General features: G+C 33.2%; 396 protein-coding genes, 4 tRNA genes and 1 pseudogene (2 of these 401 only partly in view). 209 read left to right on the forward strand and 192 right to left on the reverse strand.

Annotated features, from left to right (window positions below):
- From CLU81_RS11510 to CLU81_RS11540, 7 genes are all read right to left on the reverse strand, one after another.
- Positions 1–273: the 5' end (the start) of a TraB/GumN family protein gene (locus tag CLU81_RS11510; RefSeq protein ID WP_099709929.1), read on the reverse strand. It extends 591 nt beyond the left edge of the window; only the first 273 of its 864 coding nucleotides appear in the window; its start codon is at positions 271–273; its stop codon lies off the left edge, out of view.
- A 256-nt stretch (positions 274–529) separates the two neighbouring features.
- On the reverse strand, positions 530–937 hold the full coding sequence (locus CLU81_RS11515; RefSeq protein ID WP_099709930.1) for a DUF2007 domain-containing protein: 408 nt from the start codon (positions 935–937) through the stop codon (positions 530–532).
- A 3-nt stretch (positions 938–940) separates the two neighbouring features.
- Positions 941–2077, reverse strand: coding sequence for a pyridoxal phosphate-dependent aminotransferase family protein (locus tag CLU81_RS11520; protein ID WP_099709931.1), 1137 nt, complete (start codon positions 2075–2077; stop codon positions 941–943).
- A gap of 77 nt (positions 2078–2154) precedes the next feature.
- Entirely contained in the window at positions 2155–2793 is a 639-nt protein-coding gene (locus CLU81_RS11525) for an NAD(P)-dependent oxidoreductase (protein ID WP_099709932.1), read from the reverse strand.
- 216 nt (positions 2794–3009) lie between these two features.
- On the reverse strand, positions 3010–3291 hold the full coding sequence (locus tag CLU81_RS11530) for a hypothetical protein (protein ID WP_099709933.1): 282 nt from the start codon (positions 3289–3291) through the stop codon (positions 3010–3012).
- A gap of 35 nt (positions 3292–3326) precedes the next feature.
- Complete coding sequence (locus tag CLU81_RS11535; RefSeq protein ID WP_099709934.1) at positions 3327–3608, reverse strand: hypothetical protein; 282 nt, start codon at positions 3606–3608, stop codon at positions 3327–3329.
- Positions 3609–3644: 36 nt separating this feature from the next.
- Complete coding sequence (locus CLU81_RS11540) at positions 3645–3890, reverse strand: hypothetical protein (protein ID WP_144444499.1); 246 nt, start codon at positions 3888–3890, stop codon at positions 3645–3647.
- A gap of 336 nt (positions 3891–4226) precedes the next feature.
- Between CLU81_RS11540 and CLU81_RS11545 the strand changes: the two genes are divergently transcribed.
- Positions 4227–5033 carry a DUF3667 domain-containing protein gene (locus CLU81_RS11545; protein ID WP_099709936.1) on the forward strand — a complete coding sequence of 269 codons (807 nt, stop codon included), beginning with the start codon at positions 4227–4229 and terminating at the stop codon, positions 5031–5033.
- A gap of 83 nt (positions 5034–5116) precedes the next feature.
- Here CLU81_RS11545 and CLU81_RS11550 read toward each other — a convergent pair whose 3' ends face one another.
- The 10 genes from CLU81_RS11550 to CLU81_RS11595 form a co-directional block, all read right to left on the reverse strand.
- Positions 5117–5398, reverse strand: a complete 282-nt coding sequence (locus tag CLU81_RS11550) for a F0F1 ATP synthase subunit epsilon (RefSeq protein ID WP_099709937.1) — start codon at positions 5396–5398, stop codon at positions 5117–5119.
- Between the two features lie 81 nt (positions 5399–5479).
- Entirely contained in the window at positions 5480–6991 is a 1512-nt protein-coding gene (gene atpD / locus CLU81_RS11555) for a F0F1 ATP synthase subunit beta (RefSeq protein WP_099709938.1), read from the reverse strand.
- Positions 6992–7225: 234 nt separating this feature from the next.
- The gene (locus CLU81_RS11560) at positions 7226–8782 is read right to left on the reverse strand and encodes an SGNH/GDSL hydrolase family protein (protein WP_099709939.1); all 1557 of its coding nucleotides are present in this window, start codon (positions 8780–8782) and stop codon (positions 7226–7228) included.
- Positions 8783–8866: 84 nt separating this feature from the next.
- Entirely contained in the window at positions 8867–11713 is a 2847-nt protein-coding gene (locus CLU81_RS11565) for a TonB-dependent receptor (RefSeq protein ID WP_099709940.1), read from the reverse strand.
- 302 nt (positions 11714–12015) lie between these two features.
- Entirely contained in the window at positions 12016–12441 is a 426-nt protein-coding gene (locus CLU81_RS11570; protein WP_233209695.1) for a hypothetical protein, read from the reverse strand.
- A gap of 107 nt (positions 12442–12548) precedes the next feature.
- Positions 12549–13469, reverse strand: a complete 921-nt coding sequence (locus CLU81_RS11575; protein WP_144444448.1) for an IS3 family transposase — start codon at positions 13467–13469, stop codon at positions 12549–12551.
- Positions 13412–13714 (reverse strand): transposase, encoded by a 303-nt coding sequence (locus tag CLU81_RS11580; RefSeq protein ID WP_099707978.1) that lies wholly within the window; start codon positions 13712–13714, stop codon positions 13412–13414. Before CLU81_RS11580 ends, CLU81_RS11575 begins: the two co-directional genes overlap by 58 nt.
- 366 nt (positions 13715–14080) lie before the next feature.
- Positions 14081–15931 carry a glutamine--fructose-6-phosphate transaminase (isomerizing) gene (glmS, locus tag CLU81_RS11585; RefSeq protein WP_099709942.1) on the reverse strand — a complete coding sequence of 617 codons (1851 nt, stop codon included), beginning with the start codon at positions 15929–15931 and terminating at the stop codon, positions 14081–14083.
- A gap of 9 nt (positions 15932–15940) precedes the next feature.
- On the reverse strand, positions 15941–17641 hold the full coding sequence (locus CLU81_RS11590; protein ID WP_099709943.1) for a DUF4270 domain-containing protein: 1701 nt from the start codon (positions 17639–17641) through the stop codon (positions 15941–15943).
- A 21-nt stretch (positions 17642–17662) separates the two neighbouring features.
- Positions 17663–18469: a glycogen/starch synthase gene (locus CLU81_RS11595; protein ID WP_099709944.1), complete on the reverse strand. Its 807-nt coding sequence runs from the start codon at positions 18467–18469 to the stop codon at positions 17663–17665.
- 78 nt (positions 18470–18547) lie between these two features.
- Here CLU81_RS11595 and panC point away from each other — a divergent pair, with 78 nt between their 5' ends.
- From panC to CLU81_RS11620, 5 genes are all read left to right on the forward strand, one after another.
- Complete coding sequence (gene panC, locus CLU81_RS11600; RefSeq protein WP_099709945.1) at positions 18548–19426, forward strand: pantoate--beta-alanine ligase; 879 nt, start codon at positions 18548–18550, stop codon at positions 19424–19426.
- A 14-nt stretch (positions 19427–19440) separates the two neighbouring features.
- Positions 19441–19791 (forward strand): aspartate 1-decarboxylase, encoded by a 351-nt coding sequence (gene panD / locus CLU81_RS11605; protein WP_017495920.1) that lies wholly within the window; start codon positions 19441–19443, stop codon positions 19789–19791.
- 371 nt (positions 19792–20162) lie between these two features.
- Positions 20163–21317: an alpha/beta hydrolase gene (locus CLU81_RS11610; RefSeq protein WP_099709946.1), complete on the forward strand. Its 1155-nt coding sequence runs from the start codon at positions 20163–20165 to the stop codon at positions 21315–21317.
- Positions 21317–22678, forward strand: a complete 1362-nt coding sequence (radA, locus tag CLU81_RS11615) for a DNA repair protein RadA (RefSeq protein WP_099709947.1) — start codon at positions 21317–21319, stop codon at positions 22676–22678. Before CLU81_RS11610 ends, radA begins: the two co-directional genes overlap by 1 nt.
- 20 nt (positions 22679–22698) lie before the next feature.
- Entirely contained in the window at positions 22699–24678 is a 1980-nt protein-coding gene (locus CLU81_RS11620) for a transglycosylase domain-containing protein (RefSeq protein ID WP_099709948.1), read from the forward strand.
- Between the two features lie 275 nt (positions 24679–24953).
- Here CLU81_RS11620 and CLU81_RS11625 read toward each other — a convergent pair whose 3' ends face one another.
- From CLU81_RS11625 to CLU81_RS11640, 4 genes are all read right to left on the reverse strand, one after another.
- Positions 24954–25991 (reverse strand): aldo/keto reductase, encoded by a 1038-nt coding sequence (locus CLU81_RS11625; protein ID WP_158235327.1) that lies wholly within the window; start codon positions 25989–25991, stop codon positions 24954–24956.
- 159 nt (positions 25992–26150) lie between these two features.
- A complete protein-coding gene (locus CLU81_RS26785; RefSeq protein WP_158235328.1) occupies positions 26151–26324 on the reverse strand; it encodes a hypothetical protein in 174 nt (57 codons plus the stop codon).
- Positions 26325–26726: 402 nt separating this feature from the next.
- Positions 26727–27671: an OmpA family protein gene (locus CLU81_RS11635; RefSeq protein ID WP_099709950.1), complete on the reverse strand. Its 945-nt coding sequence runs from the start codon at positions 27669–27671 to the stop codon at positions 26727–26729.
- Between the two features lie 115 nt (positions 27672–27786).
- On the reverse strand, positions 27787–28548 hold the full coding sequence (locus CLU81_RS11640) for an exodeoxyribonuclease III (protein WP_099709951.1): 762 nt from the start codon (positions 28546–28548) through the stop codon (positions 27787–27789).
- Positions 28549–28666: 118 nt separating this feature from the next.
- Between CLU81_RS11640 and CLU81_RS11645 the strand changes: the two genes are divergently transcribed.
- On the forward strand, positions 28667–30469 hold the full coding sequence (locus CLU81_RS11645; protein ID WP_099709952.1) for a lysophospholipid acyltransferase family protein: 1803 nt from the start codon (positions 28667–28669) through the stop codon (positions 30467–30469).
- Between the two features lie 331 nt (positions 30470–30800).
- Here the strand turns inward: CLU81_RS11645 and CLU81_RS11650 are convergent, their stop codons facing one another.
- From CLU81_RS11650 to CLU81_RS11665, 4 genes are all read right to left on the reverse strand, one after another.
- Positions 30801–31076, reverse strand: a complete 276-nt coding sequence (locus tag CLU81_RS11650) for a TM2 domain-containing protein (protein ID WP_099709953.1) — start codon at positions 31074–31076, stop codon at positions 30801–30803.
- Between the two features lie 53 nt (positions 31077–31129).
- Positions 31130–31594, reverse strand: coding sequence for a DUF2752 domain-containing protein (locus tag CLU81_RS11655; RefSeq protein ID WP_099709954.1), 465 nt, complete (start codon positions 31592–31594; stop codon positions 31130–31132).
- Positions 31569–31952: a DUF4234 domain-containing protein gene (locus CLU81_RS11660; RefSeq protein ID WP_099709955.1), complete on the reverse strand. Its 384-nt coding sequence runs from the start codon at positions 31950–31952 to the stop codon at positions 31569–31571. Before CLU81_RS11660 ends, CLU81_RS11655 begins: the two co-directional genes overlap by 26 nt.
- Positions 31953–32135: 183 nt before the next feature.
- A complete protein-coding gene (locus tag CLU81_RS11665) occupies positions 32136–33083 on the reverse strand; it encodes a 2-hydroxyacid dehydrogenase (protein WP_099709956.1) in 948 nt (315 codons plus the stop codon).
- Positions 33084–33326: 243 nt separating this feature from the next.
- On the opposite strand from CLU81_RS11665, the gene nhaA reads away from it, so the two are divergent.
- The 4 genes from nhaA (at position 33327) to CLU81_RS11685 (ending at position 35797) form a co-directional block, all read left to right on the forward strand.
- Positions 33327–34472: a Na+/H+ antiporter NhaA gene (gene nhaA, locus CLU81_RS11670; RefSeq protein WP_099709957.1), complete on the forward strand. Its 1146-nt coding sequence runs from the start codon at positions 33327–33329 to the stop codon at positions 34470–34472.
- Between the two features lies 1 nt (position 34473).
- On the forward strand, positions 34474–35010 hold the full coding sequence (locus tag CLU81_RS11675) for a hypothetical protein (protein WP_233209696.1): 537 nt from the start codon (positions 34474–34476) through the stop codon (positions 35008–35010).
- Between the two features lie 11 nt (positions 35011–35021).
- Entirely contained in the window at positions 35022–35321 is a 300-nt protein-coding gene (locus tag CLU81_RS11680) for an antibiotic biosynthesis monooxygenase (protein WP_199174563.1), read from the forward strand.
- 74 nt (positions 35322–35395) lie between these two features.
- Positions 35396–35797, forward strand: coding sequence for a cytochrome c (locus tag CLU81_RS11685; protein ID WP_099709959.1), 402 nt, complete (start codon positions 35396–35398; stop codon positions 35795–35797).
- Between the two features lie 233 nt (positions 35798–36030).
- Here CLU81_RS11685 and proC read toward each other — a convergent pair whose 3' ends face one another.
- From proC to CLU81_RS26970, 10 genes are all read right to left on the reverse strand, one after another.
- Positions 36031–36807 carry a pyrroline-5-carboxylate reductase gene (proC, locus tag CLU81_RS11690; RefSeq protein ID WP_099709960.1) on the reverse strand — a complete coding sequence of 259 codons (777 nt, stop codon included), beginning with the start codon at positions 36805–36807 and terminating at the stop codon, positions 36031–36033.
- A 375-nt stretch (positions 36808–37182) separates the two neighbouring features.
- Positions 37183–38589 carry a magnesium transporter gene (gene mgtE, locus CLU81_RS11695; RefSeq protein WP_099709961.1) on the reverse strand — a complete coding sequence of 469 codons (1407 nt, stop codon included), beginning with the start codon at positions 38587–38589 and terminating at the stop codon, positions 37183–37185.
- Entirely contained in the window at positions 38579–39358 is a 780-nt protein-coding gene (rsmA, locus tag CLU81_RS11700; RefSeq protein WP_099709962.1) for a 16S rRNA (adenine(1518)-N(6)/adenine(1519)-N(6))-dimethyltransferase RsmA, read from the reverse strand. The genes mgtE and rsmA overlap by 11 nt, the downstream gene beginning before the upstream one ends.
- A gap of 171 nt (positions 39359–39529) precedes the next feature.
- Positions 39530–39841, reverse strand: a complete 312-nt coding sequence (locus CLU81_RS11705; protein WP_099709963.1) for a DUF4286 family protein — start codon at positions 39839–39841, stop codon at positions 39530–39532.
- Between the two features lie 146 nt (positions 39842–39987).
- Complete coding sequence (locus tag CLU81_RS11710) at positions 39988–41769, reverse strand: tetratricopeptide repeat protein (protein ID WP_099709964.1); 1782 nt, start codon at positions 41767–41769, stop codon at positions 39988–39990.
- A gap of 62 nt (positions 41770–41831) precedes the next feature.
- Complete coding sequence (gene lgt / locus CLU81_RS11715; protein ID WP_099709965.1) at positions 41832–42656, reverse strand: prolipoprotein diacylglyceryl transferase; 825 nt, start codon at positions 42654–42656, stop codon at positions 41832–41834.
- An 85-nt stretch (positions 42657–42741) separates the two neighbouring features.
- Positions 42742–44013, reverse strand: coding sequence for a serine--tRNA ligase (gene serS / locus CLU81_RS11720; RefSeq protein WP_099709966.1), 1272 nt, complete (start codon positions 44011–44013; stop codon positions 42742–42744).
- A gap of 341 nt (positions 44014–44354) precedes the next feature.
- Positions 44355–45899, reverse strand: a complete 1545-nt coding sequence (locus CLU81_RS11725) for a patatin-like phospholipase family protein (protein ID WP_099709967.1) — start codon at positions 45897–45899, stop codon at positions 44355–44357.
- 355 nt (positions 45900–46254) lie between these two features.
- Positions 46255–46797 (reverse strand): DUF4375 domain-containing protein, encoded by a 543-nt coding sequence (locus CLU81_RS11730; RefSeq protein WP_099709968.1) that lies wholly within the window; start codon positions 46795–46797, stop codon positions 46255–46257.
- Positions 46798–46867: 70 nt separating this feature from the next.
- The gene (locus tag CLU81_RS26970) at positions 46868–47038 is read right to left on the reverse strand and encodes a hypothetical protein (RefSeq protein WP_199174564.1); all 171 of its coding nucleotides are present in this window, start codon (positions 47036–47038) and stop codon (positions 46868–46870) included.
- An 896-nt stretch (positions 47039–47934) separates the two neighbouring features.
- Between CLU81_RS26970 and CLU81_RS11740 the strand changes: the two genes are divergently transcribed.
- From CLU81_RS11740 to CLU81_RS11780, 10 genes are all read left to right on the forward strand, one after another.
- Positions 47935–48381, forward strand: coding sequence for a hypothetical protein (locus CLU81_RS11740; RefSeq protein WP_144444500.1), 447 nt, complete (start codon positions 47935–47937; stop codon positions 48379–48381).
- Positions 48382–48598: 217 nt separating this feature from the next.
- The gene (locus CLU81_RS11745; protein ID WP_099709973.1) at positions 48599–49048 is read left to right on the forward strand and encodes a protease complex subunit PrcB family protein; all 450 of its coding nucleotides are present in this window, start codon (positions 48599–48601) and stop codon (positions 49046–49048) included.
- 76 nt (positions 49049–49124) lie between these two features.
- Positions 49125–49457 carry a hypothetical protein gene (locus tag CLU81_RS11750; RefSeq protein WP_099709975.1) on the forward strand — a complete coding sequence of 111 codons (333 nt, stop codon included), beginning with the start codon at positions 49125–49127 and terminating at the stop codon, positions 49455–49457.
- 145 nt (positions 49458–49602) lie between these two features.
- Positions 49603–50133 (forward strand): hypothetical protein, encoded by a 531-nt coding sequence (locus tag CLU81_RS11755; RefSeq protein WP_099709977.1) that lies wholly within the window; start codon positions 49603–49605, stop codon positions 50131–50133.
- A gap of 60 nt (positions 50134–50193) precedes the next feature.
- Positions 50194–50595, forward strand: a complete 402-nt coding sequence (locus CLU81_RS26645) for a hypothetical protein (protein ID WP_144444501.1) — start codon at positions 50194–50196, stop codon at positions 50593–50595.
- Complete coding sequence (locus CLU81_RS11765; RefSeq protein WP_099709981.1) at positions 50588–50869, forward strand: hypothetical protein; 282 nt, start codon at positions 50588–50590, stop codon at positions 50867–50869. The genes CLU81_RS26645 and CLU81_RS11765 overlap by 8 nt, the downstream gene beginning before the upstream one ends.
- Before the next feature lie 239 nt (positions 50870–51108).
- Entirely contained in the window at positions 51109–51666 is a 558-nt protein-coding gene (locus CLU81_RS11770; protein WP_099709983.1) for a YdeI family protein, read from the forward strand.
- A gap of 201 nt (positions 51667–51867) precedes the next feature.
- The gene (locus CLU81_RS27225) at positions 51868–52305 is read left to right on the forward strand and encodes a PhzF family phenazine biosynthesis protein (protein ID WP_255410513.1); all 438 of its coding nucleotides are present in this window, start codon (positions 51868–51870) and stop codon (positions 52303–52305) included.
- Positions 52306–52334: 29 nt separating this feature from the next.
- Positions 52335–52763, forward strand: coding sequence for a PhzF family phenazine biosynthesis protein (locus CLU81_RS27230; protein ID WP_255410514.1), 429 nt, complete (start codon positions 52335–52337; stop codon positions 52761–52763).
- 44 nt (positions 52764–52807) lie between these two features.
- On the forward strand, positions 52808–53551 hold the full coding sequence (locus CLU81_RS11780; RefSeq protein ID WP_099709985.1) for a hypothetical protein: 744 nt from the start codon (positions 52808–52810) through the stop codon (positions 53549–53551).
- A 39-nt stretch (positions 53552–53590) separates the two neighbouring features.
- On the opposite strand, the gene CLU81_RS11785 is transcribed toward CLU81_RS11780, so the two are convergent.
- Both CLU81_RS11785 and CLU81_RS11790 read right to left on the reverse strand, forming a co-directional pair.
- Entirely contained in the window at positions 53591–54721 is a 1131-nt protein-coding gene (locus CLU81_RS11785; protein WP_099709987.1) for a DinB family protein, read from the reverse strand.
- A 156-nt stretch (positions 54722–54877) separates the two neighbouring features.
- Positions 54878–55105: a CDGSH iron-sulfur domain-containing protein gene (locus tag CLU81_RS11790; RefSeq protein ID WP_089353750.1), complete on the reverse strand. Its 228-nt coding sequence runs from the start codon at positions 55103–55105 to the stop codon at positions 54878–54880.
- Positions 55106–55652: 547 nt separating this feature from the next.
- Here CLU81_RS11790 and metG point away from each other — a divergent pair.
- From metG to CLU81_RS11820, 6 genes are all read left to right on the forward strand, one after another.
- Complete coding sequence (gene metG, locus CLU81_RS11795; RefSeq protein WP_099709988.1) at positions 55653–57710, forward strand: methionine--tRNA ligase; 2058 nt, start codon at positions 55653–55655, stop codon at positions 57708–57710.
- 249 nt (positions 57711–57959) lie between these two features.
- Positions 57960–58235, forward strand: coding sequence for a hypothetical protein (locus CLU81_RS11800; RefSeq protein WP_099709990.1), 276 nt, complete (start codon positions 57960–57962; stop codon positions 58233–58235).
- A gap of 277 nt (positions 58236–58512) precedes the next feature.
- Positions 58513–59400 (forward strand): DMT family transporter, encoded by an 888-nt coding sequence (locus CLU81_RS11805; RefSeq protein ID WP_099709992.1) that lies wholly within the window; start codon positions 58513–58515, stop codon positions 59398–59400.
- Between the two features lie 193 nt (positions 59401–59593).
- Positions 59594–60301: an HAD family hydrolase gene (locus tag CLU81_RS11810; protein ID WP_089353756.1), complete on the forward strand. Its 708-nt coding sequence runs from the start codon at positions 59594–59596 to the stop codon at positions 60299–60301.
- Positions 60301–60930, forward strand: a complete 630-nt coding sequence (locus CLU81_RS11815; protein ID WP_099709994.1) for a chloramphenicol acetyltransferase — start codon at positions 60301–60303, stop codon at positions 60928–60930. Before CLU81_RS11810 ends, CLU81_RS11815 begins: the two co-directional genes overlap by 1 nt.
- A 106-nt stretch (positions 60931–61036) precedes the next feature.
- Complete coding sequence (locus CLU81_RS11820; protein ID WP_099709996.1) at positions 61037–62173, forward strand: OmpA family protein; 1137 nt, start codon at positions 61037–61039, stop codon at positions 62171–62173.
- Positions 62174–62663: 490 nt separating this feature from the next.
- Here CLU81_RS11820 and CLU81_RS11825 read toward each other — a convergent pair whose 3' ends face one another.
- Positions 62664–63500, reverse strand: a complete 837-nt coding sequence (locus tag CLU81_RS11825) for a hypothetical protein (protein ID WP_099709998.1) — start codon at positions 63498–63500, stop codon at positions 62664–62666.
- Positions 63501–63749: 249 nt separating this feature from the next.
- On the opposite strand from CLU81_RS11825, the gene CLU81_RS11830 reads away from it, so the two are divergent.
- From CLU81_RS11830 to CLU81_RS11850, 4 genes are all read left to right on the forward strand, one after another.
- Positions 63750–65198: a hypothetical protein gene (locus tag CLU81_RS11830; protein ID WP_144444502.1), complete on the forward strand. Its 1449-nt coding sequence runs from the start codon at positions 63750–63752 to the stop codon at positions 65196–65198.
- Between the two features lie 94 nt (positions 65199–65292).
- A complete protein-coding gene (locus CLU81_RS11835) occupies positions 65293–65811 on the forward strand; it encodes a ferritin (protein ID WP_099710000.1) in 519 nt (172 codons plus the stop codon).
- 512 nt (positions 65812–66323) lie between these two features.
- The gene (locus tag CLU81_RS11845; protein WP_099710001.1) at positions 66324–66869 is read left to right on the forward strand and encodes a hypothetical protein; all 546 of its coding nucleotides are present in this window, start codon (positions 66324–66326) and stop codon (positions 66867–66869) included.
- A 125-nt stretch (positions 66870–66994) separates the two neighbouring features.
- Entirely contained in the window at positions 66995–67687 is a 693-nt protein-coding gene (locus CLU81_RS11850; protein ID WP_099710002.1) for a DUF2461 domain-containing protein, read from the forward strand.
- Positions 67688–67752: 65 nt separating this feature from the next.
- Here the strand turns inward: CLU81_RS11850 and CLU81_RS11855 are convergent, their stop codons facing one another.
- Positions 67753–68085 (reverse strand): single-stranded DNA-binding protein, encoded by a 333-nt coding sequence (locus CLU81_RS11855; protein ID WP_099710003.1) that lies wholly within the window; start codon positions 68083–68085, stop codon positions 67753–67755.
- A gap of 174 nt (positions 68086–68259) precedes the next feature.
- Here CLU81_RS11855 and CLU81_RS11860 point away from each other — a divergent pair, with 174 nt between their 5' ends.
- The 3 genes from CLU81_RS11860 to CLU81_RS11870 are packed head-to-tail and all read left to right on the forward strand — an operon-like array spanning position 68260 to position 72539.
- On the forward strand, positions 68260–69789 hold the full coding sequence (locus CLU81_RS11860) for a bifunctional GNAT family N-acetyltransferase/carbon-nitrogen hydrolase family protein (protein ID WP_099712739.1): 1530 nt from the start codon (positions 68260–68262) through the stop codon (positions 69787–69789).
- Positions 69786–70133 carry a hypothetical protein gene (locus CLU81_RS11865; protein WP_089353764.1) on the forward strand — a complete coding sequence of 116 codons (348 nt, stop codon included), beginning with the start codon at positions 69786–69788 and terminating at the stop codon, positions 70131–70133. Before CLU81_RS11860 ends, CLU81_RS11865 begins: the two co-directional genes overlap by 4 nt.
- Before the next feature lie 12 nt (positions 70134–70145).
- The gene (locus CLU81_RS11870; RefSeq protein WP_099710004.1) at positions 70146–72539 is read left to right on the forward strand and encodes a M28 family peptidase; all 2394 of its coding nucleotides are present in this window, start codon (positions 70146–70148) and stop codon (positions 72537–72539) included.
- A 158-nt stretch (positions 72540–72697) separates the two neighbouring features.
- Here CLU81_RS11870 and CLU81_RS11875 read toward each other — a convergent pair whose 3' ends face one another.
- Positions 72698–73093 carry a rhodanese-like domain-containing protein gene (locus tag CLU81_RS11875; RefSeq protein WP_099710005.1) on the reverse strand — a complete coding sequence of 132 codons (396 nt, stop codon included), beginning with the start codon at positions 73091–73093 and terminating at the stop codon, positions 72698–72700.
- Positions 73094–73239: 146 nt separating this feature from the next.
- Here CLU81_RS11875 and CLU81_RS11880 point away from each other — a divergent pair, with 146 nt between their 5' ends.
- From CLU81_RS11880 to CLU81_RS11930, 10 genes are all read left to right on the forward strand, one after another.
- Positions 73240–74142, forward strand: coding sequence for a LysR family transcriptional regulator (locus tag CLU81_RS11880; RefSeq protein ID WP_099710006.1), 903 nt, complete (start codon positions 73240–73242; stop codon positions 74140–74142).
- Entirely contained in the window at positions 74127–74576 is a 450-nt protein-coding gene (locus CLU81_RS11885; protein ID WP_099710007.1) for a GNAT family N-acetyltransferase, read from the forward strand. The genes CLU81_RS11880 and CLU81_RS11885 overlap by 16 nt, the downstream gene beginning before the upstream one ends.
- Before the next feature lie 218 nt (positions 74577–74794).
- Entirely contained in the window at positions 74795–75640 is an 846-nt protein-coding gene (locus CLU81_RS11890) for an NAD(P)-dependent oxidoreductase (RefSeq protein WP_099710008.1), read from the forward strand.
- A gap of 364 nt (positions 75641–76004) precedes the next feature.
- Entirely contained in the window at positions 76005–77900 is a 1896-nt protein-coding gene (locus tag CLU81_RS11895) for a DUF2207 domain-containing protein (RefSeq protein WP_099710009.1), read from the forward strand.
- Between the two features lie 41 nt (positions 77901–77941).
- A complete protein-coding gene (locus CLU81_RS11900; protein WP_099710010.1) occupies positions 77942–78415 on the forward strand; it encodes a methylated-DNA--[protein]-cysteine S-methyltransferase in 474 nt (157 codons plus the stop codon).
- An 86-nt stretch (positions 78416–78501) separates the two neighbouring features.
- Positions 78502–79215, forward strand: coding sequence for a 3'-5' exonuclease (locus CLU81_RS11905; RefSeq protein ID WP_099710011.1), 714 nt, complete (start codon positions 78502–78504; stop codon positions 79213–79215).
- An 85-nt stretch (positions 79216–79300) separates the two neighbouring features.
- The gene (locus CLU81_RS11910) at positions 79301–80374 is read left to right on the forward strand and encodes a winged helix DNA-binding domain-containing protein (RefSeq protein WP_099710012.1); all 1074 of its coding nucleotides are present in this window, start codon (positions 79301–79303) and stop codon (positions 80372–80374) included.
- A gap of 534 nt (positions 80375–80908) precedes the next feature.
- A complete protein-coding gene (locus CLU81_RS11920; RefSeq protein ID WP_099710014.1) occupies positions 80909–82348 on the forward strand; it encodes a nucleoside recognition domain-containing protein in 1440 nt (479 codons plus the stop codon).
- A 224-nt stretch (positions 82349–82572) separates the two neighbouring features.
- Complete coding sequence (locus CLU81_RS11925; protein ID WP_099710015.1) at positions 82573–83307, forward strand: hypothetical protein; 735 nt, start codon at positions 82573–82575, stop codon at positions 83305–83307.
- A gap of 69 nt (positions 83308–83376) precedes the next feature.
- Positions 83377–84981 carry a fumarate hydratase gene (locus tag CLU81_RS11930; RefSeq protein ID WP_099710016.1) on the forward strand — a complete coding sequence of 535 codons (1605 nt, stop codon included), beginning with the start codon at positions 83377–83379 and terminating at the stop codon, positions 84979–84981.
- 313 nt (positions 84982–85294) lie between these two features.
- On the opposite strand, the gene CLU81_RS11935 is transcribed toward CLU81_RS11930, so the two are convergent.
- Together CLU81_RS11935 and dinB are read right to left on the reverse strand one after the other, a co-directional pair.
- Positions 85295–85792, reverse strand: a complete 498-nt coding sequence (locus CLU81_RS11935; RefSeq protein ID WP_099710017.1) for a PAS domain-containing protein — start codon at positions 85790–85792, stop codon at positions 85295–85297.
- Positions 85793–85890: 98 nt separating this feature from the next.
- Positions 85891–86973 carry a DNA polymerase IV gene (dinB, locus tag CLU81_RS11940; protein WP_099710018.1) on the reverse strand — a complete coding sequence of 361 codons (1083 nt, stop codon included), beginning with the start codon at positions 86971–86973 and terminating at the stop codon, positions 85891–85893.
- A 140-nt stretch (positions 86974–87113) separates the two neighbouring features.
- On the opposite strand from dinB, the gene CLU81_RS11945 reads away from it, so the two are divergent.
- Positions 87114–87848 (forward strand): metallophosphoesterase family protein, encoded by a 735-nt coding sequence (locus CLU81_RS11945; RefSeq protein ID WP_099710019.1) that lies wholly within the window; start codon positions 87114–87116, stop codon positions 87846–87848.
- Between the two features lie 53 nt (positions 87849–87901).
- Positions 87902–88429 carry a DUF6646 family protein gene (locus CLU81_RS11950; protein WP_099710020.1) on the forward strand — a complete coding sequence of 176 codons (528 nt, stop codon included), beginning with the start codon at positions 87902–87904 and terminating at the stop codon, positions 88427–88429.
- Positions 88430–88686: 257 nt separating this feature from the next.
- Here the strand turns inward: CLU81_RS11950 and CLU81_RS11955 are convergent, their stop codons facing one another.
- Positions 88687–89574 carry an S-adenosyl-l-methionine hydroxide adenosyltransferase family protein gene (locus tag CLU81_RS11955; protein WP_099710021.1) on the reverse strand — a complete coding sequence of 296 codons (888 nt, stop codon included), beginning with the start codon at positions 89572–89574 and terminating at the stop codon, positions 88687–88689.
- A gap of 214 nt (positions 89575–89788) precedes the next feature.
- Between CLU81_RS11955 and CLU81_RS11960 the strand changes: the two genes are divergently transcribed.
- Positions 89789–92443: a TonB-dependent receptor gene (locus CLU81_RS11960; protein WP_099710022.1), complete on the forward strand. Its 2655-nt coding sequence runs from the start codon at positions 89789–89791 to the stop codon at positions 92441–92443.
- Between the two features lie 493 nt (positions 92444–92936).
- Here the strand turns inward: CLU81_RS11960 and CLU81_RS11965 are convergent, their stop codons facing one another.
- The 7 genes from CLU81_RS11965 to CLU81_RS11995 form a co-directional block, all read right to left on the reverse strand.
- Complete coding sequence (locus tag CLU81_RS11965; RefSeq protein WP_099710023.1) at positions 92937–95720, reverse strand: M4 family metallopeptidase; 2784 nt, start codon at positions 95718–95720, stop codon at positions 92937–92939.
- A gap of 366 nt (positions 95721–96086) precedes the next feature.
- Positions 96087–96743, reverse strand: a complete 657-nt coding sequence (locus CLU81_RS11970; RefSeq protein WP_099710024.1) for a CoA transferase subunit B — start codon at positions 96741–96743, stop codon at positions 96087–96089.
- 98 nt (positions 96744–96841) lie between these two features.
- Positions 96842–97738 (reverse strand): class A beta-lactamase, subclass A2, encoded by an 897-nt coding sequence (gene bla, locus CLU81_RS11975; RefSeq protein ID WP_099710025.1) that lies wholly within the window; start codon positions 97736–97738, stop codon positions 96842–96844.
- Between the two features lie 358 nt (positions 97739–98096).
- Positions 98097–98798, reverse strand: coding sequence for a CoA transferase subunit A (locus CLU81_RS11980; protein WP_099710026.1), 702 nt, complete (start codon positions 98796–98798; stop codon positions 98097–98099).
- A 315-nt stretch (positions 98799–99113) separates the two neighbouring features.
- Positions 99114–101420, reverse strand: a complete 2307-nt coding sequence (locus CLU81_RS11985) for a penicillin-binding protein 1A (protein ID WP_099710027.1) — start codon at positions 101418–101420, stop codon at positions 99114–99116.
- 12 nt (positions 101421–101432) lie between these two features.
- Positions 101433–101912: a gliding motility lipoprotein GldH gene (locus CLU81_RS11990; RefSeq protein WP_099710028.1), complete on the reverse strand. Its 480-nt coding sequence runs from the start codon at positions 101910–101912 to the stop codon at positions 101433–101435.
- A complete protein-coding gene (locus CLU81_RS11995) occupies positions 101896–103254 on the reverse strand; it encodes a regulatory iron-sulfur-containing complex subunit RicT (protein ID WP_099710029.1) in 1359 nt (452 codons plus the stop codon). The genes CLU81_RS11990 and CLU81_RS11995 overlap by 17 nt, the downstream gene beginning before the upstream one ends.
- A gap of 474 nt (positions 103255–103728) precedes the next feature.
- Here CLU81_RS11995 and CLU81_RS12000 point away from each other — a divergent pair, with 474 nt between their 5' ends.
- Positions 103729–104031, forward strand: coding sequence for a transposase (locus CLU81_RS12000; RefSeq protein WP_099707978.1), 303 nt, complete (start codon positions 103729–103731; stop codon positions 104029–104031).
- Positions 104028–104894, forward strand: a complete 867-nt coding sequence (locus CLU81_RS12005) for an IS3 family transposase (protein WP_233209776.1) — start codon at positions 104028–104030, stop codon at positions 104892–104894. Before CLU81_RS12000 ends, CLU81_RS12005 begins: the two co-directional genes overlap by 4 nt.
- An 88-nt stretch (positions 104895–104982) precedes the next feature.
- Here CLU81_RS12005 and CLU81_RS12010 read toward each other — a convergent pair whose 3' ends face one another.
- Entirely contained in the window at positions 104983–106341 is a 1359-nt protein-coding gene (locus CLU81_RS12010; RefSeq protein WP_099710030.1) for a rhodanese-related sulfurtransferase, read from the reverse strand.
- 259 nt (positions 106342–106600) lie between these two features.
- Between CLU81_RS12010 and CLU81_RS12015 the strand changes: the two genes are divergently transcribed.
- The 3 genes from CLU81_RS12015 to CLU81_RS12025 are packed head-to-tail and all read left to right on the forward strand — an operon-like array spanning position 106601 to position 112287.
- The gene (locus CLU81_RS12015; protein WP_099710031.1) at positions 106601–107776 is read left to right on the forward strand and encodes an efflux RND transporter periplasmic adaptor subunit; all 1176 of its coding nucleotides are present in this window, start codon (positions 106601–106603) and stop codon (positions 107774–107776) included.
- Between the two features lie 3 nt (positions 107777–107779).
- A complete protein-coding gene (locus CLU81_RS12020; RefSeq protein WP_099710032.1) occupies positions 107780–110926 on the forward strand; it encodes an efflux RND transporter permease subunit in 3147 nt (1048 codons plus the stop codon).
- Positions 110923–112287 (forward strand): TolC family protein, encoded by a 1365-nt coding sequence (locus CLU81_RS12025; RefSeq protein WP_099710033.1) that lies wholly within the window; start codon positions 110923–110925, stop codon positions 112285–112287. Before CLU81_RS12020 ends, CLU81_RS12025 begins: the two co-directional genes overlap by 4 nt.
- 190 nt (positions 112288–112477) lie before the next feature.
- Here CLU81_RS12025 and CLU81_RS12030 read toward each other — a convergent pair whose 3' ends face one another.
- The 8 genes from CLU81_RS12030 to CLU81_RS12065 all read right to left on the reverse strand — a co-directional run bounded on the left by CLU81_RS12030 (position 112478) and on the right by CLU81_RS12065 (position 120619).
- Positions 112478–112888, reverse strand: a complete 411-nt coding sequence (locus tag CLU81_RS12030) for a BrxA/BrxB family bacilliredoxin (protein WP_026982321.1) — start codon at positions 112886–112888, stop codon at positions 112478–112480.
- A 180-nt stretch (positions 112889–113068) separates the two neighbouring features.
- Positions 113069–113452: an ArsR/SmtB family transcription factor gene (locus tag CLU81_RS12035; RefSeq protein ID WP_369804816.1), complete on the reverse strand. Its 384-nt coding sequence runs from the start codon at positions 113450–113452 to the stop codon at positions 113069–113071.
- 299 nt (positions 113453–113751) lie between these two features.
- Positions 113752–114930: a lycopene cyclase family protein gene (locus tag CLU81_RS12040; RefSeq protein WP_099710035.1), complete on the reverse strand. Its 1179-nt coding sequence runs from the start codon at positions 114928–114930 to the stop codon at positions 113752–113754.
- Between the two features lie 18 nt (positions 114931–114948).
- Complete coding sequence (locus CLU81_RS12045) at positions 114949–115413, reverse strand: thioredoxin fold domain-containing protein (RefSeq protein ID WP_099710036.1); 465 nt, start codon at positions 115411–115413, stop codon at positions 114949–114951.
- Between the two features lie 167 nt (positions 115414–115580).
- Positions 115581–117878, reverse strand: a complete 2298-nt coding sequence (locus tag CLU81_RS12050; protein WP_099710037.1) for a TonB-dependent receptor — start codon at positions 117876–117878, stop codon at positions 115581–115583.
- A 265-nt stretch (positions 117879–118143) separates the two neighbouring features.
- A complete protein-coding gene (locus CLU81_RS12055) occupies positions 118144–119052 on the reverse strand; it encodes an NAD(P)/FAD-dependent oxidoreductase (protein WP_099710038.1) in 909 nt (302 codons plus the stop codon).
- 11 nt (positions 119053–119063) lie between these two features.
- Positions 119064–120269 (reverse strand): GTP-binding protein, encoded by a 1206-nt coding sequence (locus CLU81_RS12060; RefSeq protein ID WP_099710039.1) that lies wholly within the window; start codon positions 120267–120269, stop codon positions 119064–119066.
- A complete protein-coding gene (locus CLU81_RS12065; protein ID WP_099710040.1) occupies positions 120266–120619 on the reverse strand; it encodes a MerC family mercury resistance protein in 354 nt (117 codons plus the stop codon). The genes CLU81_RS12060 and CLU81_RS12065 overlap by 4 nt, the downstream gene beginning before the upstream one ends.
- A 95-nt stretch (positions 120620–120714) precedes the next feature.
- Between CLU81_RS12065 and CLU81_RS12070 the strand changes: the two genes are divergently transcribed.
- From CLU81_RS12070 to CLU81_RS12080, 3 genes are all read left to right on the forward strand, one after another.
- Positions 120715–121107: a Fur family transcriptional regulator gene (locus tag CLU81_RS12070; protein ID WP_099710041.1), complete on the forward strand. Its 393-nt coding sequence runs from the start codon at positions 120715–120717 to the stop codon at positions 121105–121107.
- Between the two features lie 74 nt (positions 121108–121181).
- Positions 121182–123050, forward strand: a complete 1869-nt coding sequence (locus CLU81_RS12075) for an Nramp family divalent metal transporter (protein WP_099710042.1) — start codon at positions 121182–121184, stop codon at positions 123048–123050.
- A 99-nt stretch (positions 123051–123149) separates the two neighbouring features.
- Positions 123150–123803, forward strand: coding sequence for a metal-dependent transcriptional regulator (locus CLU81_RS12080; RefSeq protein WP_099710043.1), 654 nt, complete (start codon positions 123150–123152; stop codon positions 123801–123803).
- Positions 123804–124095: 292 nt separating this feature from the next.
- Here CLU81_RS12080 and CLU81_RS12085 read toward each other — a convergent pair whose 3' ends face one another.
- From CLU81_RS12085 to CLU81_RS12125, 9 genes are all read right to left on the reverse strand, one after another.
- Positions 124096–124494 carry a hypothetical protein gene (locus CLU81_RS12085; protein ID WP_099710044.1) on the reverse strand — a complete coding sequence of 133 codons (399 nt, stop codon included), beginning with the start codon at positions 124492–124494 and terminating at the stop codon, positions 124096–124098.
- Between the two features lie 178 nt (positions 124495–124672).
- The gene (locus tag CLU81_RS12090; protein ID WP_099710045.1) at positions 124673–125455 is read right to left on the reverse strand and encodes an enoyl-CoA hydratase/isomerase family protein; all 783 of its coding nucleotides are present in this window, start codon (positions 125453–125455) and stop codon (positions 124673–124675) included.
- 10 nt (positions 125456–125465) lie between these two features.
- Complete coding sequence (locus CLU81_RS12095) at positions 125466–126881, reverse strand: ATP-binding protein (RefSeq protein WP_099710046.1); 1416 nt, start codon at positions 126879–126881, stop codon at positions 125466–125468.
- A gap of 147 nt (positions 126882–127028) precedes the next feature.
- Positions 127029–127430, reverse strand: coding sequence for a hypothetical protein (locus CLU81_RS12100; RefSeq protein ID WP_099710047.1), 402 nt, complete (start codon positions 127428–127430; stop codon positions 127029–127031).
- A gap of 124 nt (positions 127431–127554) precedes the next feature.
- Positions 127555–127836 (reverse strand): hypothetical protein, encoded by a 282-nt coding sequence (locus tag CLU81_RS12105; protein WP_099710048.1) that lies wholly within the window; start codon positions 127834–127836, stop codon positions 127555–127557.
- Between the two features lie 34 nt (positions 127837–127870).
- Positions 127871–128410: a CopD family protein gene (locus CLU81_RS12110; RefSeq protein WP_099710049.1), complete on the reverse strand. Its 540-nt coding sequence runs from the start codon at positions 128408–128410 to the stop codon at positions 127871–127873.
- 43 nt (positions 128411–128453) lie between these two features.
- Positions 128454–129470: a ferrochelatase gene (gene hemH, locus CLU81_RS12115; protein WP_099710050.1), complete on the reverse strand. Its 1017-nt coding sequence runs from the start codon at positions 129468–129470 to the stop codon at positions 128454–128456.
- 157 nt (positions 129471–129627) lie between these two features.
- The gene (locus CLU81_RS12120; RefSeq protein WP_099710051.1) at positions 129628–129996 is read right to left on the reverse strand and encodes a hypothetical protein; all 369 of its coding nucleotides are present in this window, start codon (positions 129994–129996) and stop codon (positions 129628–129630) included.
- 2 nt (positions 129997–129998) lie between these two features.
- Complete coding sequence (locus CLU81_RS12125; RefSeq protein ID WP_056247889.1) at positions 129999–130871, reverse strand: AraC family transcriptional regulator; 873 nt, start codon at positions 130869–130871, stop codon at positions 129999–130001.
- 227 nt (positions 130872–131098) lie between these two features.
- On the opposite strand from CLU81_RS12125, the gene hemA reads away from it, so the two are divergent.
- The 13 genes from hemA (at position 131099) to CLU81_RS12190 (ending at position 142346) form a co-directional block, all read left to right on the forward strand.
- Positions 131099–132349 (forward strand): glutamyl-tRNA reductase, encoded by a 1251-nt coding sequence (gene hemA / locus CLU81_RS12130; protein WP_099712740.1) that lies wholly within the window; start codon positions 131099–131101, stop codon positions 132347–132349.
- Positions 132350–132458: 109 nt separating this feature from the next.
- A complete protein-coding gene (gene hemC, locus CLU81_RS12135) occupies positions 132459–133382 on the forward strand; it encodes a hydroxymethylbilane synthase (RefSeq protein ID WP_099712741.1) in 924 nt (307 codons plus the stop codon).
- Complete coding sequence (locus tag CLU81_RS12140) at positions 133383–134048, forward strand: uroporphyrinogen-III synthase (protein WP_099710052.1); 666 nt, start codon at positions 133383–133385, stop codon at positions 134046–134048.
- 97 nt (positions 134049–134145) lie between these two features.
- Positions 134146–135171, forward strand: a complete 1026-nt coding sequence (hemE, locus tag CLU81_RS12145) for a uroporphyrinogen decarboxylase (protein WP_041520396.1) — start codon at positions 134146–134148, stop codon at positions 135169–135171.
- A 42-nt stretch (positions 135172–135213) separates the two neighbouring features.
- Positions 135214–135705 (forward strand): hypothetical protein, encoded by a 492-nt coding sequence (locus CLU81_RS12150; RefSeq protein ID WP_233209697.1) that lies wholly within the window; start codon positions 135214–135216, stop codon positions 135703–135705.
- A gap of 3 nt (positions 135706–135708) precedes the next feature.
- Complete coding sequence (locus CLU81_RS12155; protein WP_099710053.1) at positions 135709–136260, forward strand: GNAT family N-acetyltransferase; 552 nt, start codon at positions 135709–135711, stop codon at positions 136258–136260.
- A 363-nt stretch (positions 136261–136623) separates the two neighbouring features.
- A complete protein-coding gene (hemF, locus tag CLU81_RS12160) occupies positions 136624–137529 on the forward strand; it encodes an oxygen-dependent coproporphyrinogen oxidase (RefSeq protein WP_099710054.1) in 906 nt (301 codons plus the stop codon).
- A gap of 196 nt (positions 137530–137725) precedes the next feature.
- Positions 137726–138184 carry an IS200/IS605 family transposase gene (gene tnpA / locus CLU81_RS12165; RefSeq protein ID WP_099710055.1) on the forward strand — a complete coding sequence of 153 codons (459 nt, stop codon included), beginning with the start codon at positions 137726–137728 and terminating at the stop codon, positions 138182–138184.
- A gap of 215 nt (positions 138185–138399) precedes the next feature.
- Positions 138400–139341, forward strand: coding sequence for a DUF4421 family protein (locus tag CLU81_RS12170; RefSeq protein WP_099710056.1), 942 nt, complete (start codon positions 138400–138402; stop codon positions 139339–139341).
- A 65-nt stretch (positions 139342–139406) separates the two neighbouring features.
- Positions 139407–140294 (forward strand): fructose bisphosphate aldolase, encoded by an 888-nt coding sequence (locus CLU81_RS12175; protein WP_099712743.1) that lies wholly within the window; start codon positions 139407–139409, stop codon positions 140292–140294.
- Between the two features lie 108 nt (positions 140295–140402).
- The gene (gene hemB, locus CLU81_RS12180; RefSeq protein ID WP_099710057.1) at positions 140403–141395 is read left to right on the forward strand and encodes a porphobilinogen synthase; all 993 of its coding nucleotides are present in this window, start codon (positions 140403–140405) and stop codon (positions 141393–141395) included.
- A 3-nt stretch (positions 141396–141398) separates the two neighbouring features.
- Positions 141399–141800 (forward strand): c-type cytochrome, encoded by a 402-nt coding sequence (locus CLU81_RS12185; RefSeq protein ID WP_099710058.1) that lies wholly within the window; start codon positions 141399–141401, stop codon positions 141798–141800.
- Between the two features lie 93 nt (positions 141801–141893).
- The gene (locus tag CLU81_RS12190; RefSeq protein WP_099710059.1) at positions 141894–142346 is read left to right on the forward strand and encodes a GyrI-like domain-containing protein; all 453 of its coding nucleotides are present in this window, start codon (positions 141894–141896) and stop codon (positions 142344–142346) included.
- 343 nt (positions 142347–142689) lie between these two features.
- Here the strand turns inward: CLU81_RS12190 and CLU81_RS12195 are convergent, their stop codons facing one another.
- The gene (locus CLU81_RS12195) at positions 142690–144750 is read right to left on the reverse strand and encodes a M13 family metallopeptidase (protein WP_099710060.1); all 2061 of its coding nucleotides are present in this window, start codon (positions 144748–144750) and stop codon (positions 142690–142692) included.
- 196 nt (positions 144751–144946) lie between these two features.
- On the opposite strand from CLU81_RS12195, the gene CLU81_RS12200 reads away from it, so the two are divergent.
- The 5 genes from CLU81_RS12200 to CLU81_RS12220 all read left to right on the forward strand — a co-directional run bounded on the left by CLU81_RS12200 (position 144947) and on the right by CLU81_RS12220 (position 149475).
- On the forward strand, positions 144947–145873 hold the full coding sequence (locus tag CLU81_RS12200; protein WP_099712744.1) for a DMT family transporter: 927 nt from the start codon (positions 144947–144949) through the stop codon (positions 145871–145873).
- A gap of 365 nt (positions 145874–146238) precedes the next feature.
- Complete coding sequence (locus CLU81_RS12205) at positions 146239–146904, forward strand: SCO family protein (RefSeq protein ID WP_099710061.1); 666 nt, start codon at positions 146239–146241, stop codon at positions 146902–146904.
- Between the two features lie 103 nt (positions 146905–147007).
- Complete coding sequence (locus CLU81_RS12210; protein WP_099710062.1) at positions 147008–147247, forward strand: FeoA family protein; 240 nt, start codon at positions 147008–147010, stop codon at positions 147245–147247.
- Positions 147247–149346, forward strand: coding sequence for a ferrous iron transport protein B (feoB, locus tag CLU81_RS12215; protein ID WP_099710063.1), 2100 nt, complete (start codon positions 147247–147249; stop codon positions 149344–149346). Before CLU81_RS12210 ends, feoB begins: the two co-directional genes overlap by 1 nt.
- 6 nt (positions 149347–149352) lie before the next feature.
- Positions 149353–149475 carry a FeoB-associated Cys-rich membrane protein gene (locus CLU81_RS12220; protein WP_338140824.1) on the forward strand — a complete coding sequence of 41 codons (123 nt, stop codon included), beginning with the start codon at positions 149353–149355 and terminating at the stop codon, positions 149473–149475.
- A 621-nt stretch (positions 149476–150096) separates the two neighbouring features.
- Here the strand turns inward: CLU81_RS12220 and CLU81_RS12225 are convergent.
- From CLU81_RS12225 to CLU81_RS12235, 3 genes are read right to left on the reverse strand one after another with little or no spacing between them, the layout of a single operon-like run.
- Complete coding sequence (locus tag CLU81_RS12225) at positions 150097–152565, reverse strand: TonB-dependent receptor domain-containing protein (protein WP_369804794.1); 2469 nt, start codon at positions 152563–152565, stop codon at positions 150097–150099.
- Entirely contained in the window at positions 152504–153871 is a 1368-nt protein-coding gene (locus CLU81_RS12230) for an HTTM domain-containing protein (RefSeq protein ID WP_099710065.1), read from the reverse strand. Before CLU81_RS12230 ends, CLU81_RS12225 begins: the two co-directional genes overlap by 62 nt.
- 2 nt (positions 153872–153873) lie before the next feature.
- Positions 153874–154992 (reverse strand): imelysin family protein, encoded by a 1119-nt coding sequence (locus CLU81_RS12235; RefSeq protein ID WP_099710066.1) that lies wholly within the window; start codon positions 154990–154992, stop codon positions 153874–153876.
- A gap of 129 nt (positions 154993–155121) precedes the next feature.
- On the opposite strand from CLU81_RS12235, the gene CLU81_RS12240 reads away from it, so the two are divergent.
- Positions 155122–156300, forward strand: coding sequence for an imelysin family protein (locus CLU81_RS12240; protein ID WP_099710067.1), 1179 nt, complete (start codon positions 155122–155124; stop codon positions 156298–156300).
- Between the two features lie 68 nt (positions 156301–156368).
- On the forward strand, positions 156369–157766 hold the full coding sequence (locus CLU81_RS12245; RefSeq protein ID WP_099710068.1) for a di-heme oxidoredictase family protein: 1398 nt from the start codon (positions 156369–156371) through the stop codon (positions 157764–157766).
- A gap of 148 nt (positions 157767–157914) precedes the next feature.
- Here the strand turns inward: CLU81_RS12245 and CLU81_RS12250 are convergent, their stop codons facing one another.
- The 3 genes from CLU81_RS12250 to CLU81_RS12260 form a co-directional block, all read right to left on the reverse strand.
- Entirely contained in the window at positions 157915–158568 is a 654-nt protein-coding gene (locus CLU81_RS12250; RefSeq protein ID WP_099710069.1) for an HD domain-containing protein, read from the reverse strand.
- Positions 158569–158805: 237 nt separating this feature from the next.
- The gene (locus CLU81_RS12255) at positions 158806–159798 is read right to left on the reverse strand and encodes an acyl-ACP desaturase (protein ID WP_099710070.1); all 993 of its coding nucleotides are present in this window, start codon (positions 159796–159798) and stop codon (positions 158806–158808) included.
- A 51-nt stretch (positions 159799–159849) separates the two neighbouring features.
- Positions 159850–160590, reverse strand: coding sequence for a 1-acyl-sn-glycerol-3-phosphate acyltransferase (locus tag CLU81_RS12260; protein WP_099710071.1), 741 nt, complete (start codon positions 160588–160590; stop codon positions 159850–159852).
- Between the two features lie 125 nt (positions 160591–160715).
- Here CLU81_RS12260 and rnpA point away from each other — a divergent pair, with 125 nt between their 5' ends.
- From rnpA to CLU81_RS12280, 4 genes are all read left to right on the forward strand, one after another.
- Entirely contained in the window at positions 160716–161120 is a 405-nt protein-coding gene (gene rnpA, locus CLU81_RS12265) for a ribonuclease P protein component (RefSeq protein WP_099710072.1), read from the forward strand.
- A gap of 81 nt (positions 161121–161201) precedes the next feature.
- The gene (locus tag CLU81_RS12270) at positions 161202–162005 is read left to right on the forward strand and encodes a DUF4349 domain-containing protein (RefSeq protein ID WP_099710073.1); all 804 of its coding nucleotides are present in this window, start codon (positions 161202–161204) and stop codon (positions 162003–162005) included.
- A gap of 2 nt (positions 162006–162007) precedes the next feature.
- Positions 162008–163645, forward strand: a complete 1638-nt coding sequence (locus tag CLU81_RS12275; protein ID WP_099710074.1) for a S41 family peptidase — start codon at positions 162008–162010, stop codon at positions 163643–163645.
- Positions 163646–163652: 7 nt separating this feature from the next.
- Positions 163653–164456 (forward strand): OmpA family protein, encoded by an 804-nt coding sequence (locus tag CLU81_RS12280; RefSeq protein WP_099710075.1) that lies wholly within the window; start codon positions 163653–163655, stop codon positions 164454–164456.
- A gap of 146 nt (positions 164457–164602) precedes the next feature.
- On the opposite strand, the gene CLU81_RS12285 is transcribed toward CLU81_RS12280, so the two are convergent.
- From CLU81_RS12285 to CLU81_RS26790, 3 genes are read right to left on the reverse strand one after another with little or no spacing between them, the layout of a single operon-like run.
- Entirely contained in the window at positions 164603–165616 is a 1014-nt protein-coding gene (locus CLU81_RS12285) for an acyl-CoA thioester hydrolase/BAAT C-terminal domain-containing protein (RefSeq protein ID WP_099710076.1), read from the reverse strand.
- Positions 165613–166797, reverse strand: coding sequence for a radical SAM protein (locus tag CLU81_RS12290; RefSeq protein WP_099710077.1), 1185 nt, complete (start codon positions 166795–166797; stop codon positions 165613–165615). Before CLU81_RS12290 ends, CLU81_RS12285 begins: the two co-directional genes overlap by 4 nt.
- A gap of 57 nt (positions 166798–166854) precedes the next feature.
- On the reverse strand, positions 166855–167022 hold the full coding sequence (locus CLU81_RS26790; protein WP_158235329.1) for a hypothetical protein: 168 nt from the start codon (positions 167020–167022) through the stop codon (positions 166855–166857).
- 333 nt (positions 167023–167355) lie between these two features.
- Here CLU81_RS26790 and CLU81_RS12295 point away from each other — a divergent pair, with 333 nt between their 5' ends.
- The gene (locus tag CLU81_RS12295) at positions 167356–167655 is read left to right on the forward strand and encodes a helix-turn-helix transcriptional regulator (RefSeq protein WP_158235330.1); all 300 of its coding nucleotides are present in this window, start codon (positions 167356–167358) and stop codon (positions 167653–167655) included.
- On the opposite strand, the gene CLU81_RS12300 is transcribed toward CLU81_RS12295, so the two are convergent.
- From CLU81_RS12300 to CLU81_RS12355, 12 genes are all read right to left on the reverse strand, one after another.
- Positions 167656–168102 (reverse strand): GNAT family N-acetyltransferase, encoded by a 447-nt coding sequence (locus CLU81_RS12300; RefSeq protein ID WP_099712746.1) that lies wholly within the window; start codon positions 168100–168102, stop codon positions 167656–167658.
- A gap of 156 nt (positions 168103–168258) precedes the next feature.
- The gene (locus tag CLU81_RS12305; protein ID WP_099710079.1) at positions 168259–168900 is read right to left on the reverse strand and encodes a DUF1579 domain-containing protein; all 642 of its coding nucleotides are present in this window, start codon (positions 168898–168900) and stop codon (positions 168259–168261) included.
- A 50-nt stretch (positions 168901–168950) separates the two neighbouring features.
- Positions 168951–169919, reverse strand: a complete 969-nt coding sequence (locus CLU81_RS12310) for a DUF4837 family protein (RefSeq protein ID WP_099710080.1) — start codon at positions 169917–169919, stop codon at positions 168951–168953.
- A 46-nt stretch (positions 169920–169965) separates the two neighbouring features.
- Positions 169966–171807: a LysM peptidoglycan-binding domain-containing protein gene (locus CLU81_RS12315; protein ID WP_099710081.1), complete on the reverse strand. Its 1842-nt coding sequence runs from the start codon at positions 171805–171807 to the stop codon at positions 169966–169968.
- Positions 171808–171917: 110 nt separating this feature from the next.
- Positions 171918–173105, reverse strand: a complete 1188-nt coding sequence (gene pgk / locus CLU81_RS12320) for a phosphoglycerate kinase (RefSeq protein WP_099710082.1) — start codon at positions 173103–173105, stop codon at positions 171918–171920.
- Positions 173106–173272: 167 nt separating this feature from the next.
- Positions 173273–174250 carry a type IX secretion system membrane protein PorP/SprF gene (locus CLU81_RS12325; protein WP_233209698.1) on the reverse strand — a complete coding sequence of 326 codons (978 nt, stop codon included), beginning with the start codon at positions 174248–174250 and terminating at the stop codon, positions 173273–173275.
- A 43-nt stretch (positions 174251–174293) separates the two neighbouring features.
- Positions 174294–198911, reverse strand: coding sequence for a T9SS type B sorting domain-containing protein (locus tag CLU81_RS12330; protein ID WP_099710083.1), 24618 nt, complete (start codon positions 198909–198911; stop codon positions 174294–174296).
- 133 nt (positions 198912–199044) lie between these two features.
- Positions 199045–203898, reverse strand: coding sequence for a type IX secretion system membrane protein PorP/SprF (locus tag CLU81_RS12335; protein ID WP_099710084.1), 4854 nt, complete (start codon positions 203896–203898; stop codon positions 199045–199047).
- A gap of 1 nt (position 203899) precedes the next feature.
- The gene (gene sprC / locus CLU81_RS12340) at positions 203900–205357 is read right to left on the reverse strand and encodes a gliding motility protein SprC (RefSeq protein WP_099710085.1); all 1458 of its coding nucleotides are present in this window, start codon (positions 205355–205357) and stop codon (positions 203900–203902) included.
- Positions 205354–205770, reverse strand: coding sequence for a hypothetical protein (locus CLU81_RS12345; RefSeq protein WP_099712748.1), 417 nt, complete (start codon positions 205768–205770; stop codon positions 205354–205356). The genes sprC and CLU81_RS12345 overlap by 4 nt, the downstream gene beginning before the upstream one ends.
- Positions 205771–205873: 103 nt before the next feature.
- A complete protein-coding gene (locus CLU81_RS12350; protein ID WP_099710086.1) occupies positions 205874–207166 on the reverse strand; it encodes a hypothetical protein in 1293 nt (430 codons plus the stop codon).
- 193 nt (positions 207167–207359) lie between these two features.
- Entirely contained in the window at positions 207360–207812 is a 453-nt protein-coding gene (locus tag CLU81_RS12355) for a hypothetical protein (RefSeq protein ID WP_099710087.1), read from the reverse strand.
- A gap of 434 nt (positions 207813–208246) precedes the next feature.
- On the opposite strand from CLU81_RS12355, the gene CLU81_RS12360 reads away from it, so the two are divergent.
- The 4 genes from CLU81_RS12360 to recA all read left to right on the forward strand — a co-directional run bounded on the left by CLU81_RS12360 (position 208247) and on the right by recA (position 211587).
- Positions 208247–209395, forward strand: a complete 1149-nt coding sequence (locus CLU81_RS12360) for a DNA polymerase III subunit delta' (protein WP_099710088.1) — start codon at positions 208247–208249, stop codon at positions 209393–209395.
- Between the two features lie 7 nt (positions 209396–209402).
- Positions 209403–209786 (forward strand): DoxX family protein, encoded by a 384-nt coding sequence (locus CLU81_RS12365; protein WP_099710089.1) that lies wholly within the window; start codon positions 209403–209405, stop codon positions 209784–209786.
- Between the two features lie 115 nt (positions 209787–209901).
- On the forward strand, positions 209902–210411 hold the full coding sequence (locus CLU81_RS12370) for an acyl-CoA thioesterase (protein WP_099710090.1): 510 nt from the start codon (positions 209902–209904) through the stop codon (positions 210409–210411).
- Between the two features lie 168 nt (positions 210412–210579).
- On the forward strand, positions 210580–211587 hold the full coding sequence (recA, locus tag CLU81_RS12375) for a recombinase RecA (RefSeq protein WP_099712749.1): 1008 nt from the start codon (positions 210580–210582) through the stop codon (positions 211585–211587).
- 564 nt (positions 211588–212151) lie between these two features.
- Here recA and CLU81_RS12380 read toward each other — a convergent pair.
- Positions 212152–212898, reverse strand: a complete 747-nt coding sequence (locus tag CLU81_RS12380; RefSeq protein ID WP_099710091.1) for a 1-acyl-sn-glycerol-3-phosphate acyltransferase — start codon at positions 212896–212898, stop codon at positions 212152–212154.
- A 443-nt stretch (positions 212899–213341) separates the two neighbouring features.
- On the opposite strand from CLU81_RS12380, the gene CLU81_RS12390 reads away from it, so the two are divergent.
- The 3 genes from CLU81_RS12390 to CLU81_RS12400 all read left to right on the forward strand — a co-directional run bounded on the left by CLU81_RS12390 (position 213342) and on the right by CLU81_RS12400 (position 215408).
- The gene (locus CLU81_RS12390; RefSeq protein WP_099710093.1) at positions 213342–213719 is read left to right on the forward strand and encodes a GxxExxY protein; all 378 of its coding nucleotides are present in this window, start codon (positions 213342–213344) and stop codon (positions 213717–213719) included.
- Between the two features lie 207 nt (positions 213720–213926).
- Complete coding sequence (gene trpS, locus CLU81_RS12395; protein ID WP_099710094.1) at positions 213927–214901, forward strand: tryptophan--tRNA ligase; 975 nt, start codon at positions 213927–213929, stop codon at positions 214899–214901.
- A gap of 57 nt (positions 214902–214958) precedes the next feature.
- Positions 214959–215408, forward strand: a complete 450-nt coding sequence (locus tag CLU81_RS12400; RefSeq protein WP_099710095.1) for a hypothetical protein — start codon at positions 214959–214961, stop codon at positions 215406–215408.
- Between the two features lie 480 nt (positions 215409–215888).
- Here CLU81_RS12400 and dprA read toward each other — a convergent pair whose 3' ends face one another.
- Positions 215889–216989, reverse strand: coding sequence for a DNA-processing protein DprA (dprA, locus tag CLU81_RS12410; RefSeq protein WP_099710097.1), 1101 nt, complete (start codon positions 216987–216989; stop codon positions 215889–215891).
- 237 nt (positions 216990–217226) lie between these two features.
- On the opposite strand from dprA, the gene CLU81_RS12415 reads away from it, so the two are divergent.
- Complete coding sequence (locus CLU81_RS12415; RefSeq protein WP_099710098.1) at positions 217227–218192, forward strand: SPOR domain-containing protein; 966 nt, start codon at positions 217227–217229, stop codon at positions 218190–218192.
- A gap of 132 nt (positions 218193–218324) precedes the next feature.
- Entirely contained in the window at positions 218325–218771 is a 447-nt protein-coding gene (locus tag CLU81_RS12420) for a hypothetical protein (RefSeq protein WP_099710099.1), read from the forward strand.
- A 39-nt stretch (positions 218772–218810) separates the two neighbouring features.
- Here CLU81_RS12420 and CLU81_RS12425 read toward each other — a convergent pair whose 3' ends face one another.
- The 9 genes from CLU81_RS12425 to CLU81_RS12465 all read right to left on the reverse strand — a co-directional run bounded on the left by CLU81_RS12425 (position 218811) and on the right by CLU81_RS12465 (position 232604).
- Complete coding sequence (locus CLU81_RS12425; RefSeq protein WP_099710100.1) at positions 218811–219572, reverse strand: hypothetical protein; 762 nt, start codon at positions 219570–219572, stop codon at positions 218811–218813.
- Between the two features lie 180 nt (positions 219573–219752).
- Complete coding sequence (locus CLU81_RS12430; RefSeq protein WP_099710101.1) at positions 219753–220514, reverse strand: hypothetical protein; 762 nt, start codon at positions 220512–220514, stop codon at positions 219753–219755.
- Positions 220515–220795: 281 nt separating this feature from the next.
- Positions 220796–223075 carry a helix-turn-helix domain-containing protein gene (locus CLU81_RS12435; protein WP_099710102.1) on the reverse strand — a complete coding sequence of 760 codons (2280 nt, stop codon included), beginning with the start codon at positions 223073–223075 and terminating at the stop codon, positions 220796–220798.
- A gap of 98 nt (positions 223076–223173) precedes the next feature.
- Positions 223174–223755, reverse strand: coding sequence for an OmpH family outer membrane protein (locus tag CLU81_RS12440; RefSeq protein WP_099710103.1), 582 nt, complete (start codon positions 223753–223755; stop codon positions 223174–223176).
- Positions 223756–224441: 686 nt separating this feature from the next.
- Positions 224442–225290: a bifunctional 2-polyprenyl-6-hydroxyphenol methylase/3-demethylubiquinol 3-O-methyltransferase UbiG gene (locus CLU81_RS12445; RefSeq protein ID WP_099710104.1), complete on the reverse strand. Its 849-nt coding sequence runs from the start codon at positions 225288–225290 to the stop codon at positions 224442–224444.
- 95 nt (positions 225291–225385) lie between these two features.
- Complete coding sequence (locus tag CLU81_RS12450) at positions 225386–225850, reverse strand: hypothetical protein (RefSeq protein ID WP_099710105.1); 465 nt, start codon at positions 225848–225850, stop codon at positions 225386–225388.
- 375 nt (positions 225851–226225) lie between these two features.
- Entirely contained in the window at positions 226226–228097 is a 1872-nt protein-coding gene (gene mnmG, locus CLU81_RS12455; protein WP_099710106.1) for a tRNA uridine-5-carboxymethylaminomethyl(34) synthesis enzyme MnmG, read from the reverse strand.
- 713 nt (positions 228098–228810) lie between these two features.
- Entirely contained in the window at positions 228811–229230 is a 420-nt protein-coding gene (ybeY, locus tag CLU81_RS12460; protein WP_099710107.1) for an rRNA maturation RNase YbeY, read from the reverse strand.
- Positions 229227–232604 (reverse strand): O-antigen polymerase, encoded by a 3378-nt coding sequence (locus CLU81_RS12465; RefSeq protein WP_099710108.1) that lies wholly within the window; start codon positions 232602–232604, stop codon positions 229227–229229. Before CLU81_RS12465 ends, ybeY begins: the two co-directional genes overlap by 4 nt.
- Positions 232605–232767: 163 nt before the next feature.
- On the opposite strand from CLU81_RS12465, the gene gltX reads away from it, so the two are divergent.
- Positions 232768–234273, forward strand: a complete 1506-nt coding sequence (gene gltX / locus CLU81_RS12470; RefSeq protein ID WP_099710109.1) for a glutamate--tRNA ligase — start codon at positions 232768–232770, stop codon at positions 234271–234273.
- 33 nt (positions 234274–234306) lie between these two features.
- On the opposite strand, the gene CLU81_RS12475 is transcribed toward gltX, so the two are convergent.
- The gene (locus CLU81_RS12475) at positions 234307–235284 is read right to left on the reverse strand and encodes a hypothetical protein (protein ID WP_099710110.1); all 978 of its coding nucleotides are present in this window, start codon (positions 235282–235284) and stop codon (positions 234307–234309) included.
- Between the two features lie 142 nt (positions 235285–235426).
- On the opposite strand from CLU81_RS12475, the gene CLU81_RS12480 reads away from it, so the two are divergent.
- Positions 235427–236407 carry an SPFH domain-containing protein gene (locus CLU81_RS12480; protein WP_099710111.1) on the forward strand — a complete coding sequence of 327 codons (981 nt, stop codon included), beginning with the start codon at positions 235427–235429 and terminating at the stop codon, positions 236405–236407.
- 22 nt (positions 236408–236429) lie between these two features.
- On the opposite strand, the gene CLU81_RS12485 is transcribed toward CLU81_RS12480, so the two are convergent.
- The 5 genes from CLU81_RS12485 to CLU81_RS12505 form a co-directional block, all read right to left on the reverse strand.
- Complete coding sequence (locus CLU81_RS12485; protein ID WP_099710112.1) at positions 236430–236684, reverse strand: DUF6327 family protein; 255 nt, start codon at positions 236682–236684, stop codon at positions 236430–236432.
- Positions 236685–236686: 2 nt separating this feature from the next.
- On the reverse strand, positions 236687–237037 hold the full coding sequence (locus CLU81_RS12490; RefSeq protein WP_099710113.1) for a competence protein: 351 nt from the start codon (positions 237035–237037) through the stop codon (positions 236687–236689).
- A gap of 128 nt (positions 237038–237165) precedes the next feature.
- On the reverse strand, positions 237166–237492 hold the full coding sequence (locus CLU81_RS12495; RefSeq protein WP_089354172.1) for a YtxH domain-containing protein: 327 nt from the start codon (positions 237490–237492) through the stop codon (positions 237166–237168).
- Between the two features lie 91 nt (positions 237493–237583).
- Positions 237584–238063: a hypothetical protein gene (locus CLU81_RS12500; RefSeq protein WP_099710114.1), complete on the reverse strand. Its 480-nt coding sequence runs from the start codon at positions 238061–238063 to the stop codon at positions 237584–237586.
- Between the two features lie 916 nt (positions 238064–238979).
- Entirely contained in the window at positions 238980–241097 is a 2118-nt protein-coding gene (locus tag CLU81_RS12505) for a glutamine--tRNA ligase/YqeY domain fusion protein (protein ID WP_099710115.1), read from the reverse strand.
- A gap of 110 nt (positions 241098–241207) precedes the next feature.
- On the opposite strand from CLU81_RS12505, the gene CLU81_RS12510 reads away from it, so the two are divergent.
- From CLU81_RS12510 to CLU81_RS26795, 4 genes are all read left to right on the forward strand, one after another.
- The gene (locus CLU81_RS12510; RefSeq protein ID WP_099710116.1) at positions 241208–241423 is read left to right on the forward strand and encodes a hypothetical protein; all 216 of its coding nucleotides are present in this window, start codon (positions 241208–241210) and stop codon (positions 241421–241423) included.
- Positions 241414–241722 (forward strand): hypothetical protein, encoded by a 309-nt coding sequence (locus CLU81_RS12515; RefSeq protein WP_099710117.1) that lies wholly within the window; start codon positions 241414–241416, stop codon positions 241720–241722. The genes CLU81_RS12510 and CLU81_RS12515 overlap by 10 nt, the downstream gene beginning before the upstream one ends.
- A 2-nt stretch (positions 241723–241724) precedes the next feature.
- Positions 241725–242084, forward strand: coding sequence for a dihydroneopterin aldolase (gene folB, locus CLU81_RS12520; RefSeq protein ID WP_099710118.1), 360 nt, complete (start codon positions 241725–241727; stop codon positions 242082–242084).
- Between the two features lie 94 nt (positions 242085–242178).
- A tRNA-Cys gene (locus CLU81_RS26795) sits at positions 242179–242249 on the forward strand.
- 215 nt (positions 242250–242464) lie between these two features.
- Here CLU81_RS26795 and CLU81_RS12525 read toward each other — a convergent pair.
- From CLU81_RS12525 to rnr, 4 genes are all read right to left on the reverse strand, one after another.
- Positions 242465–243184, reverse strand: a complete 720-nt coding sequence (locus CLU81_RS12525) for a GldM family protein (RefSeq protein WP_158235331.1) — start codon at positions 243182–243184, stop codon at positions 242465–242467.
- Between the two features lie 61 nt (positions 243185–243245).
- Positions 243246–243923 carry a LysE family translocator gene (locus CLU81_RS12530; protein ID WP_099710120.1) on the reverse strand — a complete coding sequence of 226 codons (678 nt, stop codon included), beginning with the start codon at positions 243921–243923 and terminating at the stop codon, positions 243246–243248.
- A 14-nt stretch (positions 243924–243937) separates the two neighbouring features.
- Entirely contained in the window at positions 243938–244606 is a 669-nt protein-coding gene (locus tag CLU81_RS12535) for a head GIN domain-containing protein (RefSeq protein ID WP_099710121.1), read from the reverse strand.
- A gap of 24 nt (positions 244607–244630) precedes the next feature.
- Positions 244631–246811: a ribonuclease R gene (gene rnr, locus CLU81_RS12540; RefSeq protein ID WP_099710122.1), complete on the reverse strand. Its 2181-nt coding sequence runs from the start codon at positions 246809–246811 to the stop codon at positions 244631–244633.
- A 198-nt stretch (positions 246812–247009) separates the two neighbouring features.
- Here rnr and CLU81_RS12545 point away from each other — a divergent pair, with 198 nt between their 5' ends.
- On the forward strand, positions 247010–247243 hold the full coding sequence (locus CLU81_RS12545; protein ID WP_099710123.1) for a DUF2007 domain-containing protein: 234 nt from the start codon (positions 247010–247012) through the stop codon (positions 247241–247243).
- 812 nt (positions 247244–248055) lie between these two features.
- Positions 248056–248487 (forward strand): ribose 5-phosphate isomerase B, encoded by a 432-nt coding sequence (gene rpiB, locus CLU81_RS12550; protein WP_099710124.1) that lies wholly within the window; start codon positions 248056–248058, stop codon positions 248485–248487.
- Positions 248488–248645: 158 nt separating this feature from the next.
- Here the strand turns inward: rpiB and CLU81_RS12555 are convergent, their stop codons facing one another.
- Positions 248646–248963, reverse strand: coding sequence for a DUF1294 domain-containing protein (locus CLU81_RS12555; protein WP_233209699.1), 318 nt, complete (start codon positions 248961–248963; stop codon positions 248646–248648).
- A gap of 67 nt (positions 248964–249030) precedes the next feature.
- On the opposite strand from CLU81_RS12555, the gene CLU81_RS12560 reads away from it, so the two are divergent.
- Together CLU81_RS12560 and CLU81_RS12565 are read left to right on the forward strand one after the other, a co-directional pair.
- Positions 249031–249852: a BRO family protein gene (locus CLU81_RS12560; RefSeq protein ID WP_099710126.1), complete on the forward strand. Its 822-nt coding sequence runs from the start codon at positions 249031–249033 to the stop codon at positions 249850–249852.
- A 123-nt stretch (positions 249853–249975) separates the two neighbouring features.
- Positions 249976–252099, forward strand: a complete 2124-nt coding sequence (locus CLU81_RS12565) for a Tex family protein (RefSeq protein WP_099710127.1) — start codon at positions 249976–249978, stop codon at positions 252097–252099.
- 152 nt (positions 252100–252251) lie between these two features.
- Here the strand turns inward: CLU81_RS12565 and CLU81_RS12570 are convergent.
- Positions 252252–252430: pseudogene (locus CLU81_RS12570) on the reverse strand (twin-arginine translocase TatA/TatE family subunit).
- A gap of 211 nt (positions 252431–252641) precedes the next feature.
- On the opposite strand from CLU81_RS12570, the gene CLU81_RS12575 reads away from it, so the two are divergent.
- From CLU81_RS12575 to CLU81_RS12630, 12 genes are all read left to right on the forward strand, one after another.
- Positions 252642–253142: a peptidase gene (locus tag CLU81_RS12575; RefSeq protein ID WP_099710128.1), complete on the forward strand. Its 501-nt coding sequence runs from the start codon at positions 252642–252644 to the stop codon at positions 253140–253142.
- Between the two features lie 11 nt (positions 253143–253153).
- Complete coding sequence (locus tag CLU81_RS12580) at positions 253154–254638, forward strand: GH3 auxin-responsive promoter family protein (protein WP_099710129.1); 1485 nt, start codon at positions 253154–253156, stop codon at positions 254636–254638.
- 148 nt (positions 254639–254786) lie between these two features.
- The gene (locus tag CLU81_RS12585; RefSeq protein WP_099710130.1) at positions 254787–256466 is read left to right on the forward strand and encodes a hypothetical protein; all 1680 of its coding nucleotides are present in this window, start codon (positions 254787–254789) and stop codon (positions 256464–256466) included.
- Positions 256467–256475: 9 nt separating this feature from the next.
- Positions 256476–257456 (forward strand): hypothetical protein, encoded by a 981-nt coding sequence (locus CLU81_RS12590; protein ID WP_099710131.1) that lies wholly within the window; start codon positions 256476–256478, stop codon positions 257454–257456.
- A 16-nt stretch (positions 257457–257472) separates the two neighbouring features.
- Entirely contained in the window at positions 257473–258765 is a 1293-nt protein-coding gene (locus tag CLU81_RS12595; RefSeq protein ID WP_099710132.1) for an oligosaccharide flippase family protein, read from the forward strand.
- The gene (locus tag CLU81_RS12600) at positions 258749–259282 is read left to right on the forward strand and encodes a methyltransferase domain-containing protein (RefSeq protein ID WP_099710133.1); all 534 of its coding nucleotides are present in this window, start codon (positions 258749–258751) and stop codon (positions 259280–259282) included. The genes CLU81_RS12595 and CLU81_RS12600 overlap by 17 nt, the downstream gene beginning before the upstream one ends.
- A 38-nt stretch (positions 259283–259320) precedes the next feature.
- Complete coding sequence (locus CLU81_RS12605; protein WP_099710134.1) at positions 259321–260562, forward strand: O-antigen ligase; 1242 nt, start codon at positions 259321–259323, stop codon at positions 260560–260562.
- Entirely contained in the window at positions 260546–261631 is a 1086-nt protein-coding gene (locus CLU81_RS12610) for a glycosyltransferase family 1 protein (protein WP_099710135.1), read from the forward strand. The genes CLU81_RS12605 and CLU81_RS12610 overlap by 17 nt, the downstream gene beginning before the upstream one ends.
- Positions 261628–262890, forward strand: coding sequence for an O-antigen ligase (locus CLU81_RS12615; protein WP_099710136.1), 1263 nt, complete (start codon positions 261628–261630; stop codon positions 262888–262890). The genes CLU81_RS12610 and CLU81_RS12615 overlap by 4 nt, the downstream gene beginning before the upstream one ends.
- The gene (locus CLU81_RS12620; RefSeq protein ID WP_099710137.1) at positions 262871–263983 is read left to right on the forward strand and encodes a glycosyltransferase; all 1113 of its coding nucleotides are present in this window, start codon (positions 262871–262873) and stop codon (positions 263981–263983) included. Before CLU81_RS12615 ends, CLU81_RS12620 begins: the two co-directional genes overlap by 20 nt.
- 74 nt (positions 263984–264057) lie before the next feature.
- Positions 264058–265041 (forward strand): UDP-glucuronic acid decarboxylase family protein, encoded by a 984-nt coding sequence (locus tag CLU81_RS12625; protein ID WP_099710138.1) that lies wholly within the window; start codon positions 264058–264060, stop codon positions 265039–265041.
- A gap of 34 nt (positions 265042–265075) precedes the next feature.
- Positions 265076–265843, forward strand: a complete 768-nt coding sequence (locus CLU81_RS12630) for a glycosyltransferase family 2 protein (protein ID WP_099710139.1) — start codon at positions 265076–265078, stop codon at positions 265841–265843.
- A 348-nt stretch (positions 265844–266191) separates the two neighbouring features.
- Here the strand turns inward: CLU81_RS12630 and CLU81_RS12635 are convergent, their stop codons facing one another.
- Positions 266192–266722: an ORF6N domain-containing protein gene (locus CLU81_RS12635; RefSeq protein WP_099710140.1), complete on the reverse strand. Its 531-nt coding sequence runs from the start codon at positions 266720–266722 to the stop codon at positions 266192–266194.
- 43 nt (positions 266723–266765) lie between these two features.
- Positions 266766–268076 carry a phenylacetate--CoA ligase family protein gene (locus CLU81_RS12640; protein WP_099710141.1) on the reverse strand — a complete coding sequence of 437 codons (1311 nt, stop codon included), beginning with the start codon at positions 268074–268076 and terminating at the stop codon, positions 266766–266768.
- A 134-nt stretch (positions 268077–268210) separates the two neighbouring features.
- Here CLU81_RS12640 and purD point away from each other — a divergent pair, with 134 nt between their 5' ends.
- Positions 268211–269485, forward strand: coding sequence for a phosphoribosylamine--glycine ligase (gene purD / locus CLU81_RS12645; protein WP_099710142.1), 1275 nt, complete (start codon positions 268211–268213; stop codon positions 269483–269485).
- A 39-nt stretch (positions 269486–269524) separates the two neighbouring features.
- Here the strand turns inward: purD and CLU81_RS12650 are convergent, their stop codons facing one another.
- Positions 269525–269755: a uracil phosphoribosyltransferase gene (locus tag CLU81_RS12650; protein ID WP_099710143.1), complete on the reverse strand. Its 231-nt coding sequence runs from the start codon at positions 269753–269755 to the stop codon at positions 269525–269527.
- Positions 269756–269895: 140 nt separating this feature from the next.
- Between CLU81_RS12650 and CLU81_RS12655 the strand changes: the two genes are divergently transcribed.
- The gene (locus CLU81_RS12655) at positions 269896–270825 is read left to right on the forward strand and encodes a DUF6427 family protein (RefSeq protein ID WP_099710144.1); all 930 of its coding nucleotides are present in this window, start codon (positions 269896–269898) and stop codon (positions 270823–270825) included.
- Here the strand turns inward: CLU81_RS12655 and upp are convergent.
- Positions 270820–271473: a uracil phosphoribosyltransferase gene (gene upp / locus CLU81_RS12660; RefSeq protein WP_099710145.1), complete on the reverse strand. Its 654-nt coding sequence runs from the start codon at positions 271471–271473 to the stop codon at positions 270820–270822. The genes CLU81_RS12655 and upp overlap by 6 nt on opposite strands.
- Positions 271474–271583: 110 nt before the next feature.
- Here upp and CLU81_RS12665 point away from each other — a divergent pair, with 110 nt between their 5' ends.
- Together CLU81_RS12665 and CLU81_RS12670 are read left to right on the forward strand one after the other, a co-directional pair.
- A complete protein-coding gene (locus CLU81_RS12665; protein WP_099710146.1) occupies positions 271584–272189 on the forward strand; it encodes a DUF4254 domain-containing protein in 606 nt (201 codons plus the stop codon).
- A gap of 39 nt (positions 272190–272228) precedes the next feature.
- Positions 272229–273236, forward strand: a complete 1008-nt coding sequence (locus CLU81_RS12670) for a glycosyltransferase family 9 protein (protein WP_099710147.1) — start codon at positions 272229–272231, stop codon at positions 273234–273236.
- On the opposite strand, the gene CLU81_RS12675 is transcribed toward CLU81_RS12670, so the two are convergent.
- From CLU81_RS12675 to CLU81_RS12685, 3 genes are all read right to left on the reverse strand, one after another.
- Positions 273225–273638, reverse strand: coding sequence for a hypothetical protein (locus CLU81_RS12675; protein ID WP_099710148.1), 414 nt, complete (start codon positions 273636–273638; stop codon positions 273225–273227). The genes CLU81_RS12670 and CLU81_RS12675 overlap by 12 nt on opposite strands.
- Before the next feature lie 146 nt (positions 273639–273784).
- Positions 273785–274093 (reverse strand): hypothetical protein, encoded by a 309-nt coding sequence (locus CLU81_RS12680; protein ID WP_099710149.1) that lies wholly within the window; start codon positions 274091–274093, stop codon positions 273785–273787.
- Between the two features lie 119 nt (positions 274094–274212).
- A complete protein-coding gene (locus tag CLU81_RS12685; protein ID WP_099710150.1) occupies positions 274213–275265 on the reverse strand; it encodes a ferredoxin--NADP reductase in 1053 nt (350 codons plus the stop codon).
- Between the two features lie 128 nt (positions 275266–275393).
- Here CLU81_RS12685 and CLU81_RS12690 point away from each other — a divergent pair, with 128 nt between their 5' ends.
- The 24 genes from CLU81_RS12690 to CLU81_RS12810 all read left to right on the forward strand — a co-directional run bounded on the left by CLU81_RS12690 (position 275394) and on the right by CLU81_RS12810 (position 301501).
- Positions 275394–276854, forward strand: coding sequence for a DUF5687 family protein (locus CLU81_RS12690; protein ID WP_099710151.1), 1461 nt, complete (start codon positions 275394–275396; stop codon positions 276852–276854).
- A gap of 149 nt (positions 276855–277003) precedes the next feature.
- On the forward strand, positions 277004–277699 hold the full coding sequence (locus CLU81_RS12695; RefSeq protein WP_099710152.1) for an ABC transporter ATP-binding protein: 696 nt from the start codon (positions 277004–277006) through the stop codon (positions 277697–277699).
- 91 nt (positions 277700–277790) lie between these two features.
- Positions 277791–280397 (forward strand): tetratricopeptide repeat protein, encoded by a 2607-nt coding sequence (locus CLU81_RS12700; RefSeq protein WP_099710153.1) that lies wholly within the window; start codon positions 277791–277793, stop codon positions 280395–280397.
- 2 nt (positions 280398–280399) lie between these two features.
- Positions 280400–280810 (forward strand): polymer-forming cytoskeletal protein, encoded by a 411-nt coding sequence (locus tag CLU81_RS12705; protein ID WP_099710154.1) that lies wholly within the window; start codon positions 280400–280402, stop codon positions 280808–280810.
- Positions 280779–281000: an AtpZ/AtpI family protein gene (locus tag CLU81_RS12710; protein WP_099710155.1), complete on the forward strand. Its 222-nt coding sequence runs from the start codon at positions 280779–280781 to the stop codon at positions 280998–281000. Before CLU81_RS12705 ends, CLU81_RS12710 begins: the two co-directional genes overlap by 32 nt.
- Before the next feature lie 517 nt (positions 281001–281517).
- Positions 281518–282690: a F0F1 ATP synthase subunit A gene (gene atpB / locus CLU81_RS12720; protein ID WP_099712750.1), complete on the forward strand. Its 1173-nt coding sequence runs from the start codon at positions 281518–281520 to the stop codon at positions 282688–282690.
- A gap of 40 nt (positions 282691–282730) precedes the next feature.
- Complete coding sequence (gene atpE, locus CLU81_RS12725; RefSeq protein ID WP_031453874.1) at positions 282731–282931, forward strand: ATP synthase F0 subunit C; 201 nt, start codon at positions 282731–282733, stop codon at positions 282929–282931.
- Between the two features lie 83 nt (positions 282932–283014).
- The gene (locus CLU81_RS12730; RefSeq protein ID WP_099710157.1) at positions 283015–283506 is read left to right on the forward strand and encodes a F0F1 ATP synthase subunit B; all 492 of its coding nucleotides are present in this window, start codon (positions 283015–283017) and stop codon (positions 283504–283506) included.
- A 4-nt stretch (positions 283507–283510) separates the two neighbouring features.
- A complete protein-coding gene (atpH, locus tag CLU81_RS12735) occupies positions 283511–284041 on the forward strand; it encodes an ATP synthase F1 subunit delta (protein WP_099710158.1) in 531 nt (176 codons plus the stop codon).
- Positions 284042–284080: 39 nt separating this feature from the next.
- Entirely contained in the window at positions 284081–285658 is a 1578-nt protein-coding gene (gene atpA, locus CLU81_RS12740) for a F0F1 ATP synthase subunit alpha (RefSeq protein ID WP_099710159.1), read from the forward strand.
- Between the two features lie 92 nt (positions 285659–285750).
- Positions 285751–286611: an ATP synthase F1 subunit gamma gene (gene atpG / locus CLU81_RS12745; protein WP_089058846.1), complete on the forward strand. Its 861-nt coding sequence runs from the start codon at positions 285751–285753 to the stop codon at positions 286609–286611.
- Between the two features lie 396 nt (positions 286612–287007).
- Positions 287008–287685 (forward strand): hypothetical protein, encoded by a 678-nt coding sequence (locus tag CLU81_RS12750; RefSeq protein ID WP_099710160.1) that lies wholly within the window; start codon positions 287008–287010, stop codon positions 287683–287685.
- Positions 287685–288806 (forward strand): hypothetical protein, encoded by a 1122-nt coding sequence (locus CLU81_RS12755; RefSeq protein ID WP_099710161.1) that lies wholly within the window; start codon positions 287685–287687, stop codon positions 288804–288806. Before CLU81_RS12750 ends, CLU81_RS12755 begins: the two co-directional genes overlap by 1 nt.
- A 28-nt stretch (positions 288807–288834) precedes the next feature.
- Positions 288835–290649, forward strand: a complete 1815-nt coding sequence (locus CLU81_RS12760; RefSeq protein ID WP_099710162.1) for an OmpA family protein — start codon at positions 288835–288837, stop codon at positions 290647–290649.
- A gap of 47 nt (positions 290650–290696) precedes the next feature.
- On the forward strand, positions 290697–291467 hold the full coding sequence (locus CLU81_RS12765) for an ABC transporter permease (RefSeq protein WP_099710163.1): 771 nt from the start codon (positions 290697–290699) through the stop codon (positions 291465–291467).
- Positions 291468–291469: 2 nt separating this feature from the next.
- A complete protein-coding gene (locus CLU81_RS12770) occupies positions 291470–292300 on the forward strand; it encodes an ATP-binding cassette domain-containing protein (RefSeq protein WP_099710164.1) in 831 nt (276 codons plus the stop codon).
- Positions 292301–292308: 8 nt separating this feature from the next.
- Positions 292309–293841: an AAA family ATPase gene (locus tag CLU81_RS12775; protein WP_099710165.1), complete on the forward strand. Its 1533-nt coding sequence runs from the start codon at positions 292309–292311 to the stop codon at positions 293839–293841.
- 475 nt (positions 293842–294316) lie between these two features.
- Positions 294317–294763 (forward strand): GNAT family N-acetyltransferase, encoded by a 447-nt coding sequence (locus CLU81_RS12780; protein WP_099710166.1) that lies wholly within the window; start codon positions 294317–294319, stop codon positions 294761–294763.
- 96 nt (positions 294764–294859) lie between these two features.
- Entirely contained in the window at positions 294860–296320 is a 1461-nt protein-coding gene (locus CLU81_RS12785) for a lipopolysaccharide biosynthesis protein (RefSeq protein WP_099710167.1), read from the forward strand.
- A 28-nt stretch (positions 296321–296348) separates the two neighbouring features.
- Positions 296349–296783, forward strand: coding sequence for a dUTP diphosphatase (gene dut, locus CLU81_RS12790; protein ID WP_099710168.1), 435 nt, complete (start codon positions 296349–296351; stop codon positions 296781–296783).
- 215 nt (positions 296784–296998) lie between these two features.
- Positions 296999–298015: a sugar phosphate nucleotidyltransferase gene (locus tag CLU81_RS12795; RefSeq protein WP_099710169.1), complete on the forward strand. Its 1017-nt coding sequence runs from the start codon at positions 296999–297001 to the stop codon at positions 298013–298015.
- A gap of 49 nt (positions 298016–298064) precedes the next feature.
- Positions 298065–299417 (forward strand): lipopolysaccharide assembly protein LapB, encoded by a 1353-nt coding sequence (locus tag CLU81_RS12800; RefSeq protein ID WP_099710170.1) that lies wholly within the window; start codon positions 298065–298067, stop codon positions 299415–299417.
- A gap of 15 nt (positions 299418–299432) precedes the next feature.
- Positions 299433–300218 (forward strand): DUF4292 domain-containing protein, encoded by a 786-nt coding sequence (locus CLU81_RS12805; RefSeq protein WP_099710171.1) that lies wholly within the window; start codon positions 299433–299435, stop codon positions 300216–300218.
- Between the two features lie 23 nt (positions 300219–300241).
- The gene (locus tag CLU81_RS12810; protein WP_099710172.1) at positions 300242–301501 is read left to right on the forward strand and encodes a murein hydrolase activator EnvC; all 1260 of its coding nucleotides are present in this window, start codon (positions 300242–300244) and stop codon (positions 301499–301501) included.
- Between the two features lie 43 nt (positions 301502–301544).
- On the opposite strand, the gene CLU81_RS12815 is transcribed toward CLU81_RS12810, so the two are convergent.
- Positions 301545–301964, reverse strand: coding sequence for a CBS domain-containing protein (locus CLU81_RS12815; RefSeq protein ID WP_099710173.1), 420 nt, complete (start codon positions 301962–301964; stop codon positions 301545–301547).
- A gap of 230 nt (positions 301965–302194) precedes the next feature.
- Between CLU81_RS12815 and rbfA the strand changes: the two genes are divergently transcribed.
- From rbfA to CLU81_RS12835, 4 genes are all read left to right on the forward strand, one after another.
- Positions 302195–302587 (forward strand): 30S ribosome-binding factor RbfA, encoded by a 393-nt coding sequence (gene rbfA / locus CLU81_RS12820; RefSeq protein ID WP_042564857.1) that lies wholly within the window; start codon positions 302195–302197, stop codon positions 302585–302587.
- Between the two features lies 1 nt (position 302588).
- On the forward strand, positions 302589–303788 hold the full coding sequence (locus CLU81_RS12825; RefSeq protein WP_099710174.1) for an FtsX-like permease family protein: 1200 nt from the start codon (positions 302589–302591) through the stop codon (positions 303786–303788).
- Positions 303789–303959: 171 nt separating this feature from the next.
- On the forward strand, positions 303960–305387 hold the full coding sequence (locus CLU81_RS12830; RefSeq protein WP_099710175.1) for an MATE family efflux transporter: 1428 nt from the start codon (positions 303960–303962) through the stop codon (positions 305385–305387).
- A gap of 68 nt (positions 305388–305455) precedes the next feature.
- Positions 305456–306070: an N-acetylmuramoyl-L-alanine amidase gene (locus CLU81_RS12835; protein WP_099710176.1), complete on the forward strand. Its 615-nt coding sequence runs from the start codon at positions 305456–305458 to the stop codon at positions 306068–306070.
- An 89-nt stretch (positions 306071–306159) separates the two neighbouring features.
- Here the strand turns inward: CLU81_RS12835 and dusB are convergent, their stop codons facing one another.
- From dusB to hutH, 35 genes are all read right to left on the reverse strand, one after another.
- A complete protein-coding gene (dusB, locus tag CLU81_RS12840) occupies positions 306160–307152 on the reverse strand; it encodes a tRNA dihydrouridine synthase DusB (RefSeq protein WP_099712751.1) in 993 nt (330 codons plus the stop codon).
- Between the two features lie 147 nt (positions 307153–307299).
- Complete coding sequence (locus tag CLU81_RS12845) at positions 307300–308592, reverse strand: phenylacetate--CoA ligase family protein (protein WP_099710177.1); 1293 nt, start codon at positions 308590–308592, stop codon at positions 307300–307302.
- On the reverse strand, positions 308589–310256 hold the full coding sequence (locus tag CLU81_RS12850) for a C45 family peptidase (RefSeq protein ID WP_099710178.1): 1668 nt from the start codon (positions 310254–310256) through the stop codon (positions 308589–308591). The genes CLU81_RS12845 and CLU81_RS12850 overlap by 4 nt, the downstream gene beginning before the upstream one ends.
- A gap of 8 nt (positions 310257–310264) precedes the next feature.
- Complete coding sequence (locus CLU81_RS12855; RefSeq protein WP_099710179.1) at positions 310265–311785, reverse strand: NAD(P)/FAD-dependent oxidoreductase; 1521 nt, start codon at positions 311783–311785, stop codon at positions 310265–310267.
- A 1-nt stretch (position 311786) separates the two neighbouring features.
- Complete coding sequence (locus tag CLU81_RS12860; protein WP_099710180.1) at positions 311787–315467, reverse strand: 1-acyl-sn-glycerol-3-phosphate acyltransferase; 3681 nt, start codon at positions 315465–315467, stop codon at positions 311787–311789.
- Positions 315468–315582: 115 nt separating this feature from the next.
- A complete protein-coding gene (locus CLU81_RS12865) occupies positions 315583–316764 on the reverse strand; it encodes a DUF2062 domain-containing protein (RefSeq protein WP_099710181.1) in 1182 nt (393 codons plus the stop codon).
- Between the two features lie 18 nt (positions 316765–316782).
- Positions 316783–317268 carry a hypothetical protein gene (locus tag CLU81_RS12870; protein WP_099710182.1) on the reverse strand — a complete coding sequence of 162 codons (486 nt, stop codon included), beginning with the start codon at positions 317266–317268 and terminating at the stop codon, positions 316783–316785.
- 2 nt (positions 317269–317270) lie between these two features.
- The gene (locus tag CLU81_RS12875; RefSeq protein WP_099710183.1) at positions 317271–317642 is read right to left on the reverse strand and encodes a 3-hydroxyacyl-ACP dehydratase; all 372 of its coding nucleotides are present in this window, start codon (positions 317640–317642) and stop codon (positions 317271–317273) included.
- A gap of 6 nt (positions 317643–317648) precedes the next feature.
- On the reverse strand, positions 317649–318269 hold the full coding sequence (locus CLU81_RS12880; protein ID WP_099710184.1) for an outer membrane beta-barrel protein: 621 nt from the start codon (positions 318267–318269) through the stop codon (positions 317649–317651).
- Positions 318270–318274: 5 nt separating this feature from the next.
- On the reverse strand, positions 318275–318877 hold the full coding sequence (locus CLU81_RS12885) for a porin family protein (RefSeq protein WP_099710185.1): 603 nt from the start codon (positions 318875–318877) through the stop codon (positions 318275–318277).
- Between the two features lie 37 nt (positions 318878–318914).
- Positions 318915–319550, reverse strand: coding sequence for a hypothetical protein (locus tag CLU81_RS12890; protein WP_099710186.1), 636 nt, complete (start codon positions 319548–319550; stop codon positions 318915–318917).
- Positions 319516–320142, reverse strand: a complete 627-nt coding sequence (locus CLU81_RS12895) for an outer membrane lipoprotein carrier protein LolA (protein ID WP_099710187.1) — start codon at positions 320140–320142, stop codon at positions 319516–319518. The genes CLU81_RS12890 and CLU81_RS12895 overlap by 35 nt, the downstream gene beginning before the upstream one ends.
- A 98-nt stretch (positions 320143–320240) precedes the next feature.
- Positions 320241–320972 carry a polysaccharide deacetylase family protein gene (locus CLU81_RS12900; protein ID WP_233209702.1) on the reverse strand — a complete coding sequence of 244 codons (732 nt, stop codon included), beginning with the start codon at positions 320970–320972 and terminating at the stop codon, positions 320241–320243.
- Between the two features lie 47 nt (positions 320973–321019).
- Positions 321020–322078: a beta-ketoacyl synthase N-terminal-like domain-containing protein gene (locus CLU81_RS12905; protein ID WP_099710189.1), complete on the reverse strand. Its 1059-nt coding sequence runs from the start codon at positions 322076–322078 to the stop codon at positions 321020–321022.
- A complete protein-coding gene (locus tag CLU81_RS12910) occupies positions 322078–323277 on the reverse strand; it encodes a beta-ketoacyl synthase (protein ID WP_099710190.1) in 1200 nt (399 codons plus the stop codon). Before CLU81_RS12910 ends, CLU81_RS12905 begins: the two co-directional genes overlap by 1 nt.
- A gap of 117 nt (positions 323278–323394) precedes the next feature.
- The gene (locus CLU81_RS12915; RefSeq protein ID WP_026727250.1) at positions 323395–323652 is read right to left on the reverse strand and encodes a phosphopantetheine-binding protein; all 258 of its coding nucleotides are present in this window, start codon (positions 323650–323652) and stop codon (positions 323395–323397) included.
- Between the two features lie 2 nt (positions 323653–323654).
- On the reverse strand, positions 323655–324272 hold the full coding sequence (locus CLU81_RS12920; protein WP_099710191.1) for a 3-oxoacyl-ACP synthase: 618 nt from the start codon (positions 324270–324272) through the stop codon (positions 323655–323657).
- A gap of 30 nt (positions 324273–324302) precedes the next feature.
- Positions 324303–324782 (reverse strand): hypothetical protein, encoded by a 480-nt coding sequence (locus tag CLU81_RS12925; protein WP_099710192.1) that lies wholly within the window; start codon positions 324780–324782, stop codon positions 324303–324305.
- Positions 324783–324797: 15 nt separating this feature from the next.
- The gene (locus tag CLU81_RS12930) at positions 324798–325412 is read right to left on the reverse strand and encodes a hypothetical protein (RefSeq protein ID WP_099710193.1); all 615 of its coding nucleotides are present in this window, start codon (positions 325410–325412) and stop codon (positions 324798–324800) included.
- 20 nt (positions 325413–325432) lie between these two features.
- Entirely contained in the window at positions 325433–326584 is a 1152-nt protein-coding gene (locus CLU81_RS12935; RefSeq protein ID WP_099710194.1) for a beta-ketoacyl synthase, read from the reverse strand.
- A gap of 108 nt (positions 326585–326692) precedes the next feature.
- A complete protein-coding gene (locus tag CLU81_RS12940) occupies positions 326693–327142 on the reverse strand; it encodes a thioesterase family protein (RefSeq protein WP_099710195.1) in 450 nt (149 codons plus the stop codon).
- Positions 327117–328400: an ABC transporter permease gene (locus CLU81_RS12945; RefSeq protein ID WP_199174566.1), complete on the reverse strand. Its 1284-nt coding sequence runs from the start codon at positions 328398–328400 to the stop codon at positions 327117–327119. Before CLU81_RS12945 ends, CLU81_RS12940 begins: the two co-directional genes overlap by 26 nt.
- Positions 328390–329088: an ABC transporter ATP-binding protein gene (locus CLU81_RS12950; protein ID WP_199174603.1), complete on the reverse strand. Its 699-nt coding sequence runs from the start codon at positions 329086–329088 to the stop codon at positions 328390–328392. Before CLU81_RS12950 ends, CLU81_RS12945 begins: the two co-directional genes overlap by 11 nt.
- Positions 329089–329149: 61 nt before the next feature.
- Positions 329150–330148 (reverse strand): BtrH N-terminal domain-containing protein, encoded by a 999-nt coding sequence (locus tag CLU81_RS12955; RefSeq protein ID WP_099710197.1) that lies wholly within the window; start codon positions 330146–330148, stop codon positions 329150–329152.
- A complete protein-coding gene (locus tag CLU81_RS12960) occupies positions 330148–330552 on the reverse strand; it encodes a hypothetical protein (RefSeq protein WP_099710198.1) in 405 nt (134 codons plus the stop codon). Before CLU81_RS12960 ends, CLU81_RS12955 begins: the two co-directional genes overlap by 1 nt.
- Before the next feature lie 272 nt (positions 330553–330824).
- On the reverse strand, positions 330825–331289 hold the full coding sequence (locus CLU81_RS12970) for an ABC transporter permease (protein WP_099710200.1): 465 nt from the start codon (positions 331287–331289) through the stop codon (positions 330825–330827).
- A gap of 7 nt (positions 331290–331296) precedes the next feature.
- Positions 331297–331728 (reverse strand): hypothetical protein, encoded by a 432-nt coding sequence (locus CLU81_RS12975; protein ID WP_099710201.1) that lies wholly within the window; start codon positions 331726–331728, stop codon positions 331297–331299.
- Entirely contained in the window at positions 331728–332861 is a 1134-nt protein-coding gene (locus tag CLU81_RS12980) for a beta-ketoacyl-ACP synthase III (RefSeq protein WP_099710202.1), read from the reverse strand. The genes CLU81_RS12975 and CLU81_RS12980 overlap by 1 nt, the downstream gene beginning before the upstream one ends.
- Positions 332862–332877: 16 nt before the next feature.
- Positions 332878–333780: a hypothetical protein gene (locus CLU81_RS12985; RefSeq protein WP_099710203.1), complete on the reverse strand. Its 903-nt coding sequence runs from the start codon at positions 333778–333780 to the stop codon at positions 332878–332880.
- Positions 333781–334117: 337 nt separating this feature from the next.
- Positions 334118–334996 (reverse strand): lipid A biosynthesis acyltransferase, encoded by an 879-nt coding sequence (locus CLU81_RS12990; protein ID WP_099710204.1) that lies wholly within the window; start codon positions 334994–334996, stop codon positions 334118–334120.
- Positions 334996–335250 carry an acyl carrier protein gene (locus CLU81_RS12995; RefSeq protein WP_099710205.1) on the reverse strand — a complete coding sequence of 85 codons (255 nt, stop codon included), beginning with the start codon at positions 335248–335250 and terminating at the stop codon, positions 334996–334998. The genes CLU81_RS12990 and CLU81_RS12995 overlap by 1 nt, the downstream gene beginning before the upstream one ends.
- Positions 335243–336478, reverse strand: a complete 1236-nt coding sequence (locus CLU81_RS13000) for a beta-ketoacyl synthase (RefSeq protein ID WP_099710206.1) — start codon at positions 336476–336478, stop codon at positions 335243–335245. The genes CLU81_RS12995 and CLU81_RS13000 overlap by 8 nt, the downstream gene beginning before the upstream one ends.
- A gap of 211 nt (positions 336479–336689) precedes the next feature.
- A complete protein-coding gene (gene fabG / locus CLU81_RS13005; protein ID WP_099710207.1) occupies positions 336690–337421 on the reverse strand; it encodes a 3-oxoacyl-ACP reductase FabG in 732 nt (243 codons plus the stop codon).
- 61 nt (positions 337422–337482) lie between these two features.
- Positions 337483–338691, reverse strand: coding sequence for a WG repeat-containing protein (locus tag CLU81_RS13010; RefSeq protein WP_099710208.1), 1209 nt, complete (start codon positions 338689–338691; stop codon positions 337483–337485).
- A gap of 39 nt (positions 338692–338730) precedes the next feature.
- Positions 338731–340251 carry a histidine ammonia-lyase gene (gene hutH, locus CLU81_RS13015; protein ID WP_099710209.1) on the reverse strand — a complete coding sequence of 507 codons (1521 nt, stop codon included), beginning with the start codon at positions 340249–340251 and terminating at the stop codon, positions 338731–338733.
- A gap of 101 nt (positions 340252–340352) precedes the next feature.
- On the opposite strand from hutH, the gene CLU81_RS13020 reads away from it, so the two are divergent.
- The gene (locus tag CLU81_RS13020) at positions 340353–341603 is read left to right on the forward strand and encodes an NAD(P)/FAD-dependent oxidoreductase (RefSeq protein WP_099710210.1); all 1251 of its coding nucleotides are present in this window, start codon (positions 340353–340355) and stop codon (positions 341601–341603) included.
- Between the two features lie 140 nt (positions 341604–341743).
- Complete coding sequence (locus CLU81_RS13025) at positions 341744–342145, forward strand: helix-turn-helix domain-containing protein (RefSeq protein ID WP_099710211.1); 402 nt, start codon at positions 341744–341746, stop codon at positions 342143–342145.
- 357 nt (positions 342146–342502) lie between these two features.
- Here the strand turns inward: CLU81_RS13025 and CLU81_RS13030 are convergent, their stop codons facing one another.
- The 4 genes from CLU81_RS13030 to CLU81_RS13045 form a co-directional block, all read right to left on the reverse strand.
- On the reverse strand, positions 342503–344203 hold the full coding sequence (locus CLU81_RS13030) for a sodium/sugar symporter (protein ID WP_099710212.1): 1701 nt from the start codon (positions 344201–344203) through the stop codon (positions 342503–342505).
- 276 nt (positions 344204–344479) lie between these two features.
- Positions 344480–345541 (reverse strand): UDP-glucose--hexose-1-phosphate uridylyltransferase, encoded by a 1062-nt coding sequence (locus CLU81_RS13035; RefSeq protein ID WP_099710213.1) that lies wholly within the window; start codon positions 345539–345541, stop codon positions 344480–344482.
- 17 nt (positions 345542–345558) lie between these two features.
- A complete protein-coding gene (gene galK / locus CLU81_RS13040; RefSeq protein ID WP_099710214.1) occupies positions 345559–346719 on the reverse strand; it encodes a galactokinase in 1161 nt (386 codons plus the stop codon).
- Positions 346720–346777: 58 nt separating this feature from the next.
- Positions 346778–347833 carry an aldose epimerase family protein gene (locus tag CLU81_RS13045; RefSeq protein WP_099712753.1) on the reverse strand — a complete coding sequence of 352 codons (1056 nt, stop codon included), beginning with the start codon at positions 347831–347833 and terminating at the stop codon, positions 346778–346780.
- A 102-nt stretch (positions 347834–347935) separates the two neighbouring features.
- Here CLU81_RS13045 and CLU81_RS13050 point away from each other — a divergent pair, with 102 nt between their 5' ends.
- The 3 genes from CLU81_RS13050 to fsa all read left to right on the forward strand — a co-directional run bounded on the left by CLU81_RS13050 (position 347936) and on the right by fsa (position 352228).
- Complete coding sequence (locus tag CLU81_RS13050) at positions 347936–348934, forward strand: GntR family transcriptional regulator (RefSeq protein WP_099710215.1); 999 nt, start codon at positions 347936–347938, stop codon at positions 348932–348934.
- A 573-nt stretch (positions 348935–349507) separates the two neighbouring features.
- Positions 349508–351562: a transketolase gene (locus CLU81_RS13055; RefSeq protein ID WP_099710216.1), complete on the forward strand. Its 2055-nt coding sequence runs from the start codon at positions 349508–349510 to the stop codon at positions 351560–351562.
- Between the two features lie 9 nt (positions 351563–351571).
- Complete coding sequence (fsa, locus tag CLU81_RS13060; RefSeq protein ID WP_099710217.1) at positions 351572–352228, forward strand: fructose-6-phosphate aldolase; 657 nt, start codon at positions 351572–351574, stop codon at positions 352226–352228.
- 237 nt (positions 352229–352465) lie between these two features.
- Here fsa and CLU81_RS13065 read toward each other — a convergent pair whose 3' ends face one another.
- A complete protein-coding gene (locus CLU81_RS13065) occupies positions 352466–353155 on the reverse strand; it encodes an NUDIX domain-containing protein (RefSeq protein ID WP_099710218.1) in 690 nt (229 codons plus the stop codon).
- Between the two features lie 567 nt (positions 353156–353722).
- Between CLU81_RS13065 and CLU81_RS13070 the strand changes: the two genes are divergently transcribed.
- The 13 genes from CLU81_RS13070 to CLU81_RS13130 all read left to right on the forward strand — a co-directional run bounded on the left by CLU81_RS13070 (position 353723) and on the right by CLU81_RS13130 (position 374881).
- Positions 353723–356779 (forward strand): TonB-dependent receptor, encoded by a 3057-nt coding sequence (locus CLU81_RS13070; RefSeq protein WP_099710219.1) that lies wholly within the window; start codon positions 353723–353725, stop codon positions 356777–356779.
- A 30-nt stretch (positions 356780–356809) separates the two neighbouring features.
- Positions 356810–358372 (forward strand): RagB/SusD family nutrient uptake outer membrane protein, encoded by a 1563-nt coding sequence (locus tag CLU81_RS13075; protein ID WP_099710220.1) that lies wholly within the window; start codon positions 356810–356812, stop codon positions 358370–358372.
- 145 nt (positions 358373–358517) lie between these two features.
- Positions 358518–359528 (forward strand): arabinan endo-1,5-alpha-L-arabinosidase, encoded by a 1011-nt coding sequence (locus CLU81_RS13080; protein WP_099710221.1) that lies wholly within the window; start codon positions 358518–358520, stop codon positions 359526–359528.
- Between the two features lie 60 nt (positions 359529–359588).
- Complete coding sequence (locus tag CLU81_RS13085) at positions 359589–361136, forward strand: alpha-N-arabinofuranosidase (protein ID WP_099710222.1); 1548 nt, start codon at positions 359589–359591, stop codon at positions 361134–361136.
- Between the two features lie 12 nt (positions 361137–361148).
- Positions 361149–362771, forward strand: a complete 1623-nt coding sequence (locus CLU81_RS13090; RefSeq protein WP_099710223.1) for an arabinan endo-1,5-alpha-L-arabinosidase — start codon at positions 361149–361151, stop codon at positions 362769–362771.
- Between the two features lie 168 nt (positions 362772–362939).
- The gene (locus CLU81_RS13095) at positions 362940–363890 is read left to right on the forward strand and encodes a glycoside hydrolase family 43 protein (RefSeq protein ID WP_099710224.1); all 951 of its coding nucleotides are present in this window, start codon (positions 362940–362942) and stop codon (positions 363888–363890) included.
- A gap of 102 nt (positions 363891–363992) precedes the next feature.
- Positions 363993–364973, forward strand: a complete 981-nt coding sequence (locus tag CLU81_RS13100) for an arabinan endo-1,5-alpha-L-arabinosidase (protein WP_099710225.1) — start codon at positions 363993–363995, stop codon at positions 364971–364973.
- A 13-nt stretch (positions 364974–364986) separates the two neighbouring features.
- Positions 364987–366969: a glycoside hydrolase family 127 protein gene (locus CLU81_RS13105; protein WP_233209703.1), complete on the forward strand. Its 1983-nt coding sequence runs from the start codon at positions 364987–364989 to the stop codon at positions 366967–366969.
- A 431-nt stretch (positions 366970–367400) separates the two neighbouring features.
- On the forward strand, positions 367401–369386 hold the full coding sequence (locus CLU81_RS13110; RefSeq protein WP_099710226.1) for an alpha-L-arabinofuranosidase C-terminal domain-containing protein: 1986 nt from the start codon (positions 367401–367403) through the stop codon (positions 369384–369386).
- A 168-nt stretch (positions 369387–369554) separates the two neighbouring features.
- Positions 369555–371246 (forward strand): ribulokinase, encoded by a 1692-nt coding sequence (locus tag CLU81_RS13115; protein WP_099710227.1) that lies wholly within the window; start codon positions 369555–369557, stop codon positions 371244–371246.
- Positions 371230–371931 (forward strand): L-ribulose-5-phosphate 4-epimerase, encoded by a 702-nt coding sequence (locus CLU81_RS13120; RefSeq protein ID WP_099710228.1) that lies wholly within the window; start codon positions 371230–371232, stop codon positions 371929–371931. The genes CLU81_RS13115 and CLU81_RS13120 overlap by 17 nt, the downstream gene beginning before the upstream one ends.
- A gap of 144 nt (positions 371932–372075) precedes the next feature.
- The gene (gene araA / locus CLU81_RS13125) at positions 372076–373584 is read left to right on the forward strand and encodes an L-arabinose isomerase (RefSeq protein ID WP_099710229.1); all 1509 of its coding nucleotides are present in this window, start codon (positions 372076–372078) and stop codon (positions 373582–373584) included.
- 112 nt (positions 373585–373696) lie between these two features.
- Entirely contained in the window at positions 373697–374881 is a 1185-nt protein-coding gene (locus CLU81_RS13130) for an aldose epimerase family protein (protein ID WP_099710230.1), read from the forward strand.
- 150 nt (positions 374882–375031) lie between these two features.
- Here CLU81_RS13130 and CLU81_RS13135 read toward each other — a convergent pair whose 3' ends face one another.
- Positions 375032–376783, reverse strand: coding sequence for a DUF262 domain-containing protein (locus CLU81_RS13135; RefSeq protein WP_099710231.1), 1752 nt, complete (start codon positions 376781–376783; stop codon positions 375032–375034).
- A gap of 127 nt (positions 376784–376910) precedes the next feature.
- Between CLU81_RS13135 and CLU81_RS13140 the strand changes: the two genes are divergently transcribed.
- The 4 genes from CLU81_RS13140 (at position 376911) to CLU81_RS13155 (ending at position 380333) form a co-directional block, all read left to right on the forward strand.
- Positions 376911–377312 (forward strand): hypothetical protein, encoded by a 402-nt coding sequence (locus CLU81_RS13140; RefSeq protein WP_255410539.1) that lies wholly within the window; start codon positions 376911–376913, stop codon positions 377310–377312.
- Between the two features lie 168 nt (positions 377313–377480).
- Positions 377481–378359, forward strand: coding sequence for an alpha/beta fold hydrolase (locus CLU81_RS13145; protein ID WP_099710232.1), 879 nt, complete (start codon positions 377481–377483; stop codon positions 378357–378359).
- Between the two features lie 179 nt (positions 378360–378538).
- Complete coding sequence (locus CLU81_RS13150) at positions 378539–379009, forward strand: OsmC family protein (protein WP_099710233.1); 471 nt, start codon at positions 378539–378541, stop codon at positions 379007–379009.
- 181 nt (positions 379010–379190) lie between these two features.
- Positions 379191–380333 carry an acyltransferase gene (locus CLU81_RS13155; RefSeq protein WP_099710234.1) on the forward strand — a complete coding sequence of 381 codons (1143 nt, stop codon included), beginning with the start codon at positions 379191–379193 and terminating at the stop codon, positions 380331–380333.
- A gap of 144 nt (positions 380334–380477) precedes the next feature.
- Here CLU81_RS13155 and CLU81_RS13160 read toward each other — a convergent pair whose 3' ends face one another.
- Positions 380478–380906: an SRPBCC domain-containing protein gene (locus tag CLU81_RS13160; protein ID WP_099710235.1), complete on the reverse strand. Its 429-nt coding sequence runs from the start codon at positions 380904–380906 to the stop codon at positions 380478–380480.
- A 148-nt stretch (positions 380907–381054) separates the two neighbouring features.
- Positions 381055–381134, reverse strand: a tRNA-Leu gene (locus CLU81_RS13165).
- 231 nt (positions 381135–381365) lie between these two features.
- Here CLU81_RS13165 and CLU81_RS13170 point away from each other — a divergent pair.
- From CLU81_RS13170 to CLU81_RS13185, 4 genes are all read left to right on the forward strand, one after another.
- Positions 381366–382307 (forward strand): ribose-phosphate pyrophosphokinase, encoded by a 942-nt coding sequence (locus tag CLU81_RS13170; RefSeq protein WP_099710236.1) that lies wholly within the window; start codon positions 381366–381368, stop codon positions 382305–382307.
- A 119-nt stretch (positions 382308–382426) separates the two neighbouring features.
- Positions 382427–383038, forward strand: a complete 612-nt coding sequence (locus CLU81_RS13175; protein WP_099710237.1) for a 50S ribosomal protein L25/general stress protein Ctc — start codon at positions 382427–382429, stop codon at positions 383036–383038.
- 441 nt (positions 383039–383479) lie between these two features.
- A complete protein-coding gene (gene pth, locus CLU81_RS13180) occupies positions 383480–384106 on the forward strand; it encodes an aminoacyl-tRNA hydrolase (protein WP_099710238.1) in 627 nt (208 codons plus the stop codon).
- A gap of 138 nt (positions 384107–384244) precedes the next feature.
- Positions 384245–384856, forward strand: a complete 612-nt coding sequence (locus tag CLU81_RS13185) for a superoxide dismutase (RefSeq protein WP_089350163.1) — start codon at positions 384245–384247, stop codon at positions 384854–384856.
- Positions 384857–385404: 548 nt separating this feature from the next.
- Here the strand turns inward: CLU81_RS13185 and CLU81_RS13190 are convergent.
- Positions 385405–387303: an amidophosphoribosyltransferase gene (locus CLU81_RS13190; protein WP_099710239.1), complete on the reverse strand. Its 1899-nt coding sequence runs from the start codon at positions 387301–387303 to the stop codon at positions 385405–385407.
- Between the two features lie 81 nt (positions 387304–387384).
- Entirely contained in the window at positions 387385–388308 is a 924-nt protein-coding gene (locus tag CLU81_RS13195; protein WP_055097600.1) for a PfkB family carbohydrate kinase, read from the reverse strand.
- Between the two features lie 245 nt (positions 388309–388553).
- Here CLU81_RS13195 and CLU81_RS13200 point away from each other — a divergent pair, with 245 nt between their 5' ends.
- Positions 388554–389123, forward strand: a complete 570-nt coding sequence (locus tag CLU81_RS13200) for a hypothetical protein (protein WP_099710240.1) — start codon at positions 388554–388556, stop codon at positions 389121–389123.
- A gap of 2 nt (positions 389124–389125) precedes the next feature.
- On the opposite strand, the gene CLU81_RS13205 is transcribed toward CLU81_RS13200, so the two are convergent.
- Together CLU81_RS13205 and CLU81_RS13210 are read right to left on the reverse strand one after the other, a co-directional pair.
- Positions 389126–389521: a hypothetical protein gene (locus CLU81_RS13205; protein WP_099710241.1), complete on the reverse strand. Its 396-nt coding sequence runs from the start codon at positions 389519–389521 to the stop codon at positions 389126–389128.
- Positions 389505–390092: an RNA polymerase sigma factor gene (locus CLU81_RS13210; protein WP_099710242.1), complete on the reverse strand. Its 588-nt coding sequence runs from the start codon at positions 390090–390092 to the stop codon at positions 389505–389507. Before CLU81_RS13210 ends, CLU81_RS13205 begins: the two co-directional genes overlap by 17 nt.
- Before the next feature lie 470 nt (positions 390093–390562).
- Here CLU81_RS13210 and CLU81_RS13215 point away from each other — a divergent pair, with 470 nt between their 5' ends.
- A complete protein-coding gene (locus CLU81_RS13215) occupies positions 390563–390916 on the forward strand; it encodes a DUF6249 domain-containing protein (RefSeq protein ID WP_199174567.1) in 354 nt (117 codons plus the stop codon).
- 70 nt (positions 390917–390986) lie between these two features.
- Here CLU81_RS13215 and rnhA read toward each other — a convergent pair whose 3' ends face one another.
- Positions 390987–391463 (reverse strand): ribonuclease HI, encoded by a 477-nt coding sequence (gene rnhA / locus CLU81_RS13220; protein WP_099710243.1) that lies wholly within the window; start codon positions 391461–391463, stop codon positions 390987–390989.
- 190 nt (positions 391464–391653) lie between these two features.
- A complete protein-coding gene (gene purN / locus CLU81_RS13225) occupies positions 391654–392217 on the reverse strand; it encodes a phosphoribosylglycinamide formyltransferase (RefSeq protein WP_099710244.1) in 564 nt (187 codons plus the stop codon).
- Positions 392218–392392: 175 nt separating this feature from the next.
- Here purN and CLU81_RS13230 point away from each other — a divergent pair, with 175 nt between their 5' ends.
- The 22 genes from CLU81_RS13230 (at position 392393) to CLU81_RS13335 (ending at position 417632) form a co-directional block, all read left to right on the forward strand.
- Entirely contained in the window at positions 392393–392629 is a 237-nt protein-coding gene (locus tag CLU81_RS13230; RefSeq protein WP_007137004.1) for an acyl carrier protein, read from the forward strand.
- 179 nt (positions 392630–392808) lie between these two features.
- The gene (gene fabF / locus CLU81_RS13235; RefSeq protein WP_099710245.1) at positions 392809–394062 is read left to right on the forward strand and encodes a beta-ketoacyl-ACP synthase II; all 1254 of its coding nucleotides are present in this window, start codon (positions 392809–392811) and stop codon (positions 394060–394062) included.
- A gap of 9 nt (positions 394063–394071) precedes the next feature.
- Positions 394072–394812 (forward strand): ribonuclease III, encoded by a 741-nt coding sequence (gene rnc, locus CLU81_RS13240; protein WP_099710246.1) that lies wholly within the window; start codon positions 394072–394074, stop codon positions 394810–394812.
- Between the two features lie 125 nt (positions 394813–394937).
- Positions 394938–395426 (forward strand): IPExxxVDY family protein, encoded by a 489-nt coding sequence (locus CLU81_RS13245; protein WP_099710247.1) that lies wholly within the window; start codon positions 394938–394940, stop codon positions 395424–395426.
- 5 nt (positions 395427–395431) lie between these two features.
- The gene (gene pyk, locus CLU81_RS13250) at positions 395432–396862 is read left to right on the forward strand and encodes a pyruvate kinase (RefSeq protein WP_099710248.1); all 1431 of its coding nucleotides are present in this window, start codon (positions 395432–395434) and stop codon (positions 396860–396862) included.
- A 481-nt stretch (positions 396863–397343) separates the two neighbouring features.
- Positions 397344–398993: an arylsulfatase gene (locus CLU81_RS13255; RefSeq protein WP_099712756.1), complete on the forward strand. Its 1650-nt coding sequence runs from the start codon at positions 397344–397346 to the stop codon at positions 398991–398993.
- Between the two features lie 74 nt (positions 398994–399067).
- Positions 399068–400087 (forward strand): HAD family phosphatase, encoded by a 1020-nt coding sequence (locus CLU81_RS13260; protein ID WP_099710249.1) that lies wholly within the window; start codon positions 399068–399070, stop codon positions 400085–400087.
- 238 nt (positions 400088–400325) lie between these two features.
- The gene (locus tag CLU81_RS13265) at positions 400326–400892 is read left to right on the forward strand and encodes a hypothetical protein (RefSeq protein WP_233209704.1); all 567 of its coding nucleotides are present in this window, start codon (positions 400326–400328) and stop codon (positions 400890–400892) included.
- Between the two features lie 40 nt (positions 400893–400932).
- Positions 400933–401235, forward strand: a complete 303-nt coding sequence (locus tag CLU81_RS13270; RefSeq protein WP_099707978.1) for a transposase — start codon at positions 400933–400935, stop codon at positions 401233–401235.
- Positions 401232–402098 carry an IS3 family transposase gene (locus CLU81_RS13275; RefSeq protein WP_233209776.1) on the forward strand — a complete coding sequence of 289 codons (867 nt, stop codon included), beginning with the start codon at positions 401232–401234 and terminating at the stop codon, positions 402096–402098. Before CLU81_RS13270 ends, CLU81_RS13275 begins: the two co-directional genes overlap by 4 nt.
- Positions 402099–402122: 24 nt before the next feature.
- Complete coding sequence (locus CLU81_RS13280) at positions 402123–402953, forward strand: DUF1214 domain-containing protein (protein WP_144444503.1); 831 nt, start codon at positions 402123–402125, stop codon at positions 402951–402953.
- Between the two features lie 38 nt (positions 402954–402991).
- Positions 402992–404482 carry a DUF1254 domain-containing protein gene (locus tag CLU81_RS13285; RefSeq protein WP_099710251.1) on the forward strand — a complete coding sequence of 497 codons (1491 nt, stop codon included), beginning with the start codon at positions 402992–402994 and terminating at the stop codon, positions 404480–404482.
- A 102-nt stretch (positions 404483–404584) separates the two neighbouring features.
- Positions 404585–405370, forward strand: coding sequence for a DUF2490 domain-containing protein (locus CLU81_RS13290; RefSeq protein WP_099710252.1), 786 nt, complete (start codon positions 404585–404587; stop codon positions 405368–405370).
- Positions 405371–405375: 5 nt separating this feature from the next.
- The gene (locus CLU81_RS13295) at positions 405376–406776 is read left to right on the forward strand and encodes a DUF2252 domain-containing protein (protein WP_099710253.1); all 1401 of its coding nucleotides are present in this window, start codon (positions 405376–405378) and stop codon (positions 406774–406776) included.
- Between the two features lie 29 nt (positions 406777–406805).
- On the forward strand, positions 406806–407546 hold the full coding sequence (locus tag CLU81_RS13300) for a DUF2092 domain-containing protein (RefSeq protein ID WP_099710254.1): 741 nt from the start codon (positions 406806–406808) through the stop codon (positions 407544–407546).
- A 19-nt stretch (positions 407547–407565) separates the two neighbouring features.
- Positions 407566–408312 carry a DUF6515 family protein gene (locus tag CLU81_RS26650; protein WP_144444504.1) on the forward strand — a complete coding sequence of 249 codons (747 nt, stop codon included), beginning with the start codon at positions 407566–407568 and terminating at the stop codon, positions 408310–408312.
- Between the two features lie 254 nt (positions 408313–408566).
- Positions 408567–409151: a DUF4136 domain-containing protein gene (locus CLU81_RS13310; RefSeq protein ID WP_099710255.1), complete on the forward strand. Its 585-nt coding sequence runs from the start codon at positions 408567–408569 to the stop codon at positions 409149–409151.
- 145 nt (positions 409152–409296) lie between these two features.
- Positions 409297–410496 (forward strand): AraC family transcriptional regulator, encoded by a 1200-nt coding sequence (locus CLU81_RS13315; protein ID WP_099710256.1) that lies wholly within the window; start codon positions 409297–409299, stop codon positions 410494–410496.
- 56 nt (positions 410497–410552) lie between these two features.
- Positions 410553–411521 carry a transporter gene (locus CLU81_RS13320; RefSeq protein WP_158235332.1) on the forward strand — a complete coding sequence of 323 codons (969 nt, stop codon included), beginning with the start codon at positions 410553–410555 and terminating at the stop codon, positions 411519–411521.
- 95 nt (positions 411522–411616) lie between these two features.
- A complete protein-coding gene (locus CLU81_RS13325) occupies positions 411617–412774 on the forward strand; it encodes a BamA/TamA family outer membrane protein (RefSeq protein WP_099710258.1) in 1158 nt (385 codons plus the stop codon).
- 229 nt (positions 412775–413003) lie between these two features.
- Positions 413004–414200, forward strand: coding sequence for an aminopeptidase C (locus tag CLU81_RS13330; protein WP_099710259.1), 1197 nt, complete (start codon positions 413004–413006; stop codon positions 414198–414200).
- Positions 414201–414365: 165 nt separating this feature from the next.
- Complete coding sequence (locus tag CLU81_RS13335; protein WP_099710260.1) at positions 414366–417632, forward strand: SIR2 family protein; 3267 nt, start codon at positions 414366–414368, stop codon at positions 417630–417632.
- Positions 417633–418236: 604 nt separating this feature from the next.
- Here the strand turns inward: CLU81_RS13335 and CLU81_RS13340 are convergent.
- Positions 418237–418626 carry a helix-turn-helix domain-containing protein gene (locus CLU81_RS13340; RefSeq protein ID WP_099710261.1) on the reverse strand — a complete coding sequence of 130 codons (390 nt, stop codon included), beginning with the start codon at positions 418624–418626 and terminating at the stop codon, positions 418237–418239.
- A gap of 276 nt (positions 418627–418902) precedes the next feature.
- Here CLU81_RS13340 and CLU81_RS13345 point away from each other — a divergent pair, with 276 nt between their 5' ends.
- Positions 418903–419601 (forward strand): hypothetical protein, encoded by a 699-nt coding sequence (locus CLU81_RS13345; RefSeq protein ID WP_099710262.1) that lies wholly within the window; start codon positions 418903–418905, stop codon positions 419599–419601.
- Positions 419602–419660: 59 nt separating this feature from the next.
- Here CLU81_RS13345 and CLU81_RS13350 read toward each other — a convergent pair whose 3' ends face one another.
- From CLU81_RS13350 to rseP, 4 genes are all read right to left on the reverse strand, one after another.
- On the reverse strand, positions 419661–419966 hold the full coding sequence (locus CLU81_RS13350) for a helix-turn-helix transcriptional regulator (protein ID WP_099710263.1): 306 nt from the start codon (positions 419964–419966) through the stop codon (positions 419661–419663).
- A 158-nt stretch (positions 419967–420124) separates the two neighbouring features.
- Positions 420125–420198: transfer RNA gene (locus CLU81_RS13355), tRNA-Asn, on the reverse strand.
- A gap of 38 nt (positions 420199–420236) precedes the next feature.
- Positions 420237–420310 (reverse strand) — tRNA-Asn (locus CLU81_RS13360).
- Between the two features lie 86 nt (positions 420311–420396).
- On the reverse strand, positions 420397–421737 hold the full coding sequence (gene rseP / locus CLU81_RS13365) for an RIP metalloprotease RseP (RefSeq protein ID WP_099710264.1): 1341 nt from the start codon (positions 421735–421737) through the stop codon (positions 420397–420399).
- A gap of 833 nt (positions 421738–422570) precedes the next feature.
- On the opposite strand from rseP, the gene CLU81_RS13370 reads away from it, so the two are divergent.
- From CLU81_RS13370 to hflX, 7 genes are all read left to right on the forward strand, one after another.
- Positions 422571–423641, forward strand: coding sequence for an NADH:flavin oxidoreductase/NADH oxidase (locus tag CLU81_RS13370; protein ID WP_099710265.1), 1071 nt, complete (start codon positions 422571–422573; stop codon positions 423639–423641).
- Positions 423642–423792: 151 nt separating this feature from the next.
- Positions 423793–424833 carry a Gfo/Idh/MocA family oxidoreductase gene (locus tag CLU81_RS13375; protein WP_099712757.1) on the forward strand — a complete coding sequence of 347 codons (1041 nt, stop codon included), beginning with the start codon at positions 423793–423795 and terminating at the stop codon, positions 424831–424833.
- A gap of 261 nt (positions 424834–425094) precedes the next feature.
- Entirely contained in the window at positions 425095–426315 is a 1221-nt protein-coding gene (locus CLU81_RS13380) for an MFS transporter (protein ID WP_099710266.1), read from the forward strand.
- A 252-nt stretch (positions 426316–426567) separates the two neighbouring features.
- Positions 426568–429405 (forward strand): carboxypeptidase-like regulatory domain-containing protein, encoded by a 2838-nt coding sequence (locus CLU81_RS13385; protein WP_099710267.1) that lies wholly within the window; start codon positions 426568–426570, stop codon positions 429403–429405.
- A 21-nt stretch (positions 429406–429426) separates the two neighbouring features.
- Positions 429427–430776 carry a DUF5689 domain-containing protein gene (locus tag CLU81_RS13390; protein WP_099710268.1) on the forward strand — a complete coding sequence of 450 codons (1350 nt, stop codon included), beginning with the start codon at positions 429427–429429 and terminating at the stop codon, positions 430774–430776.
- 138 nt (positions 430777–430914) lie between these two features.
- The gene (locus CLU81_RS13395; RefSeq protein ID WP_099710269.1) at positions 430915–431775 is read left to right on the forward strand and encodes a hypothetical protein; all 861 of its coding nucleotides are present in this window, start codon (positions 430915–430917) and stop codon (positions 431773–431775) included.
- A 191-nt stretch (positions 431776–431966) separates the two neighbouring features.
- Positions 431967–433208, forward strand: coding sequence for a GTPase HflX (gene hflX, locus CLU81_RS13400; protein WP_099710270.1), 1242 nt, complete (start codon positions 431967–431969; stop codon positions 433206–433208).
- 168 nt (positions 433209–433376) lie between these two features.
- Here the strand turns inward: hflX and CLU81_RS13405 are convergent, their stop codons facing one another.
- From CLU81_RS13405 to CLU81_RS13435, 7 genes are all read right to left on the reverse strand, one after another.
- A complete protein-coding gene (locus CLU81_RS13405; RefSeq protein ID WP_099710271.1) occupies positions 433377–434327 on the reverse strand; it encodes a DUF3078 domain-containing protein in 951 nt (316 codons plus the stop codon).
- 77 nt (positions 434328–434404) lie between these two features.
- The gene (locus CLU81_RS13410) at positions 434405–434914 is read right to left on the reverse strand and encodes a DUF2480 family protein (protein ID WP_099710272.1); all 510 of its coding nucleotides are present in this window, start codon (positions 434912–434914) and stop codon (positions 434405–434407) included.
- An 81-nt stretch (positions 434915–434995) separates the two neighbouring features.
- Complete coding sequence (locus CLU81_RS13415; protein ID WP_099710273.1) at positions 434996–435319, reverse strand: SUF system Fe-S cluster assembly protein; 324 nt, start codon at positions 435317–435319, stop codon at positions 434996–434998.
- 79 nt (positions 435320–435398) lie between these two features.
- Complete coding sequence (locus tag CLU81_RS13420; RefSeq protein ID WP_099710274.1) at positions 435399–435809, reverse strand: GxxExxY protein; 411 nt, start codon at positions 435807–435809, stop codon at positions 435399–435401.
- A 167-nt stretch (positions 435810–435976) separates the two neighbouring features.
- A complete protein-coding gene (locus CLU81_RS13425) occupies positions 435977–436402 on the reverse strand; it encodes a SufE family protein (RefSeq protein ID WP_099710275.1) in 426 nt (141 codons plus the stop codon).
- 2 nt (positions 436403–436404) lie between these two features.
- Positions 436405–436830 (reverse strand): hypothetical protein, encoded by a 426-nt coding sequence (locus CLU81_RS13430; protein ID WP_099710276.1) that lies wholly within the window; start codon positions 436828–436830, stop codon positions 436405–436407.
- A gap of 14 nt (positions 436831–436844) precedes the next feature.
- On the reverse strand, positions 436845–438059 hold the full coding sequence (locus CLU81_RS13435) for an aminotransferase class V-fold PLP-dependent enzyme (protein WP_099710277.1): 1215 nt from the start codon (positions 438057–438059) through the stop codon (positions 436845–436847).
- A 222-nt stretch (positions 438060–438281) separates the two neighbouring features.
- Here CLU81_RS13435 and CLU81_RS13440 point away from each other — a divergent pair, with 222 nt between their 5' ends.
- Positions 438282–439631: a serine hydrolase gene (locus tag CLU81_RS13440; protein ID WP_099710278.1), complete on the forward strand. Its 1350-nt coding sequence runs from the start codon at positions 438282–438284 to the stop codon at positions 439629–439631.
- A 4-nt stretch (positions 439632–439635) separates the two neighbouring features.
- Positions 439636–440010 (forward strand): hypothetical protein, encoded by a 375-nt coding sequence (locus CLU81_RS13445; protein WP_099710279.1) that lies wholly within the window; start codon positions 439636–439638, stop codon positions 440008–440010.
- Positions 440011–440111: 101 nt separating this feature from the next.
- Here the strand turns inward: CLU81_RS13445 and sufD are convergent, their stop codons facing one another.
- From sufD to CLU81_RS13475, 6 genes are all read right to left on the reverse strand, one after another.
- Entirely contained in the window at positions 440112–441428 is a 1317-nt protein-coding gene (gene sufD / locus CLU81_RS13450; protein ID WP_055097568.1) for a Fe-S cluster assembly protein SufD, read from the reverse strand.
- 97 nt (positions 441429–441525) lie between these two features.
- Complete coding sequence (locus CLU81_RS13455; protein ID WP_099710280.1) at positions 441526–441915, reverse strand: four helix bundle protein; 390 nt, start codon at positions 441913–441915, stop codon at positions 441526–441528.
- A gap of 82 nt (positions 441916–441997) precedes the next feature.
- Complete coding sequence (sufC, locus tag CLU81_RS13460) at positions 441998–442744, reverse strand: Fe-S cluster assembly ATPase SufC (RefSeq protein WP_055097564.1); 747 nt, start codon at positions 442742–442744, stop codon at positions 441998–442000.
- A gap of 13 nt (positions 442745–442757) precedes the next feature.
- Positions 442758–443246 (reverse strand): flavodoxin family protein, encoded by a 489-nt coding sequence (locus CLU81_RS13465; protein ID WP_099710281.1) that lies wholly within the window; start codon positions 443244–443246, stop codon positions 442758–442760.
- Between the two features lie 7 nt (positions 443247–443253).
- Positions 443254–444702 (reverse strand): Fe-S cluster assembly protein SufB, encoded by a 1449-nt coding sequence (gene sufB / locus CLU81_RS13470; RefSeq protein WP_099710282.1) that lies wholly within the window; start codon positions 444700–444702, stop codon positions 443254–443256.
- 78 nt (positions 444703–444780) lie between these two features.
- A complete protein-coding gene (locus CLU81_RS13475; RefSeq protein ID WP_055097560.1) occupies positions 444781–445110 on the reverse strand; it encodes an iron-sulfur cluster assembly accessory protein in 330 nt (109 codons plus the stop codon).
- Between the two features lie 325 nt (positions 445111–445435).
- On the opposite strand from CLU81_RS13475, the gene CLU81_RS13480 reads away from it, so the two are divergent.
- The gene (locus CLU81_RS13480; RefSeq protein WP_099710283.1) at positions 445436–446362 is read left to right on the forward strand and encodes a hypothetical protein; all 927 of its coding nucleotides are present in this window, start codon (positions 445436–445438) and stop codon (positions 446360–446362) included.
- 195 nt (positions 446363–446557) lie between these two features.
- Positions 446558–447415 (forward strand): MBL fold metallo-hydrolase, encoded by an 858-nt coding sequence (locus tag CLU81_RS13485; RefSeq protein ID WP_099710284.1) that lies wholly within the window; start codon positions 446558–446560, stop codon positions 447413–447415.
- 94 nt (positions 447416–447509) lie between these two features.
- Here CLU81_RS13485 and CLU81_RS13490 read toward each other — a convergent pair whose 3' ends face one another.
- Positions 447510–448205: a hypothetical protein gene (locus tag CLU81_RS13490; RefSeq protein WP_099710285.1), complete on the reverse strand. Its 696-nt coding sequence runs from the start codon at positions 448203–448205 to the stop codon at positions 447510–447512.
- A gap of 2 nt (positions 448206–448207) precedes the next feature.
- Complete coding sequence (locus tag CLU81_RS13495; RefSeq protein WP_099710286.1) at positions 448208–451639, reverse strand: T9SS type A sorting domain-containing protein; 3432 nt, start codon at positions 451637–451639, stop codon at positions 448208–448210.
- Between the two features lie 282 nt (positions 451640–451921).
- On the opposite strand from CLU81_RS13495, the gene CLU81_RS13500 reads away from it, so the two are divergent.
- Positions 451922–453553 carry a S8 family peptidase gene (locus CLU81_RS13500; protein ID WP_099710287.1) on the forward strand — a complete coding sequence of 544 codons (1632 nt, stop codon included), beginning with the start codon at positions 451922–451924 and terminating at the stop codon, positions 453551–453553.
- A gap of 63 nt (positions 453554–453616) precedes the next feature.
- Entirely contained in the window at positions 453617–455497 is a 1881-nt protein-coding gene (locus CLU81_RS13505) for a M1 family metallopeptidase (RefSeq protein ID WP_099710288.1), read from the forward strand.
- Between the two features lie 75 nt (positions 455498–455572).
- Here CLU81_RS13505 and CLU81_RS13510 read toward each other — a convergent pair whose 3' ends face one another.
- The gene (locus CLU81_RS13510; RefSeq protein WP_099710289.1) at positions 455573–456769 is read right to left on the reverse strand and encodes a DUF418 domain-containing protein; all 1197 of its coding nucleotides are present in this window, start codon (positions 456767–456769) and stop codon (positions 455573–455575) included.
- A gap of 188 nt (positions 456770–456957) precedes the next feature.
- Positions 456958–457896 (reverse strand): L-threonine 3-dehydrogenase, encoded by a 939-nt coding sequence (locus CLU81_RS13515; RefSeq protein ID WP_099710290.1) that lies wholly within the window; start codon positions 457894–457896, stop codon positions 456958–456960.
- A 492-nt stretch (positions 457897–458388) separates the two neighbouring features.
- On the opposite strand from CLU81_RS13515, the gene CLU81_RS13520 reads away from it, so the two are divergent.
- Together CLU81_RS13520 and mfd are read left to right on the forward strand one after the other, a co-directional pair.
- Positions 458389–459018, forward strand: coding sequence for a hypothetical protein (locus tag CLU81_RS13520; RefSeq protein WP_099710291.1), 630 nt, complete (start codon positions 458389–458391; stop codon positions 459016–459018).
- A protein-coding gene (gene mfd, locus CLU81_RS13525; protein WP_099710292.1) for a transcription-repair coupling factor crosses the window boundary here: on the forward strand, positions 459011–461373 show its 5' portion. 1003 nt of this gene lie beyond the right edge of the window; 2363 of the gene's 3366 nt are visible here — the first part of the coding sequence; the start codon lies at positions 459011–459013; the stop codon falls past the right edge of the window. Before CLU81_RS13520 ends, mfd begins: the two co-directional genes overlap by 8 nt.

Raw genomic sequence — 461373 nt, forward strand, 5'->3', positions numbered from 1 at the left:
CATTTCTGCCATTTCTTTTGGATCATTAAAATTAATTTCCAAAACCAATTTCTCAGATGCATCAAATGCTTTTTTTGTTTTATCCGAAAGGGAATAATCTCCTGAACAAATCATATGAATCGTTCCGTACAAATAAGTTGGTTTTGACAATCCGTTTCCTGAGACTTCCCATAAAAGAGAGTTTTCAAGTTTTGGAGATTTTGTCTGTGCGTTTGCTGTTCCGCTAAAAATAAGTATAAATAATAATACTACTGATTTGAATACATTTTTCATTTTGTCGATTGATCTAAGTTGATGATTGAAACTCTTTATGGTTTCCGATTTTGATTACGACTCGTAAGTAATGCAATCGTCAAAACGTTACAAAAAATTTGAAAGTTTTTTAAAGAAGTCAGAAAACAAAGGCATTGAGAGCCCTGTTTTTTTTAAGTAGAGATGTAATTAAACCAAAATGTCACCCTGAGCGGAGTCGAAGGCTTGCAAATTGGAATGGGCTTCGACTTCGCTCAGCCTGACAATCGTATTAAAACTAGTTAAATTCAAATTTACATTTATTGCATTTGTACCTATGTCTTGAATAAAAAGGCATCAAAACAAAAAGTAATGAAAAAACAAAAGCCAAAAGTGTCTTTAAATCTTTTATTGAAGTAACCATTTCTATCTCCTCTGCACCACAATTTGGGCATTTAAGCAGCCTATTATTTTCATCAAAAGAAAACGGACTAACCTCAGATAAAACTAAATTTGCTTTCTCGAAATCCTCACTTTTAACAAAAAGTTTAACTCCTCCAACAGCATTACTCCAAATAGGATTTGAATCCACTGTATTATTATCGCGCAAGTAAACTTCAATTCCTTCAGATTCTAATTTTCCACTAAAAATTTGTGCTTCCGATGAATATTGGAAACTTCTAACTAATTTAAAATTTTCTTGCATGATTTAAAATACAAAGTCTCTTAGCAATTCTAAGATTTGATTAATTTCGTCTTGTGAGTTATAACTGTGAATACAAAAACGAAGGCGTTCTTGTCCTTCCGGAACTGTAGGCGAAAGTATTGCCTTTACATCAAAACCTTTGTCTTGTAGTTGTTGTGCCAAACGTTTTACATTTTCGTTACCCGGAATAATAGCAGATTGTATAGCTGATTTACTTCGAACAAACATTGGCTTTAAGCCTAATAAATTTTTCTGCTGATTAAAAAGTACAATGTTTTGGCGCAGTTTTTCGATTGTTTCTGCTTCTAAATCAAGTTGATGATATGCGGTTAAAATCGTCGAAACCGAATGTGGAGATAATCCTGTGGTATAAATAAAGCTTCGGGCAAAGTTTACCAGATATTCTTTAAGTTCTGTACTTCCTAAAACTGCTGCGCCATGACATCCCAAACCTTTTCCGAAAGTCATGATTCGGGCAAAAATCCTGTTGTGCAATTCGAAGTATTGCGTCAAACCTTCACCCTTTTCTCCAAAAACTCCCAAAGTATGCGCTTCGTCAACCACTAAATAGCAATTGTATTTTTCGGACAACGCAACAAGTTCTTCTAAGTTTGGGGAATCTCCATCCATAGAAAAAACAGTTTCAGTAACAATGTAAATAGTTGTGTTGGGAAATTTTATAATAAGACGTTCTAAGTCTTCAAAATCATTATGATTGAATTTATATGATTTTGCATTCGACATTACGATTCCGTCCCGAATAGAAGCATGACTTAATTCATCATACAAAATAACATCGTTTCGTTGCGGTAAAGCGCTAAAAAAACCAACATTGGCATCATAACCCGAATTAAAAATTAAAGCGGATTCTACGTCATGAAATTGCGCAATAAAAGTTTCTGCAATTTGGTATAAGGAATGGTTTCCCGAAATTAATCTCGAACCTGTTGCACCATTTTGAATAATATCATTTTCGATTAGATAATGATGTGCCTGTTTAAAAACAGCTTCAGATTTTGAAAATCCAATATAGTCGTTTGAAGAAAAATCGACAAGATTATTAAAACTTGGCAATTGTCTTAACGAATTATTTTGCTTTCGATTTTCGAGCTTTTGAATCAGGTTTTCCGGTAATTTCATAAAAGCAAAGTTATGAAATTGAAGTCAAATTAAATAAACAGCGGGTTTGATATCGCCCGCTGTTCTTTATTTAAGTTTTAAATCGCGCTGATAAATGGCGACTTTTTACTGTATTTAGATTCGATCATTTCAGAAATCATAAAACTTGCAATGTCATTTGCATTAATTTTATCTCCTGAACAATCTTCTAAACTAACTGAAATCTCTCCGCTCAAATCATTAAATTCAATAAAAGGAACTCTGACCTGAGTCCAATTTACAGTACTTGCAACCAATAAATCATAAGCTTTTTGGCGGTCTTCTTGAATTACAGGAAAATTAGCTTTCATCCAATCAGTTGCCATTATTGTTTTCGGGCTTTTTTTATCAAACGGAGTATCAATATTTAATCCGGCCAACAAAACATAACGTTCGATTTTGTAATCGTTCATTACTTGCAGAATATTCTTCGTAGCCAAACTTGCCACAAGCGGCTCATCTTTTCTTTGACCAACTGTACTAATTACAGCCTGACAATCCCGAAGTAATGATTTGATAGTTTCCAAATCAAGCGCGTCGCCTTTGATGATTTCGATTTGAGGACTTTGGATGGTAGATTTTTCAGGATTTCTTAGCAAGAGTTTTACGCTAAATCCTTTTTTCAATAACTGGTTTACAAGATAATTTCCAGTTCTTCCGCCACCGCCTAAAACGGCAACTTTATATATATTTTTCATTTGTATTCTTTATAAAATTTGACATAGATAATTTGCGTTTTATCAAGCAGATAAAACGAAATAATAAAAGCTTACTGAGCTTTTATAAACAATCAATATTTTATAAAGAGATTCTAATAGTTCAAATATACAGCTTTTAATAAAGCAAAAAAGCCATTCACCGCAGCGAATGGCTTTTAAATTTATTTTGAAATAAACACTTTACCTATAAACAGATTAATAAAGTGTGTAGGTAACAGTAGAACTTGTGGTACTATTAAAATTATAATTAGTTGTAACTGGCAATCCACGACGAATAAGATCGCGTTCTACAGCAGTAATTGGCGATTCGCAACAGCTATTCCAAGAACAGGTATACGTAGGTCCAAATGCAACAATTGCAGCTTTAACTTCTTTTTGATTCATTGAAGTTTTTGCAACAGAATCAGAACTTGTGGTCAGAGACATTGTCCCAAAACCTAATGCCAGTAATAGCATTCCTAAAAAAACTTTTTTCATAGTAAATTCCTTAAATGTTTAATATTCTGGACGTATTAAAAAATATTATAAGTTACAGTAGTACTTGTAGTGCTTTTAATTATAAAATTAGTACTTGCTGGTAATCCTCGCGCCGCAATATCACGCTCAATAGTAAAAATAGGTGACTCGCAACAACTATTCCAGGGAATGGTGTAGGTAGGACCAAATTTAACTTTTGCGACTTCAACTTCTTTTTGAGACATTGAAGTTTTGGCAGCATAATCAGAACTTGTAGTTAGAGACATTGTCCCAAAACCTAATGCTAGTAATAACATTCCTAAAAAAACTTTTTTCATAATAAATTATTTAAAATATTAATATACTTACAAATATTACCAGATCGTATAAGTTACAGTAGTACTTGTGGTACTATTAATAGTAAAATTAGTTGTACCCGGATACCCGCGTTTAGCTAAGTCATTATAAATAGGGGTAAGCGGTGATTCACAACAACTTTTCCAAGGAATTGTGTAAGTAGGACCAAGTACAACTTTTTTTTGATTCATTGAAGTTTTGGCAACATACTCAGAACTCGTAGTTAGAGACATCGTCCCAAAACCTAATGCTACTAATAGCATTCCTAAAACAACTTTTTTCATAATAATATTTTTAAGTGTTAATATACTTACAAATATATCAGGTATGCAGCAAAAAATTTGCATATTTTTTGCGTGTTTTTTGCATAATTTGTTAATTTTCTGACATTTAATTTAAAAGACGATTTATCTTCTTTAAACATGGAGTATAAAAAAACCCGATATTAATATCTGACTTTTCATCTTTATTTTAAAATTCTCTCACATTACATGATCTCAGAGCGCATATCATTGTTAATTAAAACCTTAATATCTCTAATTTTCAAATTATAAACTGATTCTTACTAATTTGTATATTGCATTAAAAAAAAGAGAAAAATGAAGATTATTTGTAAAAACTGTGAAACACCTAATTATCCAGATTTCAAGTATTGTCCTGAATGCAGTCAAAAAGTTAACTTGCATCGCATAAGTCCGCATGAGGTTTTTCATGAAGCTGTTCATTATTTTACTCATGCTGACAAAGGCATTTTTCAACTCATTAGGGATTTAGCTTTAAAAAGCGGACTTGTAGCCAGAGAATATATCAATGGTAAAAGAAAAAAGTACTTTGCGCCACTTAATTTTTTCTTATTGGTTGCAGCCATTTTTGTTTTCATTTCTAATATCCCAAAAGAAACACCACCTATTGATATTCAAAAAGAAAATCAGGAACTCAGCGCGATTTCAGATCCGATTCAAAAAGAAAAAATCATACATCTTTATGAACGAAAAGAAAAAATGCTTCATTTCATGAGAAAGTACTCAAATCTAATGGCAATGATGGCTTTACCGCTTACTGCATTTTTCTTTTGGCTGTTTTATAAAAAAGAAAACTACAACTATACAGAACATTTGGTCGCAGGAATGTATATGCTGGGCTTTTGTATACTGGTCAATACACTTTTAATTTTGCCTATTTCTTTATTATTACATCTCTCAGGTAATTATCAGGCTTTGTTTTTTCTACTGTTTCAGCTCTTCTATTTTACTGTCTTTTATTATAAGTTTATAAATAAAAGCGCTAAACTTCAATTTCTAAAAGCTTTTGGAATAAGTGCTTTCGGTATTATAGCTTGGGCAATTATCTCCGGATTAACTGTAAATGCATATGTTTCCACCGGATTTTGGGGAATAGCACAATAATAGAAAATCATTAATCGAAAATAAGCACAAAAAAAAAGCCATTCGCATAACGAATGGCTTTTTATATTTATTCTAAAATTGTTTTAGTCAACTAATACAATAATTTTATTGTCTTTCATCTCGATAGTACCTGACGTAATTTCTAATGTATAGGTTTGGTCATTTACTTTCGTGAATTTACTCGCTACCTCTTTAGGAAAATTGAAACTTGGCGCTGCAATTTTAATAGTTCCTTTTTCTAAAATAGAAACGATAGGCGCGTGGTGATTCAATATTTGAAAGCTTCCATCAACTCCAGGCAATGTAACAGCTGTTACTTCTCCTGAAAATAATTTTGCTTCTGGTGATACTATTTCTAAAATCATCTTTTTTTAGTTATGAGTTATAAGTTATGAGTTATAAGTGAGTTGAAACTCATAATTTATAACTCATAATTCATAATTATATTAAGCTTCAGCTAACATTTTTTCTCCAGCTTCGATAGCATCCTGAATAGAACCTTTCAAGTTGAAAGCTGCTTCTGGAAGGTGATCTAACTCACCGTCGATAATCATGTTAAATCCTTTGATAGTATCTTTAATGTCAACCAAAACTCCAGGAATACCTGTAAATTGCTCCGCTACGTGGAAAGGTTGAGATAAGAAACGTTGAACACGACGTGCTCTAGATACTGATAATTTATCTTCTTCAGATAACTCTTCCATACCTAAGATCGCAATAATATCTTGCAATTGTTTGTATTTTTGAAGAATCTCTTTTACTCTTTGTGCACAGTCGTAGTGCTCATTTCCTAAGATTTGAGGAGTCAAAATTCTTGAAGTAGAATCTAACGGGTCAACCGCTGGATAAATACCTAACTCAGCAATTTTACGAGACAATACAGTTGTAGCATCTAAGTGGGCGAAAGTTGTAGCCGGCGCCGGGTCAGTTAAGTCATCCGCAGGAACATAAACCGCCTGTACAGATGTAATAGATCCTTTGTTTGTAGATGTAATACGCTCTTGCATAGCTCCCATCTCTGTTGCTAGAGTTGGTTGGTATCCTACTGCAGAAGGCATACGTCCTAAAAGTGCTGATACCTCAGAACCTGCTTGTGTAAAACGGAAGATGTTATCAACGAAAAACAATACGTCTTTACCTTGATCAGTTCCAGCTCCATCACGGAAATACTCAGCGATAGATAATCCTGAAAGTGCCACACGAGCACGAGCTCCAGGAGGCTCATTCATTTGTCCGAAAACGAAAGTAGCTTTAGACTCTCTCATTCCTGGCATATCTACTTTAGATAAATCCCATCCTCCATTTTCCATAGAGTGCATGAAATCATCACCATATTTAATAATTCCTGACTCTAACATCTCACGAAGTAAGTCATTTCCTTCACGTGTTCTTTCTCCTACTCCTGCGAATACTGAAAGTCCACCGTGACCTTTTGCGATATTGTTGATTAACTCCTGAATCAATACTGTTTTACCAACACCTGCACCACCAAACAATCCAATTTTACCTCCTTTTGCATAAGGCTCGATCAAATCGATTACTTTAATACCTGTGAATAAAACTTCTGATGAAGTTGATAGATCTTCAAATCTAGGTGCTTGTCTGTGAATTGACAAACCGTTTTCTCCTGTTTTTGGCAAGTTTCCTAAACCATCAATTGCATCTCCAATTACATTAAATAATCTTCCATATACATCTGGACCGATTGGCATTTGGATTGGATTACCAGTTCCAACTACTTCATATCCTCTTGACAAACCGTCTGTAGAGTCCATAGAAATGGTACGAACAGTGTTTTCTCCAATGTGAGATTGCACTTCTAGAACTAATAATGTTCCATCTTTTTTAGTGATTTCTAGTGAATCATAAATTTTTGGAAGTTCAACATCTTTACCGTTGAAAACTACGTCAACTACTGGTCCAATGATTTGAGCAACTTTTCCTATTACTTTTGACATTACTTATGTATTTATTAAATAGCTATTTAGGTTTATCGAAAATACCTCTTTTTTCAGAGCGCAAAGATAATTTTTTAAAATATAAAATCAATTTTTTTTTATAAAAAATACTATTATTTTGTTTGATTCCTAAAACTCAGGCTCCAAATACAGAAAAAAGCATTTTTTACCAAAATAAAAAAAAGCCACTACATTTTAGAAATGCATGGCTTTCTTACTAAAAAAAATTTGGCTTTATGGTAATACTGCCGGAAACAAAACCTGATATTTACTTACATCTACACCTTTAAGGTTTGATCCGTATTTTACATTAATTGCCTCTATAAATTTATTTGCAATTAAAGCGTACCCTCTTGGAGAAGGATGAACTCCATCTACAGAAAAAGCCGCTCCGGTTACAAATGTAGAAGTCAAAGTGACATTATTAGCTGTTATTCCGTTTGGCGTGCCTAATTTATCCATAATTGCTTTTGCATCTACAAATGCCAAATTGTTCGCGTCAGACGCTGCTTTAATTGTTGCATTATAAGCTGTAGTAGCTACTTCAATCTCTGCTACTTCGCTTGGCAACAAGACATATCTGTCAGGTAAAGGAAAAGTAACTCCTAATTGCGACAAAGATGGCGAAGGCGAAGCAACTCCATCAGCCGCTACCGACGGAACTTTACCAATCCTTGAAGAAGCACTTAAACAAATTAAATCAGTTGGCTGAGTTTGTCTTGCTCTTCCAAAAATCTGCCCCAATACCGTAGCAGTTGTAGCATCTAATCCGCCACCCATTAATACCGCTTTTAAACTCGCAGACAAGTCAGGTAAATTTTCATCTACCATAATCATCGGGTTATTCCCGGTTGTAGACAAAAGCTTGATTCTATCTCCCTGACCCAAATAAGCCAACGCACCATGTATAGGTCCGTATAATTGCGCATTTAACGTATTGACCACACTAACTCCTCCAACAGTTAAACTAGCCTGACTTAATTGATTATAAGCTATAACATGAAAATAAGGAAGTGTCGTTACAACAGGCAAATTAGCCACAACACCTTTTTTTCCACCAGCTACAAGCTGACCAACTAAAGCTTTGTAAGCTCCGTCAAAAGTAGCAGGAGGTGTTAAAGGATTTACTGCAGGATCTCCACCCGCTGTTGCATAACCCAATTCATCATTTCCACCTATCCATAAGGAGAAAAAAGTAGGATTCTGACTTAAAGCATCTGCTAAAACGGTTGTGGTAGCACTTGAAGCAAAACGAGCAAAATAAGGATTTGCCGTTCCCACTGCTACTCCTGCAGGATTACCATAACCAGGCGCAAGCAAGTGAAAACTTTTAGCTCCCGGCACTCCTAAATTATTAAACGATCCTGACAAGTGCGCCGTAACTTCAGTTGTTGGTTTTCCACTTACAGGATCAACACTTGAAGCAGGATGCTCTGGCGTTATAACATTATTAAAATACAAACGAGGTCCCGCAATAACATTTCCTCCCAATAATAAACCTCCTATATTGTCATTTGCAAAGGGGGTTTTAAACTCTCCACCGCCTACTAAAGCAAATTGCTGTGCTAATAAATTTGGATAAGCTCCTTCTTGTCCTTTAATAAATAAAGCATTCCCACTAAATCCAGCAGCAAAAGAATCTCCTAATGCAACATATTTTGAAAAATTGGCAGAACCGGCAGTCAAAGGCAATCCATCAGACGAATCTACTACTGTTGTAGCATTGTCATCACTATTACAGGCTCCAAAGGTCAACGAAACCAATAAAAGCCATTTGAAATTTTTTATCATAATTTATATATTTTAAAATTATCACTTTCTAAATCCTACTTAAGAAAAGTAAATAACATATTTGTTTTATCTGAGATTTTGCAATTACGGATTGATTGTCCAGGAAGCAAAATATTGCTGACCAATAGCTCCTGCTCCAATTACCTGAGTATATTCTTTTCCTCCAATATTTGCTGCTCCTAATTTGAAAACAGATTTCAATACTGGTACTGCATAATTAATTTGCGCATCAATTACTGTAGCAGATTTAATTAAACCATCAGCAAAACTAGATTCCCACATGTATTCACTATTCCATCTTCCGCTTACATTGAATCCGAAGTTTTTGAATAATTTCTCATTTCCAAGAGACGCTTTGATTCTGTGTTTTGGCGTATTAAAACCAGCTTCAAAACTTGGATCTTTTGCCTGATCAAAATCAAATTGCGCATAGTTGTAGTTTAATCCTAATTCAAAATCAGCAATTACTTTTTTAGAAAGTCCAATACCAAAACCTAATGAATGAATTTCAACATCTGAGTTTGTATATAATTGGTATGCTCTGTATTCTCCGTTTTGGATTGCACGAACAGATTGAAAACCTTTATCTGCTGGTGACGGAGGAGTTGTTGGACTACCAATGTTTGGACTATCCTGTGCTTGTCCGTAATAAGTAGAAATAACATTAAGGTTACCAATAAAGTCATTGTAAATATTATAATAACCGTTTACATCAATAGAGAAACCTTCATAAACAGAACGATATCCTAACTCAAAAGCTTTTACTTTTTCAGGCTGTACCAAATTTGCTCTTGCTTTTTTCAATAATTTAACAGCTTCATACGGATTAGTTCCTGCCGCAGCAGCAAAAGCAGTTACTGAACTTGCGACATAAGAGTTATCATAAGCATCATAACCTGTCATATTTTTTGTTGCTATTCCTCCATTATATGCCTGACCTTCGGCACTAACATTAAAAGTCTCGCTGAATCTTCCTAAGTTATCCGGAGCAGAACCTAACAACACAGCATTTCCAATATTAAAACCAATGTATTGATCTTGTGTAGATGGATTTCTGAAACCTGTTTGAAAAGATCCTCTGAAATTATGATTCTTCTTTTCTCCTCCAGAATACACAAGTGCTAATCTAGGAGAAAAATTTCCGTCGAAATTTTTTGATTTATCATAACGAATAGATCCCGTGAACTTTAGTCTATCATCCATGAATTTTTTCGCCAATTGCGTATAAGCTCCGTATTCATTATAATTAATAGGACCGTTGGCATCTGTATAAATTCTTCCGTGCGAATTCAGTTCGTACAATCTAAAAGATCCTCCAACCTGAATTTCAGCCCATTTTATGATGTCTTTAAAGTTATAATTGGCATCAGAATGGTAAATTCTGGAATTATCAACCAGTTTAGAACCTGTCAATACACTTTCATCAGCAATTACCTGATTGAAAGCATTTTTAAACGCTTGCGATCCCGGCACGTAACGTCCTGTGTCTGCAGTACTTCTCGCAATCGAATGTGCTTGTTCAGGAGTAGCTCCGCCTAAAGTAGACTGAATATACGCTCCTGCATACTGACCAAACCAGGTTTTATCATCTTTCCATTTTCTATCTACATTAATCCCTGTAAATACCATATCATAAGATTGCCCACCATCTTCTGATGTTGTATATCCTCTTAAAAAGAAATTTTTTCCTTTAAATTCTATTTTATGTTGTTGCATTGAGAAGTTGTTCAGATAATATCTGTTTGCTCCCTGATAAACAGCATTACCAAAACCAAATTTACTTTGCCAGATAATCTCTAATCTTTCATCTCCAAAAGGTCTTCCATGAAATGAAAAATCTATTTTGGTATTACCTGCTTTATTATCTGTAAGATCCGTCTCCTTATAACCAGTTCTACTAACATTAGTACTTGGCAATAAATTTACAGCTGAAGCCGGAATCAATCCTAAACTTGCTAATGACTGCCCTACACCTTTTAGATTTGTAGAAACTTCATCACCATAAACATTTATTCCGTCATAATTTGGATTACTTCTATCGATTCCGGCAGTCGTTTTATCGCTATAATCTGTTGCATACCAATCAGTAGCTTCCATATAAGTAAAGTTAGCTTTGACAGCAATATATTTATTGAATGCATGAGCCATTCTAATCCCAAAATCATAATATATGTTGTTACCTGCAGCATTTTGAGAAGTTTGCCCCATTTTTAAGTAAGTCGAAATACCCTGACTTGTAAACGGGCTTTTACTGTTCATAAACAAAATTCCGTTAAAAGCATTTGCTCCATATAATGCAGAAGAAGCTCCCGGTAGAAGCTCAACATTCTGAACATCTATCTCAGAAACCCCAATCATATTACCAAGTACAAAATTCAACAATGGAGATGAGTTATCCATTCCGTCAACCAATTGCATAAAACGAGTATTTGCTACAGTTGCAAAACCTCTGGTGTTTACAGATTTAAAAGTCATACTACTTGTATTCATCTGCACCTCTTTCATATTCTCCATACCGTCATAAAAAGATGGTGAAGCAGTTTTTTTAATATCCTGAATTCCCATTCTTTCAATGGTAACCGGAGATTCCAAAACACGCTCGGGAGTTCTTGAAGCAGAAACTACAATTTCATCCAGTTTGTTTTCTTCATCTTTCAAAACTACATCTATCTTTTGGTTAGCCGATGTAACATTTACCGTTTTAGAAGTAAATCCAACGGCTGAAACTTTAATAGTAAATGGCGGTTTAGTTGAAGTAGTTAATTTAAATGTCCCATCAAAGTCAGTAGAAGCACCGCTGCGATCTCCTACAATAACAATGTTGGCACCAGGAATAGCTTGTTTGTTACCGTCAGTAACAGAACCAGTAATTGTATTCTGCGCAAAAGATATTCCGCTGAAAAACAACATAATTAGTAAATACACTCTCATGTTAGGTTTGTTTTTGGTTAGTTTATATAGCCAAAATACAAATATTTTTAATATTAATAAAAAAACGTTAAAATAAATTAATATTTAGCATGTTTTTAGTTAGTATTTTAACTATTCATCAGTTCGATTTATTAAATTAAAATCAAACATCAAACACTCAAGTCACAAATTACTATGCATACATATAATTTTTAAGAAAAAAAATAAGGATTTAATAAAAATACATGGGTAAGAAAAAAAATATGGCAATAAAAAAAAGCAAGACGTAAATCTTGCTTTTTTAACACTTTTGTAGTCTTAAACTATCTTGTATGTACTTCTACTTTTTCTAATCTTTGTTGCAAATCAATTATTTGTTTATTCTGCGTAATCATGTACAAAGTCATTTCTTCTATTTTCTGAAGCAATTTAGCATTCATCTCACCCAGATTGATTCCGCTTTTTAAAACTTCTTCTTCACTTGGAATATTTTCTAGATGCCCTTTTTCGGCAATATGTTTTTCAACTTCTCCAAGCGTTGGTAAGTTGTATTCTTTTTTGAAAACAAAATCTGCCCAACCTGTAGCCTGCACTTTTACTTCTCGCGCGCCTATTGATCCTTCGACTGCCAATTTATGAGTTCCGGTAGTTGTTGTTCCAATACCGACATTACCATTTTCACTAGCCATTATGATTTCTCTCCATACTCCCCATTGCGAATCCAAAGGGAACCCACTTCTATAAAACATACCTCCTTCATTTAGGTTTAATTGATAATTTTTACCCCCTGTATTATCATTATTAATCCATGGCGAAAATGGACTTGCAACAAAAAGTCGGACAAATTTTCTAAGACCTATGCTACACTTTCTATTTTATAAAATTCTAGTTCCATTTCTTTAGGTGTTTTATATCCCAAAGAAGAATGCAGACGTTTTCTATTATACCATACTTCTATATATTCAAAGACTGCTAATTTAGCTTCTTCAATGGTTGTGAATTTATGCTGATAGATAAGTTCTGCTTTAAGGGTCTTGAAAAAACTTTCAGCTACAGCATTATCCCAACAATTAGCTTTTCTACTCATACTTTGAGTGATTAAAGTATTTTTATTAATCAATTTTCTGAATTCTATCGAAGCATATTGTATTCCTCTATCTGAATGAAAAAGTAAAGATTCTGTTATTTCTCTTTTTGATACTGCCATTTTCCAAGCTGGAATAATCGTTTGATCGGTATACATTCGTGTGCTTAATGACCATCCTATAACCTGCCTGTCATATAAATCAATAATAGTAGTAAGATATAACCAGCCGGCAGCTGTTCTTATATAGGTTATATCAGACACCCAAACCTCATTAAGTGATTTTGGTGTAAAATTTCTATTGAGATGATTACTGCACACTGGATATCGATGATTAGAATCTGTGGTTACTTTAAAGCGTCTTTTAAGTTTACTTCTCCAGCCATTAAGAAGCATCAATTTAGCAACTTTCCTTTTGGATATTTTATATCCTTTTCTTTTTAGCTGTTCCGCTATTCTGGGACTTCCGTAAGTTTGACTGCTTAGATCAAAAACTTCTTTTATTAAATCTGTAAATAGACTATTTTCTATAAATCTATTAGAAGGACCGCCACTGAACCATCTATAATAACTACTTCGGCTTACTTTTAAAACGCTGCACATCTTTTCAATAGGATATAAATGTTTATAGCTGACTATAAATTGGTAGATTTCCCATCGCTCTTGGAAAAGATGTGAACGGCCTTTTTTAATATCTCAAGCTCTAATTCTTTTTCTTTAAGGGCTTTTCGTAATTGTTTTACTTCTAAAGAATCTATCTCTGTCTTTTTAGAAATAATTGGTTGTAGATTAGTAAATGTTTTTTGAGAAGACCTCCATTTATAAATACGCTCTACCTGGACGCCTAGTTCATCTGCTAATTCTTTGATGTTTTCTCGCTCGTAACTTAATCGTACTGCTGATGATTTAAACTCAGCACTGTAAACTCGTTTTTTCATAATTCTAAGATATTTATTTTTATTTAAACAGTCTTAAAATTTATGTCCCAGTAAATGTAGCAACTCCATTTTGTGCATTTACAGCAAAACAGCACAGAAATAAGCAACGGAGTAGAATTATTTTCATTGTATAAAATTTAAAATATTTCTTACAAAAATTAATTATATTCATCAAATACTAAAACTTATACTGTTAAAATATTTTACTTTTCAGCAAAACACATGTAATTAACACATATTCAATACAAAAAGAGATTAATCTTGTATTTAATAGTTTTAATTATTCTTTTTAACATTTTAAAAAAAGCGCATAAAAAAAGCGAGACTTACGTCTCGCTTTTAAATAACTATATAGTTTTATAAACTTTATTCTACAGTAACTGATTTTGCCAGGTTACGTGGCTGATCGACATTACATCCTCTCATTACTGCAATGTAATAAGACAATAATTGCAACGGAATAGTTGTAATCAATGGAGATAAAGCATCTGAAGTTTCAGGAATCTCGATTACATAATCGGCCAATTCACGAACTTGTGTATCACCTTTAGTAACTACAGCGATAATTTTACCGCTTCTTGATTTTATTTCCTGAATATTACTTACAATTTTATCATAATGACCTTGTTTAGGCGCAATCACGATAACCGGCATATGCTCATCGATAAGCGCAATAGGACCGTGTTTCATCTCAGCTGCAGGATAACCTTCAGCATGAATATAAGATATCTCTTTAAGCTTTAAAGCACCTTCTAACGCTACCGGAAAGTTATATCCACGACCTAAGTACAAACAGTTTGGAGCATCTTTAAAAGCTGCTGCAATTTCTTTTGCTCTGTCGTTAGTTTCTAATGCCTCAGCTACTTTTTCTGGAATTATTTCTAATTCTTGCAAGTACGTATGAAAATCAGTGTTTGATAATGTTCCTTTAGCTTTACCTAATCGCAAAGCAATCATTGTTAAAACAGTAATTTGCGTTGTAAAAGCTTTAGTCGAAGCAACTCCAATTTCCGGTCCTGCGTGTGTATAAGCACCAGCATGACTTTCTCTCGAAATAGAAGAACCTACTACATTACAAACTCCAAAAACAAAAGCACCGTTTTCTTTTGCTAATTTAATAGCCGCCATAGTATCCGCAGTTTCTCCTGATTGAGAGATTGCAATAACTACATCGTTTTTATTAATGATAGGGTTTCTGTATCTAAATTCAGAAGCATATTCTACTTCAACCGGAATACGGGTAAACTCTTCAAAAATATACTCTGCTACTAAACCTGCGTGCCATGAAGTACCACAAGCTACAATAATGATTCTGTCAGCGTTTAAGAATTTTTCAAGATTATCCTCAACACCTGCCATTTGAACAATTCCTTCATTTGCATGAAGTCTTCCTCTGTATGTATCTTTTATAACACTTGGCTGCTCGTAGATTTCTTTAAGCATGAAGTGATCATAACCTCCTTTTTCAATTTGCTCCAAATTCATTTGAAGCTCCTGAATATACGGATCTACTAAAGAGTCATCTTTTATTTTTCTAACTTTAAGAGGCTTGTGCAATCTGATATTTGCCATTTCACCATCTTCAAGATAAATTGCATTCGAAGTATATTCGATAAACGGTGAAGCATCAGAAGCAATAAAAAACTCCCCTTCTCCAACACCAATTGCTAATGGACTTCCTAATCTTGCAGCAACAATTTCGTTTGGGTTCTTTTTATCAAAAACTGCAATTGCATAAGCTCCTACAACCTGATTTAAAGCAATCTGAACTGCTTTCCCTAACTTAATACCTTCTTTTTTCTGAACCTCTTCAATTAAGTTCACTAAAACTTCAGTATCTGTATCCGATTTAAAAGTATAACCTCTTTTTTTTAACTCTTCTTTAAGCGGTGCATAATTCTCAATGATTCCATTATGAATAATAACCAACTCTCCAGAATTTGAAAGATGTGGATGTGAGTTTACATCATTTGGAACTCCGTGTGTAGCCCAACGTGTATGTCCAATTCCTATACTTCCATTCGTTGTAAAATTATCTTTTGCTTTTGTTTCAAGATCTGAAACTTTACCTTTTGTTTTACAAAGTTTTATTCCATCCTGGTCATCATACAACATAACACCAGCACTATCATATCCTCTGTATTCGAGTCGTTTTAATCCTTTGATAACAATAGGATACGCCTCTCTATGACCGATATATCCAACAATTCCACACATATATATTTATTAATTTGGTTTCGTGTAGTAAATCAGAAGTTTTAATTTCTTATCTGTATCAGCCGCAGAAACATTATTACCATATAATATTGTTCCTAATGGCCCCATAACTGAACCTCTTGGCGCTTCTGAAATAACATCGTTTTTCAATCTTAATTTGTTCGACGTAATAACATCAATTCCTTCAGTTACTGATAAGCCCAATCTGACATTTTTTATAGTAGGATCTTTTATAAGATTTCTGATATGTTTAGTAACTCGAACTTTATAACTTACTCCCTTTTTAGTTGTTGCGTCAAGAGCTATTATACCTCCAAAAATAGATCTACTTTGTTTTGGATCAATAGCATTGGTACTACTATCAACATAATCAGCAATAATAGTATTATTGTCCAAGTCATATAGATAAACTCGTTTTGGCTCTCTTTCTGCAGTTTTCATTTTATCTGCATCAATATAAAAAACTAAGTTAGCCTCATTAACCAACCATTTTTTAACGATAACATTGTGTCTGATTTCGTCTAATTCATCTGAAACCCCATTAGGTTTGTTTACCAAAACATTATTACTATCGTATCCTATAAGATCTGTTTTATCAAAAAGATTAATAACAGCAACTGATCCCTGACCTCCTTTTAGATAAAGTCTGTCATCACCGGTATCTTTATTTCTATTAGCTAGTCCATTTGAATAAACAGAACTCTTAGCATCTTTCAATAAACTTGTTCCTGCACCTGTCAAATTAATTGTAATGACTTTATCTTCTGTTGTATCACCATCAGTCGTAATTGCAGTTTTAGCCTTATACTTTATGGTAATTTTAGCTGGTCCTGCAGGTTTTAAAAAATCTAAGAATGCCATATTTGACGGACTACCATCCACCGCTTTTTCAACCTGAAAATATAAACCTTTAAAATACTGCTGAAAAACATCATCAGATGAAAGATTTGCAGCCGACGCATTTAAAATTTTAGTCTGGAAAAAAGCCTTATTCAAATCCAAACGCATTTGTGGTGCTGAATATTGATACGTATATGTTTTAATAGCAGCATTAGCATCTACTACAGTTGAATCTACCGTTTGTTTTGCACTAAAAAAGAACTTATCATTCTGTGATTTGTCTTGAGAATCATTTAACGGAACACCAAGCTTTTTAGTATTAAAATTCACCTCTCCTGCCAATGGAGGAGTATTTGTGTCCTGATCACTATAATATAACTTACCAAGTAATGAACCATTACCATCATAATAGCTACTATACATTTGCGCTCCGGATTCGTAAACGCTAAGTTTAAGTTTTCCTTCTTTTGGACCGTAAATAGAATCTAATGCATAAACATTACCTCCTTTTGGGTCAACAGCAGTTGCATGGCTAAAATATGGTACTGTAAGCACTACACTTTCTATAACAGGGCTTTCACCAATAGTTGGTTTATAAGCAGTTAATCCAACCTGAGAAACAAAATTTCCAGTAGTTTCACCAAAAACAGGATTATTGTAAATCCCTAAACTATAAAATGGCAATCCGTTTGACTGAACAGGAGTTACTTCCTGACTAAATGCCGTAACACCATATTGCTCCGGAACCAAATCAAAATGATTATCACCAATTAATTCCTCACCAATAGCGTTAAAATCTTTATCGCACGAATACAAAAGAACAACAGTTGCAACTAATAGAATTTTCTTAATAAAAGAAGTATTATACATGTTTAATAATAATGTTAATTTTTAAAGACCCATCGTTTTATAGAAATTTGTATACGCTTCAGCGAATGCATCTTTCGTGGCGAAAGGTAAAAAAGGTTTTCCTGAAGATTCTATAAATTTTGTTAAACTTGGAGATACATTTTCAGATGCTATAATCACGGCATCAGAATGTAAGATACTAGCCTTTAAGATATTCTCGTAATTTGGGGTTTCTAAATCAGCAACTGATTCATGTGGAACGCCATCAAATTTAACTTTGTTTATCATTTCCAAATCTAAATTTTCATCAAAAGATTGCCCATAAACAGAGGTCACAATCTTAGTTTCAGAAAATAAAGCTTCATTTTTGTAGTAATGTTTCATGTAAATTGGCAACATCGCTGCAAGCCAACCATGAACATGGATAATATCAGGAACCCAATTCAATTTTTTTACAGTCTCAACAACTCCTTTTGCAAAAAATATTGCTCTTTCGTCATTATCAGGATATAAAACACCTTCTTCGTCAGCAAAAGTTGCTTTACGCTTAAAATATTCATCATTATCAATAAAATAAACCTGAATTCTCTCTTTAGGAATTGAAGCTACCTTAATAATCAATGGCATATCTAAGTCATTCACTACCAAATTCATTCCTGAAAGTCTAATAACTTCATGCAATTGGTGTCTTCTTTCGTTGATATTTCCATATCTTGGCATGAAAATTCTTATCTGTCCTCCTTGATCGTTAATCATTTTTGGAACGTCATAAGACATTAAAGAAACTTCATTTTCAGCCAAATAAGGCACGACTTCAGATGATACATATAATACCCTCTTATCTTTCATAATAGTATTTTACTTAATTTTTGGTAATAAAAACGTTGCAAAATTACAAAAATTTATGCAGTTTATAACTAATATATTATGTTTGCACTAAATTTTAATAATACTGGCATGCATATTTTCTACGGTAAAGTAGCTTTGATAGCGTATTTAAAAACTATCAAAACGGCAAATTCAACCATTGGATTTGTACCAACAATGGGCGCTTTACACCAAGGGCATTTAGCTTTAATGCAAAGATCACTTAAAGAAAATGACGATACAGTTGTGAGTATTTTTGTCAATCCTACGCAATTCAACAATCCCGAAGATCTCGAAAAATACCCGCGAACACTTGAAGAAGACGTAAAAAAAATGCGAGGTTTAAGTGACAAAATGATTTTATACGCACCTTCAGTAGATGATATTTATGAAGGACATACAATTTCACAATCTTTCGACTTTGACGGATTAGAAAATCAGATGGAAGGAAAGTTCAGACCTGGACATTTTAACGGAGTCGGAACCATCGTAAAACGTCTCTTTGAAATCGTTACTCCAACAAATGCTTACTTTGGAGAAAAAGATTTTCAACAATTACAGATTGTTAAGAAAATGGTCGAAAAGAACGATTTACCTGTAAATGTTGTTGGTTGTCCAATTTTTAGAGAAGAAAATCAACTCGCAATGAGTTCCCGAAACGAGCGTCTAACGCCGGAAGAAAGAAAAGAAGCTTCTATTATTTATAAAGTTTTGACTGAAGCCAAAGAAATATTCCAGACAAATACTCCCGAAGAAACCATCGCTTTTGTAGAAAATTCTTTCAAAGACAATAAAAAGTTTGATCTCGAATATTTTGTAATTGCTGACGAATCCACATTATTACCTATCGATCATAAGAGTAAAGACAAAAATTACCGTGCATTTATAGCGGTATTTGTTAATTCTATAAGACTGATTGATACCATTTCATTAAATTAATTTACCTTTGCACCATGCAAATTCAAGTTATAAAATCAAAAATTCATCGTGTAAAAGTAACTGGCGCTGATTTAAATTACATTGGCAGTATTACTATCGACGAAACATTACTGGAAGCCTCAAACATTATTGAAGGTGAGAAAGTAGCTATTGTAAATATCAATAATGGTGAGCGTTTTGAAACTTACGCCATTAAAGGAGAAAAAAATTCAGGTGAGATCACACTAAATGGTCCCGCAGCAAGAAAAGTCCAAAAAGACGATATTATTATCATTATATCCTATGCAACCCTGGAATTTGAAGAGGCTAAAACCTTCAAACCATGGATCATTTTCCCTAATGAGAACGACAATTCGTTAACATAAGATTTTCTTTTACACTTTATTCTTAATATTATTTGTCAAAATTATTTTGAACAAACAAGATTCCTTTTTTCTAAAAATAAAGAGAGAAATTTAAACTCAAAAGTTCGCAAAGCTAAATTGATAAAGCTTTGCGAACTTTGTGTTTTTATTTAAAATCCATATAAAAATATCTTAGCACACTTTGCGTTTAAAACAATAGTCAATACAAAATATTTTATATTGCTGAGCAGGTTTTTGTATTCATCCGGATAAAACAAATTTTCATTATAATTTTGATGTCTTTTAAACTTTCTCATTGACAAAAAAGCAAATAAAGTACTATATTGCTACACTATTTCAATACTTTTTAATTCACTGAAATGCCACAAATCATGAAAAAAGTTTACTTACTAATCCTTTTTATTTCAATTTCTGTCTTTTCGCAGAAAAAATTCGACAACATTCAATCTGAGAAACTTGGAGAAGAAAGAAGAATAACCATCGGACTTCCTGCTTCTTACGAATCTAATCCAGACAAAAAATATCCGGTTCTTTATTTATTGGACGGCGATTATTTATTCGATCCATTTTCAGGAGCTTTAAGTTACGGAACCTATTGGGACGATTTACCTGAGATGATTATCATTGGTGTTCACCAAAATAAAGATGGAGAACGTGAAGACGACTCAACAATTGATCAAAATACAGGTTTACCATTTGAAAAAGGAGCTAAATTTTTTGAATTTATCGGAGCCGAATTAGTTCCTTATATCGAAAAAAAATACCGCACATCTCCATTCAGAGTTATTGCAGGTCATGATATTACAGCGAGTTTTATCAATTTTTATTTATATAAAGAAGAACCGCTTTTTAACGCCTATATTTGTTTAAGCCCGGAACTTGCTCCAAAAATGGAAGTTCGTATTCCGGAAAAATTTGCCAAAGTAACACAACCATTCTTCTATTACCTTTCTGCTGCTGATGGCGACATCAAAAAAATTAAAGAACCAATAGAAAAATTAGACAGTAATATTAAAATCGCAAATAATCCGTTAGTAAACTATAAATACGAATTATTCAAAGGAACAACTCATTATACAGAAGTGTTACATTCAATTCCGAGCGCATTATATCAGATTTTTGAAGTTTACAGACCAATAAATTCTGCAGAATACAATGATAAAATTGCCGTTCTTCAAACTGGTTATGCTGATTATCTTCAAAACAAATACGACATGATGTCTAAAGTTATGGGAGTTCAGATTCCGGTTAGAATGAGCGACTTTAAAGTAATCGAAAACATTATTTTAAAGAGAAATGCTTACGACGAATTAGGAAAAATGGCCGAAATTGGAAATGTAAATTATCCAAAAGCGATGCTTGGAGAATATGAATTAGGATTGATGTATGAAAAAATGGGCGATCCAAAACATGCTTCAAAAAAATACCAAAACGCTTCGCAAATGGAGCCAATTGGAGATTTGAATAAAGATTTGATGTACGAGAAAATCGACGAAATGAATACACTTGCAAAAAAGACCAAATAATGTCAAAAGTTAAAACTTCTTTTTTTTGTCAAAACTGCGGAACCCAATATGCCAAATGGCAAGGGCAATGCAATGCGTGCAAAGAATGGAATACAATTGCGGAAGAAATTATTCAGAAACAGGAAAAAGTAGCCTGGAAAAGCGAACCGACTCCTTCGGGTAAAGCTCCTCGACCTTTAAAAATCAACGAAATTGATTCGGCGCTGGAAATCCGTATGGATACAACAGATGGCGAATTAAATCGTGTTCTTGGTGGCGGAATTGTTCCGGGATCTTTAACGCTTTTGGGTGGTGAACCTGGAATTGGAAAAAGTACACTTTTGCTTCAAATCTCACTAAAGTTACCTTATAAAACACTTTATGTTTCTGGTGAAGAAAGTCAGAAACAAATAAAAATGCGTGCCGAAAGAATAACGCCAAATAGCGATAATTGCTATATTCTAACGGAAACTAAAACGCAAAACATCTTTAAACAAATTGAAGCGATTCAGCCGGAAATTGTCATTATCGATTCGATTCAGACTTTACATACCGATTATATCGAATCAACTGCCGGAAGTATTTCTCAGATTAGAGAAACTACTGCCGAATTGATCAAATTTGCTAAAGAAACTAATATTCCGGTTATTTTAATTGGACATATCACAAAAGACGGAAACATCGCCGGACCAAAAATCCTGGAACATATGGTCGATACCGTTTTACAGTTTGAAGGAGATCGAAATCATGTTTACAGAATCCTGCGTTCCTTAAAAAACCGTTTTGGTTCAACTGCCGAATTGGGAATTTATGAAATGCTTGGAAGCGGATTAAGAGAAGTTTCTAATCCGTCAGAAATATTGATTTCGCACAAAGACGAAGAAATGTCAGGAACTGCAATTGCCACAACCATGGAAGGAATGCGTCCGCTAATGATCGAAATACAATCATTGGTAAGTACTGCAGTTTATGGAACGCCACAACGAAGCACGACTGGTTACAACGCCAAAAGACTAAACATGATTCTGGCAGTTTTAGAAAAAAGAGCCGGATTTCGTTTAGGCGCAAAAGACGTTTTCCTGAATGTTACCGGCGGAATTTCTGTTGATGATCCTGCAATTGACTTAGCGGTTGTTGCGGCTATTTTATCATCAAACGAAGACATTCCAGTTACTAAAGGTTTCTGTTTTGCAGGCGAAGTTGGACTTTCGGGAGAAATCCGACCTGTAAATCGCGTTGATCAAAGAATTCAGGAAGCCGAAAAATTAGGATTCACCACTATATTTGTATCTAAGTACAATAAAATAGCCTTAAAAAACACTGGAATCAAAATTGAGCTTGTTGCTAAAATTGAAGATATTGCCAGTATTCTTTTTGGATAATATTTTTATAAATATACTTTATGAAATTTCCAAAACTAAATATTCCAAAACAAAAAATATTTAAAGCCTTAAAAATACTTGCTGTAGTATTGGTTTTAATTTTAATTGGACTTTACTACTTTCGTGATTCGCTCTTAAAACAAGCTATTGCTAAAGTTACGCACAAAATGGCTGTCGATTATAACAGTACATTTTCTGTAAAATCAGCTTCATTTGAAGGTTTATCCGGAATTAAATTAACAGACGTTATTTTGGTTCCTAAAAATGCGGACACTCTTTGTCATATTCATAAAATAGAAACAAGCATAAGTTTAGCCAATTTATTAATTGGAGATGTTCAGGTTGGAACCTTAAGAGTTGATAACGGATACATACAATTGGTTAAAAAAGGAAATATCCGAAATTTTGATGCTTTTCTAAAAAAAGACAAATCAGATACTGACAAAAATGAAAAAAGAAAATACGCTGCTTTTGCATATCGTATTATTTCAAAATTACTGAATTTGGTTCCGACTGATATGGATTTGAAAAATCTAAACTTCAGAATTGACGATAACGGTAAAAAGACTTCTATTGCGATCAATAAACTTGTTTTAGACAACAAACAACTCGAAACCAATCTTCATGTTCAAAGCAAAGATTTTGATCAGCGCTGGAACATAAAAGGTTTTGCAGATCCAAGAAACAAAAAAGCAGATATCCGATTCTTTAATTTAGATACCGGCGCAATCCGTGTTCCTTATTTAGACGAGCGTTACAACCTAAAAGCAAGCTTTGATTCGATCCGATTAAATGTTCAAAACATAGAAAAAGACGGAAGCGAATTGCATATCGACGGTTATACTTCGATCACTAATTTAAAAATCAATCACCCAAAAATTGCCAGCAAAGATGTAGTAATCAAAAATGCACGTTTTGATTATCGTTTTTTATTGGGGAATGATTTTATTTCGATAGACAGCACTTCGACTATGCAATTGAACAAGATAAAATTGCATCCTTACGTTTCTTACGATACTGAAAAAGATACGACTTATACCTTAAGAGTCAATATTCCGAAGATGAAAGCGCAGGATTTTATCGTTTCATTGCCTGACGGATTGTTTACACACTTTCAGGGAATGGAAGCAACCGGGAATTTTGATTATAAACTCGATTTCAAATTCAATAAAAACAAACCGAATACTTTAGTTTTTGACAGTAAACTAAACAAGGAAGATTTAAAAATCACCAAATATGGCGAAGCCGATTTAAATAAATTAAACGGTGAATTTGTCTATCGCGCCATTATTCAAAATGTGTTGCAACGTCCGGTTTTGGTTGGAAATGCAAATCCTAATTATACGCCATTAGATCAGATTTCGCCTTATTTAAGAAAATGCGTTCTTACGACCGAAGATCCATCGTTCTTCTCACATCGCGGTTTTATAAATGAAGCTTTCAAACAATCTATTCTAAAAAATATCAGAACTAAAAAGTTTTCTCGTGGCGCCAGCACAATTAGTATGCAGCTAATTAAAAACGTTTTCCTGACACGCGAAAAAACGCTTTCGCGAAAGTTAGAAGAAATCTTATTGGTTTATATTCTTGAAAACAATCGAGTTGTAAGCAAAGAAAGAATGCTCGAAGTTTATTTCAACATCATAGAATGGGGACCAAATGTATACGGAATTGGCGAAGCAAGTCATTTCTACTTCCAAAAAAGTCCTTCGGCTTTAAATGTTGATGAATGTTTGTTTTTGGCAACGATTATTCCGAAACCTAGAAAATTCATGTATCAGTTTAATGATCAGGGCAATTTGAAAGATTTCGCAGTAAAGAATCAAAAATTCTTGAGAAACTTAATGTTCCGTCGTGGTTTATTAATTCCCGAAGACACACTTGGTCAATTACCTGTTTATATATCAGGAAATGCCCGTTCATTGATACGTATTAAAGCTCCGGATTCTACAGCAGTTCCAGCAGATTCTTTATCTATTAGCGACGAATTTGATTTGTAGGTTACCGAAGACACAAAGACACGAGGTTTTATTTAATCTCGCAAAGACGCAGAGTCGCAAAGTTTGGCTGTTAAGTTGAATTGCGTCCAGCTTCAGCTGGATGAAAATATAAAGCAAATAAAAAGGGCTTTAGCCAAACAATACAGTTTGGCTAAAGCCCTTTTTATATCAATCTTATTCCCCTAGCTGAAGCTAGGGGCTATGAAAAAAACTTTGCGACTCTGCGTCTTTGCGAGATTAAATAAATATCAACCAAGTCTTCGCGACATAATAACTTACGGTGCAGGATCAGGAATTATCGCCTGAACTGCAGCAATCTCAGTTAAAATTTCTTTTGATAAAAACACATCAATTGTATCGATGTTTTCTTTTAATTGTTCCATTGTTGTTGCACCAATAATAGCACTCGTTAAAAACGGTTGTTGCAACACAAAACCCATTGCCAGTTCGGTTAAAGTCAAACCATGTTTATGAGCGATTTCCTGATACAATTTTGTTGCCTGTGTACATTGTTCACTATTATAACGTGTGTATTGCGGAAAAAGATTGATTCTCGCGTTTGGATGTGCTTCTCCAGTTAAAAACTTACCCGTTAAAACTCCAAAAGCCAAAGGAGAATAAGCCAATAAACCAACATTTTCATATTTAGAAACTTCGGCAGAACCAACTTCAAAAAGGCGATTCAATAAGTTATAAGGATTTTGAACCGTTTTGATTCTTGGTAAGTTGTGATATTTGCTTTCTTCCAGAAAACGCATCATTCCCCAAGCATTTTCGTTAGAAACTCCAATGTGTTTTATTTTTCCTTCTTTGATTAATTCGTCAAAAGTTTCTAAAACGGTTCTGAAATTATCTTCCCAAATTGCATCATGATCTTTAAATCCGCGTTGTCCAAAATAATTCGTCAATCTTTCCGGCCAATGCATTTGATATAAGTCGATATAATCTGTTTGCAGACGTTTTAAACTATTTTCTACAGCATATTTAATACTTTCCGGAGAAAAATCTCCCTTTTCACGCATATACGTGAAATTCGGATTTGGGCCCGCAATTTTAGATGCCAAAACCACTTTGTCACGATTTCCCGATTTCTTAAACCAGGTTCCGATTATTTTCTCTGTACTTCCGTAAGTTTCTTCACGTGCCGGAACAGAATACATTTCGGCAGTATCAAAAAAATTAACGCCTCTTTCAAGTGCATAATCCATTTGTTGATGTCCTTCCGCTTCGGTATTTTGTTGCCCGAAAGTCATCGTTCCGAGGTTTATTTTACTAACTTTTATATCCGTGTTGGGTAATGTTGTGTATTTCATTTTTTTTTGAGGTTCTAAGTTGCTAAGGATCTGAGTCGCTAAGTTTTTTTTCTAAGCTTTCAGCTTAATAATTATAAAACTCAAATATACGACGAGAATTTTTCAAACGGAAATCTGAAAAAAGTTAAAAAAAGAATAAGAATGTAAATTCAATTACATCTAATCATTATCCCAATCTAACATTTCTCTCTCCAGATCATCTTTCGAAATTAATCTATTATATTTTACATCATCCAAGCCTGCTTCCACCATTTTATTATATTCTGTCAAGAATAAGTCCTTTTCTTCTAAAAAATTTGGATTAACTATCTTTTGCTTTTCTAAATATCTCATACTTTTTTTTAATTTCACGAAACATGTATAGTCCCTACGGGACAACATTTCGGGGTGGCTTTTCTTTTTTACCAACATTTTTCTACCAACATTTAACTCCTAACGGAGTATTTCTCAAAATTGTATTTTCTCAGATAACTTATTACAAGATTAAAAGCATTCTAAAATACTTAGTGTTTCAAGTTATCTCGTAGAGATTAAATATCGGTAGACTATTGTTTACACACAATAACAATGTCCCGTATGGGACTACACACAATTCTAACAATAATACCACCAATTTCTACAAACACTAGAAAACCTTGCGCGAAAGTCTAAAAACGAAAAAAGGCTCAAAGTATAAACTTCAAGCCTTTCTATATAAAAAATCTTAGAACCTTAGCAACTCAGTGCCTCAGAACCTTAATTAATACTATTAAGCATTTCAGCGATTTCATCTAATCTTGGCGTTAAGATGATTTCGATTCTACGGTTTTTAGCTTTTCCTTCCGGAGTTGCATTACTTGCAAGCGGAGAAAATTCGCTGCGACCTGCTGCTGTTAATTTTTGTTTGTTGATTTTAGTGTTTTCACTTAAAATAGCCACAATTGCAGTTGCTCTTTTTGTAGATAAATCCCAGTTGTTTGCAATTGGACCTGAACCTGCATAAGGATCATCGTCTGTGTGTCCTTCAATAAGAACCGAAAGATCCGGATTATCACCCAAAACTTTTCCTAATTCTACAACTGCTTTTCTACCTTCTACTCCAACTGCCCAACTTCCTGAGTTGAAAAGCAATTTGTTTTCCATAGAAACGTATACTTTTCCATTTTTCTGTTCTACAGTAAGACCTTTACCTTCAAAACCGTTTAAGGCTTTAGATAAAGTTTCTTTTAATTTTTTCATCGCAGCTTCTTTTGCTGCAATCATAGCTTCAAGTTCGTTTAGACGACTTGCTGTTTTATCCAAACGTGCTTGTTCGTCGGCTAATTTTTTAGATTTTGCTTCTAATTGCGCTAACAATTCACGGTTTTTAGCCATATTGCTTTCTAATGCATCATTGCTGTTTTTCTCTAATGCATTATAAGAATCCTGTAAAACCTTATATTTATTTTGTGCTGCAGCCAAGTCCGCTTTTTGTTTTGCAAGATCAGCTTTTGTATCGTTTAGATCTTTTGTTAAAGCATCACGATCTAATTCTAACTGATTTTTTGATTTTTGCAAACTTGCATTTTCATCAGCAATTGAGCGATTTTCTTTTTTTAGATCTGAATATTTTGTTTCAAGATCGTTGTAAATTTTCTTGGATACACATGAAGTCATAGACATGGCTACAACTAGTAATCCGATAGAGGCCTTTTTAATCATACTGTTTTTTATTTGGAGGGTATTAATAATCTAACAATGTCAAAATTCAACAACAATAACAATGTCAATTTTGACACTTAAAACTGCTATTCACTCAACAAGAACAATACCACTTTTATTCTATCTCAACTAAAACCGGACAATGATCTGAATGTACAGCATCCGGAAGAATAACAGCACGTTTTAAACGATGTTGCAAAGAATCGCTTACCAAATTATAATCGATACGCCAACCTTTATTGTTTCCTCTGGCGCCAGCACGGTAACTCCACCAAGAATAATGATGCGGATCTTTATTGAAATGGCGGAAACTATCAATGAAACCAGACTTCATAAATCCGTCAAGCCAAGCACGTTCTGCCGGAAGAAATCCTGAAACAGTTTTATTACGTACCGGATCATGAATATCTATAGCTTCGTGGCAAATGTTGTAATCACCACAAATAATAAGATTTGGAATCGTAAGTTTTAATTCGTTGATGTAGGTTTGAAAATCATCCATAAACATAAATTTATGATCTAATCTTTCAATATTTGTTCCTGACGGAAGGTATAAACTCATTACAGAACAATCGTCAAAATCAGCACGAAGGTTACGACCTTCAAAATCCATGTGATGAATTCCGGTTCCAAAAACAACGTTGTTTGGTTTTATTTTAGATAAGATAGCCACACCACTATAGCCTTTTTTGGTAGCCGGATAATAATATTGATACGGATAACCTGCAGCAGTAATGTCGTCTACGGGAATTTGCTCTTGTGTAGCTTTTATTTCCTGAAGACAAATCACATCTGGATTAGCATGTTGCAGCCATTCGATAAAACCTTTGGTAATTGCGGCACGTATTCCGTTTACATTATAAGAAATAATTTTCATCAGTGTTTTTTTTAGGATTCCAAATGTAATAAAAAAGTGGAAAGTTTGTGTTTGAATCAACGAAAAGTAGAGTTTTTTGTTATCTTTGTTCGCTGCTCTAATAAATTAAAAATAGTACATGGGTTTAGTTACCGCGAAAGAAGTTGCAAAGGCAATAAATGTTGAGAAGTACGGAGTTCTTGGTACTTTTTCAGGCTGGATTCTTATGAAGGTTCTTAAGATCTCTACCCTTAATAAAATTTACGATCATAATAAACATTTAGAGGATGTTGCGTTTTTGAATGGGATCTTGGATGAAATGGAAATTAAATTCGAAATTCCGGAAGAAGATTTAAAACGTTTACCTAAAGATGGCGCGTATATTACCATCTCAAATCATCCGCTTGGAGGAATTGATGGTATTTTGCTTTTGAAATTAATGCTCGAAAGAGAACCAAATTTCAAAATAATCGCTAACTTTTTATTACACAGAATTGTTCCGCTTAAAAAATATATAATGCCGGTTAATCCTTTTGAAAATCATAAGGATGCTAAATCGAGCGTTGTTGGAATCAAAGAAACTTTGCGTCATTTAAGCGATGGAAAACCGTTGGGAATTTTCCCTGCCGGGGAAGTTTCTACCTATAAAGATGGAAAACTAGTTGTAGACAAACCTTGGGAAGAAGGCGCTTTGAAGTTAATTCGTAAAGCTAAAGTTCCTGTAGTTCCAATTTATTTTCACGCAAAAAACAGTAAGTTGTTTTATTGGCTTTCTAAAATTGATGATACTTTGCGAACTGCAAAATTACCATCAGAATTGCTTACGCAGAAAGATCGTGTGATTAAAGTTCGTATTGGGAAACCGATTTCTGTAAATGAGCAAAACGAAATTGAATCGTTTGAAGAATACTCAGAATTTTTAAGAAAGAAAACCTACATGCTTGCAAATCCTTTCGAAAAGGACAGCAAACTACTAGATACTGCAAGTTTAAAAATACCAAAAGCACCTAAAAAAATCGTAACGCCTGCAAGTGAATCTAAAATGCTTGACGAGGTAAATATGCTAAGAAACAGCGATTGCCGTTTGTTACAAAGTAAAAATTACGAGGTATTTTTTGCAAGAGCGAAATCTATTCCGAATGTTTTGCACGAAATTGGTCGTTTGCGTGAAATCACTTTTCGTGAAGTTGGCGAAGGAACAAATGAATCTATCGATTTAGATAAATTTGACCAATATTATCACCATATGTTTTTATGGGACGATGAAACTAAAAAAATTGCTGGTGCTTACCGCATGGGATTAGGTTCTGAGATTTATCGTAAATACGGAATTGAAGGTTTCTATTTGAATGATTTATTTAGATTTGAACCAGAATTACATGATATGATGCATAAATCGATCGAAATGGGTCGTGCGTTTATCATCAAAGAATATCAGCAAAAACCAATGCCTTTGTTCTTATTATGGAAAGGTATTATTCATACAACATTACGTTATCCTGAGCATAAATATTTATTAGGTGGTGTGAGTATTAGTAATCAATTCTCTGACTTTTCGAAATCATTAATGATTGAGTTCATGAAGTCTAATTACTATGATCCTTATATTGCACAATATATTCACCCGAAAAAGGCTTATAAAGTAAAACTGAAAGATGCTGATAAAGATTTTATATTCGATGAAGCAGAATCTGATTTGAATAAGTTTGATAAAATCATTGATGAATTAGAACCGGGAAATTTACGTTTACCTGTTTTAATCAAAAAGTACATCAAGCAAAACGCACGTGTTGTTGCTTTTAACGTCGATCCTCTATTCAATAATGCTATCGATGGTTTAATGTACATTAGAATCGCAGATATTCCGGAAAGCACCATGAAACCGGTTATCGAAGAATTTCAAATAGAATTGGAGCGCAAATTATCTGAGAAAGAAGATTAATTACAGCGATTATTATAAAATTAAAATCCCATTCCGCCATGGCGTAATGGGATTTTTTAATTACAATTTTTTCCTCAAAACTAGTCCGGATGTTCCTTCCTAACCAATTTACAAAATCTTTATTTTTTGAGATTAAAATATAACCTGACATACATTTAAATCTCTTTAAAGAGAACAATTAAACTTCGTTTATAAAGAGATGCAAATTACTTTGCAAAAGAACTGGAAACGTCCATTAAAAGTCATTAAAACAAAAGAAAAAGATATTTATCATTATATCCTTAAAAAGAAAAAATCCCATTCGCCGTGGCAAATGGGATTTTTTTATGTTTTAAAACCAAGGCTTTTGGCCAACCTGATATGTTTGATAAAAATCTTCATCAGTTTTAGTGAGATAAATTATCCCTTCGATTATACCAATTAAACCTCCAATGCCAAATATAATGTTCAATAAAATTTGAATAATCCCCTCTTTTGTATATCCTAAATAAAATTTATGAATACCCAAAAAACCTAATAAAATAGCTAGAATTCCTGCTACAACCTTTTTATTCTCTTCACGATGAACCGGAGGATTGTTCCAATGCTCTGTTTTAGTGTTTTCCATTTTTATAGTGTTATTAGTTAATTAAACTTCTTTAAAAAAGGTTTTCCTGTCTTTTAAAACCAAATGGATTGATGCAATATATCATCAAACGAATTATTTTTGACAAAAAGAATCAATCGGATAAAATGATAAAAAGCTAAAAAATAAGCCAGATTGTAGGCCAATTTTCTATTATATAAAAGGCTTGTAAAATATTCTTTTTTAGTTATAATTTCTGTTGTCAAAACAATAATAGTAAGCCAGCAAAATACAATAACAAAAGGTCCTAAAATATGATAACTAAGTGACTTGTAAATATCTCCCTGATAAAAATAAACCAATGATTTTGTAATCCCACAACCTGGACAAGGAAAACCTGTAACCATCTTGAAAGGGCAAAACGACTGATCAGATTCTAAATGGTTGTTATGATTATCAAGCATCAAAAAAAACGGAACTATCAGTGTAATTGCTGCACCGATAATTCCGTAAATTTTACGCTTTGTTCTGTTATTATTTGTATAATCTGTTGATATCACCTTGTACAATCATTGCTGCTGCAATAGGAAAAAAGAATCCTAAAACAATTAATAAAGTTGACTGATCTTTTTGAAGCTCTCCAGTTTTCTCATAAACTTTTGGCAACGCTTCTTTTCCAGCCAAATAATAAAAATAAATATTTACCGGCATACAACATCCTGCAAAAATTGCAATAGGCTGTGAGATAACTTCTCTTCCTGCAACGGCATTAAAAACTTCAGATACTTTAATATTCCAATAAATTAAGTATAATCCACAAGTTAAAAACCCAAAAAGCAATACCATAATAGGATCTACTTTAAATACTGGAATTGGTTCATTAAAATTATTAGACGTTTCTTTAAATTCGTTTTCCATTTTTTATTAGTTAAAATTAATTGGTTATGTCCTACTCTTAGGATTTTCGGTCACTCCTTATTTAGAAACAATATTATTAAAAATTAACATTAAAAACTAATTCTAGCCTAAAAATTCTACAGAAAAAACTCGTTATTTAATTCTAAAAACTACAATGCAATCAAAACTTGGTCTTTAAATAATTTACTTATTATAAACCGCTTTAATTTTATCTACTATAACCTGCGCCAAACGCTCGTGGCTCTCAAAAGTCCAACCGGCAATATGAGGCGTCAACAAGGCATTTTTGGCTTCCAGTAAATATTGAAAAGCTTCCGGAGTATTTTTATCCTGGAATAACGTTTCAAAAGATAATTTCTCATACTCTAAAACATCCAAACCTGCTCCCAGAATCTTTTTAGCCTTCATAGCTTCAACCAAATCTGCCGTAACAATATTTTTACCGCGCGAAGTATTTATAATCCAAAATGGCTTCGAAAACGCATTTATAAAATCAGAATCTACCATTTTATCCGTTTCCGGAGTCCAAGGAAGATGTAAACTCAAAACATCTGCTTTTTGCTGCAATTCCTTCAATGAAACTTGTCTGGCATTTTCGTCGCCTATATTTTCCAGAATATCATGAAACAAAACTTCTACTTCAAAACCACGAAGTTTTTTAGCAAAGGCTTTTCCCATGTTTCCGTAACCAATAATTCCAACGGTTTTTCCATCAAGTTCATGACCACGATTACTTTCACGATTCCAATGTCCCGCTTTTATTTCGGCATCAGCCTGATTTAAATTATTGAATAACGACAAAATTACGCCTAAAGAATGTTCTGCAACAGCGTTGCGATTACCTTCCGGAGCAGCAATTAAGTGAATTCCTTTTGTCTCGGCATAATCACAATCGATACTTTCTAAACCTGCACCAACTCTGGCAATAAACTGCAAATTGGTAGCTTTATCCAGAAACGTTTTATCAATTTTAAAACGACTTCTGATTACAATTCCGTTATAATCCTGAATTTTAGATTCAACTTCTTCTTTTGAAGATTTAAAATCGGCGTGATTTTCAAAACCGGCATCTTCTAATTGTTGCCATAAAATAGGATGATTGCTATCGATGTGAAGAATTTTTATGCTCATTACTTTTTAATTTTATAAAACAAAAATACGGTTAATTATTTATTAGCAATCCTGAAAAGTTTCAGGTTTCAAGTTCAAAAAATTGTGACTTTACAACAATACTCAAGTCATTAGACACAAACACTTTGATCTTAACCGCCTTCAGAATTTTTTATTGGCTATAATTTTTTTTAACTTTGAAAATATTACGATTCGCCGACTTTCGATGAATTTATCCTTTCTAAATTATAATTCCCCTCCAATATGAAACTAACCAAGACTTTTAAAGCCTTTTTTGAAAATGAAAAATCAGGAGGAATATTATTACTCTTTGTCACTATTATATCACTTTATCTCGCCAATTCTTCTTTTCAGACAGAATACATCGCTTTTTGGGAAAAAGATATAAACGGACATTCAATCACACATTGGATTAATGATGGATTAATGACAATCTTCTTTTTGTTGATTGGACTAGAATTGGAACGCGAAATTTATCATGGCGAATTATCCAGCATCAAAAATGCCTCTTTACCAATTATGGCAGCTCTTGGCGGAATGCTTATTCCTGCAGCAATTTTCCTAGCTTTAAATTTTGGAACCGCAACTCAAAACGGAGCTGGAATCCCAATGGCTACAGACATTGCTTTTGCAATCGGAATTTTATCTCTTTTAGGAAAGAAAGTTCCATCATCGCTAAAAGTGTTTCTAACTGCTTTGGCAGTTATTGACGATTTAGGTGCCATTATCGTGATTGCCGTTTTCTACACTACTACAATTTCTTTTATAAATCTTGCCATTGCCTTAGGAATTTGGATAATCTTATTTATTTTGAATCGAATGAAAGTTCAAAACCTGATTCCATATTTAATTGGAGGTATCGTAATGTGGTATTTTATGTTAAACTCAGGAGTTCATGCGACAATTACAGGAGTTATTTTGGCTTTTGTAATTCCGTTTGGCGATGGTGGCGAGAATTCGTCGTCGTATAAACTACAGCACTTTTTACACAAACCCGTTGCTTTCTTCATTTTGCCATTATTTGCCATTGCCAATACTTGCATCGCTATTGAATCTGACTGGCACGAAGGATTGAATCATCCAAACACATTTGGAATAATCTTAGGTTTAGTAATTGGAAAACCTCTGGGAATTTTACTTTTCTCTTCTATTGGAGTAAGTGCGGGATTATGTTCTTTGCCTAAAAGTCTGAAATGGGCACATATTCTGGGCGCAGGAATGTTAGGCGGAATTGGTTTTACAATGTCAATCTTCATCACGATTTTAGCTTTTAAAGATCCTGAAACTATTGTGTTTTCTAAAATCGCTATTTTGATCGCTTCAATACTTTCCGGAATTTTTGGATTAGTTTATTTGAAATATACTGTATCGAAGAAAAAAACCATTTAACATGACAATGTCTTTTTATAAAATCACAATTATAGTATTGTCTTTTCTACTATTTTCTGCCTGTAAGGATAAATCAAAAAGTGTCACAGACGAAAACAATTCTAAAGAAGTCCTTATCGATTTGACAAACAAAAAAGATGAATCTATTGAAGGTTTATACAAAACAGAACCAGATCCAAATAGCACTGACGAATGCGAAATTTCTCTTGAAATCGCTAAAATAAAAAGTGATTATGTGTATTTTCTAAAAACTAAACTTCGAAAAGTAAAAGGCAAAGCAACTTTCTCTACAAATGAATCCGGAGAAAAATATATTGTTTTAGAAGGCATAAAATGGGATGATTACGAAGGTGACATCAGCAATGAAGATGAAACTGATTCTATTTCTGACTCAAAAGAAGCATTAGAAATTCCTGTTGGAATTGATGCGAGTTATGTAAAAGACACCATAACTATTCAGAATTATGGCAATGCTATGAATTCGTATACCAAGATTTCAGAATGTGGAAGGAAATACATACAGTTGATTAAGAAATAAAACTTACTATTATGATTGCGAGAATCTGGCACGGAAAAACAAGAATTGGAAATTATGAAACTTATACTCAATTCATAAAAAACACAGCAATTCCTGACTATTCAAAAACGTCAGGTTTTATAAAATTATCATTTTTAAGAAATATCAAAAACAACGAAGCTCATTTTACACTTATTACCTATTGGGAGAACCTCGAAGTGATTAAAAACTTTGCAGGCGAAGATTATGAAAAGGCTAAATATTATCCTGAAGATGATGACTTTCTCCTGGAGTTTGAGGAAAAAGTCGAACATTTTGAGGTTTTTGCATAACAAAAAGACGACAATAAAAAATCACAAATTCCAGCACAATTGTCATTGGAGCTTTTAAATGATTTCTTTGCTAAATGAAAAAAATAAAACAAATACTTCTTTCATCAATAACACTTATTATTCTCTTAATTGGAGTAATATTCTACCAGATAAAAACTTACGTTCCGCCAGCTTTTGATTGCAGAATGCCAGTTCCTGACTTTTGTGGAACACCTAATTTAACAGAAAAAGCAACAAAAGGAAAAGAAATTTTTAATGCGAATTGTGCAGCTTGCCATAAAAAACATTCCAGATCTACAGGACCAGCATTACAAAAAGTAGATTCTTTAGTTTTTGTAAAATGGTTAACGAATAAAAAGAATAAAATTGATAGTACAAAAATTGAAGAATTTGGAATTGATTACCATAAAATGACATTTTCAAAAACTCTAAACAAAGAAGAAGTAGCTAATCTAATTGAATATTCCAGAAACTAAGGACGTAAAACAGCATTATTAACCTTCAATAGAAACATCATTCTTTACACATATTTACCTTTGTCAAAGTTTAAAACTTTGACAAAGGTTTCACAAACTTTAGGCATCATCCTTTAAAACGACAAACCCGACAGATTTTAAAAACCTCTCAGGTTTACGAGACTCCATAAAAAAATCCCAAACTTCAATAATTGGAATTTGGGATTTTTTTATGTTGGATTTTCTCTTAGAAACTAACCTTTAATCTGTTTCAAAGAAGTTTTGATTCCTTTGATCAAAGACGAACTAAAGCCATTATGTTCCATTTCGTTCAAACCAACGATTGTGCAGCCTTGAGGCGTTGTTACACGATCGATTAATTGTTCCGGATGTACTTTTTCCTCTAACAACATTTTTGCAGCTCCTTTTACAGTTTGTGCCGCAATTGCCAAAGCTGTATTCGAATCAAATCCTATTTCGATTCCGGCTTGCATTGAAGCACGGATATATCTTAAAGCATATGCCGTTCCGCATGCACCAAGAACAGTTGCAGCATCCATTAACTTTTCGTCAATAACCGGAGCCGTTCCTAAATCCTGAAATAAATCTACAATTGGTAAAGCTTTTTCTCTGTCCTTTTCAGGGAAAGAAATACAAGTCGCTGACTCTCCAAATTGTGCCGCGATATTTGGCATAATGCGTATTACCGGATATTCATTATTTGTTTTTTCCTGAAGCATATCGAGAGATAAACCACTTACTGCAGATGCAATAGTTTTTCCTTTGATTACAGGTAAAATTTCAGCAAAAACGGTATCAACCTGATATGGTTTTATAGTTAAAATCACCACATCCGCTTCTTGAATATTATGTTTATTATCTGATGAAACCGTGATTCCATATTCTGATAAATATTGAATAATTGCGATATTTCTTCGTGTAACCGTAACCTGATTACTTTTAGAGAACTTTGCAATTCCCAAGGCGATAGAAACTCCCAGGTTTCCTCCTCCAATTATATGTACTTTCATTCTTGGTTGGTTTTTTGATTTATTTTTGGCTGAGTAATAGCAGATTTTTTCGGCATGTAAATTACGCAGATTTTACAGATATTAAATCACTGCAATCCATCAATTTGTGGCAAAAATCTAAAAGCCAAGAATCATTATAGCTATTTCAAAAGCATTATTCTATCAAACTCTTTTCGAAAGAACCATGGATGATACGGATTTACAAAAGTAAAAACGCCGATGAAAACGGATTTTTAAAAATAATAGATGAAAAATCCGTTTTGATCCGCATTTTCGCGATAGCGAATCAGTTTAATCCGCGTTCCTTTATAGACGATTTAAGATTTGTGATCGTATAAACAAACCCCGCACAAAATTTATGCATCTACATTATTCTTAGAGCAGTTTTCCTTTTAATAATAAAGAAGCGATCGTAAAATAGATTACTAATCCTGTTACATCTACCAAAGTAGCCACAAATGGCGCCGATGAAGTTGCCGGATCCAGTTTGAGTCTTTTCAGTAAAAAAGGTATCATTGATCCTGAAAGTGTTCCCCACAAAACAATAAATACTAATGAAAGCGAAACCGTTGCTCCAATTGCTAACCAATGTTCGCCGTATTCATAAAGACCAGTTTGCTGCCAAACCATAATTCTAATGAAACCAACAATTCCTAAAATTGCGCCTAATAAAAAACCTGATGCAATTTCTTTCTTCATTACATACCACCAATCCTTTAGTGTTAACTCTTTCAACGCCATTGCACGAATGATCAAAGTCGCTGCTTGTGAACCGGAATTTCCTCCACTCGAAATAATAAGCGGAACAAATAATGCCAATACAACTGCTTTTTCAATTTCACCTTCAAAAAATCCCATCGCCGAAGCCGTGAACATTTCTCCAATAAATAAAACAACAAGCCAGGTAGCTCTCTTTTTAACCATTTCGCCCAAACGCGTTTGAACGTAAGGTAATTCCAAGGCTTCCAATCCCCCGAATTTCTGAATATCTTCAGTATCTCTTTTCTCGATTTCGTCTTTGATTACGTCGATAATATCATCAATTGTAATGCGACCAACCAAACGTCCTAATTCATCCACAACCGGAATTGCTTCCAGATCATATTTATCCATCATACGAGCTACCTCGACATCTGGCGTTTCAACATTTACATGATATAATTTTCGAATATAAATATCCGAAATTTGCGTTTTTGTAGAAGTTGTCAATAAATCTTTAAGCGATAATCTGCCTTTAAGTCTATTTTCATCGTCAACAACATAAATCGAATGTACTCTGGAAACATTTTCTGCCTGAATACGCATTTCTTTCACGCAAGTAAGTACGTTCCAGTTTTCATTAACCTTCACTAACTCTTTGTGCATGATACCTCCGGCAGTATCTTCGTCGTAACGCAATAAGTCAACGATTCCTTTTGCGTGTTCTACGTCCTGAAGTTCGGAGATTACCTCTGCTTTTCTATCTTTTGAAAGTTCTCCAATAATGTCTGCCGCATCATTGGTTTCAAGTTCGTCCAGCTCTTCGGCAATTTCTTTAGGCGAAAGTCGGTTTAAGATTTGTTCACGTAAATCGTCTTCTAATTCCAGAAGAATTTCAGCCGTTTTTTCGCTATCTAAAACCTTGAATATATAAGTTGCTTCATCAATGTCAATTTCATCAAGGATTTCAGCAAAATCCGCGTGATGCATGTCATTTAATAAAATCTCGAGCTCTTTGTTGTTTTTAGCTTGAATGAGTTGAGCTATTTGTTTAATTAGCTCTTTACTGATTTTAAACTCCATCGGCTTCTATTTTTTGAGTCAAAACAATAAATTCGTCTACACTTAATTGCTCCGGACGTTTATCAAAGATAGTGTCTAATCGCAATTCATCTGATAAATTTAATGTTTTCAAACTGTTACGTAATGTTTTTCGTCTTTGCTGAAAAGCCGTTTTTACAACTGTAAAAAACAACTTTTCTCCACACGGAAGGCTATAATCTTCCTTTCGGGTCATTTTCATCACACCCGACTTCACCTTGGGCGGAGGAATAAAAACGTTTTCATCTACCGTAAACAAATACTCAGTATCATAGAAAGCCTGTGCTAATACAGATAAGATTCCGTACGCTTTTGAGCCTTTTTTCTCGCATATTCTTTCAGCAACTTCTTTTTGAAACATCCCCGAAAATTCCGGAATCTGATGTTTAAATTCTAAAGTCCTAAAAACAATTTGCGTAGAAATGTTATAGGGAAAATTCCCAATAATAGCGAATTGTTTATTTTCATAAACCTCGTTTATATTGTATTTCAGGAAATCCTGAGAGATAATCTTATCTTTTAGTTTTGGATAATTTTCACCCAAATACACCACAGATTCTCCATCAATCTCAATCACGTGTGTATTAATTGGTTTGTCAAGCAAATACTTAGTCAATACACCCATTCCTGGTCCTATTTCTAAAACCTCATCGTATCCTTTTAAACTTAAAGTATCAGCAATTGCTTTAGCGATACTTTCGTCTTTCAGGAAGTGTTGTCCTAAATGTTTTTTGGCTTTTACTTTTTCCATTTCATCTTTTTGTTTTGCCTTTTTTACAAAGACACTAAACTTTTCTTTCTTACCAAGTTTGCCGCAAAGGCGCTAAGATGCAAAGTTTTATTTATTTTTATGTTTTGCCGCAAATTTTAAAATCTAATAATCTGCGTAAATCAGTTTAATCCGTAAAATCGGCGGGCGATCCTAATGTTCCGAAATCACTTCTAATTCCGTTCTGAAAGAAAGCATTTTATCGGCAAATAATCCCAAAGCTTCTCTGTGAAATTCCGGTTCATCTTCGATATAATATTTCTCTAAAGTTTCTTTGCTATCGGTAACATATTGAACAGAATAAGTAATTCCACCCATTTCTTCATTCACCAAAACTTTTACAATTCGTGCCGAAGAAAACTTTTGAGTTGCCAGAATTTCCGGTATGTGTTTTTCCTGCATCCATTTTAACCATTGGTCGTGAACGCTTTCGTGTATATTAGTGGTAACGTTGTAAATAATCATTTCTTTTCAAGGTTCTGAGATTCTAAGGTTCTAAGGTTCTGAGCTTTTTTACTTTCCAGACTCTTAAAAACAAATCCTCATATTGGTAATTCTTTTTTAATCATTTGTTCGGTTAAACGTTTAACCGAATAAACTGTTCAACCAAACTATAAATTCTTGTCTCCTCTTAATTGTCGGTATTTTTTTCTTGCATCAACAAAGTAAATACTATCCTGATGGTTAAAAATTACCTTCTCATACAAAGGTTTTGCCTTTTCTATATCCTGCAATTCATCGTTGTAAATCTCTGCCGAAAAAAACAGCGCTTCATCTACATAAATTCCGTCACTATGATTGTCAATAATCTGTTGGTATTGGCTTAAAGCCGAATTATAATCTTTCTGACTTTCATAAACTTTACCTAAACGCAACAATGTCACGGCTTCGATTTCTTGTCCTTTATAGGTTTTCAGAATGCTCTGAAACTGCGCAATTGCTTCCGGTTTTTTATTCTGATACATCAAAAAATCACCTTTTGCAAACTGCTTTAAAGCCGTTTGTGTCGAATCTGCAACTGTATTATCATTAATCAATAAAAAATATTCAAGAGCATCATTGGCAATCAATTGTGTATTTGCTGCTTTCAACTCTTTAAATTGTTTTAAAGCCCACTCAAAATCGCCTTTATAATAACTCGTTTTTGCAGCTTTTAAACTTGCTTCGTGCGCCATTACATCATTCTTTAAATCCAACTGAATTTGCGAATAATAAATCAACGCCTGATTGTATTTTTCTTCCAAAAGCAAGATGTCTGCCAACTCCATTTTTGCATCTGCTTCCTGATAATCATTCAAATTTAATTCCAGCGCTTTTTTAATAATTGCCTTGCCTTCTTCCGTCTTTTTTAGATTAAAAGCCAGGAAATGCGCCTGAATTATTTGCAAAGATAAGGTAAAAGGAGTTATTTCATAGGTTGTGAGCAATTGTTGTAACTCAGCATTGATAATTGGATAGTCTTTTTCCTGTGCTTTGTCGATTTTAATTTGCATTAAATACGAATTCGTCTGCATTAATAAATCCAAATCTTTGGTATTTTGAAGGATAAAATTCAGGATTTCTTCTGCCGTATCCGTATCATCTTCGTTCATTGCAAACTGACTTAAATTTACAATACTTGAAAGAGATTCGGGTTCACGTTTGTAAATGGCTTTTTCCTGAATAAAGGCTTTTCCGAATTCTTTTTGCTGTACATAAAACCAACTTAAATAGTGATTCCAAAATACATCCTGATCTTTTTGAGTTCTCAGGATTAAAGCTTTACGCATTGCATCTTTAAAAGCGGTATTATCTGTTTCACCACTCATAAAACGCGATAATTGCGTCTGAATTAAATTAGCATTCTGAGGATTATTATAGGATTCTGTTAATAAAAGTTCGATCATTTGATCCGTTTTTCCTAACTGTCCATAAAGCATTCCTATTTGAAAATTAAAATTATAACTCGGCTGAACCTGCATTGCCGTTTGATATGCTTTTAAAGCATATTCAAGCAACACTTTTTTCTCAAAAGAATTTCCGATTCCGTAAACATCATTCGGACTGGTTTTGATTTTTTCGATCGCCTGTTCGTAGTAATTCTTAGCTTTAGCGTCGTTTTTCTGTAATTGGAAATTATATCCTAATTCCACTAAAAAAACACCTTGCTTATATCTGTTAAACCGTTCCTGAATGGCTTTTTGAGCCACATCAAATTGTTGCAATTGCTGATAACAATCTACGGTTCTTAAAAAATATTGTGTATTGGATGGTGCGCTGTTTAAAAGCTCTTCATAACTGATTTTAGCTTTTTCGAAATCACCTTTATCGTAGTAATATTGCGCAAGTTGCTCATTTTGTGCTAATGCAAAAGTAGACCACAACAGAACGATATAGATAAAGATGTTTTTCATAATTCAGTCTTTTTTTTTAGTTTTCAATGCAATCAAACTGAGACTGCGACTGAATACTAGTTCTAAGCTACCTTATTTTCTTTCGATTTCCAAACTATCAAAGCTAAACCAATTAAAATAAATGGAATACTCAATATTTGCCCCATATTAATTGGCATACTGTTTTCCCACGCTTCTTGATTTTCTTTAAAATATTCAATTATAAATCTGGCTAAGAACAATAATGTTAGGAAATATCCGAAAATTAATCCGTCGGCTTTTCTAATTTTATCGGATTTATACATCCAATATAAAATTACAAAAATCAACAAATACGCAAATGCTTCATACAATTGCGTTGGATGTCTTGGAATCATGTCGTCTCTTTCGAAAACAACTCCCCAATTTCCGTTCGTTGGTTTTCCGTAGATTTCAGAATTCATAAAATTCCCAAATCTGATAAAAGCTCCCGTAACAGGAACTCCAATTGACATTTTATCCAAAAGCCATAAGAACTTAACTTTGTATTTGCGACAATATAAAACCATCGCAATCAAAACTCCAATTGATCCTCCGTGACTTGCCAAACCTTGATAACCAACAAATTTATAAACTCCGGCGACCTTCTGAATTGGCAAAAGAATCTCTATTGGATGTTGCAAAAAATAAGACGGCTCATAAAAAAAGCAATGTCCTAATCGTGCGCCTAAAATTGTTCCAACTATTACATATACGAGTAAACTATCGAGATTGTCTATCGATAAATGCTCTTTTTTGTAAATATTTCGTACAATATAATAACCCAGCAAAAGCCCGCAAGCAAAAAGAGCACCATAATATTTTAAAGGAAAACTATCCGTTATCATCACAATAACTGGATCTACATTCCAGTTTAGTATTCCATTCATATATGGTATTTTTTAAAAGTATTCAGTCGCAGTCGCAGTTAAAAAACTGAAAACTGCGACTGAGACTATTAACTTTATTTTATTCTTAATTTATAATATCAAATCCACAGTAAGGGCGTAAAACTTCTGGAATTACGATTCCTTCCGGAGTTTGGTAATTTTCTAATATTCCTGCCAAAACTCTTGGTAATGCCAATGAACTTCCGTTAAGTGTGTGTGCCAAATGGTTTTTTCCGTCTTTGTCTTTGAAACGTAATTTCAAACGATTTGCCTGAAAAGTTTCAAAGTTAGAAACTGAACTAATCTCTAACCAACGATCCTGCGCCGTAGAAAATACTTCAAAATCATAGGTCAAAGCCGATGTGAATCCCATATCGCCACCACATAAACGTAAAACTCTGTATGGCAATTTCAATTCTTTCAAAATATCTTTTACGTGTTCTACCATTCCGTCAAGTGCTTCATAAGACTTATCTGGATGTTCAACACGTACGATTTCTACTTTATCAAATTGGTGCAAACGGTTTAATCCACGAACGTGTGCTCCATAAGAACCTGCTTCACGACGGAAACATGGCGTATATGCTGTATATAAAACCGGTAATTCAGTCTCACTCAATAAAACATCACGGAATAAATTCGTAACCGGAACCTCAGCCGTTGGAATCAAATATAAATCATCAATTGTTGAGTGATACATTTGTCCTTCTTTGTCTGGCAATTGTCCTGTTCCGTAACCTGAAGCTTCGTTTACCAAATGCGGAACTTGCACTTCGTTATATCCTGCAGCAGTATTTTTATCTAAAAAGTAATTGATTAAGGCACGTTGCAAACGAGCACCTTTTCCTTTGTAAACCGGAAATCCTGCTCCAGTAATTTTTACTCCTAATTCAAAATCGATGATATCGTATTTCTTCACCAATTCCCAGTGAGGTTGTGCACCTTCATGCAAAACCGGAATATCTCCTTCTTCGAAAACATTCAAATTGTCATCCGGAGTTTTTCCTTCAGGAACAATATCAGCCGGAAGATTTGGTAACGTGTATAATTTATGAGTCAATTCGACAGCCAAAGCTTCTGCTTTTTCGCCTAATTCTTTACTTTTTTCTTTTAATGAAACGGTTTTTTCTTTTAAGATTGCGGCTTTAGATTTCTCACCCGCTTTCATTAATTCGCCTATATCTTTGGACAATTTATTAGATTCGGCTAAAGTGTTATCTAATTCAACTTGTGTAGCACGACGGTTTTCGTCTAGTTGCACCACTTCTTCAACAACGCTTTTAGCATCGATATTTCGTTTTGCTAAAGCCTTGATTACTTTCTCCTGATTCTCTCTAATAAATGCGATTTGTAACATAGCTTGATTTTTATAACTATTGTATTTTTTATATATAAGGAAGCAAATTTAAGGAAATGTTTCATAAGAATAAGCCAAAGTTGATGAGGAAAAACGATTTTGAAGATTATTCTATGAAGATATGGAACGGTTTTGCAGTGATTTGCAATTTTTTCTTTAAAAGAGATATAAATTAATCTCGCAAAGACGCGAAGTCGCAAAGATTAATTTAAAGTCATAGATAATCAATACTTAAAATAAATCTGTTAAATCGGCATGAAGCAAAAAAAATTTGCGACTTCGCGTCTTTGCGAGATTCAAAAAAGCCCAAATAAACGCCTTAGCAAATCTATATGAAATAATTATTTATGCTCAACCAATAATTCTCTTAATTCATTGGTTTTTAAATATGTCGCAAAACGTCCGGAAAGCAATAACATTTCTCTTTCTTCGGGCGTAATTCTTAATTTGGTTTCGACATGTGACGCATATTCATATAGAAGTAAAATTTGTCGCGGTGACAATTCACTAAATTTTCCTTTATCTAATGTTGCAACGATTACTTCGCCGTCTTTATCTTTTTTAAAGGCGTCTTCGCCAAATTTACTCAGCAGTTCTTGCTTGAAATTAGCATATAATTTTGACCAACTGCTCGAATCGTCATTTGTGTTTTTTAATTCAATTACTAAATCTTCATAAGGTTGATCTTTATCCAATTTTAATAAATGATCCCGAATCGTAGTAAAACCAATGATTTGGTAATTTGTAACCGGAATTTTATAGCGTTCAAAAGTATTTTCGACATCTTTATCAAAAGTCATATATCGAGTTTGAACCGTGTATAAAGATGCGGTTTCAAACAACGAAATCAACTTGATTTTGGCATCATTTACATAAGGTTCTTTTTTTCCTTGTCCCAAACAATCGATAAAAACTGCTTTTTTATTTTTATCGTCAACTTTGGTATCGTTATGAAGTAATTCTACCAAAGTTTTATATCCCATATTATCTGAAGCGCCGCCATCGACAATACATAATATTTTATCTCTGTTTTTTACTCCAAATTTCACTTTTGGAAGAACTCCCGGAAAAGCTGAACTTGCTGTAATGGCATAAGTAACCGGAAAATTATATCCGTCGTTTATCTTATTTTCATTCAATGCAATATCTGCTTTATTGGGCGCCAAAGACGAATTGAGATTTAAGCCTCGAATAATATGCGGCATAAACGGAATGCGTTCGCCATTGTTAAAAGCGGTTCCATTTGCCACAAACATCGGTAAAGAAGGCGTTTGTTTACTATCTTTTGAAACAAAGAAATCCGACAATAACATTTGAGTTCCAAACTTATTGACATTATCGGGATTAGTGCCGTCATATTGCAAAATATCCGAATCTATGCGTTGCGTCATCGATATTTTATCACCTTTTTCGTTTCGGCTATTGTTTAGAAGTGATAATATATTGGCCGATTTATCGACGTAATCCTTATAAGCATCGGCTTTAGAAAAATAGAATTCGTTGAAAGTACAATTGTCATAGAACAATTTATTTTTAAGAATAGTCAAATAATATCCCGCCGAAAAACAACCTCCCGAAACCGTTGAATAATAATCGATCTCATTCAGAAAATTGCGCTGACCATCACTTTCCTTAATTTCTTCTAATCCTAAAAGAACGCCCATACTAAAAAACTGCGCTCTCGAACCTCCACCCGAAATACCAATTCCAAGAGCAATATTAGGATTTTGAAACCTTTTATCACGTTCCTGAACTGATTTGTAATCGCTTAATGATACCGAAGGAATAGAATTATAATTGATTTCTGAAAACAGACTTATTTTATTTTGAGAAAATCCTATCTGAAGAAAAAGAAGAAAGAATATCTGGTAGTATCTACATCTCATTTTGGGCTTTTTAAATCGCTAAATCACTCAAGGCTAAATTAATGAAGTTATTTCAGAAACTAATGTGAACACTTCACAAAGATTCCCTAAGTTTTCTTTGAAGAAATTTTAATTAATCGCGCAAAGTCGCAAAGCCGCAAAGTTTTATTTTCTTGGCGACTTTGCGAGCAATTTTATAGACATTATAAATCTTTGCGAAAAAACGTAGAATGGATTAAAATCCATCCCTACAATATAAATCGAGCCGAAGGCTCTTTCTAAAAAAACTTTGCGAATCTTTGCGAAAAATCTTAGCGAACTTTGTGGTAAAAAAACCTTTGAACCTATGTCGCTCTGAACCTTTGAACCTATAAAACTAAGCTCTCTTAATCTCGTGTCCAACAAATTCCTCTAAAGCAGCAAACATATCGTCTACAGAAAGCACTTCGAAATCAGGGTGATTTTTCAAGAAATTAGCATTTAGTGTAACCAGATTTTCTTCCAGTTCATAGAAAGTATCATTTTGCAATAAATCGCGCGTTGGGTTTACGCCTTCCAATTTTCCGCTTACGAATTTATTCAGCTTTACGCCGCTCATCAATTTGACTTTTTTGCTTTGTTGCTGAAACAATTCCAAATGTTTTTCGGCACCAATTAATGCCAAACCTTCTTCGATAAGTTCGTTTAGCTCTTTATTCCAACCCGATTTATAAACAAACTGAGCAAAATTTCCTTCGGCGTATTGCGAATAGTAATAATCAAGATAGTAACTCATCAAAGCATCTTCATGAATAAATTCGTCATCTACACCTTCTTCTCGCATTAAATTGATTACCGAAATATTGGAATGAATCACATCGTGAAGATTTTCACTATTCATTGCCGTTTCAGAAACTATTATTCTACCAAATTCCTCCATCTTGTTTTTTGTTTTGAGATTGTTTTGCAAATTTCAGCTAAATTAAAACAGAAAAAAAACACAATCTGATTTAAATATTATCAGATCCTTCATTCTTCTTTTGCTCATTCATTTTTGCAACCAAAGCTTTTAATCGCAATGCATGTTCTTTTTTTTCGGCTTGAATTTTAGCCTTTTTCTTATTGAGCAATTTGGTATGCAAAGCCTTGTTTTTGGTGTTTTTTTCAGGTCCTTTTGCCATGATTTCTGCTTCTTTACATTGTTTTGCAAATTTCGGAGAAATAACAATACAAATGACATTATTTTTTTGGGCGTTTTCCGCCGCGGCGGACCGGGCTATTCGCTGCAAGTCCTCGCACTTCCTTCGTCAGGCTGTGGGCTATCCGCTGCTATCCCTAACGCAAACGTTTTCTTAAGAAATAATAATTGGCAAAGATTTTGTTTCGTTATTTAAAATTTCAACCAATAAACAAAACCACTAAAACCAAAAACCATGAAAGAAACCGTCTATAAGAGCTTACTATTTTCTCTTTTGATTACTAATATTTGGAGTATTGTTACATTCTTTATTTATTATTTTGAATCTCAAGAATCGTTTTACGGTCTTGAAACACTTTCTTTTTATTTAATGAGTTGCTGGATCACTTCAGGTTTAGATGTTTTAGTTCTATTAATTTCTTTGCTAAAAAAATGGATTTCAACTAGATTGAAAATCTTTTTACTAATAATATCCACATGGCTTAACTCGTTTTTCACAATATTACTTTTAATCGTAACACTTTTAGAAATAGTCAATTCAGAAGCCATTCTTGGTTTATATCTTATTTCAAACTTAATTATTTCAATTGTATCTCTATTAATGATAAATAGATTTTACAAAACCAATCTGTCCGATTTCCAATCAATAACCGACATACAGATTAGAAAATAAAATTAAACCTCAATGCAACCTTTTACAAAATCATAGAAACTTAATAATAGTAATTTTCAGGGCGTTTCCCTCCGGGTCAGCCTATCCGCTGCTATCCCTAACGCGCACGTTTTGAAAAGAAGGGATTATTTCGAAAGAAAAAACAGTATTTTAGCATAGTAACAAAAGAAAATCAACAACAAGGAGAAGTAATAAAATAAAGAGAAATGGGCAAAACAAGACAATTCTTAGATACACTTTCAGATCATGAACTAGCCTTTTTCTATAAATATAAGTTGCATACTTATATGCGCGATACTCAATTAAATATAAACGATTATGTAATAGAACGGGATTTAAACCACGAAAAAATAAATCAACTTATTACAAAACCTACACAGCTATATTATAAAAAAGCAAAATGCTGTCCGCGTTGCGGAACTAATAAATTACTTGTAAACACTGTAGAATGGACAGAAACATATGGTAAAGCCGGATATGAAGACGAAATAGCTATTGGTGATGCAATGATGGGAAAAGCTACATACAAAGATGAAATTATTTGCAACGTTTGCAATTTTTGGTTACAAGATCCAAACAATAAAAACCCGGAAAAAAGCAAAGAAAACAAATGGTCAATTTGGAGTTTTATTAACTTCATTTTAGATATCTAATTCATAAACTCGGTGAATTATTACACATAAAAACAATTCAGCTATTATCTCGCTTTTACTAGTTTATTCTAATAGATAAATTAATACCCGGAATTCCAAATCAGTAATCACAAAAAATCCAAAACCTCAACGCAACCTTTTACAAAATCAATCATCTGTTAACAAGGAGAATAGTCTAAATTTTAAAACCTATTCTCGTAACCAAAAAACCAAAATCATGAAACAGATTTTCATCCTTTTTTGTGTCTTTTTTTTGTTAACTGGCTGTAGCGATAACGACGATTCACATTCATCTGAAGTAAAATATTCCGAAATCATTCAGGGAGATAATTTTAACGGAGATTACAATAATCCAAAAGCCAATCTGGTTATAAAAGATCAAACAGAATGGAACAATTTACTTTTAAAATTCAATCTTATTACGAATGCAAATGTAATTTCTCCTGATCTTACTGTTGATTTTACCAAATATCAAGTTATCGCAGTTATTGACGATGTCTATAATTATGGTGGATATTCTATAGATATAACCAAAATCATAGAAACCAATAGTAGCATTTTCGTTAAAGTTGAATACTTAAAACCTGGAGGAATTAACGCTGTAATTACCCAACCGTACCATATCGTTAAAATACCAAAGACTAATAAAAAGATAGTTTTCAAATAAAACCAAGAAAAGTCTTGCTTTTTAATCCGTGTCTAAAACAATTATGACATAACTTTACGGTTTAAAGACAACAACTATGAAAACCGTTTTAATTGCAATTATTTCACTTTTATCTTTTTCAATGCAATCTCAAAATCGTTACGAATTGCAAGATCAGGGAAAAGAAAAACTATATCTTTCTGATTATATCACAAAAATGTCCGAAAGAAAGATAATCAACAGTGAACCTATAATTGTGATTGACGGAACTCCGTTTCGTTTTCAGGATCTTGAAAAACAGAAACTTCCTTTGTACAAAAAGGAAATTCAGGAAATAATGCCGCTTGACAGACAAAAAGGAATTAGCATTTACGGGAATTCTGCCGAAAACGGCGTTTTGATTGTCACCACAAACAGAAAGAAGAAATAAAACACGTGAAAATTCCATAAAACAGCCATTTTCAAAAAAAGAAGAATCACAATTGAAAACCAAAATCATTATCGGTTAGTAAATTTGGTCCTTCTTATGCTACGGCGACAAACCGAATCTAAGATTTTTTTCATAACCAAAACAAATGAAGAACTTTTATCTCTTTATAATCTTATTGTTCTTTACCTCAATAAACGCTCAGGTTAAACTTAATGAGAATCAGGAAAAAGCACTTAATCTTCAGATTCAAAATATTAAGAATCTATTTGCGACTAGAGATTATACCGGACTGACAAACAATATTTCACCAAAAATTATAAAATACGTTTACAATAGCAAAGACAGTGTTAGTAAAGCACTAAGGATTTGTTATGATGAACTGAAACAAAATCAAGTTACGAATCACGACACCTCAATCGGAATCCATTCTACTGTATTTAAAACCAAGGATGAACTTCAGTGTAGTGTGCAAATGACAACAATATTAAAAAAAGATACTTTTAAAGCAGTATCCGAGTATTATCTATTATTGGCTTCAACTGACAATGGAAAAAATTGGTGTTTCTCTCTAACTGATGGTTTTTTCAGAGACCTTTTGGACATAGATCCCAAATTGATAATTCCGAACAGAAAGCTAACGGTTTACAAAAATGGAATAATGATTGATAATGAGTAAATAAGAAGTAATTAAAGCTTCAAAATAATTACTAATTCTCAATCAATAATCCATCAAAACATGAAAGAAACAATACGCAAGAGTTTAATACTTTCTTTACTTATAACCAATATTTGGAGCGTTATTACATTCTTTATTTATTTCTATGAATCGGGATTGTTTCACGGTTTAACAACTCTCATGTTTTTTGTATATAGTTGTTGGTTTTCGGCAGGTTTAGGAATACTAGTAATATTACTTTCGTTTATAAAAAGGATAAAAATTAAATTTAGAATCTTTTCGCTTACATTGGTTGCGTGGATGAATTTCTTTTTCTTTGCCCTGCTTTTTATAACAATGGCATTAGAAATTATACGATCAGAAGCTTTTTTTGAAATGAGTTTATCGATCGTCATTTCGATAATTTCTTTGTTGTTAATCAGAAAAATTTCAAAACAATTCAATAACCAACCAAATGAATAACCTCTCTAAAAACTGGACATTATTCTTTGTTTCTGGAATCTTATCCATTATCGCCGGAATTATTTATGCTATAATCCTACTCAACGGAAATTCGGCAGAAGACGGATTAATGGGAATTTATATTTTGTTTTGGATACTTCCTGTTTTTGCAATACTACTTATTGATCGCTTTTTGGTTCGCAAGTTTGGCAATCAGAAAGTAAACAAAGTTCAATTCTCTTTTCTAGGATTTATTATACTTTTATGGATTATTAGAGCGATTGCGAATCTGTAATTATTTTAAACGAACAATTCCAAATGAAAACTTTTTTGAATCTTTCCAAAAAACTAATTAGCTTCATTTGGCTATTTTTGACACTTATTGTGATTTTCTTTCTAATACGACGATTTGCAAATCCAGATATTAAAGGAATCTCAACTTATGATTTAAAACTTTATTTCAAAATTACTCTTTGTTTTGCTGTAATATTTCTTTCGTTAGAGTTTATTATTAGAAAATTAAAATAATAAAAAATGAACCCAACCTTCTTCCCAACCCAAGAAAAATTCAGAGAATGGTTAGAAAAGCATCACCAAAAAGAAACCGAATTATTGGTTGGTTTTTATAAAGTGAGTACCAAAAAACCAACTATGTCATGGTCAGAATCTGTGGATCAAGCACTTTGTTTTGGCTGGATTGATGGCGTTCGGAAATCTATTGACGAAGAAAGTTATACGATTAGGTTTACGCCAAGAAAGAAATCCAGTATTTGGAGTGTCATAAATATCAAAAAAGTCGAAGTACTTACAAAAGCCGGATTGATGAAAGAAGCCGGAATAAAAGCTTTTGAACTAAAATCTGAAGAAAGATCTAAAATTTATTCGCATGAAAATGAAGCATATGTTCTAGATCCCGAACTCGAAAAGCAATTTAAAGCTAATGAAACGGCTTGGGAATATTTCAACAAGCAGGCACCATCGTACAAAAAAGTAATAATTCATGTAATTATGAGTGCCAAACAAGAAAAAACCAGAATTGCTAGATTAGAAAAAGCAATAAAATTTAGCGCTGAAGGAAAACGAATGCTATAAAAATTTAGAAAAACAACTTCTTGCCTGTCCTATTTAATTTTACTTTTTGGTAATATACTTAGTCACTTATTTTTACAAAAAAATAAAACAAAAAAGTAAATAAAGTACACTTTTTCTTTCTGTCTTTGTAGTACTTTTATAAAATATTTAAGAGCAATACTACTTATTTGCAAAACACTTTCTCCTCTAAAAAGATAAACAATGGAAAAAAGAACAACCTTACAATACTATGTTTTAGATGTTTTCTCTAATAAAAGTTATAAAGGAAATCCGTTATCGGTTGTTTTTACAGATGGTGATTTAGATCTTGAAGTTTATCAAAACATTGCAAAAGAATTTGGTTACTCTGAAACTTCATTTGTTTATTATTCTCCGGCACAAAAAGCGCTAAATGTTCGTTCGTTTACGCCAATAGGTTTTGAAATAGACGGCGCAGGACACAATTTATTAGGAGCAGTTTGTGGAGCATTACTTAAAAAACTTCCCATATTTGATGAACAAGACGAAACGAATCGTTTTGTAATGATGAAAAATGCGCCAATACCATTAACGGTAAGTTTTGATCCCGTGACTCAATATCCGGTTGTACAAATGCATCAAAAACCGGCTGTTATCAAACAAGAAATACCTATAAAATAGCAATTGCACTTGGTTTAAAAATTGAGGATTTGGACAGTAATGATTTTGTTCCTTCAGTTGTTCAAACGGAAGTTACACATACAATGGTTCCTATAAAAAACAGTCAATTGCTTAATGATTGTATTCCGGATAATAAACTTTTGATCGAAATTTCGAAAGAATATCAATCAGAAGGTTTTTACTGTTTTGCGATTAATCAAAATGAAGATCATTTAGTCGAAACGAGATTCTTTAATCCAATAATCGGAATAAATGAAGATCCTGCAACGGGAACAGCCGCTGGTCCGCTAATTGGTTTTTTGACCCAAAAAAAACAGGCAAAACTAAATAAAGAATATAAAATCCTACAAGGCGTTAAACTCAACCAACCTTCTTTGATTGAAGTAATGTGTAGAGAAAATGATATTTTGGTTGGAGGTTCTTCGATTATTACAATGCGTGGAGAACTTTATATATAAGCAATGAGGTTTTCCTTTTAAGATTCCCAATTTTACAAACCCACATGACATTTTACGAAAGATATTTAAACGGTGAAACCGAAAAGGTTTACGAAGACATTTATAAACTGGGAGAAAATGCATTTCTACCAAATAATATTACGGACATCGAAAAAGTATTAACTGAGACTTTCGAAAGAGTAGCTTATAATTTGGACATTATTTACAATGAATTAGTAGAAATCAATTACCTGTTTAAAACTGATTTTCAATATAATTTTGAACGCCCATTAATCGAACCACTTCCAGATACAAATCAGCTGTTACTTAAACTGGATAAAGCAGTAAAACCATTCGGATTCGTACCAACATCTTTAAAAATGTTTTATAAAATTGTTGGCGCTTGTAATTTTGGTTGGGATTATGACACAAATGAAGATTTTATTTGGGAATGTGCTGACCCAATTCAAATTACAAGTCTAGACGATCTTGTTTCAATGGTAATAAATGATGATACTCTGGAAAGTTTTCAGGAATATTATGAAGATGATGGTTTTATTTCATTAGAACTTTCGGCTGATTATTTGCATAAAGACAATATCAGTGGCGGTGCCCCATATTCATTACAAATCACCAATAAACCAAGTATTGATGCCCCATTTTTAAATGAAGAACACAACACTTCTTTTATTAATTATTTGAGAATTTGTTTTGATAATTGCGGTTTTTCAAAAATTACAGATCCAAAATACAACAATGATTATAAGTCGTTTTTCGATAAGGTAAAGCCACAATTAAAGAGAATATAAAAAAAGCTGCATCAAATGATGCAGCTTTTTTTATATCCTTTACTTCTTGATTTCTTTTGGCAATGTTTGTTTTTGTTGTGGTGGAATTCGCTTTTTCAAAAACAAAATTTGTCCTAAATGACTTGATTGATGTTCCATAACGTGAAACCAGCAATATTGATTTGTCCAGTCGTATCTTGTTTGAACTTCTACAAACCATGCATCGTCTCTTTTCTTTAATTCTGAAATGGTTTTTGCTCTTACTTCATTATAGATATCTAAGTAATATTGAATATCATGGCCTTTAAACTCGTCACGACCGCCTTGATCCAGGTCTAAAGCTTTTTGCCATATTTTCTTTTCTTCTTCATTAAAACCTCTGTTTTCGAAAGTAAAAACCTGATAGTATTTTTCGGCTGCAGCCAAATGCATTACAAGTGCTCCAATGCGGTTGGCTTCATCATCATGAAGATAATCAATTTCATATTGACTCATATTTTTAACCGCTCGCTCCACACGAGCTTTAAGATCTTCGAGCATCGAGATCATATCACCAATTTTTGGCGAAGCTCCTTCAACATTTCCAATTCTAGCTTCTTGCCTTGGTTTTATACCTGTTCCTTCCAACAACAAACTGGCTTTTCCGTCTACGCTTGATTTATCCGAAGTGATTTTATATTCTTTAACTTTAACCACGGCATCTTTAGATATTCCGAAGCTCCATTTTGGAATATCTCCGTCTTTTATTGGAGTTTCAAAACTTGAATTTAAAACCGCCAAAGGTTCAAAAACACCTTTATCATTTTCGATAAGTAATTCGAATTTATCAAAATAGAATTTTCCGTTATACAAGCATAAACCTCCAAAACTTAGTGATTTGCTATTTGCATCAATCGTTCCTTCAACCGTATATGATTTCCATTCATTCGATTTTACCGGTCTGTCACTCATATTGTCAAAAAAACCGTCTTCGTCATTTTTGGTATCCACGCGTGCCCAAACTCCAGCCCACGATTTTGGCTCTGTAGTTTCTACTTTAACGGAAGCAATTACTCTAAATTTTTTCTTTACAGAAGTTTGAACGGCAATCGTCTGATTGAAAGAAGTCCAATCACTCGAAACAACTTTTTGTGTTTGAGCTTGTCCCAAAACAAAACTCAAAAACAGTACTAGAAGTGGTATTTTTTTCATTTTCTATTTTCTTACAAATTAATTAAAATATTTATTGTTTATCTAATATTTCAATCAATTATTATTCGAAAATTCTTTCAAAAAAAATCTCAAACACAAAAAAAGCTGCATCGTTTGATACAGCTTTTTTATATTCAAATAAGAAATCGAAATTTCTTAATTCGTTTTCATCGGTGGTAAATCAAATGCGATTGATTCATGTTCGAAGTTGTTACGGTGTCCGCCATCGCAAAATGGTTTGTTTGCAGATAATCCACAACGGCAAAGTCCTAATGCAGATCTTCCTTGTAATCCATAAACTGCTCCTTCTGAATCCATGATTTCAAAATCACCTTCGATTTTGATAGATCCGTTTTTATTGATGATTAATTTTGTCTTGCTCATAACTTGTTTTTGTTTTTTTTCAGGGCAAAGATTGCGAAATAAATTTTGAAGATTTTAATTGAGATGCTAGTTTAAACTGGTTCTATTTTAGGATTGAAATAATCTCGCAAAGTCGCAGAGACGCAAAATTTTTGTACTTTGATTATTATACACAAACTTGTCAGACTGAGCGAAGTCGAAGTCCCGCAAAGTGATTTAGCATATGTGGCTTCGACTTCGCTCAGCCTGACAAACTGGGTGTTTTTTAGCCCCGATAGAAGTGAAAATCCTTTTACTTTTTTCTTTAAAAAGTAAAAGATTGTAACGGATAGCGGGATTAGCTCCTGAAAAAACTATTAAGAAAAATCAAATCTTTGTCGAGTTTCTAGTGTGGTTGCTTCGTTCCTCGCAATGACAAACAATGAGAAAAAACTTTGCGACTCTGCGACTTTGCGAGACTAATTGACATTCTTTAAAACAAAAACTCGGCGCTTTTTCTTTGTGAAACTCCGTGAAATAACAAAATCTCAATTCTATTGCTTATTTTTGCACTCAATAAAATTGAGTTATGATACAAAATCCAAAGAGATATACTATTACGGCAGCATTGCCTTACACCAACGGACCTATACATATTGGGCATTTGGCGGGGGTTTACGTGCCTGCAGATATTTATTCGAGATATTTACGTTTGCAAGGAAAAGACGTTGCGTTTATTTGCGGAAGTGATGAACATGGCGTTGCAATTTCGATGAAAGCCAAAAAAGAAGGAATTACACCACAAGAAGTTATTGATAAATATGACGGAATTATTAGAAAATCATTCGCTGATTTTGGAATTTCGTTTGATAATTATTCTAGAACTTCGGCTAAAATTCATCATGATACGGCTTCGGAATTCTTTAGAACGTTGTATGATAAAGGTGATTTTATTGAAGAAATTACCGAGCAACTCTACGATGCAAAAGCGAATCAGTTTCTTGCAGATCGTTTTGTGGTTGGAACTTGCCCAAAATGTGGTAATGACGGAGCTTATGGCGATCAATGCGAAAATTGCGGATCGACTTTAAATGCTACGGATTTGATTAACCCGAAATCTACAATTACGGGAGAAACTCCTGTTTTGAAATCTACAAAACACTGGTTTTTACCTCTTGACCGTTATACTGAATTCTTGACGGAATGGATTCTTGTTGGACATAAAAACGACTGGAAACCTAACGTTTACGGACAAGTTAAATCTTGGGTTGATGGCGGACTTGAGCCTCGTGCGGTAACGCGTGACCTTGATTGGGGAATTGATGTTCCGGTTGAAGGTGCTGAAGGGAAAAAATTATATGTTTGGTTTGATGCTCCAATTGGATACATTTCATCAACGAAAGAATGGGCTTTGCGCGAAGGAAAAGATTGGGAACCATATTGGAAAGATGAAGACACGAAGTTGGTTCACTTTATTGGGAAAGACAATATTGTTTTTCACTGTATTATTTTCCCAGCGATGCTTAAAGCCGAAGGAAGTTATATTTTGCCGGATAATGTTCCTGCAAATGAGTTTTTGAATTTGGAAGGAAATAAACTTTCGACTTCTAAAAACTGGGCAGTTTGGTTGCACGAATATTTAGAAGAATTTCCGGAGAAACAAGATGTTTTGCGTTATGCATTAACTTCTAACGCTCCAGAAACTAAGGATAATGATTTTACATGGAAAGATTTCCAGGCGAGAAATAACAACGAATTGGTTGCCATTTTTGGGAATTTTATTAATCGTGTTGTGGTTTTAACCAATAAATATTACGACGGATTTATCCCAACTCCTAACGAATTATCTGAGGTTGACGAGAATACTTTGGCAGAATTAAAAGCGTATCCAGCCGTGATTTCAAGTTCGGTTGAGCGTTACAGATTCCGTGAAGCTCTTGGCGAATTGATGAATGTTGCGCGTTTAGGAAATAAATATCTTGCCGATGAAGAGCCTTGGAAAGTTATGAAAGACAATCCGGAGCGTGTAAAAACTCAAATGTATGTAGCGTTGCAAATTGCTGCTGCGTTGAGCATTTTGGCAGAACCTTTCTTGCCTTTTACTGCTGCTAAATTGTCAAGAATTCTGAAAAATGAAGGTAAATTGAATTGGAATGACGTTGCCGAAAATTCAGAATTGATTCCGGAAGGTCACCAAATTGGTGAAGCGGAATTATTATTCGCAAAAATCGAAGACGAAGAAATACAAAAACAAATAGATAAATTGGAAGCTACAAAAACTGCTAATCTTGCCGAAAGCAAACAACCGGAACCTCAGAAAGAATTGATTCAATATGAGGATTTCGCTAAAATGGATTTACGTGTAGGAACTATTATTGAAGCTGAAAAAATGCCGAAAGCAAACAAACTTCTAGTTCTTAAAATCGATACTGGAATTGACGTTCGCACAATTGTTTCTGGAATTGCCGAAAGCTTTTCGCCAGAAGAAATCATTGGAAAACGTGTTACAGTTTTGGCAAATTTAGCACCAAGAGCTTTACGCGGAGTTGAAAGTCAAGGTATGATCTTAATGACAACAAACGCCGAAGGAAAATTAGTATTCGTAAATCCTGATACTGACGCTCCAAATGGTGAAACGATAAACTAACTTTTTTTGTGAAAGGTTAAATGCGATATGTTAAAACATGGGAAATTTCTCATGTTTTTTCTTTTTAGATGAGTTTATAATTGTAAGTTTGTCTTGCAAAAATACAGTAAGGAGCAATCCTTGAAACTTTAAAGTTAACATAAGCGATTCCCTCGCCACGATGTTCCTGCGGAAACAACGGAAATTCTATCCTTACGGGTATTTTTGCACATCTAAAGCGAGGGTTTCGTGCGTTTAATATTTTCGAATATGCAAAAAGAAAATGAAAAAACATTAGAGCCAGATGTAATGCGTGCAATGGCAGAATTCCTTTCAGGCCTTTGGTTTGAAGATGATTTTAGGGATCAACCAGAGTATTTGTCCGAAATTTTCGAGACAATTCTCTTAACCGAAATGGGCGATGATCTAGATCTTCGGATCAGAATGGTAAGTTCGATTAGAACAAGCAAATTGTTGGCAAATGCCCTTGGTTCTTTTACAGACAAAGAAATCAACAACGCCTGCAAAAAAATCATGAATGCCTAATACCACACAAAAACAAGTTTAATCCTAAATTTTATTATTCAAGAATAATTTAAAATGTGCCGTTAGGCACAAATGATCGGTAAAAAAATTAGGTTCAAAATTCGTTGGCGTGCCGTAGGTACGCATCAAAACGATTGCCATGCGTACCTACGGCACGCTAAATCTATTGCAATTTCCTTTTTTTTCTACCGATCATTTGTGCCTAACGGCACATTTTATCTATTGTTGACCTATATTTCTTTTCAAATAAAAGAAAAAACAAGATATTTGCTATAATATGAAAATCACCAAACCAAGACTAGCCCTAATCTGCGGAATACTTTGTATTTCGATCTTCCCGATATTGATAAAACTGAAATTAGCACCTGGATTAATTTCGGCTTTTTATCGAATGACTTTTGCGGTGATTTTACTTTTGCCTTATGTGCTTATTACAAAAAGCTTCAAAATGCCAAAGACAAAATTCTTGCTTCTTGCAGTACTTTGTGGTATTTTATTCTCATCAGATGTTGCCGTTTGGAATATCGCCATTCAGGATTCAAGCGCGACTCAGGCTTCGTTGTTGACAAATTTATCGCCGCTTTGGGTTGGAATTGGTTCTTTCTTCTTTTTGAAAATAAAACCCGCTACAAATTTCTGGATTGGAACCATAGTTTCGTTATTTGGAATGATCACTTTGGTTGGTTTTGGCTTTTTTATGGATTTGAATTTTGATCAGGCTTTTCTATTCGCGGTTTTATCCGGAATCTTATATTCGATTTATCTTTTGGTCAGCAAAAAAGTACTTTCAGATGTTGATGTTCTTTCGTTTATGACCATTAGTTTACTCGCTTCGAGCATTTACTTAGGAATACTTTGTTATTGTTTAAATCAGCCTTTTACAGGATTTTCAGATACTGGTTGGTTTGTGCTGATACTTCAAGCCGTTATTTGTCAATTGTGCGCGTGGCTTTCTATTAGTTATGCAACACAACATATGCGTGCAACTAGGGTTTCGCTAAGTTTATTGAGTCAGGCTGTAATTACTTCTGTATTAGCTTGGTTGTTTTTGGAAGAACAAATAACTTTACAAATGGTTTTTGGCGGAATCATTTTGCTATTCGGAATTAGAATTACATTTTACGATAAAGCTATATCTTTAAAGGGATTGTTTTCTAAGAATTAGGATTGAGAATTGGCGCACGGATTTTTACTGATTGAACGGGTTTACGCAGATTATTTTTAAAATGATTCGTGAATTCGTGGCGATATTTTTCTCGCAGATTTGGCAGATTGAGCAGATTCTTTTTAAATCTTTGTAATCATTTAATCTGTGGCAAAAAAACCTGAAACAAAACAAACTTGAAACAAAAAACATCATGTTACATAAAAGCAAAATACCTAATTTAAAAGTAATCGCATTTGATGCCGATGATACTTTGTTTGTAAACGAACCTTACTTTCAGGAAACTGAACATAAATTTTGTGCTTTGATGGAAGATTATCTTTCGCATCAGGGAATTTCACAAGAATTATTCAAGATCGAAATCGAGAATTTACCTTTGTACGGTTACGGAATCAAAGGATATATTCTTTCGATGATTGAAGCTGCGATGAATATTTCAAACAATACAATTCCGATTGAAGTTATTGAGAAAATCATTCAATACGGAAAAGAATTACTAGAAAAACCAATCGAACTTCTGGACGGAATCGAAGAAACTTTGCAGTCTTTGCATGGAAAATACAAATTGGTCGTTGCCACAAAAGGCGATCTAAAAGACCAACACAGCAAATTGCACCGTTCTGGTTTGGGACATTATTTTCATCATATCGAAGTGATGTCTGACAAACAAGAAATTGATTATCAAAAACTATTAGGTCGTCTGGACATTCAGCCGCATGAATTTTTAATGATTGGAAATTCGTTAAAATCAGATGTTTTGCCTGTTCTGGAAATTGGAGGTTACGCCGTTCATATTCCGTTTCATACTACTTGGGAACACGAAAAAATAAGTCATAAGGTAGAACATGAACATTTTAGTTCGTTCGAAAAAATTACCGAAATAGTTCATAATTTACTATAATGAAAACACTTTTAGATTTAGAAAACTGGAATAGAAAAGAGCATTTTACACATTTCAGTAAAATGGAAGAACCTTTTTTTGGCGCAACTGTCGAGATTGATTGCACCAAAGCTTATCAAACAGCAAAAGAATTCAAAGCTTCTTTCTTTATTTATTATTTACATAAAACTTTGGTGGCTGTAAACTCAATCGAGAATTTCAAATACCGAATTGCCGAAGACAAAATCTATATAAATGATCGTATCGATGTTTCGGCAACTATTGGTCGTGAAGATGGTACTTTCGGATTTTCGTTAATCGAATATAATCCTGATTTTAGAATCTTCGAGCAAAATGCTTTGGCAGAAATTGAACGAATTCAAAACACAACCGGGCTTTTTACAAGATCGTTTGATGACGATAATGTCATACATTTCTCGGCGATTCCGTGGTTGAATTTTACTTCGCTTTCTCATGCCAGAAGTTACACTTTTCCGGATAGTTGCCCTAAAGTTTCTTTTGGTAAAATGATTACTTCAGAAACTGGAAAAAGAACTATTGCCATGTCGGCTCATGTACATCATGGTTTGATGGATGGACTACATTTAGGTCAATTTGTTGATACACTTCAAGAATTAATGAATGGGTAAAAAACGGAATACCCATTACCTTATTCTGTTGTTTTTATGACTTATTAAGAACGCTATTTCTTACAATTAATTGTTTGTTTGGGAAAAATTTAAATCTCAAATTAATATGAAAAAAATTGTAACAATGCTAGCATTTTCAGTAGGTCTGGCAAATCTATATGCGCAGACCGCTACAGAAAAAACTACAGAAAACAACTACAACAAGTGGTCTATTGAATTAGCCGGAGGGGTAAATAAACCTCAAAGTCCTATGATGGAAAATTATTTTACTTCGACACCAAGCTTTTGGGTAGGTGATTTAGGAGTTCGATATATGTTTAATAACAAGTTTGGTTTAAAAGCCGATTTTGGTTATAACAGTTTTACCGGAAAAAACAATTCAATTGACTTTGATTCAAAATATTACAGAGCAGATTTACAAGCTGTTGCAAACTTAGGCAGAATCATGAATTTTGAAACCTGGACTAAAACAATTGGATTATTAGGTCATGCCGGTTTTGGATTGGCTCAATTAGAAAACAAAGATCTACATGTTAAAGACAGAATGGGAAATTTTATTGCTGGTATAACTGGTCAAATAAGATTATCTGACAGATTTGCTTTAACCGGTGATTTTACAACTATTGTAAATGCTTCACAAGATTACACTTTTGACTGTGGATGTCCAGTAGACTCAAGAGGTTTTAACGGAGTTCTTTTTAACGGAACTGTTGGTTTAAATGTTTACTTAGGTAAAAACACAAAACATGCTGACTGGGTTGTTATTTCGCAGGATTTTGATAGCTCTGCATTAGAAAGTAAAATAGCAAATCTTGAAAATCTAGTAAGCAAAATGCCGGAAAAACAAGTAATTGTAGAAAAACCGGTTACTACAACAATAGTAAATGACAAGGATCTTATTAAAGAAATGATCGATGCTAAATATTACAGCGTTTATTTTGACTTTAACAAAGCTACTCCTATTGAAAACTCAACAGCTGCAATTGATGTTGTTTTGACTTATTTGAGAAAAAATCCTTCAGCTTCTCTTGATATTTTAGGTTATGCAGATCAAGTTGGTAGCCAGGAATACAATGATAAGTTATCAAATTTAAGAGCTAATAATGTAAAAACTATTCTTGAAAAAGCGGGTATTTCATCTTCAAGATTAAATGTAGTTGCTCAAGGTGCAGATACTTCAATTCAAAAAGATTCTGAAGAAGCAAGAAGACTTGCAAGAAGAGTTACATTTAAAATAAAATAATTAATCTACACAAATCAAAACAAAAGCCCTGAAGAAACTCTTCAGGGCTTTTTTTATGTTTAAATGTTTTGTACTAAGGAAGCGTTACAAAATATTGAAACAAGATTTCCTATTACTAGACTAAAACACTATCTTATTCAAACCATAAACAGCTATTTAATACCTATTAACTTCAGCAAACACCCAACTAGATAATTTTTTGTTATACTAAGAAAAAGAGTTCTCTTTAATATGAAAATCAATTTAAAGAATCATATTCACTTCAGACAAGAAAACAATACATAAGTTACATAAAAGGTGTTATCTGGATTTAAAGCAAGCTTTATACCCCTAACAACATATTGACTAAAACTTAAATACACTTTCAGAAAAAAATTTAAACTGGCTGGTTACAAAACAAAAAAAGTTGCAAGAACGTACTTGCAACTTTTTAATTGTTTATGGCAATTTTGGTAACTCCTAATTGCAAAAAAATGACTTTTATATAAATTTAATAACTATATGTAGATGTTTCCGTCGTAATTTGAACTCCAACCTGTTTTACTTCAGTTCTATTTGTAGGATAACCATTAACATCATATTCGTAAGTATAAGTTATTGTTTCTACTACGTTATCAGGGTTATTATTTTTACTTGTTCTCTTAATCACATTATTCTTAACACCAAAACCAAGATTATTATCTGCTAATAAATCAGAGCCTAAAACATTAACTCTAGGATTATTTTTAGAATCATATTCATATGTTATAACACTTTCAAACGCACCGTTATAGAAATACTCTGCAATTAAATTACCCTTAGAAAAAACATATTTTCCGGTTATTGATGTTTCTCCTTTATCATTTTTTAAACTGTCGCTATTTACTCTGTGATAAAATACACTTCCATCACTATTGTAGACATATTTTGTTAAATAATAATTTCCAAACTCATTGCTAAAAACATAATCTAATTTCCCATTTGCATAAAAATATTCTTTAGTAAGATAAACATTTCCAGAAATATCGGCTTTTTCAATTTTTGTAATTAAATCTCCTGTATAGGTATAATTTGTAACATTAGAAACGTCTTTATCTGATACTATTTTATTACCATTATATGACAATTCAAGAGTAGTTTCATTTCCGTTTGCATAAGTATGGCCTTGTTTTTTTAACAGAATAGGCTCCACAATTACAACAGGTATTGTGTCTGTTTTTGGTGGCGAGATCGTATCATTCTTAACTGGGTTTGAATCGTTTTTCTTGACACAAGAACTATCATAATCGTTAGTACAAGAGACAAATACTAATAACGCAGCAATAAATAAATAAAGTGACTTTTTCATAATTTCATTTTTTTTTACGAAAATAAACCTATATAGCATTTTCCATATCCTCTAAAAGTCATACTTGTAAAAGAATAAGACTACAATTAATACACAACTTAACACATATAAACAGTACAAAACTTATGAAACAGCTTATTTTAGAAAATTACATTTTATACTCAACCACGTAATATTCTTTAGCAATTCTAAATTAAAAATCATAAATTCAACCTTTAATCTGGAATGATTTTTGTCATTAAAAAAATTATGAAAAAACTATTATTAATATTGCTATTAACCTGCAAATCAGCTTTGTTTAGTCAAACAATATTGAATTCTTATCCTATAAATATGAGAAATTCAGGAAATTATAGTCAGATCCTGAATGTCGAAAACTCAAAAACTCACGATGTTTTTGCTTTTATTGCAGACGACAAAAACCTTGCAATCTTACAATACAATAAAGCACTATTCTTAACAAATGAACTAAGGACTTCCCGCAGTAACATAGAAGACAAGCTAATAATTGGATATAGTTTTGATGAAGATGGAAATCCAACACTTTATTGGTCATCAGAAGATTTCAAAAGTATTGTATTGATTAAATATGATATGACCAATAAAGCGATCAAGCCTTTAAAATTCAGCTTTCCGTACTCAAAAGAATATTTTATAGCTACATTTCAAAAGAACAATGTGTTTTATCTTCTTTCTAAAGACAGTGAACAACAAACGCTGACACTTTATAAATTTAAAGATGATACCGTTGAAGAGAAACCTCTTGATTTTTCTACGTTTACTTTCCAAAATAGAAACACACAACCTATAACTTTCAATCAGTTTATTAGAGATTATCCTATCGAAAAAATTGAAGTTGGAGATTATAATCCTCTTTCGAGAAGCATTAAAAAGAGCAAAGCCTATATGCTTGATAATCGACTTATTTTGACATTTGACCAAAATCCGGCAAAAACACAAATATTCGATGTTAATCTGGAAACTTATGAAATAAAAGAAAAAAACTTTCCGCAATCGATGGCTGAAAAGTCAAGAAGAATAAGTAATTCGTTTTTTCTCGATGATAGACTTTACCAGATTAATACTAATTCGGAAGAACTTCAATTAGACATAAAGGACTATAATACGGGTGAAACGATTAAGAATATCAAGGTTTCGAAAAATGATACTATTAAATTTAAAAACTCCCCGTTGTTACTTCAAATTGAAGATCAAAAACCAAAAGAAATAAAAAAGACAAGTACTTTTTTAAAGTATTTATCTGCATTGGATTTTGGTATATCCGTTTTCAAGAACAGCCAAAATGCTTACATAACAATTGGTGGAATAACACAACAAGATAGATCCTACTACAGTTTTTACGATGATGTGCAGCCATTTCAAATAAACTTATCGCAATATGGTCAAAACCAAACGGCGTATTTTGAAAGTATATTAAATCCAAAATTTGAATTTATTCAGCAAAGACAAGAACCTTTTGCCAGCGATAATATTTACTATTTTCTGGAAACTAATAAAAAAATAAGACTGCAAAACACATTACCACTTGACGATTTCTCTATTTTGAGTTATTATGACTCCGCTGGAAAGCAATTCATAATGCGTAAATTTACTGACGGATTTACTCCTGATGAAACGACAAATCCGATAATAGACAAAGCTGTTTTTTCAAAATCATTTAAATTTGACAGACCTTAATTTTATTGAAAAATTAATCCAAATGCCCCATGTTTTCGACGTTTCAAAAAATGGTTTGGATTATTTTTTTTAACTTTACAAAAAAGACACTATTATGTTATCAAAAAATATAGAAGCAGCATTGAACAAGCAAATTCGCATAGAGGCAGAATCTTCGCAAACCTACCTTTCTATGGCTTGTTGGGCTGAAGTACACGGACTTGAAGGAATCGCTCAATTTATGTACACACAATCAGACGAAGAGCGCGCGCACATGCTTAAATTAATAAAGTATGTAAACGAACGCGGAGGTCATGCTCACATTACCGATCTAAAAGCGCCTAAAACTTCTTATACTACGTTTAAAGAAATGTTTGAAGCACTTTATAACCACGAAATTTTTGTTTCGGAATCAATTAACGAATTGGTTCACATAACTTTTGAAGAAAAAGATTATGCAACACATAATTTCTTACAATGGTATGTATCAGAACAAATCGAAGAAGAAGCTACTGCTAAATCTATTTTAGACAAAATCAACTTAATTGGAGATGATAAAGGTGGACTTTATTTGTTTGATCGTGATATTCAGCAATTAACGGTTACAAGTTCGATTGCAATCAACCCAAAATAAAAAAGTTAAAGTTTATTTAGAATATATAAAAATAACAATTTTCGTTTATATTTGCCTCTGTTTTTATAATACAGAGGAAAAGTGGGCAAGAAAGAAAAAGACAAGGACAAGAAAAAGGATAAAAAGAAAAAGAAGAATAAAGTTATCCTTGAAAACATTAAAAAGTTAGAAAACTGTAAATCTTCTTGTTGTGAGAAATACAAAAAAAGCGAAAAGAAACGTTGTTCGCGCTGTCCTATGTTTGATTTATTTAAGAAAACAGCTTAACAATAATATAGAAAACCCACCAAGAAATTTGGTGGGTTTTTAGTTTATAGATATTACTTCCATACTACAAATTCAAAATGTCTAGCAATACAAGTGTAGTATTTTATATTTTATTTGTCCGATAGTGATATTTAAACATCTTTTACCATCAATTTTTTGGGTTAAAAAAAGTCAAATTGCTTTATGAGAAAATCTACTAAATAGATTTTCTTAAAATCGATCACAAATTAACTAACCCAAATAATATGAGAAAAACAATATATATAATTATAATACTTCTTATTTGTCAAACATCCAGATCACAAAATATTGGAGTAGAAAAAACAATGTATTCAACCCAAATTGGATTTTTAGGCTTTTGGGTAAATAATGAATATCGTCTATTTAATCAAATCAGTATAAAAAGCGAGATAGGTATGGTTGCTGGATTTAAAGGATGCAGCGATTGTACAACTGAATATACTCTAGCTCCAGAATTAACTATAGAACCAAGATGGTACTATAATATTGAAAAAAGAAATTCAAAAGGCAAAATAACTAAAAACAATAACGCCAATTTTATTGCGATTGGAACAAATTATTATCCTGATTGGTTTGTTATTTCAAATAACTCAAGTGCTTATGTTCCAAATCAGATTGCGATTATTCCAAAATGGGGAATTAAAAGATCTATCATCAATAGTAATTTTAACTATGAGTTGGGTATTGGTATTGGACAAAAATATTACTTTGATTCTCATCAATGGGACACAACCGCTGATTTAGTCGCAAGAATTGGATATACTTTTTAACGGAAGACGAGTTTTCTTTCGTTGGTTCCAAGATCTAAAAACAATTGATTAATATTAAAAACCCATCAAAAACATGATGGGTTTTTGTTTAAATTGCAGTCATTTCCTGATCTAAAGTTTCTACTATGAAAAACAATATTACTATTCCTAAATCCAGTCTTGACTTTTTGACTGAGCTTAAAGAAAACAATAACAAACCCTGGTTTGAGGCTAACAAACAAAACTATCTAATCGAATTAAATCATATCGAAACTTTTGCCGGTGCTTTGCTTGAAGAACTTTCCAAAACAGATGTTCTAGAAACCGCTTCGGGCAAAAAAAGTGTTTACAGAATTTATCGTGACATTCGTTTCTCAAAAGACAAAACTCCTTTCAAAACTTTTTGGGGCGGCAGTTATACCAGAGCCACAAAAGAAAGACGCGGCGGTTATTATTTTCATATTGAGAAAGGCAATACTTTTCTCGCCGGTGGTTTTTGGGGACCAAACGCAGCAGACTTAAAACGAATCAGAGCCGAATTTGCTCATGATGATGAACCAATGCAAAAAATAGTGAAGGCTAAATCTTTTGTTACCAATTTTGGAACCTTACAGGGCGAACAAGTCAAAACGTCTCCAAAAGGTTATGATAAAGATCATAAAGCTATTGATTTGCTGCGCTATAAACAGTTTTTGGTAATCAAGCGTTTTACAGATTCTGAGGTTTTAAGTGATAATTTTCTTGAACAGGCTTTAGAAGGTTTCAAAAACATGAGACCATTTTTTGACTATATGAGCGAGATCTTAACAACAGATATTAATGGCGCTTCTGTTTCATAATTATACAACAAACCCGACAGCTTTTTAAAACTTGTCGGGTTTGAAATATCGAATCTTATTAAACCTTATCTACTAAGCAATAAAATTTCGCTGACAAGAACTTCGGTGATGTATCTTTTTTCACCGTTTTTATCATCATAACTTCTGTGAATTAGCTTTCCTTCGATACCTACTTCTTTTCCTTTTTCGACATATTTTTCGATAATTTCAGCCGTTTTTCCCCAAGCTGTAACACGATGCCATTCGGTTTGTTCGACTTTTTCCCCTTTATCGTTTTTATATCTTTCGGTTGTTACGATATTCAAATGCGCTAATTTAGTTCCGTTTTCTAATGTTTTAACTTCTGGATCGTTTCCTACGTTTCCAATCAATTGTACTCTGTTTTTCATTCCGTTCATGGCGTATAATATTTAAATGTTCGTATAAAAGAATTCGTTTATCAAATTCAACAAGGCAAAGATCCGCCGAACCCCGATAAATATTCGGTTATCAACTATTTACTTTCGGTTGTAAATATTTGTAAGCGTTTGTAAGTGGAAATAATTTCGTATATTCGAGAGAAATCTTACGATATGCAGACGAAAATAAATAAAGTTGAGTTACGAAATTTAGAATTTGACGATTACAAACAATTGAAAGACTCAATGGTTGAATCGTATCCTGAAATGGCCGACTCGTACTGGAAAGAAGATGATATCAAAAGATTACTTTCTATTTTCCCTGAAGGCCAACTTGTTATACTTGCAGATGGCAAAGTGGTTGGATCAGCATTATCGCTTATTGTCGATGAAAAACTGGTGGATAAAAGACACAATTACAGACAGATTCTTGGAGATTACACTTTCTCTACACACAATAAAGACGCAGAAATCTTATACGGAATTGATGTTTTTATACATCCCAATTATCGTGGTTTACGATTAGGCCGCCGTTTATATGATGCCCGAAAAGAACTTTGTGAACAACTTAATCTAAAAGCAATAGTTTTTGCCGGCAGGATTCCAAATTATGGTCAATATGCCAAAAAGTTATCTCCAAAAAACTATATCGAAAAGGTAAAACATAAAGAATTACACGATCCGGTTCTTTCTTTTCAGTTAAGTAATGATTTTCACGTGTTGAGAATCATCAAAAATTACTTAGAAGGCGACGAAGAATCAAAAGAATTTGCGGTTCTCTTAGAATGGAATAATGTTTATTATGACGAAAGTCCAAAATTAATTAACCTCGAAAAAAGCGTTATCAGATTAGGTTTGGTTCAGTGGCAAATGCGTCCATTGAACAATCTGGAAGAGTTTTTTGAGCAAGCCGAATTTTTTATTGATGTAGTTTCGGGTTATGGAAGTGATTTTGCCTTATTTCCGGAACTTTTTATTGCGCCTTTAATGGCCGATTATAATCATTTATCAGAAGCCGAAGCAATTCGTGAACTTGCCCGATATTCTGATCCAATCAGAAAGCGTTTTCAGGAATTTTCGATCTCTTACAACATCAATATTATTACAGGAAGTATGCCTTATCTGGAAAATGGTAATCTTTATAATGTTGGTTTTCTATGCAAAAGAGACGGAACTTCAGAAATGTATACCAAAATTCACGTAACTCCAAACGAGGTTCAACATTGGGGAATGAAAGGCGGTTCTCAATTTAAAACCTTTGATACAGATTGTGGTAAAATCGGAATTTTGATTTGTTATGATGTTGAATTCCCGGAACTTTCGAGAATTTTAGCAAACGAAGGAATGAATATTCTGTTTGTTCCATTTTTGACAGATACACAAAATGCTTATACACGTGTAAAACATTGTTCGCAAGCACGTGCAATCGAAAATGAGTGTTATGTAGCCATTGCTGGTTGCGTTGGAAATTTACCAAAAGTGAATAATATGGATATACAATATGCGCAAGCTTCTGTTTTTACGCCTTCTGATTTTGCTTTTCCAAGTAATGGTATAAAAGCCGAAGCGACTCCAAACACAGAAATGACCTTGATTGTTGACGTTGATTTAAATCTTCTTAAACAGCTTCACGAACATGGAAGTGTACGAATTTTAAAAGATCGAAGAACTGATTTATACGAAATTAAAAAAATAGAATCATGAAGACTTGCCTCGAATGCTCGGAAAAACTAGTAGGTAGAGAAGATAAGAAATTCTGTTCAGATAGTTGCCGAAATGCCTACAACAATAAAATAAATAAAGATAGTACTAATTTCATGCGCAATGTAAACAACAAATTACGAAAAAATTACCGTATTTTGTCCGAGCTAAATACAGATGGAAAATCAAAAGCAACAAGGGATAAAATGATTAACAAAGGTTTTGACTTCGACTTTTTTACGAATGTTCTACAAACAAAAACAGGAAATACCTACTATTTCCTCTACGATCAAGGATATCGCTCTTTGGACAATGATTATTTTATGCTCGTAAAAAAAGAAATTTAGTACTTATCAACCATGAAAAAAAACCAGACCTCAATTCTTGGCATCGTAGGCATTCTAGTAATTCTAGGTATTATTTACGTCACAATGATGCCGCAGTATATTTCGAAAAATGATGAAGCACTTGCCGATTTTTCTACTGAAAGAGCCTTAAATCAAGTCGAAATTATTGCCCAAAAACCTCATTATGTAGGTTCAGTAAATCATGAATTAGTAGCCAATTATCTGAAGCTTGAGCTGAATAGAATTGGATTAGAGACAAGTGTTCAGGAAGGTTTTACACTCAATGATAAAGGACTTTTGGTCAAATCCAAAAATATTCTTGCCCGCATAAAAGGAACAAACAACTCAAAAGCTCTTTTATTGCTTTCACATTACGATAGTGCTCCACATTCTTTTTCAAAAGGAGCAAGTGATGATGCGTCTGGAGTTGCAACAATACTTGAAGGAGTTCGTGCTTTTTTATATTCGAAACAACCACACAAAAACGATATTATAATTCTTTTTTCAGATGCCGAAGAATTGGGTCTGAATGGTGCGGCACTTTTTGTAAATCAACATCCGTGGGCAAAAGACGTTGGATTAGTACTCAACTTTGAAGCCAGAGGTTCTTCAGGACCAAGTTATATGTTGATGGAAACCAATAAAGGAAACGAAGCTCTTGTAAAAGAATTTTCGAAAGCAAAAACAACTTATCCGGTTTCAAATTCTTTGATGTACAGCATTTACAAAATGCTCCCAAATGATACTGATTTAACCGTTTTCAGACAGCAAGGAAACATTCAGGGATTCAACTTTGCCTTCATAGATGGACATTTTAATTATCACACACAACAAGATGACGTTCAACATTTAAGCAAAACAACATTAGCGCATCAGGGAACTTATTTGATGCCTTTGCTAAAATACTTTGCAAATACAGACTTAAACGCGACCAATTCAAATGAAGATGATGTTTACTTTAGCGTACCATTTTCATTCATTAGTTATCCGTTTGCATGGGTATTACCAATGACAGTCATTGCTTTAGGCTTATTAATTCTTTTTATTTTTATCGGAAAAGCAAAACGTGTTATTACTTTTCGCGAAATCTTCAGAGGTTTTCTTCCTTTAATTGGATCTATAATAATTGCAGGATTAGTTACCTTTTTAGGATGGAAAATCGTTTTACAAATCTATCCACAATACTCCGATCTTCTTAACGGATTTACTTATAACGGTCATGCTTACATAGGAGCATTTGTAACGTTGAGTATTGCAATTTGTTTTGCATTCTACCACCACTTCTCAGAAACAAAAGTGACAATGAATCACTTTGTTGCTCCTTTACTTCTTTGGATTATTATCAACGGATTTCTTGCCAATAGTTTAACCGGAGCTGGTTTTCTTATTATTCCGGTTTATTTTGGAATACTTTTATTTGGAATTTTTGTCCTTACTCAGCATTATAGTTTAGGATTAAATTTATTATTCTCAATTCCGGCTTTAGTAATTATAGCGCCTTTTATTGTAATGTTTCCTATTGGTTTAGGTTTAAAAATCCTTTACGGAAGTGCCATTTTAACCGTATTGGCCTTTGGTTTATTACTTCCTGTGTTTGGATCTTTTGCCAAGAAAAGCGCCTGGATAATGGTATTCTTTGCAGCTTCGATAGGCTTCTTTGTTTACGCAGGATATCATTCCGGTTATGAACACGGAAAAGCAAAATCAAACAGTTTATTATACGTTTATAATGCGAATACAAACTCAGCAATCTGGACCACTTATGACGTAAACTTAGACGATTGGACTAAAAGCTATTTGGGTGAAAAAAATCAAAAAGCAGTTGGTTTAAACAACTTGCCAATATCCAGCAAATACAATTCAGGATTTACTTATAGTGCAATTGCGCCGGTTGTTGATGTACCAAAACCAACAATTGCGTTTTTACAAGACAGCGTTGTTGGAAATAATAGGTTCTTAAAAATAAAAATTACACCAAACCGAAAAGTAAATCGATACGACATCTACGCAAATCCAAAAATGAGATTTTTCAATTTTAAAGCAAATGGCGTTTCAACTTTAGGACAAAAAGGAAATGAATTAGAGCGAGAAGGAATGCGTCTTATTTCTTATTATGTTGTAGGCAATGAACCACTTGTAATGGAATTCTACATTAACAAATCGTCTATTTTTGATATGGATTTAATCGAAAGTTCATTTGACTTAATGACAAATCCATTGCTTAAGGTCAAACCTAGAAGCGACTGGATGATGCCAACACCTTTCGTCTTGAACGATGCCGTATTAATTCAGCAGAAAATAAAAAAATATACAGCGCAAGTACCAACTATACCAGCCGCAACAGTAGTAAAAGATAGTACTGTTATTGCAAAAGACAGCTTAAAACCAATTGTAAAACCACAATAAAATACTTGTTATGGCAACAAATATTTCGGATTAGGTTCAAAGTTGCAAAGGCACAAAGGCACAAAGATTTAAAAAAGCACTATGAAAATAGTGCTTTTTTAATTTTTTTTAGAATAGCTTGAAAACCTTTGCAACTTTGAACCTTTGTACCTAAAAAATCAACAAGCACATTCGATTTTCAAACCTGCTTTTACACCATTTGTTCCTTCGGTGGCATAACCATCAAACTTCCACCACTCTATTCCGCCAATTAACTCTTTTACTTTAAAGCCAAGTTTAACCATATTCAACGCGCCTCTTGTCGAAGCATTACAACCAATTCCGTCGCAATATGTCACATACAAAACATCTTTATCCAAGTGACTTGTGCTTTCGATCGTCATTTGGCGATGAGGAATATTAATTGCCGTTGGAATATGTTCTGCCTCAAAACCAAAAGCTTTTCTGGCATCAATTACAATTACTTTTTCTCCATTGTTCAAAGCATCAAATAAATCAGAAGGATCCATTTCGAAGGCTAATTTGTTTTCATAATGTTTAATTTGTGCTTCCATTTTTTTATAGTTTTAATGATTTTGTTTTTCCAAAAGTAATTCAGCATCACTTTCTATAAAAACGAAAAGAATTCATCACTTTGATTACTTTTTTTCATAGAAAAGCGACCTCAAAATTTCGTTTCTTTGTATACAAATTCTCAAAAATGGAAATCCGTCATTTAAAATTAATAAAAGCAATTGTCGAAGAAGGAAGCATTACCAAAGCAATTGACAAATTGTATTTGACACAATCGGCGTTGAGTCACCAACTCAAAGAAGCTGAATATCAATTGGGAACTCCTATTTTCCTGAGAACAAACAAAAAGTTGGTTTTGACCAAAGCTGGCGAGAAAATCTATGATCTTGCCAACGAAATTCTGGACAAACTTTCTCAAACCGAATCCCAAATCAAACAAATGGTTTATGGTGAACACGGCGAAATCAGAATTAGCACAGAATGTTATTCGAGTTATCACTGGCTTCCTCCAGTTTTAAAACAATTTCATAATTTGTATCCAAATGTAGAATTGAAAATTGTAACCGAAGCCACACATATTCCAATACAAAAATTATTAGAAAACACGATCGATATTGCGATTATCAGCGATCAGATCAAAGACAATAACATCAAATATATTGAGCTTTTTCAGGATGAAGTTGTTATGGCAGTTTCTGAAAATCACGCTTGGGCGGATAAAAAATATGTTGTTGCGGAGGATTTTATCAACGAGCATTTACTGATTCATTCCCTTCCGATGGAAACGGTGACGATTCACCAATTTATTTTGGCTCCAGCCAAAGTAACTCCGAAGAAAATCACGCCGCTTCCTTTGACCGAAGCTTCTCTGGAAATGGTTAAAGCAGATATGGGCGTAATGTCTATGGCAAAATGGGCCTTATTACCACATTTGAAAAACAACCCGATAAAAGCCGTAAAAATTGGAAAGAACGGCTTAAAGAGAAAGCATTTTATCGCGATTAGAGAAAACGAGCAATATCCCGACTATTTTCATCATTTTATCACCTTTTTACAAAACGAAATCAATCTACAATGGAATATTCAATAAGAAAGTGCGAAGTGTCAGACTTGCCAAAACTGGTTATTTTATGTCAAAAACATGCCGAATATGAAAAAGCTGATTATTCGCCGGAAGGAAAAGAAGAAGGATTGAAAAAAGCATTGTTTGGCGAGCATCCAAAATTAAACTGTTTTGTGGTTGCAACCGATAATGATATCGTTGGATATGTATCTTATACTTTTGATTTTTCGACCTGGAGCGCGGGTGATTTCTTATATATGGATTGCTTGTATCTGGAAGAAAGTGCCAGAAACTTTGGAATTGGTGAAGTCTTAATCAATAAACTAAAGGAAATTGGTAAAGAGAAAAACTGTGTCAATATGCAATGGCGAACGCCTCAGTTTAATGAAAGAGCAATAAAATTCTACAACAGAATTGGCGCAAAAGGAAAAGACAAAATTTGCTTCTTTTTAGATTTGTAATACAACGTACGCAAAATTTAATCTCGCAAAGGCGTGAAGTCGCAAAGAAAAAGATGTAAAATATAGATACGAAAAAGGGCTTTAGCCAAACGAATATTGATTTGGCTAAAGCCTTTTCTTGATTAAATCGTAGTTCCCCAGCTAAAGCTGGAGTCTATTCAAAAAAAACTTTGCGACTTTGCGTCTTTGCGAGATTACCATTCAACTCAAAACAAAAAATGAAAAAAATAAGCATATTAGGTTGCGGTTGGCTCGGTTTGCCTTTAGCGAAAAGCTTAATCGTAAAAAAGCGTTATTCGGTAAACGGATCAACAACTTCTGAGGATAAACTTCTTGTTTTGGAAAATGCAGGAATAAATCCGTTTTTGGTAATCCTGAACGATCCCGAAGCTTCGGGAGAAGGAGCAAGCGAAAATGTTTCTGAAAGTATCATTCCATTTTTAGCTGAAAGCGAAATCTTAATCATTGATATTCCGCCTAAATTGAGAGGAAATAATGATGATTCTTCCCGAAAGGTTTTTGTAGAAAAAATAGAAAATCTAATTCCATTTATAGAAAAATCAACTGTAAAAAAAGTACTTTTTGTAAGCTCAACTGCGGTTTATGGAAATGACAACGGAATCATTACTGAAGAAACGATTGCAAATCCGGAAACGGAAAGCGGAAAACAATTGCTTTTGGCGGAAGCTGTTTTACAAAAAAATCAAAATTTCGGAACCACAATTTTACGCTTCGGCGGATTAATTGGCGAAGATCGTCATCCCGTTAAACATTTAGCCGGAAAGGAAAACCTTGAAAATCCCGATGCGCCCATAAATTTAATTCATCAAAATGATTGCATCAGAATCATTGAGGAAATAATCCACCTATCAAAATGGAATGAAGTTTTTAACGCTGTTGCGCCTTTTCATCCAACTCGAGAGGAATATTATACGCAACAAGCAAAAGAACAGAACTTAACTTTACCCAAATTCAGCGCTGAAAAATCGAATATCAAAAAGACTATTTCAAGTGAAAAAATAGAAAACCTATTAAACTACCAATTTAAACTGGAGGATTATTGAACCATATAAGTTATATAAGTTCATTTTAGTTGGATTGCTAAAACATTGGGATTAAAAATAATGCCGTGTAATATTTAACCGCAAAGCGCGCTAAGATTTACGCAAAGATGATAAATAGCCAATGGTTTCAACCATTGGGACACAATGAATTTATCACGAACATCCCAAGGTTGAAACCTTGGGCTATGTTTTTCGCACTATTATTTAGACAAAGCTTTGCGAACTTTGTGTTTTCTATGCGTAAAGAAAAATTAAACCTTAGCGTCCTTTGCGGTAAAAACCCACCCAGTTTTATATTTCCTTATATAACTTACATGGTTTAAAAACAAAATTCTTATTTTCACTTCGCAAAATAACTTCTTTCATGGTAAGACATTTCAGGTTTATATTCACTTTCAGCATTTTATTACTTTCATTATCGCAATGTTTCGCTCAAACAGATTCAACGGAAACAGAAGAACATGAACGTACGGAAAGAATAAAACAATTTCACTCAGACATTCTGGTGAAGGAAAACGGAAATATTATTGTTACCGAAACCATTACCGTTTATGCCGCAGAACAAGAAATAGATCACGGTATTTTTCGCCAACTTCCAATGAAAAATTATTCACCTAAAGCGCGTAGAAATAATTTTTATACCGTTTTGGATCTTACCAAAGATTGGCTCAAAGAACCTTATCACACAGAAATAAATAGCGAGAATTTCACGATTTATGTTGGCGACAAACACATTTCACTTAAAGAAGGAACTTATACTTATAAAATAACTTACGAAGTCGAAGCGCAAATTCTGCCATACGACAACTTCGACGAGGTTTATTGGAATGTTACCGGAAACTATTGGCAATTTGATATTGAAAATGTTTCTGCAAAAGTAATTTTACCAAACGGCGCATCTGTTTTACAAACGCATTGTTATACCGGATTTTTAGGATCAAAAGAAAGTGATTGTAATTCAAAAATTGGTGGAAATTCCGTTTATTTTACTTCAAAAAATTTAAAACAAGAAGAAGGTTTTACTGTAGCCGTAGGATTTCCAAAAGGAATTGTCCATCAACCGTTCTTTTCGCCGCATTACAAAATGGAGGAATTTGTCTCGGCAGGAAAATTACTTTTAGCCTTTCTGCCCGTTTCAATTTGTTTCCTGTTTTTCTATTTTTCATGGAAAACGTATGGCGAAGATCCTTTACCTTCTCATGAAAGCAGTGAATCCATAGATTTAAAAGGACGTTTTTCAGCAACTTCACTTAGATATTTAAAAGAAAGATATTCTAATTCTCAAACGCTTTTGGTTACGATAATTAGTCTTTCGATTAAAGGCGCAATCGAGATTACCGGAAATGGTTTGCAAACATGGAAAGAAGGATTTGAATATTATCTGGTAAAAGGGACAAAAACAACAAATTTATCTCTGGAAGAAAATGCCGTTTTAGAGACTTTATTCAAAGAAAGTAACACTTTTGCAATCAACGCTGAGTCTTATATTGTTTTTGGTGAGGCAGAAAAAGCGCTTGAAAAATCACTTAAAAGTCAGTACAATATAAAGGATTATTTTTCTGTCAATCTAAAACAAATCTTTATTGGAGTACTGCTTACGATTGCAGCAATTGCCGGATATAGTTACTTAACGGCAGGCACAGCATTACTATTTGTGATCTTTGGTTTTTCTATGATGATGCTTACCATAATATTAATCACTGTAGCCATCAATTCAATTAGAAATAAACAAGCTGCAATAGCTCTTCCTTGCATAATTATTTCCATTTTTACTGGCGTTTTTACCTACGCTGCTTTTTTTGCTGTGAATGTCGACAAAAACTATTCGGCTCTAAATGCATTAGTTATATTTTTAATACTTGCCGGTTTTGCAATATATCTGAGCCTAATTAGTTCTTATACTAAACTGGGACTTGCTGTAAAAAACCAAACTGAAAATTTAAAACAGCAGTTATTAAATTATGTTTTAGATCAAAATTCAAATATTATAAAAACGTACGAAGAAAATTTACCTTACGCTTTTGCATTGGGAATTGAAGAAGAATGGAATTTAAAATTTGAAGAAGCCTTAAAAAATCTAAATTACACCAGTAACTGGATCAAAACCAGCGATGGTTCTGTTGGATTCTCCAATCAAATTGTAGTTCATTTTTATGACACTTATAATTCCTCTTCAGCTTCGAGTTCTTCCAGCAGCGGAAGTTCAGGTGGTGGAAGCTCCGGCGGAGGTGGCGGAGGAGGCGGTGGCGGTGGCTGGTAAAATTCACACCGCAATTAGAACAATTAAATACACTATTCAAGATGAATCATACAGTTCACATCCAGACTCCTATAGGAATTGCGCGAATTATTGGGGACGAAAATGGAGTTTCGGAGATTTCTGTTTTAGATGAAGGAGAAATTTCTACAGAGATTCCCGATGAATTAAAAGATGCCGTTCTTCAACTTCAGGAATACTTTGATAAAAAAAGACTTAATTTCGATTTCAAACTAAACCCAAAAGGAACCGAGTTTCAGCAAAAAGTATGGAAATCTCTATTAGAAATTCCATATGGAAAAACGATAAGTTACATGGATCAGACTAAAAAACTGGGCGATGTAAAAGCGATTCGTGCCGTAGCATCTGCAAATGGCAAAAATCCGTTATGGATTGTCGTGCCTTGTCATCGTGTTATTGGCACAAATGGTTCGTTAACCGGTTATGCGGGAGGTTTATATCGTAAAAAATGGTTACTCGAACATGAAAACCCAACAACGCAACAAAGTTTATTTTAAAAATTATAGTCTATTTCTTATATAAAATAGAATTTGTGCGTACTTTTATAAATCTAAGATGTCTAATATCTAAGAAGTCTTAAAACATGATTGAAAAAATAAACCTCAACAACATATTATTTCTCGATATAGAAACCGTTCCGGAAGAAGAGAACTTCAATTCGCTTGACGCGGAAATGCAATCTTTATGGGATCATAAAACACAATATCAAAGAAAGGACGATTTTACTCCCGAAGAATTTTACGATCGCGCCGGAATTTGGGCCGAGTTTGGGAAGATTATCTGTATTTCTGTTGGATATTTTACAATAAAAGGTGATGTCCGAAATTTTAGAGTAACATCGTTTTTTGGCGATGAAAAGAAGATATTAAAGGACTTCAATAATCTGCTGAACAATCATTTTAATCAGCCGCAACATCTTTTATGCGGACATAATGCCAAAGAATTTGATATTCCGTTTATTGCCCGAAGAATGATCATCAACCAAATTGCGATTCCGGACAAACTGAATTTATTTGGCAAGAAACCTTGGGAAATTGCCCATTTAGACACTTTAGAATTATGGAAGTTTGGCGACTATAAACATTTCACGTCTTTAAAGTTGCTGACTAAGATTCTCGGTGTTCCATCGCCAAAAGGCGATATCGACGGAAGTCAGGTTGGCCATGTTTATTACGTAGAAAAAGACATCGACCGAATTATAACATATTGCGAAAAAGATACGATTGCCGTAGCGCAGGTTTTCCTTCGCTTACGCCGAGAAGAGTTATTAATAGATGATGAAATTATTCACGTTTAATTAAAGGGACAAAGGTGCAGAGGCACAAAGGGATAAAGTTTATTAAAATGAACTTACATCACTTATATGGTTTAAAAATCACAAAATGACACATCAGGAAATATCACATTATCGTCTTATTTCGCAAAAGCTTTATAAAACGACTCCATGTTCACCGCAGGAAATTGTACGGCATTTAGGCGCCATGCAAGCGCAGGATTATGCGATGGCAAAGTGGGCGATTGGTTCTCGCTGTGATTCTTCTGAAAAAGCGATTGAAGAAGCTGTAAGTTCAGCCGAAATTATTCGAACTCATATTCTAAGACCAACCTGGCATTTTGTTGCTTCCGATGATATTTACTGGATGTTGGATGTTTCGGCGCCACAAGTCAAACGATTTACCGCTTCGGCTGCCAAAAAATATGGCTATGATGATAAAAAACTAGATCAGGTTAATTCTCAAATCGAAAAAATGTTAAGTGGGAATAATCATTTGACACGCGACGAAATCATGCAGGAACTTAATATTAAAAAAACTTCTAACGAAGATTTTCTAAGTGCCGCAATTATGATGAATGCCGAATTGGATGGTTTAGTTTGTAATGGAAGAATGAAAGGCAAACAAATCACTTATTCTCTACTTGAAGAAAGAGTTGCTAAGCCAAAAAACAAACTTACAAAAGAAGAAGCTTTGGCAAAATTAGCGCTTCGATATTTCAAAAGTCATGGTCCCGCAACGTTACTTGACTTTTCGTGGTGGTCTGGTTTTCCGCCAACTACCTGCAAATCGACTATTAACGCAATAGAGTTGCAATTGAATTCTATTGAGATTGATAACCAAACATATTGGTTTGGAAATGATATTTCTGTGGAATCTGACTTCCGCGAAAGCGTACATTTTCTTCCTGCTTTTGATGAGATTTTAATTTCGTATAAAACTCGTGAAGCGTCAATTTTAACTGAACATCAATCTAAAGCTTTTACCAATAATGGAATCTTTAAACCTATTATTCTCGAAAACGGAAAAGTTATTGGAACCTGGAAAAGAACTATCAAAAAAGATTACGCCAAAATAGAAACGCAATTTTTTCATGAAAGCGAAAGTCATAAAAAAGCGATTCTGTTTGAAGAACTTAAAGCTTTTGAAAACTATCTGGGAACAAAAATTGTGATCGAATGAGATTTTTAATATTTTTAAAAAATCAAAAACTATTAAATGCATAAAAAAATTATTTCTTTTACTTTTTCATTACTCGGAATTGTTTCACTATTTCTTCCATATAATAAAGTTGTTATTACTGCTTGTGGAGAAAACTTCAGTTCGAGAGACTATTATTACGATAGCTTTATAACAATCTTTTCTGATTTTTTCAGTACATTACCTCGTTTAAACAATTTAATAGAAACTTTACTTCTTCTCCTAGTATGTTTTTCACTCAGTTTTTCTTCAATTCTATTTTTATTGAATAAAATTACCACATCTATTATTCTTGTTATTTTAACATTGGTAATAATGTCTATCTCTTTTTACAATTTACATAATGATTTAGGCTTTGGATATTATGTAATCATTTTTCAACAAGTAGCTCTTTTGTTTTATATCATCTATTCAAAAAACAAAATCAAAATAAATTAATTTTGTCTTAAATCACGAAATTGACTTTTGTAATTGTCATTGCAATTGATTTATTACATTTACAAAAAAATTAACATTATGGTATTAAGTAGATTTTGGTTAACTATTTTTATTTCGTCGATTATCTTTATTATAATCAGCTTATTCACAGCCAACACTTATACTATTGATTATGTTTTGAATGGAAAAAAGGATGATCCTATTCTTGTTTCAGAAAAATATGCAGAGCAACTTCCTGCTTTCATAAAAGACAGCATCAAAAAAGCGCCGGATCAAACGATGATTATCAATCGTGATACGCTTAATGCCGACACAACTTATGTTTATAAAAACAAAACCGTAAAAATTTACAGCGGCGTTCAAAAATCAGATGGTTTATTGCCAACTTGTAAAACTACTTTGCTCGATTTGATTCTGCCACTTATCGCCTATTTAGCTTTTTTCTGCGGATTAATGGAGCTTTTAATCATTTCTGGAGTATCCGGAAAATTAGCTAAAGCATTGAGTCCGGTTTTTGTAAAAGTGTTTCCAAGTATTCCCAAAAACCACCCTTCTATTTCTTACATGACGTTAAACTTTGCTGCGAACTTCTTAGGATTAGATTCTGCTGCAACACCATTTGGTCTTAAAGCAATGGAAAGTTTACAAGAAATCAACCCCGATAAAGACAAAGCCAGCGACGCACAAATTATGTTTATGTGTCTGCACGCTTCTGGTTTGACTTTGATCGCAACTTCTATTATTGGTTATCGCGCTGCTGCAAATGCAAGTAATCCTGCAGATGTTATGTTGCCTTGTATCATTACTTCGTTTATTGGTACAATTGCCGCTTTTTTAATTGTTGGAATCAAACAAAAAATTAACTTTAAAAGTGCTTCTCTTGTTATCGCCTTAATGGTATTAATCGCCGCCATTGTTGGTTTGTTGATGTATGTGAACCATTTGGACTTAATAGGGAAAAATTATTTTACGGCTAATCTTTCGGGATTAATATTAATTGGGATAATTGTTGCGACTTTGATTTTTTCATTCATACATGAAAAGAAATTTACCGAAGCAAACACTACCGTTTTTGATGCATTTGTTGTAGGAGCAAATAACGGAGTTAAAACGGGAGTTACTATTTTTCCTTATGTTTTAGGAATGTTGGTCGCTATTTCATTATTCAGAAACAGTGGTTTATTTGAAATCATTAGTGATGGAATTGCTTTTATTTTCTCAAATATGGGTGTCAATAAACAAATTACCGATGCTTTGCCGGTTGCGATGTTAAGACCTTTTAGTTCTGCAGGATCACGAGGCTTTTTAATTGATTCAATGAATACTTTTGGCGCTGATTCCTTAACGGGAAGATTAAGCAGCATTTTTCAATGTAGTGCCGAAAGCACTTTTTATGTGATTGCCGTTTATTTTGGTTCTGTTAATATCAAAAATACACGATATGCTTTAGGCACAATGCTTCTGGTTGATGTGATTTGTGTAATTACGGCGATTTTTGTTGCTAGTTGGTTTTTTTAAAAACCGGATTAAATTCAAATCCGCCCCATTATTTTATCTAAACCGGATTAAAATCCGGCTCTACAATATAAATCGAGCCGTTGGCTCTTTATTTTGAAATTTTGTAAAAAATGAGAGAAACATACATCATTCGAATACAATTTGTTAAAGTTCCGAAGGAACGAACCATATTGTAAGGCTGGACTTTAGTCCAGTTTAACACAAAATAAATTAATACCACATTCATGAAACCACAATCCCTTTTTATTTTATTTCTATTGATTGGTTGTCAAAAACCAAAATCTGAATCACAAATATCAAGTATAAAGCCTACAGAAACCAAAACAGAAGTAGTTATCGCAAAAGAAGCAAAATTCTTAAAAACGGATACACTTTTTATTTCTGAAGGCGAAGAAAACGCCAAAAACAGTTATATCCTGGCGCATCTTGTAGACCAGAAGGCAGATAAAGACAGTATTGTAACAGGAAAATATCAACTTGATTTTTATCAGAATAAAAGTAAAACTGCTACTTCAAAGATTACGATTAAAGGAATTGAAAAAGGATCAGAATGGGGAGCTTCTTATGGATTGACTTCGGCTACAGCCAAAAATTCTCCGTTTATTCAAATCAGTTTTGGATATCCTGCTTGCGGATATAATCAAAGTCACTATTTGTATCATTTGAAAAACAGCAATTTACAACTCGTTTATGAATGGGATTCTATGACTGATAGTGGTTGGGGAAACTGGGTTGAATTCGAAAATTCTTCGGCGAAAACCAATCCTGAATCATTCTATTGCAAAACTGTTTCTTTTGAGCCTGAAGATAATGACGAAAACATGGGAACTGTTACACATTCAGATTCGATTGTTTTTCGCTTAAGCGGAAATAGTTATAAAAAGCAGCTTCTTTCGGCAAAAGACAAAACTTATTTCGAGAAAAAAATGTCTTTTGATGCTTTTCACAATCAAAAATAAACACGTAAACAGCCCTTATTCAAATTCTTTCTTAGGTAAATAATTTCTAACTTTGTAAAAAACAAAGCAATGATTGATTTTATATACCAAGACCCTTATCCTATTTTAAAGGATGATACGCAATACCGCAAAATTACTTCTGATTTTGTAAAAGTAGAGCAATTTGGAGAACGTGAAGTTTTAACCGTTGATCCAAAAGGACTAGAATTACTGGCTGAAGAAGCCTTAACTGATGTTTCGTTTATGTTGCGAACGACACATTTGCAAAAACTACGCAATATTCTTGACGATCCTGAAGCTACAGACAACGATCGTTTTGTGGCTTATAATTTGCTTCAAAATGCTTCTGTCGCTGCCGAAGGTCAATTACCAAGTTGCCAGGATACAGGAACGGCGATTGTAATGGCAAAAAAAGGAGAAAGCATCTTTACTGGTGTTGATGACGCTGAATGGTTGAGTAGAGGAATTTTCAATACGTACCAAAAACGTAATTTACGTTACTCACAAATTGTTCCGATTTCGATGTTTGAAGAAAAAAATTCAGGCTCGAATCTTCCGGCGCAAATTGATATTTATGCTAAAAAAGGAACTTCTTATGAGTTCTTGTTTATGGCAAAAGGGGGGGGATCTGCTAATAAAACATACTTATACCAACAAACTAAATCTTTATTGAATGATAAATCTATGGATGCTTTCATTCGTACAAAAATCAAAGATTTAGGAACTTCGGCTTGTCCGCCTTACCATTTAGCTTTAGTAATTGGAGGAACTTCTGCGGAAGCAAATCTAAGTGCAGTTAAAAAAGCTTCGGCAGGATATTACGATCATTTACCAACTTCGGGAAATATGGCTGGTCAGGCTTTTCGTGATATCGAATGGGAACAACGCGTTCAGAAAATCTGTCAGGAAAGTGCAATTGGTGCTCAATTTGGAGGAAAATATTTTACGCATGATGTTCGTGTAATTCGTTTGCCACGACATGCAGCTTCTTGTCCGGTTGGATTGGGGGTTTCGTGTTCTGCTGATAGAAATATCAAAGGAAAAATTACTAAAGACGGAATCTTCGTTGAGCAATTAGAAATAAACCCAAAACAATTTTTACCGGAAACGGCTCCACATTTAGAAGCTCCTGTAGAAATTGATCTTGATATGCCAATGGCAGATATTTTGGCTAAATTGAGCCAGTATCCAATTAAAACTCGTTTGAAATTAAACGGAACTGTGATTGTTGCTCGTGATATTGCTCACGCAAAAATCATGGAATTATTGGAAGCCGGAAAACCAATGCCGGAATATTTTAAAAACCATCCTGTTTATTACGCCGGACCTGCAAAAACTCCGGAAGGAATGGCTTCAGGAAGTTTTGGACCTACAACTGCCGGACGTATGGACGTTTATGTTGATGAATTCCAGAAACATGGCGGAAGTATGATTATGCTTGCAAAAGGAAACCGTACAAAACAAGTTACAGATGCATGTCAGAAATATGGCGGATTCTACTTGGGTTCTATTGGTGGTCCTGCAGCAATTTTGGCACAAGACAATATCTTAAAAGTTGAAGTTGTTGATTTTGAAGAATTAGGAATGGAAGCTGTTAGAAAAATTACCGTTAAAGATTTCCCTGCTTTTATCATTACTGATGATAAAGGAAATGATTTCTTCGAAAATTTGTAATTTTTAGGTTCTGAGGTACTAAGTTACTGAGGTTCTAAGTTTTTCTTTTAAGGAACAAAGTTACAGAGGGACAAAGGTTCAAAGTTTTATCCTCTTTTTATAAATTAGAAACCGCCTTTTGGGCGGTTTTGTTGTTTATATACTTTGATTGTCAAGCTTAAATTAACCGCAAAGTCCGCAAAGATTTTTTTCAAGTATGGTTTTATAAAAACACAAAGTTCGCAAAGCTTTGTGTTGATCAAGCTTTGCGAACTTTGTGTTTACTAAGCGCAATCAACAACAAAAAATACTTTGCGAACTTTGCGGTTAAACCCTACGCGCTTAGATTTTTTTCGAAAGCGATGAAATGCGTTAATTTTCCTTTTATATTAAAAACCGGCGAAGCATTGATTTTACATTTATAAACTCGGCCGTCTTTTCTGTAGTTTTGAATTGTTTTTTCAAACGGGATTTGCAATTTAACTGCTTCTCTCATTTCTTCTACAGCAGTTTTACACGTTGTTGGTCCCTGAAACATTCTAGGTGTTTTCCCAAGAACCTCTTCTTCTTTGTAACCCGTCATTTTTTTTAGTCCATTTGAAGCAAAAACAATTTTGAGATCTACGTCTGTAACCAAAACAACTTCGTCCTGAATTCGATCTTTAATATCAAGATTAACGTCATTCCAGGCAAATTGATCCGAAATCTTTTTCATTTTCTTCAAATCAGTCAAAACAGCTTTTAGTTCTCTCAAATATTCACAATGAAATTCCCATGCCATAATTGGCAGTGAATGACGACTTGAAGCTTCTTCAAATTTATTACTTTTCATTATAAATGATTCGTGTTAGTTTAACCTTTCTCTCAAAGATAGAAAGAAAATTCGTCACAAAACAATAAAAAACACGATTTAACGATAGATTAATTTAATCAAAAGGTAAATTTAAGCTGTACAACAACCGCCTTTTTTTCTTCGGTATTTAGATTACTTAACGAAATCCCGAGCAATCGAACAGAATCTTTCATACGTTCCTGATACAATAATTCTTCTACTGTTTCTATAATCAGACTTTTATCTGAGATAAAATAAGGCAAGGTTTTGCTTCTTGTTTGTTGTGTAAAATCACTGTATTTAATTTTTAGAGTTACAGTTTTTCCGGAGATATTGTGTTTTTTTAGTCGTCTTTCTAATGAAACGGCAATTTTATCAAGTTGTTCCAACATAAAAATCTCCGAAGATAAATTCACATCAAAAGTATGTTCTGCCGCAACAGATTTGGTAATTCGGTTTGATTTTACTTCACTATTATGGATTCCTCGAACCACTTTATAATAAAAAGCTCCAGATTTTCCGAAGTGTTTCTCCAAAAATTCCAGCGATTTACTTTTTAAATCTGTTCCGGTAAAAATTCCCAATTGGTACATTTTTTCCGTCGTCACTTTTCCAACGCCGTAAAACTTCCTGATTGGTAATTCTTCCAGAAAAGCCTCGACTTCATCCGGATTTACCGTTTTTTGTCCGTTTGGTTTGTTATAATCACTAGCAATTTTGGCTACAAATTTATTTACCGAAATTCCCGCTGAAGCTGAAATTCCAACTTCATTCAAAATTCGCATTCTGATTTCCTGCGCAAGCAAACTGGCACTTGGATTTCCTTTTTTATTCTGAGTTACATCAAGATAAGCTTCGTCAAGCGAAAGTGGCTCAACCAAATCTGTATATTCGTGAAAAATCTGATGAATTTTATTCGAAATCTCTTTGTATCGATCAAATCTTGGGCGAACAAAGATAATTTCTGGACAATATTTTTTAGCTAAAACACCACTTATAGCACTTCGGACTCCAAATTTTCTTGCTTCATAACTTGCTGCCGAAACTACTCCTCTATTTTCTGAACCACCAACAGCAACGGGTTTTCCGCGCAAAGCAGGATTATCCATTTGCTCTACCGAAGCATAAAAAGCATCCATATCAATATGGATAATTTTTCGATATGTTGGCGCATCTGACATTATGCAAATTTAAATAGTAAAGCATTAATAAGAATGCTGTTAATAGTTATAAATCGTATCAATTTTTAAAGATTCTCAACTTAATGATCTCAAACAAATCATTTTCTTTATTTTTGTACTTCTACACGAAATAATATAAAATGCGAACATTTGTTATAGGCGACATACACGGCGGATTACTAGCGCTTGAACAAGTGATGAAAAGAGCCGAAATTACTACCCAGGATACTTTGATATTCTTAGGCGATTATGTTGATGGATGGAGCCAGTCGCCACAAGTAATTGATTTTCTGATTGACTTAAAAAGCAAACAAAATTGTATTTGCATTAAAGGAAATCATGATGATTTACTACTGTCATGGTTTAGAAATGAAACTGAAGAAATTGACGAAACTTCGTGGTACAAACACGGTGGTGAAGCAACTGTAAAGGCTTACGAAAAAGTAACTCCCGAAACAATCAAAATTCATATTGCATTTTTAGAATCACTGGAAGATTACTATCTGGACGAAGAAAACCGTTTGTATGTACACGCAGGTTTTACAAACGTGAATGGTATAACGTATGAATATTTCCCTAAATTATTCTTTTGGGACAGAACATTGTGGGAAACGGCACTTTCATTAGATCCAAATCTTAAAGAAGGCGACTTATTTTATCCTAAACGCTTTACTTTATACAAAGAAATCTTTATTGGACATACGCCTGTAACCCGAATTGGTGAAACCGTTCCTGTTCAAAAAGCCAATGTCTGGAATGTAGATACCGGCGCGGCTTTTAAGGGTCCGCTAACAATGATGAATGTCGAAACCAAAGAGTTCTATCAAAGCGATCCGTTAAATGAATTGTATTTCGACGAAAAAGGTAGGAATTAATCTATAAAAGGCTATTTTTGCACTTTAAAAAAAATAATTAATATTTAAGTTTTATGAAAAAGATCATCACACTTTTGTTTTTAGTATCATTTGGAATTACACAAGCGCAACAAGCTTTTAAAGGAAAAGGCGATATTAAAGTTAACGTAGGGGCGAATCTTCAAGATGGTGGTTCAGGAATTCAAGGATCAGTTGATTTTGGTTTAGGAGAAAATTTCTCTTTTGGTTTTGTTGCTAATTATTTATTAGGCGTTGATAATTTTAATGGTTTTTACCACAATAACCCAACTCCATACACTGATAAAAAACCAGATTTCAGCGATCGTTTTGATGCTAAAGCAAGAATTAATGCAAATTTAAGCAGCGTTATTGGTGTTGAACAACTAGATGTATATCCTGGTTTAAGTTTAGGATTACACAATTTTGGTGGACATGTTGGTGGTCGTTACTTTTTTACTGACGGATTTGGTGTTTTCACAGAAATTGGATTCCCAATTGCAAAATATGGTAGTAATAATGATGTATTCGATCATTTAAATAATCAAACTACTTTTAGTTTAGGAGCTTCTTTTAATTTATAAGAGTTTTTAACCGCAAAGTGCGCGAAGTTTTACGCAAAGTTCGCAATGTATTTCTCGCAAAGTCGCAGAGACGCAAAGCTTTTTAAATAATAAAAACCGCCTGATTTGGCGGTTTTTTTATTCTAATGAATTCAAGTGTCATCCTGAGCGAAGTCGAAGGCTTGCCAATTGTAACGGGGCTTCGACTTCGCTCAACCTGACAAAACAAAAAAACCGCTCAAATGAGCGGTTTTTGTTTTGTATAAAATATCCGTGAATTATTTGCTTAGCAAAATACTCCAATCTGCTCCGCTGTAGATTTTATATTTTTCAGAGAAACTTCCTTGATTTACTGCTAATGAAAAATTCAAAAGACTGTTAAAATAACAAACATCTGTACCAACCTGAACTTCTCCAAAAGTGTGTACCAATTTTAATTTTCCATCATAAACCTTTTTAGTTCCTTTGAAAATCTGGATTTTAACGATATCTCCAGCTTTCAAATCTAAATTCGCAAAAGTCTTTTTGTCAATATTTGTCCAAACGTTTCCGTATTGAATATCTAAAATTGGAATTCCGCCTTTTATAATTCCTTTTTCGAAAACCGGTTTTTGATATTCGATTTTTACTACTTCGTTTGGTAATTTTGGTCCAACTTCTTCAAACGTAATTGTTTTTGATGCTAAACGTGCTCCGGTAAAAGCGTACACATCGCGACCGTGAAATGTATAAGATTCATTTGAATTCTGACGACGGTTTTTTACTTCGTCAATTTCACGAACTTCCTGAATCCCTAATTGTTCTGCGATCAAAGTTAAAGTTCCGTTATCCGGCGTTACAAAATAGTGTCCTGATTTGGTCAATAAAACAACTGAATGTCTTGAAGTACCAACTCCCGGATCACAAACTGAAACAAAAACAGTTCCTGCAGGATAATATTGTGCCGTTTGAGACAAACGATATGCTGCTTCCCAAATATTAAATGCAGGGATTTCATGAGTTACATCAAATATTTTCAAATCGGTTGAAACTCCCATCGCAACCCCTTTCATAGCAGATACTGCTCCATCTTTCAAACCAAAATCTGATTGAAAAACCAATACGTTATTTTGTGAAAAACCATTAAATGTAATAGCACACAAAAAAAGTAATAATCGTAATTTCATTTTTTCTCTTTTTAAATTTTCAGCAAAGATATTTCATAAAACTTGAAAATTGACACGTTGAACTTATAAAAAACATCATTTTATAAATCGATTTTAATTATTTACAATTACATTTGCATTTTATTCATAAGTCTATATAAATACTAGACAATTACTTTTCATTTCTTCCATTTGAAGAAGAATCATTACATCATATTCAAAACCAAATTCACCAATGAGAAAAAAATTACAAATTGTGCTAACCGCAATTCTCACTCTATCGAGTACTTTGTTTTTTGCACAAAATCACGAGATAAAAGGAACAATTACAAATGAAAGCGGAAATCCGTTGGAATTTGCGACTGTTCTTATCAAAGGAACTCAAACTAATACGACAACCGATGCTTTAGGAAAATTTACTGTAACTGCTGCAACAAATAACCCTACGCTTATCGTATCGCTATTTGGCTATCAAACGAAAGAATTGGTGGCAAAAGATCATTTTGTTGATGTACAATTGGCTTTGGAAAACAATAGTCTTGACGAAATTGTAGTTGTAGGAAGTAGAAATCCTAAGAAAAGTAAACTTGAAACTGCAGTTCCTGTTGATGTTGTGAACTTGGCTAAAATCAGAAATATAACGCCACAGACTACTACAAACGATATTTTGACGTATATGATTCCGTCTTTTAATTCAAACAGACAATCTTCATCGGATGGAACGGAACATATTGATCCGGCTTCTTTGAGAGGTTTAGGTCCTGATCAGGTTTTGGTTTTGGTAAATGGAAAAAGAAGACATACTACTTCATTGGTAAATTATCAAAATACGGTTGGAAACGGTTCTGTTGGTACAGATTTAAGTGCGATTCCGGCTTCGTCAATAAAACGTATTGAAGTTTTGCGCGATGGTGCGGCAGCTCAATATGGTTCTGATGCGATTGCGGGTGTAATCAATTTGGTTTTAAAAGATAACGCGGGTCTTGAAGTGAACGCAACTTATGGTTCAACATCTCGAGATGATGGCCAGACTACAAATGTGAACTTAAACTACGGAGCGAAAATTGGAAATAAAGGTGGTTTTATCAACTTAACCGGAGAATTTAATAATCGTGAAAAGACAAATCGTTCTCAAAATAACAACCTGATTATCTTTGATCAATCGGCACAAGGAAATTTCTTTGCTTATGATTTTGCTGAAAATCCGGCGCAATCTCGTCAAATTGATGATGATTTATTAGCTCAAAACGGGTTGAAACGTGATGATTTCAATTTTCAGATTGGAGATGCAAAAATCAAAAACATTCAGGGATTCTTTAATACTTCTATTCCGTTAAACGATCAAATCGAATTTTATGCTTTTGGCGGCGTGAGTCACAGAAACGGAACGGGTTACGGTTTTAGACGTTTACCAAGCGAAACTGAAAATGTTGTTACTTCTATTTTCCCTTTCGGATTTCAACCGGAACTAAATTCTGTTGTAACGGATCTTTCGTCTTCTGTAGGTTTTAAATTTAAGTTTGGAGAATGGAAACTGGACGTGAGTAATACTATTGGTGAAAACAAGTTTATTTACGATGTATCGAACACAAACAACGTTTCCTTAGGTGACAATAGTCCAACAGATTTTAAGGCCGGAAATCACTCGTTTTTGCAAAACACAGTTAATGCCGATATTTCTCGATTGTATAAAGATGTTTTTCATGGTTTGAATGTTGCTTTTGGTGGTGAATATCGTTTTGAAAAATACAAAATTGTTCCAGGCGAAGAAGCTTCATATATTGACGGCGGAGCGCAATCATTCCCTGGATTTTCTCCTTTGAATGCTGTAAACGAAAACAGAAACAGCGTTGGCGTTTATGCTGATGTTGAAGCTGACGTTACCGAGAAATTATTAATTGGGATTGCAGGTCGCTACGAAGATTTTACTGATTTTGGAAATACTATTAACGGAAAATTATCTGCGAGATATAAAATCTTAGACAATCTTTTTGTTCGTGGCGCTATTAGTACAGGTTTTAGAGCACCATCTTTACACCAACAATTCTTCAATAACATCGCAACAGATGTTGTTGACGGACAACTCCTAAATTCAGGTATTTTTAGAAATGACAGCCAAGTTGCTAAAGAACTGGGAATTCCTAAATTGAAAGAGGAGACTTCAAGGAACTATAGTTTTGGTATTGTTTTTTCTCCAACAAAAAAATTACATATCACGGCTGATTATTACCATATTAGAATTGACAACAGAATTATCCTTACAGGAAATTTAGGAAATGATGCTTACGGAGAACCTGTTCCGGCGCTTCGTGATTTGTTTGCTCAATATGGCGCTCAAACGGGTCGCTTCTTTACGAATGCAATCAACACAACTACAAACGGAGTCGATGTTGTTATTGATTATGACTTGAATGTTGGTCCGGGAAAAATGAATCTTTCGCTATTGTACAACTACAATGATAACAAAGTTGATGATAAATTGAATAATATTCCGCCTTTGTTTATTGGTCAGGAAGATGTGTATTATGGTCCGCAGGAAAGAAGTTTGATCGAATCGAATACGCCTAAACATAAAGGTACTTTCGCAATTAATTATAGTTTAACGAAATGGAATTTCTTATTGAGAAACACTTATTTCGGCGAAGTAATTCGTGATGGTTTCCCTTTTGGAGGAATCCAGAAACATAACGGAAAAGTGGTTACTGATTTAACTGTTGCTTATAAATTAACTCCAAAAATTCAGATTGCTTTGGGAGCAAATAACTTATTTGATATTTTCCCGGACAAACAAATTTACGAAAACAGCTACTACGGAGTATTTAAATATGCGCCGGTTCAAATGGGAACTACCGGAGCTTATTACTTTGGACGTATGAGTTTTACACTATAATATTTAACCGCAAAGCGCGCAAAGTTATACGCTAAGTTCGCTGGTAAATTTCTCGCAAAGTCGCAGAGACGCAAAGTTTTTCATATATGACGAAACCGCCTTAATGGGCGGTTTTTGTTTTTAATAGCATCATAAACTAAGAAAAAATCTGTGTAAATCTGCGTTTTCGCAAAGCGAATCTGCATCATCCGCGTTCCTTTCAACAATTTACTTTGTAGAAGTTCGCTAGTAAATTTCTCGCAAAGACGCGAAGTCTCAAAGGTTTTGTCATTTCGACCGGAGGGAGAAATCACACAAGAAACTCCGCAATAGTCGACGCCAATCTTTGTAGATTTACTAGTGTGATTTCTCGTTCCTCGAAATGACAAACTAGACGACTAATCATTGACTTTAAATAAAAAACCTTTGTGACTTCGTGTCTTTGCGAGATTATAACTTCATAAAAAAGCCTCGCAAATTGCGAGGCTCTTCATTTTTACTAATTTCAATCTAATTACTTCTTAACAAATTTCTTAACGATTCTTTTGTCACCTTTATTCAATTCGATGATATAAATCCCAGTACTCAAGTTGCTTACATCAACAAGATTTCCAGAAAGTTGACCAGTTTTTAATTGCTGACCTAATGTATTTATGATTCTAAATGAATAACCTTCGCTATTTGCAAACGAAACATTCAATTCACCTCCAACCGGATTTGGATATAAAGCAAAACTTGAAGTTTCAACTGTTTCCACTAATCCTGCAGCAATATCTTCACTTGCAATTGCGCCTGAAGCAGTTATGTTTATAGTATAATCTTCTACTTGGCCATAAGAGAAAGATTCACAAGATGTTGGAATTGCATTGTATTTCATCGAAACTCTAAGTCTTGTTGTTCCAAGAGTTGCAGTTGCAGGAATCGTAATTGATCCTGTTGCTGTTGAAGCTGTTGAAGCTGCTTTTGTATAAACAGTTTCGCCTGAATCTGAAAAATCACCATCTTGATTGTAGTCAATAAAAACAGCATATCCTTCGCTGTAAACAGATGAAGTCCATGTTGGCGTAATTGTTATTGTATATGCAGTTCCTCTTGCTGCATTTGTAGAAGTAGCTGTAAAATCTTCATATCCAGTTGTTGCTGTAGAAGTTTTATTGATAGTTCCAAAAACAACTTTAGAGATTCTCTCGTCTGTAGCACTATTTCCTTTTGATGTACAATAAGTAACTGAAGCAGCAGTTGTTGTAACATTTACAGCATTACTTGCTGCTGAAACATTTCCTGCGGCATCTTTGGCTTTAACTGTAAAAGTATAAGCTGTCAAAGCTGTTAATCCCGTTACGGTATAACTTGTTGTTGTAGAAGAACCTTTTAGAGTTGCTCCTTGGTAAATATCATATCCGGTTACAGCTACATTATCTGTAGAAGCTGTCCAAGTCAAATTAGTACTTGATCCTGTTGTTCCAGCTGCAGCAAGAGCTGTTGGAGCACTTGGAGCAACTGTATCTGTAGATCCTGAATATGCAGCTCCAACTCCTACTGCATAAAATGCATTTGTTGTTGCGATAACTTCTGCAGAACCTGCACCGTACAAGTCAATAGCCGATTGGATTCCTGAAGTTCTTGCATTTGCATAAGTAGAGTTCGAAGTTAAATACACACTTTCTAAACGGAAAGCAATTTTTGCTGCTTTGTCAATTGTGATTCCTGTTACGTTATACGCGTTTCCAATATCATTTGTTCCTGATTTACCTACAGACAAAATATAAAACCAGTGATTTAATACGCCAGAGTTGGTATGAACACCACATTGGTCATTGTTATTTGTTGGTGTACAGTTTACGTTTACCCAATAAGTTCCGCCATAAGTGTCCGGCTGTCCTTCAGAATTTGGATCGCTCATTGAACGTAAAGCTAAATGCCCGCTTCTTCTTTCGATATCTTCCCCTACTAACCAAGTCGATTTTGTTGGCGCAGCGCGATATTCGATACAAGCTCCCCAAATATCAGAGAATGCTTCGTTCATCGCTCCGGATTCTTTTTGATAAGCCAAATTTGCAGTATATGTACAAACCGCATGACCAATTTCGTGACCCGCAACATCAAGTGCTGTTAAGATATCAAATCCTCCTGTTCCTGTTCCGTCACCGTAAGTCATAACACTTCCGTTCCAGAATGCGTTATTATTATCCGGATATCCTGCTGCCACTAAGTTATAATGCACATAACTTTTGATTTTTGCTCCGGCATTGTCATAACTGTTTCTTCCGTGTACAGCTGACCAATAATCATAAGTCATTTCAGCTCCCCAATGTGCATCAAGCGCTCCATTATCTTTGTTTGTATTATTATACTCTGCTGCTGTCCAGTTATTATCTGCATCCGTAAAGTTTGTTGTTGGATAAGTCGCTGTTTTTGCCGAATTGTAAGTTTGAACTCCATTTCCGCGAGTACCATCAGATAAAATATACGAAGATCCGCTTAAAGTTGTCTGGATAGTTTGAGTTCCGCTATAACGAGTCGCAGCATTTGCAGCAACAATTGCCATTTTTGAAGTAGCGTTTTTGTTTTGTTCTTTGGCTGCAGCCGAAATAAATCTTCCATGGCTATTTTCGCCCAAATGTTTTATTGTTGCATTATAAAACAAAGCTTCTCCGGTTTGAGCATCGATATAAAGATCTCCACGACTCAATGGTTTTGTGGCATAAATATCAAACTTATAGGCTAAGCGAACTTTATCGGTTTTTCTTTCCTTTCCCTGGTCATCCATTGACGGAAGTAAAACAAGTTCACCTTTTGGTTTTTTATAGTCCATTGCGGCAGCATCTGCAGGAGTTTCCCATAAATACTGTTTTGCTCCTGTGTAGGCAATCGCTTTGTCAAAAGCTGCCTGACTTGACAATTTTGGCGTTGTTTTGACATTTTCGAGTGCATAAAACTCTCCATTCATCGAAACTACTTTTCCGCCTTTGGAGTGAATCGTATAATTCGCAAATTCTACTTTAACTCCTTGTTCATACAATTGAAACTTTTCATGCGTAAAACCTTCTTTGTCTGATTCTTTTTTAACCTTAGAAAAAGACTGATTCTCTTTTAATCCTAATTGTTCCTTGAAAACAGTATTATAATCTGTTTCCTTGTAACTGGATTTTTCACTAAATGTGATTAAACTTGGCTGTCCGTTTTCAGACACACTTTTCTGACTTACTCTTTTGTCGGTATTCTGTGCAAATCCTGATAGCGAAAATGTAAGAATAACAACTGTTCCGGCCATAATTTTTGGTAATTTTCTTTCCATAATAAATGTGGTATTTTAGTTTGGTTAAATGGATTACAAACAAAATATTTAATGTAAGTAAATACTTTATTTCGAGATAAAAGTATTTTATTTCTGTTAGATAATCGATGAAATTTACCTTTAATCGATAAAATACAACATCTTTTACCTAAAATTCACATTTATTTAACAAACCATGAAGATTTCACAAAAAGAAAGGCTTAAAATTGATTATTCTATTGATTTATAATATATTATACGGTAAAAAACCGCGGAGATCCCAATTTTACTGGGAAAAAGAACTTCTTCATTTTTTAATTTTTTCTTACAAAAAAAGACCAGCCTTTTAAAAGCTGGTCTTCGCGAATTTTTGTAAGAAATAAAACTTTATCTAATATCCATTTCCGGAATATCACCTTCAATAATTAATTCAGCTTCTGTTGATGCAATAATATGCTCAACAGAAATACCTGGCGCTCGTTCTAAAAGTTTAAAACCTTTCTCAGTCACTTCCAAAACCGCAAGCTCCGTTACAACCTTTTTTACGCAACCTACGCCTGTTAATGGCAAAGTACACTTTTTTAGTATTTTAGATTCGCCTGATTTATTTACGTGCATCATTGCAACGATAATATTTTCGGCGGAAGCCACTAAATCCATAGCGCCTCCCATTCCTTTTACCATTTTTCCCGGAATCTTCCAGTTTGCAATATCACCATTTTCTGAAACTTCCATTGCTCCCAGAATAGTTAAATCTACTTTTTGACTGCGAATCATTCCAAAACTAAAAGCAGAATCAAAGAAACTCGCTCCCGGCAATGTTGTAATGGTTTGTTTTCCAGCGTTGATAATATCGGCGTCTTCTTCTCCGGCAAAAGGAAATGGTCCCATTCCCAGAACACCGTTTTCACTTTGAAATTCAACCGCAATATCTTCTCTCACATAATTGGCAACCAACGTCGGAATCCCAATTCCAAGATTCACGAAATATCTATCTTTTACTTCTTTTGCAATTCGTTTTGCAATATCTTCTTTTGTTAACATATCTTTATTTAATTTGTTAATGAGGAAATTAGATAATTAGATAATGTCTTTTGTGACGCAATCCAATTAATTATCTAATTATCACATTTTCTAATTATCTAATTCGTTTTTTCATTTTTAGTGAAATAATTCCAAGTCGCTCTCGCTATATCAGCAATTATCTTCTCTGTATCTTCTTTGCTTTCTGTGATGTTTTTTAAAAACACAGAAATTATAAAATGTTTTCCGTTTGGGAGTTTTACAATTCCGATATCGTTCATTGCAACTCTTAAATTAGCGTCATTTGTTCCCGAAATTCCTGTTCTGTGGGCTAATTCAGTATTTTCTGGAAGTCCCGCTTTCAACCACGTAAGTCCTCTTGAAGTTTCTACCATTATCTGATACAAATACTTTGTTGTGGCTTCTTTTAGAATTTCTCCTTTATAGAATTTTTCTAATAACTGAGTTGCCGCCAACGGAGTCGTTGTATTGATATAAAGATTCTTCCAGTTTTTCATTTGTTCTTCGTTGACTTTAATAACGAAGTCTTTTATTCCTTGCTTATTGATAAATTTCTGCACCACTTTTGTGCCGCCAACTAAATCAATAAGTATATCACATCCGTTATTATCGCTATGTGAAACGGTATATCTCAATATTTTATCCAAAGTCAACTTCACATTTCCATCCGGATAATCTTCCTTCATCGGACTCCAGGTATCTTCATGCAAATCTCTCTTTTTAACGAAAATCTCCTGTGTCAATGAAAGCTTGCCTTCATCAACCAAATTCAAAACAGCCAACGCAATATGAAATTTAAAAACACTCATCAAAGGAGCTTTTAAGTTTCCGTTAATACTTAAAGTATCTTTATCTTCAATGCTTTTTATAGATATTCCGACTGTCGCATTTTTACTTGCAATAATCTGATTCAATTGTTGCCGAAGTTCATTTGTTGTTTGAGCAAACATCTGAAAAGACAGAAACGAAAACAGAATTACAGAGAATCTCTTCATTTAGTATGGTTTTTAAGGTTCTTATTTAATTAGAAAATGTGTCAATGAGAAAATTAGATAATTCTTTACTTTATGTAATTGATTATAATAACTTAATTATCAAATCGCAATAAATTATTTTTATCTTGAAAAACATTCAAATTAACCAATTTGAAATTACGTAATATTTCACTTTATATAATACATTATAATAAATTGATTTACAATTATTTTTATAAAAACAAATATTTTAACGCAACATCGTTGCTTTTGTATTTAATAATCAATTTTACAAAAGATTTCAATGATAAAATTGAACAATATGCACAATCTAAACAATTGCTTCATTATCTAATTGACAAATTATCTCATTATCTAATTAAACCCTCTGTCTTACGGTTCTTTGCTCGATTCTCTTCTCAAATTTTTCTCCTTGAAAAATACGTTGTACCATAATTCCCGGAATATGTATTTGATTTGGATCTAATGTTCCAACCGGAACCAATTCTTCAACTTCGGCAATTGTGATTTTTGCAGCGCCTGCCATACATGCGTTAAAATTTCTTGCCGTCCCTTTAAAGATAAGATTTCCGGCTTCGTCACCTTTCCATGCTTTTACAATGGCAAACTCCGCTTTGAAGGCTTGTTCCATGATATGCATCTTTCCGTTGAATTCACGAACTTCTTTTCCTTCTGCAACTTCTGTTCCATAACCTGCAGGTGTGAAGAAAGCTGGAATTCCGGCTTGTGCAGCACGACAGCGCTCCGCTAAGGTTCCTTGTGGAGTTAATTCGACCTCAAGTTCACCCGAAAGCATTTGACGCTCGAATTCGGCGTTTTCGCCAACATAAGACGAAATCATTTTTTTGACTTGTTTTTTCTGCAAAAGCAATCCTAAACCAAAATCATCAACTCCCGCATTATTTGAAATACAGGTTAAATCTGAAATTGAAGTATTTACTAATGCTGCAATGGTATTTTCAGGAATTCCGCATAAACCAAAACCACCAAACATGATGGTCATTCCGCTTTCGATTCCTTCTATAGCGTCCTGAACGTTATTTACTTTTTTTGTAATCATAACAAACTGTCTTTATTACTGTATATTTTTGATAAAAATAAGATTTTTAGATTAAATTATAACGATTTCGTAAAAATAAATCTAGTTTTTAACCGCAAAGTTCACAAAGATAAAACCGCAAGGTTCGCAAAGCTATTTTATAAAATTCAAACTGTGCGAACCTTGCGTAAATCTTACCGTTCTTTGCGGTTATATCTGTTTATGTAATTTCAATTTTTAAAATCATCATGAATTTCCAAAAAAAAATCCTTTTGTATTCTTCCGAATTTCAGAAGATCACAAAAGGATAATTATATTTAAAACATGAACTTTAAGTTACAGTTCGAATTCGTCTGTATTTTGTTCTGTTTGAGTTGTATCTTTTACTACTGCTGGTCTGCTATAGCAATCTACTTTTATCGAAAGATTTGCAGGTCTTTCAAATTCTGACTTAGAAACCTGAAGTCCTGGATCTGCATAACAAAGTTTCATGAAATAACCCCAAATTGGCAATGCTGCTGTAGCTCCTTGTCCGTAAGTTAAACTCTTGAAACGTGCCGAACGGTCTTCACAACCAACCCAAACACCTGTTACTAAGTTCGGAACCATTCCCATAAACCAACCATCTGATTGATTTTGCGTTGTTCCTGTTTTTCCTGCAATTGGATTTCTAAACACATATGGATATCCTGTCCAACGGTTGTCTCCACTTCCTCCTCCTTCAGTTCTTAAACGAGCACCTGAACCAGTTTCTGTAACTCCTTCTAATAACTTAATTACGGCAAAAGCTATATCTTTATTCAAAACGTCATGAGATTCCGGAATTGGCTCATAAATAACCTCTCCGCTTTTGTTTTCTATACGAGTTAAAAACTGTGGCTTAACATAAACTCCTTGATTTGCAAATGTACTATATGCTGCAACCATATCTTCAACGGTAATATCTACAGCTCCTAATGCGATTGAAGGCTGAGCAGGAATTTCGGTTTTAACACCTAATTTATGCGTTAATTCCACAACAGCTTCAGGACCAACACGATCGATTAATTTAGCCGAAACTGTATTGATCGAATTTGCAAGACCTTGTTTTAAAGTTACCATTCCGCGGTATCTGTTGTCAGAGTTTCTTGGTTCCCAATCTGCTGTAACGTTGTGACGTCCTTTGTGAATCATAAATGGTCCGTCAAGAATAGAATCACAAGGCGACATATTCAATTGTTCGATTGCAGTTGCGTAAACAAATGGTTTAAAAGTAGAACCTACTTGTCTCGCTCCTTGTCCAACGTGATCGTATTGGAAATACTTATAGTTAATTCCTCCAACCCACGCTTTTATATTTCCGGTTTGAGGCTCCATTGCCATTAAACCTGATTGCAAGAAGTGCTTGAAATAACGAATGGAATCCATTGGAGTCATTGTTGTGTCACGCTCTCCTTTCCAGGTAAATATGCGCATTTTTGTTTTTACTTTGAATGAAGCAATGATATCATCTTCACTTTTATCCATATCTTTCATGATTGCCCAACGCGTTGAGTTTTTCATGGCCTGCATCATCAATTTATCTGTTTCTGCCTGCGTGATATTTACGAAAGGTGCATTTTTATTGTTTTTTTGCTCGATGAAAAATTGTTGTTGTAAATTTTTCATGTGCTCAGAAACCGCTTCCTCCGCATGTAATTGCATTCTTGAATCGATTGTGGTGTAAATTTTTAATCCATCTTTGTAGATATCATAATCTGAACCGTCTGGTTTTTTGTTTTCAGAAACCCATTTTTTCATGTAATCACGTAGATATTCTCTGAAATAAGTAGCTGTTCCTTCGCGGTGACTTTCTAATTTGAATTTCAACGTAATTGGCAAAGCTTGTAATCTCAATTTTTCAGATTCTGTAATCATCTTTGCTTTCTCCATTTGAGAAAGTACTACATTACGACGATTTTTTACTCCTTCTGGATTACGAACCGGATTATATAACCCTGAATTCTTGAACATTCCCACTAAAATAGCGGACTCATCCATGGTCAAATCCTTAGGATCTTTAGAAAAATAGGTTTGCGCTGCTGAACTTACTCCAACAGAATAGTTCCCAAAATCATAAACGTTGCAATACATTGCCAAAATTTCATTTTTGGTATATTGTCTTTCCAGACGAATGGCGATTATCCACTCTTTTATTTTCTGTACAATCCTGAATGGAAGAAACTTAGACCCTTCACCATGAAACAATTGTTTAGCTAATTGTTGTGATAATGTACTTGCGCCACCATTGGTTCCTAAACTAAAAACAGCTCTTAAAGTTCCACGTCCGTCGATTCCTGAGTGTTCGTAAAAACGAGCATCTTCGGTGGCAACCAAAGCTTCTACCAGACTTTTTGGTAAATCTGAGTACTTAAGCTGTGATCTGTTGGTTTTGAAATATTTACCAATAACTACTCCGTCAGACGAAATAATTTCTGTAGCTAAATTGGAATCTGGATTTTCTAAGTCTTCAAAAGAAGGCATTGATCCAAATAATCCCCATGATGCAAATAAAAAGAAGGCTAAAATACCCAATAAGGTATATGCAAAAATTCTCCAGAATTTCTTTTTATAGTAGTTAATATCCTTATTACTATTAGGTTGGTTGTTTTTCTTGGTGGCCATATAACTATTTTTCTAATCTTTTTGTTCTATTCTAAAACCTACGTCTGTAATACCATCTAAAGCCTGAACTCCAGGAATTTTTCCTGATTCTCTAACAGCTTGTTTTATATGTACTTTGTATTTCCCTCTAAACTTTACATCTTCTTTATAAAACAGTTTACTTTCTTTTATGTCCGTAAAACCATTTCCAAGCAAAGTTCCATCAGGATTTGCCATTTGATATTCTAAAGTATCGACTTTGGTGAAACCACTCGGCGTTTCTATAGCAACAATTAAAAACAAATTATTGAACGGATAATTGTTATTCTCTCTCAAATTTACAAATAAATTGTATTTTTTTGTAGAATCCAAAACTGGTAAATCAAAGGTTACAACGCTGTCTTTGTGCCATGCACTTCCAACAGATTTGTACTGATCGAATACTCTTTTTTTATCACAAGAAAAAAGAAGTATCGCTACCAAAAGAAGAATCCCGCTATTTTTTATTCTCATTTTTAGTAATAATTATAGGTTTTCTAGGTTCAGCCAGTTTATTCTCATTCGAATTTTTAGGTTTATTCGATTGATTTGGCTTATTATTATTCGGTTTATTTCCTTTGTTTGGATTTGGATTTCCATTTCCTACTCCACCTCCAGGCTTGTTTTGATTCTGATTTGGATTCGGTTGTGGTTTCTTTGGTGCAGCCACCACTTCTGCCTCCACATTTGGTTTGCGTTTGCGATTTGGTTTTTTCTTTCTTTTTGGCTGATCAAAACGGGTTAAACTTTCCTGACCCATTGCATTATTAAAGTCTTTTTCAGGCTCTGAAGTAATTTCAACAGCAAAATCTTCTAATGAAGAAACTTTGTTTTTCAACTTATTTTCAGCAATAATTTCTTTTACCTGATCAATTTTCAAAACATGCCAGTTTGCAAAATTATTCGTGTAGGCAAACCACATTAATCCTTTAAAAATATCTTGTTTTTGACAAATTGCATCTCCTTTTTCGGTCACCAATTTAGTGTCATAATCCGGAAAGTCCTTCAATGCATCCATGTAAGTATCAAGCTCATAGTTTAAGCAACACTTTAATTTTCCGCATTGTCCGGCTAATTTTTGTGGATTTAATGAAAGCTGCTGATATCTTGCTGCGGATGTATTTACACTTCTAAAATCAGTAAGCCATGTTGAACAGCAAAGTTCTCTTCCGCAAGAACCAATTCCACCTAAACGAGCTGCTTCCTGACGGAAACCAACTTGTTTCATCTCAACTCTGGTACTGAATTCTTTGGCAAAATCTTTAATCAAAAGTCTAAAATCGACTCTGTCATTTGCCGTATAGTAAAACGTAGCTTTCGATCCGTCTCCCTGAAATTCAATATCAGAAATTTTCATTTCCAATTTATGCTGAATTGCCAATTCTCGGGCTCTAACTTTCATCGGTTCTTCGCGATCACGCGCTACAGACCAAATATCAATATCTTTTTGAGATGCTTTTCGGTAGATTTTTGGCACTTCATTACTTTCGTGATTTACGCCTTTTTTCTTCATTTGAATTTTAACCAATTCGCCTGTCAGAGTAACAATACCAATATCATGTCCTGGTGATGCAACAGTTGCTACAATATCACCAATACTTAAAGTTAATTTTTCTGAATTTCTAAAGAATTCTTTACGTCCGTTTTTAAAACGTACTTCAACGCAGTCAAAAATAGCCTCTCCATTAGACGGACTCATATTTGCGAGCCAGTCAAAAACCGTCAATTTATTGCAGCTATCGGTGCCGCAAGTCCCATTATTTTTACAACCTTTTGGTGCGCCACCATCTGAGGTTGAACAACTTGTACATGCCATAATTATATATGTAGTGTTGCAAAAAAGCAACTTAAGTTCATAAACGTTTGATCGGTAAAGATAGTATTTTTTTTAGTTTGCTTTTTATCGATTATTCTAAAGCTATGTTAAATGGGTAAACACCTCATTTTTAAGCATAAGCAATTCTATCATTTACTTAAAATTGGCTTATTCTAACACTCTTTTGACTTTTACCATTAACCGTCTTTCTCTAAATGGAGGAATTTTGCAACTTAAAAAAATCAGAGATTTTACTTGATCTAACAATTGTAGAATAAGTAACGATTACTTTCTAACAGAATACCTCTTAAAAGCCCAAGAGTCATTTGTTTCTAAATCATTTTATCATGCAAAATACTACTTATAAGAAACTTCTTTTTGTTTACTCTTTCATTCTTTTATTTTTTGGAGTTGCTACATTTACTGGGACATAAATTTTAAGACTGTTTAAATAAAAATAAATATCTTAGAATTATGAAAAAACGAGTTTACAGTGCTGAGTTTAAATCATCAGCAGTACGATTAAGTTACGAGCGAGAAAACATCAAAGAATTAGCAGATGAACTAGGCGTCCAGGTAGAGCGTATTTATAAATGGAGGTCTTCTCAAAAAACATTTACTAATCTACAACCAATTATTTCTAAAAAGACAGAGATAGATTCTTTAGAAGTAAAACAATTACGAAAAGCCCTTAAAGAAAAAGAATTAGAGCTTGAGATATTAAAAAAGGCCGTTCACATCTTTTCCAAGAGCGATGGGAAATCTACCAATTTATAGTCAGCTATAAACATTTATATCCTATTGAAAAGATGTGCAGCGTTTTAAAAGTAAGCCGAAGTAGTTATTATAGATGGTTCAGTGGCGGTCCTTCTAATAGATTTATAGAAAATAGTCTATTTACAGATTTAATAAAAGAAGTTTTTGATCTAAGCAGTCAAACTTACGGAAGTCCCAGAATAGCGGAACAGCTAAAAAGAAAAGGATATAAAATATCCAAAAGGAAAGTTGCTAAATTGATGCTTCTTAATGGCTGGAGAAGTAAACTTAAAAGACGCTTTAAAGTAACCACAGATTCTAATCATCGATATCCAGTGTGCAGTAATCATCTCAATAGAAATTTTACACCAAAATCACTTAATGAGGTTTGGGTGTCTGATATAACCTATATAAGAACAGCTGCCGGCTGGTTATATCTTACTACTATTATTGATTTATATGACAGGCAGGTTATAGGATGGTCATTAAGCACACGAATGTATACCGATCAAACGATTATTCCAGCTTGGAAAATGGCAGTATCAAAAAGAGAAATAACAGAATCTTTACTTTTTCATTCAGATAGAGGAATACAATATGCTTCGATAGAATTCAGAAAATTGATTAATAAAAATACTTTAATCACTCAAAGTATGAGTAGAAAAGCTAATTGTTGGGATAATGCTGTAGCTGAAAGTTTTTTCAAGACCCTTAAAGCAGAACTTATCTATCAGCATAAATTCACAACCATTGAAGAAGCTAAATTAGCAGTCTTTGAATATATAGAAGTATGGTATAATAGAAAACGTCTGCATTCTTCTTTGGGATATAAAACACCTAAAGAAATGGAACTAGAATTTTATAAAATAGAAAGTGTAGCATAGGTCTTAGAAAATTTGTCCGACTTTTTGTTGCAAGTCCATCCATAATTTGGTAAAAGAATGCGACATGTAAATTAGCTTAAAATTTCAGCTAATTTACAATTTTATACAACTTATCTGACAAACGAATACGAAAAGGAACTTCAAAAGTAACTTTATCACCAATCTTAGCCGTTAAAGCTTCAACTTCGTTGACGATCATTTTTTCTAAAACCAATTCCTGATTACCGGTAGTTGGTCCGGAAATTAAGATTTTATCGCCAGTATTCAAGTCGTGATTTTCAATAGTAAAAAGACCAACTTGTGCTTTTACATAATAATGTTCTGCTTTACCAAGAAGTACTTTTTTTACTTTTATCTTTTGACGAATATCCGCTTGTTTTTCGGCTGTAGCCAAAGAATTATTCGGTAATTCGCCTGAATGTTTGAATTTTAGATTTTCAGACTTTCCTTTTCTAAAAACTTTATTTCCAACTTGTTTTCCGATTCTTAATCTTACCTGATCAACCAACGGCATATGAATAATGTCAAGACATTCTGTAGAACAACAGTTTTCCATAGCAGCTTTACAATCATCACATTGAATGAACAACAAATGACATCCGTCGTTTTCACAATTCGTGTGATTATCGCAAGGTTTTCCGCATTGGTGACATTGCGAAATAATATCTTCAGTAATTCTTTCGCCAAGGCGATTATCAAATACGAAGTTTTTTCCAATGAATTTACTTTCTAAACCTTCAGCTTCAATTTGTTTGGCGTAATTAATGATTCCGCCTTCTAACTGAAAAACATTTTTAAAACCCTGATGTTTAAAATAAGCACTCGCTTTTTCACAACGAATTCCACCTGTACAATACATTACAAGATTTTTATCTTCCTTATGATTTTGAAGCTGATCGTTGATTATAGGCAAACTCTCTCTAAAAGTTTCTACATCTGGAGTAATTGCACCTTTAAAATGTCCAACTTCACTTTCGTAGTGATTTCTAAAATCTACCACAATAGTATTTGGATCATCAAGGATTTCATTGAATTCTTTGGCTTTCAAGTGAACGCCAATATCAGTAACATCAAAAGTTTCATCGTTTAAACCGTCAGCAACAATTTTATGACGAACTTTAATAGTTAATTTTAAAAAGGAATGATCATCATGTTCTACCGCTTCATTCAAACGTATACCTTTCATGAAATCATAAACTTCCAGAGTTGCTCTAAAAGCCTCCAAATTTTCTTCAGGAATACTCATTTGAGCATTAATTCCTTCATTGGCAACATAAATTCGGCCTAAAGCATCGAGCTTATTCCAGGCTAAAAATAAATCATCGCGAAATTTTTTGGGATCTTGAATTTTGGCATACGCATAGAAAGACAACGTTAGTCGTTGTTTACCGGCATCATCGATAATGATGGCTCTCTCTTCTGCGCTTAAAGTGTTGTACAGTTGCATGCTATAAACTAATTTAAGTTGAGAAATAATTATGTAATGAATTCTATTTTCCTAGTGAATTCGGGCGCAAAGGTAAGCTTTTCTTTGCAATTTCAAAACCAACTAAAAGCCAAAAATTAAACAACATAAGATATGTTCAAAAATTTAAGAATTTCCACTCGTAACTCATTCAATAAAATGACCTCTTTTAGTCTAAAAACCTTCGCAATTAAAAAAACACTACTGTTTATCAGAGCGTTACTAAAAATTTAGTATATTTATGTTAACAATTTTAACATTTATACTTATGAATGCTTTAAAACTACCAAAACCAATCTTCCCAATTCTCCTTTTTCTACTCTTGTTTATTTCTTGCAAAAAAGAACAACCGAAAGCGCCACCGCCCATGCAGGCACCTTTTGTCACAGTAAAAAGTGAAGATGTCCCAATTTATAAAGATTTTGCCGGACAAACTTTTGGCGAATTAGACATTGAATTAATTGCTCGAGTAGACGGAATATTGACCGGGTTATATTTTAAAGAAGGTCAAAAAGTTAAAAAAGGTCAATTACTCTATACAATTGATCCGTTAGAATATGAAACTAAAGTCGAACAAGCTCGCGGACAGGTTGCTGTTGCACAAAGTAGCTTGGTAAATGCTAACGAAGAATTAAAAAGAATTCGTCCACTTGCCGATATGAATGCCGTAAGTAAGCGAGAATTAGACGCGGCAGTTGCAAAAGACAAAGCCGCAAGATCTAATTATGCCAGTATGCAGGCAAGCTTAAAAAATCAAGAAATAGAACGAGGTTATTGCAACATTAAATCTCCAATCGATGGTGTTATCGGACTTTCGAATGCCAGATTAGGAGATTACATTACCAAACTGGGCAATGCCTCAAGATTGAATATGGTTTCGAAACTTGACAAAGTAAGAGTACAATTTACAGTTAGTGAATCTGATTATCTTAAATACCAGAAAAGCACTAAACAAGGCGAAAAAATCACTGATCTTCAGCTAATATTATCAGACGGAAGCATTCATCCCGAAAAAGGAACTCTGAACTTTTCTGATACTAAAATAGATCCTACAACAGGAACCGTAACTATTGAAGCACAATTTCCAAATCCTGACGGGACTTTGCGTTCAGGACAATTCGGAAAAGTTCGCGTTTTGATTCGCACAGCAAAAGATGCAATCGTAATCCCTCAAAAAGCAGTTACTGAAATTCAGGGACTATTTCAGGTTTCTGTAATCGATGATAAAAACACTATTCAAACCCGAATGGTGGAAGTAGGTCAAAAAACTGGTGTTGACTGGATCATTACAAAAGGACTAAAACCTAATGAAAGAGTAGCAATAATTGGTAATCAGTTTATTCAGCCCGGATCAACTGTTGCCCCAGTTCCTTATGTGGCCGACAAAAAACAGATTGCATCATCTCAAAACGACTAAATTATGGATAATTTTTTTGTAAGAAGACCGATAGTCGCCATCGTACTATCCATATTTATCGTTATTATTGGAGGGCTTTCAATCCTTGGAACTCCCATAGCGCAATATCCTGAAATTGCACCACCTTTAGTACAAGTTTCAACTAGTTATAGAGGTGCAAATGCCTTAAATGTAGAGCAAGCCGTTGCCACACCAATTGAACAAAAAGTAAACGGAGTTGAAAACATGCTTTACATGCAATCGACCAATACCGGAGATGGAAGTATGACTCTGAACATTACATTTGACATGGGAACTGATTTGGATATCGCAACAATGCTTACCCAAAACAGAGTAAATGAAGCGACCAACAAACTCCCAAACGATGTAAAAACAACAGGAGTTACGACCAAAAAGTCGCTTTCGATGCCTTTGCTTATTATCTCGTTGTTCTCTCCCGAAAAAACATTTGACAATAACTTTTTAACTAATTATGCCAATATCAATATTGTAGATGCATTGGCGCGTATTAAAGGTGTTGGAGAAGTTACACTCTACGGAGGAAGTAGTTATGCAATGAGAATTTGGGTCAAGCCCGATATCATGTCCAAATACAATCTGACAGTTCCCGATATTATTCAGGCGATTAAAGAACAAAATGCGATTTCACCAGGAGGAAAATTTGGAGCACCGCCAGCAACAGACAACAATGAATTTACTTATAACGTAACGCTAAAAGACCGTTTAGTAAATCCTGAAGATTTTGAAAATATCATTCTAAAATCAAACATCAACAATCAGCAAGTCCGCTTAAAAGATGTTGGAACCGTGACTTTAGGAACTGAAAGTTATGCTTCAGTCGCCAGACTAAACGGAAGTCCCGCGGGAACAATTGGAATTAAACAAATGCCGGGTTCTAATGCTTTAGAAGTTGCTGCCAATGTCAAAAAAACAATCGAACAATTAAGCAAACGTTTTCCACAGGATTTAAAATATCGAGTTTCATTAGACACAACCCTCGCCATTTCTGAAGGAATTAATGAAATCATGCACACACTTGTCGAAGCTATTATATTGGTAATTATAGTAGTTTTTATCTTTTTGCAAAACTGGCGTGCAACACTGATTCCGCTAGTAACCGTACCTGTTTCCTTGGTTGGAGTTTTCATGCTTTTCCCATTATTAGGATTCTCAGTAAACGTGCTTTCCCTTTTAGGATTAGTACTCGCGATTGGTATTGTGGTCGATGATGCAATTGTCGTCGTCGAGGCCGTAATGCATCATATCGAACAAGGAATGTCTCCAAAAGACGCTACAAATCAAGCGATGAAAGAAGTTTCAGGTCCCGTAATTGCAATCGCAATTGTACTAACCGCAGTATTTATTCCCGTTGCATTAACACCCGGAATTACTGGACGACTCTATCAGCAATTTGCCATTACAATTGCGATTTCGGTAATATTTTCCGCGCTAAGCGCCTTAACTTTAAGTCCCGCTTTATGTTCTTTATTACTAAAACCTAATCAGGAAGCAAAAGGCTGGCTTGGAAAATTCTTTGCCGCTTTCAATCGAAAATTTTCATCTTTTACAGATAAATACACCGGTTTTTCAGGTTTTCTAATCAAGAAAATGGCGCGAAGTTTTATTTTCATCGGAATTCTGATTGGAGCCATTATTCTTTTGGGAGGAAAAATTCCGGGTGGATTCGTTCCTGAAGAAGATCAAGGATATATGTTTGTGAATATTGAATTACCCGGCGCTTCATCCTTAGAAAGAACCAATAAAGTGATTCAGAAAATCGAGCATATTTTATCCAAAAATGATGGTGTCGAATATTACACTTCTGTCGCCGGATTTAGTTTAATCAAAAACTCGGTTGCAACTAATAACGGATTCTTTTTCGTCGCCTTGAAAGAATGGAAAGAACGCAAACAAGACGTCTTTCAGATTCTAAAAGAAGTAAATGGAAAAGTAGTTTTTGGAATTCCCGAAGCAACCGTCTTTGCTTTTGGTCCACCGCCAATTACCGGAATTGGTAATGCCGCGGGATTCTCAATGATGCTTCAGGATAAGGAAGGAAATACGCCTCAATATCTCTTTGAAAACTCACAACGATTTATGGCCGAAGCTAAGAAACGACCAGAAATTGGAACCATCCGAACAACCTTTAATCCAAATGTACCGCAAATTAGTCTCGATGTTGATCGGGAAAAAGTTACAGAACTTGGACTTTCTCTTTCAGATGTCAATCTCGCAATTGGTGCCAGTTTAGGAGGTCAATATATTAATGAGTTCAACAAATTTGGGCGTCAATATATTGTATTGCTCCAGGCAGATCCAAGTTTTACAGTAAATCCCGAAGACATAAATAAGATTTTTGTTCGAAGTAAAAGCAACAAAATGATTCCGATTTCGAGTATTGCAACCATTCGAAAAGAAAGCGGACCCGAATTTACAACCCGTTTTAATTTGTATAGGGCCGCGGAAATTGGAGGAACGCCCGCGCCCGGATTTACTTCCGCGCAAGCAATGACAGCTTTAGAAGAAACCGCTCAAAAAACCTTGCCAGCAGCGATGAGTTATGAATGGGCGAATATGAGTTATCAGGAAAAACAAGCCGAAGGAAAAGGAAATACAGTATTCATCATGGCACTTGTTTTTGTATTCCTGATTTTAGCAGCACAATACGAAAGTTGGAAATTGCCATTTAGCGTACTTCTGGGAACTCCTTTTGCCGTTTTTGGTGCATTTTTAGGATTATATATCTGTCGCTTTTTTAGTCCGGATTATGTTAATAATGTCTTTGCCCAAATTGGGCTCGTTATGCTTATTGGACTCGCGGCAAAAAATGCCATTTTGATTGTCGAATTTGCCAAAGAAGAATATGAAAAAGGAATGCCGGTAAAAGAAGCAGCTTTATACGCAGCCAAACTTCGTTTCCGACCAATTCTAATGACAGCCTTTGCATTTATTTTGGGAGTTGTCCCTTTGTTAACCGCAACAGGAGCAGGAGCTCAAGCCAGAAAAGTAATGGGAATGACCGTTTTTAGCGGTATGCTCGTCGCTACGATTTTAGGAGTCTGTTTGATTCCGGTGTTATTTGTATTTATTGAAACTTTTGGAAAGAAACCTTCAAAAGAAATTGATGAACCTAAAAAGGAAGAACCATGAAAAATCTAAAATTAATAGTAGCAGTACTTTTGATGGCCGTTTTTCCTTATGGATGTATGGTTGGACCAAAATACAAACAACCCGAACAACCTAAACCGGAAACTTTCTTGCATGGTGATCATACTACGGACACAACAAATACGGTGCGAACCATAAAATGGTCAACAATTTTTAATGATCCTGTTTTAATTGGATTAATCGAAAAAGGGCTTCAAAACAACTTCGATTTAAAGATCGCCATTGCACGATTAGAGCAAGCCAGAGCCAATCTCGGAATAGCTAAAGCCGACTTATATCCTTCTTTTCAATATTCAGGACAAGTAAATAGTGCCGAAACGTTTGCAATGCCTAATTCTGCTTTTGCAAACATGTCCTGGGAATTGGACTTTTGGGGAAAATACCGTCATCAGAAGAAAGCTTTTCTAAATGATCTTTTGGCTTCTGATGAAGCTCGAAAAGTGGTACTTTCAGATATCGTCAGCAATATTGCAATTTCGTATTTTGAGTTACGTGATTTTGATAATCAATTAGAAATAACCATTCATACTTTAGAAACGAGACAAAAAGCTTATGATATTATAAACGAACGTTTTAAAAGTGGTTATGTTGCTGAATTAGACAAAGTTCAAATCGAACAACAAGTCGCAATTGCCGAAGCCAACATTCCTGCAATTAAAAGACAAATTACAGCACTTGAAAATTCGATTTCTATTTTAATCGGACAAGTTCCGCAGCCTATCGAAAGAGGAAAAACCAATAGTGAATTGTTGATTCTCACTACTTTTCCAACTTCAATTCCATCTGCTTTGCTCGAAAACCGACCTGACGTAAAAGCCACTGAACTTTTGTACCGTTCTGCAAACGAAAGAATTGGTGTTGCACAAGCCATGCGATATCCATCTTTTAATATTGCCGCTTTAGCTGGTTTTACAAGTGTTATGGTTGCCGATTTATTTAATGATGCCTCGTATTTACAAAATGTAGGTGCGGGAGTTACCGGCCCAATCTTCAATTTCGGAAAAAACAAACGCCGTGTCGAAGTGAACCGCCAAATTGCCGAAGAACGCAAACTGAACTTTCAAAAAACCTATTTAACAGCTATTTCTGAAGTTGAAAATTCGCTTCAAAATGTTGCGATGTACAAAGAAGAATGGGCTGCAAGAAACAGACAAGTCATAGCGGCACAAACGAATTATGATTTATCAAATGCCAGATATTACAATGGTTACGTTTCGTATCTGGAAGTTCTTGATGCACAAAGATCACTATTCGAAGCGCAACTTAGTCTTTCTAATTTAACACAAAAACAATTATCCTCAATGATCCAATTGTACAAAGCGCTTGGCGGAGGATGGAATTAGTTTTTTTTAAAAAAGGCACTAAGGTTCTGAGTTACTAAGGCTCTAAGCTTTTAAAATAGGACTCGATAAAAAACAAAAAAGCATCAGCCGCGGCTGATGCTTTTTTATTTAAATCTTTGTACCTCTGTACCTTTGCTACTTTGAACCTAAAAACTTAGAGCCTTAGTAACTCAGAACCTTAGTCCCTTAATTAGCAAAACTCATTAAACGCATCTTGCAAGTTCTCAGCGATTAATTCAGCTGGGCGACCTTCGATGTGGTGACGTTCTAACATGTGAACCAATTCTCCGTTTTTGAATAAAGCCATAGATGGCGAAGATGGAGGAAAAGGAAACATATGTTGTCTTGCAGCATCAACAGCTTCTTTGTCAACACCAGCAAAAACAGTAATTAAGTGATCTGGTTTTTTAGCTCCTTCTAAACTCATTTTTGCTCCCGGACGTGCATTTCTTGCAGCACAACCACAAACAGAGTTTACAACAACTAGAGTGGTACCTTCAGCTTTGATAGCATTATCTACAGCGTCAGCACTATGTAAATCTTGAAAACCTGCAGCTGTTAATTCAGCTTGCATTGGTTTTACCATTTCTTCTGGATACATATTTCTTATTTTTAAATTTTACTTTTGAAATGCAAAGTTACAAAGTTTACTCGCAACTACTTAATTTCAAGTATAAAGTTTTGTTATAGTACGATAATAGATTACAAATCAACCTAAATGTTATAAAATCCGATCAAATATTCTCTCTTCATTATTTATTTTATCGCGAATCTTGAATTACTAAAGTGCCACTTTTACCCTTCTGTCGGGAAACTCATAATTATGTTGTTTCAAATGATTTTTTCTACCTATTAATTTGTGTCTTGTTGCTGAAACCGTTGACTTACTTTTTTCCGGAATTTCCATAGTTGAAAGATAACTGCTCAAATATTTTTTAAGCATCTGAATATTCTCAACCTCAACAGAGTAAATAGTTTTCTTTCCAATATTTTCGATATTTACCAAATTTGCTTTTTTTAATTCTAACAAATGTTTTGATATCGTCGATTGTGCTAACGGAATTAATTCAACAATTTCACCACAAGTTCTATTGTTTCTTTTCCATAAAAGCGTCATAATTTCAATTCGTGTTGGATGTCCAAGAGCTTTGCAAATTTTGCCGATTGCTTTTGTTTATAAATCAAAATTTAAGTGTTTTGTAATTCCCATTAACTTGCCAATTTGTTCATTATCGTAAAAAAACGATTACAGTAAATCTGTGCGGCAAAGCTAAATGTCAAAACAAGTTTTCAATGACCTCAAAAGGTTCTTAAAGCAAAAGAATAAGACATCTTATTGGAATGAATCTTCATATTCTAAGGTATCCACTACTTTTTACGATATAAGAATTATTAAAATAGTAATGGAAACGAAGAGATAAATTGCACGCAGATTATACCGATTTAAACAGATAAATACAGATGTCATTTAAATGCAACCCGAAACAAAGCTATAATAAATGGCATTTTAGGACATTTTAAAATCACCTGAAAATCCTGTACTAAACTAGTTTCTTCATCCAAAAACTTAAAAATCAAAGCCGGATTTCCTTTTCTAAACAAAGAAGAAAAAATAGCACTTCCCAATTCATTATGGCGATACAGAATATCCAAAAGCAATAAATCATAAAACCAAAATCGGTTTTTCTTATGAAACGATGTCATTCTCAGCGATTCCGAAGCTTCGGAAGAAGGAGCACAGAGAAACGCGACCAATTCAGATGATTTTTTATCAGAATTTCTAAACGTAAAACCCGTACTTGCTTTTGTCCATCCGCCGGCAGTTCCAATATTTAAAACTCTTTTGGTGTTTTTCTTCCAAAAAGGATAAGATGTCATTGGAATACTTCCCTGCTCCTTTTCGATAATTTCAAAATTCTTTGTTCCGAGTTTCTTCAAATAAAGCTGAATCTCATTTTCGTATTCTTCTTTTGGAAGTAGTTTTTCAGAAAACAAAGTATATTCAACCAAAGCTTCGGTTTTCGAAACAGGCAAAACATACATAAATCTTGTATTCCCTTTTTGTTCAACCGAAAAATCCATAAAAGTGGCTTGTTCCGGATTGAAGATTTCAGATTCACTTTTTACAAACCAACCTGTAAAATGCTGCTGCAAAACCGGATATTTGATTTGATTTTCGGCGAAAGCCTTTGTATAAATACTATTGAATAACGAATCACAAGTATATCTGTTTTCTTCAGTTCCAACAAAAACATGCGTTTCGAGTTCGTTGATGTCCGTTACTTTTTCATTTAGAAAAGTAATATTCGAATGTTTCGAAAGCGTTTCAAAAACAAAATTATAAAAATCTAAACCCCGAATTTGATTGTACTGATAAGGTTTTAACGCCAAATCACGTTTAAAGTTTTCATTGGCAAATAAAGCCGAATCCCACTTTTTGAAAATAATAGAATCCCAAATTGTTTCTTCTTTTGCCCAAAAACACCAAGTTCTGTCATTTGTTTTTTTTGAATCCTGATCTAAAAGCAAAATAGCTTTGTCTGAAAATTTTCCGGACAATGTCATTTTATAAACAGTCATCAAAGCAGATAAACCTGATCCGGTAAAAATGTAGTTGAAATGTTTTATTTGCGAGGAAGTCATCTTCAAAAATAAGAAATTTTATTCTTTCAATTTTTCTAAAAGAAGGTTAAAATCCTTTGGACTTAAATAGTTGTTGTACTGCAGAATAATTTCTTTTTTCTCATTCAAAACACATAAAACCGGATAAACAATTTGATTATTCATCGTTCCTAATTGCAAAGCCAGTTCATGAACGCCAACATTATTCCCCGAAGGCTGAAATTTAAAAACCTGATTATTGAACGTAATATCTCGTTTTTCTTCAGCATTTAAATCAATGAAATAAAACTCGGAATTCAGTTTACCAATAATTTCCTGATTTTTAAAAGTGGTGCTTTTCATTCTTTGGCAAAACTGACACCAATCTGTATGGATGAAAACGATTATTTTTCGCTTTTGAATTTGCTGCAAACTATCTACTTCCTCAAAAGTTCTGCTTTTTAATTGACAGAATCCTATTGAGGTTATACCGAAGAAGATTATAAATAGTATTAGCTTTTTCATTTTGATTTTAGGAATGTTATTATTTTAAACACATAGAAACATAGATTTTTATTAAACTGATTAAGATTATTTTAAAAAGCTAGCTTTCACACATAGCTATGTGCATTAATGTAAAGTGAAACGCCTTTTAAAAGCGATGAAAGCTATGTTTCTATGTGTTTAAAAATTTACCTCAAAGTATATCTCAACCCAAAAAATCCGCGAATAGTTTGATTTTGTCCATAAACATAAGTCGTGTCAAAAGTTAAACCATACGGATTATCAACTGTGTCCACGATTTGACCTTGTGGAACTACTTTGCCATGAATACCAACAGCAGTTCCGTCTGAAGTTTGTACATTTTTATCAAAAGGATCATTTGTTCTTGAAATCAAAAACGGGTTATTCTGTTTTGGTGTAAAATTCAAAAGGTTTTTGATTCCGCCATAAAGTTCAAAATTCTTCCATCCATAATACGTAAATTGAATATTCTGAATACTATACCAAGGCGATTTCGGACTTCTTGGATCGTATTCGCTCAACAAAGGCAAGTTCATCGGACTGTAAACATTTCCGGTGTAATCTAACAATAAATTTAAGGAATCTATTTTGTACGAAACGCTCCAGGTTGCCGTGAAATTCTCTGTTAAAAAAGGTCTTTCCGAAACTCCGTTTTCTACATTTTTATTATCTAAAACTGTCGCGCCCAAAATCATTTTTAATCCTGTTGGGAAATTTACATCAATATTCGTGCTGATTCCCTGACTTATTGCATATCCGTTTATGTTATCGTAAATGATTTTATTGGGATCTGTTGCATAATCTGAAATGATTTTATTACTAAATCGCGTATAAAAAGCAGTCGTTTCAATTCCGATAAAAGTTCCGTTTCCAAAGTTTATTTTCTGAATATAATTAAGATTTGCATTAATGGATTGTTCAGGTTTCAGATCGCTTTTCAACACAACATCTCTCGAACCTGTTAAGGCCGCGTGATCTTCGGTAAATAAATTCACAACGCGAAATCCAGTTCCTGCGTTGAATCTAAAAATAGTGTTTTCGTTTTTCTTCCATCGATATGCAACTCTCGGCGTATAAATTGAACCATGAATGGAGTTGTAATCGTATCGCATTCCTAATAAAACCTGACTTTTAGGTGAAAGTGTAATTTCATCCTGCACAAAAATTCCCGGCAACCAAGTACTCTCTGCTTCCTTTGTAGCAGTAGTATTATCGTCATAATACGAATAACGATTGGCAATTCCCGCAAGGAAATCATTTCGACCTATTTTCTTATCCCAAGTCAATTGCAAAAAACCAATCTTCTGGTTTGCAATAAACGATGTCGTTCCGTAACGACTATCCTGATAATGTACATTTCCGGAGAAGGAAAGCATCAGTTTTTCTTCAAAAGGCAATTGATAACTTCCAATCAATTCTCCCCTTTTGGTATAAATACTTTCTCCATAAATCTCATCTCCTCCGCGATACTTTTTCTCCCAACGTACATCTCCGCCCCAGCGATCTTCATACATTCCGCGGGCAGCGATCGTAAAAAGACGATTATCATTTCGTAAAAAACTCCATTTATTAAAAACCGAAATTCGCTGAGAAAGCGTAACATCCGTAAAATTGTCTTTGTCTTTATCAATAACCTGATTGTAATCAAAGTAATTGATTCCTAAAAGTGTTGTCGATTTTTTGGTTGGATTAAATTTCATTCCTAAATCAACATTCGTTTCCAGATAAGTTGTCGAAAAAACATCGGCTGAAAATAATGGAGCATTCGTTGGATTCTTAGTAATAATATTAATCAAACCTCCAACAGCTTCACTTCCGTATAAAGAAGACGCCGGACCTTTTACGATTTCTATTCTTTCAACCAAAGAATTCGGAATTCCGGATAAACCATAAACCGTCGAAAGACTGCTCACAATTGGCATTCCGTCTATTAAAACCAAAGTATACGGACCTTCCAAACCATTAATATGAATATCTCCCGTATTACAAACCCCACAATTAAGTTGCGGACGAACGCCATTAATATTTTGGAGCGCTTCATAAATACTTGGAGTTGGATTTTTCTTAAAGAAAACCGGCGAATAAACTTCAACCGGAACAGCGCTTTCTAATCTTTTTACAGGTTTTAAAGTTCCCGAAACTACGACTTCGTTAAGTTGATTTTCATTATCGGTTAATTCAAAATCATACGATATAACAGGATCTTTCACAACTTCGATTTTCTTTTTTAAAGTCTGAAAACCCATTTGAGAAATCTGAATCGTATAATTTCCAACAGCAACATTTTCCAATTTATAATATCCTAAACTATCCGTAACCGTTTTGTGTTTTGTTCCAATTAAATGAACGTTTACAAGTTGCAATTTCTGCCCTTCACCAGATATAAAACCAGACACAGAAGTGGTTTCCTGCGCGGATAAAAAATGTAAACAAAACAAAAGCAATATCAAAAATAGTTTTTTCATTGTTATAAAATTAAATTTAGACAAATCTAAAAATTAAATTTGACAAATAATGATTTTAGATTTAGAAATTTATAACTCAATTCACTTCAATATGTTATATTTCTATTTAAGCAAATTAAAATAAGGCTTCAATGTTTTTGAACAGCATCGAAAGGGGCTTTAGCCAAATCTTATAAGTTTGGCTAAAGCCCTTTTTTAATTCAATATTATTTCCCCTAGCTAAAGCTAGGGGCTATGCAAAAAAGTCTATAAAAGAAGTTTGATTTTAAAAATCTTCATCAATTAGTTCTTTATTAATTACCGCTCCGGCAAAAGATCCTGTAGAAACCGCAATTGCCACAGAACGCATTTGAGTTGTACAATCTCCGCTCGCATAGATTCCGGCAGTATTTGTTTTTTGCATCGCATCGACTTTTAACAAACCTTGTTCAGTCAATTCACAACCTAAACCTTCTGGTAAATGACAATGTTGTTCAAAAGGAGGTCTGGCATAAATGGCTTTTACTGTAATTTTTGATTCATTTTTGAAGACAACATTCTTAATATTTCCGTTTTCGTGCTCAAAAGAATCAATTTCATCTTCGATAATATCAATATTATGTTGTTGCAAAATCAATGTTTCTTCTGGAGATAAAGTTGATTTTCCGTTGGTTAATACGCTGAGATCTTTTGTCCAATTAGAAATCAGTTTGGCAAATTCAAATCCCATTTCGCCGTTCGCAATAATTGCAGTTTTCTCTGTTTTGACTTCATAACCATGACAATATGGACAATGTAAAACCGAGATTCCCCAACATTCAGCAAAACCTGGAATTTCCGGAAGTAAATCTTTTACTCCGGTTGCGAACAATAATTTTCGAGAAGTAAAGGATTTTCCCGATTCCGTTTTAATTTCAAATCCATTTTCGGTTTTAACGGCGCTTACGGCTAAACCATTATAAAATTGAACTGTATTATATAAGTCGACTTGTAATTTGGCTTTCGCCGAAATAACAGCAGGTTTTTCTCCATCATGCGTGATGAAGTTATGCGAATGTGGCGTTTGTCTGTTACAAGGCAAACCGCTGTCAATAACTAAAACTTGTCGCAATGAACGACCTAAACTCATTGCTGCCGAAAGTCCGCTGTAACTTCCGCCCACGATTATAACATCGTATGTATTATTGTCTATCATAATTTTATCTTTTAATGTGTTCTTGGAATAGGAAATGGATCTTTGTTTGGGAAGAAACCATCATGATAATCTACAATTTCATCTTCGGTACAAAGGCATTTTCTAAGTGCTTCAAGGATTTCCGTTTCGTTTATTTTCTGACCTATAAAAACAATTTCATTGAGCCGATCGCCAAAACCCACAGTCCATCGTTCTTCTATAATATCCTGAAACTCGACAAAATTGTTAAAAGTCATTCGTTCACTTAATGGCATGCTTGCCCACCAAACTCCCGCTCCTTCAGCTTTCATCGATCCGCCAGCCTGACTCCAGTTAATCGCTTGTTCCGGTCGTGATGCCATCCACAATAATCCTTTGCTCCGAATAACATTAGCCGGAAAATCTGAAGAAATGAAATTCCATAATCTATTGGGATGAAATGGTCTTGGATCACGAAACACAAAAGAATTTATTCCGTATTCTTCTGTTTCAGGCGTATGAATACCTTCCAATTCTCTAATCCAACCTGCGGAATTCTCGGCTTCTTCATAATTGAATAAACCTGTATTTATAATTTCGCTTGGATTTACTTTTCCTAAAACCGAAGTAATTATTGTTGCTACAGGATTCAGTTTTTGGATTGAAGCTTTCAACATTTGCAATGATTCTGCGCTGATTAAATCTGTTTTATTCAAAATAATAACATTCGCAAACTCTACCTGATCGACTAAAAGATTGACTATTGTTCGGTTGTCGTTCTCAATATCTGATAGATTTTGTTCTTGTAATGTTTTGGCTGAGCCAAAATCTTTAAAGAAATTAAAACTATCGACAACAGTAACCATCGTATCGATATAACTAAACCTGGACAAATCAATGTTTCCGTCTTCATTCACAAACGAGAAAGTCTGCGCTACCGGAATGGGTTCGCTGATTCCGGAACTTTCGATAAGCAAATAATCAAACCTGTTTTCCTTTGCGAGTTTCTCCACTTCAAGCATCAAGTCTTCACGCAACGTACAGCAAATGCAGCCATTCGTCATTTCGACTAATTTTTCTTCGGTTCGGGATAAAGTGTATTCGTTTTTTATGAGTTGCGCGTCGATATTTACCTCGCTCATGTCATTGACTATTACAGCGACTTTTAATCCTTCTTTGTTGTGCAAAATATGATTGAGCAGCGTTGTTTTGCCAGCACCAAGAAATCCGCTTAATACAGTTACAGGTAATTTTTTCATTGTTGTGAAGATTTATGATTTCTATAATTCAAAAAATGTCCAATGATCATCCCGATTCCGCCAATAAATATTAGATCAAGATGAATGTCCAGAAAAAGTTCACTCAAAACACTAATCCAAATCAAAGACATTGAAATGACAAGAATACTCGATACCAAAAGATCTGATTTGGTTATAATTTTAAAAATGGCAAAAAGTCCAATCGTCGCAAAAACCAAATCGATAAAAGGATTGTGACTTAAGCCAAAAGGCAGAATTGTCAAAAGCGGAAAAACCAAACAATGAACCAAACAAACGGTCGCGCTCGAGATTCCTAAAATATCGTAAAGAGATGTGCTGGTTTTCTTCATTTTCTGTATATTTGCTTAATGCAATTTTGTTGCAAATATACACATAAAAATCAATTGCAACATTGTTGCGTTAATATTTTTAAATTCTAATAAAAATGAAAACAACACGTAATACCGCAGCAAAGACGGCCGTTTTAGAGATTTTTGGCAAATCTAAAACCGCACTGTCTCACAGAGAAATTCAAAAAGAACTGAATGATTTATGCGATCGCGTCACTACTTATAGAATCTTGGATCGCTTAGTAAATGACGATATTGTGCATAAAATTGTCAATCTTGACGGAACAGTAAAGTATGCAAAATGCCATCATAATGCCCAACGTGTGCACATACATAATCATGCTCATTTTAGCTGTGAAAAATGTCTGGAGGTAACTTGCTTAGAAAATGTGAAGCCGAGTTATATCTTACCGCACAATTATAAGGTCAATGATATAAACTTTACGTTATCAGGAATATGCCCAAAATGTTTCAATTCTAACATTTAAGTTTTAGACAAGCCTAAAAATATTGTTGAGCGAATGTAATTTTTATATACATTTGTTAAAACAACATTTCTACAATGACCAAATCTTTAGAAGAAGTTCATCAATCGGTTGCAACACAGCACAAAAAAACAGGATTTAGAAAAATATTAGCCTTTTTAGGCCCGGCATATTTAGTAAGCGTAGGTTATATGGACCCGGGAAACTGGGCGACAGACATTGCCGGAGGTAGTCAGTTTGGGTATTCCTTGCTTTGGGTTTTGCTAATGAGTAACTTAATGGCTTTGTTGCTTCAAAGTTTGAGCGCAAGACTCGGAATTGTAACGCAACGGGATTTAGCGCAGGCATCAAGAGAAACCTATTCGAAATTCATTAACTATATTTTATACTTCCTTGCAGAAATTGCCATCGCAGCTTGTGATTTGGCCGAAGTTCTGGGAATGGCAATTGGAATCAATCTACTTTTTGATATTCCGCTTATCGAAGGTGTTTTGATTACCGTTTTAGACACTTTCCTTCTACTCTTCCTGATTAATAAAGGTATCCGAAAAATGGAAGCTTTTATTATTGTATTGGTCGCTATTATTGGGTTTTCTTTTATTTTCGAAATGATATTTGCCGAACCTGAATTGGACAAAGTTATTTATGGTTTGGTTCCTTCAATTCCAAGTTCAGCGGCTTTATACATCGCAATCGGAATTATTGGTGCTACGGTAATGCCTCACAATTTGTATTTACATTCTTCTTTGGTGCAAACCCGAAAATTCGACAGAACTCCTGCGGGAATTAAACAAGCACTGAAATATAACTTTATAGATTCGACAATCGCTTTGAATCTGGCGTTCTTTGTCAACGCCGCTATTTTGATTTTGGCTGCAGCCACTTTCTATAAAAACGGAATGTTTGAAGTCGCCGAAATTCAGGACGCGCACAAATTTCTGGAACCTTTATTAGGAACCAAATGGGCACCGGTTTTATTTGCCGTTGCTTTGATCGCCGCAGGACAAAGCTCAACCGTAACCGGAACTTTAGCCGGACAAATCGTAATGGAAGGTTATTTGAATTTAAGGATTCAGCCTTGGGTTCGTCGTATTATAACGCGATTAATTGCGATTGTTCCCGCCGTTATCGTGATCTTAATTTATGGCGAAAGCGTTACAGGAAAGCTTTTGATTTTAAGTCAGGTAATTTTGAGTTTACAATTAGGTTTTGCGATTATTCCGTTGATACATTTTGTGAGCGATAAAACCAAAATGAAAGGTTTTCATATTTCGCGAACTACACAAATCGCAGCCTGGATAATTGCTTCAATGATTGTTTCTCTAAATGCTAAATTGGTTTATGACGAAATCTCTTCTTTGTTAGAAAACTCAAGTAATCCAACTATTCTTTGGTTTACGGTGGTTCCGCTTGCTTTTGGTTTTCTTGCTTTGTTACTATACATCATTGCAAAACCTTTTATCGCAAGAGCAAAATCGAATATCGAAAACCATTCACCTCATCATCTCAAACTGCAATACACTCCCAAAGAAAGTTACAACAAGAAAAATATCGCGATTTCTGTAGACTTTTCTAAAGCCGATGAAGCTGCACTTAACAATGCCTTCGAACTGGGCGGAATCGACGCACAATATACCTTAATTCATATCGTAGAAACTGTTGGTGCATTGATGTATGGCGGCAATGTTGACGATCATGAAACGACGATCGACGAAAAATTATTACTAGAATATAAAGAGATGCTTTCGCAAAAAGGCTTCAAGATCGAAACTGAACTTGGATTTGGAAAACCCAACACCGTGATTCCGAAGATTATCAACCTGGGAAACTTTGACATTTTAGTAATGGGAACTCACGGTCACACTGGTTTAAAAGATATTTTGTTTGGTACAACTGTAGATAAATTGAGACATAAAATTTCAATACCTTTGTTGATTGTTAAATAAAAGGGACTAAGGTTCTGAGTTACTAAGTTGCTGAGGTTTTTCCTTCGAGACTTCTAGCTTAGAACCTTAGCAACTCAGAACCTTAGAACCTCAAAAAAAATGACTTTCTCAGAAGAAAACTATCTTAAATCTATATATCACCTAACGGCTTCAAACGATGCTGAAGTAAGTACCAATGCTATTGCCGAAATGATGGAAACAAAAGCTTCATCGGTTACGGATATGCTTAAAAAACTGTCAGAGAAAGATTTGGTGAATTATAAAAAATACCAAGGGGTTTCTTTGACGGAAAATGGTAAACTGGCTGCAAAAATGATTGTTAGAAAACATCGTTTATGGGAAGTTTTTCTTGTAGAAAAATTAAACTTCTCCTGGGATGAAGTTCACGATATCGCAGAACAGTTAGAACACATAAAATCAGAACAATTGATTAATCGTTTGGATGATTTTCTGGGAAATCCTACCGAAGATCCGCATGGAGATCCTATTCCTGATGCTAACGGAAGAATCGTTAAGATCGAAAAACACTTACTTTCTGAATTAATCGAAAATCAGATTGGGGTTTGCGTTGGTGTAAAAGATACTTCATCAGAATTTCTGAAATATCTGGACAAACAAGAGATTGCTTTGGGTTCTAATATTGAGTTTTTGTCCAGAGAAACCTTTGATTTATCTGTGAAAATTAAAGTTGATGGACGTGAATTGTCTATTTCGAATAAGATTGCTTCGAATTTGTTTGTCAAGCTTGTTTAAACTATTTCGCAGAGATTCACGAAAATTTTTATAAAGTTCCAGAGGAACGAACTATATTGTAGCAACGTCCCGAAGCTTCGGGATTAATCCGTTGATGACAATGAATTCAGCAAACATGGACTTCGACTTCGCTCAGCCTGACAAATCGAGGCATAATATTTTATGATGTAAAAAGATCATCAATACTAGTTTCTAGCCCCCGATAGAAGTGGAAATCCTTTTACTTTTTTCTTTAAAAAGTAAAAGATTGGAACGAATAGCGGGATTAGCTCCAAAATCTAATAAAAGTTATCTAAACAATTCCCTTCTCAATCATTTCTAACATTACCGGAGAAGCATGCTTGAAAGTAGGTTCTTGCTCAATAATACTTCCAGCGTTCTTTTTGTTTACTTTAAAAGTCACATCATTATCTGTTGTGAATAAAAGTGCTGTCAAAAACGGGTTTTTAATATAAGTTCCTAAAACCAATAAAGCTTCATCTAAACTGTGAAGACTTTCGATTTCTTCCGTTTTGTAGCGCGTTGTTAATGCAATTGAATAGGTATTATCTTCGTTTATCGCCAAACGGAAATAGATGTTTTTGATCTCGGTATCACCCATGGTTTTCGCCAGAGTTAATTTGGCAAAAGTTCCAGCTTTGATGCTTTCTTTAACGCGTTCGCAAAAAAGAGCAAATATTGGTTCGTACATTTTTTTAAGGTTCTAAGGTTCTGAGATACTAAGGTTCTAAGTTTTTGCCTTTCGTATCCTTGTATTGTTATTTTACCGCAAAGTTCGCTAAGATTTACGCAAAGGTTCGCAAAGCTTTGTCTTAAGTTTTCTTTGTGTGCTTTGCGTAAATCTTAGTGAACTTTGCGGTTAGAGAATATTATTTTCCTGTAAATTCAGCTTTACGTTTTTCTAGAAATGCTGTTGTCCCTTCTTTAAAATCTTGTGTTCCGAAGCATTTTCCGAATGATTTTATCTCGGTATCAAAACCGTTTTTGCCGTCTGTATAATTAGCATTAATTGCTTTTATAGCTTTACCAATAGCAAAAGGAGCATTTTTGATGATTTTTTGCGCAATTCCGTTTGCAAATTCAAGAAGCTCCGCTTGAGGAACAACATGATTTACAAGACCAAATTGTTTTGCTTCTTCGGCAGAAATCATCGCTGCTGTCATAATCATTTCCATTGCACGGCCTTTGCCTACTAATTGTGGCAAACGCTGCGTTCCTCCATAACCCGGAATCAATCCTAAAGTTACTTCCGGCAATCCCATTTTGGCATTATCTGATGCTACTCTAAAATGACAAGCCATCGCCAACTCTAATCCTCCGCCAAGTGCAAAACCATTTACGGCAGCAATTACAGGTTTCTTTAAATTTTCTATAAAATCAAAAAGTGACTCTTGTCCTTCTGCTGCTAATTGTGCACCTTCGACAATTGTATAATTGGCAAATTCTGAAATATCGGCTCCAGCCACAAATGCTTTCTCGCCACTTCCGGTAATTATAATTACACGAACATCATCATTTTTGCTTAATAATTTAACTGCTTTACTCAAGTCGCTAATCGTAGCTTTGTTTAAAGCATTTAGTTTTGTAGGACGATTAATTGTTACGGTTGCAATTTTTTCTTCAATCGAGATTAAAAGATTTTCGTAGTTCATGACGTTGGTTTTATGAGTTTGTGATAGGCAAAGAAACTCTAAACGTAGTTCCTTTTCCGTAAGTTGATTCAAAGGTAATTGTTCCTTTGTAATTTTCTATGATGTTTTTTATAATTCCGAGTCCAAGCCCCATTCCACTGGTTTTTGTGGTGAATTTTGGTTCGAAGATTCGGCTGATATCTTGTTTTTGAATTCCAATTCCGTTGTCTTTTACGGCAATTTCCACATTATTATTCCTACGTTTTACAGTAACTAAAATAGATTTATGAAACTGACTTTCCGGAATTGCCTGTGTTGCATTTTTAACCAAATTGGTAATTACGCGTATTAATTGGGTACGATCCATTTTTGAAATGATTTCTTCTTCTTCACTTTCAAAAACAATATAATCTTCGTTGAAAATATCCAAAGCCAATTCCACAACTTCAACCACATTTAAGGTTTCATTTTGTTGTGCCGGCATCGAGGCAAAATTCGAAAATGCCGAAGCAACAGCGGTCATCGTATCAATTTGCTGAATTAAAGTTTCGGAATAATCGTTTAATTTCTGTTTTACATCCGGAGCCGTTGGATCAAACTTACGCTGAAAACTCTGCACGGTTAACCTCATCGGCGTAAGCGGGTTTTTAATTTCGTGCGCTACTTGTTTCGCCATTTCGCGCCAAGCTTCTTCACGCTCACTTTGGGCAAGTTTTATAGCACTGGTTTCTAATTTATCCACCATTCCGTTATAAGCCTTTATCAGGAAGTTTACTTCTTTACTATTAGCTTCCAAAACGATTTTTTCGTTTTTCTGATCCAGATTGGTTTCTTCTAATCTGTCTGAAATGGTTTTTAGTGATTTTGTGATATATGTCGAAAGAAAATATGCCAATGCAAAAGCCACAACCAACATAAAAGAATACACCTGACTAAGACGAATCAGGAAAGTATTCAACTCATTATCATAATAACCGTCGTCTTCCAGATATGGAAGATTTAAGATTCCGAGTGGTTTGAATTTCTCGTCTTTTATCAAACTATAAGAAGATCGGTTTTTGACTCCGTCGATAGTTTTAATATCTACAAAACGTTTTTCGATTGAAGAACGCACTAATTTCAGAATATAATCCGGAACTGGCGGCGCTACTTTATCAACCGCAAAGGATTCTTTAGAAGATTTTAGCAATTTTCCATCAAGGCTGTATATATTGATTTCGATTTTGTGAATCTGTGCTAATTCGTGGATTTTGTCTTTAAAAATCAAATCCAAATTAGCCGTTTTTAGAGGATATGTTGTTGTCGAAAGCACATAATTAATGTGTTCTTTTACGGCATTTTCTTTTCGTTCAAGACGTTCCTGATGATATTCTTTAGCTTCATTCTTAAACTGAATAATCGAAATAGAAGCTAATAAAAAAGATGCCACAACAATCAATACAATCATCGAAAGGAATATCCTAACACGCAATGAAAGCATCGACATTTTGAAGTTGTTAAACATAGTTTTTTTTGTTTGTTTCAGGTTTCAGGTTTCAAGTTTCAGGTTTAGTCGCGATTTACAACCTAAAACTTGAAACTATTTTTCTTTCTCTCATTCTTTTATAGAATTTATGATTTCTTGAAGATCATCATTAAATTTATTTAGAACGACTTCTTTATTCAATTCTTGCGCATACTCTGATTTAATACTACAAAATATTCTTCCTGAATCCTGATAAAAATCAAAAGATAATTTCTCTGAATCTGGGTTCATTCTATACAAAACAATCTCATTATAAAATAAATTATCAGCATAGTTAATCGTTAAATTGTAAATGCCGGCTTCTTTTGGAAATACATTTTCAACTAATTGATTGTTCTTAAATATTGGATATAAATATACTTTCCAAGTTCCTTGACCTAAATTTATAGATAGTTTTTTACTATCTATATTCTTATCAAAAGATATTTTCACTTTCTCATTTTCAAATTTTGATTGTGCAAATTGTGTCATTTATATTAAAATAAAAAATATTGAAAATATATTCTGCATAGGCTTTGTTTTGTTTGTTTCTGGTTTCAGGTTTCAAGTTTTAGGAATTGCCCCTTAAAACTAAAGTCTTCTTTCGAATATTATTTTAGTCAAAAATTAAATAACCAATTAATGATAATGCAGAAATTGGAATCCCGCTCCACCATGCATATTTAATGTATTTGTATCTATCAATTCTTATATCCGTTTTTAATCCTTTTTTCCAAAATATATAACTAATTAGAAAAATAGGAGGTCCTAAAAAAAGATTCATAAAAAAAATCCAGGCACCGCAAACCATTGCAAAATATATACCCGTTAGGAAAGAAATCACAAAATAAACATCTGCTTTCTTAATTATTCTATTTCTAAAATTTAATTTAATCAAACTATCTGTTTATTGATTATACAAATACCGAAAGCTATTTTTTCTCTCTAATTCTTTTATAAAAACGGAAACCTAACATAATGATAATCGAGAATAAAAAGATTCCGATTACACCGAAAATCCAGTTGATGGCACTTTTTACAATAATTATAAATACGACAGCAAATAATATAATGGTTGCACCTTCATTCCATAAACGCATAAAATTGTTAGTATATTTTACCTCATCATTCTGCAGCTGTTTAAATATTTGATGGCATTTTAAATGATATAAATACAATAAAAACACAAACCCGAATTTAACCTGCATAAAATCCAAATAGATCAAACCCGGATTTAAATATAATAATGAAAAAGCAAAAATACTCGCCAAAATTGCTGACGGCCAAGTAATAATATACCACAAACGATAGGTCATAATTTTGTATTGCGCTTGTAGAATTTCCTTTTCAGGCGAAGGTTTTTCGTTGGCTTCAATTTGATATACAAACAAACGCACAATATAAAACAACCCAGCGAACCAGGTTATTACAAAAATAAGATGCAGTGCTTTTAAGTAGTTATAATATTCCATCATAAAGTCTTTGTTCTTTGCTCTTTCTTCTATTTTCTATTTTCTATTTTTTAGCCCAATCATTAATCCAATTTCCAACAGTTTCGCACCATTCGTCATCGTCATTCAAACACGGAATTGCCAAGAATTCTTCTCCTCCATTTGCTTCAAAATCTTCTTTGGCGCGCATTGCGATTTCTTCCAGAGTTTCTAAACAATCGGAAACAAAGGCAGGCGTAACAACCGCAAGATTCTTGATTCCTTTTGCAGGCATTTTGTCTATTTCAACATCAGTATAAGGTTCCAACCATTTATCGCCTGCTAAACGTGACTGAAAAGTCAGACTGTATTTATCGGCAGGAAGTCCTAATAATTTCACCACTTGTCTCGTTGTTTCATAACATTGGTGACGGTAACAGAAATCATGTGCCGGTGAAGGTGTATTACAACAAGAACCATCGATTTTGCAATGTGATTTTGTCACATCGGTTTTGCGAATATGACGTTCCGGGATTCCGTGGTAAGAGAATAATAAATGATCATACTCAAAACCAACTAAATGTTTCTGAATTGAATCGGCCAAATTCTTGATATAATCCGGTTTGTTATAAAACGCAGGAACATCGGTAAAAGTCATTTGAGGGAATTTCTTTTTACGGATTTCTTCTGCTTTCACTAAAATAGTCAAAGTCGAAGCCATTGCGTATTGCGGATATAACGGAAAAAGTAATACCTCTGTAACTCCTTTATCATGTAATTCCTGAAGTCCTTTTTCGATTGTCATACTTCCGTAACGCATTGCCAGCGAAACCGGAACATTTACTAAAGGCTGTACTTTTTTCTGCATTCTTTCAGAAAGTACTACTAATGGAGAACCTTCATCCCACCAAATTTTAGCGTAAGCGTGAGCTGATTCTTCTGGTCTTTTTCTTAAAATAATTCCACGAACCAACAAAGCTCTCAATAAATACGGAACATCGATCACGTATTTATCCATTAAAAATTCGTCTAAATATGGTTTTACATCTTTTGTAGTTGGACTTTCCGGAGATCCTAAGTTTACTAATAATACGCCTTTCATTATATTTTTCCTTGCTTTAGGCTTTAAGCTTTAGGCTTTAAGCATTTGTTTGTTTTTAAAAATTTCGTCAAAAGTAGAACTTGCAACTTTTTAGAAATATGATAAATGTTATTTTTTATTTATGTTCTGATATATAAAACTGATGCTAAATTTTCAATCAATTTAAGATTATACTATTTAACTCCTTCTCCATTTTTTCTTTCCAGCCTTTTCCGTTTCTCTCTTCAAGATAAATGTTTGTTATTTTATAATATTCGCTAACGGCACTATCTAGTTCCTTATCATCTACCGTACATCCCAAGTTTTTTATAACCAAACCATACTTCTTGCGAATATTTATTCTTTTATTGTTTTCTAATAATTCTAATGAATCACGAGGCGGAAGTGGTAATCCAAAACCAAATAATTTCACATTATCAACTTTGATATCATGATATGCCTTGTTTTTAAATTCTACCAACAACGAACTATCTTCAGATTTACAACTCCATAAAGCGATTAAAGCAATCAAAATGCCCTTCTTCATTATTATACATTAGTATTAATCGACATTAGATATTTCTTTGGAGTCGTAGCAAATTTTTTCTTGAAAGCCGCAATAAAATGACTTCCTGTGCTGTAACCAATTTTCAACCCAACTTCGTTTACATTATAAGATCCGCTGTCTAATAGTTTTCGGGCGAAATCCATTTTATAATCAAATAGAAAACCATAAACCGTATCGCCGTAAATTTGTTTGAAACCCATTTTGAGTTTCTTTAAATTCAAACCAATTTCATCTGCCAATTCTTGCAATCCCGGCGGTTCAGCCATATTTGCGATGATGATTTCTTTGGCTTTTCTTATTTTCAGAACGTTATCTTCATCAATCAAAAACGGACATTGTTCTGCGTTTGGATCCTCGGTTCTGTTAAAATATAAACTCAATAATTCATATCCTTTTCCTTTATAATAAAGGTTTTTTATCGATGGATGAAGGTTGTAATGAAACAGTTGACTTAACACAATAGCCATAGAAGGACTAATATTTCCTTCATTATAATATTTTTTGTCCTTATTATCAGGACTTAAAAAAGTAATATAATCTGCTTCGGCAGAAAACAACGCGTGAAATTTCTTAATCGAAACAATTACAGAGATCACCCACGAGTTTGGAGCCAACTCTAAATTAAGCGGCAATTCTTTCTGCGGATTATACAAAAGCAACGATTTTTCTTCTTTTAAATCTAAAGCATAACTGCCTTGATTGAATAAAAATTTAGCATTGCCTTTTATCCCGAAGTGGAACTGTATCAGACCACTACCTACTTCGTGCTGTCCAAAAAATGGTTCAGAACTATCGTTTTGAAAACGGATTAGCGTAAAGTCGTCTTCAATTTTTATAATTTCCTGAGAACTCATAGCGATATTTTTTTTAGATAAAAATCAAAGCTATCAGAGAATGTTATTTAGAATCACTCTAAACAAATCAATTCAAACAACTTGATTTTGCTACAAAAATACTTCTTTTTGCATAAAAACAGACGTTTAGAAATAAAAAAACATGTAGCGACACAAATAGTACTTTGAGCGTTACTTTTGTAAACACTATAATGATAATTTTGTTGCACTTTTATGAAAGTGAATTTATGGAAAACAATAACGTACCGAAACACCTATATTTTTACTCCGTTGGATTGAGTTATAAAAAAGCTGATGCTGAGGTCAGAGGTCAATTTAGTTTGGATGCAGTTGCCAAAACGCGTTTACTGGAACAAGCTAAAACAGAAGGAATAGAAAGCTTAATTGTCACTTCGACTTGCAACAGAACCGAGATCTATGGTTTTGCTGAACACCCTTTTCAATTAATAAAGCTAATTTGCGATAATAGCAATGGATCCGTGGATGCTTTTCAGAAAGTAGGATTCGTTTATAAAAATCAAGAAGCGATTAATCATTTATTTCGCGTAGGAACTGGTTTAGACAGTCAGATCTTAGGTGACTTTGAAATTATATCTCAAATAAAAACCAGTTTTGCACATTCAAAATCTTTAGGTTTAGCGAATGCTTTCTTAGAAAGATTAGTGAATGCAGTGATTCAGGCGAGCAAGAAAATCAAAAACGAAACTGAAATCAGTTCAGGCGCAACTTCGGTTTCTTTTGCATCAGTACAATACATTATAAAAAATGTAGAAGATATTGGTAATAAAAATATTTTACTTTTTGGAACAGGAAAAATCGGAAGAAATACTTGCGAAAATCTTGTAAAACATACTAAAAACGAACATATTACTTTAATAAACAGAACGAAAGACAAAGCTGAGAAATTAGCCGGAAAACTAAATCTGGTTGTTAAAGATTATTCAGAATTGCATCTTGAACTTCAAAAAGCCGATGTTGTAGTTGTCGCTACAGGCGCACAAAACCCAACGGTTGACAAAGCAATTCTAAATCTAAAAAAACCTTTATTGATTTTAGATTTGTCTATTCCAAAAAACGTACACGAAAACGTAGAGGATTTAGAAGGCGTAACTTTAATTCACATGGATTATTTGTCGCAATTGACAGATGAAACTCTTGAAAACAGAAAATTACACATTCCTGCTGCCGAAGCTATAATCGAAGAAGTAAAAGAGGAATTCGTTACCTGGACAAAAGGAAGAAAATTTGCTCCAACAATAAATGCTTTAAAAGAAAAACTAAACGAGATTAAAGTTTCGGAATTAGATTTTCAAAGCAGAAAAATTGCAGATTTTAATGAAGCTCAAGCTGAAATTATCAGTAACAGAATCATCCAGAAAATCACTACACATTTCGCAAATCATTTAAAAGACGACGATACCATGGTTGATGAAAGCATCGAATGGATCGAAAAAGTCTTTAAGATAAAAGCATCTTAAAAATAAAATTTTAAACCATATAAGTTATTTAAGTTCATTTATAAAACTGCTGTTTTTACCCAAACTTCTTAAATTTACTTAAATAACTTATATGGTGAAATTCAACAAAATGGCAGAAAAAACAATCAGAATTGGAACTCGCGATAGCGAACTAGCACTTTGGCAAGCACATACTGTCGAGAAAAAACTGAATGACTTAGGTTATAAAACTTCAATTGTTGCGGTAAAATCTCAAGGCGATATTATTCTTGACAAACCTCTTTATGAACTTGGCATTACAGGAATTTTTACAAAAACCTTAGATATTGCCATGATCAATGGTGACATTGATATTGCAGTGCATTCCATGAAAGATGTTCCAACTGCTTTACCAAAAGGAATTGTACAAGCTGCGGTTTTAGAAAGAGCCAATGTTCTGGACATTTTAGTTCACAAAGGAAATCCTGATTTTGCAAATCCAAGTACAATTGCTACTGGAAGTTTACGTCGTCAAGCGCAATGGTTCAACAAATATCCAAATCATACTGTTGTTGATTTACGTGGAAACGTAAACACTCGTATGCAAAAACTACAAGACAATAATTGGGATGGAGCTGTTTTTGCCGCTGCAGGTTTAGAGCGCATTAACTTAAAACCCGGAAATTATATAGATCTTGATTGGATGATTCCAGCACCGGCACAAGGTGCAATGCTTGTTGTGGCAATGGAAAATGACAATTATACTTTAGACGCACTTTCGCAATTAAACCATATCGAAACTGAAATTTGTACCTATATCGAACGTCAATTTCTAAGAACGCTGGAAGGCGGTTGTACCGCGCCAATCGGGGCTTTGGTTAATTATAATGAAGACGAAGACACTTTACATTTTCAAGGAGTTTTACTTTCTGTTGATGGAAAACAAAAACTAGAAGTAAACAAAACGGTTGACATTTCTGAATGGAAAAAACTAGGTTTCTTCGCTGCTCAGGAAATTCTGAACAATGGTGGAGCCGAATTGATGGCATCTATTAAAGAATCTTTAAAAAAATAAATGAGTAAATCAATTCAAATATTATCTACAAAAAAGCTATCGGGCGAACAAAAACAAGCATTGGTAAAAGCCAATATTGAAGTTATCGAAGCTGACTTTATTCAAACTCAAAACAAACCTTTCGAATTAAAAGACCTCAACGAAAATCTGATTTTTACAAGTCAGAATGCCGTTCAAAGCATTTTATCAAATCCAAAAGTCGAAGAATTAAAAAGCAAAAATGTGTTTTGCGTTGGACTAAAAACCAAAATTCTTTTATCTGAAAGTGGATTTAATGTTGTGGCTTACACAGGTTACGCTTCTGATTTGGCTGAAATTATCACCTTAATTTACCGCAACGAAAGCTATACTTTTTTCAGTGGAAATCTTCGTAGAGAAACATTACCAAAAGCATTAAAAGACGCCGAAGTAAAATTTAATGAGATTCAGGTTTATGATACGTCATTGACACCTCAGAAAATAAAAAATGCAGTTGATGGAATCTTATTTTTCAGTCCTTCTGGCGTTGAAAGTTATTTGAAAGATAATACTATAAAGAAAGAAACCTGTTTTTGCATTGGAGAAACCACTGCAGAAGCTTTACATAAAATTACAAAAAACATCATCATTGCAGATCAGCCAACAGTTGAAGACGTAATCGAAGATGTAATTACTGAATATAAATAATTATAGCAATACGCTTTAGGCTTTAAGCCGTAAGCAGAAAAATTAAAGACAAACACCGCTTAAAGCCTAAAGCTTAAAGCCTAAAGCAATAAAAACAATGTTAAAAAACGACCTATTTTTAAAAGCATTAAAAGGAGAAACTGTTCAACGTCCGCCAGTATGGATGATGCGTCAAGCCGGAAGATATTTACCGGAATTTATCGCTTTGCGTGATAAATATGATTTCTTCACACGTTGTCAAACTCCGGAATTGGCTGCTGAAATCACGGTTCAACCAATTCGTAGAATTGCTCCGGATGCAGCGATTTTATTCTCAGATATTCTGGTTGTTCCACAAGCAATGGGAATCGAAGTTTTAATGAAAGAAAATTTTGGTCCGTTTTTACCAAACCCAATTCGTTCGCTTGCTGACGTTCATAGAGTTTATGTTCCGGATATTCAGGAAAGTTTAGGTTATGTGATGGATGCCATTAAATTGACTAAAGAAATGCTGAACGACGAAGTACCGTTAATTGGTTTCGCTGGTTCGCCTTGGACAATTTTCTGTTATGCTGTTGAAGGAAAAGGTTCTAAAAGTTTTGATACTGCAAAAGGTTTCTGTTTCTCAAATCCAGCTGCAGCGCATACTTTATTACAAAAAATTACAGATACTACTATTTTATACTTAAAAGAAAAAGTAAAAGCTGGTGTTGATGCAGTTCAGATTTTTGATTCTTGGGGAGGAATGCTTTCTCCGGTTGATTATCAGGAATTCTCATGGAAATACATCAACCAAATCGTTGAAGCTTTGGCTGATCACGCTCCGGTTATCGTTTTCGGAAAAGGATGTTGGTTTGCTCTTGGCGAAATGGGTAAAAGTAGAGCTTCGGCACTTGGTGTAGACTGGACATGTTCGGCTAGAAATGCTCGTTATTTATCTGGTGGAAATATTACTTTACAAGGAAATTTCGATCCGTCAAGATTACTTTCTCCAATTCCAACTATTAAAAAGATGGTTCACGAAATGATCGATGAATTCGGAAAAGATAAATATGTTGTAAATTTAGGTCACGGAATTTTACCAAATATCCCTGTAGATCACGCAAAAGCGTTTATTGACGCGGTTAAGGAATACGGGAATTAGTATATTAGTATTCAGTCGCAGTTTTCAGTTTTTCTGTAGCTATTGCTAAATATCAAGAATAAAAGTTCCGGAGGAACGATTCATTTTGTAGCCCCGGATTTTAATCCGGGGTTTCCGAATAATGCCAAAACATCCCGATTTAGAAAACGTACAAACATGTTAAATAAAGGTTTAAGAGACGAAGAAAAAATCAGAATTGACAATGTTCTAAAAACATTGCGAACACTCATTTTTGTCCCTTATCCTTTGGCCCATTTGCAAAAATCAGATATCGAAAATCAATTAAAAGAGTTTGGACTAAATATTCAAACATTAATTGATTACTCCAATGAAGAATTAATTACCTTATTAAATCGTCTTCATTTTGACTGGGAACAGTTAGAACAATTTGGTGATATTTTAATAGAATTTTCAAAAGAAGAAAATTATAATTTTGAAGACAAAGCTTTAGCCATTTACCAATATATCCAACAGGAAAGTAAGGTTTTCTCCTTTGGAATAAATACTAAAATAGCTTCGGCTAAAAACAAATAAGCAATGGATATCATCGATTGGAAAATAGAATCAATTAGCAATATTCTTCCGGAAGAGTTTTATTACCTCATCGAAAAGAATAAAAAACACATTGAAAAAACTTTCCCGGTGACTCTTTCTTATTGTGAAGATCTGGAAAAAACAAGAAAATTTATTGCCTTCAACCAAGATAAAGAAAACCATAAAGAAGGATATTATTTCTATGCAAGAGATATAAAAACCAATACTTTAATTGGTTATTTATGTATAAAAAGCATTGATACGAATAAAGCAAAATGTGAATTGGGTTATTTTGTTGATGAAGATTTTCAAGGAAAAGGAATTACTTCAAAGTTGGTTTCTGAAACTTTAGACTTTTGTTTCAATACTTTAAAAATGAACAAAGTTTTTATTTGTACTTCAAAAATCAATAAAGCAAGTCAGCAAATTGCTTTGAAACATCATTTTATACAAGAAGGAATTTTAAGAGACGAATTCAAAAATGGCGACGGAACATTAGAAGATGTCGTTTACTTTGGGTTGCTTAAATCTGAATATAATAACAATGAAAGATAATTTAACTTTTAACTTTGGGGAATCAAAGCTCATTTCTAAAGGCTATCAAATAATAAAAATCATCTTTAATATTATTTTTTTTGGCTTTTACTACTATTGCCTTTTTTTTCCAATAATAAAATTTAATTTCTCTTCAAATAACACTGATATGACAGCTAGTCAATCCTGTGGGTCAGGTTTCCTAACTTTTCTTTATCCGATATTTATAATTATACTTACAATATTATATCTGGTTTGCATTTCAGTTTATTCAAAAAATATCAAGTATAAAAGTTTGTTTTATAAATTAGTATTATGTCCTTTCATCCTATTAACTGTATATTATTTATATAACGAAAGATAATTTTTTAGAAACCCCTTAAAATGAAAGATAAATTTTACGCATACATACAAAAATTACAAGATCAGATTTGCGCCGGATTAGAAGCCGTTGACGGAACAGCAAAATTCCGTGAAGATCTTTGGAAACGTCCAGAAGGTGGCGGCGGAAGAACACGTGTTATTGAAAACGGTGCTGTTTTCGAAAAAGGCGGCGTAAACATTTCAGCCGTACATGGAAAACTTCCAGAAGCGATGCAAAAAATGTTTGCCGTTGGCGAAGCAGATTTTTTTGCTTGTGGATTAAGTTTGGTTTTACATCCTAAGAACCCGATGGTTCCTACTGTGCACGCTAATTGGCGATATTTCGAAATGTATGATGAATCTGGAAAAGTGATTGAACAATGGTTTGGTGGTGGACAAGATTTAACGCCTTATTATTTGTTTGAAGAAGATGCAAAACACTTTCATCAAACGTGTAAAACTGCTTGCGACAAACACAATCCGGAATTTTATCCAAAATATAAAAAACAATGTGACGCTTATTTCTGGAATGCGCATAGAAACGAAGCACGCGGAATTGGCGGTTTGTTCTTTGATTATTGCAAAGCAAGCGAAACAATGTCAATGGAAGATTGGTACAACTTTGTAACCGAAGTTGGAAATAGTTTCCTTGAAGCTTATGTGCCAATTGTAGAAAAAAGAAAAAATTTAGAATATACTCCGGCAAACAGAAACTGGCAGGAAATTCGTCGTGGCCGTTATGTTGAGTTTAATCTGGTTCATGACAAAGGAACTTTGTTTGGTTTAAAAACCAACGGAAGAATTGAGAGCATTTTGATGAGTTTACCACCACATGTGCAATGGGTTTACGATCATCATGCAGAAGCAGGAAGTCAAGAAGAAAAATTAGTAAATGTGCTAGAAAATCCTGTTGATTGGGTTCAATAAAGATGTATTGCTCCGATGGAGCTTTAATTAAATAGCGAATAATATTAGCTATAAATATTTTACTCCTCTGGAGAGCTTTGTTTAACTTAACCTGATTTAATACAATTAAGTCCCATCGGGACAGCATATTTATAGTCGTTTTGTAGATTTATTTTATTAAACTCCATTGGAGTGAAATCTTTTAAATCAAAATTTTATGGCAAATACCTATTCGCAATTGTATATTCATATTGTTTTCGCTGTTAAAGGCAGACAAAATTTAATTTCAACCGTTTGGAAAGATGAAGTTTATAAATATATTACAGGAATTGTTACAAATAAAGAGCAAAAATTAATTGTCATTAATGGAATGCCAGATCACGTCCATATTTTAATTGGTTTAAAACCTAACAAATCCATATCTGATTTAGTTAGAGATATAAAGGCTAATTCATCTAAATTTATAAATGATAAAAAGTGGGTTAATGGTAAATTTGAATGGCAAACCGGATTTGGAGCCTTTTCTTATAGTCATTCTCAATTAACGAATGTTATAAAATATATTCGTAATCAAGAAGAACATCATAAAACAAAAACATTCAAAGAAGAATATATTGAATTTTTGAAATTATTTGATGTTGACTTTAAAAATGAATATTTGTTTGAGGAGGTTTAATATTTCGCTCCGCGGGAGCTTTGATAAGAATGTGGACTAATTAGCTATAAATATAATGCTCCAATGGAGCTCCAATTGAAACACAACCAGAGCTTTTTAAAGCATGAATAAATCCCAGAGGGATGCAATATTTATAGAAATTTATAGGTTTATTTTATTGAACCCCATCGGGGTGACATATATAAACACTAATATTATTATTTGAATAAAATTTAATGGATCTAAAACTGATTTATATAGTGTTTTTTGGAGGCGTTTTTGGGTGTTTTGCTCAGAAAGATTCGCTTCAAAATCCCTATTTTAAATCTTATAATGACAACGTTACAGCCAGCGCTTATTATTTAGACACTTCTAATAATTTTCAGCTTGGTTTTACAATAGATGGACAAAAAAAATACATCGACCTTAATCCAAACCGAAAAGAACAGCTTGGTTTAAGTTTAAGTTACAAGTTCATAGATATAAGTTTTGGTTTTGCTCCTAAGTTTTTCGATATAAACAGAGACAATTCAAATTCTAAACTATTTAGTTTCAACACCCGATTTTATTATAAAAAATGGATGCAATCCTTCACTTTTATTAATCAAAAGGGGTTTTATGCTTATGATTCCGGTATTACTGTAGATTTTCCGCGAATGCGAACTACAAAAATTGGCGGAACAACTTCATATATTTTCAACAAGAATTTTTCTTATAAAGCATTGGTCAATCAAAACGAATGGCAAACGAAGAGTTCCGGAAGTTTTATTCCCACTTTTTCGTTTTATTATACCAATTTGAATTTGAACATTGAACCAGATTCTTCAAACGGAGATATCTATGTTTTTTCATTAGCTCCCTCCTATTTTTATAATTTCGTAATTAGTGATCGCGTTTTAATAGGAACCGGACTTGCTTTTGGTGCCGGAATCAATGATGTCGATGGAGATGTTTCGGCGTTGTATCAATTAGACTTCAATTTAAAGCTTGCCTATAATAGAGATCGGTTTTTTGCTTATGCGAGCTTAAACACACTTAATTTCGTTCAGAATGACGCTGCAGAAGCACGACTGAACGATAATATTTCAACTTTAAAATTCAGTATTGGTTATCGATTTGATCCTCCAAATAAAGTAAAAGAAGTTTATGAGGAGATAAATAAAAAAACAGGCTTATAGTTATTTCAATTCAACTAAAATTTTCATTCTACAATTTAAACTAAAATGTTATGGAAAAGAGAAATATAAACACGGTACAATTAGATCGTATGCATTCCGGAAAAGGTTTTATCGCCGCACTAGATCAAAGTGGCGGAAGTACGCCAAAGGCATTAGCACAATATGGCGTACAGGAAAGCAGTTTTTCGAATGAAGAAGAAATGTACACTCTTGTGCACGAAATGAGAACCCGAATTATCAAAAGTCCTGCGTTTGATAGTGAATATATTTTAGGAGCAATTTTGTTTGAAAATACTATGGATCGCAAAATAGACGGACAATGGACTGCCGACTATTTGTGGGAGAAGAAAAATATAGTTCCTTTTCTAAAAGTTGACAAAGGTCTTGCTGATCTTGCAAATGGTGTTCAACTGATGAAACCTATTTCTAATCTAGACGAATTGTTGACGCGAGCTGTAGAACGAAATATTTTTGGAACCAAAATGCGTTCTGTTATTAAAGAAGCAAATGCAACAGGAATTCGCGAAGTTGTAGAACAGCAATTTGCGGTTGGTTTACAAATCTTCGAAAAAGGACTTGTGCCAATTATTGAACCTGAAGTTGATATTTACAGCGTTGATAAAGAAAAATCAGAAGCAATTCTAAAAGAAGAAATCAAAAAGCAACTTAGTTTATTAGACAAAGATGTCAAAGTGATGCTGAAATTGTCTATTCCAACTGTGAATGATTTTTACAAAGAACTAATCTCTGATCCACATGTTGTGCGTGTTGTTGCTTTATCCGGAGGTTACGGACAAGATGAAGCCAATGATAAACTATCGCAAAATCACGGATTGATAGCAAGTTTCTCAAGAGCATTATCTGAAGGACTTTTTGCAGATCAATCTGATGCTGAATTTGACGCTAAAATAGGTAAAACAATCAAAGAGATTTACGAAGCTTCAATAACATAAATAAGTCGAAAGTTAAAAGTCATAAAGTCAAAAGGCTTAGCAAATCAAAAAATTAAGACTATAGAAAAATCTAAAATCTACAGTCTAAAATCTAAAATTTAAAATATTATGTTCCCATTACAAAGAAACCGTCGTTTAAGAACCAATGAATCTATTCGTTCCTTAGTTCGTGAAACTAGTTTGAGCCCGCAAGATTTTATGCTTCCAATGTTTGTTGCGGAAGGAAAAGGTGTAAAAGTTGCCATTCCGTCAATGCCTGGAATTTATCGTCATTCTTTAGACAATACGATTAAAGAAGTAAAAGAAGCTTGGGATTTAGGAATCAAAGCGGTGAATATCTACGTAAAAGTAAGCGACAGTCTTAAAGACAATAAAGGTGTTGAAGCCTGGAATAAAGATGGTTTGATGCAACAAACTATTCGTGCGATTAAAGATGCAGTTCCTGAAATGATTGTTATGCCGGATGTGGCGCTTGATCCATATTCAATTTATGGCCATGACGGAATTATCGAAAATGGTCAATTAATCAATGATGCAACTGTTGATGCTTTAACCAGAATGAGTTTGAGTCATGCTGAGGCTGGAGCCGATTTTGTTGCGCCAAGTGACATGATGGACGGAAGAGTTTTGGCAATCAGAAAAGCATTGGAAGAAAACGGACATCATAATGTGGGAATCATGAGTTATAGTGCCAAATATGCTTCGGCATTTTATGGTCCTTTTCGTGATGCTTTGGATTCTGCTCCGGTAGATTCTCAAAATATTCCTAAAGATAAAAAGACATATCAGATGGATTATGCAAACCGAATTGAAGGAATTCGTGAAGCATTATTAGATGTTGAAGAAGGTGCAGATATTGTAATGGTAAAACCTGGAATGGCTTATTTAGACATTGTTCGTGAGGTAAAAAATGCCGTTCATGTGCCTGTTGCTGTTTACCAAGTATCTGGTGAGTACGCTATGGTAAAGGCTGCAGCCGAAAGAGGATGGTTAGATCATGATAAAATTATGATAGAGCAACTATATTGCATTAAGCGCGCAGGAGCAAGTATTATCTCAACTTACTTTGCAAAAGAAGCTGCTGTAATCTTAAATAAATAGTCGATGAAAAAAGTATTATTCTTATCTGCCGTTTTAGCATTTGCATCATGTAAAAAAGAGTCAACTGAAAACCCAACAGAGAATTCAACAGAATCATATTCCGAAGGAGAATCGGCGAAAGCCAAAACTCCGGAAGCTTTAGGAAAAGAAATTTTTGAAGGACAAGGAAACTGTATTTCATGTCATCAGGTTGATCAAAAAGTAATTGGACCAAGCTTACAGGAAATTGCAAAAACCTATAAAGACAAAAAAGGTGATATTGTAACTTTCCTAAAAGGAAATGCAGAACCAATTGTTGATCCAAGTCAGTTTGCGGTTATGAAAACCAATATTCCGATAACGCAGGCAATGTCTGATGAAGAATTGAAAGCTATTGAAACTTATATTTACAGCAACTTGAAATAATAGTTGTTTAAATTATCTTTTGAAATTCACTGCTGACATACTGTTGTCACCAACTGATTATACATTTGGATTCAAATAAATAATTTAGGCACAATGGACATTCAAAAATTCAACATTATTGGAATTTCGGTTAGAACAACTAACGAAAACGGGCAATCAGGACAAGATATTCCTGCGCTTTTGAAGAAATTTATAGGAGAAGGAATTGCTGAAAAGATTCCCAATAAAATAAGTAACGATGTTATTTTCGTTTATACGGATTACGAAAAGGATCATACAAAACCATATACGACCATTTTAGGATGTCCGGTAGAAGGTTTAGATTCAATTCCCGCAGAAATGACTGGTAAAACAATTGAAGGCGTTCATTACGAGAAATTCGTTGCAAAAGGAAACCTTACTGAAGGTGCTGTTTACAAGGAATGGATGAAAATCTGGAACTCAGATCTGGACAGAAGCTTTACTTCTGATTTTGAAATTTACGGAGAGAAAGCTCAGAATCCTGAAAATGCAGAAGTTGACATTTTCATCGCAATAAATAGATAAAACAAAAACGGCGCTAAGATTATTAGCGCCGTTTTTTATTTTATATATCCCAATTCCTTTTGTTCCATAGGAACATTTCATCGGTAGAAAATTATATTAATATTGGCATTTTACGTTCCGTAGGAACGTGTGAGATCATCATTTTTTTCAACAATCCAGCATATCAAAAGTTCCTACGGAACGTAAACGTGACTGATCGCTATTTTTTACCGATGAAACATTCCTACGGAATGATAAGCTGGTGTAGAAAAAAATGAAAAGCTTTGTTTTCATTACATTCTTATAAAAAAAGGGGCTTTCTCAACTTTTGAGAAAGCCCCTTTTTATATCATACAATAAAAGATTACCAGATTTTAACTCGTTTGTCTGGACTTACATACATTTTATCTCCGGCTTTAATTCCGAAAGCATCGTAAAATGCATCAACATTTTGAAGTGGTACATAAGCTCTGTACATTCCTGGAGAATGCGGATCTGTTTTTACCTGATTTTTAATCGCTTCATCTCTTGATTTAGTTCTCCAAACCGTAGCCCAAGAAATAAAGAAACGTTGCTCAGGAGTAAATCCGTCGATTAAAGCTGGTCTTCCGTGTGCTTTCAAATACAATTGTAAACCATCGAAAGCAGCATTTATTCCACCTAAATCACCAATGTTTTCACCTAAAGTAAATTTACCATCAACGTGAATTCCAGGTAAAGGCTCTAAAGCACTGTATTGATCTGCAAGAGCAGTTCCTAAAGCTGTAAATTGTTTCAAATCTTCAGCAGTCCACCAGTCAACAAGATTTCCGTCGGCATTGTAACGTGCTCCAGAATCATCAAAACCATGTGAAATCTCATGTCCGATTACAGCTCCAATTCCACCATAATTTACAGCTTCGTCAGCTTGGTAATTATAGAATGGAGATTGTAGAATCGCCGCAGGGAAAACAATTTCGTTATAAGACGGGTTGTAATAAGCATTTACAGTTTGTGGTGACATTCCCCACTCTGTTTTATCAACCGGTTTTTTCAATTTCTCGATATCTTCCTTAAAAGTCCATTTTGATAAATTGCGTACGTTCTCAAAATAACTTCCGCCTTCAGTAACACTTTTAATTTCAAGAGCCGAATAATCTTTCCATTTATCAGGATAACCTACTTTAATGGTAATTTTATTTAATTTCTCGATTGCCTTTGCTTTTGTTGCAGTTGACATCCAAGTTAGATTGTTAATACGGTTTTGGTAAGCCAAAATCACATTATGAATCATATCCAAAGCTTTTGTTTTTGCTTCAGCAGGAAATACTTTCTCTACATACAATTTACCAAGAGCTTCTCCAATTCCACGATTTACAACAGACAAAGCATTTTCTTCACGAGGTAATTGTTTAATTGCTCCTCTTAAAGTTTTGCTGTAAAAGTCAAAATTTGCAGTTTCAATATCTGTAGTTAATTGTGATGTTGATCTGTTTAATAAAGTCCATTTAAGGTATTCTTTCCACTGAGCAACTTTGTTTTCAGTAAGAATAACTTGTACAGCTTTCATATAACGTGGTTCTGTTACAATAACGCTGTCTAATTTTGCCAAACCAAGACCCGTAAAATAAGCATCCCACTTAATAGCCGGAGTTAATTTTTGAAGATCCGCAATTGTCATTGGGTTGTATTGCAAACGGCTGTCTCTGCTCTCAACACGGTCTAATCTTGGAGCTGATAAAGCAGTTTCTAAAGCTAGAATTTCAGCAGCACTTTGTTTTGCTTTTGCTGGAGTTTCTCCAATAAACTGCATCATTCTTGCTACGTGAAGCTCATATTTTGCACGTTTTTCTTTAGAATCTTTATCGTCTGAAGTGTAGTAATCTTTATCAGACAATCCTAATCTGCTTGTACCAAGAGCTACAGAATTCTTAGAACTGTTTTTGTCATCGGCACCAATGTAGATTCCAAAGAAGTCATTTCCTCCTTCAGGTTCCATTTCAACCAAATATTTTTGAAGATCTGCTACATTTTTGATCGCATCGATTTTCTTTAAATAAGGCTGAAGTGGCGCAACTCCTCTTTTGTTTCTTCCTACTGTATCTAAAACAGTATTGAACAAATTCACTGCTTTACCTTGATCAGTGTTTGATTTATACTTTGGATTTTTTGAAGCATCCTTCAAAATTGCCATTGCATCTTTATCTGTTTTTTTGATTAGTTCGTTAAAACTTCCCCAAGTTGTTCTGTCACTTGGAATTTTAGTTTCGTCCAACCAGGTTCCGTTTACATATTGGAAGAAATCCTGGCTCGGGCTAATTTTCGTATTCATATACGAAACATTAATTCCCGGTTCTTTTGGAGCTGTGCTCTGAGCTTGAACTGCAGTAAAAGAAAGTATTGCAGAAAAAGCACAAAACAAGGGTTTAGTAATCTGTTTGTTCATTTTCGAGTGTGTTTTTTGTGTACATACAAACTTATTGTTAATATTCTAAAAAATATGTTAAAATTCCGCAATAATATTCTCGCATTTTTGATGAAAATACATCATTGAAACCAGCTAATATTTTCATGAATATATGTTCGCGTTTTCCTTTTTAATTGGAATTGTTTTTAGAATATTTGTTAAAAAAAATAACACCGTGAGAACTAGGATACAAATTGCCTTTTCAGGAAAAGTTGAAGCGATCGGACTTCCGATTCTAGCTTTATTTTGGGTTAGCTTTTTTTGGGGCACAACCTGGTTGGCTTCAAAAGAAGGAGTAAAACATATGCCGGCTTTGCAATTGGCAACAATTCGTCAGTTTTTAGGCGGAATCATGTACGTTGGTTATTTTATAATCAAAAAAGAACCTTGGCCAAAAGGCAAACAATGGAGCACAATTCTGATTTTGGCAATCTTGAATTTTTGCTGTAGTAATGGTTTAAGTACTTGGGGCGTAAAATATATCAGCAGCGGATTGGGCGCTATAATTGGTGCTATTTTCCCAATCTGGATTGTTATCATTTGCTTTTTTAAAGGTGAACGTATTGCAAAATTGGCGGTTACGGGACTTTTAATCTGCTTCGGCGGAATCTGCATAATTTTTGCGGATCATCTTGGTGATTTCCTGCGACCGGATTTTCAATTTGGAATTTTCTTGTCTGTTGCTTCAACTATAACTTGGGCTTTTGGAATTTTGCATACAAAGAAAAAAGCAGCAAGTTTCAATCCATATTTTAGTTTAGGATTGCAAATGTTGCTTTCGAGTTTTATCCTTTTCGGAATTACAGAAACTGCGGGAATGAATATCTCTTTGTCCGAAATTCCTTTAACTTCTTGGTGGGCAATTGGGTATCTGGTAATCATTGGTTCGATCTTGACTTTTATTGCTTTTATATATACGTTACAGCATCTTCCAACGGAAGTCAGTAGTATTTATGCTTACATGAACCCGATTGTTGCTATTATTCTAGCCTTTTTCATTTTCGGAGAACCGCTTACTCAATCAATTGTTATTGGAGTTGCGGTAACTTTGATGGGATTGTATTTGGTAAATAAGTCTATTCGAAAATCTAAATTGAAGTAGTTTGCGAGATGGCACGCGGATGACACGGATTCGCTTTGCGAAAGCACGGATTTACACAGATTTTTTTATTGTATAACTTTATTAAATTGGCGATCTACTTTGAGGGTCTTCGACTTCGCTCAGACTGACAATAGAAACTTGAAAAAACTTTGCGTCTCTGCGTCTTTGCGAGATTAAAAAAAAGGTTTAAAAAAGAAAATCAGCTTTAATCCGCGTCTTCGCAAAGCGAATCCGTGTCATCCGCGTGCCATCTCGTAATCCAATCGTAAGAAAGCGATTTAAAATCACATCCAAATTCTGTTAAAAAGCGTTATAATTAAGGCTTTTAAAAACCTCTTTTCGTATTTTTGCGCCAAATTGCATTTATGAAATCCCTTCTATATAAATACCGAAAATTCTTTATTGTTTTAATTGTATTTTCTGCTGTAACAATTTCCTTATTTTATTCGGCTCTAAAGCCACAAAAAACATTACCAATTTACAATCCAGCCGATGTAAATCCTGAATTAGTAGATAGCACAATTCAATACAAAAGCAAATACCACACAATTGCCGATTTTAAGTTTGTCAACCAAAACGGCGATACTATTACTCAGAAAAACTACGAAGGAAAGATTTATGTAGCTGATTTTTTCTTTACGACTTGCGGATCAATTTGTCCAAAAATGTCAACCAATCTTGAAGAAGTTCAAAAAGCAATTTTAAACAATCCGAAGGTAATGTTGCTTTCACATACTGTTTTCCCAGAGGTTGACAGTATTCCGGTTCTTAAAGCATATGCAATAAAACATCATGTTGTAGACAGCAAATGGAATTTGGTTACAGGCGATAAAAAAGAGATTTATACAATGGCCAGAAAATCTTATCTCGCGGTAAAATTAGGTCGACCAGATCAGTTGTACGATATGGTTCATACAGAGAATTTTGTTTTGGTAGATCAAAAAAGACGTGTTCGTGGTTTTTATGACGGAACAAATAAAGAAGAAATTAAACGTCTTATAGAAGACATCAATTTCTTGTGTCAAGAGTAAAATCCCTTATTTTTAGAAAGATTTAGCATTTACAAAAGTGTTAAATGCCTTGCAATAAAGAATAATTGTCTATTTTTGTAATCTAAATTCAATCTAAATAAGCTTGCAAAATACAATCCATACCCTCAAAAAAGGCGAGAAAGCCATTATCAAAGATTTTGATATCGATTTGATTCCTTTAAAACTATTAGAGATGGGTTGTTTGCCGGGCAACTTAGTCCAATTGCTTCAAATTGCTCCTTTTGGAGATCCATTATATTTAGATATTAATGGCTCGCATGTGGCCATTCGTGTTGAAACTGCTCGTGAAATTGAAGTTGAACTTATCAAAACCAATTTGTAATGAGCATTCAAAATATCAATGTCGCCCTTATCGGAAATCCAAATACCGGAAAAACGTCTGTTTTTAATCAACTTACAGGACTAAATCAACAAGTGGGGAATTATCCCGGAATTACTGTTGAGAAAAAAATGGGGTTCTGTAAATTACCACACAACATCAAAGCTAACATTCTGGATTTACCGGGAACTTACAGCTTGAATGCCAGTTCTATGGACGAAAGTGTTGTAATCGAGCTTTTGCTGAATAAAAACGACAAATTATATCCTGATGTTGCAGTTGTGGTTACAGATGTTGAAAATCTGAAACGAAATCTACTGATTTATACTCAAATAAAAGACCTTGAAATTCCAACAATTTTAGTCATTAATATGTCTGATCGAATGGAAAGTAAAGGAATTACGCTTGATATTCCTTTTTTGGAAGAAAAACTAAAAACTAAAATTGCTTTAGTCAGTTCACGGAAAGGTTTAGGAATCGATCATTTGAAGGAATTAATTGTCTCTTACAAAACGATTCCGCATGAACCATGTTTGAATGCTTCGGTTATTGACGCTCAATATTTTGAAAAATTACAACATGCTTTTCCAAATCAATTATTGTACAAATTATGGTTGGTTATTACGCAAGATGTGAATTTTTCGAATTTAGATCGAAATGAAATCAGAAGCACTTTTACCAAATCACATTCCGAATTAAAGCGCTTACAGCAAAAAGAAACTATAAAACGCTATCAATTTATAAATGATGTTTTAAAGCAAGGTTTACAGGTTGATGAATCAATGGCAAAAGACATCAGAGCCAAGCTTGATCGTGTTTTGACTCACAAAGTTTGGGGTTATGTAATTTTCTTAGCCATCTTATTTTTGATTTTCCAATCGATTTTTAGCTGGTCAACGATCCCAATGGATTTCATTGACAGCACTTTTGCCTCTTTAAGCAGTTGGACCGCTCAGGAATTACCAACCGGAATTCTAACGGATTTACTTTCGCAAGGAATTATTCCGGGAATTGGCGGAGTTATTATATTTATTCCGCAAATTGCTTTCTTGTTTCTGTTTATTTCTATTCTTGAAGAAAGCGGTTATATGAGCCGTGTTGTCTTTTTGATGGATAAAATCATGCGCAAGTTTGGTCTTTCCGGAAAAAGCGTTGTGCCTTTAATTTCAGGAACTGCTTGTGCAATTCCGGCAATTATGGCAACAAGAAATATCGAAAACTGGAAAGAACGTTTAATCACAATTTTGGTTACTCCGTTTACAACGTGTTCTGCCAGATTACCGGTTTATACGATTATTATCTCTTTGGTAATACCGGATGAACGCCTTTTTGGAATATTAAATATGCAAGGATTAGCATTGATGTTATTGTATCTTTTAGGTTTTGGAACTGCAATTCTTTCTGCTTATATCTTAAACAAAATACTAAAAATAAGCGCCAAAACATATTTCGTTGTTGAAATGCCAAGTTATAAACTTCCTCTTTTAAAGAATGTTGGAATTAATGTGGTCGAAAAAACGAAAGCGTTTGTTGTTGGAGCCGGTAAAATCATTTTGGCGATATCTGTTATTCTTTGGTTCCTGGCTTCTTTTGGTCCCGGAGAAAATTTTAATGAAGCAGAAACTATTGTAAAAGAACGATTTGTAGACAAACCTCTAACCGAATTAGAATTCGAAAATGAAGTTGCTTCTCAAAAACTGGAAAACTCTTATATTGGAATCATGGGAAGAGTAATCGAACCTGCGATTGCACCATTAGGTTACGACTGGAAAATTGGAATTGCAATTATAAGTTCATTTGCTGCACGTGAGGTTTTCGTGGGAACTCTTGCTACGATCTACAGCGTTGGAAACAGTGATAATGAAGCAACTATAAAAAGCAAAATGCAGGAAGAGATAAATCCGCAAACGGGTAAAAAGATCTTCAATTTTGCGTCTGGGATTTCATTGCTGCTTTTCTATGCTTTTGCGATGCAATGTGCGAGTACGCTCGCGATTACCAAAAAAGAAACCAACTCTTGGAAATGGCCGGCAATGCAACTTGTTCTTATGAGCGGACTTGCTTATTTTGTTGCGCTTATAACCTATCAACTTTTAAAATAAACAATCATGGTACAAGAAATTATTGCCTTTGCTATATTATTTATTGCCGTTGGATTTTTAATCAAAAAGTTCTTCTGGAAATCTAAAAAGAAGAAAGATTGCGGCGATGGAAATTGTGGGTGTTCGTAGGAGAAAGGTACTAAGGTTCTGAGATTCTAAGGGACTAAGATGCTTGATTTTTTAAATATTAAATGGAATAAATTCCATTATTGTGATTCTCATTCTTCTTCAACGGATTAAAATCCGTTGCTACAAAATAAATCGTTCCTCCGGAACTTTACTCAGAAAAGCTTTAATCTTCAATTATATTATAGGGATGGATTTTTATCCGTCCTTTTTTTATGCGTCAATTTTATGTTTTAATATCTAATTTGGTAAAACCATTATTGTAAACAATAGACTAAAATTGGTTATTGCCGAAAGAACGTTTCTCTAAGTTTTACAAAAGAACTCTTGACTTATTTTGATATAAAAATAGCCTCTACAGGTATTTCAAACGCGATATAACGGATAATTTTGGAAAACTTTAAAATCCAAAAAAATGCCGCAATTCGAAAAAATGGAGATAATCCGCGACAACAGAGTATCACGCTTATTATGGTTTATGTTAGGCTTCTTATCTGCCTCAATCATTTTTTATTTCTATGCGTGAAATAATTAAATTCAAGATCTTCCTTAAAAAAATTTAACGCCTTAATCCTGAAGCTTCAGAATTAAGGCGTTAAAAGGAAAAATTATAATTCAGCGCTTTTAAAACACGAATTCTAATGTGGTATAAAACGTTCTGGTATCTGATGGGATAATTCCCGGTCCCGGATAACCCGTTGCACGTCTTGTGAAATATTTATTGTCGGTAAAATTGGTAACTCCGGCTTCTAATTTCCAATTTCTCCATTTGTATGAAGAAGAAAAATCTGCTACATAATACGTTGGAATTTTTCCTGCGATTCCACTACTTATTGCATTCATACTCTCAGTCTGATTGGTTGCATCGGTAAATTGCGATGTTACATACGTAAGCTGAATACTCGACATGAAATTTTTGTAACCAACTCCGGTTCCGGTTTTGATATTAAAAAGCGGAACAAATTCTACTTTATTTCCTTTAACACCAAAAGCTTGTGATTTTAAATAATCGGAATCTGTGATAGCAACATTCGAAAATACATTCCAGATTAAATCCGTGTTTGCTTCAAAGAAAGTTTTGCTTAAACTCCAATCAATCATTGTTTCGAAACCATAGGTAATAGCGGTTCCAATATTATCTCTCACCATAGTTGTAATTCCTCCTGCATTTTTGGTCCAGTAATCGCCAATTTTATCATTATAATACAAAGCATAAACACTCGAATCAAACCTAATTTTATCGTTTATCTGACCTCGAATCCCAATATCTGAGGTAAAGCCTTTTTCATCTGTAATATCGTCTGAAATCGCATAACTGGAATAAACGGTTCTAAGATCACTAAATGTTACAGAACGGTAGTTTTGCGAAATGTTTCCGTAAAATTCAATTCCGCCTTTTGGTTTATAGCTTAAGCCAACTCCAAACAAAAAGAAATCACGATTTCTAACCGTATTTTCTACAACAGTTTTATCTAAAATAATATTTCCGGCGCCGTCAAAATTAATTTTTCTATAACTTCCGTTCGCTTGCGTTTTTATATTCTCATATCTAAATCCCGGTGTAATCGAGAATTTAGAAGATACTTTAAAGATATTTTCTCCAAAAACCGAAAAATTCAAATTTGGATATTTATAATCGGATTGGCTTGGATATTGAGGAAATTCGGCTGTAGCCAAATTAAAATTGGCATCACTTCCTGAACTTCCCGGACCTTGAATACCTGTATTTTGCGCCTGATAATACTTAGCTCCAATCAGGAAAGCATTCGAATTTCCGTTGATAGTATACTTTTTCAAATAACGAGCTTCTGCTCCCCAATTGACAAAATCTCCCAAAATCAAATCACGAACTCCTCCCGGATCTGCCATTTCAACACGATTTGGTCTGAATCCAACTGTTTTTCGACTTGCATCTAAACCGAATAATTGCAAAGAGAAATCGGCGTCATTAGCAAAATGATGTTTGAAACGCAATGCAAATAAATTCCAATTTACAGTAAACCAATTTCGGGTTCTGTTACTTTGAGTAGGATCTTCCTCAAACATTTCATCTGTTAATCCGCCTGCTTGCTGCGCAACATAATCAAAATGTGTGTAATCAAAATGTACAGATGTGTTCTCGGTAAATTGATAATTCAAATTCGCAAAATAGTTTTTACTATGAAAAGCAGAATTCGGACGGAAACCATCTCCTTGTTTATAATTAAAAAAAGTATAGTAACTAAATTTTCCTTTTGTACCGCTTAAACTCGTAAAATTGGTATACAAACCGTATGAACCAATTGTGTTGCGCTCCCCGAGTTCAATTGGTTTTGTACTTGGACTTTTGGTTTTAAAATTGATTAAACCTCCAAACTGAGTTCCATATTGCAAAGAAGCTGCTCCACGAACAATCTGGATTTCATCCAGAGATTCTGCCGGCGTTGCGTAATAGCTTTCGGGGTAACCCAAAACATCAGCACTAATATCATAACCGTTTTGACGTGTATTAAAATTGGCGCTTCGGTTTGGATCGAGACCACGACCGCCAATACTCAATTGCAAACCTCCATCTGAACTTTCGTTAATAGTCAATCCCACAACTTGCGCATAAATCTGACGCGGATTGTTTGCCGCTTTATTTGCCGTTAGTTTATCAACCTTAACGACCTCTGTTTTTTTACCGGCATAAATAGCCGTTTCTTCAATGTCTTTTAGTTTACTAAGTGCAAAAACTTTATCTCTTTCATTCTTGACAACAACTTCAGACAAATTAGTAATCTTGCTTAAAGTAATTACCAAACCAGAACTTGGAGCCGAGATTTCCTGCTCTAAAACAGAAAAATCATCCTTATAAAAAACGAAAGTATAAGTTCCTGAATTAGCCACTACAATATCAAAACTTCCTTCTTTATTGGTGGTGATTTTACTTCCGTTTGATTTATTGTATACCTCAACATAAGATAATTTCTCGCCGGATTCTCCCACCAAAACTCCGGAAACATGAGTTTGAGAAATGGCACTTAATGAAAAAAGTAAAAATATAATAAAGCTAAAATCCTTTAATTTCATCATTGAAAGGTAAAATCCAGGTTTTGTGATCGAATGATTCATTTTCTTTTGCGAGGTTAATGTTTTGGTCTATATAAAGTTTGCTTAATCGTCCGTTAAGTGCGACGTAGCCTTCTACGTGAACTTCGGGATCGTTAAAGCCTTGTTTTTGATAATAATCGTGTAAAAAATGGGCGTATTCTAAAATAAAGTCGGGTTGAAATGACATTTGTTTTTCCTGAAAAGCGGTCAGAAAATTTCCGTTGTTTACTTTTATCTGTTTTTTGGTTTTACTGTCTTTAACCGTAAATTGGGTATAACCCGCTTTTTCCATTAGCATTACACGCCATGAAAAACGAAAACCTTCTTCGGTCCAGAATAATTCTCCGGGATATAATAAATAACGAAATGGGAATGTTAACTGAAAAATCAGGAAACAAACCAGAATTGCCATTTTAGCTTTGTAAAGTCCTGTAAACTCTATTACTTTTTCTTTCCCATTTTCGAATACATTCAAACTAAAATGAAAAAGTCCGGCGATATAATTCAGGCATTTTTTGTGAAAATCACTTTCAAAAAACAACAATGAACTTACAATCATTACATAAGGGAAAACGCCGATTGGGAATAAGATTTTGGTCAATACATGAAAAACAACAACCAAAACAAAGGCAAATGTTCGTGTTCGTTTGTAAAGTAATAAAAATGGAATACTTAAATCGTAAATCATTCCGCTCCAGCTAAAGGCAAAATGAATCCAGTTTTCATTTAAGAAGCCACCAATTATTGGCAAGGTATGATTTGTTGGAAGCCAAATTTTTAATGGCATCGCTTTGAAAAGCCAATCGGAATTGATCTTTGCTAAACCAGCATAAAAATATACGATTCCTAAAAGCAGTTTTAAAATATCAGTCGTCCAACGTGGAATCTTTTGGAAGGCAATTTTAGGATTTCGGTAAGCATCAATTGAAAAATAAGCATTCGCCGGTAGAAAAATCAGCACGAAACTTATCACTGAAATAAAGTAATAATGGTTAAGATAGGTCGTCTTATCCATTAGTTCGATATAAGTAAAACTAAGGAAGAATAACGTTGATGCAACTTTGTAACGATAACCAACTGCAACTGCAATTGATGAGAGCATAGCTACCACAAAAAGCAGGTAAGTGGGCGTCCCGAAAGGCTTTACCCATTCGAAGCCATAATAGGTAAAATGAAAAATTGGCTCGATATAAAACTTTTCTACCCAATTGTAACTCATAAAACGAACCAAACTGAGTGTCATCATAAAACCAAACGCCAGCCTAAAAAAAGCTAGCGTTGCGGCATGAGTGTTCGTTTCTAAATATTTTATAATGTTATTTTTCATTATTAGTCGCCATCGCCATCTACATAATCAATTGTTATGTTGAGCGCTTGCAGCATATTCAGTTTTGTAGAACCTACGGCTTGTTGTAAAGCTTTATATGCTGTAATAACTTTAGTGTTATCTGTGTTAATCTGATCGGCCAGACTTGCATTCAAATCATTATTTGCTGCAAAAACCGCCGCATATTGTGTGTTGATTATGTCGCTTAATTTTTTCCCGTCAGCAGTAGCATTTACAAAATCTAAATATCTTTTTAAACTTTCGCCCGTCGTTGTTGCGTTAAAATGTTTTCCGTTAAAGAAATCCTGAGATGCTTTTATTGAGATGTTAAGCAATTCTTTAGAGGCATTTCCTTTGTATATCGCTTCAGTTTTTTCAGGGAATTTAACTCCTTCTGAATCTACACCTGCTGGAATACCCAATTTTAGCGTACGAATGTCTTTCTCTAAATTCTTAACAAAATTATTGGTTGTAACATTTACCGCACCACCTACAGAAGTTCCTGTGTTAGAAACATAAGCAGCTCTGTAACCGCCTTTCCAATCTGTAACTACTGCATCAATCGTAGTTTTAAGTTTTCCGGTTACATCAACTAAGTATTTTTTATAGTTTGATGCTTTTGCATTTGTAGTATAAAAAGTCACGATTGTTGCATCATCGGCACCTAAACCATTTAGCAAATAATCCAATGCGGGAAAACCTTGTTTAGCATATTGTGCCTGAAGACTTAGATTATAAGTTCCTGAAGTTATGTTTTCCTCGATACCAGTTTTACTGGTTGGAAAAGTATTGGCGATTTCTTTCAGGTTAACATCTAAGGCTTTTCCAAAACCATAAATCGCAACATATTGATATGCTTTATAAGCTTCATACCAACTTGTTCTCAGGGTTTGCAAAGCAGTTGTTGTAGGTGTAGCTGTAAAATTTGCAGCGTCTGTTGACAATATTGCTAATTTTGCCTGATAATTTTCATAACTCGGAATGATGATATTGTCTGCCCAATTGGCTAAAAGAGCGCCACGATCATAATTTTTTCCGCCTGAATTATCTCCACCACTATCTCCTGATGAACAAGCGATTACAGTTCCTATCAAAGCTAAAAGGAAAATTATTTTTTTCATTTTGATATAAATTTTGACAAAAATACAAAAGCACATTTAACTTAAGCATATTTATTCTAAATAAAATTTGGGAGAATGTAAGAAATAGTTACTTTTGCTTGAATTTAATCATTCTAAATAAACCGAAATATGAAAAACCTATATCCAAAAGTTGCTTTTGCGTTATTTGCAGGGCTTACTTTTTTTGCTTGCAGCAGTAACGACAACAATGATTCTAACAGCGTTGCCACAAAAAAACAAGTTATCGAAAATTACTCAAACATCGTTTATGCTAACTACAAACAAGCTTATGATGATGCTGTACTTTTAGAAACAGCTATTAAAACATTTACAACGACTCCTACTGATGCAAATTTCACGGCTGCAAAAAATGCCTGGAAAGTTTCAAGAGAAAGTTACGGTACTACTGAAGCATTTCGTTTTGCAAACGGACCAATTGATGGAGATGAAACTGGACCTGAAGGTCTTTTGAATTCTTGGCCATTGGATGAGAATTTTATTGATTATGTTGATGGAAATACAAATGCAGGAATCATCAATGATTTAGTTGAATTTCCAGTAATTAATAAATCATTACTAGAAGGTTTAAACGAAGATGGTGGTGAAAAAAACATTAGCGTTGGATATCACGCAATTGAGTTTTTATTATGGGGACAAGATTTAACTGCTCCATCTGCAAAGCTTCCAGGACAAAGAAAATTTACTGATTATGTAACTGGTGCAACCGGAACGGCTGCAAATCAAGGAAGAAGAGCAGATTACCTAAAAGCTTGTGCTGATTTATTGACTGATAATTTAGATTATTTAGTACAACAATGGAAATCTGGCGGAACTTACAGAACTAAATTTTTGGCTTTGCCTGAAGATACAGCTATCAAAAATATTTACTTAGGAATTACAACTCTTGTTACTGCCGAATTGCCAATTGAGCGTATGGAAGTAGCTTTAGAAAATGCTGATCAGGAAGACGAACATTCTTGTTTTAGTGATAATACACACAGAGATATTGCTTTGAACTTGCAAGGAGTTATCAATGTTTACCAAGGAAAATATGCAAATGTTGAAGGACCATCTTTAGAGGATTTAGTAAAACAAGCTGATGCTGCAACTTACGATGAAACATTAACTTCATTGAATTCTTCTACTACAAAAGTAGCTGCAATTTTGACTCCGTTTGACTTGGCTATTTCTGGTGGACCTGATTCTTCAGAAGGCGCAAAAGTAAAAACTGCTGTTCAGCAATTACTTAATTTTGGTGCTACTTTATTAAAAGGAGCTTCAAAAATTGGAGTAACTGTAAACGGTTAAGCAAATACTAAGAAAAAAATTAAAACAAAAAGTGTTCCTTTGCGGGAGCACTTTTTTAGCATAGTACCATGAAGAATTTTACCACTTATTTTCTTGTTATTCTGAGTCTTAACTTTTATAGCTGCAGCAATAATGATGATAATTATACTCCGCTAACGGCTGAAGATCGCGAACAGTTTTCGGGAGGAGATGCTACCGTTTTTAATGTTAGCGAAGAAGCATTTGGATTTTCTATCGCGTCTTTGAATTTGGATGAGCAAACAGATTTTGGAGTAGGAAATTCTTTTTTCAGGCAAAGTTGGATTTCTGCGCCATCTTCAACTACTGCACGAGATGGTTTAGGACCTTTTTTTAATGCTATTTCGTGTGCAAGCTGTCACTTTAAAGACGGTAGAGGAAGACCACCGGCATTTGATGGCGAATTAGGTAAAGGTTTGCTTTTGCGTTTTTCTCTAAACGGACAAGATGCAAACGGGCTCGCATTTCCTGATCCTGTTTATGGCGGACAATTGCAAGACAATGCAATTCTGGGGCAAACTCCGGAAGGGCAATTTAAAATAAGTTACCAGCAAACTTCAGAAACTCTGGCTGACGGAACGGTTGTCACTCTACAAAAGCCAACTTATACAGTTACCAATTTAGGTTACGGACCTTTGGCAAATGTGCAGGTATCACCACGTATTGCAAATCAAATAATTGGATTAGGTTTACTGGAAGCAATTCCTGAAAGTACTATTTTAGGTTTTGCCGATGAAAATGATTCTAATAAAGATGGCGTTTCAGGAAGACCAAATTATGTTCATGATTTTGCAACGAATACAACACAAATGGGACGTTTTGGATGGAAAGCCAATCAGCCAAATGTACGTCAACAAGTTGCGGGTGCTTTATCCGGAGACATGGGAATTACTTCTACTTTGTTTCCGAATGAAAGCGGTCCTTTTGGAGTTGATTTAACAAAAATTCCGAATGGAGGAACGCCCGAAATTTCAGAAATTAACTTAAACCGAATGGCTTTGTATTCGCAAACATTGGCGGTTCCGGCTCGTAGAAACTATACAGATCAGAATGTACTTAAAGGTAAAAAGACTTTTGAAACGATCCAATGTACAGCATGTCACATTCCAAAGATTCAAACTGGAAATACCCATTCTATAACATCACTTCGCAATCAAACGATTCGTCCTTATACGGATTTATTGTTACACGATATGGGAGAAGGTTTATCTGATAATGCAACTGATTTTAAAGCAACGGGATCTGAGTGGAGAACACAACCTTTATGGGGAATTGGTTTGATACAAATGGTAAATAAACACACTAATTTATTGCACGACGGAAGAGCAAGAAATGTCGAAGAAGCAATTTTATGGCACGGCGGCGAAGCTCAAAATGCAAAAGATAAATACAAAAAACTGTCAAAAGCAGATCGTGATGATTTATTAGCATTTATTAATTCACTTTAATTTTCAAGTAATCAGTGGTCAGTTTTTGAATAAAATGTATAAAAAATAACCCCGAAAGATTTTAAAATCTTTCGGGGTTATTTTTTGATTTTCAGTTGAGAGTAAATACTGCTACTGAATACTTTTTTAGGTACTGAATACTGAACACTTACTTCACTCCTTCCCACTCTGCATAGAACTGAGCAAGAAATGATTCCATGAAACGATGTCTTTCGGCAGCGATTTGTTTTCCGGTTTCGGTATTCATTTTATCTTTTAAGAGTAAAAGCTTTTCGTAAAAATGATTTATCGTTGGCGCGTTATTCTTTTTGTACTCTTCTTTTGTCATATTAGTTATTGGCGCAATTTCAGGGTTGTGTAAGGCACGATTTTTAAATCCGCCATAATTGAACGCTCTTGCCACTCCAATCGCTCCTATTGCGTCTAAACGATCTGCATCCTGAACGATATCTAATTCTACGGAAGAAAACTTCTTTTCAAAATTTCCGCCCTTATAAGAGATGTTTTCGATGATATTTACGACATGCTGAATAATATCCTCTGAAACTTGCTGTGATTCCAGAAACAAACGTGCTGTTTTTGGTCCGATAGTTTCGTCTCCGTTGTGAAATTTACTGTCGGCAATATCATGAAGTAATGCGCCTAATTGCACAACAACCAAATCACATTCTGTTCCTTTTGCGATTAAAAGCGCGTTTTTATAAACTCTTTCGATATGAAACCAATCGTGTCCGCCTTCGGCATCGTTTAGTTTTTCTTTTACAAAGGCAATTGTTTTGTTTATTAATTCAGTATTATTCATAGTTGTGTTTTTGAATTGAGAAATGGCACGCAGATGACACGGATTTAAGCGGATTAACGCTGATTATCTTTTAATCTGTTCTTTGTAAAATCTCTTTTTAAATAAAAATGTTGATTGTCAAAGTTTGAAGCTTCAACAATCAACAATATGTTTTAAATTTCAATGACAATTGCAAAAATCAATTTTAAATCTGAAATTTATTTTCAAAAAAATCTAAAATCAGAACTCTAAAATTATTTACAATCTCGCTGGTTCAACCCATTTAAAGATGTGTGATTCTTGTGGAATTACCAATCTTTCTGAGATTCTAGCCATACGAGCTGGTAATTTCATTAAGTAATCACGAGCCTTTTCTGCTTCATCAGTTAAGTTAGTAATTTTATCAACTTCCCATTTATCAATTAATTTTTGCATGATATCTACATAATCATTTGCAGTGTAAACACCTATACGTTGTGCAGAATCAGAAAATTGTTCGAAAGCTGAACTGATCTTTTGACCAGATTCTCTTAGGAAATGTGCCGGCATAACGATTTTTTGTTTCATCATGTATTGAAACGCTAACATCATTTCGCTTGGATCAACTGCAAAAATACGCGTAACAAATTCGCTGTAAGCGTGGTGATGACGCATCTCGTCACCAGCAATCATTTTACACATTTTAGACAACTTGTTATCACCAAATTTCTTAGCCATTTGAGCTACTCTATTGTGCGAAACATAAGTTGCTAATTCCTGGAAACTAGTATATACAAAGTTTTTGTACGGGTCAGATCCAGTTCCAATATCAAAACCGTCGTTGATTAAGTGCTGTGTTGTCATTTCGATTTCACGCATGTTCACACGACCGGACAAATACAAGTATTTATTAAGCAAATCTCCGTGACGGTTTTCTTCTCCGGTCCATTGTCTGATCCATTTTGACCAACCGTTTCCACCATTTTCGATTTGATTTACTCCTTCTACATCCATCAACCACGATTCGTATGTTGGCAAAGCTTCCTCAGTGATTGTATCACCAACAAGCGTTACCCAGAAATCGTATGGTAATTCTTTGGCAATTTCACGCAACTCTTTTACCTCCTCAAAGAAGTTATCTCCTTCAGAATTAGGTAAAAAGTCTGACGGCTGCCAAATTTTTTCCACTGGAATTAAATACTGTTCTACGAAGCTATCCACATTTTTTTCCAAAAACTGCATTACTTCTAATCTAATGTTTTTTATAGACATTACTTATTTAAGATTGGGATTTTCATTTCAGATTATTTCTGAATCAAAAATCTATTTATACTCGTTTACTCCTTCTACAACCGCCTTTTCTGTCAATCTCATTAACTCAGCAAAATCATAATCTTTTACCGCCATTGCTTTATGAACGGTAAAGGTAAGATGATTTCCTAAGCTTACCGGGAAAAGACCGTATTTTACCATTTTCCATGAATTATTAATACTCACAGGTACAACATATGCCGAAGGTGCATATTTGCATAGGATTTTTAAACCACTTTGAGCAAATTCTTTAGGTTTTCCTGTTTTACTTCTTGTTCCTTCAGGAAAAATAACAGCAGATCTTGTGTTTTTTTCGATATATTCAGACAAGCCTTTGATTACAGGAATCGCTTGTTTAGGGTCTTTTCGGTCAATTAGCACAGAACCTCCGTGACGTAAATTATACGATACACTTGGAATTCCTTTTCCTAACTCCTTCTTACTTACAAATTTACAATGAAAACGTCTAAAGTACCAAATCATTGTTATAATATCGTACATGCTTTGATGATTTGAAACGAAAATTATCGGAACTCCCGTTGGAATTGACTCTCTGTTTTCGATTTTATAAGTTGTTCCCACAAGATTTGTACATCTTAGAAGGCAAAAGTTTAAATAATCGACACTTTTTTTGTGAGCCTGATAACCAAAAACATTTAGGCAAAACCACTGTATTGGATGAAATACCAATAAAACCGAACTAAATAACAAATAGTAAATTACGGATATGGGATACGAAATTATTTTTTGCATGCTTTGAAAATTAAAGGCCAAAAGTAATAAATAAATTTTTAGCGGTATAAAAATTGAAAACAATAACCGTTTTTCTTGTTTAATTGTACCTTTGCCCTTGAAATTGCAAATTTTTTCTGAATTAAATGAACTTCACTTACCCTAAAAATGAACGCCTAAAGAGCAAGACGACAATTGGTTTACTGTTTTCTGAAGGAAAATCGGTATCCAAATATCCTTTGCGTCTGGTTTACCGTCAAGCGGAAGTTAATCAGGAAGAAAAAATCAAAATTGGCGTTTCTGTATCTAAAAAATACTTCAAAAAAGCTGTTGATCGCAATTATTTCAAACGTGTTTTGAGAGAAACCTATCGTTTAAACAAACATTTGCTTCTGGACAACATTCAGGAATCTTATTCGTTAATGTTTTTCTATCAAACCAAAGACAGATTATCTTACGAAGAAATCAATACCAAAACGATTCAGTTGTTTGAGAAATTCTTATCTCAGGTGAATAAAGCTCCTGATTCTGAAAATAAAACAGAGTCATAAATTTCCAAAAGCAACTTATTTAATCAAATTATACGAAGAATTACAAAAAAATTGTAGTTTTAGACTTAATTTGAAATATTTATGCGACAAATTTTCTTTATATTTCTAGCTGTTCTTACTTTCATTAGTTGCGAAAAACGCTCCGAAGACGCTGCTGTTGCAGACATGTCAATTTCTGCTGTAAAGCTTTCATCACCAAGCCAACCAGCTGAAGACAAAAACATCGTAATTCCTCAAAAAATAATCAAAGAAGCGTTTCTTAAATTTGAAACTAACGATTTAGAGGAAACTTACAATCAAATTAAAACTGCGATTGCGACCAATAAAGCAAGTATTCAGAATGATTCTCAGGAAAAAGATTATGGTACAATCACCAGAAGATTAACGATAAGAATTCCAAGTCAGAATTTTGATGCTTTTCTGGAATCGATATCCAAAGGTGTTTCTTATTTTGATGAAAAAAACATTTCGGCTCAAAATGTTACAGAAGAATATATTGACTTAAATTCAAGATTAAACACAAAACGCAAACTAGAAGCACGTTACATCGAAATATTACAGAAAGCTTCTAAAATAAGCGAGATTCTGGAAATTGAAAAACAGATTTCGGCGATTAGAGAAGAAATTGAAGCAAAAGAAGGTCAGCTTAAATATTTAGAAAGTAGAGTTTCTGAAAGTACGGTTTCAATTGAATTCTATAAAACCATTGCTCAAAAAGAAGGCGTTAAAATATCTTACGGATCAAAAATTTGGAATGCGATTCAATCCGGATTTTTTAGTTTATCAGATTTTTTGCTATCTCTTATTAGTGTTTGGCCGTTTATTGTCTTATTTTGCGTACTTGCCTATTTTATTAGAAAAAGATTTAAAAGAAAAAAAATATAATCATGTATCCTTATTTCAAAAAGAAGTTCATTATTCCAACCGTTGCAGCTGGATTTTTATTTATTGGAACCAGTTTCAAAGATGATTTCTTTGAGATCGCGAAACAAATAGAAATATTCACAACATTATTCAAAGCGGTAAACACCAATTATGTCGACGAAACGAATCCGGGTGATTTGATGGACAAAGCGATTAAAAGTATGTTGGGAAGTTTAGATCCGTACACGGTTTACTTTAATGAGCAAGATGTTGTAAACTTCAAGATTAACAATACTGGCGAATACACCGGAATTGGTGCTATGATCGCCAGAAAGAAAGATCGTTTAATTGTTCGTGAACCTTATAAAAATTATCCTGCTGACAAAGCCGGACTTAAAGCGGGAGACGAAATTATTCAGATTGGTGATGTTTTGATTGCCGATTTTAAAGATGACGCTTCTCAATTATTGAAGGGAACAAAAAATACAAAAATTAGCATAAAATATATTCGTCAGGGCAAAACTTTCACAACCGAATTGGTTTTGGACGAAGTTGATATTAAATCTGTTCCTTTCTACGGAAAAATAGATGAGAAAACTGGTTATATCGTTTTGGCACACTTTAGCCGAAAGGCATCTAATGAAGTAAAAGACGCGCTTGAAAAACTAAAAGCTGATGGAGCAACTCAAATCGTTCTTGATTTAAGAGGAAATCCGGGTGGTTTACTAAACGAAGCGATTGATATCTGTAATTTGTTTGTTCCGAAAAATGAAGTTATCGTAACAACAAAATCAAGAATCGAGAAACATAATAATACTTATAAAACGACTAAAGAACCTGTAGATACTGAAATTCCGTTGGCTATTTTGGTGAATGGACGAAGTGCATCTGCATCTGAAATTGTGTCTGGAGCTTTGCAGGATTTAGATCGCGCTGTGATTTTAGGAAGTCGTAGTTTTGGAAAAGGTCTTGTTCAACGTTCTGTTGATTTGACTTATGGAACTCAGCTTAAAGTAACAATTTCTCGCTATTATACTCCTTCCGGACGTTGTATTCAGGCTTTGGATTATGCGCATAAAGACAAAAACGGTGTGGCTCAAAAAACAGATGCCAAAAATTTCAATGCTTTTAAAACCAGAAAAGGAAGAACGGTTTATGATGGTGGTGGTGTTTTACCAGATATCGAATTGGATGAAACCAAAATGAGTCCAATTACAACGGCATTGCTTAAAAACGATGGTATTTTTGACTACGCAACTTCTTATTACTATAAAAATCCAAATTTAGGAGACAAGATTCCAACGGTTACAGATGCTGATTATACAAGCTTTAAACAATATCTAAAAACGAACAAAATCACTTTTGATACCGAAACTGAAGTAGCTTTGAAAAATACTTTGGCTGCAGCCAAAAATGAAAAGATAGACGAAACAATTGCGCCGGAATATCAGCAATTATTAAACGCTCTTGAAAAGAGCGAAACAACTTTGTTAGACAAAAATCAAAAAGAAATTAGAAACCTGATTCAGGAAGAGCTTATAAAAAGATACCAATATCAGGAAGGTTTATATCAATATTACATTAAAAACAATTCAGAAATTAAGAAAGCAGTGAGCGTTTTAAATAATCAAACTGAGTACAAGACGATTTTAAAAATGTAAAAAAATAATGAAGATTTGTAGAGCCCTATTTCTGTTTATTATTTACAATTTATCGGCGCAGCAAAAACCTATCGAAACTATCTACTTTGATTTCGACAAGTATGATCTTACGGATCAGCAAACCGAAGTTGTAACTAATTTTATTAAAACTATTGACACCTCAAAAGTGGAGTCAATACAGATATATGGCTATTGCGATGATCGTGGAAACGACGAATATAATTTTCGTTTATCAAACAATCGCGTTAATACTATTCAGGAATTACTAATTTCCAAAGGCTTTAACCAAAGCAGAATTGTAATTCTGGAAGGAAAAGGACGTGTTGTTGTACGACCTGATACTGTCGAAAATCTTCATGAAACAAGATCCAAAAACCGTCGTGTGGATTTGATTGTTGTCAAACGAAACAGTTTTGGAAAAGGTGTTTATAACTCTCTAAGAAATGATTTGAAGGTTGGCGACAAAATCTACCTTGAGAACATTTTATTTGATTTTGGAAGTGCAAAACTTACCAATAATTCGAAAAAAGAATTAGATAAGATTGCCGAAAAACTTCTTGAGAAAAGAAGTTATCAATTTGAAATCAGAGGACACGTTTGCTGTACTCCGGAAATATATAGCGACGCAATTGACCGAGATACGAAGGAAAGAAGACTTTCCTGGAACCGCGCCAAAACGGTTTTTTATTATTTGATTTCCAAAAAAGTATCCAAAAGCCGAATGACTTATTTGGGCTGCGGCAATAAATATCCGCTGAAAAAAGGCGATGCTTTAGATCGCCGCGTTGAGTTTGTTATTACGAAAGTTTAATCGTTATACTGCTAAATCGCTCAATACTCTAAAAAATTACTTAAAGTTTTACTCTAAGAAAAGTTATTATAAAACTGTTTTTTAATTAATTATAAAAAAAATAATAAAAATCAAATCACTAAAGCAATGAAGTTGCATTAACCTTTTTATTTTGAGATTAACCATTTTACCACGTCCTGAAAGACTTCGTCCCAATGATAAGAATCTTCTAAAGGAATACCCTCAACATCAAATTCTTTCTTTTCAAAATTATGTCCGTAATTTGGATAAGCTTTGAGATTTATGTTGCTTTTTGGTAATAAAAAAGGTGTCAAATCATTATGTATTGATCCTATATCATCTGTACCATAAACTATTAATATGGGGTTTTTAAACTTTCTGAGACTTTCATAACTTAAATTTTCATTATAACTTAACCAGTTATTAAATTCTATTTTCTCCTTATATTTTATTCTTGTTAATGGTATGTTTTTATAATCACCTATTAGCTCATTAATTTCTAATTGATTACTGTTGTCTTTTCTATTTGAAAAGGATTTAATTCTTTCTTCTATTATACTTGCTGAGATTCTGTTAAAGGGATCGGCAGACATACAAACAAGCTTTGTAATTTTTTTATTGTTTTCAGCTAATTTAGAAATAACTCTATACCCCTCAGAATGACCAATAACAAATATTGAATCTTTTTTCACACTAGCATTTTTACATAAATAATTTAAAACTACTTTGACCTGATTCACTCTATAATATAGATTATCATTAAAAGTATATTCGTTAGGAACTTTACCTTTATCATTTTTATATCCCTCGGAATCTCTTTCGTAAGTGCCCGTTAAAGGAATCCCTTTTCTTGCTATAATTACAAAATTGAATTTATCACTATACTCTTTAATACTAAATGGGATAATAGAGTTCGCAGATTTATGGTCGTAGAAGATTAAAGGTAAAGGTTTTGATCCTTGCGCAAATATAATAGTGGGCTTTGCATTACTATACTTGCTTACTGATGTTAAAAAAACTATAGTATCATTTTTAGTCTTTAAAATTGTTTTAGTGAAGCCTGCTTTTTTAATATGAAAATTATCTTCATTTTGCGCATTTACTATTAAACAATAAAAGAAACTTATTAAAAATAATATACCGGTTTTAGTTATTTTCATTTTGAATTTGGAAAGGAATTAATTATGTCATTAAAATTAAGATATTCTATTTCTGATTGTTGTATCACGTCTATTGACATATCTTTTAATACTTCATTTTGTATATGACATACAAGTTCAATTATTTCTCGACAATAAATAGATGGGGTGTCAAATAAATTAGTTTTTGAAAAGCGATGACCTAAATAACCGCCACCACAAACAGGTTCTATAGGGCAATTTTGGCAAACATCACATAAATCATCATGGCTCTTATAATACATCCTGGCAAGATTTGATTCTTTGTATATTATGTTTAAATCATCTCTTAATACATTAAAGACAGTATCTGTAAATCCATTTCCACATATTTTTAAAGTATCGACGGTTTCAATACTTCCATCACTTTGAACAACTAAAGTTTGATTTATACTATTACCGAAATTTTCGGTACCTCTGGACTTTCCGAAAATCAACGCAATCAAATCCGTTAATGGTCTTACATTAGGTTTATCTTGATCAGTGTCAGCATACCATAGATTAAACATTTCAATAAGCCATTTGCCCACTTTTGGCACATCTTCTTGGGATGATTTGATATAATTAAAATCTTGAAATAAAAAATGAACGGAATTAACACCTAATTCTTTAAAATGAGTATAAACTTCACTTGCTTTTTGTGTAGTATCAATTACACAAAGACAATTTGCCATTTCATCACCGTATGTCTTTTTTACAATTTTAAACCCTCTGATAATATCATCATAGGATCCTTTTCCGTTATGATATATTCTGTTAATATTATTTGAACTTGGAGAACCATCTATACTTATTCCTACCTGAATATTTAATTCTTTCAAAGCAATTGCCCATTCTTCAGTTAGTAAAGTACCGTTAGACTGCATTGAATACTCAATAAAGATATTATTCGGAATAATTTTTTTTTGAGCTTTAATAAAATTACGGTAAAAATCTATACCAGCTAAAAGAGGTTCTCCTCCATGAAAAATTATAAAAAATTCATTCAGGTTATTTTCAATACAATTGTCTTTAATTTTAAAAAGCATTGATTCTATAACTTCCTGACTCATAAATTTTGGCTGCTTTTTATAGCTATCGTCACCCATATTGTATACATAACAATAAGTACAATTTAAATTACAAAGACTTGCGACTTTTATTACTAAGTTTGAAGTATACATACTATTTAACTATTAAAAATGGGCGAATAATCGCCCATAAAAATTATTCTAAATTTATTATTTTCTTACATAAGTACTTTCTGCGTGAGTTCTGTCCTGTGTAGGGTCTCTCATGACTAAATTACCACCGGTAACTTTTTTCATTTGCGATTTTTCTAATACAATCGAAGCATCAATTTCTTTCTCCACATTACTAAAGAAGAATTTTTTCTTTTCTGTTTTCATAATTTAAAATTTAATAGTTAAACTTTCTTTCTAAATCTTACATACCTCCATTAACAACCAACTATGTCGACTTAGCGGTAATTACTAATGTAAAAAGTAAGATATATCTTCAAAAATACAGTGTAAAGAGAACTATCCTTATGCATATCTATGCAAATTTGAGTGCATAATTATTTCAATCGCATAAATAAGAAAATTCCAAAAAGAAAAGAAGCAAAGTATTAAGCTAAAAACAATAAAGTAAGTTTTTTAGTTGTTTTACTTGTGTTATTTAATTAACATTGTAAGAAAATAAATCTAATTATAAGTAAAATAAAACTTATACAGACAAGATTGGCAAAGGGTCTATCTCAAGAGGAAATAGCAGATTTAATTGGTATGTCCCAATCAAATTACAGCCGTAGAGAAAGTGGACGCACAAATATAACAGAAACAGAATGGCAAAGAATCGCCAAAGAATTAGGGGTAGAAAAAGAAATCATTTTCGAACCTGAAGAACAAAATAAAGAAAAAAGGGATGAAATAAATATGCTTTATTTTAACATCCCTGATTTTGTTATGCAGCATATTGAGCTACTAAAAAAAGAAAATAAGAAATTAAAGGAGCAATTAAAAAAATTAAAAAATCTTTAGTTACTCTCTCACCATTTCAATATGCTCAATATCATCTTCAAGATACATTTCGCTTGATTGAACAAATCCATGACTTTCGTAGAATTTTTTCAAATATAGTTGTGCTCCAATTGTGATTTTGTCTTTATCGAAATGTGTTTTTATTCCGGCAATAGCTTCACGCATTAAATCATGTCCCCATTTTTTATCGCGATAATTGGCATCAACTACTACTCGACCAATTGAACTATTATCAAAACTAATTCCGGCATCAAATAAACGCGAATACGCGATGATTTTACCATCATATTCTCCTATCAGGTGCAATGCTTTCTTGTCTTTGCCGTCAAGATCTAAATAAACGCAATTTTGCTCCAATACAAAGATCTCGCTTCTTAGTTTAAGCAAATCATATAACTCATGAACCGTTAGTGCTTCAAACGGCTTTATTTTCCATTTTAATTCCATCATTACCTATTGTTGACATTGAAGCGCCTAAATTAATTCAAAAAAACAGAACTAAACGAAGATTTCACGGATATAAACAAAAAAACCCGACTTCGAGAATAGTCAGGTTCTTTGTTTTTGCTTGAAAGTTTAATTCTAAAGTATTAAATCGTATGCTTATTTTTTCTTCATTATGATTTCCATACTCTTGTATTCTGATCCATTCTTGGTGTCAAACATTTCCATTTTACGGGTAGTTGGGTCAACAATTGTATAAATTTCCCGATAAGGTGTTTTTTTACCGTTTACAGGATTTACCATTTCGCCTTTGAATTCTATACTTTTCGTTTTTTCGTCAAATGTACCAGTTGCAACTACCATTCCTGTTCCCATATTATCAATAAAAGTGGTGGTGTATTCTTTACTGGCGTTGTTATAAGCTAATGTGCTTTTTCCTTCAAATGCCTGTCCCATCATTTTTCCCTGATAATTTGATTCCTGATAACGGCCGCCAAGTATCATTTTGATATTTGCTGTTGAAGTCGCTTTTTCAGGTTTTCCATTTGCTTCTGACCAAAAAGTCATATCGCAATTCCACGTTCCGGTTTCATCAGCCATCATTTTGTGTGGATTTCCCGGAGTTGCATATGCAGTCCATGCTTTCATTTGTGCTGCCGAATCTAAAGGTTCCTCGGCAATTGGTTCTTCTGTTTTAACACCATCTGCAACTTTTGCAGTTTCAGTTTCAGCTTTTATTTCTTTTTTACACGAAACAAAACACAATGCGAACATTGACAATGTGATATAAAAATTTTTCATAATTAACTGATTTAATGATTATTAAAACAAAAGTATGAAAAATTCAGAAACTACCTTTTATCTATTTTTACTGATTTTATAATCGCTTCAAGATCTAACATCAAATCTCGTTCTTCATTTGATGGTGAATAACAAAATCCTTCTATAACTAAAATTCTATTGTAGGTCTTGTCGACAATGGCGTAATTTATAAATGGACCCGCCATAAAATCATTCTTTAATTCCCAACTTCCTTTGGTTTCATAGGCTTTTTTGCCGTCTAATTCTGTGGTCGAAAAATAAGGTGCATAAGCTTCTCCAGTGATCATTCGAGTATTTGGTTCACGGCCTTTAATATAATAACCTACAGAATCCCGCATTTTGATAATGCTTCCAACAACGTTTGAACCTGTTTTGAAATCATGTAGTGGAATTTGATAAATAAGTAAACTTGTGTTGCCGCTAATAATATCCTTTTTAAGCCAGATAAAGTTCTTTTTGTGCAACATGTATTCATATCCGGTTGGAATCTGTATACCGATATGAAATTTATTTTTGATTACGGCTGGATGAAGTAGTGATTTGCTGTTATCTTCCTGAATTTTCTGAATTTCGGCATCTCGAATAATCTTTATTATTTGCGCTGAATTCATTTCTATACTGCAAATAATATCATCTATAGATTTTCCGTAAATGCGAAATGTATTGTGTGGTAATGCTTTGCTCCGAATGATTTCGAATTTGTCTGTTGCGGCTTTTTTCACCACAATAATACTTCGGCTATCGGTAACGAAGCCTTCAAGTAATTTGGCAGGATATTGATTGATTGTAAATAGCGGTTCTTCCTGGGTAAGTCCCCAAACCGGTGAGGCAAATTTATTTCTAATTGTATCGCCCACTTCTCCATACCATAACTGATCGTCAATGATTATGGAAATTGTATTTGTTTTACCGGATACTGGCTGGGATTGTCTTTCGTTTTTAAAACACGAAATCAGCACGAATGGTAATAGTAACAAAAAAAAATGGGTTTTATTCATTTTATTAATTTATGAAATAAAACCCAAATTTAAATAAGATTTTTTATTATCCGTTTATTTTAAGCTTCATTCCGGGTTTAATATCTCCATCTTTAATATTATTCCATTTTTTAATATCTGAAATGGTTATTCCAGGATATTTTTTTGAAATACTATATAATGAATCTCCTTTTTTAACGTAATAATCTTCTCCTAAGCTTTTTGCAGAAGCTGCTTTTTTCTTAAACGGATCGATATTATTTACTACTACAGCCGTTGAAACATTGTTTCCTTCAACAACAGTAACAATTTTAGAGATAACTAATGTTTTTCCTAATCCAACATTGTTTGATGTTAGATTGTTAAGATCTTTTAGGTCCGCAACAGTCGTACCAAATTTTTTGGCAATGCTGCCTAAATTATCTCCGGCAACTACAACATATTCCTGATTTACTGTGTTTGATTTTTCATTCTCATCAGAAGATGCAATTGCTGTTTCTGTATTTTTATCAACTACAGGATTAGATTTTATGTCTTCAGTATTTTTAGCAATTGGATCAACATCTGATTTAATCTTTAATGTTCTTCCTAATGCAACTGCATTTGATTTAAGATTGTTCCACTTTTTTAAGTCTGCAACATTTACATTATACTTTTCAGCAATGGTACTTAAATTATCACCTTTTCTAATTTTGTATAACTGAATATCTTTAGCCAGTTCTGGTTTCTCTTTTGCAAAAGGTTTTCCTTTTGGAGCTACTTTTAATGCTAATTGTGCAGGAAGAGTTCTTCTTTGTGATTGATAAGCAACGTAATTATAGATCTTATCTTCGTTTGAAGCAAATGTGGCAATTTTATCTTTCGGTAAACGCAAGAAATGCGGTTCTCCCTGATAATAAGGCACAACATTTAATTTATAAGATGGATTTAAAAGTTGTATCTGAGCTTGTGGCATGTCTAACAAATCTGCGATTTGTTTGAATGTCATTTCTCTTTTAATATTGATTGTGTCAGTTTCAAAATTTTTAACGACTGCTCTTTCCGGGTTAATTCCGTGTTCTTTATGATATTCAAAAAGATACATTGTTGCTAAGAAAGCTGGAACATAACCTTGTGTTTCTTTTGGAAGATAATTGCGGATGTCCCAGTAGCTTGTTTTTCCGCCAGAGCGACGAATTGCTTTTGTAACATTTCCTGGTCCTGAATTATAAGATGCTAAAACCAGTTCCCAATCGCCAAAGATGTTATACATCTTGGTCATATATTCTGATGCTGCGGCTGTAGCTTTAAGTGGATCGCTACGTTCGTCTATATAAGAATCAATTTTAAGTGCGTATTGTTTTCCGGTTCCGTACATGAATTGCCAAAGTCCGGTGGCGCCCATTTTAGAAACTGCTTTAGGGTTTAAAGCAGATTCTACAACGGCTAAATATTTAATTTCTAAGGGAACATTTTGTTTGGCAAAAGCGTCCTCAAAAATTGGGAAATAATATTCTGATAAAGCCATTAATCGAGAAAACGATTTTTTACGATTCTTAAGAAATGACTTTATTATATTTTCTAATCCTTGATTGTATTCAATCTCAAAGGGTGATTTCTCATTCATCGCCGTAAGTCGTTGTTTGAGCAACTCTGTTGGCAATTCTTCATCAACGGTAACGTCTGTGTTGATGGTTTGAATGTCTTTTGTCAGATCGTCATAGATATCTAAACTTGTTAATTCTTTCATCCAAAGACTGTCTACTCGAGTAGCAACATCATCTTTTTTGAAAGTACTTTTAACTGAATCCAGATAAGATAACTTTACTTCTGGTTTAATTTCTACTGTTGATGTTGTTGGAACTACCTGTGCAAACATCGACATCGAAAAAAAAGCGGAAACCACTATTGATATTTTTTTTACAATCATATAACATTTTTTTAAAATCCTATAATTCAAATAATTACAGAAGTCTTACTTTTGCAAACTTAAACAGATTAACGATGAAAAATACGCAAAAAAATGTTAATTGTGATATTTTAGTCTAAAATCGCGGCGATTCCAGGTAAAACTCTTCCTTCTAACATTTCTAGCATTGCCCCGCCACCAGTGGAAACGTAGCTCATTTTGTCTTCAAAACCAAACTGTTTTACTGCTGCAACTGAATCTCCTCCACCAACTAGTGAAAAAGCTCCGTTTTGAGTAGCTTCTGCGATATAATCACCTAATGCAATTGTTCCTTTAGAGAAAGTTTCCATTTCAAAAACTCCTAATGGACCATTCCATAAGATAGTTTTTGATTCTAAAATTACTTTCTTGAAGTTCTCTAAAGATTTAGGACCTGCGTCAAGACCTTGCCATCCGTCAGGAATTTCTCTTACGTCAACCACTTGTGTATTTGCTGTATTTGAGAAATCATCTGCTGCAATTACGTCAACCGGAATGTGAATTTGTACTCCTTTTTCTTTAGCTAATCTTAAAATTTCAAGTGCTAATTCTTGTTTATCATCTTCACAGATAGAATCTCCAATTTTACCACCCAATGCTTTAACAAATGTAAATGTCATACCACCACCAATGATCATATGATCTACTTTGTCAAGTATGTTTTCGATAACTGTAATTTTCGAAGAAACTTTTGATCCTCCTAAAACTGCTGTTACTGGTTTTTCACTGTTTTTAAGAACTTTATTTAAACTTTCAATTTCTTTAGCCAATAATGTTCCGAAACATTTTTCTGTTGGAAAAAATTGTGCAATAATTGTAGTCGAAGCGTGTGCTCTGTGTGCTGTTCCAAATGCATCGTTCACATAGATATCTCCAAGTGACGCTAATTCTTTTGCAAAAGCAACATCTCCAGCTTCTTCTTCTGCATGAAAACGTAAATTTTCTAATAATAAAACTTCTCCTGGTTGTAAATTTTTAGCAGCGGTTTGAGCTACTTCTCCAACACAGTTTTCAGCAAACTTAACCTGAACTCCTAAAATTTCAGAAGCTGTTTTTAAAATGTGTTTTAATGAATATTTTTCTTCAGCACCTTTTGGTCTTCCTAAATGCGACATCAAAATTACACTTCCGCCTTGAGCTAAAATTGCATCAATTGTAGGCTTTGCAGCTTCGATACGTGTTGCATCTGTTACATTAAAATTCTCATCCAGTGGCACATTAAAATCAACACGGATAATTGCTTTTTTATTTTTAAAATCGAAATCGTTTAAAGTTTTCATTTTGATAATTTTTTAATTTTTCTGATAGAAAAACAAATATAGAACTTTTAGAGTAGTAATAAATTTGAAAAATCTAAAAATAATATACCATTAACAACGAAAACGTTGTAATTTATGAAAATAAACAAATTAAGTATTAAAATTGCTAAAAATGCTTACAGATCTAATTAATCGTGAACCGGACCTTGCGTACAAGGACAGTTACTAATAGATTGTAAGAAATCGAATCCGATAGTTATTACGTGTGTACCGGTATTGTAAGCTCCAAGATCATTGAACATTACCTGATATGAATATCCAAAATAAAATTTAGATTTCATGAATCCGGCCATTGGTCCAACTGATAATGGTTTTGGAAACTGGTCGTTTAGGAAACGATATGAAACTCCTATCCAATAATAATCTTCGTAACGATTGTAACGTCTGTACTTAAAGTTTAAATCGGTTGAAGATCGTTTATCACTGGCAAAGTATTGAAAATACACTGATGGTTCATATTCAATACGACTGTTCTCTTTATCTCTAAAAGTAAAACCTGAATAAACCTGATAATTAGAAAGCAGATTAGGCTCTACTCCTCTGTACTTAGTTGTATTTTTCTTTAAGACGTTATTCGCATTAAAACTTACAAAAAAGTCTTTATTACGGTACAAAGCACTAATATCAAAGTTATTATTTGCATTATAACGATTATCTGTAACACTTGGATCAATTACAGGATGTTCGTATGGATCTGTGTTAAACTCATCTGTATCGATTTTGAACGTATTAAAGTTGTACGAAATTCCAAATGACAAATACTGTTTTGAATAGTAATCCAGAATAATATGATGTGCAAAAGAAACTTTAGCACCGGTTTGTCTTGTATATCCGTTTTTATCATTGTAAAGCGAGATACCAACACCAGAACGGTCCAAAACTCTAAAATCGACATATAGCGATTGATTCTCTGGTGCATCTTTTATTCCAACCCATTGGGTTAATCCATTAGCTCTAATCCTAAGATTATCACCAATACCTGCATATGCAGGAGAAAGCACAAAAGGGTTATCAGCCAAATACTGGGTAAACACTGGTAGGTTTAACTCTTGGCTGTAACTTGTTGTTACAGCCATGAGTACTAAGGATAAAATTAATTTTTTCATTGTAATAATTTTTTTAGATAACATCATAGGGGCTATTATTTTGTTATCTGTATAAAGTGAAATGTCCAACAAACTCTCTTGCATCTTTCTCGTCATTTAGTTTAAGAACATACCAGTAATCACCTGAAGGTAATTCTTCGCCATTGTATCTACCATCCCATTTTTGACCGTAGTGGTATTTAGCGATTTCACGTCCGTATCTGTCGAAAATTGAGAATATTAAATTTGTATAAATGTTTGTACATCCAGGTCCCCATCCAGTATAGTAAGTACCGTCTGGTGTGAAATAATTAGGTAAACATACATCTACATACTTAACATTTATAGTTTTCTTGTCTGTACAACCGTTTTTATCTCTTACCGTGATAGTGTAATCATCTGTTTTATAGATCGTGAATTTATTTTCAGAACTAAAGTTGATACCATCTATACTGTATTCATAATCTCCGCTTCCGCCAGTAGCTGTTGCTGTGATCACGTTCCAAACACCTTTCTCTTCAGATAATGTTAATACTAACGGATTAACAACTTTTATAATAAAACTTGTATCTGCAGTACATCCGTTTGTATGTCTCACTTTGATTGTGTGATTACCCGGAGTAAGACCTGTAAAGATGTTATTCATTTGCCATGGACCACCGTCTAAACTGTAATCAATCTCAGAATGATCTCCGTCATAACCAGGATCTACTGTTACCATATTTGAAGCTGCATTGTTCACACAGTCATAGTTAACTTCGTTCGTTGGTTTAAGCGTTACTGCTTCATCCATTGCGATGTCTACCTGACCGTTACAACCTGATGCATCTACGAAGTAAACAATATGAAGACCTCCTGACAGATTATCGAAATCAAATGTTGTCTGACCTGCAGTACCTTTAACAAATGGTCCTGTTTCAGAATCAATACTTACACTATAATCTAATGTACCTCCTGAAAGTATAATACTAAATGCACCATCTTTCTCACCTGCACATGTTTCTGGGAATAAAGTACCATCTACTAATGCTCCTGTTAATGGCGCTGGTTCTTTTACTTCAACATCTTTGATGAAAATATAACATTCATTTTCGTCTTGAACTAATACATCATAGAAACCTGGTTTCAAGTTTTCAAATACGTTTTTGTCAAAGAACTGTCTGAATTCAGGTTCGATAGCATATTTATATACTCCTGTTCCACCTGCCGCATTTACAGTAATTTTTCCATTATTGAAACCATTACATGTAACATTTGTTGGTATCGCTTCAGCTGATAATACAATGTTAGGTTCTGATATTTCAACTACTGCTGAGTTCAATGAACAATCAGAACTTTCTAGTTTTACTATGTATTTTCCAACTGGCAATCCAGTAAATACTCCCGGAGTAACCTGTGCTGGTGCTGGCGTAATAGCTACTCCAGCAGCGTCTAGCAATGTATAAACATAGTTTCCTAAACCTCCAGTTGCTATAGCTGTAATTGTACCTTCGGCACTTCCTTTACATTTGATATCTACATCTACAAGAGTTGTAAAATCTAATTTTGGCACTACCGGAACGTTAACGATGTTTGATACAGTGCTAACGCAACCACTTTGGTCTTTTACAAAATATTGGTAGTCTTTACTTACAGTTGTTTTTGGCAATGTAATATCTATACTTCCATTAAATGAAGCTGAGTAATTTATTCCGTCTTCACTATAGTAATATGGTGCATTTCCACCAGTAACTGTAAGTTTCAAGATTGGTACTAATTGACATGTTTCATTTCTAGATATCGCTAACGAAGGTTTTACTTCTGTTGGCTGATCAATTACTACTTTGTTAGAAATTGCTTCACAAGTCCAGGTATCTTTTGCAGTTACTGTATAAGTTCCTGCTTTTAATCCTGTAAATTGATTAGTTCCTTGCGATTGTCCAACGATTACAGTTCCATCAGCTAATACACCGTTTAATGTATAAGTATAATTTCCTGAACCTCCAGTTACTAAGTCAATAGTCACAACTCCGTTCTCATTATCAAAACAAGTTAACATTGGTGTTGCACTTATCTGAATAGCTATTGGTTTTGGGTTTGTCAATTTAGCATCAACAAATGCTTCACAACCACGGCTGTCTTTAACAAAAACAGTATAATCTCCTGCTGTTAAATTCTCAAATACTGGTGAAGTACTATAAGCTTTTACAATTGTTGCACCTAATCTTAACTCATATAAATAGTCACCTGGCCATCCTCCTGTTGCTGATGCAGTTATCACACCATCTTTATTACCTGCAAGACAAGTAATCTCTGATTGTGTTTTAGTTGCTACTAAAGCAGCTGCTGCCTGATCTATCGTAAATGTATTTGTTACCGTACAAGAAGGACCGTTAATATCGATCAATGTAGCTGAAACTGTATACACTCCCGCTTTTAATCCTGAAACCAAAATTGGTCCCGCAGAAGTTGTCGTTCCAGAACTTGGTACCGGACCTGTAATTACATAAGTAAATGGTCCTGCGTCATTTGTTGGAACTAATTGGTTATCAACAAAAGTCAAATTAACACTTCCGTCTGCATCTCCATAACATAATTCGTCTTTCAATGGTTTAACATCAATCTTGAAAGTGTTTGGATCAGATATATAATGGTAATCAGTTATTGTACAACCTGTTGTTGGGTTGAAGACAGTAATTTGATAGTTACCAATTGCTAAGTCTTTGAATAATCCTGTTGAATTAGTTTCACTAAAGACTGTTCCGTTTACTCCAGTTAGCGTATAGCTTAGTGAAGTTGGTGTACCTCCTGTTGTCGCAACAGAAACCTGAATTGTTTGGTTTGCAAGACAAGTAATTGGTTTAACAATTGCCACATTAACTTTATCCATTGTTATGAATGAGTCAATAATAATTGGAGTTGTCCAAGAACCTTCACAACCTTTATCATCAAATACTCTTACGGTATAAGAACCACCTGCAAGATTAAATTCTGTATAAGTATTAGAATCAGTGTTTTGAACCACTACTCCGTTTCTACTAAACTCATAACGAACATATTTTCCAGAACCTTCAACAACTGAATTAACAGTAATTGTTGCGAAGTTTACTGTGTTTGAACCTGTTGTACATTTGAATGATGTCACAACCGGAGCATTCACCACAATCGCTTTAGGCTGTTTGATTCGTTTATCTACCTGAGCATGGCAACCTCTTCCTGAAGTAACCAATACTGTGTAATCTCCAGCTTCAAGGTTATCAAATACATTTGATTCCTGAGGACCTTTACTTACTGCAGTACCACCAACAGTAGTTCCTGTTAAAGTATAAGTATAAACCGGATTGTCATTTACTCCATCTTTAACCGGATCAAGGTTAACGATAATTAATCCATCAGAACCTCCATTACAAGAAACATCGTTACCAGTTAAACTTAAACCTGTAATTTCTGTTGCTTTTTTCAATTCAACAATTACAGTATCTGTACAACCATACACAAGGTCTCTTACTAAAATTGTATGAGTTCCTGCAGGCATATTGCTGAATGTCGCAGTAGTTCCAACCACAACCGGGATATAAGCCGCAGAAGAATATTTGTAACTTCCTGAACCTCCCGTCGCTTTAGCGATTATAATTCCGTCTTGGAAATCACAACTTGGTAAAGCTTTAGTTTCTACTTGTAAATCTAAAGCGCCTTCAATAACAACCGCTGCATTTACAGTTGTTGTACATCCGTTAGCATCTTTTACTGTAATGTCATAAGATCCTGGAGCTGTTACAACAAATTTAGGATCTGTTTGGAAATTACCTCCAATACTATATTGTAACGGAGCTACTCCTGAAGCCGAAACTATAAATTCATATGTTCCTGCCGGACTTGCACATTGGCTTGTAACACTTGCAGTAATAGCACTTGGTAGTGGATCTACTGAAATAGTTTGCTGTTGTGCAGCTGGTGAACATCCGTTAAGATCTTTCACATAAACATCCCAAACCAGATCTGTACCATTGTTAGTATCAACCACAATTTTGTTATCTGCGCTGAAAGTTGTTGGAGCTGGTCTACCTGCAACAACCGCTGCATAACTGTAAGCCTGTGTTCCACCTGTAGCAGTTACAGTAATCGTCGCATTTTTATTGTCACAACTAATATTTGTTGCAACAGTACTAAATGTAAGCGCTGCACTTGGTTGTTTGATTTCAAAATCAACTACACTGTCTGTACATCCAGAAGTTCTGTCAGTTACTGTGAAAGTATATTTACCGGCAGTTAATCCAGTGTATGTAATAACATCACCTGTTTGTGTAAATGTTCCATTATTTGGAATTAATCCAAAATCATAATTATTAGCTGTAATATAATTACTTACTGTAAATGCAATTGATCCTGTTGATCCTGCATTACATAATACATCACTTAATAATTGAGCTTCAACATTAATTTCACTTGCTTTTTTAACAATAATCGAATTTGTTGTGCTACAACCATTAGCATCTGTAACTTCTATTACATATGTATCAGGTAATAAACCAGCAAAACTATTTACTGCACTTGGTACGGTCGCTGAAGCTGCCGGACTAATTATAGCATATTTATATGGTGCAACTCCTCCAACAATAGTTGTTGGATCTACAGAAATTGTTGTCACACCACCTGCAGTTTTACAGTAAATTGGTGTTGCAGCAATAACAAATTTAGTAGGTGGAGTATAAGGAACAACTGTTGCTGATCCTGAAGCTCTACAACCATTAAAGTCTACTACTACATAATTAATTGTTCCTGAAGCATTCATTGTATGAACTGGAGAACTTCCAAAAGTTACTCCATTATCAAAACTATAGCTGTATGGTGATGTACCATCAGTAGCTGTTAATGTGATGAAAGCATCTTGTGCAGTATTTGTTGTACTACATGTAAATGGTGTTACCACATTTGATACTTTCAATGTCTCAGGCTCGTTGATTGTAACATCAACCGGAAGCGATGGACATTTTTTTGCATCTCTAACTACGATAGAATAAGTACCTGCTTTTAATCCAGGGAAAACATTCAATGAACTAAATGTACCTCCATCAATACTGTATTCATAAGGCGCAACTCCATTTGAAGCTGTAACAGTTATACTACCGTTAGAATCTCCTTTACATCTTACATCAATCTGAGTAGTTGTAAATGTTGAAGTTGTAATTGGTGTAATAACTACTGGTATAGAAACTGCATCACATTGACCATCATTAACTTTGAACGTATAAGTTCCTGCTACTGTTGGTTTGTAAGGCGATGTAACCGTAGTATAAGCACCTCCATCTTTAGACACTTGGAAAGTAGGATATATTCCTGTTCCCTGAGTTGCCAATAATGTAATTGTAGCATCATTTGTTGTACAATTCAAATCTTGTACAAGTGTTGCTTGTAATAACAATTCTTGTTTTAATGTATATTTCGCATGTGCAATACAACCATTTCCGTCTTTAATATAGAAGTCGTAAGTTCCTGGTGCATTCAATGTGAAATTAGGACTTGGGTAATATCCGTTTCCAATGCTGTACATTGGTGGATTTACGATATCCGGATCAGTAGTTCCATTAATTTTAATTGGAACCGGACCACCTGTATAACAGTATTTATCTGTAATAACATCTATTGTTGGTGCGTCGTCTTTTGTAATTGTTATTGCTAATTTACCAGTACAAATCAAGTTTGCATCTTGTACATAAACATCCCAATTAGGACCTTTTGCAAAATCTAAAACAGCAAAGTCATCAGCAAAATAATCTCCCGCAACTGGTGTTGCTCCAGAAACAACAAACGCATATTTGTACGCTGGTGTTCCACCAATTCCTTGTACTTTAACTATAGCACCTGAATAACAATTTGCTGCAGTTTGAGAAATTACTTTCACATCAAGAACGGCTGGCTCGCCAATCTTAATTGTTGCAGTGTTTTTACATCCTGTAACATTGTCTGTCACTTCTAATGTATAAGTTCCCGCAACAAGTCCTGTTACTGTAACTACTTTACCAGCCTGAGATACTATTCCTGTTCCTGCAATAAGTACTGCTGAATAAGTTCCTGTGAAACTATCAACATTGAATTTCGCTGAACCATTTGCTCCACCATTACAAGAAGGATCAGTAGTTGATCCTGCAGAAACCGTAATGACTACTGCTGGTTTTACAATATATGATTCCTGATAAGTACATCCGTTTGCATCAGTTACCTGGAATACATAAGGAGCATTGTTTGGTGCTAATCCTGCAAATATATTTGATGGTTGTTTAGTTACTACAATTGGAGATAAAATCTCATATTGAAGTGTACCAACTCCATTTTTAACATTACTGATTGTAACTGTACTTGTTTGTCTACCAACTGGCTGACAGAATACAAGAGTTCCTGCAATGTCCATATCTGTTGGAGCATTTAATGCCGGAACATTAACTCCATCTGTCAATGTGAATTTACATCCATTGGCATCCATTACATAAACATTGAATTTTATTCCTGCGTATGTTTCAAAAGTATTATCAGTTGAGTAATTAAGTCCTCCATCATAACTAAATTGATATGGTGAAGTTCCGCCTATTCCTGTTACTGTAACTTCTGCTTTTGTTGGTGCATTACTAGTAGTACACAACAATTTAGTTGTTATTGCTGAAGTTGCTGATAATGGTGTAGGTGTACCAACTGCTGCTGGAATTAACACCGAAATACATTCTTTAGCATCTTTAACTTCAACATTATGTGGACCTGCTGCCAATCCTTTGAATACATTAGAAGTTTGGAAAACTCCTCCGTCGATTCTATATTGGTAAGGCAAGATTCCGTTTGAAGCTGTTACTGTAACTGTTCCGTTACTATCTCCAGAACAAATTACACCTGTTGCAACTATGCTAGCCGTTGGAACTGTTTTAGGAGTTACGATTACAGCATTAGATACCGCAGGACATCCCTGAGAATCTGTTACTCTAAAAGTATATGTTCCATCAACTGTTGCAACGTAAGGCAATGTTGTGAATGCAGTATATCCACCTGCATTGATTTTTACCTCATAAAGATTATATGTTCCTGTTCCTCCTTTTGGAGTTAATCTAATAGAAGCATCTTTTGTACATGTTAAATCCTGATCTAAGTCTGCTTGTAAAAACACTTGTGGTTTTACTATAAAACTTACTTGGTTTGATTTACATCCGTTACCGTCAATGATACCAAATACATAAGTTCCCGCACCTTTTACTGTATAAGTAGTATCTGGTATTACAACACCATTCAGTGTATATTTTGCAGGAGCTACAGCTACTGTAGATAATGCCGCCAAATCAATAACAACATCTGATCCAACATAACATATTGATGCCGGCATCGCAATTGATGGCGCTGCATCTTTAGTAATTGATACTGCAAATGGTGTTGTAATTACACAACCATTAGCATCTTTTACATAAACTTTCCAGTTGAAAGAAGAACCGGCAGTACTTAAAAATGCCGTATCTGATGTTGTATATGCACCTGGTCCAGTTGCTGTTGCAAGTACAAATGAATACTCATAAGGTGCAACTCCTCCAGAAGCTAATACCTGAACTTTAGCTTTATTATCACAATTTTCCGGTACATTGGCAATAAGTGACAATGATAATGCCGGGTTTTGAATAACATTTACTGAAGCCGGAGCTGTACAACCTGTAACTTCATCAGTAACTATAATACTTTGCGTACTTGCAGCACTTAATCCTGTAATTGAGATTGTTTTACTTGTTTGTCCTGTTACCGGAGTTCCTGAGTTAAGTACATAACTGTAAGTACCTGTAAAGTTTCCTACTGTAAATAATACCGCTCCGTTAGCACCTGGGTTACAAGTTACATCGCTAACTACTGTTCCCGAAACTGTAATGTTTACAGCTGGTTTTACAATATAAGAATCCTTATAAGTACATCCGTTTGCATCTGTAACCTGGAATACATAAGGATCTGCACTTGGTGCCAATCCTGCAAATACATTTGATCCTTGTTTTATTCTTACAATTGGAGATAAAATCTCATATTGAAGTGTACCAACTCCGTTAGTCACTGAATTTATAGTAACTGTACTTGTTTGTCTGGCTGCTGGTTGACAGAATACTAGTGTTCCTGTAATGTTCATCGCTGTTGGAGCGTTTAATGCCGGAACATTAACTCCATCTGTCAACGTGAATTTACATCCATTGGCATCCATTACATAAACATCGAATTTAATTCCTGCGTATGTTTCAAAAGTATCATCAGTTGAGTAATTAAGTCCTCCATCATAACTAAATTGGTATGGTGAAGTTCCGCCTATTCCTGTTACTGTAACTTCTGCTTTTGTTGGTGCATTACTAGTAGTACACAACAATTTAGTTGTTATTGCTGAAGTTGCTGATAATGGTGTAGGTGTACCAACTGCTGCTGGAATTAACACCGAAATACATTCTTTTGCATCTTTAACTTCAACATTATGTGGACCTGCTGCCAATCCTTTGAATACATTAGAAGTTTGGAAAACTCCTCCGTCGATTCTATATTGGTAAGGCAAGATTCCGTTTGAAGCTGTTACTGTAACTGTTCCGTTACTATCTCCAGAACAAATTACACTTGTTGCAACTATGCTAGCTGTTGGAACTGTTTTAGGAGTTACGATTACAGCATTAGATACCGCAGGACATCCCTGAGAATCTGTTACTCTAAAAGTATATGTTCCATCAACTGTTGCAACGTAAGGCAATGTTGTGAATGCAGTATATCCACCTGCATTGATTTTTACCTCATAAAGATTATATGTTCCTGTTCCTCCTGTTGGAGTTAACTTAATAGAAGCATCTTTTGTACATGTTAAATCCTGATCTAAGTCTGCTTGTAAAAACACTTGTGGTTTTACGATAAAACTTACTTGGTTTGATATACATCCGTTACCGTCAATGATTCCAAATACATAAGTTCCCGCACCTTTTACTGTATAAGTAGTACCTGGTATTACTACACCGTTTAGTGTATATTTTGCAGGAGCTACAGCTACTGTAGATAATGCTGCCAAATCAATAACAACATCTGATCCAACATAACATATTGATGCCGGCATCGCAATTGATGGTGCTGCATCTTTAGTAATTGATACTGCAAATGGTGTTGTAATTACACAACCATTAGCATCTTTTACATAAACTTTCCAGTTGAAAGAAGAACCGGCAGTACTTAAAAATGCCGTATCTGATGTTGTATATGTACCTGGTCCAGTTGCTGTTGCAAGTACAAATGAATACTCATAAGGTGCAACTCCTCCAGAAGCTAATACCTGAACTTTAGCTTTATTATCACAATTTTCCGGTACATTGGCAATAAGTGACAATGATAATGCCGGGTTTTGGATAACATTTACTGAAGCCGGAGCTGTACAACCTGTAACTTCATCAGTAACTATAATACTTTGCGTACTTGCAGCACTTAATCCTGTAATTGAGATTGTTTTACTTGTTTGTCCTGTAACCGGAGTTCCTGAGTTAAGTACATAACTGTAAGTTCCTGTAAAGTTACCTACTGTAAATAATACCGCTCCGTTAGCACCTGGGTTACAAGTTACATCGCTAACTACTGTTCCCGAAACTGTAATGTTTACAGCTGGTTTTACAATATAAGAATCCTTATAAGTACATCCGTTTGCATCTGTAACCTGGAATACATAAGGATCTGCACTTGGTGCCAATCCTGCAAATACATTTGATCCTTGTTTTATTCTTACAATTGGAGATAAAATCTCATATTGAAGTGTACCAACTCCGTTAGTTACTGAATTTATAGTAACTGTACTTGTTTGTCTCGCTGCTGGTAGACAGAATACTAGTGTTCCTGTAATGTTCATCGCTGTTGGAGCGTTTAATGCCGGAACATTAACTCCATCTGTCAACGTGAATTTACATCCGTTAGCATCCATTACATAAACATCGAATTTAATTCCTGCGTATGTTTCAAAAGTATCATCAGTTGAGTAATTAAGTCCTCCATCATAGCTGTATTGGTATGGTGTAGTTCCACCTGCTCCAACTACTGTTACTACAGCTTTTGTTGGCGCATTGTCTGTCGTACATAACAATTTAGCTGTTATTGATGAAGTTGCTGATAATGGTGTAGGTGTACCAATTGTTGCCGGAAGATTCTTCTCACACAATTTAGCATCTCTAACAGTTACCACATAAGCATTACTAGCTGGTAAATTATCGAATACGTTTGAATCCTGGAAAGCCCAAGTTGTTGCACCATTAACCAATTGGTATTTATATGGTCCAACTCCTGAAGTTACATTAACTGTAATTTTTCCGTTTGAATTTCCTGAACAAGTAACATCTAGTGGGTCTACAGTGAAAACAATTGCTGGAATTGCATCTAAAGTAAACTTCGTATCAACACTACAAGTTGTTGTATTACCAAGGTCTGTAATTCTAAAGATATAATTTCCTGTAACACTTGTATCAAGAACATTAGTTGGCATTGTATTCCAACTTCCTCCATTAGCAGAATACTCATACTTATAAGTTGGTCCATAACCACCTGAAGCTGTCAAAGTAATCTTAGCATCCGGAGTTCCTGAACAATCAATGTCTTTAGTCAAGTCAACACCTAATTCTAATTTTGGTTTAACCTCATAATTTATAGAAGCTGTACATCCTTTACCGTCTTTGATAACCAAATTGTAGATTTTCGCAGCATTCAATGTGAAGTCTGGAGATGCTTGGAAAGCACTTCCATCTACACTATATGTTGCACCACCAACAATTGCAGTATCAACAGTACCAACAATTGTAATTTTAAATGGAGTACTTCCATCATAACAAATTGGTGCCAAAGGAGCAATAGTCGGATCTTTGTATTTATAAACTGTAACTGGTACCTTTTTAATACATCCGTAAGCATCTTTTGTATACACATCGTAAACAATTCCAGCAACACTTCCTGGTCTTGTAAACGTATTTGGAGTTTTCCAATCCGCATCTACATAAGCAGTACCAGAAGCAACTACCTGATAAGTGTATGGCGTTGTTCCATCTTTTGCCTGAGCAGAAATAGTCCCTAAGTTCGTACAGTCTGCAATTGAAGTAGCAGAAGCTGTAAGTGATAATAAAATTGGTGATTGTTTGATGTTAAAGTCTTTAGAAACCACAGAACAACCTTTGTTTGGTCCTGCAACTTCCTTAACTAATACATAATATGTACCCACAGGTAAAGGGCCTAAACTAATACTAGGTGATGTTACACCTGCTGCAATAGTAGTTGATCCAGTTGCTCCTGCAATTGCTACATTAGTAAAAGATTCATAAACCTGATAACTTACATCTACAGAAGATGAATAATTATTTTTAACTTCAAAAGTTACATTTCCATCAGTCTGTCCAGTACATGTAATATTATGTGCTACATTATTAACAATCGATAATGTAGAATTTGATGGAACTGGCTTATCTGCTTGTTGATAATAATAACATTTTGTTACTTCATCATAAACGATAAAAGTATAGGTTACTCCAGGAGTAAGGCCGTAAAAAATTGCTGATTCACTTCCTACTGCAGGAAATTCTCCTATCCATCCACCAACACCATCTGCGGTAAATACTTGTCCAGGTCCTGTATAAATATTGAAATGGTATGGACCATTACCAGTTAATAAACTTCCAACTGTTACAACTGCTTTACCACCAGCAGGAACTGCAGGAGGTCCAACAACAGCTTCACAATTAACCGTTGTTAAATCAATATTAATATCAAGCTTATCTACGGGAGAAGCAACTAAAACGTCTTTTTCGATTACTGAACATCCATTTGCATCTTTAACTCTAATTGTATAGTAACCAAAATCAACTACATTAAAAGTAACTGAAGTTGCTCCAGTATTATTAGGCTCAAATTTATTATAACCATTAAGACCTGTTACGTAATATGTATAAGGTGCTGTTCCACCTACTACACTATCAACAACAACGTTTCCTTTAGAAACTCCACCACTAACTATATCACATGTAATAGGATCTGCGTGAGACGCAACCACAATTTTAGTCGGTTGTTTAATTTCAATATCTTCTGAATAGCTACAACCTTTTGCATCTGTCACTGTAACTACATAAATAGCTGCAGGTAAACCAGATGTTTGTGTTCCATAATCCTGAAGTGTCGCTTTATTTTTTACATTAATTAAAAACGGCGCTACTCCTTGAGTAGGATCAATATTAATAGTTATAGATCCTGAAGTATCTCCAAAACAACTAAGCACTGCTGGAAGTGGTGCCGTGAAATGAGGAGGCGTAGGTGTCGTAATTTGAACCGGTACTGCGATAGTCGCTGTACAGTTACTTACATTGTCTTTTACAGTAAAGATATAATCTGCTGCATCACTTGTCGTGAAAACATTTCCTGCAAAAGTTCCAACTGCTCCAGCTGGTGTACTTGTATAGCTGTAAGTAAAAGAACCGCTTCCGCCACCAATTGTCAAGGTAACTTTGGCTGCTTCTGAACCTACTGTACAAGTAATGTCTTTATTTATTATTGGAGTTATTGTTAATTTATCATAAACAGTAACTGGTGTTGTTGTTTTAGCAATACATCCATTTGCATCTTTAACCCAAACATTATAAATTCCTGCAGTAGTAACTGTGAACGTGTTTGGAGTGTCAAATGAAGTACCGTTTATACTATAAGTGAAAGGTGCTTTTCCAACTCCTACAGCTGTAATAGTATAAGTACCAACTCCTAAACATTGATTAGTAGCCGTAGCTGTAACTGTTGGTACAGCATCTGTAGCAAGCTTAACATCGAATTTTACTTCACATCCGTTAGCATCAACAACATAAGCATCCCAATCAACAATAGCAGGGTCTAAATTAGCCTCATTTGATGATGTTAATGTTCCTTTTGGTGCACCATCATGTACAAATGCATATTTGTAAGCAAGTGTTCCTCCAGCAGCAGTTATAGTAACTTTTGAAGTACCAACTTTACAATTGGCATTTACTTGTGCAAGAGTTGCTGTTAAAGGATTTAATGGCTCATCAATAATAATTGTTGCGCTATTTTTACATCCTGTTGCAGTTGCAGTAACTTCTACTGTGTAAGTTCCCACTGCAACATCTTTCAATAATAAAACATTAGCATCTGTAGCTGATTTTGTAAGCGTACCTGTTCCTAATGTTCCTGCTGTTAAAACAAAAGTATAATCTCCAGCAATAGCAATGTTTGAAATTGTGAACGTACCATTTCCTGTTGATCCTCCTTTACATTTAACATCATTGTTCTTACTACTTGAAATAGCAATTTTTACTGCTGCGTTTATCGTAATAACTTTTGTATCAAAACATCCGTTAGCATCTGTAACCTTGAAAGTATAACTTCCCGGAGCTAACCCATTGAATACATTTGAAGCTTGTTGTGCAATTATTGCCGTAGATGGCGCAATAGTTTCGTATTTAAGTGCAACAACTCCTGTACCTGCTAAAAGAGTTACCGTTACGTTACTTGATGTTGCTCCTGCCAAACAAGTTATCGTTGATGGCGTAACTTTATCAATTACAGGTGGGTTTAGTTTCGATAAAATAGCTGATCCTGTAGCGATACATCCGTTAGCGTCTTTTACAGAGTAATTAACAGTTTGATTCGTTCCGTTATCATCTACTAATAAAGTATTGTTTCCAGAATATCCTCCACCATTAAAACTGTATTGGTATGGTGAAGTTCCAGTTGTTGGAAGGTTGATTACAACTTTCCCTTGAACATTTGTATTTGTAGTGCTACACGCAAATGGTGTAACTGTTGAACTAATAGCTAAAACAGTTGGCTGAGTAATAGTAACCGCAACACTTGCAGGACACCCTTTACTGTCTTTTACATAGAAAGTATATGATCCAGCGCCTAAACCTGTAAAGGTAGCACTTGGTCCAAAGCCTGTTGTAGCATTGTTACTATATGAATATCCGCCTGAACCGCCTGTACCCTTTATAGTAACTGATCCGTCAAGTTTTCCGTTACAGCTTACATTGCTTTGTGCAACAATTGAACCTGTTGGATTTGAAATCGAAAGTATCGTTTCGGTTACTACAACCGTACATAAATTAGCATCGGTTACTCTTATTTTAAATGTTCCTGCAACTGATGTTGTATAAACATTTGATCCCATTGCAGAATACGAAGTTCCTCCGTTTGTTGAAACCTCATATTTATATGGTGTTTTTCCTCCTGTTGGAGTAACTGTAATTGTAGCATCTGGAGTTGTTGAACAATCCAGTTCTTTGATAGCTGTAGTAGCTGTTAACTGGTCATAAACCGTAACTGGCGCAGCCGAAGCCGGACATTGATTACCGTCTTTTACCCAAACTGTATAAGTTCCCGCAACAACAGTGAAAACATTATTTGTAGAGAATGCACCGTTTACTCCGTTGATTCCATAAGTCAATGTTCCTGTTCCGCCTGTACCTGTAGCAGTAATGGTAAATGTATTTCCTGATCCTGTACATTGGTTGTCTACTTTGGCAGTAACTGTTGGTGTTGGATCTGTATCAATTTTTACAGGATACTTAGCAGTACATCCGTTTGCATCCATTACAAATACAACCCAATTTACATCAAGTCCAGTATTAGTATCTACTGATAATGTTGCACTTCCAGTATAAGCTGCTGCCAAAGGATCTGCAGCACCTTGTTTAACTACAGCATATTTGTAAGCTGTTGTTCCACCAACCGGACTTGCCGTAATCGTTGATGTAAACTTATTACATGTAATATTTGTAGCAGTTGCTGTAAGACTTAAACCTAAAACTGGCTCGTCAATAATAATTGTTGCTGTGTTTTTACATCCAGTTGAGTTAGAAGTAACTTCTACTGTGTAAGTTCCTTTTGCAACATTTTTCAATACTAAAACATTAGCATCAGTAGCTGATTTTGTAAGCGTTCCTGTTCCTAATGTTCCTGCTGTTAAAACAAAAGTATAATCTCCAGGAGTAGCAACGTTTGAAATTGTAAACGTTCCATTTCCAGTTGATTCTCCTTTACATTTAACATCATTGTTTTTGTTTCCTGAAATAGCAATTTTTACTGCTGGGTTTATCGTAATAACTTTTGTATCAAAACATCCGTTAGCATCAGTAACCTTGAAAGTATAACTTCCCGGAGCTAACCCATTGAATACATTTGAAGCTTGTTGTGCAATTATTGCCGTAGATGGCGCAATAGTTTCGTATTTAAGTGCAACAACTCCTGTACCTGCTAAAAGAGTTACCGTTACGTTACTTGATGTTGCTCCTGCCAAACAAGTTATCGTTGATGGCGTAACTTTATCAATTACAGGTGGATTTAATTTCGATAAAATAGCTGATCCTGTAGCGATACATCCGTTAGCGTCTTTTACAGAGTAATTAACAGTTTGATTCGTTCCATTATCATCTACTAATAAAGTATTTGTTCCAGAATATCCTCCACCGTTAAAACTGTATTGGTATGGTGATGTTCCAGTTGTTGGAAGGTTGATTACAACTTTCCCTTGAACATTTGTATTAGTTGTGCTACACGCAAATGGTGTAACTGTTGAACTAATAGCTAAAACAGTTGGCTGAGTAATAGTAACCGCAACACTTGCAGGACATCCTTTACTGTCTTTTACATAGAAAGTATATAATCCAGCACCTAAACCTGTAAAGGTTGCACTTGGTCCAAAGCCTGTTGTAGCATTGTTACTATATGAATATCCGCCTGAACCGCCTGTACCTTTTATAGTAACTGATCCGTCAAGTTTTCCGTTACAGCTTACATTACTCTGTGTAACAATTGAACCTGTTGGATTTGAAATTGAAAGTATCGTTTCCGTTACTACAACCGTACATAAATTAGCATCGGTTACTCTTATTTTAAATGTTCCTGCAACTGATGTTGTATAAACATTTGATCCCATTGCAGAATAACTAGTTCCTCCGTTTGTTGAAACCTCATATTTATATGGTGTTTTTCCGCCTGTTGGAGTAACTGTAATTGTAGCATCTGGAGTTGTTGAACAATCCAGTTCTTTGATAGCTGTAGTAGCCGTTAACTGGTCATAAACCGTAACTGGCGTAGCCGAAGCCGGACATTGATTACCGTCTTTTACCCAAACTGTATAAGTTCCTGCAACAACAGTGAAAACATTATTTGTAGAGAATGCACCGTTTACTCCGTTGATTCCATAAGTCAATGTTCCTGTTCCTCCAGTACCTGTAGCAGTAATGGTAAATGTATTTCCTGATCCTGTACATTGGTTGTCTACTTTGGCAGTAACCGTTGGTGTTGGATCTGTATCAATTTTTACAGGATATTTAGCTGTACATCCGTTTGCATCCATTACAAATACAACCCAATTTACATCAAGTCCAGTATTAGTATCTACTGATAATGTTGCACTTCCTGTATAAGCTGCTGCTAAAGGATCTGCAGCACCTTGTTTAACTACAGCATATTTGTAAGCTGTTGTTCCACCAACCGGACTTGCCGTAATCGTTGATGTAAACTTATTACATGTAATATTTGTAGCAGTTGCTGTAAGACTTAAACCTAAAACTGGCTCGTCAATAATAATTGTTGCTGTGTTTTTACATCCAGTTGAGTTAGAAGTAACTTCTACTGTGTAAGTTCCTTTTGCAACATTTTTCAATACTAAAACATTAGCATCAGTAGCTGATTTTGTAAGCGTACCAGTACCTAATGTTCCTGCTGTTAAAACAAAAGTATAATCTCCAGGAGTAGCAACGTTTGAAATTGTAAACGTTCCATTTCCAGTTGATTCTCCTTTACATTTAACATCATTGTTTTTGTTTCCTGAAATAGCAATTTTTACCGCTGCGTTTATCGTAATAACTTTTGTATCAAAACATCCGTTAGCATCTGTAACCTTGAAAGTATAACTTCCCGGAGCTAATCCATTGAATACATTTGAAGCTTGTTGTGCAATGATTGCCTGAGATGGCGCAATAGTTTCGTATTTAAGTGCAACAACTCCTGTACCTGCCAAAAGAGTTACCGTTACGTTACTTGATGTTGCTCCTGCCAAACAAGTTATCGTTGATGGCGTAACTTTATCAATTACAGGTGGGTTTAGTTTCGATAAAATAGCTGATCCTGTAGCGATACATCCGTTAGCGTCTTTTACAGAGTAATTAATTGTTTGATTCGTTCCATTATCATCTACTAATAAAGTATTGTTTCCAGAATATCCTCCACCATTAAAACTGTATTGGTATGGTGATGTTCCTGTTGTTGGAAGGTTGATTGCAACTTTTCCTTGAACATTTGTGTTTGTAGTACTACACGCAAATGGTGTAACTGTTGAACTAATAGCTAAAACTGTTGGCTGAGTAATAGTAACCGCAACACTTGCAGGACATCCTTTACTGTCTTTTACATAGAAAGTATATGATCCAGCACCTAAACCTGTAAAGGTTGCACTTGGTCCAAAGCCTGTTGTAGCATTGTTACTATATGAATATCCGCCTGAACCGCCTGTACCTTTTATAGTAACTGATCCGTCAAGTTTTCCGTTACAGCTTACATTACTCTGTGTAACAATTGAACCTGTTGGATTTGAAATTGAAAGTATCGTTTCCGTTACTACAACCGTACATAAATTAGCATCGGTTACTCTTATTTTAAATGTTCCTGCAACTGATGTTGTATAAACATTTGATCCCATTGCAGAATAACTAGTTCCTCCGTTTGTTGAAACCTCATATTTATATGGTGTTTTTCCGCCTGATGGAGTAACTGTAATTGTAGCATCTGGAGTTGTTGAACAATCCAGTTCTTTGATAGCTGTAGTAGCCGTTAACTGGTCATAAACCGTAACTGGCGTAGCCGAAGCCGGACATTGATTACCGTCTTTTACCCAAACTGTATAAGTTCCCGCAACAACAGTGAAAACATTATTTGTAGAGAATGCACCGTTTACTCCGTTGATTCCATAAGTCAATGTTCCTGTTCCTCCAGTACCTGTAGCAGTAATGGTAAATGTATTTCCTGATCCTGTACATTGGTTGTCTACTTTGGCAGTAACCGATGGTGTTAGATCTGTATCAATTTTTATAGGATACTTAGCTGTACATCCGTTTGCATCCATTACAAATACAACCCAATCCACAATAGTACCATTTACGGTATTTACTGATAATGTTGCTCCTGCCGCATAAGCTGCTGATACAGGATCTGCAGCATTCTTTTGAACAACTGCATATTTGTAAGCTGGTGTTCCACCTGCTCCAACTGCAGTAATTGTCGATGTAAATTTACTACATGTAATATTTGTAGCAGTTGCTGTAACTGAAACTGCAATAGCAGGCTGTGTCAATTTTACAACATAAACTGCCTGACATTTTGTTAATCTATCCGTTACTGTAATAGTATAATCATCAGCTGCTACCGCAGAAGTAACTGTAATTGTTGTAGTCGCTGCTGATACACCATTTGCTTGTTGAATAGTAGTACCTGCAACATTTTTAATTACATAATCATACCCGCTGGTTTTAATACCACCAACTGTAAACTGAATTGTTCCTGTACCTCCAAAACATTTAATTGTAGTTAAAACTGATCCACCAGCTGTTATGTCTGATGTCCCTTTTACTACATAACTTATTGTTGCTGTACATTTTGTTTTACTGTCTGATGCCTCAAAAGTATAACTTCCCGGAGCCAATGGTTTAAAGTCTCCTGTTGTATTACTTGCTGTATTATATCCAGCCGGACCTGCAGTAATTCTGTAAGAAACATTAGTAAGAGCTCCTGCTTTCACAGCTGTAATTGTTACATGTCCTCCCTGAGGAGTTGTAGAACAATCGTATCCATGATCAACAAGATCAATACTTGTAATTGGTTCAAAAGCACCAACGGTAATACTTAATGGTCCAAACTGACAACCATTCTTATCTATTATATATCCTTTTACTACTCCTGCAACAGTTGTAGAATAAAAGTTATCGTCTCCATAATTTGAAGGTCCTGTAAAACTATATTTATAAGGTGCTGTTCCTCCTCCAGCAGTTATTGTAACTACCGCAGGAACGGTTCCTGTTGCACCACATTGAATATCTGTAGTTTTGATAGTTCCTGTAATAGCTGTTGGCTCTGTTAAAGTAATTGATCCTTCATCAGAGATACATCCCTTGTTATCTTTTACTTGATATTTATAAGCAATTCCAGCTTTTAAACCAGTATATTTAATAGTACTTGTAAAACCACTACCATTAAAACTGTATGAATAACCACTTCCTGAACCACCTGAAGCTCCTAATGTAACTTCTCCGGTTGACCCACCAAAACAAACAACATTTACAGGTGTAGCAGTTGCAACTGGTTTTGTAATAGCATCAACTGTTGCCGATGTTGTAGTTACACATCCTTTTGGCGTATTCGAATCTGTGATTTCAAAATAATACGTTCCTGTACCAGGAGCTGGAAAATTAAATGTATTTCCTGTAACGTTTGCACTTGCAGAATAAGTTCCTCCTACTCCAAGTTTGTATTTATATATAAAAGGTGCTTTACCACCTAAAATATCAACTTTAATAGTTGCACCTACCGTATTACAATCTAATGTTTTAGTAACGTTTGCTTTTGCTGTTAACTCATCATTTATTATAATACCACTTATTGTAGTTGTACAATTGTTTCCGTCTCTAACAATAATAGTGTGAGTTCCAACACCAACGTTTGTAAAAGTATTATTGACATCAAAAGCACCACCATCTAAACTATAGTTTAATATGCCTGTACCTGTAGCTTTAACAACTAAAGTTGCTTTATCGCCACTATCATAACATAAATCAGATGTAACATCTAAACTTGCAACTGGTGGAGTTGGTTTGTCAATAACCACTACTGCTGAAATTGCCGATGTACAACCTTTTGAATCACGAGCTAAAACTGTATAACTTCCAGTAGCTACTCCAGCAAATGTTGCTGAATGATTGAATCCCATTCCTGGTACATCAGTTACACCATCTGCTAATTTTAATGCGTATGTATAAGGTCCTACACCTCCTTTAGCATCAGCTGTTATTGTTGCTCCAGTTGTACAAGTTGGCAATGTACTAACAGTAGCTGTTACTGTAACAGGTTGGTTTTCTGTAATTGTTTTTGTAAATGATTTAGAACAAGTTCCTGCTACATCACTTTTTACAATTACTGAATAACTTTTAGCAACTAATTTGTCTATAATAACTGGTGAGGTTGTTGAAGTACTCCAATTAAGTCCTCCATCTATAGAATAAAGGAAGCTACCATTAAAGTTTTGAGCTGTAATTGTTATTTTACCTGTACTTCCTCCGCTACAATCAACGTTTTCAATTACAGGTTCAAGAACAGTAAATGCTTTATTACTATCGATATTAAAATCGAATTTTTTCTCGGTAATACATGATTTAGGCAATTGATATACCTCTATATCATCAACAGCAAAATCAATTCCGTTAACTTGAGAAATTTCAAGTCTTAATACAAAATCTAAAGTTGTATTACTTCCCGGATCAATTGATCTGTTGTATTCTACCCAGCCATTAGTCTTAGGTATCTTTCCAGTAGATTGTGATGATAATGCAGTTCCTGAAGCATTTTGTAATTCAACCGTCAAAGAAGCATCTGGTTGTGTATTACCAATTTTCAATAAATTTGTAGCAAAGAATCTAACCTGAATTGGTTGACCCGGAATAATATCTTTAATAGTTTTTCTATAAAGTACTGCATTATTTGGAATTGCAGTACCAGCATCAACTGCTAAATATCTACCACCAGTTCTACTACCACTAGTATGATCTATTGGATTCTGCCATCCGCTATAAGGATCATTTCGTAAACTACTTGTAACAGTATATTCACCATTAGCAAATAATCTATTTCCGTTACACTTCGTAGCCTCTATTTGTCTTTCCCAACAAAAAGCAGCATTGATCCCAGGAGAAGATCCATCAGGAGATGCAGTATCAGTGTAGGTAAAAGTATCTTTTCCAAAATCTTCTTTTAATAAATTACTATAAGTTGCAGCATCTACTAACTTATATTTTACGGAAATTGTATGTGGACCTGTTATAACATTATCAAATATATTATTTGTAAGTGGTGTATTTGGTTTACCATCTATATAATATTCGTATGTATAATTTTTGCCTCCAGTATTTGTAACTGTTGCAGTAGTTTTTCCTGTTCCGTCACAGTTATAAACTGTTGGTGCTAAATCAATAGTTGGATCTGCTGGTTTGTCATCTAAAATAATATCTGACATTGCAAAAATACACCCTTTACTATCTTTAATATAAACGGTATATTTTCCTGGATTAACATAAGCTTCGCTTACAGCTGACCATGTTTTTTGATCATCAAAACTATAAAGATATCCTGGTGTTCCTCCTTGTGGATTTGTAATTCTGATTTTTCCTTGTTTCTCATTTCCTGTTGGTCCACATCCAGCCAATTCAGATATACCTGCAGAAGCTGTTAAAGCTGAATCTGGTCCTTTAATATCAACATTTACAGCAGGATCAAGACATTCAATACCGTTATAAATATATTTAACTACTACTGAATGGGTACCTGGTCCTAAATTTGTAATTGGAGCAACTGAAGTAAAAGTTCCACCATCAACACTATATGAAACTGCATAACCTGAATTTGCAGGTGCAATATCAACATTAATTACACCATTATTAGCTCCGTAACAATTAACATCATCTGCTTTAAAGGTTACTTTTGGTTTTGGTAAATTAGTAACTTTTATCGTTGGTATTGTTACTGTACAACCATTTGCATCTACAACCACGATATTATAATCACCGGCTGCAGTTACAGGAATTACTGGATTTGTAACAAAGTTTGTGTTTCCATTTACATAATATAAATAATATGGTGGTGGACCTGGTCTTGGAGTTCCTCCTGTAACACTAACTGTAATCTCTCCATCACTACATGCTGTAAGTGTCTTAGTAACTTGCGCAGTAGCTGTTAATCGATAATCAAAAACTTCGATCTCCTGAATAACATTACATCCATTATTGGCAGTAGACATTAAAACCTGATAAACTCCCGGATCAACACCTGTAAAGATAATTCTGTTATTATCTATAAGACCTGAGTTTTGAATTTCGACAGTACTACCTTTCTTTCTAAGAATAAATTTGTATTGCCCCGGCACATTATTAATAGTTGCCGTTATAGTTCCTTGTTGTCCATTACAAAGCGGGTGTGTTGCATCAAGCTTTGTTGTAAAATCAAGTTGCTCAACATTTACATCTACTTTAAATATACAAGCCGAAACTTGTCCAACTTCTAATACCGTTTGTTTTATATTTACTGTATAAGAACCTTTTGCAACATTATTAAAAATATTTGATGCTTGATAATTTGTTCCGTCAAGACTATAAACATATCCTGTATTTGGAAGTGGATTTGTTACTGTAATTGATCCTTTTGTATCACAAATAATATCTTGTTTCTTAGCCGTAGCATCAAGTAAATTTTGATAAACATTAAAATAATACGTAACAACACATGTATTATTACCATAATTTACAACAAGTCTGAATACACCAGCTCTGTCTGCAGTAAATATTGGCCCGTTTGCAATTGTGGTCCAGTTTGTCGCTCCTTCATAAGGACAGCTATCCGGATTAGTGGTTGGGGTTACATCTTTTGTTTCTTGCCATGTGATACTTGTGGCACCTGTGATTTGAGTATCTATGATTCTCTTGTCATTTAGACCACACAAGAATATTTTTGGAAACGGTTTTAAATCTCTAACGCAACCATACGCCAATCCTGTTGCAGGATCAATATTGTCTCCTTTAATTGGATTTTTATTTGTGCTAGCTAAATAATCTATAACATTAAACGTTTGTTTAATAGGTTTACAATTTACAGCTCCACTGTTTTCCACAGTATAAATACCTGGCTTATCTACAGTAACGGATTGATTGTTTCCTCCAAAAACAACTCCGTTTTTATCTTTCCATACATAGGTAGTATAACCATTAGCTGCTTTTAAAACAGCTGTACCACATAAAGAAACATCTCTACTGAATAAACATTTGTCTATACCTACTAAGAAATTGGTTGATGTAGGCTCTCCTACATTACAGGAAGATATACTAGAATAACTACCTTCTCCAAAACCTTCAGGTGTAGTATTTTTTACTCCATAGTATTTAGAAATAGCAGTATTTTTAATTTCATTAGAACAAGCATCCACTAATTCGTTACAGTCTTTTACAACTCTAACTTTAAATTTAAGTGTGTACTCTGCTCCTTTTGCAATAACCAAAGCATCCGGTACTGAAAATACAATTGTTCTAGTTGCCGCATTATAAACAGCCGTAATTCTGGAGTCCATGACCAAAATGTCACTTGTTCCGTTAAAAATTACGTTATTAGGAAGAACATCTGTAATCGTAAAGTTTTTGGCATTATCGTTACCCTCATTCTTGAACTTAATTTCATATCTAAGTTCCTGATCAAGACTTACTGTTTGAGTATTAATATTGTTATCGTCTTTGTCCAGTACATTCTTTCTAAGTACAATTTTTGGTGCAATAATTTCGACCGCCATTGCATTAAAAAACATGAAATAGGAATCCTGCGATGTATTGATTCTAAGTGTAGCACTCGTTTCATCATTTTGCATGACACTATTTTGTACCCCACCTACATTATTATCAAGAGTTACAACACCTGCATCAAACCCTAATGTATTTTTACTATTAGGTGTACGACCTCCCATAATAACATCACCATCAGTAATGGTACTATTAAAAAAGTTTGGTGTACTACCTGTAATTGGTCTCGCTAATGAAGAAATAGCACCCCATACACTCGATGGTTTCCCCCCTATAATTTGAAGACCGTCTCCTTCTAATTTATTATCTCCTTCTAATGCACTAAATGCAAGTTTTACATTTACGTTTCCAAAAGGATTTGTTCTAAACCCGGTAATAGGAATATCCAATGGTGGATCACTACTTCTAATAATACTAAAACCATCAAAGCTTGTAATATACTTACTAGGCAATAATGGATCTTTATAAATTACAAAAATAGACCAACCTGCTGAGTTACCTCCAGGAGAAAATTTACCTTCAGAAGCCATTACGTCGGCTATAGTATATACCCCTTCTTTGGCAGCTTTAACATCTGCTGTAATATCTGCAAAACAAGCATAAGGTAAAGATCCATAAGGACTGTTAACACCCGCAGCAGCTTCATCGTGAATTATAGTTCCGGTAATAGCCTTGTAAGCAGAAGCTGTAGGCGTTTTTAGTCTTACCTGATTGATCTTACTTCTATCAGAATCCTGATAGGTTCCAGACCAGTATAAAGCAGCATATACAATCTCGAAACAAGTTTTACTTGCCGGAGGTATTGTTAATGTTGCAGAACTTGAGTTAAAAGAAGTCTCATTGTCAACATCGATAAATTTCATATTGAAATTATCGTTTACCTGACTTCCACTACCTTGATCGTCGTATTTGTTAATCGGCCTTTCTCCTTTGCCATTATCTCTATTTAAGCTATTGTTTCCAATAACTAAAATGTCTCCATTCAAACTAGTTGTATATCTAGTCGTAAAGCCTTTTCTCAACTGGGCATGTGAAGAAATGCTTAGCAATAAAAATACAACTGCAATTAACGTTTTAAAAATAGTAGTAGGTTTTTTCATGGTCTTCTTTTGTTTTTGGCTTTTACTTTATTCTCCAAGGGGCATTAAAAAATAAATTACAGCACTCTTAAACATTTATAATTATGAACCTTCTTAACTCACAAAGAAGGCAAAACTTCAAATCTAATTCTTATTAATTCTCAACTTTTACGATAGCCATTTTTCCATTATATGGTTTACTTCCTTTTGCTTCTAATGCCTTAGTTGCTTCAGATAAACCTTCAAATTTCTCGTAATAGATATAATATTTACTTGTGGTTATATTATAAAAGAAATTAACATCTGTACGTCCTGCGGCAACCGCTTTGGCAAGGAATTCATCTCTTTTTTCAGCACTGCTGTGAACAGCGATAATCAAATAATAACCACTATCAGAATTTTTAATATTCTTAATAATCTGCATGTTTGACTGATCTTCTCCAAAATCAAAATCGTTTGCAGTCAATGGTGTACTACTTGGTTTTGTTGTTTCTCTAATACGTTTTAGAGCTGCTACATCCTGTGCATATCTTCCCTGATCATTTTCGTAAGCGGCACGTTTAATTCTACGTTTTTTCTCGATTTCAGTTTCAGCTTTAATACGTTCTAAATTCGCCAGTAATGCTGCACTATCTTGTTCTGCTTTTATTTGTGCTGCTTTTAATTGGTTTATTTTTTCTAAATACGCTCTGTTTAAAGCATCATTTTTATTCGGAACTTTTTTAAGTCTTTCATTATACAAATTAGTCAACTTATCAATTTCTGCTTTCTGCATTCTGTTTGCATCAGCAAGTTGGTTTTTTAATGCTTCCAACTGACTGTTTTCTGCTGCAACACTTTTGAATGGTTTAGGCTCTTTATAAATTCCTTTATCACTTAAGTCATTTTCTTCTTTTAAGTCGTTCAGGTCTTTTTGTTTGTTAGCCACTGTCGCATTAAACTGTGCCAATATATCGCTTTGCGCTTTTCCTGAATTTTCTATAGATAAAGCCAAATTATCAATTGCTTTTGCTGTATCATCTTTAGGAGCCGAAGCAGCTTTTGCAGCAGCTTCATCAGCAGCAAGCTTGGCTTTTAACTCTGCCTCTTCTGCTAATTTTGCTTGTAAAGCTTCAGCATCTGCTTTTGCTTTTGCGTCTGCAGCTAATTTTATTTGTAATGCTTCAGCATCAGCTTTTGCTTTTTCTTCTGCAGCTTGTCTGGCTCTGATAGCATCTTCTTCCGCTTTTGCTTTTGCATCAGTAGCTTGTTTTGCTTTTAATGCATCTGCGTCAGCTTTAGCTTTAGCATCTGCAGCTAATTTTGCTTTTAATGCTTCTGCATCAGCTTTAGTTTTTGCATCTGCAGCCAATTTCGCCTGACGAGCTTCTTCTGCTAATTGCAATTGTCTTGCTTCTTCTTCTGCTTGTAATTTTGCAGTTGCTTCAGCATCTGCTTTTACTTTTGCATCAGCCAGTAATTTTGCCTGAAGTGCAACCATATCAGCTTTCGCTTTTGCATCAGCAGCTAGTTTAGCTTGTTGTGCTTCTGCATCGGCTTTTGCTTTTGCGTCTGCAGCTAATTTCGCCTGACGAGCTTCTTCTTCAACTTTTGCTTTTTCTTCAGCAACTTGTCTTGCTTGTAGCGCTTCTGCATCGGCTTTTGCTTTTGCATCTGCAGCTAATTTCGCTTGTAATGCTTCTGCATCAGCTTTTGCTTTTGCGTCTGCAGCTAACTTAGCTTGTAATGCTTCTGCATCAGCTTTCGCTTTTGCGTCTGCAGCTAATTTTGCTTGTAATGCTTCTGCGTCAGCTTTAGCTTTTGCATCTGCAGCTAGTTTAGCTTGTAATGCTTCTGCATCGGCTTTCGCTTTTGCGTCTGCAGCTAGTTTAGCTTGTAGTGCTTCTGCATCAGCTTTTGCTTTTGCGTCTGCAGCTAGTTTTGCTTGTAATGCTTCTGCATCGGCTTTTGCTTTTGCGTCTGCAGCTAACTTAGCTTGTAGTGCTTCTGCGTCAGCTTTTGCTTTTGCGTCTGCAGCTAACTTAGCTTGTAGTGCTTCTGCGTCAGCTTTCGCTTTTGCGTCTGCAGCTAGTTTAGCTTGTAATGCTTGTTCGTCAGCTTTTGCTTTTGCATCTGCAGCTTGTTTTGCTTTTAATGCTTCAGCATCTGCTTTTGCTTTTGCGTCTGCAGCTAATTTTGCCTGACGAGCATCTTCAGCTTCTTGCAATTGTTTTGCTTCTGCATCGGCTTTCGCTTTTGCTGTTGCTTCTGCATCAGCTTTCACTCTTGCATCAGCTATTAATTTAGCTTGTAAAGCTTCCATATCTGCTTTGGCTTTTGCATCTGCAGCTAATTTTGCTTGTAATGCTTCTGCGTCAGCTTTTGCTTTTGCGTCTGCAGCTAACTTAGCTTGTAATGCTTCTGCATCAGCTTTTGCTTTTGCATCTGCAGCTAATTTTGCTTGTAATGCTTCTGCGTCAGCTTTTGCTTTTGCGTCTGCAGCTAACTTAGCTTGTAAAGCTTCTGCATCGGCTTTCGCTTTTGCGTCTGCAGCTAATTTTGCCTGACGTGCTTCTTCATCAGCTTTTGCTTTAGCATCTGCAGCTTGTTTTACTTTTAGAGCTTCTGCGTCAGCTTTTGCTTTTGCATCGGCTACTAATTTAGCTTGTAGAGCTTCTGCATCGGCTTTTGCTTTTGCGTCTGCAGCTAATTTTGCCTGACGTGCTTCTTCATCAGCTTTTACTTTTGCGTCTGCAGCTTGTTTAGCTTTAAGAGCTTCTGCGTCAGCTTTTGCTTTTGCATCAGCTACTAACTTAGCTTGTAATGCTTCTGCATCTGCTTTCGCTTTTGCGTCTGCAGCTAGTTTTGCCTGTATTGCTTCTGCATCAGCTTTTGCTTTTGCGTCTGCGGCTAGTTTAGCTTCTAATATGTCTTCTTCTGCTTTTGCTTTTGCATCTGCAGCTTGTTTAATTTTTAAGGCTTCAGCGTCGGCTTTTGCTTTCGCTTCTGCAGCAAGTCTTGCTTGTCTTGCTTCTGCATCAGCTTTAGCTTTAGCATCAGCAGCAAGTTTTTCTTTTAATGCAGCATCTTCTGCAGCTTTTGCTTTCGCAGCAGCGGCAAGTTTTGCTTTGTTTGCCGCATCAATACTCGCTTTTGTTTTTACTGCCTCAGCGGCCTTTATTTTAGCTTCTGCGGCCAATCTAGCTTGATATGCGTCTGAGTCTGCTTTTGCTTTTGCATCTGCAGCAAGAATTGATTGTAAATCTGCAGCTTCAGCTTTTGCTTTAGCATCTGCTTTACGTTTCGCTTCTGCAGCGTCAGCTTTTGCTTTTGCATCAGCAGCAAGTTTAACTTTTAATGCTTCTGCATCGGCTTTTGCTTTATTATCAGCTTCTAATTTTTTAGCCGCTGCTTCTGCATCTGCTTTTGCTTTTTCAGCAGTTAATTGTTCTTGCGTTTTTTGTGGCGCAGCAGCTTTTGCTTTTGCCGCAGCTTCCGCATCTGCTTTAGATTTATCTGCAGCCAACTTCGCTTTCATAGCTTCAGCATCTGCTTTTGCCTTATCAGCTGCAAGTTGTGCTTGTGTTTTTTGTGCTGCTGAACCTGGTCCTGCAGGTTTGTTTGCAATTGCTTGTGCTCTTGCTGCTGCAGCGGCATCTACTCTTGCTTTATTATCTGCAGCTAATTTAATTCTGCGCGCTTCTGCATCGGCTCTTGCTTTATCAGCTGTTAATTGCGCTTGTGTTTTTTGTGCTGCACCAACTGCTCTGTTTGTAGTAGCTGTTTGTGCTCTCGCTGCTGCGGCTGCATCGGCTTTCGCTTTTGCATCTGCAGCTAATTTTATTTTGATAGCTTCAGCATCTGCTTTAGCTTTATTGTCTGCTTCTAATTTTGCTTTTGCTGCAGCTTCGGCATCAGCCTTCACTTTTTCGGCAGCAGCCAATCTTGCTTGTTTCGCTTCAGCATCGGCAGTAGCCTTAGCTTCAGCAGCTAATCTTGCTTTTTCGGCTCCATCAACACGAGTAACCGGAGTACTCGCTTTAGGTTTTGCCATTACCGGTTTTGCTTTTGCAGGATCTATAAGAGAACCTTCTTCATCATCTCCGTAATAGTAATTTCTGTTTTTGAATTTATATGCAATTGCAAATTCATGAGAACCGCCTAGGTTTGAGAAATTACCCATTCCTCTTTCGTAGTTGTATTCGATCGCAATGCTTGGCGAAATATTAACTCCTAATCCGGCTGAAACTCCATATAATGTATTATAACCTGCTTGCGCCCAAACTCCTTGCTGAAGTGTAAGCATGGCAAGACCTGAAAGAACTGTTTTATCTTTTTTTACTTCTGTTTTTACAATTCCTGAAAATTTACTTCTTTCAAAAAAGCCATAGCTGTCAATATATCCAGTGTACATTGCATGTAATTCTATTGCTCTTTCCGGATCGTCTTTTACGATTCCTGATCCAAAATTGTAAAGGATTAAATTGTTAATCGATAATCCAAAATCAAGAAATGCTGTTCCGTAGTTAATCCCCGGATTTACAGTAAGTAACATATTTGATGGATAATCTCCATTTAAAATAGTTGGGTCATCTGAGATTATTTTTCCCTGATCCAATCCGCTTTTGTAAAAACCAACATTCAAACCAAAAGTAAGATTGCTGTCTTCTTGTAAAACGATATTATGAGCAAAGTTTCCTATTCCTCCAAACACGGTCATTAAACCATAATTTTGTTGAAAAAGACCAAAAGCAAAGGCTTCATTCTCTCTAAAACGACCTGAATAATTGACTAAATAGGTTTGTGGGGCATTATCAAATTGTACCCATTGTCTTTTATTATAAAAACTTGCATAGGCATTTGTTTCACGAACAAAACTGAATGCAGGGTTAATTAAATATCTATTAAACTTTAAAGAATTTCTTATAGGTAACGAAAACGAAACAACTCCATTCTCATTTTTGTCCTGAGAATAGAGTGCATTTGAAAAACCGTAAAATAAAGTTATGAATAGTAAAATTTTCTTCATATTATTTTATCACAGTTATTGATCCTTTTTTTTCACCTGTGTCGGATTGAATGACATAGTAATATACTGGATTTACATTTTTAAAATCTATTGCTGTCTGGGGCCAATCACCTTGGTAATTCACGACGTCCAGAACCTTGTCACCATTTGAACTTATGATAATAACTTTTGTAGTATCACTTTTATATACATCCGGAATATTCCAATACGGATTCGCTCCGCTTAATTTAAGTATGTTAGGGATAACATCTGTAACTAATGCTATATCAGATTTAATTTTAAAAAGAAACTCTTTAGTAACAACGCATCCTGCGGTTTGAGAAATTACTGCTTTATAATTTCCTATTGTAGCTACTTTATAATTAGTTCCTGTTGCTCCCGGTATAACATTACCGTTTAAAAACCACTGAATAGTTGGATTAGTTGCATCTGTAGTAATGTTGACATCAAGTATTTCACCTTCTTTCAATTTATACTCATCGGCAACGTCAATACTTGCGTTAAAACCATTGCTTTTAAGATCAATTGATCCTGTTGCAATACATCCGCCAAAATCAACATCAACGCTATATTTACCAGCAACTTTTGTGGCATAAGTACGATTTGTAGCACCAGTAATAACAGCACCATCTTTTTTCCATTGGTATTTGTTACCCGAAGTTGCTGTTAAAATTGTATCGTCACCATTTGCACAAAAAGGATTTCCTAAACTTGAATCTACAATAACAGAAGATCCAGATGAAGATGAAGAAACAGTAACACGGTTGGAATAAGATTCAGAGGTACAAGTACCGTAATTAGTTTCTACGTAATATACTCCCGGAGTTGTAACATTATAACTTGGTCCTGTCGCTCCTGCAACAAGTGTTGGTGGTGTAGAAACACCATTATCTCTAAACCAGTTATAGGTCAAAAAACTATACTTAAGAGGAGATTCATTTGGTGGAGTTGTAGAATCGGGATCGATTGTTAACAAGATACTTCCACCGGCACAAAAAGTTGCAGTACCGTTAAAGTTGTTTATCGTATACTGTCTATCGTGCGCTTTGTAATAAATAGGAAAAGAAGTTTTCAAGCCAAAAGAAACAAACTTTGCACTTGAAAAACCTGTAGTTGTAACTCTAAGACTATAAGTGTCAGATCCCTTAAGATCTGACGGAACATTAAAAGTTATCGTTTTTTGATTAACTGCCGGATCTGAAACAGATATTGTATTTGCAGTAACAATAGTTGTAAAATTGTTCGTAGAAAGCTCTACAACAAATACAGTTCCTGCGGGAAAACCAGCATAAGTAAAAGTGGCATTATACTGCGTAGTAGCGTCCGCACAAATCCTGTCAAACGCTAAAACCTGTGGGTTTATACTTTTAGTCTGAGCATAGGAATTCGTTTCAGTACATAATAAAATACTAAAAAAAAGGATAATACGAAATGCAGATAGCGTAATTTTTTGAATCATATAGTGCGAGTTCTGGCTAAATCTATACGCTCAAAAAACAAGATATCGATGAATGTTTCTGAAAAATCATACTTATAGTTCTCAATAATATCTTTTGCTAGAGCCGAGTATGTATAAGTAATTGATGAGTTTTCGTCACAGTTTGATGACTGATCATTCGATTCATTTGCAACAGCAGAGCTATCCTTGGGGATGGATAGCCCTACTATACAATGATTAGAATTATCTAATTTACTGATGTTATTATCAGCTATGTCATTCTTTTGGTTTGCTGCATTAAACGCGTCTAATTTGCAGTTAGAATCAGTAGAAATTGTAGGTCTTTCAGCTGTACTTTGTGCATATAGACTTAACGTCATAGGAGAAACCAAAAATATTATATATAAGAAATATTTTTTTGTAGATAGTACCATTATGTCTTGATCTTTATTTGGGTCCGTATGAGACGAATACATAAATTGTGTCTGGGGACTTTATTAATAAAATTTACGTTTTGAAATAAAAATCGAAATCTATTTATCTGTTTCCGCTAGAAGCTGTAATTTTTCCTAATTGCAGTCTGAAATCTGGTTTTTTAGGGTTAAAAATATCAATGAATGTCTCTTTGTTATCACTTTGTGAATAAACGTTAAAGAACACACTGTTTCCGTACCAGTTTTCTAAATCTTCGTTGTTAGAATTGTACTCAGTAAAGATGTTTCCGTTACATAGGTTAAAGTACATTTCCTCAAATTTGATTTTTTTAAGGTTGGCATCATTAATCTCTGTTTTACTATCTAATAAAACAGCTGGATTAAATCCGGAAATTACGCTTCTTTTCATCTCAAGAGAAGCAGTTTCAGCTACATACACAGCCTCTTTTACTAAACCTGACTGAATATCAGCTTTGATATTATCACTGTCATTAAGCATAGTGATATTTGTTGCAACAACAAGGGTTTGTTTTTTAGTAAAATCAGTTTCATTTTTCTTTTCAAACGATTTTACTTCTAAGCAACGAGAACCGTCTTTGTTACTTGATAAGTAAGAAGATCTAACGGCTAATGAGTTGTATAAACGACATTGTACTCCTTGTGTAAATTTGTAATCGTCGTTGATAGATTTATAAGAAACTAATTTAGTAGCATTTACATCACCTCCAAAAAAGGCAAATGAATCACCACCTGAGTAGCTTACCATAATGTTTTCTAAGATTGTTTTAGATCCAACACCAGCAATAGTCAAACCATTGAAAGTATCCACACCTTTAACTTTTTTTCCAGCAAATTCGATTCTCACAAATCTCAAAACTCCTGAATTTCCAGCAGCATTATCGCCACCGTAAGTAGTAAGTGTAGGATCAAGATCCAGGTTGTAAGAACCAACATTTCCAAATTTATTGATTGGAGCATCTCCAAGAATTACAATTCCACCCCAGTCTCCAGCTTTTTTCTGGCTGCGGTTAGATGTAAATACGACAGGGTCAGTTTCTAATCCGTCTGCAATAAGCTGTGCACCTTTTGTAACTACCAATGTTCCTTTTGTTTCGAAATCACCGATGATTAAAGTTCCTGGCTCAATTGTTAAAACAGCATTATTAGTAACATAAACATTGCCTTGCAAAACGTATATATTCCTCTTCAGCAATTTAGTATTAACAGAAATGTTTCCTGCTAAAATTTGGTTTGCTTCTCCATATTCTACTTTGTTAGGCTTAAATTCGGTCCAGTTGTTCAACCAATTGTTGTAGCCCATAATTCCTTTCTCTTGTTGAGCGCTCATACTTGTAACCGTCAAAAGAACGCAAATCATTTGAGTAATTTTTTTCATGATAAGGGGGTATTAGGGTTAATAATAAATTTGGGTATGCGTAAATGAAAAAACTCATCTCGAGTTTTCCGAAAAAATCCAGAACGCTTCGAGAACGAGTTGTTTTTTTTATCTCTTTTTCAAAATGCCGCAGAAAGTTCTCAACCATCTACGTAAACAAGTTTAAAAAGGTTTTAAAAAATATTTTTAAATATTACATTTCATTCAATTCGTTGAACTCGTGTAATGATTTCAATGTACTTTCGTAAAATAAAATTGCTGCAATCAAGTTTCCTTTATCAGAATACGGCATCATCTTTCTTTGAAATTCTACTGTCGTATCTAAGAAAGTTGTTGTACCAACTGCCTGAGCATCTAAAACTTTTTTGTGTTCAGAATCGTCCGGAATACCTAAGTCCGCCATTGTCACACCTGGTTTAGTAACCAACGCAATGTAAGGGAGAGTTTTAACTAAAACTTTAATACGCTCGATGTACAATTCTAACAATTCTCCTTTTTGCATACCACTTAATTCTTTCTGATCATGGTATTTTCGGATAAGTGCAGTTGTACTAATGATACTTCTTGGAGCGTTTTTTGCCTGTGCCGAAATAGCACCGGTTGTCAAGAAAAAAAGTGTACTTAATAAAATAATTTTCCCTTTCATAAATTCTTAGATATAATTGGTTGTTGATGAAAACAAAAATATATAATTTAACTTAAATTGCAACTTTATTGATTTCTTTTTTCAAAAAAAAAGCTTAAAGAAACCTTAAAAATAGACCTTATGTCGAGAAAATGTGCGTTTTAACGGGGTTTTTGTTAAATTTGTTAAAATAAAAGCCGTAAGATATTAAGTATTAAAAACCGATTTTATTTCTAATTAATAGCCAAAAAACTGTTACGTTTGTCGTTTTATTTAAAAAACTATTAACAAAAAAGTCTTAATATCTCCTCGGATTCGTCTCTTTATTAACAAAAGTTGGTTAACAAACTTCAAAAAATTAGAATTAAAACACCAATAACGACAGAAATGAAACGCAAGAAGCAAAGTTTTGATCTAAAATTTTTGACTATATCATTTTCTTCTATCTTTGCTTCATGCAATTTTCTCAAATTTTAGGTCAAGATTACATCAAAAGTCACTTGATAAAAAGTGCATCTTCCGGAAGAATTCCACACGCTCAATTATTCATTGGGCCAGAAGGAAGTGGCACATTATCAACAGCAATTGCTTATGCGCAATACATTTTGTGTAACAATACAGGAAATGAAAACTCAAACGGAAATGATTCCTGCAATTTGAAGTTTCAAAACCTCTCGCATCCCGATTTGCATTTTATATATCCAACAGTTACGACCGAGGATGTAAAAACAAAACCAAAAAGTTTAGACTTCATTCAGGATTGGCGCACATTTATTCAGGAAATGCCTTACGGCGGATTATTTGACTGGTATAAAATTCTGGGCGTTCAAAACAAACAAGGTGAAATACGCGTCGAAGATGCAACCGAAGTTTTAAAATCGCTTTCGCTGAAATCTTACGAAGGTGGTTATAAAATCATGATTATCTGGATGGCCGATAAAATGAATATCGCCGCATCGAATAAGCTTTTGAAATTATTGGAAGAGCCATCGGATAAAACCATTTTTATTCTGATTTCTGAAAATGAAGAAGATATTATACAAACCATACGATCTCGTTGTCAGGTAATTCACTTTAACGGACTTCCGGAAAAAGTAATTGCCGAAGCTTTAATTTCAAAAGAAAACATCGACGAAAAATCAGCTTTCAAAATTGCACATCAAGCGCAGGGGAATTTCAGTAAAGCCTTACATTTATTAAAAGAAGACGATTCAGAATATCCTTTCGAACAATGGTTTGTCAATTGGGTTCGCGCCGCTTTTAGAGCAAAAGGAAATGCTGCCGCTATTCAGGATTTAATTTCCTGGAGCGAAGAAATAGCAGGTTTAGGTCGTGAAAGCCAGAAAAAATTCATTCAGTTTTGTATCGAAATGTTTCGTCAGGCGCTTTTGCTTAATTATCAGGCGCCAACTTTAGTTTACATTGAACCAAAAGTCGATAAATTTAAACTCGAAAATTTTGCTCCATTCGTAAACGGAAATAACATTCACGAAATTTTCAAAGAACTTTCAGATGCCATGTATCACATTGAAAGAAACGGAAATGCAAAAATAATCCTAACCGATTTATCCATAAAATTGACTCGTTTAATTCATAAAAAATAATTTTCAAATGAATAATGTTGCCTCTATTTTACTATTGGCTTTTCTAGCCTTAACGTTCTTACAATCAGGGTATGAAAAAATATTCTACTGGAAAGACAATGTCGAATGGCTTAAAGGACATTTTGCCCAGACAATATTAAAAAATCAAGTGCCTTTAGCCTTACTTCATCTTCTGATTTTGGAATTAATTTCCGGAATTTTATGTGTTGTTGGTGCTATACAATTACTAACAGATAGCGGACGCGAATTTGGTTTTTACGGCGCTATATTTTCATGTATCTGTTTGTTAATGATGCTTTTCGGACAACGATTAGCCAAAGATTACGATGGAGCTAGAACTATCGTTATATATTTTATTCCGGCAATAATGGCCGTTTATTGGTTGAATTAGTCAATCTCAATTTTCAAAAATAAAGTCTCAGATTCTACTGGTTAAAATAGATTGTTTTCCACTCTTTTTAATCTTTGAATTCCGATGACAAAAAATAAAATTTTACATCAAAAAAATGAATCCAAAACATCCTTCTGAATCCCTAACAATCTTAACTGATTTAGTTTTACCGAGCGAAACAAATCCTTTAAACAACCTTTTTGGTGGCGAATTATTGGCCAGAATGGATCGTGCAGCAAGTATTGCGGCCCGCAGACATTCACGCCGAATTGTGGTTACGGCATCTGTAAATCACGTAGCTTTTAACAGAGCAATTTCTTTAGGAAGTGTTGTAACTGTTGAAGCAAAAGTTTCAAGATCTTTCAAAAGTTCGATGGAAGTTTTTATCGATGTTTGGGTAGAAGATCGCGAATCAGGAAACAGAACAAAAGCAAACGAAGCCATCTATACATTTGTTGCCGTAGACGATACCGGAAGACCGGTTGAAGTGCCTGCAATTATACCGGAAACGGAACTTGAAATACAACGTTTTGAAGCCGCTTTACGTCGTAAACAATTGAGTTTATTATTGGCAGGGAAAATAAAACCTTCTGATGCTACAGAATTAAAGGCTTTATTTTTATAGTACTAATTTTGGTACAATTTGGAACAATCAAACTTCGAAAAAAGAACTAATTTTACAAAAATTATAAGCCTAGAGAAATCTAATTCAGGAAGTCGTTTCATTTTCTGATTTATGTTTGAAAGAGAAAAAAATAGAAAAATTTAGATGAAAGAAAAAGAAAAAAAAGAGATGAGTTCAGAAAAAGATGCCAAATTAAAAGCGCTACAACTTACGCTTGACAAACTAGATAAAACTTACGGTAAAGGAACTGTAATGAAAATGGGAGATAAAGCCATTGTAGAAGTAGAAACTATTTCTTCAGGTTCTCTTGGTGTTGATTTAGCCCTTGGAGTAAACGGTTATCCAAGAGGTAGAATCATTGAAATTTACGGTCCGGAATCTTCTGGAAAAACGACTTTAACATTACACGCAATTGCTGAAGCTCAAAAAGCTGGAGGAATTGCTGCTTTTATAGATGCTGAGCACGCTTTTGATAGAAATTATGCTGAGAAATTAGGCGTAGATATCGAAAACCTGATCATCTCTCAACCAGATAACGGGGAACAAGCTTTAGAAATTGCCGAAAACTTAATTCGTTCAGGAGCAATTGATATTGTGGTAATTGACTCTGTTGCAGCGTTGACGCCAAAAAGTGAAATCGAAGGTGAAATGGGAGATTCTAAAATGGGTCTTCATGCACGTTTGATGTCTCAGGCTTTGAGAAAATTAACCGGAACTATTAGCAAAACAAACTGTACTGTTTTCTTCATCAACCAGTTGAGAGAGAAAATTGGAGTTATGTTTGGTAATCCTGAAACTACAACGGGTGGTAACGCCTTAAAGTTCTACGCTTCAGTACGTATCGATATTCGTCGTTCATCTCAAATTAAAGATGGTGAGAACGTTATTGGTAACAGAACTAAAGTTAAAATCGTAAAAAACAAAGTTGCTCCACCTTTTAAAACTGCTGAATTCGACATTATGTACGGAGAAGGAGTTTCTAAAACAGGAGAAATTCTTGACTTAGCGGTTGAATTTGAAATCGTTAAAAAAGCTGGATCTTGGTTTAGCTACGGAGATACAAAATTAGGTCAAGGTCGTGATGCCGTAAAAGCCCTAATCAAAGATAATCCGGAATTAGCTGATGAATTAGAAGAAAAAATTAAAGCGTATATCAAAGAATTGGCAAACGCTTAATACACAATAAATCAACTAATTGTTGACAATTTTACAAAACCGACAAGTTTAAATAACTGTCGGTTTTTTTTATTTAAAAAATAAATCAAAAAATGACGCAACCATTTTAAAATAGTTCCATCTATACACTAGACATAAGATCTGGTATTTGGCCATAAGTACCATTTCAAACGTTCTTTTTTTAGAATAAATTTGGTTGGTTTGTTCCCTAAAAATCCGTTAGTTTATTTGGTGCTAACGGGTTTTTAACATTTTTTTTTAATTTACATTCAACCTTTTTAGGTTTTTACTATCTAAGCTTTTACGACACTAACTTGAGTTTTAATCAAACTCTTTATTATCAACCGTTTAATCGTTTTTAGTATGAAAGAGAAAAAAAAAGAAGCGCTCTACAATAAAAACCGCAGAAAAACCAAATTAAAATTTAAAAAAGTATTACGTTTTATCTCAGAAAAAATAATTCATCGATAAGCTTTGAATATAAGACGGGGGTTTTTAATTCAAAAGAAAACCCGACAAATTTAAAAGTTTGTCGGGTTTCAATTTTTATGTAATTAAGAAGCTTTACTTTGTCTTTTTAAATTCCAGTAAACCTTTATAAATCAATTGTCTTACACTATCGCGAAGCTCTTTTCTGTTTTCGCTTCCAAGTCCTTCTGTTTCTACAAAAGGTAATACTTTCACACGCATTCTTCCAGGGCTTCCACTTAAAAAAGTATATGAAAAACGTTCTTTATTATCCGCAAAAACAATAGGAACAATTGGAATCTGATGTTCTATTGCTAATCTGAAAGCACCATCTTTGAACTCGTCCAACAAAATAGATTCATCATCCGGAACTCCGCCTTCAGGAAAAATACAAATACTAAGCCCTTGATTAAGTCTACTTTGAGCTCTTTTGAAAACCTCATTTTTACTTTTCGAAGAATTTCGATCCACCAAAATGCAAGTTCTTTTATAGAAAAATCCAAACAACGGAATCTTCGAAAGTTCTTTCTTTCCAACAAAAACAAATGGATTTCTAACAACCGCCAACATCAACATGATATCGGTCATTGAAGTATGATTTGCAACGATCATGTAGCTTTTCTTTTTAATCAGCTTCTGTTCGCGTTCGACTTTATAATAGAAACCCATGCCAAAAAGGATGAATTTAGCCCAAATGCGGGCCATTTTAAAGAAATAGGGATAACCACTCTCTGATATAATAGAAATCAGCAAAAACGGCAGCATAATCAATATCGGAATGGCCATTAAGATGTAAAACCAAATACGCCATAAAACCCAAAAAACAATTTTAATTCCTTTCATGGTTTCAAATGTAAGAAATCAGAAATGATTTTAGATTTTTAGATCATTAGATTTTTAGAATATTAGACTTTACTGGCGGGAAATTAACTAGCGAATGCTTTTTTACCGCAAAGTCCGCAAAGTTTTTTCGCAAAGGAAAGAAGTTATTATGCATGTCAATAGTTGCAAGCAATAAAAACACAAAGCTTTGTGATCTTGAGATATCACTTTGTAAAACATTACGAAAATCTTTGTGTGATTTTACCGCAAAGCGCGCAAAGTTTTTTCGCAAAGGAAAGAAGTTATTATGCATATCGGTAATTGCAAGCAATAAGAACACAAAGCTTTGTGATCTTGAGACATCACTTTTCAAAACTTTGTAAACTTTGCGAAAAAACTTTGCCTCTTTGCGGTAAAATTCATTACTTTTATACGAAAATCTGCGTTAAATTTAATAAAAAACCATGACAGAAAACGAGATTTCAAATATTATAATTGGATTAGCAATTGATGTTCACAAAGCGTTGGGACCTGGTTTATTAGAAAATGCTTACCAAGAATGTTTGTTCTACAAAATTAAAAAACGCGGGCTTGTTGTTGAAAAAGAGAAAACAATACCTTTAATTTTTGAAGAAGTTCAACTTGATTGTGCATATCGAATTGATTTACTGGTAGAAAATAAATTTATAATAGAAATAAAAAGCGTGGAATCGCTCACAGTAAATAATTTGGCACAAACTCTAACTTATTTAAAAATTGGTAAATATAAACTCGGATTATTAATAAATTTCAACGAAGTTCTCCTAAAAAATGGCATCAGAAGAGTCGTAAATAACTTATAGATAAAGCTTAGAGAACTTCAATAACCTTCTAAAAGCTTCCCGAACTTTGCGAAAAAACTTTGCGCCCTTTGCGGTAAAAAGACATTCCAACTTTACGAAAAAACTTTGCACTTTGCGTTAAAAAAATACCCTTTCCAAGATAAAAAATAAACTTTGTGGTTATAAAAAAACATTACGACCTTTGCGTTTAAAGAATAAAAAACTAAAATGGCAAAAATACTAACTGGTGTTCAGAGTACTGGAACGCCACATTTGGGAAATTTATTAGGTGCAATTATTCCTGCAATTGAATTATCGAATGATCCTGCAAACGAATCTTTTTTGTTTATTGCTGATTTACACTCAATTACGCAAATAAAAGATGGTAAAACATTAAGAGAAAATACATACAGCACTGCAGCGGCTTGGCTTGCTTGTGGTTTAAATCCTGATAAAGTTACATTCTACAGACAATCTGATGTAACTCAAACAACCGAATTGACTTGGTATTTAAGTTGCTTTTTTCCGTTTCAAAGACTGACATTGGCGCATTCTTTCAAAGATAAAGCAGATCGTTTAGACGACGTTAACGCGGGACTTTTTACGTATCCGATGTTAATGGCGGCTGATATTTTGCTTTACGATGCTGAATTTGTACCGGTTGGAAAAGACCAATTACAACATTTAGAAATTACTCGTGATGTCGCTTCTCGTTTCAATCACCAAATGGGAGAAACATTTATAATTCCAGAAGCTAAAATTCAAAAAGACAGCACATTGATTCCGGGAACGAATGGCGGAAAAATGAGTAAATCTGCTAATAACATTATCAATATTTTCGAGAATGATAAAGTGTTACGTAAACAAGTCATGAGTATTGAAACTGATAGTACTCCGCTTGAAGCTCCTAAAAACCCGGATACTTGCAACGCTTTTGCAATCTATGCTCTTTTGGGAACTGAAGAACAAATTGCTGAAATGAGAGCTAATTATCTAGGTGGAAATTATGGATACGGTCATGCCAAACAAGCTTTGTTTGAACTGATTACCGAAAAATTTAAAACCGAAAGAGAAAAATACAATTACTACATCAACAACCTTGAAGAAGTTGATGCACTTTTGAAAAAAGGTGCCGGAAAAGCTTCTCTTATTGCTGATGGAGTTCTGGCCAAAGTTCGCGACGTACTTGGATTTGGTAAATAATATTCTAAACCCGACAGGTTTTTTAAAAAACCTGTCGGGTTATTAAAAATAGATAAAATGAGAATATCAATCTTACTTTTTTTCCTAGTTTTCTCAAACATATCAAATTCACAGAACTCTTATAAAACTTATGAAAATGCACTAGAAATTATTAAACTTTCACCTGAGTTTAATGAGTTTTTAAGTGATTTAAGTCAGAAAGATAAAGATTTTAATGTGTCAGAAGGTTTATATCCAATATGTGTTTATTGTGAATTTTTAACGGATTATGTAAATCCTTGTAAAAGTTCTAATTGGCTAGAAATTTGGCCAAAAGAACAAGTGAAAAATCTGGAAAAACTTGGAAATAAAAAAAACAAAAAAATTCTGTTACGTTTTACAAATACCGACAATTCTTATTTTATATCTGAACTTAGCTATAAATCAAAAAAAGAAAATTTAGTCTTTCTATTTCAAATAAATAACGATAAACTGACTTTAATCAAAACGTTAGTAAATAAAATTTAGGTGAGTTATTGATAGTCAAGAAATTATTAAAAAAAAACGCTAAACAAAGAGAAATATTACACTTAAAAATTCTTTTACCCCAATCTATACATGAAGAAAATATTTACTAAATACATGTTTCTTCTGCTAATAACTCTTTTTTTATTAGGCTTTTTACTAGCGTATTTATTTGGAGATGAACGATCTTTTGCCATAAACAAAACTGTTGGTTCGGCTTATACTTTTTCGAATGAAGTTATCCTAAACGCATTTTTGGTAATCTCTCAAATTCTTTTCATTTTTGGTTATTTGATATTATTCCTTCTTAAGCGAAAGACAAATTATTACATTTCGTTAGCTCATTTTGAGATTATTATACTGGCATATTATTCAATATCTTTCGAAAACTTTACCGTTTCAGTAATTTTTGGTGCGATTTCTATTATCCTGTTTTTGATAAATATTTTCAAATCTCAGAAATAAAACCACCTTAATTTTTTATTAAATCGCCTCAAACAACTTCCCTGGTAAAGGTCTAATAACACCTTTGAGTTCCATATTCAAAAGCATTCCTGATATTTTATAAATTGGGAAGTCACATTGAAGTGCTATAAAATCCAATATCTCTTTTCCGTTTTTTAAAAGAAAATCATATACTTTTTGCTCATCAGGTTCTAATTCTACAAACAATTGTTTTTGTACCGGTTTTGACTTGTTTTCGACGTCCCAGTTTAAAATATATACCAAATCGGCAGCTGATGTTAGTACGTTTGCTTTTTGTGTCTTAATTAAGTTATTACAGCCTTGACTGTATTTGTCGGTTACTCTTCCGGGAACGGCAAAAACATCACGGTTATAATCGTTTGCTATATTTGCTGTAATTAGCGAACCGCCTTTATCCGCAGATTCTATAACAATTGTTGCTTCGGTCATTCCGGCAACAATGCGGTTTCTGCGTACGAAATTCTCTTTATCCGGATTTGAAGAACTCCAAAACTCCGTTATGAATCCTCCATTTTCCTCCATTTTTGCAACGTACTTTTTATGCATTTTAGGATAAATTTGGTTTAAACCATGCGCCAAAACTCCGATAGTCTGTAAGTTGTTTTCGACAGCCAACTGGTGTGCTGCAATATCAACTCCGTAGGCAAATCCGCTAATAATCACAGGATCAAGCGGAGCCAGATCTTCGATAAGTTTTTTGCAGAATTCCATTCCATAAGAAGTAATCTGACGAGTTCCGACTATACTAATTAATTTTCTATTTTTCAAATTAATGTTTCCCGTGGAAAATATCAAAACTGGCGAATCAATGCAATGTTTCAACCGATCCGGATAATTTTCGTCCTGAAAAAACGAAACATTTATCGCTTTTGATTTTATAAATTCAAGTTCCTGATTGGCTTTTTCAAATACAATTTTGTCATTCAAATTATTTAATAAAACTCCTCCAACTCCATCAATAGCAGATAATTGATTTCTTTTAGTTTTAAAAACAGCTTCGGCATTTCCGCAATGAGACATCAGTTTTTTGGCCATAATATCTCCAACTCCATCCACTTTTAATAAGGCTAATAAATAAAACAATTCCTGATCTGACATCTTCTAAAATATTATGTAAAATAGAATGTAAAGTTCTAATAAATTAATACTGCAAATATGGTTAAAATAAAGTAATTTCTTAATAAAAATAACAATTTACATTGTGGTCAATTTTTAAAAACTAATAACCTAAACCTTAAAATACTGAAAATTAATTAACTATAAAAAATTCAGAATTGTTAATAAAAATTGTGAATAAAATTTTGATAACTATATTCATTACATAACTTTGCTAATATGAAAATCGAAACTTACATAGGACAGTTATTGTATCGTTATCAGTGTGTAACGGTTCCCGGGTTCGGCGCTTTTTTAACCGAAATTCAGTCGGCTCAGCTTAATGAAAGCACAAATTCGTTTTTTCCACCCAAAAAAATGATCTCTTTTAACAGCTATCTAAAAAATAACGATGGACTGCTGGCAAATCATATTGCAAATGCAGAAAAAACATCTTATGGTTTTGCTGTAAGTGCTATTGCTTTTGAGGTTGTAAGCTGGAAAAAAACATTAGAAGAAAACGGTACTATTTACCTGAAAGGAATTGGCGAAATTCGCTTTAATTCCGAAAAAAATATAATTTTCACACCAAATGATCAGACCAATTATCTAACGAGTTCTTTTGGATTAAGTCCATTTGTTTCGCCGTTGGTTAAAAAAGAAATTTTCGAGAAAAAAATCGAGAAACTTTCAGAAAGAGAAACGGTATCATTGTATGAAAATGAAGAAAGCAGATCAACAAATCCGTTTTTAAAATATGCTGCAATTATTGTATTAGGTCTTGGAATTACTGGTAGTATTGGATATCCTTTATACCAAAACCAAATTGCTACTAAAACACTAATCGTGGAAAGTGCTGTTCAGAAAAAAGTACAAAATAAGATACAAGAAGCAACCTTTTTTATTCAAAATCCACTTCCTGCAGTTACACTTTCCGTAGACTCTGCAAAGGTTGAAACTGTTGACGAAAAAGTGATGCCGTATCACATTATGGCCGGAGCTTACAGAAGCGAACAAAATGCAAGAAAAGCTTATAATCAATTGATAAAAGACGGTTATAAAGCAAGAATGCTTGGCGAAAATAAACACGGATTATTCCCTGTTTTATACGGAAGTTATGCTACTATGGCAGAAGCTGAAAAAGCACAAAAAGAAATTCAAAAAGGTGAAAATCCAGATGCCTGGATCCTAGTTGAGTCACTATAAAAACTTAAAAATCCTGTTCTAACGAACAGGATTTTTTTTGCCTTATTTTATCTTTAAAAAACTTTATCTGTTCCGTTAAATTTACTTCTGATCTTATTTTTGTTATTCATTAACAAGAACATAAATAAAATCATGAAGCATAAATTAAAAGTATTTTTTACATTCTTTCTTATCATTTCTGCCCAACAATTCTATGCGCAGGATATTGTAACAACTCAAAAAGCTCAGGACGCTTTATCCAAAAAAGCTGACCAAGAGGCCAAAAGATCAACTGACGAACTTCATAAAAAACTCAATGATGAACAAGCCAGATTGAAAAAAGAGCAAAAAACAGTCGAAAATCATCAAAAAGATCTGAAAAATTCTGAAAAAAATCTAGAGAAAACAAAGCAGAAGATTTCGAAATTAGAATCTGAAAATCAAAAGATTAATACTAAAATCAACACAAATTCACTTACTGCCGAAGAATCTCAAAAACAAGCTATCAAAGTGAAAGAAAAAGAACTTGAAATTCAAAAACTTAAGCTCAAACAAATCGATCAGCAAAAAGATTTAGATAAAGTCAGAGCTTCACTTTAAACGAAAAAATCCTATTCGCCATGGCAAATAGGATTTTTTTTATTTAGCAATTATTTTCGCATTCTGAGTGAGAATCATCTTCTTGCCTTGATATATTGTGAGTTTCGCCGGAGGCGAATTTTTCTCGCCCAAAACGATAAATGCACATTCATATTTGTAATTATCTTTTATCCATTCATATTGGTGATTCCCTCCTATTCCTTCAACCACAAGTTCGCCTCTATATATAATCAAATCAGGCTTTTCAGTCATTTTTTTATCAATCGACCAGGAAACATAACGATAATTATTGTTCCCCAAATTATCAATTCTGATTTTAAATTTAGCTGTTTCTAAAATGCAAATGGGTTTCCAAAAAAAGTTAATACTTGAATCGAGATCCTTTTTTTGCGAAGCTATCAACTTGTTTTTGAGATCTATTTCAAATTTAGACTGATAATTTACTGCCGTTAAACGTCCATTAACATCCATCCAAATGCTTCCGTGATTTAACATTATTCCGCGTAAACCCATATCAGACCAGTCTTTTTCAGGATTAGAAGCTGTTATTTCGTTTTTTAAAGTTGAATCAAATAGTTCTTCATAACGTTTTACAAAATCTGTTTTATCAGTAATATCCGGTATAGGATATTCTCGCTCCAAAGGATATACAATCATGTCTCCGATTGCTTCTTTATTATCACTTTTTATGTTGTCAATAAACCTTTTAACCAATTTTTGATAATCTGCTTTTACATCCTGCGCATCAATCAAACCACTGCAAAAAATCAATAATGCTAAAAATAAATTTCTTGTTTTCATCTTAAAATATTTTTAATCGATTATTAATCTGTTCCTCACAACTCCATATAAAAGTACTTAATTTATATTAGATTTTAACATTTTTAGTTCCTCTTATACAGCTACATAAACTAAAATTTTAATTAAAATATTGCATTCGATTCAATAAAAAAACCTGTTCCATGTGGAACAGGTTTTTAATTATTTGGTAACTATTTTTGCATCTTGAGAAAGTATTTCTTTACCGTTTTGAGAAATCGTTAAACTCGCTGGAGGAGATTCAGATGTGCCTAAAACAATGATAGAACATTGATACAAATAAGAATCTTTTTTGAAATCAAAATGACTATTTCCGCCGCTTCCGTCCGAGATCCATTTTCCATTAATGATCACTAAATCAGGTTTATCACTCATCTTTTTTTTAATAGACCATGAAGCATATCTGTAATTTTCTTTTCCTAAATCATCAATTCTTATTCTGAATTTAGACGTTTCCAAAACATAAACCGGAGCTTGAAATTTGGCAATAGACGGATGTAACTTCCCTTTTTCTGCAGCAATCAGTTTGTTTTTAAGATCTATCTCTGCTTTCGACTGATAATTAATTGTAATAATCTTTCCGTTAGTGTCAATCCAGATATCACCGCTTCCAAGCATAATACCACGCCAACCAACTTCTGACCAGTCTTTTGCAGGATTAGATTTGATGATTTCATTTTTTAAAGTCGCATCAAAAATCTGATCATATCGCTTTAAAAAATCAGCTTTGTTCTTGACTGCCGGAATTGGATAATCTCGTCCTAACGGAAAAGAAATAAATGCCGCAACTCCCTCTTTGTTATTGCTTTTTACATTAGCAATAAAACTCTTTACAAATTTTTGATACTCCGGTTTTAAATCTTGCCCAAAAGTCAATTGACAGCAAAAAATAAAAATAACGAAGTGTATCGCTCTACTTTTCATATCTTATTTAATTAATTATTATTCTGATACTTATCGAATTATAAAATTACTTAATTAATGCTCTTTATAAACATTTTATTCCCTAAGTCTTCGATTAAATTCAGTTTTTAAAACTTTCAAATCAAAAAAATTTTAAAACAAAAAAATCCTGATCGTTTCAAAATCAGGATTGTATGTTTAACGTGGAACATTTCAGACTTCTCTAAAAAGAATTGATTCTATTTTACATAATGTTAGATAATAAAATCTAAAATTTAATTCAGATTTTTTCGGATTCGAAATCAATTTATACTCGCTTTGAACATTTTAAGTTCGTCCCAGGTAAATTCATCACCGTATTTTTCTTTCAACGGATTCAGCGATTCTTCCTGATAAAACTGAAAAGCTTCACGCAAAGCCAGTATTTTATCATACGGCAAGACGTCTGAAATTTCGACTTTCTTAGCTTGAATTAGTTTAACCAAATGCGTTTCTATTGTTTGAACGGTCAATTTTCTCATTCGAGCAATATCTTCAATCGAATTTTTTGCAAGCCACAAATCATGGGTTTCTTCGATGGTTGTTTTCTTATCAGCCTTTGGTATGGTTTTATCCAATTTTCTCGCCGTATAACGAACTGCAGGTTCTTCTGTTTTAAAAATATCAGTGTTCGCCATATTGAATTCCTCGCGAATCTTGGCAAGCTTGTCTAATTTGTAGTTTTTAATCGCTGTAGATGACAATTTCTCTTTACAGATGGTTTCACCTGCAACAACAATTTCTATTAGCAATTTGGCCTTCATTAAGCGCAAAACTGCTTTCGTTTGCAAATCGTCCAAAAATGCCAGTTCTTCATAAAACTCTTTCACCTTTTTGAACTTCTGAATTTCGGCCATTTTCTGCAAAAGATCCGTTACCAGTTTGTCCATCGGTTTAAAGAAATAATCATATGCCGCCACTACCCTTTCCTGTACAAAAAACAAATCGACAGTTTCTTTATTGAAAATTTTATTAAGCTGATGAACGAATTTCTGCGAAGGATCAATCAATGCGTCGATAGTTTCTAAACGTTTATGTACCCAAACGGAATGTTTTGATTTTTCAGATGCAACTGCATTTTCGTTGTAGCTGAAACGGTGATTGCGCCATTCCTGAGATAAATCGGCCCAATTGAAACTGTTAATCAAATAGTTGTGAATAAAATTCTTGGTTTCAAAATGCAATGAATGTTTCAAAACATCTTCCGTCGCTTTATTCAAAGCGTAATCCATCACATCCTGATCATTCGAAATCCCATTCATTTGCAGCGGAGAAAGCAAAATAAGCCCATTTAAGGACGTTAAACGCGATAATGCAACATATGCCTGTCCGGGTAAAAAAACTTGCGATACATCGAGCGCAGCTTTCTCAAAAGTTAAACCCTGACTTTTATGAACCGTTATTGCCCAAGCCAATTTTAACGGATAATGCGCAAACGTTCCCAAAACCTCTTCTTCGACTTCTTTTGTTAGATCATTTACTTTGTATCGAATGTTTTTCCACTCGTACTTTTCGACTTCAATAGTTTTGTTTTCTTCCGGAAAATGAATAAAAATTTCTTCGGGCGAAAGCGATTTTACAACTCCCATTTTTCCGTTGAAATAACGTTTTTCAAAAGATAAATCATTCTTAACAAACATGACTTGTGCACCAATTTTCAGTTTTAAATTCTCCTCTACAGGAAATATTTTTTCCGGAAAATCTCCCACAATAAACGGTTGATAGGCAAATTCATTTCCTGCTAAATCACCAATTGCCAATTCGTTAATCGAATCAGCTTTAGCGTTATGCGTCGTAAGTGTAATATATCCGGGATTATTTTTTAAGTCAAAATCAGGCTTAACATATTCGTTCAAAACGTGAATATCCTGAGGTGTAATCTGATTATTTCGAAGATTATTCAAAACCGAAATAAAGGTATCATCAGACTGACGATAAATCTTCGAAAGTTCAATGTATAATGGCGGATTCTGCTGAATTACATGCGAATGAAAAAAGAATTTTCCCTTATAATAATTGCGTAAAGTGCGCCATTCTTCATCCCTGATTACAGGTGGAAGCTGCAATAAATCTCCAATAAAAAGTACTTGAACTCCACCAAAAGCTTTCGTGTTTTTACGCACGGTCTGCATCATAAAATCGATCGCGTCCAGTAAATCAGCGCGCAACATACTGACTTCATCAATAATCAGCAACTCCATGTTTTTGATCACATTACGCTTCACATTATTCATTTTGAAATGTCGGCGAAGTGTCTCTTTATTCTCGAATTTTACAGTTTCTGTAAACTGCGAAGCCTCTTCATAAGACGGAATAAATGCCGAAAATGGCAATTGAAACATCGAATGAATCGTTACTCCGCCGGCATTTAAAGCCGCAATTCCCGTTGGAGCCACAACTACAGTATTTTTGTGCGTTGTGGCAATAATTTCGCGTAAAAGCGTAGTTTTTCCTGTTCCTGCTTTACCAGTCAGGAAGATAGATTTTTGCGTTTGATTGATGAATTGTAAGGTGTAAGCTGCTGCTTCTGAAACGTTTTGCATTGGGCGTATATTGAGAACTAAAAGTATCGCATTTTTATAAAAGAAAAAACCTAAATCTGTAGAGATTTAGGTTTTTAATTTAGTTAGTTTGTTTGGTATTATTTTTTAGCTTCTTCACCCGCTTTAGCAGCTGGTTTTTCGTCTGCTTTAGGTTCTGCTTTATATTTCTCGTTCAAAGCTTTAATGATATCTTTTGTAATATCATATTTCTCTTCAGCGTATAAAATAGAAGCTGCATCACCAGTTCCGTAGATATAAGAATAACCGTTTTTCTTACCGTAATCTTTGATGAATTTTTTAACTCCACTTACTAGAGAATCCATTTCAACACCACTTTCTTGTTGCAATTGTTGAGACAAAGCTTGTTGAGCATAACCCAATTGTTGTTCTCTTTTTTGCAACTCAGCTCCTCTTTGTTGAGCCCAAGCCTGACCGTTTGCCTGTGCTTGACTTTGAAAACTAGCAGCGTCTTGTTTAAAACGTGTAATCTCAGCCTGTAGTTGTCTTCCCTTTTCCTCAGCTTGTGCTTTGTATTTTGCTTCAAGGTCTTTTGCTTCAGTGTACTCTTTCATTAAAACCGAAGTATCTACGTAAGCTGTTTTTACTTCCTTAACTTCTGCAGTTTTATTACATGAAACGGCGAAAATTGAAAGTGCGATAATTACTAATGCTTTTTTCATTTTTTGAATTTCTATTTTTTTTAATGTATTGAAGACAAAAATATAAAAAAATAAATAGCATCAACATAAAGTTTAAAAAATGCTAGAATTTTATCATATTGTTTTTATTTATCGAAAGAAAAAGGTCAATAATTCAACGCTATTAAAAGTGGCTTTCATAGCTTTCATTACAAACACTTTCTCAAAAAAGACATATTTCGCCCTCATTTAGGCTAAAAAGTCGCCAGAAACAGGCTTATTTTGCGTTTTAGCCGTTTTTTAAAGCATACAGTGAATGTTGAATGCTTTTTTTTCCATTTTGATGTTTTTGAAATTTATCACGTCGAAAAAAAAGCCAAAAAAACTTTTATTGTTATGAAATTTTTAAAACCAAAATTCGATTTGCAACATTTTTTAAAATTCTGCTTTTCTGAAAATATAAAATCCAATTTTCGATAAAATCAAAATTCTTGACAATTTTTCATCTTCATGATTTCAAAATTTAAAATCAGAAAAATTCAGTCGCAAAATTTCAAAAAACACCCGTTTTTTCTGGTATTGTTTTTATTTATGGAAGCTGTTTAAAGCATAAAAAACCACTATCGAAAGTGGCTTTTATAGCTTTAATTAGACGCGTTTTCTCAAAAAAGAGGATAATTACCCTCACTTGAGCAGAAAAAGCGCCAGAAACGCGCTTATTTTGCGTTTTAGCTGTTTTTTATGACATAAATGTGCGATGAATACTCTTTTGTACTGCTCGCTTTTAAATTTGATTTTAAACCAACAAAAAATGCACTCACATAATTCATTTTTCCGGTTTTGTATTTTTCCGATAATAAACTCACATAAAAAGAATCAAATTTCATTGGAAGCACTTTTTCCAATTTCATATCGACTTTTTCAAAAAGTGATTGGATCGCTTTTTTAGAGAAGTGCCAAAAGTGAATTGGCACATCATAAGCTGCCCAAAATTCATTATAATATTTTGCGTCGTAAGATTTAAAATTTGGAACCGCAACAATTAATGTTCCAGTTGGTTTTAATAAACGCTTCAATTCCTGAATTTGAAATTCCAAATTTGGAACGTGTTCTAAAACGTGCCACATCGTAATTACGTCAAACGAATTATTTTCGAGTTCGCTAATTTCTTCCACGAAAGAAATTCCTTTTTGCTTCGCGATATTTTTTGCTCGTTCGCTTGGTTCTACTCCAACAGTTTTCCAACCGTCATTTTTTGCTGTCAATAAAAAATCTCCGGTTCCGGCACCAATGTCTAAAATTTTTCCTTTTTGAGATTGTTCAGCATTTATTAAATTCAGTTTATTTTTTAAAGCAATATTTTTCACAAAGTGATATGCTTTTTCAAATAACGAACGTTTGTTGTCAGTGTGAGAAATATAATCTTCGCTTTCGTAATATCTTCCTAAATTTTGTAATTCAGGTTGCGGAGATGTAATCAACATATCTAAAGTTTCGTCATGATACAATTCGAAAATTTCTTTAGACACAGAATGGTCTTTTACAGTAAGAAAATGTTTTTTGTTTAAAACGTCCATTTTTTAATTATAGGTATTTTGGTTTAATTTCATAGCAAACCCTAAAAGTGAAAATTTCACTTTTAGGGTTTATTGTTTTTAATATTTTTTTTCTTCTATCGTTTCCAATTTATTTTTACAGCCGACATTTTTTCATTTTCAATTCTTGTCTCTGCAATAATTGTAAAACCGTTTTTAATATAAAACGGCATCGGCGATTTATAAAAATCACCGTTTTGTTTTACTTCATTTTCATGATCGACAACCCAACCATTCAAACAATTATTTTTACTTTTTATTTCATTCATCAAAAGTAATCCATTTCCCTTTCCCTGAATTTGATGATCTAAAATTATTGCAAACCAATTTTCATCTTCTCTCAAAAAAGTAAAAGTCCAACCAATTATTTTATCCGAATCATTAAACAACAAATAATGTTTTGTGTTTGTAAGTCCATTTAAATACAAATCAAAATCTTCAATAGTATTCAAATGTAATCGCTCTGGATATTCATTATTCCAAAGTTGCATTAAGGAATCTTTTTGTTCCAACGTTAAAACATCTTTTTCGATAATCTTCATATTCGCGAAATTTTTAAACAAACAGTTTCACGTGGAACAATTCAATCCTTTTTCTAATTATTCAGATTTCTATTGTAGAGGCGCACAGCAGTGCGTCTCGGTTTCAATATCTTTTATTTGTAATAATATATGCTGCACGTTAAATACACTGCTGTGCATCTCTACAAAATTCAAAATATTAAATTCGTTTCACGTGGAACAAATAAAATCAAATTACATGTCCTCACATTCAATTCAACAATCTAAATCGAAAAACAGACATAAATAGTTTCACGTGGAACATTTTAAAATTTGTTTCAAGTTATAATAGTTTCAGGTTTCAAATCTCAATAACTTGAAACTTGAAACTTGAAACCTGAAACAAAATTAACCTTTCTATCTTCCCATATAAATCAATAATACGGAAATATCACTTGGTGATACTCCGCTTATTCTTGAAGCCTGAGAAATTGTTACAGGACGAATCTTGCTCAATTTTTGTTTTGCTTCAATTGACATTGATTTAATTTTGTTATAATCGAAATTCTCCGGAATTTTCACTTCTTCTAAACGAGTAAGTTTATCAGCGTTATTTCTTTCCTTTTCGATATAACCCGAATATTTCACTTGAATTTCTGCTTGTTCTAAAATCTCCTGATCTACATCATTCGATTCGATATACTCTTTTACTTTTTCAAATTTCAACATATCCTCCAATTCAATTTGCGGACGTGAGAAAACTTTAAACATTTTATCACCTTGCGTAATCGGAGCTGTTTCTTTCGCTTCCAAAATTGGATTTGTTTCTGCAACCGAAACACTCGTCTCTCTGAAGAAAGCCACCATCTTTTCAGACTCATTTAATTTCTTCTCCATTCGACGCAAACGAGCTTCAGAAGCAAGACCAATTTCATGAGACATTGGCGTTAATCTAAAGTCGGCATTATCTTGACGCAACAATGTTCTATATTCTGCTCTTGACGTAAACATACGATAAGGTTCTTCCGTTCCTTTCGTAATCAAATCATCAATTAAAACTCCAATATAAGCTTCATCACGTTTTAAAATCAACGGTGCTTTTTCATGCACTTTTAAATGCGCATTTATTCCTGCCATCAAACCTTGCGAAGCTGCTTCTTCATATCCTGTTGTTCCGTTTATTTGTCCGGCAAAATACAAACCTTCAACTAACTTTGTTTCCAAAGTATGTTTCAATTGTGTAGGTGGAAAATAGTCATATTCGATCGCATAACCTGGACGGAAGAATTTCACTTTCTCAAAACCGGCAACAGAACTCAAAGCTTTGAATTGAATATCCTCCGGAAGCGAAGTTGAAAATCCGTTCACATAAACTTCACAAGTATTCCAGCCTTCCGGCTCAACAAATAATTGGTGACGTTCCTTATCAGCAAAACGATTAATCTTATCTTCTATCGAAGGGCAATATCTTGGACCGAGACTTTTGATCCTTCCGTTGAACATTGGCGAACGATCAAAACCTTCTCTCAAAATATCATGAACATCCAATGACGTATATGTCATGTGACAAGATCTTTGATGCGTTAACGGAACGGTTAAATCCGAATAAGAAAACTTATCCGGTTTCGCATCTCCTTTTTCTTCGTTCATTTTAGAATAGTCCAAAGAACGTCCATCAACTCGTGGCGGCGTTCCTGTTTTCATTCTTCCTGATTCAAATCCGGCTTTCACCAAATCTTCGGTAATTCCTGTTGCAGCACTTTCACCTGCTCTTCCTCCTCCGAATTGTTTCTCTCCAATATGAATTAAACCATTCAAAAAAGTTCCATTTGTCAACACAACAGATTGAGATCGAATCTCCACTCCTAACGAAGTTCTGATTCCTTTTATCTTTCCATTCTCAATAATCAAACCTTTCACCATCTCTTGGTAGAAATCCAAATTTGGAGTTCCCTCCAACATCATTCTCCATTCTTCGGCAAAACGCATTCGATCACTTTGAACTCTCGGCGACCACATTGCAGGTCCTTTCGATTTGTTCAACATCTTAAATTGAATTGCCGTGCGGTCGGAAACAATTCCCGAATATCCTCCAAGCGCATCAATCTCACGCACAATTTGTCCTTTTGCAATTCCTCCCATCGCTGGGTTGCAAGACATCTGTGCAATGTTCTGCAGACTCATGGTGACCAATAAAGTTTTTGATCCTAAATTTGCGGCCGCTGCCGCGGCTTCAGATCCAGCATGACCTGCACCAACTACAATAACATCGTATTCTTCTAAAAACATTTTGTTTTATTATTCTCTGCAAACCGTTTAAGGCGATTCTCAGAATTACTTTTTAACTCCTTTTTGTTCCACGTGGAACGGCGCTAACGCGCAAAATTCAAATTTTCACATTCAAGAACACAATCTAGAAAACCCAGATTCCGTCTTAAACAACATAAACCTGTTCCACGTGGAACAGATCAAACAAACATATTCTTCAATCTTTCAATCGAAATTTCCGAACCAAAACCTCTGTTCCACGTGAAACATTCTTAATTCTTTCAAAAGAAAACTCAACTTAACAATTCACAATTCAATATAAAAATCGAAACAATGGTGATTTCAAAACCTCAAATTCAAATCTCAAAATTCTAAAACTGTTCCACGTGAAACATCATTTATACAATTTCTAATATTCACAATCTAAAATTTCAACCTTTCAAATACATCTTGTTCCACGTGGAACGATTTAAAATCGAATTTTCAAACGAGAAAAATCAAAATCAAAACCGATTATTTGATGTTCCACGTGAAACACTTTATACTAAATCTTAAAAAAACAATATTAAATCCTTATCAGTTTTTCTAAAATTACACTTAGAAAGTTCCACGTGAAACATTCTAATTTAAAAATCTCAAATATGTTTCACGTGGAACGCTTGTAAAAATCTATCAATTTAGATAAACATGTTTCACGTGGAACACAAAATTCTAAATATTCAAAAGTGGTTTAATTACTGTTCCACGTGAAACATTGCAATTTTTTCATCTTCTTTTGAACGCATAAGTTCAGCTTCAGAATCACTCTTGTCTTTATATCCACAATAATGTAGTATACCGTGAGCAAGAACACGTTTCAATTCTTCAATAAAAGAAACATTAAAATCCTTAGCATTATCTTCTACTCTTTCGACAGAAACAAATATATCCCCGTTCAATTCATTACCAACTGTATAATCAAAACTGATAATATCTGTTAGTGTATCGTGATTTAAATATTCTACATTTATTTTATGAAGATATTCATCATCACAAAAAATGTAATTTATCTCACCTTCGTTTTTGTTTTCAGACACGATTACAGCACTTAACCAATCAGCAAAAGCTTGTTCGTTGTCTAAAGTAAATTCGGTTTCGTAATTAAAATTGATCATTTTGTATTAAAATATTCTTGAACTTTTTGATTAAAATTCGAGCGCAAAGGTAGTGATTGTCTATTTAAAATCTCCACACTGTTTAAATAATCCAAAAGTGAACTAGGCAAAGCATTCGTTCTATTAGAAAATTCAGCCTTGTTAGTTTCAGATTGACGCTTTGTATCTTGCCCTTGTTGCTGAACAGCATTGTTTAATTTTAATAATTCTTGTTGAATATTAAGTATTCTTTGCAAGTTCTCATTCTTAAATCCTTTATTCAAAAGTTGTTTTTCTGAAGCTTTCATTTGATCGATTACAGATTTACCTTGAGAATCTAATCCTTGTTTAGCTAATTCTTTTTGCAAAGCTTCACGAAGTTTCACTTGCTCTTTGTAAATTTCCATGATAGCTTCTGCATCTCCTTCTCCATCATTACCATCTTTATTATCATTTCCTTTTCCTCCACTCTTGTTTCCTTGACCATCTTTGCCTTCTCCATTTTTATCTTTACCATCTTTTCCTTGTCCATCTTTTCCTTGACTTTCTTTTCCTTCTCCACTTTTACCTTCGCCAGGTTTGCTTCCAGATTTAATTCCTTCCTTCATTTTATCAGCAAGACCTTTTTGTTTTTGGATAATATCCGGCAATTGCATTCCTTGTCCGTCTCCCGGTTTTGGTTTTCCAGATCCTGGTTTAGACATTGACATTTGCATATTGTTTAATAAATCACTTAAAAAATCTGCCAATTTATTCGCCGAAGAAACTGCATATTGTTGGTGAGAAACTCCTTTAGGAACTTGAACATCGCTTAAAGATTCAATTGCTTTGTCTACATTATATTGTACGTTGCCAATTTCTTTAGTTACATCTTCGGCAATTTTAGGATTACGAAGTGACATTGCAAACAAACTATCATCGACATATCTAAACTGTTGTTTCAGATTTTGCTGAACTTTAATGTTCTTCGTGAAAGCCGAAGAACCTAATTTCATAGATTTAAATTGTTTCATTACATCTTCCTGCGATAAAGAGAAAGCTAAAAGATTATCCAGAATCTGACGAAGCATTGCAACATCTTCTTCTAATTGTTCTTGTTCTCCGTCTTCCATTCCGGCATCCATTTGTTCAGCCATACTTTTCATTTTCTTAGCTGCACTTTTTTGTTTTGGCTTAGCCGAAGAAGAATTCTTTTTACTCAATTCTTCAGAAGCTTTTTGCAAATCATTCTTTAAATCTTTTTCTTTTGAAGCGTCATTAGGAATATCTAAAGGAGATTTTAAAGTCTTGTTTTCTTCTTTCAAGTCCTTCAAGTCTTCTTGAATTTTATCAAAAGCTTTATTAATATCCTCTTGTTTGTCCTGAGTATTTTCTTTTTCTTTATTAGAAAGTTCCTCTTGCTTGTCTGCAAGTTTCTTTAATTTGTCTGCAACTTGTTCTGCTTTTTTAGAAACATAAAAACGTTTCGTTAGTTCAACCAATTGCTCTAAGTTGCGAGATTGGTTCTTACTGATTTGTTTGAACTTTTCCATTTTATCAAACAACTCTTCGCTGTTTAATTTATCATTTAAGTTCTTCAATTCATCCATTAACTTCTGATTCTTTTCTAAATCTTTCTCTGCATTATCTAAACGCTTTTGCAAATCATCAGCAGTTTTGTCTTTCTTTTCAGATTGAAATTTATCCAAATTCTTGTTCATTTTCTCAGCAAACTGCTTCATCAATTCGTCTTGTTGTTTCTGACGTTTGATAAAATCGTTAACCTTTTGCTGATCTTTAAACTCTAAATTATCTTTCTCTTTTCCTGCTTTCTGAATCTTATCCATTTCAGAAAACTGCTTCGTTTGATTCTTTAAAGATTTTTCTAAACTATTGATATTATCATTTTGCTGTTGCAATTCCATATCATGAATCTCATCTGTAGTAGAAACACGATCCGAAAAAACAGAAGACTTTGTACTCTTAAAACCATGAGGTGCATCGTTATCAAAAACCTCAAAATAGTATTCATAAGATACTCCTTCCTGCACAGCAAGATTACTTGGAAAGTTAAAAACAAACTGATCAAATACTCCAGACTTCACCGGAATGGTTCCACGCTTTGCAGTGTTTGGTTTGTTGCGTTCGTAATAAACAACTTGTAATTTAGACAAACCATAGTCATCTCCTAACCTTCCTAAAACATAATTCTTATCCAACTTCAAACTATCCGGAGCAGGCGAAACTGCAATTGTTGGATGCTGATCTTTGATAACTGACAGCTGATAATCCAGTTTTTCGTAGTTTTTGACCTTATTATTTGAAGTAAGGATTTGATATTCTGTATTTTGACTGATATTTTTAGCCAATTTAAACTCATTTTCGGCTTTATTGAACTTAAAAACTGAGTTTTCATCCTTCCAAACAATCTCCTGAGTCGATTGTGTATTCATTTTCCAAGTCACCAAAGTTCCTTCTGGCACAATTGCATTTCCAGTTCCCTGAATAGTTTCTGATTTCTTTTTTAGATAAGATGGGAAATTTAGAACCATTTCGAAGTTGGCAATCGATGGAACTGTGATTACTTTCAATTCGTATTCTTCAGATGAAACTGAATTTCCTTCGAAAGAAAACTCCACATTCGAAACTGGTTTTTCAATCTTGAATTCAAACTTTCCAGGTTGAGATGATTCCATAAAATAACTTTCATTACCAATATGAATCATCACATTTTCAGGAACAACATTCCCAACAGATTCCATTTTGATAACGAAATCTTTGTTCTGTTCTGTTTGCAAATTCTGATTTAAAAGCACAAATTTAAAAGGTGCCGGAGGTAAAAATGTAGCATTGAAATGTACTACTCTATTTAAACTTTGAGAAATTACATTACTATTTCCAGAAATATAAAACACTGCAAAAAGCAAAATTGGAATAATTGCTAATGGCAAATACTTTCTATTCGTTTTAAAATTGATCGCATTTCCAAATGGAATTGGTTGCAATGAATTTGCTTTTTGCTCTATCGAAGCCAACATCAACTCCGAACTTTCTATCGAATTCTCAGACGCTGACAATTGTAAAAAGTTAGTTAGTTTATCACTTACTTCTGTAAAATGATTTCCAATAATAGTTGAAGCCTGATTATAATCGATCCCTTTTTGAAGTTTGAACAACTTAAAAATTGGAAATAAAATAAATCGGAATAATAGAAAAACTTCTACTCCTATAAATATCCAAAATAATAATGTTCTTCCTAATGGTTTTAACCAAAGAAAATATTCAATAAAGAGCGTAAACAGAAAGTACAATAATCCAAAACCAATAAAAAGAAGTGATCCTTTTATCAATTCATTCGTATAATATTTCTTTATAAATGCTTCTAGCTTTTGGTATATAGCAGATGTTGTTTTCAAAATGAATCTGTTTTATTTATAACCCATAAAAGTACTAATTATAAGTATAAGTTTGAAAGTCAAAAGTCGAAAGTCAAAAGTTACCATCTTAACGCAAAAGCTTTCAGACTTTCGACTTTTGACTTTTGACGAATGTTGTATCTTTGCATCAAAATTTAAACAAATGTCAAAGCAAGTTCGTGTGCGTTTTGCACCAAGTCCAACAGGACCTTTACATATTGGCGGAGTTCGTACTGCCCTATTTAATTATTTATTTGCCAAAAAAAATAATGGCGTTTTTTATCTAAGAATTGAAGATACAGATCAGACTCGTTTTGTTCCTGGTGCCGAAGCTTATATTATGGAAGCGCTGGAATGGTTAGGAATTTCTCCTGAAGAAACTGTTGGAAAAAACGAAAAATTTGGTCCATACAGACAAAGTGATCGTAAGGAATTATACCAAACTTATGCTGATCAACTGATCAATTCTGGTTGGGCATATTATGCTTTTGATACTCCGGAAGCTCTTGATGCTTTAAGAAAAGAACAAGAATCTGAAGGAAAAACATTTATTTACAATCATACAATTCGTGAAAAGTTAGATACTTCTCTAGTAGTTTCTGCTGAAGAAGTTACTAAAAGAATTGCAAATGGAGAACATTATGTGATTCGTTTTAAAACTCCGGTTGATGAAACTTTATATTTAAAAGATATAATTCGTGGTGATGTAAAATTCGAAACTAGTTTACTTGACGATAAAGTATTATTTAAAAGTGACGGAATGCCAACGTACCATTTAGCAAATATTGTTGATGATCATTTGATGGAAACTTCACATGTAATTCGTGGTGAAGAATGGTTGCCATCAATGCCACTTCACGTTTTATTATACAGAGCTTTTGGTTGGGATGCTCCGGAATTTGCACATTTACCTTTGATTTTAAAACCAATTGGTAACGGAAAATTATCAAAAAGAGATGGTGATAAATTAGGGTTTCCTGTGTTTCCATTAGAATGGAAAACTGAAGAAGGCATTTCATCAGGTTACAGAGAGAAAGGATTTTTTCCGGAAGCGGTTATAAACTTCCTTGCTTTGTTAGGTTGGAATGATGGAACTGACAAAGAATTATTCTCATTAGAAGAACTTGTAGAATCTTTTGACTTGAATAGAGTTCATAAATCTGGAGCAAAATTTGATCCGGAGAAAAACAAATGGTTCAATCACCAATATTTAATCAAACAAAATAATGAAGATTTAGCGAAAAGCTTCTCTCCTATTTTAGTAGAAAAAGGTGTTGAAATTTCTAAATTCGATGTTACAAGAATCGTTTCTTTGATTAAAGAAAGAGCTCATTTTGTTTCTGAATTTTGGGATTTGACTGATTTCTTTTTCCAGGCTCCAACATCTTATGATGAAAAAGCAAGTAAAAACTGGAAAGAAGAAACTCCAACTTTGATGCAGGAATTAATTTCGGTTCTTGAAAATATAGAAGATTTTACTTCTGTAAATATTGAAACTATTGTAAAAGATTGGTTAACTAAAAACGAAATTGGAATGGGGAAAGTTATGCAACCTTTCCGTTTAAGTTTGGTTGGAGCTCTTAAAGGTCCTCACCTATTTGACATTGTTGAAATCATTGGAAAAGAAGAAACCATATCAAGAATTCAGAAAGCAATTGCTACCTTATAAAAACAAAAAAGCTCCCAAATTGGGAGCTTTTTTTTATATGATTTTTAAATCGGCCATGACTTTAAATTCGCCTTCCGTTAATTGGTTTGACATATTTGCTCCCCAATTCATAGCTCCTGGCATATACAACCACAGGATTTCATTCGTCTCACAATCTACAATAATCTTAAAATATACAATTGTAGACATCGATACAAATGGTGCATTCGACTTCACAATTCCGTAAGGAGCTGTATAAATTACAGCAGTATTTTTTGCTTTGTTAACAAGCGCATCATTTAACTCAGCTTCAGGAACGAACTTTAAATCTCCACCATAATTTTTTATAGCAGCTTCTTTTGTTCTACCTTTTGCTAACATATTATCTTCAACTAATAATGTCTTCCCTTTTAATTTAGAAACATTTTCTTTAGCCATTTTTTCAGCATACTTATCAAAATTTAAAACTTTATTATTAGCAATAATCCAATCTACATTAGCTTGCAAAATTGTTAAAGCATATTTATAATCTGCTTCAGATAAAGACTTATCATTATTTAAATTTCTAGACGGCAAATAAATCTTTGAATCTGTTTTAATAATATTACTTTCAATTCTTGTAAATGCAATTGCAGGAACATTTTGATTTGTTTTCACTCCCCAATAACCTTTATCATTTAGCTGAACTAATCTTAAAACAGCATACGATTTATCTTTTGCTTTTTGTAAAGCTTTGATTTCTGTACTTGTTTTAAACTCCATTTTATCGGTGAATGTCCAATATTTTTGAGCATAAATTTTAAAGTCTCTATTAAAATCAACTATAAATTTTTTGTAATCAGCTAATTCGTCAGCCTTCTTTGGTTTATCTAATTTCTTTAAAACATCTTCATCTTCCTCAATAACTTCAACAAGTAACGGGCGAGTTTTCAATTGTTTTAATTCATCTGGATCTGCATAAAAACTAACATTGATCTGAGCTTTCGAAGCGAAAGACGATAATAATAAAAAGTAAAAGAGAATTTTTTTCATAAATTTTGTTTTGGTTAAATTTTAAACCAAAAATAGAATAAATTTTAACAGAAAAAATCTTCTAAAGAAAATATATAGATATCAAACTAATTATATTATTCGTAATTTTAAAAAATTAATAAAAAACTAAATCAATATCATCATGGGTACAGCATTTATTATCATTATAGTCTTCGGATTATTTATTTTAATGTCTTCGTTCTTTACTGTCAAGCAACAATCTTCTGTAGTTATAGAACGATTTGGAAAATTTCACAGCGTGAGAAATTCAGGATTACAATTAAAAATTCCAATAGTTGACAGATTGGCCGGACGTGTAAAGCTTAAAATTCAACAGCTTGATGTTATCATCGAAACCAAAACTAAAGACAACGTTTTTATCAAAATGAAAGTTTCGGTTCAGTTTAAAGTGATTCAGGAAAAAGTATATGATGCTTTTTATAAATTAGAATATCCACACGATCAAATTACAGCTTATGTATTTGATGTCGTTCGTGCCGAAGTTCCTAAACTAAAATTGGATGACGTTTTTGAAAGAAAAGATGATATTGCAATTGCTGTAAAAAGAGAATTGAATGAAGCAATGACTACTTACGGATACGATATTATCAATACCTTGGTTACGGATATTGATCCCGACATTCAGGTAAAAAATGCAATGAACAGAATTAATGCTGCTGACAGAGAAAAAACTGCGGCTGAATTTGAAGCTGAAAGTTCAAGAATCAGAATCGTTGCAAAAGCAAAAGCTGAAGCCGAAAGTAAACGTTTACAAGGTCAAGGTATTGCAGATCAACGTCGTGAAATTGCCAGAGGTTTAGTAGAAAGTGTTGAAGTTTTGAACAATGTTGGTATAAATTCTCAAGAAGCTTCTGCCCTAATTGTAGTAACTCAACATTATGATACACTCCAAGCAATTGGTGCCGATGCAAATTCTAATTTAATTTTGTTACCAAATTCTCCTCAAGCCGGCAGTGATATGTTGAATAATATGGTTGCATCTTTTACAGCTTCAAATCAAGTTGGTGAAATGATGAAGAAAAACAATAAAAAAATTGTGAAACCAAAACCTATTGAACCACAATCTGGTTATGAAGATGACATTCAACCGGAAGTAAAATAAATTACATAAAATAAAAAAGAGGCTATTTGCCTCTTTTTTTATTGATAAACCAACCAATAATATATGGTAAAATTGATTGCAAAATGCTTACATATGAATTTGAAAAGTATTCTTTATAAGAAGATAAAAATCCATTTACTATATTATGCGGTGTTATACTTTCTTTAGTTTTCTCAAAACTTAAAACTAATTTCTGATAATTAATCTCTTTTTCTAATTTCAGAATTTCTAAATCTCTTTCGATTTCTGCGTATGATGAGTATTTTTTAGTTTCCATAATTAGTCATTAAAAAAGATTTCTGAAAATTTTTCCAAAATTGGACCTTCAACAAACTTGTCTTTTATGAAGAAAATTAGAATTGTAACTACAAGGTAAATCCCTCCTACTGTCAGAAATCCTAAAGTATAACTACCAAATAAAGTACTAAAAGCAAATGCTGCGGCAACAGATCCAAAAAGTAAAAACATACTTAATCCTAACAAAATCAAAGTAAACTTAAAAATTAAAGTTGTTGATTTCATTGCAACCTTAAAACCCCAAAGCTTATAATAAGCTAAGTGACTTTCCAGGTAAACTTTAGCTTGATCCTGAATGTTTTCAGTATTTTCTTTTAATTCTTCAAAAGCCATAATTGTTATTTTAATTTAAAAAAAGAAGCACAAAACTCATGATAAAATAATTGCAATTTGATCATTCTAAAATTAAAATAACCAAAACAACTATCAAAATCACATTGAGCTTTGTGCTTCCTGGATTATTATTTTTGAAGTTTAGCGTTTTGTGCTTTTAAATCAGCAAGTTTAGATTCCAAAAAACTGATAACCTCTTCTGTTTTATAACTCATATTAGAAAGTAATTCTCCATAAGTTCCATCTAAATTTTCTTTTGCATGTGTAAATTTTTCACGCAAAACTTCAGAACTTGCAGAAAGTGAATCCTTCAAATTGTGTGTTGCATCATCTAAACCTTCTTTAAGTTTAGCACGAGTTTTAGATCCTTTGTCAGGAGCAAATAAAATTCCGATCGCTGCACCAGCGGCGGCAGCACCCAAAATTGCTGCTACTGTATTTAAGTTCTTTGACATAATATTAAAATTTAAATGATTAATAAAGGTACTCATTTTTTAAATTATAAAATACCAGCTAAATACTATTTACTAAAATTTAACAATAAATTTAATACACATAAGCTACAGCTTCATATTTTCCATCGGCTTTTTCAACAATGCTTACAAACGGATATCCATTTGAAGCCGATTGTGTTTTGATTCTCAAAGCAGTATTTTTTTGATTTGCAATTGGCGGTTCCCCTTTTGTCTTTGTTGAAATTCCGGAAAAGTTAGCAACTTGTTTTAAACCTATTGTCTTTTCCTGAGGCAAAACTGTAACAAATTTATAATCTGATTTTGAATCTACTATTACTTTATCTGAAATTTTTTGAGTTTTATTTGTTTGCTTGTTTGTTAATTGAGAAACGGCAAATTTGCTAATTTTATGTTCTTCGGCACTTCCGTTGAAAGAATAATAAACCAGATCATTTTCCAGTTTTATAAAATTAACATCAAGTTGTTCACCGTTATGTTTTGTAATTTGATGTGTTTGAGAAATTGCAATATTTGCAAATAAAATTGATAGCGTAAAAATGATACTTTTCATAAGTAAATAAATTTTAAATTTTTAAATTGTTTATAGTCAAACGATGAAAATCAAAATTTGAAACTATTAGCAAATAAATAATTCTATGATATTTTACTATTATGAAATCATCTTGAAAAAATACTTTTACGCTGAAGTATTATCAAAACCAAATCACAATAAAAATTAGAACATAAAACAATTGGCGAGAATTCAGATTTAGAATTAAAAACTAAAATCAAAAACTAATCATTTTTAAAACTTTAGTCTAACTCAATTTCGATTCTCAACTTTTATTTCAAATTGTCGAAAAAGCTTTTCTCATTTGACAGTCTGATAAAAATACTAACTTTATAAACAATTGTATGTTAATAACCCGTTAAACTGAGAAAAATAACGCTAAAAACTAAAATAAAGAGCTAAAATCAACGATTATTCAAAAGACGAGTTAAGAGATGGAAGAAATGAAAAAATAGCTTAAAATCAATTTATGAATGTCATTTTTAATCTAAAACATCTATTATTTTTAAATTAATAATAGTTTTTATATATAATTTACAAAATCTTTCAAATTATAATAATCAATCATTAAAATTTATTTAAAGTAAAATTTGCTATTCTTGTCTAAAATTTCAGTTTTCGATCTAAATATTACTTGAATTTATAAAATCGGTTCTATTCTTAACTTTATAAACAATTCATTGTTAATAAACCTGAAAGTAAAGCAAAATAAGACCTAAAATTAAAATAAAGCTTAATTTTTAACGATTTTTAAAAAGATGAGTTAAGAGATGTAATAAGTAAATTTTTAGCTTAAAATTAATTTATGAAGGTCACTTTTGATCTAAAAATTCTATAAAATTTACATTTTTAATAGAAAATATAAATAATAAAAAAAGCGCTTATAAAAAGCGCTTTTCAATAGATTCTAATGATATTATTTTTTTAATAGCTCGGCAAGAATTTCAATTTCTCTTTCCGAAGCATTTTTTGGTGGATTTGCATTTAATTTCAAAATTTCTTCTTCAAATTGATTTCTGAAACTTTCATTTTCTAAATCTCTTAAATTCAAAAGTGCTTTTGATCTAACATAAGTCGATTCACTTCTTAAAGACATTGTATATAATTTTTTAATATCGTCTTCTTCAAAATCCTTAGATTTCAAAATTGAATATTTCAAAATAAATTGAGCAAATAACAATGAACCCTTATTATTGTTAATATTCTTCTTTAATGAATTTTGTAGTAAAGAAAAACTTGAAACATTTTTGATGCTCTCCCCTATTGCACTTTCAATTGCAATGCGTTCCGGTTTAGTCTCAACTTTAAAATATTTATTGATATCTTTTAAAGAATTATTGATGCTGTTTTCTTCTTTTTTACCTTTTTCTTCCCAAGCATCTTTAAGTCCAACTGTTTTGTTAAACACTAATTTTGAAGCAGTTGAATCTCTATCAACAGTAAAATATCCTAAACGTTGAAACTGAAATTTATCTTCATTTTGTGATGTTGATAAACTTGGTTCAACATATCCAGTGATGATTTCTAATGAATTTGGATTGACAAAATCTAAGAAATTTTTCTCTTTATAACTGTCCGGAGCTTCATCTGTAAACAAACGATCGTACATACGAACTTCTGCTTCAATTGCATGCGAAATAGAAACCCAATGTAATGTTCCAGACACTTTTCTTTGACTAGCTTCTGTCCCACTTCCGCTTAAAGAATCAGTATCATAAGTTACATGAATTTCTGTAATATTTCCTTCTGCATCTTTTATAACACTTTCTCCTTTAATGATATACGCATTTTTAAGACGTACTTCTTTTCCTAAAGTTAAACGGAAAAACTTCGCTGGAGCTTCTTCAAGAAAGTCTTCTCTTTCGATATATAATTCACGTGAAAAAGGTACTTTTCTGAAACCTGCATTTTCATCTTCCTGGTTATTTTCGGCTTCAAGCCACTCTTCTTTTCCTTCAGGATAATTTGTAATTACCAATTTTACAGGATCTAAAACAGCCATTACACGAGGTGCAATTTTGTTCAAATCTTCACGAATACAAAATTCTAAAACCGATACATTAATCAAATTATCTCGTTTTGCAATACCAATTGTGTTAGCAAAATTACGCAAAGAAGCAGCCGTATATCCACGTCTTCTTAATCCAGAAATTGTTGACATTCTAGGATCATCCCAACCGTTAACATGCTTTTCTTTAACTAGTTGCTGTAATTTTCTTTTACTAACAACAGTATGTGATAAGTTACGTCTCGCAAATTCTCTTTGCTTTGGACGCAGTTTATTTTCATCTAAAATCTGATCTAAAAACCAATCGTATAATTCACGATGAGGCAAAAATTCAAGTGTACAAAATGAGTGTGAAATCTCTTCTAAATAATCACTTTGTCCGTGTGCCCAATCGTACATTGGATAAATTTTCCAATCATCTCCAGTTCTATGGTGATGTCTGTGTAAAATTCTGTACATGATAGGATCACGCATCAACATATTAGTTGATTTCATATCTATTTTTGCACGAAGAATGTGAGTTCCAGCTTCAAATTCACCGTTTTTCATTCTTTCGAATAAATCTAAATTCTCTTCAACAGAACGATTTCTATAAGGAGAATCACTTCCTGTTGTAGATGGAGTTCCTTTTTGAATCGCCATATCTTCAGAAGATTGACTATCAACATAAGCTTTATCTTTCTTAATCAATAAGACTGCCCAATCATACAATTGTTGAAAATAATCAGAAGCATAACGTTCTTCTGCCCAGGTATAACCCAACCATTCAACATCTTTTTTAATTGCATCAACAAATTCCTGTTCTTCTTTTTCAGGGTTTGTATCATCAAAACGTAAATTCACAGGAGATTGATAATCAATTCCTAAACCAAAATTTAATGCAATAGAACTTGCATGACCAATGTGTAAATAACCATTAGGTTCTGGTGGAAAACGAAAGTGAAGCTTATTTTGTGATAGACCTGATTTAAGATCTTCTTCTATGATTTGTTCAATAAAATTGAGTGATTTCTCTTCTGATGCCATTATTTTATAGTAATTTTAGCAAAGATAAAAAAATAGATGATAGATCGAGGATTAGGGTTAAGAGACTTTAAATTAAATTAATCACTATTTTTGCATAAATATTCAAGGTTATGAGACAATTAACTGTTACAATTCCAGACGATTTTTACGAAACTTTTATAAACTTTTTCAAACATATTCCTGATGTTTCTATAGATGAAAATATTGAGAATGAGGTTCCGTTATGGCAACAAGAAATGGTTCTGGAACGTATGAAAAATGCTAAGCCAGAAGATTATATTAGTTGGGAAGATTTTGAAAAAGAAATGGATAAGAAATGGCTGTAAATAATTTTAAACTTCAAATACTTTCACGAGCAAAACTTGAAGTTGATGAAGCAGCTGATTACTATGAAAATAAAAGTAAAGGATTAGGTAAAACATTTTATTCAGAATTTAAAAATTATAGTAAAACACTAGGAAACATACCTTTTTTCGAAGAAAAATATAATATAGTTAGAACTTTACCATTAAAAAAATTTCCTTACACTATCCACTTTACAGTTGATGAAAACAAAAAAATAGTTTCAATACAAGCTGTAACATCCAATCACCAAGATCCAAACATTACAAGAATAAAATTATAAAAATGGGAATCATAAAATTAAAAAACATTCGTACTTTTTCATACCACGGATGTATGATTGAAGAAGGAAAAATTGGATCTGACTACACAGTAGATCTAAAAATTAAAGCTAGTTTAGAGAAATCAGCAGAAAGCGATCACTTATTAGACACGGTTGATTATGTACATTTAAACAAAATTGTTACCGAAGAAATGGCAATTCGTTCTCATTTATTAGAACATGTTGCCAAAAGAATCAATAATCGTGTACTTGCAGAAATAAAAACTGTAGAAAAAACAACTGTTTGGGTTTCTAAAATAAATCCTCCTATAGGTGGTGATGTTGAAACAGTTACTATAAAAATGACCGAAATTAGAAAGTAATTCTTTAAAATAAAAAGCAAAATTTTAAAAATACTTCATTTTAAAGTTTTGAAATTTAAAGATTTTAGTTACTTTTGCCATCCGTTCAAGTAATGGCGTCGTGGCCGAGCGGCTAGGCTGGGCTCTGCAAAAGCTCCTACTCCGGTTCGAATCCGGACGATGCCTCAAAAAGAGATACAGAAATGTGTCTCTTTTTTTGTGCCTAATTTTTTCCACAAACTTGTCATTTCGAGGAACGAGAAATCACACTTGTAATTCGATAAAGATTGACGATTTTGTTTACGGAATCTCTTGTGTCATTTCTCCTTCCTTGAAATGACAAACTAATTTCAATTCAAAGTTTTAAGAATAAAAAAACCTCTGAAATTCAGAGGTTTAATTTATCTTTTTAAAAGTTTCTTTTCACTTTTTATTCTTCGAATACTATCTCTAATAAACTCTTTATTTTCATAATAGTTTTCCTGTACTTCTTTTTCTACAATCATAACTTTAATTGGAACAAGTCTTGGTAAAAGATAATTCTCAGAACCAGGGCAAGAATAACCAATATCATTAATTACGAAAATAGAGCCTTTTTTTAGCTTTTTAATTGTGTTGTTAACATCATTATTAAACCTATTTCCATCAACCACAATCCTACTATTATTAGAAAACTTTATAATAAAACTGTTTATTTTATATTTTGAAATATTCAAATCGAAAAGGAAATAATCAGGCAAACCAAAACCAAGTCTAGAATCTAAAAGCTCCTCTTTAGTCATTTCTAAAATACATTTTTCACAACAATTTTTATCATTAATTGTCGCGAAAAAAAAACTTTTAATTTCCTTTATTCTAAATTTATGTTCCTCTGTAATTTTAGAACCATCATTCAATTCAACATCAAGTTTAATTACTGAAAAGAGACCTGATCCAGGACTTAGTGAATACTTTCCTTCTGATATTTTATTTAATCCTACACCAGTTGCAGTAAATGATTTACAATTTGGAATTGCAATAGAAATTGGATTTGAAACTCCTCTATAAACCACATTTAATTTATCAGCAGAAACTACAGCCAGATTAGATTTATCAACAACTAAAGAATCTTTTTGTGCCACAATATGTAGTGAAAAAGAAAAAAAGAAGAATAAAAGTATTTTTCTAACCATAGTAAATGTTCTACTTCTCTATCTTCTCAAAAGCATTTTTAACCATTTCTTTTTCTTTTGGAAACCAACCTTGAATCATCAAAACAAATCCAAAAACCATTAAAACAATACTGATTCCTTTTTTGATTTTAATAATATTTGAAGGTGTCATTTTAGATTTTAATTGTTTGGCTAATAGAATTTTAAAACAATCAACTAACAAATAAGTAATGATTACAGAAGTAAAAAAAGTAAACATTCTAGAGTTTTGCATTTCTAATTTTGGTCCTACAGAAATAATAACTGCCAACCAAAAACCTAGAACTCCAATGTTGATAACGTTCAGTAAAAATCCTTTTACAAACAAACTTCCGTAGTTTCTTTTGATAATATCACGATCAATTTCTTCATCGTCGATTTTTTCTTCATTTCTTAATCTTATGAAAGAAATTAAACCATAAGCCAACATGATAATTCCACCAAAAATAAAAAGTGCCGGTTTGTCTTTTAAACTCTGAATTAATCTATAACTTCCTAAATAAGCGATTGCTATAAAAAAAATATCACCTAATACTACTCCAAGATCAAAGACTAAAGCAGCTCTGAATCCTTTTGTAATACTGGTTTCAAGTAATATAAAAAATACTGGACCTACCATAAAACTTAAAAAAAGTCCCCATGGCAGTCCAGCCAAAATATCATTTATCATTCAAATACAATTTGTTATTTTACCTCTTCGATTTTACCTCCAAAGACTGTTTTCTGATTAATTTGTTTCGGTTTACCATAAATGTAAATAGAGCCTCCTGCGCTTACTTTTGCATCTACAAGGGTAGAAGCATTCACATCTGCTTTTCCTCCCGCAGAAACGCTTACAGTAGTTTGAGACGTACTTAATTTACTAGCTAGTAAATATCCGCCAGCTCCTAAACTTGCATCCTGATTTGCTGCTTTACCAGACAAAGTTATAGAACCTCCTGAAACTGAACTCACTTTTAACTTATCAACATCTAAATTAACATCAATAGTTCCGCCTTCCTGAGCACTTACTTTAAAAGACGTAGCTTTTATGGCATCTTTGCTTGTTACATTAGCACCTTCATTAACATCAATAAGTTCTAAATGTTTATAATAAAGCGTTATATCTAAATCATTTCCGGATAATAACTTCGGAAAAGGCATTCTTAATTTTAATACACCTTTCTTGTTAACAACTTCAACTTCTGATTCACGAGTTCCTTTAATAACTACTTTATTTTCTGAAGATGGAACCAATTTTACACTCAACTTATCAAATACTTTAACGGTATCAAAATCACCTACATCTTTGGTAACCTGACCAAAAGACATTTGAACAAATAAAATTGCCGCTCCAATAATTAACTTTTTCATACTTTTATTTTTTAAATTAAACCTTTATTCTGCTCTTCGTAAAAAATGAAAATCCAGTTGTTTCTTCACTAAATCAGCATTTTTTACTTTTACATAAATTTCATCTCCCAATTGCAATACACTATTTGAAGTTGCTCCAACTAAAGCATATTGCTTTTCATCGAAAGTATAATAATCATCTTTTATTTCTCTGATTCTTACCATTCCTTCGCATTTGTTAGAAACAATTTCAACATAAATTCCCCATTCAGTAACTCCGGAAATAACTCCAAGAAATTCTTCGTCCTGGTGATCCTGCATGTATTTAACCTGCATGTATTTAATACTATCGCGTTCAGCATTTGTTGCTAAACTTTCCATATTCGAACAATGTAAACACTTTGTTTCATAAACTTCTTCATCTACAGAAGCGCCATTATCTAAATAATATTGCAGTAAACGATGTACCATAACGTCTGGATAACGACGAATTGGCGAAGTAAAATGGCTGTAATAATCAAAAGCTAATCCGTAATGACCAATGTTTTCTGTCGAATATTTGGCTTTACTCATACTTCTAATAGCAAGAGTATCAATTAAATTTTGTTCTTTTTTACCGTTTACTTCTTCCATCAAAGCATTCAATGATTTCGAAATATCTCCTTTGTTTCTAAAATCTATTTTATAACCAAATTTAGCAATTACGGTTTGCATTGCAATTAACTTGTCTTCGTTTGGTTCATCGTGAATTCTGTAAACAAATGTTTTCTTCTGTTTTCCAATGTATTCAGCCACTTTTCTATTGGCCAAAAGCATAAATTCTTCAATAAGATGATTCGCATCTTTAGAAACTTTAAAATAAACTCCTTCTGGTTCACCTTCAGCATCAAGATTAAACTTTACTTCGACTTTATCGAAAGAAATAGCTCCATTTGCCATTCTTTTCTTTCTTAGAATCTTAGCCAATTCATCTAATTTTAAAGTAGCATTTGTAATTTCATCAGAAACGGTATAAGATTCTCCGGTAATTGAAATATCAACAGGAATCGTACTATCTTTTGTTTCAATGATGTATTGCGCTTCTTCATAAGCAAAACGCTGATCTGAATAAATAACAGTTCTACCAAACCATTGGTTAATAACTTTGGCTTCTTCTGAAACTTCAAAAATGGCTGAGAATGTATATTTCTCTTCATTTGGACGAAGCGAACAAGCAAAATTAGATAATACTTCAGGAAGCATTGGCACTACTCTATCGACCAAATAAACTGAAGTTGCACGTTGATAAGCTTCATCATCAAGGATTGTTCCTTCTTCAAGATAATACGAAACATCGGCAATATGAATACCAATTTCGTAATTTCCATTCTCTAACTTTTTGAAAGACAATGCATCATCAAAATCTTTTGCATCTTTTGGATCTATCGTAAACGTAAGTGTATCACGCATATCACGACGTTTTGCAATCTCAGATTCCTGAATCGAAGTATCTATTTTTTGTGCATAAACCTCTACTTCTACCGGAAAATCTGACGGTAAACCATATTCGGCTAAAATTGCATGGATTTCAGTATTGTGTTCTCCTGGTTTTCCTAAAACTCTTATAACAGATCCAAACGGACTATCAGCTCTTTTTGGCCAATCTTCAATGGTAACTAAAACAACATCACCATTTTCTGCTTCTCCAATTTTATCTTTAGGAATAAAAATATCGGTATACATTTTAGGATTTGCGGTAGATACAAAAGCAAAATTTGCCTGAATATCTATAACTCCTACAAATTCTGTTTTGTTTCTTTCTACAACTTCAACAACTTCACCTTCAGGTCTTTTCCCTTTTCTTCGGTTATAAACATAAACTTTTACTTTGTCTTTGTCTAAGGCACGATTCAAATTATTAGTTGGGATAAAAACATCTTCACTAAAATCCGGACAAATAAAATAGGCCGTTTTTCTGCTCGTCATATCAATTGTTCCTTCGTAATAATCCTGACTCTCTGCTTTTACTAAATATTTACCAGGTTCAGTTTCTATAATTTTCTTTGAAGCAGCCAGAATTTTTAAATCTTTTATAATCTGATTTCTGCTTTTTGTATCATCAAGTTCTAACTTTGCTCCTATTTGTTTGTAATTGAATGCTTTATTTGGGCTTTGCGATAAAATTTTTATTATTTTGCTTGAGAAATCTTTCTCATTTTTTATCGGCTTTCTAATTTTCTTACTCATATATCTTTTCTTAAAAAGTTAAAATTACAAATAAGATATCAGATTATAGATTTTAACAAATAAATTATTAAAAATATAACTTTCAAAAGGAGATACTTATTGATTTTCAAAGGTCATTTGTAATTCGCATATTTAAAATTCCTGCTAGCGAAAAACCTTTAGTTATGCTCATTTCGTATCTTTACAAAAAGACGCATTATGGAAAGCTTCAAAACCATTGCAGTATTCAATTATCAGCACGAAACCGTAGTTCTCAAACACTTATTAGAACAAGAAGAAATTCCGTATTTTTTCGAAAACGAAATCACCCTTTCTGTGGCTCCAATGTATTCGGCTGCACTTGGCGGAATCAAACTCAAAGTTCATCCAAACGATTTCGAAGAAGTTCAGCAAATTCTAGACAATCTTAATAACCCACTTAAAATTGTTTAAACTCATCTAATTTTTCAATTTCAAGATTTTTTTTCTTTTTAAAATTTTCAAAGTTGTCAACATATATTAAATACAACAAAAAGAAAAATTTAAATTAAATTAATTTTTGTTTGTTATTATAGCTTGTTAATATGTGCTATAAATTTATTTTTAAAAGCATTGAAATGAAGTTTCTCTTAGTTATCTTGAGTTATCAACATACTTATATTTGGTTAAAAGTCTAATTTATAAGACTTTTTGTATTTTAATTAACAACGGTTAACAACCAAAAAAGTATTCATTTTGTAGATAAGTTCACATGTTGATATTTGTTGAAAATGGCATTTTTGATATTGATAACTTTTCCAAAAATTCATGAAACTTTATTAGGTTATTTCATTCCGGTTTTGGATTAGATTTTTTTTCGACACAACCAAAAAAAACTTCTAATTTTCTATCTCAACTTATTAACAAATAATGTTAACTTAAAGTTAATTGAATATCAACGAATTAGCTTTTACTATTAACATTATAAAATTTTAACAAAATAAATGAATATTATTTATTGATTATGAGATACTTATAGAGTTGTTAATAATGTTGATAAGTGTTAAGTTTTTGATAGCTAAGCAATTGTAAAATAAGGTTTTTTTGTCTCGAATTTCACAAATTTACTCGAATTGAATTCTAGTCTTTAAAACTATTTTTGATTGTTACAAAGAACAATAATTAGTGGTAATTCGTGAAATTAGTGGCTAACTTTTTTCTAAATAGTACACAGCTAAGAAATTCTTTAAGTAAATTTGCATAACACAACTTAATAATACACAAAGATGAAAATTTCGATAGGAAATGACCACGCAGGACCAGATTATAAAAAAGCAATCGTAACGATGCTTAAAGCAAAAGGATATGAAGTAACTAATTATGGTACAGATTCTGAAGATTCTGTTGATTATCCTGATTATGGTCATCCGGTTGCAAATGATGTATCTGAAGGTAAAGCTGATTTTGGAATCGTTATCTGCGGAAGTGGAAACGGAATTGCAATGACTGTTAATAAACACCCGAAAGTTAGAGCTGGTTTATGCTGGACTAAAGAAATTGCTTATTTAACACGTTTACATAACGATGCAAATATTGTTAGTATTCCGGCGCGTTTTACGTCTATTCCTCAAGCAGTTGAAATCGTTGAAACGTTTTTAACAACTGCTTTTGAAGGTGGAAGACACCAAAACAGAGTGAATAAAATCGCTTGTCAATAAAAAGTCAAAAAAAATCGGGTGCTTCGCACCTATAAAGATAAATACACCGGGCGGATTTTTTAAATTCGTCCGGTTTTTTGTTTAAATTGCTTATTTTCAGTTTGTTATAATACTATTTTCGACTTATTAACATTGTTAATATCTATAGTTTTATATCGCTAATTACTTAAAAATAAAGCAATTGTAAAAATATTTACGTTGTTAATAAACAATAGAACAGCAATTAAAATTTGAATAAAAACAATTGCTGAGAATTTTATAATAAAAGAAGATTTACTCGTTTTATGTCTAAAGAAAATCATAGCTGTTAATAAACCTATTGTTCCGCCAATTGCTTCAAAGAAAAACAATGTATTTTCTGGAATTCTACGTTTATTTTTTCTGGCTTGATTTTTATCGTATCCGGCAAGAATAAAAACGAAGATGTTTATAAACAATAGTGATATAAAAAAGACTTTCATGGGTATAAGTATCATGAACAAAGATATTATTTTAGTTGTCTTAAAATTTAGGAAGACAAAGTAATAATGTAATTCACAGTCAATGAGTCCAGTACAATTATTTGAACAAAAAAAAGTAAGAAGTCATTATGATGCTGATAAAGAAATATGGTATTTCTCAGTAATTGATGTGATTAAGATTTTAACAGATAGCCTTAATCCAAGGGATTATTGGTATAAAATGAAAATTAGAGTCAAAACAGAAGAGGGATTTGAACTGTCGACAAACTGTCGACAGTTCAAAATGATAGCTGATGATGGAAAAAATCGACTCACAGATACTGCAGATACTGAAACTTTATTACGCTTAATTCAATCTATTCCTTCTCCAAAAGCAGAACCTTTTAAACAATGGCTGGCGAAAGTTGGTTATGAAAGACTTCAGGAATTGGCAGATCCTTCTCAAAGTTTAGATCGTGCTCGTGAAAACTGGCAAAATTTAGGTAGAAGTGAAAAATGGATTCAGCAAAGAATGACAGGGCAGGAGACTCGTAATAAATTGACTGATTATTGGAAAGAATCAGGAGTAGAGAAAAAAGACGAATTTGCAATGCTTACAAACATTATTCATAAGGAATGGACGGGATTATCAGTAAAAAATCATAAAGAAGTAAAAGGACTAGAATCTCAAAATTTGAGAGATCACATGTCTGATGCAGAATTGATTTTTACTGCTTTGGCAGAACTTTCAACTAGACAAATTGCTGAAAGTGATGAAGCAAAAGGACTTTTAGAAAATGCGAAAGCAAGCAAAAAAGGCGGTGCAATTGCAAAAAATGCAAGAATAGCTTTAGAAGATAAAACTGGAAAAAGTGTTGTAACAGGAGAAAATTTTCTGCCACCAGAGAAAAAAAAGCTGGAGTAAATTTAGAATTAAAAATAATCAAAAGATTTATGTTAGTTTTGATAAATCTAAAACAGTAATATAATAAAACATTTGCAAACTTCTCGAAACACTTTGCATGTTTGCGATTCAAATAAAACAAGAATGACTAATATTCAATTCATTGCCAAGACTGTTCAAACAGCAGCGATTAACATTCAAAACACGGTTAAATTATTAGAGGAAGATTGTACGATTCCGTTTATTTCGCGTTACCGAAAAGATACAACCGGAAATCTTGATGAAGTTCAGATTGAGCAAATTGCAAAACTTCATAAAGAATATGAAGCGATTGTAAAACGTAAAGAAGCAGTTCTTAAATCGATCGAAGAACAAAAATCGCTTACGCATGAATTGAAACAGAAAATTGAGCAAAGTTTTGATTTACAAGAGATAGAAGATTTTTATCTTCCGTATAAAAAGAAGAAAAAAACAAAAGCAGATGTTGCGCGCGAATTTGGTTTAGAACCATTGGCGAAAATCATTATGTCTGAAAATGATGTTGATGTAGATTTTATTTCGACACAATATCTTAATGAAAATGTTATTAACGAAGAAGCTGCGATGCAAGGCGCACGTGATATTGTTGCAGAATGGATTAACGAAAACATTTATGTTCGTAAACAATTAAGACGTTTATATCAGCGAAAAGCAACAATTGGAACCAAAGTTGTAAAAAAGAAAGCTGAAGAAGAAGGAGCACAAAAATTTAGTCAATATTTTGATTGGGAAGAACCTTTAACAAAAGCGCCTTCACACCGTTTATTAGCGATGCTTCGTGCAGAAAACGAAGGTTTTGTTAAGATGAAAGTTGATGTTGATATCGATGAAGCTTATGATGTTATTGACGAAATAATCATTAAAAAACAAAATAGTACAACGGCACATTTGCAATTAGCGATCGAAGATAGTTATAAACGATTATTGAATCCGGCGATTGGAAATGAAACGTTGCAAGAAGCAAAAGCAAAAGCCGATGCAAATTCTATTCAGGTTTTCGCGAATAATTTAGGTCAGCTATTATTAGCGCCGCCTTTGGGCGAAAAACGTATTTTGGCAATCGATCCAGGATTTAGAAGTGGTTGTAAAGTAGTTTGTCTGGACGAAAAAGGCGATTTATTATATAATGAAACTATTTATCCGCACGCGCCTCAAAATGAGGAAGCAATGGCGATCAAGAAAATCCGTTCGATGGTAAATGCGTATCAAATTGATGCAATTTCTATTGGGAACGGAACAGCTTCAAGAGAAACGGAATTTTTCATAAAAAAAATCGCGTTTGATAAACCGCTGCAAGTTTTCATCGTTTCTGAGGCTGGAGCTTCAGTATATTCGGCTTCAAAAATTGCGCGTGAAGAATTTCCTAATTATGATGTAACGGTTCGTGGATCAGTTTCGATCGGACGTCGACTTTCTGATCCTTTGGCAGAATTAGTAAAAATCGACCCAAAAGCAATTGGAGTTGGACAATATCAACATGATGTAGATCAAACTAAACTTAAAGAAGAATTAGATAATACCGTAATTCGTTGTGTGAACTCGGTTGGAATCAATATTAACACGGCAAGTAAACATTTACTAAGTTATGTGAGTGGAATAGGAGAGAAGCTTGCGGAAAATATCGTTCAATATCGTTCAGAAAATGGCCCGTTTGAAGATAGAAAACAGCTAAAAAAAGTGCCTCGCTTAGGCGAGAAAGCGTATCAGCAAGGTGCGGCTTTTATTAGAATTTCAAATGCTAAAAATCCGTTGGATAATTCGGCGGTACATCCAGAGGCTTATCCGGTTGTTGAAAAGATGGCAAAAGATTTGAAACTTTCGGTAAACGACTTAATTGCAAACAAAGAAAAAACAGCCTTAATTAAGGCCGAAAACTATATTACACCTGAAATTGGTTTACTTACATTAAAAGACATCATAAAAGAGCTTGAAAAACCTGGATTAGACCCAAGAAAGTCAGCTAAGGTTTTTGAATTTGATGCAAATGTGAAATCAATCAAAGATTTGAGAACCGGAATGATTCTGCCTGGAATTGTTAATAACATTACCAATTTTGGTTGTTTTGTAGATATCGGAATTAAAGAAAGCGGATTGGTTCACATTTCTCAATTGAAAGCTGGTTTTGTAAGTGACGTAAACGAAGTGGTAAAACTTCACCAACATGTTGATGTAAAAGTTACTGAAGTTGATGAAGATAGAAAGAGAATTCAGTTGACGATGGTTTTGTAAAATTCCAATCCTTCGACTTTGCTCAGGAAGACAAATAAATAAAAACTCCCAAATTAGAATCTAATTTGGGAGTTTTTATTTATGTATAGTTTATAAAAAAGTAAACCCCAAACTACATTGTAATTTGGGGTTTTAATAAGATATATAAATACTTATTTTGTTTCTTCCTCTTCTTTTTTGGCAGCAGCAGGTTGATCGTCTTTAGCAGCGTTTTTGAATTCTTTGATTCCGCTTCCTAAACCTTTCATTAATTCTGGAATTTTTTACCTCCAAAAAGTAAAATCACAATACCTACTATTACAAGGATTTCTGTAAGACCTAATCTTCCCATGATTGTATATTTAATGCCGAAGCAAATTGTTTTCTAAATTGTACCGCAAAGGTATATAGAAATATACGAACAAAAAGTGTTTTTGGATTAAAATATTTGTATTTAGCAACGTTAAATATTTTATAAAATCTTAAATTAAGTATATTCATCAAATTTAAGCTGGCATCAACAAGACTATTAATTATTATATTTGCTTACATAAAGAACCGCAATGGCTAAGAAGAAATTCGATTTTAGGAAAAAATTATTTATCAAAAACCGATTGGTCATTTTGAATGAAGATACTTTTGAAGAGCTTTTTTCATTCAAATTAACGTTGATGAATGTCTTTGTTGTTTTTTCGCTTGGAGGAATATTTTTGATCTTAATAACTACTTTTATTATTGCTTTTACGCCTTTAAGAGAATTTATTCCAGGATATTCTTCTTCTGAATTAAAAAGAAATGCTACAGAATTGGCTATAAAATCTGATTCATTAGAAACGGCTTTAAAGAAAAATGAAGCTTATATAAACGGAATTCAAAAAGTATTAAGAGGCGAATTAGAATATGCTAAATTTAATAAAGATTCGATTTTAGCAGAAGTTGATGAACCTTCAGAAGTAAATATGAACGCTTCAGAAGAAGAAATAAAATTAAGAGAAGAAGTTTCAAAAGTGGAGAAGGAGTCTGTTGACAAAAAGCAAAGTAAAAACAAAAGTGACAAGAAATAATACCATAAGAAATGTCTATTAAATCAGTAGCAGCAAAATTATTTGCAACCAAAATATACTACGATACTTTGGCTTGGTCCAAAAAACCGGTAGAAACTCAACAAGAAATATTCAAAGGTTTAATTAATAGTGCAAGAGAAACCGAGTTTGGCGTTGATCATCATTTTGATAAAATAAAAACCGTTCATGATTTCAAGAAACGTGTTCCAATTCGTGATTATGAAGATTTGAAACCTTATATTGATAAGGTTCGAATGGGCGAAAAAAATATTCTTTGGAAAGGAAAACCATTATATTTTGCTAAAACTTCAGGAACAACTTCCGGCGCAAAATATATTCCGTTGACCAAAGAATCAATGCCGTATCATATCGAAGCATCACGAAACGCGATTCTACATTATATATATGAAACTGGAAATGCTGATTTTGTTGATGGAAAAATGATTTTCTTGCAGGGAAGTCCAATTTTAGTTGAAAAATATGGAATCAAATTTGGAAGATTATCCGGAATTGGAGCACATTTTGTTCCAAAATATCTTCAAAAAAACCGAATGCCATCTTGGGAAACCAATTGTATTGAAGATTGGGAAACTAAAATAGATGCTATCGTCGAGGAAACAATCGAGCAGGATATGACTATTATTTCCGGAATTCCGTCGTGGGTTCAAATGTATTTTGAGCGTTTGCAGGAAAAAAGCGGAGGAAAGAAAATTGGCGATTTATTCAAGAATTTCAACTTGTTTATTTACGGTGGTGTAAATTATGAACCATATCGCGCGAAGTTCGAAAACATGATTGGGCGTAAAGTTGACAGCATTGAATTGTTTCCGGCTTCTGAAGGATTTTTTGCCTATCAGGATTCTCAAAAAACAAAAGGAATGTTGCTATTGTTGAATTCAGGAATTTTCTATGAATTCATAAAAGCCGATGAATTTTTTACTGAAAATCCAAAAAGTTATACAGTTGGCGAAGTTGAAGTTGGCGTAAATTATGCTTTAATTATTTCGACAAATGCAGGACTTTGGCGTTATAATATTGGAGATACTGTTCAATTTACTTCTTTGTTTCCGCATAAAGTTATTGTTTCTGGCCGAATCAAACATTACATTTCTGCTTTTGGAGAGCATGTTATTGCAAATGAAGTCGAAAAAGCGATGAAAGAAGCAACAGAAGGAACTAAGATTGTAATTAACGAGTTTACAGTTGCACCACAAATTAATCCTTCAAGCGGATTGCCGTATCACGAATGGTTGGTTGAATTTGAAACTGAACCGGAAAATATGGACACTTTTGCAGAAGCAATAGACGCTTCAATGAGAAAACAAAATATCTATTATGATGATTTGATCACCGGAAGTGTTTTGCGAAAAGTGGTTGTAACCAAAGTTTCTAAAAACGGATTTCAGGAATATATGAAATCTCAGGGAAAATTAGGAGGACAAAATAAAACGCCAAGATTATCGAATGATAGAAAGATTGCGGATAATTTGAAGTAATTAAAATTGTAAATCTTCATTTAAAATAAGTGTTATCAAATAACAACATGAACAGATTTCAGTCGAATTAACATTTTTAATTCCTAATTTCGTTCAATAAAATATTACCTATTACATCTTCTCAATAGAAGATTTTAAAATAATAAGCATGAAAGAAACCAAACATATATCAAGATCAAGAGCGCAGGAATCATCTGCTGCTATTGAAAAAATGTACATTACAATGCGTCACTTATTTAACCGTGGTTTTTATAAACCAATGGGAGTTTCGGGTGATAGTTTACGTGAATCATTATTAGCATTACGTCCGGAAATTTACGGAAATATAGGCGAAGAAAAGGTAGAACTTAACGGACTTTTGTACGTTATAGAACGTCTTCCGATAGGAATTGAGCAATGCCGATTTATTAATTTAACTTCGGATGAAGGATATTCTAAATCACATTTTCAGGCAATTGTTCCTCCAAAAAGAAGAAGAAATTGTTACCGAATCGATGAGGAACAAATGAATGTTGAAATCACGCGAGGACGTTCAGATATTTATGATATCCTGACGCATTTGACTTTCATTTTTATCGAATCACATAAAATTAAAAATAGAGTTTTGTTAGATGACGGCGGCGAAGTTTCCCGCGATTGGATGAAGCTGGAACAAGCTGTAATGCAGACTAAGAAATTGCCTTTGATTGAAAAAGAAAAAGCAATATCGCACGTTGCAAATATCTTAGGACGTACGTTTGAGGAAGTTTTAGATATTTATGACGCTTTTGGATCTGAGAATGATCCGGATCGTTTCCTGCACGTTATTTATTGGTTAGGAAAATTAGCGATTGAAGAAGTTATTGACAACAACAAAAGAACCATAACTTTTAGTCCGGTTTTAAGAGAGCGTTTAGGACATCATATTCATGGTGAAATTTGGGCAACAAACATCAAGGAAGTTTTAAAGGCTAATAATCTTTTAAAAAGACCAATTCACGTTATTAGTGCAAATATGCACAGTGTAATGAATTCTATTTTTGCAACGCCTTTGTTAAAAACAAAATTCAAGGACAAATCTGATTTCTTTATTTATGAGGAATTAAGTAAATCTGGCGCAAAAGAAATTAGAAGTCATGTAGAAGATTTAGCCCTGAAAAATGGAATGATTTCATTACCGGATACATCAGGAACAAATATCGATGTTCAGATTTTTGATACGGCTAAAATTGACTGGGCAAAAACCGGATTTCCAAAAGCAGAACTTGGCGAAGCGCAACCTGTTATTATTGTAATGGATTATGCTTTTGGTGAGCAAGCTTACGAAACGATCGATGAGCTTTTGAAACCGTATAAAAAAGACACAAAATTAGAAGTAAAATCAGTATCGATAATGGGTAAAGCCGGAATTCTTGAAGGAGGAAAAGGCGACATTATGATCCCGACAGCGCATATAAATGAAGGAACTGCGGATAATTATTTCTTCGAAAATGAATTAACAGGCGCAATGTTCGAAGGAAATGACATTGCCGTTTTTGAAGGCGCAATGGTTACCGTTCTTGGAACATCATTACAAAACAGGGATTTATTGAAATTCTTTCACGAATCGACTTGGGGAGTAATTGGTCTTGAAATGGAAGGTTCTTATTATCAAAAAGCAATACAATCAGCATCAAAAATCAGAAAAAGTGTGCCACACGATATCAAAGTTCGTTATGCTTATTATGCTTCAGATAATCCATTAGAAACTGGAAGCACATTAGCTTCAGGCGGATTAGGAACAACAGGTGTAAAACCAACGTATTTGATTACGATCAAAATTTTGGAACAAATTTTCAACGTAAAATAAAAACAATAAATGAGTACAAAAGTACCCCAGAATAATGAAGATCAAGAAATTGATCTTTTTCTGATTTCAAAAAGTATTGGTCGTTTTTACGATAGAATAAACAGTTCAATTTTTAGATTAATCCAGTTTTTTGTTCGAAACTGGATCATTGTTGTTTCGTTATTTATATTTGGATTCGGATTAGGATGGTATTTAGACTTTAATAGAGAATCATATGAAAATAAAATCATTGTAACACCGAATTTTGGAAGTGTTGATTATTTATATTCAAAGATTGATCTAATTGATTCAAAAATTTCTTCTGGAGATACTGTTTTCTTAAAAAAGGTTGTTGGAATTTCTCATCCTAGTGCAATAAAAAAAATAGAAATTAAACCAGTTTCTGACGCTTTTAAATTTGTAGAAGATAAAGAGCAAAATTTCGAACTTTTAAAATTAATGGCTGAAGATGGTGATATTAATAAAGTGTTAGTAGATAATGTTACAAGTAAAAACTACACTTTTCATACTATTTCTTTTATTTCAGATGAATTAGTTGATGAAAAAGAATTTATAGAACCTTTATTAAAATATTTGAATAGTTCAGAATATTTTAATTCGATTCAAAAAATAGGATTCAAAAACTTGGAACAACAAATTGCTCAAAATGATACTATTATTGCCCAAATAGACAATGTTTTAAATGGGTTTTCAAGCACTGTAAAAAACACTAGTAAAAATGATAAATTGGTGTATTATAACGAGAATACGCAATTAAATGATATCATAAAAACGAAGCAATACTTAGTTAATGAACAAGGAAAAAACAAACTAAAATTAGTAAGTTTTGATAAAACTATTAAGGAAATAAATTCTACTTTAAATATTGAAAACACTAAATTTATTAACGGAAAGCTAAAAATTATCTTACCGTTTTTGTTTATTTTAATCTTCGGTTTTATTTATCTGTTTAGGGCATTTTATAGAAAACAATCTCAAAAAGGTCTTTAGAATTAACGCTCAAAAAATGCTTAAAACAAAATTTTCGGAAACTATTGTTGCAAATAGAAGGCATATTAATTCATCCTTTTTTTTGTTTTCGATTAATTTCGTCAATTTCATTTATCCGTTACTGATTTCTCCTATAATCATTAAAAAATGTGGACTTGAAGGTTTTGGTTTAGTTATTTTGTTTCAGTCTATTTTTATTTTTATTGCTTCAATTACAGATTATGGTTTTAATATTAATGCAACACGAGACGTTACATTAAACGAGAATAATAGAGAATTTGTAAACAAATATTTCTTTACAATAGGTTATACTAAAGCAATTTTATTTATAATAGCTCTTTTATTTTCAATAGCTATATATGCTTTTTTACCAAAGGCAAATGAGTATTCATTTTTATATTTCTCATCGTTGTCAATATTAATTGGCAGAGCTTTTAACCCATTATGGATATTACGGGCATTGCATAAAATCAAATATTTTTTTTATTTTTTTATGGTGAGCAAAGGGGTAAGTTTTTTAATAATTTGTTTTTTTCTCAATGATATAACCAATTTGTTTTTAGTGAATTTAACAATTGGATTATCTGATTTTTTAACTTGTTTTTTTTCAGTTGTTATCTTGTTTTTTAGATTGAATTGGCGTTTTTATAAACCAAATTTTTTAGCTATTAAGAATGAAATAATAACAGGATCTACCATTTTTATTCAAGTTATTTCTATTAATGCAAATGCTTATCTTAATCCTATGATTTTGGGATTATTTGTAAACGAGTATGCTTTGGGTATTTATTGCGTGGTCGAAAAAATTATATTGGTCATTAAGTTTTGTGGTTCTTTTATAATTCAAAGTATTTTTCCAAAAGCTTGTGAATTGGCTGCCAAAAGTATCTTTGATTACAAATTATTCGCTCAAAAACTATTTATCTTTTTATTAATCTCAATGATCGTAGCAGGACTATTCCTAACTGGTTTTTCAGATTTGATAGTCTCTTATTTTTTAAAAACCAACAGATTAGCGTGTAGCAATTTTTTAATTTATAATGCCTGGATTCCTTTAGTTGTTGCTTTGAACATGGTTCCATATATGACTTTTATGGTTTTTAACAATCAAAAAAAAATAACCTTTATCATGATATTTTCTGTATTATTGAATGTAGTTGTAAATGGATTTTTATCAAAAAAATTCGGAATCTACGGTATGGCAACAGGAATTTATATTACAGAATTCTTTATTTCGATATCTTTATGGGCAATTTTAATGTTGAAATTTCCAAAACTTAACTTTTTAAAAAATGATAAACAAGCTTAATATTGGCTGCGGAAATGATATTAAAGAAGGATTTGTAAATTTAGATATAGTACAATTACCTGGTGTTGATATAGTTTGTGATATTGAAAAAAATCAACTTCCATTTGAAGACAACTTTTTTGAATATATTTTATGTTACGATGTTTTAGAACATGTCGAATATATAAAAGTTTTAAAAGAAATTCATCGGATTTTAAAACCCGGAGGAATTGTAGAAATTAGAGTTCCGCATTTTACATCGAGTAATAATTTTATAGATCCTACACATAAGAAAATGTTTTCGTTTAGAACATTCACTTTTTTTATTGATAATATTCGCTATAATCGTAACTATTATTTTGATTTTCAGTTTAGCGAAATGTTGTATTCAAAAATAACGTTTATGCGTAAAAACCCTTTAAATTGGCCATTTCTTATTTGGGTTAATATCAATGACACAACCAGAAAAATATACGAAGAAACATTTTTGCGCAATTTTGCCCCCGCATATAATGTTGAGGTGAAACTTAAAAAGTAAAAAAGAGAAGCTCAATTATAAATCGATTTTAGTAAAAAGTGAAAATAAATACAAATAATCTTAAATTGATTTTAACGGTCTGTTTGATTACTTTTTGTATTCAAACGCCAGATGTTAAGTTAGGATTTGTAAAAATTTCTGAGCTTTTATTGTTGTTAATAACTCCATTTCTTTTAAAAAAATCAATCAATAAATTTATATTTTACTTTTTTGTTTTCTTTACTATTGAAATGATTCTTGGTCTTATTATTACTTCGACACATCATTTTGATATTCTTGGACCATCAAAATTTAAAGCGCCTTATGTTATTACTATTGCTCGTTATTTTGAATTAGTTACATGCATTAGTTTATGTATTATTACGTTTAGATTATTTAAAAATAATACAGATCAATCAAAGAAAATCATTGATTATTTAGTGAATTGGAATATTCTCATTACAGCATTCTTCTTTTTGGTATATATACTGGTCAAAATAGGTTTGCTATCGATACAAAATAGTATTGTTGTATATGATACTAATAGATTAAGAGGACTTTATAATGAAGGTGGCCCTTTTGGTTTAATGCTATCTTTTATTTTTATACTTACTTTTTTTCAGCAAAACACTAGATATAGATTTTTTAAGCAATTGTTTTTATTTATAATTATTGCTTTTTTCGCCCGATCTAAAGCAGGAATTTTGTTTGTTGTAATTTGGATTGCATTATTCAATTTTGAGATTTTAAAAAACAAATTAAGAGCCTTTATTTTTCCTATAATACTTGTTTTCTTAGTAGGGTTTTATTTTTTGTTTATGAATGTAAGTTCGATGTATGTAACGGAATTAAATAGGGTAAAACAATCCGTTAAAGAGCGACCTACAGATATTAACTTGATTTTAGGAAGAGTTTCAGGAGTTTATATTGTTCCGAATATGATAGAAGAAAATCCAATTTTTGGAATTGGTCTTGGAAATTATCCTTTATTAAGAAATAATGCCGAGTATCGAAGTTTTTTCCCTAAACCTCCAAAAGAATCTATAGATATTGATGCTCATGGATTTGGTGGAATTATTGATATTATTGTAGAAATGGGAATTCTGGGTTTTTTCTTTTTTATGTTTATCGTTTATGGCGTTTATTACGAAATAAAAAACTTCAATAAAGGAATTGTTTTATTGCTTGGTTTTATATTAATTTATTGTTTTGGTGTACAAATTTACTTTTTATATCCATGGGTGTTAATGGCTATTATTTTGGCCTATAGAAACAATTATATAGATGAAATTAGTAATTGATATTCGGTTAATAAATGCATCTGGTATTGGGACTTATTTAAAGAATGTAATTCCTGGGATTTTACATGTTTTTGATGAGGTTTTAGTATTAGGAAACACTCATGAAATTCAATTTTTTGAGTGGAGTAAAGATGTCAAAATAATTGAATTTAATGCTCATATTTATTCTTTAAAAGAGCAGTTTCAGTATCCATTCATAATTCCGGATTGTGATATTTTGTGGTGTCCACATTTTAATGTTCCAATTTTTCCGGTAAAAGCCCGAAAAATAATTACAACAATTCACGATGTTTATCATTTAACAAACAATGCTTCAATTTCATATTTAAAGAAAAAGTATGCTGGGATGTTGTTTAAAAATGCAATTAAAAAATCAAGTTTAATTTTGACAGTTTCAGAATTTTCAAAAACTGAAATTTTCAAATATACCAATGCTAATTCTCAAAAAGTTGAGGTTGTATATTGTGGTGTTAACAGATTTTTATTTGAAAATTCAAAGGCAGAATACAATCTTAAACTTCCTAAAAATTACATTTTGTATGTTGGGAATATAAAGCCACATAAAAATCTAATCGTTTTATTAAAAGCTTATAAAACGTTATCAGAAGAATTTAAATCAAAATATAAATTAGTTTTTATAGGTAAGAAAGATGGATTTTTAACTCAAGAGAATGATATTCATACTTTCATACAAAGTAATAATCTACAAAAAGATATTACATTTACAGGTTATGTAAATGATTCTGATATTCCGAAAATTTATCATAATGCACAATTATTTGTTTTTCCTTCACTTTACGAAGGCTTTGGATTACCCATTCTTGAAGCACTTGCAACTGGGACAAAAGTGTTAAGTTCAAATGCTGCAAGTTTGCCAGAAATAGGGGGTGAAGCTGTTGTTTATTTTGATCCAAACGATAATGTTGGGTTAGCCAAATTAATAAAAGATAATATTGAAGATTTGCCAAAGAGTGAATTTTTAGTTGCTCAGGGAAATAAACAATTAGAAAAATTTACTTGGGAAAAGTCGATAGAAAAGCATCTAAGTGCTTTCAAAAAATTAGAATGAAACAATTTATTTTACAGTATAACAATTCAGTTGTCTATTTTTTTCTAATGGCAATAGCGCTTTTCCCTGTTTTACCAACGGGAGTTGAAAGCGTTTTAATGTTTAGTGGATTTTTATTTTCGTTGTGTTATTTTTTTTTAGAAGGAAAAAAATTCTGGAACAAAGACAAAACGATACAACTATTATTATTCTCCTCACTATTTTTAATTTTTGCCTTTACATTATTATACACAAGTGATATTAAGACAGGAATTAAGTTTATAATTAGACTTTTACCGACTGTTTTGTTTCCTGCAATTTTTTTGTTTAATGACAAAGATCTTTTGAATGCAAAACAAATTAAAGTAATTACAAATGTTTACTGTTTAGCAGTAGTATTAATTTTGTTTTTCTTGCACATAACTTTGATTAATGAGTTGTACAGTTCAAATTTAAAGTTTTGGGATTTTAGGCAACTTATCGAAAGTAAAATAAAAGTACACGGAACTTATCTGGCCATGTGGGTTGGTTTTGCGATAATTGTTTTAGTTTATAAAATTAAAAATGAAATTGCTTCAAAAAAGTATTTCATTATTTTGATACAATTATTGATCATCGCATATTTTTTCTACTGGCTATACATTATAGGATCCAGAATGCCTTTTGTAGCGACGATTATGGTTTGCTTTTTCTGTTTGTTTAAAAATCTAAAACAAATAATATTCGCTAGTATTTTGTTAATAATCCTGACCTTCATTTTAGTTTCTAAAGTAGATAGAATAGGAGAAAGATTTGAAAAATTAAAAAATTACAATTTCTCTTTCCCAGAAGGAAAATATGAAGATAATTATCCCAATATCAGTAACGAACAAATAAGAAATGGAATCTATTTTTGTAGTTATGAAACCTTAAAACTTGAACCAATTTTGGGTTATGGAGTAGGAGATGTTGATGCTAAATTACAATCATGTTATGATGAAAAATTCACAAATACAGATACTTACAAAGTTATCAGTTACAATTCTCATAACGAGTATTTAAATATAATTTTGTCTTCGGGAATTATTGGGCTTGTTTTGTTTTTATTTTCGCAGTTCTATTTTTTAAGGAAAGCCTTTTATTACAAATTAGGAATTTATATTTCATTTGTATTTTTCATTTTTCTTAATTTTTCTTTTGAGAACATTTTAAGCAGACATGATGGAGTTATCTTTTTTGGATTTTTTAATTCTTTACTGTTTTTTCAAAACAGAAATTTAAATGAAAAAAGCATTAATTAGCGATTGGTATTATGTAAATGGAGGTGCTGAAAAAGTTATCCATTCTATAAATTCAATTTGGAAAGACTTTGATCATTTTGCTTTGATTGATTTTTTGGATGACAATGATCGATCCTTTATTTTAAATGGAAAAAAAGCCAAAACAAGTTTCATTCAAAGATTACCAACAGCGAAACAGAATCATAGAAAGTTTTTGCAACTATTTCCAATAGCAATTGAACAATTTAATTTAAGCGATTACGAATTAATTATTAGTTCTTCTTCTGCGGTGGCAAAAGGAGTTAAGACTCATAAAAATCAATTGCATATTTGTTATTGCCATTCGCCTATGAGATATGCGTGGGATTTGCAGGATCAATACTTAAAAGATTCGGGATTAGATTCAGGTTTAAAAGGATTTTATGCAAAATATGTTTTGAATAAAATTAGAAAATGGGATCTTAAAAACTCAGAAAATGTAGATTATTTTATTGCTAATTCGAATCATATTGCACAACGAATTAAGAAAATATACAATCGTGAATCAACAGTAATTTATCCTCCGGTTGATGTTGATTTTTTTAGTTTAGAAGAACAAAAAGAAGATTACTATTTTACAGCTTCCCGATTAGTTTCATACAAAAAAACACAACTTATTGTTGAGGCATTTAATAAATTACCAAAATTAAAACTGATTGTTGCTGGTGATGGACCAGAGTTTGAAAAACTTCAGAAAATGGCCAAAAGAAACATAGAGTTTGTTGGTTTTGTGGATAATTTAAGATTAAAAAGCTACATGCAAAAAGCCAAAGGATTTGTATTTGCTGCGGAAGAAGATTTTGGAATTATTCCTGTTGAAGCACAAGCGTGCGGAACACCAGTTATTGCTTTTGGAAAAGGAGGAACATTAGAAACTGTTGTTGAAAATGAGACTGGAGTTTTTTTTCAAGAGCAAAATCCTCAAAAGATTAAAGAAGCTATAATTAATTTCGAAAATATAAAATTTGATCCACAAATAATCAGAGAATATGCTATGAAATTTTCGAAGCAACGTTTTGAAAATGAAATGAAAGGATTTGTTGAAGAGAAATGTAAAGTTTTTAAGGCAGGATAATTTCGAAAAGATCAAGTCAAATATATTTTTATAATTTTCAAATCAGTTACATTTGCGATGTATAAATAATTACTATGAAAAGAATACTTATTACCGGAGCAGCAGGATTTTTAGGATCGCATTTGTGCGACCGATTCATTAAAGAAGGCTATTATGTTATTGGAATGGATAATCTGATTACGGGAGATCTTAAAAATATAGAACATTTATTCAAGTTAGAACATTTCGAATTTTACCATCACGATATCACCAAGTTTGTACACATTCCTGGTGATTTAGATTATATACTACATTTTGCTTCACCTGCGAGTCCAATCGATTATTTAAAGATTCCAATACAAACTCTAAAAGTTGGTTCATTAGGAACTCATAATTTGTTAGGATTAGCAAGAGTAAAGAAAGCAAGAATTTTGATTGCCTCAACATCTGAAGTTTACGGAGATCCATTAGTTCATCCACAAACCGAAGAATATTACGGAAACGTAAATACAATAGGCCCGCGTGGCGTTTATGATGAAGCAAAACGCTTTCAGGAATCAATAACAATGGCGTATCATACGTTTCACGGTGTAGAGACCAGAATCGTTCGTATTTTTAATACTTACGGACCAAGAATGCGCTTAAACGACGGTCGTGTAATTCCAGCTTTTATTGGGCAAGCTTTGCGCGGAGAAGATTTAACCATTTTTGGAGACGGAATGCAAACCCGTTCTTTTTGTTACGTAGATGATCAGGTTGAAGGTATTTTTAGATTATTACATTCAGATTACGTTTATCCTGTAAACATTGGAAATCCGGACGAAATCACGATTAAAGATTTTGCCGAAGAAATTATCAAACTAACAGGAACGAATCAGAAGGTAGTTTATCATCCGTTACCAATAAATGATCCTTTGCAACGTCAACCAGATACTACAAAAGCAAAAGAATTATTAGGTTGGGAAGCAAAAGTGAATCGTGCAGAAGGAATGAAAATTACATACGATTATTTTAAATCACTTTCAAAAGAAGAACTTTCAAAAGAAGAACATAAAGATTTTTCAAGTTACATAAAGTAGTAAAAGCATAAAATCCCGAATACATTACAATCTAATGAGCGAATTAGTATCTATTATAATCCCAACATATAATACTGAAAAGTTCATTGGGTTGACTTTACAATCAGTTCAAAATCAAAGTTATCAAGACTGGGAAGCAATCTTAGTTGATGACGCATCTACAGATAAAACAGTAGAAATCATAAAAGATTTTGCTGAAAAAGATAAGCGGATAAAACTCTTTCAACTCGCTAAAAATTCTGGAAACGGAGTTGCCCGAAATATTGCTTTAGAAAAAGCAACCGGAAAATATATTGCTTATTTAGACGCTGATGATTTATGGTTTCCGTCTAAATTAGAAAAGCAGATTCAGTTTTTAAAAGCAAACGATTTGCCTTTTACGTTTAGTTTTTATGATTGTATAGATGAAGAAGGAAACAATCTTAACAGACGAGTTGAAGCTCCATTAAATCTAACTTACAATCAATTGTTTTTTTGCAATTATGTAGGTAATTTAACCGCGATCTATGATTCTGATTACTTCAGAAAAATTGTAATTGAAGCGACACAAAAAAGACAAGATTGGAGATTGTGGCTTACTATTATTAAACAAATCAAAGAAACAAAACCAGTTCCTGAGCCTTTGGCATATTATAGAATAAGAAAAGATTCTATTTCGTCTTCTAAATTCAAATTGATAAAACACAATTTTGGTGTTTACAGAAATTTTCACGGATTTAATTTTGTGTTTTCTGTTTTATTAATGTTCCGATTTTTATTCACTCAATTGATTATTAAACCAAAATATATAAAGAAAGGATAGTATTTCTCTAAGGTCGCAATTTGCGACCTTAGAGAAATCAGTTTTCATTTTTAAACTTGAAGTCGCAATTTGCGACTTTAAGATTTGAATATTCGTCAAGATTGGAGGTCACAAATTGTGACCTCCAATTTTTCAAGTTTTGTCCAGAGAAGTCTAAAGATTATAAATTCTTTAAGATCACAATTTGTGACCTTAGAGAATTTTAGTCAAGATTGGAGGTCGCAATTTGCGACCTCCAATCTTCAAATCCTATTTCGATAAGCTTAAAATAAAATATTATAAAAACTTGAGGTCACAATTTGTGACCTCAAGTTTCTAAGGAGGCAAATTGCAACCTTGAAGAATGTATTATTTTTTATATCCAATTTTTACTCTATTATTTCCATCTTCTTTTTTCTCAGTTAGTTCATCCAAATAAGAAAAGACCAATTCAATATTTTTATCATGATTCTCTAACTTCTTTTGAATCTGAAGTATATCAACTTTTATTTCTGTTGTATCCAAAAGCATTTGTCTCACTTTCGTGAAAATACGCATGATTAGAATATTGGTTTGAATTGCTTTATCACTTTTTAGAATGCTTGATAGCATTAAAACTCCATGCTCAGTAAAAGCAAAAGGTAAATATTTTTGATATTTACCTCTTCCTTTCTCTAAGGTCACAATTTGTGACCTTAGAGAATCGGATTCAATTTTAGTAAGTTCAAACATAAAATCTTCGGGAAATCTTGAAATATTTCTTTTTACAGATTGTTTAAGAACTTTCGTTTCTATTCCATAAAGTAAAGCGAGATCACGATCAAGCATTACTTTTTGATTGCGTATAAAATATATTTTGTTTGAAATTGTTTCTTCAGAAAGCAGAGAATGATCGTCCATGAGTTTTTTATTAGTAAAAAACAAATGTAAGATTTTATTTATATTATAAATAAGATTTAAATTGCTTTAATTTTCCGCGATTTGTTCTTTCCAGAACTGTTTTTCGGGTAAAAGTGAAGTTTAAATTGGGTTCAAGATACAATGTAATAGCTTCTTTTATTTTCTGAATTTGATTTGAATCTAATTCATTTTCAGAAACATATTCAATCTCGAAAGAATCTAATTTTGTTTGTTTGATGATAAATTCTTTGACATTTCCATCATCTTCAATGATGCTTTTGGTTACATAATAAAAGGTCAAACCAGGAGATTTTTTTCCGCTTGGTAAGATTGCAACATCATTTGTTCTTCCAATTAATTTCTTAAGAATTGGTTTTTGTGGCGTACTTTTTTCGTCTAAAATTCCAATATCGCCAATATCATATCTGATAAAAGGATTTGCTTTATTAAAGAGAGAAGTAATCACAATTCGGCCTTCTTTCCCGTAAGGAAGAACATTATTATTATCGTCTAAGATTTCTATAAAAAGCGTTTCTGCGTTAATTTGCCATTCGCCTTGAGGATTTTCAAAAGCAATTAAATCAAGTTCTGATGCTCCATATTCATTGATTATCGGAATGCCAAATTGCTTTTCTAAAAGTTTTTTATCCGATTCAAAAAGCATTTCCGAAGTAACAAAACAAGCTTTTAAGGTTGGACAGATTTCTTTTAATACGATATTTTTCTTTTCTAAATATTTAGCAAATAAAACAATCGAGCTCGTATAACCATTGACATAATCGAATTTTTTCGTTTTGAATTTTTTTAGAAATTTCTCTAAGACTTCATCAGATAAATCGAAAACCGGAAATCGAAAACGACCACTTAAAAAATCTTTAAAACGCTCTTTATGATATCCAATAAAATCCATTGGAATACCATAGAAACGAGCTTGATACGAATGATTAAAATCAATCTCAAACCAACCAAAACGCATAATATTTGATGCCCAGGTTAAGGCGTGAGAATATTTATCTTTTGCAAAAACAAAAGGTGTTCCACTGGATCCGGAAGTTTTGTTGAGGTAAACATTTTTTAATGCATAACCTCTTGAAAGTCTTTCGCTAAGTGGTTTTTGCAAATTTTGTTTGTTCAGAATAGGTAAATCTTCCCATTTCAAATCTGTTTTATTCCCGACTAATTCTTTGTAGAAAGAGTTATTTTCTAAATGAAAAGCGACAATTTCTTCTTTTTTATTCTGCAGAAAAAGAGTGTATTCTTTTTCGGATAAATTTACGATTTGGTTCAATTCGGCTTTAGCTTTCTTTATTGGAAAACCATTTAATTGAAGCGAAATGTCGAAAAGAGAAATCATTTATGGGTTGAATTTTCGTCAAAAATAATATTATCCCATTACTAACAGAGAAGAATCACGAACTTTTTAAGATTTAATTATTTTTTACGTACAAAAGCAATTATTTTTGCACCACAACTAAATACAACTATAACATGACAATTTTACTATTAGGATCAGGAGGAAGAGAGCATGCTTTTGCGTGGAAAATGATTCAGAGTCCGCTTTGCGAAAAACTTTTTGTTGCACCAGGAAATGCAGGAACGGCTGCTATTGCTACAAACGTTGCAATGTCTCCAACTGATTTTGATGCTATTAAAGCATTTGTACTGCAGGAAAACGTAAAAATGGTTGTTGTAGGACCAGAAGATCCGTTGGTAAAAGGGATTTACGATTATTTTAAAAATGACGAAAGTTTACAACATATTCCGGTTATTGGACCATCAAAATTAGGGGCACAATTAGAAGGAAGTAAAGAATTTGCAAAAGAATTCTTGATGAAACACAACATTCCAACAGCAGCTTACGACAGTTTTACTGCAGAAACTGTTGAAAACGGATGTGCGTTCCTAGAAACTTTACAACCTCCATATGTTTTAAAAGCAGATGGTTTAGCAGCTGGAAAAGGTGTTTTGATTATTCAGGATCTTGAAGAGGCAAAAACAGAATTGAGAAACATGTTGGTTCATGAAAAATTTGGAGCAGCAAGTTCAAAAGTAGTTATTGAAGAATTTCTTGACGGAATCGAATTAAGCTGTTTCGTTTTAACTGACGGAAAAAGCTATAAAATTCTTCCAACTGCAAAAGATTACAAACGTATTGGTGAAGGTGATACAGGATTAAATACAGGTGGAATGGGAGCAGTTTCTCCAGTTCCTTACGTTGACGCTGTTTTGATGGAAAAAATCGAAACTCGTATCGTAAAACCAACAATTGAAGGTTTCCAAAAAGACGGAATAGAATATAAAGGTTTTGTATTTATTGGTTTGATTAATGTAAAAAATGAGCCAATTGTTATTGAATACAATGTGAGAATGGGTGATCCGGAAACAGAAGTTGTGGTTCCAAGATTAAAATCTGATTTGGTTGCATTGTTTCAGTCCGTTGCAGATCAAAAGTTAGATACTTTCGAATTAGAAGTTGATCCAAGAAGTGCAACTACGATTATGGTAGTTTCTGGTGGATATCCTGAAGATTTTGAAAAAGGAAAAGTAATTACAGGATTAGAAAATATTACAGATTCTATAGTTTTTCACGCAGGTACAAAATTAGAGGACAATAATGTCGTTAGTAATGGAGGACGTGTATTGACTGTAACATCTTATGGGGACGATTTCCAACAGGCCATAAAAAAATCTTACCAAAATATAGATAAACTAAATTTTGATAAGATGTATTTTAGAAAAGATATCGGCTTCGATCTAATATAAAATGAATTCTCTAACCCTTTTCGAAGGGTTAGATACTTTTTATTTTAAAAAAGAGTGAGCAGTAGTATCTTGGTTTTCTGTTCCAGCAGCATCAAATATGCGTAATTGTTTAATCCAATAAACGATTGCACATGTACAGATGATCATAAAAATCCAGTTAATTGTGTTTGCACCAAACCAAGTAATTAGTTCTAAATGACGTAAAAAGTCAAGAGGAGCAAATAAAATGTTAACGAATAAGTATTGTATTCCTTCAAAAAAAGCTGTCATAATTTATAAAATTATATGTTATTTATTGTTTTGTAACGCATTGAAGTTAAAATTCAATTAATAGAATCTTTTTTCAACTTGTTGGTTTTTCCTTTTAAACAAGTATTATATTTACAATCACAAAAGTATAAAATATCCTTATGATAACAAGTGTTTTTAAAAAATCTACGCCATTAAATTATTCATTGGTCGTAATTTTAATACTGGTTTTCTTTTTCCTGTTCCAAATCCAAGAACCTTCCTGGATTAATAATTACTTTTTGGGATTTCAAAAAGTTAGTTTATTGTGCTTTATATTGGCCTCTTTTTTTATGATTAATTTTATTGTAAAAAAGAACGGGCTCAGTAAAGACAATGGTTATGCGATATTTTTCTATTTGTTGTTTATATTGTTTTTCCCTACAATATTTAATAATCCGAATGTAATTTATGCCAACTTTTTTCTTTTATTGGCGTTGCGACGATTGATTTCATTACAATCATTGAAAGCTTCTAAAGAAAAAATATTTGATGCTTCTTTTTGGATTTTTGTAGCTGCTTTATTTCAATTTTGGAGTATTCTCTTTATTATTTTAGTATTTATATCAATTGTTTTTCACGTTTCAAGAGATTATAGAAACTGGGTTTTACCATTTATAGCGCTTCTGGCTGTTTCGATCGTCTTTTTAATGGTGTCATTAATCTTTCATATTAATGCTATTGAATTTTTCGAAAAAAGAGCAGTAATTGATTTTAGCATTGATTATTTTAAGAATAATTACGAAAACGGAGCACTTTCTATCTACGTTGCAATATCCTTATTTTTTGTGGTTTCAATGTTAATGACATTATCAAACAGACCGCAAATTGTACATACTTCGTATAAAAAAGTGATTGCATGTTTTTTTATTGCTGTGGCTGTTTATATCATTTCGCCTGACAAAAGCAATGATTTATTGTTGTTTAGTATTGCACCTTTAACGATTATGGCGGCAAGTCATGTAGAATATATGCAGCAAAAACTCAATAACGAAATTGTTTTTTATGTGTTGATTTGCTGCAGTTTATTTACCTATTTTTCTCAATTATAGTTTACTTCCATAAGCAAGATCACCGGCATCGCCAAGACCTGGAATGATGTAGTTTTTCTCATTTAATTTCTCATCAAGAGAAGCAACCCATAAATGGCAATTATCAGGAAGGTTTTTTTCAAGAAAAGCAATTCCTTCCGGAGCAGCTATAACAACGACGATATGAATCTCTTTTGGAGTTGCGTTTTGAACTAATTTTTCATGCACAGCAACTATCGATTGTCCCGTTGCTAACATTGGATCAAGAAGTAAAACAGTTTTATCATTTATGTTTGAAAGCGCTTGATATTCAACCCGAATTTCAAATTCAGCATCATTATTTGGATGATATCTGCAAGCCGAAACAAAGCTATTTTCGGCATGATCAAAATAGTTTAGAAAACCATTGTGTAAAGGTAAACCCGCTCTAAGAATTGAACATAAAACCAAATCACTTTCGATTTCGGTTGTTTTTTTAATACCAAGCGGAGTTTGTATATCGACGTTTTTATAAGACAGATCTTTGCTCAGTTCATACGCCATAATTTCACCAATTCGTTCTATATTTCTTCTAAAACGCATACTGTCGTTCTGAACATTCACATTTCTGATTTGACTTAAAAAGTGGTTTAATACGCTATTATTTTCAGATATATAATGGATTTTCATAATAAAATTTTAGAATTATCAATGGTTACAGTACGATAACGAAAAAATCATCGTTTTATTCGCAGTATAAAAGTATAAAAAGTATCTTTGTAACTCTAACAAATAAAGACATGTTTTCAAAATTAGCATATTCAGTTTTCGAACAAAGCATCAAAGATTATCATCAATTTGATAATGTTGATCAACCTATAAACAATCCATATCCAAAGGATAAATTCGAACATTTATTATATCTAAAAAATTGGATTGACACTGTTCAATGGCATTTTGAGGACATTATTCGTGATCCGCAAATTGATCCTGTAGCAGCATTGACTTTAAAAAGAAGAATCGATGCCTCTAATCAGGAACGTACTGATATGGTGGAATATATCGATAGTTATTTTTTAAAAAAATACAGCGATGTAAAAGTAAAAGATGGTGCAAAAATCAACTCTGAAAGTCCTGCTTGGGCTTTTGACAGATTGTCTATTTTGGCTCTAAAAATTTATCATATGCATGAAGAAGCTACTCGTGCTGAAGCTTCGCAAGAACATAGAGATAAATGTCAGGAAAAATTAAACATCCTTTTAGAACAAAGAAGTGACTTGTCTACTGCAATTGATGATTTGCTTACTGACATTGAAAATGGAGATAAATTCATGAAAGTGTACAAACAAATGAAGATGTACAATGACGATGAATTGAATCCTGTTTTATATCAAAATAAAAAATAATTGGCAGAATTGTCCAATAAAATTAAGCATATAGCCGTCATGAGACTATCCGCAATGGGAGATGTCGCCATGACGGTTCCTGTTTTACGCGCTTTTGTAAAGCAGTATCCAGACGTTAAACTGACAGTAATTTCACGTCCGTTTTTTAAGCCATTTTTTGACGGAATTCCGAATTTGGAGTTTTTTGCTTTTGATGAAAAAGAGCGTCACAAAGGTTTTGCGGGACTTTTGAGATTATTTGGAGATGTAAAAAAACTCAAAATTGATGCTTTCGCAGATCTTCACAATGTTTTGAGATCTAAAATTGTGAGTTTACTTTTCGCTTTAAGCGGAAAAAAAAGAGCAACTGTTGATAAAGGAAGAGAAGGCAAAAAAGAGCTAACTCGTGCCGAAAATAAGATATTCAAACAATTGCCAACAATGTTCGAAAGACACGCAAAAGTGTTCGAAGAACTTGGTTTTTCTTTAGATTTATCAGACCCGACTTTTCCTGAAAAGGCAATTTTAAGTTCAGATATCTTAGAAATAATCGGAGATAAAAATCAAAAATTAATCGGTATTGCACCTTTTGCACAATATGATTCTAAGGTTTATCCGCAGGATTTAATGCAGGAAGTTATTGCAAAATTGGCTGAAAATAAAGAGTATAAAATATTGCTTTTTGGTGGCGGAAAGAAAGAAATTGAAATATTGGATTCTCTTTCTCAACCATTTGAAAATGTAATAAATATGGCTGGAAAAATTAAATTTCAGCAGGAATTACAATTGATAAGTAATCTCGATGTTATGCTTTCCATGGATTCCGGAAATGCTCATATTGCAGCAATGTTGGGTGTAAAAGTGATTACGCTTTGGGGCGCAACACATCCATATGCTGGATTTTTACCTTTCAATCAAAGTCTCGAAAATGCTTTAACTTCAGATAGAAACCAATATCCACAATTGCCAACATCGGTTTATGGAAATAAGATCGTTGAAGGTTATGAAGATGCTATGAGAAGTATTTCTCCAAAAGATATCGTTGAAAAAATACAATTAAGCATATAATCCATCTAAATCATGAAGAAAATAGCCTACTGTTTTCTTCTTGTTTTTATTGGCAACAATTACAACAAATTCATTTTCTTTTTCTGTAGACAGCAAAATGTGTTCAAAATCTTCAGTTGAATTTCTGTAGATTTTATGCACCAATTTTGATTCTTTAATTTTGTTCGATATTACCTTAGCAGCTTTCAGTTTACTTATATAAGGCCAGAAATTAAAAATATTTTGGTCAGAAGCTGTTATTTCAGTCATTTTACCAATCATCGTTGCGTTATACTTTTCTTGGCTAAGTAATTTTGGACCTTTTTTATTTCGTTGTTTTTTAATTATAAAGTAAACACAAAATAAAGCTGTTACTACAAAAATTGCTATAAATGATAAACGAAGGAAGTGATGCATTGTCATAATATTTAATATTTAAACGTGTTGACAAATCTGATTTAGCTCTACAAATCTCAAAAAAGAAGAGATTGCGATTACTGTAATTTCACCTCTAATATAATCAAAATTTAGCAATATTTTAATAAAATTTTGGTTTTATTGTAATTTGATTATAACCAAATTTTCTCGTCTTTACATCTGCTATAAATATAACTTTTAAGATTTGAAATGGTTTCTTGATAATTAGGGACTTCATATCCAAATCGCTCATGTTCCATTTGTTCTTTTTCAATAGCATTACAACCTTTTATAACTTCTCTGAGCATATCCAGCATAGCGAGTTCTTTATTGTTGGTTTTCTGAAATTTAAACTCAACAATTTCATCTTGAAGTTCTTCGCAATATTCCACAAGTCTCTCAACTTCAGGTTCGTCTAAAAGATATTCTTTCGTTTTAAAAATTTCTCGTACAGATTTCATAAAAAATAAATTTCAAATTCTAATTTGACAAAGATTACAATAAGAATCAAACAAAAAAAATTCCAAATCCCAATTTTAAAGTTGGAACTTGGAATTTAAATATTTTAGAATTTTAACGACTACACGTCATCATAATCTACATAAATAGACTCTGATGTTGGATGCGCCTGACAAGTTAATATTAGACCTGAAGCGATTTCTTTATCTGTCAAAATTGAGTTTTTAGTCATTTCTGCAGTTCCAGAAGTTACACGAGCAAGACAACTGCTGCAAATTCCACCTTGGCAAGAATATGGAGCGTCAATTCCTTGTTTTAAGGCTGCATCTAAAATGGTCTGTTTTTGAGACATTTCGAATGTAACTTCATCATTGTCAACCAAAACAGTAATTTTTGTATGTCCTTCTAGCGAATTATGGATTTGATTTTCTTGTGTTGAAGATGTAAAAAGTTCAAATTTAATTGCTGATTCTTTTACGTTTTTCTCTTTCAAAACATTAGAAACTGTATTGATCATTTCCTCTGGACCGCACAAGAAAAATTTATCAAACTGAAGTTCTTTATGCTTGTTATTCAACACATAATTTACTGCAGATTTCTCAATTCTTCCAAACAATGCATTTTCGGCTTTAGCCTGACTAAAGACATAATGAACAAATAAACGACCTACATATTGCAATTGTAAATCATGTAATTCCTGATGAAAAATAGTTTCTTCAGGAGTTTTATTTCCGTAAACTAATACGAATGAGCTTTTTGGTTCACTTTTTAAAACTGATTTCAAAATAGAAAGAACTGGTGTAATACCACTTCCGGCAACAAAAGCTGCATAGTTTTTTTGTCTTTCAGCATCTGGTTCAAAAGTAAATTTTCCTTCTGGATGACCTACTTCAAGAACGTCTCCGGCTTTTAATCTTGTGTTTGCAAATTGAGAAAACAAACCATTTTTAACTGCTTTTACGGCAATTCTTAATTCGCCGCTTTCTGGTGCAGAACAAATAGAATAAGCACGTCTAATTTCTTGATTATCAAGAGTTAATTTTAGATTTATGTATTGTCCGGCTATAAATTTATAGTCTGGTTTTAGTTCTTCCGGAACATTAAAAAGTACAGAAACGGCGTCGGTTGTTTCGCGTTTTACCTCTTTAATTATGAGTTTTAAAAATGAAGGCATGATTGTATATTTTATGCAAAAGTAGCAAACCACTATTAAATGACGGGTACGAAATTATTTTTTTTAACTTTTTTTGTAACGTTTTCTTACATTTGGTCTCTTACTACAAAACTTAAAACCAATTAACCATGATTAAAAAGTTTATTTATCTCGAATGGAAGGCCTTTACCAGATCCGCATCGTTTGGTAAAAGTGTAGCAATGAAGATAGTAATAGGGTTCTTTATGATTTATTTTTCGCTGCTTTTTATTGCCGGAGGAGTAGGAGTATTTTATATCCTTAAGGAAATGAAGCTCGAGCCTTTTGAAACGATTAATAAGTTCCTGATTTATTATTTCATGTTCGATTTGATAATTCGATTATTATTGCAAGCGATTCCGGTTCTGAATATTAGACCATTATTAGTTTTGCCGTTTAAGAAACCAACAATTGTACATTTCTCTTTAGGAAAAACAGCTTTGTCATTTTTTAACTGGATACATGCACTTTTCTTCGTTCCATTTTCTATTGTGTTAGTTCTGGAAGGTTACAGTTTGACAGGAGTTATTTTATGGAATTTGGCGATTATTGCTTTAATTTATATCAATAATTTTTTGAATATTATTCTAAGTAATATCGATAAATTATTTGTTGTTTTTCTTGCTGTAGTTGTTTCTTTAGCAGCAGCACAATATTATAAACTGTTTGATATTACGACTTTTACAAAACCAGTTTTTCAAGGATTTTATAATACAAGTTGGATATTTTTAATTCCTATTTTGTTATTGGCAGGTTTGTATGCATTTACCTTTGAGTATTTCAAAAACAACTTATTCTTAGATGCTGGACTTTCTAAAAAAGAAGATATTGCAACAACCGAAGATCTTTCTTGGTTGAATCAATTTGGAACTTTAGGAACGTTTCTTAAAAACGATATCAAGTTGATTAAGCGAAACAAAAGATCTAAAACGACGATTGTAATGAGCGTAGTTTTTTTATTCTACGGATTAATCTTTTTCGGAAATATGCATCAGCCTCCGGTTATGCAAATTTTTGCCGGGATATTTGTTTCGGGAGGATTTTTATTTGTCTTCGGGCAGTTTGTACCAAGTTGGGATAGTTCTTATTATCAATTAATGATGACACAAAATATTCCGTATCGCGGTTATATTACTTCAAAATGGTGGTTGATTGTTATTGCCACTCTTGTTTCGACAATCCTTGCTTCATTTTACCTTTTTTACGGATGGCAAACCTATTTGATTATAGTTGTTGGAGCGATTTATAATATTGGTGTAAATTCTCATTTAGTGCTTTTGGGCGGTGCATTTACAAAAACGCCAATTGATTTAAGTAATGCCGGTGGCGCTTTTGGAGATAAAAAAGCATTCAATGTAAACTCGATGTTGCTTTCATTACCAAAGATATTTTTGCCATTAATATTGTATTGGGTAGGACTTCATTTTGGAGATAAGACCATCGGATTGGTATTGGTTGCGGGAGCAGGAGTTTTAGGTTTTATATTCAAAGACAAAGTTTTTTCTTTGATCGAAAAGAGATATAAAATCGAAAAATACAGTACCATAAGTGCTTACAAACAAAAGAATTAATTAGAAAATGTGCCAATTTGATAATTAGATAATTTTATCAGATTGCAAACCAAATTAACGATTAACCAAATCAAGAATTAATTAGTCAATTAGATAATTCGATTCAATTGACAAAATCTAAAATCAACAATCTAAAATCAACAATTAAGATGATACAAGTAAATCAACTTTCAAAAAAATATAACGGTACAACAGTTTTAAACATTAGTAATCTTGAAATTCCAAAAGGACAAAGTTTTGGATTGGTAGGAAATAACGGAGCAGGAAAAACGACTTTTTTCAGTTTGTTATTAGATTTGATTCAGCCTTCGACAGGATTTATTAAAAACAATGATATTCAAGTAAATACAAACGAAAAATGGAAATCTTTTACAGGATCTTTTTTAGATGAAAGTTTCCTGATTGGATATTTAACTCCAGAAGAATATTTTTATTTTATTGGAGATTTACACCATCAAAACAAAGCAGATATTGATGCTTTATTGGCAAAATATGTAGAGTTTTTTAATGGAGAAATTCTCAATAACAAAAAATACCTGAGAGATTTATCTAAGGGAAATCAGAAGAAGGTGGGGATAATTGCCACACTTATTGGTAATCCTGAAGTAGTTATTTTAGACGAGCCGTTTGCAAACTTAGATCCAACAACTGTTAGCAGATTAAAAAAAATTATCAAAGAATTGGCCGAAAATCCAAATGTTACAGTTCTGGTTTCCAGCCATGATTTGCAGCATACAGTAGAGGTTTGCGATCGAATTGTAGCATTAAATAAAGGAGAGATTGTAAAAGATATTCAAACTTCAAGAGAAACCTTACAAGAATTAGAATTGTTTTTTGCAGTATAAGTTTCTAAAGTTTAAAAAAAGAAGTGTATTTTTACAAGTTAATATACTAAAAATCCTTTTTAGAAGTTAATTTGATTTAAACTCTTTTCTATTGAAAAAGAATACTCTTAAATATAGTTTTGTATTCGTGATATTACTTTTTTTGATAGCTTGTTCTACCAAAAAGAATACTTTTTTATCTCGAAATTCTCATGCTTTAAGTACAAAATATAACATTTTGTATAACGGCGGCATTGGTCTTGAGAAAGGTTTGAAATCTGTTCAGGGTAATAATCAGGATAATTTCTGGAAGATATTGCCTATTGAAAAAATGCAAATTGACGAGAATTTTTCTGAAGGTGAAAAAGCTAAAAATGCTGATTTTGAAAAGGCTGAAACAAAAGCAACAAAAGCCATTCAGAAACATTCAATGAACATTGGCGGAAGAGAAAAAAATTATCAGATTGACGAAGCTTATTTAATGCTCGGAAAAGCCAGATACTACGATCAGCGGTTTATTCCGGCGCTAGAGGCATTCAATTATATCTTATATAAATATCCAAATAGCAGTAATATTTATACGGCAAAAATCTGGCGCGAAAAAACCAATATGCGTTTAGGAAATGATGCTATTGTGATAAAAAATATAAATCTGTTATTAAAAAAGACAGATTTAGATAAACAAACGTTTTCAGATGCTAATGCTTTATTGTCTGAAGCTTTTCTAAATCTGGAAGAAAAAGATAGTGCTGTAACGAAACTTAAAATTGCTGAAAAATTCACAAAAATAAATGAAGATAGAGCAAGATACCGTTTTATTCTAGGGCAATTGTATCAGGAAGCCGGAAAAAAAGATAGTGCAAATTATTTTTACGATGGCGTAATTGATATGAATCGAAAAGCAGATCGAAAATACATGATGCATGCGTATGCAAAAAAAGCAGAAATGTTTGATTATCAAAATGGGAATCAGGATCTGTTTATTGAGATGTATAATAAACTGGTTTCAGATCGTGAAAACCGACCTTATTATGATATTCTTTTTTATGAAATGGGTGTCTTTTTCGACAAATATAAAGTGCAGGATACAGCACTGATATTTTATAATAAATCACTGGGAAGAAAATCTAAAGACCCTTATTTAGTAGCTTCGACTTATAGAAATATAGGAAATATGTATTTTAAAAATACTGATTACACAATGGCTGCCAAGTATTATGATAGTACATTAACAAAATTAGATAAGAAAACAAGAGAATACGCATTTATCGAAAAAAACAGAAAAAATCTTGATAACGTTATTAAATACGAGGGAATTGCAAAACGTGATGATAGTATTATAAAAGTTAAAGGTTTGTCAGATCCTGACAGAAAAATTTACTTCGAAAGTTATATTGCAGAGCTTAAAAAGAAAGATGACGCAAAACGTATTTTAGAAGAGAAAGAAAAAGAGAAATTAGCCAATATTGATCGAAATACAAATACTGGTAATTCTCCAACAGCGATTAATCCAAACTCTACAGGAATGCCTACAGATCCTGGAACACCAACACTTCCGGGAGGAAACGAAACGGCAAGTACATTCTATTTTTACAATCCTACAACGGTTGCTTATGGAAAACTGCAATTCAAGAAAATGTGGGGAAATCGTACTTTAGGAGGAAACTGGAGATTAGCCGGATTAAGATCTGCGAATAATGCAGCAATGAACGACACAATAAATAGTAAAGATGCCGCAAATGCTCTAAAAGATACTATTGTAATACCGAAATATACAACTGATTTTTACGAAAAGCAGCTTCCAACAACACAAGTTGCGATGGATAGTATTAATAAGGAACGTAATTTTTCGTATTATCAATTGGGACTTATTTATAAAGAAAAGTTTAAAGAGTACAATTTGGCTAGCGATAAACTTGAACAATTATTGAAAAATAATCCAGAGGAAAAATTGATTTTGCCATCAATGTATAATTTGTATAAAATCTATCAAATTACAAATCCTGCACGAGCAGAAAGAGTAAAGTCTGATATTACTTCAAATTATCCAAACTCGAGATACGCCCAAATTTTAAGCAATAGTAATACAGATAATTTAGCATCAGCTGATAAGGAATATCAAAAATGGTACAAGTTATTTCAGGAAGAACAGTTTGATACCGTTCTGGATAATATAGACAATTTGATTAATCAATATTCCGGTGATGAAATTGTTTCTAAATATGAATTGCTAAAAGCAAATACTTTAGGAAAAGTAAATGGTCTGGCAGCATATAAAAAAGCATTAGAAGGAGTTGCGGATAATTATCCTAATACTGATGAAGGAAAAAATGCACGCGAAATTCTAGAAAAGCAAATTCCGGGTTTAGAAAAAATGGATTTTACTGCTGTTGATGGTAAAAATTGGAAAATTGTTTATGCAGTTCCGAAAGGCGATACAAAAACAGTAAAACAAATAGAAGAAGCAATCAAGAAATTTTTATCAGTTGAGAATTTTGAAAGACTTACAACTTCTTTCGATAAATACAATAAAACAGAAAGTTTTGTAGTTATTCATGGTTTAAAATCTGAAGCTTATGCAAGAGACGTTTCAGAACTTTTAAGAGATGAAAAGCCATATAAAATTTCGCATCCTGCAATTATTATTTCAAGTGGTAATTATACAGTAATTCAAATTAAAAAAAATCTAGAAGCTTATTTAGCTCCTAAAAATCCATAATCATGTTTGATAAAGTCAAAAAAAACGGAACTGAACTTCTGGGAAAAACAAATAGAATCGTAGAAGGAACTTCAATAATTGGTGATATCGTTTCAAAAGCTGATTTTAGATTAGACGGAGAATTGATTGGAAATTTTACTTCACAAGGCAAACTGGTTATTGGGGTATCCGGCAGTATCAAAGGAGAAATTGTTTGTAACAATGCTGATATTGAAGGTGAATTTCAAGGAAAAATAAAAGTTTTAGAAGTCCTTAATATAAAAGCAACAGCTCGTATTCACGGAGAAGTTGCAGTTGGAAAATTATCTATAGAACCTGGAGCTGATTTTACAGCAACTTGTACAATGTTAACAAATACCACTAAAGAAGTTACATTAAAAGATGGAAAAGGAGCCCAAGAAGAACTCAAATAATAAATGGTTAGTATTTGTTAATATTCCCATTCAAATGGGAGTTATTATTTTTATATTTTCCTATGTTGGAGTTAAGTTAGATCAGAAGTATTCAAACGGTGGTTCTTTGTGGACAATTATTTTTTCTTTATTTTCGGTTTTTTTAGCACTTTATAATGTTTTAAGACAAGTAAAAAATTTGAATAAATAATGAACAAAACGACCGATTTCCTAAAGTATTTTATCCCTTTTTCTATTGTACTATTTATTGTACAATATTTCACCATGCAATTTTTATCTGATAAATTCACATTCCTGTATTCTGCATGGAGTATCTATTTATTTAATATTGTTGCTACTTTTTTGGTATACCTATTTTTGATTTTTGTAAATAAAAATTTTCCAAATTATACTGGATTCGCTTTTCTTGGCGCCAGTTTTTTTAGAATGATGTTGGCCATCATTTTTTTAATTCCTTTGATAAAGGGAGATGTTAAAAGTCCAATAGTAGACTTAAGTACCTTTTTTATCCCTTACTTTTTATTTTTACTTTTCGAAACATATTTCACAATTCGCTTAATAAACAAAGGTTAATTGCTTTATTGACAGTAAGATTGGTTGTAAAAAGCTTAAATATTAAAAATTACAGCTATAAATTTTCAATTTTCAATTTTAAATGTACCTTTGCAAAAAATTTTTGGAACCTAAAATTAGATACAGATTTAATAATGATAATTTCAAATAAACCAGTCCAGTACTTATTAGTTAGCTTATTAGCACTTACTTCGTCGATTAATTTCGCCTCAACCCCTGTTGATACTGTTTCAGTAAAACATGAAACTGTTGAGTCAACAGAAGCAAGTCATGCGACAAGTGGTCATGGAGAATCTGTTGGTCACGAAATAGAAAAAGAATTCAATGCAAGCGAATTGATTAATTCTCACATTGGAGATTCTCACGATTTTCATATTGCTGATTGGGATGGTCATCCTATCTCTTTTAGCCTTCCAGTTATTTTATGGACAAATAGTGGATTGGAAATTTTTTCATCAGCAAAATTTCACCACGATAATACAGGTGAACATGTAGTTGATATTAACGGTCAAAAATTAGTTCGTTATAAAGAAATAATTTTTTATGCTGATAAATTTGAAGAAATGACAGCTGACCAAAGAGACAATGGAGCTTTTGCTTTTGATGCAAGACCTTTGGATTTCTCTATTACAAAAAATGTTTTTTCAATGTTGATGTCTGCAATCATTTTGTTTTTCTTATTTTTTGCTGTAGCAAGATCATATAAGAAAAACCCAAATGCACCAAAAGGATTAGCTGGATTTTTAGAGCCACTAGTTACTTTTGTTAGAGACGAAATCGCTGTTCCTAATATTGGTACAAAAAAGGCTGGAAAATATATGCCATACCTTTTAACTATATTTTTCTTTATTTGGATTAACAACCTTATTGGTTTAATTCCATTCTTCCCATTCAGTTCTAACTTAACAGGTAATATCTACTTTACATTTGTAATGGCTTTTATTACTTTCATCGTTACAACTTTAAGCGGAAACAAATCATACTGGGGACATATTTTCAATACACCGGGAGTTCCTGTGTGGTTGGCTCCAATTATGATTCCTGTAGAAATCATCGGGATGTTGACTAAACCATTTGCATTAATGATTCGTTTATTTGCAAATATTACGGCTGGTCACATTATCATTTTGAGTTTAGTTTCTTTAATCTTCATTTTCAAAAGTATTGCTGTAGGACCAGTTGCCGGAGCATTCGTATTGTTCATGAGTGTTTTAGAAATGTTAGTTGCTGCTTTGCAAGCGTATGTATTTACTTTGCTTTCAGCATTATTTATTGGTCAGGCTGTTGAAGAGCACGATCATCATTAATTAGAGTTTTATTAATTATTAACTATATAAATTTATTATTATGGTATTAGCTGGAATCGGAGCTGGATTAGCTGTAATTGGTGCAGGTCTTGGTATTGGAAAAATTGGTGGTTCTGCAATGGACGCTATCGCTCGTCAACCAGAAGCTGCTGGAAAAATCCAGACTGCTATGATTATTGCTGCTGCACTTATTGAAGGTGTTGCACTTTTCGCAGTAGTTGTTGCGTTAATCGCAAAATAATTTACATTTAAAACTTCCTGTAGCGGTTGGCTTCAGGAAGTTTTTTTAAAAAACTACAAAACAATTTTTAAATATATACTGTTATGCAATTAACTTCACCAGAAAGTTTAATTTTTTGGACAACAATTATCTTTATTGTTTTCTTCATTCTTTTGGCAAAATTTGCTTGGAAACCTATTTTAGGAGCTGTAAAAAGCCGTGAGGAATCTATTAACAATGCTTTAGCATCTGCAGAAGCAGCACGTTTAGAAATGCAAAATTTAACTGCAGACAATGAGCGTATCTTGAAAGAAGCTCGTGCAGAACGTGACGCAATGTTAAAAGAAGCTCGTGAAATGAAAGAGCAAATGATAGCTGATTCTAAAAATGAAGCACAAGAGCAAGGTCAAAAACTGATTGCTCAAGCTAAATTGGCAATAGAAAATGAAAAAAATGCAGCTATGGCTGAATTGAAATCTCAAGTTTCAACTTTATCATTAAGCATTGCTGAAAAATTATTGAAGGATGAATTATCTAACAAAGAATCTCAAACTAAATTAGTTGAGAAAATGTTAGGTGACGTAAAGTTAAACTAAGATTATGGCAAGTACAAGAGCAGCAATTCGTTATGCACAAGCAATTCTAGACTTAGCAAACTCTAAAGGTGTTGCCGAAGCTGTTAGTAACGATATGAAATCAATTGCTTCAACAATTGGTTCCAATTTAGAATTGAGTACCTTTATCCAAAGCCCAACTAAAGTTGAAGTTAAAGAAAGTGCTCTTTTAGAAGTTTTCGCAAATATAAATGGTGTGACTAAAGGGTTATTTCATTTATTATTCGAAAACAAAAGATTTGAAATTCTTGAGGCGATTGCTCATGAATACAATAAATTATTTGATGAAAGTAATGGTGTTGAAGTAGCGAAAGTTACAACTGCTATTCCAATGGATGCTGCATTAGAAGCTAAAGTTTTAGCTAAAATTGCAACGTTATCAGATAAAAAAATAACAATAGAAAATATAGTAGATCCGTCAATTATTGGAGGATTTATTTTAAGAATAGGTGATCAACAATACAATGCATCTGTTGCAAACAGATTGCAGGTATTAAAAAGAGAGTTAAGTAATTAGTTTTATTACACATAAAAGTGTCTAAATTATAAATTTAAGATGGCGGAAATCAAACCTGCTGAAATTTCAGCAATATTAAGAAAGCAAGTAGAAGGTTTTGAATCTGGTGCTACGCTAGAGGAAGTAGGAACGGTACTTCAAGTTGGAGACGGTATTGCTCGTATTTACGGGCTATCTAATGTACAATACGGTGAGTTAGTTGAATTTGAAAACGGACTTGAAGCTATTGTATTGAACCTTGAAGAAGACAATGTTGGTGTGGTACTTTTAGGACCATCAACAGGAATCAAAGAAGGATCAACAGCAAAAAGAACACAACGTATTGCTTCTCTTAAAGTAGGTGAGCAAATGGTTGGACGTGTTGTTAACACTCTTGGTTTTCCAATTGATGGAAAAGGACCAATTGGTGGAGACTTATACGAGATGCCTTTAGAAAGAAAAGCTCCTGGAGTTATCTTCCGTCAGCCAGTTACTGAGCCATTACAAACAGGTATTAAAGCGGTAGATGCTATGATCCCGGTTGGTCGTGGACAACGTGAGCTTGTAATTGGTGACCGTCAAACAGGTAAATCAACTGTTTGTATCGATACAATCTTAAATCAAAAAGAATTTTACGATGCAGGAAAACCTGTATTCTGTATATATGTTGCAATTGGGCAAAAAGCTTCAACTGTAGCAGGAATTGCTAAAATGTTAGAAGAAAAAGGTGCAATGGCTTATACAGTTATTGTTGCAGCTAATGCTTCTGATCCAGCTCCAATGCAAGTTTATGCTCCTTTCGCAGGTGCTGCAATTGGTGAGTATTTTAGAGATTCAGGTCGTCCGGCTTTAATTGTTTATGATGATTTATCTAAACAAGCTGTTGCTTACCGTGAGGTTTCTCTTTTATTAAGAAGACCACCGGGACGTGAGGCATATCCTGGAGACGTTTTCTACTTACACTCTCGTTTATTAGAGCGTGCTTGTAAAGTAATTGCAGATAATGGAATTGCTAAAAACATGAACGATTTACCAGATTCTATTAAGTCTATCGTAAAAGGTGGTGGTTCATTAACTGCTTTACCAATTATCGAAACTCAGGCTGGTGACGTTTCTGCATATATCCCAACAAACGTAATCTCGATTACAGATGGTCAGATTTTCCTTGATGGAGATTTGTTCAACTCTGGAGTTCGTCCTGCGATCAACGTAGGTATCTCTGTATCTCGTGTTGGAGGTAATGCTCAGATTAAATCTATGAAAAAAGTTTCTGGAACTTTAAAATTAGACCAAGCTCAATTCCGTGAATTAGAAGCTTTCGCTAAATTTGGTTCTGACTTAGATTCTGTTACTTTAAACGTAATTGAAAAAGGAAAAAGAAACGTTGAAATCTTGAAACAAGGTTTGAACGATCCTTATCCAGTAGAAAATCAAGTAGCTATTATTTATGCAGGTTCTAAAAACTTATTGAAAAGTGTTCCTGTAAATAAAGTAAAAGAATTTGAAGCTGATTTCTTAGCTTACTTAAACAGCAAACATAAAGATACGCTTAACGCGTTGAAAGCTGGTAAGTTAGATGACAACATTACTGATGTTATCGAAAAAGCAGCAAAAGAAATTTCAGCAAAATATATCTAATTAGATAATTCGTAAATTAGATAATTAGAAAAGATCTCAAGAAACTTTCTAATTATCTAATTTTCAAATTGTCACATTTTTTTAATCGACAAATGGCAAATTTAAAGGAAATCCGTAATAGAATTACTTCCGTTTCATCGACGATGCAAATTACATCGGCAATGAAAATGGTTTCTGCAGCAAAGCTTAAGAAAGCACAAGATGCAATCACTGCGATGCGCCCTTATGCCGAGAAATTAACGGAATTGTTGCAAAATCTTTCTGCTACACTTGATGGTGAAGTTGGAGGTGATTATACAACACAACGTGAAGTAAAAAAAGTATTGCTTGTTGCTATAACTTCAAACAGAGGTTTATGTGGAGCATTTAATGCAAATATTATTAAAGAAGTTAAAAATCGTGCTGCTTTTTATGCTGGAAAACAAGTAGATGTTTTTCCTATTGGTAAAAAAGGAAATGATGTACTAAGTAAATCTTTTAAAGCACACGGTCACCATAATGCAATTTTCGATCATTTGACTTTTGATAATGTCGCTGGAATTGCTGATAATTTGACTGAGAAATTTTTATCAGGAGAATATGACAGAATCGAATTGATCTACAATCAGTTTAAAAATGCTGCGACACAAATCGTTCAAACAGAACAATTTTTACCGTTAGCACCAATTAAATCTGATGCACCGGTTTCTGGTGGAGATTATATTTTCGAACCTTCAAAAGAAGAAATTGTGTTGACTTTGATTCCAAAATCATTGAAAACTCAATTATACAAAGGTATTCGTGATTCATTTGCTTCAGAACATGGAGCGCGTATGACAGCAATGCACAAAGCAACTGACAACGCAACTGAATTAAGAAACCAATTAAAATTGACTTACAATAAAGCACGTCAGGCGGCTATTACAAACGAGATTCTTGAAATCGTTGGTGGAGCAGAAGCTTTGAACGGATAAGATAATTTTTTTTTAAAATTTAAAAAGAGCTAACATTAACTTGTTAGCTTTTTTTTATGCTAATTATTGAATGAAAAATAGTGATGATTTTGTTTAATTTTCTCTAATCATGAGTCTTAAGTTAATTCTTACTTTTAACTATTGTTTATACTAATATTGATTTTTTATTAAGTATTTTTGGAGGCTATTTTTAATTTGTTTTTTTAAAATGAAACAGAAAAAAGTAGGAATTTTTTTAAGCATAAATTAATGTAAATAGATCTGATAATAAATTAGTTACATTATATTTTGAAAAAAGTATATATTTATACTTTTAAAATTAGTAACTTTTTAACACTTTCTGCGTATAACATTTAACAACCAAAAAGTTATTAAAAAATAGATCACCTACAAACGATGACAAAAGAAAGTTTTAATTGGAAGAGTCTTTTCATTAATGATGAAACAGATCAATCAGAGGGCAAAGCTGCAACTCAACCGTCCGCCCCAATTTTACCAACCACAGACAATAAATTTCCCAATCAAGTTACAGAGTCATTTCCGACAAACTCATTGACTAACCCTTTCTTAAACGAAATTTTTGAAGTTTATGATAAAGGTTTTGAGTCATTGAATGAACCGGGTTTTGATTTTTTTGAACTTTATAAGTCAGTTATGGCTGTTGGAGTTACAAATCCGCAAAGTTATCAAATGGCTTTTGCAATGGGAAAATCAATTAAATCTGATTTGACTAAAGATTTTCTTTTGCAAAAAGGAAGTTTTTATATTACAGAAATTGAAAAAGTACATACTAAATATGATACTGTCGGTAAAAATAAAAAAGCAGAATTAGATAATACAATTACAAAAGAAAAATATAATTTATCCAAAAGTATTTCTGAATTAGAAGCCAAGATTCTTGAACTTCAAAAAGAATTGGAAGCTAAGAAAATAGAACTTCAAAAAATTGATCCTGTTAATATGGAACAGCTTTCGGAGATTCAATTGAAAATGGAAGCGAATGATTTAGCAAAACAAAAAATATTAACCTCAATCAATACTGTAATCACAGGAATAAATCAATATTTACAATAATGGATAAATTCGAACAAGAAAGAAGCACTCTTTTGACGTTGCCAATACTTAAACATTTTGACGAGTCTAAAGGAGAAATCGCTTTGAAATCAGGTGCGCTTAAAAAAGGAGAAAAGTCATTATTCTTAGCTTTGGCATTAGGTTTATTAGGAGTTGGAGGATATTTGGTATGGACTTATATTATCCCGCCATTATTTACAATGCTTGGTCAGGCAATTGCTTTATCTGCAACGGGAGTATTTTTAGTTTTCTTAGTTATGATGGCTCCTGTAATAATGAAAGCGCTTCGTTTTGCTACAAAAAACATTCATAAAGCATTAATTCAAAGTAATCCTTTTAATGAATTAGAAGAGCAAAAACAAAAAATGGTTAAAAACCGTGAAGTTTTTAAGAATACTAAAGCAAAGCTAAAAGGTCTTAAAAATGAAATGGAAATTGAAGCCAGTAAATCTGAAAAAGAAGCAAAAGGATTTCAGGAAGACGTTTTAAGTTTACAACGCCAGTCAGAAAAATTGAAATCTGCGATGGATGAAATGGTGAAGCAAAATGGTGTTGCTGCAAAAGATACTGATGAATATGTAGCTCTGCAAAGTGAGTTAGCCAGAAAGTTAAGTGATTCTCAAAGAGTTTCTACTCAATATGAACAAAGCAAAAGTTTTATTCAAAAATATGGTGTTCGTGCAAATGTTTTAGGAAAAATGGATCGTAAACTGACTTTGGCAGGAACAGCTATTGATATTAAAATTGCTGATTTTGATGTTACGGTTAAGATGCTTCAAAAAGAATATGAATTTGCCAGAAATGCTAAAGAAGCAACAGAAAGTGCAAAAAGCGCGATGATGTTTACAAAAGACTGGGAATTAGAATATGCTCTTGAAGTGGTAACGTCTACTATTGCTCTGGATATTGCCAGAACTTCAGAAAACTTAATCGACATAGATGCTTTAACTTCTAAATATTCTGTTGATAATGATGAGCTTTATTCAAGATTAGATTCATTGGCAGATGAAATTAAAACAGGCGATAATACAATTCCGGATTCAACAAAGTATACAAGTCCAAATTACAAAATGACCAAAGAAGATAAATTATCAAGTGGTGGTTTTGGAGATATTTTTTAATACAATTAAATTTAATTTTTAGATAAAAATGGGAAAAATTTTAAGAACAGAAAAGTTAACAACCTTTTCTGAATTACTTATCGTTATTGCTGGAATTGGTGCAATTCTAGGAGGAGTTTATTATATATCTCCAGGAATTAAAACCGCAGTTTCAAAACAATTAAATGGAATTGAACTGAATCAGACAGATGTTAATAATGTTACCAATGCTGCAAAAATTGCGCTTCCATCTACTGAATTATCTTCAGAAGTTGCAGACAAACCTTTAGTAAGAATTGGTGCTTATGCTTGGAATGCTCAGTCTGGAATTATTGTTTCTAATGGTGGTCCAAAAACAACAAAAGGATCATTGATGGAGAAAAACGGAGTTAATCTTGAGATTATTCGTCAGGACTGGCTTTCGGAATTGCGTAATATGCAAATGAAATTTATCGAAGAATTTGATAAAGGAGAAGCTTTTCCATCTTCAGAAAAAAGTGTTTTTGCAGTAATCATCATGGGTGATGGTGCGCCATTCTACATTAGTTCTGTTCAAAAATCACTTGACGAAAAATACGGAAAAGATAAATACCATGTTCAGGTAATGGGAGCAGTTGGTATGAGTTATGGAGAAGATAAATTGATTGGACCACCAAGCTGGAAATCAGATCCAAAATCTATGAAAGGTTCAGTTATATCTGCAGTTCTTGGAGATGGTGACTGGGTTACAACTGTAAACTATTGTTTTGCAAACGGATTAAAAGTAAATCCAGATCCAACAACATATGATGCAGAAGCAGTAAATATTTATCCATCAGAAAATGATGATTATATTAAATCGGCAGAAGAATTGATCAAGTCTCAAACTACAGGATGGACTGTTACTTTGAAAGAAGTAGTTGACGGAAAATTAACTGGAAAATCTGTAAACAGAAAAATCGATGGTTGTGCTACTTGGACGCCTGGTGATAAAACTGTATTTGATAAATTGACTGGTTTTGTTGATATCGTTTCTACGAAAGAATTCAACAACCAAATGCCAACTACTATTATTGGTGTGAAAGAATGGGCTGTTAAAAATCCTGATATTGTTTCTAATATTTTGAAATCGGCATTGACGGCTTCAAACCAAATGAAAAATTACGAAGATTGGAAAGTAAGAGCTTCTGAAGCAGTTGCTGCAACTTATAAACTTGAAACTCCGGAATATTGGTACAAAATGTTCAAAGGACAACAAGGAACAAAAGGCGGATTGACTTATAATATGGGAGGTTCAAAAGTATTTAACTATGCTGATGCAATGCAATATTATGGTTTATCTGATGGTGTAAACAGATACAAATCAGTTTATAATCAGGTTGCAGGATATTTGACAGAATTGAATCCATTTGGATTTAATGAAAATGTTGGAGCAGTTGTTCCTTACGATCAAGCAGTTAACTTGTTCTTCTTGAAAAACATCAACGATATCGAATCTACTTCTGCAGACAAAGCAGATTATAGCAGCGAAGCAAAAGAAGTTGTAGCTTCTGGAGAATGGAAAATTAACTTTAATACCGGAAGTGCTGATATCTCAAACTCATCTAGTAAAGAAGTAGAAAAAATTTACAATCTTTTAGTACAAGCTGAGAACACAAAATTAACGGTTGTTGGACACACTGACAATGTTGGAAATGCTGATTCTAACTTAGCTTTATCAAAAAGCAGAGCGCAAGCAGTTGTAGATTATCTAAAACAAAAAGGTATTCCTGCAAATCGTTTCCAATTAGTGGACGGAAAAGGTCAAAGTAATCCAATTGCAGATAATAATACTGCTTCTGGAAAAGCACTAAACAGACGTGTGGTTATTACTTTATTAAAATAAAAACAATAAAAGGCTATCTTAAATAGATAGCCTTTTTTACAAGCAGTATGATAAAAATTTTAACGCCCTTTGAAAAAATATCAAAATTAAACAAAACGCTTATTTTGATAGGTTGGTTAGTTCTTTTGATTATTATTTGGTTTGCAGCAACATCTGGCGAAAAACATCTTTTTCCTTCGCCGGCTCAGGTTTTAACCGGTTTTTCAGATCTGTATAAAGAAGGTTTGGTAGTGCATATTTTCAATTCATTGAAATTGTGTTTTATCTCGATTTTTTTAGCCACAATTATTTCGTTGTTTTTTGCTTATGCATGGCCAATTCCGCTATTAAAATCAGTTTCTGAATTTATCACAAAATTTAGATTTTTACCTTTTACCGGACTTTCATTTTATATTACAATGGTAATTCATGAAGCAAGAATGATGCAGGTTTGGATCTTAGTAATTTTCCTGACTACTTTTCTAACAACGTCATTAATTGCAGTTATCAAAGATATTCCGCAAGAAGAATTTGATCACGCAAAAATGCTAAAATGTAACCGTTGGGAAGTTCTTGTACAAGTCATTATTTTGGGAAGAATAGATTATGTAATTGATGTAATCAGACAAAATCTTGCCATTACCTGGATGATGCTTGTTACGGTTGAATCGATTGTGGTAGCTTCTGGAGGATTAGGGTTTTTAATTAAAAACTCTGATAAATTTATGAATACCGGAAGAATCATTGCACTTCAAATTATCATTTTACTAATAGGTCTTGGCTTAGATGCAGGAATAAATTTCTTAAGAAAAGCAGTATTTAGATATTCAAAAATATAATTATGACACACGAATATAAAGAGACACTTTTGTATGTAGAAAATCTTAGCGTTGGTTATGATGATACAATTATTATAAAAGATATAAGTCTTATAGAGAAAGATGTTATTAGAGAAGGTGTTGATTGTACTGGTCAGGTTGTAGCTTTTGTTGGAAGATCAGGACGAGGAAAATCAACTTTCTTTAAAGCATTGACAGGATTAATTCCAACCAATTCCGGAAAAATATTAATTAGAGATTTCGAAAACAAAGAACCAAATGCAGCTAAACCTGTATGTGAAGGTGACATTGGTTTTGTAGATCAAAAATATACTTTGTTCAGACATAAAACAGTTACTCAGGCGTTGAAATTTTCATTAAGAAAAACAACACTTTCAAATACTGAAAAAGACGAAAAAATAAAGTTGTACCTAAAAGAATGGGGATTAGAAAATTGTAAAGATAAATATCCTAATGAACTTTCCGGAGGACAAAGACAAAGAACCGCTATTATAGAGCAATTGTTTTCATCTGATCAATTTATTGTTTTAGATGAACCTTTTTCAGGATTAGATGTTGGAAATATCGAAGAAGTAAAAAAATCATTTGAATTATTAGGTAAATCATCTGAGTTTAATACTGTTATTTTTTCTACGCATGATATTGAATTGGCAATTGAATTAGCACAAACTATTTACGTTATTGGACATCCAACCATTAATGGGAAAAAAGAAAACTACGGAACTATTGTAGCAAAATACGACCTAAGAGACATGGGACTTTCATGGAAAGATTATTGCGATGATCACTTAAAATTATCAAAAGAAATTATTCATCAAATGATGATTTCTTAAATTTGAATATGTCAAAAAAGAACAATCCAATATCGATTATTGAAGAATCATTTTTGTCTCTAAAAAAATATTTAGAAACAAATGTATCTACAAATGAAGCCGTTTTTACGGCTTCATTTATTATAGAACTGCAAAAAGAAACCAAGCAGATTCTTGAAATATGCAATATATTAAATCAAGATACAGATTTTATTCAGAAGCTAAATGAAACCGTAAATCCAGTTTTTTCTAAAGGTTTATTGTTTAAAGCAGAACATTTTTTTCTTTCGGATATTATTGACCTTTATGAAAGAGAACCTGGAACGAAAAATGAAAAACAAGAATTTGTTCTCGCATATTATTATGATGCTTTACGTAATAAACATTTTGCAAACGAAAATTCTGTAAGCGAATTGAATCAGTTGGTTTTTACAGAGAATTTCAAAAATCTTCTTGTAAAAATTAAAAAAGAGAATAAGATAATTACTTCGAATGTTCAGCAAAACTATTATGTACTTCCAGAAATAATTATCGAAAAGAAACATAAAGGTTTAGAAGAAATTCTAATCGAATATCAAAACTTCATTTATTTTACGTTTGGTAAAAAATTTGAAAGTACATCAACTTTCAGTAATTATTTAGGTTTAAATCTGAATAAATCAAAAACTGATAAAAAAGAAATAGACAATCTTCCTGAAGAAGATACGCTGGAAAAAGTTCTGAAAGAATTAAACGAACTCGTTGGTTTAGCAGAAGTAAAAAAAGATGTTTCGGAATTAATCAATCTTTTAGAAATACAAAAAAAGCGATCAAAGCAAGGATTGAAAAATGTTGAAATTACTTTGCATACCGTTTTTCTAGGCCCGCCGGGAACCGGGAAAACTTCTGTAGCAAGACTTTTAAGTAGAATTTTTAAACATTTGGGTTTTTTATCCAAAGGTCAAATGTTTGAAACAGACAGAGAAGGTTTAGTCGCGGGTTATGTCGGGCAAACAGCAACAAAAGTCAATAATGCAGTAGAATCAAGTCTTGGCGGAGTATTGTTTATTGATGAAGCTTATGCATTAACTCAAAATGCATTTGGAAATGATTATGGAGGAGAAGCTGTAAATACGCTTTTGAAAAGAATGGAAGATCATCGGGAAGATCTGGCTGTCGTGGTTGCAGGATACACAGAACCTATGAAAATTTTTATAGAATCAAATCCAGGATTGCGTTCTCGTTTCAACAGATACTTTCATTTTGATCATTTTACACCTTCAGAATTATTTCAAATTTTTGAATCATTTTGTTCGAAATCAGATTTTATTATTTCTGAAGAAGCCAAAGAAAAACTAACAGATACTTTTGAATTACTTTACGAAAGTAAAAATGAAAGTTTTGGAAATGCCAGAGTCGTTCGAAATTTATTTGAAAAATGCGTTCAGAATCAGGCAAATCGAATTGTGAAAATTAAAAAACTCACGAATAAAGTTTTAAAAACATTTACAGAAGAAGACATTCCGGAACCAAAAGAAACGGAGCAAAATGTTAATCTTGAAATGAAAAGTAAAGAACAATAAAAGGAAAAGAGTCGACAAGAAATTGCCGACTCTTTCATATATATAGGGTTGTTATTTTTGAAGTTAACTTATAAAATGGTGATTCCCGCCTTACTCAAAAACCGAGAATCAGTACCATTTTATAAAATTAGACACAGATATATCACTCTGCAGTGCTTTGTCTTTCATGGGAACAAACTAGCTTTATCAATCCCAATGCTCTGTTTTTTTGAGGGTTACATTTCAGCAGAATCACTCCCTTTGCTTTGTCTTTTGTGGGAACAAACAAGCTTTATTAGTCCCATTGCTTTGCTTTTTTTGAAGGGTTGTATTTTAGCTTTGCTCATTCCCTTTGATACAAAGTTAGTACAGAAGTACTCTTAGAAATTTATATAATTTTCGCCGTTTCTTATAGATTTTTCACATCAAGATGTTTCTACTTATATAACAGCACAATAAAAAAATGAGTATTTTTGAAATCTTATTTTTTATTACAATGAAACTGCAAATACAAGAACTTACAACAGTCGAAGAAATGTTGGCTCAAATTGATACAATGAGATTTCTTTATCCAAATATGACCATCGAAAAATATAAAGCTTACCTTTCAGAGATGGTTCCGCATAATTACATTCAGATTGGTGTTTTTGAAAACGGAGTTTGTTTGGGTATTACCGGTTGTTGGTCAGCAACAAAACTGTGGACAGGAAAATATCTTGAAATCGATAATTTTGTCGTAAACCCAGAAGTTCGATCAAAAGGAATTGGAAAATTGCTGACAGATTATATTGAACAAAAAGCCATAGATTCAGATTGCAGTAGTATCGTTTTGGACGCTTTTACCGGAAATTTTGCGGCACATCGTTTTTATTATAATCAAGGATACGGACCAAAAGGTTTTCATTTTGTTAAAATATTAGATGAAAACAAAATGACTCACTAATTTTAGCATCAAGTTTTTTTATTGAACCTATAAAATCAATATAAAACCAAAGAATTGGTTATTTTTGTTTTATAAATTTTTTTACACACATATATTTTGGGATTATATAAAAATCTATTCAAGCAAACTGCTATTTACGGATTAGCTACGGTTTTACCACGAATGCTAAGTTTTCTATTAGTTAGATTGTACACAGGTATTTTACCAACGGCAGAATACGGAGAGGTTTCGATCGTTTTGTCCTGGATGGTTTTCTTTAATGTGGTACTTTCTTATGGAATGGAAACCGCTTTTTTTAGATTTTACAGCAACGAAGAAGATAAGAAAAACGTAATTGCAACTTCTACAATATCTATCTTTTGGTCGTCGATAATTTTCTTATTTGTAGCTTTAATTTTTAGAAACACACTAGCAAATCTTGCCGAAGTTGATGTACAATATGTTACCTATACCGTTTGGATTTTAGTATTGGATGCCTTGGTTTTAATACCATTTTCTAAATTAAGAGCAAACCAAAGACCAATGGTTTATGCAGCGATTAAAATTGGGAACGTAATAATCAATCTATTATTGAATATTTTCTTCTTAATGTATTTACCTAAACTTGCGGCTTCAAATCCTAACTCAGTTTGGGATAATTTATATGTAGAGAATTTTCAAATCGCATATATTTTCATCGCAAATCTTTTAGCGAGTTTAGCCACATTTATTGTGCTTTCGCCGAATTATCTTTCATTGGGAAGAAAATTTGACCCAGTTCTTTGGAAGAAAATGATGAAATATGGTTTACCAATTTTGGTTGCCGGACTTGCATTTGCAGTTAACGAACATTTTGATAAAATTCTTTTAGGATATTTACTTCCGGAAAATTTAGCAAAATCTGAAGTTGGAGCTTATTCAGCTTGTTATAAATTAGGATTGTTTATGGTTTTGTTTGCAACCGCTTTTAGATTAGGAATAGAACCTTTCTTTTTCAGCCATGCAAAAAATGAAAATGCTCCACAGACTTATGCTGTAATTACAAAATACTTTGTTATTCTGGGATCCTTAATTTTGCTTGGAGTAATCGTTTTTGCGGACGTTTTAAAATATCTTTTGCTTGACAATAAATCATATTGGGAAGCAATGAAAGTTGTTCCATTAATTATTTTGGCAAACTTCTTTTTAGGAATTTATAATAATCTATCGGTTTGGTATAAACTAACCGATAAAACAAAAATCGGAGCATATATTTCGATTGTAGGCGCTATTGTAACATTGGTTTTAAATTATTTTTTAATTCCAAAATACAGTTATTATGGTTCGGCAATTGCAACTATTTCTGCTTACGGAAGTATGATGTTGATTTCTTATGTTTTAGGAAACAAATATTATCCAATACCTTATGATATGAATAAGATTGGCGCTTATTTAGGAATTTCAATTGTGTTTTCGGCTATTTCTTTTTATGGATTTAGAGAAAATTATTTTGTTGGAATTCCGTTATTTTTAGGCTTCATCTATTTTGTTTATCATAACGAAAAAGAGACAATTAAGGGAATTATGAATAGAAAGTAACATTACTTTTTAAGTTGCAAAAATAAAAATGAAAATACAAATTATCAATAAATCACAACACGCTTTACCAAACTACGAAACAATTGCTTCGGCAGGAATGGATCTTCGTGCCAATTTAACTGAAGTTATTACGTTAAAACCATTAGAGAGAACAATTGTAAAAACCGGACTTTTTATTGAGTTGCCAATTGGTTATGAAGCACAAGTTCGACCAAGAAGTGGATTAGCAGCAAAAAAAGGTGTAACCGTTTTAAATTCTCCAGGAACTATTGATGCAGATTATAGAGGAGAAATAGGTGTAATTTTGGTAAATTTATCAAACGAAGAATTTGTAATCGAAAACGGAGAAAGAATTGCACAATTAATTATTGCCAAACACGAAAGAGCAGAGTGGATAGAAGTTGAAGAACTTACTGAAACTTCAAGAGGCGAAGGCGGATTTGGAAGTACAGGAGTAAAGTAATTTTGAGTGATCAGTTTTCAGTTTTGAGTGATCAGTTTTTAAACTTTGTGATCTTAAAAATGAAATGAAAAACTTTGTAATCTTTGCGAAAAACCTTCGCGAACTTTGCGGTTAAAATTTCAGCACAACAGAAAATAAATAACCTTCAAGGTTAAAAATTTAGAACCAAACGAAGAAGATTTTAGCAGATCTTCCCATAAAAAATAAATACAAAAATGAAAATAATCGTTCCAATGGCAGGTCGAGGATCAAGACTTAGACCACATACATTAACAATTCCTAAACCATTAATTCCTGTTGCAGGAAAATCAATCGTTCATCGTTTAGTCGAAGATATTGCCAAAATATTGAAAGAACCTATCGAAGAAGTTGCTTTTATCTTAGGAGATCCGGCTTTTTTTGGAGATGATCTTGTAGAAAGTTTAGAGGAATTGGCAGGAAGTTTAGGCGCAAAAGCTTCGATTTATCGTCAGGATTTACCATTAGGAACGGGTCACGCGATTATGTGTGCCAAAGAATCTTTATCAGGACCGGCAGTAATTGCTTACGCAGATACTTTAATCAGAGCAGATTTTGAATTAGATCCTGAAGCTGATGCTGTAATCTGGGTAAAACAAGTGGAACAGCCTGAAGCTTTTGGAGTTGTTAAATTAAATGCTAATAATGAAATTATAGAACTGGTTGAAAAACCAAAAGAATTTGTTAGTGATTTAGCAGTTATCGGAATCTATTATTTTAAAGAAGTTGGAGATTTGAAAAAAGAACTTCAAGGCGTTTTGGATAATAATATTCAGAATGGTGGAGAATATCAAATCAATGACGGAATCAAAGCGATGATGGCAAATGGTAAAGTTTTTAAAACCGGAAGCGTTGACGAATGGATGGATTGCGGAAACAAAGATGTTACCGTTGAAACCAATTCAAGAATGTTAGGATTCCTGCATAATGATGGAGAACATTTAGTAGATTATGATGTAAAGCTGGATAATTCAACAATTATTCCGCCTTGTTATATTGGAGAAAATGTAGTGTTGAAAAACACAACCGTTGGTCCAAATGTATCGATTGGAAAAGGATGCCATGTTACAGATAGTGTTATCAAAAACAGTTTAGTTCAAACTTTTTCTCAAATAAAAAATGCAAATCTGGACAATGCAATGATCGGAAATCACGTTGTTTATGATGGTAAATTTACAAGTATCAGTATTGGCGATTATTCGGTTTTAGAATAAATTATAGTTTTAAATAGATTCGTTTTTGTTTAAATAATAAATATTAGAAATGATACAAAAAGGAGTTTTAGTAATTTTATTTTTCGTTTTGCTTAGCAATCCAATTTCAGTTATGGCTCAAACCGAACCAGAAGATATTGCTATGGCAACAGATGAATATCAAGACTCTTTTTATGAATCATTAAAACAAAAAGGAATTGAAAATTATGATAAAGCCATTATATCATTAGAGAAATGTATTAAACTGAAACCTAATGATGCTGTAGCTTATTTTGAATTGGGAAAAAATTATTTGTCTCTAAAACAATATGGAAGCGCTCAAACGGCTTTTGAAAAAGCGACTCAATTAGACCCGAAGAATAAATGGTATTGGTTAGGAATTTATGATGTAAGTTATGAAACCAAAAACTATCCTTTGGCAATTGAAACGATTCAGAAAATAATGGTTTTTGATGAAGAATATAAAGACGATTTAATTTCGTTGTATATGATTACCAATCAATATGACAAAGCACTTTTAGCGATCAATGAAATGAATGATAAATTCGGAAAATCAGAAGATCGTGATCGATATAAGCAACAAATTTTATCTCAGGGAAAATATCAAAATGCTGAAATCACGAATCTGATTGATCAAATAAAAAAGAACCCAAAAGAAGAATCGAATTATGTGAATCTGATTTTTCTATATTCAAAAGCAGAAGAAGCAGATAAAGCGGTAGAAGTTGCAAAGCAATTAGCAAAGGAAATTCCAAATTCGGAATGGGGACAAGTAAGTTTGTTCAAAGGATATTTGGATGCAAATCAAGCTGACAAAGCAATTAAAGCGATGAATGTTATTTTATCAAGTTCAAAAATTGATACAAAAATTAAACATCGTACCTTAAATGAATTTTTAATTTATGTGAATAAAAATCCGCAGTACGCACCGGATTTAGAAAAAGCAATATCATATTTTGATAATGATCCAAATGTTGATGTTGCAAAAGAAATTGGAAAGTTTTATCATAGTAAAGGCCAATTTGAAAATGCAATTAAATATTATGAAAAAGATTTAAAAGCAAATTCAGATACAGATCGCGAAACCAATTTGCTTTTGCTTGAAGCTTATGTTCAGGCAAAACAATTTGAACCAATGACCAAGCGAGCGATGACTATGATTGAAGTTTATCCGAGTCAATCGCAATTTTATTATTACGCAGGTTTAGGAAACAATAAGTTACAACAATTTAAGAACGCAAAAACCGTTCTGGAAATGGGACTTGATTATGTTGTAGACGATAAAACGCTTGAAGCAAATTTTAATATTCAGCTTGGAGAAGCTTATAATGGTTTGGGAGACGCTAAGAAAAAAGAGGAATACTTTTTGAAGGCAAATGAATTATTGAAACAAAAAAAGTAAAAGGGAGGATTTTAAATGAAAAAATATATTGCAATATTAATAATGTCGGTTTTTGTGATTTCTTGTAAATCAAAAATGCCAGCGGTTCAAAATAATACAGGTAATACTGAAGTTGCACCAGTAAAAGAAGATAAAAAAGTAGTAGAAAAACATTATAACAATAAGTTAGATTTTTCGACTTTATACATAAAAGCAAGCGCAAAATATGTTGACGAAAAACAAAGTCAAAATGTTTCGGCCGAAATCAAAATTGAGAAAGACAAACAGATTTTAATAAGCGTTCGTTTTCTGGGAATTACAATGGCAAAAGCATTGATTACGCCAACTACTGTAAGCTATTATGAGAAAATAAACAGTACTTATTACGAAGGTGATTTTACAAGTTTGAGCGAATGGTTAGGGACAGAATTGAATTATTCTAAAGTTCAGAATTTATTAGTTGGAGAAGCTTTAGACGATTTAAAAAAAGGAAAATATACACAGACAATTGTAGAAAATCTTTTTCGTTTAGACGATGAAAAAGATGCCAAATTGAAAAAATCATTTTATATTGATTCTGAAAAATATTTGTTGCAAAAAGAAGAAATTTCACAACCTTCAGAAAACAGAATGTTGCAAATTAACTATTCTGACAGCAAAACTTTTAATCAGGGAACACTTCCAACAAGCATCGAAATTAACGCGCTTCAGCCAAAAGGAAGAACCAATATTAATTTAAACTATAACAATATTTCGTTTAATGAAGAACTTTCTTTTCCTTATAGCGTGCCTGGAGGTTATAAGAAAGTTATAATTAAGTAAATTTGCAAAAAGAAAATAGAAACATGCCAAAATTTCTCCTAAGCCTAATTTTTATTTGTGCCACAACTTTTATGTGGGCGCAAGATTCGCAACAAGAAAAACTGGAGCAGCGTAAAGCTCAGATCCAGCAGGAAATTAGAGATAATGAAAAGATGTTGCAATCTGTAAAGAAACAAGAAAAGTCAGCGGTAAATGTCTTTATGATTCAGGCGAATAAAATTAAACTGAAAGAAAAACTGATTAATACTACAGCAAAACAAGAAAAACTTTTGAGCAATGATATGTATATTAACCAAGTTAAGGTTAATAAACTAAAAAAGGAATTGACGGTTTTGAAAGAAGATTACTCTAAGATGATTTTAAAATCATACAAAAGTAGATCTGAACAAAGTCGAGCGATGTTTATTTTATCTTCAGAAAGTTTTTTGCAAGCTTATAAAAGGGCACAATATCTAAAACAATATACCAATTTCAGAAAAAATCAAGGATTAGAAATTCAATCTAAAACAAATGAATTAGTTGATTATAATGCGAGATTAAATGGACAAAGACAGGTTAAGAAGAAGATTATTGCAGAAAATGAAAAGGAGAAACAAAGCTTAGAAGTTGAAAAGAAAGAACAACAAAAGTTAGTTAATTCGATTAAGAAAGATAAAGGTAAAATCCTTGCAGACATTAGAGCGAAACAAAGCGAGTCAAAAAGAATTGACAGACAAATTGATCGTTTAATTCGTGAGGCAATTGCCGAAGCAAATAGAAAAGCAGCTTTAGAAAGAGCAAAAGAAAATAATACAAGTACGACAGTAGCGGCAAAAGCTCCGGTTTCATCATCAAAAATTGAATTAACTCCGGAAAATAAAATTTTAGCTGCCGACTTTAAAGCAAACAGAGGAAGATTGCCTTGGCCGGTTGAAAAAGGATTTATTTCTCAAGGATTTGGAGATCAGCCGCATCCTTTATATAATACAGTGACGATTCATAATAATGGAGTTGAAATTACAACAGAATCAGGATCAAGTGCAAGAGCAGTTTTTGCGGGTGAAGTAACCAGTGTAATTGTTTTATCGCCGATTAATAAAATGGTAATTATTCAGCATGGAGATTATTTTTCTGTGTATCAGAATTTAAGTTCTGTAAGTGTAGACAAAGGAGATAAAGTTACCAACAAACAAAATATTGGTAAAATTAGAACAAGTCCGGAGACAGGAAAAACAACAATGAAGTTTTGTATTTCGCAAAACTCAACATATGCAGATCCTAGAGGATGGATTCAAAATAGATAAAAAAAGGGAGCTTATTAAGCTCCCTTTTTTGGGTTAAGATTTATTAATCATATTGTTCTAAAAAGTATTTAACAACATCAGTAGTTGTAACGATTCCCTTTAATTCACCATTATCTACTACTGGCAAAGCATGAAATTCTTCTTTTACAAAAATTTCGGCTAAATCTCTTATAATAGTATCCGATGAAACTGTTTTAGGTTTTGAAGTCATAACCTGAGAAATAGTTAACATATCCAGAATAGCTTCATCAGCTCCTTCTTGTCCCTCAAATAAAGCTCCAAAAGTTAATCGATTGATGTCCGTTCGGCTTATAATACCAACAACTTCTTTGCCTTTAACGATGGGAATGTGGCGAATTGTATTTTGTTTTAATTTTTCAACCACTTTTCTAAGATCATCATTTTCATTTGCAGTAATGACAGTTTTAGTCATAATGTGACTAATTGGTTCTCTCTTTTTCATAATAAATGTGTTGTTATATTTCTATCAAATATGTAGAATAAATCTGATAAATATCATGACTTTTATCATTGGCTTCATCAGGAAAAAACACTAAAGCAAAAACCTCATTTGATGTGATTTTATTAGAAAAAGTATTCAAAATGGAACAAAAGTTGGTTAGAATGCAAAAATGATCCTATTGTTCATTTGAAATTGTATTGATTGAAATTTAAAAATAGTATTTTTGCATTATGGAAACAAATAGACAGAAAAAAATAGGCGGTGTCATCCAAAAAGATTTGGTTGATATTTTGCAAGGTGAAGTGCGAAAAAATGGAATTAGTAATTTGGTAATTTCAGTATCCAAAGTTAGTGTTACTTCAGATTTATCTGTGGCAACAGTTTATTTAAGCATTTTTCCTCAAGATAAAGCAAAAGAAACTTTAGAAGGTATAAAATCAAATACAACCTTAATTAAACACGATTTGTCTCAGCGCGTGCGTTTGCAATTGCGTCGTGTACCAAATTTGGTATTTTTTATCGATGATTCTTTAGACTATATCGAAAAAATCGACAACGCTTTATCAAACAGAGAAAACCCAATCGAAAATCGTGATCTTTTAGAAAAAAGAAGAAAATCATAAATTGAATTTCCCCCTTTACATAGCCAAACGTTACATTTTTAGCAGAAGTAAAAACAATGCTATAAATATTATTAATCGCATTGCCAGCATGGGAATTATTGTTGGCACAATGGCTTTGTTTGTGGTTTTATCAGTTTTTAGCGGACTAAAAGTATTTAGTCTTTCGTTCACAAATGAAATCGATCCGGATCTGAAAATTACCAGTACTTTAGGTAAATCTTTTTTAGTTACGCCAGATCAGGAAAGTCAGATCAAAAAAATCGATGGAGTGGTTTCATACACTAGAATCATCGAAGAGCGAGTTTTATTTTTATTCAAAGACAAGCAAAAAGTAACCTACTTAAAAGGTGTTGATCGCAATTATGCTGTGGTCAACGATATTAGGAAAAAACTTTTTAACGGACAATGGTTAAAACCGGATACGTATCAAGTTGTTATTGGATATGGAATTTCGCGTGATTTTTCTCTGGGAATTCTTGATTTCGAAAATCCGCTGCAAATATTTGCTCCTAAACCGGGAAAAGGAAATATTGAAAATCCCGAAGAAGCATTCAATAAAACAGATGTTTTGCCAGTTGGGATTTATTCGATCAGCGAAGATCTGGATTCGAAATATGTCTTTGCCGATTTGGGTTTAGCGCAGGAATTATTGATGTACAAACCCAATCAAATTTCCGGAATAGAATTTAATTTGAAAGATAACGCAGATGAAGCAGCGATTGATAAAAAACTCAAAGCAATCTTTCAAAATAAAATTACGATTAAAAACAGAGCACAGCTAAATGAGTCTTTGTATAAAATGCTCAATACCGAAAATATTGCTGTTTATCTGATTTTTACTTTGGTAATTATAGTAGCACTTTTTAATCTGATTGGTGCATTAATAATGATGATTTTAGAGAAGAAAGGAAATCTAAAAACCCTTTTTAATCTCGGTACAGAAATCAATCATTTGAGAAAAATATTTTTACTTCAAGGAACTTTGCTAAGTGTTTTTGGTGGAATAATAGGACTTCTTCTGGGAATCATTTTAGTAGTGTTGCAACAGAAATATGAGATGATTATGCTTACGCCAACTTTGGCTTATCCAGTAGTTTTTACACTCGAAAATGTTCTCATTGTTATGGGAACCATTGTTTCACTTGGTTTTGTAGCATCATTAATTGCCAGTAGCCGAGTAAGTAAAAAGCTGTTAGATTAGTATTTCTAGTCAAAAAATATTACCTATATTTATCGTCTCAAAAATCTACAACATATGATTGTTTCTGCCTAATCCTATCTTATTTTTTCAAATAATTAGGATACTTACGTTTATTTTCTTGAGTTCAGATTATTACATCTGGACTAATATTATCATTTATCCTAACATATCATGACAGAAACTACCATAAAGAACAGTTTATTTTCTAAAATTTTTACCACATTAAAACAAGCAATCAAAGGAGATGAATCTTTTGATTATACAGTAGGAAGCATCAAAAAAGCGGTCATTCTATTAGCCATTCCAATGGTTTTAGAAATGATGATGGAATCGGTTTTTGCCTTAGTCGATCTGTATTTCGTTGGGCATCTTGAGCATAGTAGTTTTGCGATACAAACTGTTGGATTAACGGAATCTGTTCTTGCCATTATATATTCATTAGCGATTGGAATGAGTATGGCAGCGACTGCAGTTGTAGCCAGACGAATTGGAGAAAAAGATCCTGTTGCAGCTTCAAAAGCAGGAATGCAGGCTATTATCGTTGCTTTTGTTATAAATAGCATAATGAGCGTTTTTGGCGTTATATATGCCAAAGATATTTTACTCTTTATGGGAGCATCTGCAGATGCTGCAGAACACGGTTATAGATTTACACAAATTATGATTGGTTCAAGTTTGTGTATTATGCTTTTATTTTTAATCAACGGAATATTTCGAGGTGCAGGAAATGCTGCAATTGCCATGAAAAGTCTTTGGTTAGCTAATATTTGCAATATTATTTTATGTCCAATATTGATTAACGGTTTTGGTCCAATTCCGGCTTTCGGATTAATTGGTGCAGCTTTAGCGACTACTTTAGGAAGAAGTCTTGGTGTATTGTATCAAGTGTATCATTTGTTTTCAGGAAACGGAGTTTTAAAAATTAAGATCTCTTATTTTATTCCCGATTTTAAACAAATAAAAGCATTGGTAAAAATTGCAGCTCCAGGAATTTTACAATTTGTAATTGCTTCTTGCAGTTGGATTTTTCTAGCGCAATTAGTTGCCACAACAGGTGGAGATCATGGTTCGGCAGGTTATCAAACGGCACTTAGAATTATGATGTTCTTTATACTTCCGGCTTGGGGATTGAGTAATGCAGCAGCGACTTTAGTTGGACAAAATTTAGGAGCGAAACAAATTGATCGTGCCGAAAAATCAGTTTACACAACGGCGAAATATAATGTCATTTTTATGGCAACCATTATGGTAATCACATTGTGTTTTGGTCAATATATAATTTCGTTTTTCACGAATGATGATATGGTAAAAACCATAGCAGTCGAGGCTTTACAAATTATGAGCATCGGATTTATATTCTACGGAATCGGAATGGTTTTGATCAATACATTCAACGGAGCAGGAGATACCTGGACACCAACCGGAATTAATTTCTTTGGTTTTTGGTTGTTTCAAATTCCGTTAGCATATGTATTAGCAAAACATTTTAATATGGGACCAACGGGTGTTTTCATCGCAATTCCGGTTGCCGAAACAGCTATAACTCTTGCGGGTATTTTCTTTTATAAAAGAGGAAAATGGAAACGTATTCAAGTGTAGAGTTTGTTTTGTGTAATATTTCTTATATTTATTCGTTTTGAAATATATAACCCAAAAACAAATTTAATATGAAAACCAAGTTTAAAGTTTTGATGCTTCTCGGAGCGACAGTTTTTTTAACAGGATCTTTTGCATTTAAGCCATTAGAAGCGAAGAAGATTATAGTAATTGATGCTGGACATGGAGGCCATGATTTAGGAGCAAAAATGTATGATTTTGACGAAAAGACAATTGTAGAAGCAATTAGTAAAAAAATTAAAGAGTCAAATAAAAATCAGAATATAGAAATTGTCTTGCTTCGTGAAGGTGACCATTTTATGGAATTGAGCGAAAGAGTTTCGATCATCAATAATCTAAAACCGAATTTAGTTATTTCTCTGCATGTTAGTTCTACTATAAATGATTGGAAAAAGGATCAAATGGATGCTTATGTTTCGAGTAAAAATGAAAAATTCAAACAAGAGTCAATAGAATCTGCAGAAAAATTATTAAGTAATGTTTCAAATGAAAGTTTGATAAAAGGGAAAGTTAAAGAAGCTCCTTTTTATATCATGAAAAATTCAGAATGTCCATCTGTACTACTTGAATTAGGATATTTAACAAACGAAAAAAATAGAGATTATATCACAAGTGAAAATGGTCAAAATGAAATTGCCAGTAAAATTTTAGAAGCCATAAAGTAAAAAACGATAATAAAAAAAGACCTTCAATTTTGAAGGTTTTTTTTATATAGATTTCAAAGTTTCAAACTTTGAAAAAAAATTATGTTGTTTTAAACAAATTCATATCCTGCATAAACCTGTTCGATTTCTTTCATAATCGCAAACAAATTTTCAGGCTCATCAGTTGTAACTAGTTTTTGTTTGTATTCTTTAAAAGAATGAATTCCTTTGAAGTAATTCGTATAATGACGACGCATTTCGACAATTCCTAAACGTTCCCCTTTCCATTCCATAGACCACATAAGGTGATTTCTGGCAGCTTCTACACGATCAGCAACAGTTGGAGCAGGTAAGTGCTCACCTGTTTTGAAATAATGCTTGATTTCGTTAAAAATCCAAGGATAACCAATTGCGGCACGACCAATCATAATTCCGTCGATTCCGTATTCGTTTTTATATTTTAATGCTTTTTCAGGACTGTCGATATCGCCATTTCCAAAGATCGGCATTGTAATTCTTGGGTTATTTTTTACACGTGCAATATGCGACCAATCAGCGTGACCTTTATACATTTGAGCACGAGTTCTGGCGTGAATTGTTAGAGCTTGAACGCCAATATCCTGAAGTCTTTCCGCAACTTCATCAATATTAATTGAGCTTTCATCCCAGCCTAAACGAGTTTTTACAGTTACAGGTAAATCAGTACTTCTAATAACAGCTTTAGTCAGACGAACCATCAAATCTACATCTTTCAAAACTCCGGCTCCGGCACCTTTACAAACTACTTTTTTTACCGGACATCCAAAGTTAATATCAACTAAATCAGGTTTTACGGTAGAAACAATTTTAGACGAAAGCGCCATTGCTTCTTCATCACCACCAAAAATCTGAATTCCAACCGGACGTTCGTAATCAAAAATATCCAACTTCATTCTACTTTTAATAGCATCACGAATTAATCCTTCCGACGAAATAAATTCAGAATACATCATGTCAGCGCCATGCGTTTTGCACAAACGGCGAAACGGTGGATCGCTCACATCTTCCATAGGAGCAAGTAATAAAGGAAATTCGGGTAATTCTATGTTGCCAATCTTGACCATCTTCAATATTTTTTGCAAAATTACAACTTTTAGTTCAATTTGTACCAAATTGAGGTTCAAAGGTTCAAAGTGACAAAGTTGCAAAGGTTTTACATTCAGGTGCTAAACCTTTGTTCCTCTGAACCTTTGCAACTTTGTGCCTTGTTTTTACGAAACTCTGTAATCAAAAAAACGAATAGGTTTTCGACTCATCGGATTAAAAACTAACGGATTCAAAGTTTCTTTTGAGGCGAATTCAATCTTTGGAGTTACTCTTAATTTGGCTCTGAAATGGTCTTTAATTTCCTGTAAAAATTCAGGAGTTTGATTTTTTACAGCAATCTTTATCACAATTTCATCTGTTCCCAAATCATTGGTAGAAATCTCGATGATATGATTTTCGATATTATCAAAACCACTCAAAACATCATTCATCGCAGGCGGATAAAGTGTTGTTCCTTTGTATTTTATCATTTGTTTTTTGCGGCCAATTACTGGGCCAACGCGCAAAGTATGTCGCCCGCAAGCACAAGGTTCGTTATGTAACTGAACAATATCTCCGGTTTTAAAACGCAATAATGGCATCGCTTCAATACCTAAAGTGGTAAAAGTCAATTCGCCAATTTCACCATTTTTCACAGGAATATTATTCTCATCCAGAACTTCAACAATAATCAATTCAGGATGATGATGACCACCAATTCCATGTTCACATTCTGTAAAAGCAGTACTCATTTCCGTAGAAGCATAAGTCGAAAACAACTTAATATTCCATTTCTCGGTGATTTTTTGAGACAAAGTATTCATCGAAAAATCTTGATTTCGCAAAGATTCTCCAATACAAATAGCACCTTTTATACTTGAATTATTATAATCGATTCCATGAATTTCTGCGTATTCAATTAACTTTAAAAGAAAAGAAGGAACCGTAATTAAATAAGAAGGTTTGTATTTTAAAATAGAATCCCATTGCAATTCCGGAATTCCCGCACCAACACGAATTACACCAACTTTTAATTTTCGCAATCCTAGAAAATAAGCTAATCCAGCCATGAATTTCCTATCGATTGTAGTCATTAATTGAACAACATCGCCTTCTGCAATTCCGGCGCAAGCAAAAGAAATAGCTTCATTATAAGCCAATCTATCCAAGTCAGAATCTGTTAAACCAAAAGTTACAGGATCGCCTAAAGTCCCTGAAGTTGAGGCATAATCAATAATTTTATGCTGCGGAACACAAAAAAAATCATCGTTGTATTCTTGTAAATCTTCTTTTGTAGTTACCGGTAAATGTTGTAAATCTTCGAGAGTTTTAATTTTCGAAATATCAATATTTTGTCCTGCAAAAAGTCTTTTATAAAAAGGAGAATTTTGACTGATATAAGTTAAAAGTTCGGCTAATTTTTGTTCCTGAAAAACTTTAATTTCTTCTAAAGAATTTTTTTCTATTGCTGGAATCATTGTAATTTTCTTTTGAGTTTTTTTAAATATTTTTCAATTTTTGCTTTATCAGGAGCCGTGGTAATTTCCTTAGTCAATGCTTTTTCAAAATTAGTCTGAGCAAGGAGATATTCTTTTTTTTGATAAAAGTACAACCCTGCTTTGTAATACACAACCCAATAATCAGGGTTTAAGGATTGATAGTTCTGAATAAATTCAGGACTTATTGTTTCTTTCTTTTTCAGATACAAATCTATATTGTCATCTTCAATTCTAAATTTTTGATAGTTTGCATAAGCAGCAGTTTTTAGAAAAGGATCTTTGGCAATGTTGAGATTTTCCTGTTGAAATGAAATTACAGGATTTGATTTTCTTTCTTTAAAAATCGAATCCAGATTATAACAAACAAATTCACCTAATTGATACGGATTTGCCGAAACCCAAACCAGTTTTTCTTCCGGTTTAAAGATAATTCCGTGATGCGCCATTAATTGATTTAAGGCTTTTTCGTTGCCATAACCAAGTTTTACATCTTGTAAACCTTCTTTATTTCGTAGAATTTCAGAAGCAATTTTGGGATTTATTTTTGGGTTTTTTGTAAAAAGTTCTTCTATTCTTTCAAGTCTGTATTCAGAATGGCTATTGGCAATTTGAAGCTGATTCCGTTTTTCGTTTTTTAAATCTTCACTTTGAAAATGGTTCGAACAAATTAATTGATCGCTGTTTGGAACATCATAAACATCCATTTTATTAGGCGAAACTTCAATCAAAACAGCTTTGTTATCGTGCGCACTTCCAACCATAATCGATTCTGATACAAAAACTTTTCTTTTTTTTGCGATTGTAATTGCTTCATCAATATTTTGAGCATGCTGCAAAATTTCCCGAGTCAGAATTGAAATCGGTGTTTTTGCAATCATCGGAATTTTAGATTTTGACGCATTAATCGTTACCGTCAAACCTTCCTGATTCATTCCTGAAACCGCTCCAATCATTCCTGGCCAGGTAACCATCATAAATTTATGACCTTCTTTTGGGTTTATAAACGCCACGATTTTATTTTCCGCGAAAGCGTCATTTACATAAAAATCAAAATTTCGTCCAAGAATTAAATTTCCATTTTCAGATTTTTCCCCCCACGCTGCAAAAGACGAACAACCAACTAAAGCCAAATCCTGCAAAGCGTGACCAATATCATGTGCCGCGTGCAGATATAAACTTCGCTGATATTGCGGTGCAATATTATCAAAATCAAGAGAAGTATATTGAGAAATACCATAAATTTCCGATTGATATTCAGAAGTAACATTCGAATATAATTTTCGATTGTACCATTTTAGAAAATAACGAAGCATTTTTTGCTCGAATTTTGACGGAATTAAATCCTTTATTTTGGAGAAAAAAATCTGCTCTTGTTTTTTCAAAAGAGAATCTGACAAAGCACCAGTTGTTAATCCAATTTGATAAGGATCGCCTTCAACATACAATTCCCAAAGACCTTGTTTATTTTTTAAAAGCGAATTTTTTCCGGAGATAAATAAACTGTCAGATTGTTTTGTCACGACAGGTTTTATAGTATCATAATTTGAAATATCAGGTAAATGGCGCATTGATTTTGAAGTACCGCAAGACGCGATTATCAATAAAAAACCGATCAGGATAAATAATTTTATTCGGTTTTTCATACGCACATTTATTCAGCAGAAGCCTGATTAATTTTAGTAATCAAATATTCTTTTCCAACAATTTCTGAACACGTTACAACCGCTCCAATAGTCACGCCCAAAACCCCGTGCATATTAATACTTTGTCCTGTAAGATATAAATTATCAAGTTTGGTTTTTGACGGAATCAAGGTTTTCATCGGATTTCCGGAATCCTTAACATAGCCGTACATATTACCATTATGACCGCCAATATAATCGCGATACGAAAGCGGAGTAGAAGTATGAATCGACCGAATGCAAGCAGTTATTCCTGGAAATTTAAGTTCGATTTCAGCAAGAAACTTAGCTGTTTTTCTTGATTTAAATTGCTCGTAACTTTCTCCACGATCATTTTCGTCAACAGTTGTATTAAAAGTATCAATCCAGGGCGCAACATCGTCATACTTCATGTAGGTAATAAAAGTCATTCCTTCTGCCCATTCTTCTTGTTTTTTCGAGGCATTCATAGAAGCCATAAAAGCTTTTGGCCAGGAATCTTCGTCATAATCGTGTGCATTCCAGACTTCACTGCTTTTTTTAAAATGATAGTAATTATGATTTATGTATTTGAAAGTTTCAGGCTTAAAAACAAGATATAAACTAAAGGCCGAAATAACACCTTCAAGACTTTGGATTCGGCTAAAAAATGCTTTTCTGAAGTTCTCTTCTCCGGCAAGTTTTAGCGTAGTTTTTGGATCTATATTTGAAATAAAACGAGTTCCGGAAACCTGAGTTCCATCTTTCATTTCTACCGAGGTTACATTGTTGTTTTCGACATTAAAACGAGTAACTTCTTTGTATTTATAAAATTCGCCACCGTGTTTTTTAAGCTGTTTTAAAAGTTGTTTAGTAATCTGACTTCCACCATTAATGCATCGCCACGAACTTTGAATATAAGAGTTGACGGAAAGTGCATGAACGTAAAAAGGCGATTTATCAGGAATTCCTGCGTAGAGAAAATTTGAACCAGCCAAAACCGCTTTTAACTTTTCATTTTCCGTAAACGATTCTATAGTTTCTTTAGCGTTAAGCGCCAAAATTTCATTATCATATTTCCCTTCCCAGTTTACATTATAAAGCGGAAAAGAATCACATATTGTTTTTAATTTTTCGCAATATGCTGCAATATTGGCTTTTTCATCAGGGAAATAAACACACAATTGATCGACAAAATTTTCATAACCTTGAGCGTGTGGATATTCATTTTTGTCATCTTCAAAAGAGATAATATCAAAACCATTTTCATCTAATTTTTTTAGATTTAATTGGTCAATAATACCCAGATATTTAAAATATTGATACAAGTTCTGACTTTTTTCAAGACCTCCGATGTAGTGAATTCCGGTATCAAAAATGGTTTTATCACGTACAAAAGTTTGTAGATTTCCACCGTATTGATTGTTTTTTTCGAGCACACAAACGCTGTAACCTTCTTTGGCCAGAATAATAGACGATACCAAACCGCCCAAACCGCTGCCTACAATTACAACATCGTAATGTTCTTTCATATTAGTTTTTCTTTAATACGATTATAGAATTTTCATCATAAAGACAATTAAAACCAAAGTTAATCAAAGAGGTTTTCAAATTTGGACAATTGATTAGAATAACCTTGGAAGTTCTAGAAACGATTTTTTCTATATCATTAGTATAACTTTCATCAGAAATTAAAAGAATATCAAATTGATTTTCTAAAAGAGTTTCAAGGTTTTCGGGATAGAATATTTTTCTTTTTTTGACGATATAATTAGTTTTAGAAATTTCGCGTTTTTCTTCGTCGTTATTATAAGAATATATTTTTCGTTGTGGTTCCTGCAAAGCCAATAATACATCTAGTTGTCCGTAATCATTAGACAAATGAGCTACTTTGGCTTTCGCCGAAATGTATTGGTTTAAGCGATAATATTTTTCAAGATTATTTCTTAAATCATTTTTTACCCCTTTTGTGATTTCAATTTCTTTGTAGTCATAACTATGAAGAAGCATCTTTTTGAAATATGTCGGACCTTCTATTTCCTGACGAATTTCCTGAAATTTAGACTTAAAGAAAGCACTTATTTCCTTTGTTCTTTCGGCATAATTTTTTCCAAAAGAAAGATTCTCAGGCGTAATTCTTTCCAAAATAGAAACCGTAATACTGCCGTCATGAATTATAAAATCACCTTTCGGAAGTGTTTCAGAAGCACCATGAATTAAAACCGGAAGAATATCTAAATTAAATTCTTCGGCAAGATAAAAAGCGCCTTTATGGAAACGCTTAATCTGATTACTTTCTGAACGAGTTCCTTCAGGGAAAATCATTAACGAATAACCTTCATTTACTTTTTGGCGTAAATGTTCAACACCATTTTCAAGTCCTTCAGAAACCGGATAAAAACCTGCTTTTTTTACCGTTGCACCAAAAATAGGAGAATTATAAACCCAGTCGTTTACCAGAAAAATGATTTTTGGACTCAACATTCCAATCGACAGGATATCTAGAAATGAAGAATGATTGGCAATAATAATCGCTGGTTTTTCGAAGGTTTCATTAAATTTATTAATGACTTTTTTATGGATAAAAGGATTTGTATACAATACCGATTTCATGAATTTTGAAATGCAATATCTAAATCCTTTCATTTTTGTTTTTTCGCTTAACGGAATTATCGGCATAATAATTAAGCTGAAAATAGACATTAAAATACCGCCAAGTCCATAATATGTAAAAGATAGAACACCATGCAAAAACGACCGCAATTCAAAAGGAGCATTTCCGTTTTTTGGTCTATTAGATAAAAATAATTTAAAGAGAATCGGATAGAAAATAAACGTAATAATTAGCGCTGCAAAAACCCCAATCAACGAAACCGATGAAATAGAACGCAACGCCGGATGTCTTGCAAAAATCATCGCACCAATTCCTAAAATGGTTGTAATTACTGCAAGAATAATTGAAGTTCTGTAAATCGCAATTTCGTTTTTCCCGGTTGTATATTCTTTTTGAAGCGCACTTGTCATGAAAATACTAAAATCTACACCGTGACCAAAAATCAAAGTACAGACAATCATGCTGAAAATATTCATTTGAATACCAAAAATTCCCATAATTCCAGCCGTAACAATTCCGGTTAAAGCAATTGGAATACAACTAACAATTACTAATTCGACTCTTCTAAAAAAGAAAAACAGAATCAAAATTACTGCAACAAATGAGTAATTAACCAGCGAATTAAAATCGGTTTTTAGAGTACTAAAAAACGTTTCATTCATTTGCTGACGATCAATTGCAATCAGATTATTTTTGGCGGAAGCCGATTTTACAAATGCATCACGTTGTTGCGGAGTAACTTTTACTAAAGTCGAAATCGTGAAAAATCCATTTTTTTCCGTTACAAATTCTTTCAGTTGTAAAGCCTGAATTTTTAAAAAATCTTCCGTTTTAATAGGTTTGAAATTAAAATCTAAATGATCAAAAAAGAGTGAATATGTTGTAGGTTTGAAACCGAGTTTAGAACCTTCGGCAATTAATCCCGATTTTAAAAGTTGTTTTTTATTCGAATCCCAAAACGAATTCCATTTGTCGATTTTTTGTTTTTGTTCCTTCTGCGAAAGCATAATTCCGCCAACAGAGCTGAAATTTAATATTTTATCGTCTTGTTTTTCTTTCGATAAATCTTTAAAAAGCTGACCATTGTTTTGTAAAACTTCCTCCATACTATTTCCGTACGAAGCCACATAAATAGTTTTTGAAGTTAAACTGGTGCTTTCTTCGAGTTCTTTTTCGGCTGCTTTAATTTCTTTTGGAACAAAATTTAATTGCGATAAATCATTATTGAAACCAACATTATTATAGGTAAAACAACAAATAATCGTGATTAAAACGCAAAATCCAATTAGATATTTATTGTTATGAAACGAGAAATGAGCCAGTTTATCAATGATATTTTTCTTGTGTTCAAAATTGTTTTCTTTCGGTTTATATAAATGCGGAACAATCAAAAGAGAGAAAAATGCTGAAGCCATAACGATTACGGCAGCAAAAATTCCGAGATCATTTAAAGCATCTGATTTTACAAAAAGCAAACATAAAAAAGCAACGGCAGTTGTTGAACTACTCATAATTACCGGCATTGTAATGTCTTTATACAAAGTTTTTACATCGCTATTATGTTTGTAATGCGTTAGAATATGAATGGAATAATCGATCGTAATTCCCAGTAAAATAGAACCAATTCCGAGAGAAATGGCTGAGATTTGTTCTTTCACAAAATATAAAAATGCCACGGCAAACAAAGCTCCAAATACCGTTGGAAGAAAAATAATAAGCGGAATTAATATCTTTCGATAGAATAAAATCAAAATCAACATTAACGTAATCATAGCGATTGTTGTCGTTAAAACAATATCGCTTTTAATTTGATTCGCATTTGCAACAGCAATTAATGCGGAACCAAAATAGCTTATCGAAGTTTTGGCATTAAATTTCTGATTTAGATTATCCTGAATTGATTTCAGTTTAGCGGCAAAAATTGTGTTCTTTTCTGTTTCGCTCGAAGGAAGATTTGAGGTAATAAAAAGCAATAATTTCTTTTTATCCTTTGTCATTACAAAACCATTGTCGAGCGTAAAATCGTCACCAATATTAAGTTGTTGTAATTTTTTAAGAGCGATAAATGAAATCCCAAGCGGATCTTGCAGAATAAAATCTTTGGTGATAAATCCGGATGGCGAAATAATTGATTTGTAATTTCCCTGAACGGTCGCGGCAATACTATCTTTTTGAAGCTTATTCTGAATTGATTCGTAATCTTTATTTTCCAGAAAAAGTGGCAGATTGTTATAAACAAAATCAATAGTTTCCTGGATATTTTCTTCGTCTACTTTTCCCTGAATTCCGGTTACATAAGGTTTGCAGGATTTGGCAACACTGTCTGAAAACGCAGTTGCCATTTCTTTTAAATCTTCGTTAGTTCCGTTTTTTTCGAGTTTAAAAATAACCGTTATTTTATCGGCAAAATTAAGTTGCTTAAGCACTTTTGCCGTAACATCACTTTTATCGTTCGTTGGAATAAGTTTGGTAATATCTTCTTCAAATTTAATTTGAGAAGCAAAAAATCCAAACACTAAAAGCATCAGAATTGCCAGTGCAACCGATAAAGATTTTCTTCGGTTTACAAACAAATGAATGGCGTAGAAATATTGATGCATGTTTATGTTTTATTGTTTTTTGCCACAGATTAAAATGATTTCCATGGATTTTTTTTCGCCACGAATTCACGAATTAATTCATCCTAATTCGTGAATTCGTGGCAAAAGATTTTAATTATTGTAATTTTTTCTTAGAACTAAAAGCAGTTAAAAGTAAATAACTTATAAGTCCAACTGACAGTGCTAAAACGGATGCTAAAATAAGACTTCCGACGATATATTGTGTTGCATTTTTTTGAATATCGTCAAGCGTAATCGAACTATCCAAAATCAAAGGCGCGTCGTTTGACACGAAATAACTTCCCATTTTTAAAGAACCATAAATGACAAACGGAATAAAAGGAGGGAAGCTCACATTTGAAGCCAGATAAGCAATGACTTTGTTGAGCTTGAATAATGCGGCAAAAGTAAAAAGCAGTATCGTTTGAAACCCCCAAAACGGAGAAATTCCAATGAAAATTCCTAAAGCAATTGCAGCAGATTTTTTGAAATTTGAATCGCTGCTTTCTAAAATATCTTCTAGGAAAAACTTTTTAAATCCTTTTTTTTTTGCTTTTCTAAAGTAGTCTCGAGGTTTTATATACAGTAAAGCATTAATAACCAAAACGGTATTTAAAATACTGATTCGGGTAAAATCCTTAAACGGACGAAAATGCGAAACGCGTTCCAAAGGATCATACAAAATCTGAATTGGAATGTTTTTGACTACAATACCTTTCCAGGCAGAACGAACTATGACTTCAATTTCGAACTCAAATTTATTGGTATAAAATTGCTTCGGGATTAGGTTTAAAGGATATAAACGAAAACCAGATTGTGTGTCTTCTAATACAATTCCGGTTTCGAATTTAAACCAGAAATTCGAAAACTTATTTCCAAAACTGCTTTTCTTTGGCACATTTTCCTGTGTCATATTTCGGCTTCCAATCAATAAAGAATTTGGTTCTTTTTGAATTTCGGCAATAAAATTCGGAATATCTGAAGCAAAATGTTGTCCGTCAGAATCTATCGTGATTGCATATTCAAAATGCATTTCGATTGCTTTTCTAAAACCATTTCTCAGCGCTCGCCCTTTTCCTATATTTTTAGGATGATGAATTTGTGTGAGTTGCGAATATTGTTGTAAAATCTCAAAAGTGTCATCGGTCGATCCATCATTGACAATAATGATATTTGTAGTGAAATCTAAAATAGAATCCAGCACCTTTTTTAAAGTTTTGTGATTGTTGTATGTGGGAACAATGACACAAAAATGAGTCGAATTAAGTAATTCTTGCTGTGATAAAATAGGTTTCATTTCGAGTTTTTCTTTAGCCTACTTTACGAATTGCTTTTCTTTTTCAGAGAAACTTTTCGATTGTAAAACAAAGTCTTTTAGATAATCTTTTAAAACAGCATTTTGCTCTGCATAATGTGCTGTAATATAATTTTTATCTTCTTTAATATTCTTTTTATAGCCAGTTATTCCGGGAACATTTTCCTGAATACTCAACCTGATCATTCTGATTTCTATATTATTAGGTTCACTTTTTATAGTCGATTCAAGAAGATTTGCACCTTCTTTAAAACGATCCATTTTATCTTTTAATTTTTTCTCAAACTTTGAATCCAATAGAATTGAAGCAGCTTTGTAAGCGACTAAAATTTTTGCATCGTCGTTTGAAACTGTTGCCAGTTTTTCTGAAAATTCCTTAGCATTACTTTCTGATTTAGTAACGCTCGAATACATTTTTCTGATAGAAGTCAAATCCGGATTACCAGCAAAATTAATCCACAAAAGTAAAGACAGCAGTAGTTTCATAATTATATTTTTTTGTACACATTGCTAAGTTTCAAAGCAACGGTATCGTTAAAATAAGTTGTGTTTTTTACTTTAACCAAATCATCTTCGGTTATAGTAATATCAAGTTCTAAACGCAATTCCGGAGTAGCTTCAGGATTAATAAGTGCCATAAATTTCACATTGGCAAGTGTTTGAATCATCAAAGTGCTTTTGGTAATTGCTTCCGTAAGTTCTTTAATAATCTGAATCATGCAAACTCCAGGCATAATTGGATTTCCCGGAAAATGACCTTTGAAAACTTCATGTTTTTCATTGATCAAAATCGTGATATTATATTTAGAATCTCCCGTTTTTTCTTCCGATAGAACTTTATAAAAATCTTTTAAAACCATAATCGTTTATTTTTTTTCTCCAAAAGAATAAGAAAGCCCTAATTGAAAATTAACATTGGTGTTGTAATCCCCAAATAAATAATCATCATTGCGGTCATTGTGATAATAACCACTATCCAATACATCTAAAAAGCCTTTTTTTAATCGGCCTTCAATGGTAAGGTTTGGAGATACTTTATAGGCAATACCTGTAACAAATGCCAGGTCATTACATTGTTTTCTTTTGATCAGATTATCATGTAAAAGAACATCTAAAGCCGGACCAAATTGTATTTGAATACCAGGCCCAAATGTAAATTTATTAATAAGAGCAAGTGACAAATAATCGATCTGTAAATCGCGATGTTCCACTTTTTCAATTCCTGCAATATCGTCAAAATAATTTCGGGCAACATTGTTAGATCCTTGTCTCGTATATGTTATTTCAGGCTGAAGAGCATAACGTTTCGTGATATTTATTTCTCCAAATCCGCCAACATAGAAATCAGTTTTATAATCAGCATGCATTTCTGAGATAGTAGAAAAACTAAAACCACCTCTCAAACCCGGCTTAAAACTAGCTTGTGCTTGTACTTGATGCAGCATGAAAAATGCTACTATAACGACGTATAATTTTTTTGAATTCAATATGTTTATTTTACTTTAAAAGTATAACTGATACCAATTTGAAAAACCTGATTTAAAATAACATCATTATAGTAATAATCATTATCATTGTTAATTCCATCATAACCATAAATATCAACTAATCCTTGTTTAATTCTGGCTTCAAACGTTAATCCGTTTGGCAATGTATAACCAACACCTCCAACAAAAGCAAGATCAAAATCTTCAGGACTGCTGTTGATATAATTATCAGAAACTTTAAAATCTACAGACGGACCTCCTAAAATGTGAAAACCTTTACCGCCAATATTAAATTTTGCAACTGCACCAAGTGTCAGGTAGTTTAATTCATAATTTACATAACGAAAATTATAGCCGTTTCCAAGATATTCTCTTCCCTGATCACCTTGTCTTGAATACGTTATCTCAGGCTGTAACGAAAAATATTTATTAAATTTAATGTTTACTAATCCACCAACATAAAAATCTGTTTTAGATTTATTATCATCAATATTGGTTAATGTTGAGACATTTAGACCACCTCTAATTCCGGGACTAACTCTTACTTGTGCATTTGATGTTATAATTCCAACAAACAAAACAAAGGCAATTACGGTTATTTTTTTCATTTTTAATTTGGTTTAAGTTTAGCTTTAGATTAAGTTTTTACTCTGATTTAAAATAGTTTAACTCAATTTTTAACTTGATATTCTGATGAATAATCTGAATTTTCTCCGCAAAAATATTGTTTTCTGAACTAAAAAGCAGGGTTATTTTTTCTTTTGTTTTAGATGCATTCACGACCTTCTCTAATTTCGATCCATTTTTAGAAACAAAAAGGTAATTATCGCGGTTTCCATCTTCTGATTTATAAATATTATCTTCTTCGTTTTCAAATTGTTCCTGAATCAAGTATTCATTTTTAAGAAGCAATCGAAAATCTTCGGTTAAAGTATTAATCAAAATTTTTCGGTCTAATTCAGATACAATCGAGTTGACTTTAAATGTCTTTTTTGAAATTTCAAAATCTAACAATTTGTTACCAAATTCAGTTGTAAAAACAACGCGATGTGTAGTATCATTTATTTTTTTAGCAATAAAAATTCCGGATATTTCATGACCATAAACCGTGATATTCGTTTTGTAAACATAATCAGTATTTGAGTCGGTAAAATAGGGAACCTGATAAGACGTTTTGTCTAATTTTTTAGGCGTATAATTTTTTGTGACCGAGCCACAAGAAACTAAAACTAATGCCAAAAGGCAATTAATTATTAAAAACTGAATCGTCGATTTTTGCATTGATCACTTTATTTTTAAGTACAATTCTAGTATAATCTTCAGAGGATTCCAGTAATTTAACTTGCACAACTGTTGCTTCTTCTTTATCAAAAGTCAGTTCAATTTGTTTGATGTATTTTTTTAAAGTAGCATCTTTCGGAACAAATTTCGCAAGATTTTGCCCTTTCAATTTAAAGTACGAAATCGTAAATTCTTTATCGTCAAACATATTTCCGCTCACGCTTCCAACGATTAATTTATTGATACGACCAAAGATTTTGCTGTTGCCAATATCAACCGCACTTTTCTTTCCTTCGTCGTTAATCAGGATTTTTCCGTTTTTGAAAACGATGCTGTAATTGTATGGTTTTTTGTATTGCCATTGAAGCAAACTTGGCTCTTTGAAAATCATTTTACCAGAAGTTTCAATGTCTTTCGATAAAAAATCTAAATGTTTGTATTGTATAAAATCAGTACTTAAAGTTTTGATTTTTTTCGAAACTACATTTACATCTTGTTTGAAAGCAGCAATTTCTGCATCAGACATTTTTTGTTCCTGAGCAAACAAATTGCCTGAGATGAATAAAATTAAGAGTGCTATTTTAGTTTTCATATTTTGTTAAAAATTGTGCTTTAATTTTTTTGCCACAGATTAAATTAATTATAAAAATCCGTTTTTATCCGCGTTTTCGCTTTAGCGAATCCGTTCCATCAGCGTTCAATATCATAAGCTTTTAGATCCAAAAGTTCTTCGATCGAAATCACTTCATAATTGTTTTGCTGTAAAAATTGCAAAAACTGTTCCAATACTAAAACGGAGTGCAATCCTGTATCGTGCAAAAGTACAATTCCACCAGGAGAAACACGTTTTTTAATCCGATTCAAAATCAATTCCACATTTGTTGTTCCGCCGTCAAGCGAACGAATATTCCAGCCAATAACTTTATGTCCCGTTATTTTTAAAGCTCTTCCAATTGATGGTGTTGTAACTCCATACGGCGGACGAAAGAAGTTGATTTTTTTTGAAGTAAATTTTTCCAGAAGTTTATCTGTTTTTTGAAGTTCTTCGATTATGCTTGGGGTGGTATAAAAATCAAAAAACTTAGAATGAGAATACGAATGATTTCCAACCAAATGATCTTCGTCTATAATTCTTCGAAGAATTTCAGGATGAATTTCAATATTTTTTCCAATGCAGAAGAAAGTTGCTTTTGCATTGTATTTTTTCAAAAGGTCTAAAACGTCCAAAGTAAATTCACTCGGGCCGTCATCAAAAGTTAAAGCAATTTTTTTTTCTGTTTCCAATGGATTGTTACAGAAAGCTTTTACGATATAATTAGATGAAATTCTTGCTGTTCCATAAATATTAATGGCAAGAAAAGGTACGGCAACCACTAAAAACCATAATCCGTTAATTCCTTTATCAGCTTTTAATAAAAACAAAAAAAGTAATAAGGAGATAAAAAAAATGGTGACTTTTTTATGCGTTATCATTTTGAAAGTAACGTAAAACTATGATTTTTTCCGTTTAATTGATTGTACAATAAAATGGTATTATAAGCTGGTTTTTCAACCGAATTTACTTTTATAATTTCAGGAATTTCCTGAGTCTTGATTACTTTTGAAGCCATCCATAAAGCAAAAGCCGAAGCCGTATCATATTCGCCACTCAAATGTTTGTAATACAATTGAGGCGTTTTTGCGAAAGCATTTTCAGCCAAATTTCTATAATAGGAATCAAAAGTGATATTACCATCCAAACCTAAAACGACAGCATCTACATCTGAAATTTCTAAATTATTGGATTTTAAAAACGCGATTAGTTCCGCTTCAATTTCATTTTCTTCTAAAGTGTTTTTAATCTCAACATCTAAAACCTGTGCATAAGTAGTGTCTTTTTTTTGATTTTCTAAAACAAAAAAACTGGCACCTTCACCAAAAACTGCTCCGGTTGAAGTTGGATTTAAAACATCATAAGGCTGATTACCATCTTGTTTGATTCGGCCTAATAGTTTAAAAAGGGAAGTTGTGTATTCGCCATTTTCGTCAATTCCGCCAACTAAAATCGAATTGGCTTCGTTTTCTTCGATTTGCATTTTAGCATCTAAAAGTGCCGATTCAAAAGAAACAGCTCCGTTTACATACGTAAAATTATACCCTTTGCATTGTAATGACAAAGCAATTTGAGCACCAACAGTATTATGTGTCGATTGTATAAACGAAGTTGGAGTTAAGAACTCTTCGTTATTGTCGAGAATATTTTTCAGGAATTTTTCAGAATCTTCAATGCATCCCAAACCAGTTCCGGTAATGATTGCGTCTACATTTTCGAGCTTTGCATCTTTTAAGGCTAATGCCGAAGCTACGATTCCGTTTTTTACACCTTTTGCCATTCTTCGAATTGCGGCTGGCGTAATAAAATCTTTGTAAACCGGTGAAACTATCGAAAGTATTGTGTCATTTTGGTTGTGCACCGCTTCCTCTAAAAAAACAGTATCAAATGTTTTTTGAGCCGAAATACAACCTACTCCATTTATATATGTTTTCATTAGCTTTTAGAAAATATAAGTGTGGAACAATTTCCTCCAAAACCAAAAGAGTTGGATAAAACGTGTTCGATATTTTTCATTTTTAAAGAAGTTTGTGGCTTTAGATCAAATTCTTCCATTGGAGTTTCAAAATTCAAATTCGGGTAAACCACACTATTCTGAATTGCCAAAACACTGTAAACGGCTTCTGTTGCTGCGGCTGCCGCCAAAGTATGACCCGTAAAAGGTTTTGTCGAACTAAAATCAGGAACTTTTTCATCGCCATAAATTCGGAGTAAAGCTCTTCCTTCAGACAAATCATTATTAGGAGTTGCCGTTCCGTGAACGTTGATATAATCAATTTCGCTTGGTCTTAAACCCGAAACTTCAAAAGCTTTTTTCATCGCCAAATATGCGCCATCACCATTTTCTGAAGAAGCAGTTTGGTGAAAAGCATCATTTGCATTTCCGTAACCCGAAACTCGAGCCAGAACTTTTTTGTTTTGTTTTTCAACAATTTCATCAGATTCTAAAACCAAATATGCAGCAGCTTCGCCAAGATTTAATCCTTTACGATTATTGTCAAAAGGTTTGTTATAATCGTCAGAAAGAATCATCAAAGTTTTAAATCCGTTGATCGTGAATTTTGCCAAAGCATCAGTTCCGCCAACGATAACGCGATCGAGTTTTCCGTTTTTGATCAAACGTGCGCCCAACATAATCGAGTTCGCAGCAGATGAACAAGCGGTACTTATAGTAGTAACCATTCCTTTTAAACCCAATTCTTCGGCAATCTTTTCGGCAACATCGCCGCCGTCATGACAACTAATATATTTGGTAAGTTCAGGATCTTTAAAATAATCGTAATAATGCTTTTCGGTCATATCCATTCCGCCAACGCTTGTTGCCGAAATAAGTCCGGTTCTAAATTCGTTGATCGATGTAATTCCGGCATTTTGAACAGCTTGTTTGGCAGCAAAAGCACCAATCATAGCAGTTCTAGAAAAATTATTATCATCAGAAAGTTCCAATTCATTGACCAATTCAGCATTGGTTTTTTTAATTTCTCCAACCTTAATAACATCCGCATGAACGGTCGAAATATTTTCGATGCGAGTTATAGCAATCTTATTTTCGATTAACGAAATAAAATTTTCCTCGACTGAATTTCCAATCGAAGAGATAATTCCCATTCCCGTTATTGCAACACCTTTTGCCATTTTAGATTTTAGATTTTTAGATTTTAGATTAGAACTTTGTCAAAGTTTCAAACTTTGATAAAGTTTTCACATCATCTGTGAAAACCTGTTCAATCAGTTTAATCTGCGGGCCAAAAATTATTTTGTTCTGTTAGCGCTAATATAAGCAGCCATAGTTTCAATAGATTGAAAAATAGATTTTCCTTCTTTTGGGTCAACCAGTTTTATTCCGTAATCTTTATCAAGAATTACGATCAATTCAAGTGCATCAATTGAGTCCAAACCTAAACCGTCTCCAAACAAAGGATCGTTATCAGCAATGTCTTCGATTGCGATATCTTCAAGATTTAGAGTGGTAATGATTTTATTTTTTAATTCTTCTTTTAATGCTTCCATGATTATTTATTATATAATATATTGATATTTTCGTTTGTGTATTTTTCGTTTTCTTCTTTACTAATCGTGCAAAGAAAAGCTTTGTAATTGTCATTAAAAAATTCAACCCAACCACAAAGAACTGTATCGGCTTTGTTTGAATTCAGCAAAATATTCGAATAATTCGACATAAATTCGGCGTTGAAAGCATCAAATATAAAGAAAGAATTTTCACTTTTCAGCTGATGACGAATACTTATTTCGCCCAAACAAATATTTGGCAAAGTATAAACGAAAACTGCCGGACTCGGATAATAGTTTTCTTTGTCCGAAATTGATTCCTGATACTTAACATCAGTATCTAAACTCGAAGATTTATTGGCCAAAACCAAAGCAATATTATTCTCTTTTTCAGCCGAAGTTATTGGACTCAAAAGCAATTCAGATCCTAAAAAAGCCAATTTACTTAAAGCATCCATTTTGAAAAACTTCGGATATTGAATGTCAAAATTACGATATGCTTGTTTCGAAAAATCAGCAAAATCAGTTGGTTCAATTTTGAAAACAGAAGTTCCGTTCAAAACAATTTCGTTGTTTTGAATAGTGATATAGGATTGTATGTAGGTTTTATTTTGAGTCATTTTGTTTAATTAGTATAAAATTTATACTGATTACTTGTTTTCAATCGTTTGTATTTTTTTATTAATAACTCTATTTACTTGTGTAATGAAATTATCGAGATTTTCTTCTCCATTTTTTATAATGTAAAAATTCTTCATTTTCTCTTTCATCTGTAAGAAGAAATCTAAAGGGATTTTTTCTAAATTTAAATCATTAAAACAAGCAAATAAGTTTTGTGATAAATAATCTAGCTTTTCTGTATCATTAATTTTTAAAAAAATATGGCAATAGAGATAATCTTGATCTATGTATTTATTATCGCCAAATATGATTTCATCAGCTAATGAATATATCGTTTTTTCATCCCAATTGAAAATTTCCTTAGAAAATCTTTCACTATCAGTTTCACTTAAAGCGTTGATAACATCTCTGATTTCTGGGCGAACAATATATTCCCAATGACCACAATCTTTATTCTTAAGATTTCGTTCAATATATTTTTTTAAATATGTAATATCATCGTCCTTCATAATTGAATATTTATTTTATGAAACCGAAGTATTAACAATTTTGGTAATATGCCATTTCCCGGATTTATTTTCAATTGTAATTTGAAATCCCTGTCCACATTTTCCTCCGCCACATGAAGCACTTGCATCTAAAACTCCTGATGTTTTAGTTTTATTGAAATGAATTTTATGAATTGTAATAGTACCAACAGGCATTTTGCTCTTTTTGTCGTTTATATCCCAATATCTTTCTTCGGGAAATTTAGACGTATATTGAAAATCGAACTTTTTATTGTCTTTAAATGGAGTCAAGTCAAATTTGTCGTCATTGATTCCATTGCTTACTATAAAATCATGAACACCAATTAAAATTCTATTTTTATCTTTTTTAATACTGTCTTGTTCAATCTGATATCTTTTTAATTCATTATGATATCCAACAGTATCTCTTTTACCGGTTTTAAAATCAACTATTCTTGGAAATGGTGGAGGATACATAATTCTTCGATCCATATATATTGAATCTACAATTTCAAGAAAGACATTATTTAAGACATCCTTTTCAAAATCAGATTCAGACACTTCTTTCTTTTTACATCCAAAAAGAGAAAGAAGAATTAGAGTTATAAATATGAATTTTGATAATTTCATTTTCAGTTAATTCGTGAAAATTAGTGCAATTCGTGTTTCACTTTTTCAAATATCACCGCCGTATTACAACCTCCAAATCCAGAAGCCGTTTTCAAAAAGAACTCAATATTTTTTTCTTCATTTTTCTCAATAACATTAATCGATTCGCTTACGCCGATTTCGTCAAAACCTTTCGATTCAAAAAGTATATTTTGATTTGCGGATTCAATTGCAATTACGGTTTCTAATAATCCCGAAGCGCCTAATGTATGTCCGTAAAACCCTTTCAAACTATTTATGGGAACGTTTTGTAAATCTAAACGATTTAGTGCAATTGCTTCCATTTCGTCATTGAATGGAGTTGCGGTTCCATGTGCTGAAATATAATCGATTTGATCTGGATTTATCTGAGCTTCTTTCAAAGCATTCTGAATACTTCTAAACAAACCTTCACCTGTTCTTGAAGGTCCGGAAATATGATTGGCATCGTTGATAGAACTATCTCCAATAACTTTTATTTTTGCGTTTTTGGTTTCCGCCGAAACTAAAACTGCTGCTGTTGCTTCACCCAAACTTACGCCGGTTCTGTTTTTAGAATAAGGTTTACAAGGCAAATTGCTCATCGCTTGAAAAGCATTAAAACCAGATAAAACAAATTCTGAAACTTCGTCTCCGGCAATAACAAAAATGTTGTCGTAAAGTTCAGATTGAATCATTCTTTTGGCAACAGAAATGGCTAAAATTCCGGAAACACAAGCATTCGAAACGACAATTGGTTGTGTTTTAAATCCGAAGAAATCCGAAACATTTTTTGCTAAAACATCTAAATGTGCATTATTAAAATTTTCTTCTGAATCATTTTTTAAAGCCGTAACATTTCCTTTTGTGGTCGAAAGTATAAAAGCAGTTTTCGAATTTAATTCAATTCCTGAGTTTTTGATAATCGGCTCTAAAGCCAAAATCATCATTTTCTCTAAACGAGAATATTTTGTGTCAGCGCTTATTTTTGCAAAAGCACTGTTTATTTTTTCATCATTAATAATTGCAGCATAAAACGGTATCGGCATTAAGGAAGTATCTTCATGTAATTGAATACCGGATTCTCCACGAAGAATCGCTTCGATGTTGGTTTCAACATCAAAACCTAAAGGCGTAATACAATTGGTTTCGGTGATATATACTTCTCTTAACATTTTATCTTTTTTATTCCTGCAAGATTTTATCGCACGCAGATTCTACGGATTAAACATATTTACACGGATTTTAATTTGTAAAAATTAGTGTAATTCGTGTTTGAATTTTTATTTAATCAATCCAACTTTTCGTTTCCATTCTTCATAAAACGGAGGATTTGTCAACATTAGATTTCCTTCTTTATCCAGAAATACCTGAACAGTTTCTCCCGTACACGCAACTTCGCCTTTTTCGTCAATAATTCTAAAACGATAAATCATTTTGGCAGCCGGAGTATCAACAACCGTTGTTTCAATTGTTACGACATCGCCGTAGCGCAAAGACAATTTATGTTCGCATTTTGATTTTACGATTGGCGTTGTAAATCCTGTTTTGGCAATATCTAAATAGGTAAGTCCGTGTTCGCGTCCAAATGCTTCGCGTCCATCTTCAAAATAGGTAATATAATAGCCGTGCCAAACAATCCCCAGTGGATCAGTTTCGTTAAAACGAATTCTGATTTCATGCGAAACCGTTAAGGAAGTTGCTTCGTTATACTGTTCTTTTCTTTTTGTCATAGAATAATGCAATGCAAGTTGTGATTATAAAGAACAAAAATAACAAACTTATTTTTGGTATGATTTCCAGGAAAGAAACGTTGCGCAATAAAACATCATAAAACGCTTCAAGACCCCAATTCATTGGTGATGATTTTGCAATAATCTGCATAATTTTTGGCATTGCAAAAACTGGAACCCAGACTCCGCCAATTGCTGCAAGAATGATTACGCTTGTCGCGCCAAATGGTGCAGATTGTTCTTGTGTACTTGCGATAGTTCCCAATAAAATTCCGAAACCAATGGCTGCGAAACCAGAAAATAAAGCCACAACACTCATCAAAAACAAATGTCCTTCAATGTTTAAAGAAGGCAAACCAATATGCGGAAATAAAAATATTGCAACGGCAACCATCATATAAAACTGAATCATACAAATGGCTGAATAAGTTATGGTTTTACCAATAATCACAATTAGATTCGAAACCGGATTAGTCAATAATCGAACAAATGTTCCTTGAGATTTTTCTTTTACAATATTAATAGACAACGGAATCACGATAAAAAATATTGCAAAAAGTGTCCACGCCGGAACATTATGTTGCACCGAATTTGGCAACACTTCTTTGTTATTTACTTTTGGAACAATTTCTTTAAAAGTAATAAAACTCTTTTGTTCGAACTTAGTATTTTCTTCGCCCAATTGATTTTGAAAAGTCGTGTAAATTGATTTTGTTTCGATTTGCGAAATCATTTTATCAATAGAACTCATCACAGAATTTTTGAAACTAAGCTGAACTGCCGGATCAAAATATAATTTGACTTCTTTTTGCTGAATTATTTTTGAAGTTTTTGGTTTTGCGATTGTATCTGTAAAACCCATTTTGCTCACAATGTTTTCTACATTCTGATCAACTTTGGCTTGTAAATCTGTACTTAGATTTTTTGGAATTATAATTGCCAACTGAAATTTTCCTTTGTAAACATTTTCTCGGGCAACTTCTTCAGTAAGTGGTTTATTGTCAATTTGCGTAACAACGCTAAAAAGCTGACTTTTTTCTAAATTGTCAAAAACAGTTTTAGAAACCGAACCGTTGTCGTTGTCGACCAATAAAATCTGAATTTTATTATCGCTAACGGTTTTAAAAGTGCTGTCTTGAATTAATGTTACGGTGATTACCAAAACCAAAGGCATTATAAATAAAATGACTAATCCGCCTAAATCTCGTTTGAGCAGGAGAAATTCTTTTACGACTGACATCCAAATTTTATATATCATCTCTCAGATCTTTACCGGTTAATGAAATAAAAACTTCTTCAAGATTTCTAGCTTTTTCGGTCGAAGCAATTAATCCAGATGGCGTGCCTTGCGCATAAATTTTTCCTTGGTCAAGAATGGCAATTGTGGTGCAAAAATCTTCGGCTTCAGCCAAATGATGTGACGTATAAATAATCGTAGTTCCGTTTTGATTTAAATGTTTAAGATATTCTATAATTGCATTTTTAGATTGTACATCAACACCAACGGTTGGTTCATCCAGAAATAAAACTTTAGGATTGTGCAGAATTCCGGCAATCAAATTGACTCTGCGTTTCATTCCGCCAGAGAAAGTTTCAATGCGTTTGTCGGCAAATTTTAAAAGTCCCAAAAGATCTAAAGTTTCAATTACTTTATCTTTCAAATCAGAACCTTTTAATCCGTACATGCTTCCGAAATAATGCAAATTTTCACGAGCTGTCAACGTTGGATATAAAGCATATTCCTGAGGTACAACTCCAATAATTTTTTTGATTTTGGAAGAATCGCTGGCATAGTTCAAACCATCAATTGTAAAATGTCCTGAAGTTGGTTTTATCAATCCGCAGAGCATCGAGATTAGCGTGGTTTTTCCGGCACCATTTGGACCTAATAAACCAAAAATCTGACCTTGATTTATATCCAGCGAAACATCGTTCAAAGAATACATTTCTGCATTTATGTACTTTTTCGAAAGGGATTCTATTTTTATAACGGTTTGCAAAATATATTTAGCTAATTGCTTTTTTTAGTTTTTTGAAAAAGATTTCTTCGCGATTAGCAATGTCCAAAAGTTCATCGGCAATGGCATTGTAAGCGTCTTCTTTGGCGCTTCGGTTTTTATAAATACGAGAAGCTTCTACAGCAAAATCTCTCCACGAATCTCCAATTTGCGTCATTTCTTTCGAAAGAACTTTCAATTCGTCATTGTTTAAAATAACCGAAGCTTCTTGCAAAAATGCTGCATATATAAAACGGAATCCTCCGCCGCCGGTTCCAATTTCTTCCTGCATACGAACCATTTGTGCGAGATAATGATTTGCTTTTCGAATGCCATGTTTTAAAGGCCATTTTCTAATTTGTCTCGATACGAATTTAATTCCGCGAACGCCAACAATTGGCATTGGCGCAAGCATATCGCGACAAGTATTTTTGATTCCTTTAATGATCGCACTTTTAAAATCAACGTCTTTTGGAATCTGAATTGGATAATACATTTGTCCTCTTGGAGCAAAAGCGCCTTTGGCAAAACGTACTTTGTCTAATTCTTCGTGTGTCAAAGTGGTAACGGTTTCCATCACCGGATCACTGATTAAATAATCAGTTTCGGTTTTTCCGTAAACGACTAAATTGTGTGCATTGAAGTGAAAGCGATATTCATCAGGAAAATAACTTAAATGATAAACGCCAACTTGTAATCCGGTTGGAATATTATTTTTTAGATTTTCGTCTAATGCTTTATTGGCATTAACTGTCGAAGAAAATTTTTGTCTTTTTATTTTTAAATTTAAACGATTGGCAACTTTATTAAAAATCTGTCCTGGCAAAGTTCTGTAACTGATTGCAGGCGCATGGTTTACTTTTATAAAAGGCAAATACACAAAGAAAAGTCCGGAACCAATACCAAAAACCATTGGTTCGCTGATATTTAATCCGTTGTTTTTTAGCAGATTTGAAGCCACTCCATTTTCACAATGAGCAGATTGATGGTGTGTAAAACTAGTTTGCATTAATCGGTTTTAATATTTTTTAATTCGGCTATTGAAATCTCAAAAGCGTCGGCATATTTCTGTAAAATTTTGTCACTTAATTTGGCAAAAACAGTTGGTTTAAAATGTCTTTTTACGCGCCATTTCCACATCTCAACATAACCAGCAAGAATGGTAAGATCCATTTTATTGAGTTCCATATAATAACAAATCGGACTTAATTCACCAATCTGAACTTTCATTTTTGCTTCTTCTGCACGTTCTTTTATATCGTCAATTGCGTTGGAAAGTGCAATAGCTTTTGGTTCCCAACCGGTACTTAACGCGGTTGTATAATTGCCATTTTCATCGGTAGCGTAAACAAGTTCTTTGAGGTTCTTTTTGCTTAAATTTCCATCGTGCTGAGGTACATTTTCTTTTTCCATGACGGTTTTTTTTTATCTATATCATTAATCGTATAAAAACTAAAACGGGTAATATTTCGATTATAATTAATAAAGTGAGATTTATGATGGCTAAATTTTTCTTTTTTTTGACAAAAAAATAAATCATTTCTAACAACAGAAATAGACAGTAAGCTTGACTTAAAAAGAAAGCTAATTCATCGGAGTTTATTATAAAAACAGCAATAAGTAGCAATATTAAAATTCCTATTCGAATTAGTAAATGATTAAGCGGTTTTTTTGTATCCATTTAATTATTCTTCAACTGAAATTGTCTTTTGAATGAACAAATTAATTTCGCATTCTAAAAGTATTTTGTCTTCCAATAAGCTTTCGCAACTCATTGTGCACAAAGTGTAATCGTCGCCTATAAATTTCGAAACCAAATTTGCTTTGGTTGTAATTGTATCACCAGCTTTTGGCAGCAAATGTATTTTCAGGTTTTTTAATGCACTGATAAAACCAATCACATTTACGTTTTCATTTTCTGTTCCGTCTTCTTCAAAAAAATACTTTTTGCCTACAATTGCAGAACAGGTTTGTGCTGTATTTTCGATTAAACCGGCCTCGACAAAAATGTTATTATCGACAAAAATATTGTCTTCTTTTATCAGAAATGTCGTTTCTACAAAATTAGAATTTATGTCCAAAATTAGATCTACCATAAGCATAGGCGCTCGGTGCGGAAGATAATTTTGTATGTCAACTCCAATTTTCATAAGTATATTATTTTGCCAAAACGGTTTTCATTTGTCCGCGGGCAATTTCTTCATTATTCAAAGTAGTCACAATATCAACCAAAGTAATTCCGGCAAATTCCTGCAGGATTGTTACGGCTGATTGAATTGTATCGTCGACTTTAGGGAACTTTTTTATTTCAATATCTTTTATAGAACCAATATAACCTGTTGGTGCAGTTTCGTTTTTCAAAAAATACTCATATCCCGTATGCAACGCCACAGATTGTGCCATATGCTCGATTATTCCTGCTTCTAAAAAAGAGTTATTATCAACAAAGATATTGTCGCTCTGAATTTTTAAACCGGAAACCAATGATGTTTCAGTATAAGAATACATTTTATCTACCATAACAAAAGGAAACTTTTGAGGTAATAAATTTTCGACTGCTTCTTTATTTAAAAGAGATATTGTTTCCATTAGCAAACGGTTAAATAGGCGTAGGCAAAAGAGAATCTTCCGCTTTCCGGAACTGATAATAAAATGCGATCTCCTTTTTTTAGTTTACCGGAATACATTAATTCTTCAAGTGCAATATAAATTGAAGCCGAACCAACATTACCAACTCTTAAAAGGTTCATAAACCATTTTTCGTCTGTAAGCACAATTCCTTTTTCGTTTAATCCATTTTTTAATCCTTCTACAAAAAAGTTAGAAGATACGTGTGGTAAAAAATAATCTACCTGATCTGCCGTAATATTGTGCTTTGCCATTGCATCGCTCATACTTTCGACACCTTTAGGCAGGATAAATTCGTCTAATATTTTTACATCTTGTTTTACCGCAAACACAGATTCGGTTAACCATTGCTCCGGATTGTAATCGCTCCAGGCTTGGATTTCGCCATTTTCTAATTTATCTCCACCTGCATACATACAAGTTTCTAATTCGAATGCATAAGAATACGCTTCCATCCATTCGATTTTTAATGAAATTTCTCCGCTTGGTTTATTTTCTAATAAAAAAGCTCCGGCTCCATCAGATAACATCCAACGTAAAAAATCTTTTTTGAAGGCAATTATAGGTTGCTCTTCAAGATTTTTTAAATTGATAATTTCGTGATTGTATTTTGGAGAAGAAAGCCATGTCGAAACTTTTTCTGATCCTGTACAAATGGCATTCTTTGAGTTTCCTGATTTTATTGAAAGAAAACCATATTTCAGCGCATTCATTCCGGAACAGCAAATACCCATCGAAGAATTTAATTCGACCGATCTGTTTTTTAATAGACCGTGAACCATTGCAGCATGCGACGGCGCCAAAACATCAGGTGATGAAGTTCCGCAAGAAAGGACTTCCAGATCCTGATCTGTAAAATTTTCATCAAATAGTTGTGCAACGGCATTTCGTGTTAACTCAGCGTTACTATGTGTACTTTTTCCGTTTTTATCAACGGCGTAATATCGGGTTGTAATTTTATTATTGCGCAAAATAATACGTCTTGCTTTTGAGGCAGTGTCATTTATCAGGCCTAAATAATCTTCCATTTCGTCATTTGAAACAGCTTCATTTGGCAAATATTTTGCGGCTTTGGTAATATATACGTCAAACATAATTAAATTTCGTATTCTAAACTCCTTGATAATATTGAGTTTCTTTTTTTATGGTTTTGAACTTGAATGGATAGGTAATAAGATGCAATATATAGACTATTGGCGAGATTAGCCATATTGCAAGGAATAAATAAACATAAAATATTTTAAGAAGCGTTTTCCTGTTTTTTTGATTCTTATGAATCAAATTTGACCACTTATTAAAAATTTTATTGGCCGTTTTATCTACAGTTACTAAATACGGACTGATTTTTACAGCGCCTATTTCGGCTAATTTTGGCTGTAAATCGTCAAGTTTGTTTTGTTTAAATTCCGAAAGCATGATTTCTCCAAATTTATCAGACTCCTGAATGTCTTTATCAGAAACTCCGGGAAGCGGAAAAAAGCCGAGATATCTTTTCTTTACGCCAGAAAACATCCAATTTACAATTGTGATTACGCTGATTAAATTTCCAACACGATCTACTAATGCAACATTTCCAACCAATTTTGCATTTGCATCACGTAATAAAACTTTAATTTTTTCCTGAGCCATAACCCACATATTACGAGAACCATTAATAGTTATAACGGGAGTATTGTTTAATATTGTCTTGGCTTCAGTACTTTTTAAAAAGGAATTGATTGGAATTGAAGGCGATAAAAACCAAACTTGATAATGAAAAAGAACTAAATCAAATTTTGTATTTAAAATTTCTTCAGAAACCGGTTTGAGCTTTGTTGGAATCTGTAAAAAAGATTCAGGAAAAGCATCAAAAAAAGAAGTTTTATTCCATGGAAACGGGAATGGCTTTTCTAATTGTATTTCGTGAAAAGTTACTTTTATCTCTTCTGAATTTAAGAATGGTTTTGCAATATTTTTCGCAATCGATTCTAGTTGTCCGGATTGGGAATAAAAAATAACGAGAACATTTTTCATTTTGTTTGTAGGCTTTGGTTGCAAACAAAAATAAGTAAATTTATTTAAACGAATTTTCTTGTTTAATGTTTAACGTTTTTGCCCGCGGGTTTAACTGATTAAACGGGTTTTCGCAGGTTTTTTTGGTTCTCGCAAAGACGAAGAGGCGCAAAGTTGTAATTGAAAAGGAGTTTTTAAGTACAGTTTGTCATTTCGACGGAGGAGAAATCTCCGCGACAATTATCCGTAAAGTATATCAATCTTTGTCGAGTTACTTGTGGAGATTTCTCCTCCGTCGAAATGACAAAAATGAGAAAAAACTTTGCGACTTCGCGTCTTTGCGAGATTCTTTACTTTGTTATCCTAGATCATTCCAAAAATCGAAATAATTGAACCATTGCAATGGATATTTCTGCACGATGCTTTCAACGCTTTTTACGTATTCTTTCAATAATGCTTTTTCGTCGCGGTGTTTTACGGTTGCTTCTCTTGCGTATAAATGATAATGTAAGTTGGGTTCTTTCATTACATAAACAAAAACTACGGGAACTTTCAGGCGCGAAGCAATTAAAAATGGACCAGCAGGAAAGTTGGCTTCTTTACCCAGAATTTTTTCAGAAAGAGATTTCGTTCCTTCAAAATAACGATCGCCGGTAAAACAAACCAATTCATTATTAGCCAAACCTGCATTGATCTCAAAAATATGAGATAAATCGTCTCTGATAATTATAAATTTTACGGTTGGTTTTTGAGTGACACTTTCCAGATAATTTTTTATTGCAGAATGTTCTAAATCTGTAGTAACTAAATTGATTTGAAAGTTAAGATCGATATCGCCCAGAAAATGTTCGGCAATTTCAAAATTTCCAATATGGGCACTAATTAAGACACCACCTTTTTTTTCGGCAAGAAGTTTTTTCAGAATCTCGATTCCGTCAAATTCATAAGTGAACTTATTTCGCATTCCTGCAGAAATGGAAACTTTATCAATAATGGTCTGTCCAAAAGTGTAATAACTTTTGAAAACCATTTTTCTTGATTTGAAATTGGAATAGTTCAGTCTTTCTTTAAAATAATAAAAAATAGCCTGATTGCTTTTCTTCAGAAACAAAAAGTAGTAAGAAGCAACAAAATAAAGTAAGCCATAAGCAGCCTTGACACCCGCTTTTTGTATTAAAAAAACGAATATTCTATAGCCTAAAACTGTTCCTTTTGATTTGCCATCCCATTGACTCATTAAACAGCTTTAGCTTTTAGTTTGGTATCTATAAGGTCGTAAAAATTTTGAAAAGTAGCAATTCCAACAAAATCAGCTTCAACCAGTTTTACACCAAAGTTAGATTCAATAGAAACTACTAAATCTACATAATCTAAACTATCTAACCCAAGTGTATCTTTTAGATTAGCATCTGGTTCAATATCATCATTATCTACTTCAAATTCATCAACCAAAAAACCATTAATTCTTGCTATAATCTCTTCTTTATTCATCGTTCAATTTAAAATTTTTAACCACCAACGCAGAGTTGGTTCCTCCGAATCCGAAGGAATTGGACAAAAATATGTCAAATTTTTTGTTTAAAGTAGTTTTGACCAAATTTAATTTAGAAGCATCTTCATCAGGATTTTCCAAATTGATGTTCGGAGCAATGAAATCGTTCTGCATCATTAAGATAGAGTAGATTACTTCGCTGGCTCCAGCCATCCAACATTCGTGGCCTGTCATTGATTTTGTAGAACTTACGTAAGGATTTTTCTCACCAAACACTTCAAAAATAGCTTTTGCTTCGTTTCCGTCTCCAACCGGAGTTGAAGTTGCATGTGCATTTATATAATCAATGTCGGTTGCTTTTAATTGTGCATCGTCAAGCGCTCGTTGCATGGCTATAGACGGACCTTCGACATTGGGCGTCGAGATATGTCCACCATTTGAGGAGAATCCATAACCTACAACTTCTGCAATAATATTGGCGCCTCTGGCAATTGCCGATTCATAGCTTTCAAGTATTAACGTTGCACCGCCACCACTCGGAATTAATCCGTCGCGATCAGCATCAAATGGGCGTGAAGCTTTTTCAGGTTCGTTTTCTCTATTCGAAAAAACACCTAATCCGTCAAAACTGCTCATTGCATATTTGTTGATTTCCTGAGCTCCTCCGGTAATTACAATATCCTGAAATCCGCTTTTTATTAAAAAATAAGCTAAACCTATAGAATGTGATCCACTTGCACAAGCGGCACTTATAGTAAGATTGATTCCGCGAAGTTTAAAAATCGTTGATAAATTCATTGTTACCGTTGAATTCATGGATTTAAAAATGGCTCCGGAACCTATTAAAGCGGTATCTTTTTTCTCGCGAACAATATCTGTGGCGTCAATAATAGCTTTTGAGACACTATCGTTTCCGTACATGATTCCCACTTCGCGATTGTCGAAAAAGGCATCGTCGATATTGGCGTTTTTTAATGCTTCAATTGTTGCCATATAAGCATATTCGGTTTCTTCACCAATGCTCATACGTTGTCTGCGGGTCAATAAGTTTTTTAAATCCGCTTTCGGAACCATTCCCGTTAAGGCAGATTGAAAACCAAATTCTTTTCTTTCGGCGTCAAACTTAATACCGGATTTTCCGTTGTACAAAGATTCTTTTACTTCATCTAAAGAAGTTCCGATACAAGAATAAATCCCCATTCCAGTAATTACAACTCTCTTATTCATCGTCTTTCAAAGTATTTTTATATCCTTAAAGTGTAATCTTTTTAATCTCGCAAAGTTTTCTTTACTCTATTCTTTATTTTTTAATCTCGCAAAGACGCAAAGTTTATTCTTTATAAGTAAGCCTTTTAATAAAGCTTGGCGACTTTGCGTCTTTGCGAGCAATTTTCGACGTTTAAAAAAACTTAAAATAGTCTCACAAACTTAGGAACTATTAAGAATATATTCCTCCGTTTATATTGATAATTTCGCCTGTAATGTAGCTTGATTTTTTAGAGATCAAAAAGCTTACCAAATCTGCTACTTCTTCGGCTTCTCCAAAACGATTTACCGGAATTAGTTTTAGTAATTCTTTTTCGTCCAATTGGCTTGTCATATCAGTTCTGATAAACCCCGGAGCAACCGCATTTACAGTAATATTTCGTTTAGCAACTTCTTGTGCCAATGCCTTTGTAGCAGCAACAATCGCGCCTTTTGCTGCCGAATAATTAGTTTGTCCCGCCGTTCCTTTTACTCCGGAAACGGAAACCATATTTACGATTCGGCCATATTTATTGCGTAACATTTTTTGAATAAAAAACTGTGTAACATTAAAAAAACCGCTTACACTTGTATTAACAACGCCATTCCAGTCTTCGGGAGTCATCCACATAAAAAGACCATCTTTTGTAATTCCGGCATTGTTTACAATCGCTTCAACAAGTGCTTCAGGATTAGCTTCCTGCCATTTTGTTAAAGTGGTTTGTACTTCTTCATAATTCGAAACATCAAAACCTAAGATTTCTCCCGTTGCTCCTAATTTTTGTATTTCCTGAAGTGTTTCTTCGGCAGCTGTTTTATTCGAATGATAGTTAATTAGAATATGATAATTGGCTTCAACTGCCAGTTTTTTACAAATAGCACTACCAATTCCTCTTGAACCGCCTGTTACTAATACACATTTCATTTATGTTGATTTTGTTTTTTATAGGTCAAAATGTTATGCCCTTTTTGATAGGAGATAACTATTATTTCTTCTTTTTAGTTGCTGGTTTCGCCGCAGGTTTTGTTTCTGCTTTTGGTTTCTCAGTAACACTTTCAGTTGCTTGAATTTTTTCTGATCCTTTCGAAAATAACTCAGCATTTTCAAACCATTGATTGCTTAATACAGTTCCGTCTGGTTTAAGGAATCCCCATTTTCCTTCATTTTTTACTCTTGCAACGCCATCGATAAAACCTTTATCTTGTTTTACAAACATGGCAATAATTCCATTTGCTGTAATTCCGTATTGTGTTGGGATTACCAGTTTTCCTGATTCGTTGATAAAACCCCAATTTTTTTCTTTTACAGGCGCTAATCCGTTTGTACTAAAAACTTCTGCATCACCATAAGTTGGTTCAATTACGAATTCAGCTTTTGGATTAATATATCCCCATTTAGATCCAACGCAAACCGGAGCCAAATTTTTAGAGAATGCTTTTGCTTTATCATATATAGGAGTAATTACCCAGTTTCCTTTTAAATCAATGAATCCAATTTTTCCGTTCTTTTTAGCAAAAGTCAAATCCTGAGTATCAAAGTCCCAGATTTTTTCGGCACCATCAACAGCAATAAAATTTCCTGCGCTTACAACTCCAAAGGTTTTGTCTTTTCTTGCCCAGATTGTATTTTTAAAATAATTTCCGATTTCGTCATACGCAGGTTCAACCAATTCTTTTCCCGAAGTATTAATAATTCCCCATTTTTTATTGATTCCAACTCTTGCAAAACCATTTTCAAACGGTTTAATTATATCGTATTTTGGTTGCAAAACAACCTCCATTTTCGGGTTGATTAAACCAATTTTATCTCCTTGTTTTATAAAAGCAACACCATTATCAAAATCATACAATTTTTCAGAAGTTGGTGCTTTCTGAATTTCACCTTTAGTATTAATATACACCCAGTCTTTATCGTTTTTTACGATTGCTATTCCGTTGTTAAATTCTTTAGCATCACTAAAAGTTGCCGGAATTGCCCAGCTCCCTTTTGTGTCAATAAAACCCCATTTTCCACCGTTTTCTACAGCGGCCAAACCTTCAGAGAAACTCTTTGCAGATTTATATTGAGGCTCAATTTTAAAGTTTCCATCTTTAGAAATATATCCAATTTTAGAGTCTTTTTTAACTAAAGCCAATTCTTGACTATTAACAAATTGAATGCAACATACGAATAAAAAAATAAGTGTTTTTTTCATGGTCTTAAAGGTTCAATATTAATAATGTGAAATAAAGTCTTAACTATTGATCAGATAATCTTTTACTTTTTGAACAAAAAGATACATAACCTGATCTTCTTTAAATACTGGAATTATGGTTCTAATATCATCGTACCATTTTTTAGTTACAGATGAAATTTGATCTTTCTGTGCTAAATAATCAATTGCCTGAACGATTGTAATCATCTCGATTGCTAAAACTTCAAAAGCATTTTCGATTACTTTCGAGGTAATTACCGCTGCATTTGTTCCCATACTTACAATATCCTGATTGTCATTATTGTTCGGAATACTGTGAACGTACATTGGGTTTGATAACATTTGACTTTCGGCAGTTGTTGAGGTTGCAGTAAACTGAACGCCCTGCATTCCGAAATTAAATCCTAATGTTCCTAAGTTTACAAATGGAGGAAGGATTTCGTTGATTTTTGAATTTAATAAATAATTCAATTGACGTTCTGCCAACATCGTTAATTTGGTAATAACAATTTTCAGTTTATCCATTTCAAGCGAAATATAATCGCCGTGGAAGTTTCCTCCGTGATAAACGTGTTTGTTTTTTACATCTATAATAGGATTGTCGTTTGCCGAGTTAAATTCGTCTTCAAGAATAGAAGCAACATTGTTTATCGTTTCTAAAACCGGACCTAAAATTTGAGGTACACAACGTAACGAATAATATTCCTGAACTTTTTCTTTGAAGATTTCTTCGGTATTTTCTCCCGAATATAAGTGGTCTTCTCTTTTACGGATTAAAGTACTGTCAGAAAGATTTTTTCTCATTCTTTGAGCTACTTCCTGTTGTCCTTTATGACGTTTGGTTTGGTTTAATTCCTCAGAGAAATGATCGTCATAAGCCTGAACCAATTCGTTTATGGCGCAAGAACATTTTAGCGACCAATCTAATAATTTATTAGCGTGATGAACATTTACAACTCCAATTCCGGTCATTACAGAAGTTCCGTTTATTAAAGCCAAACCTTCTCTGATTTCTACCTGAATTGGTTTTAAACCTTCGATTTCAAAAACCTCTTGAGTTGGTCTTCTGTCGCCTTTATAAAAAACTTCGCCTTCGCCAATTAAAACTAAAGCTAAATGTGATAATTGTACTAAATCTCCACTGGCACCAACGCCTCCGTGTTCAAAAATAAGTGGAGTAATATCTCTATTGATCAATTCTGCCATTAAGTGAATTACCGAAGGATGAACTCCTGAATTCCCTAATGACAAAGTATTTAAACGAGCCAAAATTGCTGCTTTTGCACAAACTGGGCTTAAAGGTTTTCCGGTTCCGGAAGAGTGACTTCTAATTAAATTGTATTGTAATTGAATTTGGTCAGATTCTTTAATTCGGTATTGAGCCATTGGCCCAAAGCCAGTATTTACACCATATATAATTTTATTTCCCGAAAATTCTTTCAGAAAATTAAAGCTTTCATTTACTCGATTTAGGACTACATCGCTGATTGCAACTTTGTTATTTCCAAAAATAATAGATTCGAATTCTGCTAAACTTAAATATTCATTAATTGTGTTCATTAAATCGTTTTTTGTTGCGCTAATTTAATTTTATTTATCAAAATAAATGTAGTTATTTTGATGAAGGCAAATGTAAGTTAATAATTAATAACATTCTTATTATGATAAAGGAGTTTGTAGATGTTTTAGTGATCGGTGCAGGACCGTCCGGATGTGTTTCTGCGTCGTATCTTCATAACAATAATGTTAAAATTAAAGTAGTAGAAAAAACAAAATTTCCAAGACTGGTTGTCGGCGAAAGCCTGATTCCCAGAGTTATGGATCATTTTGCAGAAGCTGAGCTTTTTGAGAGTCTTGATGCGATGAATTTTGAAAAGAAACTTGGAGCACGATTCATTCGAGGAGAAGAGATTTGTGTTTTTGATTTTAGCCAGAAATTTGGTGAAGGCTGGGATTGGACGTGGCAGGTTCCGCGTGCTGATTTTGACAATACAATGGCGCAGGAAGTACTTAGAAAAGGAATTGATCTGGAGTTTGAAACCGAAGTTTTGGAAGTTTCTTTTGAAGGGAAAAATTCTAAAACAATCGTAAAAGACAAAGAAGGAAACCTAAAAGAAATTCACGCTAAATTTATAATTGATTCCAGCGGATATGGCCGTGTTTTGCCAAGACTTTTAGATCTTGATACGCCATCAAAACTAGATCCGCATTCGTCGATTTTTACACACGTAAAAGACATCAATAGAGAAGAAGGTATTGAGGGAACTCAGATTTCTTTTGATATTCTGGAAACAGAAGTTTGGTTATGGGTAATTCCTTTTTCGAATGGAAATACAAGTTTAGGAGTTGTTGGTCCAACGGATTTTATCAATTCGCTTTCTGAGAATAAAGACAATGCTGAAGCTCTAAGAAATGCGATTCAGAAATCAGATTATTATATCAAAAGATTTAAAGGAACAGAGTTTTTGTTTGAACCCGTAAAACTCGAAAATTATTCGAGAGCCGTAAAAAGAATGTATGGTGATGGTTTTGCTTTGACAGGAAATAGTTCTGAATTTTTGGATCCGGTTTTTTCATCCGGAGTTGCTTTTGCGACAGAATCAGGAATGTTGGCGGCCAAATTATACCTTAAAGAATCACAAGGAATCGAAGTAAATTGGGAAGTTGAATTTACCGAATATATGAAACGCGGAATTGCTGTTTTTACCACTTACGTGAAAGAATGGTACACAGGAAATCTTCAGACATTATTTTTCCATCAACCGGAAAATCCAGAAGTAAAAGAGAAAATTTGTTCGGTTTTGGCAGGTTATGTCTGGAACGAAGAAAATCCTTTTGTGAAGAAACATGATCATGTGATCGCAAATATGGCGTATTTACTGAATATGCAAAAAGAACAAAACCCTGAATAATCAGGGTTTTTTTATGTCTGAAAAGTTGTATTTTTGTTCGGTCAGACATTTATTGGTTTGAATGTATTAATTGGTATCTTACAAGTGCCATGATGTATGATACATATTCTGTTTTTATTCTTAATTATTATCTTTGAGCTATGAGTACAATAATAAAACCAAATCATATAGGACGAAAAATTAGCCGCATTCGTGAACTTCGAGATATGAAACAAGAAGCATTGGCACAAGCTTTAGGAACTAGTCAACAAACTGTTTCGGCTATTGAAAATAGTGAAACTATCGATGAAGAAAAATTGATTGAAGTAGCAAAAGCACTTGGTGTAACTGCGGAAGCAATTAAAAATTTCTCTGACGAAGCTGCTATTAATTATTTTAATAACATATATGATAATGATATTACAGGTAGTATCGTTAATGCTCCATATTCAAATCATTGTACTTTCAATCCTCTTGATAAAGTTGTGGAACTTTACGAACGTTTAGTTCAATCTGAAAAAGATAAAGTTGAATATTTAGAAAAATTAATGAAGCTGAAATAAGCTTTTATATAATATTTTAAAAAGTAAAGCCCTGATTATTCGGGGCTTTTTTTTATAAATCATTCCGTAGGAATGTCTGCTCGGTAGAATTGAATTTGAATTGCGGTTATACATCTTTCCGTAGGAACGTTTGATTTGTGTAAATTGTTATTTCTATAAAAACAGGTGTCCTTACAGGACACACAATTGGTCGCTATTATTTTTTTACCAATGAGATATTCCTACGGAATATTACATGATTTTTAGTATCATTTCTCTGTTAAAATATAAAACGTAATTGACACAATTAAATACAAAAAGAGGATACCAATTTTGATATCCTCTTTTTTCTTCAAAAAATATATAGTAAAAATTATACTACCAGAATTTAACGTACAATGCGATAATTGATAATAAAGTGATTACGATTAAAACAGTTGTTTGTGGTTTTACTTTGAACATTTCATAATCTAATTCAAAAGCTTTTGGATTAACTTTTGGTCCAGCAAAACTGATTAACACCATTACTAATGTTGTGAAGAAGAATGATAATCCCATACAAATGTGGAACGGAATTTCGAATGCTCCTTTACCATTAGAATAAGCAGTATATAATAAGGTCTCGTTTCCGAATAATGCCGGAGCATATTCATTGAATAAAACAGATAATAAGAATCCTAAAATTACTCCAACAATTGCCGCAGCTCCAGTTGTTCTTTTCCAGAACATACCAAGGATGAACATTGCGAAAACTCCCGGGCTAATAAAACCTGTGTATTTTTGAATGTAAGTGAATCCACCAACTCCGCCAATTCCTAAAAGGTCATTCCATGTAAATAAAACAGCCAAAAGCATTGCAGCAAAAACGGCAATTCTACCAATGTTTACTTGTTGTTTTTCGCCAGCTTCTTTTTGGATGTATTTTTTATGAATATCTAAAGTATAAATTGTCGAAATACTGTTTACTTTTCCAGCCAATGAAGCCACAATTGCAGCAGTTAAAGCAGCTACAGAAAGTCCTTTTAATCCTGTTGGCAAGAAAGTCAATACAGCAGAATAAGCTCCATCTTTTCCTCCAACTAATTGAGGTAAATGTCCGTTTTGGTATAAAACATAAGCAGCAATACCAGGCAACATTACGATTAATGGCATTAATAATTTTAAGATACCAGCAAACAAAATACCTGTACGAGCAGTTTGTAAATCAGCACCCAAAGCTCTTTGAGTAATGTATTGGTTACAACCCCAATAGTTCAAGTTGATAATCCAGATACCAGCTAAGTAAGATAATAATCCAGGGAAAGTTAAGTATTTGTCAATCGCAAGTTGAGAAGTTTGTGCCGTAACTACAGTATCGTGTGGTTTTGGGATAATCATTTTGAAATGTTCCGGAGCTTCTCTCATTAAAACTTTGAAACCTTCAATAGCATTTTCGCCAACTCCAAAATATTGTCCAACAGTTGTAAGTGCAATATAAGAAGTTACCAAACCTCCAATGATCAAAACAGCAACCTGAATAACGTCAGTATAAGCTACAACTTTCATTCCTCCAAGAGAAATAAACAAAGCAAAAACAGCCAATCCAATCATGATTACGTGCAGATATTCTCCACCCGCTAAACCATTAATTGCAACTGCTCCAAGATATAAGATAGAAGTCAAGTTTACAAAAACATACAAAAACAGCCAGAAAACAGCCATAATCAACGCAGTCGATTCATTATAACGTGTTTTTAAGAATTGAGGCATTGTATAAATCTTATTTTTAAGATATACCGGAATAAACCAAACCGCAACGATAATCAATGCGATAGCAGCAATCCACTCATAAGCAGCAACGGCAATTCCTAAAAAGAAACCTTCACCACTCATTCCGATAAATTGTTCAGCTGAAATATTTGATGCAATCAGAGAAGCTCCAATAGCCCACCAAGTTAAATTTCCTTCAGCTAAAAAGTAAGCTTTAGCATCTTGTTCGTCTTGTTTACGCTTGCGGTAAACGGTGTAACCGTAGGCAGAAACTACGATAAAATAGATAATAAAAACCGCATAATCTGCGAAAGCGAGGTTCTGGTTCATTGTTAGTAGTATTTTAAAAATTAGTATAGATGATAGTTTTATTATTTGTGGCTTTTAAATTATTTGATTAGGATAATTCCGAAACCATGTTTTTGTTATTCACTTGTGGTTTTTAATGTGATATATGTTTTTATTCTGTTATTTTTTTATGAAAATGTAAGCGAAAGCCAAAAGTAAAATAAAAAATGAGAACTACACTATTTTAAATGTGTTTTTTACATTTATAAATAAAATTATTCTGTTAAATTTTTAAATGACGTTCGTTAAGCGCTTTTATTATTTAATTTTTCCTTCTTTTTTATAATGTACTTCAGACTGTTGTCTTAAAATTTCGGCACTTTTTTCAGGAGTAATATCTCTCTGCGATTCTCCTAACATTTCGTATCCAACCATAAATTTCTTAACCGTCGCAGAACGTAATAATGGTGGGTAAAAATGCATGTGAAAATGCCATTCAGGATGTTCTAAACCATCTGTTGGAGATTGGTGAATTCCTGAAGAATATGGGAACGAAGTACTAAATAAGTTATCGTATTTTGTTGTTAATTGTTTTAGGATTTTAGCAAAAGCGGTACTTTCTTCTGCAGTAAAATCAGTGATTTTGCTAATCGCTTTTTTACTTACAATCATAGTTTCATAAGGCCAAATTGCCCAAAAAGGAACCAAAGCCACAAAATGATCGTTTTCGATTACAACACGTTCTCCAACTCTTAATTCTGCTTTTACATAATCTTCAAGAAGAGTTCTTCCGTTTTTATCAAAGTAAGATTTTAGGCTAATTTGTGTTTTCTCAACCTGAGTTGGCAATGATGATTGTGCCCAGATTTGTCCATGCGGATGCGGATTACTGCAACCCATAACGCTTCCTTTATTTTCGAAAATCTGAACGTGATTGATGTATTTAATACTTCCTAAATCAGTGTATTCTTTTTGCCAGGTTTTGATAATATTTTCAATTCCGTCAATATCCATTTCTGGTAAAGTCAGGTCGTGTCGTGGAGAAAAACAAACAACTCTTGAAATTCCCTGTTCTGGTTTTGCTTTAAAAAAAGTGTGTTTGATATCTTCTTCAAAAATAATTTCGTCCTGCTTCATTGCAGCAAAGTCATTTTCAAAAACAAAGCTGCTTTCGTAGTTAGGATTGTTTACACCATTGGCGCGAACATTTCCCGGACACAGATAACACGTTGCGTCGTATTTTGGTAAAGCTTCAGTTGAAATAGTTTCGTTTTGTCCTTGCCACGGACGTTTGGCGCGATGAGGTGATACTAAAACCCATTCGTTTATTAATGGATTAAAACGTCTGTGAGGGTCCTCGTTAATGTCAAAGTTTTTCATTTTTGTACTGGTGGTTTTTAAAGTAGTGTTGTTCCGTTTGAGATTTTTACATCATAAAATTTTAATTCAATCCCAAATGTATCTAAATAAAGATTTGAAAACTTACTTTTTACCTCATTTTCATGCCCTTTTTTTATTAAATTGATGGTGCATCCGCCAAAACCTCCGCCCATCAAACGCGAACCTATTATTCTCTCGTCAGCTTTTGCGGTATCTACCAGCATATCCAGCTCCTCACAGCTTACTTCATACTCTTGCGAAAGACCATAATGAGTCTCAAAAAGCAATTGTCCTAAAATTTCTATATTTCCGTTGTCCAAAGCCTCACAAGCTTTTGTTACGCGGGCAATTTCTTTCACAACATAATGAACTCTCTTAAATACAGTCGGGCTGATTTTATCCTGAATGCTCAAAAGTTGTTCTTCTGTACAATCTCTAAAACTCTTTATTTCCGGAAAGTGATTTTTAATGATCGCTAATCCTTCTTCACACTCAATTCTTCTCGTATTATATTCAGATGTAAAAAGAGAATGTTTTACATTACTGTCGAATAAAACCAAAGAATAATCTTTAAAATCAGCATTGTGATATTCGAAATCCAGTGTATTACAATCTAATTTTATTACCTTATTATCAAGACCATGAACACTCGAAAATTGGTCCATAATACCACAATTGATACCAACCCAATGTTCTGCTTTTTGTCCTAATAATGAAATATCGACTTTCTCAATTTTAAGATCAAAAAGTTCCTTGATCCCGAAAATCGTTCCGCACTCTAAAGCTGCCGAAGATGACAATCCTGAACCAACCGGAATATTACTGCTGAAAACACAATTGAAACCATCGAAAGAAAAACCATTATCCTGCAATTGTTTTATTACACCACGAATATAATTGGTCCAGACAACATCGCTCAATTGAACTTCCTGAGTCAAATCAATTTCGAATTCTTCATTCAAATCAATGGCGATTATTTTAGATTTTTTGGTGTTATTTTTTTCGAAAGCAAAACAAATTACCTTGTCAATTGCTGCCGGTAAAACATAACCATCATTATAATCAATATGCTCTCCAATAATATTAATTCTTCCAGGAGAAAGTACATTTTTTTGAGGAGCAGATCCAAATGATTTCTCAAAAAATGCCGTTGTGTTTTGTATTAAAATGTCATTCATTATAGTGTAATTGTAATAGTGTTTTCTAACAGTTTTGTAAACTGATTTTTAAAAAGTACTAATTTATATTCTCAAATTTATAGACTGTTTTTTGTCGATATTCAGCTCCTTTTTTCAAAACCGAATTCGGAAAATGGGCATGATTTGGTGCATCCGGAAAATTCTGTGTTTCAAAGCAAATTCCGCTTGACGAATGATACGTTACATTTTCTTTTCCTTTAAGAGTATCAAAACAATTTCCGCCAACATATATATGTACACTTGGCTGATCTGTGTAAACACTCATTTGTAAATTATTTTTCGTGCTCAATAATTTTGCAACAACTTTATTTGTAGGTTCAATTACGAAAGAATTGTCAATAGAAGCCGGACATTTTTTTGCCGTTCTAAAATCAAAATCATGATTAGAAAGCGCTGTGAAATTTCCCGTTGGAATATTCTCGTCAGTCGTTTCTAAAATCTTCTCTGAGTCAATAAACATTTCCTGATTCAATACAGAACCATCGTGTCCGTCAAGATTAAAATAACTGTGATGCGTTAGATTAATCACCGTATCTTCAGTCGAAGTTGCTTTATAATCCAGTTGCAATTCGTTTTTGTCTGTTAATGTATACGTTAAATCTACCTGTAATTCTCCCGGATAATTTTCGTCAAGATTAGGACTCAAAAGACTGAATGTGATCGACGGATTTTTATTAGAAGTAATATCAGTAACGTTCCATATTTTTTGTCCAAAACCAGCATTTCCGCCATGTAATGCATTACCATTATTATTGGTATTTAGCTGAAAAGTTTTACCATTTAAAGAGAAAACACCTTTATTAATTCTTCCAGCATAACGTCCAACAGTTGTTCCAAAATAAGGCGCACTTGGCAAACTATAAGAAGCTAAATAAGATGCTGCGGAATCAAATCCTACAACAACATCTACCAGTTTTCCGTCAGCAACAGGAATTTGTAAAGAAGTGACTGTCGCTCCAAAATTTGTAATTTGAACTTTCATTCCGTTTTTGTTCGATAATTCAAAAGCGAGAATTTCTTCGTTATCAGAAGATAAACCAAATGAATTAGAAATACTTTTCTCTTGAAAATGCGATATATGTTTTATTTCCATGCTATTTTTGCCAAAAATGAAATCCAAAAATAGAAACATTATTTGCGTTAGCATACCAGTACCTACCAGTTTTTTGTATATTGCGCCAAAATCTATTTTTTTATGAATATTATTTCTATTCAAAATAACATTGGATTGCCAAAATATAAGCAGATAATTCTCTCAATAGAAAAGGCAATCGAAGAAGAAAAATTAGTAAAAGGCGATCGGCTTCCGTCAGTAAATAAAGTCTGTTTGGCTTTTTCATTGTCACGCGATACCGTTTTGTTGGGATATGACGAACTCAAAAAACGCGGAATTATTTATGCCATTCCAGGCAAAGGATATTACGTTAAGAGCGTTGAAATCACCATAAAACAAAAGATTTTTTTACTTTTTGATGAGTTAAATATTTTCAAAGAAGATATTTATAATTCATTTTTAAAGAACATTGGCAAAAATGTACAAGTCGATATTTTCTTCCACCATTTTAATGTTCAGGTATTTCAAAAACTGATAAATGACAGCAACGGAAATTATACCAAGTACATTATTATGCCGACGAATTTAGCTGGTGTGGCTGATATTTTAAAAACCCTACCAGTAAATGAGGTAATTATTCTGGATCAGACAAATCCTGATTTAAAATTATATCCCGCTATTTATCAAAATCACCAGAAAGATATTTTTGAAGGTTTGTACAAAGGAAAAGTGAAATTGAACAAATACGAAAAGCTAATTTTGATCTTTCCCGGCTTTAGAGAACCTCTTGGAATGAAATTAGGATTTGAGCATTTTTGCACCGAATATAATTTTGAATATGAAATTATAACCGAATTTACAGACAGAGAAATTACGCAGGGCGATCTTTATATTATCCCAAATGACAGAGATTTGGTTCGTGTAATTGAAAGTGCCAGAGATCAACATTTGAAACTCGGAATTGATTTTGGAATTATATCTTATAATGAAACGCCGCTAAAAAAGATCGTAGCAAACGGAATCACAACAATTTCTACGCATTTTGAAACAATGGGAAAAATTCTGGCCGAAATGGTTCTTAAAGGAAATAAAGAACAAATCGAAAATAAGTTTTCTTTGATTATCCGTAATTCTTTGTAATAAGCAGTTTTGTATTTTTTTTAGGAGCTAATCCCGCTATACATTACAATCTTTTATGGCGAACCCCGCCATAAAAGGATTTCCACTTCTATCGGGGCTAGGGCTGACATTTTCATAAGAATGTTTGTCATTTCGACGAAGGAGAAATCTTCGCAAGTAACTCCATAACGAAAATCCAATCTTTGTCGAATTTCGAGTGTGATTTCTCCTTTGTCGAAATGACAATATTGCGTTTAAGCTTTGTGTCTTTGTGTGATTAATTTTATTTCTACTAACATTTAATCTCTCCGAGATATTAACTCCGCTAGGAGTTAAATGTTGGTAGAAATTAGATTGTCACATCCTCGAAAAAATGTCCCGTAGGGACTTAATCTGTTTGCTTTAATCCCAAATTACGGTATCAAAAACTTTTTTTGTTTTTGTGGAATTATTTTACATACATTTGTAAATGTAAATTTTACACTTATTATTTGATTTGATTCTGTTTTGACTTTTTAGAACTGTTTCTATATGAAATTCAGCTACAAACAAATAAAATTACGCTATTAAACCAACCAAAAAGATTACCTGGAAATGAACAACAAAATAGACCAATCAGCCGCAGATAACATACGCGCTTTAGCCATTTCGATGGTCGAGAAAGCAAATTCCGGTCATCCCGGAGGTTCGATGGGCGGCGCCGATTTCATGCACATTTTATATTCTGAATATTTAAAATTCGATCCAACAGACATGCATTGGATTTTTAGAGACCGATTTTTTATGGATGCCGGACATCTTTCGGCTTTAATGTATGCTCAATATCATTTGCTGGGAAATTACGAAAAATCAGATTTAGAAAACTTCAGACAATGGGGTTCTGTAACGCCTGGACATCCTGAAATTGATGTAAAAAGAGGTATCGAAAACACTTCGGGACCATTAGGACAAGGACATGCAATGGGAGTTGGAGCAGCAATTGCTGCAAAGTTTTTATCGGCAAGATTTGAGAATTTATTCGATCATAAAATTTATGGTTTCATAACTGACGGAGGAGTTCAGGAAGAAATTTCGCAAGGAGCCGGACGTATTGCAGGACATTTAGGATTGAACAATTTTATCATGTTTTATGATTCAAATGATGTTCAGCTTTCTTCAATGACAGATGAGGTTACGACCGAAAATACGGCAATGAAATACGAATCCTGGGGATGGAAAGTGATCACGATTGATGGTCATAATCATGCTCATATTCGTTCAGCATTAAACGCAGCGCACGCCGAATTAGAGCGACCAACTCTAATTATCGGAAGAACAATTATGGGAAAAGGTTGCGTTACCGCCGATGGAACGATGTATGAAGGACAATGCGAATTGCACGGAAAACCAATTGGAGCGACAAAAGCAGATTTTGAAAAAACGTTATTGAATTTAGGTGCAAATCCAGAAGATTCATTTGCAGTTTATGAAGATGTTGCAGCTCATTATAAAACAATTTTAGCACAAAAAACAAAAGAAGCTTCAGAAAGAAAAACGCAAATTTTGGCTTGGGAAAATCAAAATCAAAAATTAGCCGAAAAGATAAAACAGTTCTTTAATGGCGATTTACCAGCTTTAGATTTTAGTGCAGTTGTTCAAAAAGCAAATGCTGCAACGCGAGATGCTTCGGCGGCAGTTTTAGGATATTTGGCTGAGAATGTAGAGAACATGATTGTGTCTTCTGCCGATTTATCGAATAGTGATAAAACAGATGGTTTCTTGAAAAAATCATCCGTTTTGCAAAAGAATAATTTCAGCGGAGGATTTCTACAAGCGGGAGTTGCCGAATTAACAATGGCTGCAATCGCCAACGGAATCGCGCTTCATGGCGGAGTTATTCCGGTTGTGGCTACTTTTTTTGTGTTTTCAGATTATATGAAACCGGCAATTCGTTTGGCAGCAATTCAGGAACTTCCCGTAAAATATGTCTGGACACATGATTCTTTTCGCGTAGGCGAAGATGGTCCAACGCACCAACCAATTGAGCAAGAAGCACAGATAAGATTATTAGAAAAAATCAAAAATCATTCAGGCGATCAAAGTTTATTAGCGCTTCGTCCTGCTGATGCTGTTGAAACTTCTGTGGCGTGGCAAATGGCATTAGAAAATAAAAAAACACCAACAGGATTAATTCTTTCGAGACAAGATATTAAAGATCTTCCAACAAATGGAAATTCAAGATTTGAAGAAGCAACGCAGGCTAAAAAAGGCGGTTATTTGGTAAAAGAAACTCAAGATCCAGATATTACTTTAATTGCAAACGGATCTGAAGTAGCAACACTTATTGAAGCCGCAAACGAACTGGAGCAAATCATTAAAATAAAAATAAATGTAGCTTCAATTATTTCAGAAGGACTTTTTAGATCACAATCTGGAGAATATCAGGAAAGCGTTATTCCAAATAATGCTTTAGTTTTTGGACTTACGGCGGGACTTCCTGTTAATCTCGAAAATTTGGTTGGAAGTAAAGGACAAGTATTTGGATTGGATCATTTTGGATATTCGGCTCCAGCTTCTGTTTTAGATCAGAAATTTGGATTTACCAGTAAAAATGCCTGCGAAGAAATTCTTAAATATTTAGAAAAAAATAATTATAACATATCAAAATAATAGAAAGACATGAAATTTTTTATAGATACAGCAAACTTAAAAGATATTAAAGAAGCCAATGATTTAGGCGTTTTAGATGGTGTAACCACAAATCCTTCATTGATGGCAAAAGAAGGAATTACAGGCGCACAAAATATTTTAGACCATTACGTAAAAATTTGCGAATTGGTAGACGGCGATGTTAGTGCCGAAGTTATCTCAACAGATTTTGACGGAATGATTGCCGAAGGTGAAAAACTAGCCGCTTTACATCCGCAGATTGTGGTGAAAATCCCGATGATAAAAGATGGTGTAAAAGCGATTAGATATTTTGCAAATAAAGGAATCAGAACCAATTGTACTTTGGTATTTTCTGCTGGTCAGGCTTTATTGGCTGCAAAAGCCGGAGCAACTTATGTGTCGCCATTTATTGGTCGTCTGGATGATGTTTCGACTGACGGAATGGTTTTAATCGAAGATATTAGATTGATTTATGATAATTATGGTTTTGAAACTCAAATTCTGGCAGCTTCAGTTCGTAATGTAATGCACATTATTAATTGTGCAAAAACCGGTTCTGATGTAATTACTGGACCATTAAGTGCAATCGAAGGTTTATTAAAACATCCGTTAACGGATATTGGTTTGGCAACTTTCCTTGCAGATTATAAAAAAGGAAATAGCTAGATTATAATTTTTCTGCCACAGATTACACAGATTAACACAGATTTTTTTAATCATTTTAATCCTTTAATCTGTGGCATTAAACAGAACAATTTGTTAGTTTTTAATAGTAGTTTTATTGAAGAAAAAACCCTGAGAGTTTGTGGCTTTCAGGGTTTTGTTTTTTATAAAGGTTTTCCTGTTCAAAAAAAGAAAATCTGTGTAAATCCGTTTAATCGGTAAAAATCCGCGGGCTAAACTTTACAAATTCAATACAAAATCATTCAATAATTTCTCTTCGTATTTTTCTTTGTTGAAAGTATACAAATAAGATCCTTTACGAGAAGATTGCATATCTTTTTCTTCCAGTTTATTCAGGATTTCCAGAGAATTAATTTTACTGATGAAGTTTCTCTTGTCTAATTCCTTGCTTAAAATCGCTTCATACAATTCTAATAATTGGCGCATTGTGAATTTCTCAGGCAACAATTCAAAGCCAATAGGTTTTATTGAAGTTCTGTAACGCAATCTTCTAATCGCGTGATCTACCATTTCGTTATGGTCAAAAATTAAGTTCGGAGCATCGGCAACACTGAACCATTGTGCGTGATAATTTTTTATTAATTCGGCATTATGGTTTTCGATATTAATCAATGCATAATAAGAAACCGAAATGGTTCTTTCGACAGGATCACGATCGATTTCGCTGTAAGCATATAACTGCTCCATATAAATATCGTTCAAACCTGTATATGTATTCAAAATTCTAATAGCAGCGTTATCTAATACTTCGTCACGTTTTAAGAAACCACCAATTAAGGACCATTTTCCTTTTTCGGGTTCGAAATCTCTTTTGATCAAAAGTATTTTTAAACCTTCATTATCGAATCCGAAAATGATGCAATCTACTGCTAATAAAGCTTTGTCTGCAGAGCTATAACTGTTTAGCATATGTTTGTTTTTATTGGTAAATATATAAACTTCCTAATTCGTTTCATAATTTTATTAATGTATAATATACACTTAAATTAATATAGCGATAAAGTAGTGTTAAAAAGAGAAGCTTTTAAGTGGGGAAAAATCATAAATTTTCTTTTTTCAATCGTTTTCGAGACAAAATTAAGTTGTTTTTCAGAATAAAAGGTAAAATCGCCATCAAAATTTAGTAAAGTAAACAAGATTTTTTTTACAAGATCATTCTTTTTTTGGTAGTAAAATAGTCATTAAAGTCTTCATTTTTAAGTTTTTTGATTTTTTTTTGAAACCTGAAAATTTTGATTAAAAAGTTGCTTTTTTGCTAAAAGTGTTGATTTTACACAAATTACATTCTAAAAAGGCTATTTTTTTGAAAAATATATTAATTTTTAAATGTTGTTTTCACACTTAATTTATGGGATGCGTTTTTTTTACTGCTTTTTTTTGCCATATTAATTTGTTTTTAAGGTTTTTTTTTAGTTAAATTTACAAATGTAAAATTAACACTTATAATTATACACTAACTAACTTAAATAAACCAGTATGATAACAAACCAACGATTATTTTTTTATTGCAATTTTTTATTGCCAAAAAAAGAATGGCTTTTAGCACTAATAATGCTAATATTTTCTGCTAATCAAATGTCGGCTCAAGGCAAAGTGATTAGCGGAGTTGTTACCTCGGCATCAGACAAATTGCCTTTGCCGGGAGTGAATATTATGATAAAGGGAACAAAAACAGTTGCAGTAACTGGTTTTGATGGAGAATATTCGATTAAAGCATCTCCAAATGATGTATTAATCTTTTCATTTATAGGATTTCAAAATAAAGAAATAGCAGTAAGTAATCAATCTAAAGTAGATGCAACACTAAGCGAAGACACTAATAAACTGAACGAAGTAGTAGTTATTGGTTACGGAACACAAAAGAAATCTGATTTAACAGGATCTGTAAGTGTTGTAAATCTTGAATCGGCCAAAAAAACGGTTACATACGATGCTGCAAAAATGCTTCAGGGACAAGTTCCGGGAGTTACTGTTCAATCTTCTGGAGAACCTGGAGGTTTTGTAAATATCAAAATTAGAGGTATAACTTCCTTCAGTAATAACAATCCTCTTTTTGTTATTGATGGTATTATGGTTGATGCTCCTTATGATTTTGCACCGGGAGAAATTGAATCTATGCAGGTTTTAAAAGACGCTTCTTCGGCAGCTATTTATGGTGTTCGTGGAGCAAATGGAGTTGTAATTATTACGACTAAAAAAGGAAAAGCAGGTAAATCTGAGGTTAAATTCAAATCTATCGTTGGACTTCAGAATGTAACTAAAAAATGGGATGTAACAGATCGTTTGGGATATCAGCAAATTACAAGCGAAGCAGAAAGAAACAGAGATATCAGAGCGGGTGTTCCGGTGAGTATTGCTCCTGGAAATGATCCTACAAGCCCCTCTTATATTACAAATGTAAACACAGACTGGCAAAAAGAAGCGTTACAAACTGGTGTTGTACAAAATCAGGCATTGACATTTACAGGCGGTGCAGAAAGCATTGCTTACAGCTTTAATATTGATTATTTCAAGAATACGAGTTATGTAAAAACGCCACAGGATTACGAGAGATTATCAACGAATTTGAATTTGAACGGTAAAAAAGGAAAATTCAAATATGGCGCAAAAATCGCTTATACACAATCTGATAAAGAGATTTTTAACGAATACAATGCAGGACAAACTGTAATTAGCGACATTTTGAATGCGGTACCGACGATGCCGGTTTATGATGCGAACAGACTTGGAGGTTACGGAGGTACAGACAATCTGACGCAAAGAGCGATCTCGATGAACCCAATTGGATATAACAATTTGATTACCAACAACGGAAAAAGAAACCGTTTTATAGGTGATGTTTGGGGAGAAATTGAGATTGTTAAAGGTCTTAAATATAAATTGGATGTGAGTTATGACAGAACGGATTGGGAAACCAGAAAATTTATTCCGCCAAGTGATTTAGGATGGTATTATATCACAACAAACGACGAAGCTTCATTAGATGTTAACACAGGAAATGAGTTAAGAACTTTCATGAATAATTTATTGACTTATGAAATTACTCTTGGAAAACACAAAATTGATGCTCTTGCAGGATGGATTCAGGAAAAAAGAGACCATCATGATTATTGGTCAAGAGGTGTAGGTTATAAACCGGGAGAAATCCCAATGCTTCAGTTTGCTGATGCGAGAAATGCAAGTGAGTATAAATTTACTATTACAGGAATATCATACATCACAAGATTAAATTATTCTTTTGATGACAGATACTTGTTGCAGGCAAACTTTAGACAAGACAGAACGTCGCTTTTCAGCGAAAAAAATAATTCAGCAAACTTCTACTCTTTCTCAGGAGGTTGGAAAATTAGCAACGAAAAGTTCTTGCATTTACCAAAATGGGTAAGCAATATCAAACTTAGAGGAGGTTACGGAACATTGGGTAACAATACAATTCCGCAATACTTCTTTGCTTCGACAGTAAACAGTTTTGCAGGTTACGATTTTAATAATGCACTTGCTCCGGGAACAACCGTGGTAGCAGCACTTGATCCTAATGTAAAATGGGAAAAAACAACCAGTAAAAACATTGCACTTGAATTAGGATTTTTTGACAATGACTTACAATTTACAGGAGAGTATTTTGTAAAAAAATCAACTGATTTATTATTGGGAGTTCCATTGCCATATTCTACAGGAGCAGTTCCGGCAAATATCACAACAAATGCAGGAGATATGGAAAATCATGGTTTTGAGTTTACAGCATCTTACAGCAATCATCATAATAAATTCAAATATGATATTTCTGGTAACGTAGGGACTTTAAGAAATAAAATAACAAAAATTGGTGTTAACGGAAACCCTATTTACGGAGCAGTTTCAAAAACAGAAGTTGGAAGATCAGCAGGAGAACTTTTTGCTTGGGAAGCGATTGGAATTTTTCAAAATGCAGCTGAGGTTGCAGCTTCGCCAAAACAAACTGGTGCAGCGCCTGGAGACGTAAAATTTAAAGATGTAAACGGTGACGGAATCATTACAGATGCTGACAGAACTTTTCAGGGAGTATCAATTCCTAAATATGGTTTTGGATTGAATTTCAGTGCTTCTTATGAGAATTTTGATTTTTCAATGTTCTGGCAAGGCAGCGGCGGAAATAAAGTTTTCAACGCAATGTACCGCAATTTAATGGCAGGACAATACGGAAATCACAGTACAGATGAGTTGAATTATTGGACTCCAACTAACACAAATACAAATGTTCCAGCTCCGGTTATTGGTGATCCAAATGGAAACGGCAGAGATTCTAACAGATTCATTGAAAGCGGTGATTATGTGAGATTGCAAACAATGGAACTTGGTTTTAATATTCCGATGAAAGATAAATTTATCCAAAAAGCAAGAGTATATCTTAATGGACAAAACTTGTGGACTATTACAAAATACAGTGGATATGATCCTGATTTTAATAGTGACGGATTAATTTCAAGAGGATATGATGCGGGATCTTTCCCTAATCCAAGAACAATTTCTCTAGGAGTAGAAGTAAATTTCTAAACCGGTTTAACCAATTAAAAACGTATTAAAATGAAATATAAAATATATAACTATATAGCAGTTTTCTTTTCACTGGCTTTGGTAACAACAAGCTGCGTTGATAATGAAGATTTGACCCAATTAGACCCAAATAACGATGCAGTCGATTCCTTCTGGAAAACAGATCAGGATGCACTTGAAGGAGTAAATGCAGCTTACGGAAGTTTATTGACTGATGGAACTTACATGAGAAGTACGCCATTATTATTAGACGCAAGATCAGATGATGCACGTACAAACAGCCCTTGGGGATCTATGTATAATGCAGGACATTTTAACTCAAATGTAGCCGATGCTTCAATTTACGGATGGGCTTTTGAAACTTATTATCAGGGAGTTTATCGTGCTAATCAGGTTTTGACAAATGTACCGGGAATTGAATTTGCAGACCAGGCACTTAAAAACAGAATATTAGGACAAGCGTATTTCTTAAGAGGATTATACTTATTTCATGCTGTAAACATGTTCAAAAATGTTCCGTTACCAACAGAATTAGCGGTTTATTATCCGCAAAAAACACAAGCAGAAGGTTGGGCACAAGTAATTGCCGATTTTAAAGCTGCTGCTGAATTATTGCCAACTTCATACAGTGGAATTTCTGGACTTGATGCAGGTCAAAAAGGACGCGCTACAAAAGGTGCAGCATTAGGATATTTAGGAAAAACATATTTGTTTATAAAGGACTTTACGAATGCAAAAACAACATTCAAACAAGTTATCGATTTAGGAGTTTACTCATTAGTTTCAAACTATCGCGACAATTTCACAACAGCAAACGAAAACAATTCAGAATCTCTTTTTGAAGTACAATTTAGCAGAGATGCAGGTGGAGTTGATTTAGGTTGGGGAGGAGTTCCGGCATCAGGTTGGGGAAAAACTTCGGCAAGAGCCATTACTTATGCACCAAGAGCTTTTGGATGGACAGATGTTCAGCCTTCATGGGCATTATTTAATGAATTTCATGACGAAAAAACGAAAACTGGAGAACTTGATCCACGTTTAGACGCTACAATATTTTATAATAAACCAGGCGGAATGAAATTATACGGACAAGATTTTGCTACTTTTTATGCTACTAGTCCGGGAGATTTAAACGATATATTCTGTAGAAAATACCAAAATTCAGATGGAGAATTTGCAAACGAATACGACTGGCGTTCAGGAATCAACGAACGTTTGTTGAGATACGCAGATATTCTTTTAATGTATGCAGAAACGCTAAACGAAACAGGAGATACTCAGGGAGCTTACGGATATATTCAAATGGTAAGAAACAGAGTTGGATTGCCGGATTTAGCAACAGTAAAACCAAATATGACTCAGGATCAAATGAGAGAACAAATTGGTCACGAAAGATTCTTGGAATTCCCTCTTGAAGGACACCGTTTTGATGATATTCGTCGTTGGGGATGGTTAGAAAACACTGCAAAATTAGCTTGGCTAAAAACAAGAGATGCCGAGTTTAATTCTTATACACCAGGAAGAGAATATTACCCAATTCCGCAATTAGAAATGGACAATAATCCGGGAACAAAACAGAATGACAGTTATTAAGTAATTGTTGATTAAGAATACATTGAATTAGTTAGAATCTTTAATATCATGTGAAGGCTTTAAATCTTCACATGATATTATCTTAAAAAATAGAATGCGATTACAATGAGATAATAATTAACACATTCACTAAAAATTATAACAAATGAAAACAATTACAAGTTTGGTTTTATTAGCAGTATTATTAGTAAGTTGTCAAAATGAAGATGTCATAAATCCTTCATCAGAGGGCGCAACTGCGGTTGCAGAAACTCAAAATTCTCAAATTAAAAGCTCAACAGCAAAAACAGTTACAGGAACCGTTCCTTCCCACGATCCAAGTACGATTGTAAAAAGCGGAGTCAATTATTACGTCTTTACAACAGGCGATAATATCCCAATGACCTATTCTACAAATTTAACAAGCTGGACTTGGGGAACATCAGTATTTACTTCAACTCCAAGTTGGATTACTGGATATGTTCCGGGATTTGTAAAAACATTCTGGGCGCCGGATGTTGCTTGGTTCAATAACCGTTGGAACATGTATTATTCCTGTTCCACTTTTGGTTCTGCAACATCGGCAATTGGTTTAGTAACTACGCCGGCAATTTCGCAAAGCGTAGGAACAACCTGGACAGACAGAGGCGTTGTAGTTTCTTCGTCTTCATCGTCAGATGTAAATGCAATCGATCCTTCAATTTTAGTAGACGGAAGCAATGTTTATATGGCTTATGGTTCCTGGCATGCAGGAATTGGAGTAATCCAAATAAATCCTTCAACAGGAAAAACAACAGGAAGCAGAACAATCGTTGCCGGCGGAAATAGTGCAAGTTGGGAAGCGCCTTGTTTAATCAAAGAAGGAAGTTATTATTATATGTTCGTCAACAGAGGCACTTGCTGCAACGGCGTAAACAGTACTTATTATATTGTAGTTGGTCGCTCAACAAGTCCGTTTGGACCATTTGTTGACAAGAACGGAACAGCATTGACAAACGGTGGCGGAACAACAGTTTTAGCAACACAAGGAAATTATATTGGACCGGGTCATTTGTCCAGAATTGTGGGAACTCAAAAAGGATCTGTTCATTATTATGATGGAGCAGATAGCGGAAACCCAAAACTAGAAATTGTATATTTTACATGGGCATCAGGATGGCCTACACTTTCTTATTAAAAATACTATAAAGAGGAAAGTTACACAAAGCTTTCCTCTTTATAACTTATAAAAAACATTATGAAAAAAGCACTTTTAATCACATTTCTTATTGCCATTTGTAATCAGGTTAGTTTCGCTCAAGGCGGAATTACTGTAGTAACCATAAAAAACAATGCAGATGCACCAACGATCAATAAAAACATTTACGGACATTTTGCAGAACATTTAGGACGTTCTATTTATGGAGGTTTTTTTGTGGGAGATACATCGAAAATTCCAAATACAAAAGGAGTTAGAAATGATATTATTAAAGCTTTAAAAGAATTAAAAATTCCAAATCTAAGATGGCCAGGCGGATGTTTTGCTGATACGTATCACTGGAAAGACGGAATTGGTCCACAACAAGAAAGACCAACAATCGTAAACAAATGGTGGGGCGGAACAACAGAAGACAATAGTTTTGGAACACATGATTTCTTAAATATGTGCGAACTTCTTGGCGCAGAACCTTATTTATCAGGAAACGTAGGAAGCGGAACCGTTCAGGAATTGGCTGATTGGGTTCAGTACACAAATTTCAGCGGTAAAAGCCCGATGAGTGATTTGCGTAAAAAAAACGGAAGAACAGAACCTTGGAAAGTTAAATTCTGGGGAATCGGAAATGAAGCTTGGGGTTGTGGAGGAAATATGACAGCAGAATATTATGCAAATGAATACCGCAAATATGCCACCTTCATGTCAGATTGGGAAAACACAGGCGGAATTACTCGCATCGCTTCAGGTTCAAATAGCGCCGATTATAACTGGACAGAAGTTCTAATGAAAAACATTCCGATCAATATGTTAGGCGGAGTTGGAGTGCATCATTATGCAGTAATTGATTGGGGTAAAAAAGGCGACGGAGTAAATTTCACCGAAGACGGATATTTCCATACCATGCAATCTGCTTTAAAAATGGAAGAATTGATTACTAAACATTCTGCTATAATGGATAAATACGATCCAGAGAAAAAAGTAGCCATGATTGTAGACGAATGGGGCGCTTGGTATGAAGTAGAACAAGGAACAAATCCAGGTTTTTTATACCAACAAAACACAATGAGAGATGCAGTTTTGGCGGGAGCAACACTTAATATTTTCAACAATCATTCAGATAGAGTTCGTATGGCAAATTTGGCTCAATGTGTAAATGTTTTGCAAGCCGTAATTCTAACAGACAAAGCAAAAATGATTACAACGCCAACGTATCATGTCATGAAAATGTACAGCGTTCATCAGGATGCAAAATTGCTACCGGTAAGTTTCCAATCGCCATTATATACATTTAATGGAGAAACACTTCCTGCAGTATCAGCTTCGGCATCAAAAGACAAAAGCGGATTAGTTCATATTTCGCTAGTAAATGTTGACGCAAAAAATAAAAACACAATCGAAATTGATGTAAAAGATCTTGGTGTTAAAAACTTCACAGGAACAATTATAACATCGGCAAAATTGCAAGATTACAATTCATTCGATACTCCAAACAAAATTGTACCAACAGTTTTTAAAGGTTTCGAAAACAAAAAAGGAAAACTTGAAATCACAATTCCTCCATTCTCAGTAGTTGTTTTGGAAGGAAAATAAAAGATATAAAAGATGAAAAAATCAAATTCCATTATAAAAATTGCTTCCTGTATTGGACTGTTTTTATTCGTTTTTGCTGCAACAAGTTGTTCAAAAGATGATCCTGCAACAGAAACCACTAAGCCGCCTGTAGTTGTAGTGCCACCAGTGGTTACGCCAACTTTTCCGGGACCAACTTATGCAGATAACTACACTTCAATATCAGGTTGGGGAACAAAAGCGCAATGGAATTTAGCCAATGTGCACGATCCGTCAGTAGAAAAAAGTGGTGAATATTATTATATGTATCAAACCGATGCTTCTTATGGAAATTCGACTGAAGGTCACGGACATTTTTTCTACAGAAGATCAAAAGATTTAGTCAATTGGGAATTTATGGGACCATCAATGACCGAAGCTCCGGCTTGGGTAAAAGATTCCTTGAATAATAAAAGAGCCAGAATGTCTCCGGCATTGCCACCAATTACAAATCCTAATTATGGATATTGGGCGCCTTGCGTTCGAAAAGTAGGTAACATTTATAGAATGTATTACAGCATTGTGGTTACAAATCCAATTGTTGGAACAGACACGAATACTTCTTGGTCAGAGCGCGCATTTATTGGCTTAGCCGAAACAGATGATTTGGCTTCAAACAATTGGACAGACAAAGGAATGGTCGTTTGTTCTGAACCTGACGGTGTAAAAAGTTATGTCAGAAACGGAGGAAATGATTGGGATGCTTATTTTAAATTTAATGCAATCGATCCAAGTTTTATTCAAACTCCAGAAGGCGATCAATATTTAATTTATGGTTCATGGCATTCCGGAATTGCAGCTTTAAAATTGAATCCAACAACAGGAAAACCGGATAAATTAAAAACAATTGATGATTATGGAGTTCGTATCGCTGGACGTGGAAACGTAAATACAAACCGTTGGCAAGCACTCGAAGGACCAGAAATTATCTATAATCCGGACACACAATATTATTATTTGTTCTTGGCTTATGACGAATTATCGGTTGCTTATAATACACGTGTTGCGCGTTCGAAAAGTATTTTAGGACCGTATCAAACTATCAGCGGAATGAGTATTACAAACGGAGCAGAATGTTTCCCGATGATAACACATCCATATTCTTTTAAAAACCACACAGGTTGGGTTGGAATATCGCATTGTGCCGTTTTTCAAAATCCAGATACCAAACAATGGTATTATGCATCGCAAGCACGTTTACCGGAAGGAGTTCCGGGAATTGCAGTTTCAAATGCAGTTATGATGGGACAGGTTCGCGGCATTCAATGGACAGAAGATGGATGGCCGGTTATTGATCCGGAACGTTATGCAGCAGTACCGGCAACAACAATTGTAGAAGGAAGTTTTGTTGGAACCTGGGAACAAATAACCATGAATTATCAATACAAAACCATTCAGAAATCAGTAACACTTTATCTAACTGCTGACAAAAAAGTAAGCGGCGACGCAAATGGAACATGGTCATATGACAGCACAAAAAAAATCCTAACTATAAATGGTGTAAAATGTAATGTAACAGACGCTTGGGATTGGGAATTAGCGACAAGAAAAGTGACGTTAACTTATTCAGGTTTGACAGGAACAGGATTACCAGTTTGGGGTAAAAAGATAAATTAGAAAATATTTTTAAACACATAGAAACATAGCTTAACAAATCGAATAAGATGTTTCACTCCAAATAAAACACATAGCTATGTGTATTAAAACCAAGTGAAACGCCTTTTTTAAACATCAAAAAATCTATGTTTCTATGTGTTTAAAAAATGACACATTACAAATAAAACAATGAAAAATATAATATCACTTTTAGTTTTGCTTGCCTTTTGTCAAACAATTCAAAGCCAAATTGATCCATCAAAATTCAATAATCCAATTATAAAAGATCAATATACAGGAGATCCTGCAGCATTGGTTTACAAAGACAAAGTGTATTTATACGCCGGTCATGACGAAGCGCCAAACGATTTTAATTTTTATAAAATGAATGAATGGGTTGTGTATTCTTCATCAGATATGAAAAAATGGGAATCGCATCCTGTGCCTCTAAAAGTAACCGATTTTAAATGGGCAAAAGGTGATGCATGGGCTTCTCAGGTAATCGAAAGAAACGGAAAATTCTATTGGTATGTAACCGTTCATCACGGATCTATAGAAGGAAAATCTATTGGAATTGCAGTTTCAGATAGTCCAACCGGACCTTTTAAAGATGCTTTAGGGAAAGCTTTAATTACGAATGACATGACCAAATTTACGGATATAAGCTGGGACGATATCGATCCAACGGTTTATATCGATAACGATGGACAAGCTTATTTGTTTTGGGGAAATACGTCTTGCCATTATGCCAAATTAAAAGAGAATATGATCGAACTTGACGGACCAATTCACCATATAGATTTACCACATTTTACAGAAGCTCCGTGGATTCATAAACACAAAGAATGGTATTATTTATCATACGCTTATGAGTTTCCTGAGAAAATTGCCTACGCGATGAGCAAATCGATTACAGGTCCGTGGGAATTCAAAGGAATCTTGAATGAATTGGCAGGAAACAGTAATACAAACCATCAATCGATAATAGATTTTAAAGGACAATCGTATTTCATTTATCACAACGGAGCATCAATTCCAAACGGAGGAAGTTTTAGAAGATCAGTTTGTGTAGACAAATTATATTACAATAAAGACGGAACGATGAAACGAGTTGTAATGACATCTGAGGGAATACAATAGTTAGTATTCAGTGTTCAGTTTTTAGTATTCAGCTACAGTTTTACTTATATGATTTAAAAGTTTCCAGTCAACGCAAAACTTAAATTTACTTATATCACTTATATGGTTTATAAAAACATAAAACAGGTATTTTCTATACTAATCTTCTTGATTGGTTCAGTTTCATTTGCGCAGGAAATAGTCGTTCACGATCCGGTTGTCATCAAACAAAAAGATACTTATTATTTGTATTGCACGGGAAACGGAATCAGTGTTTTTAGTTCGAAAGATTTAAAAAACTGGAACCCCGAACCACAGGTTTTCAAAGACAAACCCGTTTGGGCAGATGGCGTTGCGGCCGATTTCAAAAATCACATTTGGGCGCCGGATATTTCGTTACACAACAATGTATATTATCTGTATTATTCGGTTTCGGCTTTCGCCAAAAATACTTCGGCGATTGGCGTTGCGACCAATACAACATTAGATCCAAAGGACAAAAAATACAAATGGGTCGATCAGGGAATTGTCATTCAATCACAACCAAACCGAGATATGTGGAATGCTATTGATCCTAATTTAATCTTCGATGAAAATAATACGCCGTGGTTATCATTTGGTTCTTTTTGGGAAGGATTAAAAATGGTAAAACTAAATCCCGATTTAAAATCAATCGCACAACCTCAAGAATGGCACACGATTTCGAAACGAAAAAGAACTTTCGAATTATCGGATTCTGATCCCGGAGATGGCGCGCTTGAAGCTCCTTTTATCTTTAAGAAAAACGGCTATTATTATCAATTTCTTTCTTGGGATTTATGCTGTCGCGGAGAAAAAAGCACTTATAAAGTTGTTGTTGGAAGATCTAAAAATGTAACCGGACCTTACGTCGATAAAGACGGGAAATTATTAACCGAAGGCGGAGGAAGTATTGTAGTTCAGGGCGATGAAAATTACTTTGGCGTAGGCCATAACAGCGCATATACGTTTGATGGGAAAGATTATATTTTCTATCACGCTTACGAAAAGAAAACCAACGGAACTCCAAGATTAGTCGTTAAAGAAATGCTTTGGGACAATGATTTATGGCCCGTTTTAAAATAGAATATCCAAAATAATGAAAAAATATAATTTACCAATAGTAACGATTTTCATGTCAATTCTGATTTTTGTTTCCTGCAAAGAAACGAAGAATGATGCGGTACAATCGACTAAAACTTCTGTCTTAAAAGCGGGTTACGAAATAGAACCAGTCAATATTCAAAATGTAAAATTGACAGATTCTTTTTGGTTGCCAATTATCAAAAGAGTGCAAGAAGTTACGATTGCTTACGCGATTCAGAAATGTAATGAAGAAGGTCGTTTTGAGAATTTTTTAATCGCAGGAAAACAAAAAACCGGAGAAGTTCGTGGACAAATGCCTTTTGATGATACCGATGTTTATAAGATTATCGAAGGCGCATCAAATACTTTAATTTCTGCGCCAAATCCAAAACTGGATCGTGTTTTAGATTCCTTAATTGCCATTGTAAAAATTGGTCAGGAAAAAGACGGTTACTTGACAACATGGAGAACCATAAATCCTGCAAAACCGCCAGCGCCATGGGTTCCGGTAATTGAAGGAAAACGTTGGGAATCATTGCAAATTAGTCACGAATGTTATAATGCAGGACATTTGATCGAAGCTGCAGTTGTACATTTTGAAGCAACGGGAAAAAGAAACTTCCTTGATATTGCGATCAAAAATGCAGATTTATTAGTGAAAACTTTTGGTGATAAACCAGGTCAGGTAAAAGGAGTTCCGGGACATCAAATTGTAGAAACAGGTTTGATCAAATTGTATCAAATTACCGGAAAAGAAGATTATTTAAAGTTAGCCAAATACTTTCTGGATAATCGCGGAAACCCAAATAATCATAAATTATATGGAGAATACGCACAAGATCATATTCCGGTTATTCAGCAAAATGAAGTTGTTGGTCACGCCGTAAGAGCTGTTTATATGTACGCAGGAATGACAGATATTGCGGCAATGACAAAAGACAAAGGTTACACAGATGCCGTAAATAATTTGTGGAGCAATATGGTCAACAAGAAAATGTACATCACTGGCGGAATTGGTTCAAGACACGACGGAGAAGCTTTTGGAGCCAATTATGAATTGCCGAATTTAACTGCATACAATGAAACTTGTGCTGCAATTGGCGATGTATATTGGAATCATAGATTGCATAATTTGACTGGAAAATCACAATATTTTGATGTGATCGAAAGAACAATGTACAACGGATTAATCTCGGGAATTTCATTAGACGGAAAAGAATTTTTCTATCCAAATGCTTTAGAATCTGATGGTGTTTTTAAATCAAACAGAGGATCTTGTACTCGTCAGGCTTGGTTTGATTGTTCTTGTTGTCCAACAAACTTAATCCGATTTGTGCCTTCGATTCCGGGTCTTATTTATTCGAAATCAAAAGACGCGCTTTATGTCAATTTGTACGCTTCAAACAACGCCTCTTTCACTTTAGGAAAAACCGATTTACAGATTTCTCAGCAAACCGGATATCCTTGGAACGGAAAAGTAAATATTTCGGTTAACCCGAAAAAAGAAAGCCAATTCACGATCAAACTTAGAGTTCCGGGTTGGGCAAGAAATGAAGTTTTGCCGGGAGATTTATATTCTTATAAAAAAGCTTCAACTCAAAAAGTAACCATTAATCTGAATGGAGAAACATTGGCAATTCAGCCGCAAGATGGTTATTTCGTTATTACCAGAAATTGGAAAAAAGGAGACGAAATCAATCTTAATTTCCCAATGGAAGTTCAGGAAGTTGAAACAAATACAAAAGTTGAAACCAATAAAAACAAAGTCGCTTTAGAGTATGGACCAATCGTTTATGCGGTAGAAGAAATTGACAATAAAAATAATTTTGATAAAATAGATATCAGTTCTTCAGACACTTTCAAAGTAAAAAAAGAACCTAATTTATTGCAAGGGGTAAACATAATCGAAAATTCAAAATTCAAAGCAATTCCATATTACAGCTGGTCAAATAGAGGAGTTGGGAAGATGAAAGTTTGGTTGGATTATGAGAATTGAGAGAATAGAATAAAGAAAATAGAATAAAGAGGCAAGATAATGGCGTAAATGATAGATTAAAAAAGATCTAAAAAAAGTTCCGGAGGAACGATTCATATTGTAGAGACGGATTTTAATCCGTCAGACGCCATGAGAATAAAGAATTAAAAAGATTAAAAAATCTGCTTGATCTGTAAAATCTGCGAGAGAAATATTTAAACACATAGAAACATAGATTTCTAAATGAATAAAAAAGAGAATAAAACAAATCTGGATTTGCACACATAGCTATGTGAATTAAAACAAATGAAATGCCTTTTTCCAGAATCAAAAGCTATGTCTCTATGTGTTAAAAAGTCAAAGTTTAGAAAATAAAAATCCGTTTTTATCCGCGTTTTCACTTTACTGAATCAGTATAATCCGCGAGCCATAAAAACACAAACATAATAAAAATGAAGTCCAATTTAATTACCAAAATTACCCTTTGTGGTTTGATGCTTAACGGCTTTTATGCTTCGGCACAAAAAAATAATCTTCAGGTTGATGCTGCAAAAACAGTAACCAAAATTCAGCCAACAATGTACGGAGTGTTTTTTGAAGATATCAATTTTGCTGCTGATGGAGGATTATATGCCGAAATGATCAAGAACAGATCGTTTGAATTTGAAACTCCAATGATGGGATGGAACGAACCAAATAGCGACCGACACAAACTAAACCAACAATCGGGAATTGCCAATATTATTCAGTATTCGCAAAAAGGAACAAATCATAATTATTGCCGAGTTACAATAAACGATGCAAATGGTTATGAATTGATCAATGAAGGTTTCAGAGGAATGGGAATCAAGAAAGATCTGAAATATAATTTGTCTCTGAAAGCATCGCAACTATCAGGGAATATTTTGAAGATTAAGATTCAATTTATTGATAAAAATAAAAAGGTTTTAGGCGAAACTTCGATTGTTCCAACATCAAAAGATTGGGCAAATTATACGGCACAATTAACCGCAACGGCAACAGAAGCAAAAGCACAAATCAGAATCACTTTTGAAGGAAGTGGAGTAATTGATTTAGATCAGATTTCGCTATTTCCGGAAAATACATGGAAAGGCAGAAAGAACGGAATGCGTGCTGATTTAGTACAATTATTATATGATTTGAAACCAGGATTTTTACGTTTTCCAGGTGGATGTATTGTTGAAGGAAAAACGTTGGCATTGCGTTACCAATGGAAAAAATCAATTGGAAATGTAGCCGACAGAGAAACGATGATTAATCGTTGGAATACGGAATTTGCACATAAACCTGCACCGGATTATTTCCAGAGTTTTGGATTAGGATTCTATGAATATTTTCAGCTTTCAGAAGACATTGGCGCTTCACCTTTACCAATTTTAAGCTGTGGAATGGCTTGTCAATTTAACACAGGAGAATTAGTTCCTATGGATCAATTGGATCCTTATGTGCAAGATGCTTTAGACTTAATTGAATTTGCAAATGGCGATCAAACTACTGCTTGGGGAAAAATTCGTGCTGATATTGGACATCCAAAACCTTTTAATTTGAAATTTATTGGAGTTGGAAATGAGCAATGGGGACCAGATTATATTGAGCGTTTCAAAGTGTTTCAAAAAGCGATAAAAGATAAATATCCAAATATCACAATTGTATCCGGAACAGGACCATTTCCTGACGGAGATTATTTTGATTATGGCATGAAAGAACTTAAAAAACTAAATGCTGAAATTGTAGACGAACATTATTATAAAGATCCGGCCTGGTTCCGTAAAAATGTAACGCGTTACGATAATTATGATCGTAAAGGACCAAAGATTTTTGCTGGAGAATATGCAGCGCAAAGTGTGGCGATTGCAAGTCCGGATAATAAAAATAACTGGGAATGTGCTTTTTCTGAAGCGGCTTTCATGACCGGAATGGAACGTAATGCTGAGGTTGTTCAATTGACATCTTATGCGCCTTTATTGGCTCACGTAGAAGGCTGGCAATGGACACCGGACATGATTTGGTTCAACAATTTACAATCTTATGGAACGCCAAATTATTATGTTCAGAAATTATTCTCTAATAATAAAGGGACAGATTTAATCAATATTACAAAAGACGGAAAACCAGTTACGGGACAAAATGATTTGTTTGCATCTGCAGTAAAAGATGTGAATTCTAAAGAAGTAATTCTGAAAATTGTGAATGCTTCGGCATCGGCACAAAATGCTTCAATTGATGTAAAAGGAGCAAAATTAGATTCAAAAGGAACGGCAATAATCTTAAAAGGAGACGGAATAAATGATGAGAATTCTTTTGAGTCTCCAACGAAAATTAGTCCAAAAGAAAGCGAATTTAAGGTGAACGGAAGCAAGGTTCAATATGATTTTCCGGCATACTCAGTTACCGTTTTGAAAATTAAGATGAAATAATCGCAACAGAATAAATGTAAAACCAACGTTTATTTTTTGTTTTGCTCTTAAACTCTTGTTTTGATGCATTATTTGTAAAAATTCAAGCCTCTATTTTTATTAAGTGTTTTTTATACACTTATAAATTATTTATAATTATATTTGTCATTATTATTAAATGAATTTCGAATGAAAAATTACGTTATAGGATTGGACTACGGAACAGATTCAGTTCGAGCGATGCTAATAGATACTGAAAATGGGCAAGAGTTGGCATCAAATGTTTCTCATTATAAAAGATGGAAAAACAAGCAATATTGTGATGCGTCGATAAATCAATTTCGTCAACATCCATTAGATCATATCGAAGGTTTAGAGATTACGATTCAGACAGTTATAAAAGAAAGTAAAGTTGATGCTTCGTTAATAAAAGGAATCTGTATTGATACAACCGGATCTTCTCCGGTTCCTGTTACGAAAGACGGAATTCCGTTAGCATTGACAAAAGGTTTTGAAGAAAACCCAAATGCGATGATGGTGCTTTGGAAAGATCATACTTCGATAAATGAAGCAAACGAAATAAACGAATTGGCGGTAAGCTGGGGCGGAGAAAATGTAACTAAATATGTAGGCGGAATTTATTCATCAGAATGGTTTTGGGCAAAAATCCTGCACATTGCCAGAGAAGATGAAGCGGTTCGAAATGCTGCACACACCTGGATGGAGCATTGCGATTTAATGACGTATTTATTGATAGAAGATAAAGATTTAAAAACTTTCAAAAGAAGCCGTTGTGCTGCGGGACATAAAGCAATGTGGCACGAAGACTGGAACGGATTACCCCCAGTTGAATTCTTAGAAAAATTGCATCCTTATTTAGCACAACTTCGCGGTAATCTTTATGATGAAACTTATACATCAGATTTAGTTGCAGGAAATTTAAGCAAAGAATGGGCAGATCGTTTAGGGCTTTCGACAGAAACAGTTGTAGCTGTTGGAACTTTCGATGCACATTCTGGAGCTGTTGGAGCTAAGATTGGAGAGAATACTTTAGTTCGCGTTATGGGAACTTCAACCTGCGATATTTTGGTAGGTTCAAAAGAAGAAGTAGGAACTAAAACCGTTCGCGGAATTTGTGGACAAGTTGATGGTTCTGTGATTCCGGGTTATATTGGATTAGAAGCCGGACAATCTGCTTTTGGAGATTTATTGGCTTGGTACAAAGAATTATTGCTTTGGCCAACAGATCTTTTATTGACGACTTCGACGGTTTTAAATGAAACTCAAAAAGAACAATTAAGAGAAGAATTCAGCGATAAACTAATTGTAGAATTAACAAAGGAAGCGGAGAAAATCCCAGTTTCAGATAGTCTTCCAATTGCTTTAGACTGGATCAACGGACGTAGAACTCCGGATGCTAATCAGGAATTAAAAAGCGCGATTTCAAATCTTTCTTTAGGAACAAAAGCGCCACATATTTTCAAAGCTTTGGTAAATGCTATTTGTTTTGGAGCGAAGAAAATCGTGGATCGTTTTGAAGAGGAAGGTGTGAAAATAGACAGCGTAATCGGGATTGGTGGCGTTGCTCGTAAATCTCCTTTTATTATGCAGACTTTGGCAAATGTTTTAAACAAGCCAATTAAAATTGCAGCTTCAGACCAAACTCCTGCTTTAGGAGCGGCGATTTATGCAGCAGTTGCAGCAGGAATTTATCCAAACGTAATTGAAGCAAGTCAAAAAATAGGAAGTGATTTTGATGGAGAATATTTCCCTCAATTAGACAAAGTTGCAGCTTATCACAAACTGCTTTTGGCATACGATCAATTAAGCGCTTACGAAGATCCAACTATTAAAATTTCGCAACATGAGTTCTCTTTATAAAGATTTAAAACAGGAATGTTACGAAGCCAATATGCAGTTAAATGCATTGAATTTGGTTGTATATACTTTCGGAAATGTGAGTGCTGTTGACAGAGAAAATGGTGTTTTTGCCATTAAACCAAGTGGCGTTCCTTACGAAGATTTAAAACCCGAAGATATTGTGATTGTCGATTTTGATAATAATATTATTGAAGGTTCTATGCGTCCGTCATCAGACACAAAAACGCATGCTTATTTATATAAAAACTGGCCAAATATTGGAGGCGTTGCACATACACACGCCACTTATTCGGTTGCTTGGGCACAATCACAACGCGATATTCCCATTTTTGGAACCACGCATGCAGATCATTTAACAGCTGATATTCCGTGTGCGCCACCGATGGCAGATGCGCTTATAGAAGGAAACTACGAACACAATACCGGAATTCAGATTTTGGATTGTTTCAAAGAAAAAAATCTTTCTTACGAAGAAGTAGAAATGGTTTTGATTGGAAATCACGGTCCATTTGCATGGGGAAAAAACGCTGCAAAAGCAGTTTATAATAGTAAAGTTCTTGAAGTTGTAGCTGAAATGGCGTATCTGACTTTACAAATAAATCCAAATGCACCAAGATTAAAAGATTCCCTAATAAAGAAACATTACAATCGTAAACACGGAAAAGATTCGTATTACGGACAGTAAGATAAAAGAAAATAGAGCAAAGAAGAAAGATTTTCGACGTTTTCGAAACGTTAAACGAAAAGAACAAAGGATAAATAACAAAGATTTTCCGCATTTCAAACTTGAAACTTGAAACAAAGAAAACTTGAAACAAAATAAAAAACAATGATTGACATTTCTCAAAAAGAAGTTTGGTTTGTAGTAGGAAGCCAGGAATTATACGGACCGGAAACTTTAAAATTAGTGGCGGAACATGCTGCAATTATGGCAAAAGGTTTAGATGCTTCATCGCAGATTCCGGTAAAAATAGTTTGCAAAGACACTTTAAAATCGCCTAAGCAAATTTTAGATTTATGTTTAGAGGCAAATTCTGCTAAAAACTGTATCGGACTTATCGCTTGGATGCACACTTTTTCACCAGCAAAAATGTGGATCGGTGGATTGAGTATTCTAAAGAAACCATTATGCCATTTGCATACACAATATAATGCTGAAATTCCGTGGGGAACTATCGACATGGATTTCATGAACCTGAATCAATCGGCGCACGGAGATCGTGAGTTTGGTTTTATCATGTCAAGAATGCGTAAAAAACGTAAAGTTGTGGTTGGACATTGGGAAGATCCTCGTGTTTTGAACAAACTTGGCGTTTGGACAAGAGTAGCTTTAGGTTGGGATGAACTTCAGAACTTAAAAGTAGCTCGTATTGGAGACAATATGCGTGAAGTTGCCGTTACAGAGGGTGATAAAGTTGAGGCTCAGATTCGTTTTGGAATGTCGGTTAATGGATATGATTCTTCGGATGTTACTAAACATATTGAGAAAGTTACGGAGCAACAATTAAATGATTTATTAGCCGTTTATGAATCTTCTTATTCTTTGACCGATGCTTTAAAAGAAGGCGGAGCACAAAGAAGTTCATTGGTTGAAGCAGCAAAAATAGAATTAGGTTTAAGAGCTTTCCTTGAAGAAGGAGGTTTTGGAGCTTTTACAGATACATTTGAAAACCTTGGAGTTTGGAAGCAACTTCCGGGAATTGCAACACAAAGATTAATGGCCGATGGTTATGGTTTTGGTGGAGAAGGTGACTGGAAAACCGCTGCAATGGTTCGTGCATTAAAAGTAATGAATGTTGGTCTTGAAGGAGGAACGTCTTTCATGGAAGATTATACATATCATTTTACACCTCAAAAATCGTATGTTTTAGGATCTCACATGTTGGAAATTTGTCCATCGATTGCAGATGCAAAACCTTCTTGCGAAGTGCATCCGTTAGGAATTGGAGGAAAAGAAGATCCTGCACGTTTGGTATTTAATTCGCCTGCGGGAGCTGCAATCAATGTGTCATTAATTGATATGGGAAATCGTTTCCGTTTGATTGTAAATGAAGTTGAAGCGGTTAAACCAATGGCAGATTTACCAAAATTACCGGTTGCAAGAGTTCTATGGGATTGTAAACCAAATCTTGATATCGCAGCAACGGCTTGGATTCTTGCCGGAGGAGCGCATCACACGGTTTACAGCCAAGCTATTACAACAGAATATATGGAAGATTTTGCAGATATTGCAGGAATCGAATTATTGGTTATTGACGAAAAAACTACTGTAAGAGACTTTAAAGATAAGATCAATGCAAACGAAGCTTATTATCATTTGTTTCAACATGGGATTTAAATAAAGGTACAAAGGTTCAAAGAGGCAAAGGTTCAGAGGTTTCAAAATTTTGTCCCTTTTAAATTTTTCATATCTTTCATTTCACTTTTTACAATACTTAAAAATAATATTTATGAATGTATTAAAACGTTGCGTTTTTGGAATTGGATTAATGAGTTTGGCAGCAATTTCTGTTCAATGCAAAAGCGATAAAAAAATGGATGCTACAACAGTTTCTTCAGATGAAAAAGCTACAGTTACAATCGAAAAATCTTCTTATGGAACAACTTCAAAGGGAGAAAAAGTAGACAGTTATAAGCTGAAAAATCAAAATGGGATGGAGGTTGATATCATCACTTTTGGTGGAAGAATTACCGATTTGAAAGTGCCAAATAAAGAAGGTGTTTCTGAAAATGTAGTTATCGGATTTAATTCTTTGGAGCAATATGAAAAAGAAAATCCATTTTTTGGAGCTTTAATCGGAAGATATGGAAACAGAATCGCGAAAGGTAAATTCTCTTTAGACGGAAAAGAATATCAATTAGCTATCAATAATGCACCAAATGCTTTGCACGGAGGTCCGCAAGGTTTTTTTAACGTTGTTTGGAAAGCTGATGAGGTTAAATCCGGAAATACAGCGACTTTAAAATTATCATATTTAAGTAAAGATTTAGAAGAAGGTTATCCTGGAAATCTTCAGGTTTTTGTAACATATACTTTGACAAATGATAATCAATTGGAAGTTTTGTATGAAGCAACAACAGACAAGAAAACGATTGTAAATCTAACGCAACATTCTTATTTCAATTTGTCAGGAGATTTTTCTAAAACAATCTTAGATCATGAATTGACTTTGAATGCTGATAAATTAGTTCCGGTTGATGCAACTTTAATTCCAACAGGAAAATTGGAAGATGTTGCTAATACACCTTTCGATTTCAGAACTCCAAAACTAATTGGAAAAGACATCGAAGTTAAAAACGAACAATTAGAAAGAGGAAAAGGTTACGATCATTGTTGGGTATTGAACAATCCTGAAAAAGGAAAAACAATTATTGCAAAAGTATATCACGCAGCGAGTGGAAGGGTTATGGAAATGACAACTGACGAACCTGGAATTCAGTTTTACTCAGGGAATTTCCTTGATGGAACTTTGCCAACGCGTGACGGTAAAAAATATGGACACAGAACGGGACTTTGTTTAGAAACTGAACATTATCCGGATTCTCCAAATCAGAAAAACTTCCCGACAACGGTTTTAAATCCGGGAGAAAAATATAAGACTAAAACTGTTTTTAAATTCTCAGTAAAAAAATAGTTTTGGAATTTGTTTAGTAAATTAGTAATTCTCTAAGAAACCTCGAAAGGAGTACTTTCGAGGTTTTTTTATATTTTGAGGAAATCGGTATTATTTTTACAATTGTTTTGTGTTTATTACAATAGAATTTATTAAATGCAGTTTTAATTATTAAATTGTCCTACCAAGAATTTTTGTATAATAGAATTTAGATAGTTCTTCGGCTCTAATTTTAATTGAATCTTCTTTCCAATCATCGTTTGATTTAGTAAAGTCATTAATCCATTTATAAGAAGATTTTAAATATATTTCCTTTTTGTCTTCATATGATTTGTCTCCAGCTTCATTATTTAACCTTGCTTCTAGAAGTATTAGGTTTCCAATATTTAAAGACGTAAAGCCATCTTTTTCAGATTTTATGTGTTCTATCGTTCCAATATCTGAAAAAACATCACTGTTTTCAAAATGAGAGTTTATCTTACCAATAATATATTTTGATTTAATATTATTTGGATGATCTTTTTTTGAAAATGTCAGTTCAACAAAATTTTTCGAAAATTGTAAATAATCTGGTAATAGATTATTTAACGGTTCTATTAGATTTTCTTCAATTATTTTTGATGTGTCAGTTTTATTGGTTGCTGAATTTAAACTTATTGCAAATTTTGAATAAGTATTTTCAAACCTGCTTGCTCTTCCTGAAAAAATTGAATTATAAGCAAAATGAAAGTTTTCTAGGAATATAATAGTGCTCTTAAATTTTGCAGTAGTTATTAGATCGTTATCTTTTGCCTTAAATAGAGAAAGCAAGGCAATTCTAACTTGAACTATGTTGAAATAATTCATTAAGACATTTAAACTTTGAACGAGCCAAAAATATTCTTTCCTATTTCCATAGTCTTCACGCCTTGGATTTAAAATTTTTATATAAATTTCTGAATCTCTTTCTACTTCCTTTAAAAAATTTTTATATCTATCTTTTGTTTTTGGTTTTATTTCTTTTTGGAAATCATCATAAAGTTTAGATCCGGATGTTTTTTTATAATTACTAATCCAAAAATGCCTATAAAATGTAGCAAACCCAATAGTCTCGTGTCTAGAAATTAAATTTTGTTTGATCTCATTCCATTTTACTTCAGCGAAGTCAGCTGACCCATTTTCATCTACAATTTCAAATATCTTATTTTTTATTAAATCTACATGCGAAAGCTTTTTGCCTTTTGCATTTAATATTTCAAAAATCATATTAGCATTTTCTTTATCGAATGTGGATATTGAAATGAAAGTAGTGTTTAAAATTTGGTCACGAATAGTTTTTAATATATCTATGTAAGATAGGTCATCTACATCTTTGCTTCCTAGTTTCTTTTTTAGGTGAACTCTTAATTTTTTTTCTTCAAGGTTTTCGTATAAATAATCAAAAGATTCTTTTATGCATTCTTCTTCTTCAGTTGATGTGTTTTGGATATCGTTTTTTTCACGATCTTGAATATAAAAAGAGAAATATGGATAATGTGTTTTGCTTTCTAAAACTCGGACTTCATTCCCATCATCATCTTCCGTCATTATATATTTGAATATTTGAGTGCTTAATTTTTCTTCGCCTAATCGTTTAAAACGATCCGATAAGGCAGAAAATAAGATGGTGATTGTTGTAATTCTTTGTTGTCCGTCTACAACTAATATTGATTTTGAATTCTCAGAATTCTCAGAATAATCCCCAATAAATAGCATTGTGCCTAAAAAATAACTAGAAGATTCTAACACTCCTTCATTTATTATTAAACAACTAATCATATCATCAAGTAATTCTTGATAGTTCTTTTTGTCCCAAGAGTATTCCCTTTGAAACCTTGGAATAGAGAATTGCTTTCCTGAACTTAATAATTCTTTGATAGTTTTGTCAATAGACTTAATATTCATGTTTATCAATTAATGATTTGTTATTGTTTTTTTGAAGTGTACTGTAAAAATGTCCCTTAATTCTAAAAGTGGAGTGCGTTTGCGACTAAATTAAGTCTTATTATCGGATTAGCCAAATCATCAAAAAATAAAAGTACATTTGATTAAACGAATTGTTCAAATCCATTGTAATAACAGGACCATTGCTAAAAACGAACAATTAGAAAGAGGAAAAGGTTACGATTATTGTTGGGTATTGAACAATCCTGAAAAAGGAAAAACAATTATTGCAAAAGTATATCACGCAGCGAGTGGAAGGGTTATGGAAATGACAACTGACGAACCTGGAATTCAGTTTTACTCAGGAAATTTCCTTGACGGAACTTTACCAACGCGCGACGGTAAAAAATATGGACACAGAACGGGACTTTGTTTAGAAACAGAGCATTATCCGGATTCTCCAAATCAGAAAAACTTCCCGACAACGGTTTTAAATCCGGGAGAAAAATATAAGACTAAAACTGTTTTTAAATTCTCAGTAAAAAAATAGTTTTGGAATTTGTTTAGTAAATTAGTAATTCTCTAAGAAACCTCGAAAGGAGTACTTTCGAGGTTTTTTTTGTAATTATTAAAAGGCATTACGATTTGTAGGGATTTTGTTAATTTATTCTATTCTTTCTTATATTTGAGAGATAACTATTATAAAAACTATTTGCAAATGAAAAAACCAATTAAAGCATTACTTCTGTTATTAACATCTTCAATATTTGGAATCGCAAATGCTCAGGTTCAGATGAATTTTAAATTTGACACGCCTTATGGTAAAAATACCGCTGTTGGAAAATTTGCTGAAATCAATGGAGCTAAAATCTATTATGAAGAATATGGAAAAGGGGAACCGTTGTTATTAATTCACGGAAATGGAGGAAGTATTGAATCAATGGGAAATCAGATCGATTATTTTAAAAGTAAATATAGAGTTATTGTTGCTGATAGTAGAGGGCAAGGTAAATCAGAGTTGAAAACAGATTCTTTGACATACGTTCAGATTACAAAAGATACAGAAGAATTAGTTAATAGGTTAAAACTAGATTCGATAAGTATTATTGGATGGAGTGATGGGGGAATTGTTGGTTTGCAAATGGGGATTTCAGGGAAGTCAAAAATAAAGAAAATTGTAGCGATGGGAGCAAATTTAAGACCCGATTCTACAGCTATTTATTCATGGGCTACAAAAGATGTTCAGAACTTGAAAAAAATGATTGTTTCAAAAATTAAAGAAAAAGATACTAGCGAGAATTGGAATCTAATGAAACAACTTGCTGGACTTTTGATATATCAACCTACTATTGCAGCAAAAGATTTATCAAAAATTAAAGCAAAAGTTCTTATAATAGCTGGAGATAGAGACGTAATTAGAAATGAACATTCGGTAGAAATTTTTGAAAACATACCTAAGGCTCAGTTGTGTATTATGCCTGGAGAAACTCATTTTGCACCGGCTTCAAGTCCGGAAGTATTTAATGCATTAGCAAATAAGTTTTTATCAGAACCGTTTAAGAGACCAGATTCGGATTGGACTAAATGGGGTAAGTAAAAGCAGACTCAAAGTTTTATTAGTTTAGTAATTCTATAAAAAACCTCGAAAGTGATCCTTTTGAGGTTTTTTATGGAGTTAAGAATGAAATTAAAGTAAACTTTGCGACTCTGCGTCTTTTCGAGATTAAAGAATTACAACTTATAAAATCTTAACTTCGCAATAGAAAACGAAAGCAAATGAACCATCTATTCAAAGCAGAACTAAACTGGACTTCAACCAAAAAGCAAGAAGAAACAACTTCAAGGTTTTATAGCAAAAGTCATCAAATTAAAATTGAAGGAAAACCTGTTTTAGCTGTTTCTGCAGCAAAAGCATTCAAAGGCGATCCGGAATTATACAATCCCGAAGATTTGTTGTTGAGCAGTTTGGTTTCGTGCCATATGATGTCCTATCTATATGTATGTTCTCAAAACGGAATAGAAGTTCTGGAATATTCAGACAATGCCGAAGCAACACTTGAAGTTTCGCCCAACGGAAGCGGACGTTTTACAGAAGTCAGATTAAATCCGAAAGTAAAGATTTCAAATTCTGATAAAATTAATTTAGCTTTAGAATTGCACACAAAAGCAAATCAATTATGCTTTATTGCTAACTCTTGTAATTTTCCCGTTTTGCATAATGCGAGTTGTGAGGTTGTTATGGAGTAAATTTTCCTCTAAATCAAGTTTTGATGTTTTATAATTTAAATTATTAATGTAAAACTGTAAAATAAATAATTATTGTTTCTTTGTCTGACTTTCTTTATTTTGTAAGAAAAAGCAAGATTGAAAAATCTTTTGACTTTTTAATATTATAAGAAAGAATAATTAAAAAATGAATAAATCCTAAATGAATAATTTAACTCCTTTATTTGCTCTTATTGTATTTATAATTGCGTTTTCAACAGCTTATATAATTAATTTAAAATACAAAGTAAATAATTTGTGTTCACGATATGAAACGGTTGATGGTCTTAGAGGATTTCTTGCAATTAGTGTATTTATTTCTCACGCAAGTTTATGGTATCAATATATTCAGGAGAATCAGTGGGCTACTAAATCTTATTTATATTCACAATTGGGCTCAACAAGCGTTGCTTTTTTTTTCATGATTTCAAGTTTTTTATTTATTTCAAAATTGTTAAATTCAAAAGAAAAAGGATTTGATTGGAGGTCATTCTTCGTTTCAAGATTTTTTAGATTAGCCCCAATGTATTATTTTTCTCTTACTATAATTGTGATAATTGTAATGATTATTAGTGATTGGAAATTGAAAACGGGACTGTTTCAGTTTTTACATGAGATGTTTTTGTTGGGGACTTTTACAGTTATCCGTGACACCAGTATTAATAATTTTGGCTTAACTTATTTGATTAACGCTGGAGTAGTTTGGTCGCTTCCTTTTGAATGGTTATTTTATTTTAGTCTGCCTTTAATCTCACTGATAATTTTAAAGAAGAAACCACCAGTTTTTTATTTGGTAATAAGTCTTCTTTTTGTCATTGGATATTTTTATGTAAACGTTATCCGCATTCCTTTTCTTCTTTCTTTTGTAGGAGGAGCTATAGCTGCACTTGTTGTAAAAAAGAAACTTCTTGAAAATAAAAACAGTACGCTTTTAAGTATTTTAATTTTAGTTTGTTTGGCTTTAATACCTCAATTTGAAAACTCCAATAATATATATTGTAAGCTTTTAATAACAATTGTTTTTGTTTTAATAGCATCTGGAAATACACTATTTGGAATTTTGAATAGCTCAACATTAAAATTGTTGGGTGAGATTTCTTATAGCACATATCTAATTCATGGGATTATTCTTTTTCTTGTTTTTTATTTTGGATTTGGGCTTGAGAAAGCAAAAAAACTCTTGACATCAGAATATTGTGAAGTTGTTTTTTTAATTACACCAATTATTGTAATTTTTAGTTTTCTGTGTTATAAAGGTGTTGAAAAACCTTTTATGGAAATTTCAAAAAAATACAATAACAAGTAACATCTAAGGTCTGGTATTCTTAAAAGAACCGATGTCATTTGTATAATAAGTTTAAATTTTAATCACAAAACCGCCATTAGGTTTTATTTTTACGGTCATTTTTTTGGCTTTTATATTGAGTAAATCTATATGCAAGTTCTAAGGTTAAAACTTCCTTTTCAGATAAGGCGTTCCATCACCATCTTCACAATAATTTTTGAGACTTAAAAGAAACATTGCCCAATTGTAATTGCACCATTGGTAGAATTCGGTCAGTTCACGCCAATCAAAATGTTTGAGAACAATCGCCGTCACGCCATCTTTTTCGGTTAAGTCAAAGGAAATTTTCGTTCCAATCCATTCCGGATCAGATTCTATACATTCCCAAAGTATTCTTTTATTAGGAGATAATTCTGTTATTTTCATTTTTGTGAGATCATTATCTCCGAAATTAAACTCATTGATAAAACCCAATTCTGACTTAACAACTAGTTTCTCTGTCCAAAAAGCGCCAAGACCTTCTTGTGTTGTTAGTGCTGTAAAAACAGCTTCAATAGGTGATTTGATATAATTAATGTGCTCTATTTTTTCCATTTTTATTGATGATTATAATTTAAAGTTATAAAGTTAACAAACTTTAAGTAGCTCTAAAATAGGTGATAAAGACGAAAAAACAATAAAATTAGTTTTATTGAAGTAGTATAAAACCAAAAAAACCTCTTCCGTTAAGAAGAGGTTTTTGTACCCGGAGCCGGAGTCGAACCGGCACGGTTTCCCACAGGTGTTTGAGACCAGCGCGTCTACCAATTCCGCCATCCGGGCTTAGCAGACGAAAAAATAATCAAATAAATCAATTATTTTAACGCAATAGAATAAGTTAATTATGATGTCATAACTGTGCTTATTCCTTTAACACGGTGCAAATGTAAAAAATAAAATTAAAAATTCTAATAAAAATACTTAATTTTTTCCTTTCAGTGTCCAATAAATTTTCTAAATTTGCACCTCGTTAAAACGAAGCACACACAACTAACTACAAAACAACAAATTATAATGTCGCACCTAGAACCAGAAGCTAAAATTTTTGCTTGTTCACAAAGTGTTTATCTTGCAGAAAAAATTGCAGAACAATACGGAATTCCGTTAGGGAAAGTAACGATGTCAACGTATAGCGATGGAGAATTTCAGCCATCTTACGAAGAATCAATAAGAGGATTACGCGTTTTTATCGTGTGCTCAACTTTTCCAACTGCCGATAATTTGATGGAATTGTTATTAATGATTGATGCAGCAAAACGTGCATCAGCAAGACACATTACAGCTGTTATGCCTTATTTTGGTTGGGCAAGACAAGATAGAAAAGACAAACCAAGAGTACCGATTGGAGCAAAATTAGTAGCTAATTTATTAGATGCTGCAGGAGCAACAAGAGTAATGACAATGGATTTGCATGCAGATCAAATTCAAGGGTTTTTCGAAAAACCAGTAGATCATTTATTTGCATCTACAATCTTTTTACCATACGTAGAAAGTTTAAAATTAGAGAATCTAACAATTGCATCTCCGGATATGGGAGGTTCAAAAAGAGCATATGCTTACTCTAAGTTTTTGGAATCAGATGTAGTAATCTGTTACAAACAAAGAAAAGCAGCCAACGTTATCGATACTATGGAGCTAATTGGTGAAGTAAAAGGTCGTAACGTAATATTAGTAGACGACATGATCGATACTGGTGGTACATTAGCGAAAGCAGCAGATTTGATGATCGAAAAAGGAGCATTAAGCGTTAGAGCAATTTGTACACACGCCATTTTATCTGGTAATGCCTACGAAAAAATTGAAAACTCAAAATTAAGTGAGTTAATAGTTACCGATTCTATTCCGTTAAAGAGAGAATCAAAGAAAATAAAAGTCGTGAGTTGTGCACCTCTTTTTGCTGAAGTTATGCACATGGTGCACCACAACAATTCCATTAGTGGAAAATTTATTATGTAAAAAGTAATACGCTTCAGGCTTTAAGTCTTAAGCTATTCATTTTACAAAAAAGCCTAAAGCCTGGCGCCTGAAGCTTATAGCAAATTAGAATATTTATTAATAACTATATTTTTTTTACAATGAAATCGATTACAATTAAAGGATCAGAAAGAGAAAGCGTGGGCAAAGTGTCAACTAAAGCCTTACGTAATGCTGGAGCGGTTCCTTGCGTGTTATACGGAGGAAATCAGGCAGTACACTTCTCAGCAGACGCTGCAGCGTTCAAAAACTTGGTTTACACTCCAAACGCACACACAGTTGTGATTGAGCTTGGAAAAGGAAAATCATTCAATGCAATTTTGCAAGACATTCAAGTACACCCAGTATCTGACAAAATTTTACACATTGACTTCTTTCAATTATTTGATGACAAAGAAATCACTATGGAAGTTCCAGTAAAAATCGTTGGTACATCTAAAGGTGTTCTTGCAGGAGGTGTTTTACGTTTAAACACACGTAAATTAAAAGTTAAAGCTTTACCTAAAGATCTTCCTGATTTTGTTGAAGCTGACATTACTCCACTTGAAATGGGTAACAAATTATATGTTACTAAAGTTGGAAAACCAGAGTACAAAGTTATGCACCCAGAGAACACAGTTGTTGCTCAGGTAAGAATCTCTCGTGCTGCTATGAAAGCTGCTCAAGAGGCTGCAAAAGCTGCAAAAGCTCCTGCAAAAGGAAAGAAAAAATAATTTTTTTCACAATCAATAAAAAAAGCCTCAATCTTACGATTGGGGCTTTTTTTTTTGAGGTTCTGAGGCGCTGAGGTACTAAGGTTCTAAGTTTTTTTCTGTTTTTCAGGAGCAGAAACTTTCTGACTTTTCAAGACCAGACGTTCCTGCCATTCACTATATCTTTTCATCCGCAAAAAAGCGGATAAAAAGGATACCGCTTCTGTCAGGGCTAGCCAGAAGTTTGTTTTTTATAAGTTTCTAAGATACTAAGTTACTGAGATGCTAAGAGAAAAAGTCTTCAATTTCATTTAGTCTGGTAAAAACGAAAAAAAATAATCCGCATAAATCCATTTAAATCCGCGTCATCCGCGTGCCATTATTTGCAGTTAAAGCCACGCACAAACCAAATTATCTAATTATCTAATTGCCACATTATCTAATTAATCATACTTTTGCCTCATGATAAAATGGATAACAAAACTGTTTTCATCAACACAAAAAGAAGAGAACATAGATAATATGAAGAAATATTTAATCGTAGGACTAGGTAATATTGGTGCCGAATACGTAAATACAAGACATAATATAGGATTCAAAGTCCTGGATTTTTTAGCTAGAAAAGAAGGACTTTCATTCGAAACCGTAAAATTGGGTGCTTTGGCAGAATATAAATTTAAAGGAAGAAGTTTTTTTCTTTTAAAACCAAACACTTACATGAATTTAAGCGGTAAAGCTGTAAAATACTGGATGGACAAAGAAAACATTCCGTTAGAGAATGTTTTAGTTATTACAGACGATTTAAACCTATCATTCGGTACTATTCGTATCAAGCCAAAAGGTAGCGACGGAGGTCATAACGGACTTAAAAATATCAATTTGGTTTTAAATACGCAGCAATACACTCGTTTTAGATTTGGTATAAGCGATCAGTTCAAAAAAGGGCAACAAGTAGATTACGTTTTAGGGGATTGGGACGAAGAAGAAAAAGCAAAATTACCGGAACGTTTAGAAGTCGCTTCAGAAATTATTAAATCTTTTGGAACGGCAGGATTAGAAAATACAATGACAACCTTTAATGGAAAATAAAGATTTACAGCTATTTAAGTTTTAAAAAATCAAATTATCAGTTAATTAAATCGAATTATAACGAAATAGTATTTTCTATTCCAAAGTTAAATGTCTAAATTTGGATTAAATTATTATAAATCCTAAAATCATAATATCATGGCTTTTGAATTACCACAATTACCTTATGCATATGATGCACTAGAACCACATATTGATGCGCGTACAATGGAAATCCATTACACAAAACACCATAATGCATATACTACAAATCTAAACGCAGCAATCGCTGGAACAGATTTAGAAGGAAAAACAATCGAAAACATCTTAATCAACTTAGATAAATCAAACGCAGCAGTTCGTAACAATGGTGGAGGTTTCTACAACCACAATTTATTCTGGACTGTAATGTCTCCAAACGGTGGTGGATTACCAACAGGTGATTTATTAGCTGCAATCGAAGCTTCTTTTGGAACTTTTGACGAGTTTAAAGCAAAATTTGCTAAAGCTGGAGCAACACAATTTGGTTCAGGATGGGCTTGGTTAACAGTACAAAAAGGAGGTAAATTAGAAGTTGTAGGTACTCCAAATCAAGACAATCCATTAATGCCGGAAGTTGCTGGTAACGGTGGAACTCCAATCTTAGGAATGGATGTTTGGGAACATGCTTACTATTTAAACTACCAAAACAGAAGACCTGATTATATTGAAGCTTTTTTCAGTGTAATTAACTGGACTGAAGTAGCTAGAAGATTTGCTTTAGATAAATAGTCTAGATAATAGAATAAAGAGTAAAGAAAAAAGACGAATGGCCTTGCGGTTATTCGTCTTTTTTTTGTTTCTATGTTTTTTTAGAGTCTATTTTCTATATTCTCAGTTCTATCCTCTTTCTCCAGTAATCTTTCTTCTATAATCTTTACTCTTTTCTCTGCTTAATAAAAATAAAAAAGGCGGAATCTCTTCCACCTTTTTTGCCCCAAATCTACCATAAACTTAACCTACTAATGTTATGGTTCAGTAAATGTATGACAGGTATTTGTATGAAAAAAACTTTTTAGATGAATGGTAAATATATCCGATGAAAGGAATGTATTTTCTTATTAATGGGTATAATTTCTTGTGGTAGAAATACTTGACTTTATTCCAATAAAAAAGGTGGAATTGCTTCCACCCTTTTTGCCCCAAATCTACCATAAACTTAACCTACTAATGTTATGGTATTTCAAAAGTATTGTAGCTTTTCATTTTTACCAAACAAACAGGATGAACGGCAAAAAAAACCGATGAAATGCACAAATTAACCTTTTGTTAATATATTTTTAATACGCTCTAGCGTCTTTTCCTTCATAAAAATTCATGAAAGCTCTGTTTACAACACGATTTCCTCCAGGAGTTGGATAGTCACCTGTAAAGTACCAATCACCAAGATTTTTCGGACATGCAACATGTAAATCTTCTACTTTTTGGAAAATGATTTTTACTTCGGCATTAATTTCCGGAGAGCTTAACATTTCAGCAATTTTAGCTGAAATTTCTTCTGGAGTAAATTGATCGTAAATTGCAGTAACATAATTCACAACATCACTATCGATATAGTTTTCTTGTGCTTTACATTTTGCATAAACTTCATCTACTATATGATATAAGTTTCTTTCTTTTAATAAAGCCAAAGCTGCTCTAAAAGCAACAAGACCTTCAAGTTTTGCCATATCAATTCCGTAGCAATCAGGATAACGAATTTGTGGAGCCGATGAAACGATTACGATACGTTTAGGTTTTAAACGATCCATCATTTTTATGATACTCATTTTTAGCGTTGTGCCACGAACAATACTGTCATCAATAATCACAAGATTGTCAGTTGGTTTGATTACTCCGTAAGTAACATCGTAAACGTGAGCTACTAAATCGTCGCGGCTACTATCCTCTGTAATAAAAGTTCTAAGTTTAGCATCTTTAATAGCAACTTTCTCCGTACGGATTTTTACAGCTAATAATTCCTGTAAAGTTTCGGCAGTAAGTGTGTTTCTGTTAGCTAAAATATAATTGTTTTTTCTCTGATTCAAAAAATCCTGAGCAGCTTCAACTAAACCATAGAATGAAGTTTCTGCAGTATTCGGGATATAAGAGAAAACAGTATTATCAGTATCGCTGTCAATTGATTCAAGAACAGCAGGTAAAATTAATTTACCTAAGTTTTTACGTTCCTGATAGATTTCAGCATCACTTCCTCTAGAGAAATAAATTCTTTCGAAAGAACATGCTTTTTTAACTGTTGGTTCTAAGATTTGTTCCATAGAAACTTTTCCGCTTTTCTTGATAATCAAAGCGTTTCCAGGTTCGATTTCCTGAACACTTTCAAAAGGTACATTAAATACAGTTTGAATAACAGGTCTTTCTGAAGCTACAACGACAACTTCGTCATCTTGGTAAAAGTAAGCTGGACGAATTCCTGCAGGATCTCTAAAAACGAAAGCATCACCGTGACCAAGTAAACCAGCCATTGCATAACCTCCGTCTAAGTTTTTAGCAGAACGAGTTAATATTTTTGCAATATCCAATCGGTCAGCAATTACCGGAGAAGCTTCTCTTTTAGAATAACCTTCGGCTTTACAATCTTGGTAAAGTTGCATTACTTCTTTGTCTAAGAAGTGACCAATTTTTTCCATAACTGTAACAGTATCTGCCATTTCTTTTGGATGTTGTCCAAGTTCAACCAGATTTTCGAAAAGTTCTTTAACATTAGTCATATTAAAGTTACCCGCCAAAATAAGGTTACGGTGCATCCAGTTACTTTGACGTAAAAATGGGTGTACACTTTCGATGCTGTTTTTTCCGAAAGTTCCGTAACGAACGTGTCCTAAAAATAATTCACCAACATATGGAATTTCTGATTTTATTTTTTGAACATCATCAGCAATCTCAGGTTTTGAAGCCAATTCTTCACTAATTCGCTCATTGATTTGTTTAAAAACGTCTTGTATAGGCTGTGCATGATTCGAACGAACTCTGCTTATGTAGCGTTGTCCTGGCTCAACATCAAGTTTAATGCTTGCAAAACCGGCACCATCCTGACCACGGTTGTGTTGCTTTTCCATCATTAGATACATTTTTTGTATCCCGTAAAAAGCAGTTCCGTATTTTTCTTTGTAATATTCAAGCGGTTTAAGAAGTCTAACTAAGGCTATACCACATTCGTGTTTTAAAGCGTCGCTCATTGTGTTTTGTATTTTGTGTTGTTGTAAGTTGTGTGTATTAACGTAATAAAAAAGCCCCGTTATTAGCGAGGCTTTCGGGCATTATATTTCTATGTCAAACTGAGTTAACGACTTAAATTGTTGTAATCGAATCGCTACTTCTGCTTTGCTTAATGTTTCCATCCTTTCGGTTCCAAATTTCTCCACACAAAATGAAGCTAAATTAGATCCGTAGATAATTGCGTTTTTCATGTTACCAAACGAAATGTTTTCGCTTTGTGCAATGAATCCTGAAAAACCACCTGCAAAAGTGTCTCCTGCTCCTGTTGGATCAAAAACATCTTCTAATGGTAAAGCAGGTGCAAAGAAAACTTCTCTATTGTGGAATAAAAGCGCTCCATGTTCTCCTTTTTTGATCACCACATATTTTGGTCCCAATTCCTGGATTTTGTTTGCTGCTTTTACTAATGAATATTCTCCTGAAAGTTGTCTTGCTTCTTCGTCATTGATTGTAATAACGTCTACACGTTTAATAACGTCCAATAATTCAGGAAGAGCGCAATCCATCCAAAAGTTCATAGTGTCTAAAACTACTAATTTTGGTTTTTTCTCCATTTGATCCAAAACACTGCTTTGTACTAACGGATGTAAGTTTCCTAACATCACAACATCAGCATCTTTATAGTTTTGAGGAACTTTTGGTTGAAAATCAGCCAAAACGTTTAATTCAGTTACAAGAGTGTCTCTAGAATTTAAATCGTTGTGGTATAAACCGCTCCAGAAAAAGGTTTTTCCTCCTTTTACAATTTCGATACCAGAGATATCAATATTTCTTGAAGTTAAAAGATCTAAATGTTCTTGTGGAAAATCGTCGCCAACTACAGAAACGATGGCCGATTGTAAGTTAAAAAACGATGCTGATAAACCAATGTATGTCGCAGCACCACCTAATATTTTATCTGTTTTTCCGAAAGGAGTTTCAATCGCGTCGAAAGCAACCGTTCCAACAATCAATAATTTATTCATTTTATGAATTTCGAATTAGGGTGCAAAGATACTTCATAAGTTACAATATTGCAACGGTTTAGGTTCTCAAAATTTTCATAAAAAAAGAATATCGATTTCGGGGCTAAAACTATTGTAAATGAATGATTTGGATTTGATTGTTCAGAGTGCTTAAAATATGTTTTTTGGATTTAAAATACAATAATTATTTTTGAAAAAAGTGCTGAAGATTTTAGTTAGATTTGTTTTAATCTCAAAATCTGATCATGAAGAAAATCCTTACCTTATTATTATTGTTTTCTTTTTTGATTTCCTGTGAAAGAAAAGAACCAAACTTTTCTAAAGAAATGATTGAGAAGTTAGCTGATTTTGGTAATAGGGAAGATGGAATTGTAGTGCCTTCTCCTTATTCATTTTTAGATTTATACATTCGATTAAATGAAAGTGAAATTTTTATTACGAATCAGGAATATTTATATCATTCTTATAAGCGCTATTACTCAGCGAAATATAAATCTTTTAAAGAATTTTTAGAAACTGTTTTGAATAAAGATTATGTATTTGATAAATCGAATCCAAAAATAATGCTTGCAAAATTTTTTAAATTAAATCAAAAAGTAGAAAAGGAATATACTCAATTAGGATTCGAAAAATTTCTAAAAAAATATTCTCAACCATCACATAAAAAAGGAGAATTTGAACTTAAAAAAGCAATTATAGAATCTGATGAATATTCTACAATAAGTTATTTATTGTATTTAAACCAATATGATATTAGTTTTGATGATATACATGTTAGGTATTCTATAGTTAAAAGAGAAGATTCTTTTAAATAATTCTACAACTGATACTTCTTGTCAAAATAGTTTTTCAAAACACCAATCTGAATCAAAATCATAAACGGAACTATTAACAGCGCATACATGATATTCTTAGAAAAATGAATTCCTGAAAATAGGGCAGAAGCTTTATCTGAGTATGTTTTGTCTATTCCGAAATTAGAAATACCATTATTTGAATAAATTGAATAAGCAGTTAAAGCAATTAAACTTATACCAATAAATATCCAGGTTGTTTTAGAGATTAAAGGCTTGTAAGCTTTGATTTTGCTTTTCTCAGCGACTAAAACCTGAGACATTATTTTTGAAGTAAAGTCAATAGATGGTGATTCCAAAGTGTTTTCGGACATCATTTTATCAATAAGATTTTCTATATTTTTATCGCTCTCTTTCATAACACGCTACTATTTCTGGTTCTAATTGCTTTTTCAAAATTACAGCTAATTTTTGTCGGCTCCTAAATAATTTAACCTTGACATTATTAGCATTAATACTCATGATTTTTCCGATTTCTTCTAAACTCTGATCTTCAAAATAAAATAAAGTCAGCAGGAAATTTTCTTCACTTGGCAATAAATTCAAACAATTCTGAATGGTCTGTTTTCGTTCTTTATCTTCCAGAGCACTCAAAGCATTGTCCATCGTTTTAATTAAATGTGCCGAAAAATCATCTATTGATATATTAAGGTCTTCTTTTTTATTTTTTTTCAGATTATCTAAACAGGTATTGTAAGCTATTTTATAAATCCAGGTCGAAAATTTAGAATCACCTTTAAACTTTCCCAAAGAATTGTAAACTTTGATAAAAGTATCTTGTGCAACTTCTTCGGCTTCTTCTTTGTTCTTGATCATTTTGAGTGCCAATGTATAGATCATATTTTTATAACGATCAACCAGCACGGCAAACGCATTGGTTTCTCCTTGCAAAATTTTATCGATATAATGTTGATCGCTTATTGTACTCATATTGTATAGGACGACAGTTACTCTAGTTAGGTTACAAGTATTTGAAAATAAATTTAAAATTTTTAAATTCCAATATATAATAGGTATAGATCTTTGTCAAAGTTTAACCACAAAATTGTCATTTCGACGAAGGAGAAATCTTCGCAAGTAACTCTACAATCATAATCGACAATCTTTGTCGAGCTTCTCGCGAAGATTTCTCCTTCGTCGAAATGACAAAAATGCGCAAACCAATTTTAAAACCGAGCTTTTATCAAAGTTTCTTACAGTCTTGGTTTTAAATTTTGTCAAGATTTTAGCTTTTTGAAAAAATAATTACAAACTCAAAATTAACTCATAATCAGTAAGTTTTGGTTCTGAAGTTTCGGGATGGAGCTTAAAATTTGAAATTTTTTCACTTTTGTTGTAACCTCAATTTAAAAGCTGTCGTCATATGGAGTATCAATCAATTAATTAAAAAATATATCATTATGGGAGGACCAGGCATTTTAGTACCAATTAGTATGTTTCTGATGATTTTCGGAATTGTTTATCTAATTTTTTCAACAAGAAACAGAGAGCGTTTAGCGCTTATAGAAAAAGGAGTTGACGCAAGTATTTTTCTTAAAGGAGCAGGAAAAGGATTTTCGGCATGGAAAATATTTGTGGTAAACTTTGCCTTTTTATTGATAGGAAGCGGTGTTGGAATATTTCTCGCTTTATTAATCACAACTTATACTTCACTAAATGATGGAGCAGTTTATCCGTCAATTATTTTTATTATGGCCGGAGTAGGTCTTTTGGCCGGATTTAGAACTGCAAAAGATTTAGATAAAGAAGAATAAAAAACTTTTGTATTAGTGTCTTAATAATAACGTATCAGGAAAATAATATTCCCGATACGTTTTTTTGTTTTTATGACTTTGAACCGATGGTTTCATAATAAACGTCTATAGAAAGATTTTTCTGCATAGAAGCCATAACAGCCAATTCATCACAACGTTCGTTTTGCGGATGATTGTTGTGACCTTTAATCCATTTAAAATCGACTTGGTGTTTGCGATATATGATTAAAAAGCGTTTCCATAAATCAGGATTTTTTTTGCCGGTATATCCTTTTTTCTCCCAGCCAAAAACCCATTTTTTTACAACAGAATCGATGACGTATTTAGAATCGGAAACCACTAAAACTTTCATGTTTGGTTTTTTTAGCTTTTCTAAACCCACAATTACAGCCAGAAGCTCCATTCTATTATTGGTAGTTAATCGAAAACCTTCGTAGAATTCTTTTTTATGAGGTGTTCCTACCAATTCCATTACTACACCGTAACCGCCATTTCCGGGATTTCCTTTTGCAGCGCCATCAGTATATATATGTACTTCGTGATTCATTTATTTTATTATTTACCATATAAGTAATATAAGTCCATTTAATTTTTGCGACTTACTGTTTTACCATGTAAGTGATATAAGTTCATTTAATGTAAACACCTTATATTTTCTAAAATTTAAACGATGTAAATTTTTACAAATCCAACTTATATATTCTTATATGACTTATATGGTTTAATTTTTTTGTGTTTTATTCTTCTAATAGTCTCGAGATAATTTCAGGAAAATACTTTTGTTCCAGTTCATGAATCTTTTCGGCCACTGTTTCTGCGGTATCTTCAGCTGTTAGGGCTGTATTTTTCTGGAAAATAATAGCGCCTTCATCATAATTTTCATTTACAAAATGAATGGAAATTCCAGTTTCTTTTTCTTTATTCTCGACTACAGCTCTGTGTATGTGCATTCCGTACATTCCTTTACCGCCATAATTTGGTAAAAGCGCCGGATGGATGTTTATTATTTTATTAGGATAATTCTCGATTATATTCTCTGGGAATTTCAATAAGAAACCTGCAAGAACTATCAGATCCGGGTCGATTTCTTGTATTTTTTGTAATACATTTCGTTCTAAAAGTTCGTTTTTTGAGAAGATTTCAACTGGAATTTGATGATTTTTTGCTCTTTCGATAACTTTTGCCGAAGCATTATTCGTAAAAACAGAAACGACTCTTGCAATTTTACTTTTTGCAAAATATTTTATGATGTTTTCAGCATTAGTTCCTGATCCTGAGGCAAAAACAATAATTTTTTTCATAATCGAATTTAGTTTGAGAATGCAAAAAACGGAATAAAAATCGAAAATAAATAGTATTAAAAAGTCTTTCTTGAAATTAATTTTATAAATTAGTGTTACATTTATAAACTAAATCGTGGTTTTAAAATAAAGTTTTTTATTTTTGCCAACAAATTAAATTCTAAAATTAAAGATTATGTCAGACATTGCATCAAGAGTAAAAGCGATTATCGTAGACAAATTAGGTGTTGACGAAAACGAAGTTGTAACAGAAGCAAGCTTCACTAATGATTTGGGAGCTGACTCATTAGACACTGTTGAGCTTATTATGGAATTCGAAAAAGAATTTGATATTCAAATTCCAGACGATCAAGCAGAAAACATTGCTACTGTTGGTCAAGCTATTTCTTATATCGAGGAAGCTAAAAAATAATAATACCGCACCCGATTTTTATATTGTATAAGTCGGGTGTTATTATTTTTTTAAATTAAAATTTCGATTGATTTTCAATCACAAAGATATATTTATATTGTAATGCCCATGGCTCTTAAGTAACAATACTGTTAAGAAAGCGTGGGTTTTATTTGTTTAAAGTACAAAATACATATTTTATGACGTTAAAGCGAGTTGTTGTAACAGGATTAGGTGCTCTTACTCCGATTGGGAATAATATCCAGGATTACTGGGACGCACTTGTGAATGGGGTAAGCGGAGCCGCTCCTATCACGTATTATGATACAGAAAAGCATAAAACGAAATTTGCCTGCGAAGTAAAAAACTTCAACATTGAAGATTACATGGATCGTAAGGAATCTCGTAGATTAGATAAATTCGCTCAATATGCTGTTGCTGCAAGTGATGAAGCTATCAAAGATGCCGGACTTACTGATGATAATATCGACAAAACAAGAGTTGGTGTTATTTGGGGAGCTGGAATTGGAGGTTTAGAAACTTTTCAGGAAGAAGTAATTTATTATGCTAAAGGTGACGGAACTCCTAAATTCAATCCGTTTTTTATTCCTAAAATGATTGCCGATATTGCACCAGCACACATTTCGATGCGTAATGGTTATATGGGACCAAATTATACTACTGTTTCTGCATGTGCATCTTCTGCAAATGCTTTAATTGATGCTTTCAACTACATTCGTTTAGGAATGTGTGATGTTATTGTATCAGGTGGATCTGAAGCAGCGATTACAATTGCAGGTATGGGAGGTTTTAATTCTATGCACGCTTTATCTACAAGAAACGAAAGCCCGGAAACAGCTTCAAGACCTTTTGATGCAACCAGAGATGGTTTTGTATTAGGAGAAGGAGCAGGAGCTTTAGTTCTTGAAGAATACGAACATGCTAAAGCCAGAGGCGCAAAAATTTATTGCGAAATTGGTGGAGGTGGAATGTCATCTGATGCGTACCACTTAACGGCACCACATCCGGAAGGAATTGGAGTTATTGCAGTTATGAAAAACACATTGAGAGACGCTGGAATGAATCCTGAAGATGTTGATCATATCAATACACACGGAACTTCTACTCCGTTAGGAGATGTTGCCGAATTAAAAGCGATCAGTGCTGTTTTTGGTGAACATGCAAAAAACATCAATATCAATTCAACAAAATCAATGACAGGACACTTACTTGGTGCTGCCGGAGCTATTGAAGCAATTGCTTCTATCTTAGCAATGCAACACAGTGTTGTTCCTCCAACTATTAATCATACAGTAGTGGATGAAAACATTGATTCGTCATTGAATCTTACCTTAAACAAACCTCAAAAAAGAGAAGTAAATGTTGCTATGAGTAACACTTTTGGTTTTGGTGGACACAATGCTTGTGTATTGTTTAAAAAATTAGTTGACTAATTTCTGTATATGAATTTTATCAAAAAAATATTTTCTAAATCCCGTTCTCTAGAAGACGGGATTTTTTTTGACACTATTCAGAAAATACTTGGATTTGAGCCGGGAACAATCGATTTTTATAAGAAAGCTTTTACGCATCGTTCTTCAAATAAATTAGACGAATCCGGACACCCAATAAATTACGAACGATTAGAATTTTTAGGAGACGCTATGTTAAGTGCCGTAATTGCAGCACATTTATTTAATAAAGCACCAAATGGCGACGAAGGATATTTGACCAAAATGAGATCAAAGATTGTGAGTCGCGAACATTTAAATGAATTAGGTAAAGATTTAAATCTGGTTCGATTTGTAGAAAGCAAAGTGCCAATTCAGCATTTTGGAGAAAATATTCATGGTAATATTTTTGAATCACTTATAGGTGCAATTTATTTAGACAAGGGATACTCGTTTTGCGAAAGATTTATTCAAAAAAGAGTTGTTACTCCATATGTCGATATTGCACGACTAGAGGGAAAAGTTATTAGTTATAAAAGTTTGGTTATCGAATGGTGTCAGAAAGAAAAGAGAGTCTTTCATTATGACATTTTTGAAGATAATGGTATTGATGGTCAACGCTTATTTGGAGTTAAATTAAGTATAGACGACAAAGTAATCGCAAGAGCGCGAGCAACTTCAAAAAAGAAAGCAGAAGAGAAAGCATCACAAAGAGCTTATTTTGCATTTCAGGAAAAAATAGATAAGAAATAACGACAAAATTGTCGCAACTTTCTTAATGCTATAACGTTTTCGTTTATAAATTAACAAAAACATACACGTCATAACTATTGATGCTTCGATAGAAATAGTATATTTACACCTTGATTTTTCATGATATGGCTATTCATAGATTGGATTTAGACGAATTTGACGAAATTGATTATTATTTAATGGCAATTCATACTTCATTAGAAGATTATAGATTGGCCTATTTTATCAATAAAAACCTTCCGATAAACCTAAGTAAGAGCAAGAACGAGATCCACGCTCAAACAAAAGAAGGTGAGGCAAATTTTTCGAGATTCTATTATTATGATTCCGAAAAGGCAATTTCATGGAATTTAATTCAGAATAAGAATGAAATCATTTCTGTGAGTAAGAATGATCTTCAAGATTTGTTTTCCAATGAAACAAGTGAGGTTTCGACAACAATTCATTTACTTCCTGAATTCAAAAAAGTAGATTTTTTCCTGAAAATAGAAAATAGTGAAGAGACTATTGATTTTTCAGAAATTCAACAACAATTAAATACCATCGATAGTATTGCGGCAATTTATGCTGTAGATACCAACAAAATAAAATCAAAAAACAATCTAATTTTTTAAAAAAAATGTTAACAAACAAGAAAACCAAAATTGTTGCTACACTTGGGCCTGCATGTAGTACGAGAGAGATTATCAAGGATATGATCGATGCAGGTGTTAATGTGTTTAGAATCAATTTTTCGCATGCAGATTACGAAGGTGTAAAGGATAAAATTAATATTATTAGAGGTCTAAACGAAGAGTTTGGTTATACAACTGCAATCCTTGGAGATTTGCAAGGACCAAAACTTAGAGTTGGTGTGATGGAAGAAGGAACTGTTGTTCATGATGGAGATTTAATCACATTTACAACTGCAGAAGATATTTTAGGAACAGCTTCAAAAGTGTTCATGAAATATCAAAATTTTCCAAATGATGTTAACCCTGGAGAGCGTATTTTGCTTGATGACGGTAAATTGATTTTCGAAATTATTTCTACTGATAAAAAGACTGAAGTTGTTGCTAAAGTAATTCAAGGTGGAGAGTTAAAATCTAAAAAAGGAGTTAACTTACCAAATACTAAAATTTCTTTACCAGCTTTAACTGAAAAAGATATTGCTGATGCAATTTTTGCAATTGAGCAAAAAGTAGACTGGATCGCACTTTCGTTTGTAAAAACACCTCGCGATTTACAAGATCTACAAGAATTGATCGCTAAGCATTCAGAATATAAAATTCCAATTGTTGCTAAAATTGAAATGCCGGAAGCTCTTGAGAACATGGATAAAATTGTAGCATATTGTGACGCTTTAATGGTAGCTCGTGGAGATTTAGGAGTTGAACTTCCTGCACATGAAGTACCATTGGTTCAAAAAGATTTGATCCGTAGAGCAAAAACAGCTAGAATTCCTGTTATCGTTGCAACGCAAATGATGGAAACAATGATTACTAGTTTAACTCCAACAAGAGCAGAAGTAAATGACGTTGCAAACTCTGTAATGGATGGAGCTGATGCTGTAATGTTATCTGGAGAAACTGCTACAGGAAATTATCCGGTACAGGTTATTCAAAAAATGACTCAAATTTGTGAGGCTGTTGAGGATTCAGAATTAATTCATGTTCCACAAAATACTCCACAAATCAAAACTAAACGTTTTATTACTAAAACAGTTTGTCATCAGGCAGCTTTATTAGCAAATGAAATCAAAGCTAAAGCAATTTGTACTTTAACAAATAGTGGTTATACAGCTTTCCAAATTTCAGCTTGGAGACCATCAGCGCATATTTTAGTATTTACTTCAAACAGAAGAATCTTAACACAATTGAATTTATTATGGGGAGTAAAATCATACTTCTATGATAAAGACGAAAGTACAGACGATACTGTAACTGATGTTAACGAAATTGCAAGAGAAAAAGGATATGTTGTAAAAGGAGATTATTTGATTAACCTTGCTGCAATGCCAATTAAAGATAAAGGAATGGTTAATACCATGAGAGTTTCTGAAATAGAATAATTTTTCTTTTTAAAATTATACAAAAGCCATTCGATATCGAATGGCTTTTTTTTTGCTCAAAATTATTTCATTATAAAATTTTATAACTCATTATAATAAGATTTGTTTCTTATTCATTTCTATTTTTAGATAATACTCCTTTCTATTTAATATTTCTGTTTTTTGATTTTTCGATGTTTCATTTTATAAAATGAAACGTAATCAAATGAAAAAATGCAGTTATCATGTTTCATTTTATAAAATGAAACAATGTCAAGCCTTATAAATGCTATTGTTAGGTTTTTTATTAGCTATTTTTGAGATAGTTAACTAAAAGTTAAGAAAATTCCTGTTTCAAATTCCCCCCTCAATTAGTGATGTTTTTAAATTGAAACATTCCATTAAAAGTGAAATAAATTTTCTTTTCTAAGACTTAAGAAAGCCATTTTTGGTTCTCGTACTATAGATGTTAAAAAAAGAATTATTAACAAATTTTATTACCATGAAACAAAGTAAATTTAAAATTGGGATTCGGAATTTGATGATGCTATCTGCATTGGCTTGTTTTTCAATAACGCAAGCACAGAACACTAAAAAGCCAAATGTTTTGATACTTTGGGGAGATGACATTGGTACTACCAATATAAGTGCTTATAGCGATGGCTTGATGGGATATACAACTCCTAATATTGATCGTTTAGCAAATGAAGGATTACGTTTTTTACAGTATTATGGAGAACAAAGCTGTACAGCAGGTCGTGCTGCTTTAGTTACTGGGCAACATGGTATTCGTACCGGATTGACTAAAGTAGGATATCCTGGAGCACCAATGGGTATGAGTCAGTTAGATCCTTCTATTGGTGGTATCATGAAAAATCTGGGTTACGCTACAGGTCAATTTGGTAAAAATCACTTGGGAGATCGTAATGAAAATTTACCTACTGTAAATGGATTTGATGAGTTTTTTGGAAACTTATATCATTTAAATGCTGAAGAAGAGCCAGAATTGCCTGATTACCCTAAAGATCCGGCATATTTAGCAAAATTTGGACCTAGAGGAGTCTTAAAATGTACAGCAACAAGTACAGATGATGGAACTGTTGATCCTCGCTTTGGAAAAATTGGTAAACAAAAAATTGAAGATACCGGGGCTCTTACTAAAAAAAGAATGGAGACTGTAGATGACGAAACATCTGCTGCTGCAATCGATTTTATTAAAAGACAAAATTCAGCTGGAAAACCTTTCTTCGTTTGGTTTAATGCAACCCGTATGCACCTTCGTACGCACGTAAGAGCAGAACATAGAGGAAGATATACTCATGGAGATAGTGAGTATATAGATGGTATGATTGAACATGACGAAACTATAGGAAGTATTTTAAAAGCACTAGATGAATTAGGAATTGCTGACAATACAATTGTAGTGTATTCTACAGATAATGGACCTCACATGAATACATGGCCTGACGGTGCGATGACTCCTTTCCGTTCTGAGAAAAATACCAACTGGGAAGGTGCTTTCCGTGTACCTTGTATTGTACGTTGGCCAGGACATATTAAACCAGGACAAGTTACAAATGAAATAATGTCTCACAATGACTGGATGCCAACCTTGGCTTCTATTGCAGGAGAACCAGATTTGACAAAAAAACTATTAACAGGTTATGCTGCTAATGGAAAAAACTATAAAGTTCATCTTGATGGTTTTGATCAATCAGCGTTTTTAGAAGGGAAAACCCCAAAAAGTGCAAGAGATAAATTCTTTTACTCTGATGATGACGGATTGCTTGTAGGGATGCGTCAAGGGGATTATAAATATGTTTATGCAGAACAACGAAGAGAAGGAACTTTAGGAGTTTGGGCAGAACCGTTTACTAAATTGAGATTGCAAAAAATATTTAATATAATGCAAGATCCATTTGAGAGAGCAGATATTACCTCAAATACTTTTTATGATTGGCAGCTAAATCATATCCCATTAGTTTACGGAAATACTGATGAAGTAGTAAAGTTTGCTATGACTTTTGAGGAGTTTCCACCTCGTTCTATTCCACCAAGTTTCTCTGCATACACTATTATGGATGAGGTATTGGCAGATATCAAATTGAAAAAAGCATTAAAAGCGGATACTAAACCTGCAAAGAAAAAATAAAAATAGTATAGAGAATAATAAAGCTTGAGTTACCCCATAACTCAAGCTTTATAATAACTTAAAAAATCAATATCATGTATAAGAAAATATATATATTACCCCTGTTTTTATTATTATTGGGGTCGTGCAAAAAATCAGATACCCTTACTACAACAACAGACCCAAAAGACAGTACTACTGCAGTTGCAACAAGCGGAGAACCGTTGCCAAGCTGGAATGATGGAGCTTTAAAGAAAGAGATCATTGCTTATGTTACAAAAGTCACTAAAGAAGGAACTCCTGATTTTATTCCGGTTGAAGACAGAATTGCGACTTTTGATAATGACGGAACACTCTGGGCAGAAAAACCATATGTTCAGGAATTATTTGCTTTTTACAGAGTTAAAAAACTAGTTACAGCAAATCCGGCTTTAGCTCAAAAACAACCTTTTAAAGCGGTAGTCGAAAAAGATAAAACCTATTTTGAAAAAGGAGGAGATAAAGCTTTAATCGAATTGGTTGCTGCAACGCATACTGGTTTAACTGAGGATGAGTTCGAAGCTGATGCAAAAGAGTTTTTTGCAGGCGCTCAATATCCGGGCAAAAATGTTCCTTTAAAACAAATTAGATATCAGCCACAATTAGAGTTATTGAATTATTTACGTGCAAACGGTTTCAAAACTTTTATTGTTACTGGCGGAACAGTAGAATTGGTTCGTGCCATTTCGCAGGATTTTTATGGTATTCCAAAAGATCAGGTTGTGGGTACATCTTTCAAATATACATTTGATGATGCAGCTAATAGTATAAAAAGAGAACCAGCTTTGGATCATTTTAATGATAAAGAAGGAAAACCTGTTGGTATACAGTTGCATATAGGTCAAAGACCTGTTTTTGCTTGCGGGAACGAAGGCGGAGCTGGTGATCTTGCCATGCTAAGATATTCTCAGGGAAACAAATATCCTTCGTTTCAAATGATTGTCAATCACAATGACTCTATTAGAGAATATAGCTATCAGGAAAAAGACAATTTATCCTTGAATACCGCTGCTAAATACAAGTATCATATAATCAGTATGAAAGACGACTGGAAAAAGATTTTCCCAGATAAATAATTAGGAACTAATCAGAATTAAAAGGGAACAACTTTTACAAGTTGAAGGTTGTTTCGTTTTAATTTTAAAACTGGTTAAAAAAGAATTCAAATGAGAAGAGCACCAATTCTGAGAATTTCAGTACCTCTTTAAAAGAAAGAAAATATTTACTTTTTGTTTTTCGCAGTCATTAAAGTAGTATTTTTATCGTTAAAATAATTTTATCTTTTTTGGAGATAAAATTTTAAAATAAAATATTATGAAAAATACAAGATTTTATGTTGTTCCAAGGTTGTTGTTTAGTACAGCTTTTTTTCTTTTAAATTTTGCAGTTTTTGCTCAGGAAGCAGCTCCAAAACCAGGATCAAGCGCTCAGGAATTAGCAGATAAACTAGCAAATCCGGTAGCAAGTTTGATAAGTGTACCCTTGCAAAATAATCTTACTTATGGTATTGGGCCTTATAATGGATCGAAATACACTATAAACATACAACCCGTAATTCCGTTTAAATTAACCGATAATCTAAATCTAATTACGCGTTATATTCTACCAGTTGTTGATCAACGAGATATTACAGGCGAAAACACCAATCAGTTTGGGTTAAGTGATGCAACCGTAACAGCTTTTTTTGCACCTAAAACTAAAGGAATTATTTTAGGATTTGGACCGGCATTTTTGGTACCAACCGCTACCGATAAACTTTTAGGGACAGAGAAATTTGGAGTTGGACCAAGTGCTTTAGTGATGCATCAGGGAAAAGGGCTTTCAGTAGGTTTTATTGCCAATCAAATTTGGTCTGGAGTTGCTACATTTACTGGGACATAAATTTTAAGACTGTTTAAATAAAAATAAATATCTTAGAATTATGAAAAAACGAGTTTACAGTGCTGAGTTTAAATCATCAGCAGTACGATTAAGTTACGAGCGAGAAAACATCAAAGAATTAGCAGATGAACTAGGCGTCCAGGTAGAGCGTATTTATAAATGGAGGTCTTCTCAAAAAACATTTACTAATCTACAACCAATTATTTCTAAAAAGACAGAGATAGATTCTTTAGAAGTAAAACAATTACGAAAAGCCCTTAAAGAAAAAGAATTAGAGCTTGAGATATTAAAAAAGGCCGTTCACATCTTTTCCAAGAGCGATGGGAAATCTACCAATTTATAGTCAGCTATAAACATTTATATCCTATTGAAAAGATGTGCAGCGTTTTAAAAGTAAGCCGAAGTAGTTATTATAGATGGTTCAGTGGCGGTCCTTCTAATAGATTTATAGAAAATAGTCTATTTACAGATTTAATAAAAGAAGTTTTTGATCTAAGCAGTCAAACTTACGGAAGTCCCAGAATAGCGGAACAGCTAAAAAGAAAAGGATATAAAATATCCAAAAGGAAAGTTGCTAAATTGATGCTTCTTAATGGCTGGAGAAGTAAACTTAAAAGACGCTTTAAAGTAACCACAGATTCTAATCATCGATATCCAGTGTGCAGTAATCATCTCAATAGAAATTTTACACCAAAATCACTTAATGAGGTTTGGGTGTCTGATATAACCTATATAAGAACAGCTGCCGGCTGGTTATATCTTACTACTATTATTGATTTATATGACAGGCAGGTTATAGGATGGTCATTAAGCACACGAATGTATACCGATCAAACGATTATTCCAGCTTGGAAAATGGCAGTATCAAAAAGAGAAATAACAGAATCTTTACTTTTTCATTCAGATAGAGGAATACAATATGCTTCGATAGAATTCAGAAAATTGATTAATAAAAATACTTTAATCACTCAAAGTATGAGTAGAAAAGCTAATTGTTGGGATAATGCTGTAGCTGAAAGTTTTTTCAAGACCCTTAAAGCAGAACTTATCTATCAGCATAAATTCACAACCATTGAAGAAGCTAAATTAGCAGTCTTTGAATATATAGAAGTATGGTATAATAGAAAACGTCTGCATTCTTCTTTGGGATATAAAACACCTAAAGAAATGGAACTAGAATTTTATAAAATAGAAAGTGTAGCATAGGTCTTAGAAAATTTGTCCGACTTTTTGTTGCAAGTCCAATTGAAAGGAACGCCGGATGTAGCACAAAAGCTTCAGAAACAATTTACGTTTACTGTTCCGGACGGAATTAAAATTGCACCGCCAATAACAATTCCGGAATTTACACCAAAAGCACCAATAGCCGGAGAGATTTTCGATAAAGTCGAAGAAGTAATCAATTCTTATCCTGACACAAATCCTAAAGCAAAAGAATATCGGGAAAAAGCCATTGCGGTTAGTAAATATGCTAAAGCAGATGACAAAGCCAAAGCACATATAGATGAAGTGATTAAAACAAAGGCAATTCCAGCATTTTTGGCTGGAGCAAAAGGCTTTGGTACACAAAAAGGAGGCTGGTCAGTAACGTATGTTGCCGGAAAATTTGGCGATGATATTATGGCCAGAGACATTATCAATTATGGAGGTTTATGGGCAAATCAAATTCAGGAAGCGATTTATTTTATTGGACTTACAGATAGTAATAAACAACCATTAAATGGTGATAAAGTTTATGAAATTAAGTTTCCAAAAGATCAATTACCAGATTTAGCAGTCAATGCATTTTGGTCCGTAACCTTATATAGTGTTCCGGATTACAGAGTTGTTGATAATAAACTAAAAAGATACAATTTGAATAATGTTTCGAATTTAAAGAAAAACCCTGATGGTTCTTTGAGTATTTGGCTGGCTTCGTCATTGCCTAAAGACGCGCCTCAAAGCAATTGGTTACCAACTCCTGCAGGCAAAGGTTTTTCTTTAAACCTACGTTTGTATGTTTCGAAAAAAGAAGTTCTGGACGGAAAATGGTTTCCTGCTCCAATCGAAGAAAAGAAGTAACTACATATTGTAATTAAAGAGAAAAAAATAAAAGTAAAATGAAAAAATCACTTATAATATTGTTCACCTTTTTACTGCTTGTAAGTTGTAAAAAAGAAGAGACTACTAAAGAAACATCTCAGGATAATTTGGTATCCGGAGACACCACGACTGTTAGAAAAGGCGTTCCTGCCGGACCAATGGCAAATACGATATTGACAGATGAATATGTTAAACATATTGGTACTTTGGCTTATTTATGGGGCTGGCCAATGACAAACATTCATAACAGGAAAGTAATGTTTGATAAACTTCCCGGGCCATTATATAAAGGTGGAGTTGTGCCATTGAGCCCGCCGAATCAATTGTGTATGCTTACTGATTATATAAAGCCAGGTGAAAAAGATGTCACTTGTCCAAATCAGGATGTAGTTTATGGTTTTGGTTTAACCGATTTTTCAAAAGGTGATGCATTAGTAATTCAGGTACCGGATTTTGGAGATCGTTTTTGGGTGTATCAAGTATGTAATCAACGTACAGATGGTTATGCTTCTTTAGGAAAAATGTACGGAACAAAACCCGGATTTTATTTGCTAGCAGGATCAAAATGGAATGGGAAAGTTCCAGACGGAATTACTGCTGTATTTAAATGTGATACTGATTTGGGAGTTGTAATTCCGCGAGTTTTTCAAACCGATGATCCAGTTGATAAAAAAGCAGTTCAACCCATTATTCAAAAAATATTAATGTATTCTTTGAGTGAGTTTGATGGAAAAGTAAAAACAAAAGACTGGACAAAAATTCCTGTTTTACCGGCAGAAGCGAGCACAAGTAACGAAGAAACGAAATGGGTTAAACCAGAAGTGTTTTTTGATGAATTGCCGATTATCTTAAAAGAGGTTCCGCCTTTACCCGGTGAAGAAGCTATTTATGGACAAATTCAATCTGTTCTTGCGGCGGCTGCAAAAGATCCTAAAATTAAAAATGTATTAAAACAAGCAGCAATAGAAGCAGATCAAAAGTTAATTAATCCTTTGTTTCAATTCTCAAATGTTGGTTATCGTCTTAAAGACAATTGGACAACTCAAGGAAACGGAGCACAATTTGGCTTAGATTATCTAACAAGAACGGCTTGCGCAAAGGCTAATATTTTTGTGAATAAACCTAACGAAACCAAGTATTTCTATCTGGACAACGATGCTGCCGGAACAAGACTGCAAGGTAATAGTAAATACACCATAACTTTTGCAAAAGGAGAAATCCCGCCCGTAAATGGTTTTTGGTCACTTACATTATACAATCAATATCATTTCTTTTCGCCTAATTCAATCAATCGATTTTCGTTAGGAACTAAGAATAAAGATTTAAAATATAATCCTGATGGATCGTTGACTCTTTATGTTCAAAATACAGAACCAGAGAAAGACAAAGTAAGCAATTGGCTGCCTTCGCCTAAAGAAACATTCTCTTTATATATTAGATGTTATGGGCCGGAAGATCGAGTAATAAAAGGGAATTGGTTGCCTCCGGCAGTTTTAAAAGCAAAGTAAAAATTTGTTTTGATTCAGGTTCTTTGGCAAAAGAATTCATATAAAATTTTCAATGACGTTTCAATAATAATTTAAGCAATTAAAAACTAATTTGATTGATCAATGAAGAGAACCAATAGTTATAAAACCCTGTTTATTACAATTGTATTGACTCTTTTTTGCGGTGCTGAAATACATGCTCAAAAAATGGCGCAAAATGTAGCAGCTTGGGTTGGTTACGAAATGTATTTGCCTTTTAAAGAAGACGGAAGATGGGGTTTATTGTTAGAAGGATATTCTAAAGGCAATGATTTTGTATCAGAACTTCAGGGATCTTTTTATCGTGTAGGAGCCAACTATTATCTTAAAAACGGAAATCGTTTTGGAGCAGGAGTAGCCTATCAATGGGATTTGCCTTATGATGAGGTTTCATTGCCTTATAACAATCCGGATTACAGGATATATGAGCAATTTATTTGGCGTATTGTCAAAAAAGAAGGAAACGAAGTTTGGTCACAACGCTTTAGAATGGAGCAACGCTGGCTAGGTCGAAAAGACGATCCAAATAGTACAAGCGATCATTTTGATTATTACAAATTCGAAAATACGTTTCGATATCAGGTTCGTTATCAATATTGGTTTAAACCGAGATGGGCGGCTGTTATTTATGATGAACTTCATATTAGAACCAATGCAGCAAGTAACGATGAAAATTATCTGGATCAAAACAGATTGTATTTAGGTGGAGCTTATAGTCTGGATAAGAGAAGAGAAATTAGAATGGAATTGGGTTATATGAATCAGATCTTTTTTAAATCGCCTGATACAGAAAGTGGTTTAAGCCGAATGAATCATACAATCCGAATTACATTAACGACAGATTTGCCTTTTAAAAGAAAAGAAAATTAAAAGTTATGACTGACGAATCTAAAGATAATATCGAAGACAGATTTGATCCTGCACTATCAAAAGCACATCGTTTTGATCAGGGTGTTGCGGTTAGAAAAGTTACGCCTCGTTCAGTCCATCAGGAATGGAATCCGGCAGAAAATCGCGAAGATCCAATCGAAATTTTAATTAAAACGAGTATTGGAAGAATCGAAAGTTTATTGCCAATTCGATACACCCGAATGATGGAATCGCCTTTTGCATTCTTTAGAGGATCTGCAGCAATTATGGCAGCAGATTTAGCACAAACGCCTAATACAGGAATTGATCTTCAGCTTTGTGGCGATTGTCATTTAATGAATTTTGGAGGTTTTGCAACGCCGGAACGTAAACTGGTCTTTGATATTAATGATTTTGATGAAACATTTCCGGGACCTTGGGAATGGGATGTAAAACGACTTGCAGCCAGTTTTGTAATTGCCGGAAGATGGAAAAAATTTACGAATAAAGTTTGTAAAGAATTTGCGTGGAATGTTGCGGACAGTTACAAAAGGCATATGCTGGAATACAGCAAATTATCGGCATTACAGATTTGGTATGCTGATATTGATCTTGCCGAATTGATCGAAAGAGGTGAAGACGAAGAGATAAAATCATTTCAGCAAAAACGGATAAAAAAAGCAGCAGAATATACTGCGCACGAAAAAGAGTTTGCAAAAATGACTTATCAGGAAGGTTCACGTGCCCGAATAAAAGATGATCCGCCTTTGATATATCACCCAGCAGGAGAAGAAGGAAAACGAATTTTAAAAGAAGCTGAAACTATCCATAAGCGTTATCTCGAAACGTTGTCTGATGAGAAAAAAGTCCTTTTAAGTAGATATACTTTGCATGATTTGGCAATAAAAGTGGTAGGCGTAGGAAGCGTGGGAACACTTTGCGGAATTAGTTTATTAATGTCGGCTACAGGCGAACCTATTTTTTTACAGTTTAAAGAAGCAAGACAAAGCGTGTTAGAACCTAATGTAAAAGTCAAAGGAAAATACAGTCATCAAGGCGAAAGAATTGTGATGGGACAAAAACTGATGCAATCAGCATCGGATATGTTTTTGGGTTGGACAAACGATGATCATGGTAAATTCTTTTACATACGTCAATTGCGTGATGCCAAAGTAAAACCTGTTCTTGAGATTATGAAGGCTAAAAACATGGCAGATTATGCAAAAGCCTGCGGATGGGCACTTGCAAGAGCACACGCTCGTACAGGAGATCCATCTGTTTTGTCTGGATACATCGGGAAAAGTAATGAATTTGCTAATGCGATTTCGAGATTTTCTATTTCGTATGCCAATCAAAATGAATCAGATTACAATAGAATGTTAGAAGCAATAAAAGAAGGAAGATTGCCTATTTCATCGGAAGTCTAACTTTTCATTAATTATTTAAAATAGAATATATGGGTAAAAAGTTTTTGTTTTTGATGGGCTTTGTGATCCTTACAATCACAGTAAAAGGCCAGACACAGCGTATAGATTCTACGGCTGTTTTTCTATTACATCGGGCTGGCGAAACTTTGCAGGATATAAAGTCTTGCAGTTTTACAGCCATTACAACTTATGATGTTCCAAATGAAAGTTTAGGGCTCATAAAACATGCGATAACAGACAAAGTCGCGATTAAATTTCCTGATAAAATGAAGGTTACTTCTGCAGGAGATAAAGGAAATCGAGGTTTATGGTACAACGGAAAAAAACTTAATTATTATTCCTTCGATAATAATACCTACGGTTTTACTGCTGCTCCCGGTTCTGTAATTGAAACGATCGATGAGGTAAGCAAAAAGTTCGGAATTGAATTTCCTGGTGCCGATTTTTTCTATCCAACGTTTTTGCAGGATCTTATTTCAGAACAAGGCAATTTGATCTTTCTGGGAAAAACGATAGTCGACGGACGTGAGTGTTTTCACATTGCAGGAAGTGATAAAACAAAAAGTTATCAGTTCTGGATAGGAAGCGATGATCTTTTTCTGCCTGTAAAACTTGTAATTATTTATACCACTGACAAAGACAAACCACAATATGAAGCGCTTTATAAAGACTGGACCATAAATAATGATTATCCGGATTCAATGTTTGAATTTACGACGCCACCAAAAGCTGCAAAAGTGAAGTTAGCGCCTAGAGAAAGCACAAAATAATCGTATAAACTCCATAGTTATGAAATTATATCAATCCAAAAATAAAATCTCAATCATAATTACTGCATTCTTTGCATTACTACTTATGATTCCAGAAGATGCAACAGCACAGCGTTTTGGGCATTTTACACCAATACGCCCTATGCCGATGCCACGACCAATGCCAACGCCGCGACCAATGCCAATGCCAACGCCTCGTCCGTTGCCACCACCGGGACCAAGACCAATTCCGCCAAGACCGTTGCCGCCACCGCCGCATCCATATCCAAGACCATATCCGGTGCCATTTCACCCTTATCCGGTGCCATATCCATACATCTATCATCCGTTTGTACCTTATTATTGGGGACCAACATGGTATCCTATAGGATTTTTTGCTGCAACATTAACGACAGCCGCAATTGTAATTTCAGTCGAAAATAATCAATACAATTACGACGATGGTGTTTACTATGTAAAAGAATCCAGTGGCTATAAAGTTGTACCGGCACCACTTGGAGCAACAATTTCAGAATTGCCAAAAGGATATGTGACAATTAATGTTTCAGGAACAGAATACTATTATTATGGAGGAGCTTATTATGCAAAAGATTCCAGTAAATATAAAGTAGTAAATGCCCCTGTTGGAGCAGTTGTTTCACATCTTCCTGAAGGAGCCGAAGAAAAAACTATTGACGGTCAAAAATACATGATTTATAATAATGTGTATTATCAGCCAATTTCTAAAGACGGACAAGATAGTTATGTTGTCGTTCAGGGAAAATAGAAATTAAAAAAAATCAGAATGGATTGTTTCTTTCGAAATAAACCGTTCTGATAAATAAGTAAGAATTTTATCTACTTTGTTATGTTAATTAAATAAAATAATTTATCTTTGAGTGTGTGGTAAGGTATTGTAATATAAGAAGTTGCAATAATTTAACACTTGTTTAATCTTACTCGCCATTCGGATAATATTTATTCAAGATTTTATAATTCCTAGTTAAACTAATTTAATCATTAATTTAAAATTACCACAAAATGAATATTAAAAGAAAGAATCTTCGCATTATTCCAATGTTATTATTGGGTCTTTTTTACAGTTGTTCTCCAACCGTAAAAGTTACAAGTGATTATGACCATGCTGCTAACTTTAGCGAATATAAAACTTTTGCATTTTATGATTTAAAGGCGCAAGAAGGTCAGATAAATCAATTAAATGTTGATCGAATTACCAAAGCAATCCGTGCTGAACTTACTAGTAAAGGGTTTACCGAAACTACTCTTAATCCGGATTTAAAAGTAAATGCAGTATCTATTTTAAAAAATAAAACATCAGTATCATCAAGCACTGATTTCTATGGTTATGGCGGAATGTATCGTCCATACGGATATTGGGGTGGCGGTGGCGCTATGATGGGAGGAGCAAATACAACATTTAATACTTATGATTATGTTGATGGCTCTCTCGTAATTGATATTGTGTCTTCAAAAACGCAAAAACTAATATGGCAAGGAATCGGTAATGCCGAAATTGATAGCAAACCAGATAATCCTGAAGAGTTTATTGCTGCTTCAATCAAAAAAATACTTGCAGGTTTCCCTCCGGGATTGGCAAAAAAATAAGACTATAATGGCTTAAAAATTTAAGATACTATACTTATCAAACCCCTGATAAGTATAGTACTTGATAAGTTGACGATTGACTTCTTTTTTAAATCTACTTTAAAAAAAGAAAAGGAATATTTTTAATAAATCAAGCTTAAAACTCATGATCGATATAGTACTCTCAATTTTCTTTTTTATTGCAACAATAGTTGGTTTTGCAACATCGTTTATGGTTCTGTTTTCGAAAAAAAACTATTCAAAAAGTTTTTTTCTGGGACTGTTTCTCTTTAGTCTTGCGGTTGTAAGTATTTATAATTTTTACTTATCAGCTACTGTTTTTAAGAATTTTCCCGATCTGTTTATGATCACAAAATCATTTGTTTTTTTAGTGGCACCTTCTGCTTTCTTATATGTTCGAAGCATATTGTTTTCAGACAAAATGTTTAGAAAATATGACTGGCTGCATTTTTTACCTTTCATGGTGTACTTTAGTTTGACCGTTTTTGTATGGGCAGGAAATTCTCTTGGGATTGAAGCTGTTCATTATATTTCGGATAAAATAAACAGTCCTTTTTCGATGCTAAGTTTAACGGTTTGGCTGTCGTATGCTTTTTGCCAGACAATGATGATTTTAAACTACGATTTAAAAAGCATTAAAGAAAATCACTTTAACAGAATAAAGATTTTAAGTTGGATCAGAGTATATAATTTGATGATCTTGTTTTTGTTTTCGGCGCTTTTTGTACACTATTTTTTGGTTAGTAAAGTAGATACTATTGATTTATCATGTTATGTTTTAATTTCGGCAGTGCTTGTTTTTACAGTAGGCTGGCTTTATTTTAAACCTCAGATTTTTTACGATACAGACGAAGCAGAAGATCATAAATATGATTTTGCTCAAGATGATTTGGTAATAGATAAAACGTGTGAAACTAAAAACATATTACCAATTATAAAAGAAATAACTATAGAAAAAAAAGAACTATATCTGGAAAAATTAGAAAGCATTTTTGTTTCAAAAGAGCTCTTTTTGAAAAAAGATTTAGTGATTCGTGATATCTCTGATGAAACCGGAATCTCGGTTCATCATCTTTCAAATTTAATCAATTCAGAATTTAATCTTCATTTTCAGGATTACGTAAATCTAAAAAGGATCGAATATTTTAAAGAAAAAATAAACGATCCGGAATGGAAGGATTTATCTTTAGAAGGCATGGCGTGGGGCTCTGGATTTAAGTCCAGAACAACTTGTTTTAGAGCCTTTATAAAACATACCGGAAAATCGCCTTCTGAATACTTCAAAGTAATTAGGTTTAATCCTGAGAAAACAAATACCTATTATTTTAAACCAACTTCAAATTAAAAAAGAAGTTTGTAAAAAGTAGTTGTGTAATCTCATTAATGTTTAAAATAACAACTATGAAAACAAAATTTAATCAAAGACAAGAAACAAAATTCATACTTGTCTTAGCGCTTTTGTTTATTTATTTGACTGGTAATGCTCAACTTAAAGGCGGTCACATACTTGGCGCTATGGGATTGCAATCAGGAACACAAACACCTGAAAACACTTTAAGTGTTTATGTACCCGGATATTTTTATAGCGCATCATCACTAAGAAATGCCGACGGAGATAAATCAATCGCAAATCCGGATCTTAATATGTTTATCACAGGAGTTGGTGCAACGTATGTAAGCGACTTCAAAATTTTGGGAGCCAATTATGGAGCAACAGTTTTGCTTGCATTTGCATCCAATAGAATTCAGGGAAATACTCTAGATTCAAAAAGTCCTTTTGCCTTAACGGATACTTACATCGTACCGGTTCAATTGGGCTGGCATAATAAAAGAGCCGATTTTGTTTTTAGCTACCAAATGTATTTACCAACGGGAAAATTTGAGGTTGGAGCTTCGGACAATAGCGGTTTAGGAATGTTTATGAATGAGTTTTCGGCTGGAACAACTTTGTTTTTTAATAACAAGAAAACCTTTCATTTTTCGGCTTTAGCTTCTTATGAAATAAACGGAAAAAAGAAAGATACTGATATTAAAACCGGAGATCTTTTCAGTTTAGAAGGAGGTTTAGGAAAAACATTCTACACAATGAATGCCGAGAAAACAGCTCCAAAAGGAATATTGAACGCAGGATTAATTTATTATTTGCAATATAAAGTAACAAACGATCAGATTCCGGTGCCAATATTTGATACAATCGAAACAGACAAAGACAGGGTTGGAGGAATTGGAGCCGAGATTAATTACTATCATATTGGCTGTAGTACTTCGGCAGGATTTAGATGGATCGCTGAGGTTGAGGCAATAAATAGATTTCAGGGAAATACATTTTTCTTAACGTTGGCGCACGTATTCAGTTTCAAGAAAAAGTAGTTTAAATAGATTTTCTGCATTTTTTAGTTGACGTTTTTAATAGTGCAGTTATTTCTAAAGTTGTTTAAAAGGCAAATAAATATTCAGTTTCTACTATGAAAAGCACAACTCACATGCGTAAAATTGCCCTTATAAATCTTTTTCTGATCTTATCATTTTCGACAATGATGGGACAAAAACCACATATTAGCGTAAAAGATTCTCTCGATGGAGCATTCGATTTAAGCGATTACATTATTTATGCACACGGTTTTATTGTTGTTCCAACCTTAATAACTGAACCAGCTTTAGGCGGAATTGGCGGTGCAATTGTACCTATTTTTCTAAAAAAACACGCTCCGGTTATTGATGAAAACGGAAAAAAACGATTTATAGATCCTGATATTACCGGAGCGATGGGAATGTACAGCGGAAATAAAAGTTGGGTTGCAGGAGCATTTCGCGCAGGAAGTTTTATAAAATCAAAAATAATGTATCGCGTAGGAGCGGGTTACGGAAATGTAAACATGTCTTTCTACGAAAATATGCCCAGTGGAGATGATAAAGAAATCGACCTTAATTTTCAATCTTTCGTGTTTTATACGCGGGTTATGAAACAGTTTAGAAACGCAAAATGGAGCGCCGGACCACAATATTTTTTATTGGATTCTAAGATTAATTTTCCCGATTTAAATGACCTTCCTTCGTTTGCAAATCTCAAAGATATTAAGAGTACAGTGAGTCAGTTAGGAGGCGCGCTTCAGTTTGACGGACGTGACAATATATTTACACCAGATAAAGGAATGCGTTTTCAGGCAGATTTCTTTTGGTCAGATAATTCAATAGGAAGCGATTATGACGCCTGGAGAGTAAATTTATCAGCAATAGGATATTATCCTTTAACTAAAAAATTAATTGGCGGACTTAGGATAGAAGGGGAGGAAGCGTTTGGAAGTCCGCCATTTTATCTTCGACCAGGAATTAATTTAAGAGGAGTTCCGGCAGCAAGATATCAGGGAAAAACAAGTATTGTAACAGAAGCCGAGTTAAGATGGGACGTATACAGAAGATGGAGCGTAATGGGCTATGGCGGTCTTGCAAGTGCTTTTAACGATTGGGATAAAGCTTTTGCCAAACCAGTAGTTTACAGCTACGGAACGGGTTTTAGATACTTACTGGCTCGAAAATTTAAACTGAGAATGGGTGTCGACGTTGCCAAAGGTCCAGAAGAATGGGCGTATTACGTAGTTTTTGGCAGTAACTGGTTGCGATAATACATACAATTATTAGTACTAAATATATAAAGAAATTGGTTAGTTAGATTTTCTGGGTAAAGCCTCGATAGCGTTGTCTATCGGGGCTTTACGGGTTTATAGACATTATAAGAATAAATATTAAGAAAATATTAACTGTTTTGCTTCACACAAATTATTTATTATTTAATTGTTTTGTAACAAAAAGTAAATTACAACTACTAATTTATCAAATCTTTAAATAATCATTATGAATACATTTTCATTCAAATCAGTACTTGCGGCTTCTGTTTTTTTTGCTGGAGCAACAGGCTGTTTTGCACAGGACATTTTAGTTAATTCACTAAAAGCGAATGCAAGCGAAAAAAGTAAAGAAGCTTTTAAATTCACAGAGCAAATTAATCTGGGAACAACTTCTGTAAAAACACAGGGATCTTCTGGAACTTGCTGGAGTTATTCGACAAATTCTTTTTTAGAGTCAGAAATGATTCGTTTAGGAAAACAACCAGTTGAATTGTCACAAATTTATTCGGCTAGAAATGTTTATGTAGAAAAAGGGGTAAATTATGTTCGTATGCACGGAGCAGTTACTTTAGGTGACGGTGGAGCTTTGCATGATGTAATTAATATGTATAAAAAATACGGAACCGTTCCTAGAGAAGTTTATACAGGATTAAACTACGGAACAGACAAAAATAAATTTGGCGAAATGTCAGCTCTTATCGAAGGAGTTTTGGCTGCTGTTGTAAAAAATCCAAATGGAGAATTGACTCCAAACTGGCAAAAAGCTTATGCTGCAGTTATCGATTCTTATTTAGGAAAAGTGCCGGAAAACTTTACATACAAAGGAAAAAACTATACGCCACAAACTTTTGCTAAAGAAGTAGTAGGAATCAATCCTGATGAATATATCGAAATGTCATCATTTACAACTTCTCCATATTACCAAAAAACAACTATGATGGTGCCGGACAACTGGTCATTTGATCAGGTTTACAATGTAAAAGTAAATGACATGACAGATGTTATTGACAATGCATTGAAAAAAGGATACACTGTAGCTTGGGCAACTGACGTAAGTGAAAAAAGCTTTAGCTGGAAAAATGGTGTAGCTTATGTACCAACAAAGAAATTTGATGATATGACTGCTGAAGAAAAAGCAGACATGTTCAACGGACCAAAAGCAGAACCAGAAATCACTCCGGAAATGCGTCAGGCAGCGTTTGATAACTACGCAACGACAGACGATCACGGAATGCACATTATTGGTCTTGCTAAAGATCAAACCGGAAAAGAATATTACATCGTAAAAAATTCTTGGGGAGAAACAAACGACTACAAAGGTTTCTTGTTTGTAACCAAAAATTTCGTGAAATATAAAACTACTGCCTTAATGGTAAACAAAGGCGGAATTCCAACTGAAATCGCTAAGAAATTAGGAGTTTAATTTTATTCCAGATTTAAAATAAATAGAAAAAGCGCTGCAAGTAATTGCGGCGCTTTTTTTGTTTATTGAATTTCACTAGCTAAGAAAAACAGGTGTTTTTACTTGTATTATAATAAGTAATATTAGATATGTTTGATAAAATTAAATTAATAAAAAATACATAAAATGGAAATCCCAAAAAAAATTAGACAAGCAATAAAAGAGAATAAGTTGGTAGTTTTTGCAGGATCAGGTTTGTCTATGAAATTTGGATTACCAAATTGGTCAAAGTTAGTAAAGGATGTAATATCTGAGATTGATATTAAAAAATACAATTCTCTAGTGACTTTGATGGAAGATGAGGTTATGACTCCGATGGAAATTCTAGAGAAATTAAGTTCAGAGCATAGTGATATAAAGAGGTATATAAAGAATAATTTTCAAATAAAAGAAGGTAGTGATTTTTTATTGCATAAAAATATTCTTCAATTATCTGGACAAGTCATTACGACAAATTATGATAATGCTTTTGAATTAGCATCTAATAATAAAATAATCCCTTCAATTTATACTTCCGACTTCAATATGAGTGAAATAGGTAAGAATAATGACAATTACATCTTTAAATTGCATGGGAGTTATGATGTGCCTGAAAGCTGTGTAATATTTAAAGATCAATATGATAAATTATATTCGGAAGATACTTCTGCTAAAGAAAAATTAAAATCGATTTTTGCTGAGCATGTTATATTATTTATTGGTTTCAGCTTTAATGATCCTGATATTAACTTGATTTTTGAAAATTTAGATAATGTTTTCGGTAATAACAATAGGCACTTTATTTTAACTAAAGAGCCGAAAAATTTTGAAAATTTTAAATTTTTAGAAACTATACCAATTCAAAAGTTTGAAGAGATAGATAGTTTTATTGAATCTTGTATAAAGGAAAAAAGTGAAGAGAATGATAGTTTAAATGAAAATTTAATTGAGCAAACAAAAGATCATCTTGAAAATCGAAAAATTGCATTTCTTACCCCCAATCCTTTAGATATAGATTTAAGTGATTTAGAAAAAATAATAGAATGTTTTAATACTATTCAGGCAGATATATATAAGGGAACATTAAATGTAAAAACTCTTGAAAATATTGATGATTTTGATCTTGTTGTTATCGCAAGTAAAATTTTTAAGTCAAAAATTTATATTGAAGATGATAATTTAAAAAATAATTTGATAACACTAGCTGATTTATGTTCAAATATTCCAAATGATAGTATTCCAATAGTTTTTATAACCAATGACGATATTGGAGATATTATATCACATAATATATGTAATATTAAGACATTCAAAAATGCTATTATTAAAAAATTTGTTTTCAAAGCCCTAAGAGAAGGTAATTTCGATTTTGCGGAAAGTGACATTAATTTGAAATCTAAAAATTTTTTGGATTTTACATTTGCAAAAGGGGAGCCATTAATTTTTTCAATATATAATAACAATAGAGATCTAAGCATTGGAAAAAAATCTCTCACAAATGTAATTGGTAGAATAGAAGAGCAATCATTGATTTCATTTAAGTTATTAAATATAATTAAAACAAACAAATTACTTAATATTAAAGCTTCTGGTGGTACTGGAAAAACAACAATCATAAAAAAAGTTGCTTATGAATTATACAACAGAGGTTATTTCAGACAAGGAGTCACGTTTAATTCTTGTGAAAATGTTAAAACTTATAACGATTTTGAAGATTTACTAACAACTGGTTTTAATCTTTCGAATATTTTAAATTTTAAAGACTATTTACAAGAAAATTTCAGTTATAGCAAAATTGATCTTTTAGTGATACTTGATAATTTTGAAACAGTTGTAAATACACTAAATCCAGAAGACTTAATAAAGGTAACAAATTTGTTAAAATTCGTTACTGATTATGCAAATGTAGTTGTAACATCACGAGAAAGGATTTCTTATATGGAAGATTCCGAAGATGTATATTCTTTAACTCCTCTAATAACAGAAGATGCCGAAAAACTTTTCATGCTGTATTATGGTAATATAACTTCAGAAAGTGAAATACGAATTTTGAGGCAGGATATTTTGGAAGATTTACTAAATAATAATCCACTAGCTATAAAGTTAGTTACAAAATCAAGAACTAGACTTACTCACATTAGCGAATTAAAAGAGCTTTTAAAAGAACATTTTTTTGAATCTATAAATGAAGATTTTTCCTCTGTGTTTAACAATAGATCAGACTTAAATATTGAACGTACAAAGTCTATTTTTCAATCTATAAACTATTCATACACTACCTTAAAGAATCAGGAAAAAATTGTTTTTGAATTACTTAGTTTGTTCCCAGATGGAATTAGTTTGTCTAATTTTAAAAAATGCTTTGACAAAAAGAATTCTAAAAATAATATAAGTGATAAAGAATTAAGAATTTTAAAGGATAAATCACTTATTGAAGATTACAATGGCACGCTTCAATTGCAACCAATAATAAGAAGATTTGCAGATTTTCAGTTTAATAAGAGATCAGATGAAATAAAAATGAAATATTGTGTGGATGCTTATGTTTTCAATTGTTTCATTCTTGAACTTATAGAATTTTTAAACAATAAAAGAACATTTTCTGAGGCTTTGAGATTGTATAGCTTTTATAAAAATAATTTATTAAAGGTATTTAGTTATATGCCAGACATTGAGATTTCTGAAAAAGGGAATGTTCCTAATAAAGAATATTTTTTGAACTATATAAATGATATAGTAAAATATATAAGAAGTGAAAAACAGATTGGAGAATTGTATAATGAATTAAAAATAATACGACCTTTTTTTCAAGATTTACCTCATGCTGAAACATTTATAGATGTTTTAGAAATGTATTCTGTTTACTTTAATGAAGAATTTGATAATTCTTATGAAGAGTTATCAAAAATATTGAAACCCGAAGATATTGAAAAAAGGATTTTTAAAGATGAAGATTCTATTGTACGTAGATATAGCACTAAAATAGCTGATATTCATAGTATGGAAGGGCATACCATGAGATTTATAAATTCTTATATACTTAATGATGAGGTAGGTAATTACTTTAGTAACGATCTTTTTTATTTAGGAATTCCAAACCCTACAATTAATAAAAATGAAGGTTTTTATTATTTTGAATATGCATTTATGTTTGGTGAACTAGATGCTACTAAGTTAGAAAGCTATATGAGTAGTCTACATTCAGATGAACACCTTGAGATCATGCAAACGACTTACACCTTGTCAAAGGTTCAAAAGATTCCTCTTAAATTAATCAAAAAACTTGTAGTAACGAATCCATATACAAAAGGACTTAAACAATTAATGGAGGCACTAATAAATGAATGTGAAGATAAAGAACTTTTATTTAAAAAGCTCTACGGAATTTATCTCATATTAAATATTATTATCTAGAAGCACTATATCATTACTGTATTTTTTTAAAGGAAAATAAATCTGAAAATTTTGAAAGTGAATTAAATAAAGGCTTAAGCCTAGCTAAAGAATTTAAATATCAATATCAAGACTTTTTGTTCACTAAATTAAAAAATGAGGATTCCTCATCTTCCTATGCCTTTGATTTTTCATATTATAAAAATGATAAAATTGAAGAATACATAGATAAATATTCTAAGTTTTGGATTAAATATTTTAAAGAGAAAAAAATATTTGAAAAATAAACGTTTTCTTGTTATTAGATTTATAAATAAAAAGACGGTATAAATCGTCTTTTTATTTTACGAGTATTTCTAAAGATAACCGTTTAGCTTCTTTTTTGCTTGATAATTTATATTAGTAAAAGGTTATCGTCCCTTATTCTTCATCATGCTTTTAGATAAGAAGTAAAATGAGTAAAAAGCATCAGTACTTAGTGGGCGGGTCATTTTGAATTGAAATAAATTTTCTATAAAGATTTCAAGTGTTAAGAGTGGATTGGTTGTATTGAAAGAAAAACACTGTAAAAAGATAATTTCAAGTTTTTTAGTTTAGAATTTTATAAATATATATCAAAAAAGTTTTACTTCTCTTTCAACAACTTCTCCAAGTATTCCACTTTCTCTTTTTCAGACTGAACCAAACGCTCATAAAGTTCTACAACTTTATCAAGAGGATTAAAATTGCAATTGTATGCATTTCCATTAATAACGCTTCCGTCATTTAATGTGTTTCCAATAATATTTAAAACCGCTTCTTCGGAGAAATTCTTAATTCCTTCAACAGACACGCCTAAAACTTCGGCAATTGCTTTCAGTTTTTCCTCATCTATTGTTTCGCTGTTTTCAATAGCCGAAATAGCTTGTTGGTTTGTTCCTAAAGCTTGTGCCAGTGCTTCCTGTTTCATATCACGAAGTTCACGAATACGGCTAATTTTTCGCCCTATATGATTTGGTTTTGTTAGTGTGCTCATGATTCAAAGATATTTAAAATTCTTGAGAATTTAAGGTTATAGTACATTACAGATTTGCTTCTGTGTGATACATTTTTTAATGTTTGCAGTGCGTCAAGCAAAAATACGATTTTTCGTATAGATAACAATTCAATCTATTATAGAAAGCTTTAATAATAGTTTTAACATGAAGAAAACAAGCACTTAAACGACTTTTAAAGTCGTTCATAGGGATAATAAAGTAAAAAAGAGAACATGAAGTACCTTTATTGTTGCAAACAACTAAATAAAGTCATCATGAAAACTACTACACTACTTTTTACCGTACTTGTATGCGTGTTTTCTTTTAACTGTTTTGCTCAGCGTAAAGCCCCTAGTCACGCTCCTGTCATTGCAGCAACAGGAAATGCACATTTGCAGCCCGATAATGCCTCAGATGGTAATGATCTTGTTATAGAGTCTTATTGTGTCGAAGAAACGATCAATATGACCTTTGGAAGAAGAGTAACCAGATACGAAGTCTCAAAACTAGACATGGTCAATACCTACGATCTTGGTCCAAACAATACCAGAACGGTAACTCCAATATACAAAAAGCCAAAAATAAAAACAGTTGAAATAGGTATGAATTCAAAAGCTGTTGTTGATAGTGCCAAAGTAGTTATTAAACCGGTTAAGGTTGAGGTTTTGGCTCCGTCAAAAAAAGAGAAATTCATTAAAATTAATGTAGTAAACACTTATGAGAAAATCATAGACAAAGGTTATAAATCTCTGGATATGCTCAAAAAAGTAGCAGACAAGTCTTATTTTGACAATGACATGGAAACCGCTGCCAAATATTACGCACAGCTACTCGAAGAAAATACAGATTTAGATTCCATATATTATTATCGATATGCACAGTCCTTAAAAGAAAGCAACCAACCCGAAAAAGCAAATGAGATGATGATATTATTCGAAAGTAAAAACCTGGCAAATCAGGTCGCTAAGAAGTAAAATTTTAAATGTTATTCTATAGAACAAAAAAGACTATCACATGATAGTCTTTTTTATTGTCAAATGCTTTTAATTTCTATTAATGAAATTTCTAATGTGTTTTCAAGTTTGCTTATGGTTTCAAGAGTTAAATTTTGTTGACCTTTAAGTATCTTGTTTATTTGTTGTGCAGAAACATTCATTTTTTGGGCTAGATCTTTTTGAGATAATCCTTTTTGTTTTAATGCTTCCAGAATATTAATTGCAACTTTTGAAGATTGATCTATCCATTTTTTGTTGGCTTTGTAATAGGAAAATTTTTCTAACCAACCTGACTGCTCGTTAGAAACTAGCTTTTGGAAATTTTCTAAATTTTTTGATTCCATTTTTTAATGTGCTTCTCGATTAGTAATGATTGAATTTTATATTCGGATGTTCTTTTGAGAAATTTAGCTTACAGAATGAAGAGTGTAAACAATATTCGTAGAAGCTAAATTTTGGGCAAAAAAAATACCACTTACAATTGTAAGTGGTATTTAATAAGCTCCCCCTCTTGGGCTCGAACCAAGGACCCTCTGATTAACAGTCAGATGCTCTAACCAACTGAGCTAAGGAGGAATCACCTTAAAGGTAAATATGTTTGCTAAAAAAAGTTGCTCCCCCTCTTGGGCTCGAACCAAGGACCCTCTGATTAACAGTCAGATGCTCTAACCAACTGAGCTAAGGAGGAAGTTGTTGCTCTTTTTAGCGAGTGCAAATATAGATCATTTTTTAGATTCTCAAAAACATTTTTGCACTTTTTATTAATTTTTTTTTCTACTTCATAATTGCTTTATAAATATCGTTCCCGTTAGCAAACAAAAGGAGTGCGATAAGTAAAACGAAACCAACCATTTGTGCATTTTCAAGGAATTTATCACTCGGTTTTCTACCACTAATTATTTCGTATAATAAAAACATCACATGACCACCATCAAGTGCCGGAATTGGCAATAAATTCATAACTCCAAGCATAATTGACAATAAAGCGGTGATTGACCAGAAAGTTTCCCAGCTCCAAGAACTTGGAAAAATGTTAAAAATTGCCGCAAAACCACCAACTTGTTTGTAAGCCTTAGTTTCAGGATTAAAAATCATTTTAAGTTGTTTTCCGTAGCCTACTAATTGATCCTTACCTTTTTCTAGTCCAACCGGAATTGATTCAAAGAAGCTGTAGTTTTTAGTGCTAATTTTATAGTAACCTAGTTTCTCCAATGATTTCATGTCTAAACCACCTGCATATACACCTAATGTTCCTTCTGGAGTAACTTTAAGCGTAATTGGTGTTTCTTTTAAATCACGCAAAACAACAGCAGGAATTGTTTTTCCTTTATTATTAGCTAAGATTGCTTTTGCTTCGTCAAAATATTTTACTTTTTCTCCGTTAAGAGAAAGAATCAAATCTTTAGCTTTCAAATTTTGATTAGGAGATGCATCATCAACTTTTCCAATTGCAAAAGGTACACGTATATTAACCAATAGACCTTTTTCTTCTTTAGATAATTGATCCACAAAATCATTTGGTATTGCAATGGTTTGTTGTTGACCGTTTCTTTCAATCAAAACTTGTTTAGCCATGATAATATTCATGTTTAAACTATTGTCGTAGTTCTCAACTTTCTTTCCATCGATAGATACCAGTTTGTCTCCAGTTTTAAAACCCGCTTTAATCATAGCTGGATTTTCAACGAAAACACCATCTTTCAAATCAGAATTTGCAATATAAGTATCGCCATAAGCAAACGCCATACCTATATATATAATGAATGCCAAAATAAAGTTTACAGTAACTCCACCTAACATAATGATCAAACGCTGCCAAGCCGGCTTAGAACGAAATTCCCACGGTTGCGGAGGCAAAGCCATTTGTTCTTTGTCCATACTTTCGTCGATCATTCCGGAGATTTTTACGTAACCTCCAAGCGGTAACCATCCGATTCCGTATTCAGTTTCGCCAATTTTCTTTTTTAATAGAGAATATTTAACATCAAAAAATAAGTAGAATTTTTCGACTCTTGTTTTAAATAATTTTGCAGGAATAAAATGTCCTAATTCGTGAAGAATAATAAGTAAAGATAAACTCAATAGAAATTGAGAGAGTTTGATAACTATATCCATTTTGTATTTTTAGTTCGTAATTTAACGCACAAAAGTAACGTTTTCTGATTTAATTTGAGACGCAAGATAATACTTAAGGTTTTAAATGTTTGTTAATAATTGATTCTTACTTCTAATAAAGTAACGAAAGCTTATTTTGTGTCTACTTAATTAGTAACTCATTCGCTTAAAATGTTACAAAATACCCTATTATAATGTTTTAAAAACTTATTAAGGATGTTTTTATTTCGTAAATTCTTAGTATATTGGTCATAATTTTCTTAAAAAAATTAACCAAACAGATCAATATGGAATTTTATAAAAGCAACCGCGTTTACATTTGGCTTTCAATTTTTGTTATGTTGTATTTATTAGCTGAGGTATTTGATAAGGGAGAATCTTTGGGTAGAACCTTAGCGCATTAGACTATTAATATTGTAAAAAAAAGAAACTCGGATTTAATCTATTATTTATGAAATCAAATACAATAAGTGAAATTTTTTTAGGTAGAGAACATAAACAAATGTTCACTATAATCTACACAATAATAATAGGTATGTGTTTTTTTTATTTTTGTGGTATGGTATGCGGTAAGGCATTGTTTTATTTACTGAATTAGAGATACTTTAGAGTATTAGTGATGAAAAATGATGCTAATACTCAATCACGATATCATTTTGCTTTACCAGGAAGAAAACAGAAATGCTATAATCTTTAGAATAAACAGAATTTGCTTTAAATGTTTGTTAATTAATAAACATTTAGAATTCTACTTTTATTAAGAAGCTTTAACTTTACTTTTTTAAAGACTATCATTCCTTATAGGTAGTACAAAACTATTAAAAGTTACAATTATGGCTTCACTATTATTTTCTCCACTTAAGATAAAAGACATTACATTAAAAAACAGAATCGTTATTTCGCCAATGTGTCAATATTCCGCAATCGACGGATTTGCAAACGATTGGCATTTGGTTCATCTTGGCAGTCGTGCCAGTGGCGGAGTTGGTTTAATAATTCAGGAAGCAACCGCGGTTTCTCCCGAAGCAAGAATTTCACCTTCAGATCTTGGAATTTGGAAAGATGAACATATCGAGAAACTAAAAACAATCAATGAATTTATCGTTTCACAAAATGCCATTCCGGGAATTCAGTTAGCGCATGCTGGTCGAAAAGCAAGTGTTTCTGCTCCTTGGGAAGGTAATAAAAAATTAGATTTCGCTCAAGGCGGATGGCAAACAGTTTCGGCAAGCGCGATTCCGTATCATGATGACGAACCGTTTCTTCCAGAAGCTTTAGACAAAAACGGAATCCAAAAAATAATTTCAGATTTCAAATCATCAACAAGACGAGTTGTTGAAGCTGGTTATAAAGTGTTGGAAATTCATGCAGCACATGGTTATTTATTGCACCAATTTTTATCTCCATTAACAAATATCAGAACTGATGAATACGGCGGAAGTTTCGAAAACAGAATTCGTTTTACCTTAGAAATTCTGGAAGCAGTTCAAACCGAATGGCCTTCAGATTTACCTTTGTTCGTTAGAATTTCGGCTACAGATTGGGCAGAAGGAGGATGGAATCCGGAAGAATCTGTGCAACTTTCGAAAATCTTAAAAGAAAAAGGAGTAGACTTAATTGATGTTTCGTCAGGCGGATTAGTTTCTTATCAAAAAATTCCTGTTGGACCAGGTTATCAGGTTAATTTTGCAGCGAAAATCAAAAAAGAAGCACAAATTCTAACCGGTGCAGTTGGTTTAATTACCGAAGCCAAACAGGCCGAGGAAATTTTAAAAAACAATCAGGCCGATTTGGTTTTGTTCGCCAGAGAATCGCTAAGAAATCCAAACTTACCTTTAGACTTTGCCAAAGAATTAAACGACGATATTCAATGGCCAAAACAATACGAACGCGCTAAGATTTAAGTAATAAAAAAGGTTGCCACGAATTTCACAAATTAGCACAAATTTTTGCTCAGTTTTAATAAATTATAATTCGCGAAAATTAGTGTAATTCGTGGCGAAAAATAATCTTTTTTAATCATTTTAATCTGTGGCAAAACAAATAAAAGACAAAATGCAAAAAATAAAAACAGCACTATTATCATACGGAATGTCGGGGAAAGTTTTTCACGCACCATTTTTAAATATTCATCCGGGATTTGAATTATTAGGTTCTTGGGAAAGAAGCAAAAAATTAATTCAGGAAGATTATCCAAGCGTAAAAAGTTATCCTTCAATAGATGATTTATTGGCAGATGATGTCGATTTGGTAATTGTAAATACACCAGTTGGAACACATTTCGAATACGCTAAAAAAGTATTATTAGCAGGAAAACATGCCGTTGTCGAAAAAGCATTCACTACAACTGTTGCCGAAGCCGAAGAATTAGGAGCAATCGCAAAAGAGAAAGGATTGAAATTAGCCGTTTTTCAAAACAGAAGATGGGATAGTGATTTCAAAACCGTTCAGAAAATAATTAAAGAAGGAGTTTTAGGAGATTTGGTCGAAGCCGAATTTCATTTCGACAGATATAATCCTTTATTAAGTATAAAAGCACACAAAGAAACCGCAAATGACGGCGCCGGAATCCTGAAAGATTTAGGTCCGCATTTAATCGATCAGGCAGTTTGTTTATTTGGTTCACCAAAATCGGTTTTTGGAGATATTCGTTACACAAGAGATAATTCTTTAGTAGACGATTGGATTGATTTATTGCTGATTTACGAAAATTTCAGAGTGCGCCTAAAAGCAAGTTTCTTTGTTAGAGAAGCAAATCCGGCATATACGATTCACGGAAAAAAAGGTTCTTTCTTAAAACCTCGTGGCGATGTTCAGGAAGACGAATTGAAACTCGGCAAAAAGCCAAACCTAGAATCCTGGGGAACAGAATCTGAAACCCTACAAGGACTTTTGCACACAGATATAGACGGAAAAGAAATCAGAGAGAAAATTCCAACACTTCAGGGAAATTACTTTTCGTTTTTTGAAGGAGTTTATGATTCGATTGCAAATAACAAAGTTGAACCAGTTACAGCACAAGACGGAGTAAAAGTCATGCAAATTATCGAAGCTGCAATCGCAAGTAATGCACAACAAAAAGTCATTAATTTGTAGAAATTTAGCCCACAGATTTGGCGGATAAACGGATTATCACAGATTTGTTTTAAGACAAATATTTTTCTGTAGAGACGCACAGCAGTGCGTCTTTTTTTATGCGGACAGATAAAAAACCTTAGTCCCTTAGTACCTCAGAACCTTAGTTCCTCAAAAATTTATAAACATACAACGTTATAAATTCACGAACTAGTCGGGTTTTATCGTCTGTAAAATTGCTTTTTAGTACTTTTATGGTATTAAATCTAAAATGCATTCGCTTTGATCAATTTCAATCCATTATCATTATTCCAAACCAAGGGGAAAATCAAGAAAGTCTATAGAGAGGCAAAAGCTTCTTATTTAAACCGAATTCGTTTTGCTGTTGGAATGTTTTATTTCGGAATGGGTTTGAGTTTTGCAACTTGGGCGAGTAGAATTCCGGATATTAAAACCGCCTTACATTTAACCGAAGGAGATCTTGGTTCGATACTTTTTGCGCTTCCAATGGGACAATTGGTAATTATGCCTTTTTCGGGAAAAATGGTAACCAAATTTGGGAGTCACCGTATTTTAGTTTTCTCCTTAATAATGTATGTTTTATGTCTTGCTAATTTAGGTTTGGCAACTTCAGCCTTACAATTATCGTTGGGTTTATTTCTGTTTGGATTATTTGGAAATCTAGCCAATATAGCCGTAAATACACAAGGCGTTTATACAGAGGTTCTTTTTAGAAAAACCATCATGTCATCGTTTCACGGAATGTGGAGTTTTGCCGGATTTACAGGAGCTTTGGTTGGTTTAGGAATGCTGGCATTAAACCTCACGCCATTGCATCACTTTATAATTGTTGGAGGAATTGTTCTAATAATGATTGCTTTTAATTTTAAATTTTTGGTCAAAGCCAAAGAAAAAATTAAACATAAAACTTCTGAAAAGAAAAAACTATTTGTAAAACCGGATAGTGCCTTAATCTGGCTTGGTGTAATTGGTTTTTGCAGCATGGCAAGCGAAGGAGTAATGTTTGACTGGAGCGGAGTTTACTTTAAAGATGTCGTAAAAGCGCCCGGGCCATTAGTGATTTTAGGATACACTTCATTCATGATTATGATGGCGAGCGGAAGATTTTTAGGAGATGGATTAATCAATAAATTTGGTCGTGAACGTGTGATGCAAATTAGCGGAATCATGATTTCGGCAGGACTTTTTACAGCAGTATTTCTACCTTATATTATTCCTTGTACAATTGCTTTTATGGCAGTTGGTTTAGGAGTTGCTACAATTGTACCAACTGTTTACAGCATGGCAGGAAAAAATCCAACAGTTCCGCCAGGCGAAGCTTTAACCATAGTTTCAAGTGTAAGTTTTCTAGGTTTTTTAATGGGACCACCAGTTATTGGTCACATTGCAGAAACTTTTGGACTTAAATTTTCTTTTGCTTTTATAGGAGTTTTTGGTGTTTTGATTGCCTTTTTGGTATCTAAAATAAGAACTTCAGAATAATATCCCTCTCGGTAGAGCTTGTAGATCAAAGCAATAGATTTCTTTTTTAGTAAAAGTTAAAAATAAAGTAATTTCTTGTTAATTTTTTAATTACATTTGACTTCAAGTCACTATTTGTTTTGTTGATTTTGAATTTTGCACAACTTTTTTCCAGAAACCAATTTTATCTTTTGATGTAAAGATTAAAATGTTTTGAGAACCAAAGCATTTTTAATCTAAAAACTATTTATCAAAAATAAGTTGGGGATTTCCATGGGAAAAAAATACGTGTTGCTTTTTATTTTATTGTCTTTTAAGGTTGCTTTTCCACAACAGGAAACCACATTCGTTGGAATAGTACTGGATTCGAAAACACAAAATCCTTTAGAAAATGTTGTTGTAAGTATTCAAAATTCGGCAGTGACGCAACTCACAAACAAAAGCGGAAAATTTGAATTACATTCTGTAAAAACAGGTGAACAATTGCTTTTACTGCACAGTCAGGGTTATAAAGATTTGCTTTTAAAAGTCCAGTCAAACCTTGGACGACAAGTAAATTTAGGAATACTTCAATTAGAAGATCGTTTTTCAGATGAAACACCTTCAGCCTTAATTTCTTTATTAGAAAGCGATTTGTCAGATGATAGCAGTTCATCAGAAATGACTTCCGGTTTATTACAATCCTCAAAAGATGCTTTCATGCAAGCTTCGGCTTTCAATTGGGGTCAAGCCCGATTTAGAGTTCGCGGTTTAGACAGCGAAAACGGAACCATGATGTTAAATGGCATGGTGATGAACAAAATCTATGACGGAAGACCACAATGGAGCAATTGGGGCGGTTTGAATAATGTACTTAGAAATCAGGAATTTTCTGTTGGAGCAGCAGCGTCAAACTATACATTTGGAGGTATTTTGGGAACACAGCAAATATTTACCCGGGCTTCAACGTATAGAAAAGGCACTCAGCTTACCTTCTCAGGAAGCAATACAACTTACAATTTACGAGCAATTGGTACTTATGTTTCAGGAATGAATGCTTCTGGTTGGGCTTATGCGATTTCGGCTGGAAAACGCTGGTCTGGAGAAGGCTATTTTGAAGGAACAAATTTTGATGCCGAATCCTTTTTTATTAGCGTAGAAAGGAAATTAAACAAAAGACAATCTTTAAATTTTACCGGGTTTTATACACCAAGTTCTCGCGCAAAAAATTCGGCAAACACAAATGAAGTAACACAATTAACGAACGAGAAATACAATTCATATTGGGGTTTTCAGAATGATGAAAAACGAAACGCCAGAATTAAGAAAGTCGAAGAACCGTTGTTAATGCTCAATCATTATTTTAAGATAAATGAAAAAACAAATCTGAATTCGAGCATAATGTATCAGTTTGGAAAAGTAGGAAACAGCACAATAGATTATCAAAACGCAAACAGTCCGGATCCTAATTATTATCGAAAATTACCAAGTTATTACAGTTCTCTTTATGCAAAAGATAATGGAGAATTTTCGGGAGAATTCACGCCGGATTATGAAAGTGCCGAGAAAAGCAGAATAGCGTTTCTGGAAAAGCCTCAAATAGATTGGGAAGCAATATATCAGGCAAATCAAAAGCCAATTATAAATTCTAATGGAGTGATTACAGGCTATGAAGCTTCGCAAAGTCATTATGTTTTGTATGAAGATCGAACCGACGATAATACAATTGCGGCAAATTCAAATTTAAACATACAGCTTTCAGAAAATAGTGTTTTTGACGGCGGACTTACTTTTAGAAATTTAAAATCACATCAGTTTCAATATCTTTTAGATTTACTTGGAGGACAATATTTTGAAGACATAGACACTTTTTACAGCGGAAATGAAGGGCAATCAGATTTGCAGAATCCGAATCGTCAAGTAAAAGAAGGAGATATTTATGGTTATAATTATAATTTTACAGCAACTACAATTGATGCTTTTACACAGTTTAAATTCTCTTATAATAAGGTTGATTTTTATTTAGGACAATCTTATTCCTTTTCAAATTATCAAAGAGAAGGATTGTATCAAAACGGAATTTACCCAACATCTTCTCTTGGAAAAAGTGAAAAAGTCAATTTTGAAAACTTTGGTTTTAAAGGCGGATTCACCTATAAAATTTCAGGAAAACAGTGGTTGTTTTTTAACGGAATGCATCTTACAAGAGCGCCATCACTTCGAAACACATTTTCGAATTCACGTTTAAATAATTCAATTGTTGACGGAATCGAAAATGAAAATATAAGTAGTGCCGAAGCGAATTATGTTTATCATTCTCCTAGTCTTAAAATGCGAGTTACAGGATATTATACTTTGATAAAAAATACAACCAAAACATCCTTTTTTTATGCCGAGGGAATTTTTGACAGAGGCGCAAGTTACAATAGTACAGATGCTTTTGTCAGTCAAACTTTAACTCATTTAGACAAGAAAAATATTGGGCTTGAACTGAGTTTTGAATATCAAATTTCGATAACATTAAAAACGACTTTTTCTGCTGCTTATGGCAATTATACCTACAATAGTAATCCAAATGTTTCAATAACAAATGATGCAAATGTAGCCAAAGGAGATAGTCAGGCAACTTTTGATTTTGGAGAATCTTATCTTAAAAATTACAAACAATCAGGAATGCCACAACAAGCTTATTCATTTGGATTGGAATATCGAGATCCAAAATATTGGTGGCTGGCATCGAATATTAATTATATGGCGGAAAGTTATATTGATGTTTCGCCTATTGCCAGAACAGCAAGGTTTTATAAAAATTCGATAAGTGGTCTTGTTTTTCCCGAAGCGACTGAAGAGCGCACATTTACATTACTAAAACAAGAAAAATTTGATCCAATGGTACTCTTAAATGTTTCCGGCGGCAAGTCCTGGCGAATCTCCCGAAAATATATCGGACTTTTTGCGAGCATAAACAATGTCCTGGATTTAACCTATAAAACAGGTGGTTTTGAACAAGCCAGAAACGCCAATTTTAGAGCACTTAATCAAGATGTATCAAGTGGAACACCATCATTTGGACCCAAATATTTTTACGGATATGGACGAACTTATTTCGTGAATCTGAGCATCAGTTTATAAAATTTTAAAAACATATTTTTAATGAAAAATAGAATCTTAATTCCCTTTTATACATTCTTATTCGTCTTTTTTTATAGTTGCAACAACGAAGTCGAAATTCCAAAATTGGCATGTACACAACCTGATTTGATCCTAAATCAAACCGTTCAAAAAGTGAAGGACATGTCAGGTTCAGTTCCTAAACAATACAGTTATAATGATGTAATTGAGGCATACGTTGTATCAAGTGATCAAGAAGGGAACTTTTTTAAGGCCATTTCATTTCAAACCTTGGCAACGCACCAAACACCAGCAATAGGATTCAGTATTCCGGTTGATGTTTCAAACTCCTATATTGATTTTCGTATTGGAAATAAAGTTTACATAAAACTTAAAAATCAGTTTACAGATCTGTATTTTGAAGGTTTACGCATCGGAAGTTTGTATGTAAGTAATGCCGGAGATCCAACAATTGGGAGGGTTTCGCAAAATGATTATAAAAATGTATTAAACGCTTCCTGTACTATTATTGATGAAAGTCAATTGGTCCAGACGGTTTCTATCGAAGAAGCATTAAACGAAAGCAAACTCAATACATTAATAGAATTAACAAACGTGCAATTTACAGAAGCAGCAATTGGACGTCATTATTTTGAAGAATCAAATAATGTTGGAGGTTCTACAAATTGGAATTTAAGAGATAAAACAGGTAATCAAATTATATTCAGGACAAGTGGTTACGCCAGTTTTGCAGATCATTTTGTGCCCGAAGGAAGTGGAAAAGTCAGAGGGATATTGACAAAATTTGGATCAGACTATCAACTGATGATTAGATCAGAAAAAGATGTGGAAATGAACGGCAAAAGAAACATTCCATTTTTTGATGAAGATTTTCAAACGGTAAAGAATAATGTGAATTTTGCTTTGCCGGGTTGGAGTAATATTGTGCAAAAAGCTTCAAAATTATGGAAAAGCATGTTGTATGCCGGAAACGGATATGCAGAGTTTAATACAACAAGTACAACAGCTGCCGAAAATATTGCATGGCTCGTAACTCCAAAAATAAACTTAGGCGATTATAAAAATGTGGTATTCTCTTTTAGAAGCGCGCAGCATGATTTAAAAGTGGATTCTCCGTTGAATTCGTTAGAAGTTTATGTGTCAACAGACTTTAACGGATCAAGTGTTACTAAAGCAAATTGGACAAAACTAGAGGCTAATTTTCCATCATTGTCAACGCCTTCCCGACAGTTTATAAGCTCAGGGGGAATTGATTTGTCTTCGTATTCAGGAAATATTCATATTGCATTTAAGTACATCGGATCTGGAAAAGATAAAACCCTTAACGGTGCTTTTATGGTGGATGATGTTAGAATTTTTGGTGAAAAGTAGGTTCTGTTTTCTTTAAAAATATATTTAAAGTGTTGATTTTTAGATAATAATTTAATAGTGTACTGTTTTTGAGATTTAAACTGTTAAAATTTGATAGAATTTTGTATTTTGGTCATCCCAAACTAATACAAATACTACATGAAAACCTACTTTATCGCCATCATGATGATGGTTTTACCATGCATGCTGCACAGTCAGGACAGCCCCGTTCGATTAAAACAAATTAACATTGTTAAAACAAATTATCAAAACTCTAAAGATGGAGAAATCGTAAATAAAACAGTTGTGTTTAAAGACGGAAAAATCCAGACTATTACCACTTCAGATGTTATACAGCATTTCTTTTACAATCCTAAAGGATTGTTGGATATGACCGTAAAAGACAAAGTTGGAAGTGATTGGAAAGAAGTCGTAAACTACTCTTACGATGCAGATAACAACATTACAAAATTTGTAAAGAAATATCAGGAAGGACCTGATTATATTACTAAAGTTGTAACCTTTGCTTATGAAGGTGCAAGGATAAAAGTAACAACAAAAAAAAGTACAAATCATCAGAATTTAGTTGATGATATCGAATATATCGTCGAAAATGGGATTATCGTAAGACGTACTTCACGTGATAGAAATAAAGCAATTATTGGTAAAATCGAATATGTTTATACCAATGATAATGTTGTAAAACATAAAGGTTTGGTTGGAGATAAAATTTCTAAAACCTATACTTTCGATGACAAAAAATCTGTAGATCAGTTAATTGTTCAAAGCCTTTTTGGGGATAATTATAAAGTAATTGTACCGATGATTTCTTATCATGAAGATGAATTTAGCTTTGAAGCAATCTCTTATAATAACGAAGTAAACTTTAGTCCATCGTCTACAGTTTTAGTTGCTGTAAGCAGAAAATACAAATACAATAAATTAAATTTTCCGATCTCATGTTCTCAAATTGAAGAAAATGGAATCGTAAAAACTGAAAAAACATTTATTTACGAATAATTTTTGTCTTTCGACTTAATTAAAAACCATTTAAAAATTAGATTTTATTGAGATTAAGTTCTTGATATTTTTAATTTTTAGATGGTTTCTGTTTTTAGACAACATGATAAAGTGCTAATAAGAACTTAAAAAAGAAATTCTATAAGTGTTAGTACCTTACAAATCATTAAATTTGCACCTTATTCAAAGCTATGTTAGAAAAAGAAGTTATAAATTTTGAGAGAACAGCCATTGTTGGTATTGTAACTCAAAATCAAAGTGAGGAAAAACTTAACGAATATCTGGATGAATTGGAGTTTTTGACTTTTACCGCTGGAGGTGAAGTTATTAAACGCTTTTCGCAAAAAATGGAGCGTCCAAACCCAAAGACTTTTGTTGGAACAGGAAAAATAGAAGAAATCAATCTTTTTGTAAAAGAACATGATATATCGACTTTAATATTTGATGACGAATTATCACCATCACAGCAAAAAAATATTTCTAAAATTATAGATTGTAAAATCTTAGACAGAACCAATTTGATTCTGGATATTTTTGCGCAAAGAGCCGAAACTTCATACGCAAGAACTCAGGTTGAGTTGGCGCAATGTATCTATTTATTGCCAAGACTTTCGGGATTATGGACACATCTTGAGCGTCAAAAAGGTGGTATTGGTATGCGTGGTCCCGGAGAAACGGAGATCGAAACAGATAGACGTATTGTACGTGACAGAATTTCGTTATTGAAAGATAAAATCGAAACGATCGATAAACAAATGGGTGTTCAACGAAGCAATCGTGGTGCTATGGTACGTGTTGCATTAGTTGGTTATACCAATGTTGGAAAATCGACTTTGATGAATGCCGTAGGTAAAAGTGATGTTTTTGTTGAGAATAAATTATTTGCGACTCTGGATACCACGGTTCGAAAAGTGGTTATTAAAAACTTGCCATTTTTGCTTTCAGATACAGTAGGTTTTATTAGAAAACTGCCAACACAATTGGTTGATTCTTTCAAAAGTACACTTGATGAAGTTCGCGAAGCCGATTTATTGTTGCACATTGTAGACATTTCGCATCCTGATTTTGAAGATCATATTGAATCTGTAAATCAGACTTTGCAGGATATAAAAGCACATGAAAAACCTGTTATAATGGTTTTTAATAAAATCGATGCTTATAAACATTTGACGATTGATGAAGATGATTTGATGACAGAAAAAACACCAAGACATTATACACTTGATGAGTGGAAAACAACTTGGATGCATCGTTTAGGCGAAGATAATGCATTGTTTATTTCGGCTACGAACAAAGAGAATTTTGAGGAGTTTAGAGAAAGAGTTTATGAAGCTGTTCGTCAGATTCATATCACGAGATTTCCTTATAATAAATTCTTGTATCCGGATTATAAAGATGCAATCGAAAAAGAAGAAGAACAAGATGAAGAATAAATAGAAATTTTTACCACAAAGAGGGCAAAGATTTTTATATTAAAGTATCTCCATAAAACACAAAGTTCGCAAAGCTAATTTTACATATAGCTTTGCGAACTTTGTGTTTAATAAGCGCAATCTACGAATAAGACCTTTGCGCTCCTTGCGGTAAAATACAGTTTCAGATTAAAATCCGAAATTAACTCCTAAACCAAACACTTCTCTGGTTTGAAAACCTTGAAAAGCGTTGTCATCATAAATTGCCTGAAAGGATAAGTTAGCAGATAAAAATTTATTTACTTTCATGACAATATTCAGCGAGTAATTAATGTCTACGTTTTGAGGATCTTCTAAATAGTTAGAATATAAATTCAGAATATTTTCGGCGGTCACGTTGGTCATAATGGCTAATTTGTAATAAACAGAGGCATAGAAACCCAGTTCATAACGCATCGTTTTATTTGCGTCTACGCCAAAATAATCTCCACTAACATATGGTAAACCAGTTGCCTGATCGATACCTGAAGTATAAGCACCATCTACAAAAGTGAATTTTGAAGTTAGAGGTGCAAAATTTATTTTTAGATTATCATCTTTTGTCCAGTAAATACCTGGGCCAGTAGTTAGATAGCCCGGAGACATGAATTTTGTGTTTTCGGTTCTGATTTCTTTTCCGTTCGCATCTTTGCCATATAAATAACCAGTTGTAAACTGAGTTCTAAAATTTAGAAAATAAGAATAATACCATTGACCAAAAGCTTTTTTTCCAACAATTGAATTGAATTCAAAGCGGTCATCAGTTTTCTTTTCGAAGTCAGCATTTTTAGTTTGTAAAAGACCGTAAGAGGCTAAAACCTTGTTATCCCAGGTAAGATCGTTTTTTTTATAATTGAAATCATAGTTGATTCCTAAAGTACCTGAAAAACTATCTTCACCACCTGCAACCCAATTGTTGAAGCTTGACTGATTTAACAAAAGTGAGACTGTTCCTTTTGCTTTCCAGCCTTCGCCCTCGATAGTATCATTTATTTTCTTGACTGCTTTTTCTGTATTCTGAATTAATTCTTTTTCTGAATTTTGGGCTTGAACAAAAGTTAAGTTCGCTAAAACGAAGAGTAATAAAGCTAGCTTTCTCATGGTTTTTAATTTAAGTGTATTAACAAATATACTAAAAACCGTGAAAAGGTGTAGGATTTATTGTCTATAAAAGGAAGTTATTTCTTAGATTCTTTGTATAAAGGTACTGCAGAACAAGCTTCGCCATACATAATGCTTCTTGCAAATGGCTGTAAGTAAGTTGTAGCCAAAATATACGCTCGCATTGGAACTGGCTTTCTGGAACACCCTTTTACAATAACAGGTTTACTTTTGTATGCAGAATAATCAATTGTAGGCAAGATTTCTTCGTATAAACTAGAGTCAAGATCTTCGATTGTTCCATTTACTACTTTTTTTGCAAATGGAGCTAATTGTACGGCTACTAAAATTAATGCCCAAGCAGGAATTATAGCATCTGTACTGCAATTTACTGCCACATATTGATCCTGATATTGTGACCAATCGTGATTTTTTAAATGCTCTCTAAAGTCTTTTTCTTTCAATAAAAAACCTTCTAAAAGCCATTGCGAAATATCAATTTGCACACGAGCTCCTTTTGGATAATAATCCTCAAGATCGAAAACCTCTAATGCGCTATTGGCAACTTTATTAATGATTTCTTCCATATGAAAAATGGTTTCAAGTTTAACGTTTCAAGTTTCAAGTTCTGTAACGTGAAACTTGAAACGTTAAACCTGAAACAAATATTAAAGCATTCCTAATTCTAATTTTGCTTCTTCGCTCATTAAATCTTTACTCCAAGGCGGATCAAAAGTAATTTCAACATCAACATCTTTTATGTTTTCAATTGTTTTTACTTTTTCTTCAACTTCTCTCGGTAAACTTTCCGCAACTGGACAGTTAGGAGACGTTAAAGTCATTAAGATTTTTACTTCGAAATCAGTATTTACCATTACGTCATAAATCAAACCTAATTCGTAAATATCTACAGGAATCTCTGGATCGTAAATGCCTTTTAAAACTTTTACAATTGATTCTCCTAATTCGTTTGTGTCTATTTCTTGTTCCATTTTTTTTTGTGTTTTACCATATAAGTATATAAGCTCATTTAAGCATTGCACTTATTATTATATGGTTATTCTTTATTTGTTAATCTTCTAACCAACGGTATAATTCGTTGATATATGTTTTTTGACCTTCGTGATAAATATTTGTAACATTGAAATTTATCATTAATCCTATTGGGGATTTTAAAAGCTTCATGTATGACATTAATTTTGCAATATGAATTGGTATGATTTGATTGACCGCTTTCAATTCAAGAACTAAGCAGTTTTCAATAAATAAATCACATCTTAAATCAGATTCCAATTTTAAGCCTTTATATTCAACCGGAATTATTAATTCAGATTGAAAATTAATTCCTCTTAGAGATAATTCCTTAATCATACATTTATGATAAATATTCTCTAAAAGTCCGGCTCCAATATTTTTATGAACTTCAATTGCGGCTCCATTTACATGGTAAATTAAATCAGTCAAATATTTCTTTGTAATCATGCTTTCTTAGCAAGATATAAAAATAAAAAGAAAGATAAAACTTACTTTAATTGTTTTTTACTATATAATAGAACTTCATTTAACAGCAAACTTAAATGTTCTTTATTTTGTTTGCAAAGTAAACACAAAGCTTATATTGTCTTATATAACTTATATGGTTTAAAAGTTTAGTTTTTGTTTTTTGAATCAAAAGCCAAAGCGTACATTTTGATGTTTTTAATCATCGAAACCAATCCGTTTGCACGAGTTGCTGACAAATGTTCTTTTAAACCAATATCGTCAATAAATTGAGTGTCGGCATTTATAATATCTTCAGCTTTTTGATTAGAGAAAGCACGAATTAAAATTGCAATAATCCCTTTGGTTAAAATGGCATCGCTATCTGCAGTAAAAACAATTTTATCATCGTTTTGTTCACCTTGCAACCATACTTTTGACTGACAGCCTTTGATTAAATTATCGTCAGTTTTGTATTCTTCTTTGATTAACGGAAGACTTTTTCCTAATTCGATGATGTATTCATAACGCTGCATCCAATCATCAAACATCGAAAATTCGTCTATTATTTCGTTTTGTATTTCTTTTATTGTCATAATTATTCTTTCGTAAAATCCAGTAGCAAATTTACCAATTTTTCTATTTCCTTTGGAGGATTGCCATTGTCGAAACCTTTAGTTTCATATGTTTTCTGATTCTGGACAACTTTTAAGTTTGCAATTGCAGCGCCATCATAAAAACGTTTTTCACTTGGAGCTTTTAAAGTTGGAATACTTTCTAAGTTAACCTTTGAAAATTCTGTTGCAATTTGTTTCCATTTTGCGTCGCTTATTTTGCTTTCTACTGCTTCGGTATTTTTACCATTTATAATAGAAACTGTTTTATTTTGAACCATTATCTTTTTGTAAAGACCACGAGACATTGCAGAATATTCTATTTGTGTACTTGTCATATCGGCTGTTTTTTGACTTGAACAACTTGTCCCGATGAAAATCGTTAAGAGCAATAAAGATAATATTTTCATATAAAAGAGTTTTTTTAGCTTAACATGGTTTTTGCTTTTTTAACCGCTTCAACCATTGTATCAATTTCTTCGATTGTATTGTAAAAAGAAAATGAAGCACGAATAGTTCCCGGAATACAGAAAAAATTCATGATAGGTTGAGCACAATGATGTCCGGTTCTAACGGCAATTCCTAATTTATCGATAATTGAACCAATATCATAAGGATGAATTCCGTCAATATTAAACGAAACCACAGAAGCTTTATTTTTTCCGGTTCCGTAAATTTTCAAACCTTCAATTTCTAACAAACGCTTTGTAGCGTGCGCTAATAGTGCATTTTCTTGTTCCTGAATATTATCAAAACCAATGTTGTTTAAATAATCAACAGCAGTTCCTAAAACAATTCCTCCAGCAATATTTGGAGTTCCGGCTTCAAATTTATGAGGAAGATCAGCATAAGTCGTTTTCTCGAAAGTAACTTCTTTGATCATTTCTCCACCACCTTGATAAGGAGGTAATTTGTTTAACCATTCTTCTTTTCCGTAAAGAATTCCAGTTCCGGTTGGACCACACATTTTATGTCCTGAAAAAGCATAAAAATCACAATCTAAATCCTGAACATCCGGTTTTAAATGCGGAACTGCCTGAGCGCCATCAATCAAAACGGCTGCGCCAACAGCGTGTGCTTTTTCAATAATATATTTGATAGGATTTATGATTCCTAATGCGTTCGAAATATGATTTACGGTTACAACTTTAGTTTTCTCAGAAAGTAAAGCATCAAAATCTTCGATGATCAATTCACCATTTTCATTCATCGGAATAACCTTAAGTGTAGCTCCGGTTTTCTCACATAACATTTGCCAAGGCACAATATTGCTATGATGTTCCAATGAAGAAACTACAACTTCGTCACCAGGTTTTAAAATAGAAGCAAAACCATTTGTTACAAGGTTGATTCCGTGCGTTGTTCCCGAAGTAAAAAGTACTTCATGCGAAAATTTAGCATTAATATGATGTTGGATTTTCACTCTTGAAATCTCATAAGCATCAGTTGCCAATTGACTTAATGTATGAACGCCACGATGAATATTGGCATTGATTTCCTGATAATATTTTGCGATTGCATCGATCACAATTTGTGGCTTTTGCGAAGTTGCGCCGTTATCAAAATAAACCAAAGGTTTTCCGTTTACTTTTTCCGAAAGTATCGGAAAATCAGCTCTTATTTTTTGGATGTCTAACATGTCTTATTTAGAAAAATTCTATTTACAAAAGTACTAAAACTAAATTGTTTTATGCGGCTATTCGATAATTTCCTTTTATGGTGCCATCAATTAGAAGCTGATATATTGATTCCGTAAAATTTGATTCTGTTTTCTAAATATTCTGAGTTATAATTCTAAATTGACTCATAATATCGTGAACATAAATTAATTATATTGCATTAAAAACATCTAACTATAATTATGAAAAAATTTCTCAAATTACTTGCGCTTGTTTTAGTTCTTGCATTTCTGTATTTTGGATTCACAACTTATCCGAAATTGGATTTGATTTCCGGCTTTTCAGCCAAAAGTATTGCGTCGGGGCATTTTTTAGATCATAGATCGAAAGAATTAATCGAGAAAACCGACAATGATATTGATATGATTGATTTGGCAACAAATACAATTAATGATGCCGGAAAATTTGCAACTTCAAATGTTTATGGTTTAAAAGAGCGAAAAGCAATTTATCGTGAAGGACTTGGAGCGACTTTAATTAATGATGATTATGATGTTTCGAAACCTTATTTGCTTCCAAAGAGAACCAAAATGGTAAATAATCTTCCTTTTCCTTACGGGAATAATGAACCGAAGGATTCTGCTTTTTCGAATGTTGATTATTCAAAATTGAAGAAAGCCATTGATGATTCTTTCGATAAAAATGGAGGAAAGGCAAAACGTACGCGCGCTGTTGTAGTTTTATATAAAGATAAATTGATTGGCGAAAAATATGATACTGGTTTTAATAAAGACAGTAAAATTTTAGGTTGGTCGATGACAAAAAGTATTACAAGTTCTGCTTTTGGAGTTTTAGTCAAACAAGGAAAAATTGATATTTATAAACCGGCTCCAATTGCCGAATGGAAAAATGATGATCGTAAAATTATCACGATAAATGATTTACTTCACATGAATTCCGGTTTAGAATGGGAAGAGAATTACAGCACGATTTGCGATGCTACAAAAATGCTTTTTCAGGCCGAAGATATGGGGAAAGTTCAAATGGATAAACCGGCACAATTCAAACCAGACACACATTGGAATTATTCTTCAGGAACGACGAATTTATTATCCAGAATTTTAAGAGCACAATTTAAAACGCAACAAGAGTATCTTGATTTTTGGTATAGCGCCGTAATTGATAAAATCGGAATGAATTCGATGATTGTTGAACAAGATATGTCGGGAACTTTTGTTGGTTCGTCATACGGATGGGCAACACCGCGCGATTGGTCGAAATTTGGATTATTATATCTCCATAAAGGAAATTGGAACGGTGAGCAAATCTTAGACGAAAGTTGGGTAAAATATACTGCAACTCCAACGAATACTTCGGAAGGTAAATATGGGGCTCAATTTTGGTTAAACGCTGGAGGAAAATTCCCGGATGTTCCTAGAGATATGTTTTATTGCAGCGGATATCAAGGTCAAATGGTGGCGATTATTCCATCTCTGGATATGGTAATCGTGAGAATGGGAGTGAAGGAAGAAGAACCTGGATTTGATTTTAATGGTTTTTTGAAGGGGATAATTTCTTCGGTTAAAAAATAGTTTTATGAAGTATAAATTAAACCATGAAATTAGTTTTTTATACCGTTTAGTTTTTAAAATAATTTTTATAGGGTCATTGGGATTTGTGATATATAGTATATTGATTGAGGAAGTTTCGGCAATTATTTCTTGTGTATTGCTTTCTTCTTGGGGTTTCTTTTTAAATAAAAGATTCAAGAGATTTAAAACAATAGAATTTGATGAAAATGCTATTTATTTCGATGATATAAAAATTGATTTAAAGAATATAGAGAAGATAGGTATGGGGAAAATTATATTCAAAGCGACTTTAGAAGAGAAACCGATAAACTTTTTTTATTCTCCTCTTTTTGATAGTAATTTTAATTTGCTAAAAACTTTTCATCAAAAACAAATTTAACCGCAAAGAACGCAAGGTATAAAAGCGCAAAGGTCGCAAAGTTTAAAACTAAACTTTGCGACCTTTGCGTAATTCTTTGCGAACCTTGCGGTTAAACAATTTTACAAATCAAATCCTAAATTCACGCCTAATTTCATGGCAATGATTTTAGTAATTCTTTGTTTTAATTCCGGTATTTTGATGCTTTCAATAACGGCATTTGAGAATGCGTACATCAATAAAGCTTTAGCTTCTTTTTTCGGGATTCCACGAGATTGCATGTAGAACATTGCAGTTTCGTCAAGTTGTCCAACTGTACAACCGTGAGAACATTTTACGTCATCTGCAAAAATTTCTAATTGTGGTTTTGCATTGATAGTAGCTTTATCACTCAATAAAATGTTGTTGCTTTTTTGGAAAGCATTTGTTTTTTGAGCTTCTTTTTCTACCAAAACTTTTCCGTTGAAAACTCCTGTTGAACGATCAGAGAAAATTCCTTTATAATCCTGGAAACTTTCGCAATTTGGCGTTGCGTGGTTTACCAAAGTATAATGATCAACGTGTTGTTTGTCATTTAAGATAGAAATTCCGTTAAGCGTACTTGTCAATCTTTCACCAAAGTGATAAAAATTTAAGTTGTTACGCGTAAGATTTCCTCCAAAAGAGAAAGTGTGCACATAAGCATGACTTTCTTGTTGTTGCGAAACGTAAGTGTTGTCAATTAAATTGGCTTCACTATTATCGTTTTGAATTTTGTAATAATCAACTATCGCACGTTTTTGAGCGAAAATCTCTGTAACCGAATTGGTTAAAACTGGATTTTCATTCAAACTTTGGTGACGCTCGATAATTTGAACATGTGAATTTTCGCCCACAATAACCAAATTTCTTGGCTGAACCATTAAAGCAGCTTCGTTTCCTGTAGAGAAATACATAATCTCAATTGGCTTATCTGCAACTTTTTTCTTCGGAATATTGATAAAAGCTCCTTCGCTTGCAAAAGCAGTATTCAATGAAGTCAAGCTGTCATCTTTACTTGCGATTTGATTAAAGTAAGTATCAATAATCATTTTATATTTTGGTTTAGTCAATGCCGATGACATCAAGCAAACATCGATTCCGTCATGTGTTGTAGAAGACAAATGCGAACTAAAAACGCCATCGATAAACACTAATTTATAAGTGTCGATTTCGTGTAAAAAGTATTTTTTTACCTGATTAAATTCGATTGCATTTTCTTGCTTAGGAAAAACCGTAAAGTCATTTTTTAAGATGGCGTTTAGCGATGTATATTTCCAAGCTTCTTCTTTTTTGGTTGGGAAACCTTTATTTTCAAAGTTTTTTAAAGCATTTGTGCGTATGTCGTGTAAATCTGAATGTACATCGACACGCTCTTCAAAAGCCATAAAAGACGATACTAATTTTTCTTTTAAATCCATTTTGTTTTTGTTTCCTTCGGTGTTTCAGGTTTCAAGTTTCAGGTTGCCTGTTGTGACTTAATTCCTTTGAATCCGTATTGTTTCAGTTTCAGGTTTTCTACTGAAACTTATTTCCTTTGAAATCTTTTTTATTGAGATAAGTAATAAAGTTTTTTATTTTACCACTTAAATTTCCGTAATCTGTTTTTAAAGCTTCAAATTTTTGCTCCGAAATATATTCAAAATCAAAAACTCTATAAAGCTGAGATCTTGTTTCTCCTGCAGAACCTTTTGCTATTGATAGAAATTGTCGAAACTCTAAATTCCCGTCTCTTTCAAATCCTTCAGCAATATTATCCATCACTGAGCCAGAAGAAGCTTTTATTTGATTTTTAAATCTGAGATCTGATCTTAACTCTGTATGAACTGCGATAAGATGAACTTCTTTCGCTAATCGTCGAGCTTCTTTCCAAATTTCTAAATCCTCAAATCTGTTAATTGTTGCCATATTTCTGTTTTTTAATTTTTAAGTTTAAACCTACAAATGTAGCTCAACTTGAAACTAAAAAAACATGAAACTTGAAACAAATTTAATTCTCCGCTTTAATCCAGTCGTATCCTTTTTCTTCCAATTCGTAAGCTAATTCTTTTCCGCCTGATTTTACGATTCTTCCGTTGTAAAGAACGTGAACGAAATCCGGAACGATGTAATCTAACAAACGTTGGTAGTGTGTGATAACGATAATTGCGTTTTTCTCGCTTTTCAATTTGTTAACTCCATTAGCAACAATTCTTAAAGCATCGATATCAAGACCAGAATCGGTTTCGTCAAGAATAGCTAATTTTGGTTCTAACATTGCCATTTGAAAAATTTCGTTTCTTTTTTTCTCTCCTCCTGAAAAACCTTCGTTTAAAGAACGAGATAAAAATTTACGATCGATTTCTAACAATTCAGATTTCTCACGAATTACTTTTAGCATTTCGTTTGCAGGCATTTCTTCCTGACCATTTGCTTTACGAGTTTCGTTGATTGCAGTTTTCATGAAGTTAGTCACACTTACTCCAGGAATTTCTACAGGATATTGAAACGAAAGGAAAACTCCCTTGTGTGCTCTTTCTTCTGGAGCAAGATCAGCAAGATCTTCTCCGTCAAGGAAAACTTGTCCGTCAGTAACTTCGTAGTTTTCGTTTCCGGCAATTACAGCCGAAAGTGTACTTTTTCCTGAACCGTTTGGTCCCATGATAGCGTGTACTTCGCCAGCTTTAACTTCTATATTAATTCCTTTAAGGATTTCTTTATCACCAATTGAGGCGTGAAGGTTTTTTATTGATAACATTGTTTTTTTTATTTTATATAAATGTCAATTCTATTTTTGTTGTTTGGTTTAGGATGTTAGCATTAAAATGCGCGTGTCCTAAATATTCCATGCCTAAATAATCGGCTGATTTTTTGAAAGGAATGTAAAAACTTTCTTCAATTTCATTGTCGTGTGAATTTGATATCACGCCAATTTTCTTTCCTCTAAGTTTTCTTCCGGTTTCTTTTTCAATTCGGATTAAATCCGAAAAGCGATCAAAGAAAACCTTCATTATTCCGCTCATATTATACCAATAAATTGGCGTTGCAAAAATTAAAGTGTCGTACTGTTCAAGTATTCTTCTTATTAAAGGAAGAAAGTCATCCTCTTTGTTTTTGCTTTCGTAATCATAATAAGAAATATTATAATCACTTAAATCAATTACATCGATTCCGGTATCTTTAGAAATTTCATCCACAATTCGGGTTGTGTTTCCGTTTTTTCTGGATGAACCTAAAATGATTACTTTTTTACCTTCCATTTTGCAATTAACCTACAGATCCTTCTAAAGAAATCTCTAATAATTTTTGAGCTTCAACAGCAAATTCCATTGGTAATTTGTTCAATACATCTTTACTGAAACCATTTACAATTAAGGCAATCGCTTTTTCAGTCGGAATACCTCTTTGGTTGCAATAAAAAACTTGATCTTCTCCAATTTTACTTGTAGTTGCTTCGTGCTCTATTTTAGCCGATGGATTTTTACTTTCGATATAAGGGAAAGTATGTGCTCCACAATTATTCCCCATTAAAAGAGAGTCACATTGTGAAAAGTTACGTGCATTTTCAGCTCTTGGGCTAATTTGCACTAATCCACGGTAACTGTTTTGTGATTTACCAGCCGAGATACCTTTAGAAATAATAGTCGATTTAGTATTTTTACCTAAATGGATCATTTTAGTTCCCGTATCAGCTTGTTGGTAATTATTGGTAACGGCGATTGAATAAAATTCTCCTACCGAATTATCTCCTTTTAATACACAAGAAGGATATTTCCAGGTTACAGCAGAACCAGTTTCTACTTGTGTCCATGAAATTTTTGCGTTTGTTTCGCATAAACCTCTTTTGGTTACGAAGTTATAAACTCCACCTTTTCCTTCTTTGTTTCCAGGGAACCAGTTTTGAACGGTAGAATATTTAATTTCGGCATCATCCATAGCGATTAATTCAACTACCGCAGCGTGCAATTGATTTTCGTCACGACTCGGCGCAGTACAACCTTCAAGGTATGATACGTAACTTCCTTCGTCAGCAATAACAAGAGTTCTCTCGAATTGTCCTGTTCCTGCCTGATTGATTCTGAAATAAGTTGAAAGTTCCATTGGGCAACGAACGCCTTTTGGAATATAACAGAAACTTCCGTCAGAGAAAACGGCTGAGTTTAATGCTGCATAGAAGTTGTCTTTTTGAGGTACAACAGTTCCTAAATATTTACGAACTAATTCCGGATGTTCTTTTATAGCTTCTGAAATTGGACAGAAAATAATTCCTTTTTCAGCCAAAGTTTTCTTGAAAGTAGTAGCTACAGAAACAGAATCGACAACAATATCCATTGCGACATTGTTCATCATTTTTTGTTCATCAACAGAAATTCCTAACTTTTTGTACATTTCAAGAAGTTCCGGATCTACATCGTCTAAAGTTTTGCTTGGATCTACTTGTTTTGGAGCAGAATAGTATGAAATAGCCTGAAAGTCTGGTTTTTCATAATGAACGTTTGCCCATTCTGGCTCGATCATTTCTTTCCATGCACGAAAAGCCTCGATGCGCCAATCGGTCATCCATTCTGGTTCTTCTTTTTTAAGAGAAATAGCTCTTACGATATCTTCGTTTAAGCCAATAGGGAATGTATCTGATTCAATATCAGTGTAAAATCCGTATTCGTATTCTTTAGTTTCGAGTTCGATTTTTAAATCGTCTTCAGTGTATTTTGACATTTTTTAGTTTTTTAAAACGCTTAAAAAATGGAGTTTCTTAAGCGTTCAAATTTTTGCTTTCGTTAGATTCTTTTTAATTTATAGCGAAAAAGATTCTCCGCAACCACAAGTTCTGCTGGCATTTGGATTATTAAATACAAAACCTTTTCCGTTTAATCCGCCAGAGAATTCGAGAATTGTTCCGGCTAAATATAGAAATGATTTTTTTTCAACTGCAATTGTTATGTCGTTGTCTACGAATATTTTATCGTCGTCGCCTTTAGTTTTGTCAAACTTTAAATCATAAGACAAACCAGAGCATCCGCCACTTTTCACGCCTACTCTTACGTAGTCGCTAGCAGCATCAAAACCATCGTCTTTCATTAAATCGATGATTTTCTTTTTAGCTGTATCAGAAACTTTTATCATTGTTTATGGTATTTGTTTTTATTTTCAACCGAGTTTCCTTTAAAATAGTAATTTTAATATTACAATTTAAAACGCTGTAACTCAATGTTGAAATGAAATTATCTGCAAAGATACGACTTAAAAACCTTTTTCCATAACGGTTCACATTATTATAACAAATGTTAAAATAGATAGAACTTATTTTGATGTATTATCAAGAGAAATAAGATTTGAATGTTTAATGCTTAACGAAAAAGGGTTTCTTTTTTCTAAAGTTAAAAAACCGTATTTATACCTGTTTCTGCTGATAAATTATTGGTATTTTTGCAAAAAATTGTGAGTAATTATGAAAAAACAGTACAAAGATAAGTGGTTAAAAGCACTTTTAGCGGTGTTTTTTGTTTTTGGAGTAGGTGCTACAGTCTTTATTTTTAGTAAAGAGTCAAATGAAATTGTTGAGAAAAGTAAAGAACAATCAAGTAGTCCCGAAAATTTAAAATTAAGTCAGGAAGCTCTTGCGCAAAAGAATATTTTGGATTCTTTGACGAATTTGAAGTTGGCTTATGATCAGGCTATACTTGAGAAAACGGCATTATCACAACGATTAGAAATCGAAAGAAAGAATATTGAAAATTTGATGGAAATCATTAAAGTTTCTAAAAATCCGTCGGTTGAACAAATATATATTTATAGAAAGCAACTTTCAGATATGAACGCTGCTTTAGTATCGAAAGGAATAGAAGTTAAAAATTTAAAATCTCAGAATAAAAGTTTATTAACTGAAATTGAAAGCCAGAATGTTGTCATGTACCAACAAAAAGCTGAAAATGATACTTTGATTTCGAAACAAAAAAAATTAGAATCAACCTTAAAAGATGCTTCGAGATTATCCTTAAATAGTTTTAAAGTGATTGCGCTTCGCGAAAAAAAATCTGGAAAAGAACTGGAAACTGATAAAGCAAAAAGTGCAAAGAAGCTAAAAGTTAGTTTTTCGATCAATGGAAATTCAGTTGCTAAAATTGGGAAAAGAGTATTTTATATTCAGGTTCTGGATCAAAATAATACTGTTTTGGGCGAGAATAAACTAATAGAATTCGGAAACGATAAAGCGTTAGTTTATAGTTTTATTGTCGCAGTAGATTTTCAGGGAAAACCGACAAATGTGTATGGAATTTTAGATTCAGGAGATAATCATTTTGTTAAAGGAACTTATTTTGTCAACTTTTTCGACAAGCAAGAAATCATGGGAAGCGCTTCTATTACACTTGAATAAAAATGTTTAGCCCGCGGATTAAACTGATTTTACGGATTTTCGCTGTGTTTTATTTATATCAAGGCGTTAAAAGCATTAAAAAATAATCTGTGTAAATCTACTAAATCCGTAAAATCCGTGGGCAATTTAACATCTGCAGTTAGTTTAAGGAGATTGGATTTCCTAGCTTTGTTTTCTTATTAGAAAATTACGCTTATGAAACTTTACCCTATAGAATCCGGAAATTTTAAGTTAGACGGAGGCGCAATGTTTGGTGTTGTGCCCAAAACAATCTGGAACAAAACTAATCCTGCCGATGATAATAATTTAATTGATATTGCAGCTCGTTGTTTGCTTATTGAAGATGGAAATCGGCTGATTTTGATTGATACCGGAATGGGTGACAAACAATCTGAGAAGTTTTTTGGATATTATTCGCTTTGGGGATCGCATTCTATAGACAAATCATTGGCTAAATATGGTTTTAACCGAGATGATATTACAGACGTTTTTATGACGCATTTACATTTTGATCATTGTGGAGGAAGTGTACAATGGAATTCGACTAAAACAGGATACGAACCAGCTTTTAAAAATGCTAAATATTGGAGCAACGAGAATCATTGGGAATGGGCAACAAAACCAAACGCCCGCGAAAAAGCTTCTTTTTTGTCCGAGAATATTTTACCAATGCAGGAAAGCGGACAATTGAATTTTATAAAACGTCCTGAAGCTGATTTTGGCTTTTCTGACGAAATGAATTTCGGAATTTATTATGTTGACGGACATACTGAAAAACAGATGATTCCGCATATTAAATATCAGGATAAAACCATCGTTTTTTGTGCCGATTTGTTGGCGACAGCAGGACATATTCCGTTGCCGTATGTTATGGGTTATGATACAAGACCTTTATTGACAATGCCTGAAAAATCTAAATTTCTAAACGCAGCGGCCGATAATAATTATTATTTGTTCTTAGAACATGACGCACATAATCAAATTATAACAGTTGAACATACTGAGAAAGGTGTTCGGTTGAAAGAAGTATTTACGTGTGAAGAGATTCTTTAGAAAGAACTTTAAAGCATAAAAAAATCCCATTTGCCGCGGCGAATGGGATTTTTAGTTTTAACAATTTAATTCTAACTTAATTCTAAACTTAATTTTAATTGGTTTTGAACTTCCAAAGTTGACCTACAGTTTCTCCACCTTTATTATCTTTTACAACAACTTTCCAGAAATATTCTTTTGTAGCATTAAGTGTTACATCAAATGAAGTTGCGCTTGTGTTTTCAATAACTTTTACCGTTGGCGGATTTGTAGTTCCAAAATACACATCATATTTAAGAACATCTGTTGCATCGACGTCTGAAGCATTCCATTTTAAAGTTGCGCTTGCAGTATTCAAAAGAGAGTTAATCGCCGGTTGTACTAATTCCGGTGAAAATGGTAAATGATTTACAACAGCTTCACCAGTAGTATAAAGCTTATATGTTGGCGAATAAGAACTTGATAATCCTTTGCTGTCTGTAGCTTTTACTCTCCAGTAATAAGGCGTGTTTTTGTCTAAACTTATCGATGAGCTATTCGTTGTAACTTCATTTGTTTTTACGATTTGAGTAAAGGCATTATCTTTTGCTACCTGAATCTGGTAGGTAATAACATCTTTGTTAGCATCTGTAGAAGTATTCCATTGAAAACCAACAGTATTATCTACGCATAATTTATTATCAACCGGAGCTGTTAAGGCGGGAACGGTAGGAGCAACATTCGCAACTTCTGGAGTTGCAGAATCATCACTTCCGCCGCCACATGAAACAAGTGAAAATCCAATAATTGACAGGTATATAAACTTCTTCATTTTTATTTTTTTATAATTTTTAGATATTCCGGAGTTTCTAAATAGACTTTTACAGCATAAATTCCTGAAGCTTGATTTTCAAGATTCAATAATGCTTTTCCATTTTCGATAGTATAAGTTTTACCAGAAATTAATTGACCTCCAAAATTGTATAATTCTATTTTAACTTCTTTTTTATTTGTTGGAATTTGAATTTCAAAACTTCCGGAAGTTGGATTTGGATAAGCAGACAAAATTTGTGATTCGAAATTTGAAACAGAAACTTTTTTAGCAAAAACACCTTCACAAGCTTTTGCAGTAACAACTTCTACTAAGGCATTTTTATCAACATTTAAAGAAAAAGCTGCGTCATTAGTTTGAAATTGCTGAGTTCCATCAACAAAAACTGTAAATGGAGCAGTTCCTTGTGTAATTTCAACATCAACTTTTTTAGATGATATACTTGATTTTCCTGTAATAGTTACGGCTTTTGCGATTGTTAGATTAAAAGTCTGTTCATATACTTCTCCCGGAATTGTTACAATAACTGCATAAGTTCCTGGTGCCAGATTATTAACTTTTAGACTATTGTTTGTAAATGTGCTGGCTTTTCCGTTTACGCTTGCAACATATGGGAATTCTGCAGTTGCTGTTATGCTAATTTCACCATTATTTTCTCCAACACAAGATTCGCCTTTTGTTTCTACAGCAAAGTTTTTTGAAGGCAAACTAAAGCCACATTCGGTATTATAACTTGCAACCAAATCCTTGTATTTTATCCAGTTTTTATTGGCATATTCTACATCGTCAACAGTTATGCAAAATAAATTTGGATTGCCAGCAAAACTGTTAAAATAGTAACTATCCAATTTAGTATTACCGCCATTTTTCAAATTTAGCTCCGTTAAATTATTAGCGCTACAAATAATTTGAAACAACTTTGGGTTTTTAGATAGATCTAAAGCAGTAAGCTTATTGTTAGAGGCATATAAAATTTCTAATTGTGGGTTATTAGAAAGATCTAAAGTTGTAATTTCATTTACTGGACAGGTCAAATTTTTGAAATTAGGATGCTGAGTTAAATTTAGAGCGGTCAATTTATTGTAACCACAATTTAAAATTTCGAGATTAGGATATAATGAAATGTCTAATGTGGTAAGATTGTTGTACTCGCAAGATAAGGCTTTCAATAATTTATTTTCAGGAAAATAAACAGAGTTTAAATTGTTATTGTTAATTAATAATATCGTCAATTTTGTGTTTTTAGATAAATCAAGTCCAATAATTTTATTATTATTGCTAATGTCCAAATATTCTAGAGCCGTATTTTGGGTGAGATCTATACTTGTTAGTAAACCTTGCTGAATATTTCCTATTCCTTCAGTATTTGAACCTGAACAAAGCAATTTTTTTAAGGCAGGATTGTTAGAAACATTGATACTTGTTAGTCTGTTCATAGAACAGTTAAGTGTTTCTAATGCTAAGTTTTTAGTTACATCAAGAGTTGTTAGATTATTTTCATAAAGATTTAATTCAGTTAAGGCTAAATTATTAGAAACATCTAAGGTAGTTAGTCGTGTTTGTGTACAGTCTAGTTTTTTTAATGCTAGATTGTGTGAAATATCAATGTTTTTTAAAGGACCATTATTATCAAAAGTATAAGGTAATTTTAATTCTTCAAGTGCAGTAAAATCTTCAATTCCTGTTAGATCTGTAATTTTTATATTGGAGAAATAATCGCTCAAATCTAAAACCTTGACAATAGCAATTTTGCTAGTCAATACTTTACCATCTTCTACAGCATCGATTCCTTTTGCTATTAGACATTTTTCAAAACTAAGGTCTGGAATAAGAGTGTATTTTGCTGGTGCACATGGAGCATCAGTAAAAGTTGTATAAAGATCAATATTTGTTGACCAATTTGCATTAGAATAAGCTATATCATCTACCATTAAGCAGTATAAGCTTGGAGTATTTTGGATAGAGAAATCAGTGTCTTTTATTTTGGTATTATTGCCATTTTTTAAATTTAGCTCACTTAATAATTTGTTTCCAGTACAATTAAAATAAGTCAAATTAGCATTTTTAGAAACATCCAAAGTTTTAAGTTGATTATAACTACCATTAAAAAAATCTAAATTTATACTAGCCGCTACATTTACAGTTTCTATTAAATTTGATTGAAACTCAAGTTCAGTTAAACCAGTGTTAGCAGAAAGATCTAAACTTGTCAGTTTGTTATAAGCACAATTTAAATTCTGTAAAGAGGCTCCACTAGGAATTTTGAGGTTTGTCAATTGATTAGAAGAGCAATCCACAAATCTCAGTTTTGTGTTTTTAGACAAATCTAATGTAGTAAGTAAATTAGTTGTAATAAATAAATATTCTAAAGTAGTATTATTTGAAAGATCTATAGTACTTAATTGGTTTCCTGAACATTTAAGATATCCTAGTACTTTATTTTTTGAAAGATTTAAAGAGGTTAATTTATTATAACTTAGTTGTAAAGTTCCTAAACTTTCGTTTTGAGAAATATCTAAAGTAGTTAATAAATTACTAGTTAAATCTAAGAAGTTCAAAGAAGTGTTTTGAGAAAAATCTACATTTTCTAACTTATTAACAGCAGCATTAAGGTTGCTTCCTGCTTTATTGATAGTTAAACTAGTTAATAGATTATGGCTACAGTCAATATTTAATAATAATAAATTTTTTGAAAGATCAAGACTCGTCAAATTGTTATTATTGCAATACAATGAATACAAAGCACTAAAATCCTCGATTCCACTTAAATCGCTAATTGAGCTATTTGATATATTCAAAGATTGTAAAGTATTGATTTTTGATGTTAATACTTTACCATCAATAGCACCCGAATCAATTCCTAAATCGATCAGTTTCTTTTCAAAATTTGCATCTGGAATCATCGTGTATTGAGAAGGAGCTTCGGCAACATCTACAACAGAAACATTATCAACCAAAATTTCAGAATCAAGAGATCCGTTAGTCCAGATATCTACTTCAATATTCTCAGAAGCAGTTGAAGTATATTCAAATTCAATTTTTCTCCATTCAGTAGTTGAGAAAGTTATGTCTGATTTTTTGATTATTTCTTCTTTGAATGTTCCAGGTTTGTGGTAAACGCTAAAATCAACAGAAGAAAATGTACCTTTTACAACTTTGTGATACATTGTTACACGATATTTTTTACCAGCTTCTACAGCAAAATAGTCGGTATTTATGTAGTTGAATGTACCGCTGGCAATCATCATATTGGTACTTGATCCGCCATTTTGGGCAGTTGAACTTTGAGAAACATAACCACTTAAGAAACGATTCCAATTATCTGGTTGTGAAGACGAAGACCAGTCTTCGAAGCTCCCATTTGGAACTAAGTTGGTTTGTGCAAAAATTGAAAAATTTGCTAATAACAGCAACAAGAGTAGTTTTGTTTTCATAGAGAGGGGTTATAATTCAGTCGGACAATAGTAAGCAATCCACATTAGTTTTCCTTACGGGAAACCGTACGTGTAATTTGTTTCTCCTTAAAATTCCATAAAAATGAAAACAGTATATTTATAAATAAATTGATAAAAAAACCTGATTCAAGGGGTTTAATTGGCCTTAGACGATACTTCAGAAAGTATCAAAAATCATAAGGCATTGTTAATCGTTAGTTTTTTGTAACAAAAAATCATAATTTAGGCCCATCTTTTAACTTTATAATAATATACAGATACATGAGTCATATAAAACCCTTTACTTTATCAGCTTGGGTATTACTTGCTTTAGCAGGTAGCGCAACCGTACAAGCACAAGATTCAGCGCCTAAAGTTGTAATTACAGCACCTTTGGCAATTGTTAAAAAAGCACCTGTTAGCGAAAACGAATTAAAAAGATGGAGTCATCTTGATTTAATTAAAGATTCGATTCCGGGAATGAGTGTTGATAGGGCTTACGCCGAATTATTACAAGGAAAAACAGGTAAAAAAGTAATTGTAGGTATAGTAGATTCAGGTGTTGATATTGAACATCCGGACTTGCAAGGAATGATCTGGACAAATCCAAAAGAAATTCCTGGTAACGGAATCGATGATGATAAAAATGGATTTATTGATGATGTTCACGGATGGAATTTTCTTGGAAATGCTGTTCATGAAAATCTTGAATTAACTCGTATTGTTAAAAAAGGCGATGACGGATCTGCACAATACAAAGTAGCTTTAGCGCAGTATAATGAAAAAATAAGCGAGCTTCAAGAAGATAAACAACAAGTTGATTTTTTAATAGATGTTCATAATACTATTAAAAAGGAGTTAAATAAAGGAGATTATAAATTAGAAGATTTAAGCAAGATTACTTCAACAGATCCAAAAGTTTTGAGAAGTAAAGAGATCATGACTCAAATTTTTGGTAATGCAGGACCAACTTTTAATCCTGAAGCTGATTTTGAAGAATACAGAGAACAAGTTTACGATCAATTCAATTATAATCTGAACAAAGAATATGATGGAAGAAAAATCGTAGGTGATAATCCGGAAGACCTTAAAAACAATCATTATGGTAATAATATCGTTTTTGGTCCGGATAAAGAAAAAGCACTTCACGGAACTCACGTTGCGGGAATCATTGCACAAATTCGCGGAAACAATATAGGAGGAGACGGAGTTTCTAATAATGTTGAAATCCTGACTGTAAGAGCAGTTCCTGATGGAGATGAGTATGATAAAGACATTGCTTTGGCGATTCGTTATGCAGTAGATAATGGAGCAAAAGTAATCAACGGAAGTTTCGGAAAAAGTTTTTCTCCGCACAAACAATGGGTTTATGATGCTATAAAATATGCAGCAAAAAAAGATGTTTTAATTGTTCATGCAGCAGGTAATGATGGGTATAATATTGATGAAACTAAAAACATCAATTATCCAAATGACTCTGAAGACAACATTAAAGAATTTGCTGATAATGTAATTACAATTGGAGCAATCAATAAAGAATACGGTGAAAATGTAATAGCTTCATTCTCAAATTTCGGAAAAATAAATGTTGACGTTTTTGCACCGGGAGAAGAAATCTACGCAACGGTTCCAAACGATAAATACAAATATTTGCAAGGAACATCAATGGCATCGCCAAATGCTGCGGGAGTAGCAGCTTTGATTCGTTCTTATTATCCAAAACTAAAAGCTTTTCAGGTAAAACAAATTTTAATGGAATCCGGAGTTGCACTTCCAGCAATGGTAGTTTTAGGTAAAAATCCAAATCCAAACGAAAAACCAGTTCCGGTTTCATCAGCTGAATCTTCGAAAACAGGTAAAATGGTTAATGCTTATAATGCTTTATTGATGGCAGAAAAAATGTCAAAGAAATAAATATAAAATAAAATACTAACCAAATGGAAGAGTGGCAACTCTTCCATTTTTATTAAAACAATTATGCGAAAAATTATATTACTATCCTTTTTGAGTTTGGGTTTAAACTCTTTATCTGCGCAAAATGCTCCATATTGGCAACAACATGTCGATTACAAAATGGAAGTTTCGATGGATGTAAAAAACTATCAGTATAAAGGGAAACAGGAATTGGTTTATACCAATAATTCACCTGACACCTTAAGAAAAGTTTTTTATCATTTATATCCAAATGCATTTCAGCCGGGAAGCGAAATGGATGCTCGTTTGCATTCTATAAAAGATCCTGACGGAAGAATGGTAAGTAAAATAAAAGGTGCCGATGGTAAAGAGGTTAAACAAAGTAGAATTGAAACTTTGAAACCAAATGAAGTTGGATATCTGAAAATCACAAATCTTAAACAAGATGGAATAGTGGCTCAAACCAGAACCTCAGGAACTATTCTTGAAGTTACTTTGGCTAAGCCAATTTTGCCTAATTCACAAACCACATTTACATTAGATTTTGACGGACAAGTTCCGGTTCAAATTCGTCGTTCAGGACGTAATAATTCTGAAGGAGTTGAGCTTTCAATGTCACAATGGTATCCTAAATTAGCCGAATTTGATTTCGAAGGCTGGCACGCAGATCCATATATTGCAAGAGAATTTCACGGCGTTTGGGGTAATTTTGATGTAAAAATTACAATCGACAAAGATTATACAATTGGAGGTTCGGGATATTTACAAGACAAAAACCAAATTGGTCACGGATACGAAGATGCTGGTGTAGCAGTTGTTTATCCAAAAAAAGCAAAAACATTAACATGGCATTTTATTGCGCCAAATGTTCACGATTTTACATGGGCTGCAGACAAAGAATATGTACATGATATTGTAAAAGGACCAAATGATGTTGAATTGCATTATTTCTACAAAAACAATCCTAAAACTGTCGAAAACTGGAAAAAGTTAGAGCCTTTAATGGTTAAAGTAATGGATTTTTACAATCATAAAGTAGGACCATATCCATATAAACAATATTCATTTATTCAAGGTGGAGACGGAGGAATGGAGTATGCAATGTGTACTTTAATGCTTGGAAACGGAACTCTTGAAGGTATTTTGGGAACAGCAACGCACGAAATGGGACATTCTTGGTTTCAGCATATTTTAGCTTCAAATGAATCAAAACACCCATGGATGGACGAAGGTTTTACAACTTATATCGAAGACATGGCTTTGAATGAATTAAAAGGAGATAAAAAAGTAGAGAATCCGTTTAAAGGAAATTATACTGCTTATTACAATTTAGTAAATTCAGGAAAAGAGCAGCCACAAAGTACGCACGGTGACCGTTATGACGAGAACAGACCTTACAGTATTTCATCTTATGTAAAAGGAAGTATCTTTTTGTCACAATTAGAATATGTAATTGGAAAAGAGAATGTAGATGCAACTTTAAAAAGATATTATAACGATTTTAAATTTAAGCATCCAAGTCCAAATGATATTAAAAGAACAGCCGAAAGAGTTTCTGGAGCTGAGTTAGATTGGTATTTAATTGATTGGACAGAAACTTTAAATACAATTGATTACGGAATAAAAGATGTTGCAGATAATGCTGGAAAAACAACGGTAAGTTTAGAGAGAATTGGAAGAATGCCAATGCCAATAGATTTAACTGTAGAATATACAGACGGAACATCTGAGAGTTTTTATATTCCGTTAAGAATGATGAATTTTATTAAGCCAAATCCAAATCCAAACGTAAAAAGAACTGTTCTGGAAGATTGGGCTTGGGCACAATCAAATTACAGTTTTACAATTGATAAAAGCAAAACTGCGATTAAAAAAATCACAATTGATTCAAGCGGATTAATGGCAGATGTAAAAGCTGCAAATAATGTTTATGAAGTAAAATAATCAAAATAAACTTCAATGAAAAAGCCCTTAAAATATTTTAAGGGCTTTTCTTTTTTCAAATTTATCTAAACTGGATTATATCGTTTTTACTTCCGTAATGAGGTTAGATTGTACTTTTTTAAACGGAAACCATTCTCTGTAACTAGCAGATCTCCAAAGCCATTCGATCGGACCATAATTGTATTTTGACAACCACCATTTGCTTATAAATAATTGAAGGATGAAAATGAAAATAGCTAATGAAAAGTAAAACCAGTATGGCATCGAATTTCCTATTCCTAAACCAATTCCGGAGAAAATAAATGCTGCTAATATATTTTGAACAATATAATTCGTTAACGTCATTTTTCCTGCAGCACTAAAATATTTGAATATTGTTTTTAGTTTGTTGTTGATGTAAAACAAACAGATTCCGCTGGCAATGAAAATCATTGTACTTAAAATCACCCAATATGCAGGGACAAAATATTCTAGGAATGTGGCTTTGTTTTTCGTGCCCAAAATAAAAATTAAAGCGATGATTATGGCACAGGTTAAACTTATATAAAGTACATATTTTAGTAATTTTTTCATTTCGTTCAAGCGATTAAAAAAAGCTATTCTTTGAAGTAAAAAACCAAAAAGCATACAAGTAAACATTACAACATGTGCTGTAATTAAATATCCCGGAATAATTATTTGCTCGTAATAAGAAGCTAATAAATTAAACCTGAAAAAATCTATCCAGTTTCCGGAGTGGTATAGTTTTAAGTATTCCGGATTGGTCGTAATCTCAGGATGAGATATTTGAATCGGGCTTACGTAAGCAGCCAAAAATGGAATACTCAGGAAAAGAACCGAGCAGATTATAGCTAGTGTCTTTGTTGGAATTTTATAAAAAAGTAATAATACAAGTCCCAGAAAAGCATAATCTTTTAAGATGTCACCTAGCCAAAAAGAAGAATTAATAAAAGCTAGTACAAAAAGTAATATCATTCTCCAGGAAAAAAACAAAACAGGATGTTTGCCCTTGCTCGCTACATTATTGATCAAAATGGCAAAACCAAAGCCAAATAGCAATGTTAATAATGTCCAGGATTTTGCTGCAAAAAAGATTTGATTAAAAGTTTGAAGAATATTAGAAACAATATCGCTTTTAATTTTTGTTGGTAATCCAATATGAAGGAAATCTCCATAATTGCCAATTGCAACGCCCAAGAGAGCCCAGCCTCTAAGAATGTCGACAATAGCAGTTCTTTTGCTTTGTTCGACGGGATGATAAGAATTTGTCATTTGATTAACGTTTTTGTTGTGATTTGATTGATGATTTTAGATAAATTTGAAATTATTCTAACAGCGCCAAAAGTAAGAAAATTTTGAAGCGATCTGTTTTTATCTGAAAATATATTTCACAAAAAAGCGAGTTATTTTAAAAGTATCACTTTTAAAATAACTCGCTTGTAATCAATAACGAATTTTGATTATCCCAAATGTTCCAACATATCTTTGGTCATAGTTTCAAGATCAAAAGTATGTTTCCAACCCCAATCTTCTCTTGCTTCAGTATCATCGATACTTGCCGGCCAGCTGTCCGCAATTTTTTGACGGAAATCAGGCTCATAAGTAATAGTAAATTCAGGAATATGTTTTTTAATTTCGTTTGCAATTTCAGTTGGAGTAAAACTCATTGCGGCTAAATTGTATGAAGAATGTATTTTGATTTCTTCAGCCGGAGCTTTCATAATATTAATCGTCGCATCGATCGCATCATCCATATACATCATTGGCATTTTTGTCTCTGATGATAAAAAGCACTCGTATTTTTTATCGGCAATAGCCTTATAGAAAATATCAACAGCATAATCTGTAGTTCCGCCCCCAGGAGGAGTAGACCAGCTAATTAAGCCAGGATAACGGATGCTTCGAACATCAACACCATAAATATTATGGTAATATTCACACCATCTTTCACCTGCTTGTTTACTGATTCCGTAAACCGTAGAAGGTTCCATAACAGTATATTGAGGCGTATTTTCTTTTGGAGTAGTTGGTCCAAAAACCGCAATACTTGAAGGCCAGAATATCTTTTTTATTTTTTTGGCTTTAGCCAAATTCAAAACGTGAAATAATGAATTCATATTCAAATCCCATGCAAAAGCCGGATTCTTCTCAGCAGTAGCAGATAAAAGTGCCGCCATCAAATAAATATCTGTGATTTTATGCACTTCGACAAGATGTTCAATTTGGTTGAAATCTAAAGCATTCACCACTTCAAAAGGACCTGAATTAACAACGTCAGTATTTAATTTTCGAATATCAGAAGCAATTACATTTTCTGTTCCGTATAACTTACGTAGTTTTTGAGTCAGTTCAGTCCCAATTTGACCGCAAGCGCCAATGATCAATATTTTTGGATTCATTTTGAATAGTTTTTAGAGACGCAAATATAACGTTTTCGCAAATATTTTTACTTTTTAGAAAAACAAATTATAAATTTAATAAGGATGAAGTTCGTTTTTTGGATTATTCTCTGTGAGAGTATTATTGTAGGATTTAATTTTAGAACGAATTTAGCCACGGATTTGGCTGATTAAACGGATTAACGCGGATTATTTTTAAAATCTTTATCTGGAAAATTTAACCGCAAAGTGCGCAAAGGTTTTTTGTTTAGGATTACGCAGATTAAACGCAAAGTTCGCAAAGCTTTGTGTTGATTTAGCTTTGCGAACTTTGCGGTTATATGCACATTTTAGATAATAAAACTTTGCGTTAAAAACAATTCGCGTTAAATCTGTTTAATCAGCCAAATCTGCGGGCCAAAAAAACACACCTGATTTATAGAATCTTTGGCAAAAAACAGACTTCGTAATTGTAAAATTACTTTGTAACTTTGTAGCTTAATGTTTTACCAAATGAAATATAAAATATCTCTTTTTCTGCTTTTAATTTTTGTACTGAATTCATGTCAAAATGAAGATGAAAGACGTCGAGCTGAGAATGAAAAAGAAGCAAAGAAAAACGAAATCATTTTTAATAATATAAATAAAGCCTGGACATTTATTGATGAACCCATCAATGAAGTTGCAGAACAAAAGGTAAGTTCGTGGACTGAATGGCGTGATTTTCTAAAAGAAATTGGCGATAAACCAAGGAAAACGATCGGAGCTTTTCAGAAAAAATCAGCTGCAATTTCAAAAAAGGCATTCGCTTTAAACAACAATATTCCTGCTGAATTTAATGTTCCTCAGATAAAAAGCCGAATCTCAATTTTGATTACCAAAATCAAAATGATGGATTTATTTATTAATCTGAATACAATTCCGGATAAGAAAGTAACGTTTCTGATTGGAGACATTAATAAAGAATTGGTTTCATTAGAAAGACAAATGGATCAGGTTGTTGTAAAAAGTAAAATTCCAAAAGAAGAAGGAGAAGCAGATTTCTTGAGAATGTTAGATACAACGCGTGCTATTCCGAATTCGAATACAGCTCCGGTTCTTCCAGCGCAGAATATAAATAAAAAGTTACCAACAGTTGACTAAAAACGCCTTATATACAATGTATGATAATCTGCCTAAAAACGAGCAGATTGCCAAACAATTACTAGAACAAAATCAGATAAAAATGCATCTTAACGGATTGTTAGGATCAGCAGTTTCATTTGTCGTGCGCGCTGTTTTCAAGAAGACAGAGTTGCCTTTTTTGATTGTTCTGGACAATAAAGAAGAAGCCGCTTATTATTTGAACGATCTCGAGCAAATGATTGGCGAGCAGGATGTTTTGTTTTATCCTGCGTCTTTTCGTCGCCCTTATCAGGTTGATGAAACAGATAATGCGAATGTTTTGCTTCGCGCTGAGGTTTTAAACCGAATCAATTCCCGAAAAAAACCAGCCATAATTGTTACGTATCCAGAAGCACTTTTTGAGAAAGTAGTTACGCGTCAGCAATTAGACAAGAATACTTTAAAAGTCGCTTTGAATGATAAAATTTCGATTGACTTTATCAACGAAGTTTTATTCGAATATGAATTCAAAAGAGTCGATTTTATTACAGAACCCGGAGAATTTTCGGTTCGTGGAGGTATTGTCGATGTCTTCTCTTTTTCAAACGATCATCCTTATAGAATTGAATTTTTTGGAAATGAAGTAGACAGCATCAGAAGTTTTGATGTCGAAACGCAATTATCTGTAGAAACTCATAAAAAAATTACCATAATCCCGAATGTCGAAAACAAGATATTTCAGGAAAACCGAGAAAGTTTCTTAGATTATATTGCTGAGAAAACGGTTCTCTTTATTCAAAATACAGACGGACTTTTTAGTCAGTTAGACAAACAATTTGCGAGAGCCGAAGAAGCTTTTGAGAAATTATCCAAAGAAATAAAACACGCCCAACCCGAACAATTATTCTTAAATCAGGCTTCGTTTATCAAACGTGCTTTAGATTTTTCGGTTGTAGAATTGGCTTCAAAGCCAATTTTCAAAACAAGTAAAACATTCGAATTTCATATTCAGCCACAGCCATCTTTCAACAAACAATTTGATTTGTTATTGAATAATTTAAGTGACAATCATTTTAACGGATACAAGAATTATTTGTTCTGTTCGAATGAAACACAGGCAAAACGTTTTCATGATATTTTTGAAACTTTAGACGAAGCAAATTCCGAGAATATTCGCAAGCAATATCATACCGTTGTATTGCCTTTGTACCAAGGTTTTATTGACGAAGAAAATCAAATAACGGCGTATACAGATCATCAGATTTTTGAGCGTTATCATAAATTCAACATCAAAAACGGTTATTCTAAAAAGCAAAATATTACGCTTAAGGAATTAACCTCGCTTTCGGTTGGTGATTATGTAACGCATATCGATCACGGAATTGGAAAGTTTGGCGGATTGCAGAAAATTCAGGTTGAAGGAAAAACGCAGGAAGCCATAAAACTGGTTTATGCAGATAATGATATTGTTTATGTGAGCATTCACTCGCTTCATAAAATCTCGAAATACAACGGAAAAGACGGAACTCCGCCTAAAATTTATAAGTTAGGATCGAACGCCTGGAAAATTTTAAAACAAAAAACCAAAGCGCGCGTCAAACATATTGCTTTCAACTTGATTCAGTTGTATGCAAAACGTCGTTTAGAAAAAGGTTTTCAATTTGCGCCGGACAGTTATTTGCAAAACGAATTAGAAAGTTCGTTTATTTATGAAGATACACCGGATCAAACCAAATCAACGCAAGAAGTAAAAGCTGATATGGAAAGCGATCGCCCAATGGATCGTTTGGTTTGTGGTGACGTAGGTTTCGGGAAAACGGAAGTTGCGATTCGTGCCGCTTTCAAAGCCGTAGACAATAGCAAACAAGTTGCCGTTTTGGTTCCGACGACTATTTTGGCGTACCAACATTATAGAACTTTTACCGAAAGATTAAAAGATATGCCGGTTTCAATAGGTTATTTAAACCGATTTAGAACTGCAAAACAAAAAGCGCAAACCCTAAAAGATCTGGCTGAAGGAAAATTGGATATTGTCATAGGAACACATCAATTAGTAAATAAAAATGTAGTTTTTAAAGACTTAGGTTTATTGATTGTCGATGAGGAACAAAAGTTTGGAGTAAACGTAAAAGATAAATTGAAGACGATTGCGGCAAATGTTGATACATTAACATTAACGGCAACGCCAATCCCGAGAACGCTTCAGTTTTCGTTAATGGCGGCAAGAGATTTATCAGTAATTACGACGCCTCCGCCAAATCGTTATCCTATAGAAACAAATGTGGTTAGTTTTAATGAAGAAGTAATTCGTGATGCGATTTCGTATGAAATTCAGCGTAACGGACAAGTTTTCTTCATTAATAACCGAATCGAAAATATAAAAGAAGTTGCCGG

It is taken from the genome of Flavobacterium sp. 9 (genome assembly GCF_002754195.1).
In the GTDB taxonomy this organism is placed as follows: Bacteria; Bacteroidota; Bacteroidia; order Flavobacteriales; family Flavobacteriaceae; genus Flavobacterium.

What these genes read in the sequence shown, in the direction of transcription:
- CLU81_RS11515 (WP_099709930.1), bottom strand. Translation starts at nt 937, where the DNA reads ATGCAAGAAAATTTTAAATTAGTTAGAAGTTTCCAATATTCATCGGAA.
- CLU81_RS11520 (WP_099709931.1), bottom strand. Translation starts at nt 2,077, where the DNA reads ATGAAATTACCGGAAAACCTGATTCAAAAGCTCGAAAATCGAAAGCAA.
- CLU81_RS11525 (WP_099709932.1), bottom strand. Translation starts at nt 2,793, where the DNA reads ATGAAAAATATATATAAAGTTGCCGTTTTAGGCGGTGGCGGAAGAACT.
- CLU81_RS11530 (WP_099709933.1), bottom strand. Translation starts at nt 3,291, where the DNA reads ATGAAAAAAGTTTTTTTAGGAATGCTATTACTGGCATTAGGTTTTGGG.
- CLU81_RS11535 (WP_099709934.1), bottom strand. Translation starts at nt 3,608, where the DNA reads ATGAAAAAAGTTTTTTTAGGAATGTTATTACTAGCATTAGGTTTTGGG.
- CLU81_RS11540 (WP_144444499.1), bottom strand. Translation starts at nt 3,890, where the DNA reads ATGCTATTAGTAGCATTAGGTTTTGGGACGATGTCTCTAACTACGAGT.
- CLU81_RS11545 (WP_099709936.1), top strand. Translation starts at nt 4,227, where the DNA reads ATGAAGATTATTTGTAAAAACTGTGAAACACCTAATTATCCAGATTTC.
- CLU81_RS11550 (WP_099709937.1), bottom strand. Translation starts at nt 5,398, where the DNA reads ATGATTTTAGAAATAGTATCACCAGAAGCAAAATTATTTTCAGGAGAA.
- atpD (WP_099709938.1), bottom strand. Translation starts at nt 6,991, where the DNA reads ATGTCAAAAGTAATAGGAAAAGTTGCTCAAATCATTGGACCAGTAGTT.
- CLU81_RS11560 (WP_099709939.1), bottom strand. Translation starts at nt 8,782, where the DNA reads ATGATAAAAAATTTCAAATGGCTTTTATTGGTTTCGTTGACCTTTGGA.
- CLU81_RS11565 (WP_099709940.1), bottom strand. Translation starts at nt 11,713, where the DNA reads ATGAGAGTGTATTTACTAATTATGTTGTTTTTCAGCGGAATATCTTTT.
- CLU81_RS11570 (WP_233209695.1), bottom strand. Translation starts at nt 12,441, where the DNA reads ATGTTTTATAGAAGTGGGTTCCCTTTGGATTCGCAATGGGGAGTATGG.
- CLU81_RS11580 (WP_099707978.1), bottom strand. Translation starts at nt 13,714, where the DNA reads ATGAAAAAACGAGTTTACAGTGCTGAGTTTAAATCATCAGCAGTACGA.
- glmS (WP_099709942.1), bottom strand. Translation starts at nt 15,931, where the DNA reads ATGTGTGGAATTGTTGGATATATCGGTCATAGAGAGGCGTATCCTATT.
- CLU81_RS11590 (WP_099709943.1), bottom strand. Translation starts at nt 17,641, where the DNA reads ATGTATAATACTTCTTTTATTAAGAAAATTCTATTAGTTGCAACTGTT.
- CLU81_RS11595 (WP_099709944.1), bottom strand. Translation starts at nt 18,469, where the DNA reads ATGAAAGATAAGAGGGTATTATATGTATCATCTGAAGTCGTGCCTTAT.
- panC (WP_099709945.1), top strand. Translation starts at nt 18,548, where the DNA reads ATGTTTGCACTAAATTTTAATAATACTGGCATGCATATTTTCTACGGT.
- panD (WP_017495920.1), top strand. Translation starts at nt 19,441, where the DNA reads ATGCAAATTCAAGTTATAAAATCAAAAATTCATCGTGTAAAAGTAACT.
- CLU81_RS11610 (WP_099709946.1), top strand. Translation starts at nt 20,163, where the DNA reads ATGAAAAAAGTTTACTTACTAATCCTTTTTATTTCAATTTCTGTCTTT.
- radA (WP_099709947.1), top strand. Translation starts at nt 21,317, where the DNA reads ATGTCAAAAGTTAAAACTTCTTTTTTTTGTCAAAACTGCGGAACCCAA.
- CLU81_RS11620 (WP_099709948.1), top strand. Translation starts at nt 22,699, where the DNA reads ATGAAATTTCCAAAACTAAATATTCCAAAACAAAAAATATTTAAAGCC.
- CLU81_RS11625 (WP_158235327.1), bottom strand. Translation starts at nt 25,991, where the DNA reads ATGAAATACACAACATTACCCAACACGGATATAAAAGTTAGTAAAATA.
- CLU81_RS26785 (WP_158235328.1), bottom strand. Translation starts at nt 26,324, where the DNA reads ATGAGATATTTAGAAAAGCAAAAGATAGTTAATCCAAATTTTTTAGAA.
- CLU81_RS11635 (WP_099709950.1), bottom strand. Translation starts at nt 27,671, where the DNA reads ATGATTAAAAAGGCCTCTATCGGATTACTAGTTGTAGCCATGTCTATG.
- CLU81_RS11640 (WP_099709951.1), bottom strand. Translation starts at nt 28,548, where the DNA reads ATGAAAATTATTTCTTATAATGTAAACGGAATACGTGCCGCAATTACC.
- CLU81_RS11645 (WP_099709952.1), top strand. Translation starts at nt 28,667, where the DNA reads ATGGGTTTAGTTACCGCGAAAGAAGTTGCAAAGGCAATAAATGTTGAG.
- CLU81_RS11650 (WP_099709953.1), bottom strand. Translation starts at nt 31,076, where the DNA reads ATGGAAAACACTAAAACAGAGCATTGGAACAATCCTCCGGTTCATCGT.
- CLU81_RS11660 (WP_099709955.1), bottom strand. Translation starts at nt 31,952, where the DNA reads ATGGAAAACGAATTTAAAGAAACGTCTAATAATTTTAATGAACCAATT.
- CLU81_RS11665 (WP_099709956.1), bottom strand. Translation starts at nt 33,083, where the DNA reads ATGAGCATAAAAATTCTTCACATCGATAGCAATCATCCTATTTTATGG.
- nhaA (WP_099709957.1), top strand. Translation starts at nt 33,327, where the DNA reads ATGAAACTAACCAAGACTTTTAAAGCCTTTTTTGAAAATGAAAAATCA.
- CLU81_RS11675 (WP_233209696.1), top strand. Translation starts at nt 34,474, where the DNA reads ATGACAATGTCTTTTTATAAAATCACAATTATAGTATTGTCTTTTCTA.
- CLU81_RS11680 (WP_199174563.1), top strand. Translation starts at nt 35,022, where the DNA reads ATGATTGCGAGAATCTGGCACGGAAAAACAAGAATTGGAAATTATGAA.
- CLU81_RS11685 (WP_099709959.1), top strand. Translation starts at nt 35,396, where the DNA reads ATGAAAAAAATAAAACAAATACTTCTTTCATCAATAACACTTATTATT.
- proC (WP_099709960.1), bottom strand. Translation starts at nt 36,807, where the DNA reads ATGAAAGTACATATAATTGGAGGAGGAAACCTGGGAGTTTCTATCGCC.
- mgtE (WP_099709961.1), bottom strand. Translation starts at nt 38,589, where the DNA reads ATGGAGTTTAAAATCAGTAAAGAGCTAATTAAACAAATAGCTCAACTC.
- rsmA (WP_099709962.1), bottom strand. Translation starts at nt 39,358, where the DNA reads ATGGAAAAAGTAAAAGCCAAAAAACATTTAGGACAACACTTCCTGAAA.
- CLU81_RS11705 (WP_099709963.1), bottom strand. Translation starts at nt 39,841, where the DNA reads ATGATTATTTACAACGTTACCACTAATATACACGAAAGCGTTCACGAC.
- CLU81_RS11710 (WP_099709964.1), bottom strand. Translation starts at nt 41,769, where the DNA reads ATGAAAAACATCTTTATCTATATCGTTCTGTTGTGGTCTACTTTTGCA.
- lgt (WP_099709965.1), bottom strand. Translation starts at nt 42,656, where the DNA reads ATGAATGGAATACTAAACTGGAATGTAGATCCAGTTATTGTGATGATA.
- serS (WP_099709966.1), bottom strand. Translation starts at nt 44,013, where the DNA reads ATGTTACAAATCGCATTTATTAGAGAGAATCAGGAGAAAGTAATCAAG.
- CLU81_RS11725 (WP_099709967.1), bottom strand. Translation starts at nt 45,899, where the DNA reads ATGAGATGTAGATACTACCAGATATTCTTTCTTCTTTTTCTTCAGATA.
- CLU81_RS11730 (WP_099709968.1), bottom strand. Translation starts at nt 46,797, where the DNA reads ATGGAGGAATTTGGTAGAATAATAGTTTCTGAAACGGCAATGAATAGT.
- CLU81_RS26970 (WP_199174564.1), bottom strand. Translation starts at nt 47,038, where the DNA reads ATGGCAAAAGGACCTGAAAAAAACACCAAAAACAAGGCTTTGCATACC.
- CLU81_RS11740 (WP_144444500.1), top strand. Translation starts at nt 47,935, where the DNA reads ATGGGCAAAACAAGACAATTCTTAGATACACTTTCAGATCATGAACTA.
- CLU81_RS11745 (WP_099709973.1), top strand. Translation starts at nt 48,599, where the DNA reads ATGAAACAGATTTTCATCCTTTTTTGTGTCTTTTTTTTGTTAACTGGC.
- CLU81_RS11750 (WP_099709975.1), top strand. Translation starts at nt 49,125, where the DNA reads ATGAAAACCGTTTTAATTGCAATTATTTCACTTTTATCTTTTTCAATG.
- CLU81_RS11755 (WP_099709977.1), top strand. Translation starts at nt 49,603, where the DNA reads ATGAAGAACTTTTATCTCTTTATAATCTTATTGTTCTTTACCTCAATA.
- CLU81_RS26645 (WP_144444501.1), top strand. Translation starts at nt 50,194, where the DNA reads ATGAAAGAAACAATACGCAAGAGTTTAATACTTTCTTTACTTATAACC.
- CLU81_RS11765 (WP_099709981.1), top strand. Translation starts at nt 50,588, where the DNA reads ATGAATAACCTCTCTAAAAACTGGACATTATTCTTTGTTTCTGGAATC.
- CLU81_RS11770 (WP_099709983.1), top strand. Translation starts at nt 51,109, where the DNA reads ATGAACCCAACCTTCTTCCCAACCCAAGAAAAATTCAGAGAATGGTTA.
- CLU81_RS27225 (WP_255410513.1), top strand. Translation starts at nt 51,868, where the DNA reads ATGGAAAAAAGAACAACCTTACAATACTATGTTTTAGATGTTTTCTCT.
- CLU81_RS11780 (WP_099709985.1), top strand. Translation starts at nt 52,808, where the DNA reads ATGACATTTTACGAAAGATATTTAAACGGTGAAACCGAAAAGGTTTAC.
- CLU81_RS11785 (WP_099709987.1), bottom strand. Translation starts at nt 54,721, where the DNA reads ATGAAAAAAATACCACTTCTAGTACTGTTTTTGAGTTTTGTTTTGGGA.
- CLU81_RS11790 (WP_089353750.1), bottom strand. Translation starts at nt 55,105, where the DNA reads ATGAGCAAGACAAAATTAATCATCAATAAAAACGGATCTATCAAAATC.
- metG (WP_099709988.1), top strand. Translation starts at nt 55,653, where the DNA reads ATGATACAAAATCCAAAGAGATATACTATTACGGCAGCATTGCCTTAC.
- CLU81_RS11800 (WP_099709990.1), top strand. Translation starts at nt 57,960, where the DNA reads ATGCAAAAAGAAAATGAAAAAACATTAGAGCCAGATGTAATGCGTGCA.
- CLU81_RS11805 (WP_099709992.1), top strand. Translation starts at nt 58,513, where the DNA reads ATGAAAATCACCAAACCAAGACTAGCCCTAATCTGCGGAATACTTTGT.
- CLU81_RS11810 (WP_089353756.1), top strand. Translation starts at nt 59,594, where the DNA reads ATGTTACATAAAAGCAAAATACCTAATTTAAAAGTAATCGCATTTGAT.
- CLU81_RS11815 (WP_099709994.1), top strand. Translation starts at nt 60,301, where the DNA reads ATGAAAACACTTTTAGATTTAGAAAACTGGAATAGAAAAGAGCATTTT.
- CLU81_RS11820 (WP_099709996.1), top strand. Translation starts at nt 61,037, where the DNA reads ATGAAAAAAATTGTAACAATGCTAGCATTTTCAGTAGGTCTGGCAAAT.
- CLU81_RS11825 (WP_099709998.1), bottom strand. Translation starts at nt 63,500, where the DNA reads ATGAAAAAGTCACTTTATTTATTTATTGCTGCGTTATTAGTATTTGTC.
- CLU81_RS11830 (WP_144444502.1), top strand. Translation starts at nt 63,750, where the DNA reads ATGAAAAAACTATTATTAATATTGCTATTAACCTGCAAATCAGCTTTG.
- CLU81_RS11835 (WP_099710000.1), top strand. Translation starts at nt 65,293, where the DNA reads ATGTTATCAAAAAATATAGAAGCAGCATTGAACAAGCAAATTCGCATA.
- CLU81_RS11845 (WP_099710001.1), top strand. Translation starts at nt 66,324, where the DNA reads ATGAGAAAAACAATATATATAATTATAATACTTCTTATTTGTCAAACA.
- CLU81_RS11850 (WP_099710002.1), top strand. Translation starts at nt 66,995, where the DNA reads ATGAAAAACAATATTACTATTCCTAAATCCAGTCTTGACTTTTTGACT.
- CLU81_RS11855 (WP_099710003.1), bottom strand. Translation starts at nt 68,085, where the DNA reads ATGAACGGAATGAAAAACAGAGTACAATTGATTGGAAACGTAGGAAAC.
- CLU81_RS11860 (WP_099712739.1), top strand. Translation starts at nt 68,260, where the DNA reads ATGCAGACGAAAATAAATAAAGTTGAGTTACGAAATTTAGAATTTGAC.
- CLU81_RS11865 (WP_089353764.1), top strand. Translation starts at nt 69,786, where the DNA reads ATGAAGACTTGCCTCGAATGCTCGGAAAAACTAGTAGGTAGAGAAGAT.
- CLU81_RS11870 (WP_099710004.1), top strand. Translation starts at nt 70,146, where the DNA reads ATGAAAAAAAACCAGACCTCAATTCTTGGCATCGTAGGCATTCTAGTA.
- CLU81_RS11875 (WP_099710005.1), bottom strand. Translation starts at nt 73,093, where the DNA reads ATGGAAGCACAAATTAAACATTATGAAAACAAATTAGCCTTCGAAATG.
- CLU81_RS11880 (WP_099710006.1), top strand. Translation starts at nt 73,240, where the DNA reads ATGGAAATCCGTCATTTAAAATTAATAAAAGCAATTGTCGAAGAAGGA.
- CLU81_RS11885 (WP_099710007.1), top strand. Translation starts at nt 74,127, where the DNA reads ATGGAATATTCAATAAGAAAGTGCGAAGTGTCAGACTTGCCAAAACTG.
- CLU81_RS11890 (WP_099710008.1), top strand. Translation starts at nt 74,795, where the DNA reads ATGAAAAAAATAAGCATATTAGGTTGCGGTTGGCTCGGTTTGCCTTTA.
- CLU81_RS11895 (WP_099710009.1), top strand. Translation starts at nt 76,005, where the DNA reads ATGGTAAGACATTTCAGGTTTATATTCACTTTCAGCATTTTATTACTT.
- CLU81_RS11900 (WP_099710010.1), top strand. Translation starts at nt 77,942, where the DNA reads ATGAATCATACAGTTCACATCCAGACTCCTATAGGAATTGCGCGAATT.
- CLU81_RS11905 (WP_099710011.1), top strand. Translation starts at nt 78,502, where the DNA reads ATGATTGAAAAAATAAACCTCAACAACATATTATTTCTCGATATAGAA.
- CLU81_RS11910 (WP_099710012.1), top strand. Translation starts at nt 79,301, where the DNA reads ATGACACATCAGGAAATATCACATTATCGTCTTATTTCGCAAAAGCTT.
- CLU81_RS11920 (WP_099710014.1), top strand. Translation starts at nt 80,909, where the DNA reads ATGGTATTAAGTAGATTTTGGTTAACTATTTTTATTTCGTCGATTATC.
- CLU81_RS11925 (WP_099710015.1), top strand. Translation starts at nt 82,573, where the DNA reads ATGAAACCACAATCCCTTTTTATTTTATTTCTATTGATTGGTTGTCAA.
- CLU81_RS11930 (WP_099710016.1), top strand. Translation starts at nt 83,377, where the DNA reads ATGATTGATTTTATATACCAAGACCCTTATCCTATTTTAAAGGATGAT.
- CLU81_RS11935 (WP_099710017.1), bottom strand. Translation starts at nt 85,792, where the DNA reads ATGAAAAGTAATAAATTTGAAGAAGCTTCAAGTCGTCATTCACTGCCA.
- dinB (WP_099710018.1), bottom strand. Translation starts at nt 86,973, where the DNA reads ATGTCAGATGCGCCAACATATCGAAAAATTATCCATATTGATATGGAT.
- CLU81_RS11945 (WP_099710019.1), top strand. Translation starts at nt 87,114, where the DNA reads ATGCGAACATTTGTTATAGGCGACATACACGGCGGATTACTAGCGCTT.
- CLU81_RS11950 (WP_099710020.1), top strand. Translation starts at nt 87,902, where the DNA reads ATGAAAAAGATCATCACACTTTTGTTTTTAGTATCATTTGGAATTACA.
- CLU81_RS11955 (WP_099710021.1), bottom strand. Translation starts at nt 89,574, where the DNA reads ATGAAATTACGATTATTACTTTTTTTGTGTGCTATTACATTTAATGGT.
- CLU81_RS11960 (WP_099710022.1), top strand. Translation starts at nt 89,789, where the DNA reads ATGAGAAAAAAATTACAAATTGTGCTAACCGCAATTCTCACTCTATCG.
- CLU81_RS11965 (WP_099710023.1), bottom strand. Translation starts at nt 95,720, where the DNA reads ATGGAAAGAAAATTACCAAAAATTATGGCCGGAACAGTTGTTATTCTT.
- CLU81_RS11970 (WP_099710024.1), bottom strand. Translation starts at nt 96,743, where the DNA reads ATGTTAACAAAAGAAGATATTGCAAAACGAATTGCAAAAGAAGTAAAA.
- bla (WP_099710025.1), bottom strand. Translation starts at nt 97,738, where the DNA reads ATGAAGAGATTCTCTGTAATTCTGTTTTCGTTTCTGTCTTTTCAGATG.
- CLU81_RS11980 (WP_099710026.1), bottom strand. Translation starts at nt 98,798, where the DNA reads ATGATTACAAAAAAAGTAAATAACGTTCAGGACGCTATAGAAGGAATC.
- CLU81_RS11985 (WP_099710027.1), bottom strand. Translation starts at nt 101,420, where the DNA reads ATGGCCACCAAGAAAAACAACCAACCTAATAGTAATAAGGATATTAAC.
- CLU81_RS11990 (WP_099710028.1), bottom strand. Translation starts at nt 101,912, where the DNA reads ATGAGAATAAAAAATAGCGGGATTCTTCTTTTGGTAGCGATACTTCTT.
- CLU81_RS11995 (WP_099710029.1), bottom strand. Translation starts at nt 103,254, where the DNA reads ATGGCATGTACAAGTTGTTCAACCTCAGATGGTGGCGCACCAAAAGGT.
- CLU81_RS12000 (WP_099707978.1), top strand. Translation starts at nt 103,729, where the DNA reads ATGAAAAAACGAGTTTACAGTGCTGAGTTTAAATCATCAGCAGTACGA.
- CLU81_RS12010 (WP_099710030.1), bottom strand. Translation starts at nt 106,341, where the DNA reads ATGCAACTGTACAACACTTTAAGCGCAGAAGAGAGAGCCATCATTATC.
- CLU81_RS12015 (WP_099710031.1), top strand. Translation starts at nt 106,601, where the DNA reads ATGTTAACAATTTTAACATTTATACTTATGAATGCTTTAAAACTACCA.
- CLU81_RS12020 (WP_099710032.1), top strand. Translation starts at nt 107,780, where the DNA reads ATGGATAATTTTTTTGTAAGAAGACCGATAGTCGCCATCGTACTATCC.
- CLU81_RS12025 (WP_099710033.1), top strand. Translation starts at nt 110,923, where the DNA reads ATGAAAAATCTAAAATTAATAGTAGCAGTACTTTTGATGGCCGTTTTT.
- CLU81_RS12030 (WP_026982321.1), bottom strand. Translation starts at nt 112,888, where the DNA reads ATGTATCCAGAAGAAATGGTAAAACCAATGCAAGCTGAATTAACAGCT.
- CLU81_RS12040 (WP_099710035.1), bottom strand. Translation starts at nt 114,930, where the DNA reads ATGACTTCCTCGCAAATAAAACATTTCAACTACATTTTTACCGGATCA.
- CLU81_RS12045 (WP_099710036.1), bottom strand. Translation starts at nt 115,413, where the DNA reads ATGAAAAAGCTAATACTATTTATAATCTTCTTCGGTATAACCTCAATA.
- CLU81_RS12050 (WP_099710037.1), bottom strand. Translation starts at nt 117,878, where the DNA reads ATGAAAAAACTATTTTTGATATTGCTTTTGTTTTGTTTACATTTTTTA.
- CLU81_RS12055 (WP_099710038.1), bottom strand. Translation starts at nt 119,052, where the DNA reads ATGATAGACAATAATACATACGATGTTATAATCGTGGGCGGAAGTTAC.
- CLU81_RS12060 (WP_099710039.1), bottom strand. Translation starts at nt 120,269, where the DNA reads ATGAAAAAATTACCTGTAACTGTATTAAGCGGATTTCTTGGTGCTGGC.
- CLU81_RS12065 (WP_099710040.1), bottom strand. Translation starts at nt 120,619, where the DNA reads ATGAAGAAAACCAGCACATCTCTTTACGATATTTTAGGAATCTCGAGC.
- CLU81_RS12070 (WP_099710041.1), top strand. Translation starts at nt 120,715, where the DNA reads ATGAAAACAACACGTAATACCGCAGCAAAGACGGCCGTTTTAGAGATT.
- CLU81_RS12075 (WP_099710042.1), top strand. Translation starts at nt 121,182, where the DNA reads ATGACCAAATCTTTAGAAGAAGTTCATCAATCGGTTGCAACACAGCAC.
- CLU81_RS12080 (WP_099710043.1), top strand. Translation starts at nt 123,150, where the DNA reads ATGACTTTCTCAGAAGAAAACTATCTTAAATCTATATATCACCTAACG.
- CLU81_RS12085 (WP_099710044.1), bottom strand. Translation starts at nt 124,494, where the DNA reads ATGTACGAACCAATATTTGCTCTTTTTTGCGAACGCGTTAAAGAAAGC.
- CLU81_RS12090 (WP_099710045.1), bottom strand. Translation starts at nt 125,455, where the DNA reads ATGAACTACGAAAATCTTTTAATCTCGATTGAAGAAAAAATTGCAACC.
- CLU81_RS12095 (WP_099710046.1), bottom strand. Translation starts at nt 126,881, where the DNA reads ATGATTGTATTGATTGTTGTGGCATCTTTTTTATTAGCTTCTATTTCG.
- CLU81_RS12100 (WP_099710047.1), bottom strand. Translation starts at nt 127,430, where the DNA reads ATGACACAATTTGCACAATCAAAATTTGAAAATGAGAAAGTGAAAATA.
- CLU81_RS12110 (WP_099710049.1), bottom strand. Translation starts at nt 128,410, where the DNA reads ATGGAATATTATAACTACTTAAAAGCACTGCATCTTATTTTTGTAATA.
- hemH (WP_099710050.1), bottom strand. Translation starts at nt 129,470, where the DNA reads ATGAAAGGCGTATTATTAGTAAACTTAGGATCTCCGGAAAGTCCAACT.
- CLU81_RS12120 (WP_099710051.1), bottom strand. Translation starts at nt 129,996, where the DNA reads ATGAAGAAGGGCATTTTGATTGCTTTAATCGCTTTATGGAGTTGTAAA.
- CLU81_RS12125 (WP_056247889.1), bottom strand. Translation starts at nt 130,871, where the DNA reads ATGAGTTCTCAGGAAATTATAAAAATTGAAGACGACTTTACGCTAATC.
- hemA (WP_099712740.1), top strand. Translation starts at nt 131,099, where the DNA reads ATGGAAAACAATAACGTACCGAAACACCTATATTTTTACTCCGTTGGA.
- hemC (WP_099712741.1), top strand. Translation starts at nt 132,459, where the DNA reads ATGGCAGAAAAAACAATCAGAATTGGAACTCGCGATAGCGAACTAGCA.
- CLU81_RS12140 (WP_099710052.1), top strand. Translation starts at nt 133,383, where the DNA reads ATGAGTAAATCAATTCAAATATTATCTACAAAAAAGCTATCGGGCGAA.
- hemE (WP_041520396.1), top strand. Translation starts at nt 134,146, where the DNA reads ATGTTAAAAAACGACCTATTTTTAAAAGCATTAAAAGGAGAAACTGTT.
- CLU81_RS12155 (WP_099710053.1), top strand. Translation starts at nt 135,709, where the DNA reads ATGGATATCATCGATTGGAAAATAGAATCAATTAGCAATATTCTTCCG.
- hemF (WP_099710054.1), top strand. Translation starts at nt 136,624, where the DNA reads ATGAAAGATAAATTTTACGCATACATACAAAAATTACAAGATCAGATT.
- tnpA (WP_099710055.1), top strand. Translation starts at nt 137,726, where the DNA reads ATGGCAAATACCTATTCGCAATTGTATATTCATATTGTTTTCGCTGTT.
- CLU81_RS12170 (WP_099710056.1), top strand. Translation starts at nt 138,400, where the DNA reads ATGGATCTAAAACTGATTTATATAGTGTTTTTTGGAGGCGTTTTTGGG.
- hemB (WP_099710057.1), top strand. Translation starts at nt 140,403, where the DNA reads ATGTTCCCATTACAAAGAAACCGTCGTTTAAGAACCAATGAATCTATT.
- CLU81_RS12185 (WP_099710058.1), top strand. Translation starts at nt 141,399, where the DNA reads ATGAAAAAAGTATTATTCTTATCTGCCGTTTTAGCATTTGCATCATGT.
- CLU81_RS12190 (WP_099710059.1), top strand. Translation starts at nt 141,894, where the DNA reads ATGGACATTCAAAAATTCAACATTATTGGAATTTCGGTTAGAACAACT.
- CLU81_RS12195 (WP_099710060.1), bottom strand. Translation starts at nt 144,750, where the DNA reads ATGAACAAACAGATTACTAAACCCTTGTTTTGTGCTTTTTCTGCAATA.
- CLU81_RS12205 (WP_099710061.1), top strand. Translation starts at nt 146,239, where the DNA reads ATGAAATCCCTTCTATATAAATACCGAAAATTCTTTATTGTTTTAATT.
- feoB (WP_099710063.1), top strand. Translation starts at nt 147,247, where the DNA reads ATGAGCATTCAAAATATCAATGTCGCCCTTATCGGAAATCCAAATACC.
- CLU81_RS12220 (WP_338140824.1), top strand. Translation starts at nt 149,353, where the DNA reads ATGGTACAAGAAATTATTGCCTTTGCTATATTATTTATTGCCGTTGGA.
- CLU81_RS12225 (WP_369804794.1), bottom strand. Translation starts at nt 152,565, where the DNA reads ATGAATCATTCGATCACAAAACCTGGATTTTACCTTTCAATGATGAAA.
- CLU81_RS12230 (WP_099710065.1), bottom strand. Translation starts at nt 153,871, where the DNA reads ATGAAAAATAACATTATAAAATATTTAGAAACGAACACTCATGCCGCA.
- CLU81_RS12235 (WP_099710066.1), bottom strand. Translation starts at nt 154,992, where the DNA reads ATGAAAAAAATAATTTTCCTTTTAGCTTTGATAGGAACTGTAATCGCT.
- CLU81_RS12240 (WP_099710067.1), top strand. Translation starts at nt 155,122, where the DNA reads ATGAAAAACCTATATCCAAAAGTTGCTTTTGCGTTATTTGCAGGGCTT.
- CLU81_RS12245 (WP_099710068.1), top strand. Translation starts at nt 156,369, where the DNA reads ATGAAGAATTTTACCACTTATTTTCTTGTTATTCTGAGTCTTAACTTT.
- CLU81_RS12250 (WP_099710069.1), bottom strand. Translation starts at nt 158,568, where the DNA reads ATGAATAATACTGAATTAATAAACAAAACAATTGCCTTTGTAAAAGAA.
- CLU81_RS12255 (WP_099710070.1), bottom strand. Translation starts at nt 159,798, where the DNA reads ATGTCTATAAAAAACATTAGATTAGAAGTAATGCAGTTTTTGGAAAAA.
- CLU81_RS12260 (WP_099710071.1), bottom strand. Translation starts at nt 160,590, where the DNA reads ATGCAAAAAATAATTTCGTATCCCATATCCGTAATTTACTATTTGTTA.
- rnpA (WP_099710072.1), top strand. Translation starts at nt 160,716, where the DNA reads ATGAACTTCACTTACCCTAAAAATGAACGCCTAAAGAGCAAGACGACA.
- CLU81_RS12270 (WP_099710073.1), top strand. Translation starts at nt 161,202, where the DNA reads ATGCGACAAATTTTCTTTATATTTCTAGCTGTTCTTACTTTCATTAGT.
- CLU81_RS12275 (WP_099710074.1), top strand. Translation starts at nt 162,008, where the DNA reads ATGTATCCTTATTTCAAAAAGAAGTTCATTATTCCAACCGTTGCAGCT.
- CLU81_RS12280 (WP_099710075.1), top strand. Translation starts at nt 163,653, where the DNA reads ATGAAGATTTGTAGAGCCCTATTTCTGTTTATTATTTACAATTTATCG.
- CLU81_RS12285 (WP_099710076.1), bottom strand. Translation starts at nt 165,616, where the DNA reads ATGAAAATAACTAAAACCGGTATATTATTTTTAATAAGTTTCTTTTAT.
- CLU81_RS12290 (WP_099710077.1), bottom strand. Translation starts at nt 166,797, where the DNA reads ATGTATACTTCAAACTTAGTAATAAAAGTCGCAAGTCTTTGTAATTTA.
- CLU81_RS26790 (WP_158235329.1), bottom strand. Translation starts at nt 167,022, where the DNA reads ATGAAAACAGAAAAGAAAAAATTCTTCTTTAGTAATGTGGAGAAAGAA.
- CLU81_RS12300 (WP_099712746.1), bottom strand. Translation starts at nt 168,102, where the DNA reads ATGGAATTAAAATGGAAAATAAAGCCGTTTGAAGCACTAACGGTTCAT.
- CLU81_RS12305 (WP_099710079.1), bottom strand. Translation starts at nt 168,900, where the DNA reads ATGAAAAATTTTTATATCACATTGTCAATGTTCGCATTGTGTTTTGTT.
- CLU81_RS12310 (WP_099710080.1), bottom strand. Translation starts at nt 169,919, where the DNA reads ATGAATAAAACCCATTTTTTTTTGTTACTATTACCATTCGTGCTGATT.
- CLU81_RS12315 (WP_099710081.1), bottom strand. Translation starts at nt 171,807, where the DNA reads ATGATTGTAAAAAAAATATCAATAGTGGTTTCCGCTTTTTTTTCGATG.
- pgk (WP_099710082.1), bottom strand. Translation starts at nt 173,105, where the DNA reads ATGAAAACTTTAAACGATTTCGATTTTAAAAATAAAAAAGCAATTATC.
- CLU81_RS12325 (WP_233209698.1), bottom strand. Translation starts at nt 174,250, where the DNA reads ATGAAAAAATTAATTTTATCCTTAGTACTCATGGCTGTAACAACAAGT.
- CLU81_RS12330 (WP_099710083.1), bottom strand. Translation starts at nt 198,911, where the DNA reads ATGAAAAAACCTACTACTATTTTTAAAACGTTAATTGCAGTTGTATTT.
- CLU81_RS12335 (WP_099710084.1), bottom strand. Translation starts at nt 203,898, where the DNA reads ATGAAGAAAATTTTACTATTCATAACTTTATTTTACGGTTTTTCAAAT.
- sprC (WP_099710085.1), bottom strand. Translation starts at nt 205,357, where the DNA reads ATGATTCAAAAAATTACGCTATCTGCATTTCGTATTATCCTTTTTTTT.
- CLU81_RS12345 (WP_099712748.1), bottom strand. Translation starts at nt 205,770, where the DNA reads ATGGTACTATCTACAAAAAAATATTTCTTATATATAATATTTTTGGTT.
- CLU81_RS12350 (WP_099710086.1), bottom strand. Translation starts at nt 207,166, where the DNA reads ATGAAAAAAATTACTCAAATGATTTGCGTTCTTTTGACGGTTACAAGT.
- CLU81_RS12355 (WP_099710087.1), bottom strand. Translation starts at nt 207,812, where the DNA reads ATGAAAGGGAAAATTATTTTATTAAGTACACTTTTTTTCTTGACAACC.
- CLU81_RS12360 (WP_099710088.1), top strand. Translation starts at nt 208,247, where the DNA reads ATGCAATTTTCTCAAATTTTAGGTCAAGATTACATCAAAAGTCACTTG.
- CLU81_RS12365 (WP_099710089.1), top strand. Translation starts at nt 209,403, where the DNA reads ATGAATAATGTTGCCTCTATTTTACTATTGGCTTTTCTAGCCTTAACG.
- CLU81_RS12370 (WP_099710090.1), top strand. Translation starts at nt 209,902, where the DNA reads ATGAATCCAAAACATCCTTCTGAATCCCTAACAATCTTAACTGATTTA.
- recA (WP_099712749.1), top strand. Translation starts at nt 210,580, where the DNA reads ATGAGTTCAGAAAAAGATGCCAAATTAAAAGCGCTACAACTTACGCTT.
- CLU81_RS12380 (WP_099710091.1), bottom strand. Translation starts at nt 212,898, where the DNA reads ATGAAAGGAATTAAAATTGTTTTTTGGGTTTTATGGCGTATTTGGTTT.
- CLU81_RS12390 (WP_099710093.1), top strand. Translation starts at nt 213,342, where the DNA reads ATGACAGAAAACGAGATTTCAAATATTATAATTGGATTAGCAATTGAT.
- trpS (WP_099710094.1), top strand. Translation starts at nt 213,927, where the DNA reads ATGGCAAAAATACTAACTGGTGTTCAGAGTACTGGAACGCCACATTTG.
- CLU81_RS12400 (WP_099710095.1), top strand. Translation starts at nt 214,959, where the DNA reads ATGAGAATATCAATCTTACTTTTTTTCCTAGTTTTCTCAAACATATCA.
- dprA (WP_099710097.1), bottom strand. Translation starts at nt 216,989, where the DNA reads ATGTCAGATCAGGAATTGTTTTATTTATTAGCCTTATTAAAAGTGGAT.
- CLU81_RS12415 (WP_099710098.1), top strand. Translation starts at nt 217,227, where the DNA reads ATGAAAATCGAAACTTACATAGGACAGTTATTGTATCGTTATCAGTGT.
- CLU81_RS12420 (WP_099710099.1), top strand. Translation starts at nt 218,325, where the DNA reads ATGAAGCATAAATTAAAAGTATTTTTTACATTCTTTCTTATCATTTCT.
- CLU81_RS12425 (WP_099710100.1), bottom strand. Translation starts at nt 219,572, where the DNA reads ATGAAAACAAGAAATTTATTTTTAGCATTATTGATTTTTTGCAGTGGT.
- CLU81_RS12430 (WP_099710101.1), bottom strand. Translation starts at nt 220,514, where the DNA reads ATGAAAAGTAGAGCGATACACTTCGTTATTTTTATTTTTTGCTGTCAA.
- CLU81_RS12435 (WP_099710102.1), bottom strand. Translation starts at nt 223,075, where the DNA reads ATGCAAAACGTTTCAGAAGCAGCAGCTTACACCTTACAATTCATCAAT.
- CLU81_RS12440 (WP_099710103.1), bottom strand. Translation starts at nt 223,755, where the DNA reads ATGAAAAAAGCATTAGTAATTATCGCACTTTCAATTTTCGCCGTTTCA.
- CLU81_RS12445 (WP_099710104.1), bottom strand. Translation starts at nt 225,290, where the DNA reads ATGGACGTTTTAAACAAAAAACATTTTCTTACTGTAAAAGACCATTCT.
- CLU81_RS12450 (WP_099710105.1), bottom strand. Translation starts at nt 225,850, where the DNA reads ATGAAGATTATCGAAAAAGATGTTTTAACGTTGGAACAAAAAGATTCC.
- mnmG (WP_099710106.1), bottom strand. Translation starts at nt 228,097, where the DNA reads ATGTTTTTAGAAGAATACGATGTTATTGTAGTTGGTGCAGGTCATGCT.
- ybeY (WP_099710107.1), bottom strand. Translation starts at nt 229,230, where the DNA reads ATGATCAATTTTAATTACGAAACCGAATTTACTTTAGACAACGAACAA.
- gltX (WP_099710109.1), top strand. Translation starts at nt 232,768, where the DNA reads ATGTCAAAGCAAGTTCGTGTGCGTTTTGCACCAAGTCCAACAGGACCT.
- CLU81_RS12475 (WP_099710110.1), bottom strand. Translation starts at nt 235,284, where the DNA reads ATGAAAAAAATTCTCTTTTACTTTTTATTATTATCGTCTTTCGCTTCG.
- CLU81_RS12480 (WP_099710111.1), top strand. Translation starts at nt 235,427, where the DNA reads ATGGGTACAGCATTTATTATCATTATAGTCTTCGGATTATTTATTTTA.
- CLU81_RS12485 (WP_099710112.1), bottom strand. Translation starts at nt 236,684, where the DNA reads ATGGAAACTAAAAAATACTCATCATACGCAGAAATCGAAAGAGATTTA.
- CLU81_RS12490 (WP_099710113.1), bottom strand. Translation starts at nt 237,037, where the DNA reads ATGGCTTTTGAAGAATTAAAAGAAAATACTGAAAACATTCAGGATCAA.
- CLU81_RS12495 (WP_089354172.1), bottom strand. Translation starts at nt 237,492, where the DNA reads ATGTCAAAGAACTTAAATACAGTAGCAGCAATTTTGGGTGCTGCCGCC.
- CLU81_RS12500 (WP_099710114.1), bottom strand. Translation starts at nt 238,063, where the DNA reads ATGAAAAGTATCATTTTTACGCTATCAATTTTATTTGCAAATATTGCA.
- CLU81_RS12505 (WP_099710115.1), bottom strand. Translation starts at nt 241,097, where the DNA reads ATGGCATCAGAAGAGAAATCACTCAATTTTATTGAACAAATCATAGAA.
- CLU81_RS12510 (WP_099710116.1), top strand. Translation starts at nt 241,208, where the DNA reads ATGAGACAATTAACTGTTACAATTCCAGACGATTTTTACGAAACTTTT.
- CLU81_RS12515 (WP_099710117.1), top strand. Translation starts at nt 241,414, where the DNA reads ATGGCTGTAAATAATTTTAAACTTCAAATACTTTCACGAGCAAAACTT.
- folB (WP_099710118.1), top strand. Translation starts at nt 241,725, where the DNA reads ATGGGAATCATAAAATTAAAAAACATTCGTACTTTTTCATACCACGGA.
- CLU81_RS12530 (WP_099710120.1), bottom strand. Translation starts at nt 243,923, where the DNA reads ATGATAAATGATATTTTGGCTGGACTGCCATGGGGACTTTTTTTAAGT.
- CLU81_RS12535 (WP_099710121.1), bottom strand. Translation starts at nt 244,606, where the DNA reads ATGAAAAAGTTAATTATTGGAGCGGCAATTTTATTTGTTCAAATGTCT.
- rnr (WP_099710122.1), bottom strand. Translation starts at nt 246,811, where the DNA reads ATGAGTAAGAAAATTAGAAAGCCGATAAAAAATGAGAAAGATTTCTCA.
- CLU81_RS12545 (WP_099710123.1), top strand. Translation starts at nt 247,010, where the DNA reads ATGGAAAGCTTCAAAACCATTGCAGTATTCAATTATCAGCACGAAACC.
- rpiB (WP_099710124.1), top strand. Translation starts at nt 248,056, where the DNA reads ATGAAAATTTCGATAGGAAATGACCACGCAGGACCAGATTATAAAAAA.
- CLU81_RS12555 (WP_233209699.1), bottom strand. Translation starts at nt 248,963, where the DNA reads ATGATACTTATACCCATGAAAGTCTTTTTTATATCACTATTGTTTATA.
- CLU81_RS12560 (WP_099710126.1), top strand. Translation starts at nt 249,031, where the DNA reads ATGAGTCCAGTACAATTATTTGAACAAAAAAAAGTAAGAAGTCATTAT.
- CLU81_RS12565 (WP_099710127.1), top strand. Translation starts at nt 249,976, where the DNA reads ATGACTAATATTCAATTCATTGCCAAGACTGTTCAAACAGCAGCGATT.
- CLU81_RS12575 (WP_099710128.1), top strand. Translation starts at nt 252,642, where the DNA reads ATGGCTAAGAAGAAATTCGATTTTAGGAAAAAATTATTTATCAAAAAC.
- CLU81_RS12580 (WP_099710129.1), top strand. Translation starts at nt 253,154, where the DNA reads ATGTCTATTAAATCAGTAGCAGCAAAATTATTTGCAACCAAAATATAC.
- CLU81_RS12585 (WP_099710130.1), top strand. Translation starts at nt 254,787, where the DNA reads ATGAAAGAAACCAAACATATATCAAGATCAAGAGCGCAGGAATCATCT.
- CLU81_RS12590 (WP_099710131.1), top strand. Translation starts at nt 256,476, where the DNA reads ATGAGTACAAAAGTACCCCAGAATAATGAAGATCAAGAAATTGATCTT.
- CLU81_RS12595 (WP_099710132.1), top strand. Translation starts at nt 257,473, where the DNA reads ATGCTTAAAACAAAATTTTCGGAAACTATTGTTGCAAATAGAAGGCAT.
- CLU81_RS12600 (WP_099710133.1), top strand. Translation starts at nt 258,749, where the DNA reads ATGATAAACAAGCTTAATATTGGCTGCGGAAATGATATTAAAGAAGGA.
- CLU81_RS12610 (WP_099710135.1), top strand. Translation starts at nt 260,546, where the DNA reads ATGAAATTAGTAATTGATATTCGGTTAATAAATGCATCTGGTATTGGG.
- CLU81_RS12615 (WP_099710136.1), top strand. Translation starts at nt 261,628, where the DNA reads ATGAAACAATTTATTTTACAGTATAACAATTCAGTTGTCTATTTTTTT.
- CLU81_RS12620 (WP_099710137.1), top strand. Translation starts at nt 262,871, where the DNA reads ATGAAAAAAGCATTAATTAGCGATTGGTATTATGTAAATGGAGGTGCT.
- CLU81_RS12625 (WP_099710138.1), top strand. Translation starts at nt 264,058, where the DNA reads ATGAAAAGAATACTTATTACCGGAGCAGCAGGATTTTTAGGATCGCAT.
- CLU81_RS12630 (WP_099710139.1), top strand. Translation starts at nt 265,076, where the DNA reads ATGAGCGAATTAGTATCTATTATAATCCCAACATATAATACTGAAAAG.
- CLU81_RS12635 (WP_099710140.1), bottom strand. Translation starts at nt 266,722, where the DNA reads ATGGACGATCATTCTCTGCTTTCTGAAGAAACAATTTCAAACAAAATA.
- CLU81_RS12640 (WP_099710141.1), bottom strand. Translation starts at nt 268,076, where the DNA reads ATGATTTCTCTTTTCGACATTTCGCTTCAATTAAATGGTTTTCCAATA.
- purD (WP_099710142.1), top strand. Translation starts at nt 268,211, where the DNA reads ATGACAATTTTACTATTAGGATCAGGAGGAAGAGAGCATGCTTTTGCG.
- CLU81_RS12650 (WP_099710143.1), bottom strand. Translation starts at nt 269,755, where the DNA reads ATGACAGCTTTTTTTGAAGGAATACAATACTTATTCGTTAACATTTTA.
- CLU81_RS12655 (WP_099710144.1), top strand. Translation starts at nt 269,896, where the DNA reads ATGATAACAAGTGTTTTTAAAAAATCTACGCCATTAAATTATTCATTG.
- upp (WP_099710145.1), bottom strand. Translation starts at nt 271,473, where the DNA reads ATGAAAATCCATTATATATCTGAAAATAATAGCGTATTAAACCACTTT.
- CLU81_RS12665 (WP_099710146.1), top strand. Translation starts at nt 271,584, where the DNA reads ATGTTTTCAAAATTAGCATATTCAGTTTTCGAACAAAGCATCAAAGAT.
- CLU81_RS12670 (WP_099710147.1), top strand. Translation starts at nt 272,229, where the DNA reads ATGAGACTATCCGCAATGGGAGATGTCGCCATGACGGTTCCTGTTTTA.
- CLU81_RS12675 (WP_099710148.1), bottom strand. Translation starts at nt 273,638, where the DNA reads ATGACAATGCATCACTTCCTTCGTTTATCATTTATAGCAATTTTTGTA.
- CLU81_RS12680 (WP_099710149.1), bottom strand. Translation starts at nt 274,093, where the DNA reads ATGAAATCTGTACGAGAAATTTTTAAAACGAAAGAATATCTTTTAGAC.
- CLU81_RS12685 (WP_099710150.1), bottom strand. Translation starts at nt 275,265, where the DNA reads ATGCCTTCATTTTTAAAACTCATAATTAAAGAGGTAAAACGCGAAACA.
- CLU81_RS12690 (WP_099710151.1), top strand. Translation starts at nt 275,394, where the DNA reads ATGATTAAAAAGTTTATTTATCTCGAATGGAAGGCCTTTACCAGATCC.
- CLU81_RS12695 (WP_099710152.1), top strand. Translation starts at nt 277,004, where the DNA reads ATGATACAAGTAAATCAACTTTCAAAAAAATATAACGGTACAACAGTT.
- CLU81_RS12705 (WP_099710154.1), top strand. Translation starts at nt 280,400, where the DNA reads ATGTTTGATAAAGTCAAAAAAAACGGAACTGAACTTCTGGGAAAAACA.
- CLU81_RS12710 (WP_099710155.1), top strand. Translation starts at nt 280,779, where the DNA reads ATGGAAAAGGAGCCCAAGAAGAACTCAAATAATAAATGGTTAGTATTT.
- atpB (WP_099712750.1), top strand. Translation starts at nt 281,518, where the DNA reads ATGATAATTTCAAATAAACCAGTCCAGTACTTATTAGTTAGCTTATTA.
- atpE (WP_031453874.1), top strand. Translation starts at nt 282,731, where the DNA reads ATGGTATTAGCTGGAATCGGAGCTGGATTAGCTGTAATTGGTGCAGGT.
- CLU81_RS12730 (WP_099710157.1), top strand. Translation starts at nt 283,015, where the DNA reads ATGCAATTAACTTCACCAGAAAGTTTAATTTTTTGGACAACAATTATC.
- atpH (WP_099710158.1), top strand. Translation starts at nt 283,511, where the DNA reads ATGGCAAGTACAAGAGCAGCAATTCGTTATGCACAAGCAATTCTAGAC.
- atpA (WP_099710159.1), top strand. Translation starts at nt 284,081, where the DNA reads ATGGCGGAAATCAAACCTGCTGAAATTTCAGCAATATTAAGAAAGCAA.
- atpG (WP_089058846.1), top strand. Translation starts at nt 285,751, where the DNA reads ATGGCAAATTTAAAGGAAATCCGTAATAGAATTACTTCCGTTTCATCG.
- CLU81_RS12750 (WP_099710160.1), top strand. Translation starts at nt 287,008, where the DNA reads ATGACAAAAGAAAGTTTTAATTGGAAGAGTCTTTTCATTAATGATGAA.
- CLU81_RS12755 (WP_099710161.1), top strand. Translation starts at nt 287,685, where the DNA reads ATGGATAAATTCGAACAAGAAAGAAGCACTCTTTTGACGTTGCCAATA.
- CLU81_RS12760 (WP_099710162.1), top strand. Translation starts at nt 288,835, where the DNA reads ATGGGAAAAATTTTAAGAACAGAAAAGTTAACAACCTTTTCTGAATTA.
- CLU81_RS12765 (WP_099710163.1), top strand. Translation starts at nt 290,697, where the DNA reads ATGATAAAAATTTTAACGCCCTTTGAAAAAATATCAAAATTAAACAAA.
- CLU81_RS12770 (WP_099710164.1), top strand. Translation starts at nt 291,470, where the DNA reads ATGACACACGAATATAAAGAGACACTTTTGTATGTAGAAAATCTTAGC.
- CLU81_RS12775 (WP_099710165.1), top strand. Translation starts at nt 292,309, where the DNA reads ATGTCAAAAAAGAACAATCCAATATCGATTATTGAAGAATCATTTTTG.
- CLU81_RS12780 (WP_099710166.1), top strand. Translation starts at nt 294,317, where the DNA reads ATGAAACTGCAAATACAAGAACTTACAACAGTCGAAGAAATGTTGGCT.
- dut (WP_099710168.1), top strand. Translation starts at nt 296,349, where the DNA reads ATGAAAATACAAATTATCAATAAATCACAACACGCTTTACCAAACTAC.
- CLU81_RS12795 (WP_099710169.1), top strand. Translation starts at nt 296,999, where the DNA reads ATGAAAATAATCGTTCCAATGGCAGGTCGAGGATCAAGACTTAGACCA.
- CLU81_RS12800 (WP_099710170.1), top strand. Translation starts at nt 298,065, where the DNA reads ATGATACAAAAAGGAGTTTTAGTAATTTTATTTTTCGTTTTGCTTAGC.
- CLU81_RS12805 (WP_099710171.1), top strand. Translation starts at nt 299,433, where the DNA reads ATGAAAAAATATATTGCAATATTAATAATGTCGGTTTTTGTGATTTCT.
- CLU81_RS12810 (WP_099710172.1), top strand. Translation starts at nt 300,242, where the DNA reads ATGCCAAAATTTCTCCTAAGCCTAATTTTTATTTGTGCCACAACTTTT.
- CLU81_RS12815 (WP_099710173.1), bottom strand. Translation starts at nt 301,964, where the DNA reads ATGAAAAAGAGAGAACCAATTAGTCACATTATGACTAAAACTGTCATT.
- rbfA (WP_042564857.1), top strand. Translation starts at nt 302,195, where the DNA reads ATGGAAACAAATAGACAGAAAAAAATAGGCGGTGTCATCCAAAAAGAT.
- CLU81_RS12830 (WP_099710175.1), top strand. Translation starts at nt 303,960, where the DNA reads ATGACAGAAACTACCATAAAGAACAGTTTATTTTCTAAAATTTTTACC.
- CLU81_RS12835 (WP_099710176.1), top strand. Translation starts at nt 305,456, where the DNA reads ATGAAAACCAAGTTTAAAGTTTTGATGCTTCTCGGAGCGACAGTTTTT.
- dusB (WP_099712751.1), bottom strand. Translation starts at nt 307,152, where the DNA reads ATGGTCAAGATTGGCAACATAGAATTACCCGAATTTCCTTTATTACTT.
- CLU81_RS12845 (WP_099710177.1), bottom strand. Translation starts at nt 308,592, where the DNA reads ATGATTCCAGCAATAGAAAAAAATTCTTTAGAAGAAATTAAAGTTTTT.
- CLU81_RS12850 (WP_099710178.1), bottom strand. Translation starts at nt 310,256, where the DNA reads ATGAAAAACCGAATAAAATTATTTATCCTGATCGGTTTTTTATTGATA.
- CLU81_RS12855 (WP_099710179.1), bottom strand. Translation starts at nt 311,785, where the DNA reads ATGAAAGAACATTACGATGTTGTAATTGTAGGCAGCGGTTTGGGCGGT.
- CLU81_RS12860 (WP_099710180.1), bottom strand. Translation starts at nt 315,467, where the DNA reads ATGCATCAATATTTCTACGCCATTCATTTGTTTGTAAACCGAAGAAAA.
- CLU81_RS12865 (WP_099710181.1), bottom strand. Translation starts at nt 316,764, where the DNA reads ATGAAACCTATTTTATCACAGCAAGAATTACTTAATTCGACTCATTTT.
- CLU81_RS12870 (WP_099710182.1), bottom strand. Translation starts at nt 317,268, where the DNA reads ATGAAACTACTGCTGTCTTTACTTTTGTGGATTAATTTTGCTGGTAAT.
- CLU81_RS12875 (WP_099710183.1), bottom strand. Translation starts at nt 317,642, where the DNA reads ATGGTTTTAAAAGATTTTTATAAAGTTCTATCGGAAGAAAAAACGGGA.
- CLU81_RS12885 (WP_099710185.1), bottom strand. Translation starts at nt 318,877, where the DNA reads ATGAAAAAAATAACCGTAATTGCCTTTGTTTTGTTTGTTGGAATTATA.
- CLU81_RS12890 (WP_099710186.1), bottom strand. Translation starts at nt 319,550, where the DNA reads ATGCAAAAATCGACGATTCAGTTTTTAATAATTAATTGCCTTTTGGCA.
- CLU81_RS12895 (WP_099710187.1), bottom strand. Translation starts at nt 320,142, where the DNA reads ATGAAAACTAAAATAGCACTCTTAATTTTATTCATCTCAGGCAATTTG.
- CLU81_RS12905 (WP_099710189.1), bottom strand. Translation starts at nt 322,078, where the DNA reads ATGAAAACATATATAAATGGAGTAGGTTGTATTTCGGCTCAAAAAACA.
- CLU81_RS12910 (WP_099710190.1), bottom strand. Translation starts at nt 323,277, where the DNA reads ATGGCAAAAGGTGTTGCAATAACGGGAATGGGAATTATCTCTTCGATT.
- CLU81_RS12915 (WP_026727250.1), bottom strand. Translation starts at nt 323,652, where the DNA reads ATGGAAGCATTAAAAGAAGAATTAAAAAATAAAATCATTACCACTCTA.
- CLU81_RS12920 (WP_099710191.1), bottom strand. Translation starts at nt 324,272, where the DNA reads ATGACTCAAAATAAAACCTACATACAATCCTATATCACTATTCAAAAC.
- CLU81_RS12925 (WP_099710192.1), bottom strand. Translation starts at nt 324,782, where the DNA reads ATGAAGGACGATGATATTACATATTTAAAAAAATATATTGAACGAAAT.
- CLU81_RS12930 (WP_099710193.1), bottom strand. Translation starts at nt 325,412, where the DNA reads ATGAAATTATCAAAATTCATATTTATAACTCTAATTCTTCTTTCTCTT.
- CLU81_RS12935 (WP_099710194.1), bottom strand. Translation starts at nt 326,584, where the DNA reads ATGTTAAGAGAAGTATATATCACCGAAACCAATTGTATTACGCCTTTA.
- CLU81_RS12940 (WP_099710195.1), bottom strand. Translation starts at nt 327,142, where the DNA reads ATGACAAAAAGAAAAGAACAGTATAACGAAGCAACTTCCTTAACGGTT.
- CLU81_RS12945 (WP_199174566.1), bottom strand. Translation starts at nt 328,400, where the DNA reads ATGATATATAAAATTTGGATGTCAGTCGTAAAAGAATTTCTCCTGCTC.
- CLU81_RS12950 (WP_199174603.1), bottom strand. Translation starts at nt 329,088, where the DNA reads ATGTATTCTTTGAACGATGTTTCGCTGGATATAAATCAAGGTCAGATT.
- CLU81_RS12955 (WP_099710197.1), bottom strand. Translation starts at nt 330,148, where the DNA reads ATGCAAACTAGTTTTACACACCATCAATCTGCTCATTGTGAAAATGGA.
- CLU81_RS12960 (WP_099710198.1), bottom strand. Translation starts at nt 330,552, where the DNA reads ATGGAAAAAGAAAATGTACCTCAGCACGATGGAAATTTAAGCAAAAAG.
- CLU81_RS12970 (WP_099710200.1), bottom strand. Translation starts at nt 331,289, where the DNA reads ATGAAAATTGGAGTTGACATACAAAATTATCTTCCGCACCGAGCGCCT.
- CLU81_RS12975 (WP_099710201.1), bottom strand. Translation starts at nt 331,728, where the DNA reads ATGGAAACAATATCTCTTTTAAATAAAGAAGCAGTCGAAAATTTATTA.
- CLU81_RS12980 (WP_099710202.1), bottom strand. Translation starts at nt 332,861, where the DNA reads ATGTTTGACGTATATATTACCAAAGCCGCAAAATATTTGCCAAATGAA.
- CLU81_RS12985 (WP_099710203.1), bottom strand. Translation starts at nt 333,780, where the DNA reads ATGAAAAATGTTCTCGTTATTTTTTATTCCCAATCCGGACAACTAGAA.
- CLU81_RS12990 (WP_099710204.1), bottom strand. Translation starts at nt 334,996, where the DNA reads ATGAGTCAATGGGATGGCAAATCAAAAGGAACAGTTTTAGGCTATAGA.
- CLU81_RS12995 (WP_099710205.1), bottom strand. Translation starts at nt 335,250, where the DNA reads ATGAATAAAGAAGAGATTATAGCAAGAATTAATGGTTTTTTGGTTGAT.
- CLU81_RS13000 (WP_099710206.1), bottom strand. Translation starts at nt 336,478, where the DNA reads ATGAATAAGAGAGTTGTAATTACTGGAATGGGGATTTATTCTTGTATC.
- fabG (WP_099710207.1), bottom strand. Translation starts at nt 337,421, where the DNA reads ATGAAATGTGTATTAGTAACAGGCGGTTCAAGAGGAATTGGTAGTGCT.
- CLU81_RS13010 (WP_099710208.1), bottom strand. Translation starts at nt 338,691, where the DNA reads ATGAAAAAAACACTTATTTTTTTATTCGTATGTTGCATTCAATTTGTT.
- hutH (WP_099710209.1), bottom strand. Translation starts at nt 340,251, where the DNA reads ATGAACACAATTAATGAATATTTAAGTTTAGCAGAATTCGAATCTATT.
- CLU81_RS13020 (WP_099710210.1), top strand. Translation starts at nt 340,353, where the DNA reads ATGATAAAGGAGTTTGTAGATGTTTTAGTGATCGGTGCAGGACCGTCC.
- CLU81_RS13025 (WP_099710211.1), top strand. Translation starts at nt 341,744, where the DNA reads ATGAGTACAATAATAAAACCAAATCATATAGGACGAAAAATTAGCCGC.
- CLU81_RS13030 (WP_099710212.1), bottom strand. Translation starts at nt 344,203, where the DNA reads ATGAACCAGAACCTCGCTTTCGCAGATTATGCGGTTTTTATTATCTAT.
- CLU81_RS13035 (WP_099710213.1), bottom strand. Translation starts at nt 345,541, where the DNA reads ATGAAAAACTTTGACATTAACGAGGACCCTCACAGACGTTTTAATCCA.
- galK (WP_099710214.1), bottom strand. Translation starts at nt 346,719, where the DNA reads ATGAATGACATTTTAATACAAAACACAACGGCATTTTTTGAGAAATCA.
- CLU81_RS13045 (WP_099712753.1), bottom strand. Translation starts at nt 347,833, where the DNA reads ATGGAAATAAAACATATATCGCATTTTCAAGAGAAAAGTATTTCTAAT.
- CLU81_RS13050 (WP_099710215.1), top strand. Translation starts at nt 347,936, where the DNA reads ATGAATATTATTTCTATTCAAAATAACATTGGATTGCCAAAATATAAG.
- CLU81_RS13055 (WP_099710216.1), top strand. Translation starts at nt 349,508, where the DNA reads ATGAACAACAAAATAGACCAATCAGCCGCAGATAACATACGCGCTTTA.
- fsa (WP_099710217.1), top strand. Translation starts at nt 351,572, where the DNA reads ATGAAATTTTTTATAGATACAGCAAACTTAAAAGATATTAAAGAAGCC.
- CLU81_RS13065 (WP_099710218.1), bottom strand. Translation starts at nt 353,155, where the DNA reads ATGCTAAACAGTTATAGCTCTGCAGACAAAGCTTTATTAGCAGTAGAT.
- CLU81_RS13070 (WP_099710219.1), top strand. Translation starts at nt 353,723, where the DNA reads ATGATAACAAACCAACGATTATTTTTTTATTGCAATTTTTTATTGCCA.
- CLU81_RS13075 (WP_099710220.1), top strand. Translation starts at nt 356,810, where the DNA reads ATGAAATATAAAATATATAACTATATAGCAGTTTTCTTTTCACTGGCT.
- CLU81_RS13080 (WP_099710221.1), top strand. Translation starts at nt 358,518, where the DNA reads ATGAAAACAATTACAAGTTTGGTTTTATTAGCAGTATTATTAGTAAGT.
- CLU81_RS13085 (WP_099710222.1), top strand. Translation starts at nt 359,589, where the DNA reads ATGAAAAAAGCACTTTTAATCACATTTCTTATTGCCATTTGTAATCAG.
- CLU81_RS13090 (WP_099710223.1), top strand. Translation starts at nt 361,149, where the DNA reads ATGAAAAAATCAAATTCCATTATAAAAATTGCTTCCTGTATTGGACTG.
- CLU81_RS13095 (WP_099710224.1), top strand. Translation starts at nt 362,940, where the DNA reads ATGAAAAATATAATATCACTTTTAGTTTTGCTTGCCTTTTGTCAAACA.
- CLU81_RS13100 (WP_099710225.1), top strand. Translation starts at nt 363,993, where the DNA reads ATGGTTTATAAAAACATAAAACAGGTATTTTCTATACTAATCTTCTTG.
- CLU81_RS13105 (WP_233209703.1), top strand. Translation starts at nt 364,987, where the DNA reads ATGAAAAAATATAATTTACCAATAGTAACGATTTTCATGTCAATTCTG.
- CLU81_RS13110 (WP_099710226.1), top strand. Translation starts at nt 367,401, where the DNA reads ATGAAGTCCAATTTAATTACCAAAATTACCCTTTGTGGTTTGATGCTT.
- CLU81_RS13115 (WP_099710227.1), top strand. Translation starts at nt 369,555, where the DNA reads ATGAAAAATTACGTTATAGGATTGGACTACGGAACAGATTCAGTTCGA.
- CLU81_RS13120 (WP_099710228.1), top strand. Translation starts at nt 371,230, where the DNA reads ATGAGTTCTCTTTATAAAGATTTAAAACAGGAATGTTACGAAGCCAAT.
- araA (WP_099710229.1), top strand. Translation starts at nt 372,076, where the DNA reads ATGATTGACATTTCTCAAAAAGAAGTTTGGTTTGTAGTAGGAAGCCAG.
- CLU81_RS13130 (WP_099710230.1), top strand. Translation starts at nt 373,697, where the DNA reads ATGAATGTATTAAAACGTTGCGTTTTTGGAATTGGATTAATGAGTTTG.
- CLU81_RS13135 (WP_099710231.1), bottom strand. Translation starts at nt 376,783, where the DNA reads ATGAATATTAAGTCTATTGACAAAACTATCAAAGAATTATTAAGTTCA.
- CLU81_RS13145 (WP_099710232.1), top strand. Translation starts at nt 377,481, where the DNA reads ATGAAAAAACCAATTAAAGCATTACTTCTGTTATTAACATCTTCAATA.
- CLU81_RS13150 (WP_099710233.1), top strand. Translation starts at nt 378,539, where the DNA reads ATGAACCATCTATTCAAAGCAGAACTAAACTGGACTTCAACCAAAAAG.
- CLU81_RS13155 (WP_099710234.1), top strand. Translation starts at nt 379,191, where the DNA reads ATGAATAATTTAACTCCTTTATTTGCTCTTATTGTATTTATAATTGCG.
- CLU81_RS13160 (WP_099710235.1), bottom strand. Translation starts at nt 380,906, where the DNA reads ATGGAAAAAATAGAGCACATTAATTATATCAAATCACCTATTGAAGCT.
- CLU81_RS13170 (WP_099710236.1), top strand. Translation starts at nt 381,366, where the DNA reads ATGTCGCACCTAGAACCAGAAGCTAAAATTTTTGCTTGTTCACAAAGT.
- CLU81_RS13175 (WP_099710237.1), top strand. Translation starts at nt 382,427, where the DNA reads ATGAAATCGATTACAATTAAAGGATCAGAAAGAGAAAGCGTGGGCAAA.
- pth (WP_099710238.1), top strand. Translation starts at nt 383,480, where the DNA reads ATGATAAAATGGATAACAAAACTGTTTTCATCAACACAAAAAGAAGAG.
- CLU81_RS13185 (WP_089350163.1), top strand. Translation starts at nt 384,245, where the DNA reads ATGGCTTTTGAATTACCACAATTACCTTATGCATATGATGCACTAGAA.
- CLU81_RS13190 (WP_099710239.1), bottom strand. Translation starts at nt 387,303, where the DNA reads ATGAGCGACGCTTTAAAACACGAATGTGGTATAGCCTTAGTTAGACTT.
- CLU81_RS13195 (WP_055097600.1), bottom strand. Translation starts at nt 388,308, where the DNA reads ATGAATAAATTATTGATTGTTGGAACGGTTGCTTTCGACGCGATTGAA.
- CLU81_RS13200 (WP_099710240.1), top strand. Translation starts at nt 388,554, where the DNA reads ATGAAGAAAATCCTTACCTTATTATTATTGTTTTCTTTTTTGATTTCC.
- CLU81_RS13205 (WP_099710241.1), bottom strand. Translation starts at nt 389,521, where the DNA reads ATGAAAGAGAGCGATAAAAATATAGAAAATCTTATTGATAAAATGATG.
- CLU81_RS13210 (WP_099710242.1), bottom strand. Translation starts at nt 390,092, where the DNA reads ATGAGTACAATAAGCGATCAACATTATATCGATAAAATTTTGCAAGGA.
- CLU81_RS13215 (WP_199174567.1), top strand. Translation starts at nt 390,563, where the DNA reads ATGGGAGGACCAGGCATTTTAGTACCAATTAGTATGTTTCTGATGATT.
- rnhA (WP_099710243.1), bottom strand. Translation starts at nt 391,463, where the DNA reads ATGAATCACGAAGTACATATATATACTGATGGCGCTGCAAAAGGAAAT.
- purN (WP_099710244.1), bottom strand. Translation starts at nt 392,217, where the DNA reads ATGAAAAAAATTATTGTTTTTGCCTCAGGATCAGGAACTAATGCTGAA.
- CLU81_RS13230 (WP_007137004.1), top strand. Translation starts at nt 392,393, where the DNA reads ATGTCAGACATTGCATCAAGAGTAAAAGCGATTATCGTAGACAAATTA.
- fabF (WP_099710245.1), top strand. Translation starts at nt 392,809, where the DNA reads ATGACGTTAAAGCGAGTTGTTGTAACAGGATTAGGTGCTCTTACTCCG.
- rnc (WP_099710246.1), top strand. Translation starts at nt 394,072, where the DNA reads ATGAATTTTATCAAAAAAATATTTTCTAAATCCCGTTCTCTAGAAGAC.
- CLU81_RS13245 (WP_099710247.1), top strand. Translation starts at nt 394,938, where the DNA reads ATGGCTATTCATAGATTGGATTTAGACGAATTTGACGAAATTGATTAT.
- pyk (WP_099710248.1), top strand. Translation starts at nt 395,432, where the DNA reads ATGTTAACAAACAAGAAAACCAAAATTGTTGCTACACTTGGGCCTGCA.
- CLU81_RS13255 (WP_099712756.1), top strand. Translation starts at nt 397,344, where the DNA reads ATGAAACAAAGTAAATTTAAAATTGGGATTCGGAATTTGATGATGCTA.
- CLU81_RS13260 (WP_099710249.1), top strand. Translation starts at nt 399,068, where the DNA reads ATGTATAAGAAAATATATATATTACCCCTGTTTTTATTATTATTGGGG.
- CLU81_RS13265 (WP_233209704.1), top strand. Translation starts at nt 400,326, where the DNA reads ATGAAAAATACAAGATTTTATGTTGTTCCAAGGTTGTTGTTTAGTACA.
- CLU81_RS13270 (WP_099707978.1), top strand. Translation starts at nt 400,933, where the DNA reads ATGAAAAAACGAGTTTACAGTGCTGAGTTTAAATCATCAGCAGTACGA.
- CLU81_RS13285 (WP_099710251.1), top strand. Translation starts at nt 402,992, where the DNA reads ATGAAAAAATCACTTATAATATTGTTCACCTTTTTACTGCTTGTAAGT.
- CLU81_RS13290 (WP_099710252.1), top strand. Translation starts at nt 404,585, where the DNA reads ATGAAGAGAACCAATAGTTATAAAACCCTGTTTATTACAATTGTATTG.
- CLU81_RS13295 (WP_099710253.1), top strand. Translation starts at nt 405,376, where the DNA reads ATGACTGACGAATCTAAAGATAATATCGAAGACAGATTTGATCCTGCA.
- CLU81_RS13300 (WP_099710254.1), top strand. Translation starts at nt 406,806, where the DNA reads ATGGGTAAAAAGTTTTTGTTTTTGATGGGCTTTGTGATCCTTACAATC.
- CLU81_RS26650 (WP_144444504.1), top strand. Translation starts at nt 407,566, where the DNA reads ATGAAATTATATCAATCCAAAAATAAAATCTCAATCATAATTACTGCA.
- CLU81_RS13310 (WP_099710255.1), top strand. Translation starts at nt 408,567, where the DNA reads ATGAATATTAAAAGAAAGAATCTTCGCATTATTCCAATGTTATTATTG.
- CLU81_RS13315 (WP_099710256.1), top strand. Translation starts at nt 409,297, where the DNA reads ATGATCGATATAGTACTCTCAATTTTCTTTTTTATTGCAACAATAGTT.
- CLU81_RS13320 (WP_158235332.1), top strand. Translation starts at nt 410,553, where the DNA reads ATGAAAACAAAATTTAATCAAAGACAAGAAACAAAATTCATACTTGTC.
- CLU81_RS13325 (WP_099710258.1), top strand. Translation starts at nt 411,617, where the DNA reads ATGAAAAGCACAACTCACATGCGTAAAATTGCCCTTATAAATCTTTTT.
- CLU81_RS13330 (WP_099710259.1), top strand. Translation starts at nt 413,004, where the DNA reads ATGAATACATTTTCATTCAAATCAGTACTTGCGGCTTCTGTTTTTTTT.
- CLU81_RS13335 (WP_099710260.1), top strand. Translation starts at nt 414,366, where the DNA reads ATGGAAATCCCAAAAAAAATTAGACAAGCAATAAAAGAGAATAAGTTG.
- CLU81_RS13340 (WP_099710261.1), bottom strand. Translation starts at nt 418,626, where the DNA reads ATGAGCACACTAACAAAACCAAATCATATAGGGCGAAAAATTAGCCGT.
- CLU81_RS13345 (WP_099710262.1), top strand. Translation starts at nt 418,903, where the DNA reads ATGAAAACTACTACACTACTTTTTACCGTACTTGTATGCGTGTTTTCT.
- CLU81_RS13350 (WP_099710263.1), bottom strand. Translation starts at nt 419,966, where the DNA reads ATGGAATCAAAAAATTTAGAAAATTTCCAAAAGCTAGTTTCTAACGAG.
- rseP (WP_099710264.1), bottom strand. Translation starts at nt 421,737, where the DNA reads ATGGATATAGTTATCAAACTCTCTCAATTTCTATTGAGTTTATCTTTA.
- CLU81_RS13370 (WP_099710265.1), top strand. Translation starts at nt 422,571, where the DNA reads ATGGCTTCACTATTATTTTCTCCACTTAAGATAAAAGACATTACATTA.
- CLU81_RS13375 (WP_099712757.1), top strand. Translation starts at nt 423,793, where the DNA reads ATGCAAAAAATAAAAACAGCACTATTATCATACGGAATGTCGGGGAAA.
- CLU81_RS13385 (WP_099710267.1), top strand. Translation starts at nt 426,568, where the DNA reads ATGGGAAAAAAATACGTGTTGCTTTTTATTTTATTGTCTTTTAAGGTT.
- CLU81_RS13390 (WP_099710268.1), top strand. Translation starts at nt 429,427, where the DNA reads ATGAAAAATAGAATCTTAATTCCCTTTTATACATTCTTATTCGTCTTT.
- CLU81_RS13395 (WP_099710269.1), top strand. Translation starts at nt 430,915, where the DNA reads ATGAAAACCTACTTTATCGCCATCATGATGATGGTTTTACCATGCATG.
- hflX (WP_099710270.1), top strand. Translation starts at nt 431,967, where the DNA reads ATGTTAGAAAAAGAAGTTATAAATTTTGAGAGAACAGCCATTGTTGGT.
- CLU81_RS13405 (WP_099710271.1), bottom strand. Translation starts at nt 434,327, where the DNA reads ATGAGAAAGCTAGCTTTATTACTCTTCGTTTTAGCGAACTTAACTTTT.
- CLU81_RS13410 (WP_099710272.1), bottom strand. Translation starts at nt 434,914, where the DNA reads ATGGAAGAAATCATTAATAAAGTTGCCAATAGCGCATTAGAGGTTTTC.
- CLU81_RS13415 (WP_099710273.1), bottom strand. Translation starts at nt 435,319, where the DNA reads ATGGAACAAGAAATAGACACAAACGAATTAGGAGAATCAATTGTAAAA.
- CLU81_RS13420 (WP_099710274.1), bottom strand. Translation starts at nt 435,809, where the DNA reads ATGATTACAAAGAAATATTTGACTGATTTAATTTACCATGTAAATGGA.
- CLU81_RS13425 (WP_099710275.1), bottom strand. Translation starts at nt 436,402, where the DNA reads ATGACAATAAAAGAAATACAAAACGAAATAATAGACGAATTTTCGATG.
- CLU81_RS13430 (WP_099710276.1), bottom strand. Translation starts at nt 436,830, where the DNA reads ATGAAAATATTATCTTTATTGCTCTTAACGATTTTCATCGGGACAAGT.
- CLU81_RS13435 (WP_099710277.1), bottom strand. Translation starts at nt 438,059, where the DNA reads ATGTTAGACATCCAAAAAATAAGAGCTGATTTTCCGATACTTTCGGAA.
- CLU81_RS13440 (WP_099710278.1), top strand. Translation starts at nt 438,282, where the DNA reads ATGAAAAAATTTCTCAAATTACTTGCGCTTGTTTTAGTTCTTGCATTT.
- CLU81_RS13445 (WP_099710279.1), top strand. Translation starts at nt 439,636, where the DNA reads ATGAAGTATAAATTAAACCATGAAATTAGTTTTTTATACCGTTTAGTT.
- sufD (WP_055097568.1), bottom strand. Translation starts at nt 441,428, where the DNA reads ATGGATTTAAAAGAAAAATTAGTATCGTCTTTTATGGCTTTTGAAGAG.
- CLU81_RS13455 (WP_099710280.1), bottom strand. Translation starts at nt 441,915, where the DNA reads ATGGCAACAATTAACAGATTTGAGGATTTAGAAATTTGGAAAGAAGCT.
- sufC (WP_055097564.1), bottom strand. Translation starts at nt 442,744, where the DNA reads ATGTTATCAATAAAAAACCTTCACGCCTCAATTGGTGATAAAGAAATC.
- CLU81_RS13465 (WP_099710281.1), bottom strand. Translation starts at nt 443,246, where the DNA reads ATGGAAGGTAAAAAAGTAATCATTTTAGGTTCATCCAGAAAAAACGGA.
- sufB (WP_099710282.1), bottom strand. Translation starts at nt 444,702, where the DNA reads ATGTCAAAATACACTGAAGACGATTTAAAAATCGAACTCGAAACTAAA.
- CLU81_RS13475 (WP_055097560.1), bottom strand. Translation starts at nt 445,110, where the DNA reads ATGATAAAAGTTTCTGATACAGCTAAAAAGAAAATCATCGATTTAATG.
- CLU81_RS13480 (WP_099710283.1), top strand. Translation starts at nt 445,436, where the DNA reads ATGAAAAAACAGTACAAAGATAAGTGGTTAAAAGCACTTTTAGCGGTG.
- CLU81_RS13485 (WP_099710284.1), top strand. Translation starts at nt 446,558, where the DNA reads ATGAAACTTTACCCTATAGAATCCGGAAATTTTAAGTTAGACGGAGGC.
- CLU81_RS13490 (WP_099710285.1), bottom strand. Translation starts at nt 448,205, where the DNA reads ATGAAGAAGTTTATATACCTGTCAATTATTGGATTTTCACTTGTTTCA.
- CLU81_RS13495 (WP_099710286.1), bottom strand. Translation starts at nt 451,639, where the DNA reads ATGAAAACAAAACTACTCTTGTTGCTGTTATTAGCAAATTTTTCAATT.
- CLU81_RS13500 (WP_099710287.1), top strand. Translation starts at nt 451,922, where the DNA reads ATGAGTCATATAAAACCCTTTACTTTATCAGCTTGGGTATTACTTGCT.
- CLU81_RS13505 (WP_099710288.1), top strand. Translation starts at nt 453,617, where the DNA reads ATGCGAAAAATTATATTACTATCCTTTTTGAGTTTGGGTTTAAACTCT.
- CLU81_RS13510 (WP_099710289.1), bottom strand. Translation starts at nt 456,769, where the DNA reads ATGACAAATTCTTATCATCCCGTCGAACAAAGCAAAAGAACTGCTATT.
- CLU81_RS13515 (WP_099710290.1), bottom strand. Translation starts at nt 457,896, where the DNA reads ATGAATCCAAAAATATTGATCATTGGCGCTTGCGGTCAAATTGGGACT.
- CLU81_RS13520 (WP_099710291.1), top strand. Translation starts at nt 458,389, where the DNA reads ATGAAATATAAAATATCTCTTTTTCTGCTTTTAATTTTTGTACTGAAT.